Consider the following 431,802-nt stretch of genomic DNA (forward strand, 5'->3'; position numbering starts at 1 on the left):
GGGAGTCCAGCACCGTGCTGTACATGGCGTCGAAGCGGAACAGCAGGCCCCCGACATGGGCGGACGTGGCGCGCCAGCCGCCGACCGGGACCGGGGCCATGGGGCGTACGTCGGGGAAGGGCACGGGCGGGCCGACGAACCTCCAGCCGTCCTCGGTCTCGCGCAGCTCCCTGCCGTGGTAGATCTCCCCGAAGGCGTAGTAGTGCGCCGGACGGTCGTCCGAGAAGGAGTCGGTCGGGGAGCTCTCGGTTCCCTCGCCCTGCTCCCTGATGATCTCGATGGCGTGCTCGACGTCGTCGAGGGTGCGCACCGGGCGCAGTTCGTCGGAGTCGATGTGCTGGGTCACCTGCCCCCGCGTCGACAGGTCCGGCCGCACCGCCCTGAACGCCGCGAGCATGCCCTCGTAGAACTCCCCGACGGTGGGGGAGGCCTGCACGCTGCGGGCGAGCGGCACCTCGGGCGCCTCGATCGCCATCATCACGTCGCGCACGAAGGGCTTGGTGAGGCCCGACAGATAGACGGTCACTCCGGCGCGCACCCCGCCGGGCAGCGGACCGGGGTACGCGGGCGCGGCGGCCTTGATCTGCGGCCTGCCGCCCACGGCCACGAGCAGGTTGCAGACGATGCCCAGGTGGTACATCTCGTCGCCGACGATGCGCCGGATCATGCGCGCGACCTCGCTGCGCTGGTCCTTGACCGACCACCAGCCGCACAAGTAGGGCGGGATGGTGGCGAGTTCGAGCCCCACGGCGACCTGAAGGGCGGACCTGAGCCAGGCGACCCCGCGGCTGTCCTCGGGGACGGCCATCAGGCGTGCCACGGACCCGGGGCCGGTGGCGGCCTGCACGGGTGCCTGCGCCACTGCCGGTGTGCCCGCCACCTCGTCCGCCGGTGGCACGGCCGCCTGTGCGGGCCCGGCGACCGCGGCCGGCGCCCCGGCCGCCACCGCGGCCGACGCCAGGAACCTCCTGCGCTTGAACGGAGCAACCGCCGGCTCGTCCGGCTCTTCGCCCATACCCGTCAACCTCGCCTCAGCTCATAGGGACGGCCCCGGCTCGGCCAGCCGCACCGCATCGGGACCCCTCCGACAGCTCGCGAAGCTAGCAGCGATCATCGCCGTCACCAGGGCACACGTGCCGAACGGCGCATCGACCACCCTGTCGGTCCAACGTCCACCAGACCGAGGGCGCGAACACCCCGGCGACCCGCCGGGGGACGTGGGCGAAGGACTCAGCGCGGCGCAGTCCCACGCGGGGCGGCCGTGCTCGACCGCTGCACCAGCCGCGTGGACAACTCCGTCCGCGTGCTCTCCGGCCGGTCCCCGTCCATCATCCGCACCAGCAGCCGCAGCGCCGTCGCCGCCATCTCCGACAGCGGCTGGCGGACCGTGGTGAGGGCGGGGGAGATCCAGCGGGCCTCCGGCAGATCGTCGAAGCCGACCACACTCATGTCGTCCGGCACGCTCAACTCCCGCTCCGCCAGGGCTTCGTAGACTCCGAGGGCCATCCGGTCCGAGCAGACGAAGACGGCCGTCGGCGGTTCGGGCAGGTCGAGGAGTTCCAGCATCCGGCAGTGCGCGACGCCCTCGTCGAAGCCGGCGTGTCTGACGTACTCGGGACGGTGCCGCACCCCGGCCGAGGCGAGCGCCGAGCGGTAGCCGGCCACCCGGGCGGCGCTGCACATCTTGCGCTGCTGACCGGCGATGACGGCGATGCGTTCGTGACCGAGGGCGAGGAGGTGCTCGGTCGCCGTCACGCCGCCGTTCCAGTTCGCCGCGCCCACCGACACCACCTCCGGCGGCGGCTCCAGCACCGGGTCGATCATCACGTACGGGATGCGGTGCTGCTCCAGCCACGCGTACTGCGACGCCGTCAGCTCGGCCAGATTGAACAGCACCCCGGAGGAGCCGCGTGCGATGAGCTTGTCCAGCCAGCCCCGTTCCGGCCGCGCGCCCCGCGTCCGGGTCAGCCCGGCCGAGACCACCACCTCCAGGCCCGCGTCGTGGGCCGCCGCCTCCACCCCGTGCAGCACCGCGCCCGACCACGAGTTGTCGAGCGAGTGCACGACGAGGTCGACCAGGCCGGGCGTCTTCGCCGCGTCGAAGCGCGGTCTGCGGACATAGCCGAGCCGGTCCAGCGCCTCGGTGACCCGGCGACGGGTCTCCGGAGCCACGTCCTCGCGGCCGTTGACCACCTTGGAGGCGGTCGGTACGGACACCCCGGCCTCGCGGGCCACGACCGCGAGGGTCGGCCCGGCGGCCACGCTCGCACTGCCCGTACGGACCATCAAAACCGCCTCTCCGGCCCGCCCGAGGGCCATGAAAAGTTTCGACCAGCGCGGAAACAGTAAGCGCTTCCTACCCTAGGTTCGCCGCGCTGAGTCCGGAAGAGCCCGGAGTTCGCGGGAGTCCACGGGGCGCGATTTTCGAAACTTCGAACAGGCCCTGGGCCTACAGCGGGTTCGACCTCGCCGCCGCCCGCGAGATGTTGGTCAGGGTCTTCTACCCGCTCAACAACCAGTTCCTCAACGACCACAACGGCGCCTGCATCACCAACTACTGGGCCAACTGGGACCTGTGCAACTTGGCCTCGGTGATGGCCATCGGGATCCTCACCGACAACGCCGCCAAGTACGACCAGGCCGTGAACTACTTCAAGAACGGCGCCGGAAACGGCGCCCTCCGCAAGGCAGTGCCCTTCCTTTACTCCGGCGTCGAGGGATACGACCTCGGCCAGTGGCAGGAGTCCGGCCGCGACCAGGGCCACACCGTGATGGGCATGGGCCAGATGGGTGCCCTGTGTGAGATGGCCTGGAACCAGGGCGACGACCTCTACTCCTACGACGGCCGCCGCTTCCTGAAGGCCGCCCAGTACGTGGCCAGTACAACCTGGGCAACAACGTCCCGTGCACCACCTACAACTGGGGGACCGGTCAGAACTGCGCCCCGCAGTCACAGACCGTGATCAGCTCCTCCGGCCGCGGCCAGGTCCGCCCGGTCTGGGCCATGCTCCACTACCACTACAACCGGCGCCTGAACCTCGACGACAAGTACATCAGCCAGATGTGCTCCTCGGTCGCCCCGAGGGCGGCGGCGGTGACTACGGCACGACCAGCGGCGGCTTCGACCAGCTCGGCTTCGGCACGCTGATGTACGCCAAGTAACCGGGTACGCCGAACAGCCCTCTCATCCGCTCGTGCGCCGGAATACCGGGCCACAATGAGTTGCTCTGATCTTCACGGTGCACGAGCGCGGTGAGGAGGCTGGTGGACGAATGACGGCAGTCCAGGCAGACCCCGTGGTGAGCACGCCCTACGGTTCGGTACGGGGCCGGTATGAGAGGGGCGTCGCGGTGTTCCGGGGCATCCCCTACGCGGCGCCCCCCTTCGGCCCGCTGCGGTTCCGGCCGCCCGTGCCGCCCGAACCGTGGGAAGGGGTGCGCGAGGCCGCGGCCTTCGGGCCGACCCCGCCGAGGCCCCCGTACTCGGAGGCGTTCGCGCAGTACCTGTCCGACCCGGTCGTGCCCGGCGACGACTGCCTCAACCTCAACGTCTGGACGCCCGAACCCGGCCCCGGCGCCCGGCTCCCGGTCATGGTGTGGCTGCACGGCGGCGCCCTGACCCGCGGCTCCTCCGGCATGCCCGTGTACGACGGGCGAGCCTTCGCCCGGGACGGTGTCGTCCTCGTCTCGGTCAACTACCGGCTCGGCGTCGAGGGCTACGGCTACTTCCCGGACGCCCCCGCCAATCCCGGCCTGCGCGACCAGCTCGCCGCCCTGAAGTGGGTCCACGAGTCCATCGCGGCCTTCGGCGGCGACCCGGACCGCGTCACCCTGTTCGGGCAGTCCGCCGGCGCGATCAGCATCGGCGCGCTGCTCGCCGCCCCGCAGGCACAAGGCCTGGTCCGGCGGGCGATCCTGCAGAGCGGCCCGCCCGAGGTGGCCGAGCGGGACAAGGTACGGCGCATGGTGCGCCGGATGGCCACCCGGCTGAAGATCCCCGCCACCGCCGCCGCCTTCGCCGAGGTCGACCAGGAGCTGCTGCTGCGCACCCAGGCCGAGGTGGGCCGGCTGAGCAGCCCCGTGGTGGGCGGGCCCGCGTTCGGGATCGTCGTCGACGGCGACATCGTGCCCGGCGACCCGCTGAAGGCGCTCACGGAGGGTGACGCCGCGGCCGGCGTCGAGCTGATGCTGGGCTGGACCCGCGACGAGTACCGGCTGTGGCTGGTGCCCGGCGGGCTCCTGGAGCGCGTCGACCGGCTCGGCGCGGTCGCCCTGGCCGGCGCCATGGCCCGCTGCCGCGTCGGCGCCGACGTGCCCCGCGGCTATCGCGCCCTGCTCCCGCAGGCCGGCACCGCCGAGATCGTCGGCCAGATGGTCACCGACCACCTGCTGCGCATCCCCCTGCACCGCCTGGCCGACGCCCGCCCCGGGTCGTCGTACGTGTACGAGTTCGCCTGGCCCTCCACCCTCCCCGACCTCGGCGCCTGCCATGCGCTGGAGCTCGGTTTCGTCTTCGACACCGGGGACGTGCCCGAGTCCCGCAAACTCGCCGGCGAGGGGGCCCCGGCGGAACTGGCCCACGAGATGCACGGGGCCTGGGTGCGGTTCGCGGCGGACGGCGACCCCGGGTGGCACGCCTGGGACGACACGCGTCCGGTACGGGTCTTCGGCGACGGCGACACCCACACCGCGCACGGCCCGCGCGACGCCGAACTCGACCTGTGGGCCGCCGCCCAGCCCCGGCAGCCGGGCCCGGCAACGGACCTGGCCGACGGCTCACGTGGCACCGAGCTGCGGTCGGTCGTACGGCGGCTGCGCCTGCCGGGCGCGGTCCGCAGGCACTGACCCGGACGCCGCCACCCTCTGCGGGAGCCGGCGTGGGGACCTACGACGTCGCCCCCAGCGTCCGCGCGATGGACCCGATCGCCTCGGGACCCACCCGGCAGCACCCGCCGATCAGCCGCGCCCCGGACGCCCGCCAGCCCTGGACCTCCGCGGGCGTGAAGGTGGAGCGGCCGTTCCAGGCGCGCGCCTCGGCGTTCCAGGCCTCGCCGCTGTTGGGGTAGACGACGACGGGCTTGCCCGTGACGCGGGCGGCGGTCTCCACGGCGGCCTCGACGTCCTCGGGCGCGCAGCAGTTCACGCCGACTGCGATGACCTCGTCGGCGTCGGCGGCGAGTGCGAAGGCCTCCTCCAGCGGCTGCCCGGCGCGGGTGCGGTCACCGGCCACGGAGTACGACAGCCAGGCCGGGACCCCGAGCCCGCGCACCGCCCGCAGCAGCGCCTCGGCCTCGTCGGTGTCGGGGACCGTCTCCAGCGCCAGTACGTCGGGCCCGGCCCCCGCCAGCACCTCCAGGCGGGGCCGGTGGAAGCGCTCCAGCTCCGCCACGCTCAGCCCGTACCGCCCCCGGTACTCGGAGCCGTCCGCGAGCATCGCCCCGTACGGTCCGACCGACGCGGCCACCCACAGCGGCCGGGCGACCCCCTCGGCCTGCGCCCGCCGAACCGCTTCGCGGGCCAGCTCCACGCTGAGCGCGATCAGTTCGGCCGCCCGCTCGCGCCCGACGCCGCGCTTGGCGAACCCCTCGAACGTGGCCTGGTAGCTGGCGGTGATCGCCACGTCGGCGCCCGCCTCGAAGTAGGCGAGGTGCGCCTCGGTGATCGCCTCCGGCACTTCCGCGAGCAGCCGCGCCGACCACAGCTCGTCGCTCAGGTCGTGCCCGGCGGACTCGAGCTGGTTGGACATGCCGCCGTCGAGCACGACGGTCCCGGCGGCGAGGGCTTCGGCGAGGGTGATGGTGCTGGTCATGGTGACGACGGTAGTCGAGGCGGGACGGGTGACCGGGATGTGAGACGGCGGGGAGGGGTGCGCCCGGGGCGCTGGCCGGCCGTGGGCCTCAATGGCCTCGCACCGGGGGTCACGGGCCGTGGGCCTCAATGGCCTCGCACCGGGGGTCACGGGCCGTGGGCCTCAATGGCCTCGCACCGGGGGTCACGGGCCGTGGGCTTCAACGGCCTCGCGCCGGGGGGACTGGCCGTGGGCTTCAACGGCTCGCGCCGGGTCACCGGCCGTGGGCCGCGAAAGTCGCCCCCGCAGGCGGTCACCGGCCGTGGGCCCCGAAAGTCGCCCCCTGAGGCGGTCACCGGCCCTGTGCCGCGTGCCGGCCTCCCCGCCGCCGTCCCCGTCCCCGCAGCAGCCCCGGCCCCCGCCCCTCTCCTCGCCTGCGCAGTGTCGCCGGCATGGCGAGCCCCACGAGCAGCCCGGCGGCGAGGACGTAGGGCCACCAGCCGAGGCCGCTGTCCGCGGCGGACGCGGTGCGCGGGCCGGGGGAGGTGTCGGCTGCCGTGCGCGGGCTGCCGGAGCCGGGGGAGGGGCTCGCGGTGACGGCCGTGAGGACCACGTCGTTGCCGTCGCCGCCCCGGTAGGAGATGCGGTAGGCGGTGTCGCCGAGCTGGAGCTTCGCGCCCTCCGCGAGGCCCGCGAAGGTGCCGGTCGTCCGCGCCCGGCCCCGGTGGTCGAGGACCGTGATGCTCCGGGCGGGCGTGGTCGCCCCGGCGAGGGACGCCAGGTCCAGGTCCCCGGCCAGGCGTACCGCGCCCGTCACCTTCAACGAGCCCTGGCGCAGCACCAGTTCACCCTTCGGCGTCTGCGTGTAGTCACCGGAGACGGCCGGGCCGCTCGTGACGACGCCGTCGTTCGTCACCGCGCCCCGCACGGTGCCCTTGCCGGTCAGTGTCGTCGTGACGTGCAGGCCCGAAGTGCCCACGTCCAGGCGGGAGTTCGGTGAGCTGAGCGTGATCCCCCTGCTGCGGGCGAGTGTCGCGCCGCCGCGCAGGGCCAGCGTGCCCCGCTCGACCGTCGTGCGGCCGGTGTACGTCACCGCCCCGCCCGTCAGCGTCGACGTCGCGGACCCGGTCTGGGTGAGCGACCCGCTGCCGCTGATCCGCGACAGGGACAGCGGCTTGTCGACGTTGTTCAGCACCAGCGAACCGTCGTTCACGACCTTGCTGAGCGCGCCCCGGGTGTACAGCCCGCCGTCGCCGCCCCGTCTGCCGCTGCCCAGGCGCAGCACCGCGCCCTTGCCGACCGTCGTCGAGCCGTCGTAGTACTGCACCGCGGCGAACGTGACGTCGTTGCCGCGCGTGCCCTTGATGACGATGTCGCCGGCTCCGGGTGCGGACAGCGTGTCGTGGAACCTGCCGCCGCCGATGGGCGCGCCCAGCGTGACAGGGCCGTCGTAGTCGAAGGTGAGCCGTGAACGGGAGCGTGCCGCGAGGAGGTTGATGTAGACGGTCTCGGCGGTACCGGGCATGAAGATCTCGTTCGTCGTCCCGTCGCCCCACTGGACGTCGGCGCCCTTGATGTTGGTGCCGCGCTTGTTGACGTTCTTGCGCGCGGGCGTCCAGTTCAGGGCCGGGTCGCTGAGCGAGGGATCGGTGTCGCCGCCCCGGTCGGACCAGCGGTACTGACCGGTGAGGACGACCTTGCCGCCCGGCCGGGACTGGACGTTGATGTCGCTGCCGTACTCGCGCTGGTAGAAGTCCATGCCCATGGTGACGGTCCGGCCCAGCGGGGTGTCCACGGTGAAGGTGCCCTGGTTGAGGATCTTGCGCACGTTCGGCAGCGACGTCGCGAACTCCGGTCGTCCGGCGTTGACCTGCGTGCCGTTGTCGATCACCCCGGAGAAGGGGTGGGTGCCCGACAGGTCCCAGGTGCCCCACAGGAAACGCGGCTGGGTGATGAGCCCGGAGCCGCTGATGGTGCCCAGGTTGTAGGCGCTCCTCAGCGACAGCCGCAGTGTGCCGTCGACCCGGATGTTGTCCTGGTTGAGCCGGAACGCCGGGGTGCCGTAGGGGAAGTGGCCGATCAGCCCGGCCGTACCGCCGTCGCCGTACTGCAGGGTGGCTCCGCGTTCCACCGTGATCGCGGGCGGGTCCGGGTGGGTCGTCGTGACGTACGGGTGGTTGCCGCCGAGGACGCTCACCTGCTGCCGCTGCCGGGACTTCGGCAGGGTGAAGTCGCTGTCCCTGGTGAGGACGAGCGTCCCGGTGCCGCGCACGGTGAGTGTGCCCTCGCCGCGGAACACACCGCCGTATGTCGTCGTTCCGGCCGGCACGGTCACCACCGTGTCGCCGCTGAGCGTTACGTCCCGGCCCCCAAGAACGTCGGCGGATACGTCCCGTGGGCCGGCTGCCACCGCCGGGGGAGCGGTGACGGCCAGGGCGGCCATCGCTGTCAGGGCGCCGGCGGCCGCTGCTGTTCTGTGAGTGAGACTGCGCACGTCATAGGAGACGGGCGGGACAGCGGCCGATAACAGAAAATCGCCCATCCGGAGAAAGCGCTCTCTCCCGTCCCGTCGAACCCGTTGACCTCCCGGTGGCACGCCCTTACCTTTTCGGCGTTCGGAATGACAGATTGCGTCCGTCATCTCGAACACTCCCCCCATGTGAACCCGAGAGGCAGTCCGCATGAGCCGCGAAGACGACCTGCCCGAAGTCCCCAGCCGCAGGCTGCTGTTGAAGGGCGCCGCGGCCGCCGGCGCCCTCGCCGCCGCCTCGGCCGTCCCCGGCGTCGCGCACGCCGCCCCGCCGAAGGCCGCCCCGTACGTGAATCCGCTCGTCCGCAACCGCGCCGACCCGCACATCCACCGTCACGCAGACGGTTTCTACTACTTCACCGCCACCGCCCCGGAGTACGACCGCATCATCCTGCGCCGCTCCCGCACCCTCGCCGGCCTCGCGACCGCCGCCGAGTCGGTCATCTGGACCAAGCACGCGACCGGCGACATGGGTGCCCACATCTGGGCGCCGGAGATCCACCGAATCGGCGGCAAATGGTACATCTACTTCGCCGCGGCTCCCGCCGAGGACGTGTGGAAGATCCGCATCTGGGTGCTGGAGAACTCCCACCGCGATCCCTTCCAGGGAGTTTGGGTGGAGAAGGGCCAGTTGAAGACGGCGTGGGAGACCTTCTCCCTCGACGCCACCACCTTCACCCACCGGGGCAGCCGCTACCTCGCCTGGGCCCAGCACGAGCCCGGCATGGACAACAACACCGGCATCTTCCTGTCGAAGATGGCGAACCCCTGGACCCTGACCGGCCCCCAAGTCCGGCTCACCACCCCGGAGTACGACTGGGAGTGCATCGGGTTCAAGGTCAACGAGGGACCTTCCGTCATCGCCCGCAACGGCCGCCTGTTCATGTCGTACTCGGCGTCCGCCACCGACTGGCACTACTGCATGGGCCTGCTGACCGCCGACGCCGACGCCGACCTCATGGACCCGGGGAGCTGGTCCAAGTCGCCGACCCCGGTCTTCACCACGAACGACACCACCAAGCAGTACGGCCCCGGCCACAACTGCTTCACCGTCGCCGAGGACGGCCGCAGCGACGTGCTCGTCTACCACGCCCGCCAGTACAAGGAGATCGTCGGCGACCCCCTCAACGACCCCAACCGCCACACCCGTGTCCAGCGCCTCAACTGGAACCCGGACGGCACCCCGGACTTCGGCATACCCGTGGCGGACACAGCGGCGGACACGACCGCCGCGCCCGTGAAGGAGAGGGCCTGAGATGAGACGTACGTACGCGCTGCTGCTCGCCGTGTGTCTGTCCCTGGCCGGCGCCCTGGCCACCGCCGGCCCCGCCCAGGCGGCACCTCAGACGGTCACCACCGGCACGCAGTTCACCGACACCTTGGGCAACCCCGTGCACGCCCACGGCGGCGGTGTCCTCAAGGTCGGCTCGTACTACTACTGGTTCGGCGAGCACCGCAACGCCGACAACACCTTCCGCTACGTCGACGCCTACCGCTCCACCGACCTGAAGAACTGGGAGTTCAGGAACCACGTCCTGACCCAGTCCAGCGCGTCCGAGCTGGCCACCGCCAACATCGAGCGCCCGAAGGTCATGTACAACGCCGCCACCGGCAAGTTCGTCATGTGGATGCACAAGGAGAACGGCACCGACTACAGCGAGGCCCGCGCCGCCGTCGCCGTCTCCGACACCGTGGACGGGAACTACACCTGGCAGGGCAGCTTCCGCCCGCTCGGCCAGCACATGTCCCGCGACATCACGGTCTTCGTCGACACCGACGGCACGGGCTACATGGTCTCCGCCGCCCGCGAGAACTACGACCTCCAGATCTACCGCCTGACCAGCGACTACACGGGCATCGCCGCCCTGGTCGCGGACCCCTGGCACGGCGGCCATCGCGAGGCACCGGCCCTGTTCAAGCGGAACGGCGTCTACTTCATGCTGACCTCGGGCGCCACCGGCTGGAGCCCCAACCAGCAGCAGTACGCCACCGCCACGAACATCGCCGGTCCGTGGACCGCGATGACGAACGTCGGCGACTCCACGGCCTACGGCTCGCAGACCGCGTACGTCCTCCCGGTGCAGGGCACTTCGACCACGTCGTACCTCTACCTGGGCGACCGCTGGGGCAACTCCTTCGGCGGCACCGTCAACGACTCCCGCTACGTCTGGCTGCCGCTGACCTTCCCCTCCTCGACCTCGATGTCGATGTCCTGGTCCCCGGAGGTCACCGTCGACACGGCCACCGGTTCGATCAGCGGAGCCGGCGCCACGTACAACACCCTCGTCGCCCGGCACAGCGGGCGCTGCGCCGATGTCACCGGCCAGTCCCAGTGGGCGGGCGCCCAGCTCAAGCAGTACGACTGCAACGGCGGCACCAACCAGAAGTACTGGTTCAAGTCCGTCGGCAGCGGCTACTACCAGCTTGTGACACGGCACAGCTCCCTGTGCGTCCAGGAGAACGCGAGCACGGTGACCCAGGAGAGCTGCAACGTCTCCGCCACCGGCCAGCAGTGGTCGCTCACCACCACCGGCTCCTACGTCAGCGTCGTCTCCCGCGCGAGCGGCGAGTGCCTGGACGTGAACGGCGCGTCCACCGCCAACTCCGCCGCGATCATCACCTACACCTGCAACGGCGGAACCAACCAGCAGTGGACGCGCGGAACGTGAGATGCCGTCAGACGAGCAGGTCGATCGCGTCGATCGCCGTGCCCGCGCTGAGATAGCCCGTGGTCCCCGAACCGCTCACCACGTCGATCCGCAGCACGTTGTACTGGCCGGTGTCCGTCTGCCAGGCGGACGCCGGCACGCTGTAGGTGAACGTGTGGTTGTTGCCCCGGTAGGAGCCGTTGGTCAGCGACCGGGTGTTCGGCTGGGCCGGCGGGGAGGGGATCGCGGACGTCCAGGTGCCGTTGACCGCGACCTGCGGCCGGCCGTTGGCGTACGCCGTCGTCACCCCGATCCGCAGGGTGTGCGCGGCCGCCGCCTGGGCCGCCGTCAGCTTGAAGTACACCAGGATCCCGCTGTTGACGTCCTTCCACAGGTAGCAGGGGAAGGACGCCGTCTCGTTGTTGCCGACGACCACGTTGCCCGTCCAGGAGGCGGCGCGGACGTCGGAGGGGTGCGCGTACGTCATCAGGTCGGCGTTCTTGAAGCCGCTCGGTGTGCCGTTCCAGTCGCCGATCCGCCAGATGGCGCTCGCGTTGCCCGGGTCGTTCGAGGACGGGATCGCGATCGTGTTGAGGGTGGTCGTGCCACCGGCCGAGACCGTCACCGAGCCCGTGTACACGGCGAGTTCGCCTTTGAAGACCGTCAGGCTGTACGTCCCCGGCAGCACACCCCCGATCGAGAAGTAGCCGTCCGAAGACCGCGCCGAACCCCAGTACTGCGCCGCCGAGTTGGCGAGCCCGACCGTGTACGGGTACGCCGTGTTCCGCCCGGAGATCCCGACCCCGGCCACCCGACCGCGCCCGCCCGCGCCGACGTACCCGGACATGCCGAGCGAGTCCGCCCACGAGGTGGTGAGCGTGCCCGGGAACAGGGAGGAGGAGGGCGCCCCGCCGTCCGTGAGGGCGATGACGTAGGGGCCCTGGAGGCCGAAGCGCTGGGCCTCGGTCTGGTTCTGGCCGTAGTACAGGATCTCGTAGAGGCCGCCGCCGTCCGCGCTCTGGTGGCGCAGCAGCGAGCGGTAGAACGGGCCGCCGGACGCCTTCTCGTGGTTGCTGCGCACGATCCACAGGCCGACGTTGCTGCCCGTCCAGCGGTAGAACGGGCCGCCGGACGCCTTCTCGTGGTTGCTGCGCACGATCCACAGGCCGACGTTGCTGCCCGTCCAGCCGATGTAGTCGTAGTCCATCACCCGGCGCCTGGAGTAGTGCTTGGAGCGGGTCTGGCCGTCGGATTTCGCGAACACGTCCGAGGCCTCGATGGTGCTGCTGGTGTACGTGTAGGAGTCGGGCTCGTCGTTGAGGAACAGGCCCTTTCTCACGCGCAGGATGTAGCGGGTCGCGGAGACGGACGTGTCGGCCTTGTTGGTCCACAGGTAGACGTTGTTCTCGCCGCTGCGGGCCGCGTAGTAGTGCCGCAGAGTGCCGTACGCGACCGAGATCAGGATCGTCGAACCCGACTGCCTGACGGACACGGTGGAGGCGCCGAGGCCGGACTCGATGTGCGAGTTCATGCCGCCGTAGCCCTGGTACTCCGTGCCGCGGTAGACCAGCGAGGTCAGGTCTCCGTTGGTCTTGCTGACCTTGAAGACGAGGTTGGCGCCGGTGTCGACGACGTAGTTCGAACCGTCGTCGCTCCAGCCGAAGGCCGCGGCGCGTGCCGTACCGGCGAGGGCCGCCGTGCCGGCCGCGGCCGTGGCGCCGAGGACGAAGGTGCGGCGGCGAACGGATCTTCCAGTGGATCCGGACATGGGGGTGCCTCCTTCGGAGTGTGGGGTGCGGGTGTTGTGCAGGGTGACAGTTGAATCGATTTCGCGAAAGGGCTTGTGGCGAGCCGGTACTGGGCAATTGTGCGAAGTGGTGCCGCGATCTAGAAAGCGCTTGTCGAAACGGGTACGGTCCAGGCGCACGCCGGGACCGGTCGAGCGAGGAGTCGCGCATGAGACGTTTCAGCACCGCCGTACTGGTGGCGGCCACCCTGGGCGCCCTGCTGACGGCGGGCCCCGCCCGTGCCCAGGCCAGGATTCACGGCGACTGCACCGCCACCGCTTGCCACTTCGACGTCCCGCCCGGCACCTACGACGTCAAGGTCCTCCTGGGCGGCGAGGCCGCGTCGAGCACGAGCGTCAGCGGCGAGACCCGTCGCGCCCTGCTCCCCGATACGGCCGTCGCGGCCGGTGAGCGCGTCGCCCGCAGTTTCACCGTGAACGTCCGTACACCGGAGGGCGAGCCGACCGGCGCCGAGGGCACCCCCGGCCTGGACCTCGTGCTGGGCGGTGCGGCCCCCGCCCTGGCCGGCATCGAGGTCACCCCGGCGCACCGGACCCGCCGGCTCTTCCTCGTCGGCGACTCCACGGTCTGCGACCAGCCGGGCGAGCCGTACTCCGGCTGGGGTCAGCAACTCCCGCAGTACCTGCGCAGGGGCCTGTCCGTCGCCAACTACGCCGACTCCGGTGAGAGCACCGTCAGTTACCTCGCCGACGCACGCCTGTTCGCCGCCGTCCAGCAGCGGATCCGCCCCGGCGACCTCGTCCTGATCCAGCTCGCCCACAACGACAAGACGACCGACGAGGCGACGTACCGCGCGAATCTGGAGACACTGGTGGCCGGTGTCCGCGAGAAGGGAGGCGAGCCGGTCCTCGTGACTCCCGTCGTCCGCCGCTGGTTCAACTCCGACGGCACCCTCAACAACGGCACCGCCCTGCTGGTGAACGGCCTGGGCGTGGATCACCCCTCGGTGGTCCGCTCGGTCGCCGCCGCCCGGGACGTGCCCCTGATCGACCTGACGGCGAAGACCAAGGCGCTGGTGGAGTCGCTCGGCGTCGAGGCCTCCAAGGCGCTGTACCTCTACAACGAGAAGCGGGACAACACCCACACCTCGGTACACGGCGCCACCGTGTACGCGAGCCTGGTCCGCGAAGAACTCGTCGCCCTGCATCTGGTGCCACAGGGCCTGGTGCGGGTGGGATGAAACCCCTGGGGCGTCCCGACCGGAACCGGGGCGCCCCAGGCCTGAACCGAGCCGCCAGGAAAGAGACCGATGCACCTGCCCCCGGACGACCGCACCCGCAGCCCCCGCACCGGCTACACCCGCGCCCACTGGGAGACCGCCGCCGACGCCCTGCTCGCGGCGGTGGAGCCGTACGCCACCGAGGACCGCGCGCTCTACCACTTCCCCGGCGACCACGAGAGCTGGTCGGGCCGCCTCTCCGACGGCCTGGAGGGCTACGCCCGCACGTTCCTGCTGGCGGCGTTCCGCCGGGACGAGACGGCGTTGGAGCGTTACGCCGACGGCCTCGCGGCCGGCGTCGCCGGTGTCTGGCCGCGCATCGAGGACCGCGGCCAGCCCCTGGTCGAGGCGGCGTCGATCGCGCTCGCGCTGCGACTGACCCGGCCCCTGCTGTGGGACCGACTGGACGAGGGGGTGCGGCAGCGCGCGGCGGCCTGGCTCGGGGACGCGCTGACCGCCGAAGCATGGCCCTGCAACTGGGAGTTGTTCCCGGTGACCGTGGGCGGCTTCCTCCAGGAGACCGGCCACCAGGCCGACGCCTCCCGCAAGGCGATCGAGCGCGGGCTGGAACGGATCGAGGACTGGTACGTCGGCGGCGGCTGGTACACGGACGGCGACGGCCGTAAGTTCGACTACTACAACGGCTGGGCCATGCACCTGTACCCGGTGCTGCACGCCTGGCTCGAACGCGACGAACGCCTTCTGGACCTGTACGGCGGCAGGCTCGCCCGCCACCTGGAGGACTACGCCCGCCTGTTCGGCGGCGACGGCGCCCCGATGCACCAGGGCCGCTCCCTGACCTACCGCTTCGCGACCACGGCCCCGCTGTGGCTGGGCGCGCTGACGGGCCGTACCCCGCTGTCGCCGGGGGAGACACGCCGACTGGCCTCGGGCGCGCTGAAGTACTTCCTGGAACGGGGCGCGGTGGACGCGAACGGGCTGCTGACCCTCGGCTGGCACGGCCCCGACGAGGCGCTCCTGCAAGGCTATTCGGGCCCGGCGTCCCCCTACTGGGCGAGCAAGGGTTTCCTCGGCCTGCTCCTCCCGGCCGACCACGAGGTGTGGACGGCGGCCGAGGATCCCGCCCCCGCCGAGCGCGCGGACGCGGTCACCGCGATCGCCGCCCCCAACTGGCTTCTGCAGTCGACGAGTTCGGACGGCCTGGTCCGCCTCCACAACCACGGCAGCGAGGACGTCCGCTACGACCCGTACTACACGCGCCTCGCCTACTCGACGGCGACGCGGCCCGCACCGGCGTACGACAACAGCGTGATCGTCGGCGACGACCCGAGCCGCACGGACATCGTGCCGCTGGGCGTGGGGGAGGGCTGGGCCGCCTCGCGGCACTCGGTCGGCGACGGGGTCCGGGTCACCAGCGTGGTGCTCGCACACGGGGCCGCGGAGGTACGGGCCCATCTGGTGGCGGGGGCGGAGGCGGGAACGCCGGTGCGGGTCACGGGCTGGGCCGGCCACGACGGCGTCCGCGCGGAACTGCGCCCCGCCGCCGGTCTCGACGACGACCTCACCGGCGTCACCGGCGACCGCCCCACCCTCTTCGTCGCCCTCGCCCGCCTCACGGCCGAACCGGAACCCATGCCGCTGGACGAACTGGTGACCGTGCACCTGGACGGCGAGGACGGGATCTGCGTCCGCTGGAGCGACGGCCGTGAGGTCCGGGCACGGTTGAGGGACGGCGAGGGTGTCGGCGTGCGGGCCTGAGCGGTCTCCCCGGACGAACTAGGGCTTGTCCCGCCTGGCCGTGCTCCGCCCGGAGAGGCCCGCGCGGTCGAGTGACCTGGCGACGGCGGGCAGGTCCCGTGGGTCGCCGTCGGCGTCGGTCGGGCGCAGTCGCTCCAGCAGCAGCGGTGCGTCCAGCCGGTATGCCTCGGCCTCGGCCAGGACGTCGGCCGCGCCCGGGCCGGGGGCCGTGCCGTCGATGTGGACCTCAAGCGCCCTCAGCACGGCGTCACGGTCGACGAAGTCGCTGAGGCCGCAGTCCAGGCCGTCGTCCTTGAGGCTGTCGGGGTAGGGCGCCCGGCTCCAGGCCCCGTTCTCGTACCAGTAGACGCAGCCCAGTTCGTACCCCTCGAGCCGGTCGCGCAGCTCCTCGTAGGGCAGCCAGTCGGGGCCTCCCGCGAGCATGTCGATCGGCGGCTCGTGCCACTTCACGTCGCTCGACTCGTCCTCGCCGTAGAGCACGAACCGGCCCTCGCCCATCCGCGACATGATCCACCAGGTGCAGCCGCAGTCGTCCCAGTGCAGGCCGTCCTCGTCGATCCAGTGGCCGGTCCTGTGAACGGTCGGCGTCTCCTCCGCCGAGGCCGTCGCCTCGACGGAAGCGATCAACGCCCACCGCGCCCACAGCACCTCCCCGGACGGAAGGTCCTCCGGCAGCCCCGGTCGGTGAATGGCCATGTGTTCCCCCGAGTCGTACGTGTCGCGGTGATGATCGCCGCAACATTACGACCTTCCCCGGGCCGCGTGCGCCGCACGTCACTTCGGTCTGCACCGAAGTGACCGGGGCCTAGCGTTGCGAACAGGAACGGAAGACCGCCGCCGCACAGGGAGACCGTCGTGACCACCTTCGCCGAACTCCACCGAGGCGATGAGCCCCTGCTGCTCCCCAACGCCTGGGACCACGCCTCCGCCGCGGCGCTCGCCGTCCGTGGCTTTCGCGCGGTCGGCACGACCAGCCTCGGCGTGGCCGCCGCCGTGGGCCTGCCGGACGGGGCGTCGGCCACCCGCGACGAGACCCTCCGGCTGGCCCTCACCCTCGGCTCGGGACCGTACCTCCTCTCCGTCGACGCCGAGGACGGCTACAGCGAGGACCCGGACGAGGTGGGGGAGTTCGCCCGGGAACTCGTGGCCGTGGGGGCCGTGGGGATCAACCTGGAGGACGGTCTCGGCTCACCCGCGCTGCACGCCGCGAAGATCGCCGCCGTCAAGGCCGCCGCACCCGGACTCTTCGTCAACGCGCGCACCGACACATACTGGCTGGGAGAGGGGGACAAGGGGGACACCAGGGCCCGGCTGGACGCCTACCAACAGGCGGGTGCCGACGGGGTGTTGGTGCCCGGACTCACCGAACCCCATGAGATCGCCGCCCTGGTGAAACACCTCGACGTCCCCCTCAACGTCCTCTACTCCCCGACCGGCCCCACCCTTCCCCAGCTCGCCGACCTGGGCGTCCGGAGAGTCAGCCTGGGCTCGCTGCTGTACCGGCGGGCGCTGGGCGCGGCGCTGGAGACCGCGCTGGAGATCCGCGAGGGGTGCACGCCGCGCGGGGTCGTCCCGTCCTACGGCGAGGTGGACGCGCTCAGCCACCGCAGCGAGCCGGCTCATGGCGAGGCGGTCGACGGCGAAGCGGCTCGGAGCGACGTGACTCACAGCGACGAGCCGTAGGTTCCTGTTAGCCTTGACTCTTTCCCGGGTATCACACCCTTTGGACTCATCACCGGCGAGGGACCGAGGAACCATGACCATGGACATCCCCGGCGACAGGCGACTGGCGGCCGCCGTCGTGATGGACGACCAACAGCGGGTGCTTCTGGTGCGCCGCAGCGAGAAGGAGCGGTTCCTGCCCCGGGTGTGGGGCGTTCCCTGCGGAAAGCTGGAGCCCGGCGAGAGCCCCGAGGACGGCGCCCTGCGCGAGCTGAAGGAAGAGACCGGCCTGCTCGCCGAGATCGTCCGCAAGGTCGGCGAGTCCTCCTTCCTCAGCGACTACCGAGGGCACGAGATCAAGAACTGGCAGGACAACTTCCTGGTCAGGCCCCTGACTCGGGCGATCACCCTGCCCGAGCCCGACCAGGACCACGCCTGGCTCGCCCGTGCCGAGCTGACGACCGTCGAGATCGACGAGTACAACCTCGACATCGTCCGGCAGGCTTTCACAGAGTTCTGAGCTGCTCCGCCAGTTCCCGCAGCGCCCCCAGATACTCCGCCGTCGTCAACGGCACTTTCGCGACCGCGCCCGGATGCGGGCCCGCCGCCGTGAACACATCGGTGTGCGGCCGTCGTTCGGCGCCCGTCTCCAGGAACAGCGTCACCGTCGGCCGGTCCGTGTCGCACCAGGCCCGATGGAGGGTGTGCGCGGGCAGGGCGTAGGAGCTGCCCGCCGCGTACTGGCCGAGATGCGTCAGTCGCAGTTGCGCCGGGCCCGCCGGCTCCAGCACCCAGTTCGCCGACCGCTGCGCCAGCGACTCCTCGTAGCGCGCTGCCGCGATGCCGCCGTCACCGACCTCGTACAGCTCCATGGCCAGTCGGCCGCGTACGACATAGGACGCCAGCGGTGAGCGGTGGTTGTGGATGTCCTCCTTGCCGATCGCCCCGGCGCCGGGATGCCACACATGTGCGCGCAGCATCTGCCGCGGTCCGCCGTCGATCAGCAGCAGCTTGTCGAAGCCGAGGACATGCCGGTACGACAGACGGGCGCAGGCGTCCGGATCCCCCTCGCCCGAGGCGAGTTCGGAGATCAGCTCCAACAGCCTCTCGGGGGAGCCGAGTTCGGTGACGACCGCGCGGGCCGCGGCCACCAGTTCGTGCTCGGGCAGTTCACCGTCCAGCGACCCGTCCAGCAGCCTCCGTGCCGCCAGGACCTGCCGACCGCCCATGCACTCATCCTCCAACGCCCGCTCGTCACAACCGACTTCAGCCACGCGGCTGGTACATCCATACGGCATGCGCACGCAGCGCCGACAGACCTTGATAGGTCATCCACATCGGCCGCCTGCGCTCGGTGGCCGCGTCCCGCGCCCACAGCCAGATGCCGTCGGTCTGTCCCGCCCACACCGCTGCGACGGCCCCCTCCAGCCGTACCCGAAGCTCCTCCTCCAGGCCTTCGGCCCGGGCGATCTCCAGCGCGCTCGGCGAGAGCAGGGCACGGGCCAGCCAGGAAGCGGTGAAGTGCCGTACGTTCAGCACCTCGTGGCGCGCGGGGTCGTCCGTGCGCGGGCGGCGCACCTCCTCATGGAGGTTCGCCAGATCCGGACAGGTGTCGTGCGGCGCGTCCGGGCACGACAGCAGCCAGCGGATGCCGTCCTCACGTGCGGCCCGGGCGCGTTCGGCGCGTGCGTCGCCGTCCTCGCCCAGCACCCGGGCGGCCCGGTCCAGGGCCACGACGGCCTGCGCGGTGTGGAGCGGGGACGGCCTGCCGTACGGCGGCTGCAGCCGGTAGCCCCAGCAGCGCAGATGGTCGCGGCGAGGGTCGCCGATCGCGCCGTCGGCGAGGGCCTCGCGCAGCAGGGGCAGTACCTCGGAGCGGGGCGCGGCACGCAGCAGGCCGCGCAGTACCGTCGTCACGACATGGGTGGACTCCCGCCCGGCGCGGTCGAGTTGCCGGGTGAACCCGTCGGTGCACCGGTCCACCTCGGCCGTCAGCCGCTCGGCGGACGCGCCCGCCCGGGCCAGCGCCCCCAGCACCAGCGCGGTGACCTCCGGCCGGGCCTCGGAGCCCTGCGAGCGCGCCGACCAGCCGCCGTCCGGGAGCCGCAGCCGCCACAGTGTGTCCACCAGATCGCCGGTGCTCAGCCGTCCCTCGGGCACCCCGAGGTCGAGCATGATGTGCAGGCCATAGGCGGTGCCGACGGGGGTGGGCCGCGACGGCGTGTCCTCCCCGAGGGAGTGCGGCCAGCCGGTGAGCCGCCCGTGCTCCGGGTCGTCCACGACGGACACCTGGTCGACGAGGGTGTCGTAGGCGGTGGCGAACACGGCAGGGAGCGGGCCGGGCGCGCCCGGGGCCATCGCGCCGGGCCCCACGGTGGGAGGCGGAGCGGAGCCGGCGGCCGCTGCCCGCGCCCGCAGCAGCCCCGCCGCCAGCCAGGCCGCGACGAAGGTGCCGATCCCGCTGACCCCGGAGATCAGATACCGGGCGGCCGAACCGTCGATGGAGTCCGGCAGCACACTGAACAGGAACTGGAACACGCCGTACCCGGCGGCCGCGGCCCCGAGGCCGCCGAGCCAGCCGACGAAGCGCGCCGGGGGCGAGGCGTCGGGGTGGTCCGCGTCGGGAGTGGGCGGTGCCGGGTCGAGCCGACGGGGCCTCAAGGGGCCGCGTCCGAGCTGCTGTTGGGACAAGACGCTTTCCCTCCCCCGTCGTGGCGGCGTGTGACCTCCGCGAAGCTTCCAGTCTAAGTGGTCAGCGTGGCCCCTGGGGCAAGGGCCGGTGCCCCTCGCCACGCGGCCAGTTGGCGAGGGCCACGTCCAGGGCGTCGATGGCGCGGTCCCAGGACTCGCGTACGTCCCGGGGGGCACCGAATGCGCCCGTGGACTCCAGGGCGCAGTAGCCGTGGAAGGTGCTGCGCAGCAGGCGGACGGCGTCGGTGAGGTCGGGTTCCTCCAGGCCGTAGGCGCGGAGCATGCCGTAGGTGATCTCGGCGGTGCGGCGCATGGCGGGGGCGTCGGCGACGAGGGACTGGTCGATTCGGATCTGGGTCGCGGCGTACCGGCCCGGGTGCTTCAGGGCGTATTCCCGGTAGGCGTCCGCGAAGGCGCCGAGCGCGTCCTTGCCGGCGCGTCCCGCCACGGCCGCGGCGATCCGGTCGATCATCTCGCCGCCGGCCAGCAGGGCGACCCGTGTCCGCAGGTCCTGGAGGTTCTTGACGTGCGAGTACAGGCTCGCGTCCTTCACGCCGAAGTGCCGGGCCAGCGCGGACAGGCTGACGTTCTCGAACCCGACCTCGTCGGCGAGGTCGGCGGCCGCCGCCGCGAGCCGGTCGGCGGTGAGTCCTGCGCGGGCCATGGGGTGCGTCCTTCGAGTACGGAAACCTAAAGTGCCTAGGCAGGATGCTAGTGGTCGCCGGCCGTGCCCGGCCGGACCAGCCCCGTCTCGTACGCCAGGACGACGGCCTGGGCGCGGTCCCTGAGCGACAGCTTGGCGAAGATGCGGGCCACGTGGGACTTCACCGTGGCCTCGCTCAGGGTGAGATGAGCGGCGAGCTCCGTGTTGGACAGGCCCCGGCCCAGGAGGGTCAGGACCTCCCGCTCGCGGGGTGTCAGGGCGGCCAGGTCGGCGGGGACGGCGGGTGCGTGGGTGGCGGCGTCCGCGGCGAAGCGTTCCACCAGGCGGCGGGTGATGGAAGGAGCCAGCAGGGCGTCGCCGGTGCTGACCAGACGTACGGCCGCCGCCAGGTGCTCGGGTGTGACGTCCTTGAGCAGGAAGCCGCTCGCTCCGATCGACAGCGCCGTGTAGACGTAGCGGTCCAGGTCGAAGGTGGTGAGGATCAACACCCGGCAGAGCGGAGCCTGCTGGAGGATGCGGCGGGTGGCGTCAAGGCCGTCCATGTTCGGCATGCGGATGTCCATCAGCACCACGTCCGGGCCGAGTTCGCGTGCCAGCGACACCGCCTCCACGCCGTCCGCCGCCTCGCCCACCACCTCGATCCCGCGCGCGGTCAGGATCAGCCGGAAGCCGGTGCGGATCAGTGTCTGGTCGTCGACGATGAGCACGCGCGGCGCCGGCTCGGTCACCGGTGTCGTCATGGGCGGTCCAGGGGGATGCGCGCCCGGACGCGGTAACCGCCGCCCAGCCGACGGCGGGCGTCCAGGTCACCGCCGTAGACGGCGACCCGCTCCCGCAGCCCCAGCAGTCCGCGCCCGGTGCCGTCCCGGTGCCGTGGTACCGGCCGGGGCTCCTTCGGGGCTGCGCCGGTCAGCACGCTCGGCCCGGTGTTCAGGACCTCCACGCGCAGCGCGTGGTCCGCGTAGCGCACCGTGACCTCTGCCTTGCCGCCGTCGCCGTGTCTGAGCGCGTTCGTGAGGGCCTCCTGCACGATGCGGTACGCCGTGACGTCGATGCCCTGCGGCAGCGGGCGGGGTTCGCCGGAGATCCGGACCTCGACCGGCAGCCCCGCGAACGACACCCGGTCGACGAGCTGTCCGAGCCGGTCCATGCCGGGCTGCGGGGCGAGGTCGGAGGCATCACTCGCGTGGCCGTCCGCGCCGTCGTCGCCGTCGTCGTCCTCGCCGCTCGGCGACGGGGCGAGCAGCCCCAGCAGATGCCGTAGATCCGTCATCGCGCCGCGGCCCGCGTCCTCCACCGCCCGCAGCGCCGCCGACGCCTCGTCCGGCATGGTGCCCATGACCTCGCGGGCGGCGCCGGCCTGGACGACCATGAGGCTGACGTTGTGGCTGACGATGTCGTGCAACTCGCGGGCGATACGGTCGCGTTCGGCCGAGACCGCCGTGCGCGCCGCGCTCTCCCGTTCCCGCTCCAGCAGCCAGCCGCGCTCCCCGACGGCCTGCCGCCAGCGGCGCCGCGTCCGCAGCAGCGCCACGGACAGGGCCAGTACGGCCGCGCACGCCACCGCGAATGCCGCCGCCGGCCCGTTCGTCTCCCAGTCCCCCATGGGTCAACCCTGGCAGACGATTCCCCGCGCACGCATCGGCCCGGAGACGCAGGCCCTGCATCCGTGGGATGAGGCGCCCGGCGAGATGTCATCCGGGGAGGGATGCCCGGTCCCTGTCCGCCTCGTAGCGTCCTGCCCATGACAGTCGAGGACAGCAGGGGAGAGGCCGTCGTACGGCTCGACGGCGTGCGCAAGGAGTACGGCGAGACGACCGCGCTTGCCGGGGTGTCGCTGGAGATCCGGGCCGGGGAGGCGGTCGCGGTGATGGGCCCCTCGGGGTGCGGCAAGTCGACACTCCTCAACATGATCGCCGGTCTGGACCGGCCGACGGATGGCACGGTCGTCGTGCACGGGGAGAACGTCGGGGAGTTGAGTGAGAAGGGACTCGCCCTGTACCGGCGGCGCCGGATCGGCATGATCTTCCAGTTCTTCAACCTGATCGACGACCTGTCCGCCCTGGACAACGTGGCGCTGGCCGCCCAGCTCACCGGCACCCCGGCCCGCCAGGCCCGCCGCCGGGCCCTGGAGCTCTTCGACGAACTCGGCATCGGGAACCGGCGCAACGCCTACCCCGCCGTCCTCAGCGGCGGCGAACGCCAACGCGTCGCCGTGGCACGGGCGTTGATGAACCGCCCCGCCCTGCTGCTGGCCGACGAGCCGACCGGCGCCCTCGACAGCCGCTCCGGGGAACAGGTGATGGATCTGCTGCTCGACCTCAACCAGATCGGCCAGACGCTGATCCTGGTCACCCACGACGAGCATCTCGCCCGGCGCTGCGCCAGCCGGCTGATCGAGTTCGCCGACGGCCGGGTCACCGGCGAGCACACCCTGGAGCCGTCCGCATGAGGGCCGTGTGGCGCGCCGCCCGCGCGGCGGTACGGCGGCGCAGACTCCAGACGCTCGTCATCACCCTGGTCACCCTGACCTCGACCGTGGCCATGGTGGTCGCCCTCGGCCTGCTCGACGCGGCTTCCGCGCCCTTCGACAAGGCCTTCGGCAAGCAGCGCGGCCCGCATGTGACCGCTGTGTTCGACCCGGCGAAGGTCTCCGCGCAGCAACTCGCGCGGGCCGCCCGGCAGCCCGGGGTCGAGGCAGCCGCGGGCCCCTACGCGCAGGCCACGGTCGAACTGCCCGACGACGCCATGCGCTTCGGCCTCGGCACCCAGATCACGGTCGTCGGCCGCGCCGACCCCGACGGCCCCGTGGACCGGCTCGACCTGTGGGCGGGCCGCTGGGCCACCAGGCCCGGCGAGGTCGTGCTGAACCGGCAGTCCGACTGGACCCCGGACGACCTCGGCAAGCGGCTCCCGATGCGCTCGGGCGGGCCGGCGCTCACCGTCGTCGGGTTCGCCTTCGACCTGAGCCGCACCGCCGACGCCTGGGTCGCGCCCCGGCAGATCGACGCACTGGAACCGACCGCCACCCAGATGCTGTTCCGCTTCCCGGACTCCTCCTCGGACGACCGGCTGCGCGCACAGCTCGGCACGGTGACCGAACGGCTCCCGGCGGACGCGCTCACCGCTTCCCGGACGTATCTCACCCTCAAACACCAGGTGAGCAGCTCGGCACGGGCGTACACGCCCTATCTGATGGCCTTCGGCATCCTCGGGATCGCCGTCGCGGTGCTCATCGTCGCCAACGTCGTCAGCGGCGCGGTGATCTCCGGGTTCCGGCACATCGGCGTGCTCAAGGCGCTCGGCTTCACGCCGGGGCAGGTGGTCGCCGTCTATCTCACGATGGTCTCCGTGCCGGCGGTCCTCGGCTGTGCGCTCGGCACACTCCTCGGCAATGCGCTCGCGCGTCCCTTCTTCGAGTTCGTGTTCATGGGTCCGGACGCGGGAGTGCTCCACGACAACGTGTCCGTCTCCATCTGGGTGAACGCCGTCACCCTGCTCGGCATGCCCGCGGTCTGCGTCCTCGCCGCACTCGCCCCGGCACTGCGCGCCCGCGGCATGTCGGCGGCGCGGGCGATCAGCGCGGGCAGCGCCCCACGCGTCGGCCGCGCCCTGGGAATCCAGCGCCGGCTGGCCGGCAGCAGGCTGCCGCGTCCGGTGAGCCTGGGCATGGGCCTGCCGTTCGCCCGGCCCGGCCGCAGCGTCCTGACGCTGGCCGCCGTGGTCCTCGGGGTGACCACCGTGACCTTCGCGACCGGACTCGCGACGACCATGGACCGGTTCGGGAACGCGGGCCGCGACGCCTACCAGGTGACGGTCTACACCTCCAGCTTCCGGCACGGCAAGGAGATCAAGCCACAACACGACGACCGCGAACTCGACGCCCTGTTGCGCGAGTTGCCCGGCGCGGCCGAGGTCACCGCCCGGGCGTCGGTCGACGTACGGCTGGCGGGCTCGGCCCATCAGGTGACCCTCGAAGGACGGCGAGGAGACCGGCTCCCGTTGGACGGCGTGCTCACGGACGGCCGTTGGATGCGCGCGAGCGGCGAGATCGTGGCCGGCTCGGCCTTCCTGCGGCAGAACGGCGTACGGGTCGGCGAGCGGGTGACCCTGGAGAAGGGCGGCCGGACCGAAAGGGCGCTGGTCGTAGGGGAGTTCATGGAGAGCAACGCCCGGGTCGTGCTCTCCGACTGGCCGACGCTGACGGTGTTGGCCCCGGCCGAGCGGCCCATCGCCTACCACGTCAAACTGCGCGACGGCACCGATCCGTCCGGCTACGCCCGCGCGGCCCGCGCCGCCGACGCGGGGATCACCCCGGACGTGCGGGGCTCCAACTCCATCACCCAGACCATCGTCGGCTCGGCGTCCGCCCTCACTCTGATGCTCGCCGCGGTCGCCTCCCTCGGCGTCTTCAACACGGTCGTCCTCAACACCCGCGACCGCAGGCGCGACCTGGGCATGCTCAAGTCGATCGGCATGACACCGCGCCAGGTCACGGCGATGACGGTGACGTCGATGGCCGTCCTCGGCGCGCTCGGCTCCCTGCTCGGCATCCCCCTGGGCATGGCCGGCTACGAGCTGGTGATCCCCCGCATGGCGGACGCGGTGGACATCAGCCTGCCGCCCTACATGACGGACGTCTGGCGGGCCCCCGCCCTGACCGGGCTCGCCCTCGCGGGGCTGCTGATCGCGGTGCTGGGGGCGTATGTGCCGGCGCGCAGGGCGGGGCGGCTGCCGATCGGGGAGGTGCTGCGCAGCGAGTGAGGCGGCGTCAGCAGCGCCTGCCGTCGGCGACCACCAGTTCCACGTCCTCGGCACGCAGCCGCAGGGCGTGGCGCTCGGTGTCGTCGCCGCGGGACGGGGCGGGGTCCCAGAGCCAGACCGTGTCGCCGCTCGGCTGGAAGGACAGGACCGGGTGGCCGGTCGGGACGGGGCCGTTGACGACGGGTGTCTCGGCGCCCAGCGGCCGGATGCAGACGAGTTCGGCGCGCAGGCCGAAGTAGCCGGGCGGACGCCGGCCCGCGCCGGCCGCCTCCATCGCGCGATGGGCGGCCTTCTCCACGTCGTCGAGGGCGATCTGCACCACGGTCAGGACGGCGATCAGCCCGGTCAGGACCAGCGAAACACGGAAGAAGCCGCTCACGGGCGCCTGCACATTGAAGTGCCGGGCCCAGCCGGCCACCGCGATGAGCCCCAGGACGAACAGCACGGCCACGGCCAGCGGGCGGAAGGCCACGAGGTACTGCCAGTAGAAGCCCACATGCACCGCGTCGGCCGGGATCCCGAACATGTCCTCCAGATAGACGGCGTGCAGGAACGCCCCGACCCACGGCATGACGAACGGCAGCGGTGCGGCGAGGACGGGGAGGAACCACTGCACGTTGCGGCTGAACCAGGACGCGCTCAGCGCGTACCACAGACCGAAGGCCGTGAGCCCGAGGCCGAGGGTCATGCCGAGGCCGGTGAGCAGCCCGGACAGCCCCGCGTCCTCCGAGCGCCCCCACATCCACCCGGCGAACGTCCCGCTGCCCGTCAGGATCAGGCCGCAGCCCAGCTTGACGAGCTTCGGACGCGGCGCGTTCGAGGTGATCCACGCACCCGCCGGCCAGGAGATGGCCGCGGGGACGAGCAGCGCGGTGAAACGCCACGCGGAGCCGAACGCCCCGAGCGCGATGCCGCTCGCGACGCAGACCAGCACGACGGCGCCGATCACCGCGACCCGGCCGGCATCCTGACGCCACTGCGTGGAAGCGGCCTCGGGCCGCGGCCCGATCGCCCGGCGTATGTCGTGCGCCTCGGGGTCGAAGGGCGGACCGCCGATGTTGCGGGCACCCAACTCCGCGAGCGCCCGCTCCCGTTGCTCGTCGGAGTACTCACCGCGCAACTGGAGCGTATGGCGTACGTCCAGGCCGCCGACGGCCGCCCAGTGCTCGGCCAGCCACCGCAGGACGGGTCCCGCGTCGTCCGGCACCTTGCGGTGCACGTGGTAAATCGTCTGCGTCTCGGCGGACTTGGGCGGGATCAGCTTGCTCTCGCGCACCCACAGGTCCAGCTTGCGCCGCTTGGCGAGCGTGGTGAGCTGCTCGACGGCCGTCGACCGGGCGGTCCAGCGGGAGCCGTGGACGGGGATCTCGACGATCAGTCCGGCGTAGCCGTCGTCCACGGTGACCGAGTCGCCGTCCCGCGCGGGCCGCGCACCCCACCCCTGAGCGCCGAACACCTCACTCGACAGCTCCAGTTCGTCCTGGTCGTCACGGACCTCGACGACCAGGCGAACCCTGCGGTTGTACGGTCCCTGCGGCTGCGGTGTCACCGGGGGAGTCTCGCACCGTCAGTCGATCGGCGCGTACAGCACCCCCAGCTTGTCGATCTCGTCGCCGGAGCGCCCCGTGAACCCGACGATCTGCCAACCCGACGGCGCCGTGAAGGTCTTCGCGTCCGACGTCGCCGTACCGGAGGACAGGGTGCGGCCCTTGTCCGTGGTGAAGGACGCCGAGAAGATCCGCGTGCGGCCGCTCCTCTGGCCCTGCGTCAGCTTCACGGCGGTGAGATGCTCGCCGTCGGCCAGGGTCAGGGACGTCGCGGTGCCGCCGGTGCCGCCGTGGGTGAGGACCCTGCCGCCGTCGTGGGTCAGGGCGATCGCGTCCAGGCGGGAGCCGCCGCGCAGGGTCAGGGTGCGGGGCGCGGGCGTGGCCGGCAGGTCGTCGGCGTCGTTGAAGGCGGTGCCGTGCGGGCCGCCGAAGAAGTCGCTCGCCTGCAGGGACGGGTTCAGGGTGTAGGAGAAGTCGACCGTGTGCGGGAAGTGGTCGGAGAGGTGCTTGCCGTCCTGGCGGAGGAACTTCGCCCAGTCGTTGTTGTAGCGGGTGGCGTTCAGGGTGAGCAGTTCGCTGCCGCGGTAGAGGACCTTGTCCACGACCTCGCAGTCGTTGGTGGGGGCCGTCGCGTCGCACATCAGCGCGTCACTGCCCGCCGCCGGGGGAGTGCCGCCCTTGACGAGCCGCACCCACGCGTCGGTCAGGCCGTTCTCGCTCACCAGCGTGCGGATGTTGTCGCCGGTGCGCGTGTAACGGGTGTTGGTGTCGCCCATGACGATCACCGCGTTGCCGGCCGAGTTGGCCTGGATGAAGTCCGAGAGCTGCTCGACGTTGGCGCGGCGGGCGGCGAGCGCCGCGTCGTCGGAGTCGGCGTTGGTGTGGACGTTGTAGAGGTCCACGAACACGCCCTCGGCCAGGCGCACCCGGGCCAGCGTGAAGCCCTTCGGGGTCAGGCAGTTGGTACCGGTGCAGTTGTTCCACCTGACCCGCTCGAAGTCCTCGAAGGAGTGGTCCGAGAGGGTGTTGAGGCCGTCGCCGAAGGCCGCTCCACCGCTGGTCGCCGTGCGGTAGGGGTGGGTGTCGTTGGCGTACAGCGAGGCGTGGTAGTTGAAGTCCTCCTGCACGTTGACGATGTCGTACGGTGCCAGCCGCTGCCCGATGAGCGGGGTGTTCGTCTCGGGGTCGCTGTCGCCGAGGCCGAGAGGCAGGCCCGCGATGTTGTACGTCAGGACGTTGAAGGACCCGGAAGCGGCGGCCGTCGCGGCCGTAGCGGGGGCGGTGGCGGTGAGGCCGGTCAGGGCCAGCGCGGCCGCCGTGAGCGTACCGATCAGTCTTCTCATGGTGGGGGTGTCTCCGGTGGGTGACGAAGAAGAGGCTGAAGATGAGCGCTGCTCAGGTTCGTTGTCAACCAGGGTGACGTACAAGGGCAGTTGAGGGAACTGTGGGAGTCGGGGCGTTCCGCCGTGTCTGCGGCACTCCGCGGCCACGCGCCGATCGTTCAATGTTCATGTTTCGCCTTGATCCTCCACAGGCGGCGCAACAGCACCGCAGAAGGCAGCCGCTCGGAATCAGCGGCATCCCAGGAGGCGTTCATGGGACACGGGCACACGCACGGCCACGGCCATCATCACCACCACCACGATCACGACCACTCGCACGACGCGGCAGCCGCGCTGCCCGCCGCCTTCGACCCCGCCGTGCCCGACGAGGCCCTCACCCCCGAGCAGCAGTCGCGCCGCACCCTGCTTCGCCGGGCGGGTCTGCTGGGTGCGGGTCTGGCCGCCGCGAGCGTCGTCGCCCCGACCGCGGCCGCCGCCGCGACGCCCGCGTCCGCCGCCTCCTCGGCCCCGGCCTCCGGCGGCCGCCGCTCGAAGGGCTTCCTGTGGCTGTCCGGTGACCACCACATCCACACCCAGTACAGCAGCGACGGCAAGTACCGTGTCGTCGACCAGGTCCGCCAGGGCGCCAGACACGGCATGGACTGGCTGGTCATCACCGACCACGGCAGCACGACCCACGCCAAGATCGGTGTCGACAAGGTCAACCCGGACATCAAGGCGGCCCGCGCGGCCTACGAGGACACCCTCGTCTTCCAGGGCCTGGAGTGGAACATCCCGGGTGCCGAGCACGGCACCGTCTTCGTGCACCCCGGCAGCAACGAGGTCTCCGTCCTCAAGCAGTTCGAGACGGACTACGACGGCAGCGTCAAGGGCGCCTCCGACTCGACGCCCGCCAACGAGGCCCTCGCCGTCGCGGGCCTGAACTTCCTCGCCGAGCAGGTCCAGCGCCGCAAGGTCAAGGACGCGCTGATGCTCGCCAACCACCCGGCGCGGCGCGGTGTCGACTCCCCGCACGAGATCCGCAACTGGCGGGACGCGAGCCCCAAGCGTCAGATAGCCATCGGCTTCGAGGGCGCCCCCGGCCACCAGGCCGCCGGCCTGCCCACCCCGCTCGGCATGGGCCGCGCCCGTGGCATCTACGACAACAACCCCAGCGCCAACTCCTTCGCCGGCTACCCGCTGGAGAGCTACCGCACCTGGGGCGGCTTCGACTGGATGACCGCGACCGTGGGCGGCCTGTGGGACAGCCTCCTCGCCGAGGGCAAGCCGTGGTGGATCACCGCCAACTCCGACTCCCACCAGGTCTACACCGACACGGCCGTACGCGGCACCGGCGGCAACTTCGAGACCGACGGCCGCTACCCCGACCCGGTGTACGGCGGCCAGATCGACATCACCCAGGGCGACTACTGGCCCGGCCAGTACAGCCGTACGCACGTCGGCTCCGACGGCTTCTCCTACGCCGCCGTCATGGAGGGCATCCGCGCCGGCCGCATCTGGGTCGACCACGGGCAACTGCTCAGCGGCCTCGACGTCCGGGTGACCGGCGGCTACCGCTGGGCCACCCTCGGCGGCGCGCTGCACGTCCGCAAGGGCACCAACGTCACGCTGACGGTCGACGTGGCGATGGCCGGCGGCCCCAACTGGGCGGGCTTCGTGCCCAAGCTGGCCCGTGTCGACGTCATCCAGGGCGATGTCACCGGCCCGGTCGCCGACAAGGACACGTTCACCGCGCCGACGGCCAAGGTGGTCAAGTCCTACGAGGTGAACAAGTCCTCCGGCGTGGTCCGCCTCACCTACGACCTCGGCAGGGTCGACCGCCCCGTCTATGTCCGCCTGCGCGGCACCGACGGCAACCGGGGCGGCGTCGGCGCGATGGGCGCCGCCGTGGACCCGGCCGGCCCGGCCATCGACGTCGTCGGTGACGCCGACCCGTGGCGTGACCTGTGGTTCTACTCCAACCCGGTGTGGGTCCTGCCCTCGTGACGCCGTACGTCCTGACCGTGGACGCGGGAGTCAGGGACCTCCGCGCGGCCGACCACCTGCTCCACGAGGTGGCGGCCGAACTCGCCCTCCCCGAGGGCGTGTTCGGCTGCACCCATCTGGTACGGGGTGAGCGTCCGCGCGTGACGCTCTCCCTCACCCTGCCGTCGGAGTCGCTCCTGCGTACCGCCCAGGAGCGGCTCACGGCCGGCGGCCACGAGGTGACACGGGGCGCGCCGGACGCGGTCGGCCGCGCGGTGATCTACCCGGGCGTCTCGACCCTGACCGGCACGCTGACCGTCGGGGACGTCCTGTCCCGCTCGGCCATCGACCAGGTGACCGTCCTGGGCACCCCGGGCCGCCCGGCCCCGGACACCCTCCTGATGACGGGCAACCACATGCGCCCCACGTGGCAGAACACCGAACTCGTCCTGACCACCATGCCGGCAGTGGGCGGCACCCTCGTACCGTTCGAGGTGCCGGACCCGACCCCCTGCTGCGCTGATCACTGAGGCGCCGTTCCTCGGTCGTCACCGCCCCCCGTAGGGTTGCCGGAGGTTCGATCCATGTCCGGGATCGCGAATCGACGGGGGGCGGATGACGTACGAGGCAGAGCACGAGAGGGAAGCCGACGCCCCACACCTCCCTCCCGCGTCCCCGCCGGACGACCCCGCACGCCCCCTGTGGCGGCAACGCGACTTCGGGATCTTCTGGGTCGCGCAGACTCTCTCCTTTCTCGGGGACTCCTTCGCGCTGATCGCTCTGCCGCTGCTGGTGCTCCAGGCGACGGGATCGATCGCGCGGATGGGGCTGCTCACGGCGGTCGGTGGGGCCGCCTCGGTGTTCGCGGCCGTGTTCGCGGGGGCCGTCGTGGACCGGGTCGACCGGCGCAAGCTGCTCATCGCCTGCGATCTCGTGCGCATGGTGCTGTACGGACTCGTCCCGCTGGTGTGGCTGTTCGGACCGCAGATCTGGCTGCTGTACGTCGTCCTGCCGCTGTGCGAGGCCGTCGGCATGCTGTTCGCCGTCGGCTATGTCACCGTCGTCCGCGGCCTGGTCGGCACCGAGCGGCTCACCGAGGCCAACGGCCGGCTGAACGCCACCGCCGCCGCGGCCGGCGTGCTCGGGCCGCTGTGCGCCGGACTGGTCGCCGCCTGGTCGGGCCCGGCCGCGGCCGTCGGCGTGGACGCGGCCAGTTTCGGTGTATCCGCCGCCTGCCTGGCCTTCGTACGACTGCAGGCACGGCACGGGAAGTCCACCGAGCGGTCGGGGCTGTGGCGGGATCTGCGCACCGGCATCGACTTTCTCCGCGGCCACCCGGTGCTGCGCGCTCTGACGGCTCTGCTGTTCGTGTTCAGCTTCCTCACCCTCGGCCTGAACGACCTGGTGATCTACCACCTCAAGCACGACCTCGGCCACGACGACGGCACGGTCGGCACCATCCTGGCCGTCGGCGCGCTCGGCACGATCACCGGCGCCCTCCTGGTGGCCCGGCTCCGCAGCCGGCTCGGCTTCGGGCCCACCTGGACCGGTGCGGTCGCGGTGTGCGGGCTGTCCTTCGCCGGGCTCGGCTGGGCGCGGGACGTCCCCGTCGTCGCGGCCCTGACCGCGGCTTTCCTGGCCTGCGTCGGCATTGCCGGCACCTGCTCCCTGTCGCTGCGCCAGGAGGTCACTCCGGAGCCGCTCCTCGGCCGGGTCACCTCCGCCTTCTGGACCCTGCAGTTCTCGGCGGCCCCGATCGGCGCGGCCGTCCTCACCTGGGCCGCGGAACATCACGGCACGACCCCGGTCGCCCTGGTCGCGGGCTTGTGCTGCGTACTGATCGCCGGCGCCGCGCTCTTCACGCCGATACGGCATGCGGGTCACCGGACCTGACCGGCTCACCTCGTGGCGTCACATCGTCGCAGCGGTCACCCGCAGGGTGGAACTCCGCGGCCCAGCAAGCCGATTCACCGGCCGGCAGCCCCCCGGCTGCCGGCCGGCTCGGCTATCCGTTCACCCCGGTGTAGTGCCCGAGCGCCCACCGCCACAGCCCGCGGGCCCCCAGATACGCGGCCAGCCCCAGCAGCGGCGAGCACGCGGCCAGCCAGTAAGGAACGGCTGTGTCATGGCCCGTGAGGACCGCCGCCGGGAAGTATGCGATGAACGCGAGCGGGAGGGCGAAGGTGAGGAAGCCGCCCACCGCCTTCGGGAGGACGTTCAGCGGGTAGCTGCCGAAGGTGCCGAGCAGTTCCTCCAGCCAGCGGCCCCAGTAGTCGGCGGCGGGATAGCGCAGGCACGCGGAGGCGACGGCCGTGAACAGGGCGGCCTCCAGGAGCATGCCGCCGACGACCGCGGCGATCAGATACGAGACGCGGCCCGCCGACCAGTCCAGGGTGCTGCGGCTGAGCGCGCCTGCCATCAGGCCCGCCGCAACCGTCAGGTCACCGATCGCGTTGGTGGGGAAGTAGTCGAGCTGGACCTGGCGGTGCACCGGCATCGGGCGCAGGAGGTAGATGTCGATCCGTCCCTCCTGGACCTGCCGGCCGATGAAGTGCATCCGGCCCAGCAGCAGCACGAACAGACCGTGCGCGAGCATCCGGACCGCAGGGATGAGCAGCACGTCCCCGCTGTCCCAGCCGCCCATCCCGGTGAACCGGGCCAGCAGCACCGTCGCGAACACGATCACCGACATCTGCCAGATCGCGCCGATCGCGATGTTCAGCAGGAACTCCGTGCGGTACTCCATCGCGGCACGGATGTTGAGCAGCGAGATACGCCACACGATGCGCAGGGATTTCACGGCCTTCGACGACATCTCAGCCTCCCTGCGAGATCACACGCCGCGCCGCCCGCCGCCACACCCAGCGGGTGAGCAGCGCCAGCACCAGCACCCAGGCCGCCTGGAGCGCCAACTGCGCCCCTGCGTCGGACAGTTCGATCCGGCCGACGTAGATCGACAGCGGCACGCTCAGCGTCGCCTGGAACGGAAGGAAGCCGCTCAGCGTGATGAACCAGTCGGGGAAGAACCACAGCGGCGCGTACACCCCGGACATCAGGTTCTGCGCGAAGATCAGGATCAGCATCGCGGAGTTGTTGCGGATGGTGAAGAAGCAGAGCTGGTCGAGCAGCAGCATGACGTAGTACAGGACCCACTGGCCCAGCAGCATGCTCAGCGCGAACACCCCGGCCACCGCGGCGGACCGGGGCGGTTCGACGACCCCCGCGGCCAGGCAGATCACGTATCCGAACAGCGCCCACGCGAGGCCGTAGAGCTGCTCGCCGAGCGCGCGCAGGGCGTAGTAGCGCTGCGGCGGCAGCGGACGCAGGTACCAGTAGACGATCGTGCCGAAGTGCATGTGCTGGATGACCGTGTCCCGGCCCGCGTACTGGTCCAGCTCCCGCAGCCGCGAGGCGAGTACGGCCAGGACCGCGTACGTCACCGCCTGCTCGCGGGTCAGCCCGGCGGTGGTTCCGGTGTGGGCGTACAGGCCGCGCCACAGCGACGCCACCAGGACCACCTGGACGGTCAGCCGCAGCAGGACGGCCGTCATCCGGGGCGGTGTGTGCAGTTCGCCGAGCGGGGTGACACGGGCCGCCCGCCAGCCGTGCAGGACGGAGGCCATCAGGCTCCCTCCGCCGCGGGCCCGGCATGTGCGTACGCGGCCCGCATCACGTCCTCCAGGTCCGCCTCGTCCAGGGCGAGGTCCGTCACCTCGTACCGCTCGATGACCCGCTTCAGCGCCTGGTGCACGGTCGGCGCGTCCGGGCCGTCCGGACCGAAGACCGCCTGCGGGCCCTCGCGGCGCAGCAGCGCGATGCCCGGCAGGGCGCCGACCTCGGTGTGCGGGTCGGCCAGCGTCACCCGCACCTGCCAGGTCGAGCCGAACTTGCGGCGGATCTCGTCCAGGGTGCCGTCCAGGACGAGCCGCCCGTGGTTGATCAGCACGACCCGCTCGGCGAGCCGCTCGACCTCCGTCATGTCGTGGGTGGTGAGCAGGACCGTACGGCCGCGCTCCGCCACCTGGTGCCGCAGGAACTCGCGCACCTGCTCCTTCACCACCACGTCCATGCCGATGGTCGGCTCGTCGAGGAAGACGACCGGCGGGTCGTGCAGCAGGGCTGCGGCCAGGTCGGAGCGCACGCGCTGGCCGAGGGAGAGATGGCGGACCCGGGTGTCCCAGAAGGAGGAGAGGTCGAGGAGGTCGTCGAACTCCTTCAGCCGCGCCGCGTGTTCGGCCTTCGGCACCTCGTAGATGTCCCGCAGGATCGCGAACGACTCGCGCACCGGCAGGTCCCACCAGAGCTGGGTGCGCTGCCCGAAGACCGTGCCGATGTTGCGGGCATTGCGTTCGCGTTCCTCGTACGGCACCACGCCCGCGACCCGGGCCTCGCCCGCGCTGGGGGTGAGGATGCCGGTGAGCATCTTGATGGTGGTGGACTTGCCGGCGCCGTTCGGGCCGAGCAGGGCGAGGAGTTCGCCGGCGGCGACCGAGAAGGTGACCTCGGAGACTGCGTGTTTGGCGACCTTCTGCGGGTTGACGAGAGAGCGGACCGCGCCGGCGAAACCGGGGCGGCGGACGGTGGTGTGGAAGGTCCGGGACAAGCCGCGGACCTCGATGCTGCCAACCAAGTGGCATCAACTCCTTAGCGGACGAGCGCAAACCGCGGCCGGTCGGCAAGGCTGCCGACCGGCCGCGGGCGACCTTCCGACGGTTTCGGAAAGTCGATCAATCGGTCAATCGATTTACGGTTTCCGTCTCGTGATCTTCACTCGGTGGCCGAGAACACGAACGAGAACTCCGCCGGCTCGGCCTCGAGGAAGTACTGCGGCAGCGGACCCGGCCCGCACGACTGCGAGCCGATGCCGTGCTGGCCGTGGTCGAGGTTGACCCAGACCGTGTCGCCCGGCGTGAGGTCGGTCAGATGCCGGGCGGCGTCCAACTGCTCACTGGTCCAGGGCCGCGCGCTGAACCAGAACTCCGGCTCGCCCTCGATCCGCAGCCCGCCGAGCTCCACCCAGCGGACGTCGGAGCGGGCGCCGTTCTCCTGCGGGCGGACGTACGGCGTCTGGAGCTCTTCGATGCTCGCGTCCCACAGCAGGAGCTTCGCCGCGGCCTTGGTGTCCGGGTACGCCTCGCCGCCGCTGCCGAACCAGGACGCGGACCCGACGGAGGCCGCCGGCAGCCCGAACCGTACGCCGAGCCGGGGCAGCGGCACCTTCCAGTCGCCCTCGGGGACGACCGAGACGGTCAGGCGCAGCCGGGTGCCGTCGGACGTCCAGCGGTAGTCCGTGCGCAGGCCCACGTCACGGGCGGCGGGTGCCACCCGGGTCCGTACGGTCAGCGCGTCGGCACCCACCTCCACGCCGTCCAGCCGGTGCCGCATCCGGTGCAGGCCGAGCTGCCGCCACAGCACGCCCCACCGGGTGTCGTCCTGCCAGGACGCGCCCTCGTCGTTGTCGGTGGGGGCGCGCCACACGTCCAGGCGCGGACCGGTGACGTCGACTCCGCCGAGGGACCGCAGGGCGCCCGTGCGGGCGTCGAAGGCGGCCGGGCCGAGCAGGATCCGCTCGCCGTCGGCCGTGGGCGCGGCGCCGATGGCCGGCGCGAGAGGCGCGCGCGGTGTGACGGTCCGCTGCGCCCAGGCCACCTCATGGCCCCGGCCCGCCCAAGGGGTGTCCTCGGCGAGCAGCGCCCGGACCGTCCACCCGACCTCGGCGCCGTCACCGTCGGGAGCGGCCGCCGGCAGCTTGACCTCCGCCGACTCACCCGGTGCGAGCGGCGGCACGGCCAGGGTGTGCGCACCCGTGGAATCGCCGTCCACCTGGTACGAGAACTCGAACTCCAGGTGCGAGAGGTCGGCGAAGGCGTACGCGTTGGTCACGCGCACGGTGCCGTCGGCGCCCTCGATGCGGACCGGCTCGATGACCTTCTTGTACTCGACGAGCCCCGGGGAGGGCCGCCGGTCCGGGAAGACCAGCCCGTCGCAGACGAAGTTGCCGTCGTGCAGCTCCTCGCCGAAGTCGCCGCCGTAGGCGAAGCCCAGCTCGGGGTGGCGGACGCCGTGGTCGATCCACTCCCAGATGAAGCCGCCCTGGAGCCGGTCGTGGCGCTCGAAGATCCGCTGGTAGTCCGCGATGCCGCCGGGGCCGTTGCCCATCGCGTGCCCGTACTCGCACTGGATGAAGGGCAGTTCGCGCCGCTTGCCGGCGCCGCCGTCCAGGTGCTGCCCGATCCGCTCGACCTCGGCGTGGGAGGCGTACATCCGCGAGTACACATCGGTGTCGCGGCAGTTCCAGTCGCCCTCGTAGTGCACCAGGCGGGAGGCGTCCCGGCCGTGGATCCACTCGGCCATCGCGGTGAGCCCGCGTCCGGTGCCGGCTTCGTTGCCCAGCGACCAGAACACGATCGAGGGGTGGTTCTTGTCGCGCTCGACCATCCGGGCCGCGCGGTCCAGCAGGGCCGGGGTCCAGCGGTCGTCGTCGACGGGGTTGTCGCGCCAGCCCTGCTCGGTGAAGCCGTGGGTCTCCAGGTCGCACTCGTCGATGACCCACAGACCGTACTCGTCGCACAGGTCGAGGAAGGCCGGGTGCGGCGGGTAGTGCGAGGTGCGCACGGCGTTGAGGTTGTGCCGCTTCATCAGCAGCACGTCCTCGCGCATGGTCTCCAGGTCCAGGGCACGGCCCTTCTCGGGGTGCCACTCGTGCCGGTTGACGCCCTTGAACAGGACCGCCTTGCCGTTGACCTTGATCAGGCCGTCCGCCAGGGCGACCGTGCGGAAGCCGATGCGCAGCGGCACACGCTCCCCCGCGGTGATCAGCTCGCCGTCGTACAGCTTCGGCGTCTCCGCCGACCACGGCCGGACCGCGACGGTGACCGGCTCGCCGGTCGCGACATCGATGTCGAGGGCGGGCACGGACACCCGCCCGTCGACGTCGGAGTCGACGCGCAGGGTGCCCTCGCCCGTGGTGTGGTCGTAGGAGGCGTGCACGAAGAAGTCGCCCGCCGCGCCCGCCGGGCGGTGCAGCAGGGTGACGTCACGGAAGATGCCGGGCAGCCACCACTGGTCCTGGTCCTCCAGGTAGGAGCCCGCCGACCACTGGTGCACCCGGACGGCGAGCACGTTGCCGGCCGGCTTCAGCAGCGCGCCGACCGTGAACTCGTGGGGCAGGCGGGAGCCCTTGAACTCGCCGAGCTCGGTGCCGTTCAGCCAGATGCGGGCGCAGGACTCGACGCCGTCGAAGCGCAGCACGGCGCCGCCGTCGTCCAGGGCGGGCCAGTCGTCCGGCAGGTCGAAGACCCGCAGGTGGTCGCCGGTCGGGTTCTCCGTCGGGACGTGCGGCGGGTCCACCGGGAAGGGGTAGAGGTGGTTGGTGTAGATCGGCGCACCGAACGCGCCGTCGCCCTGGAGGACCCAGTGGCCGGGGACCGTGACCTTGGCCCAGTCCCCGGCGTCGTAGCCCTCCGCGGCGAAGGAGTCGTCCTCGGCGTCGGCGGTCGCCGACAGCCTGAAGCGCCAGTCGCCGTTCAGGGACAGGGACTTCGCGTCCGAGGCGGCGTACCAGGCGCGGGGCGCCAGGGCCCCGGCGCCGGGTGCGACGTCCTCGACGTAGTCGACGGTTCGGGTAGTGCGGAAAGACATCTGTCTCCTTGCTCAGCCCTTGATGCCGGTCTGTGCGATCCCCTGTACCAGCCAGCGCTGAAGGAAGAGGAACACGAACAACAAGGGCAGGATAGAAATCGCTGTCGCCATGAAGATCTGGTGGAACACGACCGTCTGGCCGGTCGTGTACGAGGAGAGCGCGACCTGCACGGTCCACGCACCGGGGTCCTGGCCGATGACCAGCGGCCACAGGAAGGAGTTCCAGCCGTTGATGAAGGTGATGGTGGCGATCGCGGCGAAGAAGTTCAGCGAGTTCGGCACCACGACACGCCAGTACGCGCCCCAGTAGCCGAGCCCGTCCACGCGCGCCGCCTCCTCCAGCTCCTTGGGGAACCCCAGGAAGTACTGCCGGAAGAGGAAGCAGGTGAAACCACTGAACAGGCCCGGGATGATGAGGCCCCGGTAACTGTCCACCCAGCCGAGCGACGAGACCAGCACGAAACTGGGGACGAACGTCACGGCTGTCGGGACCATCAGGGTGCCCAGCACGACGTAGAACACCTTGTTGGCGTGCCGGTACGGGATGCGGGCCAGGCCGTAGCCGGCGAGCGAGCACACCAGCAGGACGCCTGCGGTGTGCAGCACGGCGACGACGGTGGAGTTCCACAGCGACCGGGCGAAGGGCACCGAGGAGTCGTCGAACGGGGAGGTGATGTTGCCCCACTGGATGTCCGTGGGGAAGAACGTCCAGTTCTCCCCGGTGATCTGGGCGTCCGTGGACAGCGCGTTGCGCACCAGGATGTAGAACGGCACCAGGAACAGCAGGGCGGCGACGCCGGTGGCCAGGTAGAGGCCGGTGTTGCCCATCACGCCGCCGCGGCCGCTACGGCGGGCCTTGCGGTTCGGGGTGGTCTTGCGGATGTCGGGCGTGGTGGTGGTCACTTGGACTCGTCCCCCCTTCCGAAGCCCATGAGCTTGCCCTGGAACAGGGTCACGACACAGATCAGCACGGTCAGGATCACGGCACCCGCGCTGCCGGCGCCGTAGTCCTGGTTCTCGCCCAGGGCCTTCAGATACAGCTCGACCAGCGGCGGGCGGCCCCAGGTCGTCTTGTCCAGCAGGTTGTAGAACTCGTCGAAGGCCTGGTAGGCGGCGACGAGCAGCAGCAGGACGACCGCGGTCGAGGTGGCCCTGAGCTGCGGCAGCGTGATGTACCGGAAGGTCTGCCAGCCCCGCTTGGCACCGTCGATGGCGGCGGCCTCGTACAGCTCGGCCGGGATGTTCTGCAGCGCCGCGATGAACAGGATCATGTAGAAGCCGGACTGCAGCCACAGCCGGGCCGTGACGATGACCAGCCAGTACCAGGGCGGATTGGGGTCGGCGAGCCAGGCGATGTTCTCGATCCCGAACCAGCCGAGGACCGTGTTCATCAGACCGAAGCGGACACCGCTGAAGATGGACATCTTCCAGATCAGTGCCGCGGCGACATAGCTGACCGCGGTCGGCAGGAAGAACACCGACCGGAAGAACGCCCGCATGAACCTGAGCCGGTTCACCAGCAGCGCGAGGCCCAGCGAGAGCGCCCAGGTGGTGGGCACGATGAACGCGGCGAAGACGGTGAAGGTGCCCAGTGAGCCGACGAAGTCGTCGTTCGTCAGCATGTGCCGGTAGTTGTCGAGGCCGATGAACTTCTCCGGCGTGACCGTGAACCGCGCCTCGAAGAAGCTGAGGTAGACGCTCCAGCCGATCGGGACGTAGATGAAGATCGCCAGCCCGATGAGGAACGGCCCGGTGAAGAGCCAGAAGTTGAAGGTGCTGTTGCCCCGCAGTCCCCGCCGCGACCTGGCCGGGGAGGCCTTGGCCGGGGCGGGGCTCGCGAGGTCGAGCTCGGAGGTCGTCGACATGTCGTGGTCCGTCCGCCGGCCTATCCGAAGAGCTTCTTGAGCTCGCGGTTCACGGCTTCGTCCGCCTTGTCGAGGGCGGCCTGCGGGTCACCGCCCTTGCGGACGCAGTTCGCGAAGACGTCCTCCAGCGCGCTGATCATGGCCTGGGTCCAGCCGATGTTGTCGAAGTGGCCGAACTCGTTGAAGAGCTTGACGCCCTCGGCCGGCAGGCCCGACTTCAGCTTGTCCGCGCTCTCGGCGATCGACGTGCGCGGCGGGATGTGGAAGCCGTAGGAGGTGGCCCAGTCCTCCTGGTACTCCTTCTGGTCGATCCACAGCCACTTCACGTACTCCTTGGCCGCGTCGACGTTCTTGCTCTTGGCGTTGACGAACATCGACCAACCGCCGTTGTAGACCGACTGCTTGCCGTCGTCCGTGACCTTCGGGAAGGGGAAGACACCGATGTCGTCGCCGTGCGCCTGCTGCATCTGCGGCATCGCCCACATGCCGCAGAACTGCATCGCGCACAGGCCCTGGTTGAACGCGGACGGGTCCCAGTAGTCGGTCGGGGCGCCGAGCAGGAGGTCGCCGCTGGTGAACAGCGAACGCATCTTCTTCAGGCCGTCGACGACGCCGTCCGTGTGGTAGGCGATCTGGTTCTTGTCGTCGAGGGTGTCGGCGCCCGCGGACCAGATCATCGGGTTGATGACGGCGTGCAGGTCGTTGCCGAGGTACAGGCCCTTGACCTTGCCGGTGGTCAGTTTGGCGGCGGCCTCGATCAGCTCGTCCAGGGTCTCGGGGACCTTCACTCCCGCCTTCTCCAGCAGCGAGGGGCGGTAGAAGAAGAACTGCGGGTCGTCGATCATGCGGACGCCGTATATCTTCCCGTCCACCGTGTGCGAGGCGATGTCGGCCGGGTTGAAGTCGTCCTTGACCGGATCGATGATGTCGGTCAGGTCCGCGACCTGGCCGCTCTTGACCATCTGGATCTGCGGGTGGAACTCGAACAGGTCGGGTGCGTTGTCGGTGAGCAGCGTCGCGAAGAGCTTGTTCTCGAAGTCGGCGGCCGTGATCCACTGCGTGGTCACGTTGGCGCCCTTGTACGCCTTGGCGTACTTCTTGACGGCCTGCTCGGTCCCGGCCTCGCCGTAGGCGTGGAAGTACTGGTTGAGGTTGACACCCGAACCGGAGCCGCTGCCACGCCCGTTGTTGCCGCCGCACGCGGCGAGCCCGCCGGCGGCGGCCAGGCCCAACGCGGCCCGCAGTGCGGTTCGGCGGCTGAAGTTGCTGTTGTTCGGTGCCGACATGGTGACGTCCTTGTCTCGAGTGCGGCTGCGGCGATGCGCCCCGGGCTGAAGCGGCTCAGCGCCAGATGGCTCAAATGGGGGTGCGGTGCGGGACGTTAACCTTCGGCTAAGGCTTCGGCAAGGGGTTGGACGAAGTCTGCATGAAGCGTTGTGCAATGTTCGGGATACCGGACGAGAGGGGGTTGCGGACCGCCGCACCAGGGACCCGCAACCCCCTTTGAGCAGAGGGGAGTTACTGCCGGATCCAGGTCTGGTTGGTGCCACCGTTGCAGGTGTAGACGCCCACCTTGCTGCCGTCGGCGGTCGCCTGCCCGCCGACGTCGAGGCACTTGCCCGAAGCCTCGCTGACGATCTGCCCGCCTGAGTTCAACAGCCACCGCTGCCCGGCCTCACCGGTGAAGCCGGCGGCGGCCGAGAGTCCCGAACTCCCCACCGTCAGATAGCCGTTGGGGCCCTTCAGCGCACCCCGGCGGTCGTACGACCACTGCTGCGCGGCCGTGCCCGTGCAGGCGCCGATCACCGCGCCCGAGGCGTCGGCGGTCAGGCACTTGCCCGACTGCTCGCCCTGCCAGGCACCGGTCAGGGCCGAGGTGGCGGCGTACGGCTTCTGGTCGAGGACGTACGTCGTGATGGAGCGGGCCGGCAGTGACGCGGACACCGTGCCGCCCTTCACCGAGGGCCGCGCGACATTCGCCCAGTTCTCGTCGGCCGACGTACGGACCGCCTTGGCGGCGCGCAGCGGCGACTTGCTGTTGAAGTGCAGGTTCAGGTCCGTGTCGGTGGAGTTGTGGTTGTTGACCACGACCACCCACTTGCCGCCCCGGTCGTAGGCGGAGGCCTCCACGCCGTCCGGCAGCCCGGTCACGTTGTGCATGACCGAGCCCGGCTTCACGAACTTGCTGTACTGGCCGAGCGCGTAGTAGCGCTTGGTGAAGTACAGCGTCTGGTTGCCGTTGGTGGCGTAGTTCGGGTCGTAGTAGATCAGGCCGTCGTTCCAGCCCTGGTCGTTCTTGGCGAGCGGGTCGGAGCCGATCATCTCCGACAGGGCGACCCACCAGTGGAACGCCGAGTCGTGCGCCGTCGCGAAGTCCTTGTAGATGATCCGCGACAGGCTCAGACCGCCGTCGATGGTCGGGTCGTACTCCTGCGCCCAGCCCGTGCCGCCCTTGCCGAAGCAGCAGATCTCCGTGGACCAGGACGTCTTGCCGACCGACTTCGACGTCTCGTACACCTTCGCGCGGTTGGCGTCGGAGGGGTTGTCGTAGGTGTGGTGGGCCAGCTTGTCGACGTACCGGGCGGTGCCCGGCTCGTTGATCCAGCGCGGGACCTCGTCGTTGAACTTCACCGTGCTGGTCGACTCGTCGGCGATGATGCCGGTCCGCTGCTTGCGGGCCTCCAGCTCGGCGCCCAGCGTCCGTACGATGTCGTCGCGCTGCGGGACGTCGACGAGCATGCCCTCCTGGCCGCAGGAGTCGAAGCTGTTCGTCGGCTCGTTGAAGGGGCTGATGTAGTCGAGCTTCACGCCCTGCTTCGCGAAGTGGCCGGTGACATCGGCGACGTACTTCGCGAAGTCCTGCTCGTTCTCCGTCTTCAGATAGCCGCCGCAGCTCTTGGAGTTGGTCTTCCACTCGGCGGGCGCGCTGTTGACGAAGCCGATCAGATCCTCGACGCCGTACTTCGCGGCGGCGTACAGGAACGTACGGCCCGCCTTGTCCTTGCTCCAGTCGTAGGTGCCGTCGTCGCTGCGGAAGTCCTCGGGGGCGCGCGGCGCGTAGGTCACGCCCGTGCCACCGCCGCCGATGTTGTAGCGGTAGGCGCTCAGGTCCAGGCCGTCGGAGGAGAACAGCAGCCTCGCGACCCGGGCCTGGACCTTCGGGTCGAAGTTCTTCAGGTCGTTGACCCACCACGCGCCGGAGGCACCGATGTTGTCGATGGCCTGCGCGGCGTGCGGGGAGACCTCGGCCGCCGGGGTGGGGGCCGCGCTCGCGGGCGGGGCCGATATGAGAGGTCCCGCGACGGCCAGCGCGGCGGCTGCCGTCAGCAGGACCGATCTGCGGGGGTGGGGGTTGATGCGGGGGAGAGTCACGTGCATCCCTTCCGTCGTCACGAAGGTGGTGCGGTACGGCTCCTTGCGGGGGTGGTGCGTTTTGCGGCAGTCCTCTGGCCCACGGTCTGGAGCGCCCCTTCGAGCGCGAACGTCGCCGCGCCCAGGCACACCGGGTCGGTGGGGATGGCGGAGAGGACGATCTCGGTGGCGGCCAGCGGCCGCCTGAGCGCGTGCCGGGCGACGGCCTCGCGCACCTCGTGCAGCAGCGGTTCGCCGAGTGCGGCGGCGACCCAGCTACTGAGCACGACGACTTCGGGGTTGAACAGGTTGACCAGGTCGGCGATCCCGGCGCCCAGATAGCGGGCCGTGTCCCGGACCACCTTCAGCGCCACCGGATCGTGCGCCGCGACCCCACGGGCCAGCGCGTCGATCGTCGCCGTCTGGTCCTCCGGGTGCAGCAGCGCGCTCTCGGCGGCCAGCTCCCGCAGGTTGACCATGATTCCGGGCGCGCCGACGTACGTCTCGACGCAGCCGTGGTTGCCGCAGTGGCACAGCCGCCCGTCCAGCACGAGCGTCGTATGGCCCCACTCGCCGGCGCTGTTGCTCACGCCCCGGTGCAGCCCGCCGCCGAGCAGGAGGCCCGCGCCCACGCCGGTGCCGAGGTTGACCACCACGGCGTCCCCGCGACCGCGCGCCGCCCCGAACCACAGCTCGGCCACCGCGCTCGCGCGCAGCGGATTGTCCATGTACAGCGGGTAGGCGATGTGCTCGGCGAGCAGATCGAGCAGCGGCACGTCGTGCCAGTCCCAGTTGGGCGCGTACTCGGCGACACCGGTGTCCCGGTCCACCTGCCCCGGCACGCTCACCCCGACGCCGAGCACCCGCGCGCCCTCCACGCCGGCCTGCGCGACCACCGAGCCGACGGCGGCGGCGACATGGCCCACGACCTGCTCGGGGCGGCTCTCGCCGGGGCGCATGTCCTCGTCGGCGCGGGCCAGGACGTTCAGCGCGAGGTCGAACAGCTCGACCCGGACGTAGGTCTCCGCGATGTCGACGCCGATCAGCGCGCCGCCGGACGCGTTGACCGCCACGAGCCCGCGGGGGCGGCCGCCGGCCGAGTCCTCGAACCCGACCTCCGTGATCATCCGGAGGTCGAGCAGCTCGCCCACGAGCGTGGCGACCGTGGCGAGGCTGAGGCCGGTGGCGGCCGCCAGCTCCTGCCGGGAGGTGGGTGAGGCGGCGATGATCTGGCGCAGCACCTCGTAGCGGTTCGCCGTGCGGATGTCGCGTGATGTGCGCTTCACCGGGTGCCCCCGTCCCTTCGCCCTGGCCGGGTCGTCGTCGGCACCGGCGCGGCGCAAGGCTATGGTGTGCGGCGGACTTTCGACAAGGGGTTAGGAAAGGGGCTGTAGAAAGTCTTTCCGCTGGAAGCACCAGGTGTGCAGAGACTGGCGAGTATCAGTCGCGGGTCAGTCGCGCATCAGTCGCCGAGGATATCCCGCACAAACGCGTTGGCGAACTTCCCCGCCGGGTCCAGCTCCCGTGCCAGCGCCCGGAAGTCGGCCAGCCTCGGATACCGCCCCCGTACGACCTCCGCCGGCAGCGCGGACACCTTCCCCCAGTGCGGCCGCGGCTCGAAGCCGGCCAGCACCTCCTCCAGTCGTCGCACCACCGGCAGCACGGCGGCCGTGTCCTCGATCCACGTGAAGTGCAGGGCCACCGTGTCCCGTCCGTAGGCGGGGCTGAGCCACTGCTCGTCGGCCGCGACCAGGCGCACCTCGCAGGTCTGGAGCACGGGTGCGACCGTCGCCCGGATCGCGTCGATCGCGTGCAGCGCGTCCAGGGCGTGCTCGCGCGCCAGCAGATACTCCGACTGGAGTTCCGCCCCGCTGCTCGGCGTGAACTCCGCCCGGAAGTGCGGCAGTCGCTCGTGCCACGGCCCCGGCACCCCGAACTGCTCGGTGCAGTTGACCGCGGGCATCCCCGGCACCGGGTGCAGCTTCTCGGTGGCCGGCGCGGCCCAGGGGAAGTCCGGCAGCGGCTGGTCGGAGCGCCGCTTGAGCCACACCTGCCGAAAGCCCGGCGCGCCCCAGTCGGTGAACAGGCTCACGCTGTACGCCGACGACATCACCGTCTCGAACGACGCCAGGTCCAGCCCGTCCAGCGGCAGTTCGGTGAACAGGTGCTGCTCGACGTCGAAGGACGGCTCCAGGTCGAGGGTCAGCGCGGTGACGACCCCGAGGGCGCCCAGCGAGGTGACGGCGCCGCCGAACCGCCGGTCGCCCCGGCCGATGGTCACCACCGACCCGTCCGCCGTGACCAGCTCCACCTCCCGCACCGGCGTGGCCAGCGAGCCGTTGCCGATTCCCGAGCCGTGGGTGCCGGTGGCGACCGAGCCGGCCACCGAGATGTGCGGCAGGGACGCCATGTTGGGCAGCGCGAGACCGTGCGCGTACACCGCGCGGGCGAGTTCGGCGTACCGTACGCCGCCCGAGACCCGGACCGTACGGGCCGCGCCGTCGACGTCGATCACCGGAGGCAGATCGGCGATCGACAGCAGGACGCCCTCGGGGCCCGGCTCGGCGATCTCGTTGAAGGAGTGCCCGCTGCCCAGCACCCGCACCCGCCCGCTCCCCGCGACCAGCGAGCCGATCGCGGCGACCGAGTACGGCCGGTGCAGCTCCTTGGCGGCGTAGGTGATGTTGCCCGCCCAGTTGGTGATCGTCTGCGTCATCCTCGCCGTCCTCAGGGTGAGTGCCTGCGCGTTGACCCTCTCATCCGCGGCTGCCTACCGTAGAGACCGTTTTCCATCGCCACCACACCCGTCCCGCCCCACCTCGCCGAGCCGGAGGCCCGTCCTTGACCGAGCGGCCGCACGCCCTGTTCGCCATGTCCGCCCAGAACGTGCCGCTGGTCTTCCCGCCGGGGGTGCTGGCGCGACTGCGGGAGTCGGTGGACATCGACCCCGGCCTGGTGGCCGAGGACTTCACGGACCCGCGCCTCGCGGACCGCCTCGCCCGCACCGAGATCCTGGTCACCGGCTGGGGCTGCCCCCGCCTGGAGGCGGCCGTCCTCGACGCCGCCCCGAAGCTGCGCGCCGTGCTGCACTCGGCCGGCTCGGTCAAGGGCCTGGCCACGCCCGAGCTGTGGCGGCGGGGCATCGCGGTCAGCTCCGCGGCGGTGGCCAACGCCGTGCCGGTCGCCGAGTACACGCTGGCCATGATCCTGCTCGCCGGCAAGGACCTCTTCGCCGCCCGCGACCGGCTGCGCGCCGAACGGGTCTTCCCCGGCTGGGGCCTGGTCCCCGGCATCGGCAACCACGGCCGCCGGGTCGGTGTCATCGGGGCCTCGCGCATCGGCCGCAAGGTGATCGAGCTGCTGCGCCCCTTCGACCTGGTCCCCGCCCTCAGCGACCCCTACGTCGACACGGCGGGCGCCGCCGCCCTCGGCGTGCCCCTCCTCCCGCTGGACGACCTCCTGCGCACCTCGGACGTCGTCACGATCCACGCCCCCGAGACCCCGGAGACCCGCCACCTCATCGGCGCCCGCGAACTCGCTCTGATGCCCGACGGAGCGGTCCTGGTCAACACCGCGCGCGGCGCCCTGCTCGACCACGAGGCCCTGATCGCCGAACTGCGCACCGGCCGCCTCTCCGCGATCCTCGACGTCACCGACCCCGAGCCCCTGCCCGCCGACTCGCCGCTGTACGAACTGCCGAACGCCGTCATCACCCCGCACCTCGCCGGCTCCCAGGGCAACGAGGCCGCCCGGCTGGGCCTCACCGTCGCCGAGGAGGCCGAACGGCTGGTGGCGGGCCGGGAGCCGGCGTACCCGGTCGATCCCATGGCGCTGGCGCGGGAGGCGTAGGGCCACGCCCGGCGCCGGCCCCGGCGGTCCGCAGGATGCATGACACCTACACCCAGGAGGGGACCCGATGCGGCCCCGGCTCCGCCGGGGGCATACCGTGAGGAGTCGTACGCCTGAGCCGGGAGGAGATTACGGATGGGCAGCCGCACCGCACTGGTCGAGGATCTGATGGAGCGATTCCCGCACGTTCCGCGGGAAGCCGTCTTCAAGGAGGATCTGCTCCGGGGCGGGGTCGCCTTCGACCCGTCGGCCCTCAGCGACAACGAGGGCGGCGAGGTCAAGCCCAAGTCGTACTTCATCTTCTCCTTCGACCACGGGACCCTGCCGGAGCTGGGTGAGGCCGCGCTGCGGCGGCCGCCGGAGGAGATCATCCTCACCGGCGGGCCGTACGACCTGCGCCGCACCGTCGTCTCCGTGCGCGTGAACCCGGCCTCGCCCTATCGCGTCGCCGCCGACGAGCACGGCGTGCTCGGCCTCTACCTCGACGGCAAGCGCATCTCCGACGTCGGTGTGCCGCCCATGCCGGAGTACTACCGGCACACCCTCTCCAACGGGAAGTCGGTGATGGAGGTCGCCCCGACCATCCAGTGGGGCTACCTGATCTACCTGACCGTCTTCCGGGTCTGCCAGTACTTCGGCGCCAAGGAGGAGTGCCAGTACTGCGACATCAACCACAACTGGCGCCAGCACAAGGCGGCCGGGCGGCCGTACACGGGCGTGAAGGACGTCGACGAGGTCCTTGAGGCGCTGGAGATCATCAACCGGTACGACACCGCGAAGGCGTCGACCGCGTACACGCTCACCGGCGGAGCCATCACCTCCAGGCTCCAGGGCCGCGACGAGGCCGACTTCTACGGCATGTACGCCAAGGCCATCGAGGAGCACTTCCCGGGCCGCTGGATCGGCAAGGTCGTCGCCCAGGCGCTGCCAAAGGACGACGTCCAGCGCTTCAAGGACTACGGCGTGCAGATCTACCACCCCAACTACGAGGTGTGGGACGAGTACCTGTTCAAGATGTACTGCCCGGGCAAGGAGCGGTACGTCGGCCGGGACGAGTGGCACAAGCGGATCCTGGACTCGGCGGACGTCTTCGGCGCGCGCAACGTGATCCCCAACTTCGTCGCGGGCGTGGAGATGGCCGAGCCCTTCGGGTTCAAGACGGTCGACGAGGCCATCGCCTCGACCACCGAGGGCCTGCGCTTCTTCATGTCCAACGGCATCACGCCCCGCTTCACCACCTGGTGCCCCGAGCCGACGACTCCGCTCGGCAAGGCCAACCCGCAGGGCGCTCCGCTGGAGTACCACATCCGCCTGCTGGAGGCGTACCGCGCCACCATGGACGACTTCGGTCTGTCCTCGCCCCCCGGGTACGGTCCGCCCGGCCCCGGCCGCGCGGTGTTCTCGGTGAGCTCCTTCATGGACAGCCTCCCGGCGCGGGAGACGACGACGGAGACGACGCCGGCGGTCTAGGCGGGGCGGCAGGGATGCCGGTACAGGTGAGACGGACGGGGCTCGCGTCCGTACCAGTGGCTGGAGTTGTCGGTCCGCCACGGTCTGTCATGACATCTGAACACGACGCTTGTCAGTTGTGTTGAAAACGTGAAAGGCTCATGTCCTGCCGCGAGGTTCCCCCCAACTCCATTGCCAATATGGCGAGTTGACCTCGCATGTGGATGCAGGAGACCCATGCCCGACCTGCCGACCCCTCAGGACGCCACCGAGGCCGCGCTGTTCTCCGAGTGCTGGGACGCCGTGCTGTCGTACGCCGACCTGTGCACGGCCGGGTCCTCGGCGGCCAACCAACTGGCCGCCGAGGCGTTTTCCGCCGGCATACGTGAGGCCCGCGAGGCCGAGACGACAACCTTCCGCAGTGCGGGCCGCCGCCCCGCCCGCCTGCCCCGGATCCCCCTCCTCCTGACCGCCGTACGCACCGCGGCGGCCGCCTGGGAGGAGAGCGGGCAGGGCCACAAGCTGGACCCCGACCTGCGCCTGTGGCTCAACTCCGACAAGGCCGCCCGCTACGCCGGACCCCCGCTCCAGCGCCCGCTCGCGCTGCGCGCACTGCGCGACATGCAGGAACCCGACGCGGCGCTGCTGTGGCTGGCCGAGGTGGAGGCGCTGCCGCAGGCCGTGGTGGCCCGCCGGCTCGGCCTCGACCCGGCCACCCTCGCCGAGGAACTGACCCAGGTGCGCGGCGTGTTCCGGGACCGCTGCCAGCGCAACCACCTCGACACACCGATGGACGCGCGCTGCCGCAGCTACGCCCGCCTCCTCGACGCCGTCACCCGCTCCACCGCGGCCGACACCCCAGGCGACCTCTCCCGCCATCTCGCCACCTGCGTCAACTGCGCCGAGGCAGCCGCCTGTCTGCGGCTGCACGGCGGCGGGCTGCCCGGGGCCCTGGCCGGCGGAGTGATCGGCTGGGGCGGCCTCGCCTACCTGGAGCGCCGCCGCCGGGCCGCCGAGGTGCGCGGCGCCGGGCGCCCCGACCCGGCGGACACGGACGCGGGACCGCCGAACCCCGGCGCGCACAAGGCGCGCGTGGTGCGCAGCGGCCTCCTCGTCGCCGCCGTCCTGGTCTCCGCGCTCGCCCTCGCGGTGTCGATGATGCCGGGCGGCTCCACCGGTGGCGACGCCGCGGCGGGCGGTGACCCGTCCGACCGTCAGCCGGTCTCCGACCCCGGCTTCTCCCTGCCGGTCACGGCCGCCACCCAGCCCGCCACCGGCTCCGCCGAGCCCTCGCGCAGCGCCCCGCGCGAGGACTCGCCCGAGCCCAAGAACCCCAAGCCCGAGCCCCAGGGCACCCAGTCCTCCACGGCCCACGAGGACGACCCGGAACCGTCCGCGAGCGCGGCCCCCACGTGCGAGGTCGCCTACGACCTCGTCAACGAGTGGCCCGACGGCTTCCAGGCCACCGTCACCGTCACCACCGAGGAGGCACTGGACGACTGGCGCGTCGCCTGGTCCTTCCGCGACGGCCAGACGGTCGGCCAGATGTGGGACGCGAGCTTCGCCCAGAACGGCTCACGGATCACCGCGCGCGCCGCGGACTACAACCGGACGGTCCCCGCCGGCGGTTCGCTGGCCTTCGGGTTCCTGGCCTCCTGGGAGGGCGAGAACTCACCGGCGTTCGACTTCACGCTCAACGGAGACGACTGCGTGTCGTAAATTCGGTTGACGGCCCTTCACGGGCCCCGGCTAAAGTGACAGCGGTTCAAGGCGGTGGCCCATCGGCCACCGCAGTCGAGCGGACGTGTATGAGGAGGTGTCGACCGATGGCTGTCTTTGCGACGAGCGCTGCCCGCATCCAGATCATCAAGTCCACCTCCGTGGCCGCCGGCTGAACCCAGAATCCACTTCCTTCCGCGCCCGTGCGCGCGGCTGCCGGGGCCTGTCTTCGTGAAGGGTCACCCCGTTGACTTCCACCTCTGTTTTCCCCGCGTTGGCTCCCTACGGCTGGGACTCGGCCTGGGCCGACGCGTTCACCCCGTACGACGCCGAGGGGCTGCTGCCCGGGCGGGTCGTGCGGGTCGACCGCGGGCAGTGCGACGTCGTCACCGCCGACGGTGTCGTACGCGCCGACACGGCGTTCGTCACCCCGCACGATCCGATGCGGGTCGTGTGCACGGGCGACTGGGTCGCCGTCGAACCCGCGGGCAATCCGCGTTACGTACGGACGTATCTGCCGCGCCGTACCGCTTTCGTACGCTCCACCTCCTCCAAGCGGTCCGAGGGGCAGATCCTCGCCGCCAACGTCGACCACGCCATCGTCGCCGTGTCGCTGGCCGTCGAACTCGACCTCGGCCGCATCGAGCGGTTCCTCGCCCTGGCGTGGGAGTCCGGCGCACAGCCGGTCGTGGTCCTCACCAAGGCGGACCTCGTGCCGGACGCGGTGACGCTCGGGTACCTCGTCCAGGACGTGGAGACCACCGCGCCGGGTGTGCCGGTGCTGACCGTCAGCGCCACGCTGGGCGACGGGCTCGACGTCCTGTCCGCGGTCGTCGCAGGCGGTACGTCCGTGCTGCTCGGGCAGTCCGGCGCGGGCAAGTCGACGCTCGCGAACGCGCTGCTCGGCGAGGACGTGATGGAGGTCCAGGCCGCGCGCGACGTCGACGGCAAGGGCCGCCACACGACCACCACCCGCAACCTCCTCGCCCTGCCCGGCGGCGGCGTCCTCATCGACACACCGGGGCTGCGCGGCGTCGGGCTCTGGGACGCCGAGGCCGGCGTCGGCCAGGTCTTCTCGGAGATCGAGGAGCTGGCGGGGCGCTGCCGCTTCCATGACTGCGCGCACGAGAGTGAGCCGGGCTGCATGGTGCTGGCCGCCGTCGACAGCGGTGAGCTGCCGGTGCGACGGCTGGAGAGCTACCGCAAGCTGATGCGGGAGAACCAGTGGATCGTGGCCAAGACCGATGCGCGGCTGCGGGCCGAGATCAAGCGGGACTGGAAGCGGAAGGGGGCGGAGGGGCGCGCCGCGATGGAGGCGAAGCGGGGGCGGCAGCGGTAGCGCCAATGGGGGTGCCTGGTCTGCCGGCCGGCTGCTGCGGGTTCGTTGTGGCTGGTCGTGCAGTTTCCCGCGCCCCTTGGGGGCGTTGCGGTGCCGTGTCTGATTTCTGCTGGCATCACCTGCCGGCCGGCTGCTGCGGGTTTGTTGTGGCTGGTCGTGCAGTTTCCCGCGCCCCTTGGGGGCGTTGCGGTGCCGTGTCTGATTTCTGCTGGCATCACCTGCCGGCCGGCTGCTGCGGGTTTGTTGTGGCTGGTCGCGCAGTTTCCCGCGCCCCTTAAGGGGCGTTGCAGTGCCGTGTCCGATTTCCGCTAGCAGCTCGCTTCGGCCCGGCGGAGACTGGACAGCGTGATGGACGAAGACACCAGGTACGAGGCGGTCCGCAGTCGTGATGCGCGGTTCGACGGCGAGTTCTTCTTCGCCGTCGAGACGACCGGCATCTACTGCCGTCCGAGCTGCCCGGCGGTCACGCCGAAGCGGCGCAACGTACGGTTCTTCCCGACGGCCGCCGCCGCGCAGGGCTCGGGTTTCCGGGCCTGCCGGCGGTGCCGGCCGGACGCCGTGCCGGGGTCGGCCGCGTGGAACGTGCGGGCCGATGTGGTCGGCCGTGCCGTGCGGCTGATCGGCGACGGGATCGTCGACCGGGAGGGCGTCGCCGGGCTCGCCACCCGCCTCGGATACAGCGCCCGGCAGGTGCAGCGGCAGCTCACCGCTGAGCTCGGCGCGGGCCCGGTCGCACTGGCCCGGGCCCAGCGGGCGCACACCGCGCGGGTCCTGCTCCAGACCACCGAGCTGCCGATCACGGAGATCGCGTTCGCGGCCGGGTTCGCCTCGGTCCGCCAGTTCAACGACACAATCCGGGCGGTGTACGCCTCGACCCCGAGCGAGCTGCGCGCCGCCGCGCCGAGCGGCGGCCGGTCCTCGGGCCGTACGGCCACACCGGCGGCCGGCATACCCCTGCGGCTCGCCCACCGCGGCCCCTACCAGGCCGGCGCCGTCTTCGACCTGCTGGCCGAGGAGGCCGTACCCGGCATCGAGGAGGTCTCCGGCCCGACCGGGCACCGCACCTACCGCCGCACGCTGCGGCTGCCGCACGGCAGCGCCATCGTCGCGGTGGAGGAGGCGGCGGGCGACGGGGCAGGGCAAGGGCGCGCCGCTCACCCCGGCGGCTGGCTCGACGCCCGGCTCCACCTCACCGACCTCCGTGACCTGACCACCGCCGTGCAGCGGCTGCGGCGACTGTTCGACCTGGACGCCGACCCGTACGCCGTCGACGAACGGCTCGGCGCCGACGCCCGGCTCGCTCCACTGGTCGCCGCCCGGCCGGGACTGCGCTCGCCCGGCGCCGCCGACGCGGACGAGCTGGCCGTACGGGCGCTGGTGGGGCCGCGGCGGGCCGCGGAACTGGTGCGCCGGTACGGCAAGGCGCTCGACGCGCCCTGCGGCAGTCTCACCCACCTCTTCCCGGAAGTGGCCGTGCTCGCCGGGGCCGAGCCCCGAGGGCCCCTCGGCGCGCTCACCACCGCCCTCGCCGACGGTGCCGTACGGCTGGACCCGGGCGCCGACCGGGACGAGGCGCACGGCGCGCTGCTGCGCCTGCCCGGCCTGGACGCCCGCACCCTCGCCGTGATCCGCACCCGGGCACTGGGCGACCCGGACGTCGCCCCGCCCGGTGCGGACACCCCCGACAGTTGGCGCCCCTGGCGCTCCTATGCCTTGCAACACCTGCGTGCAGCAGGGGAGTTGGAACAGTGATGACGACGCACACGACGATGAACACGAGGACCGCCATGGCCGCCGACGCCACCCCCACCCCGTGGACCGAGCTCGACAGCCCGCTGGGCCCCCTCCTCCTCACCGCCGACCCCGCCACCGGCGCCCTGGCCTCGCTCTCCGTGCCGGGCCAGAAGGGCGGGCGGACCGTCCAGGACGGCTGGCGGCGCGACCCGGCGCTCTTCCGCGCGGCCGAGGAACAGCTCGCCGCCTATCTCGCCGGTGAACTCAAGGACTTCGAGCTGGAGTTCAGCACGAGGGGCAGCGAGTTCCGGGAGCGGGTCTGGGCGGCTCTCGACGACGTGCCGTACGGCGCCACCACGACGTACGGCGCGATCGCCACGCGGATCGGCGCTCCCCGCGCCGCCGTACGGGCCGTCGGCGGCGCGATCGGTGCCAACCCGCTGCTGATCGTCCGCCCCTGCCACCGGGTGATCGGCGCCGACGGGTCATTGACCGGCTATGCGGGCGGCCTCGACCGCAAGGTGCGGCTGCTGACGCTGGAGGGTTCCCTCTAGGCGTCCTCCAGCCCCCAGTGGGGTGCCTCCTCGTTCGGCCGGACCGGTGCGATCGTCAGGTCCGGCCGGTCGCCCCGCGCCGTGATCAGCGCCGAGTTCCCCTTCGGCAGGGCGATGCGGATCGCCCCGTCACCGGCGTCGGAGTACCGCAGCGGCCGGCCCCGGCCGTCCCGCACGTCGACCGGACCCGCGACGCCGTGCCGTACGACGCATGGCTCACCGGCCTCGCTGGTCAGCCGCACCCAGCGGGTGACCCCGCCCGTGCGCACCGCCGACAGCAGGAACGCGCCCTGGGTGCGGAAGTCGTGCACCGTCACATCCGCCCAGACGTCCGGGAGGGCCGGGAAGACGCGGATCGTGCCGCCCCAGGACTGGCACACCATGTCGTGCAGGGACTGGGCCGCCGACAGCGGCGTCTCGATGACCGGGCCGGACTCCTTGTACATGGTGTTGGGCTGCACGAACCGGGTCATGAGCTCGCCCAGGTACCGCAGGGCGTCCTCACCCTTGCCGAGCAGCGCGGACATCGACGCCGCGCCGGTGAAGGTGTAGCCCTGCAAGGCACCCTCGAAGCCCACCCAGTGGGCCAGCGACCGCTCGATCAGGGCCCGTTCGGCGGCGGTGCGGCCCGTCAGCTCGTACAGCGGGTACACCGCGAGCAGATGGGAGTAGTGGCGGTGGGACTTCGTGAACGGGATGTCCGCGCCGATCATGAAGCCGTTCGCGTCGGTCGGATACGCCGCCCGCTTGGCGAGCACCTCGCGCCAGCGGGGCGCCGACGCGTCGTCGATGCCGAGGAGTTCGGCCGAGTCGAGCAGCGTGCGGCAACCCCAGGTCAGCAGCATCAGGTCGTAGTTGCAGTCCCGTGAGTCGCCGCCGTACTCCGGGGAGAACGTCGCCGGCAGATGCAGTTTCCCGTCCGGGCCCGGTTCCAGGAAGTGCAGGTAGTAGGCGACCGCCTTGCGCAGTAGCGGGAACAGGACGTCCCTGAGGATCGACTCGTCCATGGAGTGGCGGTAGCTGAGCCAGACGTTGTGCAGCGCCCAGGTGAGGTTGCCGACCTCCGGGGTGGGCGGGTCCTGGCCGGGGACGCCGACGCCGTAGCCGGTGAGCGGATCGGCGGCGCCGTTGACCAGTCGCGGGTCGGTGGTGCGCGGGATGCCGAGGGAGTCGGCGCGGTACGGTGCGGGCGTCTCCGCTGCCAGGTTGTCCCGGAACTCGCTCAACGACCTGGTGATCGCGTCGAGTTCGAGGTGGTTGGAGCCGTGGATCGGCCAGTACTCGAGCTGTGCGTTGAGGTTCCACCAGGTGTTGGGCCACGGGGTGGGCTCCAGCCAGGGCCCGCATGTCGCCATCACGGGGGCGTCACGGCGGGCGGCGGAGGCGGTCTTGTACAACTGGATCCAGTAGAAGCGCTGCATCCGGGCGTCTGGCAGGGACAGGAAGCTCTTGCGGTAGTAGGCGTGCCACCAGGCCCGGTGCGACACCGCCAGCTCGGAGTAGGGCAGCGGGCTCGCGCGGCGCACGGCCTTCAGCGCCCGCTCCAGTGCGGATGTCCCCGGGTACGAGTGCGCGACATGGACGTACAGGGTCCGCGCCCGGCCCGTGCTGCGCTCGCGCCACGCCGTCACGTGCTGTCCGCCCGCCAGCAGGGGCTGCACGGCGGCGGACACACCGTCGTGCTCGGCGACCTCGGCGGGCGGGTTGCCCCGGTAGCCGTCGGGCAGCGGCTTGAAGGCCGCGCGGGGGCTGATCGCGTCCGCCGGATGGAAGACCCACCGGAACGCGCGCTCGCCCGCGCTCGGGGTGACCTCGACGGCGAGGACCGAGCGGTCGTTGTGCACCAGTGCCCGCAGCGCGAGCGTGCCCCGGTCCGTGGTGAGCGTGCCGGTCAGCTCGGCGTCGCGCAGCCCGAGCCGCCAGTCCAGGCCGGTGATCGTGCCCACCGGCTCCAGTGTGAAGTGGCCGATCGGCAGGCGGGCCAGCCCGAAGAGCGAACCGAACTCGGGACGGTGGTCCTGCACCTCGGAGTGCTGGACGTTGAAGCGCACGGCGCTGGTCGTGGCACCCGGCTCGGCGTAGATGCCGGAACCGAGGAAGCCGTTGCCGAGGAAGGGGCCCTCGTACCAGGTCGCCGGCATGCGGCGCCACACGAGGTCGGCGTCGTCGAGGACGGTGCGCCAGGGGTCGCGGGAGGCCTGCGCCTCGGGTCTCGCGGTGGCCGCGTTGGCCTGTTCGGGCAGTCCGCCGGTGAGGAGGGTCCCGCCCAGAGCGGATCCGGTGGCGAGCACGGTACGTCTGGACGGGCTGGGCATGGCGCCTCCCGGCGGCTCGTACAGGAACGTGGAGATTCATCGGAGCTATCCCGGGACGCAACGTAGAGAACGTGCCATGGCTCGTCAATAGTGGAGTGGTGTTGAGATAGAGACCCGATGTATCAGCCCCAGATCACGGCACCCAACCACGCCCCCGCGATGAGCTGGCAGGTGAACAGCTCCGCCAGCACGCTCGACCCGCCCGACCGCATCGCCGTCCGCAGCGCGGCCTTCGCTTCGCCGCGGCGGCCCAGGCGCAGCCGTTCCTCCAGGTAGATACCGGCCATGAAGCCGGGGATCGAGCCGATGACGGGGATCAGGAAGAAGCCCAGGAACGACCCCGCCCCGGCGTACACGGTCATCCGGCGGCCGGCCCAGTTCGGGCGCATCCGGCGGGGCGGGAGCGCCCAGCGGACCACCTGGGACAGGAACAGTGCGACGGTCGCCCCCACCAGCACCCACCACGCGACCGGCTGGGGATCCTTCACCGCCCACCACATGACCGCGGCCCACACCAGCCACGACCCCGGCACACCGGGCACCAGCACTCCGCACAGGCCGAGCAGGAGGACCAGACCGACCAGCAGCAGGTCCCAGACTCCCATCTGACCAGAGTGCCGGAGCCCGCGAGAACGCGCAGATCAGCGATGCCGCACGGGGTACGACCCGGCACGCCCGCCGCCCGTCACCCCTGTCGCTCCCGCGCCACCCACCCCCGCTCGTACGCGTGCCACCCGAGCTGCAGCCGGGTGGACACCCCGGTCAGCTCCATCAGGTGCTTCACCCGGCGCTGCACGGTCCGCAGGCCCAGGTCGAGCTGCTTGGCCACGCTCGCGTCGGTCAGGCCGGCCAGCAGCAGCGAGAGCACCTCCAGATCGGTGTCGTCGGGGCCCTCCGGCTGCTGCTCGGTGACGCCGGACGTGCCGAGGCTGACCGGCAGCGCGTCCCGCCACACCGACTCGAACAGCCCGCAGAGCAGCTCCAGCAGCCCGCTGGCGTGCACGACCAGCGCGGCCGGCTCCGCGGTGTGCGAGGTCAGCGGCACCAGGGCGAGCGTCCGGTCGGCGATCACCAGCTTGGTCGGGACCTGGTCCACCACACGCACCTGCTCCTGGCGGCCGAGGGCGGCGGACAGCTCGGTGACACCGTGCGGCTGGTCGAGGACCGCGCGCTCCAGGACCACGCGATAGCGCACCCCGCGATCGGCGGCCTGCTCCTCGGCGTCGTTCTCCATGCCGGTCACGGCGACAGGGCTGCCCGTGACCAGCGCGCACACCTCGTCACTGGCGCCGAGCTGGAGCTGGAGGAAGCGCTGCGACACCGCGGCCGCGCCGATCACCACCTCGACCAGGTCGTGCACGGCCGTCTCGGTGGCCCCCGCCCGGTACTCCTCGGCGAGCAGCGCGGCCGCCAGCTCCGCCTTCTCCAGCTCGTGGCGCTGCTGGGTGAGCAGCGCGCCCAGCGCCACCCCGGGCGGCGCGGCGACCCAGCGGCCGGGGCGGGCCGAGGACTGGGCGGCGAGCCCGTGCCGCTCCAGGCGGCGCAGGGCGCGTTCGGTGTCGTGCTCGCCGAGCGTCAGCCGTCTGGCGAGATCGGGGACGTCGGCGGCGCCCGCGGACACCAGGGCCCGGTACGCCGACTCGTGCGTCTCGTCGAGACCAATCGCTCCCAGCATCGGGCCGCGTTCCTCCCCAGGTCGAACACCGGTGTCCGGTCCGTGGCGGAAAACGGCCACGGCGCAAAACCGCCTCCGCACATCATCGCGGTACCACCGCTCACTCTGCCAAGGTGTCGCCACCGCAGCATCAACCACCGCCCGCAATGCCCGACTTGGGCCTCCTTGGCCTGCGCTTTGGCGCTCGCGGGCATGCGGCAGCAAGGGAAGAGGGCGATCTTGGGGAGAGCGATTTCGCGTACGGCACTGGGCGCGGCCACCGCCGCGATCCTGGCCGTGACGCCGGCCGTACCCACTCACGCGGCCACCGCCGGGCCGAGACCGCCGGCCGGCACCGGCGACCGGGCCACCCCCGGTGCCGACGCCGGTTCCGTCGTCACCCTGGTCACCGGCGACCGCGTCCTCGTCACCCGGGACGGGGCCGTCGCCCTGCCCGGCCCGGACGGCACCACCCCCTTCACCCAGACCCGCCGGTCCGGCGACGACCTGTACGTCTACCCCGAGCGCGCGACCGGGGCACTCGCCGCCGGCCGGGTCGACGAGGAACTGTTCAACGTCACCGGCCTGGTCCGCCAGGGCTACGACGACGCGCACCGCGCGACGCTCCCGCTGATCGCCACCTACGACCGCTCCGTCGCCCGTTCCGTGCCGCCCACCCCGCGCGGCGCCGAACGCGGCCTCGTCCTCGACCCGATCGACGGGGTCGCGCTGGAGGCCGACAAGAAGAAGGCCGCCGACCTCTGGGCCGACCTCACGAGCCCCCGCTCCCGCGCGGCTGGCGACCTGAAGAAGCTGTGGCTCGACGCCAAGGTCCAAGCCACGCTGGACCGTTCGACCCGTCAGGTGCACGCCCCCGAGGCGTGGGCCGCCGGCTACGACGGCAAGGGCACGAAGGTCGCCGTCCTGGACACCGGCGTCGACGCCGGACACCCCGACCTCAAGGGCCGGATCAGCGCCTCGAAGAACTTCACCGACTCCCCGGACGCCGACGACCACGACGGCCACGGCACCCACACCATCTCAACCGTCGGCGGCACGGGCGCCGCGAGCGACGGCAGCAAGAAGGGCGTCGCCCCGGCCGCCGGGCTCCTCAACGGCAAGGTCCTGAACGACTACGGCTACGGCGAGACCTCGTGGATCATCGCCGGCATGCAGTGGGCCGTCGACCAAGGAGCCGACGTCGTCTCGATGAGCCTCGGCAACCCGGCCCGCACCGACTGCACCGACCCGATGGCCCAGGCGACGGAGGAACTGGCCCGGTCGAGCGAGAACACCCTGTTCGTCATCGCGGCGGGCAACACCGGCCCCGGCAACAACACGGTCTCCTCCCCGGGCTGCGCCCCGAGCGTCCTCACCGTCGGCGCCGTCGACCGCGACGACACCACGGCCTCCTTCTCAAGCCGCGGCCCGGCGTACGGCTCGCACACCCTCAAGCCGGAGATCACCGCACCGGGCGTCGGCATCTCCGCCGCCCAGGCGGGCGGACGCGGCGTGTACGCGTACCAGTCGATGAGCGGTACGTCGATGGCGACTCCGCATGTCGCGGGCGCGGCGGCCATCGTCAAGCAGCGCCACCCCGACTGGAGCGCCCGGCAGATCAAGGCGGCCCTCGTCTCCTCCGCGGAGGCCTCCGTCCCCGGCGACGTCCGCGAGACGGGCGGCGGACGCCTCGACGTGCGGGCCGCGATCGGACAGAAGGTGCTGGGCGCACCCGCCCTGCAGGCCGGCACCTTCAACTGGCCGCAGGACGCGAGCGACCGTACGACGGTCGCCGTGCCCTACACCAACACCACGGACAGGGCGGTGGAGTTGAAGCTGACGGTGCCCGCCGTCACCGGCAACGACGGCTCCACCGTCCGCTCGCACCCCGCCCGGCTCGACGCCCGCAAGGTCACCGTCCCGGCGGGGCGGACGGTCGAGGTCCCGCTGCGGATCGACCCGACGGCTCAGTTGGAGCGGGCCCAGTACGGCGACGTCACCGGTCGCGTCCTCGCCACGGCCGACGGCGTCACGATCTCCACGCCGTTCTCGCTGTACGTCCAGCCGGAGACCGTCACGCTGCGCGTGAAGCTGCTCGACCGCCTCGGCAAGCCCGCCGGCGGCGCCTCCTCCGTCGACCTGATCGGCACCGACGACGCGACCGGCGAACGCCGCTTCAACGAGGGCGCGACCGACCAGACGTACCGGATCCGTCCCGGTGCCTACTTCCTCTCCAGCTTCGTCGCCACCCCGGACACCGAGGGCACGCTTCTCGACTCCCTCACCTACCTCGGCCGTCCGCAGCTTGAGATCCGCGACGACACGACCGTCGTCCTCGACGCCCGCAAGGCCCACCGCCTGACCGTCGGCGCGGACCGGCCCACCGAACTCCGCGGCGCCACCCTCGGGTTCGCGCGGAGCTGGGACGAGACCTGGCTGCACGCGGGCACGGCGGCCGGCGGGCGTGAACTGCGCGGCTACTACGCCTCCGTCACCGGCCGGGCGACCGACGGGGACTTCGAGTTCGACAGCTTCTGGCGGGCGGCGGCCCCGCAGATCACCGAACTCGCCGTCGTGGGCGGCCCGTCGCTGCACCCGACCACCGCGTCCTACAGCTCCGCCAACCTCGACGGCAGCGGCCGGGCGGCCCTGTTCGACGCCAAGTCCGGTACGGCGGAGGAACTTTCGGGTGCCGCCGGGAAGATCGCGCTCGTCGGGATCCCGGACGGCGGGAGCGCCTACGAGATCGCGACACGCGCGAAGGAGGCGGGAGCCGTGGCCGTCCTCGTCCACCGTGACGCGCCGGGCCGCTGGTACCCGTCGGCCGGCTTCACCGGCGGCCCGCTGCCCGTCCTCGCCCTCCCGGCCGAGGAGGCGAAGGCCCTGCTCACGGCCGGGGACGTGACCCTGCGCTGGACGGCCACCGCCAAGAGCCCGTACGTCTACAACCTGGCCTTTCTCGAGAAGGGCCCGATCGGCGGCGACCGCGCCTACCGCGTCCGGGACCGCGACCTCGCGGCGACCACGGCGACGTACAACTCGATGTCGGGCGGCGCCACCGACCACGTCGACCTGACGTCCATGACCCGCCCCAACGGACTGACCGGCTACTTCAGCGGCCTTGAGACGGTCCCCGCGCCCTTCCGGCGCACCGAGTACCACTCGCCGGGCACGACCGGCTGGGAGCACGAGGTGTCCAGCAGCTTCCCATGGGGCGAGTTCATGATCGACCCCATGCGCAGCTACGCGAAGGGCGAGCGGCGCACGGAGGAGTGGTACGGCGGCGTCCTCGCCCCCGCCGCCCCGCGCGACGACCACGGCCGGCCCGCGCTCGCCGCCGAACGGCAGGGCGACCTGATCGGCGTGGCACCCGGCTTCTGGGGCGACGGCCAACACCAGGGCGTCCAGGGCAGCTTCGGCGACATCGGCAGCATGACCCTGACCCGGGACGGCGAAACCGTGGGCGAAAGCCCCTACCCCTTCGGCGTGTTCGCCGTCCCGGCCTCGGAGTCTACGTACGAACTCACCCTCCACACCGCCAAGATCGGCCCTCCGGCCCGGGCGTGGAACCGCTCCACGAGCACGACCACGACCTGGTCCTTCCGCTCCGCACACGACGAGGACACCTACTCGCAGGGCATACCACTGCTGTTCCCGTGGTACGCGCTGCAGGAGGACGGTCTGAAGACGCTCCCCGCCGCGGACGGACAGACCATCACGCTCTCGGCGACGGGCCACGCGGGCTACGAGCCCGGTGAGTTGACGCGGGCCCGGCTCTCGTATTCGTACGACGAGGGCCGGACCTGGACCGAGGCGCGGACGGTACGCCGAGGCGACGGGAGCTGGAAGGCGACGGTGAACCACAGCGGAGCTACAGGAAAGCGGGTCACACTTCGATCGGTCCTGACCGACGCGCACGGCGCCTCGGTCACCCAGATCGTGACCCGGGCCTACGACGTGCGCTGACGCGCGCGAAGGGGATCGGGGCCCGGGTCACCCGGCAGTCGCCGGGCGGTTCTCCCGTGGGGGGTGGGGCCGCCCGGCGACGTGTGTCTCCCGGTGTTTCGCAAGACTGTTCAAGACCTCACCCGACATGCCGTCCGGGTGGGCCCCGCGAGGCCGGATTTTCCGGATGCCCCGTTTTCATCCGGGCCGTGCGGTGGACAATTGGGGGCATGAACCAGCAGGGGGGTAAGCCCACCGGCCGCGAGGACGACTGGTGGAGGCAGCTCTACGGTGACCGTACCGATGACACGGGCCCGACGACGGCCCGCGACTCACTGGACGACCGCTTCGCCTCGGCCGCCGGGGCGGTGAGCCAGCGGCCGGGAGCGGCTGTGCCGGTTCCGCCACCACGAGCCGACGCGGATGCCGTGGAGCCCGCGTCGACGTTCCCGGCCGGGCTGCCGAAGCCGCCGGGGTTCACGGTGGAGGCACCTCCCGCCGACGTGGGGCCGCCATCTCCGACCGACTTGGGGCCACCGCCTCCGCCCCCGGTCGTGACCGCTGAGCGGCCCGGCCCGGCCGTCGAGCCCGCCCCGCCGCCACGCCCCCTCGCCTACGTGGGCGACGGCCCGCCCACCTACGCGGCCGAGCCCACCGCCCTGCCGCCCGCCGACCCGGACGACCTCGACGACCTGGTCGCCGACACCGTCCTCGACGGCGCCCACTACGGCGCCTGCACCCTGCGAGCCGTCTCCCTGCGCGGCGACTCCGCCCGCTACCGGGGCGAACCCCGCCGCGACTCCCTGCTCACCGCCCGCTTCGGCACCGGCGACCACGCCCTGCTCCTCGTCGCGATGGCCACCGGCGCCCGCGCCACCCCGGGCGCGCACCGCGCCGCCGCCGAAGCCTGCCACTGGATCGGCCGTGCCGTCGGCCGCAGTCACGCGAGGCTCTCCGAGGACATAAGGGCCGCACGGCGCGGCGACCTGAAGTCCGGACTGCACCGCCTGACCGACCGCAGCCTCGGCAAACTCCGCGCCAGCGCCGCCGAACAGGGCATAGAACCCGAGGAGTACGCGGCGACCCTGCGCTGTCTTCTGCTGCCCGCCGACCCCGAGTGCCGTACGCGCGTCTTCTTCGGCGTCGGCGAGGGCGGACTCTTCCGGCTGCGGAACGGCGAATGGCAGGACATCGAACCCCGCGTCACCGACGCCACCGGCGAACCCGTCGTCGGCTTCGGCTCGCTGCCGGCCGAGACGCCCGAAGGCGACCGCCTCACCATGGACCTCGGCATCACCACACCGCCGAGCCCCTACGACCCGGACCCCGAGCCGCACCGCGAACCCTTCCGCTTCCGCGCCTCCGTCGCCCGCCCCGGCGACACCCTCCTCATGTGCACCAGCGGCCTCGCCGACCCCGTGCGCGGCGAGCCCGAACTGGCCGCCCACCTGACCGGACGCTGGTCCGCCCTCGAACCGCCCGGTCTCGCCGAGTTCCTCGCCGACACCCAGGTCCGGGTGAAGGGGTACGCGGACGACCGTACGGCGGCCGGCGTATGGGAGGCGTGACGGGCCCCGAGCGCTCCTACTCCTCCCAGGGCACCCAGGCGCGGGCCGAGGTGTCGTAGGCGAAGTTCTTCAGGCCCTTGGTGCTTGTCGTGCGGAACGGGCGGCCGTGGTCGTCGATGCGGACCGTGCCGGTGCGGCCCTGGGACGACCAGTCCAGTTCCAGGTACCAGGTGCAGTCGCAGGTCACCGTGCGCGCGTCGACCAGCAGTACCTCCGGGTCCTCGGCGGACACGCGGTACGGCAGTCGCATCGCCGGGATGGTGACGCCCGTGTCGTTGCCGTCGGCCGGGCGGGCGATGGGCCGGTCCTTGTCCAGGTCGACCTCGAAGTAGCGGGGCGTCAGCGCTCCGCCGCAGCCGTGGTCCATGGCGTAGTCGGTGCCCTCCACGGGCGCCGAACGGCTGACGACACGCACCCGCAGCGCCTCCAGGACCACGGCCGTGGACGACCGGCCCTGCACCGTGATCTTCACAAGGGTCTGCCGCCCGTGCACGGCGCTCTGCGTCGCCGCCCAGACCGCGGCGTCCTGCGGGTTCGGCGGCGGCGGGACCTGCTGCGGCGGCTTGTCGATGACGTAGTCGTGACCGCAGCCGGCCTGCCAGACATGGGAGTCGGCGCTCCAGGTGAGGGGCACGCCGGTCGAGGGCTGCGGCGGGCCGGCCTTCTTCGAGGGCCGGTCGGCGGTTTCGGTCGGCTTCGCCGAGGACTTCTTCGACGGGTCGGCCGAGGGGGAGGGCGTGCTGGGGGAGGGGCTCGGGGACTTGGACGACTTCGGGCGCCGGGTGTCGGGCTCCGTCGTACGGGGCGGATCGACGGCCTCGACGGAGTCGCTGCCGCTGCGGCGGTCGTCCGGGAGGGCGGAGAGGCTGCCGAGCGTGGCGAGGAGCGCGGTCGCCGCGGCCCCCGTGACCAGCAGGCGCCGGCGGCGGTACCAAGGGCGGTGGGGAGGGGCCGGCGATACCGGGCCCTGGATCGGTTCCCCGTCGAGTTCGGGGGGCGCGTCCGAGGGGGCCGTGTCCGCGGGGGGCCCGTCCGAGGGGGACGCCTCCGACGCCTCCTTCGCCTCGGCGGCCGTGGGGCCGGAAGCCGCCGCGGTGGCGGCGGCCGTACGCGACCGCTGCCGCGCGGCCAGCGCCAGGATCCACCATCGGTGCAGCTCCAGGCGCTCCTCCGGCGTCGCCCCGCACAGCGCGGCGAACCGCTCGACCGGGGCGAAGTCGAGGGGGACCGCGTCACCGGCGCAGTAGCGGTGCAGCGTGGAGGTGTTCATGTTCAGGCGGCGGGCCAATTGACCGTAACTGCGGTCGGTGCGTTCCTTCAGGCGTCTGAGTAACGCCGCGAACTCCTGCACGTCGTCGTCCTGTGCTTCCGACACTGTTCTCCCGTGTCCTCCGCGTCCCGGGACGGCATCCCAGGCACTCCATATACCTGCACGTCAGAAGGGCTGGGATGGTTCCACCGTCGCCGATCGGGCGACGGCGCTTGCGGCCGCCCGCTGTGACGGCTGATGCTCAAGGTGTCGCACCGACACGGGCCGGGGGGACCAACCGGCGTCGGCGACGATCCACTTCCGCACGTTCACGCAGTCATGCACTCATCTCATCCACGGGGGACCACCCATGCTCAAGCGCACCCGAGCCGGCATGCTCACCGCACTCGTCGCCGTCGGCCTCACGGCAGGCGCCGCACTCTCCGCCGCGCCGGCCGGCGCCGCGCCGAGGACGCCCGCTCCGAAGTTCCTCGCGGCGTCCGAACTGCCGCCGCACTCCACCGGCTGGACCGCCGACAAGGTCAAGGGCGGCATCCCGGAGGAGATGCAGTACTGCTTCGGCGAGGCCCTGCTCGCCTACGACTCCCGTTACCGCACCTTCCGCACCGAACTCGAAACCGGTGCCGAGCAGCTCAACATCACGGTCGGCGACAGCGCCAAGGCCAAGGCCCTGGCCACCCGCCTCGACAAGGAGGTCAAGCGCTGTGTCACGCGCATGGACGCCGACCCGGACGTCGAGGCCGACTACAAGAGCTACGGCAGCCTGCCGGTCGAGGAGGGCGCCCGCGTGCACGGCTTCGCGACCCGTGCCTCGTGGGGTGCCATGGACATCCACCTCGTGTCGGTGGGCCGGGACGGCGGCACCGTCACGGTCGTGCAGTGGGGGCAGATGGGCGACTTCACGGACGCGCCGGTGAAGGCCTTCAAGAAGACGACCACTACCGCCGTCAACAAGCTCTACTGACCGACGCGTCACCGGACCGTCACCACAGCGGGGCCGCCCTCCCGGACGGGGGTCGGGCGGGCGGCCCCGCGCCCATGACCGCACCGCCCGGAACAAGGAACCCTGGCGCCGCCGCCCCTTTCCACGGGCGGACACCCGCGAATTCCGGCCAGTTTCAAAGGCTGCCGAAAGGTGGCCCGAGGCGCCCTGTTGCCCGGCCGCAGGACCTATGGGCGTCCAGCCCGCCTACGACCCCAACCGCCCCACCGCTTCGCCGACTACGGCCGGATCGACAGGGCGGCATCGACGTACGGGCCGATCCCCTGCGGTCGGCGCGACCGCAGGGCAGTCGGTCCGATGCCGTGCACGACCGCACGGGCGGGCCGTCTCCCTCCAGCACCGGATGCCTCGCCCCGGCTCACCTCGCCGCGAGCGCGCCTTCGGCCGGGAAGCCGGGGTGCGGCCGGTCGCGGACCCGGACCGGTCGACGCCCATGGCGGCCTCCGGGCGGCCGACGGGTGACGTTTCGGCTTTCATCCATCCTGCCTGGACCGCCCCAACCGTGGCCGAACACCTGGTCGTTCACGATTCGACATGACTGGCGCCGAGTCCCACTGGGAAATGGTTCCCGTGAACGTGTTCGAGCCAGGAGGGGAACCGACATCGGCACGCGGGCGGGGGTCATGAAGAGGCAGGCGCGAGGAGGCGGTCCCGTGACATTCGGGGCCTCCTCGACGGAGGCAGTGGAGGACAGGGCCGCGAGCGCCGGGGAACACGCGCAGCCGCCTCAGCTCAGGCGCAGACTCGGGCGGCGGGACCTACGAGCCGTACCGGAGGCACGAAGGGCGCTGCGGGAGCTGTTACGGCACTGGGGGAGGGCGGGACGATCGGACGTGGCCGAACTGCTCACCAGCGAGCTCGTCACCAACGCGCTCGTGCACACCGACCGGGACGCGGTCCTGACGGCGACCGTCGGGCCGGGCGGACTGCGGGTGGAGGTGAGGGACTTCGTGACCCGGCTGCCCAGACCGCGCGTACCGAACGCCGACGACGGTACGAGCGGCAGGGGCCTGATCCTGGTCCAGTCCCTCGCGGACGCCTGGGGTGTGCGCACGCACGCGGTCGGGAAGGCGGTCTGGTTCGAACTCGACGCGGGCGCCGCGTGACGACGAAGGGGCGCGACCCGTCTCGGGTCGCGCCCCTTCGTCGATGACGTCGATGCGTCGCTGACCGGCCGGCTCAGCCGAACTGCTGCTCCAGGTCCTTGAGCTTGCGCTCAAGGGAGTCGAGACGGGGCAGCGCCATTGTGTCGTCCTCCGCGGTGAGGTCGACGGTCATCGCGTCGGAGCCGGTGCGTACGGGCTGCAACGAGGGACGCGTACGCACGGGCAACTGTTCCGGCGTGGATATGGCAGGCTCCGCGGAGACCTGCGTCGAGGCGCGCTCCAGGGCCTGCGGCTCTGCCTGTCGGCCGTTGCCGCGGCCGATGAAGCCGCGGTGGCCCCGGCTGATGGCCTTGAGCTGGGCCCGCTCCATGCGCTGCTGGTCGCGCCGGCGCAGCCGGCTCTCGTCCTTCTGCCGCTTGTCCTCGCGGACCTCGTCGACCGCCTCGTCCAGACTGCGCACGCCCTCCAGGAGCATCAGCGACCAGGCCTTGTAGGTCTCACGGGGCGCCCGCAGCCAGCGGACGATCCGGATCTGCGGGAGGGGCCTGGGCACCAGACCCTGCTCGCGCAGGGCGGCCCGGCGGGTCTGCTTCAGGGCCCGGTCGAACAGCACGGCCGCGGAGAGGGACATACCGGCGAAGAAGTGCGGTGCCCCGTCGTGACCGAGACCCCTGGGCGCGTGCACCCAGTTGAACCAGGCCGCGGCGGCCGCGAACGTCCATACGAGTATCCGGGAGCCGAGGGCCGCGTCACCGTGGCTGGCCTCGCGCACCGCGAGGACGGAGCAGAACATCGCGGCGCCGTCCAGACCGAACGGCACGAGGTACTGCCAGCCGTTGTGGAGGCCGAGGTTCTGCTCACCGAAGCCGACCAGGCCGTGGAAGGAGAGGGCTGCGGCCACGGCCGCACAGCAGAACAGCAGCACATAGGAGGCGGTTCCGTATATGGCCTCCTTGCGCCTGCGGCGCTCTTCGCTGCGCTCCCACGAGTCGTCCGCGCCTGCGTCCTTCCCCGAGGTCTTCCCGCGCCGAAGCACCGCTATCGCCACCAGCAGGCCCAGGAGCAGGACGGCGCCCGGAAGCAGCCAGTTCAGCGATATGTCGGTCAATCTCATCTGGGGGTCCCTTGCATTGGGATAGGGCGTAACGCCCGCCATAGTGGCCCAATCCCACTGGCCCTCAGGGGGTTTCGGGGCAAGAGGCCGCCAAGGAAGTGCAAGGGGATGCCCAGGGCGGCGTTCTGCTCGAACTGCCGCTTGAGGGGCGGGAGTTGAGTTCGAACAAGACTACCCGTGCGGGTGGTTCCACGGAAAGTTCCTGCGCGAAGTGAGGAAATTGTGAAACGCCTGTAACCGTAACGGGTGTCCCGCTCATGGGTGATCTTACGGCACGAAGAGTTACGCGCCGTCTGAGGGGGCCTCAACTCACGCTGCTCAACCGGCGTTGGGCGCGAAGTTCAGCTCGCCGCCGCCAGGAGTTTGGTGACGCGGTCCGCGTCGCAGGTGCGCGGGCAGGTGGCGCAGGTGTCCGCGGGGCGCAGTGTGTAGAACATGCAGCAGCTCGCGCGGTCCCGGGTGGGCAGCGACTCGCCGTTCGGGCCGGTGAGTTCACGGAAGGCGGCCGAGCCGACGTACGGCTGCGTCGCGCCCGGCAGGAGCAGTTCCAGCTCGCGGCGGGCCCGGTCCTGCTCGCCGTCGCCGAACAGGTGGGCGACGTACCACAGGCCCTCGACTATCTCGTCGGTCGCCATGCCCCACAGTGCGCGGCCGCGGCGGCGCATGCGCGGGCCGAAGCCGGCGAGGACGGGTTCGAGGTGCTCGGCGATGGCGGCTCGTACCTCGGCGCGCAGTGCCTCCTCGTCCGGGACGACCCGGGCGCCCGGCAGGATGGCCGCCGGGTCGTCGGGGAGGCAGGCGAAGGTGGTCGCGCGGGCCGCCAGGCGGCCTATCGCGAGGCCGGGGGCCGTGCGGTCGTACGAGACATGTGTCACGGGGAGGCGGGGGACGCGGCGGTGCAGGAACCAGGGCACGGTGATCAGCAGGCAGACGGGCCAGGCGTAGCGGTGCAGGCCGAAGCTGGCGACTACGTCGGGGCGGGCGGGCTGTCCGTAGTCGCGCAGTACCTGCGCCTCGTCCCAGGCCAGGAAGGCGTCCAGGGGTCCGCCGCCGTCGGCGAGGGAGGCCGCGGTGATCCATCCGGCGTGATGCGGCAGCGGTTCGGGGGTGGGCGGCTGGATGATGTCCAGCCCCGGGAAGGCCGTGGTGAGACGGGTGTAGGCGTCTGCGAGGGCCGTAGGGGGCACGGACATGTGGGCCGCCGATCCGTGAGGCTTCAGAGGTAAGCCTTACCTTACCCAAGATCGCTGAGGTTTGAACTGTCGCGTTCTGCGCCTATGGTGCTTGACGGGTGAGTAACAACCCGCCGTAATGACCCCAAGTACCGACACGTCCGGAGGAGGACCGGTGAAGCAGAGCGCGCAGGGCTCCGCGGTTACGGGGAATCCGGAAGGCTCGGGTGTGGAGGGCGTGGGCGTGAGCGTGGGGAGCGGTGGTCCGGAGGTTCGTGCGGACGTGCCGCGGGTGCCTGCGCAAGGCCGGGGCGTCGACGCGCGGGGTGTACGGGCCGTGGATGTCGGTCCGGACCCGGGTGGTGCCGCGCCCGCGGCGCGTGGTGAGCACACGCACAGTGAGACGCCGATTCCGCGGCCGCGGCCGTTGGTGCAACGGGCCTCGGTGCGGGGGCAGATCCTGGACGCTCTGCGTACCGCGCTGGTCACGGGTGAGCTGACGCCCGGGGCGGTGTACTCGGCGCCTGCGCTGGGGGAGCAGTTCGGGGTCTCTGCCACGCCGGTGCGTGAGGCTATGCAGCAGCTCGCGTTGGAGGGGGCCGTCGAGGTCGTGCCCAACCGGGGGTTCCGGGTGGTCGAGCGGGGGGCTCGGGAGCTGGCGGAGCTGGCCGAGGTGCGGGCGTTGATCGAAGTGCCGGTGATGTTGCGGCTCGCGCGTACGGTGACTGCCGAACGGTGGGCGGAATTGCGGCCGTTGGCGGAGGCTACGGTGCGGGCGGCGTCGACCGGGTGCCGGGCCACGTACGCCGAGTCGGACCGTGGTTTCCATCGGGCTGTGCTCGCCTTGTGCGGCAACGAACAACTCGTCCGACTCGCCGACGATCTGCACCGGCGGGCTCAGTGGTCGCTGGTGAGTCCCGTACGGGCGTCCGGGCGGGGGCATGCCGATCTGCTCGCGGACGCGGCTGAGCATATGGCGCTGCTGGATGCGTTGATCGCGCGGGATCTGGATGTGGTGCGGTCGCTGGTGGGGGAGCATTTCGCCGGGTCGCGGTGAGCTGGCTGCGGGATGCGATGCCTGCGGCGCCTGTGCGGGGTGGGTGGGGGTGCGTGTAGCGCCGACGGTTCGGTGGGTGGGTCGGGGCCGCGCCGGGGGGTGTCCGTCCTCGGTCGGGCGGTTGCTGTTGCGCAGGGAGGGGCTGTTTGTTGACGCCCGCCGCTGCGGGCGGACACCCCCCGGCACGTCCCCTTGCGCCGTACGCGACTGCGGCCACGTCTTGGCACAGGCCCCTTGCAACCCCCTTAGGGGCGCGGGGAACTGCGCGACCGGCCACGACGGACCCGCAGCCGCCCCACCCGGGGGCGGCCACGTCCTGATGCAGGCCGCCTGCACCCGCCTAGGGGCGCGGGGAACTGCGCGACCGGCCACGACGGACCCGCAGCCGGCGTACGCGGTGGAGCCGTCGCCTCGTTCAACCCGCTCGTGGCCGTGGTACAGGGTGTTATGCCGTTGCCGCGTCCGGGGACTGTGGGGTCAGTTGGCGGGCCAGCCACGTGGGGACGCCTCCGAGGAGGCGGAAGAGGCGGGCGGCCTCCTCGCGTAGGCGGGACGCCTCCGGTTCGGTCTCCGTGTCCGCCAGGGAGGCCAGGGCGGGGGCCGTGCCGACCAGGTAGCCGAGTTCCTCACGGATGCGCAGGGACTCGGTGAAGCCGTGCCGGGCCTCCGCCAACTCGCCGTCGCGCAGGGCCAGTCCGGCCAGGTGGCGCCAGGTGAAGGAGAGCAGGAGGGGATCGGCGTGCGCCGTGGCGCCGGCGTGGGCCCGGCGGTAGGCCGCCCGCGCGGCCTGGGGTGAGCGCGCCAGGTTCTCCGCCAGCAGGCCCCGGCGGAAGTCGAGGAGGGCGCGGCCAGGTGCCCCGGGAGGGATCAGCGCCGCCGCCCGGCCCAGCGCCGCCCGCGCCTCGTCCGCCCGGTCGCGCACTTGGTGCAGGGTCGCCGCGTACGCAAGTTGCCCGCGTTCACAAGCGGCGGCACCCCGCTCGTCGTCACTGTGGGCGAGCGCCTCGGCCGTGCGGAGCGCGTCCTCGGCCTCCTCCCAGCCCTGCTCGGTGTAGAGGCAGCGCTCCACCAGCAAGGACGCCCGCTGGAGCGAGGCCGGCGCGGTCACCGGCTGTAGCAGGGCCGCCGCGTCCGCCCAGCAGGCGCGTGAGCGCAGCCGCCATACCGCGGTCTGGAGTGGATCGTCACCGGCGGTCGTTCCGTTACCAGACATGGCGGTATACGCCACCTCGCCCTCCCCGAGCACACCATTGAGCTGTTGAGTGGTGGCGGCATCTCAGCACGAATCTCCCGGCCCGGCCAAGAGGGTGGGTGAAGGATTTCACAAAGTCGTGGGACAGTGGCGGCACTTGGTGCCATCCGGCGGGACGGCCGGGTGAGGTCAACTCATCCGCAATGCCAAGAAGAAATCGAGCTTGTCCTCCAGTCGGGAGAGGTCCCGACTCGTCAACTGCTCGATCCTGCCGACCCGGTAGCGCAGTGTGTTGACGTGCAGGTGGAGACGGGTCGCGCAGCGGGTCCAGGAGCCGTCGCAGTCGAGGAACGCCTCGAGGGTCGGGATCAGTTCGGCGCGGTGACGGCGGTCGTAGTCGCGCAGGGGGTCGAGGAGGCGGGCCGTGAAGGCCCGGCGTACGTCGTCCGGGACGAAGGGGAGGAGGAGGACGTGCGAGGCCAGCTCCTGGTGGCCTGCCGCGCAGACCCGGCCGGGGCGCGCCGCCGCCACCCGGCGGGCGTGGCGGGCCTCCTCCAGGGCGCCGCGCAGGCCCTCCGCCGAGTGCACCGCGGCGCTGACGCCCAGCGTGACCCGGCCGTCGTCGTTCAGGCCCGCGGACAGCGGGGCGCGGACCGACTCCAGCAGCGCGTCGGCGAGGATGCCGGCCTCCGAGCCGTCGTGTTCCGAGGAGACGGCGGGGAGGGGGACGAGAGCGATGGCCTCGTCGCCCGTGTGAGCCACCGCGATGCGGTCGGAGGGTTCGGGGCCCGTGGCGACCGGGTCCACCAGGATCTCTTCCAGGAGGGACTGGGCGATCGGGCCCGCCTCGATGTCGGCGCCCTCCCACTCGGCCCGCGCGACCACCACCTGCCAGTGCGGGGCCGCCCCGAGGCCGGGCAGCAGGACCGGTGCGGCCACCCGGAGGCGTGCGGCGATCTCGGCCGGTGCCGCGCCCGTCTGGACCAGTTCCAGTACCTCCTGGGCGAGACGGCGGCGGACCGTGCGCGCCGCGTCCCGGCGGTCCCGTTCGACCGCGATGAGCTGGGTGACGCCCTGGAGGAGGTCGAGCCGCTCCTCGGGCCAGTCGCCCGCGTCCGCCTCCACGGCCAGCAGCCAGTCCGACAGCACCGTCTCGCGCACGTCCCGCGAGCCCTGCGCGGAGCGGCCGCTGCTGCGGATCGGGAACAGGGAGTACGTCGATGCGCCGAGGGTGATCCGGTGCGGCCCGCGGCGGCCCGTGCGGGCGGCCGTCAGATGCTCCGCCGCCAGCCTCGCGCACAGCTCGGCGGGCAGGGCGGGGCCGCCGACCTCGGAGCCCGCGATGAGCCGGCCCGTCGGCGACAGCACCCATGCCCGCAGGTCCAGGTCCGAGCCGAGGAGGTCCAGGACCACGTCCGGGCCGCCGCCCGCCGGGCCCGAGGTCATCATCCGGCGGTGCCGGTCGACGACGGCCGCCAGGTCCCCGGCCCGCTCGCCGCTGACCTGCCGTACGACATGCTCGGTGACCGTCGCGAACGCCACCGACTCGTGCACCGCGAAGAGCGGGAGGCGGTGGCGGGCACAGGCCGTCACCAGGTCGTCGGGGATGTCGCCGAGCTCTGCCTCACCGGCCGCGAGGGCGGCCACACCGGCCTGCGCCAGGATGCGCACGAAAGGGTCGGAGTCCGCGGCGTTGCGGCGCCACGCCAGCCCGGTGAGCACCAGCTCACCGCCGGAGAGGTAGCGGCTGGGGTCCCTGAGGTCGGTGGTCATCACGCCGCGCACGGTGCGATCCAGCTCGTCCTCGCCGCCGAGCAGCTTGAGGCCCAGCGCGTCAGTTTCCAGCAGTGCGCGCAGCCGCATTCTCGTCGCCGCCGTTCTTTGTCTCGAAATCTACGATGAATCTTGAAGGGTCTGTCGGGGCGGCCCGTACGGCGGGCCGATGAGCGGCGCCGGGGGCGGTGCTCATCGTCTTTCGGACGGTGTCCCAGGTCACAGGGTTGTGTCCGCTGTTTCCGGAGAAAGACGTGGAGGTTACTGGTGACCTCTCTTCATACGAATCTACAAGATGCCCACCCTGGCCAGCCAACTCCTTCATGGTTTCCGTGACTGACCCCGGTGGAGCAGCGCGCTGTGTACTGACGTCAATGCGCGTTAACAGCACATGAACGAGCCGGGCCCGCCGCACCTGATCTGGCTCAAACCGTACGACCCACGAGACGAAGAAGAGAGCCGGTCATGGACTTCCTTCGCCCCGCCAGTTGGGAGGAGGCGCTCGCCGCGAAGGCCGAGCACCCCACCGCTGTGCCGATTGCGGGTGGCACCGATGTGATGGTCGAGATCAACTTCGACCACCGTCGGCCCGAGTACCTTCTCGACCTGAACCGCATCGGCGACCTCTACGAGTGGGAGGTCGGCGAGGAGAGCGTTCGGCTCGGCGCCTCTGTGCCGTACACGCGGATCATGGAGAACCTGCGCGCCGAGCTGCCGGGCCTCGCGCTCGCCTCGCACACGGTCGCCTCCCCGCAGATCCGCAACCGCGGCGGCGTCGGCGGCAACCTCGGCACCGCCTCCCCGGCCGGCGACGCCCACCCCGCCCTCCTCGCGGCCGGCGCCGAGGTCGAGGTCGAGTCGGTGCGCGGCAGCCGCCGTATCCCGATCGACGAGTTCTACACCGGCGTGAAGCGCAACGCGCTCGCCGCCGACGAGCTCATCCGCGCCGTGCACATCAAGAAGGCCGACGGGCCGCAGCAGTACTCGAAGGTCGGCACGCGGAATGCGATGGTCATCGCCGTGTGTGCCTTCGGACTCGCGCTGCATCCCGAGACGCGGACCGTGCGTACGGGGATCGGCTCGGCCGCCCCCACGCCCGTGCGGGCCAAGACCGCCGAGGAGTTCCTGAACGCCGCGCTCGAAGAGGGCGGCTTCTGGGACAACGGCAAGATCATCACCCCGTCGGTCGCCAAGCAGTTCGCCGAGCTGTGCTCGGGCGCCTGCAACCCGATCGACGACGTCCGGGGCACGGCGAGCTACCGCCGGCACGCGGTCGGCGTCATGGCCCGCCGCACGCTGACCTGGACCTGGGAGTCGTACCGCGGCGAGCGCCGCCTCACGGAGGGAGCCGCGTAATGCGTGTCAACTTCACTGTCAACGGACGTCCGCAGGAAGCCGACGACGTGTGGGAGGGCGAGTCCCTGCTGTACGTGCTGAGGGAGCGGATGGGCCTGCCCGGGTCGAAGAACGCCTGCGAGCAGGGCGAGTGCGGGTCCTGCACCGTCCGCCTCGACGGCGTGCCCGTGTGTTCGTGTCTGGTCGCCGCCGGGCAGGTCGAGGGCCGCGAGGTCGTCACCGTCGAGGGCCTGGCGGACTTCGCCAAGCAGCGCGCCGAGCAGGGTGGCTGCGCGAGCGGCGCCTGCGGTACGTCCCTGCAGGACGCCCAGCAGTGGGCGGCCAAGGGGCAGGACTCGCAGACCGGTGAGGGCACCGAGCTCTCCCCGATCCAGCAGGCGTTCATCGACGCCGGCGCCGTCCAGTGCGGCTTCTGCACCCCGGGTCTGCTGGTCGCCGCCGACGAGATGCTGGAGAACAACCCGAACCCCAGCGACGCGGACATCCGCGAGGCGCTGTCGGGCAACCTGTGCCGCTGCACCGGCTACGAGAAGATCATGGACGCGGTCCGCCTCGCGGCCGCCCGGCAGTCAGAGGCGGTCTGAGCACATGCCCACCAATGGCGCTCCCACGAAGATCACCCAGGGTTCCCAGACCAAGGGCGGCATCGGCGAGTCCACGCTCCGCCCGGACGGCACCCTCAAGGTCACCGGCGAGTTCGCGTACTCCTCCGACATGTGGCACGAGGACATGCTCTGGGGCCAGATCCTCAGGTCCACCGTCGCGCACGCCGAGATCGTGTCCATCGACACGAGCGAGGCGCTGGCGATGGCGGGTGTCTACGCCGTCATGACGTACGACGACCTGCCGACCGACGTGAAGAACTACGGCCTGGAGATCCAGGACACCCCGGTCCTCGCGCACGGCAAGGTACGCCACCACGGCGAGCCCGTCGCCATCGTCGCCGCCGACCACCCTGAGACGGCGCGCCGCGCCGCGGCGAAGATCAAGGTCGAATACCGCGAGCTGCCCGTCATCACCGACGAGGCCTCGGCGACCGCGCCGGACGCGATCCTCGTCCACGAGGGCCGCGACGACCACCACATCGGTCACGTCCCGCACCCGAACATCGTCCACCGCCAGCCGATCTTCCGCGGCGACGCGGCCGAGGCCGCCGAGCGGGCCGACGTGATCGTCAAGGGCGAGTACACCTTCGGCATGCAGGACCAGGCCTTCCTCGGCCCGGAGTCCGGCCTCGCCGTGCCGGACGAGGACGGCGGCGTCCACCTCTACATCGCCACCCAGTGGCTGCACAGCGACCTCAGGCAGATCGCCCCGGTCCTCGGCCTGCCCGAGCGCAAGGTCCGTATGACGCTGTCCGGCGTCGGCGGCGCCTTCGGCGGCCGCGAGGACCTGTCGATGCAGATCCACGCCTGCCTGCTGGCGATGCGCACCGGCAAGCCCGTCAAGATCGTCTACAACCGGTTCGAGTCCTTCTTCGGGCACGTCCACCGCCACCCCGCCAAGCTCTACTACGAGCACGGCGCCACGAAGGACGGCAAGCTCACGCACGTGAAGTGCCGGATCGTGCTCGACGGCGGCGCGTACGCCTCCGCCTCCCCGGCGGTCGTCGGCAACGCCTCCTCGCTGGCGATCGGCCCGTACGTCGTCGAGGACGTCGACATCGAGGCCATCGCCCTCTACACCAACAACCCGCCCTGCGGCGCCATGCGCGGCTTCGGCGCGGTCCAGGCGTGCTTCGCCTACGAAGCGCAGATGGACAAGGTGGCGAAGCAGCTCGGCATGGACCCGATCGAGTTCCGGCAGCTCAACGCCATGGAACAGGGCACCATCATGCCGACCGGGCAGCCGGTCGACTCCCCGGCGCCGGTCGCCGAACTCCTGCGCCGTGTCCGGGCGATGCCGATGCCGCCGGAGCGCCAGTGGGAGTCCAGCGAGGGCTCCGACGTACGGCAGCTTCCCGGTGGTCTGTCCAACACGACGCACGGTGAAGGCGTCGTACGCGGCGTCGGCTACGCGGTCGGCATCAAGAACGTCGGCTTCTCCGAGGGCTTCGACGACTACTCCACCGCCAAGGTGCGCATGGAGGTCGTCGGCGGCGCGCCGGTGGCCACCGTGCACACCGCGATGGCGGAGGTCGGCCAGGGCGGCGTCACCGTCCACGCGCAGATCGCCCGCACCGAGCTGGGCGTCGCCCAGGTGACGATCCACCCGGCGGACACGCAGGTGGGCTCGGCGGGTTCGACCTCGGCCTCCCGGCAGACATACGTCACCGGCGGTGCCGTCAAGAACTCCTGCGAGCTGGTCCGCGAGAAGGTCCTGGAGATCGGGCGCCGCAAGTTCGGCTCCTATCACCCCGCCTGGGCCACCGCGGAACTCCTGCTGGAGGGCGGCAAGGTCGTCACCGACGGCGGCGAAGTGCTCGCCGACCTGGTGGACGTGCTGGAGGGCGAGGCCGTCGAGGTCGAGGCCGAGTGGCGGCACCGTCCGACCGAGGCCTTCGACCTGCGCACCGGCCAGGGCAACGGCCACGTCCAGTACTCCTTCGCCGCGCACCGCGCGGTCGTCGAGGTGGACACCGAGCTCGGCCTGGTGAAGGTCATCGAGCTGGCCTGCGCCCAGGACGTCGGCAAGGCGCTCAACCCGCTGTCCGTCATCGGCCAGATCCAGGGCGGTACGACCCAGGGCCTCGGCGTGGCGGTCATGGAGGAGATCATCGTCGACCCGAAGACGGCGAAGGTCAGGAACCCCTCCTTCACCGACTACCTCATCCCCACGATCCTCGACACGCCGACCATCCCCGTCGACGTGCTCGAACTCGCCGACGACCACGCCCCCTACGGGCTGCGCGGCATCGGCGAGGCGCCCACCCTGTCCTCGACCCCGGCCGTCCTCGCGGCGATCCGGAACGCGACCGGGCTGGAGCTCAACCGCACGCCGGTACGGCCGGAACACCTCACCGGCACGGCGTAAGGAATCCCGCAAGGCCCTCCGGGCGGTGTGAGGGAACGTCACACACTCCGCCGCACCGCCCGGAGCACTCGATGTGCCGCACCGCTCGCGGCAGTTCGAGGAACCGCAAGTACCAGCACCACAGTTCGTTCGCCTCGGGCCGTCCCCCGGGTCGTGCGGCCGAAGCACCTTCCCAAATCCCGCTGCCGTCAGGGCGGCCGCGCGGGTGCCCCTTTGAACCTTGGGAGTAGGCCCACATGACCCAGCAGTCACTGGAGCCGGCGACCACAGCCGACGACGCGGGAGAAGGCACCCGCGTCCCGGCCGGCAGGTCCTGGCTCGACCGGTACTTCCACATATCCAAGCGAGAATCCACGATCGCGCGTGAGGTGCGCGGCGGCATCACCACCTTCATGGCGATGGCGTACATCCTCCTGCTCAACCCGCTGATCCTGTCCGGCAAGGACGCGGCAGGAGACACCCTCGCGCAGAAGGCCCTCATCACCGCGACCGCGTTCGCGGCGGCCTTCACCACGCTGCTGATGGGCTTCTTCGGCAAGGTGCCACTCGCCCTCGCCGCCGGCCTCTCCGTCTCCGGCGTCCTCGCCTCGCAGGTCGCCCCGCAGATGTCCTGGCCGCAGGCCATGGGCATGTGTGTGATGTACGGCGTGGTCATCATGCTGCTGGTCGTCACCGGCCTGCGCGAGATGATCATGAACGCGATCCCGCTCGCGCTCAAGCACGCGATCACCATGGGCATCGGCCTGTTCGTCGCGCTGATCGGCTTCTACAAGGCCGGCTTCGTGCACCAGGGCGAGGCCACCCCGGTCACCCTCGGCCCCGCCGGCGAACTGGCCGGCTGGCCCGTCCTGCTCTTCGCGGTCACCCTTCTCGCGATCTTCATGCTCCAAGCGCGTGGCATCCCCGGCGCGATCCTGATCGGCATCGTCGGCGGCACCGTGCTCGCCGTCGTCCTCAACGCCTTCGGCGTCATCGACCCCAAGCAGTGGGCCAGCGGCGCTCCCGAACTGCACGGCAGCGCGGTGTCCATGCCGGACTTCTCGATCTTCGGCAACGTCGAGTTCGGCGGCTGGGGCGAGGTCGGCGCGATGACGGTCGGCATGATCGTGTTCACCCTGGTGCTCGCCGGGTTCTTCGACGCGATGGCCACCATCATCGGCGTCGGCACCGAGGCCAAGCTCGCCGACGACAAGGGCCGGATGCCGGGCCTGTCGAAGGCGCTGTTCATCGACGGCGCGGGCGGCGCGATCGGCGGCGTGGCCGGCGCGTCCGGGCAGACGGTGTTCGTCGAGTCGGCGACCGGCGTCGGCGAGGGTGCCCGCACGGGCCTGTCCTCGGTCGTCACCGGCCTGTTCTTCGCGGCCTGCCTCTTCTTCACCCCGCTCACGGCGATCGTGCCGGGCGAAGTCGCGGCGGCGGCCCTGGTGGTCATCGGCGCCATGATGATGATGAACGCCCGGCACGTGGACTGGGCCGACCGGGCCACCGCGATCCCGGTGTTCCTCACCGTCGTGATCATGCCGTTCACCTACTCGATCACGGCGGGTGTCGCGGCCGGCGTCGTCTCGTACGTCGCCATCAAGATCGCTCAGGGCAAGGCGCGGGAGATCGGGGCGTTCATGTGGGCCCTGACAGGCATCTTCATCGTCTATTTCGCCCTCAATCCCATTGAGAGCTGGATGGGCGTGCACTAGCCGTGCGCGAACCGCCCTCCACACAACCGCTTTAAGGAGACCGACAGATGCTGGACATCGCCGAAGAGCTGCACCGGTGGGTCGAGCAGGGACGCGACTTCGCCGTGGCCACCGTGGTGGCGGTCGGCGGCAGCGCACCCCGCCAGCCCGGCGCCGCGCTCGCGGTGGACGCCGACGGCACGGCGATCGGCTCGGTCTCCGGCGGCTGTGTGGAGGGCGCGGTCTACGACCTGTGCCAACAGGCCCTTCAGGACGGCGAGACGGTCCTGGAGCGCTTCGGATACAGCGACGAGGACGCCTTCGCCGTCGGCCTGACGTGCGGAGGCATCATCGACATCCTGGTCACCCCGGTGCGGGCGCAGGACCCCGCCCGGCCGGTGGTGACGGCGGCACTGGCCGCCGCGTCGGCCGGCGAGGCGGCGGCGGTCGCCCGGATCGTGTCCGGCCCGTCCGAACTGATGGGCCGCGCGCTGCTGGTCCGCCCGGACGGCTCCTACGACGGCGGCTACGGCGGCCACCCCGAACTGGACCGCACGGTCGCGGCGGAGGCGGGGGCGTTCCTGGACGCTGGCCGCACGGGCACGCTGGAGATCGGCGAACAGGGCTCGCGCTGCGGAGCCCCGCTCACGGTGCTCGTCGAGTCCTCGGTCCCGCCGCCCCGGATGATCGTCTTCGGCGCGATCGACTTCGCGTCGGCGCTCGTGCGGATCGGCAAGTTCCTGAACTACCGCGTGACGGTGTGCGACGCCCGCCCGGTCTTCGCCACCGAGACCCGCTTCCCGGAGGCCGACGAGATCGTCGTGGAGTGGCCGCACAAGTACCTGGAGCGCACGGAGGTGGACGCGCGGACGGTCCTGTGCGTGCTCACCCACGACGCCAAGTTCGACGTACCCCTGCTCCAGCTCGCGCTACGGCTGCCGGTGGCGTACGTGGGCGCGATGGGCTCGCGCCGCACCCACCTGGACCGCAACGAGCGGCTCCGGCAGGTCGGCGTCACCGAACTGGAGCTGGCCAGGCTCCGCTCGCCGATCGGCCTCGACCTGGGCGCCCGTACGCCCGAGGAGACGGCCCTGTCGATCGCCTCGGAGATCATCGCGGGCCGGCGAGGCGGCAGCGGCGTCTCACTGACCGGCGCGCACACGCCGATCCATCACGACGCGACGTCCACGTCCGGGCCGGCGGGACGGATCGGGTCGGTGGCCTGAGCCCGCGGCACCGGCTGGTCGGGCCAGGCGAAGGCGTAGGCAGGGGCACCGCCGCGGGAGATCCTCACGTGGCGCAACAGCTCCCGCACGATGCCCGCGTTGCCCATCGCCCACCCGGTCTGCGGCTCAAGGCCGCTCGGGGTGGCCCGGTGCTCGACGTTGGACCAGCGGGCGCCGTCGGCGTCCCGGGTGGCGTGCGCGGCGATGTCGGCGACGAGGACCTCGGCGAAGCCGGGGGAGTCGCCCTGCTCGGCGATCCGGTCGCACGCCAGCGCCAGGACGCCCGCCGTGCCGCAGCAGCGGCCGTTGTTGTCCCAGAAACCGGGGCGCAGCCGGCTCGGCAGGCCCGAGTGCGTGACGGTGTGCCAGCAGCGGTCGGCTAGCACCGGCCACGCGGGGTCGCCGGTCACGTCCCGCAGCAGGCGGAAGACCTGCGCGTCGCCCGAAGGGCCATGGCACCAGCCGTAGTTGTGGCGCTGGACCAGATCGGGGCGGTGCTGCGGATCGGAGTGCGGGGCGAGGAAGCCGTCGGGCCCGTCCTCGTCGCGGGCCACGACGTCCGCGGCACCGGCCAGCGCGAGCTCGACCAGATCGGTGCGGCCGGCCGCGTGGCCCACGGCGGCCAGGCCGTAGACGATGCCGAGGGTGCCGTGCGAGATGTGGTGCATGCGGCCGGGCGCGCCGGGCCGGTGCTGCCACTGCACGCCGTGCGCGGTCCGCTCGGCGGTGCGTGCGTACGACTCCACGGCCTGTACGGCGAGATCGTCCGCTCCCATCAGCAACGCGCCGAGCCCGATGCCCGCGTTGCCGCCCATCAGCTCGTACAGCTCACCCCAGCGCTCCCCGTCGCCGCATCCATCAGCGGCTTTGCCGCGGGCCGCCCGCACCAGCTCCAGGGCCCGTTCGGCGGCGGCCCCGGCGGCCGCGTCGCCCAGCTCGTCGTGCACGGCACGCAGCGCGAGCGCCATGCCGGTGCGGCCGAAGTAGAGGGAGTCGTCCGCGTGGCCCTCGACGGAGGCGGCCAGCGAGCGGGCCGCGCGCTGGGCGGCGTCCGCGTAGGAGTCGTCACCGAAGTGCCGCCAGGCTTCCAGGAGGACCGGGACGATACCGGCGGTGCCGTTGTAGAGCATGGGGTCGACGTCGGCGTCGGACGGCCTGACGGGCCAGCCGATCCCGCCGCCCCCGCCGTCGCGCGCCACGGAGAGCAGCCAGCGCAGCCCGTCCACGGCCAGCGCCTCAATCTCGTCCGGTTTCATGGTCGTTGCATCGGTCTCCGTCATGGGACCCACTCTGACACGGCCGTCCGCGGGCCTCACCTGCGCACCGACCCGTACCGGACGCACCCGGCCGAAGGGCCGTCACCCCCGTCTGAGCAACCGATTCACCGCCCGCCCGAACACGAACCGAGCCGTACGCTCCACCACCCCGTCCAAAACCCCCGGCACGAACCGCACCCGCAGCTCCTCCCGCCACACCACCCGTGCCCGCCCGCCCGGCCCGGGGCGCACCTCGATCTCGGCCCAGCCGCGCATCACCCGGCCCCGCTTCTCCAGGCGGCACAGGCCAGGTGTGGCGTCGTCCGACGGGGGCTGCCAGACCGTCACCTCCATCGGGTCGTCGAAGGAGAGGGGGCCGAGGCCGGAGCGGGCGACGACGCGCGTGCCCACGTGGGTCGGGGCGGGGGTGGTGACCCGGATGCGGGTCAGGGGCACGACGTCGGCGTGGCGGGGCCACTCCGTCAGGCGGCGCCACGCCTCCGTGAGGGGCAGTGGAACCGTGCGCTGAAGGAGGAAGTTCGCCACGGAGCGATCTTACGGAACGGTCCCGGGGCATCAGGGCTGGTCACGGCGCGGTGGCCGGGCGGAGCGCGTGGCGTATACGGGGCGTGCAGGTGGTCCAGCCGCCCGTCGGCGTGCAGACGTACGTGAGGTGAACTCGGCCTCGGCGAACCCGCCCACCGTCCTACCCTGCCTCCCATGGGCGGGCAATCCGCCTGCCTCCAGGGGGAGTTGATCGTCATGCCACTGAAGACCTACGGCGTACTGATCGGACGGGCCGTCGACACCCGGCGCGAGGGCGGCAGCGACTCGCCGCACTATCAGATCCATGTCACCGACGACGCCGGCAACCACTACCGCGCCGCCGTCAACGTTCTCTCCCAGCAGCAGCCCTCCGAGCTGCTGTACTTCGTCAGCGACGACTTCCGGCACCCGATCACGGCCCGGCTGGCGGGACTGGCGAGCGGCTGGAACACCCTGCCGCCCGGCCCCGGCGGCCCGAACCTCGACTTCGTGCGCGGCAACCTCTTCGACCCGGCCCTGATGCGGAAGCTGCCCCCGGACCTCGAAGGCCCCGACAACGACCTCGCCGACCTCCTCGACCACTCCGTCCGCCGCGCGGTCACAGACCAGGAGGCCCGGCTGTACCTGTTCGGCGAGCGCTGGGGTCCCGAGGCCAGGGTGAAGGACAAGATCTTCGGCTTTCAGCCCGGCAACGGCGTGCACGACATCCATATGAACCAGGGGAACAGCGGCCGATTCCGGGACGCCGACGGCGTCTGGCAGGACGGCGGACTCCTCGTCCACTTCCCGGCGCAGTCCCGCTGGGTCGCCGTCTTCCTCGCCTTCCAGAGCCAGTCCTGGAAGACGGACGACGTCACCGGCCACACCATCGACGACGTCGACCCGTCGCGCCCGGAGCCCGGCACGCGTCCTGTCCGTATCGTCGCCGCGCTCGTCAACCCGCGCGGCCCCGCCCCCGAGGCCGAGAGCGTCACCCTGCTCAACGCCTCACCCGACCCAATCGACCTGACCGGGTGGCAGCTCCAGGACCGGCTGGGCCAGCGCTCCGCCGTGCCCGCCGGACCGCTCGCGCCCGGGACCGCCCTCACCGTGCCCCTCGACGGCGGAGCCCAGCTCGGCAACCACGGCGGTGAGATCAGCCTCCTCGACGCCAGGAAGCTCAAGGTGGACGGCGTCTCGTACACGGCCGCGCAGGCCGGACGGGAGGGCTGGTCCGTCGTCTTCTGACCGCGGCCGTCTACCACGCCCTCCCACCCGTACGGCACCATGAGCGCGACCCGGACCGCACTCGGGAGGGCATCCCATGGACCGTGCGCCGCACGACCTGCTCGACGCGTTGCAGAGCGATCCCTACCCGCACTACGAGCGCGCCCGCCGCGTGCCGGGGCTCACGCACGTTCCCGAGCTCGACGCCTGGCTGGTCGCCCGGGACGCCGACGTACGCGAAGTGCTACGCCGCCCCGAGGAGTTCTCCTCGGCGAACAGCCTGCGCCCGGACGTGCTCCCGTCGCCTGCCGCCCTCGCCGTCCTCGGCGGCGGCTTCGGCGGGCGGCCCGTCGTCGTCACCACCGACGGCGCCCGGCACCAGCGGCTGCGCGCACCCGTCGTCCGCGGGCTGTCACCGGCGCGCGTCGCGGCCGTCCTGCCGTATGCGGCGGAGCGGGCCGCCGCCCTCGTCGACGGCTTCGGCAAGGACGGCGAGTACGGCCGTCTCGAGCTGATGTCCGCCTACGCCCGACGCCTTCCCGGCGACGTCATCGGCAGGCTCGTCGGCCTCGACCCCGCCGACGTGCCGGCCGTCGTGCACGGCGGACACCGCGCCGAGGAACTCCTCTTCCGCCCGCTTCAGGAGGACGAGCAGATCGCCGCCGCCGAGGACGTCGTCGCCATGCAGCGCGTCCTGGAGCGGTATGTGCGCGAGCGGCACGCGCACCCCCGCGAGGACCTCGCTTCGGAGATCGTGGCGTCGGTCGGCGAGGGCGAACTCACCCTGGAGCAGCGGCACGAGGCCGTCGGCCACCTGCAGAACCTGCTGATCGCGGGGCATCTGACCACTACCGCCCTGATCGGCACGACGGTCCTGCACCTGCTCCGGAATCGCGCGCAGTGGGAGCTGCTGTGCGCCGAGCCGGAAAGGATCCCGGCGGCCGTCGAGGAGGCCGCCCGTTACGACGGTGCGATCCAGGGCTTCCGACGGCTCACCACCCGGCCGGTCACCCTCGCCGGTACGGAACTGCCCGCCGGCGCAACGCTGTTCGTCGCCTTCGGCGCCGCCAACAGGGACCCCGCCTGTCATCCGGACTCCGACACCTTCGACATCACCCGCACCCCGGTCCGTCATCTGGCCTTCGGCCTCGGCGCGCACGGCTGCCCCGGCGCACAGCTCGCCCGTGAGCAGGTCCGGCTCACCCTGAAGGAGTTGACGGGTCGGCTGCCCGGTCTGCGACTCGCTCAGGAGCACCCGGTCGAGATGCGCCCGACGATGATCCACCGTTCCCCGTACCGTCTTCACCTCACCTGGTGAGACGGCTCACCGGTACACCTTCCCCGGCTCGGCCTTCCCCGGCGCGAGCAACTGCGGCACGGTCACGAACACGTACCCCCGCTCCTTGAGCGCGTCGATGATCCCGGGTACGGCCGGCACGGTCCCGTCGTAGATGTCGTGCAGCAGGATGATGCCGTCCCGTTCGGTCTGATCGAGGACGCGCTGCTCTATGAGCTCGGAGTCATTGGTCTTGTAGTCCTTGGCGGTCACGCTCCACAGGACCTCCGACATCCCCAGCTCGCGGCAGATGTCGTGCACCGTGTCGTCGGTCCGGCCCTGCGGCGGGCGCATCAGCGTGGGGCGCCGTCCGGTGAGGCGCTCTATCTCCTTGTTGGGACGCTCTATCTCCTCGCGTATCTCGTCGGGTTCGAGTTCCGTGAGTCTCTTGTGGTCCCAGGTGTGGTTGGCCACCTCATGGCCCTCGTCGGCCATCCGCTCGACGAGCTCCGGGTACTTGTCGATGTGCCGCTTGCCGAGGAGGAAGAAGGTCGCCGGGACCTTCTCGTCCTTGAGGATGTCCAGCAGCCGCGCGGAGTGCTCGCTCGGCCCGGCGTCGAAGGTCAGCGCGACGCATTTGGCCTCGCGGCAGTCGACGCCGCCGGAGAGGGGCCTGGCGGTGGACGTGGCCTGAGCCCGGGCTGCGCTGGGTGAAGTGGTCTCCAGACGCACGTACTGCGTGAAGGCCACCACGGAAGCGGCCGCCACCAGAACGGCGGCGGCACACAACCAGACCCACGGTTTTTTCATCTTCTTGATCGGAAGAGACATGAAGCGACTATACATGGCGATTATACTCGCCATGTATAGACACTGTTTATAGTGTCTGACCTGCGCTTTCTGACGGTCTTACTGGGCGTGGAACGTGGCGTCCGCCCGGTCCGTCGCCGCGCTCGGCGTCTGACCCCTTCTCCGCTCAGGTGGCGGTCGGCGGGTTGGCGCCGGTGCCCTCCAGGACGTACATCCGGATCGCCCACACGTCGTTGGTGGCGCCGGCGGCGAAGCAGACGTACCACTTGCCGTCGATGAAGTGGATCTCCGGCGCCCAGATGTGCGGCATGCGGGCCTCGGTCTCGTCCCGCGTGCCGGGCAAACCCGCGTGCGGACGCACGCCCGGCGCGGCCGCATGATGGTGCGCTTGCCCGTTCAGGTGATGAACCGACAGTTGGACGCTCCAGCGGCCAACTTCCCCCGTATTCAAGGCACATGGACAAACAACGCGCGTCTGTCGGCCCAACCGGCCTCTCCCGGAGGCAGTTCACGACCGCCTCCGCCACCACGGCCGGCCTGGCCGCGCTCACCCCCACAGCGGCGGTCGCCGCCCCCACCGCCCCGCACCGGCCGAGGTCCACCGCCGACTGGGACACCTGCCTGGCCGTCGCCCGCGCCCTGCTGCTCGTCGACGACCGGGATCAGCCGCTCGCGCCGGCCTACCGGAAGATCCTCGACTCCGGACTGCCCCGCGCACAGACCGGGACCGCCCGCAAGGTCCTCGTCGTCGGCGCCGGCCCCGCCGGACTGGTCGCCGCCTGGCTGCTGAAGCGGGCCGGACACCACGTCACGCTCGTCGAGGCCAACGGCAACCGCGTCGGCGGCCGTATCAAGACCTTCCGCACCGGCGGGCACGAGCACGCGGCACAGGCGTTCGCCGACCCGGCCCAGTACGCGGAGGCCGGTGCGATGCGCATCCCCGGCAGCCATCCGCTGGTGATGCAGCTCATCGAGCAACTCGGCGTCGAGCGGCGCCCGTTCCACCTCGTCGACGTCGACGCGGACGGAAAGCCCGTCAACAACGCCTGGCTGCACGTCAACGGCATCCGGGTGCGCCGCTCCGAGTACGCGAAGGCACCCCGCAAGGTCAACCGCTCCTTCGGCGTCCCGCGCGCATACTGGGACACCCCGTCCTCGACCATCCTGCGCCGCGCCCTGGACCCCGTACGCGACGAGTTCAGCACCGTCGGCCCGGACGGCAAGCGCGTCGACAAGCCGATGCCCGAGCGGGTCAAGGGCTGGGCGCGGGTCGTGCAGAAGTACGGTGACTGGTCGATGTACCGCTTCCTGACCGAGGAGGCGGGCTTCGACGAGCGGACCGTCGACCTGATCGGCACCCTCGAGAACCTGACCTCACGGCTGCCGCTCTCCTTCATCCACAGCTTCATCAGCCAGTCGCTGATCAGCCCCGACACCGCGTTCTGGGAGCTGGTCGGCGGCACGGCGACCCTGCCGGACGCGCTGCTGAAGCAGGTCGCCGACGTCCTGCGCCTCGACCGGCGCGCCACCCACGTCGAGTACTGGGCCCCCGGCCGGCCCGGCGCCGACGACACCTCCCACGTCGACGCCAAGGGTCCGCACGTCTGGATCGACACCGTCTCCGAGGGCCGCGACGGCAAGGTCGTGCGCGAGCAGTTCACCGGTGACCTCGCGATCGTCACGGTGCCGTTCTCGGGGCTCAGGCAGGTGCAGGTCAGCCCGCTGATGTCGTACAAGAAGCGGCGCGCGGTCGCCGAGCTGCACTACGACAGCGCGACCAAGGTGCTGCTCGAATTCGGCCTGCGCTGGTGGGAGTTCACCGAGGCCGACTGGAAGCGGGAGCTGGATGCCGTACGGCCCGGCCTCTACGACGACTACCGCAAGGGCAAGGCACCCGCCGACGGCAGCCTCCTCGGCGCCCACCCGTCCGTGCCGCCCGGCCACATCGGCGACGCCCAGCGCGCGCACTACGCCGCCAACCGCTGGGCAACCCGCGACCAGCCCGAGGCGGCGCACATCGTCGGCGGCGGCTCGGTCTCCGACAACTCCAACCGCTTCATGATCAACCCCTCGCATCCGGTCGAGGGCAGCAAGGGCGGCGTCGTCCTCGCCTCCTACAGTTGGGCCGACGACGCCTCGCGCTGGGACTCCCTGGACGAGGACGCCCGTTACCCGCACGCGCTGCGGGGCCTGCAACAGGTCTACGGCCAGCGGCTGGAGGTCTTCTACACCGGGGCCGGGCGCACCCAGAGCTGGCTGCGGGACCCGTACGCGTACGGCGAGGCGTCCGTCCTCCTGCCCGGCCAGCACACGGAGTTGCTGCAGGCGATCCGGACCCCTGAGGGGCCGCTGCGCTTCGCCGGGGACCACACCTCGGTGAAGCCGTCGTGGATCGAGGGCGCCGTCGAGTCGGGCGTGCGGGCGGCACTGGAGGCGCACGGCGACTGAGCCGCCGCGGCGCTGTGCGGCATCCGCCCGCGCCCTGGCCCGTACCGCGTCGGCCGGACCCCGGCCCCGGCGCGGTACGCAGGCCGGCAGCGGGCGGGTGAACGGGTCCTCGGGTGCGTCGGGCACCCGGTCCGTCGGCCACCAGCATGGGAGCCTGCGGCCGGGCTTCGAACGTGGTCATGCCTCTGCCGTGCGGGCGGCCTCGGTCACCGGCCCGGCGTCAGCGGCTGTTCCGTCCAGATCACCTTGCCGGACGCCGTGTACCGGGTGCCCCAGCGCTCGGCGAACTGGGCGACCAGGAACAGGCCCCGGCCGCCCTCGTCGGTGGCGGCGGCGCTGCGCAGGTGCGGGGCGGTGCTGCTGCCGTCGGAGACCTCGCAGATCAGGGCGAGGTCGCGGATCAGGCGGACCCGGATCGGGCCGGTGGCGTGCCGCAGGGCGTTGGTGACCAGCTCGCTGAGGATCAGCTCGGTCGTGAACGCCTCCTCCGCCAGACCCCAGTCGGTCAGTGTCCGGGCCGCCGCCGCCCGCACCCGGGCCACCGCGGAGGGGTCGTCCGGCACGTCCCAGGACGCCGTGCGGTCCGACGGGAGCAGCCGTGTCCGGGCGACGACGAGGGCGACGTCGTCGCGGGGACGCACGGGCAGCAGGGTCTCCAGGACCGCCTTGCAGGTCTCCTCCGGAGTGCGGCCGTGCGTCGGGGGCGTCGCGGCGAGCGCGCCGCGCAGCCGCTCCAGCCCCTCGTCGATGTCCCGGCCCAGGTCCTCCACCAGCCCGTCCGTGTACAGCACCAGCCCGCTGCCCTCGGGCAACCGCACCTCGGTCGCCTCGAAGGGCAGGCTGCCGCCCAGGCCCAGCGGCGCCCCGCCCGGCACGGTCAGGAACTCGACCTCGCCGTCGGGGTGCACGAGCGCCGGTTCGAGGTGGCCGGCGCGGGAGAGGGCGCACATCCCGGTGGACGGGTCGTAGACCGCGTACAGGCAGGTCGCCCCGGTGATCGGCGCCACCTCGCCCTCACCCTCGCCCTCGTCCTGGTCGATGCGCGCCACCAACTCGTCGAGATGGCCGAGGAGTTCGTCGGGCGGCAGGTCGAGCGTGGAGAAGTTGTCGACCGCCGTGCGCAGCCGGCCCATCGTCGCCGCCGCGTGCAGCCCGTGGCCCACGACGTCGCCCACGACCAGGGCCACCCGCGCGCCCGGCAGCGGGATGAGGTCGAACCAGTCCCCGCCGACCCCGCCCTGCGCCGCCTGCGCGGGCAGATAGCGGTAGGCCACGTCGAGGGCGCTCTGCTCGGGCAGGGCCCGCGGCAGCAGACTGCGCTGGAGCGTGACCGACAGGGTGTGCTCGCGGGTGTAGCGGCGGGCGTTGTCGATGCTGACGGCGGCCCGCGCCACCAGCTCCTCGGCGAGGGAGATGTCGTCCTGCTCGAAGGGATCGGGCCGCTCGGCGCGCCAGAAGGTGGCCATGCCCATGATGACGCCACGGGCCCGCAGCGGGACCGTGAGCATCGAGTGGAACCCGTATCGCACGAGCCTGCGGGCGTTCACGGGATCCTGCTCCTGCCAGCCGGCCAGGGCGGGCATGTCCGTCTCCAGCACCGACTTGCCCGTACCGAAGCCGAAGGCCTGCGGGGTGGCCGGGGAGAAGTGGATCAGCTTGCCGATCGGGTAGAGCGGGCTGTCGTCCCTGACGCCCTGGAACGCCACCCGGCGCATGTCGGTGCGGCCCTCCTTGGGCTCCTCACCGCGCAGCACCGGATCCGCGAGATCGACGGAGACGAAGTCGGCGAACCGCGGCACCGCGAAGTCGGTCAGCTCCTGCGAGGTGCGCGTGACGTCGAGGGTGGTGCCGATCTCAAGGCCGGCGTCGTACAGCAGCTTCAGCCGCTCCTGCGCCACGTCCGCCCGGCCGGTCAGAGTCCGCAGCTCGGTGGTGTCCCGCAGCGTCGCCACACTGCCGGGCGGCCCGCCGTCCCGGTCGGTCGAACGCTGGCTGACCGCCAGCAGCCGGCCCTGCGCCAGATGCACCTCGTCGGTGGCGTCCCGCCCGGAGGCGAACAGCCGGGCCAGGTCGCTGCCGATGCCGAGGGCGATGCAGGGCCGTCCCTCCGCCTCCGCGGTCAGCCCGAGCAGCCGGCGCGCCTCGTCGTTCGCCAGCGCCAGCCGGCGCCGGTCGTCCATGATCAGCACGCCTTCCCGCACGGAGTGCAGGACGGCGTCGTGATGCTCGTACATCCGCGTCATCTCTTCGGGACCGAGCCCGTGCGTCTGGCGCAGCAGCCGGCGGCTGACCAGCGCGGTGCCGGCGGTGGCGAGGGCGAGCGCGGCGGCCGCCGAGCCGAGCAGCGTCGGCAACTGGTGGTTCACGACCCCGCCGACGCTCGCCAGCGTCACCCCGGCGGCGACCAGGGCGACGACCGTGCCGTCGTCGTCGGTGACGGGGACCACGGCCCGCACGGACGGACCCAGGGTGCCGGTGTACGTCTCCCGTACGACCCCGCCCGCCGCGGCCGGGGCGATGGTGCCGACGAAGTGCTTGCCGATCCGGTCGGGGTTGGGGTGGGTGTAGCGGATCCCGTCCTTGGTCATCACGACGATGAAGTCCACGTCCGTGGCCTTGCGTGCGGCCTCGGCGCGGGGTTGCAGCGCAGCGCTGGGGTCGGGGTTCGCCAGGGCCTTTTCGATGCCCGGCGCGTTCGCGAAGGACTCGGCGACGGCGAGGGAGCGGTTGCCGGCCTCCCGCCTGGTGTCGGAGCGCACCTGGAGCACCAGAGCCACCACGGCGGCGACGACGAGGAGCACGACGATGGCCGCCTGCAGCACGAAGACCTGCCGGGCCACGGTACGTGCGCTCAACAGCGAGCGCAGGCGGCCGAGGAATCCGGCCATGCCTCATTTCTAACACCGTTCCATGCGGTGGGCACGGTGCCTGTCGAAGGAAGGTGCCGGCAGCGGTCGGCGGGAGACGGATCCGCGGTGCGTCCGCGGATCTACGACGAGCACGACTCGACGCGCCCGGCCGCCGGCGGCTCGGGGGCGGCCGGTGCCCCGGCCGTGGCCGGCATGCGCAGCAGCAGCAGGGCCGCGTCGTCGTGGAGCCGGCCGCCTACGTGGGCCTGGAGTTCGCCGTGCAGTGCGGTGACGGTGTCCACCGGCTCGTCGCAGGTGTGCCGGGCCAGCCCCTCGGCGAGCGGGTAGAACTCGCGGTCGTGGTTGCGGGCCTCGGTGACACCGTCGGTGTACAGCAGGAGTTGGTCCCCGTCCGCGAAGGGCAGTACGTGCAGCTCGGGCGCCTCGCCCGACAGGTTGCGCAGGCCGAGCGGCGGCGCCGGACGGTCCGGCTCCACCGGTACGACGACGGAGTCCCGCACCAGCAGCGGCGGCGCGTGCCCGCAGTTGACCACCTCGAGCTGCCCGTCCCGGGGGTACCCGGCGACCACGGCGGTGACGAAGTCGTCGCTGCCCAGGTTCCGCGCCAGGCTCCGCTCGATCCGCGCGACGACGTCCAGGAGATCGGGCTCGTCGTGGGCGGCCTCGCGGAACACGCCGACCACCAGCGCCGCCGTGCTCACGGCCGGCAGCCCCTTGCCGCGCACATCGCCGACGATCAGCCGGACACCGTACGGGGTCGACACCAGGGCGTACAGATCCCCGCCGATGCGGGCCTCGGCCGCGGCGGCGCTGTAGCGCACGGCCACCTGGAACGGTCCGACCGTCGCCGGTATCGGCTGGAGCAGCGCGTGCTGGGCGGCCTCGGCGACCGAGCGCACCGCCGCCAGCACCCGCTCGCGCCGGATGCGCAGCGCGCTGGTCGCGGCGCAGGCCAGGGTGACCACCAGCAGCGAGGCCAGGGCGACCGCCAGATCGCTGTCCGGAGCGTCGGCGCGGACGCCGACGGCCACGCCGGCAACGGCGGACATCAGCCCCACGCACAGGACGCCGCGCGGGCCGCCGGTGGTGGCGGCGAGCGCGGGCCCCGTGGCGAGCAGCGGTACCCAGGTCACGCCCGAGCCGCCGACGAGATCGACGAGCACGAGACCGCAGACGATCAGTACGGGCAGTACGGGCAGTACGGGCATGAGAGCGACCATGCGCCTCGGCCAGTGGTCGGGGTCGTGATCAGGGGCCTTGCTCATCGCTTGTCCGCTGTCCTCACCTGTGCGCAGGGCGTACACCCAATGAAATGTCCGGTTTATTCAGGAAACGGGTTCGACCCCGGATGGGACAAGCACAGGAATTTCAGATAGTGAGCGACAGGCCCCTGGTCACCCGGTTCGCGGTCGGAATCAGCCGCGCCGTGACCTCCTCCAGCCGCGAGCGCCGGTCCGCCCGCAGCGAGACGCCGAGCGAGCCGAGGGTGTTCCCGCTGTACACGGGCACCGCGACACAGACCGTGCCGAGGGAGTACTCCTCCATGTCCGTGACCGCCGGGGCCAGGGGTGAGGAGTCGAGCCGTCTGAGCAGCTCAGGGCGATCGGTGATGGTCCGGGGCGTGAGGTCGGCGAGCCGGTGCCGGGACAGGTAGTCCTGGCGCGCCTCCTCGTCCAGCTCCCGCAGCACGGACTTGCCGAGCGCCGTGGCGTGCCCCGCGTCCTCGAACCCCACCCACAGGTCGACGCGGGGAGCGCGCGGACCGTCGACGATCTCGGCCACCCTGATCTCCCCCTCCTCGTAGAAGGTGAGGTAGGCGGCGCTGGACAGCTCGTCCCGCAGCGCGGCGAGCGTGGGCCGGATCCGGCTGAGCAGTGCCTGCGCCCGGCCCGTGGTGTGCAGCGTCTGCAGCCGCTCGCCCAGGATGAACCCGCCGTCGTCGAGCTTGCGGACATAGCCGTCGTGGACCAGCGTCCGCAGCAGGTGGTACGCCGTGGCCAGGGGCAGGCCCGTCTCCCGTGCGAGCTGTTTCGCGGGCGCGCCGTTCTCGTGCGCGCTCATCGCCTCCAACAGGCGGAAGGCGCGCTGCACCGAGCCGATGAGCGTAGGGCCCTCACTGCCACCCATAGGAACAGAGTGCGCCGGGTGCCCGGCGCGGGCAAGGCGGGTCGGTCGGCGCGGGCCTACAGCACCCGGGCGACGAGCAGCGCGACGTCGTCGTGGTCGTCGGGATGGCGCAGGCCGTACAGGAGCAGGTCGCAGGTCTCCTCAAGGGGCCTGCGGGGTTCGTCGAGGAAGCCGAGCATGACGTTCAGCCGGTCGTCGATGGAGTGGTGCCGGGTCTCGACGAGGCCGTCGGTGTACAGGACCAGAAGATCGCCGGGGCCGAGCTCGACGGTGGTGGTCCGGAACGGGATGCCGCCGACGCCGAGCGGGGCTCCGGCGGGCAGTTCGAGCAGCTCCGGCGGCCGGTCGGGGTGGGCGAGCGCGGGCGGCATGTGTCCGGCGTTGGCGATGTGACAGTGCCTGGTGCGCGGGTCGAAAACCGCGTACAGGCAGGTGACGATGTAGTGCTCCAGATCGCAGGTGATCTTGTCCAGGTGCCGCAGCACGGCGCCCGGATCGAGATCGAGGTCGGCGTAGGCGCAGGTCGCGGTGCGCAGCCGGCCCATGGTGGCGGCGGCGTCGATGCCGTTGCCCATGACGTCGCCGACGACCAGCGTGGTCTTGTCGTCCTCCAGCGGAATGACGTCGTACCAGTCGCCGCCGACCTCGCTGGTGGCCTGCGCGGGCTGGTAGCGGTAGGCGATCTCGAGGCCGGTGTGGTGCGGCGGATGGTCCGGCAGCAGGCTGCGCTGGAGGGTGAGGGCGGTGTTGCGCACGCTCTGGAACCAGCGGGCGTTGTCGATGGCGACGGCGGCCCGGCTGGCCAGCTCGCTCGCGAGGACGACGTCGTCCTCGTCGAACGGCACCGGATTGCGGGTCCGCTTCAGGTCGAGGGCGCCCAGCACCTCGCCGTGCGCGATCAACGGCACCGCGAGATAGGAGTGCACGCCGGCCCGGGCCAGCAGACTGGTCGCCTCTGGGTCCCGGGCGATGCGCCGCAGATCGTCCTCGCCGACGTGCCGCACCAGGACGGGCCGACCGGTGTGCACGCACAGGGTGACCAGCCGGTCCCCTTCGTACGCGGCGAGATCGCCGGGCGGGTCGGCCGCGCGCAGCGCCACACTCGGGTACGACGACTTCAGCGAGAGCGCGCGGAACAGCTCCGGGCCGTTGTCGGGCTGCCGCATGCGCCGGCACGCGAGCGCGGAGTCCAGCACGTCCACGGCGACGACGTCGGCCAGCTCGGGCGTGGCGATCTCCGCCAGCTCGTCCGCGGTCCGCTCCACCTCCAGCGTGGTGCCGACCTTGGTGGAGGCGTCGGCGATCAGGGCGAGGCGCCTGCGGGCCCGGTCGGCCTCGGCGGCGGCCCGGTGCCGCTCGGTGACGTCGACGAACGAGATGGCCGCGCCGAGGACCCGCCCGCCGGGATCCTCCAGCCGGTAGAAGGACAGCGACCAGGCGTGCTCGTGCTCGGGGTCGGCCGGCGGGCGGCCCACGTGGTACTGGTCGAGCAGCGGGGTGCCGGTGGTGAGCACCTGGCGCAGGCAGGACACGATCGTGTCGATGTCGGGCAGCGGCAGGGTCTCCATCAGCCGACGGCCCACATGGTCCTCCGCGGCGGTGCCGTCGATCCGCTCCAGCGCCGGGTTGACCAACAGGAAACGCAACTCGGGGTCGACCAGGGCGATACCGATCGGGGACTGGTTGATCAGCCGTTCGCACAGCGCCAGATCCGTCTCGACGCGCTGGAGCAGCGTGTGGTCGGCCGCGATGCCCAGGGCGTAGACGTCCCCGAGATCGTCCAGCAGCCGCATGTTGCGGAACTCCGTCAGCCGGGTGCTGCCGTCCTTGTGCCGCACGGGGAAGGTGCCCGCCCAGCTCCGGCCGGTCTCCAGCACCTCCGTGAAGAGCTGCACCACGGCCGGCAGATGCTCGGGGTGGATGAACAGCCGCGCCGCGGGCGTGCCCAGCGCCTCCTCGGCGGTGTACCCGAAGAGCTCCTCGGCCTGCGGGGTCCAGAACACCACGCGCCCGTCCGCGTCCACGACCACCGCGGCCACGCTCAGCACGTCGAGCAGGCCGGTCGGCCGGGGCGGCTGCACGCCGTACCCGCCACTGTCGGACTCGAAGGTCTCGGCTGTCATTCCCAGCTCCTCCGCCACCGGACCGCAGGGCCCCGCCGGCCGTGGCTCCCCCGGGTACCACGATTGCGACGACCGGCACCTCCATGCTCCCTCCGCGTCCGCGCCTTGCCCACCCCGGCGCCGCACGGCGGCCAGGGGACGGGACATGTGCCGTGGGCCCGTGCACATCGGGCGGACTAGCAGGAACATGGTCCTGTAGTGGACGGGACCCCCAGGGACGCTGCGTGAGGACCCATGGACGCTCCGCGAGAAAAGCCCGACGCGTCCGCGTCGGCAGGACCGCACGCGCTCTTCGACGCATCCACCGACGCCGCGGCGGTGGTGTCCGGGCACGGCGTCGTGCTCGGCTGGACCCGGGCCGCGGAGGAACTCCTCGGCCTGCCCGCGTCGCAGATCGTCGGCGGCTCCGCCGCACGGCTGCTGGCGATGCCCGGCGACCCGGTGCGGGTGGCCGGTGTCGCCGAGCGCTGCCGGGCCGGCATGGGCTGGAGCGGCCGCATTCCGCTGCGGCACCGTGACGGCAGCCGGGTCGACGTGGATCTGCGGGTCTCCGCTTCCTTCCGGATCGGCGCCGACGAGTGCTTCCTGCTCTCGGCGCGCGAGCACCACCAGCAGTGGGCCGTGGGCGAGTCCGTCCTCGACGGCTTCCTGACCCGCGCCCCGGTCGGTATGGCCGTGATGGACACCCAGCTCCGCTACATCTGGCTCAACGACACCCTGGAGCGCTTCGGCGGCGTGCCCCGTGCGCAGCGGCTCGGCCGCCGGCTGAGCGAACTGCTGCCCGGACTCCAGGCGGACACCATCGAGGGCCTGATGCGCAAGGTCCTGGAGACCGGCGTGCCGGTCACCGACTACGAGTACGTCGGCTGGAGCTGGGCCGACCCGCGCCGGCAGCACGCCTACTCCACGTCGTTCTTCCCCCTCACCGGCCCCGAGAACGCGATCAGCGGGGTCTGCTACATGGTCTCGGACGTCACCGAGCGGTGGAACGCCCGCCAGTTGCTGTCGCTGGTCAACGAGGCCGGGACCCGCATCGGCACCACCCTGGACGTGCTGTGGACGGCCCAGGAGCTGGCCGACTTCGCCGTGCCGCGGTTCGCGGACTTCGTCGTCGTGGACCTGCTGGAGCCCGTGCTCAGCAACGAGGGGCACGGAGCGTGGCTGACCGACGCGGGCCCGGCGCCCGCGAAGCCCGTGATGCGCCGGGCCGGCATGAGCTCGGTGCGCGAGGGCTGCCCGGAGGCCGTGGCGCGGGTCGGGGAGCGGGTGGACTTCGTGCCGCCACCGCACGGCGCGCATCTGCTCATCGACGGCGATCCGATCCTCATCCCGGTCCTCGACCCGGCCGACGAGCTGTGGGCCACCGAACAGCCCGCACGGGCGGCCAGCATGAGGGAGTTCGGTCTGCACTCCCTCATCTCCGTGCCGATGCGGGCCCGCAACACCGCGCTCGGCCTCGCCACGTTCATCCGGTCGCTCAACCCGATCTCGTTCCAGCCCGACGATGTCCTCGTCGCCCAGGAACTGGTGGCCCGGGCGGCGCTGTGCGTCGACAACGCCCGCCGCTACACCCGGGAGCACACGGCGGCGGTCACCCTCCAGCGCAGCCTGCTGCCGCAGGCCCTGACGGGCGGTACGGCACTGGAGGTGGCGTCCTCCTATCTGCCGGCGGACCCGACGGGCGGCGTCGGCGGCGACTGGTTCGACGTGATTCCGCTGTCCGGCGCCCGGGTGGGCCTCGTCGTCGGCGACGTCGTCGGGCACGGGATCACCGCCGCGGCGACCATGGGCCGGCTGCGCACCGCCGTACAGACCCTCGCCGACATGGAGATGCCGCCCGACGAACTGCTGGCCCACCTCGACGACCTCGTGCTCCGGCTCAGCGAGGAGCGATCCGAGGACGGGCCCGAGGCGGCCCACCGGGGCACGGCCGGCTTCCTCGGCGCGACCTGTCTGTACGCCGTCTACGACCCGGTCACCAGATGCTGCACGATGGCCCGCGCCGGGCACCCGCCGCCGGTCGTCGTCACGCCCGACGGCCGGGTGTCCTTCCCCGAGCCCCCCGCCGGGCCGCCGCTCGGGCTGGGCGGGATGGGGTTCGAGGCCACCGAGATCGAGCTCGCCGAGGGCAGCCTGCTCGGCCTGTACACCGACGGTCTCGTCGAGGCGGCCGACCGTGACATGGAGCGCGGCATGGCCCGGCTCGGCGAGCTGTTGTCCCGTCAGGGGCTCGACCTCGCCACGCTGTGCACGTCCACGGTGCGCGAAGTCGTCCCCGCACCGCAGCCCGACGACATCGCCCTGCTCCTGGCGCGCACCCACGCCCTGGGCACCGAGCAGGTCGTCTCCTTCGAGGTGCCCGTGGACCCCGCCGCCGTCGCCGACGTCCGGGCCCGCGCGACCCGCCAGGTGGAGGCGTGGGGGTTCGGCGAACTGGCCATGACGACCGAGCTGATCGTGAGCGAGCTGGTCACCAACGCCATCCGCTACGCCGAACCCCCCATCCGGCTACGGCTGCTCCGCGACACCCGGCTGACCTGCGAGGTCGCCGACGGCAGCAGCACCGCCCCGCGACTGCGGCACGCCCGGAGCATGGACGAGGGCGGACGCGGCCTGTTCCTGGTGGCCCAGCTCGCCCATCGCTGGGGCGCCCGCTACACGGCCGACGGGAAGATCATCTGGGCCGAACAGGAGCTACCGCGGGTCCACTGACCCTCGGGGGCGGAACCGAGGCGGAGGCACGCGGCGGGCGCGCCGGCAACTCACCGTAGGTCCGCTGCGACACCCATACGCCCGGCGCCCGCACAGCGAAGTGCCGGGCCCGGTTCGACCGGGCCCGGCACTTCAGGCGGCACCAGACAGGATCAGGTGCTCCTGGTTACCACTGGTCCTTGTCCTGGTGCTTGGTGTGGGTGGGCTTTGACGGGTAGTCAGGCTTGTCGGGGTGAGAGGGCTTGTCCGGGTGAGAGGGCTTGTCGGGGTGCGCGGGCTTCGACGGGTAGTCGGGCTTGTCCGGGTGCGCGGGCTTGGAGGGGTAGTCGGGCTTCGCGGGATGCGCAGGCTTCGAGGGGTAGTCAGGCTTCGCCGGGTGTGCGGGCTTTGACGGATAGTCAGGCTTCGCGGGGTGCGCCGGCTTCGACGGGTACTCGGGCTTCGCCGGCTTGGCCGGATAGGCAGGCTTCTCGGGGTGGGCGGGCTTCGCCGGGTACTCGGGCTTGGCGGGCTTGGCGGGGTACGCGGGCTTGGCCGGGTATTCAGGCTTGGCGGGCTTCGCCGGGTAGGCGGGCTTCGCGGGGTATTCGGGCTTGGCGGGCTTGGCCGGGTAGGCGGGCTTCGCGGGGTATTCGGGCTTGGCGGGCTTGGCCGGGTGGACAGGCTTCGCCGGGTACTCAGGCTTGACGGGCTTCGCGGGGTAGACAGGCTTCGCCGGGTACTCGGGCTTCACTGGCTTGGCCGGATAGGCGGGCTTGGCCGGGTATTCGGGCTTGACCGGCTTGGCCGGGTAGACGGGCTTCGCCGGGTACACAGGCTTGGCCGGGTATTCGGGCTTGACCGGCTTGGCCGGGTAGACGGGCTTCGCCGGGTACACAGGCTTGGCCGGGTACTCCGGCTTCACCGGCTTGGCCGGGTAGACGGGCTTCGCGGGGTACTCCGGCTTCACCGGCTTCGCGGGGTACTCGGGCTTCGCCGGGTAAACCGGCTTGGCCGGGTGCACGGGCTTCGCGGGGTATTCGGGCTTGACCGGCTTGGCCGGGTAGACGGGCTTTGCGGGGTAGACGGGCTTGGCCGGGTATTCGGGCTTGACCGGCTTTGCCGGATACTCGGGCTTCGCCGGGTGGACCGGATGCGCGGGCTTCGCGGGGTACTCCGGCTTGGCGGGGTGCACCGGCTTGCTCGGGTGTACCGGCTTGCTCGGGTGTACCGGCTTGGCGGGGTACTCCGGCTTCGCCGGGTGTACCGGCTTGCCCGGGTGTTCCGGCTTCACGGGGTGCATCGGCTTCCCCGGGTGCTCCGGCTTCGCCGGATAGGCCGGCTTCGGGGCGTGGGCCGGGTGGACCGGCTTGCTCGGGTACGGCGGGTGGGGGTTCGCGTGGTCGTCGGCGTAGACGGTGCCCCCGCTCGCCAGGGCGGCTGCGGCGAGCGCGGCGGCCAGGGCGGTCGGCGTCAGAACAGATCGCCACCTCGGCGATGTCGTCATCTTCCACTCTCCTCGACTTGGTTCAGGGCCTCGTGACGGTTGGTCAGCACCAAAAGCCGGACAGTGGAATGGATAGGAAATAGGGTGATATGAATAACACTCGGGCGGCGAGAAGCCACCGGATGGTGTAGCTCGCGCCCGCCAGTTGGCCCGGCGTCAGGCAGCCGGCCGGACGAGACCGGACTCGTACGCGAACGTCACCGCCTGGACGCGAGCGCGGGCGCCGATCTTCGTGAGGATATTGCTCACATGCGTCTTGACGGTGGTGGGCGCGATGGAGAGCCGTTCGGCGATCTCGGCGTTGGACCAACCGCAGGCCACGGCGACGAGGACGTCCCGCTCGCGCCCGGTGAGCGTGTCGAGCCCCGAGGTGCGCGACAGGTGGCGTACGGTGCGCTGTTCGCGGACGGCGTCGATGAGCGCGCGGGTCAGGGCGGGCGTGACGACGGCGTCCCCGGCGGCCACGACCCGGACGGCCGAGGCGAGTTCGTCGGGCGCGGCGTCCTCCAGGAGGAATCCGTCCGCGCCGGCGCGCAGGGCGGCGTAGGCGTACTCCTCGTGGCCGGCGGGGGTGAGTACCAGGATGCGGGGGATGTGCGTGTCCGCGTCGGCGGGTCCGAGGGAGCGCGGAAGACGGTCCCGGCGGGCAAGGTGCCGGATGGTCTCCAGGGTGTCCGCAGGCCCGGACGGGCGGCCGGCCACCAGGACGACGTCGGGACGCAGCGCGGCGCCGAGCCGCACCGCCTCGGCCTCGTCCGTCGCCTCCGCGACGACGTGCAGATCCGGCTCGGCGCCGAGGAGCATGCGCAGGGCGAGGCGCTGGAGAGACTGGTCGTTGACCACGAGTACGGAGACCATGCCTGTCTTCTTCCTGGTCGAGGCGGGTGGCGGCCTGCCCAGCAGAACGAAACGGTTTCGTTCACCAAGCTAGCGTAGCTCTTGTAAAGGCGGAGTAGGAGAGGGGTCAGGACTTCGCCCGAACAGGACCGGCGTCGTATGCACGCCGCACCTCCGTGAGACGCGGGCGCCTACCGTCACAACTCGAACAACCGCGCCCCGTTGTCGTGGCACACGCCGCGCAGCCACTCGTCCCCGAGCTCCAGGCGCTCCAGGGCCGCGAGCTGATGGGCGTACGGATAGGGGATGTTGGGGAAGTCGCTGCCGAGCAGGATCCGGTCGCCGAGGTCGGCCAGGCGGGGCAGCGACCGCCGCGGGAACGGTGCCAGGCGCTCGCTGAAGTCGGTGAACGCCATGGTCGTGTCGAGGTGCACCTCCTCGTACCGCTCGGCGAGGTCGAGGAAGTCCTCGTACTCGGGCAGCCCCATGTGCGCGATGACCAGCCGCAGCCGCGGATGCCGGGCGAGCACACGGCCCACCGGCTCGGGCCCGGTGTACTTGCCCGGCATGGGCCCCGAGCCGCAGTGGATCACGACGGGTGTCCCGGCCTCGGCCAGCAGCCCCCAGGTGGCGTCGAGGGCTTCGTCGGCCGGGTCGTACGCCCCCACCTGCACATGCGCCTTGAAGACCCGGGCGCCCGCCTCGACCGCCTCCCGGACGTAGGACTCGACTCCCGGCTCGGGGAAGAAGGTCGAGGTGTGCAGGCAGTCGGGGGTGCGGCGGGCGAAGTCGGCGGCCCAGCCGTTGAGCCACCCGGCCATGTCCGCCTTGTGCGGATAGAGCATCGACGTGAAGGCTCGAACCCCCAGGTCCCGGATGACCGCGACTCGTGTCGCCTCCTGCGCGCGGTAGGTGATGGGCCACTCCATCCCGCCGGTCAGCGGGCCGAGCGAGTCGAAATAGCCCCAGACCTTCTGCATCACGCGCTCGGGCATGAAGTGGGTGTGCACATCGACCAGCCCCGGCAGCCCCAGCCGCTGCCAGAACCGCCGCACCTCAACCGCCTCGTCGGCCGTGCTCATGCAGTGCCTTTCAGAGTCGTGTCGCGTTTCGAAACCGATTGTCTTCCGGGTGCGGAGATCCGTCCGTGTCCCGGTGCCGAATCAAGAGCATGGGTGGTTCTGGCCAAGGTCCGCGTGGTTCGCACTCGGTAGCAGTCCGAAACCGGTGTGCGACGCGAGCCGGTCAGCGCCGGTCGGTATTTTCTCGGCACCTTTTCAGGAGCTGACATGGTCGAAAAGCCGGTGGAAACATTGCCCTCCGCCCGGGAGGAATCCACGGCCCTCCTGGACGGGGGCGGCGAACCCACCGCGGTCGAGAGAGCCCTGGCCGCGGTGCTCGCCTCTGTCGTGCGGAGCGAACAGGTGCCGGTCGACAGCCACTTCTTCGACGACCTGGGAGCCGACTCGCTGGTGATGGCGCACTTCTGCGCGCGAGTCAGGAAGCGTGCGGATCTGCCGTCGGTGTCGATGAAGGACGTCTATCGGCACCCGACGGTCAGGAGCCTCGCGACGGCGCTCTCGCAGGACCCGCCCCTTTCGCAGCCGGAGCCGGCCGCCACGGCCCCGGCAGCGGAGTCCCTCCCGGCGTCGGCGCAGCGCCCGCCCCGCATGCGGCAGTACGTCCTGTGCGGCACTCTCCAGCTCCTGGCCTTCCTCGGATACGTCTACCTCATCGCCTTCGCCACCGCCGTCGGCTATGGGTGGATCTCCGCCGGATCGGGTGTGCCCGACACCTACCTGCGGTCGGTCCTGTTCGGCGGTGTGGCCTTTGTGGTCCTGTGTGCCCTTCCCGTCCTCGCGAAGTGGACGCTGCTCGGCCGGTGGAAGCCTCGGCACATCCCGGTCTGGAGCCTTTCGTACGTCCGCTTCTGGATCGTGAAGACGCTGGTCCGGTCGGATCCACTGGTGCTGTTCAGCGGTTCGCCGCTCTATCTGCTCTACCTCAGGGCACTGGGCGCGAAGGTCGGGCGGGGCGCGGTGGTCCTCTCGCGGCACGTGCCCGTGTGCACCGACCTGCTCACCATCGGTGACGGCACGGTCATCCGCAAGGACTCGTTCTTCGCCTGCTACCGGGCTCACGCCGGAGTGATCCAGACGGGCCGGGTCACCCTCGGCAGGAACGTGCTGGTCAGCGAGGCGACGGTGCTCGACATCGACACCTCGATGGGCGACGGGGCCCAGCTCGGGCACGCCTCCTCGCTGCACCGCGGGCAGGCGGTGCCCGACGGCGAGCACTGGCACGGGTCCCCGGCACAGCGGACCGACGTGGACTACCAGGTGGTGGGGTCCGCCCGCTGCGGTGCGCTGCGCAGAGCCGCCCACAGCGTGCTCCAACTGCTGGTCACGCTGGCCGTGTACGCACCGCTGGCGGTCGGCGGCCTGGTCGCGCTCCTCGTCGAGGTCCCGCAGCTCAGCAGGGCGCTGGATCCCGGACCCGCGGTCCTGGGCGAGGGGACCTTCTACCTGGAGGCCCTGGTGATCTCCCTCGCGCTCGTCCTCGGCGCCGTACCCGTCGGCCTGCTGATCCTGACCGCCGTTCCCCGACTGCTCGGCCTGACCATCACGCCGGGCCGGACCTACCCTCTGTACGGCTTCCACTTCGAGGTGCACCGGACGATCGCGCTCCTGACCAACTGGAAGTTCCTCAAGCGCCTGTTCGGTGACAGCTCCGCCATCGTCCACTACCTGCGAGGTCTCGGGTACGACCTCTCCCGCGTCGAGCAGACCGGGTCGAACTTCGGCACGGAGATGAAGCACGAGACGCCGTACCTGAGCTCCGTCGGGCGCGGAACGATGGTCGCGGACGGCCTGTCGATCATGAACGCCGACTTCTCCGGCACCGCGTTCCGCGTGTCCCGGGTGTCGATCGGACCGCGCAACTTCCTCGGGAACCGGATCGCGTACCCCACCCGGGGCAGGACCGGGGACAACTGCCTCCTCGCGACGAAGGTGATGGTGCCGGTCGACGGGGAGGTCCGCGAGGGCGTCGGGCTGCTCGGCTCGCCCAGCTTCGAGATTCCCCGTTCGGTCCTGCGGGACAGCAGCTTCGACCGGCTCAAGAGCCCTGAGGTACTACGGCGCGGCCTTGCCGCCAAGAACAGGCACAACATCGCCACCATGGCGTGGTACCTGCTGTCGCGCTGGATCTACGTCTTCGCTCTCGCCCTGCTCGTCACAGCGGCCGCGGAGCTGTACGGACCGCTCGGCGTGACGGGGATCGTGCTGAGCGACCTCCTTGGCGTGCTGCTCACCATCGCGTACTTCGTGCTGGTCGAACGCCTCGTCACAGCGGTCCGCCCCCTGAGGCCGCTGTTCTGCTCGATCTACACCCCGGACTTCTGGCAGCACGAGCGCTACTGGAAGGTGCCGTCGGAGACCTACCTGAAGATCTTCAACGGCACCCCCTTCAAGAACGTGATCTGGCGGTTGCTGGGCGTGCGGCTCGGCCGCATGGTCTTCGACGACGGCTGCCATGTGACGGAACGGGCCCTGGCCGCCATCGGGGACGGCTGCACGCTCAACTCGGGGAGCGTGGTCCAGTGCCACTCGCAGGAGGACGGCGCCTTCAAGTCCGACCGGATCACGATCGGCTCCGGATGCACCCTCGGTGTCGGCGCCTTCGTGCACTACGGCGTCACGGTGGGCGACGGCGCGGTGCTCGGCCCCGACTCCTTCCTGATGAAGGGCGAGGTGGTTCCGCGGGACGCCTCGTGGGCCGGGAATCCGGCAAGGCCCATCCGCTCGTACAACGAGGAGCAGATCCGCTCGTGCAACGAGGAGCAGATCCGCTCGTGCAACGAGGAGCAGATCCGCTCGTGCAACGAGGAGCAGATCCGCTCGTGCAACGAGGACCCGATCCGCTCGTGCAACGAGGACGAGAGGAGGTCGGCCCCATGGCAGTCATGACGACGTCCGCGACGGCCGGCCGGGACTTCTGGCGGGGTGTGCTCACCGCCGGCGGCGTCACCACGATCCCCCGGTGGACCGCCGACCCGGTGAACCGCGTCACCGAGCACGAGACGACGCTTCCCCGGGATCTGACGGACGCGCTGAGCCGCCTCGCGGACGATCTGGCGGTACCCCTGCGCTCGGTTCTGCTGGCCGCGCACGCCAAGGTGCTCGCCGTCCTGTCCGGCGAACACGACGTCACGACCGGCTATGTCGCCGTGCCGGCCGGGCGGCCGCTGCCCTGCCGGCTGACCGTCGCCCCCGACTCGTGGCGGACGCTGGTGCTCCGCACCCACCAGGCCGAATCGGAACTGCTGCGGTACAAGGACTTCCCCGTCGACGGACTCCGGCGTGAGCTGGGCCTGCCCGGACCGTCCGGCGAGGCCGTGTTCGATCCGATCGGCGACGGAGGGGAACTGGTCGGGAGCGCCGTGCTGCGCGTCCAGATCCCGCGCCGCGGCGACCGGCACACGCTGCGACTGCGCTACCGGACCGACGCACTCGACGCGGCCGACGCCGCGCGGATCGCCGGCTACCACCTCACCGCGCTCACGCTGATCGCCGCCGATCCGGACGCCGCGCACGAGCGGCAGAGCCTGCTCTCCGCCGAGGAGCGCCGCTTCCAGCTCGAAGATCTCGCCGGACCCCGCAGGGAACTGCCCGACCGCCGCGTCCACGAGCTGTTCGAACAGCGCGTCAGGGCGCATCCGGACGCCATAGCCGTCGTAAGCGGCGACCAGCGGTTGACCTACCGGGAACTCAACGCGCGCGCCAACAGGCTGGCGCGGGCCCTGCTGGCGCGGGGGCTGCGCCGCGAAGGCGTCGTCGCGGTGGTCATGGAGCGGAACCTGCACTGGGCGGCCGCCGTCCTCGCGGTCTTCAAAGGCGGCGGGGTGTACCTGCCCGTCGAGCCGCACTTCCCGGCCGAGCGCATCAGGACCATGCTCGCGCGCGCCGGGTGCCGCCTCGTGCTGACCGAACCGGGCAGCACCACGATGCTCGACCGTGCTCTCGACGCCCTGCCCGCGGTCCGGGCTCTGTCCATGGACGCGGCCTGCGCGGAGGGCCACCCGGACTCCGACCTCGGAGTCGGCGTCGCGCAGGACCAGCTCGCCTACATCTACTTCACGTCCGGCTCCACCGGCGAGCCCAAGGGCGCCATGTGCGAGCACGCGGGCATGCTCAACCACCTCTACGCCAAGATCGACGACCTGGGGATCGGCGAGGGGCAGGTCGTCGCCCAGACCGCGCCCCAATGCTTCGACATCTCGCTGTGGCAACTGACCGCCGCGCTCCTGGCCGGCGGGCGGACCCTGCTCGTGGAGCAGGACGCGATCCTGGACGTCCCACGGTTCGTCGACACGATCGCCCGCGGCGGGGTCGACGTGCTCCAGGTCGTGCCGTCGTACCTCGACGCCGTCGTGTCCTGCCTGGAGCGGCACCCGCGGGCGCTGCCGGATCTGCGGTGCGTGTCGGTCACCGGCGAGGCCCTGAAGAAGGAGCTCGTACAACGTTGGTTCGCGGTCGCGCCCGGTATCAGGCTGGTCAACGCCTACGGGCTGACCGAGACGTCGGACGACACCAACCACGAGGTGATGGACCGGGCGCCGGACGGCGAACGGGTCCCGCTCGGCCCACCCGTCAACAACGTGCACGTCTACGTCGTGGACGAGTACCTGTCCCCGGTGCCGCTCGGTGCCCCCGGTGCGATCGTCTTCGCCGGGGTCTGCGTCGGCCGCGGCTATGTCAACGACCCCGAACGCACCCGGCGGGCTTTCATGGCGGATCCGCACCACCCGGGCCGGCGGCTCTACCGGGGCGGCGACCGAGGCCGCTGGGTGCCCGGCGGGAAGCTGGAGTTCCTCGGCCGCCAGGACACCCAGGTCAAGATCCGCGGATTCCGGATCGAGATCGGCGAGGTCGAGAGCGCCATGCTGCGGGCACCGGGTGTCCGTGACGGTGCGGCGGTGGTCGTCGAGCGGGCGGGGCAGGGCGGCCGTCTGGTGGCCTTCTACTGCGCCGAGGGCCCGCTGGAGGACGGCGTCCTGCGCGACCGGCTCGGCCGGTCGCTGCCCGAGTACATGATCCCCTCGGAGTTCCACCGGCAGCAGAGCCTGCCGGTGACCGCGAACGGCAAGGTCGACAGGGAGGCACTGACGGCGCTCGCCGCACGGCTCGGCGCCGTGGCACCCGATGCCGGATCCGACGGCACCGGGCTCGGCACGGTGGGGGCGGACCGCGACGCGCCCCGCACGCCGACCGAGCTGCGGCTGGCCCCCCTGTGGGCCCAGGTGCTCGACGTACCGCAGGAAACGATCCGCCGGCACGACCACTTCTTCGACCGCGGCGGCACCTCTCTCGCGGCGGTGCGGCTCGCGATCGCCCTGGACCGCGCGGTGGACATCAAGGACCTCACCCGCCACCCGGTCCTGGCCGACCTGGCCCGCGTCGTCGACGGCAGGTCCAGAGCCGTCCCGCCACCGACCTCCCCCTGAACCGCCGTGGAAGGAGACCGAGATGCCGTCCTCGCTGCCCCTGTCGATGCCCGGCGTCGACCTGGAGCCCGGCAAACCACCGATCCTTCGTGCCGACTCCACCGGCGAAGCGGAAAACTGGGCCGCCGAGCACCGGGACGCGCTGCGCGCCCTCGTCGCCGAGCACGGCTCCGTCCTGGTCCGCGGCCTCGGGCCGGTCGACCGGGCCGGCACGGCGGCCGTCTTCAGGCGGCTGGCCTCCGGCCCAATGACCGAGAAGGAGGCCTTCGCGCCCCGGCAGGCCTACTCCGACGGCATGTACTCGTCCTCGAAATGGCCGCCGCACCAGCCGATGTGCATGCACCACGAGCTCAGCTACACCCTGGAGTTCCCCGGACTCATGCTGTTCGCCTGCCTCACCGCACCCGCCGTCGGCGGAGCGACCGCGCTGGCCGACGCACCGACCGTGCTGGGCGCGCTGCCCACCGATCTCGTCGGGCGGTTCCTGAAGGAGGGCTGGCTGCTCACCCGCAACTACAACGAGGAGATCGGGGCGTCCTTGGCCGACGCCTTCGGCAGCGAGGACCGCGGCGCGATCGAGAGCTACTGCCGAGCGGCCGCCATCGACTTCGAATGGCAACCCGACGGCGGACTGCGGACCCGGCAGCGCCGCAGCGCCGTGGTGCGGCACCCGGTCTCCGGCCGGCGCTGCTGGTTCAACCAGATCGCGTTCCTCAACGAGTGGACGCTGGCCCCCGAGATACGCGAGTACCTGGTCGACGTCTACGGCGCCGACGGGCTGCCCTTCAACACCCGCTACGGGGAGGGCGCACCGATCGGCGAGGACACCGTCGAACTGCTCAACGAGGTCTACCGCTCCCACACCGTGCGCGAGCCATGGCAGGACGGCGACCTGATGCTCGTCGACAACGTCCGCACCGCCCACAGCAGGGAGCCGTACGAGGGGCCGCGCGAGGTGCTCGTCGCGATGACGGACGCGGTGCGCCTGGCCGACTGCTCGCCGACCGTGGAGGTGATCGCCGAATGACCGCCACTCGTTCCACCACCTGGGAGCCCGCCTCCCGCGGGCCGGTCACCGTGCCACCGTTCGCGGTCGTGTCCGGCGGCCAGGTCGAGCAGGCGCTGCGGGGGCGGGAGAAGCAGATCACGCAGGTCGTCGAGGACACCTACCGGCTGCACAGCGCCGGCGATTCGGTGAACCCGCCGTCCCACTTCCTGCGCTTCCCCGATCGCCCGTCGTCCCGGATCATCGCGCTGCCCGCCTCGATCGGCGGGGAGGCAGGGGTGGACGGCCTGAAGTGGATCTCCAGTTGCCCGCAGAACGTGGCGGCCGGCATCCCGAGGGCGTCGGCGGTGCTCATCCTCAACGACCGCCGCACCGGCTACCCCTTCGCCTGCATGGAGGCGTCGATCATCAGCGCCACGAGGACGGCCGCGTCGGCGGCACTGGCGGCGGACACACTCAGCCGCGGCCGGCGGCGCCCGACGCGCGTCGGTTTCATAGGGACGGGCCTGATCGCCCGCTACATCCACACCTTCCTGGCCGGTACCGGCTGGTCGTTCGACACCATCGGCATCCACGACGTGTCCGCCCACAGCGCGGCCGGCTTCCGCTGCTACCTGGAGCAGTCCGGCGCCACCGGCTGGATCGCCGTGCACGACAGCCCCGAGGAGCTGATCCGCCGCAGCGACCTGGTCGTCTTCGCCACCATCGCCGCACGGCCGCACGTCAGCGACCCGTCGTGGTTCGCACACCGTCCGCTCGTGCTGCACGTGTCGCTGCGCGACCTGGCCCCGGAGATCGTGCTCGCCTCGGACAACATCGTCGACGACGTCGAGCACTGTCTGAGGGCGGAGACCTCCGTCCACCTGGCCGAACGCCTCACGGGAAACCGCGACTTCCTGACGGGCACGCTGGCCGACGTGCTGGCCGCACGCGTGACGCCGTCGGCGGACCGGACGGTGGTGTTCTCGCCCTTCGGCCTCGGAGTGCTCGATCTGGCGGTCGGCAAATACGTCTACGACGAGGTGAGCGCCTCCGGAGAGCTGCACGTCGTCGACGGCTTCTTCCACGAGCTGCGCCGGTACGGGTGAACTCCGTCCGGCCCGGCCGCTCTTCAATCCGCGGAGGCCATCGTGTCAGTCATATCCGCCCCCTACACCTTCAACGAGGAGGATCTCTACGTCGACCTCCGGCCGGTACTCGGGCACGGGCTCTACCTGAAGTGCGAGGGCTTCAACTTCGCCGGCTCGATCAAGCTGAAGCCCGCGACCGAGATGGTGGAGGCCGCCGAACGGGCGGGGGACCTCACCGCGCGGTCCATCCTGCTGGAGTCCTCGTCCGGAAACATGGGCGTGGCGCTCAGCATGATCGCGGCGAGCAAGGGCTACCGGTTCCTGTGCGTGACGGATTCCCGCTGCAACCTGTCGACCAGGCTGGTGATGAAGGCGCTGGGCGCCCAGGTGCACGTGGTCACCGAGCCGAGCGCCGAAGGCGGCTTCCTCCGTGCGCGGATCGACTACGTCCGCGCGCTGTCCGCCCTCGACGACCGGTACGTGTGGCTGAGCCAGTACACCAACCCCGAGAACTGGAGAGCGCACTACCTCAGGACCGGGCCGGCCATCGCCCGCTCGTTCCCCAAGCTGGACGTGCTGTTCGTCGGGGCCGGCACCACCGGGACACTCATGGGCTGCGCCCGCTACTTCCGGCACTGGCACCGGCGGGTCCGCATCGTCGCCGTGGACAGCGTCGGCTCGGTGACCTTCGGCGGCACCCCGGGCCGCCGCATGCTCCCCGGCCTCGGCATGAGCGTCAGTCCGCCACTGCTCGACGAGTCCTACGTCGACGAGGCGGTGCACGTCGAGGAGGCGGACACCATCAGGGCCTGCCACCACCTGGCCCGCCGCGGCTTCCTCTTCGGCGGCTCCACCGGCACCGTCGTCAGCGGCGCGCTGCGCTGGCTGGCGGCACATGACTCGGCCGGCCTCACCGCGGTGGCCATCGCCCCGGACCTGGGCGAACGCTATCTGGAGACCGTCTACCAGGCCAACTGGGTCCAGGCTCTGTACGGCGAGGACGTGCTGCGCCCCGGCGGCCCGGTCGCCGACGGCCTGCGGACCGCCGGCCCCGCACCACCGGCGCCGGGCCCCCGGGTACGCCAGAGGAGCCGGGACGACGAAGCCGGGACCGCCGGTTTCACGACCGTGGGCCCGGGCCGGCCGTCACCGGGCTCCTGGACGGCCAAGCCCGCCCCACTCCGGGATGCGGGTGACGGCCGGGCCTCGGACACTGTGGGGGAGGGCGCATGACTCCCGGCGCGCATCGAGGCACACACAGGCGGGAGAGGGTGTGGCGAAGCGGCAGGCCTCCCAGGCCAGGCACATCGGTGCATCCGAGACGGATCGTCTCCTGGTGTCCGTCGCCGCCGGCAGTCAGGACGCCTTCAGCCGCCTGTACGACGTGGCCGCCGGCCCGATCTACGGAATGGCGTGCCGAGTCCTCCAGGACCCGGGACGGGCCGAGGAGGTCGCCCAGGAGGTCATGCTGGAGGTCTGGCAGAGCGCCCCCCGCTACCGGCCCGAGAGCGGGCACGCCATGACCTGGATGATGACCATCGCCCACCACCGCGCCGTGGACAGCGTCCGCACCCTGCGAAGGTCCGCCGAACGCGAGCGCACCGTCTCCCGGCAGGAGTCGGCTCTCGCCTACGACGACGTGGTGGAGACGGTGGAGTCGCTCGGAGAACGCGAACAGGTCCGCACCTGCTTGAAGGAACTCTCCGCCGAGTTGCGGCAACTGGTGGTGCTCGCCTACTACCAGGGCCTGACCCAAACCGAGATCGCCGCGGCGCTGTCCCTGCCGCTCGGCACCGTCAAGAGCCGCCTGCGCAGGGCACTGACCCGCCTGCGGCACTGCCTGGGAGCCGCGTTGTGATCACCGCCGACGCGCACGACCTCGCGGGTGCCTTCGCGGTGGACGCCCTCACCCGGGAGGAGCGCGCGGAGTTCCTGCGGCACGCCGCCGACTGCCCCGACTGCGCGCACGAGGCCGCCCGCCATCAGCAGACCGCGGCCTGGCTCGCCCTCGCGGCAGCCCGCACCGCTCCGCCGGATCTGAAGGACCGTGTCCTCGCCGAGGTCGCCCGCACCCCCCAGTTCCCCGCTGCGCTTCCCGGTCAGGGGGCCGCGCGCCCCCGCCGGCGATTCACGCCACGGCTGCTGAATCTCGCGCTGGCCGCCTGTCTGGCCGCGGCCGCGGCGTTCGGCGGGCTGGCGGCCTGGCAGCACCAGGAAGCGCAGCAGGCACGCCAGGAGGCCGGCAGCCGGACCGCCGACCTCGCCCGGCTCCTGGCGGCCCCCGACACCACTTTCGTCAAGAAGGACGTGGCCTACGGCGGCTCCGGCACCGTCGCGGTCTCACGCCACCTGGACCAGGCCGCCTACTTCTGCGAGGACCTGGCTCCCCTGCCCCCGGACAGGACCTACCAGTTGTGGTACCTCGCCCCCGGGAACGCCGTCCGCTCCGCCGGGCTCCTCACCGCCAAAGGCGCCCGTCAGGCCGTGTCCCTTCCCCCGCCCGGCACCGCCGCCTCACTCGCCATCACCGTCGAACCGAGCCAAGGCTCCGCGGAACCCACCACCCGTCCCCTCGCCACCTGGCCCCTCCCCGCCTCCTGATCGTGGACTCAGAGCCAGTCGCGCCGCTTGAAGATGACATACAGACTGGTACACACCGCGGCCATCAGCCCGATCGCGAAGGGGTAGCCGAGGATCCAGTGCAGCTCCGGCATGTGGTCGAAGTTCATGCCGTAGATGGTTCCGACGAGCGTCGGAGCGAACAGGATGGCCGCCCACGAGGAGATCCGCTTGATCTCCTCGTTCTGCTCGAACCCCGCCTCCGCGAGCGCCCGCATCTCCGCGTTCTGTTGCTGCGTGACCAGGGTCGCGTTCACCGTGAGGATCTCGGTGAGGGCCTGGCGGAAGCCGTCGACGCGTTCGCTGGTGTGCGTGACGTGGTCGGCCACGTCGCGCAGATAGCGCTGGAGTTCCTCGTCCGTGCCGTATTTGGAGAAGCCCGCCATCAGCCCGTGCAGCATGCCGACGAGCGGGCGGGTCGCGCGCTGGAACTCGACCATTTCGCGGGAGAGTTCGTAGATACGGCGGGAGACCTCGGGGTCGCCGCGGAAGACCTCGGTCTCGATCTCGTCGATGTCGATCTGGACGCCCGCCACGACCGGCTCGTAGCCGTCGACGACCGCGTCGAGTATCGCGTAGAGCACTGCTTCCGGACCGAGTTTGAGCAGCTCGGGCGACTCCTCCATGCGTCGGCGCACCGCCGACAGATCGGGGGCCGCGCCATGGCGGACCGTGATCACGAAGTCGGGGCCGACGAAGACGTGGAGCTCGCCGAAGTCGACCTCCTCGGGCGCGTCGAGATAGCGGGCCGCGCGCAGCACCACGAAGAGCGTCTCGCCGTAGCGCTCCAGCTTGGGCCGCTGATGTGCCTCCATCGCGTCCTCGACCGAGAGCGGATGCAGGTCGAACTCGGCGGCCAGGGACAGCAGCTCGGCCTCCGTGGGCCGGGCCAGGCCGATCCACGCCATGCCGGACGGCTGGTCGCGCAGCTCGCGGAAGGTCTCGGCGAGCGTGGCGGGGGAGGAGACCCGCACGCCGTCCCGGTACAGCGCCGCCTGCACCACACTCGCCACCTCGGACGGCTCCGCATCGGTGGAGGACGGCGCGGGCGTCGGGGCGGGGGGTTCGGGCGGCGGTGGCGTGATGCCGCGGCGCCACACGGACTTCATGGGGTTCTTCGAGGCGGGGCGGGGGCGTCGCTCGGACATTGCGGCTCCCTCCCGATCAGGGCGACGGGTGCAGGTGCGTGATCACCGAGCAGGATATACGGGGCGAATGACATGGGCCGGGTGAGGCGATCCAGGACCGCGTGAGAGTTGCGGACAGAAGGTGTCCGCAAGCCTCGCTAGCGTGCTCGGTATGACGAAGCGGACCACGGCAGAGCCCGTCCTCAGCACCCGCGCCCTCAACCGCGCCACCCTCGACCGCCAGCTCCTGCTGCGCCGCTCGCCGATGTCGGCCATGGCGGCCGTGGAGCATCTGGTCGGCCTCCAGGCGCAGGAGGTCAAGCCGCCGTACTACGCGCTCGCCGCCCGCCTCGACGGCTTCACGCCCGAGGAGCTGTCCGGGCACCTCGCCGACCGCTCGGCCGTGCGGATCGTCACCATGCGCTCGACGATCCACCTGCACAGCGCGGGTGACAGCCTCACCCTGCGCGCGCTGGTGCAGCCCGCCCGGGACCGCGAGATCAACATCTTCCGCAAGGGCCTGGTCGGCGTCGACCTGGACCGGCTCGCCGTGATCTCCCGTGAGCTCGTCGAGGCGGAGCCGCGCACCATGAAGCAGCTTCGCGAGGCCCTCGGCGCCCAGTGGCCGGACGCCGACCCGCAGTCCCTCGCCGTCGCCGCCCGCTGCAAGCTGCCCCTCGTCCAGGTCACCCCGCGCGGGATGTGGGGCCGTGGTGCCCAGGTCTCCCTCACCACCGTGGAGCACTGGCTGGGGCGCCCCGCCGAGCCGGCCGCCTCGCCCGACGCCACGGTCCTGCGCTATCTGGCCGCCTTCGGGCCGGCGTCCGTGAAGGACATGCAGACCTGGTCCGGACTGACCCGGATGCGTGCCGCCTTCGAACGCCTGCGCCCCGAGCTGCTCACCTTCCGGGACGAGAGCGGCGTCGAACTCTTCGACCTCCCGGACGCCCCCCGCCCCGACCCGGACACCCCGGCCCCGCCCCGCTTCCTGCCGGAGTTCGACAACCTGCTGCTCTCCCACGCCGACCGCACCCGGGTGATCCCGCCCGCGAACCGCGGCCGCACCTGGCAGGCGAACACGGTCCACCGCCCGTTCCTCGTCGACGGCTTCCTCGCCGGCGTGTGGCGCATCATCGGCGACGCCCTCGTCATCGAGCCGTTCGGCGACCTCACCGAGGCGCGGCGCGCGGAGGTGACCGAGGAGGCGGCGCGCATGCTTCAGGTCATGCACCCGCAGGAGTCGTACGACATCCGGTTCGGGACCGTCATCCCGTAGCCGGGCGGCGGCCCTCAGTCCGCCCGGCCCGTCACCGCCACCGTCACGCCGAGCCCGATCATGGTGAATCCGCCGGCGCCGCCGATCAGCGACAGCCGCCGGTCCGAACGCGCGAACCAGGTGCGGGTCGCGGACGCGGTCAGGCCCCACAGGGTGTCCGTGACCAGGCCGATCATGATCGGGATCAGGCCCAGCACCAGCATCTGGAGGGGTACCTGACCGGCCGACTGGTCCACGAACTGGGGGAGTACGGCGGCGAAGAACACGATCCCCTTGGGATTGGTGACGCCGACCAGGGCGCCGTCGAGGACCGTCCGCAGGTCGCCGCGGGCCGCGGGCGCCGAGGCGGGATCGGCCGCCGTCACCCGCAGTTCCTTGCGGTGCCGGAACGCCTGGACGCCCAGGAAAACGAGGTAGGCCGCGCCCGCCAGCTTCACTGCGAGGTAGATCGCCGCGGACCGCTCCACGAGCGAGCCGATGCCCACCGCGACCGCGATCACCAGCGCGTACGAACCGAAGACGTTGCCGATGGCCGTCGCCACCGCGGTGCGGCGGCCGTGGGCCAGTGCCCGTCCGATGACGAACAGCACGCTGGGGCCCGGGATCAGGACCACCAGTAGCGACATCGCCGCGAAGGCCAGCAGCCGGTCGGCGGACACCATGTCGATCACCTCCGTACGATCCCGGCCATTCAACCCCGCGGCGGGCGGACATGGATAGGGGGCGTTGCGGGCCGCTCGTGGAGGCCCGCAACGCCCCCTGGTCTCTCACCCGAGGTGTGCTCGGGGGACCTTCTGGACGACGTTTCCGGTCAGGACGCGACCTGCTCGGTCACCTCGTCCGAGAACGTGGTCAGCCGGGTGTAGACACCCGGGTAACCGGCCTGGGCGCAGCCCTCGCCCCAGGAAGTGATCCCTGCCAGGACGCCCCCGATGAGCAGGGGACCGCCGCTGTCGCCCTGGCAGGTGTCGACGCCACCGGAGGTGTATCCGGCGCAGACCATGTCGGACGCGATGAAGTCCGAACCGTAGGAGCTGGAACAGCTCGAGTTGGCCACCGTCGGGACGGTCGCCGTGCGCAACTGGTTGGAGGAGCTGCCGTTCGAGGAGGTGGTGCCCCAGCCGAGGATGCGGGCGGTGGTGCCGGCGGCGTACACGCCCGTGTCCGAGGAGTCGACGTACGAGGCCGGGGTGTACGGCATCGACGTGGACAGGGTCAGCACGGCCACGTCGTTGCCCTCGGTGACGTCCTGGTAGTCCGGGTGGATCCAGATGTCGCTGACCCGGCTGACCGTGCCGTTCGTGCCGTTGAGGTAGGTGCGTCCGCCGACCACCCGGACACTGCTGTTGCTCTCCCCGACCATGCAGTGGGCCGCGGTGACGACCTTGGTGGCCGAGACCAGCGTGCCGCCGCAGAACTGGCTCTGCGAGGCGTCGGTGATCTGCATCATGAACGGGTACGTGCTGGTCGTGGTCGTCGAACCGCCGACGATGCGCGAATCGGCGGCCTCAGCGGTGGGGGCGCTGAGCAGGGCTGCCGCCGCGGCGGCGACGGTGGCCGCCACGGCGGCCGTCTTTCTGGCACGGGTGAGCCCGAACATGAGACTCCTCAAGGGGGATTGCCGGTGGGGGGTCGCGCGGGTGTGGGGGGTTGCACGGGGGCCGCGGGACCGAACCCCGTGTGCCCGGGCGAGCGGCACACCCATAAGGTAGGTCCCGGAAGTTCCCCTTCCCAATGAGGGAACCCCCTAAGGGAGTTGGGCAGGGAAAACCCTCGGTCGTGTAGCGCTAAACCTGCTTCGACCGACAAGGACGGGTGAACTCACCTCGTGCGGCCCCGCACTCACGTGGTCCGACGCCCCGCCGCGAGTCTGACGATGTCGACCCGCGATCGGATCCCGAGCTTGCGGTAGACACGGGTCAGGGTCGCCTCGACCGTCTTGACGCTGATGAACAGCCGCGCGGCGATCTCCCGGTTCGTCGCGCCCTCCATGACCAGCGCGGCGACCTGACGCTCCATCGAGGCGAGCCCGTCCAGCCCGTCGAGGCCGTCCGGCGTGACGACGGGAGCGGGAGCCGGCTCCACGGTACCCACCGCGGCCGCCGCCTCGACCCTCTGCAGCCACGGCAGCGCCCGGCAGCGGCGGAACAGCCGGGCCGGCTCGTCGTACGACGTCGGACCCGAGGCACCGGAACGCAGTTGGGCCAGCGCGAAGGCGGCCCGCGCCTCCTCCAGGCCGTAACCCAGCTTGCCCAGCCGGTCCTGCGCCGACGTCAACTGGGCGAGAGCGGCGTCCTGTTCGCCGCGTGCCGCGCGCACCAGCGCCTCGGCCCGGTCCAGCACGGCCAGTACGCTCTCGCGGTCCAGCCGCAGCGCCTGCTCGCGGGTGACGTCGATGACGTCCTGTGCCTCCGCGATCTCCCCGCCGCGCACCAGGGCCTCGGCGAGGTCGCCGTGCCAGCGGCCGCGCGCCGGATCGGTGATGCCGAGGCCCTGCTCCACCTCGCGCACCCGGCGCAGCGAACGCACCGCCGCCTCGGTGTCCCCGGCCACGAGCTGGGCGTGCCCGAGGGCGGCCAGGGCACGGGAGACGTACATCTGGTCGCCGTCCTCCTCGGCGTGCTCCATCGCCTCCCGGGCCAGCGTCAGCGCCCGCTCCGTCTCGCCGCCCGCCGCCTCCGCGAGCGAGGTCAGCACGGCGGAGGCGACCTCGCCGATCCCGGTGTCCCGGGCCAGGCGCAGGCTCTCGCGGGCGAGGTCCAGGGCGCGGCCGCAGTGGCCGGAGTGCAGCTCGGTCTCGGCGACCCCGCGCAGGAAGTGCACCTCGCTCTCGACCCAGCCGTGCCGGCGCACCTCGCGCAGCAGCGCGGTGACCGCCGCGCGGGCATCGGGCAGTTGGTCGCTCATGATCAGCCAGCGGAAGCGGGAGTAGCCGGCCCCGTTGTGATGGCAGGCCACCCTCGGGTCCTGGGGCTCCTCCAGGGCGCGCCGGATGGTCGCGGGGGCGTCCGGGTGGCCCATCAGCGTCTCGATCTGCGCCTTGAGGGCGAGTGCCAGGAGCTCGGTGTAGCGGTCCCCGGCCCGCGCGGCCAGCTCCGCCGCGTACCCGGCCTCCTCGCGGGCCTCGTCGAAGTCGCCCTCCACGAGCAGGGCGCGCCAGGTCAGTTGGTAGTGGACCAGCGCGAGCAGCTTCGGGTCCTCGCCGGCGTCGGCCAGCGCCTGCGGGAAGATCGAGTCGACCTCGGTCATGGCGTGGCCCGCCGTCTCGATCACCGCGATCCAGGCCCGCACCCGCTCCGCCGGCACGGCCGTGCGGGCGAGCACCTCACGGGCGATGTCCCGGGCGAGGTCCAGCTCGCCGGCGGTGATCGCGTCCTCGGTGGCGGCGAGCCGCAGGGTGTCCGGGCTCGGCGTGCCGTCCGCCGGGGTGTGCCGGGCGGCGAGCAGCGAGAGCTGCGCCGCCACCGAGGGCGCTCCCCGGTCCCGGGCCAGCGTCGCGGCCTCGGCCAGCCGGGCGGCGACCTCCGGGTCGGTGCCGGTGGTCGCGAGGGCCAGATGCCGGGCGCGTTCGATGGGGTCGGAGGCGGCCGTGGACAGCGCCGCGTGCGCTGCCCGGCGCTCCTGCGCGGGCGCCTCCGCGTACAGCGCGGCGGAGATCATCGGGTGCGCGAACCGGACGGCGGGGCCCTCGGGTTCGGTCGCCAGCAGCCCGAGTTCGGCGGCCTGGGCGGTCTCGGCCTCGGCGTTGTCCCGGCCGGCTGCGTGCAGCAGCGCCAGCGTGGGGCGGGCGCCCGCGCTCGCGACGAGGAGCGTGCGGCGGGCCTGGTCCGAGAGCATCTCCAGCCGGTTCAGCACCAGGGCGCGCAGCGAGGTGGGCACCGGCAGCGGCTCGCCGGGGCGGGGCGGAGTGGCGTTCTCGGCGAGGGCGCGGCCCAGTTCGAGGGCGAACAGGGCGTTGCCGCCGCTGGTGCGGTGGATGTCCCGGACGGTGGAGCGGGGCAGGCCGGTGTAGCCGCGGTGGTCGAGCAGGGCGGACATCTGGGCGCGGGACAGCGGGCCCAGCCGTACGGCGAGGGTGTCCGGCGGAGACGCGCGTAGATGGCGGTCGTACTCCTCGCCGTCGGTCCGCACCGCGAACAGCATCCGCACCGAAGTGTCGCCGAGGCGCCGCGCGGCGAAGCCGAGGAGTTCGGCGCTGGCCGGATCCAGCCATTGGAGGTCGTCGGCGACGACGAGGACGGGGCCGGTGTCGGCGAGGGCGCGCAGGGCGGACAGGACGGCCAGGCGCAGGGCGAGGCCGTCGCGCTGGAGGGTGGACTCACCGCGGCCGGTGAGCGCTGCCTCCAGGGCGGTGAGCTGGGCTGCGGGGAGCCGCTCGGAGACCTCGTCCAGGACCAGGCCGAGGAGGTCGGCCAGGGCCAGGAACGGAAGGTGGGATTCGGACTCGGTGGGCGAGCAGCGCAACACGGTGCGCGCCGTCCCGCCGTATTCGCCGGCCAATGCCCGCAGGATCGTCGACTTCCCAATTCCGGCAGGGCCGTGAAGCAGCACGCTGCCGCCCCGCGCGAGCTGCTCACGTGCCGCCGCGAACAGCTCTTCCCTGCCGATGACCTGGTCGGGGCGGCATCTGGCAGGCTCCTTGAAGTCCCGTCGCACGGTCACCGCTCCCCTCCGTGTGTCGTGTCCGGGCCAATATTAGGCAATAGGTCTTTGAAATTCGGACCGCTGGCAAGGTGAGCCAAATAACAACCGCGGAGCATGGGGAAATTCAAAGCGCGGATGAATGAATGAGGGGTTGTCGCGGTGGTCCGGACCACCACCGTGCTGGTCCGGACCAGGACCGCGCCGGGCGGGACCACCACCGCACGCACGGGGCTACGGCAACAGCCCCGCCCTGCGCGCCGCCGCCACCGCCTCACCCCGTGTGTGGGTGCCCAGCTTTCGCATGGCCGACCGCAGATAGCCCTTGACGGTCTCCGCGCGCAGCCCCAGCCGCTCGGCGGTGGCCGCGTTCGTGGCGCCGGCGGCCACACACGCCAGCACGTCCAGTTCACGCGGGGCGAGCTGCACGCCGTTCGGCGCGGGCCCCTCCGCCAGCAGGCCGCAGGCGTCCAGCAGTTCGGCGCGCAGGGCCGGGTCGCCGATGCGCGGGGCGAGCGCGCGCAGGGCCGCGTGCGCCTCGCGGACCTGCTCCCACACCGCACCGCGGTCGGGCGGCGCAAGCTGCGGCCGGGCCGCCTCCAGCAGCCCCCGCGCCTCCTCGCGCACCACCAGCGCCTGCTCGACGTCCCGGGCCGCCTCCACGGCCGCCGTCAGCGTGCGGTCGCCCAGCGGCTGGGCCGTGCGCAGGGCGCCGTACAGGACACCGCGCACCCGGCGCCGTACGACGACCGGGACCGCCACCACCGAGCACAGGCCCTCCATGGCGACCGCGGCGTCGTACTCGTGGGTGATCTGCCGTGAGGCGGAGTAGTCCGTGACGGCGCACGGGCGGGCCAGCGCCACGGCCTTGCCGCCGAGGCCGTTGCCGGCGGTCACCGCGAGTCTGCGCAGCGAGTCGGTGGCCGTGCCGTTCAGTTCGCTGATGCGCACCCGCGGGTGCCCCGGCTCAACCAGTCCGCCGAAGGCGACCGGCAGCCCGGTCGAGCGGCGCAGGCGCACCAGCGCACGCCCTATCTCCACCGATGCGGCCGCGTTCACTGCCACGTACTCGCCCTTTCACCGCTGCTTCCCGAGCGCACACCCCCGTTCGGGGGTAGTGAGACCCACGTCACGGATTACACGATGGCAGAGAGCCGCCCGGCAAGGTCCGGCAACTAGGAGGACAGATGACGACGGGGACGGAGTTGTTCCGCAGCGCGCGGGACTTCCTGTTGGCACACCGCGAGGACTACGCCACCGCCTACCAGGACTTCTCCTGGCCCCGGCCCGAGCGATTCAACTGGGCGCTGGACTGGTTCGACGTGATCGCGGACGGGAACGACCGCACCGCGCTGCACATCGTCGAGGAGGACGGCGCCGAGGTCCGGCTGTCCTTCGCCGAGATGGCCGAGCGCTCCGCCCGGGTCGCCAACTGGCTGCGGGAGCGCGGCGTCCGGCCCGAGGACCGTGTCCTCGTCATGCTCGGCAACCAGGCCGAGCTGTGGGAGACCGCCCTTGCCGCGATGAAGCTGGGCGCCGTCGTCATCCCGGCCACCCCGCTGCTCGGCCCGGCCGACCTGCGCGACCGGGTGGAGCGCGGACGCGTCCGGCATGTGCTGGTGCGGTCCGAGGACACCGGCAAGTTCGACGAGGTGCCCGGCCGCTACACGCGGATCAGCGTCGGCGGGGCGAGCGAGGGGTGGCAGACGTACGAGGACGCGTACGCCGCCTCCGCCGAGTTCACCCCCGACGGGCCCACCGGTGCCGACGACCCGCTGATGCTCTACTTCACCTCCGGCACCACCGCCCGCCCGAAGCTGGTCGAGCACACCCACACCTCGTACCCCATCGGGCATCTGGCCACCATGTACTGGATCGGCCTCAAGCCCGGCGACGTGCATCTGAACATCTCCTCGCCCGGCTGGGCCAAGCACGCCTGGTCCAACCTGTTCGCGCCGTGGAACGCCGAGGCGACCGTCTTCATCCACAACTACGCGCGCTTCGACGCGGTCCGGCTGATGGCGGAGATGGACCGGGCGGGCGTCACCACGTTCTGCGCCCCGCCGACCGTCTGGCGCATGCTCATCCAGGCCGACCTCGGCGCGCTGCGCACCCCGCCACGCGAGGTCGTCGCGGCGGGCGAGCCCCTGAACCCCGAGGTCATCGAGCAGGTCCGGCGCGCCTGGGGCGTGACCATCCGGGACGGCTTCGGGCAGACCGAGACCGCCGTCCAGGTCTCCAACAGCCCCGGCCAGCCCCTGAAGACCGGCTCCATGGGCCGGCCCAGCCCCGGCTTCCGCGTCGAACTCCTCGACCCGGTCTCCGGCGCACCCGGCGCCGACGAGGGCGAGATCGCCCTCGACCTGTCCGAGCGTCCCGTCGGCGTGATGACGGGCTACCACGGCGACGCCGACCGTACGGCGGAGGCGATGGCCGGCGGCTACTACCGCACCGGCGACATCGGCTCCCGGGACGCCGACGGCTACATCACCTACGTCGGCCGGGCCGACGACGTCTTCAAGGCGTCCGACTACAAGATCTCCCCGTTCGAGCTGGAGAGCGCCCTGCTGGAGCACGAGGCGGTGGCCGAGGCGGCCGTCGTGCCCGCGCCGGACGAGGTGCGGCTCGCGGTGCCGAAGGCGTACGTGGTCCTCGCGGAGGGCTGGGAGCCGGGCCCCGACACGGCCAAGGTGCTCTTCGAGCACTCCCGGGAGGTCCTCGCGCCGTACAAGCGGGTGCGCCGCCTGGAGTTCGCGCCGCTGCCCAAGACCGTCTCCGGCAAGATCCGCCGCATCGAGCTGCGCGAGGCCACGGCCGCCGGCTCGGACGCCGAGTACCGCGAGGAGGACTTCCGGTGACCGCCGAGTCGTCGTACACGCACGGGACGAGCGGGACGGTCCTGCTCGGGGACACCATCGGGGCCAACCTGGACCGGGCCGTCGCGGCCTGGCCGGACCGGGAGGCGCTGGTCGACGTGCCGTCCGGGCGGCGCTGGACCTACGCCGAGTTCGCCGCCGACGTCGACGAGCTGGCGTACGCGCTGCTCGCGAGCGGGATCGCCAAGGGTGACCGGGTGGGCATCTGGGCGGTCAACTGTCCCGAGTGGGTCCTGGTCCAGTACGCCACGGCCCGCATCGGCGCGATCATGGTGAACATCAACCCGGCCTACCGCACCCACGAGGTCGAGTACGTCCTCAACCAGGCCGGGATCTCGCTGCTGTTCGCCTCCCTCAGTCACAAGGCCAGCGACTACCGGGCGATGGTCGAGCAGGTGCGCGGCAAGTGCCCGGGGCTGCGGGAGACGGTGTACATCGGGGACCCGAGCTGGGAGGCGCTGATCGCGCGCGGGACGCCGGCCGAGTACCCGGAGCTGTCCTGCGACGACCCGATCAACATCCAGTACACCTCGGGCACGACGGGCTTCCCCAAAGGGGCCACCCTCTCCCACCACAACATCCTCAACAACGGCTATTTCGTGGGGGAGTTGATCGCGTACAGCGAGCAGGACCGGGTGTGCATCCCGGTGCCCTTCTACCACTGCTTCGGCATGGTGATGGGCAACCTCGCCGCCACCTCGCACGGCGCCTGCATGGTGATCCCCGCCCCCTCCTTCGACCCGAAGGCCACGCTGGAGGCCGTCCAGCGGGAGCGCTGCACCTCGCTGTACGGCGTCCCGACGATGTTCATCGCGGAGCTCAACCTCCCCGACTTCGCCTCGTACGACCTCTCCTCCCTGCGCACCGGCATCATGGCGGGCTCGCCCTGCCCGGTGGAGGTGATGAAGCGGGTGGTCGCCGAGATGCACATGGCGGAGGTCTCCATCTGCTACGGCATGACCGAGACGTCCCCGGTCTCGCTCCAGACCCGCAGGGACGACGACCTGGAACACCGCACCGGCACGGTCGGCCGGGTCCTGCCGCACATCGAGGTGAAGGTCGTCGACCCGGCGACCGGTGCGACCCGGCCGCGCGGCACGGCGGGCGAGCTGTGCACCCGCGGCTACAGCGTGATGCTCGGCTACTGGAACGAGCCCGAGAAGACCGCCGAGGCCGTCGACGCCGGGCGCTGGATGCACACCGGTGACCTCGCGATGATGCGGGAGGACGGCTACGTCGAGATCGTCGGCCGCATCAAGGACATGATCATCCGGGGCGGCGAGAACATCTACCCGCGCGAGATCGAGGAGTTCCTGTACGCCCACCCCAAGATCGCGGACGTCCAGGTCGTCGGGGTGCCGCACGAGCGGTACGGCGAGGAGGTCCTGGCGTGTGTCATCGCGCGCGACGCGGCCGACCCGCTGACGCTGGAGGAGCTGCGGGCCTTCTGCGAAGGGCAGCTCGCGCACTACAAGATCCCGAGCCGACTGCGCATCCTCGACGCCTTCCCGATGACGGTGTCCGGGAAGGTACGCAAGGTGGAGCTGCGCGAACGGTTCGCGGACGGTTCGTCAACGTCCTGAAGGGGCGCGGGGCTGTATCGATATGCGGCTCCGCCGCGTGGGCGCGACCGGCCACGACGGCGCCGCGGGCGAGCGATGACATTGCGCGGCACTTCCGGCGGAGCGCTCAGTCCCGCCGCATGCAAACCCGCGGCCATCGGTCCAGGCCGAGTTCCGCCTCGTGGGCGCGGATCTTGCGCAGACCCGGGGTGAGCTCGGCCTCCTCCAGAGTGCGGAAGCCCAGGCGCGTGTAGTACGGCGCGTTCCACGGGACCTCGGTGAAGGTGGTCAGGGTCAGTCCGGCCAGACCCTCCTCGCGTGCGCGGTCGGCGGCGTACGCGAGGAGCGCTCCGCCCACGCCCCGGCGGGCGGCGTCCGGGTGCACCGAGACCTGCTCGATGTGCAGGGCGCCGTCGACCGGCTCGCAGATCAGGTACGCGACCGGGCGGCCGTCGCCGTCGCAGGCGGCCCACGCCCGGCCCGCCCGGCGGTAACGCTCCAGGACCTCCCGTGCGGGCGGCTCGTCGTCGGCGACGGCCGCCATGCCGAGGTCGCGGAAGGCGGCGCCCGCGGCGCGTTCGATGTCCTGGAGGACCGGGAGCTCGTCGGACGTGGCGGGGCGGATGCGCATGCGCCGAGTCTCCGTCGCCGGCCGGGTCGGGGGCGAGCGGATTACCGGGGGCGGCGCGGTCAGTGGGCCCCGGTCGCGTCCAGCTCGTCGGCGAGGGTGTTGACCGGCTGGGGCGTGCCCGTGAGGTCCAGGACGAAGAGGGGGACGCCCAGGGAGTCGGCGCGGGCGCGGGCGTCGGGGGCGTAGCCGGACAGGGAGAAGTAGACGCAGGCCGCCGACTCCGTCATGGCCGTCAGCCACAGGCACTCCACGTCCCGCAGGGAGGCCGGCCGTACGGTCGGGTCGACTTGGGCGAGCAGGCCGTGCGCGGCGATGCCGATGCCGGACGTGGGGCGCTGGTCGGCGCGGCGGATGTCCCGGTAGCCGAGCCAGCGCAGATACACGGCGGCCGCGGTGACCGCGTCGCGGGCGGTGCGGATCGTGATGGGCTGGAAGGCGCGTCGCGGGGCGGGTGCCTCAGGTGGTTCCGTCTCCTCGCTTTCCGCGCTCGCCCGGGCCACCGGCACCCGCAGCAGGGTGCCGCAGGAGCAGCCGAGCTCCGGACGGGGCCACTCGCCCGCGCGGCCGCATGCCGTGCAGCGGACGCTGATCCATTCGTCGTCCCAGGCGCGATGCGTGACGGCCTTCGCGGTGCCGGCCGGGTCGAGCGGCGGCACGACGGGCGCCCCGCACTCACAGGGATAGGCGGGCGCCGCGTACAGATGCTCGCGCCGGCAGGCCGGGCAGCGCACCGACACGCTCTCGGACATGACCCACTCCAGGACGACCTCGCATCGGGACAGCGCACCCATCGTCCTCCAGGTGGCGCCCGGTTGTCCCCCTCTTGACGGTCTTCACCCGCCCGCCTACATTGCTTCCAGATAGCAGAAAAGAGTTTCCGCAATGTGGAAGTCGATGGAGTCGTCCATCGGAGTCCGCGAGCGGAATCGAATCGTCACGGAATTGCTCACCGCGGGGCGCGACGGGAGTGCGAATCCGACAGCCGAAGCAGGAGTACTCAATGGCACGTATGACCGCTGCCCGAGCGGCAGTCGAGATCCTCAAGCGCGAGGGCGTCAGCAACGCGTTCGGCGTGCCGGGCGCGGCGATCAACCCCTTCTACGCGGCGCTCAAGGCCTCCGGCGGCATCAGCCACACCCTCGCCCGCCATGTGGAGGGCGCCTCGCACATGGCGGAGGGCTACACCCGCACCCACCCGGGCAACATCGGCGTCTGCATCGGCACCTCCGGCCCGGCCGGCACCGACATGATCACCGGCCTGTACTCCGCGATCGGCGACTCCATCCCGATCCTGTGCATCACCGGCCAGGCCCCGACCGCGGTGATCCACAAAGAGGACTTCCAGGCCGTCGACATCGCCTCGATCGCGGCCCCGGTCACGAAAATGGCGGTGACCGTCCTGGAGGCCGCGCAGGTTCCCGGCGTCTTCCAGCAGGCGTTCCACCTGATGCGCTCGGGCCGCCCCGGCCCGGTCCTCATCGACCTGCCGATCGACGTCCAGCTCACCGAGATCGAGTTCGACCCGGAGACGTATGAGCCGCTCCAGGCGTACAAGCCGGCCGCGACCCGCGCCCAGATCGAGAAGGCGATCGGGCTGCTGAACGAATCCGAGCGGCCGCTGATCGTCGCCGGCGGCGGTGTCATCAACGCCGACGCCGCCGAACTCCTCGTCGAGTTCGCCGAGTTGACGGGCACCCCGGTCGTCCCGACCCTGATGGGCTGGGGCCTGCTGCCCGACGACCACGAGCTGAACGCCGGCATGGTGGGCCTGCAGACCTCGCACCGCTACGGCAACGCGACCTTCCTGGAGTCCGACTTCGTCCTCGGCATCGGCAACCGCTGGGCCAACCGCCACACCGGCAAGCTCGACGTCTACACGGCCGGCCGCAAGTTCGTCCACGTCGACATCGAGCCCACCCAGATCGGCAAGATCTTCGCCGCGGACTACGGCATCGCGTCCGACGCGAAGGCCGCCCTGGAGCTGTTCGTCGAGGTGGCACGGGAGTTGAAGGCGGCCGGCAGGCTGCCCGACCGCTCCGCGTGGGCCGCCTCCGCGCAGGAGCGGAAGGCGACCCTCCAGCGCCGTACGCACTTCGACGACATCCCGATCAAGCCGCAGCGCGTCTACGAGGAGATGAACAAGGCCTTCGGCCCGGAGACCCGGTACGTCTCCACCATCGGCCTCTCGCAGATCGCCGGCGCCCAGATGCTGCACGTCTTCAAGCCGCGGCACTGGATCAACTGCGGCCAGGCGGGCCCCCTCGGCTGGACCATCCCGGCCGCGCTGGGCGTCGCCAAGGCCGACCCGGAGGCGCAGGTCGTCGCCCTGTCCGGGGACTACGACTTCCAGTTCATGATCGAGGAACTGGCGGTCGGCGCCCAGCACAGGATCCCCTACGTCCACGTCCTGGTGAACAACTCCTACCTGGGCCTGATCCGTCAGGCGCAGCGGGCGTTCGAGATCGACTTCCAGGTCAACCTGGAGTTCGAGAACATCAACTCGCCCGAGCTGGGCGTCTACGGCGTCGACCACGTCAAGGTCGCCGAGGGCCTCGGCTGCAAGGCGATCCGGGTGACCGACCCGGCCGACCTGGGTGCGGCCTTCGAGCAGGCGAAGAAGCTCGCCGCCGAGTTCCAGGTCCCGGTGGTCGTCGAGGCCATCCTGGAGCGGGTCACCAACATCTCCATGTCGACGACCAACGACATCGGCAACGTCGTCGAGTTCGAGGAGATCGCGACCGAGCCGGGCCATGCGCCGACGTCGATCAAGACGCTGAAGGTCTGACGCGTCCAGCGAGTCCGCACTGCGAGGGGCGGCCCAACCGAAAGGTTGGGCCGCCCCTTTCCGTGTGCCCCCGTCGAGGCCCGCCGCCCCCGTGCCGGCGGGCCCCGTGTGAGGAGAATGTGCCCGCGGCGGGGGGCGGTTGAAGCCTCCCGGCGCCTGTTCAGAGGTTGATCTGAGGATTCCGTAGCCGAGGTACGTCCGAAGGCGTACGCGGCCGTCTATTCCTCGTGGTGCTGTTCCTCGTGGTGTTCCGACAGCCCCGGCCAGTCGTCGGGGCCGCCGCCCTGCCAGTCGATGAAGTCGCTCTCCGCCACATCGGTGACGTACAGATCGGCGAGCCGCAGGATCTCGCCGACATCGTCGACATGCGTGGCGATTCCCAGTGTCGTGTCGCCCTCGGTGACCCGCCGGGACCCGTCCAGGGCCGGAGGGTGCACCACGACGTGCGGTTGCTCCGTCGGATGTGCTGCCATGCCTTCAGACTCCTGCGAAAGGGCCGCTCGCGCACCCCGGACGCCGAAGAGCGCCGGGTACGGGACCGTCCGTACCCGGCGCTCTTCAGCCGGTGAGGTATTCGGTTGTGGCCGTCCGACGGTGCGAGGCTGGGCGCGACAGGACGTTCGCGCCGCCGGACGGGGTCTGGAGGGCTTGGGACCGCGGCGGCAGCGACGGAACCGGTCTCCTTCCCTCTGGTCGAAGAAGGAGGCCGGACCTTCACCACCGCACTGGCTCGCACGCCGCCGCGGTCCTCGCGTTGCCCGCGCCCGTCGCCTGCGACCACCCCTCATCCGGGTCGCTCGGCGTCGTGTGCGGGCGGTGCGTCCGTCTCATGACCTCCCGTCAGGAGCCGGACGCAGTCTGGGGGTTCTCAGTCCTCGCGCAGGGCGCGGACCGCCTCCTCCACGCGCTTGCCGTACTCGGGGTCGGCGGCGTGGAAGTGGGCCAGGTTCTTCTCGATCACGTCGTCGCGGGAGACCTGGGACAGGCCGCCGGCGATGTTCGCGATCAGACGGGACTTCTCCTCGGCGGACATCAGCCGGTACAGCTCGCCGGCCTGGAAGAAGGCGTCGTCCTTGGTGTGCAGCGGAGCCTCGTGGGTGCCGGTCCAGCCGGTCACCGCCAGCGGCGCCGACAGCGGGCGGCCGGTCTCCACCGGGCCGTCGTAGGAGTTCGGCTCGTAGTTCTTCGCCCCGCGGCCCTGGGAGTTGGCCGCCATGAGGCCGTCGCGGCCGTAGTTCTGCGCGGTCGTCGCCTTCGGGGCGTTCACCGCGAGCTGGGTGTGGTTGACGCCCAGGCGGTAGCGGTGGGCGTCCGCGTAGGCGAAGAGACGGCCCTGGAGCATCTTGTCGGGGGAGGGACCGATGCCGGGGACGAAGTTGTTCGGGGAGAACGCGGCCTGCTCGACCTCCGCGAAGACGTTGTCCGGGTTGCGGTCGAGGACCAGCCGGCCCACGCGCCGGAGCGGGTAGTCCTTGTGCGGCCAGACCTTGGTCAGGTCGAACGGGTTGAAGCGGTAGTCGGCCGCCTCGGCCGCCGGCATGAGCTGGACGTACAGGGTCCAGGACGGGTGCACGCCCCGCTCGATGGCCTGGAGCAGGTCCGTCTGGTGCGAGCCCGGGTCCTTGCCCGCGAGCTCGGCGGCCTGCTCACTGCTCAGGCAGCGGATGCCCTGGTTGGTCTTGAAGTGGTACTTGACGAAGAAGGCCTCGCCGTCGGCGTTCGTCCACTGGTAGGTGTGCGAGCCGTAGCCGTTCATGTGGCGGTACGACGCCGGGATGCCGCGGTCGCCCATCAGCCACGTCACCTGGTGCGTGGCCTCGGGAGCGTGCGCCCAGAAGTCCCAGACGTTGTCCGGCTCCTGCTTGCCGGTGAACGGGTCGCGCTTTTGCGAGTGGATGAAGTCGGGGAACTTGATCGGGTCCTTGATGAAGAACACCGGGGTGTTGTTGCCGACGAGGTCGTAATTGCCCTGCTCCGTATAGAACTTGAGGGCGAAGCCGCGCGGGTCGCGCACCGCGTCCGCGCCGCCGAGGCTGTCGGCGACCGTCGAGAAGCGCAGGAACACCTCGGTCCGCTTGCCCACCTCGCTCAGGAAGTCGGCGTGGGTGAAGCCGGTGACGTCGTCGGTCACCTCGAAGTGGCCGTACGCCCCGGAACCCCGGGCGTGCACCACGCGCTCCGGGATGCGCTCGCGGTTGAAGCGCGCCAGCTTCTCCAGCAGGTGCTGGTCCTGGAGGAGGAGCGGGCCGCCGACGCCGGCGGAGGCTGAGTTCTGGTTGTCGGCGACCGGGGCGCCGGCCTCGGTCGTGAGCACGCGCTTCGACATCGGGGACCTTCCGTGCGAGTGTCAGCGGAAAGCTGTTTCCGCTTCGTGGAGCCTAGAAGTGGGGCGATCTGAGCGTCAACAGTTTGTTGAATCAAATCAACGGTTTGTTGAAGAGGATTCCGGGCCGCGGCGCCGCCTGGGCGCGACAGGACAGGTGTCAGCGGCGCCACGGCCCGGAAGTCTGGGAAGGGTCCGGCTCAGACCTGGGCGCCGGACAGCCGCTCCACGGCCCGCAGCAGGGCCGAGTGGTCCAGGCCGCCGTCGCCCTGCGCCCGCAGGGACGCGACCAACTGGGCGACCACGGCGCCGACCGGCAGGGCGGCGCCGACGTTGCGGGCGGCGTCCGTGACGATGCCCATGTCCTTGTGGTGCAGGTCGATACGGAAGCCCGGCTTGAAGTCGCGGCTGAGGAAGTTGTCCTTCTTCCGCGTCAGCACGGTCGAGCCAGCCAGGCCGCCGTTGAGGACGTCCAGGGCCGCCGTCAGGTCCACGCCGGACTTCTCCAGGAAGACCACGGCCTCGGCGCACGCCTGGATGTTCACGGCGACGATGAGCTGGTTGGCCGCCTTCACGGTCTGGCCCGAGCCGTGCGGACCGCACAGCACGATGGTCTTGCCCAGCGCCTCGAGAATCGGCTTCGCGGTGTCGAAGTCGGCCTGCTCGCCGCCCACCATGATCGACAGCACGGCCTCGATCGCGCCGGCCTCACCGCCGGACACCGGGGCGTCCAGCACGCGTATGTCCTTGTCCTTGGCCGCCTTCGCCAGGTCGACCGAGGTCTGCGGGGTGATCGAGGACATGTCGATCAGCAGCGCGCCGGACCTCGCGTTCTCCAGGATGCCGTCGGGGCCGTAGGCGATGGCCTCGACGTGCGGGGAGGCCGGGACCATCGTGATGACGACGTCGGCGTCCCGCACGGCCTCGGCGATCGAGGCGGCGGCCGTGCCGCCGGCGGCGGCGAGGCGGTCCAGCTTGTCCTGCTCCAGGGTGAAGCCGGTGACCTGGTAACCCGCCTTGATCAGGTTCTCGGACATGGGGGAGCCCATGATGCCGAGGCCGATCCAGGCAATCGCCGGGCGGGTCGGGTGGGAAGAAGCTGCGAGGTTGCTCATGATGGGGGTACCTCTCTGAACTGCTGTGGTACGTCTACGAATTGGCGCCGGTCGGCGAAATCCGGCCCGTCCGGCGTTTGAGGGCGAGGCCCGTTCAGGGCCGAAGAGGGGGTCCGGGGGCGGCAGCCCCCCGGGGTCGGTCCCGTCAGCGGGCGGCGCGTGCCTCCGACGGCAGCCAGTCGAAGGCCTCGGCGCTCGGGCGGTCGCCCGGCTTGTACTCGAGGCCGACCCAGCCGTCGTATCCCGCCTTCCCGAGCTGGTCGAGCAGCTCCTCCAGCGGCAGCGTCCCCGTGCCCGGAGCACCGCGGCCCGGGTTGTCGGCGATCTGGACGTGACCGGTCTTCGCCGCGTACTGCTCGATCACCGCCGGCAGGTCCTCGCCGTTCATGGACAGGTGGTAGAGGTCCATGAGGAAGCGGGCGTTGCCGAGCCCCGTGGCCTCGTTGACCCGGTCGACGACGCTCACCGCGGCCGGCGCGCTGACCAGCGGGTACAGCGGCGACTCGGGCTTGTTGAGGGCCTCGATCAGCAGGATCGCGCCGATCCGGTCGGCGGCCCGGGCCGCGAGGGCGAGGTTCTCCAGCGCGAGCGCGTCCTGCTCGGCCGGGTCCACCCCCTCGACGCGGTTGCCGTACAGGGCGTTGAGCGCCGTGCAGCCGAGCGAGGCCGCGAAGTCGGCCGCCACGTCGATGTTGGCGCGGAACCTCTCCGACTCCTCGCCCGGGACCGACAGGGCGCCGCGGTCGGGGCCGGGCAGTTGGCCGGCGTAGAAGTTCAGGCCGGTGAGCTGGACCCCTGCGTCCTCGATCGCCTGCTTCAGGGCGTCGAGCTCGGAGCGCTCGGGGGTGGGGGAGTCGACCCAGGGCCACCACAGCTCGACCGCCGTGAAGCCGGCCGCGGCGGCGGCCGCGGGGCGCTCCACGAGCGGGAGTTCCGTGAAGAGGATCGACAGGTTGACGTTGAAGCGCTGCTCTGCGAATCCCATGGGGGTCGGCGCTCCCTTCCGTGTCGAGATTCCGTATTGCGGAAGTTTGTTTCTGCTTAATGGAAGATTGCCGTTCGCGCCCGTGGCTTGTCAAGAGGAGAGACAGGCGAAAACGCCGGCCTCGGGCAGTGAGCGCGGGTGCACGGGGAGCGCTGACCTGCTGTGACTTCCCCCACCCACCCTTGCCGGGGCGGGGAAGGCTTACCTACGTTCGGTCGCATGTCCTCCCACGGCCCCGCACCCGTCGAGTTCTCCGTCGACCTGAGCGCGCACGAGATGCTCCGGCGGGCCCACGTCCTGGACGCCCTCGGCCCCGACTGGGACCCCGTCGCCGCCCTGCGCGGCGAGGAGGAGGCGTACGAGCTGCTGTACTCCGGCCTCGACGCGGACCAGCAGCGGGTCTACGACGAGCTGGTCGCGGCCGGCGTGCTCCCGCCGCGAGGAGACGGGCATGCTGCCCCGTGACCCGCAGGCGGACATCGGGCGCCGCGCCTGGGTGGCCTGCCCGAACTGCGACGACCGCCGCGGCTGCGACGACTGCGAACAGCAGCGCACCTGCTCCCGGCACTGGCGCTATCTGCTCTCCAGCACCGGCAGCCTGCTGCACCTCCAGTGCCGCTCCTGCACCCATGTCTTCACCCACGAGACCGGGTTCGGCGCGACGCGCTCCCTGTGGCAGCGCATGACCCGCGCCTGGTGAACCGGTCGGCGTTCCGGCCCGCGAGCAGCGCATGACCCGCGCTGCGGCGACACCGGCCGACACCCCGCCGTGCGCGTTCGGACTATGTCACCGTCTGTCATTCGGATGACCCCACCGTCTGTCACCGCGCAGGACGGGCCGGCGTGACCGAGGATCGCGGTCGGCGGCCACCCCCGGCCGCCGGTCGTCCGCCCGGAGGCAGCCGTGCAGATCCTGCTCGTCGCCAGCGCGTTCAACAGCCTCACCCAGCGCGTCCACGCCGAGCTGCGCGACCGGGGCCACAAGGTGGCGGTGGAACTCGCACTGCCGGACCGCTCCCTCACCGACGCCGTACGGCGCCACGCACCGCAGCTCGTCGTGGCGCCGATGCTGAAGACGGCGATCCCCGAGGAGGTGTGGGCGGCGTACACCTGCCTGGTGGTCCACCCCGGGCCGCTCGGCGACCGCGGCCCGTCCTCCCTGGACTGGGCGATCCACGAGGGCGCCGAACGCTGGGGCGTCACGGTCCTTCAGGCCGCCGCGGAGATGGACGCGGGCGACGTGTGGGCCTCGGTGCCCTGCCGGGTGCCCGCGGTGGCCAAGAGCGACCTGTACCGGGGTGAGGTCGCCGACGCCGCGCTCACCGCCGTCCTCCTCGCCGTCGAGCGCTTCGCGGGCGGCACCCACGTCCCGGCCGTACAGGACGAGGCGGGTCTGGCGGGCGCTCCCGTGCGGGTCCGGCCGTACCTCGACCAGAGCGTCCGGCGCATCGACTGGGCAGCCGACTCCACCGAGGCCGTCGTGCGCAAGCTGCGGGCCGCCGACTCGCAGCCCGGCGTGCTGGACGTGCTGCTCGGCGGTGAGTGGTACCTGCACGGCGGCCACCCCGAGAGCGCCCTGCGGGGCCGCCCCGGCGAGCTCCTGGCCACCCGCGCCGGAGCGATCTGCCGGGCCACCACCGACGGCGCCGTGTGGATCCCCGAACTGCGGCCCCGCCGCCTGCCCGGGCAGCCGCCCACCCTCAAACTCCCCGCCGTGCGGGCCCTGGGCGACCGGCTGCCGCCCCTGCCGGAACACGCACCGCCCCCGCTGCCCGACGCGCGTGAGCGCACCTGGACGGACATCCGCTACCGGGAGGACGGCGCCACCGGCTTCCTGACGTTCTCCTTCCCGGGCGGCGCCATGAGCACCGAGCAGTGCCGGCGCCTCCTGCACGCCTACCGGGAGGCGTGCACCCGGCCCACCTCGGTCCTTGTGCTGGGCGGGGAACGGGACTTCTTCTCCAACGGGATCCACCTGGGCGTCATCGAGGCCGCCACCGACCCCGCCGCCGAGTCCTGGGCGAACATCAACGCCATCGACGACCTCGTGGAGGCGGTCCTGACCACCACCGACCGGCTCGTGGTCGCGGCCGTCGCGGGCAACGCCGCCGCGGGCGGCGCGATGCTCGCCCTGGCGGCCGACGAGGTGTGGTGCCGCTACGGCACCGTGCTGAACCCGCACTACCGCCTTATGGGCCTGTACGGCTCGGAGTACTGGACCTACACGCTGCCCCGCAGGGTGGGCCCGGCCCTGGCCGAACGGCTCATGCGGGAGGCGCTGCCCGTGAGCGCGGCGAGCGCCCTGCGGCTCGGACTCGCCGACCGGGTGATCGACTGCGGCCCCGGCGACTTCGCCCGGGAGACCGCCACCCTGGCCGCGCACCTCGCGGCACTGCCGGCGACCGCCTCCCGGATCGCCGCGAAGAAGGCGGAGCTGGACCGGTGCGAGGCCACCACTCCGCTCGCCGCCTTCCGTGAACGGGAGCTGGCCCGCATGCGCCGGACCTTCGACGACCCGGACGCCCCCTATCACGCCCTGCGCCGAGCGTTCGTCCACAAGCTCCGTCCCCGGTGCACCCCGGAGCACCTCACCTCGCCCCCGGTTGCGTGAAGCGGTCCCGCCACCAGTGCCGTCGGCGTCACGCGAATGGCCCACGGTGTGTTTCACCCCGGCCGGACCGCTGATACCAAGAATCCGACAGACCGAAATGCGGTTCTTCATCCCTTACCTCCCCTGGAGGCGGTCCCATGACTGAGGCGACGCCGGACACGGTCGGCGCGGCGGACACCACAGGCGCGCCCGCCGACGAGACACCCACGATCCACATCCTCTGGATCAACGCGGGCCTGAGCTGCGACGGCGACTCGGTGGCACTGACCGCGGCCATGCAGCCGAGCATCGAGGAGATCGTCCTCGGCGTGCTGCCGGGGCTGCCGAAGATCCAGGTGCACTGGCCGCTCATCGACTTCGAATGCGGTCCCGTAGGCGGCGCGGACACCTTCATCGAGTGGTTCTTCAAGGGCGAGCGCGGCGAGATCGACCCGTTCGTGCTGGTCGTCGAGGGGTCCATCCCCAACGAGGCGATCAAGCCCGAGGGCTACTGGTGCGGCTTCGGCGACGACCCCGAGACCGGCCAGCCGATCACCACCAGCGAGTGGATCGACCGGCTCGCACCGAAGGCCCTGGCCGTGGTCGCCATCGGCACCTGTGCCACGTACGGCGGCATCCACGCGATGGCCGGCAACCCGACCGGCGCGATGGGTGTCCCGGACTACCTCGGCTGGGACTGGAAGTCCCAGGCCGGCATCCCCATCGTGTGTGTCCCCGGCTGCCCGATCCAGCCCGACAACTTCGCCGAGACGCTGACCTACCTGCTCTACCAGGCCACCGGCGCCGCCCCGATGATCCCGCTGGACGACAAGCTGCGTCCGACCTGGCTGTTCGGGGCCACCGTGCACGAGGGCTGCGACCGGGCCGGCTACTACGAGCAGGGCGAGTTCGCCGAGTCGTACGACTCACCGAAGTGCCTGGTCAAGATCGGCTGCTGGGGCCCGGTCGTGAAGTGCAACGTCCCCAAGCGCGGCTGGATGAACGGCATCGGCGGCTGCCCGAACGTCGGCGGCATCTGCATCGCCTGCACCATGCCGGGCTTCCCCGACAAGTTCATGCCGTTCATGGACGAACCCCCCGGCGCCAGGCTGTCCGTCTCGGGCAGTTCCGTCTACGGCGCCGTGGTCCGCAAGCTGCGGCACGTCACGGGCAGGACGGTGGACAAGGAGCCCAAGTGGCGCCGTACCGGAGAGAAGATCGCCACCGGATACCGGCCCCCGTGGTGACACTTCGCCACCCCTGATCCGCCTCTGCTTCGTGCACCACCCGACACACGAGACCCGAACCTCCCGCGCAACGAAGGGCACGGCAAACGACGATGGCAGCGAAGACGAAGGCGGCCGGCGACGGCAGCGGCCTGGTGGAGATGTCCTGGGATCCCATCACCCGGATCGTGGGCAGCCTGGGCATCCACACGAAGATCGACTTCAAGCAGAAGCGGGTCGCCGAGTGCTACAGCACCTCGTCCGTCTTCCGCGGCTACAGCGTCTTCATGCGTGGCAAGGACCCCCGCGACGCCCACTTCATCACCAGCCGCATCTGCGGGATCTGCGGCGACAACCACGCCACCTGCTCGGTGTACGCGCAGAACATGGCGTACGGCGTGAAGCCCCCGCACCTCGGTGAGTGGATCATCAACCTCGGCGAGTCCGCGGAGTACATGTTCGACCACAACATCTTCCAGGAGAACCTGGTCGGGGTCGACTACTGCGAGAAGATGGTCCGCGAGACCAACCCCGGCGTCCTCGAACTCGCCGAGCGCACCGAGGCCCCACACGCGGCCGAGCACGGCTACCGCACCATCGCCGACATCATGCGCTCGCTGAACCCGCTGGAGGGCGAGTTCTACCGCGAGGCACTCCAAGTCAGCCGCTACACCCGGGAGATGTTCTGCCTGATGGAGGGGCGCCATGTGCACCCCTCCACGCTCTACCCGGGCGGCGTCGGCACGGTCGCCTCCGTGCAGCTCTTCACCGACTACATGAGCCGCCTCATGCGGTACGTGGAGTTCATGAAGCGGGTCGTGCCCCTGCACGACGACCTGTTCGACTTCTTCTACGAGGCCCTGCCCGGCTACGAGGAGGTCGGCCGCCGCCGCGTCATGCTCGGCTGCTGGGGCGCCCTCAACGACCCCGAGTACTGCGACTTCACCTACGCCAACATGACGGACTGGGGCCGGCGGATGTTCGTCACGCCCGGTGTCGTCGTCGACGGCAAGCTGGTCACCAACGACCTCACCGAGATCAACCTCGGCATCCGGATCCTGCTCGGCAGCTCCTACTACGAGGACTGGGAGGGCCAGGAGCAGTTCGTCAGCCACGACCCGCTCGGCAACCCGGTCGACCCGCGCCACCCGTGGAACCAGCACACCATCCCCGCCCCGCAGAAGCGGGACTTCGACGACAAATATAGCTGGGTGATGTCCCCGCGCTGGTTCGACGGCAAGGACCACCTCGCCCTCGACACCGGCGGCGGCCCCATCGCCCGCCTGTGGTCCACGGCCCTGTCCGGACTCGTCGACATCGGGTACGTCAAGGCCACCGGCCACAGCGTGGTCATCAACCTGCCCCGCACGATGACCAAGCCGGAGACCACCTTCGAGTGGAAGATCCCGCAGTGGTCCAACGCGCTCGAACGCAACCGCGCGCGCACCTACTTCCAGGCGTACGCCGCCGCCGTCGCCCTGCACTGCGCCGAGAAGGGCCTCGAGGAGGTCCGGGCCGGACGCACCCAGACCTGGGAGAAGTTCGAGGTCCCGGACCAGGCCATCGGCTGCGGCTTCACCGAGGCCGTCCGCGGTGTCCTCTCCCACCACATGGTGATCCGCGACGGCAAGATCGCCAACTACCACCCGTACCCGCCCACCCCGTGGAACGCCAGCGTCCGCGACAGCTACGGCACTCCGGGCCCGTACGAGGACGCCGTGCAGAACACCCCGATCTTCGAGGAGAACTCCCCGGAGAACTTCAAGGGCATCGACATCATGCGCACCGTCCGCAGCTTCGACCCCTGTCTGCCCTGCGGCGTCCACATGTACGTCGGCGGCGGCAAGACCGTGAAGAGCATGCACGTCCCCACCGGCCTGAGCGGGCTGGGCGGATGAGCGCGACGACGACGGCGCGGCCGGCGAGCGCGGAGGAGACCGGCCGCCGCATCGAGGAGATCCTCGACCGGCTGAGCGCGAGCGGCGAGCCGGCGGGTGCCGCCGCGGCCGAGGAACTCGTGAGGTGCCTCATGGACTTCTACGGCTCCGGACTGGCCCGCGTCCTGCACCTGCTGTCGGACGCGCCCGGCGATCCGCTGCCCCGGCTCCTCGGCGACGAACTCGTCGCGAGCCTGCTGGTCCTGCACGACCTGCACCCCGAGGACCGCGACACCCGCATCGGCCGGGCCCTGGACAGCGTGCGGCAGCACGACCTGGACGTGGCGGGCTTCGACGAGGAGACGGGCACCCTGCGGCTGCGGGCGGCCGCGAGCGGCGGCTGCGGTTGTGGCTCCGGCACCGGCGCCCGGGAGGCCGCCGAGGCGGCGCTCGCCTGCTTCGCGCCGGAGGTCACGGCCGTCGAGGTGGAGTCGGCGCCCGCCCTGTTGCAGATCGGGACGAAGGCCCGGTGACCGCGGCCACGATCGGCCTGCGGAGGTTCCTGACCGAGCGTCCGCCGCAACCCGAGCGATGCGAGCTGTGCGCGGCCGAGGTGCCGGAGGACCACCGCCACCTGGTCGACACCGAACAACGCGCCCTGGTCTGCGCCTGCACCGCCTGCGCGCTGCTCATGCAGCAACCCGGCGCCGCCGCGGGCCGCTTCCGCGCGGTCCCGGCCCGCTACCTCACCGACCCCGGGCACCGCCTCGACGCGCGGGCGTGGGAGGCGCTGCGGATCCCGGTCGGCGTCGTCTTCTTCTTCCGCAACGCCGCGCTCGACCGGCTCGTCGCCCTCTACCCCAGCCCGGCCGGCGCCACCGAGAGCGAACTCGAACCGGCCGCCTTCGAGGAGGTCCTCGGCGGCAGCCGGCTCGCCGCACTCCTCGAACCCGACGTGGAGGCGCTGCTGCTGCGCCGCCACGACGACGCCTTCGAGTGCCACCTCGTCCCGATCGACGTCTGCTACGAACTCGTCGGCCGGATGCGGCTGTTGTGGCAGGGGTTCGACGGAGGCGCGGAGGCGCGGGCCGCGCTGGACGCCTTCTTCGGCGACGTCCGCAGTCGCGTCCGGCCCCTGGACGAGGCGGAGCGCACGTGACCGAGTTCTCGTTCGCCTGTGTCGGCGTGCGCGCCGACCGGTACGCCGCCGGCCCCACCCTCGTCTTCCGGCTGCGGGTCACCGCCTCCGGCGACACCCCCGTGCACGCCATCGCCCTGCGCTGCCAGATCCGCATCGAGCCCGCCCGCCGCGGTTACGCGCCCGCCGAGGCCGACGGGCTCACCGACCTGTTCGGCGAGCGCGCCCGCTGGGGCAGCACGCTCCAGCCGGTGCAGTTCGCGCAGGTCCCGCTGATGGTCTCCGCGTTCACCGGCGAGACCGAGACCGACCTCGTCGTGCCCTGCACCTACGACATGGACATCGCCGCGACCCGCTACCTGGACGCCCTCACCGACGGCGAGGTCCCGCTGCTGATGCTGTTCTCCGGCACGGCGTTCACCGGCACCGGGGGCTTCCGGGTGGAGCCCGTCCCGTGGGACCGCGAGGCGTCGTTCAGGATGCCGGTCGCCACCTGGCGGGAGATGGTCGAGCAGCACTTCCCCGGCTGCGGCTGGATCCGGCTGCCCGGCGACACCATGGACGCCCTCCTCGCCTACCGCTCCCGGCACGCGCTGCCGTCCTGGGAGGCGACGCTGAAGGCGCTGCTCGCCTCCGCCGAACCGCCGGCGAACGACCCGCTGCGCACGCTCACCGGCACCACCGGAAGGACCCGGCCGTGACCGCCCCCGCGTTCGCCCCCGAGACCGAGGAACGCCTCGCCCTCGCCCGGCAGGTGGCCGACGCCGTGCTCTTCGAGGGCTATGTGCTCTATCCGTACCGCGCCTCGGCGGCCAAGAACCGGCTGCGCTGGCAGTTCGGAGTCCTGGTGCCGCCCGCCTGGGGCGCGGAGCGCGAGGAGCACGAGTTCCAGCACACCGAGTGCCTGATGGAGCCGAGAGCGGGCGCGACCCTCGCGGTCGAGGTCCGCTTCCTGCACGCCCGCCGCCGCACCGTGCAACGCGCCCTGCCCGACGGCGGCTTCGAGACCGTACCCGAACTCCACCTCGACGACCGGGTACTGGTGCCCTGGGACGAAGGGGCCGAGGAACGCGTCGCGTTGGTCGCATCGGTCGAACAACTGACGGGCGACGGGATCGAGTTCCCCTTCCGCAAGCCCGCCGTCGAGGACACCGAGCCCGTCCTCGACGCGACGGGCCGGACCGTCGGCCGGCTGATCCGGCGCAGCGCCGAGGTCACCGGGGTGGTGCGGCTGTCCGCGAGCGAACTCGACGGGCCCTACCGGGTGTCGCGGCTCACCGCCGTCGTGGAGAACACCACCCCGTGGACGCCGCCGGAGGGCCACGCCGCCGACCGGGACGCTGCGCTGCCGCACTCCCTCGTGGCCACGCACCTCCTCATGGCCCTGAGCGCCGGCTCGTTCCTGTCGATGACCGATCCCCCCGAGTGGGCCAAGGGCGCGGTCGCCGCCTGCCGCAATCTGCACACCTGGCCCGTGCTCGCCGGTGAACCCGGCCGGGCGGACCTCGTGCTGTCCTCGCCGATCATCCTGGAGGACCACCCGGCCATCGCCCCCGAGAGCCTGGGCGCCCTCTACGACGCCACCGAGATCGACGAGATCCTCGCCCTGCGCACCGCCGCCCTCACCGACGCGGAGAAACGCGAGGCCCGCGGCACCGACGCACGGGCCGCCGCGGTCATCGACCTCGCGGACTCGATGCCGGCCGAGGTGCTGGAACGCCTGCACGGCGCGGTACGCGGCCTGCGCGAGATCACCGGCGAGCCCGACGGCTTCCCCGACGAGTTCGGCGTGACCCGCCCCGAAACCCCCTGGTGGGACCCGGCGAGCGATGCGGGCTTCGACCCCGAGCTGGACCGGGTCATGGTCGACGGCCGGCCCGTCGGCAAGGGCAGCCGCGTCGAACTGCGCCCCGGCCTGCGGCACACCGACGCCCAGGACCTGTTCCTCCACGGCCGCACCGCGACCGTCGAGGCGGTGCTGCACGACGTCGACGGCGCGGTGCACCTCGCGGTGACGGTCGACGGCGACCCCGGCGCCGACATCCGCCGCGAGCAGGGCCGCTTCCTGTACTTCCAGCCGGACGAGGTCGTCGCGAGGGAGGATCCCCGATGACACGCACGCTCGTGGCCGGCATCGGCAACATCTTCCTCGGCGACGACGGCTTCGGCGTGGAGACCGCACGCCGGCTCGCCGAACGGCCGCTGCCGGGACACGTCGAGGTGGTCGACATCGGCGTACGCGGGGTGCACCTCGCCTACCAGCTCCTGGACGGCTACGACACCCTCGTCCTCGTCGACGCCACAGCGCGCGGCGAGGCACCCGGCACGCTGTACGTCATCGAGCACGACGGCGCCGGCGGCGCCGGCGACGCCGTCCCCGCGATCGATGGCCACCGCATGACGCCCGACGCGGTCCTCGCGCTGCTGGACACCCTCTGCGCCGGCACCGGCGGACAGCCGCCGGGGCGCGTCCTGGTCGTCGGCTGCGAACCGGCCTCCACCGAAGAGGGCATGGGTCTCAGTCCGCAGGTGTCCGACGCCGTACCCCAGGCCGTGCGCCTGATCGAAGAGTTGCTGGAAGGCGGGACGCCGGCCTCCGCAGGGGCCCCGACCGCCGAAGCTTCCACAGGAGGAGAGACGGGATGAAGAAGATCCTCGCCGTCGGGGCCGCAGGCGCCGCGCTGGCCGCCGCGGCCGCCGTCGCCACACAGGTGCTGCCCGACATCCGGCGCTACCTCCGGATCCGCCGGATGTGAACCCACGCCCTCAGGGTGACCGCCGGGTGCGCCGCCGTCTTGCGTCGAACGGCGTACCCGGCGCCCCGGCCACGGCGTGCCTGGCCCCTGCGCCCGGGGCGCTCGCCTCTAATGAAGGCCGGCCCCTGGAGGACGAGGACCCATGCACGAGATGTCCGTCGCGCTGGCCGTGATCGACCAGGTGGAAACGGCCGCCGCACAGACCCGGGACGTCACCGCGGTGCGCGCGGTGCGGCTGCGCGTGGGCGAGCTGGCCGGCGTCGTACCCGACTCCCTCGCCTTCTGCTTCGAACTCGCCTGCGCCGGGACCCTGCTGGAAGGCGCCGAACTCGTCACCGAACCGGTGCCCGGCCGGGCCCGCTGCACGCCCTGCGCGCACGAGTGGGCCGTCGGCATGCCGCCCCGGCTGACCTGCCCCGAGTGCGGCGGCGCCGAGGTCGAGCTGCTCGCGGGCCGGGAGCTGCAGATCGCCGAGGTGCGGTGGGAGGACGGCGGCCCGCCGCACGCCGCCGCCCGCGAACCGATCCCCGAGGAGTGCTGAACCATGTGCCGTGTCGTCGACCTGCAACAGGCCGTGCTCGCGAAGAACGACGCGAGCGCTCACCTGCTTCGCATGCACCTGGAGTCCCGGGGCACCACCGTCGTCAACCTGCTGTCCAGCCCCGGCAGCGGCAAGACCGCGCTGCTGGAACGCGAACTGCTGCTGGCCCGGGAGCGGTCGGTCGCCGTCGCGGCGCTCACCGCCGATCTCGCCACCGAGAACGACGCCGAACGGCTCGCTCGTTCCGGCGTCCCGGTCAAGCAGGTGCTCACCGACGGGCTGTGCCATCTGGAGGCGGCGATGCTCGCCGGGCATCTGGACGGATGGCTGCCCGACGGTACCCGACTGCTGTTCGTGGAGAACGTCGGCAACCTGGTCTGCCCCGCCTCCTACGACCTGGGGGAGACCCTGAGGGTCGTCCTGGCCTCGGTGACCGAGGGCGAGGACAAGCCGCTCAAGTACCCCACCGCGTTCGGCCTGGCCCATCTGGTCGTGGTCACCAAGACCGACATCGCCGAGGCGGTGGAGTTCGACGAGGGCGCGTTCCGCGCGAACGTGGAGCGCGTCAACCCGGGCGTGGAGGTGGTCCTGACCTCGGCGCGCCGGGATCGGGGCGTCGGCACGCTGCTCGACCGGGCGCTCGCCGCGGCCGACGGCGCGCCCCTGCACACGCCGGTCATGGCCGGCCGACCGGACGCCGAGAACACTCACAGCCACACCCACGGCCACACCCACTCCCACTCGGTCGCGGCAGCCACCGCGGCCGCGGCGCCCACGCACTCGTGACCGCCCCGCCGCGGCCGGCCGCCGTCGCCCCGGACCCGCCGCACCGGCGGCGGGTGGTCGTCCGGGGCGTGGTGCAGGGCGTGGGCTTCCGGCCGTACGTCTACGGCCTCGCCACCGAACTCGCCCTGGTCGGGCATGTGACCAACACGCCCGAGGGCGTCGTCGCCGAGGTCGAGGGCAGCGTCGCGGCCGTGGCCCGGTTCTGCGACCGGATCGCGGTCCAGGCCCCTCCGCTGGCCCGGGTGGAGTCCGTCGACCACCAGGTGCTGCCCGCCGCCGGGGGCGAGGCGTTCACCATCCTCGCCTCCCGCACCGGCGGTCCGGCCCGCACGCTGGTCTCCCCGGACACCGCCACCTGCGCCGACTGTCTCACCGAACTCGCCGACCCGGCCGACCGGCGCCACCGCCACCCCTTCGTCAACTGCACCCACTGCGGGCCGCGCTTCACGATCGTCACCGGCGTCCCGTACGACCGGGCGAACACCACGATGGCCGCCTTCCCGATGTGCCCCGACTGCGCCCGCGAATACGGCGATCCGGCCGACCGCCGCTTCCACGCACAGCCGGTGGCCTGCCCGGCCTGCGGGCCCCGACTGAGCCTGATCGTCCCGGGGGCCGAGAACGCCGCCGGGGCCGGCCCGTTCACCGAGCGAACCGCCCGGGCCGGCCCGTTCACTGAGCGCACCGCCGGGTCTGGCCCGTTCAGCGAGCGCACCGTCGGGTCTGACCCGGTCACCAAGCGCACCTCCGGGAGTGAGCCGGGGGCCGAGCGCACCTCCGGGTCTGAGCCGGGGGCCGAGCGCACCTCCGGGTCTGAGCCGGGTGCCGAGCGCACCGCCGGGGCCGGCCCGTTCACCGAGCGCACCGCCGTGGCCGGCCTGTTCACCGAGCGACTCGCCGGGGCCGACCCGGTCACCGAGGCCCGCGCCCTGCTCGCGCGCGGTGCGATCCTCGCCGTGAAGGGACTCGGCGGCTACCACCTCGCCTGCGACGCCACGAACGCCGGCGCCGTCTCTCTACTGCGCCGCCGCAAGGCGCGGGGCGACAAGCCCTTCGCCGTCATGGCGAGAGGCGCGGGCGACGTCGAGCACCTCGTCCGGCTGGGCCCCGAGGAGCGGAGGCTGCTCGAAGACCCCGTAAGGCCCGTCGTCCTGCTGCGGCGACGCCCGGACCCGTCGTACGCCGAGGGGGCGGTGCGACCCGCCGAGGCCGTCGCGCCCGGCAGCCCCGACCTCGGGGTGATGCTGCCGTACACGCCGGTGCACCACCTCCTGTTCGGTCTGCCCGGCGACCCGGACGGCCCCCGGCTGCTGGTCATGACCAGCGGCAACGTCTCGGGCGAGCCGATCGTCACCGACGACGCCGAAGCCCTGGAGCGGCTCGCGCACCTGGCCGACGGCTGGCTCACGCACGACCGGCCGATCCATGTGCCGTGCGACGACTCCGTGGTCCGCGTCTGCGACTCCGAGCCGCTGGTGCTCCGGCGCTCCCGCGGCTACGCCCCGCTGCCGCTCACCCTCCCCTTGCCGGTCCGCCCCGCCCTCGCCGCCGGAGGGGACCTGAAGAACGCCTTCTGTCTGGGCGAGGGCCGCCAGGCATGGCTGTCGGCGCACATCGGCGACATGGACGACCTCGCGACGCAAGGGGCCTTCGAACGCGCCGTGGAGCAACTGGAGTCCATCACGGGAGTACGGCCGCGCAGCCTGGCCTGCGACCGGCATCCCGGCTACCGCTCCGCCCGCTGGGCCGACCGGAACGCGGCGGGCCGCAGCGTCGTACGCGTCCAGCACCATCACGCCCACGTCGCCTCCGCGATGGCCGAGCACGGCCTTGACGGCACCCGGCGGGTGATCGGCGTCGCCTTCGACGGCACCGGCCACGGCGACGACGGCGCGGTGTGGGGCGGGGAGTTCCTGCTCGCGGACTACACCGGCTTCACGCGCTTCGGACATCTGGCGTACGTCCCCCTGCCCGGCGGTGACACGGCGGTGCGCAGGCCGTACCGCATGGCGCTGGCCCAGTTGCGCGGCGCCGGCCTCGACTGGTCCGGCGACCTCGCCTGCACGGCCGCCTGCCCGCCCGATGAACTGCGCCTGCTCCAGCGGCAGTTGGAGCGCGGCCTGAACTGTGTGCCGACCTCCAGCATGGGGCGGCTCTTCGACGCCGTGTCCTCGCTCGCCGGTGTCTGCCACCGCGCCGGCTACGAGGCGCAGGCCGCGATCGAGCTGGAGGCCGCCGCCCTGGGCGCGCCCGACGGCGACAGCACCGCGTACGCCTTCGGACTGCGCGACGGCGAGCCGGTGCGGGCCGATGCCGCGCCCGTCGTCGCCGCGATCGTCGGCGACCTGCGGGCGGGGGCCGGGGCGGCCACGGTCGCGGCCCGCTTCCACCGCGGCGTGGCGGCGCTGGTGCACGCCATGTGCCGCCGGGCGCGGGAGCGGCACGGGCTGGACACGGTGGCACTGACGGGCGGCGTGTTCGCCAACACGCTGCTGTCCTCGGCCTGTGCGACCGCACTGCGCGAGGACGGCTTCACGGTGCTGCGGCACCACCTGGTGCCACCGGGCGACGGCGGCCTGGCGCTGGGCCAGTTGATGGTGGCCGCCCGCACGACGACCGACGACTGAGCACCCGCGACCCACGAAGCGACCACGAAGCGACCCGCGAACCACAGCGAGGAGAGGCCCATGTGCCTGGCGGTACCCGGCAGAGTGCTGGAGATCGAGGAGCGCGACGGCACCCGGATGGCCACCGTCGATTTCGGCGGCGTGGTCAAGGAGGTGTGCCTGGAGTATCTGCCGGACCTACGGGTCGGCGAGTACGCCATCGTCCACGTGGGGTTCGCCCTGCAGCGGCTGGACGAGGAGTCGGCGAAGCAGACGCTGGAGCTGTTCGCCGAACTCGGCATGCTCCAGGAGGAGTTCGGCGACGCCTGGGAACTGGCGGCGGCCGAGGCGGGCGTGGCACCTGCGGAAGAGGTGGGCAACCAGTGAAGTACATCGAGGAGTTCCAGGACCCGGAGCTGGCCCGCCGGCTGCTCGACGAGATCCGGGCCACGGTGACCAGACCGTGGGCGCTGATGGAGGTGTGCGGAGGGCAGACGCACAGCATCATCCGGCACGGCCTCGACCAACTTCTGCCGGACGAGGTCGAGTTGATTCACGGACCGGGCTGTCCGGTCTGTGTGACCCCGCTGGAGGTCATCGACAAGGCACTGGAGATCGCCTCCCGCCCCGGGGTGATCTTCTGTTCGTTCGGCGACATGCTGCGCGTGCCCGGCACCGGCCGGGACCTGTTCCAGGTGCGCGGCGAGGGCGGCGACGTACGGGTCGTCTACTCGCCGCTCGACGCCCTGCGGATCGCGCAGCAGAACCCGGACCGCGAGGTGGTGTTCTTCGGCATCGGCTTCGAGACCACCGCGCCCCCCAACGCCATGACGGTGCATCAGGCCCGGAAGCTGGGCGTGGGGAACTTCAGCATGCTGGTGTCCCATGTCCGCGTCCCGCCCGCCATCGAGGCGATCATGTCGTCGCCGAGCTGCCGGGTGCAGGGCTTCCTCGCGGCCGGGCACGTGTGCAGCGTGATGGGCATGGGGGAGTACCCGGAGCTGGCGGAGCGCTTCCGGGTGCCGATCGTGGTGACCGGCTTCGAACCGCTGGACATCCTCGAAGGCGTACGCCGCGCGGTGGCGCAGCTCGAGCGCGGCGAGTACGCCGTCGACAACGCCTACGCGCGTGCCGTACGGCCCGAGGGCAACCCGGCCGCGCGGGCCATGCTGGAGGACGTCTTCGAGGTCACCGACCGCGCCTGGCGGGGCATCGGGGTGATCCCCGACAGCGGCTGGCGACTGTCGCCGAAGTACCGCGACCACGACGCCGAGCACCGTTTCTCGGTCGACGGGATCCGGACCGAGGAGCCGGCCGAGTGCCGTAGCGGAGAGGTCCTCCAGGGCCTGCTCAAGCCGCACGAGTGCGCCGCCTTCGGCACCCTGTGCACCCCTCGTACCCCGCTGGGCGCCACGATGGTCTCCAGCGAGGGCGCCTGCGCGGCGTACTACCTGTACCGGCGGCTGGACGTGCCCGCCGCCACGGCCCGGGAGGCGAGCCCCGTTGTCTGACACCACCGATCTGGCCGCCCCGGCCCTGGACGTCGAGGGCTGGACCTGCCCCGCTCCGCTGCGCGACCGGCCGCGCGTCGTCATGGGCCACGGCGGCGGCGGTGCCCTCTCCGCCGAACTGGTCCAGCAGATTTTCGCCCCCGCCTTCGGCGGCGAGGTGCTCGCGCAGATGGGCGACGCCGCCGTCGTCTCCCTCGGCGGGGCCCGGCTGGCCTTCTCCACGGACTCCTACGTCGTACGCCCGCTGTTCTTCCCCGGCGGCAGCATCGGTGACCTGGCGGTCAACGGCACGGTCAACGACCTCGCCATGAGCGGGGCCCGGGCCGCCTATCTCTCCTGCGGCTTCATCCTCGAAGAGGGCGTCGAGTTGGAGACGGTCACCCGGGTCGCCGAGGCGCTGGGCGCCGCCGCGCGCACCGCCGGCGTGGAGGTGGCGACCGGTGACACCAAGGTGGTGGAGGCCGGACACGGCGACGGCATCTACCTCAACACGGCCGGCATCGGTGTCGTCCCGGCCGGTGTCGACCTGCGTCCGCAGCGGGTCGTCCCCGGTGATGTCGTGATCGTCAGCGGTGCCATCGGCGTCCACGGGGTGGCGGTGATGAGCGTCCGGGAGGGCCTTGAGTTCGGTGTGGAGATCGAGAGCGACAGTGCGGCGCTCGGCGGCCTGGTCGACGCCATGCTCGCCGTCACCCCGGAGCTGCACGTGCTGCGCGATCCCACCCGGGGCGGTCTCGCGGCCTCGCTCAACGAGATCGCGGCGGCCTCCGGCGCGGGGGTGGTCGTGCGGGAACGCGACGTCCCCGTCCCGCCCGCCGTGGCGAACGCCTGCGCCATCCTCGGCCTGGACCCGATGTACATCGCCAACGAGGGCAAGCTGGTGGCCTTCGTCCCGCGCGAGCACGCCGACGCCGTGCTCGAGGCGATGCGGGCCCACCCCCTGGGCGCGGACTCCGTGATCATCGGCGAGGCCGTCGAGGCCCACCCCGGCATGGTCGTGGCCCGCACCGGGCTCGGCGGCACGCGCGTGGTCGACCTGCCGCTGGGCGAGCAGCTACCGAGGATCTGCTGAACCGGATTCCGGCCCGCGCCCGCCTCCGCAGGCATACTTCCGGCAGTCGGAATTAAGATTCCGACTGCCGGAAGTCCATAATGGCCTGCCGAGGCAGGTCGCGCCGGTGGTGAAGGGCTGCCCGAACGATCGCGGGCGCGTTAGGTTGAGCGCGTGCGATTGAGAGTGGAGTTCACGACCGAGCCCTTCGATCTCGACGAGGCACCCGCGCATGCGCTGGTCGCCCGCCAGGTCATCGAGGCGGCCGAACTGGACGCGGTGGACGTCGGCCCGTTCGGCAACACGGCGGAGGGCGGTGCCGACGTCGTGCTCACCGCCGTGGACGCCCTGCTGCGCAGGAGCCTGGAGGCCGGAGCCACCCGGATCTCGCTCCAGGTCAACGTGGTCGGGGAGGGGCAGGAGTGACCGGCACCGGGGACGAGCCCTTCATCGCGGCCGTGAAGCCGCTGGTCGACGCCATGGGCGGCGAGATACTCCCGCCGGACGAGGCCGGGCCCGAGGATGTCGTGCTCTCCTGGGAGGGCGCCGACGTCGTCGCGGTGCGCCTGCCCCAGCTCGCCGACTCCCTCGATCACATCCTGGCCGCCATGGAGCGCCGCAAGGGCAAGCCGCTGGCCGACCTGGACCGCAAGGCCAAGCAGGAGGTCGTGCGGATACTGGAGGCGCGCGGTGCCTTCTCCGTACGGCACGGCGTGGAGACCGTCGCGAGCGCGCTCGGCGTCAGCCGCTTCACGGTCTACAACTATCTGAACCGGGACAAGAACGCCTGACACGTCCCACCCGGTTTCGACATCGCGAATTTTCAACAAAGTGTTGACGTCTCGTCGTCGTAGGGCGTTAGCTATCGGCACGCCCGTTCAGTACGAAGGCCCTTCGCGGCCACGGAGGCTCCCGTGACGTCGAATTCCACGCCCCCGGGCCTGGCCCGGTTCAACGCCCTGGAGGAGCACGCGGCCCACGCCGCCCTCCACGAGGCGTGCGCCTCCACGGCATGGGTGCGCCGACTGCTCGCCGGCCGCCCCTACGCCACCGCCGACGCCCTCTACACCGCCAGTGACGCCGCCATGGCCGAGCTGACCGCCGAGGACCTCGCGCAGGCCATGGCCGGGCACCCGCCGATCGGCCGCCCCAAGCCGGGCGACCCGACCTCGGCGCGGGAGCAGCGCGGCATGGCCGGCGCCTCCGAGGAGCTCAAGGCGGAGATGCTCGAACTCAACCTGGCCTACCAGGACAGGTTCGGCCACGTCTTCCTGATCTGCGCCACCGGCCGGACCGGCGAGCAGATGCGCGACGCGGTCAAGGAGCGGATCGGCAACTCGCCGGAGCAGGAGCGGGAGATCGTCCGCACCGAGCTGGGCAAGATCAACCGCATTCGGCTCGCCCGCATCGTCGAAGAGGACTGACAGCAGCATGAGCACCAGCACCACCGCCTCCGTGTCCACGCACATCCTGGACACCTCCGTCGGCCGCCCCGCCGAGGGCGTCGCCGTCCAGCTCTCCGCCCGCTCGGGGCGCGAGGCCGACTGGCAGGCGCTCGGCGGCTCCGCGACCGACGCGGACGGGCGGTGCAAGGACCTCCCGGCGCTGCCGGAGGGCACCACACACGTACGGCTCGACTTCGCCGTCGAGCCGTATTTCGAGAAGAAGCAAGCCGATGCGCAGCAGGACGCCCCCGCGAATCGGGACAGCGGTGCCGTGTTCTTCCCCGAGGTGGCGATCACCTTCGCCGTGACGCCCGGGGAGCATTACCACGTGCCGCTGCTGCTCAACCCGTTCGGCTACTCCGTATACCGAGGGAGCTAGCAGACACCATGCCCACGATCCTGGGACAGAACCAGTACGGCAAGGCCGAGAACCGAGTCGTAAAGATCACGCGGGACGGCGCCACCCACCACATCAAGGACCTCAACGTCTCGGTCGCCCTGTCCGGCGACATGGACGAGGTCCACTACTCCGGCTCCAACGCCAACGTCCTGCCGACCGACACCACCAAGAACACGGTGTACGCGTTCGCCAAGGAACACGGCATCGAGTCCGCCGAGCAGTTCGGCATCCACCTGGCCCGGCACTTCGTGACCAGCCAGGAGCCGATCAAGATCGCCCGGATCCGCATCGAGGAGTACGCCTGGGAGCGGATCGCGGCCTCCGACGCGAACTCGCAGTTCATCGGCGCTGACGAGGTCAAGCACTCCTTCGTCCGCAAGGGCCAGGAGACGCGGGTCACCCAGATCACCTACGACGGCGAGAAGTGGGAGGTCATCTCCGGCCTCAAGGACCTCGTCGTGATGAACTCGACCAACTCCGAGTTCTGGGGCTACGTCAAGGACAAGTACACAACGCTCCAGGAGGCGTACGACCGCATCCTGGCCACGCAGGTCTCCGGCCGCTGGCGGTTCAACTGGACCGACGACGAGCAGCGGATGCCCAACTGGGAGAAGTCCTACGAGCAGACCAAGAAGCACATGCTCCAGGCCTTCGCGGAGACCTACTCCCTCTCGCTCCAGCAGACCCTGTACCAGATGGGTTCGCGGATCATCAACAACCGCAGCGAGATCGACGAGGTGCGCTTCTCCCTCCCGAACAAGCACCACTTCCTGGTGGACCTGGAGCCGTTCGGGCTGAAGAACGACAACGAGGTGTACTACGCCGCCGACCGGCCCTACGGCCTGATCGAGGCCACCATCCTGCGGGACGGCTGCGAGCCGAAGATCCCGGTGGACCTCACCAACCTGTAGTAACTCCACATATCGGCACCCGCGGCCGGTGAGGTCCCCGATCCGGCCGCGGCACTCAAATCCCCCAGGGTCCTGCCGTGCCCTCTCCACAACAGCGCAAAGGACGAATCATGGCAGCAGCCCAGCGCATCGTCATCGAGAACTGTTCGATCGCGACGGTGGACGCGAACGACACCGAGTACGCCACCGGCCACATCGTCGTCGCGGACAACCGCATCGAGTCGCTCGGTGCGGGCAAGGCCCCCGAGGGCCTGGAGAACGTCGTACGCCGCATCGACGCCACCGGCCATCTCGTGACCCCCGGCCTGATCAACACCCACCACCACTTCTACCAGTGGATCACCCGGGGCCTGGCCACCGACCACAACCTCTTCAACTGGCTCGTCGCGCTCTACCCGACCTGGGCGCGCATCGACGAGCCGATGGTCCGCTCGGCCGCGCAGGGCTCCCTGGCCATGATGGCCCGCGGCGGTGTCACCACCGCCATGGACCACCACTACGTCTACCCGCAGAACTCCGGCGACCTGTCCGGCGCCATCATCGGCGCCGCCCGCGACATGGGCGTCCGCTTCACCCTCGCCCGCGGGTCCATGGACCGCAGCGAGAAGGACGGCGGCCTGCCGCCGGACTTCGCCGTCGAGACCCTCGAAGGCGCGCTGGCCGCGACCGAGGAGACCGTCAAGCAGCACCACGACGCCTCCTTCGACGCGATGACCCAGGTCGCCGTCGCCCCGTGCTCGCCGTTCTCCATCTCCACCGAACTCCTCAAGCAGGGAGCCGAGCTGGCCCGCCGGCTCGGCGTGCGCATGCACACCCACGGCTCGGAGACCGTGGAGGAGGAGAAGTTCTGCCACGAGCTGTTCGGCATGGGCCCGACCGACTACTTCGAGTCCACCGGCTGGCTCGGCGAGGACGTGTGGATGGCGCACTGCGTCCACATGAACGACTCCGACATCGCCGCCTTCGCCCGCACGAAGACCGGCGTCGCCCACTGCCCGTCCTCCAACGCCCGCCTCGCCGCCGGCATCGCCCGCGTCCCCGACATGCTCGCGGCCGGCGTACCGGTCGGCCTCGGCGTCGACGGCACCGCCTCCAACGAGTCCGGCGAACTGCACACCGAACTGCGCAACGCGCTGCTCATCAACCGCCTCGGCGCCCACCGCGAGGCCGCCCTGAACGCCCGGCAGGCGCTGCGGCTCGGCACCTTCGGGGGAGCCCAAGTCCTCGGCCGCGCCGCCGAGATCGGCTCCCTGGAGCCCGGCAAGCTCGCCGACCTGGTGCTGTGGAAGTTGGACACGCTCGCCCACGCCTCCATCGCCGACCCGGTCACCGCGCTGGTCTTCGGCGCTGCGGCCCCGGTCACCGCGTCGTTCGTCAACGGCCGCCAGATCGTGGAGAACGGCCGGCTGCTCACCGCCGACGAGGACGCGATCGCCCGCTCGACGCGCGAGCAGGCCCAGCGTCTGGCGCGGATCTCCGCGCAGGCCTGAGCAGCCTGAAGATCTCCGGTCGGGAGGGACGGCTCCCGACCGGTGGCCGTGGACCCGAGCGGGGTCCATGGCGACCGTCTCCGGGGCGCGCGTGACGCGTGCGCCCCGGAACGGTCACCGTTTCCCCCAGAACGGCCCGTTCCCGGTCCCGCACGACCGCGCACCACCTCCTTGAACCCGCGTCAGAGTCGACGCGTTTAACCGACCGGAGGAGAGCCGCAATGTCCGCCCACCCCGTAGACGAGAAACTCCCCGCGCTGAAAATGGCGACGACCGGCCTTCAGCACGTGGCCGCCATGTACGCGGGAGTCGTCGCCCCACCCCTGATAGTCGGCGCGGCGATCGGCCTGACCGCCGCCGAGCTGACCTTCCTCACCGGCGCCTGCCTGTTCACCGCGGGCATCGCGACCTTCCTCCAGACGCTCGGCATCTGGAAGATCGGCGCCCGGCTGCCCTTCGTCAACGGCGTCACCTTCGCGGGTGTCGCTCCCATGACGGCGATCGTCGCATCCACCGACGACAAGTCCGACGCCCTGCCGGTCATCTTCGGCGCGGTCATCGTCGCCGGCCTGCTGGGGTTCCTCGCCGCCCCCTTCTTCAGCAAGGCGGTGCGCTTCTTCCCGCCGGTGGTGACCGGCACGGTCATCACGCTGATCGGCATCTCGCTGCTGCCGGTCGCCTTCGGCTGGGCCCAGGGCCCCAACCCGGCGGCCCACGACTACGGTTCGGCGACGAATCTGGGCCTGGCGGCCGGGACGTTGCTCATCGTGCTGATCCTGCGCCGCTTCACCCGCGGCTTCGTCAAGCAGATCGCCGTACTCCTCGGCCTGGTGGCCGGCACGCTGATCGCGATCCCGTTCGGCGTCACGGACTTCGGGCCGGTCGCGGACGCGGACGTGATCGGCTTCCCGACCCCGTTCCACTTCGGCGCCCCGCAGTTCCAGCTCGCCGCGATCATCTCGATGTGCGTGGTGATGGTGGTGTCGATGACCGAATCGACCGCCGACATGCTGGCCCTCGGCGAGATCGTCGAGCGCCCGGCCGACGAGAAGACCATCGCGGCCGGCCTGCGCGCCGACACCCTCGGCTCCGCGATCAGCCCCCTGTTCAACGGCTTCATGTGCAGCGCCTTCGCCCAGAACATCGGCCTGGTCGCGATGACGAAGATCCGCAGCCGGTACGTCGTCGCCGCGGGCGGCGGATTCCTGGTGCTGATGGGCCTGTGCCCGATGGCCGCCTCGCTCATCGCCGTCGTACCGCGCCCGGTGCTGGGCGGCGCCGGCGTGGTCCTGTTCGGGTCGGTCGCCGCGAGCGGCATCCAGACCCTCGTACGGGCCGGCCTGGAGAAGGACAACAACATCCTGATCGTCGCCGTCTCGCTGGCCGTCGGCATCATCCCGATCACGTCGCCGGAGTTCTACCACGCCTTCCCGGAGACGGTCAGGATCGTCCTGGACTCGGGCATCTCGACGGGCTGTGTGGCGGCGGTGGCGCTGAACCTGGTCTTCAACCACCTGGGCAGGGGCCGCGACGCCCAGGACGTCACTCACCCCATGGAAGCGGGAGAGGAGATCACCGGGGCGACCCGGGCCCCTGCCACTCCATGAGGTTGGCGAACAGCTCGGCCTGCTCGACGGCGTCGTCCAGCGCATGGTGCGTGTGACGACGCCGCGACAGCAGTTCACGCGGCATCGTGCCCTTCGCCACCGCCCGCAACGGCAGCCCCGCCTTCGTCGCGTACAGCGTCTTCATGTCGAGGCAGCCCGAGTGCCCGAACGGGCTCGTGCCGGTGAAGCGGATCAGGTACCAGTACAGGAACGTCCAGTCGTACGACGCCGGATAGCCGCACATCACCGGCTGCGCGCCGGCGCTCACCTCACGCACCCAGTCGCTGAACTCCGTGAGCGCGACGGCCGGTTCACTGCCCTCGACCCGCAGCCGCTCCCGGTCCAGCCCGCTCACGGCCAGCGCCTCGGGCACGAACTCCTCGCTGATCGGCCGCAGCTCCCGGTAGAAGGTGTGCTGCTCCGGGTCGGCCGCCGTGAACCCGTCGCCGCCCTGCACCCCGGCGACCGCCGCGCCGATGCTCAGCATGGAGTAGGGACCCGGGATCGGTCCGTCCGCCTCGATGTCGACGGAGATGTAGCGGCTCGGTTTGACGCGTCGTGCGGCCATGGAGAGGGAGCCTCGCAGGCGCCAAGCGCTGACCGCATCCGAATTTCGGTGTCCACGCCCACACCGGGGTCGTCGCAATTCAACGGCGCGCGGCGACCCGGCACGGCTGGGCGGCGGGAAGGCGGCCGCTGAAGTACGAGCGGGGCGGGACGCCCATGAGGGTGCGGAAGTCGGACGTCATATGAGACTGGTCGTAGTAGCCGGAGGCGACGGCGAGCTGTGCCCAGGGCACGTCGTCGGCCTGGGCCAGCACCGCCTGGACCCGGTCGATACGGGCGTAGTGCTTCGGGGAGAGGCCGACGCCCTCGGCGAAGAGATTACGCAACTGGCGCTCACTGACGGCGAGTTCACGTGCCACGTCCCGCACCTGCCCGGGGACGTGGCCGACGCGCATCGACAACGCGTCCGCACCGGCCTGCAACAGGGCGGTGCGCGAGCGGTCCGCGGTGGCGGACAGCCGGTCCGGGAGCGCCTCCGCCAGATGCGGCACCACCTGCTCCGGCGCCATGTGCGAGAGCTCGCGGGCCAGTTGGCGCGCGGCGGCACCGGGCAGTTCGTCCAGGGGCACGGCGTCGCCCACGAGCTCGACCGCCGGGACACCGAGCAGGGGACGGGCGGTACCGGGCGCCAGCCGCATCTCGAGGCAGGACGTGAACCGTTTGCCCCGGTGGTAGGAGGCGCGGGTGCGCGGGCCGACGACCATGGCGCTGCGGCGGCCGTCCTCAGTCACCCGGAAGACCATCTTCGTGCTGGTGTCCGGGAGTTGGACGTACGGGTCCGCCGACTCGGCGCTCACCGACACGGACCCGATGCCCGTGATCCACGGGCGCAGCGCCTCCGGCGTCGGCAGGACCTGTCGGGAGAAGGTGTTCGTCACCCCTCCACCGTATGCCCGGCACACGGCAGTGCGGGCCGGTGAACCGTGCCGGAATTTCCAAGAGTCCGGCGCCGCCCGAGGGCCACCGTGGTGGACATGATCCTTGTGACGGGTGCCACCGGCACCATCGGCAGTGAAGTCGTACGGCAGCTCGCGGCGCGTGGGGAGAAGGTGCGCGCCCTGACCCGGGACCCGGCGGCGGCCCGGGTGCCCTCGGGTGTCGAGGCCGTACCCGGCCACCATCGGGACCGGGCCTCGGTCGAGGGGGCGATGGCGGGCGTGCAAGCGGCCTTCCTGGTCGGCGTGTTCGGCCCCGACGACGCCGAGTACGACCGGGGCCTGGTCGAGGCGGCACGGGCGGCCGGGGTACGGCGGATCGTGAAGCTCTCCTCGATCGGCACCGGAGACCCCCGACTGCCAGGGTTCGGCACCTGGCACCTGCCCGGCGAGGAGGCCGCCCGGGTGAGCGGCCTTGAGTGGACCGTGCTGCGCCCCTCCGCCTTCGCCTCCAACTCCCTCGCCTGGGTGGAGGCATTCCGGCAGGGCACCCCGGCGCCCAACCCGATGAGTGACGGCAGGCAGGGCGTGGTCGACCCGCGGGATGTGTCCGAAGTCGCCGTGCACGCACTGCTCGACCCGCGCCACGCGGGGCACACCTACACCCTGACCGGACCCGAGGCGATCAGCGCCGGCGACCAGGCCGCGGTCCTCGGCGAGATCCTCGGCCGCCCGCTGGAGCTCCTCCAACTGACCCCGGACCAGCGCCGCGAACATCTCCTCGGCGCGGGCCTGGGCGCCGCCTACGCGGACAGCCTCATGGCGAGCGCCCGCTTCATCGCGGAGGGCGGCAACGCCGTCGTCACCGACGACGTACCGCGGATCCTGGGGCGCCCGGCGCGCAGCTACCGGGAGTGGGCCGAGGACCACAGGACGGCCTTCGAGGCGGACTGAGCACGGCGTAGGGGCGCCGGTCCCGGTGGATCCGACGCCCCTCCCAGCCCCGCCTCCCCACACGACCCGCGCTCGCACCGGCACTACCAGGGCTCGGCGTCAGGGCAGGTGTGACTAGAGGCCGAACAGGCTCGGGTCCGTGGACAGTTCCTTGAAGTAGTCCTGCGGATTCGCCACCAGCTTGCGTTCCCTCAGGTCCAGCAGCCCGCCGACGCCCGTGAGTTCGGCCGCCACCGTGCCGTCGGCCTTGCTTATGGTCTGCCGGACGTTGAACGTCTTGCCGCCCGACCACTCGAAGGCGCACGTCACATCGACCTCGTCACCGGCGAGGAGCTCGCGTTCGTAGCGGATGGTCGTCTCCAGTGCGACGGGACCCACCCCCTTGCCCGTCAATCCCGTCTGGGTGATGCCCGCGGCCTGGAGCAGCGACCAGCGGGCGTGCTCGGCGTAGTTGATGTACACGCTCTGGTTCACGTGCCCCTGGGTGTCGGTCTCGTAGCCGCGGACGGTGACCCGGACCGAAAACTGCTCGCTCACTGCTTCCCCTTCTCACATCCGGTGCCCAGTGCACAGATCTTGGCACGCACGTCATGCCCGGCGCGGGGACGCCAGCAGATAGCGCGCCCTGGTCCGCGGTTCGGTGTGCTCGCCGACCTGCCAGCCCGCCTCTTCCAGTGTGGCCGCGCAGGCCCGCAGTCGCGCGCCGTCGCTCTCGTGCACGGCGATGGCCTCCGGCTGCGGGGTGGCCCGCACCCGGTACCCCTCCTCGGAGTCCGGTCCGGCCGGCGGGTGGCCGGCCGCCTCCAGCGCGAGCGCGGCGGCCTGCACCAGATGCGTACGCTCCCAGCCGCACGGCCGGTCCACGGCGCCGTCCGGATTGGTCATCCGGCGCAGCTCCAGCAGCCCCTGCCAGGCCCCGCGCACCTCACGCAGCCGGGCCGGGCCCAACTGCGGGGCGTCTCCCTCACCGCCGATCCGCGCGGCGAACACGCCCCTCGCGGCGGCGGCCTCGGTCCGCGCGGGCGGCGTCTGCTCGGAATCCCGTATCCGATGTCCCGCCGGTGTCAGAAAGTGATCGTGCGGGGGTCGCGGGTGCCGGAAGGCGAGGCCCCGCTTCACCAGTGCCGCGAGTTGTGTCTCCGTGCCCCGCAGCCGTCCCGTGTCGGGATCGGCGGCGTCGATGACACGCCGCTGGGCCGCGGTCGGTGGTCTGGTCACGGCGTGCTCCTCCCCGGGCGTTCGGGCGCCGGCCCCGCCCCGCGGCAGGGCGGCAACCCCATCTGCCGGGAAGGCTACGGCGTGGGTCTGACATTCCACCCCGCGATCACCGGCCGCCCGTGTTCCGTGCTCAGCCGGCACACGGTTCCCGTGGCCAGTTGGAACAGCGCACCGTCCGCGGGCGGCAGCCCGAGCCGCCGGGCCGTGAGCACGCGCAGGAAGTGCCCGTGGGCCACCAGCACCACGCATCCCTCGGTGTTGGCGAACGCGGCGTCCACCTTGGCCAGCATCCGGTCGGCACGCTCCCCGACCTGCTCCGGGGTCTCCCCGGGATGGTCCGGCGGCCCGGGCGCGACACCGTCCCGGAACAGGAACCAGTCGGGCCGTTCGTGCTGGATCTCGACGGTCGTGATGCCCTCGTAGCCGCCGTAGTCCCACTCCCGCAGGTCGGTGTCGACCTGCGTGCCGTGCAGCCCGATCAGCTCGGCCGTCTCCCGTGCCCGCTGTGCCGGGCTGACGAACGACGCCCCGATCCTGTGCGAGCGGATCAGCGGCACGAGCCCCCGCGCCTCCTCCCGCCCGTGCTCGGTGAGCGGTACGTCGGTCCAGCCGGTGTGCCGTCCGGAGCGGGACCACTCGGTCTCGCCGTGCCGGACGAGGAAGAGATCACTCATGGTCCCAGGCTAAGAGATCACTCATCGTCACAGGCGCAGAGCCCAGCGCTCCAACTCCGCGAAGTCGTGCTCGCGCAGCCCCCTGCGCGCGTCGACCGGGAGCAGCAGCGCGGCGCCGCCGTGGTGGGCCGCGACATGCCGTACGTCCCGGTCGGTGACCATGTCGTCGACCCAGACGAAGGGCCGCCCCGCCGCCCACGCCACCACGTGCCGGGTCTTCCAGTACAGCCCGTCGGCATCCTCGGCGAACATCTCGGGCCACTCGATGACCGGCAGGTCACGGGGCAGCCCGATCACCGGCGCGATCATCTCGTTGGCCTGGTGTTGCCAGGTGGTCGCCCAGGCCAGCTCGTACGGCAGCGCCAGCAGCCTCGCTCCGTGCCCCGGATGCAACCGCACCCTGAGCCCGCGCCGCTGCCGCAGCGACCCCGGCCGCTGCCGCTCGGACCAGTTCGCCGGGTGCAGCCGACGCGTGACATAGCCGCGATGGCCGAGGTACAGGGCGCGGAACGGGTTCAGGGGGCCGTCCACGTCGAGGAGCAGAAAGGGGCGGGTGCTCATGGAAGGGTCCTACCCACCCCGGGCGGTCATGTCTGCCGGTACCCGCTCAGGAATCGCCCGATCCGCCCGATCGCCGCCTCCAGGTCCTCCGCGTACGGCAGGGTCAGGATGCGGAAGTGGTCGGGCGCCGGCCAGTTGAAGCCCGTGCCCTGGACCACCTGGATCTTCTCGCGCAGCAGCAGGTCCAGGACGAACTTCTCGTCGTCGTGGATCTTGTGCACCTTGGGGTCGATGCGCGGGAAGGCGTACAGCGCGCCCTTCGGCTTCACGCAGGACACGCCGGGGATCTCGTTGAGCTTCTCCCAGGCCACTTCGCGCTGTTCGTGCAGGCGGCCGCCGGGGGTCGTCAGGTCCTTGATCGACTGGCGGCCGCCGAGGGCCGCCTGGATGGCGTACTGGGCGGGCGCGTTGGCGCACAGGCGCATGGAGGCCAGCATGGTCAGGCCCTCCAGGTAGTCCTTCGCGTGCTGCTTCGGCCCCGTGACCACCAGCCAGCCGGAGCGGAAGCCCGCCACCCGGTACGTCTTGGAGAGGCCGCAGAAGGTGAGGACCACCAGGTCGGGGGCGAGGGTGGCGACCGAGTGGTGCACGGCGTCGTCGTACAGGATCTGGTCGTAGATCTCGTCGGCGAAGACCATCAGGCCGTGCCGGCGGGCGAGGTCGAGAATGCCCTCCAGGATCTCCTTGGGGTAGACCGCGCCGGTGGGGTTGTTCGGGTTGATGATGACGACCGCCCTGGTGCGGTCCGTGATCTTGGACGCCATGTCGTCCAGGTCCGGGTACCAGTCGGACTGCTCGTCGCACAGGTAGTGGACCGCCTTGCCGCCGGCGAGTGTCGTCACGGCCGTCCACAGCGGGAAGTCCGGGGCGGGGATGAGGATCTCGTCGCCGTCCTCGACCAGTGCCTGTACGGCCATGGAGACCAGCTCGGACACGCCGTTGCCGAGGAAGACGTCGTCGACGTCGACCTCCAGGCCGAGCGTCTGGTAGCGCTGGGCGACGGCGCGGCGGGCGGAGAGGATGCCGCGCGAGTCGGTGTAGCCGTGCGCCTGGGGGAGCATCCGGATCATGTCCTGGAGGATCTCCTCCGGCGCCTCGAAGCCGAAGAGCGCGGGGTTGCCGGTGTTCAGGCGCAGCACACTGTGGCCCGCCTCCTCCAGCGCGTTCGCTTGCTCGATCACCGGGCCGCGGATCTCGTAACAGACCTCGCTCAGCTTGCTCGACTGCCGGAACTCCATGCGCGCTCGCCCCTCCGGTTTCGTGTGTTGCTTGGTTTTACCAAGTTCGAGCTTGGAAAGTCCAACAACATGTCTAGACTGCGTCGCATGTCACCTCGCCGAAGCTACGACCAGTACTGTTCCGCCGCCCGCGCGCTCGACGCCGTCGGCGACCGCTGGACCCTGCTGATCGTCCGGGAGCTGCTGGCCGGCCCGCGGCGCTACACCGACCTGCACGCCGACCTCCCCGGCGTCAGCACGGACGTCCTCGCGTCGCGGCTGAAGGACATGGAGCGGGACGGCATCAGCACACGGCGCAGGCTGCCGCCGCCCGGAGCGGCCTACGTGTACGAACTCACCTCGCGCGGCCGGGAGTTGCTGCCCGTGCTCCAGGCGCTGGGGGAGTGGGGCCAGGCCGAGCTCGGCGAGCGGCGGCCCACCGACGCGGTGCGCGCGCACTGGTTCGCGCTGCCGCTGCTGCGAGCCCTGCGGGCGAACGGGGAGGGCGAGGGGCTGCTCGAAGTCCAACTGGAGGAAGGGCACTTCCATCTGTACGTCGGCGCCGAGGACGGGCAGGTCTACGGCGACGGACCCGCCCCCGGGGAGCCCGACGCACGGCTGGTCCTGGACTCCGGGACATGCGAGGCCGTCGCCCGGGGCGAGTTGAGCGTGACCGACGCCGTACGGGGCGGCCGTATCGAGGTGACCGGCGAGGGCACACTCGCCAAGGCGCTCAACGAGGCGTGAACGGCCAAGGGGCCCACCGCCCTCGCGATGAGCCCCTCGTGACGGTATGTCAGGCGCCCGGCGGCACCCGGGTCGGCCGCCCAGCCCCGCGGGTCAGCGCGTAACCGCCGATGCCCGCGAGCGCGGCCAGCACCCCGCCGATCGCCGTCCACACCCAGCGGTCGGACCACCAACCGGAGGCCCAGCCGTCCTCGGGCTCGATGCTGGACAGCACCGCCGAGGCCGACGAACTCTCCTCGTCCTCCTGCGACTTCACGGCCACGCCGGGCACGAGCGGCTGCGAAAGCGCCCCGTCCACCGCGGCCGAACCGCCGATGTCCTTGGAGTCGACCCGGACCTCGGCGCCGACCGGCAGACCGAGGTCGGAGGTGGGTACCTCCACGACCGTCAGCCGGATGTAGTAGGTGCCCGGCAGCGGGTCGTCGGCCCACTGCTCCGACCAGGCCCGCACGGTGCGCAGGACGCAGGTCAGCTCGACCGAGGCGGAGTTCGCCGCGGCGGTGCGGGTCTGGGCGCCGTACTGGCAGGCCTGACGGCGGCGCAGGCCGTCGTACACGTCGATCTGCCAGGTCTCGGCGGCATGCGTGTCCGGCAGCTTCACCGTCGCCTTCACGGTGGGGCGCTGTCCGGCGTCCGCGGGGAACGACCAGTACAGGTAGTCGCCCGTGGACGCGCTCGCCGTGGCCGTCTGCCCCTGCTCGACCTCGGCCGCCGTACGGAAGGACGTGCCCGCCGTGGTCGGCGCGCCGCCCTCCTCCGAGGCGCTCGGCGACGGTGAGGAGTCGGCCGCGGCGGGACCCGCCGCAAGCCCCAGCGCCAGCAGGGCGCCGCTCAACACTCGGGTGATCCGCATCAGTTGGTCCTCCAGACCGCGACGCGCCAGCGCGACAGCCAGCCCCAGACGAGACCGGCGAGGAAGCCGGTGAGGATCAGCGCGCCGAGCAGCCACCAGCCGCGCCCGAGACCGAAGGAGGCCACATCGCTCGACGACGACGGCCCGTCCACGACGTCGACCGTCAGCTCCAGCGGCAGACCGGGCGTGGCCTGCACTCCGGAGCCCGCCGAGAAGGACTGGGTGACCTGGAGGCACACGGTCTCGGCGGGCGCGGTGTCCTCGTCGTCCCCGTCGGCCTCCGCCTTTGGGTAGCGCAGACCGGTCGACACGACGTCGGTGCGGCCGTTGCCCGCGGCCTCGCCGCGCACGATCTCCCGGCCGCGCTCGGTCACCGCCCGCAGCAGCACCCCGTAGGAGGGGTTCACGGCCCGGTCGGCCGACACGCTCACCGACGCGCGCAGCTCCTGGCCGGGCTCGACGTCCACGCGGTACCAGCGCTGCTGCCCGAACTCCTCGCGGTCGGTGTACAGGCCGGACTTCAGCGTCGGTGCCTTCGCGCACTGGTCCGCGCCCGTCGTCGCGACCGGCGTCACCACCGGGTCCGCCGCCCGGTCCACCAACTGGTTGACCTTGTCGGCGAGTTCGTCGGTGTGCTCGACCGAGGTGAAGGTGCCGCCGGTCGCCTCGGCGATGCAACTGAGCTGCTGACGCAGCTTGGTGTTCGGGACCAGGCCGAGCGTGTCGATGGTCAGGCCGATGCCCTTGGCGGCGATCTCCCGGGCCACCTCGCACGGGTCGAGCGGGGCGCAGGTGTCCTCGCCGTCGCTGATCAGCACGATGCGTTTGGAGCCCTCGCCGCCGTCGAGGTCGTCGGCCGCCTTCAGCAGCGCGGGGCCGATCGGGGTCCAGCCGGTGGGCGTCAGCGTCGCCACCGCGGTCTTGGCCTCGGTGCGGTCCAGCGGGCCGACCGGGTAGAGCTGCGCGGTGTCCTTGCAGCCCGTCCTGCGGTCGTCGCCCGGGTAGTTGGCGCCGAGGGTGCGGATGCCGAGCTGGACCTCCTCGGGGGTCGCGTCCAGCACCTCGTTGAAGGCCTGCTTCGCCGCGGCCATCCGCGACTGGCCGTCGATGTCCTTCGCCCGCATGGAGCCGCTGACGTCGATCACGAGATCGACCTTCGGGGCGGTGGCGCTTATCTCGTCGGCGACCGCCCCGGCCGGGAAGGCTGTCCCGGCCGTGAGCGCGGCGAGCAGGGCACAGATCCCTGCCGCCAGCCGTTGTGTTCTGATCATCGGCGGATCCTATTGATCTCAGGTGTCCCGCTTCAAAACGAGGTCAGAACACCTCGCTGACCAGCGGATTGGCCAGCTCCGCCCACTGGTCCCCGGGCGTCCCCGGCGACAGCCGCATCAGCGTCAACGCCTTCGTCGGCAGCGGCTCCTCACACAGCGCCGCCAGGTCCACGGTGTCCGGCAGGTCGCGTACGACCGCTTCCAGCGCTGCGCGCAGCGCGGCACCCGAGCCCGCCGTACCCGCGAGCGCCCCCGCCACCAGCGAGCCGGACAACTTGCGGCGCAGGGCCGTCACATCGTCCGTGACGATCCGGCCCGTCAGCTCCGGCACCGGGATGCCGTGCCGGGCCAGCCGCGCCGGACTGACGCGGATGTCGGCCAGGTCGCGGTAGACCAGACGCACCGGCGAGCCGTCCGCCGACAGCACCACGAGCAGGTTCTGCCCGTGCGCCTCAAGGGCCACGCCCAGCTCCAGCAGCCGCAGGCCCACGGTGAGCGCGAGCCGCGTGAAATCCGCCAGCCACGCCGGGGACCCGGGCAGCTCCGTGGTCGCCAGCGCGGCCACCGGCACGACCCGCTCACCGGGCCCGGCGTACTCCTGCGGCGACTCACGGACCACCGCCGCCAGATCGGGGGAGCCGGCCGTGGCCGCGCCCAGCGTGCGCGTGACGTGCAGCAGCCCGTCCATGCGGGCCGCGAGGAGCTGACCGAACGACGACAGCGTGGCCGACAGACCGATGGAGTACACCGAGATGTCCCGCACCGACGAGGTCAGCCGGGCGCTCAACGCGGTCTTGACGTGCGGTCCCCCGGGCACAGCGAGCGTGCGCAGGGACATCAGCGGATGCGCGGCGACCGCGTCGTCGTAAGGATCGCGAGGGCGCTTCAGGACGTGCTCCGCCTGCCACGGATGCACCGGGATCAGCAGCCGCTCCCCGTCCGACATCCCCTGCGGCCACTCGCCCGTCACCAGACACTCGTCCGCCCGCACCGGCACCAGGCCCAGCCTCACCACCGGCCGGTGCTCGGGACCGTACGCCAACTGCTCGGCCACCGAGAAGCCGGGCCGGGAACGGCAGTTGGGGTGGAACGGATGCCCGTCCACCACCCGCTGCTCCCACTCCCAGTCCAGCTCCGGCCACTGAATCGAGTGAGCCTCCTGCCCGGCCCGTGACAGCGCCGTCGAGGCGACACTGTGGCCGAGTTCGGCGGCGAAGGACGTACCGTGCGGCACGGCCAGATCGGTCAGCAGCCGGGCCGGATCGTCGTAGGAGGTCTCGTCGAGCCGGACGGCGGTGACGTACGCGGCGGTGGCGTACGGGTCCGCATGCGGGCCGTGCAGTCGGCGGCCGTCCGAAAGGCGCAGGGTCAGGCCCGCCTCGCCCCGCTCACGGCCGGCCACCCAGGGCAGCGGCTCGCAGGCGAGCGCACGCCACAGCCGGGTCAGGACGGCCGCCCGGGCTCCGGGGAGTTCGGCCGTGTAGCGCGCCGCGAGGTCGGGGCGCACTTCGGCCAGTTCGGCGGCGACCTCGGCCTCTGCGCTGGGAGGACGGTGCACGGGTGGGCTCCTCGGGTACGAGTAGGGCGTCGGGGCAGGCGCCGACGACAGACATACTGATCGTCATCCCACCGGAACGGACCGTAGAGAACGAGTGGATCACGTGCACCTCACCCCTCCGACAGCAGCCGACGTCGCGGACCGCGCCGACGCCCGCGCGCTCGCGCCCCTGCTCAACTGCCTGCTGCGCGAGGTGGCCGAGCCGTACGCGGGGTCCGGCGGTGCGGAGCCGGCCGCGGTGGACGGGGAGCCGCGGGTGTACCGGCTGGGCGGCACCGGCCGCCTGCTGCGGGTCCGCGGCGGCCGGCGGCCCGCCGAGCCCGAGGTGCACGTGGACGGCGCGTGGCAGCGCGTCGGCCACACCGAAGTGGTCAAACTCGTGGCCGACGAGCTGCGCCGGCACACCGGACTGTCCAACCACGAACTGCCCGCCGAGATCATCGACAGCCGGGACGCGGTGGCGGCGCTGCTCACGGCACGCGCGCGTGCCACGCCGCCGGACGACCTCTACCTGCGCTCCGAGCAGTCCCTCCTGACCGGCCACCCCTACCACCCCGCGCCCAAGGCGCGCGGCGGCGGCCCGGTCGCCGCCTGGCTGCCCTACGCCCCCGAGGCGCACGCCCGCTTCCCGCTGACGCTGCTCGGCGTGCGCGAGGACGCGGTCGTCGAGGAGGGCGACACCACCGCTCTGGACGCCCTGGGCGAGGCCCCGCCCGGCTACCGCCTGCTGCCCGCGCACCCCTGGCAGCTCGACCTGACCGGACGGGAGCTCGTGGACGCGTTCGCGGACGGCCGGCTGGTGCGGCTGGGCACGACCGGCTTCGACGCCTGGCCGACGGCCGCGATCCGCACGCTGTACGCCCCCGGGCACGACCTCTTCCTGAAGTTCAGCCTGGATGTGCGCATCACCAACGACATCCGTCGGCTGTGGCGCCACGACCTGCTGAGACTGCGCCGCACCGACATCGCCGCGACCGCCGCCCTCGCCGCGCAGGACGGCCCCGCCGCCTGGCTCGCCGACCGCGGCTACCGCACCGCCGACTTCGCCTTCGAGGAACTCGCGGTCCTGGTCCGCGACGGACTGCGCGGGAGCGTGCTCGCGGGCGCGACGCCGCTGCTGGCCGCGGGGCTGGTCGAGGGCTTCCAGGGCAGCCCGCTGGACGGTGTCGAGGATCCGGACACCTGGTGGCAGGCGTATCTGGCCCAGGTCGTCCCGCCCGCCCTCGCGGCCTTCGCCGATCACGGCGTCGTCCTGGAGGCGCACCTGCAGAACACGCTGGTCGCCGTCGACCGCGCCGGAATGCCGGTCCAGGCCCTGTTCCGGGACGCCGAGGGCGTCAAGCTGCTGCCGGAGGTGTCGCGGGAGGCCGGCTGGGAGCGGCTGGTGTACTGCCTGGTCGTCAACCACCTCGTGGAGATCGCCGGCGCCCTCGTCGAACAGCACCCGGCCCTGGATCCCTGGCCGGCGGTCCGCCGCGAGCTGTGCCGCCATGACCTCCCCGAGATCCCGGCCCTGCTGTCGTCCCCCACGCTGCCCGGCAAGACCAACCTGCTGCTGCGCTGGACGGGCGCGGACGGCGCGGCCGCCCGCTATCTGCCACTGCCGAACCCACTGGCGGGGTGAGTGCCGAGAGCGGCGGCGGGACCCGCGAAGGCCGGCGCCGTGCCGACCGGGCCACCGGCCGTCGGTACCGGATCGCCCGTCTCCGCAGGCGGTCACCCGCATTCATGGAGCCGACGATGTCGGGAACTCGGACCGGGCATCTTCCAGCACTGCGGAAGGCGGCGGCCATGACCGTTCGACACCCTGCCGCCCGGGCGGACGGGCGCTTCAAGCGGCTGTCCGAAGCCGCGGCCCACTTCACCAGCTCCCCGGCCTTCTACGTGATCTGCCTGGTACTCGTGGCCTTCTTCATCGTCACGCACGTCGCCGGGCTCGATGGCGAGTGGATGTTCCTGGCCGGGGACCTGATGACCGCGGTGACCTTGATGCTGCTGGCCTTGCTGAAGAACTCCGAGCAGCGGGCCGAGCACGCGATCCAGCGGAAGCTGGACGCCATCGCCGCGGCCCTTCTGGAGGAGCGGGAGGGCAAGACCGGCGAGGCCACCGAGGACCTGCGAAAGTCGATCAGGATGGACGAGGAAGTCTGACCGGCCGTATCTGCCCTTGCGGGAAGCCCCGGCTGTCCCGCCTGGTTAAGGTTTCCAGGATCGCACCGGGCGGAGCTGGTCTTGGAATGATGGAATGTAAGGCAAACGAGATGCGGGGCCTTGGAAGATGTTGAGAGAGGTCACCGCGACCCGCTACGTCGAACCCCTGCGCTCCGGCGGCTCCGTCCCCGGCGTCGTCGAGGCCGACGACCTGGGCACGTACGTAGTCAAGTTCACCGGCTCCGCGCAGGGCCGCAAGGCGCTGGTCGCCGAGGTGATCGTCGGAGAGCTCGCGCGGGCCCTCGGCCTGCGTTTCCCCGAGCTGGTCCTGGTGCACTTCGACCCCGCCGTCGCGGACAGCGAACCGCACCAGGAGGTGCGCGAACTGCACGCCGCCAGCGCGGGCGTCAATCTCGGCATGGACTTCCTGCCGGGCGCGCGGGACTTCACCCCGCAGGCCGCGAAGACCTTCCCCGTGGACCCGCTGGAAGCGGGCCGGATCGTCTGGCTGGACGCGCTGACCGCGAACGTCGACCGAACGATCCACAGCTCGAACCTGATGATCTGGCCGACGCTCGGCACCGTACCGCCGCGTCTGTGGCTGATCGACCACGGAGCGGCCCTGATCTTCCACCACCGCTGGGACGGCTCGGACCCCGAGAAGGCCTACGACTTCCGGCACCACGCCCTGGGCCACTACGCCCCCGACGTGCGCGCCGCGGACGCGGAGCTGGCGCCCAGGGTGACCGAGGAACTGCTGCGCGGGATCGTGGCGGAGGTACCGGACGCCTGGCTGGCCGATGAGATGGGCCCCGGGACGCCCGACGCGGCCCGTGAGGCCTACGTCGCCCACCTCCACGCGCGCGTGCGGGCCTCCGCCGCCTGGCTCCCCACCGACTTCCCCACCGGGGAGGAACTCGCCGCCGAAGAGGCCCGCAGGGCGGCGAAGTCTCAGCAGGGCCGGCCGAAGTGGCTGAAGCAGGTCCCCGACCTGCACGGCAAACCGGCCGCGGAACAGGATTGGTCGGTGCACCTCGGATGAGCGCTCGTGTGGAGATCGAGTACTGCACCCAGTGCAGGTGGCTGCCGCGCGCGGCCTGGCTGGCGCAGGAACTGCTGACGACCTTCGAGGCGGAGCTGTCCGAGCTGGCGCTGAAGCCCGGCAAGGGTGGCGTGTTCGTCGTCCGCGTGGACGACGAGGTGGTCTGGGACCGTCGCGAACAGGGATTCCCCGAGCCGACGGCGGTCAAGCAGGCCGTACGCGACCGAGTGGCCCCGGGGAAGTCCCTGGGCCACTCGGACAAGCCTGCGCAGGAGTAGGTCAGCCCCTGAGCTGCTCGTACGCGGGCAGCGTCAGGAAGTCCGCGTAGTCCTCGTCGAGGGAGACCTCCAGGAGCAGGTCGTGGGCCTGCTGCCAGTGGCCGGCCGCGAAGGCCTCCTCGCCGATCTCGGCGCGGATGTTCGCCAGTTCCTCGGCGGCGACCTTGCGGGCCAGTTCGGGCGTGGCCTTCTCGCCGTTCTCGAACTCGACGCCCGCGTTGATCCACTGCCAGATCTGCGAGCGGGAGATCTCGGCGGTGGCCGCGTCCTCCATGAGGTTGAAGATGGCGACCGCGCCGAGGCCGCGCAGCCATGCCTCGATGTAACGGATGCCGACCTGGACGGCGTTGATCAGACCCGGGTACGTCGGCTTGGCCGCCAGGGAGTCGATCGCGATGAGGTCGGCCGCCTCGACGTGGACGTCCTCGCGCAGCCGGTCCTTCTGGTTCGGCTTGTCGCCGAGGACCTTGTCGAAGGACTCCATGGCGATCGGGACCAGGTCGGGGTGGGCGACCCAGGAGCCGTCGAAGCCGTCGCCGGCCTCGCGGTCCTTGTCGGCGCGGACCTTCTCGAAGGCCACCTTGTTGACCTCGGCGTCGCGCCGGGACGGGATGAACGCCGCCATGCCGCCGATCGCGTGCGCGCCGCGCTTGTGGCAGGTGCGGACGAGGAGTTCGGTGTACGCCCGCATGAACGGGGCGGTCATCGTCACCGCGTTGCGGTCCGGCAGGACGAACTTGGCGCCGCCGTCACGGAAGTTCTTGACGATGGAGAACAGGTAGTCCCAGCGGCCGGCGTTCAACCCGGAGGCGTGGTCGCGCAGTTCGTAGAGGATCTCCTCCATCTCGTACGCCGCCGTGATCGTCTCGATCAGGACGGTCGCGCGGACGGTGCCCTGCGGGATGCCGACGTAGTCCTGCGCGAAGACGAACACGTCGTTCCAGAGGCGGGCCTCCAGGTGCGACTCCGTCTTCGGGAGGTAGAAGTACGGGCCCTTGCCGAGGTCGAGCAGGCGCTGGGCGTTGTGGAAGAAGTACAGGCCGAAGTCGACGAAGGCGCCGGGGACCGGCTCGCCGTCGACCTGGAGGTGACGCTCGTTCAGGTGCCAGCCGCGCGGGCGCATGACGACGGTCGCGAGTTCGTCGGCGGCCTTGAGGGCGTACGACTTGCCGGACCTGTCGTCGGTGAAGTCGATGTTCCGGGTGTACGCGTCGCTCAGGTTGACCTGGCCGAGGACGACGTTCTCCCAGGTGGGTGCGGAGGCGTCCTCGAAGTCGGCGAGCCAGACCTTCGCGCCCGAGTTGAGGGCGTTGATGGTCATCTTGCGGTCGGTGGGGCCGGTGATCTCGACGCGGCGGTCCTGGAGCGCGGGCGGGCACGGGGCCACTCGCCAGGAGTCGTCCGCGCGGATCGCGGCGGTCTCCGGGAGGAAGTCGAGCGTGGACGTCCGGGCGATCTCGGCGCGGCGCTCCGCGCGGCGGGCGAGCAGCTCGTCACGCCGGGGGGTGAACCGCCGGTGCAGCTCGGCCACGAAGGCGAGGGCCGCCTCCGTGAGGACCTCCTCCTGCCGGGGCAGGGGCTCGGCGTCGACGATGGCCAGCGGGGACGGCGCTGGTGCGGACATGAGCTGTCACTTCCTTCAGCGAGCTACGTGGACGAGCTGTCGAGCTTCTGGCACCGGGTGCCAGTCTTCCCGGATACGGCTAGCGGCGCCTGTGGAGCGGTCAGGCGCTTCTGAACAGTGGATACTAGTTTCCTCATGGTGGAAGTTCAATGGTTTGTTGATGTCGAGATTCTCTGAGTCGAGCAAAGGTGGCGCTCGGTGCCACCCCGCTCACTCAAGGTGGCTCAGGTCGGCCTCCGTGTCGATGTCGTACGGCCGTGCCACGTCCCCGCACTCGACGAGCCGGACCTCCTCGGTGTGCTCCCTGAGATAGGCGCGTGCCCCCCGGTCGCCGGTCGCGCTCGCCGCGATGCCCGTCCAGTGGGCGGCCCCGAACAGGACGGGGTGACCGCGTACCCCGGCGTAGGCGGCCGAGACGAGCGACGTCTCGTCCACGTAGGCGGCGAGTACGCGCGCGACCGCCTCCGCTCCGATGCCGGGCTGGTCGACGAGCGAGACGAGCGCCGCCTGCGCCCCCGTACCGGCGAGCGAATCGAGCCCGGCGCGCAGTGAGGAGCCCATCCCATCGGCCCAGTGCGGGTTCTCCACCAGGACGCAGTCGCCGAGTTCCGCCCGCTCCCGTACGGCCTCGGCGCCGGCTCCCAGCACCACGTGGACGCGGGCGCAGCCGGCCGCGCGCAGCACTCCGGCGGCGTACTCCACGAGGGGCCGGCCGCGGTGCGGGAGCAGGGCCTTGGGGCGTCCGCCGAGGCGTCGGCCGCCGCCGGCGGCGAGCAGCAGACCGGCGATCGGAGGCGGTCCGTTCTCAGTCATGCGTCAGGTCTTTCTCCGTCATGCGTCCTGCATACCCGACACCTGCGCGCAGGCCCGACTCCCAACGACTGAAATTCCGTCCGTGCGGTGGCGCTTCGGCATCGGGTGGCGTTTACTGACCCGCGTCCCCGGCGCCCGAGCTACGCCAGGGGTGCTCGGCGGGGATTGCGCGATGACTGGCGCACAACGGCGTGCGAGGGGGGAGCTTTGTTGCGGAGCTTGGGGCAGAGGCCGGTGGCGGGCAGCGACGAGGACTCGAGGGTGGCGGAACTGCGGACGGCGGTGTCCCGTCTGCGCCGCGAACTCGCCGCGCATCCCGCCGAGTTCCCGGACCGTGCGATCGCCGAGGACGAACTCGCGGTGCTGGCCGCGATGGCGGTCTCGGGAGTGCCGGAGACTCCCCGGCTGCGGAGGTCGCTGCTGCTGATCGCCGGGGCGATCGGGTCGGTGAGCGCGCTGTCCCCGGGGCTCACGCAGGTGCGCGACGCGGTGGAGATGTTCGGCGAGCCGCGCCGCTAGTTCAGGGGCGGAACGGGAGCGGGCCCCGGTAGCCCGGGGCCGAAGACGATCTCCTTGTGCCGTGCCGGTCCGTGTAGCTGCCCGGCCGGCGCACCGACGCGCTCACGCGGGGTTCTGGCTGGCCAGTGCCTCCGACAGTTCACCGGCCACCTGCTGGAGCACCGGCACGATCTTGTCCGTGGCCGCCTCGGTGACCCGGCCGGCCGGGCCGGAGATCGAGATGGCCGCCGCGGTCGGGGAGTTCGGCACCGGGACCGCGAGGCAGCGGACGCCGATCTCCTGCTCGTTGTCGTCGACGGCGTAACCCTGGCGGCGGACGTCCTCCAGCGCCGCGAGGAAACCGTCCGGCGTGGTGATCGTCTTCTCCGTGGCGGCCGGCATCCCGGTACGGGACAGCAGTGCGCGCACCTCCTCCGGCGGGAAGGAGGCGAGCAGCGCCTTGCCGACGCCGGTGGAGTGCGGCAGGACGCGCCGGCCGACCTCGGTGAACATGCGCATCGAGTGCTTGGACGGCACCTGGGCGACATAGACGATCTCGTCGCCGTCGAGCAGGGCCATGTTCGCCGTCTCGCCGGTCTCCTCGACCAGTTGGGCGAGGTAGGGGCGGGCCCAGGTGCCCAGCAGCCGGGACGCGGACTCGCCGAGGCGGATCAGGCGCGGGCCGAGGGCGTAGCGGCGGTTGGGCTGCTGGCGGACGTATCCGCACGCCACGAGCGTGCGCATGAGGCGGTGGATGGTGGGCAGCGGCAGCCCGCTGCTCGCGGAAAGCTCGCTCAGGCCCACCTCGCCGCCCGCATCCGCCATCCGCTCGAGCAGGTCGAAGGCGCGCTCGAGGGACTGGACGCCGCCGCCGTTGGACTTGGCGGTGTCGGTGGTGCTGGCGCTGGACGTCGGCACGGCGCGTTCCTTTCGGGACCGGTGGAAGGGCTGAAGCCTACCCGTCGGTCGGTTGACTCCCTGGTTGTACGTAGCTACGTTCTGCTTGATGGAATTGTAATTCCGCTTTGTGGAAACGTCCAGAGAGTGGCGCACAGGTGCACTGTGGAGAAGTGTGCCCTTGACGGCACCGGAACGGGAGTGAAGACTCTTCAACAGAAAGTTGAATTCCGTTACGCGGAAGTCAACGGCGGCAGAGAGGGGTCCGGGTGTCCGACGCTGAACTGGTGCTGCGCTCGACGCGTGTCATCACCCCGGAAGGGACGCGGGCCGCCTCGGTCGTCGTGTCCGCCGGCAAGATCACGGCCGTACTCGGCCACGACGCCGAAGTCCCGTCCGGCGCCCGACTGGTGGACCTCGGTGACGACGTCCTGCTGCCCGGCCTGGTCGACACGCACGTGCATGTCAACGACCCCGGGCGTACCGAGTGGGAGGGCTTCTGGACCGCCACGCGCGCCGCGGCGGCCGGCGGCATCACGACCCTCGTCGACATGCCGCTCAACTCCCTGCCGCCGACCACGACGGTCGACAACCTCCGTACGAAGCAGGAGGTTGCCGCGGACAAGGCGCACATCGACGTCGGCTTCTGGGGCGGCGCCCTGCCCGACAACGTCAAGGACCTGCGCCCGCTGCACGAGGCCGGGGTCTTCGGCTTCAAGGCGTTCCTCTCGCCGTCCGGGGTGGACGAGTTCCCGCACCTCGACCAGGACCGGCTCGCGGTGTCCCTGGCGGAGATCACCTCCTTCGGCGGCCTGCTGATCGTGCACGCCGAGGACCCCCGCCACCTCGACGCCGCCCCGCAGCACGGCGGCCCCAAGTACGCCGACTTCCTCGCCTCGCGCCCGCGCGACGCGGAGGACACGGCGATAGCCCAGCTCATCGCACAGGCGAAGCGGCTCCACGCGCGCGTGCACGTGCTCCACCTCTCCTCCAGCGACGCGCTGCCGCTGATCGCCGAGGCCAAGCGGGACGGCGTACGGATCACCGTCGAGACCTGCCCGCACTACCTCACCCTTACCGCCGAGGAAGTCCCCGACGGCGCCAGCGAGTTCAAGTGCTGCCCGCCGATCCGCGAGTCCGCCAACCAGGACCTGCTGTGGCAGGCACTGGCCGACGGCACCGTCGACTGCGTGGTGACCGACCACTCGCCCTCCACGGCCGACCTGAAGACCGACGACTTCGCCACCGCCTGGGGCGGCATCTCCGGACTCCAGCTCAGCCTGGCGGCCGTGTGGACGGAGGCGCGCAAGCGCGGACACGGCCTTGAGGACGTGGTGCGCTGGATGTCCGAGCGGACCGCGCAGCTCGTCGGACTCGGCCAGAAGGGCGCCATCGAGGCCGGCCGCGACGCCGACTTCGCCGTCCTCGCGCCCGACGAGACCTTCACCGTGGACCCGGCCGCCCTCCAGCACCGCAACCGCGTGACGGCGTACGCAGGCAAGACCCTGTACGGCGTCGTGAAGTCCACCTGGCTGCGCGGCGAACGCATCGTCGCGGACGGCGAGTTCACCGACCCGAAGGGGCGACTGCTCACCCGGACCGACTGAATCCCACCCATCGATCTCGAAAGGCAGACCTGATCACCGTGACGGCGATACCGAGCTTTACCGGCGACGCGAACCCCTACGGAGGCGGCGACCCGTACGCGGACTACCGCACCGCCGACCTCCCGTTCACCCAGTACGCCAACCTCGCCGACCGCCGGCTGGGCGCCGGAGTCATCGCCGCCAACGACGAGTTCTTCGCCGAGCGCGAGAACCTGCTGGTGCCCGAGCGGGCCGAGTTCGACCCCGAGCACTTCGGGCACAAGGGCAAGATCATGGACGGCTGGGAGACCCGGCGCCGCCGCGGCGCCTCGTCCGAGCACCCGTGGCCGACGGCCGAGGACCACGACTGGGCGCTGGTGCGCCTCGGGGCGCCCGGCGTGATCCGCGGGATCGTCGTCGACACGGCCCACTTCCGCGGCAACTACCCGCAGGCGGTGTCCGTCGAGGGCACGTCGGTACCGGGCTCACCGTCCCCCGAGGAACTGCTCGGCGACGACGTCAAGTGGACGACCCTGGTCCCGCGCACGCCGGTCGGCGGCCACGCGGCGAACGGCTTCGCCGTCCAGGCCGAGCAGCGCTTCACCCATCTGCGGGTCAACCAGCACCCCGACGGCGGCATCGCCCGCCTGCGCGTGCACGGCGAGGTCGTACCCGACCCCGAGTGGCTGTCGGTGCTGGGCACCTTCGACGTGGTCGCCCTGGAGAACGGCGGCCAGGTCGAGGACGCCTCCGACCTCTTCTACTCGCCCGCCACGAACACCATCCAGCCGGGCCGCTCCCGCAAGATGGACGACGGCTGGGAGACCCGCCGGCGCCGCGACCGGGGCAACGACTGGATCGGCTACCAACTGGTGGCGCAGTCCCGGATCAGGGCGGTCGAGATCGACACGGCGTACCTGAAGGGCAACAGCGCGGGCTGGGCGTCGGTGTCGGTGAAGGACGGCGAGGACGGCGAGTGGACGCAGATCCTGCCGCGGACCCGCCTCCAGCCCGACACCAACCACCGCTTCGTCCTGCCGGCCCCCGCCGTCGGCACGCACGCGCGCGTGGACATCTTCCCGGACGGCGGCATCTCCCGCCTGCGCCTGCACGGCTCCCTGACGGAGCAGGGCACGGCGGCACTGGCGGCCCGCCACCAGGAGCTGGGCGGCTGACCCAGCGGGGCGCACGGGCCGGGCAACGCTGGTGCACCTGAACGCGTGGGGCCCGCGCCGGACAATGCCGGTGTGCCCGAACTCGTGGAGCGCACGGGCCTGACCACGCCGGTGCGCCCGAACTCGTGGGGCGCACCGGCGGGCAGCCGTGTGCGCCCTACGTCGCCTCACGCCGCGTGGCCCCCGTCGACCGCGAACTCCGCACCCGTGACGTAGTCCGCCGCCGCCAGATACGCGACCGTCGACGCCACGTCCTCGGCCGTGCCGAAGCGGTCCAGTGCGGTCATGGCCGCCTGGCCGGACGCGAACGGGCCGTCGGCCGGGTTCATGTCCGTGTCGATGGGACCGGGGTGGACGATGTTCGCCGTGATCCCGCGTGGTCCCAGCTCGCGCGCCAGCGCCTTCGTCAGGCCGATGAGGGCCGACTTGCTGGTCGCGTAGAGCGTTCCACCGGGACCCGGCACCCGCTGCGCCATGCAGCTTCCGATCGTGATGATCCGGCCCCCGGCACTCATGCGGCCCGCCGCCGCCCGCGAGGCCAGGAAGACGCCCCGGACGTTCACCGCGAGGACCCGGTCCACATCGGTGAGCGACAGGCCCTCCAGCGGGCCCAGCACACCGACGCCGGCGTTGTTCACCAGCACGTGAAGGCCCCCGAGCGCCTCGGCGGCACGGTCCACCGCGCCCTGCGCCTCGTCCGCGTCACCGGCGTCCGCCCGCAGGGCCACGGCCCGCCGGCCCAGTGCCTCGACGGCCCGTACGACCTCCCCGGCCGCCTCCTTGGCGTGCACGTACGTCACCGCGACGTCCGCGCCCTCCCGGGCCAGCCGCAGTGCCGTGGCCGCGCCGATGCCGCGGCTGCCGCCCGTGACCAGAGCGACCTTGCCGTGCAGAGTTCCGTAAGTGGTTGTCATGGGTCCATCCCAGCTCCGCGCGGGCCGCGATGCTGGCGGCGAACGGACACGGAGGTCGTCGAGGGCACCGGACGCCGACTGCGGAACTCTTTCTTCCGGTTTGCTCGTTCACCTCACGTGACTCTTCAGCAAGAAATCGTCGGCAACGCCATGCAGATGGCGGTTGTCAGCCTCCAGCCCGGTCGGACCGTGTACTGCGAGGCGGGAAAGTTCCTGTTCAAGACCACGAACGTCACCATGGAGACCCGTCTGACCGGCCCGTCCGCCGGTCAGCAGCCCCAGGGCGGCGCACCCGCCGCGGGCGGCGGCATGGGCGGCATGCTGCGCCAGGCCATGGGTACCGCCATGCAGGTCGGCCAGCGCGTCCTCGCGGGCGAGTCGATGGCGTTCCAGTACTTCACCGCTCAGGGCGGCGAGGGCACCGTCGCCTTCGCGGGCGTGCTGCCCGGCGAGATGCGGGCGCTGGAGCTCGACGGCACGCGCGCGTGGTTCGCCGAGAAGGACGCCTTCGTCGCGGCCGAGTCCACGGTCGACTTCGGCATCGCCTTCCAGGGCGGCAGGACCGGCATGAAGGGCGGCGAGGGCTTCGTCCTGGAGAAGTTCACCGGCCGCGGCACGGTGATCATCGCCGGCGCCGGCAACTTCATCGACCTCAACCCCGCCGACTTCGGCGGTCGAGTCGAGGTCGACACCGGCTGCGTCGTCGCCTTCGAGGAGGGCATCCAGTACGGCGTCCAGCGCGTCGGGGGCCTGAACCGCCAGGGGATGATGAACGCCGTGTTCGGCGGCGAGGGCCTGTCCCTGGCCACCCTGGAGGGCAACGGCCGCGTCATCCTCCAGTCCCTCGCGATCGAGGGTCTGGCCAACGCCCTGAAGAAGGCCCAGGGCGGCGACAAGCAGGGTCCGACGGGCGGCCTGTTCTCGACGAACGCGGGGTGAGGCGGCACCCGGCCCACCGATGAGTTGCGGGTGCCGGTGGGGTCTGAGCTGATGACAACAGATCCGACCCCGGAAAAGAGGCACTGGCATGGGCAAGCTCGTCTCCACCCTCTTCGTCACGCTCGACGGCGTCTACCAGGCGCCCGGCGGCCGGGAGGAGGACACCCGCGGCGGCTTCGAGCACGGCGGCTGGGTCTTTCCGTACGCCGACGAGGACTTCGGGCAGTTCATCACCGAGGTCTTCGGGCGCCCCGCGGCCTTCCTCCTCGGGCGGCGTACGTACGACATCTTCGCCTCGTACTGGCCGAAGGTGACCGACCCCGCCGACCCGGTCGCGTCCAAGCTCAACGCGCTGCCGAAGTACGTCGCCTCCTCCACGCTGACCGACCCCGAGTGGGCCGGCACCACCGTGGTCAGCGGCGACCTCGGCAAGGAGGTCACCGCCCTCAAGGAGCGCACCGACGGCGAGCTCCAGGTGCACGGCAGCGGCGCCCTCGTCAGATCGCTGCTGGCCCTCGGCCTCGTCGACACCCTGCACCTGCTGACCTTCCCGGTCGTGCTCGGCAGCGGCCACCGGCTGTTCACGGAGGGCGCCGTGCCCACCGCCTTCAAGCACACCGGCGGCAGCAGCACGAGGACCGGCGTCGCCATCAACTCCTACGACCTGGCGGGCCGCCCCGAGTACGGCACGTTCGAGCTCCCCGAGAATGCGTGAGACATCCCTCGCCGGCGCTCTCGCACGGCCTCATGGAGATCGGGTGAGAGTGCCGGGGAGCACGTTAACTTCCCGAAAACTCATCGGACTCGAAGGGAAATTCTGCCCCCTTGACATTGACATGCCACTGTCTACGCGCGTCATCATGAAGCCATGAGATTCCCCCCACGAATCACTCGCATCGGCGCCGCAGCCGCCGTCCTGTCCGCCCTTCTCGTCGGCGGCACCGTCACCGCCACCCCGGCCGCCGCGGCGGTGGGCAGCATTTGCTACAGCGACCTGCCCTCCCAGGCGTACGACACGCTCAGGCTGATCGAGCAGGGCGGTCCCTACCCCTACGAGCAGGACGGCACCGTCTTCCAGAACCGGGAAGGCGTCCTGCCGAGTCAGTCGGCCGGGTACTACCACGAGTACACGGTGAAGACGCCCGGTTCCTCTACGCGCGGTGCTCGCCGGATCGTCACCGGTGAGCAGAACCGGGAGGACTACTACACGGCCGACCACTACGAGTCGTTCGACCTGGTCGACTACGGCTGCTGAGCCCGTCGGCCGAGGTCGATGCCGAGGAACGGCGCGACCGGCCGGGAGTCCGTTTCGGCTTCAGCCGGACTTCCGGCTCTCGGCGGCGGCGAACAGCGCGACCGCCAGCACGAGCAGTGCGACGCTCGCGTAGATCTCGAAGCCGTCGAGGAAGCCGACCTGCTGCACGAGACCCCAGTTCCAGTCCGTGAACTCGTGCACGAGGCCGGCGATGCCCTGTACCAGGGCGATGAATCCGAGGATCTCCAGCAACTGCTTCATGTCATGACTCTCGCCCCGCGGACCCCCCACACCCATCAGCCGCGGGGCGAGGCATGGCCGACGGAAGTCCACGTTCCGGGCGGTCCGCCGCGACCGAAGTCGATGGCGGCGCGACTTTGGTCGCTGATCGCACCCGAAGGGGCGCATCGGGGTCCCCCGCTGCGTAGATTTGTCGACCGTGAGTGGAAGCGAACCGGAACCGGAGGCCGCACAGCAGGCGTTCCCAGGACGCCGCTGGCTGTTGCCGTCGGCCCTGGTGAAGGAGCTCGATCCCGACCCTGACCGCTCCGGGCGACCCCGGCGCACCGCGCGTGACTGGGTGGTCGACTTCTCCTGCTTCGTACTCGCCGTGTTCATCGGGCTGCTGGCCGCCGACACGGTGCACAGCGAGGACCTGCCAGAGGGCTACGCCGTCCTCGACCAGGTGCTGGGAGCCCTCTCCTGCGCCGCGGTGTGGCTGCGGCGCCGCTGGCCGGTCGGGCTCGCCGTCGCGATGGTCCCGATCGGCTTCGTGTCGAACACCGCCGGCGGCGCGGGCGTCGTCGCTCTCTTCACGCTCGCCGTGCACAGGCCCTTCCGGTACGTCGCCTGGGTGGCCCTGGCGGACCTGTTGCTCATTCCGCTGTTCTTCTGGCTGCGCCCCGACCCCGACGTGCCGTACGTCTGGGCGATGGTCTTCGGCGTCCTGCTGACCGGGGCGATCGTCGGCTGGGGCATGTTCGTACGGTCGAAACGCCGGCTCGTGCTGAGCCTGCGCGATCGCGCCCGACGCGCCGAGAACGAGGCCCGGCTGCGGGCCGAGCAGGCGCAGCGGCTCGCCCGCGAGGCCATCGCCCGGGAGATGCACGATGTCCTCGCCCACCGGCTGACGCTGCTCAGCGTGCACGCGGGCGCCCTGGAGTTCCGGCCCGACGCGCCCCGCGAGGAGATCCAGCGGGCGGCCGGCGTGATCCGGGAGAGCGCCCACGAGGCCCTCCAGGACCTGCGGGAGATCATCGGCGTGCTGCGGGCCGGCGAGGCCGATGACGGCGGCCGCCCGCAGCCGACCCTCGGGGGACTGGAGGCGCTGGTCACCGAGTCACGGGAGGCCGGCATGAAGGTGACCCTCGACCAGCGCGTCGCCGACCCCGGCGCCGTACCGTCCTCCGTCGGCCGCACCGCCTACCGCATCGCCCAGGAGGGCCTGACCAACGCCCGCAAGCACGCCCCCGGCACCGAGGTCACCGTGACGGTGACCGGCGCACCGGGCGAGGGCCTGTCGGTCTCGGTGCGCAATCCCGCGCCCGAGGGCCGGGTACCGCACGTCCCCGGCTCGGGCCAGGGCCTGATCGGCCTCACCGAGCGGGCCACGCTCACGGGCGGGCGGCTGGAGCACGGCCCCGCGGCGGACGGTGGCTTCGAGGTGCGGGGCGTGCTGCCGTGGGCGTGACGTTCGTGGAACCCGGGGTGCGGCGCCCAACAGGCGCTGCGTCGTGCGCTGTTGCCCGCCGGGCCGCCGATCGGCGTCCACGCGCGCGTGAAGCGCCGCGCACGGTAACGGCCCTCGCCGCGTGCAGGCGGGCCACTCCACGCCGTCCGGCACCTGAACTCCGTGCAACCGTGATTACGTAAGGCACATGACTGCGATCAGGCTCCTCCTCGTCGACGACGACCCGTTGGTCAGGGCCGGTCTGTCCTTCATGCTGGGCGGCGCCGACGACATCGAGATCGTCGGCGAGGCGTCCGACGGCTCCGAGGTCGAGGCGCTGGTCGACCGCACCCGGCCGGACGTGGTGCTGATGGACATCCGGATGCCGTCGGTCGACGGTCTCACCGCCACGGAGCAACTGCGCGGCCGGAAGGACGCCCCGCAGGTGGTGCTGCTGACCACCTTCCACGCCGACGACCAGGTGCTGCGCGCCCTGCGCGCCGGGGCGGCCGGGTTCGTGCTCAAGGACACCCCGCCCGCCGAGATCGTCGCCGCGGTACGCCGCGTCGCGGCCGGCGACCCGGTCCTGTCGCCCACCGTGACCCGGCAGTTGATGGACCACGCGGCCGGCTCCGCCGCCGACACCCGCCGCACACGCGCACGCGCGCGGCTCACCGGCCTCAACGACCGCGAACGCGAGGTCGCCGTCGCGGTGGGCCGGGGCCTGGCCAACGCCGACATCGCCACCGAACTGTTCATGAGCGTCGCCACCGTCAAGACCCACGTCTCCCGCGTCCTGGCCAAGCTCGACCTCAACAACCGCGTCCAGATCGCCCTGTTGGCGTACGACGCGGGGTTGCTGGAGGAATTGGAGGACAACGGGCACTAGTCCGGGATGCCGTGCGTTCTCGGAGCAGTGGGAGGGGGAGCGTCATGGTGGAAGTGATCGACCTCGGGGAGTTCGGCGACGGTTTCCGTACGGACCCGCACCCCGTGTACGCGCGGTTGCGCGCCCGCGGCCCGGTGCACCGGGTGCGGCTCCAGGAGCCCGACGCGCACCACGAGACCTGGCTCGTCGTCGGGCACGAGGAGGCGCGCGCGGCGCTCGCCGACCCAAGGCTCGCCAAGGACGGCAGCAGGATCGGGGTGACGTTCCTCGACGAGGAGCTGATCGGGAAGTATCTGCTGGTCGCGGACCCGCCCCAGCACACCCGCCTGCGGAGCCTGATCACCCGTGCGTTCACGATGCGCCGGGTGGAGGAACTGCGTCCGCGGATCCGGCAGATCACCGACGAACTGCTCGACGCGATGCTCCCGCAGGGCCGGGCCGACCTGGTGGAGTCCTTCGCCTACCCGCTGCCGATCACCGTGATCTGCGAGCTGCTCGGCGTGCCCGAGATGGACCGCACGGAGTTCCGCAAGATCTCCACGGAGGCGGTCGCCCCGACCAGCGCACAGAGCGAGTACGACGCCTTCGCACGCCTCGCCGAGTACCTCACCGAACTCATCGAGGACAAGCGCTGCGCAGGCCCGGGCGCCGACCTGCTGAGCGACCTGATCCGCACCACCGCGCAGGACGGCGACCGGCTCTCCCCGCAGGAGTTGCGCGGCATGGCCTTCGTCCTGCTGATCGCCGGCCACGAGACCACGGTCCACCTCATCACCAACGCCGTCCACGCCCTGCTCACCCACCCCGACCAACTGGCCGCCCTGCGCGCCGACATGAACCTGATCGACGGTGCGGTCGAGGAGGCACTGCGCTACGAGGGGCCGGTGGAGAACGCGACGTTCCGATTCGCCGCCGAGCCCCTGGACATCGCCGGAGTGCCCATCGCACCGGGCGAGGCGGTCATGATCGGCCTCACCGCCGCCGACCGCGACGCGGCCCGCTTCCCCGCCCCCGAGCGCTTCGACATCCGGCGCGACACCCGCGGCCACATCGCCTTCGGCCACGGCATCCACTACTGCCTGGGCGCCCCGCTCGCCCGCCTGGAGGCCCGCACGGCGATCCGGTCCCTGCTGGAACGCGCCCCGGACCTGGCCCTGGACGGACCGCCGGGGCAGTGGCTGCCGGGTGTGCTGATCCGTGGGGTGCGGAGTCTGCCGGTGCGCTGGTAGCGACATGCACGGGGCAGGTGTCGCCGCATCCCACGAGTGGGGCTCGCACTCACAGCGCCGCGTTCTGGGTCCCGCCCGGCAGTTCGGCGATCGCGACCGGTCTTCGGTCCCGTCTCGACAGCTCGCACGCCTCCGAGATCCGCAGCGCCTGCAAGGCCTCCCGGCCGTCGCAGGGGTTGGCCCGCTCGCCGCGCACGACCTCCACGAACGCGTTCAGCTCCGCCTCGTACGCGGGCCCGAACCGCTCCAGGAACCCCGGCCACGGCTTGTCCGCCGCGGGCGGCCCCGTCGGCTCGGTGGACGCGACCGGCGTGCGGTCGTCCAGACCGACCACGACCGTGTCCAGCTCACCGGCCAGCTCCATGCGCACGTCGTACCCGGCTCCGTTCAGTCGTGTCGCGGTGGCCGTGGCGAGCGTGCCGTCCTCCATCGTGAGCACCACCGCGGCCGTGTCCACGTCGCCCGCCTCACGGAACATCGCGGGCCCGGCGTCGGACCCGGCCGCGTACACGTCGACGACGTCGCGCCCGGTCACCCAGCGCAGCACGTCGAAGTCGTGGATCAGCGCGTCCCGGTACAGCCCGCCGGACAGCGGCAGCCAGGCGACCGGCGGCGGCGCCTGGTCGCTGGTCAGCGCCCGCACCGTGTGCAGGCGCCCGAGCCGGCCGGACCGCACCGCCTCGCGGGCGCCCACGTAGCCCGCGTCGAAGCGCCGCTGGAAGCCCATCTGGAGGATCGTCCCTGCGGTCTCCACCTCCCCGATCGCGTGCAGTGTGCCCGGCAGATCGAGGGCTATGGGCTTCTCGCAGAACACCGGGAGCCCCGACCGCGCCGCCCGGCCGATCAGTTCGGCATGGGCCGACGTCGCCGTGGTGATCACCACGGCGTCCACGCCCCACCGGAAGATCTCGTCCACCCCCGGCGCGGCCGTCTCGCCCAGTCGGTGGGCCAGCTCCTGGGCGCGCGAGGCATCCGCGTCCGTGACGATCAAGGAGCCGACGTCTCGATGACGGCTGAGCGTGTTGGCGTGGATGGTGCCGATGCGGCCTGTACCGATGACCCCGATGCGCATGGAAACAAAGTGCGGGTTCAGTGCGTACGCTGTCAATGCAAATGTCCGGACAATCAAACTACACGACTTCCCGTCAACAACGCGTAGAGCTACAGTCGGCCCGTGCCGAAACCAGAAGTGGACCCGACCGTGGAACTCGAGCTCAGCGTGGACCGGAGCAGTCCGGTGCCCTTGTACTTCCAGCTCTCCCAACAGCTCGAAGCCGCGATCGAGCACGGAGCGCTCACGCCCGGCAGCCTGCTCGGCAACGAGATCGAGCTCGCGGCACGCCTCGGCCTGTCCCGTCCGACCGTCCGCCAGGCCATCCAGTCGCTCGTGGACAAGGGTCTGCTGGTGCGCCGCCGGGGCGTCGGGACACAGGTCGTGCACAGCCAGGTCAAGCGCCCGCTGGAGCTCAGCAGCCTCTACGACGACCTGGAGTCGGCCGGCCAACGCCCGGCGACCCGGGTGATCGTCAACACCGTCGTCCCGGCGTCCGCCGAGGTCGCGGCGGCCCTCGGGGTGGCCGAGGACAGCGACGTGCACCGGATCGAGCGGCTGCGCCTCGCGCACGGCGAGCCGATGGCGTACCTGTGCAACTACCTGCCGCCCGGCCTCCTCGACCTGAACACCGCGCAACTGGAGTCCACCGGCCTCTACCGGCTGATGCGCGCCGCCGGCATCACCCTGCACAGCGCCCGTCAGACGATCGGCGCCCGCGCCGCCACCGCCCCCGAGGCCGAGCGCCTGGCGGAGGAGGAAGGCGCCCCGCTGCTGACGATGCAGCGCGTGACGTTCGACGACACCGGCCGAGCGGTGGAGTACGGCACGCACACGTACCGCCCGTCGCGGTACTCGTTCGAGTTCCAGCTCCTCGTGAGGTCGTGAACGCCCGCCCGTACGCTCCCGGCCGAGCGCGAGAGACCGGTTGGTACGTTGCAATGTCAGGACATTGCGATGTGCCCCGAGCGCTTCGCCCCAGCGGGGGCGCGGGGCTGTGTCGATATGCGGCTCCGCCGCGGGGGCGCGACCGGCCACGACGAACCGGCACCCGGCATGTGACGCGCATCCACCTTTGCCGCCCCGTTCGGCACCCAGCGTGAGCGTGCGGCAGAATCGGCCCTGATGAGCACCTACCGCGACTTCACCGCCCCCATCGGCTCACGGCGGGCCCCCGTTCTGAGGACGGTGGGCCCCAGAGAGCGCCGCTCTCACCTGTCCGCGCCCCGAGTCCCCACCGTGGGCATCGACATCGGCGGCACCAAGGTGATGGCGGGCGTCGTGGACGCCGACGGCAACATCCTGGAGAAGCTCCGCACGGAGACCCCGGACAAGTCCAAGAGCCCGAAGGTCGTCGAGGACACCATCGTCGAACTGGTCCTGGACCTGTCCGACCGCCACGACGTGCACGCCGTCGGCATCGGCGCGGCCGGCTGGGTCGACGCCGACCGCAACCGGGTCCTGTTCGCGCCCCACCTGTCCTGGCGCAACGAGCCCCTGCGCGACCGCCTGGCCGGCCGGCTCGCCGTGCCCGTCCTGGTCGACAACGACGCCAACTCCGCCGCCTGGGCCGAGTGGCGCTTCGGCGCCGGGCGTGGCGAGGACCACCTCGTCATGATCACCCTGGGCACCGGCATCGGCGGCGCGATCCTGGAGGACGGGCAGGTCAAGCGGGGCAAGTACGGCGTCGCCGGCGAGTTCGGCCATATGCAGGTCGTGCCCGGCGGCCACCGCTGCCCGTGCGGCAACCGCGGCTGCTGGGAGCAGTACAGCTCCGGCAACGCGCTCGTGCGCGAGGCGAAGGAGCTGGCCGCCGCCGACTCTCCCGTGGCGTACGGGATCATCGAGCACGTCAAGGGCCAGATCGACGACATCACCGGCCCGATGATCACCGAGCTCGCCCGCGAGGGCGACGCCATGTGCATCGAACTGCTCCAGGACATCGGCCAGTGGCTCGGTGTCGGCATCGCCAACCTCGCCGCCGCCCTGGATCCCTCCTGCTTCGTCATCGGCGGCGGTGTGTCGGCCGCCGACGACCTGCTGATCGGCCCCGCGCGGGACGCCTTCAAGCGCCACCTCACCGGCCGCGGCTACCGCCCCGAGGCCCGCATCACCCGGGCCCAGCTCGGCCCCGAGGCCGGCATGGTCGGCGCCGCCGACCTGGCCCGCCTGGTCGCCCGCCGCTTCCGGCGCGCCAACCGGCGCCGGGTCGAGCGCTACGAGCGCTACGCGCGGTTCGCGGAAGCCCGCCGGACGTCTCAGGGGTCGGCGTGACCGTGTCCGTACCCCGCCGGGCCGATTCCTCGGGCGACCAGTCGCAGCCCGAGGACCGCCGCCACAAGATCCGCCGCCGGGCGCTCACCCTGCTCATCATCGTGCTGCTCATCGGCGTGCCTGCCGGCTACCTGGTGATCTCCGCCAACCAGAGCCGCGACAGCGGCAAGGACAAGGAGGAGAAGTACTCGGCGACCGGCCTCTCCGAGGGCTGGCCGTCGAGGGTGCAGCGCCGGCTGTACCAGATCCCGATCCCGGTGCCGTCGTACAAGGTCGCCTACTACGAGACGAACAACTGGAAGACCAGCCGTCTCTACGTCCAGTTCGAGACCACCAAGGACAACCTGGACGTCTTCCTCAAGTCCCTCGACGTCACCCGGGACGACCTGGAGGCCGACGAGATCACCATCAACGCCCGCGACCGGAAGATCACCGGCTGGGACTTCAAGGACTCCGGGCCCTGGTACGGCATCGTCCGCAAGCAGAAGGCACCGGCGCCCACCCAGGACATCGTCGTCAACCTGTCCGACGCGGAACACCCGTTCGTGTACGCGGTCTCCCGCACGGTTCCCTGACGACCCGGTGATCACCGCGTGACGGTCCCCGGCCCGCGCAGGCCGCCGGGGCCGATTGTCAGACCCCGCCCGTAGAGTCGAAGACGGTTGACCGGACTCGAAGGCGGGAGGTGACAGGACGTATGAGCGACAGGACCACGGTGGCCGAGCGGGCGGGCGGGGCCGTCCCCGTGCGGCTCGCGGCCGTCTTCCTGCCCGCGCCCCTTCCGCGCGAGGGCCGGATCGCCTTCTGGGACCCCGAGGGCGGCCCGCTGCCCGCCGAGGACACCGAGCTCACCGTCGTACGACGCCATGGCGCGGGAGTCCGCCGCAGGACCGCCCCCGCGCTCACCCTGCCGCTCGGCGAGGCGCTGCCGCTGCTCGTGCGGGCGCGGCGGGACCCCGCCGCCCACCCCGCCACCGCCTGCTGGGGTGCGGCCGCCCTGCACGCCCTGCGGCTCACCGCGCGCGGCCGGCTGCTGCCCGGCCTGACCCCCACCGGCCACGACGCCTGGCGGGCCGGCCCCCTCGACCCCGACGACATCGCGCACCTGCGCGCGGTCGCCGCCGCCCTGCCGTACGAGGGCCACGCGGTCCCCCTGCCCGGCCCGGGCCCGCTGCGGCTGCCCGAGCCGGAGGCGCTGATGCGCGCCTTCCTGGACGCGGTCGCCGACACCCTGCCCCGCACCCCCGCCGCGCCGCACGTGTCGGGAAAGCCCTTCGCCGCGCGCGAGCCCCAGCGCCTGCCCGACGCCCACGACTGGGCGGCCGAGGTCGCCGCCGGCATGGACGCGGGCGTACGGATCTCGCTGCGCCTGGACCTGTCCGCCTACGACCTCTTCGACGACCGCGACGACGGCGCACGCAGCGCGGGCGCGGCCATCGTCCAGGTGCACAGCCTCGCCGACCCCACCCTGGTGGCCGACGCGGCCGCCCTGTGGGCCGGCGAGGCGGACGACGCCTTCGGGCCACGCGCGCGGGTGGACGCGGCGCTTGCGGTGCGCCGCGCGGCCCGGGTATGGGCCCCGCTCGACCGCCTCGCCGAGCAGGACGTACCCGATGTACTGGCCCTGTCCGACGAGGAGTTGGGGGACCTCCTGGGCGTGGCCACGACCCGGCTCGCGGCGGCCGGGGTGGCCGTGCACTGGCCCCGCGACCTCGCGCAGGACCTCAGCGCGGCGGCGGTCGTACGGCCCGCGCCCGGCTCGGCGACCGACGGCACCGGGTTCTTCGAGAGTGAGGAACTGCTCCAGTTCCGCTGGCAGTTGGCGATCGGCGGCGACCCGCTCACCGAGGGCGAGATGGACGCCCTCGCCGAGGCGCACCGCCCGGTCGTCCGGCTGCGGGACCGCTGGGTACTGGTCGACCCGGCCCTCGTCCGCAAGGCACGCAAGCGCGAACTGGGCCTGCTCGACCCGGTCGACGCGCTGTCCGTCGCCCTCACCGGCAGCGCGGAGGTCGACGGCGAGACGGTCGAGGCGGTACCGGTCGGCGCACTGGCGGCCCTGCGGGACCGGCTCACGGCGGGGGTCCGGCCGGCCGAGGCGCCGCCGGGCCTGCAGGCCACCCTGCGCGACTACCAACTGCGCGGCCTGGCCTGGCTGGACCTCATGACATCCCTGGGACTCGGCGGCTGCCTGGCCGACGACATGGGGCTCGGCAAGACGATCACGGTCATCGCCCTGCATCTGAAGCGCGCCAGGACCGCACCGACCCTGGTGGTCTGCCCGGCGTCCCTGCTGGGCAACTGGCAGCGGGAGATCACCCGCTTCGCGCCCGGCGTCCCCGTCCGCCGCTTCCACGGCCCGGACCGCACCCTGGACGACATGGCCGGCGGCTTCGTCCTGACGACGTACGGCACCATGCGGTCGACGGCGCCGACGCTGGCCCAGCACACCTGGGGCATGGTCGTCGCCGACGAGGCACAGCACGTCAAGAACCCCTACTCGGCGACGGCGAAGGCGCTGCGCACGATCCCGACGCCCGCGCGTGTGGCGCTGACCGGCACCCCGGTGGAGAACAACCTCTCCGAACTCTGGGCACTGCTCGACTGGACGACCCCTGGCCTGCTCGGCCCCCTGAAGTCCTTCCGCGCCCGGCACGCGCGTGCCGTGGAGAACGGTGAGGACGAGGAGGCGGTGACCCGGCTGGCCCGCCTGGTGCGGCCGTTCCTGCTGCGCCGCAAGAAGTCAGACCCCGGGATCGTCCCCGAACTGCCGCCCAAGACCGAGACGGACCACCCGGTCCCGCTCACCCGTGAGCAGGCCGCGCTCTACGAGGCCGTGGTGCGTGAGTCTCTGCTCGCCATCGAGACGGCGGAGGGCATCGCGCGCCGGGGACTGGTGCTGAAACTCCTGACGTCCCTGAAGCAGATCTGCGACCACCCCGCGTTGTACCTGAAGGAGGACGCAGCGGCCGCATCGGCCGCCACCGCCGCCCGCTCCGGCAAGCTCGCCCTGCTGGACGAACTGCTCGACACGCTGCTGGCCGAGGACGGTTCGGCGCTCGTCTTCACGCAGTACGTGGGGATGGCCCGCCTGATCGCCGCCCACCTCGCCGCCCGGGCGGTCCCGGTGGACCTGCTCCACGGCGGTACACCCGTCCCCGAGCGCGAACGGATGGTGGACCGCTTCCAGGAGGGCGCGACCCCGGTCCTGGTCCTGTCCCTCAAGGCGGCGGGCACCGGGCTGAACCTCACCCGCGCCGGACATGTCGTCCACTTCGACCGCTGGTGGAACCCGGCGGTCGAGGAGCAGGCCACCGACCGCGCCTACCGCATCGGCCAGACCCAGCCCGTCCAGGTCCACCGCCTCATCACCGAGGGCACCGTCGAGGACCGCATCGCGGAGATGCTCGAATCCAAGCGCGCCCTGGCCGACGCGATCCTCGGCTCCGGCGAATCGGCCCTCACAGAGCTGACGGACCACGAGCTGTCCGACCTCGTGTCGCTGAGGAGGGAGTCATGACGGGGGCGGGGGAGCGGGGGAGTTCGGGGGGCGGGGGGCCGGAGGTGTCGGGGGGTGAGTGGGCAGTGTCTGGCGACATGGAGAGGGTGCCGGGGGGTGAGGGGGCGGTGTCCGGCGGCGAGGGGAAGGTGTCGGGGGGCGACCGGGAGACTGGGGCTGATGAGCGCAGGACGTCCGGCGATGACGAGCTGATGCCGCACGCCGTGCCGACCGAGGGTGGCGAGTCGAGCCGACGTGGGGGTGCCGAGCATCGACCGGCCGATGTGGCACGCCGCGCGCTGCGGGCTGCCCGGGAGCGACGCGAGGCAGAGCAAGGGGCTGCTGCGGGCGGGGAGTCGGCCGCGGGGGAGGACAAGCGGAGGGCTGATCGGCCGGGGGATGCCGCGCGCGCGGCAGTGCGGCCTACCCGAGATCGGGACCTGGGCCTGGGCCTGGGGCTGGGGCTGGGCGGCGCGGGCGTGGGCTCTGCCGATGGTCCGGACGGCGTGGAGGTCGGCCGTGGTGGGGCGCCCCGGGCATCCGGCGCGGACGCGCATCGGCCGGATGCGCATCGGCCAGGCGCGAACGCGGACTCGGCCAAGGCGGTGCCGTCAGGCGAGCCAACCGAACCAGGCATCGAGGCTCCCGCCCCGGCGTCGGGCCGACCCGGGTCTGGTCCGGGGGCACGTCCAGGGGACGCAGCGCGTGAGGCGTTGCGCGCGGCCTTGGAGGAGCGGCGGCGGGCCGAGTCGGAGGAAGGTGACAAGGGCGTCCAGGGCGCCCGTGGACCGCGTCGGCCCGTGGCAGCGACCGATGCTGGTACCGGAGTCAGGGACAGGCGTCGACGGGACGCGGGCGGCAGTGGCGTCGGGCAGCGCGGGAGCGAGCCGCTCCGTCAGCCGGGCGGCGCTGCGGGCCGCATGCGCGTCCGAGACGTACAGAGCCTGCTCGCCGGCGCCTTCCTGATGCCGTCCTCGGATCAGCCCGAAGGCGACGACGACTCGGGGCTGCCCGATTCGGCCGACGGCGGGCACGGGCCGACGAGTCCTCCGTCTGCGGCGCCCAATTGGGCCGGCGACGGGCGTTACAGGCCGACGAGTTCTCCCTCTGCGGCGTCCGATTCGGCCGACGACCGGCGGCGCAAGCCGACGCGTGCCCTTTCCGCGGCGTTCGATCCGGCAGACCAACCGCGACACAACCCGACGACTCCCCCCTCCCCGCCGCCCCCCGGCGATCCCGCCTTCCCCTCCGCCCAGCCATCAACCCCCCTGCCCGCCGATCCCTCCCCCCGCGTCCCGCGTTCCATGGCCGCCCCCTCCCGGGACGGGGAACTCCGGCGCACCTTCCCGGCCTTCGCGGCCCGTGCGGTGGACGACGTGCGGTTCGCGGAGAGTTGGTGGGGCAATGCATGGGTGACCGCGTTGGAGGAGGGTGCCCTTGACGCCAAACGGCTTGCGCGGGGGCGAGGTTATGCGCAGGAGGGGCATGTCGACGCCATCACCGTGACGCCGGGACTGGTGTTGGCGTATGTGCGGGGCAGCCGCCCGCGTCCGTACCGCGTACAGGTGCGGACGCGGACGCTGGACGACGCCGACTGGACGCGGTTCCTGGACGCCGTCGCCGAACGGCCGGGGCACATCGCGGCGTTGCTGGACAAGGAGATGCCGCAGTCCCTCGCCGACTGCGGAGTGCCGCTGCTGCCGGGACCGGGCGACCTGGACCCCCGGTGCAGTTGCCCCGACCGAGGTCACCCCTGCAAACACGCCGCGGCCCTGTGCTACCAGACCGCACGTCTGCTGGACGCCGACCCGTTCGTACTGCTTCTGCTGCGCGGCCGCGGTGAACGGCAGTTGCTCGACGCGCTGTCCCGGCTGAGTGCCGCCCGCGCGGCCCGTGCCGCACAGGAACAGCAACCGGCGCCCCTGGCGGGCGTACGCGCCATCGACGCGCTGGATCCCGAGCGTCGACTTCCGCCCCTCCCGGCCCCCTTGCCCGTGCCCCCGCATCCCGAGCAACCGCCCGTCTACCCGGCGGCCCCCGGCGGCCCGGACCCCTTCGCGCTGGACCAGTTGGCGACGGACGCGGCCGCCCGCGCACACGCCCTGCTGGGCACCGGCCGTGACCCGGTCGCCGAACTGACCCTGTGGCAGGACGCGGTACGGCTCGCCGCCGCCCGCCCCGGTTCCGGTCTCACCGCCGCCACCCGTGCCCTGTATTCCTCCCTGGCCTCCGCCACCGACCGTACCCAGGCCGATCTGGCCCGCGCGGTCGCGGCCTGGCGACAGGGCGGTCTCGAGGGGCTCGCCGTCCTCGAAGAACCCTGGGACCCGCCGGCCGGCCGCTTCGACCGTGCCCGTCCGCTCCTGCTCGCCGCCGACCTCCCCGCCTTCCGTCCCTGGCGCAACCGCCTCACCCACCCCCGCGGCCATGTCCAACTCCGCCTCGGCCGCGAGGGCCTGTGGTACCCGTACGAATCGGAGCCGGGCCACGACGACTGGTGGCCACGCGGCACGCCCGACCTGGACCCCGTCGGCGCACTCACCGGCCTCGACCCGGCCGGCGCCCTCACCGACGTCGCGTTCGCGCCACCGGAAGCCTGACCCGGAAATGCCCAACGCCGCCTGATTCGAGAACGCCCAACGCCGACGACCGCCCTTTCCCAGGAGCAACTACACTGCCGCGTTGTCGCCCAGGCGACACACGGCAACTGGCCCGAAACGAACGGCGGGAGAGGTCATGGCAACCGGGGGATGGGGTCCTGGACCCGGCGCGGGACAACCGGGCGGCACGGGACCCGGCGGTCAGGGCTGGGGCGCTCCGTACGGACCGGGACCGACGCCCAACGGCCCCTACGGGCCCAGCAACGGCGGCAATCCCTACGGCCCGCCCGCACCGCACCCGAATCCGTACCCGAACCCCAACCCGTACCCCTACGGTCCGCCGCCCGGCGCCCCCGCCCGCGTGGCGCGCCGCCGAGGCTGCCTCTGGTACTTCTCGCCGTTCTTCCTCGCCGTCCTCGTCCTGCGCTCCGCGCACCGAGTCGCCACCAAGCTGTTCGTGCACGAGAGCGGCGACCGGATCCTGGACCGCACCGTGGACCGCGTCCAGGTGGCCCGCACGGTGCTCGGCGCGCTGGCCACCATCGCGCTGATCCTCGCCTACGGCGTGGAGAAGGACCGTTGGAACAACGCGGCGGAGGCGGGCTTCGCCAACGCGATCGTCACGCCGTTCCTGCTGATCTGCACCGGGCCCCTGGTCATCCTCGGGTTCATCTACTACGCGCCCCCGCACCTGCGAACGCACATGCGCTCGCGCCTGCGCTACCCGCTCAAGGCGGTCGGCTGGTACCTGCTGTCACTCGCCCTCATCGGCGCGATCATCTACTTCGTGGGCGCCAGCGGGGTCATGGAGAGCAAGAACGCGTGGCTGGTGGTGCCGGTCGCGCTCCTCACCATCGCCGCCATCTTCTGGGGCCTGCCCTTCCTGTTCCTGGCGTCGCTGTACTCCGCCCGCAGCGCCTTCAACACCGCCCATGTCCACCCGATGCTGCCGCCCGTGGTCACCGGCGTGCTGGTCTGGGTTCTCGCGATCTTCAACCTGATCAGCGAAGGCATGCCGGCGGGCCCGCCGGTGGCCCAGTTCTGCTCCCTGCTGGGTGGCCCGCTGTCGGTGACGGCGGTCTCGGCGTGGGAGATGTGGCGCCTGCGCACCCGGTACGGCGTCACCGTCCGGGGCTGAGCCGAACCTCCGTCCCGTGAAGGCCGTGTGAGGGTTCCCCGCTGATCTGCGGGAGCCAGGTGTGAGGACGTGGGGTCCGTGGGGCCGGTGTTCGGATGCGGACGTTAGCGTGGAGCGGTGAGTGAGACGAAGACCCCCGCCCTCCAGTACCGCTTCGACGGCCCGGAAGATGCCCCGGTCCTGATCCTGGGCCCCTCGCTCGGTACCACCTGGCACATGTGGGACCGGCAGGTCCCCGAGCTGACCCAGCAGTGGCGTGTCTTCCGGTTTGACCTGCCGGGTCACGGCGGCGCGCCCGCCTACCCGGCAGGCTCCGTCACCGAACTCGCCGAACGACTGCTCGCCACCCTCGACGGCCTCGGCGTGCAGCGCTTCGGCTACGCGGGCTGCGCGCTCGGCGGCGCACTCGGGATCGAACTCGCCCTGCGCCACCCCGAGCGCATCGCCTCGCTCGCGCTGATCGCCGCCTCGCCGCGCTTCGGCACGGCGGACGAGTTCCGCCAGCGCGGCGTGATCGTGCGCACGAACGGCCTCGACCCCATCGCCCGCACCTCGCCGGACCGCTGGTTCACCAACGGCTTCGCCGCCGCCCAGCCCGCCATCACGGAGTGGGCCGTGCAGATGGTGCGGACCACTGACCCCGGCTGCTACATCGCCGCCTGCGAGGCCCTCGCCTCCTTCGACGTACGGTCGCAGCTCGCCGGCGTCGCCGTGCCCACGCTCGTCCTGGTCGGCTCGGACGACCAGGTCACCGGCCCCGCCGAGGCCCGCACCCTGGTCGCCGGCATACCGGACGCACGCCTCGCCGTGGTTCCCGGCGCCTCCCACCTCGTCCCGGTCGAGCAGCCCGCCGCCGTCACCGACCTGCTGGTCCGGCACTTCTCCACCGCCTGGCAGCCCGCCTACGACTCCACGACCGGCCAGATGGCCATCGTCGCCGCCCCCGTGAAGCCGGTCCTGACCCCCGTGCCGTCGCAGCCCGTGCCGATCGCCGAGATCGCCCCGGCCGTCGTACCGCAGCAGACGACGGGACGGGCGGATCCGTACGACGCGGGGATCAAGGTCCGCCGCGAGGTGCTCGGCGACGCGCACGTCGACCGGGCGCTGGCGCAGGCCGACGACTTCTCCGGGGACTTCCAGGAGCTCATCACCCGGTACGCGTGGGGCGAGGTCTGGGGCAGACCCGGCCTCGACCGGCGATCCCGGAGCTGTGTCACCCTCACCGCCCTGGTCGCGGGCGGTCACCTGGACGAACTCGCCTTCCACACCCGCGCCGCCCTGCGCAACGGACTCACCCCGGACGAGATCAAGGAAGTGCTGCTCCAGGCGGCCGTCTACTGCGGCGTACCGGCGGCCAACAGCGCGTTCAAGGTCGCCCAGAAGGTCATACGGGAGGAGACCACTCCCGAGGAGTGAGCATCCCGAACGGGTGCGCGCCAGGATGGACCCATGAAGCTCACGAAGAAGTCGCACTCCTGCGTCCGCCTGGAGAAGGACGGACAGACGCTCGTTGTCGACCCCGGCGGTTTCAGCGAGGAGGACGCCGCGGTCGGCGCGGACGCGATCCTCGTCACACACGAGCACCCCGACCACTTCGACGAGGGGCGGCTGCGGGCGGCCATGGAGGCCGACCCGGCCGCGCAGATCTGGACGCTGACGTCCGTCGCCGAGCAGATCTCGGCGGCGTTCCCCGGCCGCGTGCACACCGTCGGCCACGGCGACACCTTCACCGCCGCCGGCTTCGACGTCCAGGTCCACGGCGAGCTGCACGCCGTCATCCACCCGGACATCCCGCGCATCACCAACGTCGGCTACCTCATCGACGGCGGGCGGGTGTTCCACCCGGGCGACGCCCTCACCGTGCCGGACCACCCGGTGGAGACGCTGATGCTCCCGGTGATGGCGCCCTGGAGCAAGATCGCGGAGGTCATCGACTACGTCCGTGAGGTCAAGCCGCAGCGCGCCTACGACATCCACGACGCCCTCCTCACCGACCTGGCCCGCCCGATCTACGACCGCCAGATCGGCGGCCTGGGCGGCTCGGAGCATCTGCGTCTGACGCCGGGGGCCTCCGCGGAGCTGTGACCGGCCCCACCCCGGGCGGAGCCGGGTTGTCAGTCCCGCCCGGTAGGTTGTGAGGCATGCGCATCGCGACCTGGAACGTGAACTCGATCACCGCCCGCCTGCCGAGGCTCCTGGCCTGGCTGGAGAGCAGCGGCACCGACGTGCTCTGCCTCCAGGAGGCCAAGGTCGCCGAGGAAGCGTTCCCGTTCGACCCGCTGCGCGACCTCGGCTACGAGGCGGCGGTCAACGCCACCGGCCGGTGGAACGGCGTGGCGGTGCTCTCCCGCGTCGGCCTCAAGGACGTCGTCAAGGGCCTGCCGGGCGACCCCGGCTACGACGGCGGGGAGGAGCCCCGGGCCATCTCGGCGACCTGCGGCCCGGTCCGCGTCTGGTCGGTGTACGTGCCCAACGGCCGTGAGGTGGACCACCCCCACTACGCCTACAAGCTCCAGTGGTTCGAGGCCCTGAAGGCGGCCGTCGCCGGCGACGCGGGAGGCAGCCGCCCGTTCGCGGTGCTGGGCGACTACAACGTTGCGCCGACGGACGACGACGTCTACGACGTGGCCGCCTTCGAGGGCCTCACCCACGTCACGCCCGCCGAGCGCGCCGCCCTCGCCTCCCTGCGCGAGTCCGGCCTGTCCGACGTGGTCCCGCGCCCCCTGAAGTACGACCACCCGTACACGTACTGGGACTACCGCCAGCTCGCATTCCCCAAGAACCGCGGCATGCGCATCGACCTGGTCTACGGCAACGAGCCGTTCGCCAAGGCCGTCACCGACGCGTACGTGGACCGCGAGGAGCGCAAGGGCAAGGGCGCCTCGGACCACGCGCCGGTGGTCGTGGACCTGGACGTCTAGGCGCGGCCGAGCTGGATCAGCCAGTCCGGCGTTTGAGGACGAGGCCGTTCAGGCCGATGCGGGGTCCGGGGGCAGAGCCCCTGGACCGTCACGGCACCAAGGCCCGCAGGTCGATGGAGTCGGCCAGCGCGGCGAGCCCGGCATCCCCGGGGTGCAGATGGTCCCCGCTGTCGTAGGCGGGAAGCATCCGGGAGGGCTGCGCCGGGTCCCGTACCACCGCGTCGAAGTCGAGCACGCCGTCGTACACCCCGCCGCCGCGGATCCAGGCGTTGATCTCGACCCGCTCGGCATCGGCGGCGGCTGTGCAGCGCGCTTCGCCCGCGCACGGCAGGATCGTCGCCGCCAGCATCCGCAGCCCCCGTGCGTGCCCACGGTCCGCGATCTCGCGCAGCCCGGCGATGACCTGCTCCGCGGTCGTGTCCCAGCGCACATCGTTGATGCCCTCGAACACCACGGCCGTACGCGCCGACGTCTGGGCCAGCACATCCCGGTCGAATCGGTACAGGGCGCTCACCCCGGCCGTGTCCGTGGAGACCCCGTCTCCGGGATAGCGGTCGGAGACCACACGGTTGCCGGAGATTCCCTGGTTGAGCACGCCATAGCGCGGGACCACACTCTGGTTCAGCAGTCGTGTGGCCAGCACGTTGGGCCAGCGTCGGTTCGCATCCGTCGTGGACTTGTCGCCGTCGGTGATCGAGTCCCCCAGCAGCACCACGGACCCCGGCCCACCGCTCACGTCGACGCCCGTCAGCAGCGGCCAGCTCGTCAGCACGGTCGGATAGGCGGAGGCGGCGAGGTCCGCCGTGTGATCGCCCGGCTCGCTCACATACGACCGCTGCTGCGCGAGCCGGTGCACGGGCGCGGCCGGCACGGTCCCCGGCAGATGGAAGCTCACCAGCAGGTTGGCGTCCGCGGGCACGGTGAAGCCGAGCGGATCGCTGTACGCCTGCGCCCCCGCCGGGATCTGAACGCCCGCCGCACCGCCGAACGACACCCGGACCGGCGCCGCCTTCGCCGCCGCCCCCGACTGCTGCACCGCCACGGTGGCGCCACCGATCCGCACCGGCCCCGCAGCGAAGGTGTTGTCGAACCGCAGCCGCACCCGCGGACCGCCCGCCGAGGTGTGCACGACCAGGCGCAACGTCCGGTCGGTCCACGGCCCCACGGTCGGATAGCCGCCCGTCGCCGCAGCCCAACTCCCCGTCCAGCCCGGGGCCGCGGCCCGCACCGCCACCGCGAACACATGCAGCCCGGGCGCCTGCGGCAGCCGCACGGAAGCGACCGGGCGCCCCGCCACGAGCGGCACGGTCACGACGTACAGCCGCGCCCGCTCGGCGAGTTGACCGCCGGGCGTGTTGATGTGCGGCACCGCGACCGCCTTGGTGGCGAGCGGGCCGGTGCGCCAGTCGGACGCGGTCAGCCCGTAGCCGGATCGGGCGCCGTCGGCGTAGACCACAGTCCCCGTCGCGCCGACGTCGATGCCGGCCGTGCCCGCCACCAGGAAGGCGAGCGCGTCGCCGTGGCCGCGCACCCGCACGTCCTGCCCGGCGGCGAGGACGTTGTCCGGCTCGCCAGGCTGCCGGTCGGGCCAGGTCAGCCGGGCGCCCTGCACGGTCAGCGCGCGGCCCGGCGTCCACCCGGCGGCCGCGAGGTCCTGCGCCGACAGGGAGGCGCCCGCCCCGTCGAAGTCGGCTGCGGCGGGCCGGGCGTCGTCGCTGACGGCCCTGTTGTCGAAGAGCCGCTCCAGCGGGAGCGGCACGGCTCTGCGCTCGGTGGCCGCGTGCGCGGAGACACCCGGCACCAAGGCGGCGAAAAGGGCAAGGACGACCGCGGAAATCCACACACATCGGCGCACGGCCGACTCCTCCCGTTCACGACCGCTCAGGGCTGCGTATGACTGCGCATGACAACTTCGGGCAGGACACTCGGGCGTTCCGACGAGACGCAAGACGCACGGAGAAGTTAGAGAGGCACCCGTGACCCGTCAACGAGCCATGCCACAAGTCGGCGTGAACTCGACCGGAATCGACGGTCCGCGCGCCTGTGGTGCGTTCGGCCGTGCGAATGACACGCTGTGCGTATGAAGATCCCTTTTCTTGGCCATCGGCCCGAGAAGCGCGGGGCCCTCGACCCCGAGGGCATCGCCGAACTGCTCTCCGAGTGCGAACTGCTGCGTTCCCACGCGTCCCGGGCGGGGATCCAACTCGATGACACCGTGGCCTCGTTGGAGGCCCTCGACCAGTTGCTGCCGCGCTGGCGGGACGACGAGGAGATTCTGCCCTGGCTGGGCAACGACGCCGGGCTGTACCTCGGAACCGTCATCGTGCGCACCGTGCCCGGGGCCGCCTGGCAGATCTGGCCGGACGGCCAGCCGGTCGTCCGGCTCGCGTCCGGGCGGGAGTTCGACGTCGTGGCCTCGGGGCGGGAGTGGGCCGTGAGCGGCGTTCCCGAGTTGTCGCAGCTATACGCGGAGGTCGCGGAGGCGTGAGGTCCCGGCCGTGAGCCGTGCGGACCTGACATAAGCACCAAGTAAATACGGCTTATGTCCGAAAAGCGCGTGTCGTCCGATAAGTCGGTTCCTGCCCGGATAGTTTGCGGGGCATCGCTACCGAGCCGAACAGGACTGGGGCTGGGCATGGCCGGCGATCCACCGATCGTGCTGCGTGACGTCGACACCTATGTGGGGGACCTGTCGCTTCGTGGTCTGACAACGCTTCCGACCCCGCCGGGTCCGACCTCGACTACGATGTTTCGTCCGTCCCCAAGGTCGTGGCGGTGGCCCCGCCCACGACCAGGGACGCTGCTGCCGGGTGGGGATCCCCCCACGGCCCCTGGGGACAGGGGCAGCAGGGGGCAGCAGTCACAGAGCCATACCCGTCCGGCGCCGGCCGGAGATCACTGTTCGCGCAGTGGAATCGACACGTACGACGGGTCGTTCGCCGGCGAGGAGAAGGTCAGCCGCGCGCCGGACGGGTTGTGCTCGATGTAGAGCGGGTCGACCGTGTCGACGACCAACGCGAGGCGGTGCCCTGCCGGGACGTCGTAGGACGTGGAGTACAGCTCCAGGTCGAGACCGAACGGCTGTCCGGGCGTCTGTCCGTGGAAGGTGTACGGCGCGTTGCTGACCAGCTTGCCGAGGCCGAGCGGGCCCACGTCGTACAGATAGGCGACGAGGGTGCCGCTCTCCTTGGTCGGAGTGACGGTGGTGTGCAACTTCGAGGTCCCGCGCACACGTTGGGCAGTCGAGTACTTCTCCGACTGCCACACGGCCGCCCAGCGGCGGGGCAGCAGCGGTATCGAGGCCATCGGGGGGAGCTGGGCCACCTGGTCGAGGATGCTGGACAGGAAGACGACCCCGCCGTTGGCTCCCGAGTCGACGTTCGCGTGGATCGTCGTCGTGCCCGCCAGGGAGATCTTCTTGTCGGTCGCGCCGACCGACTTCCAGTCGGAGTAGCCCTCGTAGCCGCCGCCGGCCCGGGACTTGAGCTGGACCGGCAGCTCGCGGTTGATGCCGTTGTCCTCGCCCTTGAGGTAGTGGTCGAACCAGCGCTCGGTGTCCGTCCACACGTCGTTGGGCAGGCCGAACAGCCCGGTCAGCTCGGCGGTGGCGTGGTCGCCGGGGCGGAACTCCAGCCGCTTGGGGCCGGTGAGCTTCTCGTAGAAGTCCGCGTACTGGTTGGGCGGGAAGACCGTGTCTCCCCAGGCGTTGGCCATCATGACCGCGGCGCCGCTGTCGTTGAGCTGGTCCACGTATGTGGCGACCGAACGTTTCTTCCCCCAGTTGATGATGTCCTGTTCGTGGGACAGGTTGGAGGCGTAGAAGTCGTCGAAGATCTGCCGGATCTCGGCGCTCTGGCGGCCGGCGACCAGGCCCGCGCCGTCGAGCAGCGCGGCGGCCTGGACGTGCTGGGTGCGGCCCCCGTAGATCGAGCCGATGAGGTCGGCCCAGCCGCTGAGGGCGGCGACCGCCCGGACCCGCTTGTCGTGCGCGGCGGCCAGCAGGCTGATGCCGGCGCCGTAGGAGACGCCCGCCATGCCGATCTGCCGTGCGTCGGCCGGGGTGTTGGCGAGCGCCCAGTCGATGACCTTGGAGGCGTCGGCTATGTCGGGCGGCCCGGCCACTTCTATCTCGCCGCCCGACTGCCAGAAGCCGCGCACGTTGTAACTGACGACGACGTAGCCCGAGTTCGCGAGCTTCTGGGCCTGTGCGAAGTACTCGACCTGGGGCAGGCCCCAGCTCGTGGGCATGACGAGCAGCGGGTAGCGGTGCGTGCCGTCGGCGCCGGCCGGAGTGACGACGTTCGCCTTCAGGTTGGTGCCGCCGTCGCCGCTGATGTCGACGAAACGGACGCTGTTCGGGGCCGCTTGGGCCGCGGGGGCGAGCCCGAGGGCGCTACCGGCGACCAGGGTCGCGGAAACGGCGCCCACGGCGGTCGTACGCAGGGCCTTGCGATGGTGCCCACCCGTCTCCCACCGCCACCCTATTCGAAGGCGCTTCGCGCCCCTTTGGACCATGGGTCACTCCTCACTCGTGTCAGTGCAAAGTGACCCGACGGTAACCGCGGCCTCTTACCGTAAGTAACCCGTCGGTAAGTTACGTGCCAGTAACGATTAGTGGAATGTGGCGGACCTCAGGAGGCACGGTGGCTGTTGCGGGGAGCCGCGGGTGTCGGCAAGGGCGTCTGCGCGGCGCGTGTGACATCGGCGACCAGCTCCACCACATCCGGGCCGTACGCCTGCGAGTTGACCACCTTCAGCAGCAGGGCGAAGGAGCCGTTGCCGTGCTTGCGGGTCAACCGCTCGTGGTTGCGGGCGAGATAGCGGGTGGCCGCCTGGTTGGTGATGGCGGTCTGTCCGCAGAACAGGAAGACGGGGCGCGGGCCCTGGCTCTCACCGACGGTGAGCCGGGCGAGGAGCGCGTACTCCTCCTTGCCGACCTCCACCCGGTAGCGCTCGGAGCCGATCTGGAACGCTCCCCGGTCCGGGCCGGGTTCGGAGTCCACGTTCACCAGTACACCCGGCAGGAGCGAGGCCAGGTGCGCCGCCATGCGCCGGTTCGACGCCGGGCCGCCGACGCAGAACTCGGTGCGCTCGCCGAAGCCCTGGCGGGCCGCGTCATGCGGGATTATCTGGGCATGGGCGTTGCAGTCCTTGATCAGGGCGGCCAGTTCGAGCAGCGCGAACACGTCGTACCGCATCACCGTCAACTCGGGTCCGCCGGCCCCGCGGTTGACCACCAGCAAGGACTCGGCGTTGTCGGGCAGCCCGAAGAAGGCCTGCTTGCGGCGCAGCCTGCGCTTCCACAGATAGGTGCGGGCGAGCCAGCCGAGCGTGGCGCTGATGCCGGCCGCGACCACGCCCAGGACGATGTTGCGTACGTCGTCATTCATGGGCGCGCATGGTAGCGGGCGAACGCAAACCCACGTTCGAGGAAAGCCGGCCGAGGGCGGGCTGACGCGGGCATGCCGATCGAATAGGCTGCGCGGACGGTCCCTGACTGGAGGTGCGAATGCGTCGCCCTGTCGCGCGGAAACTGTCGGTCCTGGCGATCTCGGCCACTGTGGTGTCCGTGGGAGCGGCGGCGCCGCCCGGCCCCGGCACCCACGCAGTCGAGAAGGTCCCCGTGGCCGTCGGCTACGGCGGAGCCGTGTCGAGCGTCGACGCGGACGCCTCCGCGGCCGGCATCGAGGTCCTGCGCAGGGGCGGCAACGCCGTCGACGCGGCCGTCGCCACGGCCGCCGCACTCGGCGTCACCGAGCCCTACTCCGCCGGCGTCGGCGGAGGCGGTTACTTCGTCTACTACGACGCCCGGTCCCGGACCGTGCGCACCCTCGACGGCCGGGAGACGGCGCCGCTGAGCGCCGACTCGGGCCTGTTCACGGAGAACGGCGCCGCGATCCCGTTCGCCGAGGCCGTCAGCAGCGGCCTCAGCGTCGGCACCCCCGGTACGCCCGCCACCTGGCAGAAGGCGCTCGACAAGTGGGGGAGCAAGAGCCTCGGGTCGGTGCTCAAGCCCGCCGAGCGCCTCGCCCGTGACGGCTTCCGGGTCGACGACACCTTCCGCGCGCAGACCGCCGCCAACGAGACCCGGTTCCGCTACTTCCCGGACACCGCGAAGCTGTTCCTGCCGGGCGGCGCGCTGCCGGTCGTCGGCTCCACCTTCAAGAACCCCGACCTCGCCCGCACTTACGCGGAACTGGCGCGCCAGGGCGTCGGCGCGCTCTACCGGGGTGACATCGCCGACGACATCGTCGACACGGTCGACAACCCGCCCGTGGACCCGGCCTCCAACTGGAAGGCCCGCCGGGGCGACCTGACCGCGGCGGACCTGGCCGCCTACCGGGTCAAGTCGCAGGCGCCCACGAAGAGTTCCTACCGCGGTCTCGGCGTGTACTCCATGGCACCCTCCTCCTCCGGCGGCACGACCGTCGGCGAGGCCCTCAACATCCTGGAGAACACGGACCTGTCGAACGCGAGCGAGGTCCGGTACCTCCACCGCTACATCGAGGCCAGCCGCATCGCGTTCGCCGACCGAGGGCGCTGGGTCGGCGACCCCGCCTTCGAGGACGTACCGACCAAGGAGCTGCTGTCGCAGCGCTACGCCGACTCGCGGGCGTGCCTGATCAAGGACGACGCCGTGCTGACGAGCCCGGTGGCGCCGGGCGACCCGCGTGACCCGGCGGCCTGCGACGCGCGCGGCACGGCCGCCCCGACCACCTACGAGGGCGACAGCACCACCCATCTCACCGTGGCCGACAAGTGGGGCAACGTCGTCTCGTACACCCTCACCATCGAGCAGACCGGCGGCAGCGGCATCACCGTCCCGGGCCGGGGCTTCCTGCTCAACAACGAGCTGACGGACTTCTCCTTCACTCCGGCCAGCCCGGCCGTCCACGACCCGAACCTGCCGGGCCCGGGCAAGCGCCCGCGCTCGTCCATGTCGCCGACGATCGTCCTGGACCGGCACGACAAGCCCGTGGTGGCGCTCGGTTCGCCCGGCGGTGCCACCATCATCACCACCGTGCTGCAGACCCTGACCGGGTTCCTCGACCGGGGGCTGCCGCTGGTCGACGCGATCGCCGCGCCGCGCGCCAGCCAGCGCAACCAGGCGACGACCGAGCTCGAACCCGGCCTGTACAACGGCCCGTTGCGGGCGAAGCTCGAGGCCATCGGGCACGGCTTCCGGCTCAACCCGGAGATCGGCGCGGCCACCGGCGTACAGCGGCTGCCGGACGGCAAGTGGCTCGCCGCCGCGGAGAAGGTACGGCGCGGCGGCGGCTCGGCGATGGTGGTGCGGCCGGCGCCGTAGCAGCGCGTCCGGCCGGTCTCACAACTCGGGGGCGGGTGGCAGGTCTTCCGTGCGGAAGGCGAGCTGCCCGTCCGCCACGTCCACCGTGACCCGGCCGCCCTCGCCGATCCGGCCGTCCAGGAGCAGCCGGGAAAGCTGGTTGTCGACCTCCTTCTGGATGGTGCGGCGCAGCGGACGGGCACCGTACTCCGGCTGGTAGCCGCGGTCGGAGAGCCAGTCGACCGCGGCACCCGTGAACTCGACCGCGACGCCCTGGGCGTGCAGCAGCCGGCGGGTCCGGTCCAGCAGCAGGTTGGTGATCCGCTCCAACTGGTCGGGGGTCAGCCGGCGGAAGACGACGATCTCGTCGATGCGGTTGAGGAACTCGGGCCGGAACTGCTGGCGCAGCGGCCGCAGGATCCGCTCGCTGCGCGCCTCCTCCTCGGCCGCCTCGTCGCCCGAACCGAACCCGATCCCGGCACCGCCCCGGCCGATCGCCTCCGAGCCGAGGTTGCTGGTCATCACGATGACCGCGTTGGTGAAGTCGACCGTTCGGCCCTGGGAGTCGGTCAGCCGGCCGTCGTCCAGCACCTGGAGCAGGATGTTGAAGACGTCCGGATGCGCCTTCTCGATCTCGTCGAGCAGCAGCAGCGAGTACGGGTGCCGCCGCACCACCTCGGTGAGCTGGCCGGCCTCCTCGTGGCCCACGTAGCCGGGCGGGGCGCCGATCAACCGGCTGACGGTGTGCCGTTCCTGGTACTCGCTCATGTCCAGGCGGACCATCCGCTCCTCGCTGCCGAACAGCGACTCGGCCAGCGCCCGCGCCAGCTCGGTCTTGCCGACACCGGTCGGGCCGAGGAAGAGGAAGCTGCCGATCGGCCGGTCGGGGCTGGCCAGCCCGGCCCGTGAGCGCAGCACCGCGTCGGAGACCACGCGCACCGCCTCGTCCTGTCCGACGACCCGCTGGTGCAGATGCTCCTCCAGGCCGAGCAGCCGGTCCTTCTCCTCCTCGGTGAGGCTGCTCACCGGGATGCCGGTCTGCCGGGACACCACCTCGGCGATGGCCTCCGCGGTGACCTCCAGGTGCATGCCCTCGTCGATCTCCTCGTCACCGGAGGCGTCCGCGATGCGCTTCTTCAACTCGGCGATACGGTCACGCAGTTGCGTCGCCTGCTCATAGCTCTCGTCGGCGGCGGCCTGGTCCTTGTCCCGGGTGAGCTGCTCGACCTCGCGCTCCATGGCCCGTACGTCCGTGCCCTTGGTCCGCGCGCGCAGCCGTACCCGGGCGCCCGCCTGGTCGATCAGGTCGATGGCCTTGTCCGGCAGCCGGCGGTCGGTGAGATAGCGGTCGGACAGCTCCACGGCGGCGACGAGCGCCTCGTCGCTGTAGCGGACCTGGTGGTGGGCCTCGTAGCGGTCGCGCAGGCCGCGCAGGATCTCGATGGCGTCGGTGGTGCTCGGCTCGGGGACCAGGATCGGCTGGAAGCGGCGGGAGAGCGCCGCGTCCTTCTCGATGCGCCGGTACTCCTCCAGCGTGGTCGCGCCGACGACGTGCAGTTCGCCGCGGGCCAGCGCCGGCTTGAGGATGTTCCCGGCGTCCATGGACCCGCCCTCGCCGCCGCCTCCGGCGCCCACGACGGTGTGCAACTCGTCGATGAAGACGATCAGTCGGTCGGAGTTCGCCCGGATCTCGTCCACGATGTTGGTGAGCCGCTCCTCGAAGTCCCCCCGGTAGCGGGTGCCCGCGACCACCCCGGTCAGGTCCAGCGCGATCACCCGGCGGCCGCCGAGAACGTCCGGCACATCGCCGTCGGTGATCCGCTGGGCCAGGCCCTCCACGATCGCGGTCTTGCCCACCCCCGCGTCGCCGATCAGCACCGGGTTGTTCTTGCCGCGCCGGGAGAGCACCTCGACGGTCTGCTCGATCTCCTCGTCCCGGCCGATCACCGGGTCGATACGGCCCTGGCGGGCGAGGTCGGTGAGGTCGCGGCCGTACTTGTCGAGGGTGGGCGTACCGGAGTCGACGCGTGGCCGCTGGTCGACGCCGGGGCGGGACTGCGTCGCGTCCGGTGCCTCGGGCGGCATGCCGGTGGGGCCGAACCGGGCCGCGTTCAGGATGTGCCCGGCCGCCGAGTCGGGGTTCGCGGCGAGGGCGCTGAGCACGTGCTCCGGGCCGATGTAACCGGCTCCCCGCGCCCTGGCCAGGTCGTGCGCGTCCAGCAGTGCGCGTTTGGCGGCCGGGGTCAGCGACAGCGAGGTCGGCGGCGGGGCTTCGCTCGGCGAGTGCTGGATCGGGCCCGAACGCTCGTCGATCTCCGTCGCCAGCGAGTCCGGGTCCGCGCCCGCCCGGGTGAGCAGGCTCCGGGTCGGCTCCGCGGACAGCGCGGCGCGCAGCAGATGCTGGGTGTCGAGGTCCCGGCTGCCGTGCTCGGCGGCGTATTGCGCGGCGCCGCGCACCAGCTCCCGGGCCGGCTGACTGAGCAGTCGGCCGATGTCGATCTGCCGCGGGCCGGGGCGCGGTCCGCCGAAGAAGCGGGCGAGGAATTCTCCGAAGGGGTCGTAGTCCTCGGGACCACTGAAGCCGCTGCTCATGGCGTTCCCATCCGGCTTCCCTGCGCGGGCAGGGTCGCCCTCGCTGATCGACGTGCCGGAGTCGGGTAACCCGGTTCGGGCTCGCTCATGCCACGATGGCACGTTCTGGCTCAGGAGGCATGTGCAGGATCGCCTCAGCCGATCGCCCGACGGCCGCCGTGGTCCGCGGACGGCCCGCCGCCGGGGCGCAGCATCTGGCTCGTGGCCAGGTGGCGGTAGAGGGGATCGCGGGCCAGCAGGTCCTCGTGGCTTCCGCACGCGGTGCTGCGGCCCCGGTCGAGCACGACGATGCGGTCGGCGTGCTGCACGGTGGACAGGCGGTGGGCGATGACCAGCAGGGCGCATTCCTGGGCGACGTCCTTCAGCACCGTGGTCAGCGCAGCCTCGTTGATCGCGTCGAGGTGGGAGGTGGGCTCGTCCAGGAGCAGCAGCGCGGGGCGGGCGAGCAAGGCCCGGGCGAGGGCGACGCGTTGACGTTCGCCGCCCGAGAGGGTGTTGCCGCGTTCTCCGATGACGGTGTCCAGACCGTCGGGCAGCCGGTCGACGAGTTCCTCCAGCCGGGCCAGTGAGAGGACCCGTCGGATCTCCGCCTCCGGGGCACCGGGCACGGCGTAGGTGACGTTCTCCCGCAGGGTGCCGTGTACGACATGGGCGTTCTGGTCGACCATGGCGATGCGTCGGCGGCAGGCGTCACGGCCGAGCTCCGCGGCGGGCCGGCCGTCGAACAGTATGGCTCCCGCGTCCGGTTCGTAGAATCCCGCCACCAGCGCGAAGACGGTGCTCTTGCCGGCTCCCGAGGGGCCCACGAGGGCGACGTGCCGGCGGTGGGGGACGGCGAAGGAGACGCCGGACAGCACTGGTCGGCCCGGGTCGTAGCCGAAGCGGACGTCGTGCAGCGCGAGCGCGGGCCGGTCGGCGGGGGCGGACGGCACGGGCCGGGACCGCGCGACCGACGGCCCCGTGCGCTCCACGGGTAGCCGCAGCGCCTGGTCGACGCGCCGGTGGGCGCCCATGCCGCGCTGGACCAGGCTCACCGCGTGGAACACGGAGGACAGCGGCAGGACGAGGTACGAGGCGTACAGCAGGAACGCGACGAGGTCGCCGAGGGAGCCGGCGTGACCGCCGACGCGCAGGCCCCCGACGACCAGGACGACGAGGAAGGAGCCCTGGACCGCGAGTTCGACGGCGGGGCTCATGACGGACGCGAGCTTCGCGGTGCGTACCCCCGCGTCGTACGCCTCGTCGACCCGGGCCCCGATCCGGGCCGCCTCGCGTTCCTCGGCGCGGTGCACCCGGACCATGGGCAGGGCGCCCAGGGCCCGTTCCAGATCCGCGGCGACGGCACCGACCGAGTCCTGCATGCGCTCGGAGGCCCTGCGGATGCCCTGGAGCAGTGAGCTGACGACGGCGGTGGCGACGGCCACGGTGAGAGCGACCAGAAGCAGCAGCAGCGGGTCGAGCCACGCCATCAGGATCAGCGCCCCGACGGCGACGAGGCATCCGGTCACCAGGTCGACGAGGGCCTGCGAGACGACCTCGCGCAGGACGGTGGTGTCGGAGGTGACCCGGGAGATGAGGTCGCCGCTGCGGTGGCGGTCGTATGCGCGCATCTCCAGGCGGAGCAGACGTCCCACCAGGCCCGTGCGGAGTCCGCGCACGACGCCCTCGCCGATCCGCTCCAGCAGGAAGCGTCCCGCCGACCCGATCGCGGCCTCCACGAGGAACAGTGCGCCGAGGAGCGCCAGCAGCGGCCAGACGAGCTGTCCGCGGCCGCTCGCGTCCACCGCCTGCCGGGCTACCAGCGGCTGGGCCAGCCCCAGGGCGGAGCCGGCCAGCGTCAGCGCTGTGGCGACGGCGACGGCTGTCCGGTGCCCGGCTGTGAGCCGGTACAGCGTAGCCACGGCCGCGCGGGTCGACCTGTCCTCGTCAGGGGGCTCTTCCTGCCCGTCGTCCACGACCGCGGTGCCGCCCGCCGCCCCGGCATCTGCCGCCGTGCCCTCGCTCATCGCTCGGCCGGCTCGACGGCGATCAGCCGGGCGAAGTAGCCGTCGGGTACGTCCTCGCCGACGGGCCGGCCCTCGGCCTCGATCCAGGCGTGCGCGGTGAAGGGCGGGACGACACGGACCCCGGCGCACCACGTCGGCCACGTTCCCCGGAGCCGGCACAGCAGCGCGGCGCCCAGGGAACGCGGCAGACAGCCTTTGGGCCCGGTGCAGCGCAGGCTGACGGCGCACATCGCGTCCCTCGCCCGCTGGGCCTGCGCGGTGGTGGCGGGTGCGGCACCACGGCGCAGGACACCGAGGACGGCGCGCATGCGGCGGGGCGGCAGCAGGGCGAGCGCGACGGCGGGCAGCAGGACGAGGCGGGCGGCCAGGCGACGGCCCAGGGGCACGCCGGTGGGGCGTTCCAGCGCGCTGGGTGTCGTCATGAGGCCAGGCCCGCCTCACGCAGGTGCCCGACGAGTGCCTCGACGTCCCGCTGGGCCTGCGCCCGGTCGATGTCGAATTCGCGGACCAGGGCGGCGGTCGCGTCGGTCTCCTCGCCGCCGTCGAGCAGGGTGCGGACCACGAGGGTGGCGGTCGGGTTCAACTCCCAGTAGGTACCGGCCCGTTCGTCCAGCAGGACGGTGCCGTAGTCGGTCTCGGCGGTGGAGACGTGTGCGTCGAACCGCAAGGGCATGCGCTCGCCTTTCTGATGCGGTGCGGGTTCTCAGGGAGTGCGGGCGCGGGTGCGGGACAGCCCCCGCAGCCACACCTCGGCGGCGATCGTGGAGTAGAGGATGGCGTCGGACAGTCCCGGAGAGGTGGGCCTCCGGGCGAGGCGGCGCAGCTCGGCGCCGTCCACCAGACCGAGCCGGGCCAGCCGGGAGTCCGCCCACAGCGCCAGCAGGTCGGCGCGGTGATCCCGCAGTCCGTCGGCGGCGTCCATGGCGGCCGTGGCCTTGGTGGTGCGCCGCAGGCACGCCTCGGGCACCAGGCCGCGCATCGCGGCGGTCAGCACCGGCTTGTACGCCCACGGAGTGACGCGCTCGGCGGGGCGTACGGCGAGACACGCCTCGATGACGCGGTCGTCGAGGAAGGGGTGGGCCATCGGCAGACCGGCGCGGGCCGCCATCCGGTCCCACTGGCGGATGATGCGCGTGGTCGAGCGGATCTGCTCCAGGTCCGCGTGCATCCCCCGGTCCGGATGCAGCGGTGCTGCCGTCGGCGCGGCGTCGAGCAGCGCCTGCCGCGCCAGCCGCTCGGTGTCGGTGGTCGCCCAGCCGAACAGCCGCGGTGCCATGCCCCAGCCGAGCCCGGTGGCCACGGAGGAGGGGGACGGATCGCGCAGCCGTCCGGCCGCGTCGGCGAGCCACCTGCCGTACGTCCTGGAGTCCGCCAGGGCGCGGACGGTGCCGGCGAGCGGCCAGTCCCACAGGGCCCGGAACCCGCGCATCTGCCGTACGGCGAACAGCGGCCGGGTGCGCAGCAGCCGGTGGTAGTAGGCCTCGGAGCACCAGGCCACGTGGTCGCCGCCGATGCCGGTCAGATGCACCCGGCTGCCGCGGGCGGCGAGGGCCGGCAGGTGGTGCAGGACCCGGGAGCGGTCCATGACGCCGATGGTGGGCTCGTCGAGGAGGTCGTCGATGCCGAGGAGGTCCTCGTAGACCAGCGGTGAGGCGTCCGCGTCCCAGATGACGTGCTCGACGTCCGGGAGGTGCCCCGCGGCCAGCTCGGCCCAGTGCAGATCGGAGTCCGCCGGATCTCGTCCCGGCCACGTGCCGGCCACCACGCGGGCGGGGGACCGGTCGGCGAGGAAGCAGACGGACGTGGAGTCCAGCCCGCCGGACAGGTCGCAGCTAACCACGCCGCCCTGCCGGGTCCGCGCGTCGACGGCCTCCTCCAGTGCCGTCCGGATCAGCGGCGCCGCCTCGGCGAGGGGCCGGACCGGCTCCGGCGGGGTCCACCAGCGGGTGTGCCGTGCGGAGCGCCCGTCGGTGGCGACGAGCACGGCGTCCTGCGGGAGCACGGCGGTGACCGGGCGCCACAGGGAGGTCTCGAACAGGGGGTACGGGGCGGGCCACAGCAGCCGGACGGCCAGTTCCTGCGGATCGGGGTCGAGGCCGAGAGCGGCGGCGAGGGTGTCGGCGCGGGTGGCGGTGACCCGTACGCCGTCGATCTCCGCGTGGAAGACCAGCCGCAGGCCGGAGGCGGTGCCCTGCACCCGGAGCCGTCCGCCGAGCGCGGCGACGAGATGGAAGCTGCCGGGGAGCGAGCGGGCGACCGCGTCGAGTTCCGCGAGGTCCCTCAGCCGTGCGGCCGTGCGGCGCAGCTCGCCGGCCTCGACCGGGCAGCAGCCGATGACGGCGAGGGCCGTGTCACCGGCACTCGCCGTGACGACCTCGTCGTCGCCCCAGTGGCCGACCAGCCAGGGCCGGCCCGACGCGTGGGTGAGGGTGCGGCAGCCGGGCCGGGCGAAGGACCGGGCCACGGCGTCCGCGTCCGCACGGTCCGGGAAGACCGTGAAGTCCGCGTCGCCGAGGCCCGTCCCCGCACTTGCGTGCAGTTCAGTCATGACGTCGGGTCAGTGCCGTCGCCCGTCAGTTCTTGCTCAGGATCAGACGGTCGTTGCCGTGGCGTCCCAGGAGCCCCGTCTCCTTGCGGAACGTTCCGAGCCGGATGAGCGTCGGCGCTTCGTATGCCTTCTTCATGACTACTCCTCACTGAGTCGTGGCCCAAGCCCCACGTCGGGTTGGGCGCAGCACACAGCTAGCTGCGGAATGTGAGGGCGCGGCAAGACGCGGCGCGAAAGTATGAACATACGAGAAGGTTGGCGACTCTGGTCCGGCGACGGGGCGCGCGCCCCGGGTGTGAGGGTGTCGCGGCCGCCGATGGCTCGCCGTGTACACGTGCGAAGAATCGTTTCCAGGTGCGCCTTGTCAGTGGTTGTGTCCGCCGTGCCCGAAACCCGGGGTGGGAGCCGCCGGGGCGCACTACGCGCCCCTCGGCGCACCCCACGTCCGGCAGTTCCGACGCTCGGCGGACGGGGTCGTCAGAGGGTTTCGCGGGCCGTGAGAATGCGCGGTCCCGCCTCGGTGATGGCCACCGTGTGCTCCGCGTGGGCCGCGCGGGAGCCGTCGTTCGTGCACAGGGTCCAGCCGTCCGGGGCCGCGTGGTAGCCGTCCTTGCCGCTCGCGATGAGCATCGGCTCGATGGCCAGCACCATCCCGTGCTGCAGCGGCATGCCCCGGCCCGGGGGGCCCTCGTTCGGCACCCCCGGGTCCTCGTGCATCTTGCGGCCGATGCCGTGGCCGCCGAACCCGTCCGGCACGCCGTACCCGGCCGTCCGGCACACCGAGCCGATGGCGTGGGCGATGTCGCCGATGCGATTGCCGACCACGGCCGCCTCGATGCCCGCCGCCAGCGCCCGCTCCGCCGTCTCGATCAGCCGTACGTCCGCCGGGCGGGCCCTGCCGACGGTGAAGCTGATCGCCGAGTCGCCGGCCCAGCCGCCCAGTTCGGCGCCGCAGTCGATGGAGACCAGATCGCCGTCGCGCAGGCGGTAGCCGGTCGGGATGCCGTGCACGATCGCGTCGTTCACCGAGGTGCAGATGACGGCGGGGAAGGGGGTGGGGGCGAAGGAGGGACGGTAACCGAGGAAGGGCGAGGTCGCCCCTGCGCCGCGCAGCACCTCGCGCGCCACCTCGTCCAGCTCCAGCAGGGAAACCCCCACGTCGGCGGCCTTGCGTACGGCCGTGAGAGCCAGGCCGACGACCTGTCCGGTCTCGTACATCTCATCGATCGACTTGTCCGTCTTCAGTTCCACCATGCCAATTACTATACCGGTATTTGAATGGGGATTGCTCGGGGTGGCCGGTCCGGGGCGGTATTAGAATGGGCGCCATGGTGCGCACCCCTCTCACCCCCGAAGAGCGTGAACGCGGCGAACGGCTCGGTCTGCTGCTCCGCGAGGCCCGCGGTGGCCGCAGCATGACGCAGGTCGCGGCGAGCGCCGGGATCTCCGCCGAGACGCTGCGCAAGATCGAGACCGGCCGGGCGCCGACGCCGGCCTTCTTCACGGTGGCCGCCCTGGCGGCGGCCCTCGGGTTGTCGATGGACGAACTGGTCGGGCAGTGTGCGCCGGTAGCCGAGGCCGCCGCCTGAAAGGTGTGCACGTCACGTTCCGGTAGGGGCGGCGTACTCTGCGTTCAGCCGGAAAACTCCCCGTAGCACGTTCGAAACACGGCTGGTGTTGCCTAACGGACCGGAGTGCTCCGGTCTGGCGGGAGTTGGGCGATGTCAGTGGATCAACTCCCGGCTCGGATGCGGGAGTTCGTGAACTACCTGGACGGCCTCACGGCGCGCCTGGATCAGGGCGGCGGCTGGTGCGGGGTGTTCTGGCAGCGTGACCCGGAGGGCATGCGGGCCTGCCTCGACGGACGTGAGGTGCCGCCCTGGGACGTGGTGGAGTCCCTGCTGCAGGACCTCGCCGCCCAGTACGGCCCGGGCGGCGCCGGCCCCGAGACGGAACGCGCCCGCGCCCTGCACACGGCCGCTCTCGCCGCGTACGACGCCCGGCCCGGCGGGCGCGACGCCCTCGGGGACCGCCTCGACGTCATGCTCCGCGAACAGCGCTACGCCGCCGAACGGCAGACGGAACTGAGCCGGTTGCTCGCCTCCGCCACCGGCCGTGAGCAAGCCGACGCCATCCGCCTCGACCTCGCCTGGGCCCGCGACGACCACGAACGCGCCACCGCACGATGCGCCGAACTCCGCTTCCGGATGGCCGACTTGGATCACCGGGCCACGAGCGCACGGGGGCAGGCGATACGACGGGATCGGATGGAGGAGGGGGCCGCTTTCCACGTCGATGACGGGTTCGGGGGTGACGGGGACGGGGCCGAGAGTTTCGGCGGCGAGGATCTCGGGGGCGGCGGGTTCGGCGGGGGCCGGTTCCGTGGTGACGGGTTCGGCGACGGCCGTGCCCGTGGTGACGGGTTCGGCGACGGCCGTGCCCGTGGTGACGGGTCCGAAGGGGGTCGTTTCCGCGGCGGGCGGCCGGGATACGAGGGGCGTGCGGTCGGTGGCTCGGTCGCGGATGCGGGGGAGTGGCACTCGCGTGCTGCGGAGACCGAAGATCTCGTGGGCCCGTACGGCGCGGAAGGCGACGCCGGGGTGACCGATCGGCCGGACGCGGGGCACACGCCCGCCCCCGTGCCGCCGGGCGAAGCGGGCGCAGCCCCGGACCCGTCGGGCACCGACGCCGCCCCCGTCCCCAAACAGCGCAAACGCCGCCGGGGCGGTGCCCGGTTCGCCGGGATGGTCGAGGAGGAGGTCGCCCCCGCCCTCGTACCGCCGACCGCCGAGCCCGTCCTGCCCACGCTGCCCGCCCAGACCGCCGCCACCGGCCGCCGTACACCGCGCGGGGCCCGGTTCGCCGGGGCCGCCGCCGAGGAGGTGGCCGTGACCCCGGCGCAGGCGCAGGGGGTCGGCCCGGCGGACCGGCAGGAGGTCGCCGGGATCGTGCAGGCGCTGGTGCGGTTGCGGGGTGAGGGGCGCAGCGGTGAGGCGCATGTGCTGCTCGTCGAGGCCGCGCACTGGCCCGCCGTACGCCTCCCGCTGCTCGCCGCCGAGATGCAGCGCGCCGGGCTCGGGGCGGACTGGGCGACCCTGCTGTGGGAGGCCGCCTCGCTGCCGGCCGAGCGGCTCGTCGCAGCAGCCGACGCGCTGACCGCTGCCGGGCGTGCCGAGGACGGGGAGCAGATCCTGCGGCAGGGCGTGCTGCGGCCGGCACAGGAGATCGGGCAGGCCGTGCTGGGGCTGGTCGGCGCCGGACGCCGCCGCGAGGTCCGCGCCCTCCTCGACGCGTACGTCCGCGTGCGTACCCCGGAGGAGGCCGCCCGCAGTGTCGAGACGGACCCGAGGGCGCTCGTGCCGCTCCTGCTGGAGGCCGCCCAGGGTGTCTCCGACGAGTGCCAGTGGGACCTCGTCCACGCCCTGCGGGTCGCGGGTTTCACCGCGTGACCCGAGCTCGCATCACCCGCCACACCCCTCCCACCGGCCCCATCCATCACCCACAGGAGGGTGAAACCTGATCGACTCAGCGGGTTAACGGCGATGGTCTTGGCAAGGCTGTCCCAGGGGCTTACTTTCAAGCCTCTACGGCCCCCTCTACGGGCGTAGAGGCTCTGACGTCCCGTCGAAGGAGCAGCTCATGGCCAACGTCGTACGCGCCGCTCTGGTCCAGGCCACCTGGACCGGCGACACCGAGTCCATGGTGGCGAAACACGAGGAGCACGCACGCGAGGCGGCCCGGCAGGGCGCCAGGATCATCGGCTTCCAGGAAGTCTTCAACGCTCCCTACTTCTGTCAGGTCCAGGACCCCGAGCACTACCGCTGGGCCGAGCCGGTCCCCGACGGGCCCACCACACGTCGTATGCAGGAGCTGGCCCGCGAGACCGGCATGGTGATCGTCGTGCCCGTCTTCGAGGTCGAGCAGTCCGGCTTCTACTACAACACCGCCGCGGTCATCGACTCCGACGGCACCTTCCTCGGCAAGTACCGCAAGCACCACATCCCGCAGGTCAAGGGCTTCTGGGAGAAGTACTACTTCAAGCCCGGCAACATCGGCTGGCCGGTCTTCGACACCGCGGTCGGGAAGGTGGGCGTCTACATCTGCTACGACCGCCACTTCCCGGAAGGCTGGCGGCAACTCGGTCTGAACGGCGCTCAGTTGGTCTACAACCCGTCGGCCACCTCGCGCGGGCTGTCCGCCTACCTGTGGCAGCTCGAACAGCCCGCGGCGGCCGTCGCCAACGAGTACTTCGTGGCCGCGATCAACCGGGTGGGGCAGGAGCCGTACGGCGACAACGACTTCTACGGGACGAGCTATTTCGTCAACCCGCGTGGGCAGGTTGTCGGGGAGATCGCCAGCGACAAGAGCGAGGAGCTCGTCGTGCGCGACCTCGACTTCGACCTGATCGACGAGGTGCGGCAGCAGTGGGCCTTCTACCGCGACCGCCGCCCCGACGCCTATGAAGGACTGGTGCAGCCGTGACCAAGGACCTGCTGGGACGCCACCGAGCCGTCATGCCGGACTGGCTCGCCCTGTATTACGAGGAGCCGCTGGAGATCACCCACGGCGAGGGCCGCCACGTCTGGGACGCCGCGGGCAACCGCTACCTCGACTTCTTCGGCGGCATCCTCACCACGATGACCGCGCACGCACTGCCCGAGATCACCAAGGCGGTGAGCGAGCAGGCCGGGCGGATCATCCACTCCTCCACCCTGTACCTCAACCGGCCCATGGTCGAACTCGCCGAGCGCATCGCCCACTTGAGCGGCATCCCGGACGCCCGCGTCTTCTTCACCACCTCCGGCACCGAGGCCAACGACACCGCGCTGATGCTCGCGACGACCCACCGGCAGAGCAACACCGTCCTCGCGATGCGCAACAGCTACCACGGCCGCTCCTTCAGCGCGGTCGGCATCACCGGCAACCGAGGCTGGTCGCCCACCTCGCTGTCGCCGCTCCAGACGCTGTACGTCCACGGCGGCGTCCGCACCCGCGGCCCCTACGCCCACCTCTCCGACGACGACTTCATCGCCGCCTGCGTCGACGACCTGAAGGACCTCCTCGGCCACACCCGCCCGCCCGCCGCCCTCATCGCCGAGCCGATCCAGGGCGTCGGCGGCTTCACCTCGGGCCCCGACGGGCTGTACGCCGCCTTCCGCGAGGTGCTCGCCGAGCGCGGCATCCTGTGGATTGCCGACGAGGTGCAGACCGGCTGGGGCCGCACCGGCGACCACTTCTGGGGCTGGCAGGCGCACGCGCGCTCCGGCCCGCCGGACATACTGACCTTCGCCAAGGGCATCGGCAACGGCATGTCCATCGGCGGCGTCGTCGCCCGCGCCGAGATCATGAACTGCCTCGACTCCAACAGCATCTCGACCTTCGGCGGCACCCAGATCACCATGGCGGCCGGCCTCGCCAACCTCTCCTACCTGCTGGAACACGACCTCCAGGGCAATGCCCGGCGGGTCGGCGGGCTGCTCCTGGAGCGGCTGCGGGCCGTCGCCGCGCAGGTGCCGAACGTCCGGGAGGTGCGCGGCCGCGGCCTCATGCTGGGCATCGAGCTCACCAGGCCCGGCACCGACGAGGCCGACCCCGCCGCCGCGTCCGCCGTGCTGGAGGCGGCCCGCGAGGGCGGCCTGCTCCTCGGCAAGGGCGGCGGCCACAACACCAGCGCCCTGCGCGTCGCCCCGCCCCTGTCCCTCACCGTCGCGGAGGCCGAGGAAGGCGCCGCGATCCTCGAGAACGCTCTGAGGAGCATCTAGCACGACCCGCCCCGAGCGCCTGAGTAAGGGAACGCCGCCATGACCACCACCTCGGAGCCCTTGGAGTCCACGGAACTCTCCGAACCCGCCCTGTCGGTCCGGCAGGTCCTCGGCCTGGAGCGGGTGCTGGCCGGGGAGCCCGAGGTGGTGGCCGGCGCCGGGCAGCTCGACCGGCCGGTGCGCTGGGTGCACGTCGCCGAGGCTCCGGACGTCGGCGTGATGCTCACCGGCGGCGAGATGGTGCTCACCACCGGTGTGCTGCTCGCCGGCGACGAGGACAAGCAGGCCGAGTACATCCGCTCCCTGCACCGGGCCGAGGCGGCGGCCGTCGTACTGGGCCTCGGCCGGGCGTTCCCCGCCCCGCCGGACGTGATGCGCCGGGCGGCCGAGCGGTGCGGGCTGCCCATGATCGTCCTGCACCGGCCGTTCCCCTTCGCCGAGCTGACCGAAGAGGTCCAGTGCCGCCTCGTGCGGCGCAAGTTCGCCGCCGTCAGCCTCTCGGAGTCCGTACGGACCGCGCTCACCGCACTCATCACCGCCGGTGCCCCGTTGCAGAGCCTGCTCGACGAGGTCGCCTCGCACAGCGCCTGCCCCGTCGTCGTCACCAACCTCGCCCACCGCGTCCTCGCCACGGCAGGGGAGCGGCCGGCGGTGGACGACGTACTGCGCGACTGGGAGCGCATCGCCAGGCAGGCCGGCGGCAGCGAGGGCGACGGCTGGATCCGCGCCGAACTCGGCGGACGCGGCGAGCGCTGGGGCCAGATCATGCTGTGCGGGCACCGCGGTGACGCCGCCACCGGACGGCTGCTCGCCGACCGCGCAGCCGAGGCCCTCGTCCTGCACCGCATGCTCGGCGGGAACTCCGCGCACACCTGGGAGGAGCAGTCCGCGCAGAGCCTGCTGACCGACCTCGTCAGCGGGGTCGTACCGGCGCGCCAACTGCTGCCGCGCGCGCGGGCCGCCGGGCTGCCGGTCAACCGGCGCGCCTTCGTGCCGCTCGTCGTACGGGACGGCGAGGCGGCCCAACTGGAACGTGTGCTGCGGATGCTGGGGCTGTCCGGGATCGTCGCCGAGCTCGCCGACGGGGCCACCGCCGTGCTGCTCAGCCTCGCCCGGGACCAGGACACCGCCCAGCTCGCCGCGAACTTCGCCGCGCGGGTGCGCTCGGAGACCGGAGCCGCCGCCACCGTCGTGGCCGCCGCCGACGCGCGGACCGCGTGGGACGACGTGCCCAGCGGGCTGCGCGAGGCCCAGCACGTCGCCGAGGCCGCCGACTCCTCGGCCGCCCTCGACCTTCCGGCCGTCGTCCGCCTCAGGGACGTCCATCTGCGCGGCCTGATCCGGCTGTTGCGCGACGACCCGCATGTGCAGTCGTTCGCGGAGCGGGAGTTGGACGGGCTGCTGTGCGCGGCCGACGACGACATGGTGTCCGTGCTGCGGACGTATCTCGCGACCGGCCGCAACAAGTCCCGCACCGCCCAGCTCCACCATGTCTCGCGGCCCGCGCTCTACCGCCGCCTTGAGGCGATACAGACACGGCTCGGCGTCGACCTCGACGATTTCGAACAGGCCGCATCCGTGCACATCGCACTCCTCGCGCACGACGCGCAACAGCGCTGAAACCTGCCACGACCTGGGAAAACGGCGGTGAAACATGGGAACACGACAGGGTGACACCGTGGCACGCCGCATGCCCGCAGACGTGACACCGTGCAACTCAAACCGCCGCCCGGGACTTCCTAGCCTTCTCGCACACCGAGCGACCGGAGGTCCCGATGAGCCGAGTGATTCGTGCCGCCCTCTTCCAGACCGCCTGGACCGGCGACAAGGAATCGATGATCCAGGTACACGAGCAGGCGGCCCGCGACGCGGCCGCGCAGGGTGCTCAAGTGCTGTGCTTCCAGGAGCTGTTCTACGGGCCATACTTCTGCCAGGTGCAGGACAAGGCGTTCTACGAGTACGCCGAGCAGATCCCCGAGGGGCCGACCGTCCGGCGCTTCCAGGCGCTCGCCAAGGAGCTGGGCATCGTCCTCGTACTGCCGATGTACGAGGAGGAGCAGCCGGGGGTCCTGTACAACACCGCCGCCGTGATCGACGCGGACGGCTCCTACCTCGGCAAGTACCGCAAGACCCACATCCCTCAAGTGCAGGGCTTCTGGGAGAAGTTCTACTTCCGCCCGGGCAACAGCGGCTGGCCGGTCTTCGAGACGGCCGTCGGGAAGATCGGCGTCTACATCTGCTACGACCGCCACTTCCCGGAGGGCTGGCGGGCGCTGGGCCTCGCCGGTGCCGAGATCGTGTTCAACCCCTCGGCCACCTCTCGCGGGCTCTCCCGCTATCTGTGGCAGCTCGAGCAGCCGGCGGCCGCCGTCGCCAACGAGTACTTCGTGGGCGCGATCAACCGGGTCGGCGTGGAGGACCTCGGCGACAACGACTTCTACGGCACCACGTACTTCGTCGACCCGGAGGCGCAGTTCGTCGGGGAGGTGGCGAGCGACAAGGAGACCGAACTCGTCGTCCGCGACCTGGACCTGGCCAAGCTCCGCGAGGTCCGCGACCGCTGGCAGTTCTACAGGGACCGCGCCCCGGGCGCGTACGGCCCGCTGACAGCCCCGTAGAACGCCGTCAGCGTCGGCCGACCCAGGGGCGCGGGGCTGTATCGAATATGCGGCTCCGCCGCGCGAGCGCGACCAGCCACAACCGAGCTGCACGTGACCAACAAGGGAGAGGACCCATGACCGGCCGAACTGTAATCCGCGGCGGCCTCGTCATCACCGCGTCCGACGAGCTGCACGCCGACGTCCTGATCGAGGACGGCCGTATCGCCGCCCTCGCCGCCGGCGGCACCCCGGCCGCCGACGCCTGGACGGCCGAGCGGACCATCGACGCCACCGGGAAGTACGTCATCCCGGGCGGCGTCGACGTCCACACCCATATGGAGCTGCCGTTCGGCGGCACCTTCGCCTCCGACACCTTCGAGACCGGCACCCGGGCCGCCGCCTGGGGCGGCACGACCACGATCGTCGACTTCGCCGTGCAGAGCGTGGGCCGCTCGCTGCGCGAGGGCCTCGACGCCTGGCACGCCAAGGCCGAGGGCAACTGCTCCATCGACTACGGCTTCCACATGATCGTCTCCGATGTGAACGAGGACACGCTCAAGGAGCTGGACCTGCTGGTCGAGGAGGGCGTGACCAGCTTCAAGCAGTTCATGGCCTACCCGGGGGTCTTCTACTCCGACGACGGCCAGATCCTGCGTGCCATGCAGCGCTCCGCCGAGAACGGCGGCCTGATCATGATGCACGCCGAGAACGGCATCGCGATCGACGTGCTGGTGGAGCAGGCGCTGGCGCGTGGGGAGACCGACCCGCGCTACCACGGCGAGGTGCGCAAGGCGCTGCTGGAGGCCGAGGCCACCCACCGGGCGATCCGGCTCGCGCAGGTCGCGGGCGCCCCGCTGTACGTCGTGCACGTCTCGGCCATGGAGGCGGTGGCCGAGCTGACCCGGGCACGCGACGAGGGCCTGAACGTCTTCGGCGAGACCTGCCCGCAGTACCTGTTCCTGTCCACCGACAACCTCGCCGAGCCGGACTTCGAGGGCGCGAAGTACGTGTGCTCGACGCCGCTGCGGCCGCGCGAGCACCAGGCCCAGTTGTGGAAGGGCCTCAGGACGAACGACCTCCAGGTCGTCTCCACCGACCACTGCCCCTTCTGCTTCGTCGGCCAGAAGGACCTCGGCCGGGGCGACTTCTCCAAGATCCCCAACGGTATGCCCGGCATCGAGAACCGTATGGACCTGCTCCACCAGGCCGTCGTCGAGGGCCGCATCACGCGCCGGCGCTGGATCGAGATCGCCTGCGCGAGCCCGGCCCGGATGTTCGGCATGTACCCGAAGAAGGGCACCATCGCGCCGGGTGCCGACGCCGACGTCGTGATCTACGACCCGCAGGCCACGCAGGTCATGTCCGCCGAGACCCACCACATGAACGTCGACTACTCGGCCTACGAGGGCAAGCGGACCACAGGCCGGGTCGAGACGGTCCTCTCGCGCGGCGAACTCGTCATCACCGAGCGGGAGTACACCGGTCACGCCGGGCACGGTGTCTACACGCCCCGCTCCACCTGTCAGTACCTCAACTAGGAGCGGAGCACATGGACTTCGGACTCGTCCTGCAGACCGACCCGCCCGCCTCGCGGGTCGTCAGCCTGATGAAACGCGCCGAGCGCAGCGGGTTCAGCTACGGCTGGACCTTCGACTCGGCCGTGCTGTGGCAGGAGCCGTTCGTCATCTACAGCCAGATCCTGGCCAACACCCAGAAGCTGACGGTCGGGCCCATGGTGACCAACCCGGGCACCCGCACCTGGGAGGTCACCGCCTCCACCTTCGCCACCCTCAACGACATGTTCGGCAACCGCACGGTCTGCGGCATCGGCCGCGGCGACTCGGCCATGCGCGTCGCCGGCCGCAAGCCCAACACGCTGGCCCGGATCAGCGAGGCCATGAAGGTCATCCGGGCGCTCGGCAGCGGGCAGGAGGCCGACCTCGGCGGCGGCACGGTCGTCAGGTTCCCGTGGATCAAGCCGGGCGCCCAACTCCCCGTCTGGATGGCGGCGTACGGCCCGAAGGCCCTGAAGATGACCGGTGAGGAGGCCGACGGGTTCATCCTTCAGCTCGCCGACCTCTATCTGACGGAGTACATGGTCAAGGCCGTGAAGGACGCGGCGGTCGCGGCCGGTCGTGACCCGTCCGAGGTGAAGATCTGCGTGGCCGCCCCGGCGTACGTCACCGAGGACGACTCGCCCGAGAAGCTCGCCCACGCCCGCGAGCAGTGCCGCTGGTTCGGCGGGATGGTCGGCAACCACGTGGCCGACCTGGTGTCCAAGTACGGCGAGCACTCCGCGGCCGTCCCCGAGGAACTCACCGACTACATCAAGGCCCGCGAGGGCTACGACTACTCCCACCACGGGCGCGCCGACAACCCCGACACCGCGTTCGTGCCCGACGAGATCGTCGACCGGTTCTGCCTCATCGGCCCGGTCGAGAAGCACATCGAGAAGCTGAACGCCCTGCGCGAACTGGGCGTCGACCAGTTCGCCGTCTACGACATGCACGACGCGCAGGAAGCGGTGATCGACGCGTACGGCTCGTCGGTCATCCCCGCGGTCAACTCCTGACGCCCCTCCACGAGTTCACGCGACACCGCTCCACCGACCCCCCACCCCTTGTCTCCCTCCCCACCGGTCCCGGCCTCCCCGCCGTCCCGGGGAGGGGAGGGGAGGCGGGGCCCGGGGAAGGGTGGCCCCGCACCCACCCGTCCCCGTCGCCCCGCCGGCCCCCGCACGGCCTTTCCCGTTCCCGTCCAATCGATTGGCCTGCTCATGACCAATACAGTCCCCAAGGGGTCACCGATATCGCAGTCCGCCGACACCGGCGGCCGGATCGAGCTCGCCCCCGAGGCGTTCCCCGCCGACAGCCCCTTCGCCAACGAGGATCTGCGTCCCGTTCCGGTCGCCGAGCGCAAGTGGACGACGTACAACTTCGCGGCCCTGTGGATCTCGATGGCCCACTGCATCCCGAGCTGGACCCTGGCCTCCGGCCTGGTCGCGCTCGGCATGGACTGGAAGCAGGCCGTCTTCACCATCGCCCTGGCCAACGTCATCGTGCTGCTGCCGATGCTGGCCACCGGGCACGCCGGGCCCAAGTACGGCATACCCTTCCCGGTGCTGGCGCGGGCCTCCTTCGGGCTGCGCGGCGCCAACATCCCGGCGATGATCCGGGCGGCCGTGGCCTGCGGCTGGTTCGGCATCCAGACCTGGATCGGCGGCAGCGGCATCTTCGCGCTCGGCTCCAAGCTCACCGGGGGCCACTGGGAGAACGCGGGCAAGATCGCGGGCAACCCCTGGCCGCTGTGGCTCTGCTTCATCCTGTTCTGGGCCGTGCAGATCGCCATCATCTACCGCGGCATGGACTTCCTGCGGCACTTCGAGAACTGGGCCGCGCCTTTCGTGATCGTCGGTGCGGTGGTCCTGCTGGTCTGGATCGCGGTCAAGGCGGACGGGTTCGGCGCGCTGCTCGACCAGCCCTCGAAGCTCGGCTGGGGCCCCGACTTCTGGCCGGTCTTCTTCCCGTCCCTGATGGGAATGATCGGTTTCTGGGCGACTCTGTCCCTCAACATCCCCGACTTCACCCGCTTCGGCGCCAGCCAGAAGGCGCAGACCTGGGGACAGTCCCTCGGTCTGCCGACGACCATGACGCTCTTCGCGGTCCTCGCCGTCCTGGTCACCTCCGGCTCCGAGGTCGTCTACGGCGAGGCCATCTGGGACCCGGTCACCCTGGCCGCCAAGACCGACAGCGTCTTCGGTCTGCTCTTCGCCCTCATCGTGGTGCTGGTCGCCACGATCTCCGTGAACATCGCGGCGAACGTGGTCTCCCCGGCGTACGACCTGGCGAACCTGGCGCCGAAGCTCATCAACTTCCGTACGGGCGCGCTGATCACCGGTGTCGTCGGCATCCTGATCTTCCCGTGGAAGCTGATCTCCACCCCGGAGTTCTACATCTTCACCTGGCTCGGAGTGGTCGGCGGCCTGCTCGGCACGGTCGCGGGCATCCTGATCGCCGACTACTGGATCGTCCGGCGCACGGTCCTGCACCTCGCCGACCTGTACACACCCGGCGGGCGCTACTGGTACTCGTCGGGCTGGAACCTGCGTGCCATCGCCGCCTTCGTCGTCGGCGGCGTCCTCGCGGTCGGCGGCTCGTACTCGGGGGTGGGCGCGGACGGCTCGAAGACCGGGCCGTTCCCGGCCGACGGACTGATCCCGTTCCTCAAGCCGCTCGCCGACTACGGCTGGGCGGTGGGCCTGGGCACCTCGCTGGTGCTGTACGTGGTGCTGATGGGCGGCCGCAAGGACCGCGCGGACGCCTGATGGAACCGCCGGGGAGGACGGTCAGCCCTGCTGGCCGTCCTCCAGGGCGGCGACCGCCTCCTTGGCCGCCTTGATCGCGCCCTTGTTGATGTCGTCGGTGCCGGGCGCCTTCTTCGACTCGAAGTCGCTTCCGCTGTAGGTGATGGAGACCAGCGCGTTGGACGCGCGGACCATCACCGTGCCCTCGCGGGTCTGCTGTCCGTCCTCGGTGCTGAGGTTCACCACGGAGTAGCCCGCGTCGCCGATTCCGGGCACGGCGCCCCCGCCGCTCTTGTCCGCGACGCGCTCCTTGTAGGACTCCTCGGCAGCCTCGTCCGACGCCGTGATCTCGAAGGACACGTCCAGCCAGCGGTACTCGTATCCCTTGAGCGCGTTCCACGAGCAGGTGCGGCGCACCTTGGAGTCGGTCGACGGGATCTCCTTGCCGGCCGTCTTGGCGCCGGGCACGAGGTCCTTTATCGACTTCGAGCCCAGGCTGCCGCAGGGCGAGGGAGCGGCGGCGTACGTCTTCGACGCCGCCGCAGTCGCGGGAGCCGAGGGTGAGTCCTCGTCCGTCTTCTGTGTCGCCGTCCGGTCCTCGGCGGCCGGTGGCGTGGCGGGCCCGGACGACAGCGCCCAGCCAGCGGCGGCGAGCACGACGACGGGCGACAGTCGTGCGGTGAGGGCGAGCGGCAAGGGAAGAGAACGCAAGGCGCACTTCTCGTGGGGGACGGTGCGGAAGGAGTCCGCACTGCGGACGGGACGCCAGTGTCACATGACTCCCTGTGAGGCGGAAGAGCCAACTCGCTCCGTGCCGATGCCACTACGGACGGGACGCGATTACGTGGTGCCCTGGGCCAATTACAGAGCCTCCTGGGTGATTTGGGCGGAAAATGCGCTTTCGATGCGGTCCACGGCGATGAAGGCGCCGTACGCGACGAGATGCACCAGACAGTGGTCGGTGTGCTCCGGCCGGCGCCACGCCGCCACGTCCTCGTCGGTGATGCGGTACGGCGCCAGCGCGGCCAGCAGCGCCAGCCGCGCCCCGGGACGCTCCCGGCGGTCCGGGATCCCGTCCAGGGCCAGCGGCGGATGCGTGCCGTCCCAGTCCTGGAGGGCCGCCTCCACCAGGTCGTGATCCTCGGCGTCGAGGAGCCCCGCGCCGCTCATGGCCGCCCTGAGCAGCGACGCGTACGCGATACCGACGGGTGTGCCGCGTGCCCACGCGGGCGCCTCACCGGCGTCGATGTCGTCGAGCAGCGCCAGCGACCGGCCGGGGCGGGCGGTGCGGCGCACGGTCCGTGAGAGCGCCCGGCCCGCGATGCTGCGTACCGCCCGCAGGCGCTGGGCGCCCGCCGGGAGCAGGTTCTCGGTCAGCAGGGCCGACGCGATCCGGTTGATGAAGTGGAAGGTGAGCGCGGTGCCGAGATAGGCGGGGGCGTGCTCGCGCGGGAACGGGTACGGCTCCAGGTCGGCGCCGGGCACGCGTGTGTGCCGCCCCCAGGCGAGCAGGCGCGCGTGCTCCTCGTTCTGCGGTGTCTGCCCGCGGGCCACCCGCTCGGCGAGCGCGTGGTCGCCGGTGGCGTGCAGCAGCACGGTGTGCGCGTCCACGCAGAACGGACACCTGTTGGCGAGCGACACCCCGAGCGCCACGAGTTCCTTGCCGGTGCGGCTGCCCGGACCCGCGATGAGCGACTCGCGCAGCAACGCCCAGGCGGGGGCGAGGAGTTCGGGTGCCGAGGACAGGACCACGAAGGTGGAGGGCTCGGCGATGCCGAAGTCGAGGGCGATCTGCGCGTACACCTCGGCGACGGTGCCGGCGGCCGATGCGGGCGGAAGGGGTTCGGTGTGACGGAAGGGTGTGGACATGGGCAGTAGCGTGCGCCGCCGGGGCGGTTCGGGTCGTCGTACCGGCGAACGGAGTCGGGGCTGCGCCGGCGGGGCGTGCCGGTGGCCGGCACTACTGCGCCGGGAGTAGTCCAGGAGCCGTCCACAGGGCTGACGTCGCTGTCGGTGGCGCCGTCTAGTGTGCGGGCATGAGCGGGCATCGAATCACACGCGAGCGGTTCGCCGACGCGACCGTCGCGGTCGTGGTCGGCGCGATCACGGTGCTCGCCGCCGTGGCGGACGACCGTGCCGGGCCCGTCGACTGGGCGCTGATCGCGGCCGGTTCACTGGCCCTGGCCGCACACCGCACCGCCCCGCGCGTGGTGCTCGCGATCACCACCGCCTGTCTGCTCGCCGACGTCGTCCACGCCGGGCCCGCGAGCGGCCTCGCCATCCCCGTCGTGGGCGCGGTGCACACGGCCGCCCGGACCGGACACCGGGGCACGGCAGCCGCCGCGGCCGGCGTCTTCCTCGGCGGATACGTCGCGACGGGCTCGGCCACCTCGGACGTCGTACACGAGGCACTGCTGCTCGCCGGATGGTTCCTGTGCGCGGTCGTGACCGGCCTCGCCGACCGCAACTGGCAGGCGTATCTGCGCCAGACCGAGCAGCGTGCGCTGGAGGCCGAACGCACCCGCGAGGAAGCGGCGTTGCGCAGAGCGGGCGAGGAACGCCTGCGCATAGCGAGGGAGTTGCACGACTCCCTCACCCACAGCATCTCCATCGTCAAGCTCCAGGCCGGCGTCGCCGTGCACCTCGCCCGCAAGCGCGGCGAGGACGTACCGCCCGCGCTGCTCGCCATCCAGGAGGCGAGCGGCGAGGCCATGCGCGAACTGCGCGCCACGCTGGAGGTGCTGCGCACCGACGAGCCCACCGGCACACCCGCGCTGCTCGTGGAGCGGGCGCGGGCCGCCGGCCTCGCGGTCGACCTGAGTGTGACGGGCGACGAGCGGCCGCTCGCTGCGACCGTCGACCGGGCCATGTACCGCATCGTCCAGGAGGCGCTCACCAACGCGGCCCGGCACGCGGGACCCGCCAAGGTGAGCGTGCAACTCGCCTACGACGAGGGCGACTTGACGATACGCGTCGAGGACGACGGCACCGCCGACCCGTCCCGTCCGCCCACCGCCGGCATCGGTCTGACCGGTATGCGCGAGCGCGTCACCGCCCTCGGCGGCACACTGGAGGCCGCCCCGCGCGAGGAGGGCGGATTCGCGGTGCTCGCGCGGCTGCCGCTGGGGGAGACGGGATGACGGACGACGTGATCAGAGTGGCGCTGGTCGACGACCAGGCGTTGATGCGGGCCGGCTTCCGGGCCCTGCTGGACGCCGAGGACGGCATCGAGGTCGTCGGTGAGGCGGGGGACGGCGAGCGGGGTCTCGCGCTGATCCGCGCCCAGGTACCCGACGTCGCGCTGATCGACGTGCAGATGCCGGTGATGACGGGCATCGAGGCGACCCGCCGCATCGCCGCGGACCCGGCCCTGTCGGCGGTCCGCGTGGTGATCCTCACCAACTACGGCCACGACGAGTACGTCTTCGAGGCGTTGCGGGCCGGCGCGAGCGGCTTCCTGCTGAAGGACACCGAACCCGCCGACCTGCTCCAGGCGATCGAGGTGGTGGCACGCGGCGAGGCGCTGCTGTCCCCGGCCGTCACCCGCACCCTCATCGGCGAGTTCGTCTCCCGCCCTCCGGACCGGGCCACGGCACCCGGCCTGGAGGGGCTGACCCGCCGCGAACGCGAGGTGACGGCTCTGGCGGCGCGCGGACTGACCAACGAGGAGATCGCCGCGCACATGGTGATAAGCCCGTTCACGGCGAAGACCCACATCAGCCGGGCGATGACCAAGCTGGGGGCGCGCGACCGGGCCCAACTCGTCGTGTTCGCCTACGAGTCGGGGCTGGTGGCGCCGCGCGGTTCCGACCCCTCGGTGTGCTGATCGCGTACGCCCTCGAACGCCGCGAGGATCCGCTCGGCGGCCAGCGTCGCCGTCAACTCACCGTCCCTGACCTGTTGTTCGAGCCCCGGCGCGACCGCCCGCACCGACGGGTCCGCGTTCAGGCGGCCCAGGAGTTCGTCGCGGACCATGGTCCAGGTCCAGTCGACCTGCTGCTCACGCCGCTTGGCGGCGAGCCGGCCGGTGGAGTCGAGCAGCGTCCGGTGCTGTTCAAGCCGGTCCCAGACGGTGTCCAGGCCGATCGACTCACGCCCGCTGCAGTGCAGGACGGGCGGCGTCCAGGCGGCGTCCTTGCCGTGCATCAGCCGCAGGGCGCCCGCCAGCTCGCGGGCGGCGGCGCGGGCGTCGCGCTCGTGCGGGCCGTCGGCCTTGTTGACGGCGAGCACGTCGGCCAGTTCCAGGACGCCCTTCTTGATGCCCTGGAGCTGGTCGCCGGTGCGGGCCAGCGTCAGCAGCAGGAAGGAGTCGACCATGTTCGCGACCGCGGTCTCCGACTGGCCGACGCCGACCGTCTCCACCAGGATCACGTCGTAGCCCGCCGCCTCCATCACCACGATCGACTCACGGGTGGCCTTGGCGACCCCGCCCAGCGTGCCGGCCGTGGGGGAGGGGCGGATGAAGGCCGCCGGGTCCACCGCGAGGCGCTCCATCCGAGTCTTGTCACCCAGGATCGACCCGCCCGTCCGGCTGGACGACGGGTCGACGGCCAGCACCGCGACCCGGTACCCCAGCCCCGTGAGCATGGTCCCGAACGCGTCGATGAACGTCGACTTCCCGACCCCCGGCACCCCGCTGACGCCGATCCGCCGCGCCTTCCCGCTGTGCGGCAGCAGCTCGGTGAGCAACTGCTGTGCCAGCACCCGGTGCTGCGGCCGGGTGGACTCGACGAGCGTGATGGCGCGCGCGACGATCGCCCGCTTCCCGTCGAGCACGCCCTTCACATACGCATCGAGATCGATCACAGCTCGTGCCCGAGGTCGGCCCCCAGCCGCTGTACGAGGTCGTACGCGGCGTCGGGGATCACCGTCCCCGGCGGGAAGACCGCGGCAGCGCCCATCTCAAGGAGCGTCGGCACGTCCTGCGGCGGGATCACGCCGCCGACCACGATCATGATGTCCTCGCGGCCTTCCTCGGCCAGCGCCTCCTTGAGCGCCGGTACGAGGGTGAGGTGACCGGCGGCCAGCGACGACACCCCGACGATGTGCACGTCCGCCTCGACGGCCTGGCGGGCCACCTCGGCGGGCGTCTGGAACAGCGGGCCGACGTCGACGTCGAAGCCGAGGTCGGCGAAGGCGGTGGCGATCACCTTCTGGCCGCGGTCGTGGCCGTCCTGGCCCATCTTGGCGACCAGGATGCGCGGACGGCGGCCCTCGGCCTCCTCGAAGCCGGACACGAGGGTGCGGGTGCGGTCCACGGACGGCGACTCCCCGGCTTCGTTGCGGTACACGCCGGTGATGGTACGGATCTGGCTCGCGTGCCGGCCGTACACCTTCTCCAGGGCGTCCGAGATCTCCCCGACGGTGGCCTTCGCGCGGGCCGCGTTCACCGCCAGCTCCAGCAGGTTGCCCTCGCCGCCGGCGGCCCGGGTGAGCGCGTCCAGCGCGTCTTGGCAGACCTGCTCGTCGCGCTCCGCCCGCAGCCGCCGCAGCTTCTCGATCTGCTGGGCGCGCACGGAGGAGTTGTCGACCTTGAGCACCTCGATCTGCTCGTCGCTGTCGACGCGGTACTTGTTGACGCCGATGACGGGCTGGCGCCCGGAGTCGATCCGGGCCTGGGTGCGGGCCGCGGCCTCCTCGATGCGCAGCTTGGGGATGCCGGCGTCGATCGCCTTGGCCATGCCGCCCGCCGCCTCGACCTCCTGGATGTGCTGCCAGGCGCGGCGCGCGAGGTCGTACGTCAGCTTCTCGACGTAGGCGCTGCCGCCCCACGGGTCGATGACCCGGGTCGTGCCCGACTCCTGCTGGATCAGCAACTGGGTGTTGCGCGCGATGCGGGCCGAGAAGTCGGTGGGCAGCGCGAGCGCCTCGTCGAGGGCGTTGGTGTGCAGCGACTGCGTGTGGCCCTGCGTCGCCGCCATCGCCTCGACGCACGTCCGCGTGACGTTGTTGAACACGTCCTGCGCGGTCAGCGACCAGCCCGAGGTCTGCGAATGCGTGCGCAGGGACAGCGACTTGGAGTTCTTCGGGTCGAACTGCTTCACCAGCTTCGCCCACAGCAGCCGCGCCGCGCGCAGCTTGGCGACCTCCATGAAGAAGTTCATGCCGATCGCCCAGAAGAACGACAGGCGAGGCGCGAACGCGTCCACGTCCAGGCCCGCCTCACGGCCGGCGCGGATGTACTCGACGCCGTCCGCGAGCGTGTACGCCAGCTCCAGGTCGGCCGTGGCCCCGGCCTCCTGGATGTGGTAGCCGGAGATGGAGATCGAGTTGTAGCGCGGCATCCGCTGCGAGGTGAAGGCGAAGATGTCGGAGATGATCCGCATCGACGGCTTCGGCGGATAGATGTAGGTGTTGCGGACCATGAACTCCTTGAGGATGTCGTTCTGGATGGTCCCGGCCAACTTCTCGGGCGCTACGCCCTGTTCCTCCGCCGCCACGATGTACAGCGCGAGCACCGGCAGCACGGCGCCGTTCATCGTCATCGACACGGTCATCTTGTCCAGCGGGATGCCGTCGAAGAGCTGCCGCATGTCGTAGATCGAGTCGATCGCGACACCCGCCATGCCGACGTCGCCCGTCACGCGCGGGTGGTCGCTGTCGTAACCCCGGTGCGTGGGCAGGTCGAAGGCGACCGACAGGCCCTTCTGGCCCGCCGCCAGGTTGCGCCGGTAGAACGCGTTGGACTCCTCGGCGGTCGAGAAGCCCGCGTACTGGCGGATCGTCCAGGGCTGGTTGACGTACATCGTCGGGTAGGGGCCGCGCAGATACGGCGCCATGCCCGGGTAGGTGCCGAGGAAGTCCAGGCCCTCCAGGTCACGGCCGGTGTACAGCGGCTTGACCGCGATGCCCTCCGGGGTCTCCCAGAAGGCTCCGTCGTTCCCGGCCGCCTTCCGCCACTCGTCGACGTCGGCGTCGGTCCTCGGCTCCCCGAGCTCGATCCCGGAGAAGTCGGGGATTCCCATCAGGACACTCCCATGCGGTCGAGGGTGGCGGACAGCACGGCGACGGCGTCACAGCCCGCGAAGACGTAGCCGTCGACATCGGTGTACTGCCCGGGACGGCCCGCGAGGAACACATGCCTGGCGCCCGCCGACCTGAACTCGGCGGCCACGGTCTCGGCCTGCTCCTCGTAGAGAGCGTCACTGGAGCACAGGCACACCTCGGTGGCGCCGCTCTCCTCGAACGTGCCCTCGGTGACGGGCTCGATGCCGCCCGCCTGGAACAGGTTCGAGGCGAAGGTGAGGCGCGCCGTGTGGGCGGCGGCCGGACCGAGCGCGGCCAGGAAGATCCGCGGCCGGGAGCCGGTCGCGGCCAGGTGGGCGTCGGAGCGGGCGCGCAGCGCCTCGTACGCCTCGTCGCGCCGGACGCGGGGGAGGCCGCCCGAGCGGGGCTCCGGGGCGGGCTCGCGCTCCACGGGCTGCTCGGCGAGGTTCGGGAACTCGCTGACCCCGGTGACCGGTTCGCGTCGCCCCGCGAGCTTGCCGGTGCGGGCCTCCCAGGTGTCGGCGAGGTCCTGGCCGAGCTGCCCGGAGCGAAGGGCCTTGGCCTGGCCACCCGCACCCTCGATGCGCTGGAAGAACTCCCAGCCCGCCTCGGCCAGTTCGTCGGTGAGCCGCTCCACGTACCAGGAGCCGCCCGCCGGGTCGATCACCCGGGCCAGGTGCGACTCCTCGATGAGGATGGTCGAGGTGTTGCGGGCGATGCGCCGCGCGAACGCGTCCGGCAGGCCGAGCGCGTGGTCGAACGGCAGCACCGTCACGGAGTCGGCGCCGCCGACACCGGCGGCCAGCGTGGCGACCGTCGTGCGCAGCATGTTCACCCAGGGGTCGCGGCGCGTCATCATCACCGGCGAGGTGACGGCGTGCTGTACCTGCGCGCTCGGCGCCCCGCACACCTCGGTCACCCGCGCCCACAGCCGGCGCGCGGCGCGCAGCTTGGCGATGGTCAGGAACTGGTCGGCGGTGGCGGCGTAGCGGAACTCCAGTTGCGCACCGGCCTGTTCGACCGTCAGCCCGGCCCCGGTCAGCTCCCGCAGATACGCGACACCGGTCGCCAGCGAGCAGCCCAGCTCCTGGGCGGCCGAGCCACCGGCCTCGTGGTACGGCAGCGCGTCCACGGTCAGTGCCCGCAGCCCCGGGTACTCCTCGGCGCACAGCCTGGCCAGCGCGGCGACGGGAGCGAACTCGAAGGACTTTCCGGTACGGGCCTCGTGGCCGAGCGGGTCCGCGCCGAGGGTGCCGCGCGCCGCCTCCTTCGCGACGCCCCGCTCCTCGTACAGCCGCAGCAGCTCACGCGCGGCGGGCTCCACCTCACTGCCCGCGTCCAGGGCGATGGGGGCCAGGTCGAGGTAGACGCCGTCCAGGGCGCGGGCGAGTTCCGTCACGGGAATGCCGCCCTCGCCGAGGAGCAGCCAGAGCGAGGTGACGCCGTTCTCCAGGTCCGCGAGCACCACGCCGTCCGTGAGCGCCGTGTGCCGCTGCCGGACGTCCCAGCCGCCGGCCGTGTTGCCCTCGGCGCGACCGCCGCGGACGAACGGGGCGAACCCGGGCAGGCCGGCATCGGGCGCGGCGTCACGAGCGCTGTACAGAGGGCGGGTGCGCAACCCGTCCTCCAGGGCAGTGGACAGGGCGTCTTCCGCGGCCGGGCCCGAGACGTCCTTGCCCGCCTTGCGCAGCACACCTTCCACCAGGTGTTGCCACTGCTCATGGGTTGCGTCAGGGAACTCGGCGGCCAGCGAGAGCCCGTCGTCAGGCAGGACCGTCATGCTCGGATGCTAGGTCAGATCGACAAAGGAGCAGCAGTGGTCACGGCTGTGACCTTGCCCTCTCCCGCATTGTGACCTGGGTCTCCGCATCGAACGCGGCCGATGGTGAAAGGGCGCTCCGCGGCTTTCGTCGCAGGTAAAGGTTCGGTCAGAGGAGGGTCCCGCAGGCCCGCCCGCCATTGGTCATGTCCTGGTCGAGGAGTACGGTCATGGCGATATCGACGACGGTACGACGGAAGCCGGTGGGAATCCGGCACGGTCGCGCCACTGTATGCCGCCCCCTTCGAAGCGGGCGGTGAGTCAGACCCGTGGCCGTCGTCATGTGCACCACCGAGATGGGACGCGAACTCCCAAAGGAGGCCCTGCCATGGCGCAGCATGTCGCCCAGCCGACCGCCACCAGCCCCGCTCTCCCCGCCAAACTGCCGATCGGCGCGATCGTCCCCTGGGCGGTCTTCTTCGGCATCCTGATGCTGGTCCTGCTGTACTTCGTCGGCGCCGAACAGGGCGCCACCTCCGTCGTCTCCGGCGAGGACGTCCACGAGTGGGTGCACGACGCCCGCCACCTGCTCGGGTTCCCCTGCCACTGACGCCGGGGAGCCGCAACCCTCATGAACTCCGCAACCGTGCGAAACCTTCTCGTGCGAGGCATGCTCGCCGGCCTCGGCGCGGGCGTGCTCGCGCTGATCGTGGCCTACGTCCTCGGTGAGCCGAGCGTCGACAAGGCGATCGGCTTCGAGGAGGCCCACGCCGCCGGGCACGCGCACGAGGTCGAACTCGTCTCCCGCCGCCTCCAGTCCACCGCCGGCCTCGCCACCGGTGTCCTGATCTACGGCGTCTCCTTCGGCGGCATCGCCGCCCTCGCCTACTGCTTCGCCCTCGGCCGCGTCGGCCGCTTCACCCCGCGGGCCACCGCCCTGCTGCTGTCCGGCTGCGCGCTGCTCGCCGTCTACGTCGTGCCGTTCCTGAAATATCCGGCCAACCCGCCCGCCGTGGGCGACCCCGACACCATCGGCAAACGAACCACCCTGTACTTCCTGATGATGGTGCTCAGCGTCCTGCTCGCGGTGGCGGCGACGATGCTGGGCAAGCGCCTCACCCCGAAGCTGGGCACCTGGTACGCCACCGTCGTCGCGGTGGCCGCGTTCGCCGTGGTGATCGGCCTGGCGTTCGCGTTCCTGCCGGTCGTCAACGAGGTTCCCGCGGACTTCCCGGCCACCGTGCTGTGGCGGTTCCGGCTCTCCGCGCTGGCCATGCAGGTCACGCTGTGGGCGGGCTTCGGGCTCCTCTTCGGCGAGCTGGCCGAGCGGCTGCTGAACCCCAAGCCGGCCGCCGCGGCACCGGCCTCGGCGGTGGCCGCCCCGAACTGACCGGGATGCGCTCACGCGCGAGGGCCCGCGGAACCATCCGGGGGCCCTTTCGCGTTCGTCGGACACCGAGTCGATCGGACAGACATGGCAAGGACGACCGGCCGATTACCCGACAGCCGATCCGGCGGGGAGCGAAAGGAGCCGAGTGGCCAGACATCCACAGCCCCGCCGCATCACTCTCGGCGGCCGCGAGGCGGTGGCGCTCACCGTGGAGGAGTACGAGCAACTGATCGCCAGCCGGCGCCAGATCGGCGGCCAGAGCGCTCGGGTGCGCGTACTCGGCCAGCAGGTCAGACGGACCGAGCAGCTCCTGCGGGACCTGGAGACACTGGTCGCGCAGCCGCCGGAACGCTGCCGCGAGCAGCCGGGCACGGCGTGCGCCGACGGTGCGGCGACGCAGGCGGACGCGGACCGGGACTGTCTGCGCTGCGCCGTCGCGGCACTGCTGCGCCGCCACCGTGACATGGCGTCCTGAACCCCGGCGGCCGTATCTAGCCGGCGTCCGGCGCGGCAAGGGGCCGCCCCAGCCGCAGGTTCCACCGCCCGCTCCGCCCACTGAGCTCTGTCGCCGTCAACGGGGCCACGTCAAGGCGCCAGAATGCCGCCGCGGTCATGCCGAGCGCGTGCACGACGGCCGCGCGGACGACCTCGGGCTCGACCACGGCGAGCGTACGGCCGTCCAGGTCCCGCGCGGCCGTCAGCCACCGGGCGACCCGGTCGCAGAAGGCCCGCACCGACTCACCCCCGTGCGGCGCGCACCCCGGTTCCGTGAGCCAGCGGCCCACCGACTCCGGCTCGGCGGCGCTCACCTCGTCGAGCGTGCGGCCCCGCCAGCGGCTCATCTCCATGCCCGCCAGTTCCGGTGCCGCCGCGCCGTGCAGACCGAGCGCCTCGGCCGTCTGACGGCAGCGCAGGCTCGGCGAGGTGAACACCCGGGCGGCCGAGGGCAGGGTCCCGGCGGCCGCGCCGGCCTGTGCCGTGCCGCTGTCGTCGAGCGGGGTCCCGCCGTCGTCGAAGCGGGCCTGGCGCAGCGCCGCGTTCATTGCGGGTGAGATGAAGGTGACGCGGCTGGTCACGCGGTCGCTCCTCCTGCCGGGGTCATGCCGTGCTCCTCACTGCCCGACGGCCCTCACCGCAACAGCGGTGAGGGCCGTCGGCCGGGTCAGGGCGCGGACAGCTCGCCCCGTACCGTACGGGCCGCCGCCACCAGGTTCTCCAGCGAGGCTCGGGTCTCCGGCCAGCCGCGGGTCTTCAGACCGCAGTCGGGGTTGACCCACAGCCGTTCGGCGGGGATCGCCCTGAGACCGGTGCGGAGGAGTTCGGCGGCCTCCTGCGTGCCCGGCACACGGGGCGAGTGGATGTCGTAGACACCCGGCCCGGCCTCGCGCGGATAGCCGTGGGCGGCGAGTTCGCGGGCGACCTGCATGTGCGAGCGGGCGGCCTCCAGGCTGATGACGTCCGCGTCGAGGTCGTCGATGGCCTCGACGATGTCGCCGAACTCGGCGTAGCACATGTGGGTGTGGATCTGGGTGTCCGGCCGGACCCCGCCCGTGGTGAGCCGGAACGCCTCCGTGGCCCAGGCGAGGTACCCGCCGCGATCGGTGGCGCGCAGCGGCAGGGTCTCCCGCAGGGCCGGCTCGTCGACCTGGATGACGGAAGTGCCGCCCGCCTCGAGGTCGTTCACCTCGTCGCGCAGGGCGAGCGCGACCTGGCGGGCCGTCTCGCCGAGCGGCTGGTCGTCGCGGACGAAGGACCAGGCGAGCATGGTGACCGGGCCGGTGAGCATGCCCTTGACCGGGCGCGAGGTGAGGGACTGGGCGTACGTCGTCCAGCGCACCGTCATCGGCTCGGGCCGCGAGATGTCGCCTGCCAGGATCGGCGGGCGGACGTAGCGGGTGCCGTAGGACTGCACCCAGCCGTGCTGCGTGGCGAGGTATCCGGTCAGCCGCTCGGCGAAGTACTGGACCATGTCGTTGCGTTCGGGCTCGCCGTGCACCAGGACGTCGATGCCGGTCTTCTCCTGGAAGGCGATCACTTCCTGGATCTCGGCCTTGACGCGTTCCTCGTAGGCGGCCGCGCCGATCCGGCCGGCCCGCAGGTCGGCGCGTGCGGTACGCAGTTCGCCGGTCTGCGGGAACGAGCCGATCGTGGTGGTCGGCAGCAACGGCAGCCCGAGGTGCGCGCGCTGGGCGGCACTCCGCTCGGCGTACGGCTGTGAGCGGCGGGCGTCCGCGGCGGTGACGGCCGCCGCGCGGGAGCGGACGGCCGCGTCGCGGGTGATCGGCGAGCCGGCGCGCGAGGCCAGGTCGGCCCGGTTGGCGGCGAGTTGGGCGGTGATCGCGCCGGTGCCCTGGGCGAGGCCCTTGGCGAGGGTGACGACCTCGGCGGTCTTCTGCCGCGCGAACGCCAGCCAGCGCAGGATCTGCGGCTCGATGTCCCGCTCGGCCGTCGCGTCCAGCGGCACGTGCAGCAGGGAGCAGGAGGCCGAGACGTCGACCCGGTCCGCCAGGCCCAGCAGGGTGCCGAGCGTGGCGAGCGACGCGGACAGGTCGTTGACCCAGACGTTGCGGCCGTTGACGACACCGGCCACCAGCCGCTTGCCGGGCAGCCCGCCGACGGCGGCGAGTGCCTCCAGGTTGGCCGCCGCCGACTCGGTGAAGTCCAGCGCCAGCCCCTCGACCGGCGCCTTGGCGAGCACGGGCAGTGCCTCGCCGAGCCGGTCGAAGTACGAGGCAACCAGCAGCTTCGGCCGGTCGGTGCGGGCGCCGAGGTCACGGTAGGCGCGCCCGGCGGCGTTCAGCTCGGCCGGGGTGCGGTCCTGGACGAGCGCCGGCTCGTCGAGCTGGACCCACTCGGCGCCCGCCGCGCGCAGGTCGGCCAGGATGCGCGCGTACACCGGCAGCAGCCGGTCCAGCAGGGTGAGCGGCTCGAAGTCCGCGGCGACCCCGGGTGCCGGCTTGGCGAGCAGCAGGTAGGTGACCGGGCCGACCAGGACCGGGCGGGCGCTCAGGCCCAGCGCCAGGGCCTCCTTCAGCTCGGCGACCTGCTTGGCGGAGTCCGCCGTGAAGACGGTGTCCGGGCCCAACTCCGGCACGAGATAGTGGTAGTTGGTGTCGAACCACTTCGTCATCTCCAGCGGCGCGACGTCCTGCGTGCCGCGGGCCATGGCGAAGTAGCCGTCCAGGGCGTCGGTCTCGACGGCGGTGCGATGCCGCTCGGGGATCGCGCCGAGGGCGACGGTGGTGTCCAGGACGTGGTCGTAGTACGAGAAGTCGCCGGTCGGCACCTCGTGGATGCCGGCCTCGGCGAGCCGGCGCCAGTTGGCGAGGCGCAGTTCGGCGGCGGTGGAGCGCAGCGCGTCGGCGGTGACGCGGCCCTTCCAGTAGCCCTCGATCGCCTTCTTCAGTTCCCGGTTCGGGCCCTGGCGGGGGTAGCCGTACACGGTGGCCCGTGCTGCCGCGGCTGCGGGCTTGGTGGTCACGGAGATCTCCTTCGCGAGATGAATCCCTGAGATCCCGGCGACGGGAGGAGGGCGCGAAGGGGCGACGGACCGGACGGCGACGGCCGCAGGGCCGTCCGCTCGGTCATGTGCGCCGACCCGCCCTCGAGGTCACCGGGATGTCCGCGTACGAGTGGTTCGCGCGCGGGCAGTTGGCAGGTCTTCGGACTCGCGGGCACGTCCTCACTTCGTGAGGACACCTACTGGCCGTCGCTTCCCAGGCCCTGTACGTCGGGCTCAGTGCGTATGACGGCGGTCGTTCCCGCTCACCGCTGCGGGGCAGTCCCGGATTCCCACCGGGTTCCCTCTTACGACGCATCCCGCCTGGCGGACGGGGCGAACCAGCTACGCGGGTCAGCCTATCCGGCCGTACCCGTGGAACCCGCGGCCGCTCTTGCGGCCCAGCAGCCCCGCCTCCACCATGCGCTGGAGCAGCGGCGGCGGGGCGTACAGGGGCTCCTTGAACTCGTCGTAGAGGGACTCGGCGATCGAGGCGACGGTGTCGAGGCCGATCAGATCCGCGAGCCTGAGCGGGCCCATGGGGTGGGCGCAGCCCAGTTCCATACCGGTGTCGATGTCGGCGGCGGTGGCGAAGCCGGACTCCGCCATCCGGATCGCCGACAGCAGGTACGGGATCAGCAGCGCGTTGACGACGAAGCCGGCCCGGTCGCGGGAGCGGATCACGGTCTTGCCGAGCCTGCGGCCCGCGAAGTCCTCGACCGCGTCGACGGTCGCGGCCGAGGTGTGCAGCGAGGTCACGACCTCCACCAGCGGCAGGACCGGAACGGGATTGAAGAAGTGCAGGCCCACGACCCGGTCCGCGCGGGATGTCGCCATGCCGAGCCGCATGATCGGCAGCGAGGAGGTGTTGGTGGCCAGTACGGCCGCCGGGTCCTCGACGATCTTGTCGAGCGCTGCGAACACCTCGGTCTTGGCGTCCGGGTTCTCCACGACGGCCTCGACCACGAGCTGCCGGTCGGCCAGGTCCTCCAGGCTGCCGGTGAACACCAGCCGGGCGAGCGCGCCGGCCGCGGCCGTCTCCTCCAGCTTCCCCCGCCGCACCGCGCGCTCCAGCGACGCCGCCACCCGGTCCCGGGCGGCCCGCGCCGCGACCGCGTCCACCTCGCACAGCACCGTGTCGAGCCCGGCCCGCGCGCACACCTCGGCGATCCCGGCGCCCATCTGCCCGCCACCGACCACACCGACCCGCCGGATGCCCTCGCTCATGCCCAGGCCTCCGTCCGGCGCACCAGGTGACGGGTGTAAGCGTCCGGGGTGAAGAACAGCGGCAACTCGCCCACCAAAGCGGTCCGTTCGAACAGCGCACGGATCTCGTCGACCGGCGCCCACGGGTACTCGGCGCCCAGCGCCACGAGCTCGTCGTCGAGGAGCCGCAGCACCGCCTCCCGGTCGATCACCCGGTGCCGCAGCCACTGCCAGATCTGCACCCGGGCGATCTCGGCGGTGGACGCGTCCTCCATCAGGCCGTTGATGGCGACGGCCCCCTGCCCGCGCAGCCAGGCGGCGAAGTAGCGCAGCGCGACGGCGACGTTGGTGCGCACGCCCTCGGCGGTGGGCGGCCCGCTGATCCGGCGCACGGACAGCAGGTCGGAGGGCGTCACCTCCACGTCGTCACGCGTACGGTCGATCTGGTGCGGCCGTGTGCCGAGGACACCGTCGAAGACCTCGCGGCAGACCGGGACGAGGCCCGGGTGGGCCACCCACGACCCGTCGAAGCCGTCCTCCGCCTCCCGCTCCTTGTCCAGCCGGACCTCGGCGAGCGCGGCCTCGTCGGCGGCCGGATCCTTTCGGGGCACCTGTGCGGCCATGCCGCCGATGGCATGGGCGCCCCGCTTGTGGCACGTGCGCACCAGCAGTTCGGTGTACGCCCGCATGAAGGGGGCGGTCATCGTCACCTTCGCCCGGTCCGGCAACAGGAAGTCGGTGCGGTGGCCGAACGTCTTGATCAGGCTGAACAGATAGTCCCAGCGGCCCGTGTTGAGCCCGGAACCGTGCTCGCGCAGCTCGTAGAGGATCTCCTCCATCTCGAACGCGGCGGTGATCGTCTCGATGAGAACCGTGGCCCGGATCGTGCCGCGCGGGATCCCGAGCAACTCCTGGGCGAGGACGAAGACGTCGTTCCACAGCCGCGCCTCGTACCGGTTCTCCAGCTTGGGCAGGTAGAAGTACGGCCCGTGGCCGGCGTCGATCTGGCGCTGCGCGCAGTGGAAGAAGTAGAGCCCGAAGTCCACGAGGGCGGCGGGCACGGGGCGGCCGTCGTGGGCGAGGTGCTCCTCGTCCAGATGCCAGCCGCGGGGGCGGACCACGAGGGTGGTGTGCCGCTCGCTGACGTCGAGCAGTGCGATCTGGCCGTCGATGACGTTGTCCCAGGTCGGGGAGGTGGCGTCCTCGAAGTCGGCCACCCACACCTGGGCACCGGAGTTGAGCGCGTCGGACGCCGTACGGCGATCGGGCGGCCCGGTGATCTCCACGCGCCGGTCGGCCAGCCCCGGGGCGGGCGGTACGACGCGCCAGGTGGGATCGGCGCGGACGGCGGAGGTGACCATGGGGAAGTCGAGCGGGGAGCCCGCGGCGAGCCGGAGGGCCTGGCGCCGGCGTTCTCTCATCAGGTCCTGACGGCGCTCACCGAACTCCGCGGCCAGCCGGCCGACGAAGTCCAGGGCGGCGGGGGTGAGGATCTCGTCGTGGCGGTCGCCCTGGGTACCAAGAACGCGGACGTGTCGGGTCGGTGCAGTGGTGGACATCGAGTTCTCCTGACTGGGAACGTTCAGGGCATCGCCCTATGAGGGGCGCGGGGAACTGCGCGACCAGCCCCCACGCACCCGCAGACGACGAACCGGCCTAGTGGAACTGCTCTTCCTCGGTGGACCCGGCCAGCGCGGTCGTGGAAGAGGCGGGATTGACCGCCGTCGACACGAGGTCGAAGTACCCGGTACCGACCTCCCGCTGATGCTTGACGGCGGTGAACCCGTGGGCCTGCGCGGCGAACTCCCGCTCCTGAAGGTCCACATACGCTGTCATCCCGTGCTCGGCGTAACCCCGCGCAAGGTCGAACATCCCGTGGTTGAGCGAGTGGAACCCGGCCAGCGTGATGAATTGGAACCGGTACCCCATCGCCCCCAACTCCCGCTGGAACTTGGCGATCTGGTCGTCGTCCAGCGCGGCCTTCCAGTTGAACGACGGCGAGCAGTTGTAGGCGAGCATCTGATCCGGGTACCGGGCGTGGATCGCCTCCGCGAACTCCCGCGCCTGCGCGAGATCCGGCGTACCGGTCTCCACCCAGATGAGGTCGGCGTACGGGGCGTAGGCCAGCCCGCGCGCGATGACCGGCGCCATGCCGTTGCGCACCCGGTAGAAGCCCTCCGCCGTGCGTTCGCCGGTCACGAACTCGGCGTCGCGCTCGTCGACATCGCTGGTGATCAGGTTCGCGGCGAGGGCGTCGGTGCGGGCGATGACGACGGTCGGCACATCGGCGATGTCGGCGGCGAGCCGGGCCGCGTTGAGGGTGCGGATGTGCTGCGAGGTCGGCACCAGGACCTTGCCGCCGAGGTGGCCGCACTTCTTCTCGGAGGCGAGCTGGTCCTCGTAGTGGATGCCGGCCGCGCCGGCCGCGATCATCGCCTTGGTCAGTTCGAAGGCGTTCAGCGGGCCGCCGAACCCGGCCTCGGCGTCGGCGACGATCGGCGTGAGCCAGTCGGTCGTGTCACCGGCGTCCTCGGCGGTGGCGATCTGGTCGGCGCGCAGGAGGGCGTTGTTGATCCGGCGGACCACCTGGGGAACGGAGTTGGCCGGGTACAGGCTCTGGTCGGGGTAGGTGTGCCCGGCCTGGTTGGCGTCCGCGGCGACCTGCCAGCCGGACAGATAGATCGCCTGGAGGCCGGCCTTGACCTGCTGCACGGCCTGTCCTCCGGTGAGCGCGCCGAGCGCGTGGACGTAGTCCCGCTCGTGCAGTTGGCGCCACAGCCGCTCGGCACCGCGCCGGGCCAGGGTGTTCTCCTCACGGACGCTGCCGGACAGTCGTACGACGTCCTCGGCGCCGTAGGTGCGCTCGATGCCCTGCCAGCGCGGGTCGGTGGTCCAGCGCCGTGCGAGTTCTTCGGCCGCCCGCGTCCTCGCCTCTGCCATGACTGTCACCGTCTCCTCGGTCTGTTGCGTCTGCCAAGCCCGTGCCGATCGCGACATGGGACGGCACTGCGTGTCGTGAAGTGGGAATGCGGCCCGCCGTCGCCCGGGGCGAAGCAGAGCAATGTTGCTGGCCTCCAACAGGGTTCGGCGGGTCGCAGGAAGACTCTGACACTGGCACCGAGTGCCATCAATGATGGACGTCTGCCAAGTTCTGCGAATCTTTTCGCCGCTGTTTGCCAAGCTTGCGAAGGCTGTGCGAGGTGGGCGTTCGCGTACGCTGACCGGGTCCCGAACCGTCTCGGACCTGGAGGTGCGCGGGTGAGCAAGACCTACGCGGGTGCGCGGCTGCGGCGGCTGCGTGAGGAACGCCGGATGAGCCAGGCGGAACTCGCCCGCGTCCTGGGCATCTCCCCGAGCTATCTGAACCAGATGGAGCACGACTCCCGCCCCCTCACCGTGCCCGTCCTGCTCCGGCTCACCGAGACGTTCGGCGTCGACCCGGGCTTCTTCTCCGAGCGCGACACCGCCCGGCTCGTGGCCGACCTGCGCGAGGCGCTCACGGGCGAGATCGCCGCCGCCCGGGTCTCCCCGACCGACCTCGCCGAACTGGCCTCACGCATGCCCGCGGTCGCGCAGGTCCTGCTCGACCTGGGCCGCCGCAACCAACTGCTGTCCGAACGGCTCGCGGGGGCCGACGGCCGCGACACCGGCGACTCGCCGCCCCGCTCGCCGCACGAGGAGATCCGCGACTTCTTCTACCGCCGCCAGAACTACCTCCACGACACCGACCTGGCGGCCGAGCAGCTCGCCGAGCGGATCGGCATCCGGCCCGGCGAGGTCCTCCGTGCCCTGACCCAACGCCTGACCGACGCCCACGGGATCCGCCTGGCCGACACCCCCGAAACCCCCGGCATCCGCCCGCCCACCGGCGCCGGCGACCGACTGCACCACTACGACGAGGCGACCCGCACCCTGCACCTGTCGACCCTCCTGCGCCCCGGCCAGCGCGCCTTCCGCATGGCGACCCAGCTCGCCCTGCTGGAGTACGCGGGCGAACTGGACCGGCAGGCCGCCGAGGACTTCCCGGCCGGCTCGCCCGCCCACACCCTGGCCCGCATCGGCGTCGCCAACTACTACGCCGCCGCGCTGGTGTTGCCGTACACCGCCTTCCACACGGCGGCCGAGGAGGTGCGCTACGACATCGAGCGGCTCACCGACCGCTACGGCCTCGGCTACGAGACCGTCTGCCACCGGCTCAGCACCCTCCAGCGCCCTCGCCTGCGGGGCGTGCCCTTCTCCTTCGTGCGGGTCGACCGGGCCGGCAACATGTCCAAACGGCAGTCCGCCACCGGGTTCCACTTCTCCCGGGCCGGCGGCACCTGCCCGCTGTGGAACGTCTACGAGGCGTTCGCCGCACCCGGCCGCATCCACGTCCAGGTCGCCGAAATGCCCGACGGGCAGCGGTACTTGTGGACCGCCCGCGCGGTCACCCGGCACCGCGGAGGCTGGGGCGAGCCCGGCAAGACGTACGCCATCGGGCTGGGCTGCGAGATCAGGCACGCCCACCGCCTCGTCTACTCCGACGGGCTCGACCTCACCAGCCCCTCCGCCGCCATCCCCATCGGCATGGGCTGCCGCGTCTGCGAACGCCTCGACTGCCCCCAGCGGGCCGCGCCGCCCCTCGGGCGGACCCTGCGCATCGACGAGAACACCAGCACCTTCGTGCCGTACCCGGTGACCGAGCGCACGACCTGAGAGGGGTACGGAGTTGGGGATACGGAGTTGATAGCCTCGGCGGGCCAGTCGAGCCACATCCGAGGCCAGGGAATCCGGTGCGAATCCGGAACTGACGCGCAGCGGTGAGGGGGACGGGCGGGGCACCGAACGCCACTGGGAGACCGGGAAGGCGGCCCCGACCGGACGAACCCGAGTCCGAAGACCTGCTGGCACCTCCACGCCGCCCGGCGAGGAGGACGTCCGTAGGCCGGGCTCCGCGTACGAGCCCCGACACCCGAGGCTGCCCGTGCTCCCCTCCCGCCCCGCGTCCGCGCCGACCGAACCCCCGGCACCCACCGCCGCATCACCCGCGCCGTGCCGCGTCGTCGTCTGCCGGGACTGCTGCTGCGGCACCCCGAAGGTGCCCGGGGTCGACCACGCGCAGCAGACCGCGCGCCTCGCCGAGAACGTGCCCGTGCGCGTCTCCGAATGCCTCGACGTGTGCGAACACGCCAACGTGATCGTCGTCCAGCCGTCCGCCGCCGCCCGCGCGTCCGGCGCCCGCCCCGTCTGGCTCGGCCTCGTCAACGATCCCGACGCCACCGAGGACATCATCACCTGGGTCCGGGCCGGCGGCCCCGGCGTGGCACCCTGCCCCGACGTGCTCGACCTCTACACCTTCACACCGCCCCGGCGGGCCGGAGACGCGGGAAGGGCGAAGCCCGAACAGTGAGTGCCGGCCGCCAGGCCGGACCGCTGAGTTGGTCTTTCGGCCTCCGTTGACTCCCTGACCAGCGCAGATGTGTCTTTCGGTGTCTGTGTCGCCTGACGGGGGACTACTGTGGCGATGCGTCAATTGAGTTGACGTCCGGCGGTCCGATCACCGTTGTGACTGCTGCCGGATCCTGGGCGCCGAAGGCAGGGGGTGCCGCATGCCGGAGGGCATGTTCGCCGGGGGCCTGCGAGACGACGGACTGCCGGCGGCCCTGTCGGATCCCCGACGGCTGGCCGCGGTGGCGGCAACGGGACTGATGGATACCGGACCCGAGGATGCCTTCGACGACCTGGCCCAACTCGCCGCGGCGGTCACCGGCTGCGGACGCGCCTTCATCACCCTGGTCGACGAACAGCGCTCGTTCTGGAAGTCCGCCATCGGAGTACCCGACAGGTCACTGGCCGAACGCCAGAGCCTGGTGGGCGAGACCTTCTGCTCCTTCCTCATCGGCCTGGCCGGGCAGCCCTTCATCGTCGAGGACGCCGCAGCCGACCCCCGCACCCACGAACATCCCTCCGTGGCGCCGACGAAGATCGGTGCCTGGGCCGGCTATCCCATCCTCAGCCCGGCCGGCGAGGTGCTGGGCGGTATGTGCGTGATCGACGACAACTCCCACGCCTGGCAGTCCGCGGAGCTGGGCACGCTGGCCGCCATGGCCCGCGCCGTCAGCAATGAGATCAACCTCCGTACCACCCTGACGACCGTGCAGGGGGCTCTCGCCGCAGCCCAGGACGCCCTGGAAATTTCCAGCAAGCTGGCGCGCAGCCTCCAGGACAGTCTCCTGCCCCCGGCACTGCCCAAGGTCCCCGCGCTGGAGACGGCGGCCTCGTACCTGCCCGCCGCGGGCGGCACCATGGTGGTCGGCGACTTCTACGACCTCTTTCACGCCAAGGGGCCGTGGTGGTGCACCGTCATGGGCGACGTATGCGGCAAAGGCACAGAAGCCGCCAAGGTCACCGCACTGGCCCGGTACACCCTGCGGGCCGAGGCCACCCAGCATCTCTCACCCGCCACCGTCCTGGGGCACCTCAACTCCGCCCTGCTCGACCAGCGCAAGGGTGAACGATTCCTGACCGCCGTCTACGCCACCTTCCGCGCCACCCCCGGCGGCATCGCGGGCCGCCTCTGTACGGCAGGCCACCTTCCGGCCCTGATCCGGCGCGCCGACGGCCGTGTCCGCGAAGTCGGCCGGCCCGGCAGCCTGCTGGGCGTCCTGCCCGACGTGCACCTCAGCGACGTCCGCTTCCGCCTCGCCGCCGGCGACACCCTGCTCCTCTACACCGACGGCGCCACCGAAGCCCGCGCCCGCCGCACCGCCGCCTCCGGCGAACGCCCCCTGTTCGGCGAGGACGCGCTGGCCGCCGCCCTCGCAGGCTGCCGTGACCTGGACGCTCAGGGCATCGTCACCCACCTCGGCGAACTGCTGGCCGAGTACAGCGGCGACTGGGCGAGCGACGACACCGCTCTGCTCGCCCTGCGAGTCCCACCACGGACCTGAACCGACATGCAGGGCGCCCACTGCGAGCGCGACAGTCCTGGCGGCGTCATTTCCGTGATTTTCATCGCCCCGGGGCACTCCTATTTCCAGCCGAATATCCAAGCGTAGTAACCAGGGCGGGCGCTGTCTGCGTATTTTCCGGCACAAGAATCAGAGAACCTGGCTTGATTGGGAGCGTGAAACCCCGAACGCAGGGCACCCGCAAACGGCAGCGGTCATGGAAAACGCTGTGTGCGCGTTTGGAAAAAGGAGGAACAGCGGGGACCCTGCTGTCCTCCGTTTACCGGAGGAGTTGTTTTTCGCGTGACTGAAAATGTGTGGAGTTACAAGCCGACGGCGGGGCTGACGGGCGCCGACCTCACCGGGTACAAGGTCGAGGCCACGGACGGCAGCATCGGCAAGGTCGACAAGCACTCCGACGAGGTCGGTGACGCCTACCTGGTGGTGGACACCGGTGTGTGGATCTTCGGCAAGGAGGTTCTGCTCCCGGCGAGCACGGTGGTCAGCATCGACCCGGAGGGGCAGAAGATCTTCGTCGACCGCACCAAGCAGCAGATCAAGGACGCTCCCGAGTTCGACCAGGACAAGCACCTCGGCGACCACCGTTACCGTGACGAGCTGGGCACGTACTACGGCACCATCGGCCCGCTCGCCTGATCCGACGCCTCTTCTGAGGAAAACAGCCCCGGGACTCTGCGAAGAGTCCCGGGGAACATCGGCTACGCAACGCCGCAGAACTGCTCCACGTCTGCGGCCGGCCCGGCAGAATGCCTTTCGAAATCCGGGCCGGACACGACGGCATTTCCTGATGTCGTCAGATGTTCCGGCGCTCGAGGGGCCTGGTCGCGGGGCCTTGGACGACATTCCCGTCAGGGTCGAAGCGGGATCCGTGGCAGGGGCACTCCCAGGTGCGTTCCGCCCGGTTGAATGCGACCAGGCAGCCCAGATGCGTACAGCGCGCGGCGACGGCGTGGATCTCTCCGTCGTCGTCGCGATGAACCGCGCAGTGGTGGCCGCCGACAAGGACGACCGAGCCGTCTCCCGGGGCGATGCCGTCCGCAGAGCCGCCCGACGAAGTCGGGAGCCGGTCGCCGATGAAGTGCCGGGCAACCTGGGCCTGGTGTTTGAGGAAGGCAGGCGCCTCGCGTACGACGGTGCCCAGGCGACGGGGGTCGTACAGTTCGCTCCATGGGGACTTCTGCCCGTTGATCAGCTTGGTCAGCAGTTGGCCGGTCATGATGCCGCTGCTCAGCCCCCAACCGCCGAATCCGGTCGCCACGTAGGTGTGGCGGCCGGCGATGGGGAGCGGCCCGACGAGAGGCACGGAGTCGGTGGAGTCGTTGTCCTGCGTCGCCCAGCGGTGGGTGAAGTCGAGCTTCCCGAAGGAGCCGGTGGCCCACCGGGCGAGACGCTCGAACCGTGCGTCGACGTCGCCGGCGCCCGGGGTGAAGTGCTCCCCCGTGACGATCAGTAGCCGCCTTCCGTCGCCGTATGGAGCTGTGCGCACGGAACGGGTGCCTTGCTCGGGGGTGATGAACATGCCCCGCGGGTCGAGATCGGACGGTACAGGTGCAGCCCAGACGAGTTCGCGGCGTGGGGAGAGCCGGGTGAACAGCAGGGCACGATCGAAGATCGGGTAGTGGGTGGCGACCACGACATCTCCGGCAGTCACCTCGGCGCCCGCCTCGGTCGTCAGGCGGCACGGCTCGCCCTCCTTGAGGCCGATGACTCGAGTGCGCTCGTAGACCTGCGCGCCCTGCCGAAGCAGGTCGTCGGCCAGCGCCAGCAGGTACTTCCGTGGATGGAACTGCGCCTGCCCGGTGACCCGCACCGCGCCCGCGACGTCGAATGGCAGGCCCGTCCCGGTCACGTAGTCGGCAGGCAGTCCCGCTTCACGAGCGGCCTCCGCTTCCGCCCTGAGCTCCTCGGCGCGCGCGATGTCCTGGACGTAGGTGAAGGCCGCCCTCTCCTCCCAGTCACAGTCGACACCCAGCTCATCCACGATCGCGGCGGCGCGCTGGATCGCCTCCGTCTGGGAGCGGGCGTACAGCTTCGCGGCCTCCGCGCCGCGGGTGCGGCGCAGCCGCTCGTAGATGAGGGTGTGCAGCACACTCAGTTTGGCGGTGGTGTGGCCGGTCACCCCCGACGCGACCCGGCCGGCTTCCAGGAGCGCCACGTCACGTCCGCTCCGAGCCAGCTCCCAGGCCGTGCTGAGCCCGGCGATCCCCGCACCGATCACGGCGACGTCGACGGTGATGTCCCGCTCCAGGGCCGGGTGAGGATCTCCCTGGGGCGCGGTCTCGATCCAGTACGACCCCTGAGCGGCTGCGAACGTGTTCATGGGGGCCGAGTTCCCCCGGTATGTCCACCGAAGCGCCCGCCGTCACGGACCTGTCCTTGATCGCGGACCTCGTCGAGCTCACCGGCGCAGACGGGCAGTGAGCCGTCGGGGCAGGGCTGATCAGGTCGGCCGCGCACGCGTCCCGTCCGAGCCGGCGGTCCCCTCGGTCATGTGTGGTGACCTTCTTCGATGGCGCTCAACGGGACGCGCAGAGCGCTGTGTTGCTGCTTCCAGGCCTTGAGCAGGTGGTCACTCAGCCGGTCTTCGAGGAAGGCCGTGGCATGGACACCGAAGGCGACGTCGGATTCCAGTTGCGGCTCATCGGCCAGGAGTCCGCCGACCACCTCGTGGCGTACGACCTGCTCGTGCACGGCGTCCGCTGTCACGTGCTCGTCGTAGAACCGCTGAGCGGCCGCTCCCGCCCCCACTCGCCGCAGCGCTGCGGCCAATCGGCGGGAACCCGGCGACGACGTCACCTCCACTGACGCGAAGTGGCCGACGAGCGCACCGCGCAGAGCCCGGTGCAGTCCGAACAGGGACATCAGGTTCACGGTGGCGAGCGCCTCGGCGGGGGCGGCGTCCAGGTAGTGGCCGTAGGCCGTCGCCAGGCCGAGATCATCCATCAGGTCGGAGAAGAGCCGGGCATGGATCTCCTCCGCGCGACCGGCGCCGAACTCGTCGTACTCGATCGCCGCCATGCCCGCCTTGGCCCGCCCGTGCAGCCGGGGGATGACCCAGGCGTGCGGGTCGGCCTCTTTGAGGTGGTAGAGGGAGCGTACGGCGGCGTACTCGCGCAACTGCCACAGCTCACCGTCCCGTTGCAGATGATGACTGACGCTCGTGTCGTCATGACCAGCCGGTTCCACCAGCAGGGCGCCCAGCGCCTGTTCGGCATCGGAGTGCGGCGGGACGTCGGTGCGCAGCGCGTGGAGGAACCGCTGCTCCAGGGGACGGCGCAGGGCCAGCAGGTCCAGGTCCCATTCGCGGTCGTCGGGTACGCCCTCGAAACCTCGGTAGTGGAGTTCGTAGAGCAGGTAGAGGGCAAGCTGCAGGTCGTCGCCGTACGGGTCAGGGCCGCCCGGCGGCGGGGCCTGCGGTCGGCCGCCGAGCAGCCCGCTCAGCACGGCGGCGGACAACTCGCCGCGTGCGCCCGGGAGTTGGGGGCCGGTCACGTCGGCTCCTGGTCGGGCTTCGTACGGCGGCGATGGCTGGTGTCGCACCACGGGTACGTACGGCTGCGGCGGCAGGTGCAGATCGCGACCATGAAGCGCGGGGAGGTGACGAGGCTGCCGTCGGCGAGCTTCACCTCCACCGGGCCCTCCACGAGAAGCGGCCCGTCGGGATCGATCGTCACTCGGCGCGGGCGCTCAGGCGTGCTCGGCACGGATGACCACCAGTTCCTCTCGGTTCTCGTCGCCGTCCGCCAGGCCCTCCCGGAGCAGCCATCGCCGCCGGGAGCGCAGTACCGGGCCGTACGGCACCAGGGCCCGCTCGGTGATGGAGGCGCGCAGTCCAGCGTCTGCCAGGTGCCGCAGCGTGGCCCCGCTGTCGCACAGGCCGGAGTGCACGATCAGCAGCACGCCACCGGGGCGCAGCACCGTGGGCGCCGCGGCGCAGATGCGGTCCACGAACGCGCGACCGTCCCCGCCCGCCTCCCAGGCCCGGGCCCGGCCGCGGCACGGCAGCCCGGCGGCGGGCGACGGTACGTAGGGCGGATTGCTGACCACCAGGTCGTACGAACGCCCCGGCACCGCGTCGGCGAGATCGCCGCGGCGGACGCGGACCCGCCGGCCGGCCAGCAGTGCGTTGACCCGTGCGGTCAGCACGGCCAGCCGGGAGATGTCGACGGCCGTCACCCGGGCGCCCAGCCGCGCGGCCTGAATGGCGAGGGCACCGCTGCCGGTTCCCAGGTCCAGTACTTCGGTCGTGGAGCCGACCGCCTCCCGGCACAGGGCGCGCGCCAGCAGGCCGGTGTCCCATTGCGGGGTGTAGACACCAGGCGGCGTCCAGGTGAGGGTCGGCGGGGCGAGCGCCAACGTATCTGCCGTCATCACACATCTCCGTTCGGCGGCCACCCACAACAGGGCATGGCTCACACGCTCCGCCCACCCTGCCCTGCTTATCATCACCGAAATTCACTATGTGGCGATTTATGGAGAACAGTACGGAAGTGCGCCGACCTGCTTCATCACGCTGGGTGCCCAGACCTCGGTGATCCACACACTCGGAGCGCCGGCTCTCTCTTTCCGACGACGCACGGTGACCGCGCATCGCGCGGTGCTGCCGACCGCGCGGTCCGGAAACTCCCCATCCCGGCCGGGCGTGGCAGCCCTCGGGCATGCCGCCTTCCGCTGTAGAGAATGGGCATGATTCTCAAGCATCCGTCCGACCGCGGGGGCTCGCGGAGTCAGCCGTTCGAGAGGCTGGCCGAGAATGCCTCACGGTTCACCAGTTCAGCAACGTTCTTCGGGATCTGTCTGCTCCTGGTTGCGGTGGCTGTCACCTTGCACGTGATCAGCCTGCCGATTACCTGGCTGCTGTTCGCGGGCGAGGCGATGTCGGCACTGACCCTGCTCTTGGTGGCGCTGCTCAAGAACTCCGAGCTGCGGGCCGAACGTGCCGTCCAGCGCAAGCTGGACGGCATCGCAGCCGCCCTACTGGAAGGGCAGGAGGGCGATGGTCCTGGAGAAGCACACCAGAGGCTGCGGTCCGCCCTCGGCAGGGAAGAGAACTTCTGATATCACGCTGGGCAACTGAGCCGAGGATGGTCTCGCGCTCGTTCTCCCCAGATCTCCCCACGACTGTTTTGATGTTGGACGGCCAGGCTCGCCACATCCAACCATCGAGGTCAGACATGCAGTTCACGACTCGCCCCACCCTGAGCGGCACCTTCGGCATGGTGTCCTCCACCCACTGGCTCGCCTCGCAGTCCGCGATGGCCGTGCTGGAGCGCGGGGGCAACGCGTACGACGCCGCCGTGGCGGGCGCGTTCGTGCTGCACGTGATCGAGCCACACCTCAACGGGCCGGCCGGCGAGGTGCCGATCCTCATCGCCCCGGCGGGCGGTGAGGTGCGGGTGGTGTGCGGGCAGGGGGTGGCGCCGGCCGGGGCGACCGTCGCGTACTACCGGGACCTCGGCCTTGAGCTGGTGCCGGGGACCGGGCCACTCGCCGCCGCCGTGCCCGGGGCCTTCGACGCCTGGATGCTGCTGCTGCGGGACCACGGGACCCAGTCGCTCGCGGAGGTGCTCCGGTACGCCGTCGAGTACGCCGAACACGGGCACGCGCCCGTGGAGCGGGTCGGCGAGACCGTGGAGAGCGTGCGGGAACTGTTCGAGACGGAGTGGACCTCGTCGGCCGAGGTGTACCTGCCCGGCGGCCGGGCGCCCCGCCCCGGCGAGCTGTTCCGCAACCCCGCCCTCGCCGCCACCTGGAAGCGGCTGCTCGGCGAGGTCTCGGGCGCCGGCGACCGTATCGCGCAGATCGAGGCCGCGCGCGAGGTGTGGCGGTCCGGGTTCATCGCCGAGGCCCTCGTACGGCAGGCCGGGCGCCCGACCATGGACACCAGCGGCCAGCGGCACTCCGGCACGCTCACGGCCGCCGACCTCGCCGGCTGGTCCGCGACCTACGAGGCGCCCACGACGTACGACTGGAACGGCTGGACCGTGTGCAAGGCCGGCCCCTGGAGCCAGGGCCCCGTCCTCCTCCAGCAGCTCGCGCTGCTCCCGCCCGAGCTGCCGCGGTACGGGTCCGCCGAGTACGTCCATCTGCTGATCGAGGGCTGCAAGCTGGCCATGGCCGACCGGGAGGCCTGGTACGGCGACGCGGCCGAGGTGCCGCTGGCCGAGCTGCTGTCGGACGAGTACAACGCGGCCCGGCGGGAGCTGGTCGGCGAGAAGGCCTCCCACGAGCTGCGGCCCGGCAGCCCCGGCGGGCGCGCCCCGCGACTGTCCGCGTACGCGCGCGTGGCGGCCACCGACCGGCCCGGCTTCGACGCGCTCGGCGCCGGGGAGCCGACCGTCGCGAAGCGCCCGACGCCCCCGGTGCCGGGCGAGCCCGAGGTCGCCGCCGACGGCGGGACCCGCGGCGACACCTGCCACCTCGACATCGTCGACCGCTGGGGCAACATGATCGCGGCGACCCCCAGCGGCGGCTGGCTCCAGTCCAACCCCGTCGTGCCCGAGCTGGGCTTCCCGCTCGGCACCCGGCTCCAGATGACGTGGCTGGAGGAGGGCCTGGCGAACTCCCTGACGCCGGGCCGCCGGCCCCGCACCACCCTCACGCCCTCCATCGCCCTGCGTGACGGCGTGCCCGTCATGGCCTTCGGCACGCCCGGCGGGGACCAGCAGGACCAGTGGCAGTTGCACTTCCTGCTCGCGGTCGCCGTGCGCGGCCCGGTCCGCGGCGGCCTCGACCTCCAGGGCGCGATCGACGCCCCGAACTGGCACAACGACAGCTTCCCCGGCTCCTTCTATCCGCGCGGGATGCGGCCGGGGAGCGTCACCGTGGAGTCCCGGACGGACGCCGCGGTGGTGGAGGAGCTGCGGCGGCGCGGTCATGACGTGACCGTCGGCGACGCCTGGTCGGAGGGCCGGCTGTGCGCGGTGGCGCGGGACCCGCAGACCGGCGTCCTGTCGGCCGCGGCCAATCCGCGGGGAATGCAGGGATACGCGGTCGGGCGCTGAGGAAAACACCGGCTCGGGCTTCCGACCTGCTGATTCCCGCCCCTCGAATTCACGTCGATGCCATCCGGCGGTCACCGGGCGGGCAGGGATTGTCAGTGGGCCGTGTTCTTATTGACGCGTGATCGAATACAACGAAACCATCGAAGAGTTTCTCGCACAGCACTCGGCCGACGTGGAGGAAGCGGTCCGCAAGGCGGCCGCTGCCGAGATCATGCCCCGCTTCCGGCAGCTCGCCGAGCACGAGGTCGACCAGAAGAGCGGACCGCACGACCTGGTGACGGACGCCGACCGGCTCGCCGAGCAGTTCCTCACCGGGGCCCTGAGCGCGCTCCTGCCCGGCTCGGTCGTCGTCGGCGAGGAGGCGGTGCACGCCGACCCGGCGTCGTACGAGGCCATACGCGGCGACGCGCCGGTCTGGATCATCGACCCCGTCGACGGCACCCGCCAGTTCGTGAACGGCGACACCGGCTTCTGCACGCTCGTCGCGCTCGCGCAGCACGGCGTCCTGCTCGCCTCCTGGACCTACGCCCCAGCCAGTGACCAACTCGCCACGGCGGTACGGGGCCAGGGCGCACACCTCGACGGCGTACGGCTGCGGTCCGGCTCGCCGGAGCCCGGCCGCGACCTCGAAGTCGCGACGTCCCACCCGGACTACACGACCGAGGAGCAAAAGCGCGGGCTGCTCGGCCTGTGGACCGACGGCGTCGCGCCGCGCGCCTGCGGCTCGGCCGGCCTGGAGTATCTGGCCGTCGCCCGGGGTGAGTTGGACGCGACCGCGTTCAGTTGGGAGGCCGCCTGGGACCACGCCGCGGGCATCCTCCTGGTCGAGGAGGCGGGCGGCGCCCACCTGACCCGCACGGGCGAGCCGTTCCGGATCACCGGCGGCAATGCACTGCCGTTCACGGCGGCACGGGACGCGGCTACGGCTCGGCGGGTGGCGGGACTGCTGTCCGGCGGGGCGTGACGACCGACCTGGGCCCCACCCACCCGCAGTCGCGACCGACCGACCCGAGCTCTTGGGCGACGCTCCGGTAACCCGGCATATCCTGATCCTTCAAGGCCGTCGGCTGACGAAGGAGTCCGAAGGTGCCGTCGATGCTCGATGCCGTCGTGGTGGGTGCGGGGCCGAACGGACTGACCGCTGCCGTGGAGCTGGCCCGCCGCGGCTTCTCGGTGGCCGTGTTCGAGGCACGCGACACCGTCGGCGGGGGCGCCCGCACGGAGGAGCTGACCCTCCCCGGCTTCCGCCACGACCCGTGCTCCGCCGCGCACCCCCTCGGCATCAGCTCACCCGTGTTCCGGACCATGCCCCTCGACCGCTACGGCCTGGAGTGGGTGCACCCCGGCCTGCCGATGGCGCACCCCTTCACCGACGGCACCGCCGCCGTGCTGTCCCGGTCCGTCGCCGAGACCGCGGCCTCCTTCGGCCCGCGCGACGCGGGGCCGTACCGCAGGCTGGTCGAACCGTTCCTGGCCAAGTGGGACACCCTGGCCCGTGACTTCATGTCCCTGCCCCTCACCGCACTGCCCCGCGACCCGGTCACGCTCGCCCGGTTCGGCCTGGTCGGGCTGCCGCCGTCCACCTGGCTGATGCGGCGCTTCAGCGACGAGCCGGCCAAGACCCTGTTCTCCGGTCTCGTCGCCCACGTCATGGCGCCGCTCGGCGGTCTCGCCACCGGCGCCATCGGCCTGGTCTTCGCCCTCGCCGCGCACGCCCGCGGCTGGCCCCTGGCCCGCGGCGGCTCCCAGTCCATCTCCGACGCGCTCACCGCGTACCTGAAGGACCTCGGCGGCAGCGTCCACACCGACTACGAGGTCAAGCGGCTCGACGACCTGCCGCCCGCGCGCGCCTACGTCTTCGACACCTCGCCCACCGCCCTGGCCCGCATCGCCGGCCTCGGCAACTACTACGAGGGCTACCGCTACGGCCCCGGCGTCTTCAAGATCGACTACGCGCTGGACGGCCCGGTGCCGTGGACCGCGCCGGACGCCCGCCGTGCCGGCACCGTGCAGATCGGCGGGAACAGCGCGGAGATCGACGCCGCACTGCGCGCCGCGTCCCGGCAGGGCCGGGCACCCGACAAGCCGTTCATGATCACGGTGCAGCCCAGCGTCGTCGACCCCTCCCGGGCCCCCGAGGGCAAGCACGTGTTCTGGGCGTACGGACACGTCCCGAACGGCTGGACCGGAGACCTCACGGACGCCCTCGAACGCCAACTGGAGCGCTTCGCCCCGGGTTTCCGCGACCGCGTCCTCGCCCGGGCCACGGCCGGCCCGGCCGAACTCGCCGTGCGCAACGCCAACTACGTCGGCGGGGACATCGGTTCCGGCGCCGCCTCCGGACTCCAGCTCCTGCTGCGCCCCAAGCTGTCCCTGTTCCCGTACACCACCCCGCACCCGGCGGTCTTCATCTGCTCCTCGGCGACCCCGCCCGGACCAGGCGTGCACGGCATGTCGGGGCACAACGCGGCCAAGGCGGTGTGGCGACGGCTGCGTCAGGAGCCGTGACGCGGCCCAAACGACTTACTTTTACCGGTAGTTGAGGGCGCAGGGTAAGGAAAACCCGTGTCTTCTTTGTCACTCCGCTTACCGGGGGGTAGGTAGCTGCACGCTCAACCGCCGCGAGTAGGGTGCCGCCCATGAAAGATCGGAAAGCGGTTGCCCGCTGTGGATCCCGGTCTGCCGTGCGCCTCGCCGACCTCGCCCTGCTCGTCAGGGCGCCGGCCGCGCTGAGTGTCCCCGGAGACGTGATCGCGGGAGCAGTCGCCGCCGGACGGCCGCTGGGCGTCCGTACCTTCGGAGTGATCGGTTCCTCCGTCTGCCTCTACTGGGCCGGGATGGCCCTCAACGACTACGCCGACGCGGCCGTCGACGGCGTCGAGCGTCCCGAGCGGCCGGTGCCTTCGGGGCGGGTGCCGCGGCGCGCTGCGCTGGCTGTCGCCGGGGGGCTCACTGGGGCGGGGCTCGGTCTCGCGGCGGTGGCGGGTGGGCGTCGTAGCGTCGGTGCGGCGTTGCCGTTGGCCGGGTTGGTCTGGGCGTACGACCTGAAGCTGAAGTCCACGGCGGTGGGTGGCGCCGCGATGGCGGGGGCCCGGATGCTGGACGTTCTGGCCGGATCGGTCGTGCCCGGGCCCGGCGCGGAACCGGTCGGTGTCGCGCTTCGGCGTGCCGCCGTGCCCGCCGGGCTGGTCGGCGCGCATACGAGCACGTTGATGGCTCTCAGCCGGCATGAGATCGGTGGTGCGCCGGCCCGGGTTCCCGCGGCGACCCTTGCCGTGTCGGCGGTGACGGCGGCCGCTGTCGCCGTGCCGGCAGCCCGAAGTGCCTCGAAGAGCCGAAGGCCGTCCGCGGGTGCGCGGGGGCTGGTCGCGCAGTTCCCCGCGCCCATCAAGGGCGTTGCCGGCGCCGCTCGCTTCAGGGGGCTCTGCAAAGCCTCCTCCGGAACGTTTCGTGCTGCTGTGACCGCCGGTGCTGCTCTTGCCTATCTCGGGGCCTATGGGACCGCGCAAGTCCGGGCCGTGCGGGAGCCCTCGGCCGACAACGTGCGGCGGGCCGTCGGGGCCGGGATTCTCGGGCTGATGCCCCTTCAGGCGGCGTTGACCGCGCGGGGCGGCGCACCCCGCGTGGCTGCTGCCCTCGGCATCGTCCATCCCCTCGCGCGACGGCTGGCACGGCGTATATCCCCCACCTGAGACCCACCCACCTCCGTGTGAGGAACCGGCACCATGAGACCTCCCCCCACACCCCTCAAGTTCGGCTACGGCACCAACGGCTTCACGCACCACCGGGCGGACGACGTCCTCGCCGTCCTCGCCGACCTCGGCTATGACGGTGTCGCGCTCACCCTGGACCACAACCACCTCGACCCGTACGCCGAGGATCTGCCCCGCCGGGTCACCGCCCTCGCCCGGCAGCTCGGCCGGCTCGGTCTGGACGTCACCGTGGAGACCGGCGCGCCCTACTTCCTCGACCGCTGGGGCAAACACCTGCCCACGCTGATGTCGGACGGCTCCGAGCTCAGGATCGACCTGCTGCGTCGCGCCCTGCGGATCGCCGTCGACCTCGGCTCGCCCACCGTCCACCTGTGCAGCGGCCCGGCGCCGGACGGGCTGCCGGAACGGGACGCCTTCAAGCGGCTCGCGGAAGGCGTCGAGGTGGTGCTGGAGAGCGCCGAGAAGTACGGGGTGGCGCTGGCCTTCGAGCCGGAGCCGTACATGTTCGTCGACACCGTCGAGCGCTGTCTGGAACTGGCCCGACTGGTCGGTGGGCACCCGCTGTTCGGGATCACCCTGGACATCGGCCACGCACACTGCGTGGAGGAACGCCCCCTGCTGGACTGCGTGCGCAGGGCCGCTCCGCTGCTGCGCAACGTGCAGATCGAGGACATGGTGCGCGGGGTCCACCGGCATCTGGAGTTCGGCGCCGGCGAGATCGACTTCCCGGCCGTGCTGGCCGCCCTGCGCGACCTCGACCGTCGCGGCCTGGTCTCCGTGGAGATCCAGGGCGGCTCGCTGGACGCGCCCGAGGTCGCCCGCCGCTCGATCGAGTTCCTGCGCGCGGCCGAACGCGCCGCCGCGGACCTGTAGCCCCCACTCGGTCCCTCGCCGGACCCACCCCGTCGTTTCCGTACTTCGGCCCAACTCTCCTCTCTTCCCTGGAAGTTGCCCCATGTCTGTCACGACCGCTGCCCCCTCGCCCGAGGCGGACCCCCGCCCCGCCCTCGCCGCCGCCCTGGCCCCGGCCGCCCTCGCCTGGCTGGACGAGAGCGTCGCCGGGGTCACCGCCGAACCCGCCGCCGTACGGCGCCTCTTCCCGGCCGTCCGGCGGCGCTGCGGACACGGCCGCCTCACCGGGTACTGGACCGTCGACGAGGCCGCCCGGGCCGTACTGCTCACCGCGCTGCCCCTGCGCGAGCGGGCCCTCGCCGACGAGGTCACCCGCCTGTATCGGCACGGCGACCCGGCCGAACAACGTGCGGTCCTGCGGACGCTGCCGCTGCTCGACCTCGGCGACCTCGCCCTGCCCCTTGTCCGGGAGGCCCTGCGCGGCAACGACACCACCTTGATCGAGGCCGCCCTCGGCCCGTACGCCGCCGCGCACCTCCCGGACGCCGAGTACCGCCAGGCCGTACTGAAGTGCGTCTTCTGCGAGATCCCGCTCGCCCGAGTCGGCGGCCTGGACACCCGCGCGGACCGCGAACTGGCCCGGATGCTCGCCGACTTCGCGCACGAGCGGATCGCCGCGGGACGGGAGGTGCCCCGGGACATCCTGCCCGTCGTACGCGCCTTCCCGGACGTCGTCGACGACGCGCTCAAGCCGGCGCTCATGCACGTACCCGACGAAGCGGACGTACCCAACGAGGCGGACGTACTGAAGGAAGAGGACTGACCGTGCGCATCTTCGATCCCCATATCCACATGACCTCCCGGACGACCGACGACTACGAGGCGATGTACGCGTCCGGGGTGCGTGCCGTCGTCGAGCCCGCGTTCTGGCTGGGCCAGCCCCGCACCTCGCCCGAAAGCTTCTTCGACTACTTCGACGGGCTGCTGGGCTGGGAGCCGTACCGCGCCGCGCAGTTCGGCATCCAGCACTTCTGCACCATCGCGCTCAACCCGAAGGAGGCGAACGACCCGCGCTGCCTCCCGGTCCTCGACGAACTGGACCGCTATCTCGCCAAGGACCGCGTCGTCGCCGTCGGCGAGATCGGCTACGACTCGATGACGCCGGAGGAGGACGAGGCGCTCGCCCGCCAGCTCCGGCTCGCCGTCGAGCACGAGCTGCCCGCCCTCGTGCACACCCCGCACCGCGACAAGGCGGCCGGGACACGGCGCACCCTCGACGTCGTACGGGAGTCGGGCATCGCCCCCGAGCTCGTCGTCCTCGACCACCTCAACGAGCTCACGGTCGGCATGGTCCTCGACAGCGGCTGCTGGGCCGGGTTCTCGATCTACCCGAAGACCAAGATGAGCGAGGACCGGATGGTGGAGATCCTCAAGGAGCACGGCACCGACCGGGTTCTCGTCAACTCGGCCGCCGACTGGGGGCGTTCGGATCCGCTGAAGACACGGAAGACCGCCGACGCCATGCTCGCCGCCGGGTTCGACGAGGACGACGTCGACAAGGTGCTGTGGCGCAACCCCGTCGCCTTCTACGGCCAGAGCGGACGGCTGGAGCTGCAGGAGTCCAAGCCCGACGAGACGGCGACCTTCGAGGGCAACTCCATACGCCGCGGGGGAGCGTGAGCATCCGATGCGCTTTCTGCACCCGGACGGCAGCACCGTCCACCTCGGCTACTGCAGCAACGTCCACCAGGCGGAGGACCTGGACGGTGTGATCGCCCAGCTCGCCGAGTACGCCGAGCCCGTCCGTGAGCGGCTCGGCGCCGGGCGGCTCGGCATCGGGCTGTGGCTGGCCCGCGGTGTCGTCACCGAACTCGCCGATGACGAGGGCGCGTTGGAGCGGCTGAGGAGCGAGCTGCGGGCACGCGGACTGGAGACCGTCACCCTCAACGCCTTTCCGTACGCCGGCTTCCACCGCGAGGTCGTCAAGAAGGACGTGTACCTGCCCGACTGGGCCGACGAGGCCCGGCTGCGGTACACCCTGGACTGCGCGCGCGTCCTCGCCGCCCTGCTCCCGGACGACGTCGACCACGGCAGCGTCTCCACCCTGCCGCTCGCCTGGCGCTCCCCGTGGTCCCGTGCCTGCGCCGAGGAGGCCCGCCACGCCCTGGACCGGCTCACCACGGGGCTCGCCGCGCTGGAGTCGTGGACGGGCCGCCGTATCCGCGTCGGCTTCGAACCGGAACCCGGGTGCGTCGTCGAGACCACCACCCAGGCGGTACGCGAACTGGGCGGACTGGACCCCGACAGGCTGGGCATCTGCCTCGACGCCTGCCATCTCGCCGTCCAGTTCGAGGAGCCGGCCGACGCCCTGCGCCGGCTCGCGGAGGCCGGCCTTCCCGTGGTCAAGCTCCAGGCGTCCTGCGCCGTGGAGGCCGTCCGCCCCGCCGACCCCGCGGCCCGCGCCGCCCTGTACCGGCTCGCCGAACCCCGGTTCCTGCACCAGACCCGTACCACGGCCGACGGCGACGTCCTCGGCGTGGACGACCTGCCGGACGCCCTCGGCGGCGGTCTCCCCGACACCGGCGGACCCTGGCGCGTCCACTTCCACGCCCCGCTGCACACCGAACCCGAACCCCCGCTGCGTACCACCTCCGCCCAGCTCGACCAGGTCCTCGCCGGGCTGCTGGGCGGCGGATCGGCCGACTGCGCACACATCGAGGTCGAGACCTACACCTGGTCCGTCCTGCCCGAACCGCCCGCTGACCTGCCCGGCGGCATCGCCGCCGAACTCGCCTGGGCCCGCGACCGGCTGACCGGCCTCGGCCTCAAGGGGGACCCGTCATGAACCGTGTGGTCGTACTCGACATCGTCGGCCTGACCCCGAAGCTCCTGAAGCACATGCCGTCCGTCGCCGCCCTCGGCGAACGCGGCTTCCGGGCCCGGCTCGACACCGTGCTCCCCGCTGTGACCTGCACCGTCCAGTCCACCCTCCTCACCGGCGAACCCCCCTCCACGCACGGTGCCGTCGCCAACGGCTGGTACTTCCGCGACCTCGGCGAGGTCATGCTGTGGCGCCAGCACAACGCCCTCGTCGGCGGCGAGAAGATCTGGGAGACGGCCCGGAAGACGAACCCGGACTACAAGGTCGCCAACATCTGCTGGTGGTACGCGATGGGCGCCGACGTCGACTGGACCGTCACCCCGCGCCCCGTCTACTACTCCGACGGCCGCAAGGAACCCGACTGCTACACCTGGCCGCCTTCGCTGCACGACGAACTCACCGACCGGCTCGGCCCGTTCCCCCTGTTCACCTACTGGGGCCCCAACGCGGGCATGCCCTCCACCCAGTGGATCCTCGCCGCCGCCCGCCAGGTCTTCGACGAGAAGCGCCCCGACCTCACCCTCGTCTACATCCCGCAGATGGACTACGAGCCCCAGCGCTCCGGCCCTGACTCGGACGCGACCGTCGAGGCGGCCCGCCGGCTCGACGAGGCCCTGCGCCCGCTGATCGACCACTTCCTGCGCGAGGGTGCGACCGTCGTGGCGCTCAGCGAGTACGGCATCACGCCCGCCTCCCGCCCCGTCGACATCAACCGTGCCCTGCGCCGGGCCGGTCTGCTGGAGGTCCACACGCAGGACGGCATGGAGTACCTCGACCCCTGGACCTCCCGCGCCTTCGCGGTCGCCGACCACCAGGTCGCCCATGTGTACGTCCGTGATCCGGCGGACACCGAGGCGGTCGCCAAGCTCGTCGCCGAACTCGACGGCGTGGAGCGGGTGTTGGACGGCGAAGGCAAGGCGGCCCACGGTCTGGACCACGAGCGCTCCGGCGAACTCGTCGCCCTCGCCGACCCCGACGCCTGGTTCACGTACTACTACTGGCTCGACGACGACCGCGCCCCCGACTTCGCCCGCCAGGTCGAGATCCACCGCAAGCCCGGCTACGACCCCGCCGAGCTGCTCTACGACGAGACGGTCCCCGCGGTGAAGCTGCGTGCCGTCGGCCAGGTCGCCCGCAAGAAGCTCGGCTTCCGCTACCGCCTGAAGACCGTCCCGCTGAACCCGACCGGCGTCCGCGGCAGCCACGGCCGGCTGCCCGCCGACCCCGCCGACGGCCCCGTACTGCTGTGCTCGCGGCCGGACCGGGCGCGGGAGGCGTACGCGGCCACCGAGGTCAAGTCCCTGCTGCTCGGCCTCGCGGACCCGCACACCGAAGGAACCGAGAAATGACGGCACACCCGCCCCTCCCCACGATCCGCCCCCTGCTCGACCCGGCTCCCGAATACGCCAAGTGGCAGTCCGAGGAGCCGATCCGCCGGGTGACGATCTGGGGCGACAACAGCCCCTGGCTGATCACCCGTCACGAGGACGCCCGCACCGTCCTCGCGGACCCCCGCTTCAGCGCGGACGCCAACCACCCGGACTTCCCCCACACCCGCCCCGGAGCCCCGCCCCAGGCCCCCGGCCTCTTCCACCAGATGGACCCGCCGGACCACACCCGGCTGCGCCGCATGCTGATCCCCGACTTCACCTTCCGGCGCGTCGAGCAGATGGAGGGCGCCATCCAGCGGATCTGCGACGACCTGCTGGACGCGATGACGCAGGCCGGTGCGACCGAGGCGGACCTGGTGGCGTCGTACGCGCTGCCGCTGCCGACCCTCGCCATCTGCGAACTGCTCGGCGTGCCCTACGAGGACCACGGCTTCTTCCGGGAGAAGTCCAACGCCCTCACCAGCGTCGCCGGCGACCCTGCCGAGGCGATGAACGCCCGCATGGCCCTCTACGGCTATCTGCGCGCCCTCATCGAGCGACGCGCCCAGGACCCCGCCGACGACCTGATCTCCCGGCTGGCCACGGAGCGCGTGGCGACCGGCGAGGCCACGCTCGACGAGGCCACCGGCATGGTCTCGCTGCTCCTGCTGGCCGGCCACGAGACCACGGCGAACATGTTCCCGCTGGCGGTGATCGCCCTGCTGCACAACCCGGCGCAACTGGACGCGCTGCGCGCCGACGAATCCCTGTGGCCCGGGGCGGTGGAGGAACTGCTGCGCCATCTGACCGTCATCCACTCCGGCATACGGCGCATCGCCACGCAGGACGTGGAGCTGTCCGGGGTCCGGATCCGGGCGGGGGAGGGCGTGGTGGTGGCGTTGCAGTCCGCAAACCGCGACCCGGCGCGGTACGCCGGCCCAGACGACCTCGACGTGCGCCGCGACGCGGCCGGCCACCTGGCCTTCGGGCACGGTCCGCACCAGTGCCTCGGCCAGTCGCTGGCCCGCGCCGAACTCCGCCTGGGCCTGGCCGCCCTGTTCCGCAGGCTCCCGATGCTGCACCTTACGGCCCCGCCCGACTCGCTGGCCCTGTCCACCAGTACGGTCCACGGGGTGCGCTCGCTGCCCGTCGCCTGGCGGTGAACCTGCGGTGGCGGTACCGCCCTGCTATAGAGGCAGTCATGACCACCATCAGGCTCGTGCAGGGCGACATCACCCGCGAGACGGTCGACGCGATCGTCAACGCCGCGAACTCCTCCCTCCTCGGCGGGGGAGGAGTCGACGGCGCCATCCACCGCCGCGGCGGCCCCGCGATCCTCGCCGCCTGCCGCGACCTGCGGGCCTCCCACTACGGCAAGGGCCTGCCCACGGGACAGGCGGTCGCCACGACCGCGGGGGACCTGGACGCCCGCTGGGTGATCCATACCGTCGGCCCGGTCTGGTCGGCCTCCGAGGACCGCTCGGCCCTGCTGGCCTCCTGCTACCGGGAGTCCCTGCGCGTGGCCGATGAGCTGGGCGCCCGCACGGTCGCGTTCCCGGCGGTCTCCACCGGTGTCTACCGGTGGCCCATGGAGGACGCGGCGCGCATCGCGACAGAGACGGTACGGGACACCCCGACCTCCGTCGAAGAGGTGCGGTTCGTCCTCTTCGACGACCGCGCGTACGAGGCGTTCGCCCAGCAGGCATGAGCCCCTCGCGGAGGTTCCCGTCAGCGGTCGTCGCGAGGCGGGTCGCAGGCGCGGGCCTGCGCGGCGGTCTTCAGGTCGCGCAGCCATCCCTTGAGGCCGTCGGCGAGGATCTCGGTCGCGAGGGGCACGTTCGCTTCGACCTGGTCGCCGGTGTGGGTCGCCTCGGTGCGCACCAAGACCCCGCCCCTCACCTTCGTGAAGGCCACACGTGTACGCCGTCGATGCGCAGTCCGTCACCGACCGCGGGGCCGGTCCAGCGGATACAGGAGTCGAGCACGGCCCCACCCCGGCGATGTTCTCGGCCCCGTCGGACCCCCGCACCGCCGACTACGTGGAGGGCCGCTTCGGCTGGGAGGGGCGCCGGGGCCGTCTCGCCGGCCGACGTCAGGAACAGGCCGTGAGGAACTCGACAAGCGCCGCGTTCACCTCGGCGGGCCGTTCCTGCTGGGTCCAGTGTCCGCAGCCCGCCAACTTGACCGGCTCGCGCCACAGGTTGGGCATCAGGGCGGGGAGCCGCTCGATGAACTCGGGCGTGCCGGGGAACGCCGGGACCAGGTCGCGGTCGCCGTAGACGTACAGGGCGGGCGGGGTGACGACGGCGCCGTGCCAGGGCGCGGTCAGCTCCCAGTTGCGGTCCAGGTTGCGGTACCAGTTGAGGGCCCCGGTGAAGCCCTGGGAGAAGCTCTCCGTGAGCGCGTCGAGGTCGTCCTCGGTGAACCAGTCCGGCAGCACCTCGGGGTCCGGCATGTCCGCGAGCCAGCCGCGCTCGGGGTCGACCAAAGGCTGCTCGAGCTCGCCCGCGTGCGGGGCGTCGCCGGAGGCCGAGTAGAAGAACTTCCGCAGGGTGGTGCGCGTGTCCTTCGCGAACTCGGCGTCCGCGACACCCGGGCGGGCGAAGTAGTTCCAGTAGAACCGGCCGCCGAACCGCTCCTGCATCGAGGCCAGCGGCGGATGGATCCCCCGGAACGGCGGCGGCACGCTCAGCCCGGCCACCCCGCGCACCACGTCCGGTCGCAGCAGGGCGGTGTGCCAGGCGACCGGCGCACCCCAGTCGTGGCCGACGACGTACGCCTTCTCCTCGCCCAGGGCGTGAATGAGACCCACGACGTCACCGACCAGGTGAAGGATGGTGTACGCGTCGACGGCGTCGGGACGGTCGCTGCGTCCGTACCCCCGCTGGTCGGGGGCGACCACCCGGAACCCGGCGTCGGCCAGCGGCCCGAACTGGTGGTGCCAGGAGTGCCAGGACTCGGGGAAGCCGTGCAGGAGCACCACCAGCGGCCCGTCGCCCTGCTCGGCGATGTGCAGCCGAACGCCGTTCACGTCAACCATCCGATGCTCAACCATGGGACGAGCGTACGTGCCGTGAGGTCAAGACGATCACGCAGGTCAGCGGGGGCGAAGAGGGCGGCAACTGGCCGACCTTCGACGGGAGTAGAGCCGATTCCCGTGCCGGCCGTGTTCGGGGTGCCGCTCCTCGGGGCATCGTCGCCGGGGCGGCCCGTGGCCGACGGCGCCGCGGCGGCATCGGCCACGCCGGCCGGTCCGCGGCCCGCGGACGCGTCGAGGTGTTCGTCGCGGGCAAGGCCGGCCAGGTCTGCCAATTCCTCTTCGACACCGTCGCCACCCGCGAGAGGCTCGCGACCCGGCAGCACTTGCTCGCCACCGCCCGGGCCCGGCTACTGATCGACACGAGCGTCCAGGGACAGGGGGCGGGCGGCCGGGCGGGCCCGTCTACCGTTGACCCATGACGCCATCGCTGGACGTGCTGGTCGTGGGTGCCGGGCCGACCGGGCTCGCGCTCGCCGCTCAACTGCGTTCCTACGGGACCCGGTTCCGTATCGTCGACCGGTCCCTCGACCGCGTACGGGAGTCCCGGGCGCTCGGCATCCAGCCCCGCACCCTGGAGGCGCTCGCCGGGTTCGGGGTGAGCGAGGAACTCGTGGCTCGGGGCAACCCGGCGATGGGGCTGCGGCTGCATCTGGACCGGCGCACGGTGTCCATGCCGCTCTTCGACATCGGCGCCACCGACACGCCGTACCCCTTTCTGCTGTTCCTCGCGCAGTCCGAGACGGAGAGCGTCCTCGGTGAGCACCTGGCCGCGCGGGACGTGACGATCGAGCGGGGCACCGAGGTCGTCGCACTGGAGCGGCAGGGCGCGCACGTCGTCGCCCGGCTGCGCGGCCGGGACGGCGCCGAGGAGACCGTGACGGCCCGCTACGCCGTCGGCTGCGACGGCGCCCACAGCACGGTGCGTGCCCAGGCGGGCATCGGGTTCGAGGGGTACGCCTATCCGCAGACGTACCTGCTCGCCGACCTGGAGGTGGACGGACTGGAACCGGGCGCGGTGCACTCGTACATGACCGGGCGCGGGATGCTGTTCTTCTTCCCGCTCGGCTCGCCGGCCCCCTGGCGCATGCTCGCGATGCGGCCGTCCGATGCCCCCGACACCAAGGTGACCCTGCCGCTGCTGCAAGGGATCGCCGAACGGTACGGCGCGAAGGGGCTGGTCCTGCGCGACCCCGTCTGGATGACCGACTTCCGCCTCCACAACCGCGGCGCCGCCCGATACCGCTCCGGCCCCTTCTTCCTGGCCGGCGACGCCGCCCACATCCACAGCCCGGCCGGCGCCCAGGGCATGAACACCGGCATCCAGGACGCCCTCAACCTGGGCTGGAAGCTCGCCCTGGTGTGCCGGGGCTCCGCGCCGGAGGAGCTGCTGGACACGTACGGTGCCGAGCGGGTGCCGGTCGGCCGTGCCGTACGGCGGTTCACCGACCGCGCCTTCGTCATCGGCACCGGCGCCCACCCCGTCCTGCGCTTCGCCCGCGCCCGACTGGTGCCCCGCGTCGCCCCGCTGGCCGGGCACGCGACGGCACCCCGCCGCTGGGTCTTCCGCACCGTCTCCGAACTCGGCATCCACTACCGCCGCAGCCCCGCCTCGACCACGGGCCCACGACCTCGCCGCGGCCCACGGGCCGGGGACCGGCTGCCCGACCTGCCCCGCGGGCTCCAGGCCCAAGTCGCCGCCCCAAACTGGCATCTGCTGCTGGCCGGCCCGCCGCACCTCTGGCCGGACGAGCGGCTCGCGCCGGTTCTGGCCGGCCGGGCCGGCCTCGTCACCGTCCACCGCCTCGGCCGTCGGAGTCCCTGGCCGGGCGTCGCCCACGCACTGGTACGGCCCGACGGCCACCTCGGCTACGTCGGGCGCGGCGCCGAGTTGGACGGGCTGCGCGCCTACGTCGACCGCTGGCTGCCGACCGAGCCCGCGTGACCCGTGGGGTGAACGGCTGCCGGGCTTGATCCGTACCACTTCTCGTGCAGTCACAGCGAGGCAGCAGAGGAAGCAAAGGCGGCAGCGGAAGCACCGGACGCGTCGCGGCGGCCGGGGTCCTGGTTCTCCTGCTCACCGCCACCGCGTGCGGCGGCGGTGACGACGAGGGGGCCTCAGCGCAGAGCAGCCCGTCGAACGTAGCCGCCACCGTGGCCGGTGTCGTGGCACCGGCGAAGGTCGAGGTGATCGCCGACCTGACCGGCTGCAAGGTCAAGATCCGGACCGAGGCGGACGAACTGCGCGAGGGCGTCTGCCACACCGAGCGGGGCAACTACCTGATCACGACGTTCCCCGCGGAGAAGCTCAAGCTGACCTGGCTGGACGCGGCCGCCGTCTACGGAGGCAAGTACCTCGTCGGCACCCGCTGGGTGGTCAGCGCCAAACCCAAGCTGCTGGAACAGCTCCGTCCCCAACTGGGCGGAAACATCCAGCAGTTGCGGGGCGTGGGGCCGACTCCCGGCCCGAGCGCGCCCTGACGTCGACGTCGCCCCGCGGCGTGGCTCACCCGGCCGTGTCGCTGATTCCCAGCCGCAGATGCTCCACGTGGTACACGGCCTGGTCGAGCAGTTCGGCGACATGGTGGTCGTGCAGCGCGTACACCACCGACCGGCCGCGCCGCTCACCCACGACCAGGCCCAGATTGCGCAGCAGCCGCAGTTGGTGCGAGCACGCGGACTGCTCCATGCCCACCTCGGCCGCCAACTCCGTGGCCGGCAGCGGTCCCTCGCGCAGTCGCGCCAGGATCAGCAGGCGGGAGGGGGTGGACAGGGCCTGGAGAGTGGTGGCCACCTTCGCCACGTTGGCCGCGTCCAGACGTACGCGCTCCGGGGTGTCCTGCGCGGCGGTGACGGCTCCATGACCCATGGGGGTCATCTTACCCATCGTACATAAACGCATGAATGATCATTCATGTATCGAGGTGTGGGCCCGATGAGGCGATCCGGCGGTCCCCAGCGCAGACGAGGTTGATGTCGGATTCTCGCCAGCCCTCGCGGCTGCCGTGGTCGATGCTGGACGTATGCAGAAGGGGATGCACATCGATACCGAGCGCTGTGTGCGCGCCGTTCAGTCCAAGGACGCCCGCTTCGACGGATGGTTCTTCACGGCGGTCGTCACGACCGGGATCTACTGCCGGCCAAGCTGCCCGGTGGTCCCGCCCAAGCCCGAGAACATGCGGTTCTTCCCGAGCGCGGCCGCATGCCAGCAGGCCGCGTTCCGGGCCTGCAAGCGCTGCCGCCCGGACACCAGCCCCGGCTCCCCGGAGTGGAACCAGCGCGCCGACCTCGTCGCCCGCGCGATGCGGCTCATCGCCGACGGCATCGTGGACCGCGAGGGCGTGCCCGGCCTCGCCGCCCGGCTCGGCTACAGCACCCGGCAGATCGAACGCCAGCTCCTCGCCGAGCTGGGCGCCGGCCCGCTCGCCCTGGCCCGCGCCCAGCGCGCCCAGGCCGCCCGTCTCCTCATCGAGACGACGCCGCTGCCCATGGCGGACGTCGCCTTCGCGGCCGGGTTCTCCTCCATCCGCACCTTCAACGACACCGTCCGCGAGGTCTTCGCCCTCTCACCGAGCGACCTGCGCGCCCGCGCACCCCGCGGCAACCCCGGCAACACCACCGGCGCCCTGACCCTGCGCCTGCCGTTCCGTGCCCCCCTCAACCCCGACAACCTCTTCGGGCACCTCGCGGCAACCTCCGTACCCGGTGTCGAGGAGTGGCGGGACGGCGCCTACCGGCGCACGCTGAGGCTGCCGTACGGCCACGGCATCGTGACCCTGACCCCGCGGCCCGACCACATCGCCTGCCGTCTCACCCTCGGCGACCTGCGCGATCTGACCGTGGCGATCAGCCGGTGCCGCCGGATGCTCGACCTGGACGCCGATCCGGTCGCGATCGACGACCAACTGCGCGCCGACCCGCTGCTCACGCCGCTGGTCGACAAGGCGCCCGGCCGCCGGGTGCCGCGCACGGTCGACGAGGCCGAGTTCGCCGTCCGGGCCGTGCTCGGCCAGCAGGTCTCCACGGCGGCCGCCCGTACCCACGCGGCCCGTCTGGTCACCGCCCACGGCGAGCGGGTCGACGACCCCGAGGGCGGTCTCACGCACCTCTTCCCGTCTCCCGAGGCGCTGGCGTCGGTGGACCCGGAGTCGCTGGCGATGCCCCGCAGCCGCCGGACGACGTTCACCACCCTGGTCCGTCAACTCGCCGACGGCGACGTGCGCCTGGGGCCCGACAGCGACTGGCCGGAGACCCGGGCCCGCCTGCTCGCCCTCCCCGGCTTCGGCCCCTGGACGGTCGACGTCATCGCGATGCGCGCCCTCGGCGACCCCGACGCCTTCCTCCCCACCGACCTCGGAATCCGCCGCGCCGCCCAGGAACTCGGCCTGCCGTCCACGCCGGCGGCCCTCACGGCCCGCGCCGCGGCCTGGCGCCCCTGGAGGGCGTATGCCGTGCAGTACCTGTGGGCGACGGACAGCCACCCGATCAACTTCCTTCCGGTGTAAGGAAAGCAAAGGACAGCAAGTGAAACAGCACACCGTCATCGACAGCCCGTACGGCCCGCTCACCCTCGTCGCCGACGACGGCGTCCTGTGCGGCCTCTACATGACCGACCAGCGCCACCGCCCGTCCGAGGAGACCTTCGGCCTCCGCGACGAGTCACCCTTCGCGGAGGCCGAGGACCAGCTCGAGGCGTATTTCGCGGGCGAGTTGAAGGAGTTCACCCTCGAACTGCGGCTGCTCGGCACGCCGTTCCAGCGCACCGTCTGGGATCAGTTGAGGAAGATCCCGTACGGCGAGACCCGCTCCTACGGCCAACTCGCCGACAACCTCGGCAACTCCGGCGCCTCCCGCGCGGTCGGCCTCGCCAACGGCAAGAACCCGATCGGCATCATCGTCCCCTGCCACCGCGTCGTCGGCGCGAACGGCAGCCTCACCGGCTACGGCGGCGGCCTGGAGCGCAAGCAGCGCCTGCTGGACTTCGAGAGCGCCGCGGCGCTGTTCTGAGCGCGCTGCCTCAGCCGGCCCGCTCCACGGCACTGCGCTCCACACAGAACTCGTTGCCCTCCGGGTCGGCGAGGACCGCCCAGCCCGTGCCGTCCGGGTTGCGGCGGTCGTCGACCAGGGCGGCACCGAGGGCGAGGACCCGCTCGACCTCCTCGTCCCGGGTGCGGTCCTTCGGCTGAAGGTCCAGATGCACGCGGTTCTTGACGGTCTTGGGCTCGGGGACGGTGACGAACAGCAGGCCGGCGCCCTCGATCAGCACGGCCTCGTCGCCGGGCTGGTCGTCCTCGTGCACGGGCAGACCGAGCACCTGGGACCAGAAGCCGGCGAGCCGGTAGGCGTCGGCGGCGTCGATCGTCACATGGCGTATCGCAGAGGTCATGATCGCAATTCTGCTTTACTCCCCGAGCCCGCGCAGCGCTTCGAACGCAGCGGAGGCCGACCGCCGGCCGTGACCCGTACGGCGGACAGCGGTCTTCCTCCCGGGTGACCCCGGTGGCGTGAGCGCCGTGAACGCTGGTGTCTGTACGAAGGGGGAGCAGGCAGAAGGCGGGAGATCATGGAGCCAAAGCACCGCCGGCTCGCGACACCCTGGGCCGCCGGGGTGGCCGGGGTGGTGTTCGCGGTCCTGATGGCCGTGTCGATCATCCTGGTGCGCGTCGCCCTGCCCGAGGGCGCCGAAGGCACAGCCGTGACCGTCGACGCCGGACAGCGCAACGCCGTGCGGACGGCGCTGGAGCTGCTCCCGTTCGCCGGTATCGCGTTCCTGTGGTTCATGGGCGCCCTGCGCGAACAGGCCGGCCAGGCCGAGGACCGGTTCGTCTCCACCGTGTTCCTGGGCAGCGGCCTGGTCTTCGTCGCCACCCTGTTCGGCGCCGCCGCCGCGGCCGGGACCGTGCTCGAGGAGACACAGCAGAGCTCTCCCTTCGGCCGCGACTACGCCTACGCCCTGCTGACCACGTACGCCATGCGGATGGCGGCGGTGTTCATCTTCACCACCTCGACCATCGGCCGCCGGCTCCACGTCCTGCCGCGGCCCCTCGTCGTCCTCGGCTATCTGGCGGGTCTGACACTGCTCGTGGTGGGATCCTCCGTGCCCTGGTCCGAACTGGTCCTTCCGGGCTGGGCGCTGCTCCTCAGCCTGAACATCCTGTGGGAGCACCGGCGTCACACCGGGGCCCGGCCCGCCGCCCCGACCTGAACCGGCCGCCCCCTCACTCGATCGGTCCGCTCTTCGTCGCCACATCCCCTCCGGCCGCCCAGAGTGGTCGCATGAGGGGTGACCGGCCCGTCGGAGAGGACCATCGCGTGGTCAGGATTGCCGTCGATCTGAACCGCTGTCAGGGGTATGCGCAGTGCGCTTTCCTCGCCCCGGAGGTCTTCGCCATGCACGGCGAGGAGGCCCTGCTGTACAACCCGGAGGCCGGCGAGGAAGTGCGCGAGCAACTGGCCCGGGCCGTCGCGGCCTGCCCCGTCCAGGCGATCCTCGTCGATGCCGTGGACGTACCGGCCGAGGCGGTGTCCGGTGCTCGGTGACGAGTCCCTGGAGCAGCTCAGGCGCGAGGGCCGCATCGTCGTCGTAGGTGCGTCCCTGGCCGGCCTGCGGGCCGCCGAAGCCCTCCGGGCCGAAGGCTTCGCCGGGTCACTGACCATGATCGGCGACGAGCCCCACGAACCGTACGACCGGCCCCCGCTGTCCAAGCAGGTGCTGCTGGGCAGGGCCGCGGCCGAGCGCACCGCACTGCCCCGGCTCCGGGCCGTCGACGCGACCTGGCGGCTCGGCCAGGCGGCCACCGGCCTGGACATGGCCGCCCGGCGGGTGCGGCTGGCCGACGGCGACGAGGTGCCGTACGACCGGCTGCTGATCGCCACCGGGGTCCGGGCGCGACCCTGGCCGCGCGAGGCCGAGGCGGAACTCGACGGCGTCTTCGTCCTGCGGACCCGCGACGACAGCGCGGCACTCGTGCGACGGCTCGACGCGGGACCCGAGCGGGTCCTCGTCATCGGGGCCGGGTTCACCGGCTCGGAGATCGCCTCCGCCTGCCGCGAACGGGGCCTGCCCGTCACCGTCGCCGAGCGGGCCGCGGTGCCCCTGGCCGGCGCGCTCGGCGGCGTCGTCGGGGCGGTCGCCGCCGACATGCAGCGAGAGGCCGGTGTGGACCTGCGGTGCGGGGTCATGGTCACCGCCCTGGAGGGCGACGCGTCGGGACGGGTGCGCGCCGCGCGGCTCTCCGACGGCTCCACCGTGCCGACCGACGTGGTGGTCGTCTCGCTCGGCGCCACCCGCAACACCGAATGGCTCGCCGGGTCCGGACTCGGCGCCGGTCCCCGGGGCATCGCCTGCGACGCCGGCTGCCGTGCCTTCGACATCCGCGGGATCGTCACCGACGACATCTACGCGGCCGGCGACGTCGCCCGCTGCCCGCACCCCTTGTTCGGCTACCAGTTCCTGGCCCTGGAGCACTGGGGAAACGCCGTCGCCCAGGCCCGGATCGCGGCGCACAACATGCTCAGCGACAGCACCGAACGCGTGCCCCACATGGCGGTGCCGTCCTTCTGGTCGGCGCAGTTCGGCGTCAACATCAAGTCGGTCGGAGTGCCGTCGATGGGGACGGAGATCCTCATCTCGCAGGGCTCCCTCGAAAGCCGCCGGTTCGTCGGCGTCTACGGGTATCAGGGGCGGGTCATCGGCGCCGTCTCGTTCGACCACGGCCGGTGGCTGCCGTTCTACCAGGAGCTGATCGAGAGCACCGCGCCGTTCCCGCCGCAGTTCGCGACGGTCGACCGGCGCCCCGGTGGACAGCGGCCCGTCGACGCGGACTTCCCCGACCCCTCGGTCCCCACCCACGGCCCCACCGTGACCCTCAGCGGCTACTCGCCGGCCGACCGCCGGACGACGTTCACCCCCGCGCACTGACCCGCACGGCCCCGAGGACCCGCCATGACACAAACCCTGCTGCACCAGATCCTGGACTACGCCAACCGGGCCGACCCGTACCCGCTCTACGAAGAGCTGCGCAGGACCCCGGTCCACCACGAGGACGACGACGGGCCGTACGTGATCAGCACCTACTACGAGATCCGCAGCCTGCTGCACGACCCCCGGATCAGCTCCGACGCCCGCAACCTCGCCTCGCACACCACCGACCCACTGCCCGAGGCGCCCCAGGGGGAGGGCGTCCTGCCGCCGGGCTTCCTCAAGCTCGACCCGCCGGAGCACGACCGGCTGCGCCGCATGACGAACCGCCCCTTCGGCCCGCCGCACTCGCCCCGCCGCGTCGACGGCATGCGCCCGGAGCTCCACGACATCGTCACCGGCCTCATCGACGGCATCGGCGACCCGGGCCGGATCGACCTGGTGGAACAGTTCTCGTACCCCTTCCCGGTGACCGTGATCTGCCGGCTGCTCGGGGTGCCGCGCGAGGACGAGGCTCGCTTCCACGTCTGGGCGGACACCCTCGCCGCGAGCCTGGACCCCGACCCGGACGCCGAGTCGGCCGGGCAGGGCAAGGACGCGCAGGACGCCCGCATGCAGTTGGGCATGTACCTGGCCGGCCTGATCGAGGAGCGGCGCAAGAACCCCGGGGACGACATGCTCTCCCAACTGGCCACGGCCGAGGGCGAGGACGGCCCGATGACCACGATGGAACTGCTCAGCACCGCGGCGCTGCTGCTGATCGCCGGGCACGAGACCACGGTCAACCTCATCACCAACGGCATGCTCACCCTGCTGCGCAACCCCGACGTCCTGCAGCGGCTGCGCACCGAACCGCGGCTGGCCGTGCCCCTCGTCGAGGAGCTGCTGCGCTTCGAGCCGCCGGTGCAACTGGTGCCGCAGCGCACCACCCTGGCCGACATCGAGGTCCGCGGCGTCACCATCCCCAAGGGCGCCGCCCTCTGGCTGGTCCTGGCGTCGGGCAACCGCGACCCCCAGCGTTTCGCGGACCCCGACCGCTTCGACCCGGACCGCCCGGACATCCAGCACCTCGGCCTCGGCAGCGGCATCCACAGTTGCTTCGGTGCCCCGCTCGCCCGCCTGGAGACCCAGCTCGCCCTTGCGGAGCTGGCCCGGCGGCTGGAGAACCCACGACTGCTTCAGGACCCGCCGCCGTACCGGCAAAACGCCGTGCTGCGCGGCCCGCGCCAACTGCACATCGCCTGCGACGGCATCCGTCCCTAGTCGTCGCGCGGGCCTAGTCGTCTCGCGGGCCGCCGGTCAGTCCACCATGCCGCTCTTCACGCCGAGCCCCTGCAGCAGCTTCGGCAGCGCGGTGCCGATCGGCTCGCGGATCACCTCGTCGGCGCGGTCGTCGTACGGTGTCGGCTCGGCGTTGACGATGACGAGCCGGGCGCCGTGGTCGGCGGCGACTCCCGCGAGGCCGGCCGCGGGCTGCACCTGGAGGCTGCTGCCGACGGCGATGAACACCTGGCAGGCCTTGGTGATCGCAACTGCCTGGCCGAGTACGGACGGGTCGAGCCGCTCGCCGAACATGACCGTCGCCGACTTCAGGATCCCGCCGCACTCCAGGCACGGCGGATCCGCCTCACCGGCCTCGACCCGGGCCAGGGCGTCCTCCATCGACCCGCGCGCGTGGCACTTCGTGCACACCACGCTCCGTGCGCTGCCGTGCAGTTCGAGGACCTTGCGGGCGGGCAGTCCGGCGAGCTGGTGCAGCCCGTCGACGTTCTGCGTGATCACCCGCACCGGCACCCCGGACCGCTCCAGCTCGGCCACCGCCCGGTGCGCGGCGTTCGGCTCCGCCTTGAGCGTGCGGTTCTTGCGCCGCATCTGCCACGAGCGGCGCCGGATCTCCGGATCGCCCATGTAGTACTCGTACGTCACGAGCTTCTCGGCCTCCGGGTCCCGGCGCCACAGTCCGTTGGGCCCGCGGTAGTCGGGGATGCCGGAGTCCGTGCTGATACCGGCGCCGCTGAGGAGGGCGACAAGGGGTGGCTTGGTCATGTCACCGAGGGTAGGACGGGGGCGGTGGCGGCTGCGAACGGATATCCGGGCCGCCGGCCCCCGAAGTCCCCCTGATCCGTTCCCCGGCGCTCGGTGTGACGTGAACCGGCCGGACGAACGCGTCCACCCGGGAGCCGAGTTTCGCGGTGATGTCGTCGCGCAGCGGTGCGTACACCTGCTCGTTGAGATGCAGTATCCGGCTGCCGCGCAGGATCGTGCCGCGCGCTGAGAACCTGGCTTTCCTGAGCACCGGGACTTCCCGGTCGGAGCGGAATCGGAAGCAGCCGAGTCGTACGACGACACCGCCCGTCGTCTCGGTCGCGAGGAGGACCTGGAAATTCCCGGTGGTACGCGCCTTTCCGTTCTCCTCGAATATCCCGGCCGCCCGGTCGTCGTCCGGCAGGGTGGCCAGGGATTTCCACAGCACGGCGACCAGTTCCCTGCTTTTCTCGTCGGACACCGGGCCGAGCGTGTCCAGAACCACCGTCTCCACCGGACAGGGATTCATGCGCGGCCGGTAGACACCGAATCCGGAGCTTTCCTCGACGACCCAGCCGATTCTTTCGAGGGTGTCCCCGTACACCGGATACCAGGCTTCGGCATCCGTGTGCCGGTCGTGTTTGCGGTCGGCCACCAATTGCGCCAGAAGGGCCGAGTGAAGGACCGTCCGCCGCCTCCGTGCGTTCCGGAAAACAGAACGCCTATAGGTCAGTCAGTGACGGCTATATTAAACCCCGCCGTGCGGGCGTCAAGGGAACCGATTCATGATTGGTGCGCGGACGGGTGAGGCCGCGATTCCTCGACTTCTTTCGGCCATTCCCGCCCGTTTCCGGAAACACCACGGTGCCCGGGAATTCCCGGCGCACCCAACCGGACTCACACGGCGCCGGAATTCACTCGGTGCCCGTTCTCCAGCTCCACCGTGCCGCCGCCGTCCGCCAGAACGTCCAGCGCGGCCAGGACGCGCCGGCCCAGCGCGCCCGGCAGATGCGCGGTGAGCTCCTCGCGCGCGACGAGCCGCCAGGACAGCAGCTCCTCCTCCTGCAACCGGATCGCCTTGAGGTCGTCCTCGCCGAGGACGCCGCCGTCGTACAGATAGGCCACCAGCGGCGGCCGCCCCGTCCCGTGCACCCAGTCCACCGCGAGCAGCGCGCCGAGCCGCCGGTCCAGGCCGATCTCCTCGGCCGTCTCCCGGCGTGCGCCCTGCCGCGGTGTCTCGCCGTCGTCGGACTCGATCGTGCCGCCCGGAAGCGCCCAGCCCTCACGGTAGTTGGGCTCCACGAGCAGCACCCGGCCCTCGGCGTCCCGGAACAGGGCGGCGGCACCGGCGAGGACGCGGGGGAGACCCGCGATGTACGTGGCGAAGTCTTGCGAGGTGGTCATTGGGGAAGCGTAACCAGCCCCCGCAACCACACCCTCGGCCCAAAGCCCGACCCTGCGCAGCGGACCGCGGCCCTCCCGTCGGCTACTCCTCCGTCTCCGCCAGGCGCACCGTCCGCTCCGCCAGCTCGCTGATCCGTGCCCCGTCGAACCCGAACACCGCACTGCGGACCGTGTCCTCCAGCGGCTCGGTCCACTGCCCCGGGATCGCCTCCGCCCCGGTCAGCACACCCGCCACCGAACCGGCGGTCGCCCCGTTGGAGTCGGTGTCGAGGCCGCCACGGACGGTGAGGGTGATGCTCCGGGTGAAGTCGCCGTCGCCGTACAGCAGCCCGGCGGTGAGCACGGCGGCGTTCGGGACGGTGTGGATCCAGCCGAGCCCGGCGGTCTCCTCAGCGACCGTGGTGAGGGTGTCCTCCCAGGTCATCCGGGTGTCATGCAGCGAGACGACACGACGCACGGTGCGCGCGAGACGACAGCTCGCCGGGATCACCGCGAGCGCCTGGTCGACCGCCTCCCGGATCGTGGAAGCCGTGAACGCCGCCGCGATCAGCGCCGCCGCCCACATCGCGCCGTACACACCGTTGCCGGTGTGCGACAGCACCGCGTCCCGCCGGGCGAGCGAGGCGGCGCGGCGCGGGTGGCCCGGGCAGGTCCAGCCGTAGATGTCGGCGCGGATGAGGGCGCCGATCCACTCCTGGTAAGGGTTGTCGTAGGTGGCCGTGAGCGGCGGCTTCAGACCGTTGGCGAGATTGCGGTAGGCCGCCCGCTCCGCCGTGAAGGTCTGCAGATACGGCAGCCGCAGCAGCCACAGGTCCCCGACCTGCTCGGTGCTGAACCCGAAGCCGTGGGTCTCCAGCAGGTCGAGGCCGAGGATCGCGTAGTCGACGTCGTCGTCCCGGCAGCTTCCGTGGATACGGCCGCGCACGCAGTGCCGCCACTCCGGGCGCAGCTCGAAGCCGTCGGCCTCGCTGGGCGGCTCGGGGAGATAGTCGGTGAGGGGCAGGGCGGCGGCCTGCCGCAGATACTGGTCGATACGGTCCCGCGTCCACAGGTCGCCCTGCTCGACCGGCTTGCCGAGCATGTTGCCCGCGATCCGGCCCAGCCAGCCCCCGAGGACGCGGTCGCCGAGCTCTGGCTCGGTGCCCACAGGGGTCATAGGACCGGTTTACCCGATTCCGGGCGTCTGCACAGGGAGGCCGCAGCAGGTTCTCAACGTCCGGTCGGCGCATGACGGCGGGGGCGGACTCCGGTTATGGTCACAGCGGCGCGACTGGCCTTGACATGCGCGAGGCCCGGAGAGCAAGGGGAAAACAGGTGACACAGCGCGTGCTCATCGCCGCGGACAAGTTCAAGGGGTCGCTGACGGCCGTGCAGGTCGCCGAGCGTGTGACCGCCGGTCTGCGCCGGATCGTGCCGGACCTCGAGGTGGAGGCCATGCCCGTGGCCGACGGCGGCGACGGGACCGTGGACGCGGCGGTCGCGGCCGGCTTCGAGCGGCGGGAGGTCCGGGTCGCCGGGCCCCTCGGACACGAGGTGGGCGCGGCGTTCGCGCTGCGCGGCGACACGGCGGTCGTGGAGATGGCCGAGGCGAGCGGCCTCCAGCGGCTGCCCGCGGGCGTCTTCGCACCGCTCACGGCGTCCACCTACGGCTCCGGAGAGCTGCTGCGGGCTGCGCTGGACGCAGGTGCCCGCACGATCGTGTTCGGCGTGGGCGGCAGTGCCACGACGGACGGCGGCGCAGGCATGCTGACCGCGCTCGGCGCCCGCTTCCTTGACGCGGACGGCGAGCCGGTGGCGCCGGGCGGCGGGGGCCTCGGCGACCTGGCCACGGCCGACCTCTCCGGCCTGGACCCGAGGCTGGCTTCCGTCGACCTGGTGCTCGCCAGCGACGTCGACAACCCGCTGACCGGCCCGAAGGGCGCACCCGCCGTGTACGGCCCGCAGAAGGGTGCCTCGCCGGACGACGTGCGGACCCTGGACGCGGCGCTCGGGCACTTCGCGAAGGTGCTGGAGGCGTCCGTCGGCCCCGAGGCCGCCGAGCATGCCGCCGCGCCCGGCGCCGGCGCCGCGGGCGGCATCGGCTACGGCGCCCTCCTGCTCGGCGCCCGCTTCCGTGCCGGCATCGAGGTCATGCTCGACGTCCTGGGCTTCGCGCCCGCGCTGGAGCGGGCGACGCTGGTGATCACCGGCGAGGGCTCCCTCGACGAGCAGACCCTGCACGGCAAGGCTCCCGCGGGCGTCGCGGCGGCGGCCCGCGCGGCGGACAAGGAGGTCGTCGCGGTGTGCGGCCGCCTCGCCCTGGCCCCGGAGGCGCTCGGCCGGGCCGGCATCAGGCGGGCCTACCCCCTGACGGAGATCGAGCCGGACGTGGCGAAGTGCATCGCGGACGCGGGCCCCATCCTGGAACGCTCGGCGGAACGAATCGCCCGGGACTTCCTGGCCTGACCTCGATCATTTCGCCCCCGCCGCCCCTACCCGTCCCATCCTGAAGGGGCTCCGCCCCTTCGACCCCGCCAGGGGGCGCCGCCCCCTGGACCCCCGCTCCTCAAACGCCGGAGGGGCGGAATTTCAGCAGCCGCCGGAGAGGCTGGTTTCACCGGACGCCGGCGGGAGAGTTCTTTCAGCCCGTCCGGCCTTTGAGGACGAGGCCCGTTCAGGGCCGAAGCGGGGGTTTGGGGGCGGCAGCCCCCAGGAGCGCCCGCCGAAGCGCCGAGTGCGGAAAAGCGAAGGGCCCCGAACCAACCCGGTCCGGGGCCCAAGCCAAGCGCAGCGTTACGGCTGAGCCGCCCGCGCCTCACGCCGGTTGTCGCGGAAGTTGTTCACCCGGCGAGCCGTGGCGAACAGCGGAATCACGGCACCCATCACAAGCTGCAACGCACAGCCGGTCTGCAGCAGGAGCTGACCGCTCGGGGCGTCGAAGGCCCAGGCGGCGAGCAGGCCCATGCTGACCACGATCCAGGAGAGCATCGCCACGGCGAGCCGGCCCCGCGGCTTCGGGTACTCGACGCGGCTCACCATCAGCCAGGCGGTGCCGAGGATCGCCAGCAGCGTCGCCACGAACGGCAGCTCCAGCAGGACGATCGAGACCACCGTCAGCGCGCCGAACGGCGAGGGCATGCCCTGGAACATGCCGTTCGGCGGCGTCACGCAGGAGAATCTCGCGAGCCGTAGCACCACCGCCAGCAGCACGACGATCGCGCCGACCGCCGCCACCCGCTGGTGCGCGTCGTCGGCGACCATGCCGTAGACCAGGACGAAGTACGCGGGCGCCAGGCCGAAGCTGATCAGGTCCGAGAGGTTGTCCAGCTCCGCGCCCATGGGCGAGGACCGCAGCTTGCGCGCGACCAGGCCGTCGAACAGGTCGAAGACCGCCGCGCACAGCATCAGGATGACCGCCGTGGCCGCGCTGTGGCGGGCCATGCCGGTCTCCTGGTCACCGGTGAGGTGCGGGATCAGGATGCCGGTGGTGGTGAAGTACACCGCCATGAATCCGCACGTGGCGTTGCCGAGAGTGAGGGTGTCCGCTATCGACAGGCGAAGAGAGAGGGGCATCTCCTCTTCTTCGTCGACCTCGTCGGCCTCGGGCACCCAGCCCGCCTGGGTCTCAGGATCAATCACGGTCAATGCGAGTCACCCCAGCCACCGTCTTCTGACCGACCTCGACCGCGACCTCCACGCCCTCGGGTAGGTAGATGTCGACACGCGAGCCGAAGCGGATCAGACCGATACGGTCGCCCTGCTCGACCTTCGTCCCCTGCGGGATGTAGGGGACGATGCGGCGGGCCACCGCGCCGGCGATCTGGATCATCTCGATGTCACCGAGTTCGGTGTCGAAATGCCAGACTACGCGCTCGTTGTTCTCGCTCTCCTTGTTGAACGCCGGAACGAACCCGCCCGGGATGTGCTCCACGGACGTCACCGTGCCCGACAGCGGCGCGCGGTTGACGTGGACGTTCAGCGGGCTCATGAAGATCGCGACGCGGGTGCGGCCGTCCTTCCACGGCATGATGCTCTGCACCACACCGTCGGCGGGCGAGATGACCCGGCCCTGGGCGATCTCGCGCTCGGGGTCGCGGAAGAACCACAGCATGCCCGCCGCGAGAGCGGTGGCGGGCACGGCGACGGCCTTGGCGACGCCGGAGCGGCGTGCGCGCAGCAGGCTGACGGCTGCGGTGGCGACGGTCGGGAGAAGCCACGGCGATGCTCCGCGCGCGAGGCGTACGCCGCCGACCTGGCTGTCGCGTGGTGCAGAGGTTTGGCTGTGGGGCATGGATGACCTTCGTAGCGGATGATGCCGCGCGGTATCAGGGGACGGCGGCTTTCCCGGGATGGTACCGGTCGCGGGCCACAACTGGGCAAGCCAGGAAGCCGAGTCGGAGGCCGAAGACTGTTGACGGGGTGTGATCTTCTTCTCCAAGAAAACACCCCGTATCCGGATATTCAGCCCTGGAACCGATACTCTTCGAGCAACCTGCGACCGATGATCATTTTTTGGATCTCGGCGGTACCTTCACCGATCAGCAGCATCGGAGCCTCGCGGTAGAGGCGCTCGATCTCGTACTCCTTGGAGAAGCCGTAGCCGCCGTGGATCCGGAAGGCGTCCTCCACGACCTCCTTGCAGTACTCGGAGGCGAGGTACTTCGCCATCCCAGCCTCAAGGTCGTTTCGTTCCCCGGAGTCCTTTTTGCGTGCCGCGTTCACCATCATGGCATGTGCGGCCTCGACCTTGGTAGCCATCTCGGCCAGCTTGAACTGAATGGCCTGGTGCTGGGCGATCGGCTTGCCGAAGGTGTGCCGCTGCTGGGCGTACTGGACACCCAGCTCGAACGCACGCTGAGCGACGCCGCAGCCACGCGCCGCCACATTGACGCGCCCGACCTCGACGCCGTCCATCATCTGGTAGAAGCCGCGCCCGGTGACGCCGCCGAGCACCCGATTGGCCGGAATTCGCAGGCCGTCCATGATGAGCTCGGTCGTGTCGACGCCCTTGTAGCCCATCTTGTCGATCTTGCCGGGGATGGTGAGGCCGGGGCGGACCTCTCCGAAGCCGGGCTCCTTCTCGACGAGGAAGGTCGTCATCGACTTGTGGGGTGCGGTGCCCTCGGGGTGTCCTTCGTCACTTCGGACGAGAACGGCGACCAGACTTGACGTTCCGCCGTTCGTCAGCCACATCTTCTGGCCGTTCAGGACGTACTCCTCGCCGTCCTTCACCGCCTTCGACGTGATGGCCGACACATCGGAGCCCAGGCCCGGCTCCGACATCGAGAAGGCGCCGCGAATGTCGCCGGCCGCCATCCTCGGCAGGAAGTGGTCCTTCTGCTCCTGCGTGCCGTGCTGCTTGAGCATGTACGCCACGATGAAGTGGGTGTTGATGATGCCGGACACCGACATCCAGCCGCGGGCGATCTCCTCGACGCACAGGGCGTACGTCAGGAGGGACTCGCCCAGACCGCCGTACTCCTCGGGGATCATCAGGCCGAACAGGCCGAGTTCCTTGAGGCCGTCGACGATCTGCTGCGGGTACTCGTCGCGGTGCTCCAGCTCGGTGGCGACCGGGATGATCTCCTTGTCCACGAAGTCGCGGACGGTGGAGAGGATCTCCTGCTGGATGTCGGTCAGACCGGCGGTCTGGGCGAGTCGCGCCATGGCTACTTCTCCTGCTCCTTGAGCTCGGGGCGGCCCGGCTGCTCGCCGCCGCGCTCCTTGATGTACGTCTCGGTCGGCACCATCACCTTGCGGCGGAACACGCAGACGAGCGTGCCGTCCTGCTTGTAGCCCTTGGTCTCGACGTAGACGATGCCGCGGTCGTTCTTCGACTTCGACGGCCACTTGTCGAGCACGGTCGTCTGGCCGTAGATCGTGTCGCCGTGGAAGGTCGGCGCCACGTGCTTGAGCGACTCGATCTCCAGGTTGGCGATGGCCTTGCCGGAGATGTCCGGCACGCTCATGCCGAGCAGCAGCGAGTAGATGTAGTTCCCGACGACGACGTTCTTGCCGAAGTCCGTCGTCTTCTCCGCATAGTTCGTGTCCATGTGGAGCGGGTGGTGGTTCATCGTGAGGAGACAGAAAAGGTGGTCGTCGTACTCCGTGACCGTCTTGCCCGGCCAGTGCTTGTACGTCGCCCCGACCTCGAACTCCTCGTAGGTGCGTCCGAACTGCATCGCGCTCAGGCCTCCGGGATCTCGAACTTCGACGTGCGCTGCATACCGGCGGCGCGTCCCTTGCCGGAGATGACCAGGGCCATCTTGCGGCTGGCCTCGTCGATCATCTCGTCGCCGAGCATCGCGGAGCCCTTCTTGCCGCCCGCCTCGGACGTGTAGTAGTCGTACGCGTCCAGGATCAGCTCGGCGTGGTCGTAGTCCTCCTGCGAGGGCGAGAAGATCTCGTTGGACGCCTCGACCTGGCCCGGGTGCAGCACCCACTTGCCGTCGAAACCGAGGGCCGCGGCACGCTGGGCGACCTCGCGGTAGCCGTCGATGTTGCGGATCTGGAGGTAGGGGCCGTCGATCGCCTGGAGGTTGTTGGCGCGGGCCGCCATCAGGATCTTCATCAGGATGTAGTGGTAGGCGTCCGCCGGGTAGCCGGGCGGCTGCTCGCCCACGACCAGCGACTTCATGTTGATGGACGCCATGAAGTCGGCCGGGCCGAAGATGATGGTCTCGACGCGCTGGGAGGCCGTCGCGATCTCGTTGACGTTGTTCAGGCCCTGGGCGTTCTCGATCTGCGCCTCGATGCCGATCTTGCCGACCTCGAAGCCCATCGTCTTCTCGATCTGCGTCAGCAGCAGGTCGAGGGCGACGACCTGCTGGGCGGTCTGCACCTTCGGCAGCATGATGCAGTCGAGGTTCTGGCCGGCACCCTCGACGACCGTGACGACATCGCGGTACGTCCACTCGGTCGTCCAGTCGTTGACGCGCACGACCCTCGTCTTGCCCGTCCAGTCGCCCTCGTTGAGGAACTTGACGATGGTGTGCCGCGCCTCGGGCTTGGCCAGCGGGGCGCACGCGTCCTCCAGGTCGAGGAAGACCTGGTCCGCCGGCAGGCCCTGCGCCTTCTCCAGGAAGCGGGGGTTGCTTCCCGGGACCGCGAGACACGAGCGGCGGGGACGCAGACGGTTGACGGTCATGCGGGGACCTCCAGGGGGTCGAGCTTGTTCGCTTTCCGGATCTCGTCGACGATGCGGCCGATGATTCCGGTGATGTCGAAGTCCTTCGGGGTGAAGACGGCGGCCACTCCGGCGGCCCGGAGCTGCTCGGCGTCACCATTCGGGATGATGCCACCGGCGATCACGGGTATATCTGTGGCACCGGCCACACGGAGCCGATCCAGCACGTCCGGCACGAGCTGGGCGTGCGAACCGGACAGGATCGACAGGCCGACCGCGTGCACGTCCTCCGCGAGCGCCGCGTCCACGATCTGTTCCGGCGTCAGCCGGATGCCCTGGTACACCACCTCGAACCCGGCGTCACGGGCCCGCACCGCTATCTGCTCGGCGCCGTTGGAGTGCCCGTCCAGGCCGGGCTTGCCGACCAGGAAGCGGAGCTTGCCGACGTCCAGGTCCTTGGCGGTCAGGTCGACCTTGCGGCGGACGTCGGCCATGGCCGAGCCCTCCTCCGCCGGGACCGCCACCGGTGCCGAGGAGACACCGGTCGGCGCCCGGAACTCGCCGAACACCTCCCGCAGGGCCCCGGCCCACTCGCCGGTCGTGACCCCGGCGCGGGCGCACTCCAGGGTGGCCTCCATGAGGTTGCCGGTGCCCTTCGCGGCCTCCTTCAGCTTCTCCAGCGCCTTGCACGGACGCGGGTGGTTGAAGGGGGGCTGGTAGCGGGTGTCCCGCCAGTTCTGAAGGCCCGCGATCACCCGGGCCTCGACGGCGGGGTCCACCGTCTGGATCGCGGTGTCCAGGTCGGCGGTCAGCGGGTTCGGCTCGGTCGTCTCGAAGATGTTGACGCCGATGATCTTCTCCTGGCCGGACTCGATCCGCGCCCGGCGCTCGGCGTGCGAGGAGACGAGCTGCGACTTGAGGTAGCCGGACTCGACGGCCGCCATAGCGCCGCCCATCTCCTGGATCCGGTCGATCTCCGCGAGGGACTCCTCGACGAGCTTCGCGACCTTCGCCTCGATGACGTGCGAGCCTTCGAAGATGTCCTCGTACTCCAGCAGGTCGCTCTCATGGGCGAGCACCTGCTGGATGCGCAGCGACCACTGCTGGTCCCAGGGCCGGGGCAGGCCCAACGCCTCGTTCCAGGCCGGGAGTTGCACGGCACGCGCGCGTGCGTCCTTGGACAGGGTCACGGCCAGCATCTCGAGCACGATCCGCTGGACGTTGTTCTCCGGCTGCGCCTCGGTCAGGCCGAGGGAGTTGACCTGGACGCCGTACCGGAAGCGGCGCTGCTTGGGGTTCTCGATGCCGTAGCGCTCGCGCGTGACCTGATCCCAGATCCGCCCGAACGCCCGCATCTTGCACATCTCCTCGATGAAGCGGACGCCCGCGTTCACGAAGAAGGAGATACGGGCCACGACGTCCCCGAACTTCTCGGCGGGGACCTGCCCTGAGTCGCGCACGGCATCGAGAACCGCGATCGCAGTGGACATCGCGTACGCGATCTCCTGGACCGGCGTGGCGCCCGCCTCCTGCAGGTGATAGCTGCAGATGTTGATCGGGTTCCACTTCGGCAGGTGGGAGACCGTGTACGCGATCATGTCCGTCGTCAGCCGGAGTGAGGGCCCCGGCGGAAAGACATGGGTTCCCCGCGACAGGTATTCCTTGACGATGTCGTTCTGGGTCGTGCCCTGGAGCTTGGTGATGTCCGCGCCCTGCTCCTCGGCGACGACCTGGTAGAGCGCCAGCAGCCACATGGCGGTGGCGTTGATCGTCATCGAGGTGTTCATCTGCTCCAGGGGGATGTCCTGGAACAGCCGGCGCATGTCACCGAGATGGGCCACCGGCACGCCGACCCGGCCGACCTCGCCGCGGGCGAGGATGTGATCGGAGTCGTAGCCGGTCTGGGTCGGCAGGTCGAACGCGACCGACAGACCTGTCTGGCCCTTGGCGAGGTTGCGCCGGTACAGCTCGTTGGACGCCTCGGCCGTGGAGTGACCGGCGTAGGTCCGCATGAGCCACGGCCGGTCCTTCTCCCGCTTGCCTTCGGCGGGCTGACGCTCAGTCATCTATGACCTCGGGTGTCTCAGATGTTGCGGAAGCGGTTGATGGCGTCGATGTGCTTGGCGCGCATCTCCTCGTCGCGCACCCCGAGACCTTCCTCGGGGGCGAGGCACAGGACGCCGACCTTGCCCTGGTGGAGGTTGCGGTGCACGTCGAACGCGGCCTGGCCGGTCTCCTCCAGGGAGTAGACCTTCGACAGGGTGGGGTGGATCTTGCCCTTCGCGATGAGCCGGTTGGCCTCCCAGGCCTCGCGGTAGTTGGCGAAGTGCGAGCCGATGATCCGCTTCAGCGACATCCACAGGTAGCGGTTGTCGTACTCGTGGTTGTAGCCCGAGGTCGAGGCGCAGGTGACGATGGTGCCGCCCTTGCGCGTGACGTAGACGGAGGCGCCGAAGGTCTCACGGCCCGGGTGCTCGAAGACGATGTCGACGTCCTCGCCGCCGGTGAGCTCGCGGATGCGCTTGCCGAAGCGCTTCCACTCCTTGGGGTCCTGGTTGTGCTCGTCCTTCCAGAACTTGTAGCCCTCGGCGTTGCGGTCGATGATCGCCTCGGCGCCCATCGCCCGGCAGATGTCCGCCTTCTGATCGCTGGAGACGACGCAGATCGGGTTGGCGCCGCCGGCCAGCGCGAACTGGGTGGCGTACGAGCCGAGTCCACCGCTCGCGCCCCAGATCAGGACGTTGTCGCCCTGCTTCATGCCGGCGCCGTTGCGGGAGACGAGCTGGCGGTAGGCGGTGGAGTTGACCAGACCCGGAGCGGCGGCCTCCTCCCAGCTCAGGTGCTTCGGCTTGGGCATGAGCTGGTTGGACTTGACCAGCGCGACCTCGGCGAGACCGCCGAAGTTGGTCTCGAAGCCCCAGATGCGCTGCTCGGGGTCGAGCATCGTGTCGTTGTGGCCGTCCGAGGACTCCAGCTCGACGGACAGGCAGTGCGCGACGACCTCGTCACCGGGCGTCCAGGCGTTGACGCCGGGGCCGGTGCGCAGGACGACGCCCGCGAGGTCGGAGCCGATGATGTGGTACGGCAGGTCGTGCCGCTTGGTCAGCTCGCTGAGGCGGCCGTAGCGCTCCAGGAAGCCGAAGGTCGACAGCGGCTCGAAGATCGAGGTCCACACCGAGTTGTAGTTGACCGAGGAGGCCATGACGGCCACCAGGGCCTCGCCCGGGCCGAGCTCGGGCAGCGGAACCTCGTCGAGGTGGATCGACTTGCGCGGGTCCTTGTCGCGGGTCTCCAGACCCGTGAACATCTCCGTCTCGTCCTTGTGCACGGTGATCGCGCGGTACGACTCGGGGAGCGGCAGGGCGGCGAAGTCGGCCGGCGTCGAGTCCGGCGACTGGATCGCGTCCAGAATGGCCTGAGTGGTCACGGTGTTGCCTCCGGCGATGCGCACCCTGAGGGAGGGGTGCTGAGGGTTACGTCGGTGCTGCTGAGGGATTTTTCTGGTTGCCGTCGGTTCGGCGGATGTTGCTGTTCGGCAGCGCTTTGTGGCGCGGGAGGTTGCCTGTGACGCAGGCGCCCGGGCGCGCAGGCCCCGGGAGGGACTTGCGGGGACAGCCGACGTACGAAAGGTCTCTGCACGCCGGCCGCCCGGACACTTTCAACGTATGGCACGGCGTGTCACCTGGCAAGGCACCGAGTGCCAGAACTTGCCCTCAGATGAAATCTTTACGTAACAAATGAGCGATGATCGATCAAAGCTACTCGCGAGTACGCATCAATCGGGCGCTATCGGTCGCCGTCTGCCGGTCATCCGGAGGCACAAAAAAAGCCGCCCCGGTCAAGGGGCGGCTGGTGTCGGGGTGGGGGGTTAGGCGCCCAGGCCGAGCAGTGCGACGTTCAGGGGGAGCATCGGCTCGTCGGGGAGGGCGGGCGGCTCCTCGCCGCGGCCCGTGTGCGTGGGCGGGACGGCTCGCAGGCCCTTGATGCCGTCCGCGGCCCACTTGGCGTCGGTCTGCGGGAGCGACAGGGTCATGCGCCGGCCGTCGGCGAGGGTGGCTTCGAGCTTGGTCGGGTCGTTCGCCTGCATGGGAACTCGCTTCCGTCGCACACCATGAAGATCATGCTTCGACATGGAGGACGGATGAACGCACGCGATGGTTCCCGCCGAGGGATCCACCGCGTGCACACTGCGTTGGGCCCGGGGCCCGGACGGCCCGCCTAGGCCCGCTCCTTCAGCGCCTGCTCGATCGTGCGCATCACCTCGTCCAGGGGGGCGTCGGTCCGGGCGACCGTCACCAGCACCTCGCCCTGCGCGGCCACCGAGGCCGGCGCGGAGCGCGGGGCGGTCTCCCGTCCCGCCCCGATGCCCGACCCGAAGGTCCTGCGGACGATCGCGAAGGCGTGGTCGAGCTGTGCCTCCACGTCGCCCTGCCCGCCGGCGCGCAGCCAGCGCCGCAGGACGTGGTTGTGCGCGGTGACCACGGCCGACGCGGCGACCTCCGCCAGCAGCGGATCGTCGTTGGCGTCGTCGTCGTGGGCGTGCTCGTCGAAGTGGCCGAGGAGATAGCGGGTGAAGAGGCGCTCGTAGCGGGCCACCGACGCGATCTCCGCCTCGCGCAGGGTGGGCACCTCGCGCGTGAGCTTGTAGCGGGCGACCGAGATCTCCGGCCGGGCCGCGTACATCCGCATGACTTCCTTGATGCCACGGCACACCGTGTCGAGCGGGTGCTCGTGGGCCGGGGCGGCGTTCAGCACCGCCTCGGCGCGGATCAGGGTGTCGTCGTGGTCCGGGAAGATCGCCTCTTCCTTGGAGCGGAAGTGGCGGAAGAACGTACGGCGGGCGACCCCGGCCGCGGCCGCGATCTCGTCGACGGTGGTTGCCTCGTACCCCTTGGTCGCGAACAGCTCCATCGCCGCGGCCGCCAGCTCGCGGCGCATCTTGAGCCGCTGAGCGGCCGCGCGACTGCCTGCGGCACTTTCCGGCGCGTCGGGCGTGGTGGGTGTACGTGAGGACTTGGCGGGCTGGGACATGACCCGAACGTACTGCATGTGCGCAGCTTGATGCGCATGCACGGGGTTTCCCCCGCCCTTGGAGGACGGGGGAGTGCCGGGTTGGGCGGGCGGGGTCGGGTCGCGCCGGACGGCCGGGGGAGAGCTGCCGGGGTCCAGCAGCCCGCCCCACTCCTGACCGTCGGTGAACCAGTCGCCGGGACGCCCTTTAGCGCCGGGCATATTCGCGGAAGCCGCGGCCCGTCTTGCGGCCGAGGCAGCCCGCGGCCACCAGGTGCTCCAGGAGCGGCGCCGGAGCCAGGCCCGGGTCGCGGAACTCGCGGTGCAGGACCTTCTCGATCGCAAGCGAGACATCGAGCCCGACGACGTCCAGCAGCTCGAACGGGCCCATCGGGTAGCCGCCGCCCAGCTTCATCGCCGCGTCGATGTCGTCGAGCGTGGCGTAGTGCTCCTGCACCATCTTGATCGCGTTGTTCAGGTACGGGAACAGCAGCGCGTTGACGATGAATCCGGCCCGGTCACCGCAGTCCACGGCGTGCTTCTTGATCCTGCCGCAGACCTCGCGGACCGTCGCGTGGACGTCGTCGGCCGTCAGCACCGTGCGGACGACCTCGACCAGCTTCATCGCGGGTGCCGGGTTGAAGAAGTGCATGCCGATCACGTCCTGCGGACGCGAGGTGGCACGGGCACAGGCGACGACGGGAAGCGAGGAGGTGGTGGTGGCCAGCACCGCGCCCGGCTTGCAGACCTTGTCCAGCGTCGCGAAGAGCTGCCGCTTGATCTCCAGGTCCTCGGCGACGGCCTCGACGGCCAGATCGACGTCGGCGAACGCGTCGTAGGTGCCGGCGGCGGTGATCCGGTCCAGGGTCTGCGCGGCGGCCTCGGCGGTCATCCGCCCCTTGTCCACGGAACGGGCCAGGGACTTGCCGATCCGGGCCTTCGCGGTCTGCGCCTTCTCCTCGCTGCGGGCGGCGAGCACGACCTCGTACCCGGCCTTGGCGAAGACCTCGGCGATACCGGACGCCATGGTGCCGGAGCCCGCGACACCGACCGAGCGGACCTCGCGGCCCGGCGTGAGGGCGGCACCGTCCAGCGACGTCAGCGCGTCCCGCACGACGGTGGCGCTGCCGGGAGCCTCGTAGGTGTAGAAGCCGCGGCCCGACTTACGGCCCGTCAGGCCCGCCTCGCTGAGCTGCTTCAGGATCGGCGCGGGGGCGTGCAGCCGGTCGCGGGACTCGGCGTACATGGCCTCCAGGACCGTGCGGGCCGTGTCGACGCCGATCAGGTCGAGCAGCGCCAGCGGACCCATCGGGAGGCCGCAGCCCAGCCGCATTGCGGCGTCGATGTCCTCGCGGGAGGCGTACTTCGCCTCGTACATCGAGGCCGCCTGGTTCAGGTAGCCGAACAGCAGGCCGTCGGCGACGAAACCGGGCCGGTCGCCGACCGCGACGGGCTCCTTGCCCAGGTCCAGCGCGAGATTGGTGACCGCGGAGACGGCCGTCGGCGCGGTCAGCACCGAGGAGACGACCTCGACCAGCCGCATCGCCGGCGCCGGGTTGAAGAAGTGCAGCCCGAGCACCCGCTCGGGACGGGCCGAGTCGGCGGCGAGCCGGGTGACCGAGAGGGCGTTGGTGCCGGTCGCCAGGATCGTGTCGGGGCGCACGATCCCGTCCAGCTCGCGGAAGATCTGGTGCTTGATCTCGTACGACTCCGGAGCCACCTCGATGACCAGGTCCGCGTCGGCCGCGGCCCGCAGGTCGGTGAAGGTGCGGACGCGGGCGAGGGCGTCAGCGCGCTCGTCCTCGGTGATCTTGCCGCGCTCCACGGCGCGGGCCGTCGAGGACTCGAGGGCGGCGACGGCCTTGGCGGTCGCGGCCTCGCTGATGTCGATGCCGATGACCTCGCGACCGGCCTTGGCCAGGACCTCGGCGATACCGGTGCCCATGGTGCCGAGGCCGATGACGGCGACGGTCTTGAGCGGCGAGGGAGGGGTGTCGTACAGGGGAGTGGCCATCGCGGGACTCCAGGAATGAGGGTGACGACTGGGAGCGCGCCCGGGTGCGCCGAGAAAGCGCACCGGGTGCGGAAAGGAGAGTGAGTGCGGGTGTTGCCGGGCTTCTGGCGCACACGCCCGGTGCCGTCGCCGAGAGCGTGCACACGCTTCGGGGAACGGAAGATCCGACCGGCCCTGTCCCGGAGCCGAGTCGTACTGCGGTACCTGAAGTACCGAACCGACAACACTCGCGGCGGCTGCGTCACCAGGCCGCTGCAAGCAAGGGTGCGAGTGGGTAACTCGCTCGTATGAGCTTAACCGGTGGGTAACGAGCGCGCCAGCCCCCGTCTTTGTGATGTAGGTCCCGCGCGGCGGGCCGCTTGCATACGCTCGGCATCATGGACGAAGAGTTGCGATCACTCACGGAGCGCTTACGGCAGGAGTCCGGAGCGTCGGCCGCGTACGACCGCCTCACGGCGACCGAGGACCTCGACGAACTGGCGGACGTGCTCACCGCGCCCGGACAGCCGTTGTGGGCCAGGGAGCTGGCCGCGTTCCGACTGGGCCTCGCCCGGGACCGGCGGGCCTTCGAGTCGCTCGTCCTGCTGCTCAACCATCGTGATCCGGAGCGCTGTGTCTCCGCCGCCCACGCCCTCGCGCGCCTCGGTGACCCGCGCACGGCCCGCGCGGCGGCCGCCCTCGCCACCAACGAACTCCGCGTCGCCTACGCCCTGCACCCCGTCCGGCTCCTGGTCGAACTCCGCGCCCCTGAAGCCGTCCCCGCCCTGATCACCACCCTGGAACGACGCCTGCGCCCGCACGACCCCTACCGCCGCGTGGCCCTCGCCTGTGTGGACGGGCTCGGCACGCTCGGCGACGCGCGGGCCAGACAGGTCCTGAAGGAGGCCCTGGCCCATCCCTCCCTGGCGGAGGCGGCGGTACGGGCGCTCGCGCTGATCCCTCATCAACGGTGAGGCGTCGACAACTCCCGCGCATATCGCACCTCCGGCACCTCGACCCCCTCCACCTCGTACGGCTCCTCGGCGCCGTCCGTCAGGAAGCCCGCCCGCTCGTAGAAGCGACGGGCGCGGGTGTTGTCCTTGAGCACCCACAACAGCATCCGGCCGTGTCCGGCGGCCGTACAGCCGCGCACCGACTCCTGGAGCAGGGCGTGACCGATGCCGGCGCCGTACCGCGCGGGGTCGACGTAGATGGCGTACAACTCGGCGTCCTCGGTGCGCACTTCCCCGTCGCGGTACGGGCCGTGGCAGGCCCATCCGACGATCTCGCCGTCCTGCTCGGCGACCAGGTCCGTCACGCTCTCGTCGCCCTGCGAGAAATAGCCGCGCCGGCGCTCGGCGTCCTGCGCCACGTCCAGGGAGTCCAGGTAGGACTGCGGAATCAGGCCCCGGTAGGCCCTCTGCCTGCCGCCGATGCGGATCTCGGCGACCCGGTCGCAGTCGGCCAGGGCCATGGGGCGGATCCGTATGCGGTCGTCGTCCATGAAGGGACCCTAGGCGTGACGCCCCGGAGCGGGCGCCCCCTTTACCAGGGCTGCACAGCCGACGGCACGTCTAGCCGGGCAGCACCGCGAACGCCTCCACCTCCAGCAGGAACTCCGGCCGCACCAGCCCGGCGACCTGGACCGCGGACGCCGCCGGCAGCCGGTCGTCGGGTATGTGCTCGGCGCGGGCCGCGCGGATCGCCGGCATATGGGCCGTGTCCGTCACGAAATAGGTGAGTTTGACGACGTCGTCGAAGGTCGCCCCGGCGGCGGCCAGGCAGCGCCGGAGGTTCTCGAAGACCTGGCGGGCCTGGGCCGCCGGGTCGCCCTCGCCGACGAGCTTGCCGTCCTCGTCCAGTGCGAGCTGGCCGGAGACGGCGACGAAACGGCCCGTGCCCAGCACGACATGCGAGTACTGGGCGGCGGGGGCGACTCCGTCGGGGGCGGGAATCCTCGTCAGCTCACTCATGCGTCCATCGTGGACCATGGCACTGACAACGCCCCCGACGGGTCATCGGCCGCTCAGTACCGGAAACCGAGCAGCCCGTGCAGTTCGGCGCCGCGTGACGCCGGTGCGGTGGCCTTGGTCTTGGCGCTCAGCGGCTTCGGGGCGGGCTGCGCGTCGCACACCGCGTCGACCGTACCCGTGCCGCGCGGCACCGTGCCGTCGGCCAGGTAGGCCGCGAGATGCCTGTCCAGGCAGGTGTTCCCGCCCAGCGTGACGGCGTGGTTGCCGCCGCCCTGCTCGACGACCAGGCTGGAGCGGGCAAGCCGGCGGTGGACCGTGACGGCGCCCTGGTAGGGGGTGGCGGCGTCGTCGGTCGCCTGGAACAGCAGGAGCGGTGGCAGCTTCTCGTTGGTGATGTCCGCCGAGCGCAGCGAGTTCGTCGGCCAGAACGCGCACGGCGCGTTGAACCAGGCGTTGTTCCAGGTCATGAAGGGCGCCTTGGCGTGCACGGCCCGGTTGTCCTTCCGCCACCGCTGCCAGTCGCGCGGCCAGGAGGCGTCCCGGCACTGCACCGCGGCGTAGACGCTGTAGGTGTTGTCGTCGGAAGCGTCGGAGGCGCCGAAGTTCTCGTAGGCCGCGATCAGCGCGGCGGCGTCCTTCTTGTTCACGTACGCCGCGAACGCTTCGGCGAGGTAGGGCCAGTAGCCGTTGTAGTAGCCGCCGGGCAGGAAGGTGTCCTCCAGCTCCGAGGCGCCCACCTTGCCGCCGGCCGGCTTCTTGGCCAGGGCCGCCCGCATCGCGTACCACTTGGCCTCGATCCGCGCCGGATCGGTGCCGAGCCGGTAGGCCGCGTCGTACTTCGCGACCCACGCCATGAAGGCGCGGTGCCGGTCGTCGAAGGCGAGGTCCTGCGCGAGGTTGTCGCCGTACCAGACGCCGGTCGGGTCGACGACGGAGTCCAGGGCCGCCCGGCGTACCCGCTGCGGGTAGAGCTTGGCGTAGACGGCTCCGAGGTAGGTGCCGTACGAGTAGCCGAAGTAGTTGATCCGTTTGGCGCCCAGCGCCGCCCGGATCCGGTCCATGTCGCGTGCCGTGCTGACCGTGTCGATGTACGGCAGCAGGTCCGCGTACTTCGTGGCGCAGGCCCGCGCGAAGGACTTGGCGCGGGCGAGGTTGGCCTGCTCGATGCGCCGGGTGCTCGGCACCGAGTCGGAGCGCACGGGGGCGAAGTGACCGGGCCGGCAGGAGAGTGCCGGCCTGCTCTTGCCGACCCCGCGCGGGTCGAAGCCGATGACGTCGTACTGGGCCGCCACCGCCTTGGGCAGCGCCGAGGCGACGAAACCGGCGAGCGTGAGCCCGCTCCCGCCCGGGCCACCGGGGTTGACCAGCAGGGGGCCCTGGTACTTCGTCGCGCTGTGCGGGACGCGGGACAGCGCGAGGGTGATCTGCCGACCGTCCGGTTTCGTGTGATCGAGCGGCACCGCGAGGGACGCGCACTGGAGCGTCGGGTACTTCTTGGTGCCGCACTTCTTCCAGTCGAGGGGCGCGGCCTGTGCCTGGGCGGGGACGGACGTCACGGTTCCGGCCAGGAGGACGGCGGCGCCGCACAGTACGGCTGCGCGTTTTCCCATGGAGTCCTCCCCAGGACGGCGGGTCACGGACCGCGAGTGTCACGGTCCTGGCCGCATCGTCCCGACATGGGCACCCGGAAGAACTCCTTATAATCAGACTTGACCCGATTGGGCCGAGGGATGCCCTCTAATGCATCTCAGATGAGCGAGAGTTGGGTCGGTTCGGTCATCGCGGGCCCGGCCGCCGGCACCGCCGGTTCGGGCTCGCGGATCCGCCGGGGCATCCCCGCCCCCGATGGGCCGATGCCGTACTCCTGAGCCAGGTCGTGGACCTGACGGGTGATCCGGCGCTGGTACCACTTCGGCGCGTAGGCGCCGTCCGCGTACAGCCGCTCGTAGCGGCGCACCAGGTGCGGGTGCTCGCGGCCCAGCCATGCCATGAACCACTCGCGGGCCCCGGGCCGCAGATGCAGCACCAGCGGGGTGACCGAGGTGGCCCCGGAGGCGGCGATGGCCCGCACGGTGGCCCGCAGTTGGGCCGGGCTGTCGCCCAGGAACGGAATCACCGGCGCCATCAGCACCCCGCACCCGAGCCCGTGCTCGGTCAGGGTCCGCACGACGTCCAGGCGCCGCTCCGGGGCGGGCGTGCCCGGCTCCACGGTGCGCCACAGCTCGGGGTCGACGAAGCCGACCGAGACGGAGATGCCGACGTCCGTCACCTCATTGGACTGCTTGAGCAGATCGAGGTCGCGCAGGATCAGCGTGCCCTTGGTGAGGATCGAGTAAGGGTTGGCGTGGTCGCGCAGGGCGGCGAGGATCCCCGGCATCAGGCGGTAGCGCCCCTCCGCGCGCTGGTAGCAGTCGACGTTCGTACCCATCGCTATGTGGTCGCCCTGCCAGCGGCGCGAGGACAACTGGCGGCGCAGCAGGTCCGGCGCGTTCACCTTGACCACGATCTGGGAGTCGAAGCCGAGCCCCGTGTCGAGGTCCAGATAGCTGTGCGTCTTGCGGGCGAAGCAGTACACGCACGCGTGCGTGCAGCCCCGATAGGGGTTGACCGTCCACTCGAAGGGCATGCGCGAGGCGCCGGGCACCCGGTTGAGGATCGAGCGGGCCCGGATCTCGTGGAACGTGATCCCGGCGAACTCGGGCGTGTCGAAGGTACGGGTGACCACCGCGTCCGCGCCGAACAGCGCGGAGTCGGCACGGCTGTGGTCGGACTCCAGGGTGAGGTTCTCCCAGCGCATGAGGCCTCCTCGGTAGCACTGCCCCCAGAATAGAACACATGTTCCCTTGATCGTGCGACCTCTTCCCGCGCTTCGTTTTCGATCACTGTGCGACCGCTTCGGGGAAGAGTTCGGGACCCCGATTTGGGCGGTCCGGGAGCGGGGTGGTTGGCTTGCTCCAACCCCCGAGAATTCTGGTCCTGGAGGATGTCAATGGCGCAGGTCGAGGCCACTACGGAGCGGGTCGTCGCGGCGGACGCGGAGAAGGTGTTCGACGCCCTCGCCGACTACAGCGGCACCCGGCAGAAGCTGCTGCCCGAGCACTTCAGCGAATACGAGGTGCGCGAGGGCGGCGACGGCGAGGGCACCCTCGTCCACTGGAAGCTCCAGGCCACCAGCAAGCGGGTGCGCGACTGCCTCCTGGAGGTCAGCGAGCCCACCGACGGCGAGCTCGTCGAGAAGGACCGCAACTCCTCCATGGTCACCACCTGGCGGGTCACCCCGGCCGGCGAGGGCAGCTCCCGGGTCGTCGTCACCACCACCTGGCAGGGCGCCGGCGGCATCGGCGGCTTCTTCGAGAAGACCTTCGCGCCCAAGGGCCTCGGCCGGATCTACGACGCGCTGCTCGCCAAGCTCGCCGCCGAGGTCGAGAAGTGACCGCGGGGATGTGACCCGCGGGCCCCTCAACCCGTCAGTGCCCGGCGGTCGTTGGCCCTCTCACCGGATCGAGTGGATCTCATCGTCGACCGACCCGGTTCCGTAACTCGTCGCGCTTGCTCGTAGTTGTTCGCTTACGCGGGAATTGTGCAGCAGCGCGACGAGGGGAGCGGTACGTGGGCGGGAGCACTCTGGTACAGGACGAACCGGCCGCGGCAGCGCCGGACGTCCCCCGTCCCGCACCCGCCCGGGCCGGTGAACTCGGCCCGCGCCGGGTGCGGTTGATCTTCTTCGCGCTCATGCTCGCGCTGCTGCTGGCCGCGCTGGAGCAGATGATCGTCGCCACCGCGCTGCCGAAGATCGTCGGCGAGCTGCACGGCCTGGACCGGATGTCCTGGGCGATCACCGCCTACCTGCTCACCGCCACCATCGGCCTGCCGGTCTACGGCAAGCTCGGCGACCTCATCGGCCGCAAGGGCGTCTTCCAGTTCGCGATCGTCGTCTTCGTCGTCGGCTCCGCGCTCGCCGGCCGCGCGGAGACCATGGACGAGCTGATCGCCTACCGCGCGGTCCAGGGCGCCGGCGCGGGCGGGCTGATGATCGGCGTCCAGGCGATCATCGCGGACATCGTGCCGCCCCGCGAGCGCGGCCGCTTCATGGGCCTGATCGGCGCCGCGTTCGGCCTCGCCTCGGTCGCCGGGCCCCTGCTGGGCGGCTACTTCACCGACCACCTGTCCTGGCGCTGGTGCTTCTACATCAACGTCCCCTTCGGCCTGGTCACCCTCGCCGTCGTCGCCGTCGTGCTGAAGCTGCCGAAGCCCGCGGCCAGGGCCCGGCTCGACATCCTCGGCTCGCTGCTGCTGGCCGCCGCCTCCACCTGTCTGGTCCTGCTGACAAGCTGGGGCGGCACCGAGTACGCCTGGGGCTCCCGCGTCATCCTCGGCCTCGGCGCGGGCGCCGCCGTCGCCGCCGTCCTCTTCCTCGTCGCCGAGCACTTCGCCGCCGAACCCCTCATCCCGCTGCGGCTGTTCAGGGACTCCGTCTTCAACGTCACCGCTCTGGTCGGCCTCGTGATCGGCGTCGCCCTGTTCGGCGCCGCCAGCTATCTGCCGACCTTCCTGCAGATGGTCGACGGCGCCACCGCCACCGAGTCGGGCCTGCTGATGCTGCCGATGATGGGCGGCATCGTCGGCGCCTCGATCGTCTGCGGCCAGCTCATCAGCCACACCGGGCGGTACCGGATCTACCCCGTGCTCGGCAGTGCCCTGTCGGTCCTCGGCATGTGGCTGCTGTCCCGCCTGGAGATCGACACACCAAGGCTGCACTACAGCATCTGGATGGCCGTACTGGGCGCCGGAATCGGCATGGTGATGCCGGTGCTGATCCTCGCCGTGCAGAACTCCGTGCGCCCCGCCGACCTCGGCACCGCCACCAGCGCCAACAACTACTTCCGGCAGATCGGCGGCAGCGTCGGCGCGGCGGTCTTCGGCACCCTCTTCGCGGCCCGGCTCACCGACGCCCTGGCCGACCGGCTCCCCGCGCACGCGGGCGCACGCCTGCCCGAGCCCGAGTCCATCACCCCGCAGCTCGTCCACTCGCTGCCCCCGGCGCTGCGCGACGCCTACATCCAGGCCTACGCCGACGCCATGCCGAGGATCTTCCTGTACCTCGTGCCGGTGCTCGTGCTCGGCCTGCTCATCGCCTGCTTCCTCAAGGAGATCCCCCTCGTGAACAGCGCAGCGTCCCATGACGCCTCCGCCCCCGAGACGGCATCCACCCCGGCGAACCCGCAGATCCCGCAGGCCCGTTCCGCCCACGCCCCCTCGCTCCTCGTCCACGGCACCGTGCAGCACCCCGACGGGACCTTCGTACCGCGCGCGGCGCTCACGCTCATCGACGTCACCGGGCAGCAGGTCGCACGCGGCGCGAGCGGCCAGGACGGGCGGTACGCGCTGGCGGCGCCGGGCACCGGGGCGTACGTCATGATCGCCGCGGCGGGCGGCCACCAGCCGCAGGCCGTCACCGTGACCGTCGGCGAGCGCCCCGTCGAAGTGGACATCGTCCTCGGCGGCGCCGGACGCCTCGCCGGAACCGTGCTCACCCCGGACGGCACACCCGTGGACGCCACCGTCACGCTCACCAACGTGCAGGGCGAGGTCGTCGCCACCACCCGCAGCGGACGCGAGGGCGGCTACGTCATCACCGAACTGGTCGCCGGCGAGTACACCCTCGCCGCGAGCGCGCCCGCCTTCCGGCCCGCCGCCGTCCCCGTCACGGTGAAGGCGGCCCGCGAGACCCGCCAGGACATCGAACTCACCGGCGGCGCCCTGCTGCGCGGCACCGTTCGGGCGGGCGGCGGACGGCCCGTCGAGGACGCGCGCGTGACGCTCCTCGACGCGGTCGGCAACGTCATGGACACCCTCACCACCGGTCCCGACGGCACCTTCCGCTTCGTCGACCTGTCCTCTGGTGAGTACACCGTCATCGCCGCCGGTTACCCGCCGGTCGCAACCGTGCTCCAAGTCGCCGGAGGAGGCCGAACGGAACGCGATCTTCAGCTCGGACACGAGGACTGAACCGGAACCACCACACCCGGCCTGTCCTGCGCGGACGTGACGCGAGCGGGCCCGGGGCGCACCGTCGCCCACCGGTGATCCCGTCATATCAATTCCCGTATTGCGGCACATCATCGAGGACCGGAGCCGTACGGTGGTGAGGGCGCGCAGATCTTGCGGAGCCTTGGGGAGAGAGGGCCTGGGCCATGGACCGTGGCACCGAGAGGGACGGCGCGGTGACGGAACACGCCGCGTCCGGACGCATCCCGCTGGCCGTGGTCGTGGTGGACCGCGAAGGCCTGGTCTCCCACTGGAGCTCCGGCGCACGCCGTCTGTTCGGCGCCACCAAGGAAGAGGCACTCGGCCGCCCGGCCGTCGATCTGCTGCCCGTCTCCGGCGCGCTGCCCGAGGACGACGACCCCTCGCCGTACGGCGCCTACGGTGCGTACGACGGACTCGGCCACGATCTCGAGACGTCCCTCGACGGGCGGCTCTACTACCCCGCCGCGGGCCGCGCCCGCCTCACCGTCCCCGAGCGGAGCGAGACGGGGGCACCCCGGCCCGAAGGGTCGGGGAGGGACCGCGTCGACGTGCTGTGGTGGGCCTACCCGCTGATCGGCCCCGGACCGGAGCGGCTGCTCGTGCTCGGCGCCGACGTCGGCCGCCTCCAGCAGGAGGCCCACGACGACGATGCCGGTTTCGAGCGCGTCGCACCCGCCTTCGCCCTGCACACCGACTTCCCCGGCGCCGAGGAACTCGCGAGCAAGCTCCCCGAGATCCTGCCCAGCATGAGCGTCGAGGAGAGCGCCCGCATAGTCGGACAGATCCTCGAACTGGGCTACCCCGTACTGGAGTTCAGTCAGAACGACCGGGTGCCCGTCACCCCCGACTGGGGCGTGCCCCGGCGCGTCGAGCGCAGGGCCCGCCGCGAGCGCGCCGCCCGGGCCGCCGCCCAGGGCTTACCCGTACCGCAGGGCTACGCCGACGAGGCAGAGGACCTCGAATACGCCGCCGTCCGTGAGCGCCTGGAGTTCCTCAACGAGGTCAGCGGGGCGATCGGTACCTCACTCGACCTGTCGCGGACCATCATCGAGGTCAGCAGAGCCGTCGTGCCGCGCTTCACCGACGTCGCCGGCACCTATCTGCGCGAACAGGTCGTCGCCGGCGAGGGGTTCCCCGACGGCGTGCCGGACACCACCACCATGTGGCACCGGGTCGCCGTCGAGCACACCGACGAACCGGGCCGCTGGGACGACGTCGTGCCGGTCGGCGAGGCCATGCCCTTTCCGGCCCACACCCCCTTCTTCCAGTGCATGACCAGCGGCGAGCCCGTCCTGGTGCCGCGGATCAGCGAGCAGATGGGCCACGCCATCGCCTCGCAGTTCGAGAAGCGGGACATCCGGCCGCTGATCACCGGCCGTTCCATGCTGGTCGTGCCGCTGAAGGCCCGCAACGTCGTGCTGGGCTTCATGATCCTGCTGCGCCACCCCGAGCGCGTCGAGTTCAACGACATGGACCGCGTCACCGGCGCCGAACTCGCCGCCCGCGCGGGCCTCGTGCTCGACAACGCACGCATGTACACCTACCAGGAGAGCGTCGCCGAGACCCTCCAGGACAGCATGCTGCCGCACATCCCGCCGCGCATGGCGGGCTGCGACATCGCCACCCGCTATCTGCCGGGCACCCTGCTCGGCCGGGTCGGCGGCGACTGGTTCGACTCCGTCAAACTGCCCGGCGCCCGCACCGCCCTCGTCGTCGGCGACGTCATGGGCCACGGCCTCAACTCCGCCGCCATGATGGGTCAGTTGCGCACGGCCGTGCAGACCATGGCCGCCCTCGACCTGCCGCCCGCACAGCTCCTGCGCAACCTCGACGACCTCGCCCAACGCCTCGGCGACTCCTACAACGCCTCGGCGACTCCTACCTCGCGACCTGTCTGTACGCCGTCTACGACCCCATCGCGAGCGAACTGCACATCGCCAACGCCGGTCACATCCCGCCCGTCCTGGTCCGCGCCGGCGACGGGCGCAGCGAGCTGCTCGACCTGCCCACGGGAGCGCCGATCGGCGTGGGCGGGGTGCCCTTCGAGGCGGTACGCGTGCGCGTGCGGCCCGGCGACCGGCTGGTCATGTGCACCGACGGCCTGGTCGAGATGCGCGGCGAAGACATCGGTGTCGGCCTGGCGACCCTCTGCGAGTCCGCCGCCCACCCGGCCGCGTCGATGGACGACGCCTGCGACACCATCATCCGCGCCCTCAACACCCGCGGCGGCCGCAAGGACGACGTGGCCCTGCTGATGGCCCGCCTCAACGGCATCGAACCCGAGGACGTCGCCGCCTGGCGCATCGCCCTCGAACCCGACGAGGTCGGCCGGGCCCGCGCCGTCGTCCGCGAGCAACTGCACGACTGGGGCCTCGCCCGGCTCGCGTACACCGCCGAGCTGCTGGTGAGCGAGCTCGTCACCAACGCCGTACGGCACTCCCACGGCCGCCGGGTCGAACTGCGCCTCGTCCGCGGCGACACGCTGCTGTGCGAGGTGGACGACGACAGTCACGAACTGCCGACCCTGCTCAGCGCGGGTCCCTTGGACGATGCCGGGCGTGGGCTGCGGGTGGTGAGCATGCTCGCGCGCGAGTGGGGCACGAGCCGTACGAGCGCCGGCAAGACCGTCTGGTTCGAACTCACGCTCCCGCGACGCTGACTCCGGCCCGACGCCCCGAAGGGCGTGCGACTTGTGCCCCGCAGGCGTACAACGGCGCACGAGTGTCGAATGCGGAGTGAAGGAATGCGCCATTCGCTTGTAGCCGCAACCCGGCCGCGGTAGACCGTACTCGCCCGTCATCTGACGGCGGGTCGGCAGCGCTACCTGGGGAGTCGGTCATGAGCGTGACGAGTCGGTACCGGGAGGCCTGGGAGGGCTTCTGGCGTGAAGCCCCCGAGGAACAGGGGGCGGTGTTCTGGGACGCCGAGCCGGCCCTGACCGCCGGACGCCATCTGGCCCTGTTCGAGGCGTACCTGACCGATCCCGGGCTGGCGATGGTGGACCTCGGCTGCGGCAACGGCACCCAGACCCGGTTCCTCGCCGACCGTTTCCCGCGCGTCGTCGGCGTCGACCTGTCCGCCGCGGCCCTGGAGCACGCCCGGCACGCCGACCCCGCCGGGCAGGCGGCGTACCGGCTGTTCGACGCCGTGGAGAAGACCGAGGCGGAGACGCTGCACGCCGAGCTCGGGGACGTCAACATCTATATGCGGGGCGTGCTGCACCAGGCCGAGCCCGACGACCGGCAGCAGATGGTGAACGGCATCGCCACGCTGGTCGGCGAGCGCGGCCGGGCCTTCCTCGTCGAGCTCTCCGAAGACGCCAAGCCCGTCCTCATGGGCCTCGCGCAGAGCCCGTCGGGGCCGCCGCCCAAACTCGCGCCGATCTTCCGGCACGGCATCGCCCCGGGCGAGGTGGCCGACGACGCGGTGCCCGAGTTTCTGCGCGCGGCCGGCCTCGGCATCCTCGCGAGCGGAGAACTGCCCCTGATCACCGCGGAGTACGGGCCCGACGGCACACGGATCGAGCTGCCGTCGAAGTGGGTGGTGGCGGGCCGCACCGCCTGACGGACCCGGGCCGGAAAGGCGCACGCCCTGCGGCACACGTGGTGAACTCGCCCGCCCTGACGTGACCGACCGTGCCGGCGGGCAAGTCCGACCGGTGTCTCACGGTTCGGTGGGCACGCACAGGACCGGGGTCCGCGACAGATGCAGCAGCTTGTGGGGTGTGGAGCCCAGCAGGGCGCCGCGCAACGGGCTCTCACCCCAACTGCCGACCACGATGACCCTGGCCGTATGGCGCGCCGCCGCTTCGATCAGTGCCTCCGCCGGTTTCTGGTCGATGACCTCCACGGTGGTCGGCACGCCGGCCTCGTCGGCCACCGTGACGGCGTGCGACAGGGCGGTGCGCCCGGCCTGCTGGACGGCGTCACGGTGCGCGGTGGCCTCCTCGCCGAGGGCGCCGGGCGCCGCCGCGCCGTAGACCAGCACGAGCGGCTCGCCGAAGGCGGCCGACACCTCGATGGCGATGTGCAGCGCGCGTACCGCGCCCGGGGATTCGTCGTAGCCGAGAACGACCGACATCTTCAGAGCTCCTTGTCGCCGTGCACGAGGTCGGGGTCGGCCACCTCCGGGCGTTCCGACCAGAAGGCGGGGGCCATCAGGCGCCACACGACCATGAGGACCACACCGGCGAGGGTGATGCCGATGCCGATGACCAGCGGCGGGCCGAGCCCGAACCACGAGACGCCGCTGTAGGAGTTGGCCGGATCCGCCATGTCGCTGATCGACTCGACCAGCAGCCAGACGAGCAGCCCTGCGCCGACCAGCGGGCCGAGGCCGATGAGCAGGAAGTTGTGCAGGCTCTCGGTGAGATGGCGCCGGTAGTAGACGGCGCAGGCGATGCCGGTGAGCGCGTAGTAGAAGGCGATCAGCAGGGACAGTGCGGTCAGCGAGTCGAACAGGGCGTTCTCGCTGATCTGGCGGACCACGAGGTACCAGGCGATGGCGATGCCCGCGACCCACCACGTGCTCACGTCGGGCGTGCGGAACCGTGGGCTGATGTGCCCGAATTGGCCCGGCAGCGCGTGCCGGCGTGCCATGGACAGGGCCGTGCGCGAGGCGGGGATGATCGTCGTCTGCGTCGATGCCAGACCCGAGGTCGAGACCGCCAGCAGCACGACCCAGTCCCAGCCGCCCATCGCCTCGTCGGCGAGCAGGGCGAAGATGAACTCCTCCTCGGCGGCGTTCTCGGACAGGAACGCCGGCCCTGCGTAGGCCACGACCGCGTAGGCGACCGACACATAGGTCACCAGCAGGATCACCGTCGACCACACCGCCGCCTCGCCAGGGGCGGTGGCGGAGTTCTCGACCTCCTCGGTGAGGTTGACCGCGGACTCCCAGCCCCAGTAGATGAACACGCCCAGGAGCAGACCCGCCGTCAGATCGGCGCCTCCCGCGCCGAAGGGATTCAGCCAGCCGAACGCCGGATCGACGGAGTCGAGCGTGCCGGTGTCGGCGTAGACCCGGTAGAGCGCCACCACGGCGAAGGCGAGCAGACAGGCGACCTGCGCGAGGATCAGGACGTTCTGCACCCGGGCCGACACCTCGGTGCCGATGACGCACACGGCCGTCATCACGATGATGAGCAGTACCGTGAGCGTCTGGCGGACCACCTCGTTGTCGGCCCAGCTATCGAGACCGAACGCGAGCAGCGCGAACGTCACCGCCACGTCCGCCAGCGATCCGACCACCAGGACGCCGGTCATCGTGATGGCCCAGCCGCCGAGCCAGCCGGCCCACGGACCCATCGCCCGGGTGACCCACGAGAAGGTCGTCCCGCAGTCCTGGTCGACCTTGTTGAGGTAGTAGAACGCCGATGCGATCAGCAGCATCGGGACGAACGACGCGACCATGACGCCCGGGGCGTAGACGCCCACGAGAGCCACGACCGGGCCGATGGCCGCGGCGAGCGAGTAGGCGGGCGAGGTGGCGTTGAGGCCGATGACCAGTGCGTCGACGAACCCGATCGCGTCGGCTTTCAGCCCCTCGGGCGGGCGGGTGTCCATGGTGCCGTCGGCCATGCTGCCTCACTTCGGTCGCGCGTGACCTCATGAAACAGGGAACCGAGGGGGCTGCCGCGCCTTTCGTGCGCGGTCGCGGGAGGTATCACCCGTGTGCCCACCATGGCCTGTGTCAGCCGTCGGCGGGCAGTGCGGGCGTGGTGTGCGCCGCCGCCAGGGCCGCCAGCTCGTCGGCGTCGCGCGGACCGGGCGCCGAGTCGTCCAGCAGGCCGTGCGCGCGCAGCAGCCGGGCCGCCGCGATGCCCCACGGCAGCCGCAGCCCGGCCTCCCGCAGAAGATCGGTGCGGGCCAGCATCGTGGCCGCGGGACCGGTGCGCACCCCGGACGGGGTCAGCAGCGCCGCGTCGTCGGCCCAGCGCAGCGCGAGATCGACGTCGTGGGTGGCCATGACGACCGTGGTGCCGTCGGCCCGCAGCCCGCCGAGGGTGGTGAGCAGGCGCTCCTGGCCGTCGGGGTCGAGCCCGGCGGTCGGCTCGTCGAGGATCAGCACGCGCGGCCGCATGGCGACCGCCCCGGCGATGGCGGTGCGCTTGCGCTGCCCGTACGACAGCAGATGCGTGGGCCGGTCGGCCAGCGCGGCGATGTCCAGCGCGGCCAGCGCCTGGTCGACCCGCGCCCGCACCTCGGCGTCGGACAGGCCCAGGTTGAGCGGGCCGAAGGAGACGTCCTGGGCGACGGACGCGGCGAAGAGCTGGTCGTCGGGGTCCTGCACCACCAACTGCACGGTCGTGCGCAGTCGGGTCAGCCCCTTGCGGTCGTAACGGACCGGCGTTCCCCCGATCGTCAACCGGCCGTCGTGCGGCTTGAGTCCGCCGCTGAGCAGCCGCATCAGCGTGGTCTTGCCGCTGCCGTTGCGGCCCAGCAGCGCCAGCGCCCGCCCCTCGCGGACGTCGAAGTCGAGGCCGCTGAGCACGACGGGGCCGTCCTCGTAGGCGTAGGAGGCGCCCCGCAGGGCGACCAGGGCGGTGGGCTCGCTCATGGCAGGGCCCTTTCCAGTACGAGGGTGAGGGCGGCCAGCGCTGCGAGCAGAGCGCAACTCGCGGCCGTGAAACGGACGGAGACCTTCGCCTCGGGCACCAGGACGCGCAGCGTGCCGTCGTAGCCGCGCCCGGCGAGCCCGGCCTGGAGCCGGGTGGCCCGGTCGAAGGACCGCACGAAGGCGGTGGCGCCGAGCCCGGCCAGCGAGCGCCAGGTCGCGGCGCGGGTGGTGTGCCCGAGCCGCGCGGCCTGCGCGTCGCGCACGCGGCGCACCGAGTCGAGCAGCAGGAAGCTCATGCGGTACGTCACCAGCGCGACGTCCACGACCGGCGCGGGCACCCCGGCCTTCACCAGCCGGGGCAGCAGGTCCGACATCGGTGTGGTGAACGCGAACAGCAGCACTCCGAGCGAGGCCGCCGAGGTGCGCAGCAGCAGCTCACCCGCGCGCAGCGGCCCGTCGTCGGCGAGGGACACGAAGCCCGCCGGACCGCCGACCTGGACCAGCAGCGTGGCCGCGCCGGTCACACAGAAGCCGAGCGGTACGCGATACGCCCGCCACAGCCGCCGGCCGGGCACGCCCGCCGGGCCCAGCAGCACCGTCAGGGCGGTGACCAGGACCAGCGCGGCTCCCGGCCAGGGCGGAAGGGAGATCGCGAGCACGGTGAGACCGAGCCCGAGCACGGCCTTGTCCACGGGATGACGGCGGCGCCAGCGACTGCTGTGCGCCGCCGCGTCGATAGGTAGCACCCCTCAGACCCTGTCGGCCTTCGACTCCTCGCCGGCGCCACCGGCTGCCACGCCCTCGGCGTCCCGCTCCAGCGCCCGCTGCTCGCCCTGCCTGCGTCCCCGGTGCAGCCCGAAGTAGTAGGCGAGGACACCGGCGCCGAGCGCCGCCTGGAGGGAGAACAGGGCCGACTCGATCTCACCCGACGGCGGCTCGTACAGCGGCGAGAACCACGGCTCGTAGTCAGGTTCGATCTCGGTGATCGCCGTCTCCGCCTCCCCGTCGGAGCCGGTGAACGGCTCCTCCTTGTGGTCGCCGAGGCCGAGCGCGAGCGGCAGCACGGCGAGCGCGGCCACGACGAGCAGCAGCAAGAGGTTGATCTTCGTGTTCCTGCTCACGGGGCCACCGCCTCGGTCTCGCTCGGGGACTGCTTCTTGGTGAGGAGCACACCCAGCCGGGTCAGTTCGCCCTTGCTGGACTGCACCAGCAGCCGCATCACGAGCACCGTCAGCAGACCCTCGCTCACCGCGAGCGGGATCTGGGTGACGGCGAAGATGGAGCCGAACTTGCCGAGCGCGCCCACGAATCCGCTGCCCGGGTCGGGGAACGCGAGCGCGAGCTGGACGCTGGTCACGCAGTAGGTGGACAGGTCGGCGACGAACGCGCCGAAGAAGACGGCGGCCATCAGCGGCACGTCGAAGCGCCGCAGCAGCTTGTAGATCGCGTATCCGGCCCAGGGACCGACGATCGCCATCGAGAAGACGTTGGCGCCGAGCGTGGTCAGGCCGCCGTGCGCGAGCAGCAGCGCCTGGAAGAGCAGCGTGATGGTGCCCAGGACCGCCATGATCGGCGGCCGGAACAGGATGGCGCCCAGGCCCGTGCCGGTGGGATGCGAACAGCTACCGGTCACCGAGGGCAGCTTCAGCGCGGACAGGACGAAGGTGAAGGCCCCGGAGGCGCCGAGCAGCAGTGTGCTCTCGGGATGCTCCCTGACCTCACGGGTGAGTGAACGTACTCCGTGTACGACGAACGGCGCGGACGCGACGCCCCAGGCGACCGCGTGCGCCGGGGGCAGAAAACCCTCGGCTATGTGCATGGCGCAGCAGACCCTCTCCAGCACCTCGTGGATGGTTGACGCGCCTTGGCCGGTCTCCTGGCTGACGGGTACCACACGCCCGTGCTCCGCCTTCCCGGGTCGCTAGGACCCAGTGGCTTGCCCGCGAGGGCAGGAGCCGGACTTCCCGATTCACAGTGGCGAGGGCCGCACCGGCATCACACCGGATTTCCCGTTCACCAAGGCGTGGTGACAGTAGTGCCCGCGGCGGGTGGCTGACAAGCACACCCCAAAGGTGTGAAAGTGGCGTTCGTCCGCTTCGTGGCGGGTTCCCTCCCGGGCGCGTAACGTGATCGGGCATGAAGATCCTCATCAGCGCCGACATGGAGGGCGCCACCGGGGTGACCTGGCCGGCCGACGTGCTGCCCGGGACGCCGCAGTGGGAGCGCTGCCGGGGCATGTTCACGTCGGACGTCAACGCCGCCGTACTGGGATTCTTCGACGGCGGCGCCGACGCCGTCCTCATCAATGAGGCGCACTGGTCCATGCGCAATCTGCTGCTCGAACAGCTCGACGAGCGCGCCGAGATGCTCACCGGCCGGCACAAGTCGCTGTCCATGGTGGAGGGCGTGCAGCACGGCGACGTGGACGGCATCGCCTTCGTCGGCTACCACGCGGGCGCCGGTATGGAGGGTGTCCTCGCGCACACCTACCTCGCGAACCAGATCACCGGTGTGTGGCTGAACGACGTCCGGGCGAGCGAGGGGCTGCTGAACGCGCACGTCGTCGCCGAGTACGGCGTGCCCGTCGTGCTCGTCACCGGGGACGACCTGGCCTGCGAGGACGCGCTCGGCTACGCACCCGAGGCGCTGAAGGTCGCCGTCAAGGACCATGTCTCGCGGTACGCGGCCGTGTGCCGTACCCCGGCCAGGACCGGCGCCGACATCCGCGCCGCGGCCAAGGAGGCGGCCGCGCTGGCGGTCCGTCAGCAGCCGGTGAGCGACGGCCCGTTCACGGTCGCCGTGGAGTTCGACGCGGAGCATCTCGCGATGGCCGCCACCGTCGTCCCCGGCGTCGAACGTATCGGCGAGCGAAAGGTGGCGTACACCAGCGAGCGGATGTACGAGGGAATCCGTACCTTCAAGGCGGTCACCACGATCGTCTCGGCCGCGGTGGAGGAGCAGTATGGCTGACGGGCAGGCACTGGAAGAGGTCGTGGCGTTCACGTCCGACCTGATCCGCATCGACACGACCAACCGAGGTGGCGGCGACTGCCGGGAGCGCCCCGCCGCCGAGTACGCCGCCGCGAAGCTGGCCGAGGCGGGCCTGGAACCCGTCCTGCTGGAGCGCACCGAGGGCCGTACGAACGTCGTCGCCCGCATCGAGGGCACCGACCCGTCGGCCGACGCGCTGCTCGTGCACGGTCATCTGGACGTGGTGCCCGCGCAGGCCGACGAGTGGAGCGTGCACCCCTTCTCCGGGGAGATCCGCGACGGCGTCGTGTGGGGCCGGGGCGCGGTCGACATGAAGAACATGGACGCGATGATCCTCGCCGTGGTCCGGGCCTGGGCCCGCGAGGGCGTACGGCCCCGGCGGGACGTGGTGATCGCGTTCACCGCCGACGAGGAGGCGAGCGCCGAGGACGGCTCCGGCTTCCTCGCGGACCGGCATGCCGCACTCTTCGAGGGCTGCACCGAGGGCATCGGCGAATCGGGTGCCTTCACCGTCCACGACGGCAGCGGCCGGCAGATCTATCCCCTCGCCGCCGGCGAGCGCGGAACGGGCTGGGTCAAGCTCACGGCGCGCGGACGGGCCGCGCACGGATCCCGGCCGAACCGGGAGAACGCGGTCACCCGCCTCGCCGCGGCCGTCACCCGGATCGGCGCCCACGAGTGGCCGCTCAGGCTCACCCCGACGGTGCGCGCCGCCCTCACCGAACTCGCGGCGCTCCACGGCCTCGACGCCGACCTGGACGACGTGGACGGCCTGCTCCAAAAGCTCGGCCCGGCCGCCCGGCTGGTCGAGGCGACCGTCCGCAACAGCGCCAACCCGACCATGCTGGAGGCCGGTTACAAGGTCAACGTCATCCCGGGGGAGGCCGTGGCCTACGTCGACGGCCGCTATCTGCCGGGCTGCGAGGACGAGTTCCGCGCCACCCTTGACCAGCTCACCGGACCTGACGTGAACTGGGAGTTCCACCATCACGAGGTGGCCCTGCAGTCGCCCGTGGACTCGCCGACGTACGCCCGTATGCGCGCGGCCGTCGAGGAGTTCGCGCCCGAAGGGCACGTCGTGCCGTACTGCATGCCCGGCGGCACCGACGCCAAGCAGTTCTCACGGCTCGGCATCACCGGCTACGGCTTCTCGCCGCTGAAGCTGCCGGAGGGCTACGACTACGGGGCCATGTTCCACGGCGTCGACGAGCGGGTGCCCATCGAGGCACTGCATTTCGGCGTCCGCGTGCTCGATCGTTTTCTGCGTACGGCCTAGGGGAGTTGGGGGAGACAGTGCGGACGCTGGCGTACGGTTCCTGGCCCTCGCCCATCGACGCGGCCGTCGCCGCCGCGCACGAGGGGCGGCCCGACTTCGTGGGCTTCGTGGGGGAGGAGGCGTGGTGGACCGAGGCCCGGCCGACCGAGGGCGGACGGCGCACGCTGGTGCGGCGCCGGGCCGACGGCAGCGAGGAGTCGGTGCTGCCCGCCCCGTGGAACGTTCGCAGCCGGGTCATCGAGTACGGCGGGCAGCCGTGGGCCGGTGCCGTCGCGGACGGCCGGCCGCTCGTCGTCTTCGTCGACTTCGCCGACCAGCGGCTCTACCGCTACGAGGAGGGCGGCGAGCCGCGTCCGCTCACCCCCGTGTCCGGAGTGGGCGGCGGACTGCGCTGGGTGGAGCCGCTGCTGCGGCCCGACCTCGGTGAGGTGTGGTGCGTGCTGGAGGAGTTCACCGGCTCCGGACCCACCGACGTGCGGCGCGTCCTGGCCGCCGTACCGCTGGACGGCTCGGCGGCCGGGGACCGCGGCGCCGTACGCGAACTGACCGACGACAGGCACCGGTTCGTCACCGGCGCGCGGATCTCGCCCGACGGACGGCAGGCGGCGTGGCTCGCCTGGGACCATCCGCGCATGCCGTGGGACGGCACGGAACTGCTTCTCGCCGACGTCGCGGCGGACGGCACGCTCGGCAGCCCGCGGATCGTCACCGGCGGCCCGCAGGAGTCGATCGCGCAGGCCGACTGGTCGGCGGACGGGCGGCTGCTGTACACGAGCGACCGCAGCGGCTGGTGGAACCTCTACCGCGACGGCGTGCCGCTGTGTCCCCGCGAGGAGGAGTTCGGCGGGCCGCTGTGGCAGCTCGGTCTGCGCTGGTTCGCCCCGCTGGCGAGCGGGCTCGTGGCGGTCGTGCACGGCCGTGGCGCGACGGCCCTCGGGCTGCTCGACCCGGAGACCGGCGAGATCGTCGACGCGGCCGGCCCCTGGACCGAGTTCGCGCCCACGCTCTCGGCGTACGGCGATCGGGTCGTCGCCGTCGGCGCGAGCCCGCGCAGCGCCTACGAGGTGGTCGAACTGGACGCCAGTACCGGCCGAACCCGGGTGATCGGCGCCGCGCACGACGACGCCGTGGACCCCGCCTACTACCCCGAGCCGCAGATCCGCACCTTCACCGGCCCCGGCGGACAGGGCATCCACGCGCACATCTACCCGCCCCACAACCCCGGCTGCGTGGCCCCCGGCGACACCCCGCCGCCGTACGTCGTCTGGGCGCACGGCGGCCCCACCTCGCGGGCGCCCCTCGTGCTCGACCTGGCCATCGCCTACTTCACCTCACGCGGCATCGGCGTGGCGGAGGTCGACTACGGCGGCTCCAGCGGCTACGGCAGGGAGTACCGCAACCGGCTGCGCGAGCAGTGGGGCGTGGTCGACGTCGAGGACTGCGCGGCCGTCGCGCTCGCCCTCGCCGACGAGGGCACCGCCGACCGGCGGCGGCTCGCCGTCCGGGGCGGCAGCGCGGGCGGCTGGACCACGGCCGCCTCGCTCACCACGACCGACGTCTTCGCCTGCGGCACGATCCTCTACCCGATCCTCGACCTGGCCAACTGGGGCACGGGCGAGACCCACGACTTCGAGTCGCAGTACCTGGAGTCCCTCGTCGGACCGCTCGCCGAGGTGCCCGCACGCTACCTGGAGCGCTCGCCCGCGGAGCACGCCGAGCACCTCACGGTGCCGTTCCTGCTGCTCCAGGGCCTGGACGACGTGATCTGCCCGCCCGCCCAGTGCGAGCGGTTCCTCACGCGCATGGAGGGGCGGCGGGTGCCGCACGCCTACATCGCCTTCGAGGGGGAGGGCCACGGGTTCCGCCGGGCGGAGACGATGGTGCGCGTCCTGGAGTCCGAACTCTCCCTGTACGCCCAGGTCTTCGGGCTGAACCCGCCCGGGATCCCGAAACTGGAGCTCGCCAAGTGAGGGAATCCGTACGGCCACTCGTGCGGCCCTCCCGGCTGGCCCCCGGCGCCCGGGTGGCCGTCGTCGCCCCCAGCGGGCCGGTGCCCGAGGAGCGGCTGGAGGCCGGGCTCGACGTGCTGCGCGGCTGGGACCTCGACCCGGTGGTGGCACCCCATGTGCTGGACCGGCACCACGAGTTCGACTACCTCGCGGGCACCGACGCCGACCGGGCCGCCGATCTTCAGCGGGCTTGGTGTGATCCGTCCGTCGACGCCGTGCTGTGTGCCCGGGGCGGCTACGGCGTGCAGCGGATGATCGACCTGCTCGACTGGGACGCGATGGCCGCGGCCGGTCCGAAGGTCTTCGTCGGCTTCAGCGACATCACCGTGCTGCACGAGGCCTTCGCCGGCCGGCTGGGGCTGGCCACGCTCTACGGGCCGATGGCGGCCGGCGTGGACTTCATCAAGAACGCGCGGGCCCAGGAGCATCTGAAGGCCATGCTCTTCGAGCCGGAGTCGGTGGCCACGATCACCTCCTCCGGCGCCGCGCTCGTCCCGGGCCGGGCGCGCGGTGTCACGCTCGGCGGCTGTCTCTGCCTGCTCGCCGCCGAGGCGGGCACCGCGCACGCCAGGACCTCCGCGCGCGGCGGCCTGCTGTGCCTGGAGGACGTGGGTGAGGAGACGTACCGCCTCGACCGCTACCTGACCCAGCTCCTGCGCGCCGGACTGTTCGACGGCGTGCGCGGCGTGCTGCTCGGGTCGTGGCAGGAGTGCGGGCCGTACGAGCCGGTGCGTGCGCTGCTCTTGGACCGACTGGGTGGCCTCGGTGTGCCCGTTGTGGAGGAGTTCGGGTTCGGGCACTGTGAGGGAGCACTGACGATTCCGTTCGGGGTGAGCGCCGAACTCGACGCCGACGCGGGGACGTTGACGCTGGACGAGCCCGGTCTGCGCTGAACACGATTCACTGAATCTCCGTCAAGAAACCTCCGTCACGGCGATTGACCTCGCCTGACACGTGTCACACCATGACAACCGGCCAGTACTTACTGGTCGGTATGCAGGGCTGTCCAGACGTGCCTCAGTGTGGAGGTCTCCGTGTTCCGTCGTGTGCCCAGATTCCGAGCCCCCCTCGTACTCGTCCTCGGCACCACGCTCATAGCACCCCTCGCGCTCACCGCACCGGCCGCCGCCGCGACCGGCCAGTACACCGTCACCGCCCTGAAGTTCACCGTCCAGGCGGGCGGCCGCACCTGCACCGTCGACGCCGATCTGTACCGGCCCGCCGGCGTGGACCGGGCCCACCCCGCACCCGCCGTCGTCGCCACCAACGGCTTCGGCGGCAGCAAGTCCGACGGCTCCACCGACATCATCGGCAAGTCCTTCGCCGAGCGCGGATACGTCTCGCTCGTCTACTCCGGGCTCGGCTTCGGCAGGTCCGGCTGTCTGATCTCCCTCGACGACCCCACCATCGACGGCGTCGCCGCCTCCGGCCTGGTCGACTTCCTGGGCGGCGGGCGCGCCGCCGACGACGGCACGAAGGCCGACTACGTCACCCTCGACGCCCCCGGCGACCCGCGGGTCGGCATGGTCGGCGGGTCCTACGGCGGGGCCGTCCAACTGGCCACCGCCGCCGTCGACCGGCGCCTGGACGCGCTGGTGCCGATGATCACCTGGAACAACCTCGCCTACTCCCTCGACCCGAACAACGCCGTCGGCAGCGGCAACGTCCCCGGCTCCTTCAAATGGCAGTGGGCCAACGGCTTCTACCTGATCGGGGAGGGCCAGCCGCTGCTGGAGCCCAACCTCGACCCCTCCCGCATCAACTCCATGGCCTGCCTGCACTTCGTCACCAAGGCCTGCGACACCATCCGCACCCTCAACTCCGGCCGCTACCCAGCGAAGCAGACGGCCGACCTGCTCGCCTACGCCCGCAGCGTCTCGCCGGTGTCGTACCTGAAGCGCGTCAAGGCACCCACCCTCCTCGTCCAGGGCCAGGCCGACAGCCTCTTCAACCTCAACGAGGCGACGGCGACGTACCGGACGCTTCTGGACCAGGGCACCCCGACCAAGATGATCTGGCAGTCCTGGGGCCACAGCGGCGGCATGTCCGACCCCGCCTCCGGCGAACTCAACCTCGGCCAGGGCAACCTGGAGACCAGCTACGTCGGCCGCCGCGTCCTCGCCTGGTTCGACCGCTACCTGCGGGGGCATGCCGTCGACACCGGTCCGGCCTTCGCCTACTACCGCGACTGGATCACCGACCCGGACCACACCTACGCCACCGCCGACCGCGTCCCAGCGCTCAGCCGGACCCTCTACCTCTCCGGCGACGGCAAACTCGTCGACAACCGCGGCAAGGTGACGCGCGGCAGCCGTACCTACACCAACTGGCTCGTCCCCACCAGCCACTCGGAGAGCTCGCTCGCCGGGCTCATCGGCCTCCCGGACCCGGCGCCGTACGACACCCCGGGCACCCACCTCGCCTGGACCAGCGAGCCGCTCACGCGCACCACCGACGTCGTCGGCGCGCCCCGGGCCACGCTGCGGGTCGTCTCGCCGAAGGCCGAGCGGACCCAGCACTCCCAGGACGCCGCCGACAAGCTCGTGCTCTTCGCCAAGCTGTACGACGTCGCCCCCGACGGCACCCGGACGCTGGTGCGCCGGCTCGTCGCGCCGGTGCGCGTGCCCGACGTGAGGCGGACTTTCACCGTGACACTGCCGGGGATCGTGCACCGGTACGACAAGGGGCACCGGCTGCGGTTCGTGATCGCGGCGAGTGACGACGCGTACTTCGGGAACCGGGGGATCAAACCGGTGACCGTGGTCAGCACACCCCAGGACACCGGGGTGCTGCAGTTGCCGGTGATCGGGTAGCGCCGCGTCGGGCGCTCACCGTGCGTGATCGCCACTTCGGGAGGATCCTTGGTGATATGACCGCGAAGACGTCGGAGAGCGGCACGAAGGCCGGCGGGAAGCGCGGTGGCCTGGCCGGGGCGATGACCCCGGCCAGGATCACCGTGCTGGTGCTCGCCGTCCTCGTCCTGGTCTTCATCTTCGAGAACACCGGCAAGACCGAGATCCGGCTGCTGGTCCCCCTGGTGACGCTGCCGCTATGGCTGGCGCTGCTGGCCATGGGCATCATCGGCGCACTGTTCGGGGCGTACTTCATGCGACGGCGCCGTTAGCGGGTCGTAGGCTGGCGCAATGCCGCACCCCGCGTCCCGCTATCTCGCCGAAGGCCCACGCGTGGGCATACGTCACTTCACCCACGAGGACGCCGCCGAGTTCACCGCGCGTGCCCGGGAGAGCAGGCAACTGCACCGTCCGTGGCTCTTCCCGCCGGACGGCAACGCCGCCTACGCCGCCTATGCCGGGCGACTGATCGAGGATCCGACCAAGGCGGGGTTCCTTGTCTGCGCGAAGGACGACGGAGGGGGCATCGCCGGGTTCGTCAACATCAACAACATCGTCGAGGGCGCCTTCAAGAGCGGCGCCCTCGGCTACGGCGCCTTCGTCCACGCGGCCGGCCGCGGCCTGATGCGGCAAGGACTCGACCTGGTGGTGGGGCACGCCTTCGGCCCGATGCGGCTGCACCGGCTGGAGATCAACGTCCAGCCCGCCAACACCGGCTCCATCGCCCTCGCCCGCGCCTGCGGCTTCCGCCTGGAGGGGTTCTCGCCGAACATGCTCTACATCGACGGGGCCTGGCGCGACCACGAACGGTGGGCGATCACCGCCGAGATGCGGACTTCCGGTTGATCTTCATCGTGTCGAGGTCCGTGACCGTCGACCTCAGATCCCTGAAGCCGTAGCCCAGCTCCCGCAGCGCGCTCTCGGCCCGGTCCTCGGCGAGCGCGCCGGCCATCTCCTCGCCGTCGGCCGCGTCGGAGCGCACGACATAGCGCATCGAGAAGTGCTTGAGCGGGGACGGCTCGTAGGAGAGCGACCCCTCCTCGGTGAACCGCATGCTGGTCAGACCGTGCCCGCCGGCCTCGGCGAGCAGCCGCGCCCGGGCCTCGTCGGTGAGCCCGTCCCAGGTGCCCCGGACGATCACCCGGTAGGTGTGCTGCTCGCTCATGTTCCCGCTCCCGTGTATCGGCATTGAGGGCCGACTCTACGTCCGCGAGGATGGGGCGCACGCGGAATATCGTGGTGCTCGACGCCCCCTCCAACCTGGGCCTGCGCCCGCCCGCCCCCGGCACCGTGCCCGGCTGCCACAAGCTCGCCGGAGCGCTGCGGGAGCAGCGGATCGCGCAGCGGCCGCGCTGCGCTGGAGGGCGGGGTCGTGGTCCCGCCGCGCTACGACCGCGGGGACTGGCAGGAGGGCGACGGCGTCTTCAACGCGGCCGCCCTCGCCTCCTACACCCGCAAGCCGGCCGACCGCATCGAGCAGCATGTGCGCGCCGGCGACTTCCCGCTCGTGCTGGGCGGCGACTGCTCGATCAACCTCGGCGCGGCCCTCGCGCTGCGCCGCGCCGGCCGGTACGGGCTGGCCGTCGATGGGGGTACCTCCCACGCCCTTAAGGCTGTGGGGGAGCCTCACCCGACTTCTGGCACCCCCGCAACTCCGACCGGGTCGGCGCGGCGGGCGGCGAGGAGGTCGCCCTCGCCACCGGACGCAGGCAGGAGGACCTGACGGACCTGGAGGGGCTGCGGCCCTATCTGCGGGACGAGGACGTGCGGTACTTCGGCATCCGCGACTGCTTCGAGGAGGACCGCGCCGAGCTCGCCGAGCTTAAGATCCCCGTGGTGACCGTCGGTGACCTGCGCGAATGGGGCGCCGAAGCACTGGCGACCGTCACCCGGCAGGCCTTCGAGGTCCCGCAACTGGACGGCTTCTGGGTGCACCTGGACGCCGACGTCCTCGACCCGTCCGTCATGCCCGCCGTGGACAGCCCCGACCCGGACGACCTCACACCCGACGAACTGGTCGCGCTGCTGCGGCCGTTGCTCGCCTCCGCGCACTGCGTCGGCCTCAACGTCACGATCTACGACCCCGACCTGGACCCGGAGGGCACGGCCGGGGCGCTGCTCACCGACGTGGTCGTGACGGCCCTGGGCTACTCCTGACGGTCCACGTACTCGTAGATCGCGCCGTCCGGGTGCATCGCGATCAGATTGCGGCCCACCGGAGTCGCCACCGGCCCGGCGACGATGTGCGCGCCCAGTTCGCTGAGCACCCGGCGGGCCTCCTCGACGTCCTTGACGGCGATCGTCGCGGCGACCTTGCGCAACACCTCCAGCTCCGCCGCGGGGCCGCTCATCAGCAGGAAGCAGCCGACCGCGGCCACCTGGACGCCGCCGCGTTCGAAGCGGAGTGCTCTGCCGCCGGCGAGGCGTTCGTAGAAGGGGACCGCGGTCTCCAGGTCGTCGACGCATACGCGCAGCGTGGCTCCCAGAATGTCCATGCGGGAAGCCTAGTTGGGAGCGGCCGGACACGGAGATCGTTTCACGCGATCCCCTCACTCCCCGTTACGCCCATGCCGGCAGGGGTACCCGATGGCCATGGATCGCTTGGATCATCTTGAGCATCTGGACAAGCAACTGGTCGACGAGCTGGCGCAGGTGGCGCGGGAGACCGTACGCGACGAACTGCGCGAGCAGACGCGCCGGCAGCGCCGTCGCGCCATGCTGTACGCCGGGTCCGGTGCCGTCGCCCTGTACGCGGGCGCGGCCCTCGCGCTCGCCATGGGGCTCGGCCTCGCCGCCGCGCTGCCCGACTGGGCGGCCGCGCTGATCACCGCGGTGATCCTCGGCGTGCTGGCGTACCTGCTGCGCGGCGCGGCACGGCCGGCGCCGGACGCGGCGGCCGGGACCCCGCACGGGCAGGCCCTCGGCGACACGGCGCCGGGCACCGCGCCCGGCGGGCTCGGCATGCCGTATCCGCCGATGCCGCCCGCACCGCCGCAGGCGGGAGCGCCGGACACGGCCGGGACGCCGGCGCAGCAGCCGGACGGCATCGACCCGGAGCAGCCGCACCACAGGGCCTGACGCGCGGGCCGTCGACCGGCGCCGTCACGCGACCCGGTACTGCTCCGCCTCTTCCGTGCGCAACGTCAGCCCGTGCCCGAGGCCCTGGACCGGCGTGATCGTGCCGCCCGTCGGGTCCAGGGCGCCGGTGAACAGCATGTCCTCCAGGCGCACGTGGTCGTGGAACCACTCGATGTGCCGCAGGTTGGGGATCGCGGCGGCCACTGCGGCGTGGGCGTGCGGGGCGCGGTGGGCCGAGACCTCCAGGCCGTGGGCCTGCGCCAGGGCGGCGGCACGCAGGAACTCCGTCAGACCGCCGCAGCGGGTGGCGTCGATCTGCAGGCAGTCGACCGCTCCGGCCGAGATCATGCGGGCGAAGTACGGGAGGTCGTAGCCGTACTCACCTGCCGTGACGTCGCACGGCAGGCTGTCGCGGATCAGCCGCAGACCCGTCAGATCGTCCGAGGGCACCGGCTCCTCGAACCAGCCGACGTCCATCTCGGCGAGCCGGCGGCCGACGCGGACCGCCTGTTTGCGGGTGTAGGCGCCGTCGGCGTCCACGTACAACTCGGCCTCGGGGCCGATCACTTGGCGCGCGGTCCGGACGCGGGCCAGGTCGCGCACCGTCGCGTGGCCCCGGTCCTCGCCGATCTTGATCTTCACGCGCGGAATGTGCTGGCCGTGCACCCAGCCGTTGAGCTGCGCGGCCAGATGCTTGTCGTGGTACGTCGTGAAGCCGCCGCTGCCGTAGACGGGGACATGCTCCCGGCAGACCCCCAGCAGCTTCGCGAGCGGCAGCTCCAGGAGGCGGGCCTTGAGGTCCCACAGGGCGATGTCCAGCGCCGAGATCGCGCACGCGGCGATCCCCGGCCGGCCCGCGTTGCGGACCGCGCGGCACATCGCGTCGTGTGCCGCCGGGACGTCCAGGGCGCCACGGCACGCGATCAGCGGAGCCAGATGGTCGCGCAGGAAATCGCCGACCGCCGCCGGGCCGTACGTCCAGCCGGTGCCGGTCGAGTCGCCCGAGGCCACCTCGGCGATCACCAGGGTCGTGGAGTTCCAGCCCAGGGTGCCGTCCGCCTCGGGGGCGTCGGTGGGCACCGTGTAGACGGACACCGCGGGGAGGCGGAGTTTCATCGCGCCGGCCCGTCCCCCGTCACCGCTGTCGTCGCCGGCGCGCCGTGCGCCCGGGGGCGGGCGGGACGGCACTCCTCGCTCGCCGTGACCTCGTCGTACGCGGGCATGCGGAACACCTCCGGGACTGCCGCCGGGGCGGCGCGGACGGATCGCCGTCCGGGTACCCGCAGGCACCGCGGGAAACCGGGCCGGACGGGCGACGGAGCGGAAGTCCGGGGCTGCCCGGCGGACGTTTGGCGCCCCTGGCCCGGGGGACGCGGAAGGCTCCCGAGGTACGCGACAGCGTCGGAGGCGCACCGTGAGTCGACCCCGCATCGTGATCGTCGGCGCCGGATTCGCCGGGTACCGGGCGGCCCGCGTCCTGTCCCGGCTCACCCGGCACAAAGCCGACATCACCCTGCTGAACCCGACCGACTACTTCCTGTATCTGCCCCTGCTGCCCCAGGTCGCCGCCGGCATCCTGGAGCCACGCAGGGTGACCGTCTCGCTATCCGGCACGCTGCCGGACGTGCGGCTCGTGCTGGGCGAGGCCGACGCGGTCGATCTCGACGGGCACACCGTGCGCTACACGGGTCCCGAGGGCGACGGCGGCACCCTGTCCTTCGACCGGCTGATCCTCGCCGCGGGCAGCGTCAACAAGCTGCTGCCCATCCCCGGCGTCGCCGAGCACGCGCACGGTTTCCGCGGCCTGCCCGAGGCGCTGTACCTGCGGGACCACGTGATCCGGCAGATGGAGCTGGCGGCGTCGGCCGACGACCCCGCGAGCTGCTCGGCACGCTGCACGTTCGTCGTGGTCGGCGCCGGATACACCGGAACCGAGGTCGCCGCGCAGGGCAAGCTCTTCACCGACTCCCAGGTCCGCAGGCGCCCGCTGCGGGCGGGTATGCGGCCGCGCTGGCTGCTGCTCGACACCGCCGAGCGGGTCCTGCCGGAGCTGGACGAGAAGCTGTCGCGCACGGCAGACCGGGTCCTGCGGCAGCGGGGCGTCGAGGTGCGGACGGGAACCTCCGTGCAGGAGGCCACGCATCGCGGGGTGCTGCTGACCGACGGTGAGTTCGTCGACACCCGCACGCTCGTGTGGTGCGTCGGCGTACGGCCCGATCCGCTCGCCGCCTCGCTCGAACTGCCCCTGGAGAAGGGCCGGCTGCTCGTCGACCCCTACCTTCAGGTGCCCGGCCGGCCCGGACTGTTCGCCGCCGGGGACGCGGCCGCCGTGCCCGACCTGGAGAAGCCCGGCACGTACACGCCGATGACCGCCCAGCACGCCTGGCGGCAGGGCAAGGCCGTGGCGCACAACGTCGCCGCGTCACTGGGCCTGGCGGAGCGGCGTGCCTACCGCCACCGTGACCTGGGCTTCGTCGTCGACCTGGGCGGCGTCAAGGCCGCCGCCAACCCGCTGGGCATCCCCCTGTCCGGTGTGGCCGCGGGGGCGGTCACCCGCGGCTACCACCTCGCCGCGATGCCCGGCAACCGGGTCCGCGTCGCCGCCGACTGGCTCCTTGACGCCGTACTGCCGCGCCAGGCCGTCCAGTTGGGCCTCGTGCGGGCGTGGTCGGTTCCGCTGGACACGGCCTCGCCCGAGGTGGCCCGGGTGCCGGGCGGCCCCGAGAAGGAACGGGCGGGGCGTTCGGAGCCGTCCCGAGGCCCGCGCGAGGGGAGCCGGCCGCACGCCGGTGAGGGATCAGAGCCGCCGGACCTCATCCAGGACCCCGACGCCGCCAAGCACACCGAACCCCCGGGGCCCGTGTGCCGGCCGGACCTTCCGGAGGGCCACGAGCCGTCCTCCGGCACCTTCACGCACCCTGCTCCGCCCTCCGGCGCCGGAGCACATCACGGCCCGCGCGCCGCCACCGCGGCAGACGCCGGCCCCTCCTCCTCCGACGCCCCGGCCGTCCACAAGCCGCGTCCCAGGGACCCCACACCGCTCGCCCCGCCGAAACCCGGCACGCCCGCCTCCTCTGAAGGAGACTCATGAACACCGCCGAACTGACCGAGCTCGCCCAGCAGTTGAGGGTGGACAGTGTGCGGGCGTCCGCCGCCGCGGGATCGGGGCATCCGACGTCGTCGATGTCCGCCGCGGATCTGATGGCCGTTCTCCTCGCACGGCATCTGCGGTACGACTTCGAGCGGCCCGCCCACCCGGGCAACGACCGGTTCGTCCTGTCCAAGGGGCATGCCACGCCGCTGCTGTACTCCGCCTACAAGGCCGTCGGCGCCATCGAGGACGGCGAGCTGCTCACCTTCCGCCGGATCGGCAGCCGCCTCGAAGGGCACCCCACCCCGCGCCGGGTGCCGTGGGTGGAGACCGCGAGCGGCTCGCTCGGGCAGGGGCTGCCGATCGGCGTCGGCATCGCGCTGGCCGGAAAGCGGCTGGACCGCGCCGGCTACCGGGTGTGGGTGCTGTGCGGGGACAGCGAACTAGCCGAGGGCTCCGTGTGGGAGGCCGCCGAACACGCGGCGTACGAGCATCTGGACAACCTGACCGCCATCGTGGACGTGAACCGGCTGGGCCAGCGCGGCCCGACCCGGCACGGTCACGACCTCGACGCCTACGCCCGCCGCTTCCAGGCGTTCGGCTGGCACACCGTGGAGGTCGACGGACATGACGTGGACGCCGTGGACCGTGCCTACGGGGAGGCCCGCTCCACCACCGGGCAGCCCACCGTCATCCTCGCCCGCACCCTCAAGGGCAAGGGCGTCTCGGACGTCGAGGACCGCGAGGGACTGCACGGCAAGCCGCTGCCGGACGCCGAGGCGGCCATCGCCGAACTCGGCGGACCACGCGATCTGCGGGTCCGGGTGCACGAGCCGCCCGCGGTCCGCGCCCTGCACTCCGTGCCCGCCGGACACCTCGAACTGCCCCGCTGGGAGAAGGGGGACGAGGTCGCCACCCGCAACGCCTACGGCGAGGCGCTCGCCGCCCTCGGCTCCGCACGCTTCGACGTCGTCGCCCTCGACGGCGAGGTCAGCGACTCCACCCGCGCCGAGTTCTTCGCCAAGGAACACCCCGACCGGTTCTTCGAGTGCTACATCGCCGAGCAGCAGATGGTCGCCGCCGCGGTGGGGCTCGCCACGCGAGGCCGGGTGCCGTACGCCTCGACCTTCGCGGCCTTCCTGACCCGCGCCCACGACTTCGTGCGCATGGCGTCGGTCAGCGGCGTCGGGATCAACCTCGTCGGCTCGCACGCCGGTGTCGCCATCGGGCAGGACGGGCCGAGCCAGATGGGCCTGGAGGACCTGGCGATGATGCGGGCGGTGCACGACTCGACCGTGCTGTACCCGTGCGACGCCAACCAGACCGCGAAGCTCGTGGTCGCCATGGCAGGGCTGGACGGCATCCGCTATCTGCGCACCTCGCGCGGCGCCGGTCCGGTGATCTACGGGCCCGACGAGGAGTTCCCGGTCGGCGGCAGCAAGGTGCTGCGCGCCGGGGACCACGACCGGCTGACCGTCGTCGCGGCAGGCGTCACCGTGCACGAGGCGCTCGCCGCCGCCGACGTCCTGCACCGCGAGGGCATTGCCGTCAGGGTGATCGACCTCTACTCCGTCAAGCCCGTCGACCGCCCGACGCTGCGTCAGGCCGCCGAGGACACCGGCCTGTTGCTCACGGTGGAGGACCACCACGAGGAGGGCGGTCTCGGCGACGCCGTCCTGGACGCCTTCCTCGACGGCCGTCCCGTGCCGCGCCTGGTGCGGCTCGCCGTGCGCACGATGCCGGGCTCGGCGTCCCCGGACGAGCAGTTGCACGCGGCCGGCATCGACGCCGCGTCCATCGCCGCCGCGGGCAAGCTGCTGGTGGAGGAGGCGGTCGTACGGTGACCGCAGGGTCCGCCACACGGTCCGCGACGACACCGCGAACCCCCTGTGCCTCACTGATCAGGCCTGCCTCACCCTGCACTGCCGACTCTCCCGCACCACCGGCACCACCGGCACCACCGGCACCAACACCGAATCACGTGTTTGACCCACGCCTCTCAGGCCACTCGGCGCAGGAGGCGCCATGAATGATTCACAGAACACACCCAAAACATCCAGACGGCATACAGGCGGGGCGGACAAACGTCCGGCCCCCATGGAGGTCCTGCGTCAGGCACGGACCCAGCTCGGCGAACTCACCGGTGCGAACGCGGAGAAGGTGACGTCCTTCGAACAGACGGAGGACGGCTGGTCCCTCGAGATCGAGGTCCTGGAACTGACCCGCGTACCCGACACGATGAGCCTGATGGCGAGCTACCAGGTCGATCTCGACCCGCAGGGGCAGCTCACCGGATACCGGCGCGTACGCCGCTACGAGCGTGGGCGTTCCGACGCGCACAGGCCAGGCGGCCGCTAGGCCGGCCGCACCCCGCTCAGTACACCGTCCCGCGACAAGGAGGAACGGCCCTTATGACCGTTGTCCCGGCACAGCAGTCCGGCGGCGGAGGCGGCAGCAGCGGCCTCTACGACGTACTGGAACTCGTACTCGACAGGGGGCTCGTGATCGACGCGTTCATCCGGGTGTCCCTGGTGGGCATCGAGATCCTCAAGATCGACATCCGGATCGTCGTGGCCAGTGTCGACACCTATCTCCGCTTCGCCGAGGCGTGCAACCGGCTCGATCTGGAGGCCGGGCCCCGCAAGGCCCCGGGCCTGCCCGACCTGGTCGGCGAGATCACCGAGTCCGGTGCGCGCGGCAAGTCCAAGGGCGCGCTGTCCGGCGCAGCCGAGACCGTCTCCGATGCCTTCAAGCAGGCACGTGAGGAGACCGAGGAGCGGCCCAGGCAGCGCACCCGGAAGTCCACCACGTCGCGTAGGAAGGAGGAGCAGGAGTGAGCACGTACGTGTACGGCATCACCGCGGGCTCCCATCCCGCGCCGTCGAAGGAAATGGCAGGCGTGGGCGACCCGCCCCGGCCGGTGCGCCTGCTGAAGCAGGGCGAACTGGCGGCTCTCGTCAGCGACGCGCCCGAAGGGCTGCGCCCCAAGCGCAGGGAACTGCTCGCCCACTCCAGCGTGCTCGCCGAGGTCGGCGCGGACGGCTGTGTGCTGCCCATGCGCTTCGGCAGTGTCGCCCCCGACGACGACACGGTCAGCTCGGTCCTGGCCGAACGTTCCGAGCACTACAAGGAACGTCTGAGGGCCCTGGACGGCAAGGCCGAGTACAACGTCAAGGCAACGCACGTCGAAGAGGCCGTGCTGCACCTCGTGCTGGCCGAGAACCCGCAGGTCCGGGCCATGTCGGAGGCCAACCGGCAGGCCGGCGGCGGCACCTACGAGCAGCGGCTCCATCTCGGCGAGATGGTGGCCGCCGCCGTCAAGGCCCAGGAGGCCGTCGACGCCACCGATGTGCAGCACACCCTGGAACCTGCCGCTGCCGCCGTCAGCGTCGGCCCCGAGTCAAGCGGCTGGCTCGCCAACGTGTCCTTCCTGGTGGACCGCGACGAGGCCGAGACGTTCCTCACCGCGGTCGAACAGCTCCGCTCGGGCCATCCGCATCTCGAACTGCGCGTCAACGGCCCGCTGCCGCCGTACAGCTTCGTCGAGCCCGGCCCGGCCGAGCCCGCCGGCACCACGGGCGGCGCGGAGATCGCGAAGGAGTGAGGTCGTGGGACTGATCGGAGAGGTACTCCTGCTGCCGTTCGCCCCCGTGCGCGGCAGCGGATGGGTGATCAGACAGGTGCTGAGCGAAGCGGAACGCGTCTACTACGACCCGAACGCCGTGCGCGCCGAACTGGCACGGCTGGAGGAGCAGTTGACCGCGGGCGAGATCGACGAGGAGGAGTTCGACCGCCAGGAGGACGAACTCCTCGACCGGCTCGAGATCGGGCTGCGCGCAGGCTACGGGAACAGTGACGGGACGGCATGATGAACCGAGTGGGACTGGGCCTCGCGGTAGGGGCCGGATACGTCCTCGGACGTACGAAGAAGATGAAACTGGCGTTCGCGCTCGGCACGCTGGTGGCCGGCAAACGCATGCATCTGACTCCGCAGGGGGTCATGGAGCTGGTGTCCGGGCAGTTGCGCGACAACCCGCAGTTCAAGGAGATCGGGGAGCAGCTCCGCGAGGACCTGCGCGGCGTCGGCCAGGCCGCCTCGGGGGCGCTGGTCGAGCGGCAGCTCGACGCGTTCGCCGACCGGCTGCACGGGCGCACCGCCGAGGTGCGCGAGCAGCTCTCGGGCGCGGTGCCCACGCCGGATCTCGACGCGAAGGACGAGGACGGCGAGGACGGCGAGGACCGCGACGAGTCGGAGGACTCCGCGCGGGACGGCGAGCGCGAGGAGGCCGAGGAGCCGGCGCAGGACGGCGAGGGCGAGGAGGCCGAGGAGTCGGCGCAGGACGGCGAGGGCGAGGAGGCCGAGGAGCCGGCGCGCAAGGCGACGGCCAAGAAGCCCGCGGCGAAGAAGACCGCGAAGAAGGCGGCCAAGAAGGCCCCCGCGAAGCAGACGGCGCCGAAGCGCAAGGCGGCGGCGAAGCGGACGGGCGCCGCCAGGTCGGCGGACAGGCAGACGGCCGGGGCACGCCGGTCGAAGGGTGGTGAGGGGTCATGACCGAGACACTCGGGTCCGCGGGTTCCGCGGCCGGCGGGGCGGCGAAGCAGCCGTTGTCGGGCCTGGCCAGCAGTGAGGCGGCCGACCGGTTGAAGGCCGAACTCCAGGAGTACCTCGCCGCGCAGGCCACGCGGCTGCTCACCGGCGCGGGCCGCAAGCTCGGCGAGACCACCTCCAAGCTGAACGACATCGCCGACGGCAGCAGCCCCGGCTTCGCCCAGCTCGCCCTCGACGGCGGGCGCAAGCTCGCCGAGGGCAAGGGGCCGCTGCGCAGCGCGCTGGAACTCGGCGCAACCCGTGCGAAGGACAATGTCGTGAACGCGTTCAAGAGCATCGGCGGGGGTGGCAAGGGCAAGAAGAAGGGCGGGGTGGGCAACAAGCCCACGGTCATCATCGAGCACATCGATGTCGCCGTGCCGCTGCGCACCGCGTACGACCAGTGGACCCAGTACCAGGACTTCAGCACCTTCGCCAAGGGCGTGAAGAGCGCGAAGCGCGCCGACGACACGACCTCCGATTGGCAGTTGAAGGTGTTCTGGTCCAACCGGAGCTGGAAGGCGACCACCACCGAGCAGGTGCCGGACGACCGGATCGCCTGGACCTCGGAGGGTGCCAAGGGCACCACGAAGGGTGTCGTCTCCTTCCACCGGCTCACCGACGGCCTCACCCGCGTCCTGCTGGTGATCGAGTACTACCCGCAGGGCCTGTTCGAGAAGACCGGCAACATCTGGCGCGCCCAGGGCCGCCGGGCCCGGCTCGACCTCAAGAACTACGTCCGCTTCATCACCCTCAAGGGAGAGGCCGAGGACGGCTGGCGCGGCGAGATCCGCGACGGCGAGGTCGTCCGCACCCATGAGGACGCGGTCGCGGAGGAGGACGAGGAGGAGTACCAAGAGAACGAGGACACCGACGAGGTCGAGGGCGACGAGGACGCCGAGAACTCCGACGACGAGCCGGAGGGCGAGTACGAGGAAGAGGAGGAAGAGGAGGCCGAGGACGGCGAGGGCGACGAGGAGTCCGAGGACGCGTATGAGGACGAGCCCGAGTACGAGGAAGACGCCGAGTACGAGGACGTGGACGAGGACAAGGACGAGTACGCAGGCAGCGGGAGCCGGCGATGACCATGTCCAGCAGGATGCCCGAGCCCTACAGCCAGGGCAGCGGAGCCAACCTCGCGGACATCCTGGAGCGGGTGCTCGACAAGGGCATCGTCATCGCGGGAGACATCCGGATCAACCTGCTCGACATCGAGCTCCTCACTGTCAAGCTGCGGCTGATCGTGGCCTCCGTCGACAAGGCGAAGGAGATGGGCATCGACTGGTGGGAGGACGACCCGGCGTTGTCCTCCGGCGCCCGGCGCAAACAACTGGCCAGGGAGAACGCCGAGTTGCGTGAGCGTCTGGCCCAACTGGAGCCTGCCGGGGAAGAGCCCGCCAGGGAAGTCGCCCGTGGACAGAAGGAGGCCCCATGACCGCTCTGCGCTACGTCTACGCCGTGTGCCGCCCCTTTCGCTCCGCCCTCCAGGCCCAGCTCACCGGGGTCGCCGGGTCGCCGCCCAAGCAGCTCACCCACCACGGCCTGGTCGCCGTCGTCAGTACGGTGCCCGAGGCGGACTTCGCCGAGGGGCCGCTGCACGCCCACTTGGAGGACCTCGACTGGCTCACCGTCACCGCCCGCGCCCATCAGCAGGTCATCGACGCGCTCACCGCCGTCACAACCCCGCTGCCGCTGCGGCTCGGCACCGTCTTCCGGGACGACAGCGGCGTACGGACCATGATGGAGGCGCGCGAGGAGGACTTCCGGCGCGTCCTCGACCAACTCGCGGGCCGGGTGGAGTGGGGCGTCAAGGTGTTCGTGGAGCGAGAGCCCGCGGAAGCCGCCGAGCCCTCCGCGCCCGCCCCGCCCGAGCACGGGGCGGGGTCGGGCCGTGACTATCTGCGCCGGCGCCGAATGCAGACGCGCGCCCACGAGGACGTGTGGCGGCAGGCCACCGAATTCGCCGGCCGGCTGCACGAAACGCTTTGCACTTTCTCCGAGAACGCCCGGCTGCACGCCCCGCAGAGCGCCGCGCTTTCCGGTGCGTCCGGGCAGAATGTACTCAACGCCGCCTATCTGGTGCCGCGCGCGGATTCCGAGGAATTCGTGGAACTCGTGGACCGGGAGAAGGACGACGCCCCCGGAATCCGGGTCGAACTGACCGGACCGTGGGCGGCGTATTCCTTCACCGGGGAGTTCGCGGAGGAGACGGAGGTGGAGCGGTGACCGTCGTCGAACGCCGTGAGATCGCCCTCGTGGACCTGCTCGACCGGCTGCTCGCCGGGGGCGTGGTCGTCACCGGGGACATCACCTTGCGCATCGCCGACGTCGACCTCGTGCGCATCGACCTGAACGCATTGATCAGCTCCGTCAACGAGCAGGTCCCATCGCCCTGGGGAGAGTTGACATGACGTCCCATCCGGAGCGTCCGACCCGTCGCAACCGGCTGGACCTCGAACCCGACACGGTCGAACGCGACCTCGTGAAACTCGTCCTGACGGTGGTCGAGTTGCTCCGCCAGCTCATGGAACGCCAGGCGCTGCGCCGCTTCGACACCGGAGAACTGGACGAGGAGCAGGAGGAGCGGATCGGGCTGACGCTGATGCTGCTCGACGACCGCATGACCGAGCTGTGCGAGCGGTACGGGCTGCGGCCCGAGGACCTGAATCTGGACCTCGGGCCGCTCGGACCGCTGCTCCCCAGGGAATGACACCCGGGGAACTAACTCACCACCGATACCACCGTCCCCTGCCGCCCGCCGTGGTAGTGCCACGCATCACGAATCCCAGAAGCCACACGATGAGAACGACGACCGCAATCCACCAAAGGGCCTTCAAAGCGAACCCGGCACCGAAGAGAATCAGGGCCAGCAGCAGCACGAGCAGAATAGGAATCATAGTCCAACCTCCTGTGCGACGGGTTTCCCGTAATTCGCGATTCAGGCTTCTTTACGGCACAGAATCTCCCCGTGCAGGACGCTGAACCAGCCGTCGCCGCTGCGCCCCCACTCCCGCCAGGCCTCCGACACGGCCCGCAACTGCTCCGCGGACGCGTGCCCGCCCTCCGTGGCCCGCTCGGCATACGCCGAGGCCAGCGTCCGATCCGCCCACAGCCCGCTCCACCAGGCCCGCTCCTCCTCGGTCGAGAAGGTCCAGGTGCTCGACGTCGCCGTGACGTCGGTGAGTCCCGCCCGCAGCGCCCAGGACTTCAGCCGGCGTCCGGCGTCCGGCTCGCCGCCGTTGGCGCGGGCGACCCGGCGGTACAGGTCCAGCCAGTCGTCCATGCCCCTGGACGCCGGATACCAGGCCATGGCCGCGTAGTCCGAGTCGCGGACCGCGATGAAGCCGCCCGGCTTCGTGACCCGCGCCATCTCGCGCAGCGCGCCCACCGGATCGCCGACGTGCTGCAACACCTGGTGGGCGTGGACCACGCAGAACGTCTCGTCCGGGAAGTCCAGGGCGTGGACGTCCCCCACCGCGAAGTCGACGTTCGACACTCCGCGTCCGACGGCCGTGGCCCGGGCCTGCTCCAGGATCCCGGGCGCCCGGTCGACGCCCGTGACGTGCCCGTCCGGGACCAGGGCCGCCAGGTCCGCGGTGATCGTGCCGGGACCGCAGCCGACGTCCAGGACGCGCATGTGCGGCTTCAGCGAGTCGAGCAGGTAGGCCGCCGAGTTGCCCGCGGTGCGCCAGGTGTGCGAACGCAGCACGGACTCGTGGTGCCCGTGCGTGTAGACGGCGGTCTCCCGCGCCTTGGAGTGCGTGTCCGGCTGTGCCTTCGACATGCCTGATCCCCTCGTCTCGTCGTACCGGCTCACGAGGCGCGCGGCCCCGCCGGGCGGTACTCGACACCGTACGCCCGCATGTCGAATACTGAGACTAGTGTTTTGCGATATGGACTGACAGATCGTCAGGGATCATGGATGTCGGGGTGCCGGAACCGGATCAGGAGCCGGCCAGCGGTCGGTAGACCGTCAGTGCCTCCGGCAGCTTCTCCAGCGTCACCTCGCCCCCCACCTCGGTGACTTCACCGTCGTAGGCGAGCAGCGCCCCCGGTGTGACACCCGTCAGCCGTAGCCGGGCGACCTGGACCGCGGCGTGGGCGGGGGAGCGGGTCAGCGGGCCCGCGACGGCGGCCGCGAGCAGGCGCAGCGCGGGGCGCCGGCCGCCGTGCACGACCCGTACGTCGAGCACCCCGTCCGCGAGATCGAGTCGCCGCGCGGGGGCCAGGCCCAGCCGGTGGTAGGTGCCGTTCCCGGCGAACAGCAGCCACAACGGGTGCGCGCGGCCCGCGACTTCGGCCTGAAGCGGATGACGGTCCCGGCTCAGGACGCGCAGCGCCGCCAGCACCCCGGCCGGCCAGGCACCGATCCGCGGTGAGAAGCGGTCGCGCTCGCGCACCAGCTCCGGATACACGCCGAGACTGCACGTGTTGAGGAACAGCCCCTGCTGTTTGCCGGACCGGAAGCGGCCCACGTCCACGCGCACGGCCTCGCCGCGCTGGACGGCCCGGCCGAGGTCGCGTTCGTCCTCCACGCCCAGGTCGAGGGCGAAGTGGTTCAGCGTGCCGCCGGGCAGCACGGCCAGCGGCAGACCGTGCAGCAGCGCGACCTCGGCCGCGGCGTTCACCGTGCCGTCGCCGCCGCACACCCCGAGGACCTGGGCGCGGGCCGCAGCCTTGCGCAACTCGGTCCCGATGTCCGCCGGTTCGCACTCGACGAGCTCGGCGCGCGGCAGCAGGTCCAGCAGGGCGTGCACCCGGTCGGAGCTGCCCGCGGCCTTGTTGGACACCACGATCAGGCCGTCCCCCTCCGTCAGCGCCGGCACGTCCGTACGCGGCCGGGCCGACGGGACCTGCCGGGCACGCGTGGGCACCATGCCCCGTACGGCGAACGCGGCGCCCGCGCCCAGCGCCGCACCCGCCAGCACGTCGCTCGGGAAGTGCACGCCGGTGTACACCCGCGACAGCGCGACCGACCAGGCGATCGGGGCCACCACCAGGCCCCACGTGGGCGACTCCAGGGCGACACCGGTGGCGAAAGCGGCCGCCGACGCGGCATGCCCGGACGGGAACGAGGTGGTGATCGGCTGCCGCTTGAGCTGCCGGACCAGCGGTACGGGGTCCAGCGTGGGGCGGGGCCGGCGCACCGACCGTTTGCCGACGGTGTTGATGGTCAGCGAGGCGAGGCTCAGCGAGGCGAGGCCCCGCACCGCGGCCCGGCGGGCGCGGGGCGTGCGGCTGGCGGCGATGACGGCACCCGTCGCGAACCACAGCAGGCCGTGGTTCGCGCTCCGGCTCAGCCGCGGCAGGATCCGCTCGGCGTACGGCCAGTGCTGCTCGGCGGCGAACTCGAACAGCCGCGAGTCGAGGGCGAGGAACCGGTCGCGCAGGGCGTGCCGGCCGGGCTTGAGGACGGTGAGGTCGACGTCTGGGCTCATACAGGGCTGGGTACCCTGAAGCGGCCGGTTGCTGTCCGGCCGGCCGTGACCGACACACGGAGGAACCCGTAGATGCGCCTGCTCCTCGTCCGCCACGGCCAGACCCCGACCAATGTGGACTACCTCCTGGACACGGCCGTCCCCGGGCCGGGCCTGACCGAGCTCGGCGAACGACAGGCCGCGGCGCTGCCCGCCGCGCTGGGCGGCGAGGACATCGCGGCGATCTACGCCTCCACCCTCGTCCGCACTCAGCTCACCGCCGCGCCGCTGGCCGCCGCGCTCGGCCTGGACGTGATCGTCCGGTCCGGCATTCGCGAGGTGTTCGCGGGTGACCTGGAGATGCTGCCTGGCGACACGGAGGCCGGGCACGTCTACATGAGGACCGTGTTCGCCTGGGCCGCGGGCGACACGGAGCTGCGCATGCCGGGCGGCGAGAGCGGTGCGGAGGCACTGGCGCGCTACGACGCGGTGGTCGCGGAGGCCGCCGGCAGCGGGGCCGGGACGGTGGCCCTGGTCAGCCATGGCGCCGCGATCCGCATGTGGACGGCGGCCCGGGCGGCCAACGTCGACGTCGCCTTCGCGGCCGCGCACCCGCTCGACAACACCGGTGTGGTGGTCCTGGAAGGGTCGCCCGCGGACGGCTGGAAGGCGGTGTCGTGGGCCGGGGCGGTCGTGGCCCCGACGGGCGAGAGCGGACCGGCCGGGCAGGCAGTGGAGGAGGACCTGCCCTAGCGGCCTCGGGCCCCGCGGGCCCGCCCCGCCGCCCTGTCTGGGGATAACGGTTTGCCCGGGCTCCGAGGCGGCCCGCACAATGCGGGACCATGGGACACCTGGAAGCCGCGCACCTCGAGTACTACCTCCCCGACGGGAGGGCGTTGCTCGGCGACGTGTCCTTCCGCGTGGGCGAAGGCGCCGCCATGGCGCTGGTCGGGCCCAACGGCGCCGGCAAGACGACCCTGCTGCGGCTGATCTCCGGGGAGCTGAAACCGCACGGCGGCACCGTCACCGTCAGTGGCGGCCTCGGCGTGATGCGCCAGTTCGTGGGGTCCGTACGGGACGAGACGACCGTACGCGACCTGCTGGTGTCGGTCGCGCCGCCCCGTATCCGCGCGGCCGCGCAGGCCGTCGACACCGCCGAGCACGGCATCATGACCGTCGACGACGAGGCCGCCCAGTTGAAGTACGCGCAGGCGCTCGCCGACTGGGCCGAAGTGCGCGGGTACGAGGCCGAGACGCTGTGGGACATGTGCACCACGGCCGCGCTCGGCGTGCCGTACGAAAAGGCGCAGTGGCGGCAGGTGCGCACGCTGTCCGGCGGTGAGCAGAAGCGGCTGGTGCTGGAGGCGCTGCTGCGCGGCACCGACGAGGTGCTGCTGCTCGACGAGCCCGACAACTACCTCGACGTGCCCGGCAAGCGGTGGCTGGAGGAGCGCCTTAAGGAGACCCGCAAGACGGTCCTCTTCGTCTCCCACGACCGTGAGCTCCTCTCCCGCGCGGCCGAGAAGATCGTGTCGGTGGAGCCCTCGCCGGCCGGGGCGGACGCCTGGGTGCACGGCGGTGGCTTCGGCACCTATCACGAGGCCCGGCGCGCCAGGTTCGCCCGCTTCGAGGAGCTGCGCAAACGCTGGGACGAGAAGCACGCACAGCTCAAGAAGCTCGTGCTCACACTCCGTCAGGCAGCCGAGAACAGCCCCGACATGGCCTCCCGCTACCGGGCGGCCCAGACCCGGCTGCGCAAGTTCGAGGAGGCGGGCCCGCCGCCGGAGCCGCCGCGCGAGCAGGACATCCGGATGCGGCTGAAGGGCGGCCGGACCGGCGTGCGGGCCGTCACCTGCGAGAACCTCGAACTCACGGGCCTGATGAAGCCGTTCTCCCTGGAGGTCTTCTACGGCGAGCGCGTCGCCGTCCTCGGCTCCAACGGCTCCGGCAAGTCCCACTTCCTGCGCCTGCTGGCCGGCGACGACGTGGCGCACACCGGGCAGTGGAAGCTCGGCGCGCGCGTCCTGCCCGGGCACTTCGCCCAGACCCACGCGCACCCCGAGCTGCTCGGCCGCACCCTCCTGGACATCCTGTGGAAGGAGCACGCCCAGGACCGGGGCGCCGCGATGTCCCGGCTGCGCCGGTACGAGCTCACCCAGCAGGCCGAGCAGACGTTCGACCGGCTCTCCGGCGGCCAGCAGGCCCGCTTCCAGATCCTCCTGCTGGAGCTGGAGGGCGTCACCGCCCTCCTCCTGGACGAGCCCACCGACAACCTCGACCTGGAGTCCGCCGAGGCCCTCCAAGAGGGCCTCGAGGCCTTCGAGGGCACGGTACTGGCGGTCACCCACGACCGCTGGTTCGCCCGCTCATTCGACCGCTACCTGGTCTTCGGCAGCGACGGGCGGGTACGCGAGAGCGCGGAGCCGGTGTGGGACGAGCGCAGGGTGGAGCGGGCGCGGTGACGTGACGGGGCGGCGCGCACGGAGGCCCGGGACCCGAAGTGTTCGTACAGTGGATGCGGTGGGCGAGATCCACGGCGCCTGCCGTACGCCGCCCATGCTCTGTACGGGCCACGGGCGGGTACCCGGACCGCATGAGTGAACACGACGAGCGGGGCACACCATGACCGGAGTCGACCCCAGCCGGCTGGACGACCAGCAGCTCATGAAAGAGCTGGAGAACATCCACCGGACGCGCCACGACACGCTGCTGTACGGCTCGAACGACGCGCTTCGGGCCCACAACGAACGGATGGCGCAGCTTGAGGGCGAGTACCTGCGCCGCAACCCACGCCGTACGGTGGCCGCGGGCCGCACCCGCGAGGGCGCCCGCGACCGCACACCGGGCAGCCCGGCCCCGGCGGCTCCGCCGGGGTGAGCCGCAGGGGCGGGGTGCGCCAGTCCCGCTGTCCCCGCCCGCGGCCTCCCCTCACACGGCCCTCAGACGGCCGCTGTCGACTCCCTTGCGAGCACTTCGAGGAAGGTGTCGCAGAACGCCTTCAGGTCGTCCGGTTTACGGCTGGTGACCAGCAGGTTCGGGCCGTGGTCGCAGGTGTGCACCTGCTCGTCGACCCAGGTGCCGCCCGCGTTGCGGATATCGGTCCGCAGGCTCGGCCACGAGGTCAGCACCCGCCCCCGCACGACGTCCGCCTCCACCAGCGTCCACGCCGCATGGCAGATCGCCGCGACCGGCAGTCCTCGGTCGAAGAAGTCCCGCACGAAGGCGACGGCCTTGCGGTTCATCCGCAGATAGTCCGGGTTGGCGACCCCGCCCGGCAGCACCAGCGCGCCGAAGGAGCCCGCCGACGTCTCGCCCACGACCTCCTGCACGGGGAACTTCTCCGCCTTGTCGAGGTGGTGGAACGCTTGGATCGCGCCCGGTTTCGTCGACACGAGCACCGGCTCGTGCCCGGCGTCCACCGCCGCCCGCCACGGACCGGTGAGCTCGATCTGCTCGACGCCCTCGGGGGCGGTCAGAAATGCGATACGCATGATGTCTCAACGTCCTTCCGCGGCCCGGTGACGGGCGCCTTCCTGTCTGCTGTGCGTTCGGTACCGGGTGCCGCGTGCGACCGTTCGGCCGGCGGGTCACGGGGACGAGCGGCACCCGGTGCCATCGGTCGGGCCGTTACGGGTTCCTCCGCCGGGCGGCCGGCCGCCGCCCACTCCCGGTCACGGCCTCGGCCAGCTCCTGGACGTTTGCATAGCGCGACGTTCGCGACAGTTGCTCCAACGACTCGACCAGGGCGTCGGGCGCGTACCCCCGGCGCAGCTCACGGATCAGCTCGCGGGGGGCCGCCGGGAACGCGCTGCGGCCGAGGAACCGCGCCAGCTCCAGCCGGACCGTCGCCAGCGACGCCGCCGACGTCCCCGGGGCCACCGGACCACCCGCGACCTGCAGATCGTCCTCGGCGGACGGCTCCGGATCGTGCCACTCCTCGGTCCGGGTGGGGTGCCCGGACCGCAGCAGCCCTTGGAGCTCGTGCTTCATCTCCTCGTCGCGGTGAACGCTCAGCCGGTCACTGCCTCGCTGCATGACTTTCTCCAGACCTTTGGGGCTGCGGTCCGCGTACCCGATGAGAGGGGGTCGACACGGGGTTTGCACCCCGGAAACAAGGGGACTCGCAGTGGCACCCCCCATCACGGATGATCTGGGGAAGGATCAGGCCATGGCACTGCTCGCCGTGCTTCTCCCGCTACTGATGCTCGGTGTGATGCTGGCGCTCGGGCGGTACGAGGATTTCGTGCTGCCGCGCGAGCCGGAGCCGCTCGAACCGATCGCACCGCCGGCCCCCACCGTGGGCCGTCACGCCTCGGGCTGAGCGTCGTCCGGCGCGCGCTGCCGCAGGTCGGCGAGGACGGACTCGGTACGCCGGGTGTCGGGGTGGTCGGCACCGAGGACCCGCTGCTGACGCCCGTACGTCTCCTCGGCCATGCCCTGCGCCTCACCCGGCCGCAGGTTCTCGAACAGACGGTCGGCGAGGACGGACGCCGTGCGCAGGGTGTCCGGGTGATCGGCGCCCAGGATCCGGCGGCGTCGCTCGTAGATGTCCTCGGTCAGCCCCAGCGCCGCCTCGGACCGGCCCAGCCGCGCCAGGCGGTTTGCGAGGTGGGAGGCCGCGCCGAGGGTGTGCGGGTGATCGGGACCGTGCGTGCGGCGGCGTCGTTCATACGTGTCCTGCGCCACGACCCGTGACTCCTCCAGACGCCCCGCCTCGGCCAGGACCACGCTGAGATGGGACGCGACCCGCAGGGTGTCCGGATGATCGGGCCCGAGCGAAGCCGCCCACCCTTCGTGGAGCTCCCGCAGCCGGCGCAGGACGATCTCGGTCTCGTCCCGGTCGTAGAGATAGCGGCAGGCCTCACCCGCAGCGTGCCGGGCGGCCGATGTCGTGAGATCCCGTGGGGCGATGGCCAGCAGATGGGCCAGCAGGGCGGGCCAGTGCGATCTGTTCGCGGGGTCGGGCACGCCGCTGGGGAACGCCGAGGTGAGCAGCCGGCCGGCGTCGTCGGCGGCCCGCCGGCGCTCCTCGGCCGAGAGATCCCCGCGCAGTACGGCCTTGGTGAGCTGGTGCAGTTGGAGGGTGCCGTCGGACACGCGGGCCAGCCCGATCTCGCTCACCTCCTTCAGCAGCCGCTGCCGGGCCCTGAGGTCTGCCAGCGCCCGCCCCAGACGGGAGGTGTCCTTCCCCGCGGGGACGCAGGCGTGCAGGGGGAAGGGGTCGGTGGCCGGTAACAGCGCACAGGCGTCGAGCAGGTCGGCCGCCGCGGGGTCGCGCCGGCGCAGACGCAGGGCGCTCTGCCGGATCACGGCGACCACGGGCGGTGTCCAGCCGGGCTGTCCCGCGACCTCGCGTGACAGGCCGCGCAGAAACACCTCCACGCTCATGGTGGAGAGCAGGGCGCCTGCCATCTCCAGTGCCAGCGGGAGATGGCCCAAGGACTCCGCCAGCCGCTCGGCGTCCCTGCCGGACAGTTGCGGGCGGCGGCTGCGCAGCAAAGCCACGGACGCCTTGACGGACAGCACGTCGAGGGACACGGCCGGGATGTTCAGCCGCAGGTTCGGATCGCGGGAGGTGACCAGGACGTGCCCGGGCCCGTCGGGAATGTGGGTCACCACGGCAGGGTCGTCCGCGTTGTCGAACACGAGGAGCCAACGGGGCCGGGAACGCAGCGCGGCGGCCAGCGCCGGCAGGACGACTCCGGGTGAGGTGCCCGCCCGGGCGACGTGCATGGCCCGCGCCAGATCCCCCAGTTGCTCGGGGATCCGCGTGAGCCTGTCGGCCGTCACCCACCAGACCACGTCGTACTCACCGCTGAAGCGGTGCGCGTACTCGACGGCGAGCCGGCTCCTGCCGCCCCCGCCGTGTTCGTGCTGGGCGATGACGGCGACGCGTCCCTCATGGGCCAGCCGCACCCGGATGTCCGCGAGCTCGCTCTCCCGGCCGGTGAACCCGGAGTCACGCGCGGGCAGGTTCGACACCCTCGGCGGTGTGCCGGGCATCCTGGGCCCGCCGTCCCCTGCCCGCCGCAGCCGGCCCGGCCGGCCCGCGGCGAGGAATTCCACCCGGCCGCCGAACGGGCTTCGCACCGCCCGGAGCAGCGTCTCCCGTGCCTCCGGCTCACCCAGCCCGGTCAGGGTCGGCAGCGGCCGGCCGAGCGGAGGGTACGAGGTCTCGTCGAGGCTGACCGGGACGACGTCGCCGACCAGGGTCAGATAGTCCAGGCCCTTCGGAAACAGGGGCCGCTCCGGGCCGGGGTAGTGCCGTGAGAACAGGGCGAGCACCCGGGTACCGGGCCGCTCCAGCTCGTGCCGGAGCCGGCCGACCAGGTCGTGACCGGGCTCGGGCCCCCACTCGTCCAGCACGGCCTCGTAGCCCGCGTCCAGCACATGCCAGGCGGCCCACTCGGCCCACGCGCGGTCCCTGCCCACGTAGCTGATCAGGACGCGCGGCAGGGAGCTTCCCTCCCGCGTGCCCTGCCCCTCGTCCCCGGCGGGCGCAAGAGCGTGCCCGAGCCGGGTCACCCCTGCCGCAGAGGGAGCGGCGAACGCCTCCCCGGCCGCCGACACGGTCGCCCGCTCGCGGTCCACACCCGTGAGGGCCGCGTCGAAAGCGCGCGGATGCCCGATCCTGGGTTCCAGATAGGCCGACACCTCGTCGCGCAGCAGCTCCAGAACCCTGCTCACATCACTGTGGTACTGAGCGTTGAGGAGCGCGTCGCGCACATCGGGCGTGAACTCGAAGCGCGGCTCGCCGTGTTCGGCGGCGCCGGCGCTCTCCTCGGCCCGGTGCAGCATTCCGCCGAGGAAGACCTCGGCCAGTTCGCTCCGGGACGAGCCGGGCAGCATGGCCTGCTGCACCACCCGGGCCACCGGAAGAGTGACCGTGGACAGCGCGGACAGCAGTCCGGCCAGCCTCCAGGACCGGGGCGACGACGATCTGCGGAACCGCACGATCGCCTCGTCCGGGCTCGTCGCAACGGGCGGGACGGCGGAGCGGGACGGCGAGCCCTCGCCGCGCCGGCCCCGTGTTCCGTGCGGCAGCAGCAGCGCAGCCGTCGGTGTCCACCGGCCGCTGCCCGCGGTCATCCCGGCCCAGCCGCGCAACGGCCCGGGCTCCAGCTCCACCACGGGAACCGCCAGGGCGGGCTGTCGACGTGAGACGAGGCGGCGGGGAAGCTCCAGGCCCCACCGTGCGTTCGGCGCTCCCGGCTGCGGAACCCGCAGCGACACCGGCGTCGGTGCCGCGCCCCCGCGGCTCCACAGGGAACTGGGCAGCAGATGCATCAGGCTGACGTGGGAGCGCTGCGCCCAGTCGAGCAGCAGATGTTCCGCCGTCGCGTCGTGCCAGATGGAGCCCACCGTGTCGCTGAGGACGACGATGAGCTGGTTCCCGGTCGGGTCGAGGATCTCGCGGTGGTGGCGGGCCGGGCGCCCCACCGACGGGTGCGGGCGCACCTCGACCCCGGAGCCGTCGGGGGCGGGGGAGAGGTTCCAGCGGCGGACGTCGCGGAACGCGCCGAGCCGGGCCATGCCCTGGTGGAGCTCCCGGACCTCGTTGTGCCACAGGGCCATCGAGGGGCTGGTGTCGACGACCAGGGTGAGGCAGAGCCGACGGGCCGGCTCCGGTCGCAGGACGGGGACCATGATGTCCTCGTCCACGAGCCGCGTGACCGTCGCCTCCTCGTCCAGTTCGAACGCGGTGAGGGACGGCACCTTGCGGGTGAGCGGCTTCAACGCCCTGGTCAGCGCCAGACCGTGCGGCAGCGCGGCCTCCGCCGGGACGTGCACGGGAGCGGCGGGCCGCCCGGGGAGCGTGGGCCGGCGCGGGCCCCGGATATGCAGGGTCGCCTGCCGGCCGGCGCCGGTGCCGTCGAGCGGCTTTTCGGGCGGTGGTTTCGGATCCTCCTGGGACTCCGGTGTCTTCGCGGTGGACGTCCGCGGTGCCGCGTCGGGCGCGTCGTCCGTGCCGGGCGGCCGGCCCTCCCGGATGTGCTGGGCGAGCCAGAGGATGTCCGCCAGTTCCTCGGGGCCGGGGTCCTCGACCCCGCCCTCCCGCAGGAGATCCAGGAGGTCGGAGATCACGTCGCGTCCGGCCCGCTGAGCGGTTGCAGGGTCGCCTGCGCAAGCTGCTCGATCTCCTCCGGCGCCGTCCACGCCCCCGCCAGGCGTAGCTGTACGGCGTTGAGGAGCTGGTCCGTGCCCAGTTCACCGCGTTCGCGCCGGCGCAGGAACGTGCGGATCAGGCCATCGGGACCGGTCGCCGTCGCCACGGCGTCGGGCCCGATGCGCTGCTCGATGATGCGCAGCAACTTCTCCTCTCCCGGCCGGTCGATGGTCAGCCTGATGCAGCGGCGCAGGAACGCCGGCGGGAACTCCCGCTCGCCGTTGCTGGTGAGTACGACCACGGGGAAGGCCCGGCACCGCACTCGGCCCGCGGTGATCCGGGCCCGCCCGTCGGGATCGTCGGTTCCCACGGTCACCGTCTGCTGGTGCTCGGCGAGTCGGGCCAGCTCCGGGATGTCGAACCGTCCCTCGTCCAGGACGGTGAGCAGGTCGCCCGGCAGATCGATGTCGCACTTGTCGATCTCGTCGACGAGCAGCACGCGAGGGCGCTCGGCGGGCAGGAACGCGGTGCCCAGGGGGCCCAGCCGCAGGTATCGCCCGATGCCGTCCGCAACGGGCGCGGTCTGGCCCGACGGCTGCTGTTGTTCCGCTTCCTCGTCCGGTCGCTCCGGCCCGCCGGCCTCCTCGGGGGCCGTGCGCATGCGGGCGAGGTTGGCGTCCTCCAGGCGCCGCAGCGCGTCGTACCGGTAGAGACCGTCGCGCAGGGTGGCCCGGCTGGTGATGGGCCAACGCAGCACCGGGCCGAGCCCCAGGTCCTGGGCGATGCTGTACGCCAGCGTCGACTTCCCGACCCCCGGCACTCCCGTGACCAGCAGTGGGCGCCGCAGGAGGAGGGCGGTGTTGACGAGGTCGATCTCGTTGTCGTCGGCGAGGTAGCCCGCTCCGCGCTCCCGGTCCGCCGCGTGCCGCTCGTCGTCGAGCGAGGGAACCGTGTGGTCCAGGTCGACCTCGCCCTCGAACACCCGCCAGGGCGGCCGGTGTTCGGCGAGCCGCGCGAGGTGCCGGTCCGTCGGCACCGCCGGGTCGCCCTTGTAGATCCACCAGTCCTTCACGGCACCTCCGGTAGGTCTTCCGGCGGCGTGCCGGACGGTCGTGTCACGCGATCAGGTTCGCGTCGCTCAACGGATCCGCCGCCGGCGAGTGGTTCGGGTCGTCCCACAGGAGGACCACACTCGCCCGGGCCGCCTCGGGCAGCTCCGTGCTCCTGCGCAACTCCGCCACGGCGTCGGGCAGGTCGGCCACGTCGGCCACGCTGTCCAGGTCCAGGAGCGCATCCAGCGGCGGCACGGCGGGGTCGGCGCGATGGCTGTCGCGCTGCCAGACGACGATGGGCATTCCGGCGTCCAGCGCCGCGTACACACCCTCCTGGGCCGGCGTCGTCGACACCGCGACGCATACCGGGTGGTCGTTCCTGCGCCACTCGCCGATGCGCTCGTCCAGGCACTCGACGTCCTCCTGCGCCACCCACGCCGTAGGCGGCTCGGCATGGCCGTTGTGCCCGGTCAGCCACTGCCATCGGCGGGACCAGAGCTGCGGCAGGTCGAACTCGCAGCGCTCGTCCGGGCAGCGGACCACGACCTGGTAGAGCTTGCCGAGCGGTCGCGTCACCTTGCGCAGTTGCAGCGGCCACTGCTCGAACGTCTCCTCCAACAGACCGTCGAGGACGGCGAACTCGATGCGCTCCAGCTTGGTCTCGCGGCCCTGCCCCCCGTCGGTGAGCGCCTCGGCGAGATTGCGCATGCACTCCTGGAGAAGGCCGCGCGCCCCGTCCAGGTCCACCACCAGCGATGTCGCGTCCTCGAGCGGCTGAAGGCGGCGGGGCTGCCTCCCGTCCGTGGTGCGCAGCCATATCTCGGCGTAGTACCGGTCCTGCCGCTGCGGATGCTCCGTCAGCCGTACGGTCAGTGTCGCCTCGCCACGCTTGATGCCCGGGGCCTCGGGCAGCCTCGGCAGCTCCCGGCTGTCCAGGAACCGGCCCACCCACGTGGCCAGCGCCGAAGCGCGCTGCTGGTCGGCGGGGCTCTCGCCGGCGGCGTAACCGGCCGCGAGGGCGTGCGCGAAGGCGACCGGCTTGGGCACCGTGCCCGGCGTGTGACGGCGCTCGCCGAGATCCTTGGCCCATGCGTACAGGTCACCCTCGGGGGTGTACGGCGCGGCGGCCTGTCCCGGACTGCCCGCGGCTCCGAAGGACCACTGGTACGCCTGCCCGGCCCAGCTCTCCGGTCGCACCTTGCCGAGCAGCCCGGCCAACTGATCCCAGGCGGCCTCGTCCAGCCCTTCGGGACAGTGCGCCGCGCCGACTTCGGGGTCCGGTAACGCGCGCTCGCCCGGCGGGTGGACGGTACCGGCCGGGGGGTGTTCGGACGCGGGCACGAGCGGGGGACGAGTGTCGAACACACGCGCCCTGCCCAGCGGGGGCTCGACGCGGTACGGCTGTTTCAGCACATAGCGCAGAAGGTTTGTCGCACCCGTGACATCCAGCGAGGGAACCGGGTAGCGAGTGATCTCCACACCGCCGAAGAACCTAGGAAGCTCCTCCTTGCTGCGTCCGGGCAGGACGACCAGCAGGATCTTCTTCACCCAGGCCCGTTCGTCTCCGTAGATCTCGCTCCGCAGCAGCCGGGACTCCCACACCACGCCGCGGCCCACCCCGGCGCGGTCCTCCTGGCGGTCTCCGCGGGTTTTGTAGGCGGGTGAGGCGATCACCAGGATGTACTCGGCCGCGGTGCACTCTTCTTCCATCCACACGGACCAGTCCTGCGGTTCCTCGGCCGCGACGAGGTCGATCCGCGCGTTCACCCCTTCCCGTCGCAGCAGTTGGTAGAAGGTCTCGACCTGCTGGACGTGTGCCGCGTCGTCATGGGCGTACGAGATGAACACCCGGGGACCCGCCTGCGGATCCGCCTCCGTCGCCCCGTACCCCATGTCCCCCGAGCCCCCTCCTGCGCAGGAATTCAGGGTAGTAGGACGAACCGGTCGAGGGGGGCTTCTTCTTCCGCCCCGGCGAGAACTCGCGCACTCGAACTCGTGCGTGACCCCCGTGCGCGCAGGCGCTCAAGGACGTGGTCGGCGGCCTTGGGGCTCATGCGGAAAGCCGGCGGGGGCGTTTGAGGACGGTGAGTGAGGGCAGGCGGACGAACAGTGCTTCGGACAGGAGGCACGTCCGTGGGAACGGCGAGTTCCGCCACGGGTGTGCCCGGTCCGGTGCCCGCCCGCACTCCCGCGGTTGACCGTCCAAGCCAGAGCACAACCAAGGGAGTTGCGACGCACATGCCCACACCAGTGAGCGCGAAGCACCACCCGCACGACGACGCCCCCGACACCGCCGAGGACTTCCGCAGGCTGGCCGCGCTGCCCGAGGGACCGCAGCGCGACACCCTCCGCGGGCGGATCGTCGAGGCATGGCTGCCCATGGCCGACCGACTCGCCGGACGCTTCCGCAGCCGCGGCGAGAGCTTCGAGGACCTGCGGCAGGTCGCCGCCCTCGGGCTGGTCAAGGCCGTCGACCGATACGACCCCGAGCGCGGCAACGCCTTCGAGAGCTACGCCGTGCCCACCATCACCGGCGAGATCAAGCGGCACTTCCGCGACCACATGTGGACGCTGCACGTGCCGCGCCGGGTACAGGACCTGCGCAACCGCGTACGGTTCGCCGTCCACGACCTCCAGACGGTCTCCGGCCGCATGCCGAGCAACGCCGAGATCGCCGAGCACGCGGGCATCAGCGAAGCCGACGTCCGGGTCGGTCTGGAGGCGCTGGAGAGTTTCACCGCCCTGTCGCTGGACGCGGAACTGCCCGGCAGCGACGACGGGTACTCGCTGAGCGACGTGCTCGGGTCGGCGGATCCCGCGCTGGACACCGTCGTCGACCGCGAGTCCGTCAAGCCGCGGCTCGCCGCGCTGCCCGAGCGGGAGCGCGCGATTCTCTACATGCGGTTCTTCGGCGGCATGACGCAGAGCCGGATCGCGGAGCAGTTGGGGATCTCGCAGATGCATGTGTCCCGGCTGATCAGCCGGTGCTGCAACCGGGTGCGGGAACAAGTGCTCAACGACGTGGCCTGAGGGCCGCCCCTAGGGGACTTCGGTGGCCGCCAGCGAAATGTGGCGGGACATCGTGTCCAGGGCCTTCGCCTCCGCCATGGAGAACGGGCGGCGGGCTCCGCATCTGAAGAGGGTCAGGGTGCCCTGCACCGTGCCGTCGCTCGTCAGCGGGAGGCACACAAGTGACGTGACGTTCGCCTGGACGAGGACGGGGGCGCCCCGCGGGTCCCTGCCGAAGGCGTCCGGGTCCTCCGGGCGTACCAGAAGGGACGGGGATCCGGTGCGCGTCGTCTCGGTGACCAGGGGGGACGCGGCCGGATCCTGTGCCGCCAGCGCCGACGCCTCCTCGGGCGAGGGCGCCAGCACCGCCGTACGGGACATCCCCGAGGCGGTGGCGCCGGCGACCACCCGGTCGGCGATCACCCAGTCGGCGAAGCCGCCGTGGAGGACCTGGGCCGCCCGCCGCAGCACCGCCTCGCGGTCGCCGCGCGGTGCGGTCAGCAGGGCCGTGGTCATCTCGTCCAGCAGATCCATCAAGGTCGCGTGCCGGGTGGTCTCGGCCAGGTCGGGGACCCGGGTCGCCGACGGTGCGGGTGGGGCCGGCGGCTCAAGTGCCCCGAGCGCGCCGGGCTGCATCACCACCAGGACCGTGGGGTGCGGCTCACCGCTCGGACGTACGGCGGTCAGGGTCGCGTGGACCGGGGCCGACGGGGCCTGCTGGAGATGCACGGTGAGGCTGCGGTCGCCATCGCCGCGGGCCACGGCGGCGGCCTGGGAGCGGAACGCGGCCCGGTCGGCGTGGGCGAGGAGACCGGACAGCGGCCGGCCCGTCGCATAGCCCGAGCGGACGCCGGTGAAGGAGGTCGCCGCGAGGTTCAGCCGGCGTACGACCGCCTCCCGGTCCACCAGCGCGACCGGGAGCGGAAACTGCTGGAACACCGCCCGCAGCAGATGCTGCTCCTGACGGTCGGCGGACGCCGAACGGGGCGGTCCGGCCGAGGACAGCCGCTCGTACCACGGCCACAACTGGTCGGCGACATGGTCGAGTTCGAAGATGGCCGCGTCCAGGACCGTCGGCAGGTCCCCTTCGGTCACGGATCGCGCCGCCTTCAGTTCCGCGACGCGGCGCACGAAATCCGCGAGCTCTTCACCGAATCCGTCCGTCTTCTCCATGGGCATGAACCTAGCTCGCGGTGACGTGTTCCGGGGCGGCGGGGGTCCAACCGGTTCCGGCATGTTCTACGGCCGTTTTCCCCGGCCGGGACCGGGAACGCGCAGAGAAGAGGGAGGAGTTGACGATGCCTGCTCGCGACCATGTGGGTCACTGGGGAGACGAGTCCGCCGAAGCCGCCCTTCCCGGGCGCAGGTTGTCGGCCCTGGCCGAACAGGCCGTGCGCTGCACAGCCGACTGCTGCGGCGCCGGCAGCACGGTGGCCGAGGCGGGCGCCGACCGGCCCGCCGCCGTCACCCACCCCGACCTGGCCGGACTCGTCGCCGTGCAGCTCCGCTCCGGGGACGGGCCCATTCCGGCCGCCCTGGAACGCGGCGAACCCGTCGACTCGGCCGACCTGCTGCACGACGAGCGCTGGCCGGAGTACCGCGCCCTGGCGCTCGACTCCGGCGTGCGCTCCAGCGTCACGCTGCCGTTCCGCCGGTCCGGGCTGACGGTGACGCTCAGCCTCTACAGCTTCCGTCCGGGCGCCCTGGAGGACGCCCGGCACGGGCCCGTGCACGCCCTCGGCGAGTTCGCCGCGAGCTGCCTCGTCCGTGACCGCTCCTACCGCGCCGCGCTCACCGAGCTCGACCAACTCGGCACCGCCCTGCGCAACCGGCCCGTCGTCGACCAGGCGTGCGGCATCGTCATGCACGTCCTCGGCTGCGACGCCGACACCGCCTTCGGGGTGCTGCGCCGCATCTCCCAGGCCACCAACCGCAAGCTGGCGGACGTCGCGGCAGGGGTCGTCAGCAGGCGGGGGCGGGGGCTGGAGCGGGATCTGGCGGCGTTGTTGAACTGATCGGGTGGGGTGAGCGGGGGGAAGGAGCGGCGAGAGGGGGTGGGCGGGGCTCGGCCGGCCGGGCCGTGTCACCCACTCGGCCCTCCCGTGTCCCGCGAATGGTGCCCGGCCGCGCGCGCCCGGGCCGCCGGCGGGCTGTCATGGCTGCGGGGGCACGACCGCCGTTCCCCCGCAGTCGTCGGCCGAAGGAGCTCACCTCATGCGCCGCACCGCCCGCGCCCTGTCCGTCGCCGCTCTGGCGGGTGTCGCCCTGGGCACCCCCGCCTCGGCCGCCTCCGCGGACCCGGCCGCGGAGGTCAGTCCGGGCACGGTCGCGCAGGGCGGCAGCGTCACCGTCTCGGTCACCTGCGACGCCCTCGACGGGTCCGCGCCCACCACCCTCCAGGCCGCCTCGCAGGCCTTCGAGGAGGGCACCGTCGAACTGAAACGGGTCTCCGGCACCGACGCGAAGGCCGCCGGGCCCGTCTACCGCGGCAGCGCCCGGGTCCCCCCGGCCGAGAACTTCGAGGGCGACCCCGACGCTGCCGGAGCCGAGTCCGACTGGACGGTCGACGGCACCTGCCCGGCCACGGGCGGCGGCGAGGGCAAGGAGTGGAGCGCGACGTTCACGGTGGCCCGCGAGAGCGGCGGTACCGGGAGCGTCGGCGGTGGGAGTGACCTCGTCGGCAGCGACTCCGGTGGCAGTGACTCCGGTGTGAGCGAGTCGGGTGTGAGCGACTCCGGCGGGGGCAAGGGCAGCGACGACGGCGGCAAGGGCGGAGCGGACGGCGGCAAGGGCGAAGAGAGCGGCGGCCATCAGGGCGGCACCGGCGCCGGCGGCACTGGCGGCGGCCACACCTGCAAGGACCCCCACTCCGACTGGACCGACGCAGGGAAGGCCGAGCCCGACGCGGCCGAGTCGGAGGCCGGCAAGGCCGAACCCGGGTGGGACGGCGCCGAAACCGGAGGGACGGGAGGAACCGGCGGAACCGACACCGGGGGACTCGGAGACGAAGGGATCGACACCGGCGGCATGGACACCGGCGGGACCGGGGCAGGCGGGACCGGCACCGGAGGAACCGACGCGAGCGGAATCACACCCGAGTGGGACGCCGGAGCAGGCAAGGCCGAGCCCGGAGCGGAGGACTGCGGCGGCACGACCGACCAGCACGGTGTGCAGGCCGGTACCGGCGGCACCTTCACCGACTCCGTCCCCGCGCTGGTCGCCGGCGGTGTCCTGATCGCGGGTGCCTTCGGAGGCGCGGCCTACCGGCTGCGTCGTAGGACGACCACCCCGCAGGACTGATCCGTACGGCCGCCCTGTGGCCGGCACAACCCCGGCGGCCGACCATGGAGTTGCGCCACGATGGGTACGCGGAGCACGGAGACACACCGGGCACCGCACGCCCCCTCCGGCACCATAAGAGCCCCAAGCCCTCAACCCCCAAGCTCCAGAGCCCAGAGCCCGCACCAAACCCCCGCACCACCCCCCTCGCACCACCAGCCCACCCGGAGCATCGGACGACGTCGAACCAGAACCACAACGGCACCAGGCACAGCGGAGGCACGGATGCGCCGGACGGATCCCGAAGGCCACGGCCCCGTCCGTTACGGGCCGCCGCTCCCCGACGACGGACTGCCCGTGCTGCCCGAGATCGCGGCCGTGCTCGCCGCTGCCGCGGGCCGGGCCGAGAGCGAGCCGGTCGGCGGCGGCACCGCCCTGCTGGAGGCGGCGTGCGGTTACTGGGGCCGGCGCGGACTGCCGACCGAACCCGAGCAGGCGGTGGCCGCTCCCGGCGCGCCCGCCCTGCTGCTCGGCCTGACCTTCGCGATCGGCGGCGACGTCCTCGTGCCGCGGCCCTGCGCTGCCTGGTGGGCGCCGTACGCCCGCCTTCTGGGCCGGCCCGTCTTCCATGTGCCGACACCGGCCGAGTGCGGCGGTGTCCCGGATCCGTACGCCCTGTTGGAGACCGTCCGCCGGGTCCGTGACGAGGGCGGAGACCCCCGGCTGCTCGTGCTGTCCGTCGCCGACGACCCGACCGCCACCGTCGCCCCGCCCGAGGTGCTGCACGAGACCGTGGAGGCCGCCACCGGCGAGGGCCTGTACCTGGTCAGCGACGAGACCTGGCGCGACACCGTGCACACCCCGCATGACACCGTGCTGGTCAGCCCGGCCGAGATGCTGCCCGAACAGGTCACCGTCGTCACCGACCTGGCCGGCGCCCACCTCCCGTCGGGCTGGCCGGCCGCCATCGCCCGGTTCCCCGCGCACGACGCAGGGAACGGCCTGCACGCGCGCGTACTCGACGTGCTCACCGCGCTCGGCGCCCGCGTCGCCGGCCCGGTCGCTTTTGCCGCCGGGTACGCGCTCGCGGAGCCCGAGCCGGTCACCGCGCGGATCGGTGCCGCCGTACGTCTGCACGCGCGCGTGGCCGCCGCCGTGCACGCCGCCGCCCTGGGAGCCGGCGCCCTGTCCCGGCCCCCGCAGGCAGGGCGGCACCTGTACGTCGACCTCGGCCCCCTGCGGGCCGGGCTGGCCTCGCACGGCGTGGGCGACGCACAGGACCTGGAGGACTTCCTCGCCGCCCGGCTCGGCATGCCCGCACCGGGCGGGCACCGCTTCGGCGACGACCTCGGGGCGTTGCGGGTACGCCTGTCCACCGGCGCGCTGCTGGCGGGCACCGACGAGGAACGCGCGGAATGCATCGGTTCACCCTCGCCGTTGGAACTGCCACACGTGCAACGCGCGTTGATCCACATGAAGTCGGTCTTCGACGACCTCCGCGACGAAGCTCAGCGATGGGAGCCTCCTCGATGACGCAGCAGTCCGAGTCGACCAACGGGCGAACGACCACCACGCACACGGCCACCACGCACACGGCCACCACGCACACGACGACCACGCGCACGGCGACCACGAGTACGACCACCCCGGAAGCCGACGATCCGACGGGCCACCGTTCCCCCCTCGCGCCCCCGCCACCTCCCCTCGCCAACCCCCGCCCGCTGGGTGAACGCCGGGTGTGGCCCCGCACCTTCCACGACCGTCTCACCGCCCCGCTGCCCGGCATCAAGACCCTCGCCCGCTTCGCCCGTGAGGGCGCCGTACGCCCGGGCCGGGAGGGCCTCGCCGACATCCCGCGGCTGCCCTTCGAGCCGGGCCCGGTGCCCCGCGTGGACGCCCGCACGGTCGCCGTCTCCTGGGCCGGGCACGCCAGTTGGGTCGTGCAGATCGGCGGCCTGACCGTGCTCACCGACCCGGTCTGGTCGCGCCGCATCCTCGGCACCCCGGCCCGCATCACCCCCGTCGGCGTCGCGTGGAGCGCCCTGCCGCGCGTGGACGCGGTCGTCATCAGCCACAACCACTACGACCACCTGGACGCCCCCACCTTGCGCCGACTCCCGCGCGACACCCCCGTGTTCGTGCCGGCCGGCCTCGCCGGCTGGTTCCGGCGCCGGCGGTTCACCCACGTCACCGAACTGGACTGGTGGGAAGCGGCCGAACTGTCCGGCGTCCGCTTCGACTTCGTGCCGGCCCACCACTGGTCCAAGCGCACCCTCGTCGACACTTGCCGCAGCCTGTGGGGCGGCTGGGTGCTCACCGCGCCCGACGGACAGCGCGTGTACTTCGCGGGCGACACCGGCTACGGCCACTGGTTCTCCCGCATCGGCGAGCGCCACCCCGGCATCGACCTCGCCCTGCTCCCCATCGGCGCCTACGACCCCCGCTGGTGGCTCAGCGACGTCCACTGCGACCCGGAGGAGGCGGTCCGCGCCGCCCAGGACCTCGGCGCACGCAGGATGGCCCCGATGCACTGGGCGACGTTCGTCCTCTCGGCCGAGCCGGTCCTGGAACCGCTGACACGCGTGCGTGCGGCGTGGGAGAAGGCGGGCCTGGACAGAGGGGACCTGTGGGATCTGCCGGTGGGAGGATCGCGGGTTCTGAAGTAACCGGCGCTCAGCGGATGCCGTCAGGGGCGCTGGGAACTGCGCGGCCAGCCCCCACGGGCCCGCACCCGGCAACGAGACCTCACTTGGCAGGCCGAACCCGCCGCCACAAACCCGGCGCCACACTGATCAGCACGGTCAGCGCGACGGCCGCCACCACGCCCTCCCACGGCTCACTGAACAGCGACCCACCGAGGATCCCGATCAACTGGTACGTCACCGCCCAGGCCAGACACGCCGGCAGATTCCCCCGCGCGAACCGCCGCATCGTCCACTCCGCCAGCAGACAAGCCAGCATCACCGGCAGCCGGCCCGCCGGCACCAGCCGGGACAGCACCAGTACGGCCACCCCGTGCTCGGCGAGCTTCTGCTGCGCCTGCGTGAGCCGCTCCTCCGGCGCCCGCGAGCGGATCGCCTCCAGCCAGCGCGAGCCGTTCTTCGAGCCCATGCCGCGCCGCCCCAGCCAGTACAGCGTCACATCGCCGAGGAACGCGGCCGTCGACGCCGTCACGAACACCAGCGCCAGAGAGAACGGCGCCGTCTGGTGGAACGCCACCACCGCGGCCGAACTGACCAGTGCCCCCGTCGGCACGACCGGCACCAGCGCCCCGATCAGCACCAGCAGGAACAGGGTGGGGTAGCCGATCGCCTGCTGTGTCGACTCCGGCGACACCGTCGTCGTGGCGGCGGCCAGCACCGTCACCGGGCCACCTCCAGGCGCACGCTCTCGCCGTGCGCGAGCCGGTGCACCGCCACGCCGGGCATGCGCTCCGCCGCGAGGCGCGCGAACTCGTCACCGGGCGCATGGAATTCATGGGGGCGCACGGCGTCCATGCCGATCGGCCAGTACGTGCCGTAGTGCACCGGCACCGCGCTGTGCGGCCCGAGCCGGGCCAGCGCCTCGGCCGCCCGCCCGGCGTCCAGGTGCCCCTCTCCGAGATACGGCCCCCAGCCGCCCACCGGCAGCAGTGCCACCTCGACCGGCCCGACCTCCTCCGCCATGGCGTCGAACAGCCCGGTGTCCCCGGCGAAGTACGTGCGTGCCTGGCCCTCGAATACGTAGCCGAGGGCGGGGGAGCGGTGCCGCCCGACGGGCAGCCGCCGCCCGTCGTGCCGCGCCGGAACGGCCCGTACGGCCACGCCGCCCACCGTCGTCACGTCCCCCGGCGCCATCTCGGTCACCCGCAGATGAGTGAGCCGGCGCAGACCCGGCACCGCGTCCGGCGCGCCCCGGGGCACGAGCAGACGGGTGTCCCGGGGCAGCCCGGCCAGTGAGGGAACGTGCAGGTGGTCGGCGTGGAGGTGGGAGACCACGGCGACGTCGGCACGCCGGGAGTCGGGCGCGGGGAGCGCGCCCCGGCGGCGGCGCAGGTGTGCGAGCCGGCGTACGAACAAAGGGTCGGTGAGGATGCGCACGTTCGAGTCCTCGACCGTGCAGGTGGCGTGACCCCACCAGGTGATCTCCACCGGCACCTCTTTGCCTCCTTCGCGCGACTCCCCGAAGCGTACGGGCTGGAGTAGGGTCGGCGGCGAAACCCGGAGGTGAGGGGGACGCCATGGGGCCATCCATAGTGCGCGTCACGGCGATCGCCAGTCTGACGCCGCTCGAAGAGCTGGACGCCGACCCCTTCCTGGTGGACTCCCGCAGCCAGCACGCCATGTGCACGCGCTGGGCCGCCGAGCACGGGTACTTCGTCGCGCGTGAGCTTCTCGTACGGGGTCTGAGGTCGGACCACAGCGTGCTGTGGGAGGGCGTCCGGCCCGGCCTCGATCTGTTCGTGGCGCCCAGTCGCAGGGTGCTGGAGAGCGCGCTGTCGTCCGTCGACGAGTTCACCGCGGAGTGCGCCCGGCGCGGGGTGCGGGTGGAGACGGTGGGGCGGGCCGAGCCGTTGTACGACGCTCAGATGAAGGCTCGGGTGCATCGGCGGCTGTCGATGCCGACGGCGGGGTACGACGGCCGCTAGGCGCTCCGCTGAGGGGCCGGGGTGGGTCGTTTTTGGCTGCGGCGCCGTGGTGGCTGGTCGCGCAGTTCCCCGCGCCCCTTTCAGGGGCGCTACCGAACCGGGCGTTGTGTAAGGCTGGGGGCGTATAGGCCCGTTTCGGGGCGGTGGGCCGGACGTGAGGTGGGCTGGGCGTGCGTGGGCGTTGGCGGCGGGTTGCCAGTCAGGTCGGGCGGAGCGTGGCCGTGTGGGCGGTCTCCACCGTGACCATGCTCGTGCTCGCCGGGATCCTGCCGGACTTCCAGTTGCAGTCGGCGGACGGTGACAGCGCCACCCGGATCGCGATCACCGCGGCCCTAGGCGCCGGTGCCTTCGGTCTGCTCTCCGCGCTCGTCTGGCCCCTGCTCGTACGGCTGCTGCTGCTCGTGCCGGCGCTCGTGCTCGGCCTGCTGGTGTTCTTCCTCAACGGCTCGCTGCTCATCGTCGCCCTGCGCCTGGTGCCCTCCGGCGACAGCGAGGCCGCTCCCGAGACCGCCGTCATCGTGGCCGCCGTGATGTCCGCCGTCGCCTCCGCCACCGGCGCCGCCCTGGCCGTACGTGACGACGACGCCTACCGACGCCGCCTGTACCGCCTCGCCGACCGTCGGCGCCGGGCCCTGCCACCCGGCCCCTCCAGCCCCGGCACGGTCTTCATGCAGCTCGACGGCGTCGGCCACGACCTGCTGCTCGCCGCCGTCGGCAAGGGCCTGATGCCCACCGTCGCCCGCTGGCTCGGGGAGGGAGCCGGTGCGGGTGAGCGCCCCACCCACCGGCTCACCCCCTGGCGCACCGACTGGTCCAGCCAGACCGGCGCCAGCCAGCTCGGCATCCTGCACGGCAGCAACCACGACGTCCCCGCCTTCCGCTGGTACGAGAAGGCCGGCCGCGAGGTGATGGTCTGCAACCGCCCCACCAGCGCCGCCGAACTCCAGCGCCGCGCCATCGACCGCACCGGCGACGGCGGACTGCTCAGGGCCGACGGCGCCAGCCGCGGCAACCTCTTCAGCGGCGGCGCCGACGAGCAGGCCCTGGTGCTGTCCATCGCCACGAAGCGGCGCGACCGCCGCAACCGCTCGCGCGCGGGCTACTTCGCCTACTTCTCCGACCCGGCCAACGCCGTACGCACCGCCCTGTCGTTCATCGCCGAGGTCGGCCGCGAGATCGGCCAGTCCACCCGGACCCGCGTCCGCAAGGCCCGGCCGAGGGTCTCCCGCGGCGGTCTCTACCCCTTCGTGCGGGCTTTTGCGACCGTCGTGGAACGGGACGTCGTCGTCGCCGCGGTCATGGGCGACATGTTCGCCGGCCGCACCGCCGTCTACGCCGACCTCGTGGCGTACGACGAGGTCGCGCACCACTCCGGGCCGTTCGGCCGGGACGCCGAGAAGGTCCTCGAACGCCTCGACCGGGCGCTGGCGTTGATCGAGAAGGCCGCCGAGCACGCGCCGCGGCCGTACCGGATCGTCCTGCTGTCGGACCACGGTCAGAGCCCCGGCGAGACCTTCCGTGCCCGCTACGGCCTCGGCCTCGGCGATCTGGTGCGGGCCGGCTGCGGGCTGCCCGTGCCGCGCAGGGCCCGGCGCACCCACAGCGGCGCCGAGGCCCGCGCGGCCGTGCGCGCCGCGCTGCGCCGCCCCGTCGAGGAGGGCGGCGAACAGCACCGCCCCTCGCGCCGCAGCTCCGAGCCGATCGTGCTGGCCTCCGGCAACCTCGGCCTGGTCTCCTTCCCGGACGTGCCGCACCGGATGACCAAGGAAGAGATCGACGCCCGCCACCCGGCGCTGCTCACCACTCTCGCCAACCACCCCGGCGTCGGCTTCCTGCTGGTGCGCAGCGAGCGGCACGGCGGGGTCGTGCTCGGTGCGTACGGCGCGGAGATCCCCCTGCACCGACTGGACGACGATCCGGGCCCGCTGGAGGTCTTCGGGCCGGGCGCCGCCGACGCCGTACGCCGCACGCACTCCTTCCCGAACACCGCCGACATCATGGTCAACTCCGCGTACGACCCGGCCGACGGCGAGGTCCTCGCCTTCGAGGAGCAGATCGGCTCGCACGGCGGGCTCGGCGGCGCGCAGGGCAGGCCGTTCCTGCTGTCGCCGGTCGCCCTGTCCGCGCCGGTGGACGACGCGGAGCACCTCGTCGGCGCCGAGCATGTGCACCGGGTGCTGCGGCGCTGGCTGCGTGAGGCGAACGGGCCGCAGGTGCCGGTGGAGGCGGAGCCGCAGGAGCGGGCCGCCTGAAAAATCGGCTGCGCAGGAGGGGGCGCGGGCACACACTGTTCGAGTCGCAAACCTCTCGAACACTCCCAAGGAGCCCGCGCGTTGCAGGCAGCCGTGACCGTCACGCCCACCCGTATCCCCGAACTTCTCCTCGGCCTCGCCACCGTGCGACCGGTGTTCATCTGGGGCGCCCCCGGCATCGGAAAGTCCTCCCTGGTCAGGGACTTCGCCGCCTCGCTTGGGCTGGAGTGCGTGAGCCTGCTCGGTACGCAGCTCGCGCCGGAGGACCTGATCGGCGTGCCGCAGATCCGCGACGGACGCTCGGTGTTCTGTCCGCCGGAGGCCATCGCCCGCGACGAGCCCTACTGCCTGTTCCTGGACGAGCTGAACGCGGCCACCCCGGATGTGCAGAAGGCGTTCTACTCGCTGATCCTGGACCGCCGTATCGGCAACTACGAACTGCCGAAGGGCTCCATCGTGATCGGCGCCGGCAACCGCGCCACCGACAACGCGCTCGCCCGGCCCATCGCGTCCGCCCTGGTCAACCGGCTCACCCACGTCCACCTGGAGGCGTCGGCCAAGGACTGGCTGACCTGGGCCGCGAACAACGGCATCCACCCGTGGATCCTGGACCACCTCACCGACCGCCCGGACCACCTGTGGTCCAAGCCGCCGAAGACCGAGGAGCCGTTCTCCACGCCCCGCTCCTGGCACATGCTCTCCGACGCGCTGCACAGCTTCGGCCGTGACCTGGATGAGGAGACGCTGAAGGTCCTGGCCCACGGCACGCTGACGCCGATACACGCCACCGCCTTCTGCGGCTACGTCAAGATCGTGCGCAGCCAGTACGGCATCGAGGCCATCATCAAGGGCGACGCCGGCTGGCCGCACGGCATGCAGGACCGCGACCTGCTCTACTACCTCGCCGAGTCCTTCCGCGGCCGTCTGATCAAGGAACTGCCGGTCAGCAAGGAGCACATGTCGGCGACCGGCCGCCAGACCGCGTACCGCGCCAAGTCGCTGCTGGTGCAGCTCGCCGAGATCTCCGTCGAGGTCGCCCAGAGCGTCATCGCCTCCGACGCCGACGGCAATCCCGCACTGCCGGCCTGGTTCCTGGTGGAGGCCGCGCGCGACATGCCCCGGCTGGTCGAGGCTCGGCGATGAGCCGCGGCGGCCAGAAGGGCGGCAAGCGGCAGAAGAAGCGGGACCTCGCGGCGGAGGCCTTCACCGAGGGGCTGCGGCTGGTGCGCGCCAACCCCGCGCTGGCCGCCGTCGAGTTCGACGTCTGCCGCCACGAGGAGTGCCGACTGGCGCCCCGCGACGGCCTCGTCCGCGTCGACTCGGACGGCATCGTGCACGTCCACCCCGATCGAATCGCCGAACCCCCCGCCTGGGCCTGGGCGATCGCACATGGTGTCCTACACCTGGGCTTCGGCCACGTCCCTTCCAGGACGGGCACGCCCGTGCAGCCCGACCGCGCCGACCTCGCCGCCCGCTGCGCCGTCGTCAACCGCTTCCTGCTCACCTTCCCGGTCGGCAAGGCCCCCGACCACCTGCCGCCGGCCTACCCGGACGGCGACGAGGAGCAGCTCGCCGCGCCCTGGCGGCGCGACGGTGTCCCGGCCGCGTACGAGCGCTGCGGCACGGCCGGCTCGGAGCCCGACCAGCTCCTCGTGGAGTGGAAGGGCTGGTTCGGGTCCCCTCCGGACCGTCAGCTCGCCTTCGCCACCGCCCTGACCCGGACCGTCTCCACCGCGATGGACATGGCCGGCGGCCGCCGCGACTCCATGCTCGGCGAGCCCGTCAAGAAGCGGCCCTGGCAGTGGGCGCTGGAGTGGTTCATCACCTCATACCCGCTGCTCGGCGGTATCGCGGCCGGCATCAAGCTGGTCGCCGACGCCGAACTCGCCCGCGCGCACGGCATCGCCGTCGCCGCCGTCAACGCCGAGGCCGGCGAGATCTACATCAACCCGCTGCGCCAGTTCGAGTCCGAGGAATGGCGGTTCATCCTCGCCCACGAGATGCTGCACGCCGCCCTGCGGCACGGCGACCGCTGCGGCAGCCGCGACCCCTACCTGTTCAACGTCGCCTGCGACTACGTCATCAACGGCTGGCTGCGCGAGATGCAGATCGGGGAGATGCCGCAAGGGCTGCTGTACGACCAGGAGTTGGCGGGTCTGTCGGCGGAGGAGGTGTACGACCGGATCGCCGGCGACGTGCGCCGGATGCGCCGGCTGGCCACCCTGCGCGGCAAGGGCGTCGGCGATGTGCTCGGCGCCCCGCTCGGCGCGCCCGGCGACTACGTCGACCTCGACGAGTTCTACCGCCGGGGTCTGTGCCAGGGCCTGGACCTGCACCAGCAGGGCGAGCGCGGCTTCCTGCCCGGCGGCCTGGTCCAGGAGATCCGCGCGCTCAGCCATCCGCCGCTGCCCTGGGACGCCCGACTCGCCCGCTGGTTCGACGAGTTCGTGCCCCGCCCGGAGCCGGTGCGGACGTACGCCCGTCCCGCGCGCCGCCAGGCCTCCACGCCCGACATCCCGCGCGCCGGCCGCTACTTCCCGCCCGAGGAGATCGCCCGTTGCACCTTCGGCGTCGTCCTGGACACCTCCGGCTCCATGGGCGCCGGCCTGCTCGGCAAGGCGCTCGGCGCCATCGCCTCGTACGCCGAGGCGCGGGACGTACCGGCAGCGCGGGTGGTGTTCTGCGACGCGGGACCGTACGACGCCGGGTATGTGCCGGTGACGGACATCGCCGGGCGGGTACGGGTGCGCGGCCGTGGCGGCACGGTCCTCCAGCCCGGGATCGACCTGTTGCAGCGCGCGGACGACTTCCCGCCCGGCGCACCCGTCCTCGTCATCACGGACGGCTGGTGCGACGTGCTGCGGGTACGCCGTGAGCACGCGTACCTGATTCCCCCGGGACGTCGTCTGCCGTTCACCCCGCGTGGGCCGGTCTTCCGGGTGAGCTGAGCCGGAGTGTGATCGGATGGGGGCACGGATCCCGGAATCGGGCCCCCATGCGAAAGGAAGAATCGTGGCTACCACGCGCTCCGCACACACGGTCTGGGAAGGCAACCTGCTCGAGGGCAACGGTGTCGTCAACTTCGACTCTTCTGGTGCCATCGCCGCGCAGCCGGTCACGTGGGCCTCGCGCTCCCAGGACGCCAACGGCAAGACCAGCCCGGAAGAGCTGATCGCCGCCGCGCACTCGAGCTGCTTCTCCATGGCGCTGTCGCACGCACTGCACGGCGCCGGCACGCCGCCCACCAAGCTCGTCACGTCGGCGGACGTGAAGTTCCAGCCGGGTGAGGGCATCACGGGCATTCACCTCACGGTCGAGGGGACGGTGCCGGGCATCGACAACGAGACGTTCGTCGCCGCCGCGGAGGACGCCAAGAAGAACTGCCCGGTCAGCCAGGCGCTGACGGGGACGACGATCACGCTGTCGGCGAAGCTGGCGTAGCGCTTCGCGGGGAAGCCGCGACGGGCCGTCCGCTGTCTGCGGCGCCGTCGTGGCTTGTCGCGCAGTTCCCCGCGCCCCCTCGAGGGGACGGCCCTTCGGGCCGGCCCCTCGAACCCCTGAGCGGGCGCTCAGCTCCCGTTTGGCGCCTCGCCCCCGGGTCACTCGCCCCATTGACAAGAGCCCACTCAAGTTTTGTGCTGGAGTTCAAGAGGTGCCCTGGCGGAAGGGGACAACGATGGCACGCGCGGTCGGGATCGATCTCGGGACCACGAACTCGGTGGTCGCCGTCCTGGAGGGCGGCGAACCCACTGTCGTCGCCAATGCGGAGGGGGCCAGGACCACACCGTCGGTCGTGGCCTTCGCCAAGAACGGCGAGGTGCTCGTGGGGGAGGTGGCCAAACGGCAGGCGGTGACCAATGTCGAACGCACCGCCCGCTCCGTGAAGCGGTACATGGGCGACTCGAACTGGCGCTTCCCCGAGCAGGGCGACATCGACGGCACCCGCTACCGGGCGCAGGAGCTGTCGGCCCGGGTGCTGCAGAAGCTGAAGCGGGACGCCGAGTCCTACCTCGGCGAGGACGTCACCGACGCGGTGATCACCGTCCCCGCATACTTCGACGACGCCCAGCGGCAGGCCACCAAGGAGGCCGGCGAGGTCGCGGGCCTGAACGTCCTGCGGATCATCAACGAGCCCACCGCCGCCGCCCTCGCCTATGGTCTGGACCGCGGCGAGGAGCAGACCGTGCTGGTCTTCGACCTCGGCGGCGGCACCTTCGACGTCTCCCTGCTGGAGATCGGCGACGGCGTCATCGAGGTCAAGGCCACCAACGGCGACACGCATCTGGGCGGCGACGACTGGGACCAGCGGGTCGTCGAGTACCTGGTGAAGAAGTTCAAGGGGCAGAACGGCATCGACCTGGGCAACGACAAGATGGCGCTGCAGCGGCTGCGCGAGGGCGCCGAGAAGGCCAAGATCGAGCTGTCCAGCTCCTCCGAGACGACGATCAACCTGCCCTACATCACCGCTTCCGCCGAGGGCCCCCTCCACCTCGACGAGAAGCTGACCCGCGCCCAGTTCCAGGAGCTCACCGCCGACCTCCTCGACCGCTGCAAGACCCCCTTCCACCAGGCCGTCAAGGACGCCGGCATCAAGCTCGCCGCGGTCGACCACGTCATCCTCGTCGGCGGCTCCACCCGGATGCCCGCCGTCACCGACCTCGTGAAGGAACTCACCGGCAAGGACCCGCACAAGGGCGTCAACCCCGACGAGGTCGTGGCCGTCGGCGCGGCCCTCCAGGCCGGCGTCATCCGCGGCGATGTCAAGGACGTCCTCCTGCTCGACGTCACCCCGCTGTCCCTCGGCATCGAGACCAAGGGCGGCATCATGACGAAGCTCATCGAACGCAATACGACGATCCCGACCCGGCGTTCGGAGATCTTCACGACCGCCGCCGACAACCAGCCCTCCGTCGGCATCCAGGTCTACCAGGGCGAACGCGAGATCGCCGCGTACAACAAGAAGCTCGGCGTCTTCGACCTCACCGGCCTGCCGCCCGCCCCGCGCGGGGTGCCGCAGATCGAGGTCGCCTTCGACATCGACGCCAACGGCATCATGCACGTCTCCGCGAAGGACCTCGCGACGGGCCGCGAGCAGAAGATGACGGTGACGGGCGGCTCGGCGCTGCCCAAGGACGACATCGACCGGATGATGCGGGAGGCCGAGCAGTACGCGGAGGAGGACCACAAGCGCCGCGAGGCCGCCGAGACCCGCAACCAGGGCGAGCAGCTCGTCTACCAGACCGAGAAGTTCCTGCGCGACAACGAGGACAAGATCCCGGCGGACACCCGGACCGAGGTCGAGTCGGCGATCACCGAACTGAAGGAGCAGCTAAAGCAGAACGCCGAGACCAGCGTCCTGCGCACCGGCATCGAGAAACTCGCCACGGTCAGCCAGCAGATGGGCCAGGCGATGTACGCCCAGTCCCAGCAGACCCCGGCGGACAGCTCGGCGCACGCGGGCACCGGCACCGGCACCGAGCAGGGCGCGGCACAGGACGACGACGTGGTCGACGCGGAGATCGTCGACGACGAGAAGGACCAGCGGGACCAGAAGGGCGGGGCGGCCTAGGAGCCCGCCTTCTCCCAGCCGCGCCGCTCCGGCCGCGGCCCCAGTTGCTCGGGGTCGCGGCTGCGGTACACCAGGTACGGCCGGAACAGGTACTGCACCGGCGCGCTGAACATGTGCACCAGCCGCGTGTACGGCACCAGCGCGATCAGCGCCATGCCGACCACCGCGTGGACCTGGTACAGCACCGGCACGCCCGCCATCCGGTCCAGGTCCGGCTGGAGGGTGAACAGGCTGCGGGCCCAGGGGGCGACGGACCGGCGGTAGTCGTAGCCGTCGCCGGAGACATGGGTGAGTTTGGCGACCATGCCGAGCACGATCGCGCCGAGCAGGACGACGTACATCAGCTTGTCGTTTGCCGTCGTCGCCCGGAACACCGGCGCCTTCGTACGGCGCCGGTAGATCAGCAGCACGATCCCGGCGACGGTCAGCACGCCGGCCGCCGTACCGCCGTAGAGGGAGAACAGGTGGTACGCGTGCTCGCTCACGCCGAGCGAGTCCGTCCAGGACTCCGGGACGAACAGACCCACCAGGTGGCCGACCAGCACGAACAGGATGCCGTAGTGGAAGGCGGGCGAGGCGATGCTCAGCAGCCTGGACTCATGGACCTGGGAGGAGCGGGTGGTCCAGCCGAAGCGGTCGTAGCGGTGGCGCCAGACCAGGCCGACGACCAGCAGGGCGAAGGTGACATAGGGCAGGACGCCCCAGAGCAGCGTGGTCATGGCCGCACCCCCGTGCGTTCGGTCGGCAGTGTGGCGCACACGGCGTCCAGGACGGACGCGTACGGTGTGCCGAAGTCGGTGAGGCGGGAGCGGAGCTCCTCCAGGCACTCGCGGTGCTCCAGCAGCAGATCGGTGTCGCCGGTGCGGGCCGCGAACTCCAGTACCGCGGGCAGGAAGTCGGGCAGCTCCTCATGGGTGAACTCCAGGCCGTGGGCGCGGTAGACCTCCTTGAAGCGCAGCAGCGACATGCCGCGCCGCCGGGTGTCCCCGTCGAGCCACCAGGTCAGATACAGGCTGTGGCGGTTCTCGAAGTCGAAGACCTGGACGTAGTGCGCGGCCAGTTCGTCCGGTGGCGTCAGCGCCGCGTGGTCGGTGAACTCCCGTAGCTGCGGGGCGGCTTCGCGCAGCAGCGGCAGGCGGGCGCGGAAGCCCTCGTCCGGGTAGGTCAGGCAGAGCGCGGCCGCCTGGTAGAGCACCTCGAAGGACGGCATCAGGCATCCTCGGTGTCGGCAGTGTGGGTCGTGTCGGCAGCGTCGGCAGCGTTGTCGGATGTCTGCCGTCCGCGCAGGGCGTGGAAGTTCTGCACGGACACCAGCGGCAGCAGCCTGCGGCCGCCGGAGTCCTGGCCGAAGGGGCCGTCCCCGCCCATCCCGGGCCCGCCCTCGTAGTCGAGGCTGCACCCCTGCGGCAGCGCCGACTCCTCCAGGCGCCGGGCGTCCGCGACCGCCGCCGTCGGGATGACGTACCGGTCCTCGTACTTGGCGACCGCCAGCAGCCGGTACATGTCCTCGATCTCCCCGGCCGCCATCCCCACGGCGGCGGGCACCGAGGGATCCGGTTCCTCGCCGATGTTGATCGCCCGCATGTGGGAGCGCATCGCGGCGAGCTTCTCCAGCGAGGAGCGGACCGGGCCGATGGCGCCGGCCGTGAACATCTGCGCCAGGTACTCCAGCGGAATGCGCAGCGTGTCGATCGCGCCGAACAGGTTCTGGGCGTCCTCCCCGTCGTGCCCGGTCTCGGACAGCGCGTCGACCACCGGCGACAGCGGCGGGATGTACCAGACCATCGGCATCGTCCGGTACTCGGGATGCAGCGGCAGCGCCACCCGGTACTTGCTGATCAGCGCGTGCGCGGGCGAGCGGCGGGCCGCCTCCAGCCAGTCGTACGGGATCCCCGCCTCCTCGCAGGCCCGCCGCACCTCGCTGTCCTCGGGGTCGAGGAAGACGCCCAACTGCGCCTCGTACAGGTCCCGTTCGCGCGGTACGGAGGCCGCGGCCGTCACCCTGTCCGCGTCGTACAGGACGACGCCGAGATAGCGCAGCCGGCCCACGCACGTCTCCGAGCAGACCGTCGGCAGACCGACCTCGACGCGCGGATAGCACATCGTGCACTTCTCGGCCTTGCCGGTGGCGTGGTTGAAGTACACCTTCTTGTACGGGCATCCCGTCACGCACATCCGCCAGCCCCGGCAGCGGTCCTGGTCGACGAGGACGATGCCGTCCTCCGCCCGCTTGTACATCGCACCCGACGGGCACGAGGCCACACAGGACGGGTTGAGGCAGTGCTCGCAGATGCGCGGCAGATAGAACATGAAGCTCTGTTCGAACTCGAACCGCACCTTCTGCGACGCCTGCGTGCGCGTCCGCTCCACCATCGGGTCGAGGTCGCCGTAGGCGGGGGCGCCGGCGAGGTTGTCGTCCCAGTTCGCCGACCACTCGATCTTCATCGGCTTGCCGTCGAGCTGCGAGATGGGCCGCGCGACCGGGTAGTCGTCGCCGAGCGGGGCGTCGGTGAGGTTCTTGTAGTCGTAGGTCCAGGGCTCGTAGTAGTCCTTGATCTCGGGCAGTTCGGGGTTGGAGAAGATCCCGGCGAGCTTGCGGAAGCGGCCGCCCGCCTTCAGCGTCAGCGCGCCGCGCCGGTTCAGCTCCCAGCCGCCGCGCCAGCGCTCCTGGTCCTCGTAGCGGCGCGGATAGCCCTGGCCGGGGCGGGTCTCGACGTTGTTGAACCAGACGTACTCCATGCCGCGGCGGTTGGTCCACGCCTGCTTGCAGGTGACCGAGCAGGTGTGACAGCCGATGCACTTGTCGAGGTTCATCACCATCGCGATCTGGGCCATCGGACGCATCAGTACTCGACCTCCTGGCTGCGACGGCGGATCACCGTCACCTCGTCGCGCTGGTTGCCCGTCGGGCCCAGGTAGTTGAACGCCCAGGACAACTGGGCGTAGCCGCCGACGAGATGGGACGGCTTGAGGATCAGCCGGGTCAGCGAGTTGTGGATGCCGCCCCGCCGGCCGGTGGCCTCCGTCTTCGGGACGGCGACCGTGCGTTCCTGCGCATGGTGCATGTAGACGGTGCCGTGCGGTATCCGGTGCGAGACGACGGCCCGCGCGACGACCACGCCGTTGCGGTTGACCGCCTCGATCCAGTCGTTGTCGACGACGCCGATCGCGTCCGCGTCCTGCGGGGACATCCAGATGTTCTGGCCGCCCCGGGAGAGCGCCAGCATGAACAGGTTGTCCTGGTACTCGGAGTGGATGGACCACTTGTTGTGCGGGGTGAGGAAACGGACCGTCACCTCCCGCTGCCCGTCCGGGCCGAGCCGCGGTTCGCCGAACAGCTTGTTCATGTCCAGCGGCGGCCGGTACACCGGGAGCGCCTCGCCGAGCTCGTGGATCCAGTCGTGGTCGAGGAAGAAGTGCTGGCGGCCGGTGAGGGTGTGCCACGGCTTGAGATGCTCGGTGTTGAGGGTGAAGGCGGTGTAGCGGCGCCCTCCCGACTCGCTGCCCGACCACTCCGGCGAGGTGATCACCGGCACCGGCGCGGCCTGCGTGTCCGCGTACGTGATCCGCCTGCCCTCGTGCTCGGCCGCCAGGTGCGCCATCTCCTGCCCGGTGCGGGCCTCAAGGGTGCGCAAGCCCTGGGTGGCGAGGCGGCCGTTGGTGGTACCGGACAGGGCGAGGATGGTGTTCGCCGCCTTCACCGCCGTGTCGAGCAGGGGGCGGCCGTCGCCCGTCACGCCGTTCAGCCGCCGCAGGTGCTCGACCTCCTCGTCCGGCCTGAGCGTGATGCCCTTGGCGGGCAGGCCGAGTTGCTCCACCAGCGGTCCGAGCGAGGCGAACCTGGCGCCGATCGCGGTGTAGTCCCGCTCCACGACGGTCAGGTTCGGCATGGTCCTGCCCGGCACGGGATCGCACTCCCCGCGCCGCCAGTCCAGGACCACGCCGCCCGGCTGGGCGATCTCGCCCGGGGTGTCGTGCTGGAGCGGGGACGCCACCAGGTCCTTGCGCACGCCCAGATGGTCGACGGCCAGCTCGCTCAGCCGCTCCGCCAGTGCCTTGAACGCCTCGAAGTCGGTGCGCGCCTGCCACGGCGGATCCACGGCCGGGGTGAAGGAGTGCACGTAGGGGTGCATGTCCGTGCTGGACAGGTCGTGCTTCTCGTACCAGGTCGCGGCGGGCAGGACGACGTCCGACAGCAGTGTCGACGACGTCTGCCGGAAGTCCAGCGACAGCAGCAGGTCGAGCTTGCCCTCGGGCGCCTCGTCGTGCCAGGCCACCTCCTTGGGCCGTACGTCCTCGGGGGCCTCCTCGGCCCGCAGCGACGAGTGCGTGCCCAGCAGGTGCCGGGTGAAGTACTCCGCGCCCTTCGCCGACGAGCCCAGCAGATTGGCCCGCCACAGCGTCACTATCCGCGGCCAGTTCTGAGGCGCGTCCGGATCCTCGCAGGCGAACTTCAGTGTGCCCGCGCGCAGTTCGGCCACCACCCGCGACACCGCGTCGCCGAACACCTCGCCCAGCTCCAGCGGATTGCGGTCGAAGGTCGGATACGACGGCATCCACCCCACGCGCGCCGACAGCGCCAGACAGTCCGCGCCCGTCATCCCCCGAAAGCGCCCCGCTCCCAGTGGCGAGGCGAGCACATCGGCCGTGAACCGGTCGTAGCGCCACTGGTCGGCGTTGAGGAACCAGTACGCCGTGCCGATCATCTGGCGCGGCGGACGCGACCAGTCGGACGCGGCCGCGAGCGTCGCCCAGCCCGTCACCGGACGGCACTTCTCCTGGCCCACGTAGTGCGCCCAGCCGCCGCCGTTGCGGCCCTGGCAGCCGGTGAGCTGGAGCAGGGCGAGGAAGGTGCGGTAGATCGTCTCGGAGTGGAACCAGTGGTTGGTGCCCGCGCCCATCAGGATCATGCAGCGGCCCTTCGACCGCTCGGCCGTGCGCGCGAACTCCCTCGCGATCCGCGCGCACTTGGCCGCCGGGACGGAGGTGTGCGCCTCCTGCCAGGCGGGCGTGCCGGGGGAGTCGGCGTCGTCGTACGACGCGGGCCAGCGGCCCGGCAGCCCCGGCCGGGCCACCCCGTACTGCGCGAGCAGCAGATCGAAGACCGTCGTCACCAGCGGGCCGTCGGCACCGCCGAGCTTCGTCACCGGGACGCCCCGGCGTATGACGTCCCCGCGGCCCTGTCCGTGCGGCCCGCCCTCGGTGTCGAAGCGCGGCAGCAGCACCTCGACGCCCGCGGACACCTCACTGCCGTACAGACTCAACCGCGGCCGTATGTCGCCGAGTTCGAGGTTCCAGCGGCCTTTGCCGGACTCGGTCCAGCGAAAGCCCAGGGAGCCGTTCGGGGCGACCGCGCGGCCCGACACCTCGTCCAGCACGACCGTCTTCCACCCGGCGCCGTCGCCCTCCTGGCCCAGGTCCGAGGCGCGCAGGAACTTCGCGGGAACGTAGGCGCCGTCCCGTGCCTCCAGGGTGACCAGGAACGGCAGGTCGGTGAACTTCCGTACGTAGTCCGCGAAGAACGGCGTCTCGCGGTCGACGAAGAACTCCTTGAGGACGACGTGCCCCATGGCGAGGGCAAGAGCGCCGTCCGTGCCGGGGTGCGGGTGCAGCCACTCGTCGGCGAACTTGGCGTTGTCGGCGTAGTCGGGCGCGACCACCACGACCTTCTGGCCGCGGTAGCGGGCCTCCGCCATCCAGTGCGCGTCGGGCGTGCGGGTCACCGGGACGTTCGAGCCCCACATCATCAGATACGCCGCGTCCCACCAGTCGCCCGACTCCGGTACGTCCGTCTGGTCGCCGAAGACCTGCGGGGAGGCGACCGGCAGATCGGCGTACCAGTCGTAGAACGACAGCATCGGGGCGCCGATCAGGGAGTGGAAGCGGGCGCCCGCCGCGTGCGACACCATCGACATCGCGGGGATGGGGGAGAAACCGGCGATGCGGTCGGGGCCGTACGTCTTGATGGTGTGCACATGCGCCGCCGCGACCATCTCGATCGCCTCGTCCCAACTCGCCCGCACCAGGCCGCCCTTGCCGCGCGCCCGCTGGTAGCCGCGCCGGCGTTCGGGGTCGCCCTGGATGTCCGCCCAGGCCAGGACGGGGTCGCCCAGACGCTCCTTCGCCTCCCGGTACATCTTCAGAAGCACACCGCGGACGTACGGGTAGCGGACCCGGGTGGGGGAGTAGGTGTACCAGGAGAAGGCGGCGCCTCGCGGGCAGCCGCGGGGCTCGTACTCGGGACGGTCGGGGCCGGCCGACGGGTAGTCCGTCTGCTGGGTCTCCCAGGTGATGATGCCGTCCTTGACGTACACCTTCCAGCGGCACGAGCCGGTGCAGTTCACGCCGTGTGTGGAGTTCACGACCTTGTCGTGGCTCCACCGGTCCCGGTAGAACGCGTCCGCCTCGCGCCCGCCGGTCAGCGCGATGCTGTGCAGATCGGGCGCGGGCGTGCCGGGCCGGAAGAACCTGCCGGCCTTCAGCAGCGCCGCGCCCGGCTCGGCGGGCGGGGTGGGCGGTACCCGGGTGTCGGTCACAGGCGCTCCCTTGCTTGCCCTGATCACGAACCTAGGGCGGGGCGGGGGAGCGCACCCGTTCACGGCGCCCGTACGGGTCAGACCTTGCGGGCGACCCCCGCGTACACGGGCACGATGCCTTCCGCCTGGGCCGCCACGTCCGCCGGCTCGGGGCGCCAGCCGTAGACCGGGATGACGCCCGGGCCGAGCAGCTCCAGGCCGTCGAAGAAGCGGGAGAACTCGGCGAGCGAGCGGGGGAAGAACGGGGTGCCGCTGCGCCTGAAGTGGTTCGCCGCGCTCTCGATGGCCTGCGGGCTGAGGTCCGGGGTGACCTGCGACAGGATCAGATGGCTGCCCGGGGCGAGCGCGGCGACGTACTTCTCCAGCAGGCCGTACACGTCGTCGCCGTCGGGATCGTCGCCCAGGTAGTGGGTCAGCGCCACCAGCGACAGCGCGATCGGGCGGTCGAAGTCCAGGGACTCGCCGGCCCGGCCCAGCAGGGCGTCGGCGTCACGGACGTCGGCGTGCACATACTCGGTGCTGCCCTGCGCCGACCCGTGCAGCAGCGCCTCCGCGTGCCGCAGCACGATCGGGTCGTTGTCGGCGTACACGACCTTGGACTCCGGCGCGACGCCCTGCGCCACCTGGTGCAGATTGGGCTCGGTCGGGATGCCCGTGCCGATGTCCAGGAACTGGCGGATCCCGGCCTCGGCGACCGTGCGCACGGCCCGGTGCATGAACCGGCGGTTGGCGCGGGCGCCGCGCAGGACCGTGCCGTCCACGGCGAGGATCCTGCGGGCCAGCTCCTCGTCCACCGGGTAGTTGTCCTTGCCGCCCAGCCACCAGTCGTAGACGCGGGCCGGATGCGGCCGGCTGGTGTCGACGCGGGCGGGCGCGGACTCGGATCCGGACATGCGGTGTGCTCTCCTCGGGGCTCGGGTGCCGTCGTGAACGGGTCGTCCCCGCCGGCCGGAAGGTTGCCGTACGCCGCTCAGCAGTTCTCGCGGTGCTCCCGCAGGATCTTCTTGGTGCGCTCGGCGGACGCGGCGCCCGTCGACATGTGGTCCAGGACCTCCAGGTGCGCCGCGACCTCCGTGCGGGAGTCCAGGTACAGGGCGCCGCTCAGATACTCGGTGTAGACCATGTCCGGCAGCTCCGGCTCGGCGAAGCGGAACAGGGTGAAGGGCGCGTACGTCCCGGGGTGCGGGCCGGAGGCGAACTCCGCGATCTGGAGCGTGACGCGGTCGCGCTCGGCGAACTCCAGAAGCCGGTCGAGCTGGTCGCGCATCACCTCGCCGCCGCCCCGCACCGGGCGCAGCAGCACCGTCTCGTCCATGATCACCCACAGATGGGGCGGATCCGGGCGCTCCAGCAGACGCTGGCGTTCCATGCGCAGGGACACATGCCGCTCGATCGTCTCCGGGCCGGTCTGCCCTATCGTCCCGGCCCGCAGCACGGCCCGGGCGTACTCCTCGGTCTGGAGCAGGCCGGGCACGAAGTGCGGCTCGTAGGACCGGATGATCCGGGCGGCGCCCTCCAGGCTCACATACAGGCTGAACCAGTCCGGCAGCACGTCGTGGTACCGCTGCCACCAGCCCGGCTGGTTGGCCTCCTCGGTCAGCGAGACGAACGCGGCCGCCTCGTCCTCCGGGACGCCGTAGGTCTCCAGCAGCACCTGCACGTACGGGATCTTCAGGGCGACCTCGGCGGTCTCCATGCGCCGTACGGTCGCCGCGGCCACCCGCAGGACCCGCGCGGCCTCGTCGCGGCCCAGTCCGGACGCCTCCCGCAGCTCCTGCAGGCGTTTGCCGAGCACCACCTGGCCCACGGTGGGCGCGGGCCGCCGCTCACTCACGCCACGCCTCCCCTACGCGCCGAAAGTACGGGGTGCAGTGTGCCACGTTCCGGTTACCCATGGGGGGTTGCCGGTCCTGTGCATGCTGCGGGCCGGTCGGGGCCGGTCGCGCCCACGCGGCGGAGCCGCACATCGATACAGCCCCGCGCCCCTGAGGGGGTTGCCATTACCCCGCAGGTAATCGACCGGCCCGCTTCTCCGCGAGACCTTTGACGCACCGGATTCCGGGCCGGCGCACTCCGGTCCGGGATCCGGGTCCTGTCGCATGCCACTCGACCTCGACGGAGGGTGATTCGTCATGTCCGCCACCTCGCTCACCGCGCTCGCCCGGACCTCCGACCCGCAGACCGTGCTGCGCCGCTTCCTGGCCCTGGACGCGGTGGTGACCGGGGCGAACGGGCTCGCCTACCTCGTCGCGTCCGGCCCGCTGGGCAGGCTGCTGGGCGTCGAACCGGCGCTGCTGCTCGCCCTCGGCGCGTTCCTCGCGGTGTACGCGGGTGCCGTCGCACTGCTCGCCGCCCGTGCCCGCCCCGCCGACCTCCCGGTGCGCGCCGTCGTCGAGGCCAACCTCGCCTGGACCGTGCTGAGCATCCTCGCGCTCGCGCTGTGGCTGTCGCCGACCACCGCGGGCGCGGTGTGGACGGTGCTGCAAGCGCTCACCGTCGCCGCCTTCGCCGGGTTGCAGTTCGCTGCGCTGAAGGCCCGTCAGGGCAGCAGCGACTGAAGGTACTTGACCGTCGCCGGGTCGGCCGGGAGCAGTGTCTCGATGGCCAGCTCGGCGACCGTCACGTCCATGGGCGTGTTGAACGTGGAGATGGACGAGATGAACGACAGGACCCGGCCCTCGTGCTCGATCTGCATCGGCAGCGCGAAGTACGGGACGGGGTCGTCCGGCTCCGCGCCGGGCGCGTCCTCGGGCACCGGGTAGGCCGCGACCTCCTCGTACAGCTCCCGCAGCGGCTCGGAGCGGTGCAGGGCGATCTGCCGCTGCATCTGCTCCAGGAGATGGCCGCGCCACTCGCGCAGATTGCGGATACGCGGCGCGAGGCCCTCCGGGTGCAGGGTCAGACGCATCGCGTTGAGCGGGGGCTCCAGGAGGTGCTCGGGGATGTCGTCGAGGAGCATCAGGATGCCCCGGTTGGCCGCGTGCACGTTGTACATCGCGTCGACCACGAGCGCCGGATAGGGCTCGTAGCCCTGGATCAGCGCTTCCATGCCCGCGCGCAGCGCGTCCAGCGCCGGGTCGTCCAGCGGGGTCTCCGGGTAGTGCGGGGCGTAGCCGGCGGCCAGCAGCAGCGCGTTGCGCTCGCGCACCGGCACCTCCAGGTGCTCGGCGAGGCGCAGCACCATCTCCTCGCTCGGCCGGGAGCGGCCCGTCTCGATGAAGCTGATGTGCCGCGCCGAGGAGTCCGCCCGCAGCGCCAACTCGAGCTGGCTGACCCGGCGTTGCTCCCGCCAGGCCCGCAGCAGGGGGCCCACGCCCTGGCCGGCGGGAGCGGTGGAGGTGGCGGCGTGGCCGGACGGGACAGAGGTCATGGATACGACCGTAGTCGAGGCGCGCGGGCAATGACCGCGCCTGGGACGTCGTCCCCGGCGGGCGCGGCGGTGATCGGCGATGGCTCACGGACGACCCCGTTGCCCGCCGAGGCGCGGCCGCAGGCGTGCCGCGCCGGCCCTCGGGGAACCCCTCTGACCAGGACCGCCGCACCCAGACTGTGGCAGGCTGAAGACGAACCCTCCCGTCCAGGAAGGAGCGAGGCCATGCCCCTCGAACCGCTGTCGCAGAAGGAGATCGAGGACCGGCTCGCGGAGCTGCCGGGCTGGTCGCTGAACGGCGACCGGATCGCCCGCTCCTACCGGCTCCCCTCGCACTTCGCGGCCACGGCGATGGTCGTGCACATCGCCCAGGTCCAGGAGGAGCTCGACCACCACTCCGACCTCACCCTGGGCTACAACACGGTGTCACTCACCGTGAACACCCACACCGTGGGCGCCGTCACCAAGCGCGACTTCACGCTCGCCCGCAGGATCGAGGACCTCGCCCCCGGTCACGGGGCGCAGTGACGCGGGTGCTCGACTACGACAAGGAAGCGGAGCGCTACGACGCCTCGCGCGGCGGCGAGCCCAGAGCGGCGGCCGCCGCGCGGGCCGTGCTGGGCTTTCTGCCGGAGGGCACCCGGCGCCTGCTCGACGTCGCCTGCGGCACCGGCATCGTGACGCGCCGGCTCGCCGCCGGGCGGGACGGCATGTGCGTGACCGGCGTCGACCTCGCGCCCGCCATGGCCCGGCAGGCCGCCGCCCGTATGCCCGGCACCGTCGTGCTCGCCGACAGCCGCCGGCTGCCGTTCGGCGACGGCCGGTTCGACGCCGTCAGCAGCGTGTGGCTGCTGCACCTCGCCCAGTCCGACGCGGACGTGCGGACCATCGTCGGTGAGTGCGCCCGGGTGCTGCGCCCCGGCGGCGTCTACGTCACCACGGTCGACAAGGCCGCAGCGCACAACGTGGGCAGCGACATCGACGTCGTCCTGGCCTCCCGCCCGCGCAGCGATGCCCGGGACAAGGCCGCGATCGTCGCGTCGTACGCCCTCGACCATGCCCTGGTCCCGGCGGGCGAGGCCCGCTTCACCGGGCACGGTCAGGGCCGCAGCCCCCGCCGCACGGTCGCCGACCTGCGCCGGGGCTGGTTCGTCACCCTTCCGCCCGGCGGCGCGCTCGCCGACGGTTTCGCCGCCCGCCTGGCGGACCTCCCGGACCAGGACCGCCCCCGGCCCGATCCGGTGTTCACGGTGCGGGCCTTCCGCAAGCACGGGTGACATCGGCCCCCTGACCGGCCGGGAAACGCGGCAACTCACCTACGCACGGCGGCGACTGAGGGGACGGAACCCGTCCGTCCTCCCGAGGGGGTACGTCACGTGCAGCACCCGCGCATACACCGCAGACGCCGGGCCGCACTCTCCGCGGCCGTCGCCACCGCCGGTGAGGATGCGGGTTCTTCGCACGGGGGTTCCTTCCGTGGTGTGGGGAGGACGGGCGGCCTCCTGTGCGGGAGGAGGCCGCCCGTCGAGAACGCCGTGCACCGGAGCGCCCCTTCAGGGGCGCGGGGAACTGCGCGACCAGCAACAGCGGGCCGGCAGCCGAAACACGGCCCGGGGACTATTCGAGAAGCTCCGCGTACGAACCCATGGCCAAGGCAATGTCCGCCTGGGCCCAGAACCGGTGATACGTGAACGACGGCACCGCACCGCCCGCCAGATACGCCTCGATCTTCGACCACGCCGGGTCGTTCTCGTAGAACGAGCGGATCGAGTCGAAGGCCGACGACGAGCTGATCGCGTCACCGTTCGGCATCGTGCCGGTCCAGCCGCTCGGGACGTAGATCGCGTCGTCGAAGCGGTTGTAGTCGGCCCGAGTCTCCGGGACCGCGACACCCAGGGCGTCCTGGTGGTTGCCCCACATGCCGTCCAGCAGCGCCTTCGCCGTCGTCGCGGCCGCCGTGTCACCGGAGCGGTCGGCGTAGTACGTCAGGGTCTTGGCGTACGCGGCCGCCACACCGACGTCATTGGTGTAGTCGGCGACGGTGACATGAAGTCCGTTGTTGGCGCCCGGACTTGAGGCGTTCCAGGTGTCGGGCTGGCCCGACCACTGGAGCGTCGACGGGATCCGGTACGTACCGTCCGGATTGACGGTCGTCTCGGACAGCGCCCAGTCGACCCACTTGTCGAGGACGGCCTTCGCGGTCGCGTCGCCCGTCTGCTGGTAGTACTCCGCGACCCGCTCCATCGACCACGCCTGGAAGCCGAACCACTGGTTGGACGGCGGGTCGTGATAGACGGGCTGCTGGTCGTAGTACATGCCGTAGAAGGTCGACTTCCCGGTGGGCGGCGTCGCGTACCGGCCCGCCCAACTGTTCGTCGCGCCTCCCGCGATGGCGCCCTCGCTGGACTGGAGCCAGCGGTAGAACTCGACCTGCCGCTGCAGCGACTTGGCCCAGTCCGCCTGCCCCGTCGCCGACTTGGGCTTGAGGTCGGCGTACGCGCTGAGGGCATACGCGGCCATCGGGTTCTGGTAGCCGCCGTGCGCGTGGCTGGAGCCGATGCGCCAGGCCCAGCCCGCCGAGGTGTCGGTGGCGCCGCCCCAGGCGTAGTACCAGGAGAGCAGATAGTGCGAGGCGTCCTTGCCGGTGCCGGCCGGGCACGAGGAGGGCCCGACGCAGTTGCCGACCTTCTTGAAGTACTTGTCGTACATCGCGTAGCGCAGGTAGTCGCCCATCTTCGCGGCCTTGGCCACGGTCGCGGAGATGTCGCCGCCCTTGCCCTGCGAGTCGGCCCACTTGTCGGCCCAGTACGCCGCCTGCACCGCACGGGCGTCGGCGTCCGGGGCGTTGGTGAACTTCCACTGCTTGGCGTAGGACGCGTCACCGGTGAACAGGTCCAGATACCCGTTCTTCCCGCCGTACTTGAAGGCGTCGCAGGTCGGCTGCGGCACCGTCTCCCACACCGACTCCTGCGCGCCGCGCTGGAAGGTGTTGATGTACGACGGTCCGGTGTCCGTCGGACCCGCCTCGCACTTGCCCGGCGAGTTGCCGTAGCCGTAGACGTTGTCGACGTCCTGCAACCAGTGCATGCCGTAGACGTCGTCCGTGCCGTAGGCGCTCTTCAGCTCACCGGCGATCGGGTCCGAGCCGGCCGAGACCGACCCGTCGAGCTTCGCCGGGTACTCGTTCGGGGTGTCCAGCTCGGGCGCGTACGTCGCCGGCTTCGAGGCGTTGTAGAAGGAGTTCGTCGGCTGGTCGGCGTGGGTCGGGATCATGTACTTCTCCATGATCTCCCAGGCCCCGTTGAACTTGGACCAGTCGCCCGTGACCTTGCCGTACATGGCTTGCAGCCAGAGAAGGTAGCTGTAGGCCTCCGACGTGGTCTCATGACCGTGGTCCGGCGCCTCGACGATCAGCGTCTCGACCGAGTGGTAGGGGATGCCCTCGGGCGAGAAGTAGCCGTTCGCCGGGTTGGTGATCTTGCCGTACAGCTCCAGGAAGCGGGCGTCGTACGCCTTCGTCGCCGCGATCTGGGTAGCGGTGACCGTGGCCTTCGCATGCCCGGTGGCCGTCGACTCGAAGGTCGCCGAACCCGTGCCTGAGGAGTCGGCGGTGATGGTCACCTTCTGCGCGGTGTTCCAGTTCGAGGGCGTGAAGGTGAGCGAGGCGCCGCCGGTCACCGACAGACCCGAGTTGCCGCTGGTGCGGGCGGTCGTGACGGTCACGGTGGCCGACGGCTGGGTCGACAGCTTGACGTCGTACGTCGCCGTCCTGCCCTGCTGGACCGGGAGTTGGGCCGGAGTGGCCACCACGGCGGGACCCGAGGCGACCGTGATGCCGACCGGGGTCGACTCACCGGACGCGCCCAGGCTGTCGTACGCCTTCGCCAGCAGCGAATGGCTGCCCACGGTCAAGCTTGAGACCGAGAGCGAGTACGGCGCCGTCGTGTCCGTGCCCAGCAGGGTGGTGTCGTCGTAGAACTCGACCTTGCCGATCGTCGCGCCGTCAGCGGCGGCCGCGGTGGCCGCGAGCGGGACGGCGTCGCCCTGCGAGTAGACGGCACCGGCCGCCGGGCTGGTCAGCACGGTGATCGGGGGCTGGTGGGCGCCGGTGCAACTCGTGCCGTTGATCGCGAAGTTCGTGGGCGCGGCGTTGCTGCCGCTGTACGTGAACTGCGCGCCCGTGGTGACGGCGGAACCGGCGGGGATCCGCCCGTTGTAGCCGGCGTCCTTCACGGTGACCGTCTGCCCGGACTGGGACCAGGTGCCGTTCCAGCCGTTGCTGAGCCTCTGGTTGCCCGCGTAGCCGTACGTCAGGGTCCAGCCGTCGATGACGTCGGTACCCCGGTTGGTGATCGTCAGATCCGCGGTGAAGCCGGAACCCCAGTCGTTGGTCTTGTAGTCGACGCTGCACTGAACTGCTGCTGCCTGAGCAGGTGTCGAACCCGTGCCCAGCATCGTCAAGGGGAGTGCCAGGGCCGCCGAGACGGCCGTCCACAACCGTCGTACCGCTGTGCGTCTGCGTGGGGGATGCACGTGCTGGTTCCTCCTTGCGGCTCGGAGAAGTCAAGGCTTGAACCAGTGGGAGCGCTCCCATAGTGGGGACGGGGGTGCGAGGGGTCAAGGTGCTTGAAGAGTCGAAAAGATTCGATGAGTTCGGTTGAGCGAAAGTCAGTAACTCCTCTGTCCTTCACCGTCACTTGGCGCTAGCTTCATGGGCACCAGTGGGAGCGATTCCATCACTCGACGCGTCCGTCACGACGTGCCTGAGCTGTGAGGAGTCGCTCATGCGACACCCCCCGCGTTCAGTACTTTTAGCCGTCGTCGGCACCTCCTCCTTGCCTCTTGCGCGCCCTGTACGGACGGACCGTCAGCACCCGCAACCAAGAAGGAACCCGCACTCATGACTCGTACCAGAACAGCGATGCTCGCCGCCCTGGCGCTGGTCGCCGGGGCCTCGGGGACCGCGCTCGCCGCGGACCCGGGTGGAATCGGCACGGCCGCCGTGCCCTGCACCGTCGACTACAAGGTGCAGAACCAGTGGGACACCGGCTTCACCGCCGCTGTCACGGTCACCAACCAGGGCGCCGCCAAGTCGAGTTGGGCGGTGAAGTGGTCGTACGCCGGAAACCAGAAGGTCACGAGTGGCTGGAACGCGAAGATCAGCCAGAGCGGCGCCGCCGTCACCGCGGCCAACGAGACCTACAACGGCACGCTCGCGACCGGCGGCACGGTCAGCTTCGGCTTCCAGGCCTCCTACAGCGGCACCAACGCCATCCCGGCCACCTTCACCCTCGACGGTGTGACCTGCAACGTCGACGGCGGCGGCCCCACCGATCCGACCGACCCCGGTCCCACCGGTCCCAAGGTCGACAACCCCTACTCCGGCGCCAAGATGTACGTGAACCCGGAGTGGTCCGCGAAGGCCGCCGCCGAGCCGGGCGGCAGCCGGATCGCCAATCAGCCGACCGGTGTCTGGCTGGACCGGATCGCCGCGATCAACGGCGTGAACGGCGGCATGGGCCTGCGTGACCACCTCGACGAGGCCCTGACGCAGAAGGGCTCCGGCGAACTGGTCGTCCAGTTGGTCATCTACAACCTGCCGGGCCGCGACTGCTCCGCCCTCGCCTCCAACGGCGAGCTCGGCCCGACAGAGATCGGCCGGTACAAGACCGAGTACATCGACCCGATCGCCGCGATCCTCGCCGACCCGAAGTACGCCTCGCTGCGGATCGTCACCACGATCGAGATCGACTCGCTGCCGAACCTGGTCACCAACACCGGCAGCCGTCCGACGGCCACCCCGCAGTGCGACGTGATGAAGGCCAACGGCAACTACCAGAAGGGCGTCGGCTACGCCCTGAACAAGCTCGGCGACGCGGCCAACGTCTACAACTACATCGACGCCGGCCACCACGGCTGGATCGGCTGGGACGACAACTTCGCCCCCAGCGCCGCCATGATGAAGGAGGCCGCCACCTCCGAGGGCGCCACCCTCAACGACGTGCACGGCTTCATCACCAACACGGCCAACTACAGCGCCCTGAAGGAGAACAACTTCACCATCAACGACTCCGTCGGCGGCAAGTCCGTCCGGGAGTCGAAGTGGGTCGACTGGAACCGTTACACCGACGAGCTGTCCTACGCCCAGGGCTTCCGCGACCAGTTGGTCACGACCGGCTTCAACTCCGGTATCGGCATGCTGATCGACACGTCGAGGAACGGCTGGGGCGGCTCGGCGCGGCCGGCGGGTCCGGGTGCGACGACGGACGTCGACACGTATGTCAACGGCGGCCGCTACGACCGTCGCATCCACGTCGGCAACTGGTGCAACCAGTCCGGGGCGGGCCTCGGTGAGCGTCCGCAGGCCGGCCCGGCGGCGGGCATCGACGCGTACGTCTGGATCAAGCCTCCGGGTGAGTCCGACGGGGCCAGCTCGGAGATCCCGAACGACGAGGGCAAGGGGTTCGACCGGATGTGCGACCCGACGTACACGGGCAACCCGCGCAACGGGAACAACCTGTCCGGTGCGCTGCCGAACGCTCCGCTGTCCGGGCACTGGTTCTCTGCGCAGTTCCAGCAGTTGATGCGGAACGCCTACCCGCCGTTGTCGTAGTGCGTTGAGTGGGGACTGCCGGTCCGTTGTGGCTGATCGCGCAGTTCCCCGCGCCCCTGAGGGGGCGCGGTGGTTGCCGGGGGTTGGTCAGTTCTCTCTGGCCAGGCCCCGGCGGATCGCGAACTCGACTGCCGAGTAGTCGGCGTCGGCCCGCTCCAGCTCCAGCGGCTCCGCCGGGTGCAGTGGTGGCTGTGCCATGAAGCGGGGGCGGGTGCCGTGGTGGGGCTGGGCGGCGTGGACCAGGAAGGGGTGGCAGAGGTAGACGTCGCCGGGGCGGCCGGTGGCGTGGGCGAGCGGGCGGTGCGCGGAGGCCTCGGCGACCTTCGGGCCCAGCTCCAGGAAGGTCGCGCCGGCGTCGCCGTACGGCGCCAGGACCGCCGGTACGTCGAGATGCGAGCCCGCCCGGATACGCGTCGGGGCGTCGTCCTCGGTGACCTCGCTGAACAGGAACAGCATCAACAGCGCACGGCCCCTCGAGTGCACATTCGTGTGCACGTGCTGGGCGCCCTCCGGCAGATAGCTGCCCTCGATGTGCCAGCCCGCGTCGTCCGGCTCCTCCTCGTGCGGAAACCGCAAAGGGAAGCTGCCCAGTGAGTAGCGCGACTGCCAGCGGTCCTCGCCCACCAGCACATCGAAGGCCTCGTGCAGGACGGGTGTGTTGACGGCGGCCGCGAAGGGGCCCTGCGCCATGTCGTACACCCAGTGCACGGGGTCCTTCCAGGTGCCCGGGTCCTCCCGGTCGTACCCGGTCTCGCGCCACAGCAGCCGCGCGCAGTGCTCGGCGACGCGTGGCGGAAAGGCGCCCTCGATCCTCACGAACCCGTCCTCGAGGAAGCGCTCCACCATCTCGTCGTCCATCGGGCCATGGTGGGCGACCGGCCCTCCTCGCCGCACCTCATTTTCTTTGCCCCATTTTTGCCGCTACGGCAAGGACAGTGGCACCGGGACGGTGCGTCGGAGCAGGCTGGCGGCAACCGGACGAGAGGCTGACCACCATGGCGCACGAGGACCACCCGCACCACCGGCACGAGCACCCGGGACACGGGCACCACCACACCGACGTCGACTGGGCCGAGATGGGCCCGATGCTGGAGACGCAGGCCGAGCTGTTCCTGCCCTTGTACGAGCACGCCATGGCCTGGCTGGGGAAGCGGCAGACCGAGCCGGGGCTGATCGTGGACGCGGGCAGCGGTCCCGGAGTCGTGTCCTGCCTGCTCGCCGACACCTTCCCCGGCGCCCGGATCGTCGCCGTCGACGGGTCCGAGCCGCTCCTGGAGCGGGCCCGGGCACGGGCGGAGCGGCTCGGTGTCGCCGACCGCTTCGGCACTCTCGCCGGTGAACTCCCCGACGTGCTGGGCGAGTTGGACTACCCGGCCGATCTGCTGTGGGCCGGCCGCAGCCTGCACCACCTCGGCGACCAGCGGGCCGCCCTCGCCGCGTTCGGCGACCGTCTCGCGTCCGGCGGCACGCTGGCCCTCCAAGAGGGCGGTCTGCCGACGCGCTTCCTGCCCCGGGACATCGGCTTCGGGCGGCCCGGGCTCCAGGCCCGGCTCGATGTGCTGGAGACGGAGTGGTTCGCGCAGATGAGGGCCGACCTGCCCGGCTCCGTCGACGAGACCGAGGACTGGCCCGCACTGCTCAGCGCCGCCGGGCTGCGGCCCACCGGCACCCGCACCTTCCTCCTCGACCTGCCCGCCCCGACCACGGACCGCGCCCGTGCCTACGCCGCCGACGTCCTCACCCGCACCCGTGACGGGGTGGGCGACCGACTCGACGCCGAGGACCGCGCGACCCTCGACCGGCTGCTCGACCCGGACGACAAGGCGAGCGTGTACCACCGCCCCGATCTGTTCGTGCTGGCGGCGCAGACGGTGTACACGGCGGTGCGGACCAGGTGACAGCGGGCACGCCGGCCGACGGCGGGACTTGACTTCGAGAGCTCTCCAAGTGATGAACTCCCCCTCGTCCGAACCGAACACAGGGGGAACCACCATGACCGACTCTCCGGTCGCGCTCATCACCGGCGGCGGCAGCGGCATCGGCGCCGCCGTCGCGCGGCAGTTGCTGGACGCCGGACACCGGGTCACCGTCACCGGCCGCGGCGAGGCGCGGTTGCGGGCCTTCGCCGAGGAACTCGGGGAACCCGAGGGCCTGTTGACGATCGTGGGGAACGCCGCCGAGTACGCGGACGTACAGGCGGCCGTCGACGCCACGCTGAAGGCGTTCGGCCGGCTGGACACGGTCGTGGCCAACGCGGGGTTCGCCACCCACGACAGCGTCGCGGAGGGCGACCCGGCCGGCTGGACCGAGATGGTGCTGACCAACGTTCTCGGCCCTGCCCTGCTCATCCGCGCCTCCATCGACGCCCTCAAGGAGACCCGCGGCCGGATCGTGCTGGTCGGCAGCGTCGCCGGGTTCGTGCCGGGGCCGGGCAATATCTACGGGGCGACGAAGTGGGCGGTGACCGGGCTCGCCGAGAACACCCGGCGCCAGGTGACCGACTGGGGCGTCGGCGTCACCCACATCGCCCCGGGCCGGGTGGAGACACCGTTCTGGGACAGCTACGGCAGCCCGCCGCCGGGGCACCTGCTGACCGCCGACCAGATCGCCGACTCGGTCGTGTGGGCCATCCGGCAGCCCGACGGCGTGGACGTCAACACCGTCGTCGTACGGCCGATCGGACAGCCCAACTGACCTGCCGTACGGCCGAGTCGACCGGGTTCAGTTGCCGGCTATGAATTCCTTCGCCAGTCGGTCGCCCAGCGAGACCGCCGCGCTGTGGCTCTCGATGGGCGAGACCCGGGAGTTCTTGAAGAGGATGTACGTCACGCCGGAGTCGGTGCCGCCGGTCTCCGGGTCGGGGTCGATGCCGAGCCGCTCGGCGGCGGAGTAGGAGGCCTCGCCGATGATCTGCTGGGGACCGGTGTCGCCGACGACGGCGTACAGGACCTGGTTGTTGTGGATGACGGCCACCACGCCCGCGCCCTTGATGCCGGCGGACGAGTAGTCCCAGGTGCCGCTGACGCTGGGGACGACGACATAGGGCAGCGTGTCGGAGCGCAGCGGTTTGCCGTCGGACTGGTGGAACGCGGTGTCCGGCTGGAACCAGGGGTCGGTGTCCTCGTTGCACTTGGCGGTGCGCTGGCCGTCGCAGTCGATGTCCATGTCGGCCTTCCAGAACACGGCGCCGTTCTTGCCGCAGACCGGGACGGTGGCCGACGTGTCCTCGTCGGTGCGGTACTTGCCGTGGGAGATCTGCGAGCAGGACGTCACCTTCGCGAGCAGGTCGGCCGCGCTGACCGAACCCTCCCGGAGGGACGTCGGTTGCGGGTGGCCGGACGCGCTCGTGGGGAGCAGGGCGGCGGCGAGCAGCGCGGCGCCGGAGGCCGCGGCGAGGGTCAGTGGTCGGATGCGCACTGTGGGGGACCCTTCTGCTGGGAAGTTCCTCTGTTAGGAAAGTTTCCTGACCGGGTGCCGTACAAGGTGGCCCTCTTTACGTGACCCCGTCAAGCCCCCGGGTGTGACCTCGGTCCGCTGCGCTGATTGCGGCGCCACCACCTCGGTAGAAGACTGGACATGCAGAACATTTTGGATGTGTGCCCCGGATTTTCGGGAGGCGTCATGTTCGTACGCGCCATCTACACGACCGGCGATCCCGCGAAGATCGACACGGCCATCAGAGCGATGAACACCGAGGGGCGGGACCTGCTGGAGGACCGTCCGGGATACCGCGGGGCGAGCGTCTTCGTGGACCGGACACTGGGAAAACTGCTCGCGGCGAGCTGGTGGGAGTCGGAGCGGGCCCGGAGCAACAGCGACGAGGTGCTGCGCGAGCGGCGGGCGGCGATGCTGGATCCGTTCGCGGGGACGCTGTCGGTCGACAACTACGAGGCGCTGGTCTTCCACCAGGCGCGCCAGCCGCAGGCGGGCGGCGGGCTGCGGCTGACCAGGCTGGAGTTCGACCCCATGGACACCGACCTGCTCGCCGACACTTTCCGGGCGACGGTGGTGCCCCGGCTCGAAACGCTCCACGGGCTGGCCAGGGCGTCTTTGCTGGTCGACCGGGAGCGTGGGCGCGGGATGGTCGGAGTGATCTTCGTCGACCAGGCGTCCCTTGCGGCGTCCCGCTCGGGCCAGGCGGCCGCCCGGCACGAGGGTGCGGCCAAGGCGCATGTGAGCGTGATCGGGCTGGAGGAGTTCGAGGTCGTCTTCACCGACGTGCGGGGTGACTGAGGCGCCCTGCGCGGGCTGTGACAAGGTGCCGGGCTTCGGTGTACCGAAGCCTCAAGTGCCGTGACGCACAGCGGAGTCGACCGCCGTGCCGCTCCCGTACGCTTCCGCCCGCTGTCCGGGCTCGGGCAGCGGGCGGACGGTCGTGGTGAGGTGGGTGCGTGCGCGCGCCGGCGTGGGCGTCAGGCGCCGAACGTCGCCGGGTCCGGACCGATCCGGCGGTCCTCGTTCAGCGCGCTGATGGCCGCCAGGTCCTCGTCGTCCAGGCTGAAGTCGAAGACCTCGATGTTCTCCTTGATCCGCGACGGCGTCACGGACTTCGGGATCACGACGTTGCCGATCTGCAGGTGCCAGCGCAGCACGACCTGGGCCGGGGTGCGGCCGTGCTTCTGCGCGATGGCGACGATCGCCGGGACCTCCAGCAGGCCCTTGCCCTGGCCGAGCGGCGACCAAGCCTCGGTGGCGATGCCGTGCTCGGCGTGGGCCTCACGGGAGGCGTGCTGCTGCAGGTGCGGGTGCAGCTCGATCTGGTTGACCGCAGGGACGACCGACGTCTCGCCGATCAGCCGCTCCAGGTGCTCCGGAAGGAAGTTGGAGACGCCGATCGCCCGGGCGCGGCCGTCGGCGTGCAGCTTCTCGAACGCCTTGTAGGTGTCGACGTAGGCGCCCCGCGACGGCAGCGGCCAGTGGATGAGGTACAGGTCGACGTAGTCCAGGCCCAGCTTCTCCAGCGACGTGTCGAAGGCGCGCAGCGTGGAGTCGTAGCCCTGGTCGCCGTTCCAGAGCTTGGTGGTGACGAAGATGTCCTCGCGGGGGACGCCGGAGGCGGCGATGGCCTGGCCGGTGCCCTCCTCGTTGCCATAGATCGCCGCTGTGTCGATGCTGCGGTACCCGGCCTCCAGTGCGGTGCCGACGGCCTGCGCCGCCTCGTCGTCCGGCACCTGCCAGACGCCGAAGCCAAGCTGGGGCATCTCGACGCCGTTGTTGAGGATGATCGGGGGGACCTTGCTGCTCACGAGCTCTTGATCCTTACGGTTGTCGTCAGGTGGTACTCATATCGTCAACGATCACGACGCGTGATGCATTCCTGACCGCCGAATCCGTCCGGGAAGTCGCCGCAACTGACCGGCGAGTCAGCGGGTGGCGGTGAGATTGGCCGGAAACGCATCCGACGTTATCGGTCCGGACCATTGACCGTGGCTCGTCGTGCCGCGACTCTGTATCGCGCCACCGAACGTGTCGATGAACTCGGTGCATGCATGTGAACGGCAGCCGCCTGTCTGGGCTCTGAGACCCCCCACTTCCTCAGGAAAGCAGGTATGCGCACATGGACGAGAAGCTGCTCCGCACCCTTCCGGCCCTCCCGACGGAACAGATCATTCAGGAAACATCGGATGAAAAGGTCTGGCAAAGCCCGGGTTACGCCGTCGTGGACACCGCGCTCGAAGTGACCGCCTACGCCCTCACTGACCGCTAGCCGGCCGCACCGCGAGAGCATCGTGACCGCGACTCGCGTGCACGCCGACGGCGCCGCAGCCCCCTGGACGACCACCGAGTTCACCGGGCGGCTGCGCGCCGTCACCGCGGCCCGCTACCACGACCGTCACCCCTTCAACCTCCGTATGCACAAAGGCGAGTTGACGCCCGCAGAACTGCGCCGCTGGATCGCCAACCGCTTCCACTACCAGCGCCACATTCCCGTCAAGGACGCCCTGATCCTCGCCAAGCTGGAGCGGCCCGCGCTGCGCCGCGCCTGGCTGCGCCGCATCCGCGACCACGACGGCACGGCCGAGGGCGAGGGCGGAATCGAGCGCTGGCTGCGCCTCGGCGAGTCCGCCGGCCTCGACCGCGAGGAGCTGTGGGACGCCTCCCGGGTACTGCCCGGGGTGCGGCTCGCGGTCGACGGATACGTCAACTTCTGCCGGCTGAGCCCCGTCGTCGAGGCCGTCGCCGCGTCCCTGACGGAGCTGTCCGCACCGGACCTGATGCGCACCCGCATCGCCGCCTTCGAAACCCACTACCCGTGGATCGACCCGGCCGGCCTCGCCTACTTCCGCACCCGTGTCGGCCAGGGCGCCCGGGACGGCGAGGAGGCCCTCGCCCTGGTCCTGGAGCGCGCCCGCACCCGCGAGCAACAGCGGCGCGCGGTGGCCGCGCTGGCCTTCAAGTGCGACGTGCTGTGGGCGCTGCTGGACGCGGTGGACGGAGGCGGCAAATGACCTGGCGTTGTCCCGCCCTCGCCCACGCCGTCCTGCGCCATGACCGGGGCTGCGGCATGGGGTTGCTGTTGCTGCCCCCGGTGGACCGGGGCGGAGCGAGTGGAAGAGGGGGCCCATGACCTGGCGTCCCGCTCTCGCCCGCTCGGTCGTGCTGCGCCATGACCGGGGCTGCGGCATGGGCCTGTTGTTGCTGCCCCCAGTGGACCGGGGCGGAGCGAGTGGAGGAGGGGGCCCATGACCTGGCGTCCCGCTCTCGCCCGTTCGGTCGTGCTGCGTCACGACCGGGTGCGCGGCACGGACCTGTTGCTGCTGCCCGAGCGGGTGGTCGTGCTGCACGGCAACGCCGGCGGCGTGCTGCGGCTGTGCGACGGCAGTCGGGCGGTGGACGACATCGTCGCCGAGCTGGTCGCGCGGTTCCCCGGCGCCCCGGTCGCCGACGAAGTGCCGGAATTCCTTCGGACGCTGCGGAAGGAGGGCTGGCTGCGATGACCGCCGACCCCCCGTGGGCCCTGCTCGCGGAACTCACCCACCGCTGCCCGCTGCGCTGCGGGTACTGCTCCAACCCCCTCGAACTGGTCGGTCGGTCAACAGAGCTGACCGCGGGGGAGTGGGCCGGAGTGTTCCGGCAGGCCGCTGACCTGGGCGTCGTACAGACCCATCTGTCGGGCGGTGAGCCACTGCTGCGGCGTGAGCTGCCCGAAATCGTCGCCGCCGCCGAGCGCGCGGGCCTGTACACCCAGTTGGTCACCAGCGGCGTGGGACTGGGGGAGCGGCGGCTCGGCGAGCTCGTCGCGGCCGGGCTGCACAGCGTCCAGTTGTCCGTGCAGCACGCCGACCCGGCGACCTCCGACCGCATCGCGGGCGCCCGCTCGTTCGCCGCCAAGGAACGGGCCGCCCGGCTGATCCGCGCCGCCGGGCTGCCGTTCGGCCTGAACATCGTCCTGCACCGCGCGAACATCGACGCCCTCGACGACCTGATCGCCCTGGGAACGGCCTGGGGTGCCGACCGGATCGAGCTCGCCCACACCCAGTTCCACGGCTGGGCCCTGCGCAACCGCGCCACCCTGCTGCCCACCCGGGACCAGGTGGACCAGGCCCGCACGACGCTCACCCAGTGGCGTGAACGCCCCGGCGGCACACCGGAGTTGATCTGGGTCACACCCGACTACGTCGACGGTGTCGCCAAGCCCTGCATGGGCGGCTGGGGTGCGCTCTCGCTCACCGTCGCCCCCGACGGCACGGTCCTGCCGTGCCCGGCCGCGGCCGCTCTCCCCGGCCTGGACCCGCCCAATGTGAGGAGCCGTCAACTCTCCTGGATCTGGCGGGAGTCGAGGGCGTTCAACGCCTATCGCGGCGATTCCTGGATGCGGGAACCCTGCCGAGGCTGCGCCCTCAGCTCCACCGACCACGGCGGCTGCCGCTGCCAGGCGTACGCCCTCACCGGCGACGCCACCCGCACCGACCCCGCCTGCCGGCTCTCACCCGACCACGCCCTGGTGAGGGACCTGGTCGACAGTGCCCGCCCGCCGGCCGCGATCCCTGTCCACGCCTACCGCGAAGGAGCACCATGAGACGCCTGCCCGCGCTGCTGACGACGGTCGTGCTCGCCGCCGGGGCCCTGACCGCCGTCCCCACGGCCGCGGCCGAGCCGGCACCGGCCGTGACCGTGCCCGCCCGCACGGCCCCCGGCGCCACGGCCGACTGGTCGGTCGCCATGGTCGACTCCACCACGGCCCGCTACACGCCGACCACCATCGGCGGCTGGTCGTACCCCGTCGGCCTCTACCTCTACGGCCAGTACCTGGTCTTCCGGCGCACCCACAACCCGCAGTACCTGTCGTACATCAAGAGCTACGTCGACCGGTTCGTGGCCGCGGACGGCTCCATGAGCCAGGGTTTCAACAACCTCGACAGCATGCAGGCCGGGCGGCTGCTGACGATCCTGCACCACGAGACCGGCGAGGATCGCTACCGCGTCGCGGCGAAGAAGATCCGCGACCGCCTCGACACCTACCCGCGCACCGAGGACGGCGGCTTCTGGCACGCCGACACCGCAAGCCGCGCGCACCAACTGTGGGCCGACGGCGTCTACATGGTCAACCCGTTCCTGGTGGAGTACGGCAGGGAGTTCCACGACTCGGCTTACGCGAACGACGAGGCGGCGAAGCAGCTCCACCTGTACGGCAGACATCTCCAGGTCGCGGGCGGCCTGCTCCGGCACGCCTACGACGAGTCGCGCACCGTCGCCTGGTCCGACCCGGCGACCGGCCTCGCCCCCGAGCACTGGTGCCGTGCCGTCGGCTGGTACTCGATGGCGATGGTGAACGTCCTGGACGCCGTCCCGGCCGGCCACCCGCGCCGCCCGGCGCTGCTGCGCATCCTGCGCGGGCTCGCCGCCGGCCTTGAGCGCCACCAGGACCCGGTCACCGGACGCTGGTTCCAGGTGATCGACAAGGGCGACCGCGACGACAACTGGACCGAGACCTCGTGCTCCAGCATGTTCACCTACGCCCTCTCCCGAGGCGCACGGCAGGGCTACCTCGACCGGCACTACGCGGCCGTCGCCGAACGCGGCTACCGGGGCGTTCTGCGCAAGGTCTCGCTCGGCGCCGACGGCCGCACCGACCTCACCGACATCTCCGTCGGCACCAACGTCGGCGACTACGCGTACTACATCGCCCGCACCCGGGCCACCAACGACTTCCACGGCCTCGGAGCCTTCCTGATCATGAACGAACAACTGAGGGGTGATTAGTGTCGTGAGCACGTCCAGAAGGAATCTGCTGGGCGCCGCGCTGGGCGGTGTCGCCTCGGCCGCGGTCGGGCTGCCCGCCGCGCAGCCCGCCCGGGCCGCGTCCTGGCAGCTCAAGTGGTCCCCGTCCGCGAGCGACGGCCTCGGCGCCTTCGAGACGATCGAGGACGACCGCGCCGACTCCCATCCCGGCGGGCAACCGCACATCTACGCCACCGGCAACAACTGGCGTTTCAACATGCACATGGCCGACCGGGACACCTCGACAGACCGTCAGCGCCACGAGGTCACCGGCCTGCGCACGTCCTCCTCCAGCTATCTGAAGTGGACGTCGGGCCAGACCTGGCGGATCACGTACTCCATGTACATCCCGAGCTCGCTGAAGGCGACCACCAGCTTCACGCACATCATGCAGATGAAGCAGCCGGGCACCGGCTCCTCGCCGATCGTCGTGCAGTCGCTGCGCCGGGTTGGGGGCACCTCCCGCGCGAGCGAAGCCGCGCGTGGGGGAGGCACGCAGACCATCGAGCTGAAGCTCTTCGACAGCGACACCCTCGTCGGCCGTACGGACCTGGAGCCGCTGCACGACAAATGGACCGACGTCGACTTCCAGATCAAGGTCGGCAACGGTTCTGCGGGCTCGGTCCGCTGGATCCTCAAGAGCGGCGGCACCACCGTGATCGACAAGTCGAAGACGGGCGTCGACACCTTCCTGGCCGACCGGGTGCGCCCCAAGTGGGGCATTTACCGCTCCCTCAGCGACACCTCCGGCTCCCTCCAGGACTGCCACCTCCTGCTCACCAACCTCCGTGGCTACCAACTCGTATGAGGGGAGGGCCCGATGAGACCCGTACGCCATCTCCTCCCGGCCCTGCTCGGCTTTCTCGTGACGCTCGGCCTGTCCCACCCACCGGCCCTCGCGGCCACCGGGCAGGCCGTGTTCGACGTGCGTTCCCACGGCGCCGAGGGCGACGGCTCCACCAACGACACCCTGGCGATCCAGAAGGCGATCGACGCCGCGCACGCAGCCGGCGGGGGAACCGTCCTCATCCCGGCACCCGGCGTCTACAAGTCCAAGAACACGATCCACATGAAGAGCCACGTGACGCTGAAGGTCGACACCGGCGCCACGATCCAGGGCTCCGGTGCGGACACCTACGACCCGCCCGAACCCAACCCCTACGACGAGTACCAGGACTACGGCCACAGCCACTTCCGCAACGCGATGATCCACGGCGACCGACTGACCGACATCGCCTTCACCGGCGGCGGGGTCATCGACGGCGGCGGCAACCTGATCACCGGCAACCCGAAGCCGGGCGAGGCCGACAAGATCATCTCGCTGACCCGGTGCACCGGACTGCGTCTGGGCGACGGTCTGACGCTCCGTCGGGGAGGCCACTTCGCCGCGCTCGTCAACGGCTGCCGGGATGTCACCTCGGACCACCTCACCATCGACACCGCGAGCGACCGCGACGGCTGGAACATCATCAGCACGACGAACGTCACCGTCACGGGCGCCCACATCGAGGCCAACGACGACGCCCTCGCCTTCAAGAGCGACTACGCGCTGGGCGCCAAGCTCCCCAACGGCCATGTCAGGGTGAGCGACTCCCATCTGTCGGCGCGGTGCTGCAACGCCCTGATGTTCGGCTCGGAGACCTGCGGCGACTTCACGGACTACCGGTTCGAGCGGATCCGCATCGAGGGCTCGGACAAGTCCGGTCTCGGCATGGTCTCCATGGACGGCGCGAAGATCTCCGACGTCCACTACCGCGACATCACCATGACGGACGTCCGCTCACCGATCATGCAGAAGATCGGCACGCGCAGACGCTGCGGCAACGACCCCGGCGTCGGCTCCATCAGCGACATCACCTACGACAACGTCACCGCGACCGGCGCCGCCCCGTCGTTCGGCCCGACCCTGTGGGGCGAGGCGGGCCCGCACCGCATCAGGAACGTCCGCTTCACCCACGTCGACCTCACCGTGCCCGGCGGCCAGAACCCCATGGGCACGGGTGTGCCGAGCAACGACCCCAGGAACTACAACCCGAACAGCATCGGCACCCGCCCCGCCTACGGCTGGTACCTCCACAACACCGACGGCATCACCTTCACGGACAGCTCCGTGCGCATCGCCGCCGACGACGGCCGTCCCGCGGTCATCGCCAACGCGGGTGACTCGCTGCGGTTCACCCGCTTCACGGCCCAGCGCGGCAGCGGATCGCCGTACGACATGGGTTTCCAGCAGGTGACCGGCGCCTGTGTCGCCGACAGCCACACCACCACGGGCGATGCTCTGCGGATCACCGGCACCGGCTCCGGCGACTGCCCCACCCCCGCGACCCCGCCGGCCGGCCCGCGCCGGTCGCGCTGACAGCTCTCATCCCCAGTCGCACGACATCCCCCCACCTGGAGGTGGACGTCCATGCATGTGATCCCCACCAGACGCCGCGCATACCGGGGCGTGCTCCCCGCCGCCCTGGGCGGCCTGCTGCTGTCCCTGCTCACCGCCTCCCCACCGTCCGCCGCCGCAGCCGCGAGTGACCACCAGGCCGAGACGGCGACGATCTCGCAGGGCACGGTGGCCACGAACCACAGCGGCTACACGGGCTCCGGCTTCGTCGACTACACCAACGTGACCGGCTCCTATGTCGAGTTCACGGTGAGCGCGGAGGCCGCGGGCGGCGCCTCGCTGGCCCTTCGCTATGCCAACGGCACCGGCGCCGACCGTCCCATGGACATCTCGATCGGCGGCAAGGTCGTGGCGTCGAAGGTGTCCTTCCCGCCCACCGCGAACTGGACCACCTGGGCCACGAAGACGGTCGACGCCGACCTCACCGCCGGCAGCAACAAGATCCGCGCCACCGCGACGACCTCCGCCGGCGGCCCCAACCTCGACAAGCTGACCGTGGACGCGGCGGCCGACACCCAGACTCCGACCCGCCCCGGCACGCCGGCCTGCTCCGCCATCACAGAGGACGGCCTCACCCTGAACTGGGGTGCCTCGACGGACAACGTGGCGGTGACGGCGTACGACATCTACGAGCACGGCAACAAGATCGGCGACGCCGCGGGCAGCACCACCGCCAAGAACCTCACCGGTCTCACCCCGGCCACCACCTACAACCTCACGGTCATCGCCCGCGACGCGGCCGGCAACGCCTCCCTCGCCAGTCCCGCCGTGAACTGCACGACCAGGCCCAGCTCCGACACCAGCCCGCCGACCGGGCCCGGCACCCTGTCGTACACCGATGTCACCGCGAACAGCGCCAAGCTGAGCTGGGGCGCCGCGACGGACGACAAGGCGGTCACGGCGTACGACATCCGCAGCGGCTCCACCGTCTACAAGACCGTCACCGGCACTCCGCCCGCCACCTCGACCACGCTCACCGGGCTGGCCTGCAACAGCCCGTACACCCTGAACGTCGTGGCGCGCGACGCCGCCGGGAACGCCTCCCCGCAGAGCAACACGGTCACCTTCACCACCCGGGCCTGCGCCACGGACGGCGGCGTACCGTCGTCCATCGGCACCGTGTCGTCCGGCTGGAGCATCCCCTGGGGCACGTACTGGATGCCCGACGGCAACAGCGCGCTGGTCACCGAACGCGACAGCTTCAAGGTGTTCAAGCTGACCAAGGACGGCACCAGGACCCAGGTCGGCAATGTGCCGAACACGGTCACCACGGACGGCGAGGGCGGCCTGCTCGGCGTGGCCGTCGACCCCGACTGGGCCACCAACCACCGCGTGTACTTCATGCACACGGCCTCGGAGGGCAACCGCATCGCGCGCATGACCTACGACGGCAGCTCGCTGAGCGGCTACACCGTCCTGCTCCAGGGCATCAAGAAGAACCGCTACCACAACGGCGGCCGCCTCGCCTTCGGCCCGGACGGCCTTCTCTACGCCTCCACCGGAGACGCCCAGACCTCGTCCCTCGCTCAGGACAAGAACTCCCTCAACGGCAAGATCCTGCGCCTGACGACCGACGGCAAACCGGCCCCCGGCAACCCGTTCGGCACCTACGTCTACTCCCTCGGCCACCGCAACCCCCAGGGCCTGGCCTTCGACCGGGGCGGCCGCCTGTGGGAGGCGGAGTTCGGCAACAGCTCCTTCGACGAACTCAACCTCATCAAGCCCGGCGCCAACTACGGCTGGCCGACCTGCGAAGGCACCTGCTCGGTCGCCGGCCTGACCAACCCCAAGAAGACCTGGCGCGTCTCCGAGGCATCCCCCAGCGGCATCGCCATCGTCCGCAACGTCGTCTACATGGCGGCCCTGCGCGGCGAACGCCTGTGGCGCATCCCGATCGACGGCGACACCGAGAACGTCGGCCAGGCGACCGCGTACTACGTCGGCACCTACGGCAGGCTGCGCACGGTCACCAAGGTGCCGGGCGCCGACCAGCTCTGGCTGTCCACGACCAACAGCGACAACAACGGGGGTGAGCCGGACGGCGCGGACAAGATCTTCCGCGTGAGCATCAGTTGACGGACGGGGCGCCGCTCAGGCCTGGTACAGCGCCTCGACCTCGCCCGAGTACGCGTTCTCGATCGCCTTGCGCTTCAGCTTCAGCGACGGCGTGAGCAGTCCGTGCTCCTCGGTGAACGGCTGGGCGAGGATACGGAAGGTACGGATCGACTCGGCCTGCGAGACCAGGGTGTTGGCGGCGACGACCGCCCGCCGCACCTCGGTCTCCAGGTCGGCGTCGCGCACGAGCTGGGCCGCGGTCATCTGGGGCTTGTCGCGCATCATCAGCCAGTGCTCCACGGCCTCCTGGTCGAGCGTGACCAGGGCCGCGATGTACGGGCGGTCGTTGCCGACGACGATGCACTGGGAGACCAGCGGGTGGTCCCGGACGCGCTCCTCCAGCACCCCCGGCGAGACGCTCTTGCCGCCGGAGGTGACCAGGATCTCCTTCTTGCGGCCGGTGATGGTGAGATAGCCGTCCTCGTCGAGGGAGCCCAGGTCACCGGTGGCCAGCCAGCCGTCGTGCAGGGACTGGTCGGTGGCCTTGGGGTTGTTGAGGTAGCCCTGGAAGACGTTGTCGCCGTGCAGCCAGATCTCGCCGTCGTCCGCGATGTGCACGGTCGTGCCGGGAATGGGCCGGCCGACGGTGCCGTAGCGGGTGCGCTCGGGCGGGTTCGCGGTCGCCGCCGCCGTGGACTCGGTGAGGCCGTAGCCCTCGTAGATGTGCACGCCGGCGCCCGCGAAGAACAGCCCGAGGCGCCGGTCCATCGCCGAACCGCCGGACATCGCGTGCCGGATGCGGCCGCCCATCGCCGCCCGCATCTTGGAGTAGACGAGCTTGTCGAAGAGCTGGTGCTGCATCCGCAGCCCCGCCGACGGGCCGGGCCCGATGCCCCACGCCTTGGCCTCCATGGCGTCCGCGTACCGCACGGCGACCTCGACGGCCTTCTCGAACGGGCCGGACCTGCCCTCCTTCTCGGCCTTGCGGCGGGCGGCGTTGAAGACCTTCTCGAAGATGTACGGCACGGCGAGGAAGAAGGTCGGCTTGAACGCGGCGAGGTCCGGCAGCAGGGCGGCGGCGTTCATCTGCGGCTGGTGTCCGAAGCGGACCCGGCCGCGGATCGCCGCGACCTGCACCATCCGCCCGAAGACATGCGCGAGCGGCAGGAACAGCAAGGTCGCCGCCTCGTCGCCCTTCCTGGAGTGGAACACCGGCTCCCAGCGCTCGATGACGGTGTCCGCCTCGTACATGAAGTTGCCGTGCGAGATGACACAGCCCTTGGGGCGCCCCGTGGTGCCCGAGGTGTAGATGACCGTGGCGGTCGAGTCCGGCGTGACCGCCTGCCGGTGGCGGTGGACGACGTCGTCGTCGAGGTGCGCGCCGGCGTCGTACAGCTCCTGCACGGCGCCCGAGTCGAGCTGCCAGAGCTGGTGCAGCCGGGGCAGCCGGTCGATGACGGTCGCGATCGTCATCGCGTGGTCCTCGTGCTCGACGATCGCCGCCGAGCACTCGGCGTCGTACAGCATCCAGAAGCACTGCTCGGCCGAGGAGGTGGGATAGATCGGCACCACCTGCGCGCCGATCGTCCACAGCGCGAAGTCGAAGAGCGTCCACTCGTAGCGCGTGCGGGACATGATCGCGACGCGGTCGCCGAACCGGATGCCCCGGGCGAGCAGGCCCTTGGCCAGGGCCAGGACCTCGTCGCGGAACTCGGCGGCGGTGACGTCCCGCCACTGGTCGTCCTCGTCCTTGCGGCCCAGGACGACATACAACGGGTCCTCCTGGGCATGCTGGAAGACGACGTCGGCCAGGCCGCCCACCGGCGGTGCCAACGCCAACGGAGGGTTGGTGAACTCGCGCAAACCCCGCTCCCCGCTCCGAATGCCTCGGCTGAAAAGCTCCGCTCAGCGCCGTGAAAGCTACCCCACCCGCCGTGAGGGCGGGAGGGGGTCGAAAGCCGAGCGATGCTCCGGTACGCACAGGTCAGCGCAGGAAAATACGCTCACATGGGGAAGGGTCGGACAGAAAACTGACGGTTGAGTAAGTTTCGGACCCGTAATCTCCACCGAATCTGTACGACCCGATTACCGGGTACCGGCCCTGTCGATCATGTCATCCCCTGCGTACCGGCGTCTCCTCTGTCAGCGTACGCGGAGCCGCAGCCGTCACTGAGGTCTTCGTCACGGCCGGCCGCCTGACCAGGGCGAGGACCAGTACCCCGGCCACCACGCCGGTCGCCCCCGCCGCCACCGCCACCGAGTTCAGCCCGCCCGCGAAGGCGGCGCGCAGCGTCTCCTCGCCGAAGGCGCCCCGCAGCGCACCGGCGCCGCCGCCCTCCAGGGCGTGGGTCGCCCCGTCCGGCAGCGTGTCGCCCATCCGCGAGGTCAGCACCGTGCCGTACAGCGCGATGCCGAGGGCGTACCCGAGCTGCCGGAAGGTGTTCACCGCACCGCCCGCCATGCCGGAGCGCTCCGGCGGCACGGAGGCCAGCGCGGCGCCCGCGATGCCGGGGGACACCAGCCCCGTCCCGACGCCCACCAGCACCAGCCCCGGTATCAGGGCGGACGCCGTCGATCCGGCATCCAGGAACGCCATGCAGAACTGGCCCGCGCCGATCAGCAGCAGGCCCACCCCGATCGTGAGCCGCGCCGACACCCCGTGCAGCAGGCGCCCGCCGACCGCAGCGACCACGAACGACGCCAGCGACAGCCACAGGAAGACGGCACCGCCGCGCACCGGGCTCATCCCGAGCAGCGTCTGCAACCAGATCGAGGTGTACGCCATGGCCGCGAACGCCGCCGCGTTGAACGCGAGCGAACCCGCCATCACACCCGAGAACGCCGGCCGCAGGAACAGCCGGGGATCCAGCAGCGGATCGGCGACCCCCCGCTCCACCACGACGAAGCAGACCAGCGCCAGGGCCGCCCCGGCGAACCACAGCAGGGTCCCCTGCTCGCCCCACCCATGGCTCCCGGCCCGCACGGCCGCGTAGGTCACCGCACCCGCGAACGCCGCGAAGGTCACCGTGCCCGCCCAGTCGATACGACGGCCCCGCGCACCCCGCGACTCCGGCACCACCCGCAGCGTCAGCCACACCGCCGCCACGCTCACCGGCAGATTCACGTAGAAGATCCACCGCCAGCCCGGCCCGTCGGTGAGCAGCCCGCCGGCGATCGGCCCCACCGCGGCCGCCGCCCCGCTGACCGCGCCCCACACGCCGAGCGCGATCGAGCGCCGCTTGCCCTGGTAGACGGAGCCGAGCAGCGGCAGCGTCGTGGCGAACATGGCCGCCGCGCCGATCCCCTGCAGCCCCCGGGCGGCGACCAGCATCCCCGGCCCGGTCGCGACGCCGCACAGCAGCGACGCCGCCGCGAACACCACCACGCCCACGACATGGACACGCCGCCGCCCGAGCACATCGGCCGCGGCCCCCACGCCGAGCAGCAGCGCGGCCAGCGCCAGCGCGTATCCGTCCATCACCCACTGAAGATCGCTGAGCGAGGCGTCCAGCGCCCGCGCCATGTCCGGCAGCGCGACGATCGCGATCGTCACGTCCAGCAACAACATGAACGTGCCCAGGCACACGGCCGTGAGCGGCCCCCATGTGCGCATGACTGATTCCCCTCCGAATGCGAGACACGTACGCGAGATACGTACGTGTCCGTACGATGGGCCGCGCCGGTCGATCACGGCTGTGCCGGGCGGCAGATCGCCGGAATCCGACAGGGGAGGCGCCCATGGAGATGGAATCCCACGTCTTCGACCGGCTCGACCTTCAGCTCATGTACGCGCTGGAGGTGAACGGCCGGGCCTCCTTCACCCGTATCGGCGAGGTGCTCGGCGTCTCCGACCAGACCGTCGCCCGCCGCTACCGCCGGCTGTGCGCCGAGGCCGGCCTCAGGGTGGTGGCCGTCCGCGACCCCGAACGCCTCGGCCAGGACCACTGGACGATGCGGCTGCGCTGCGTACCGGACAGCGCCCAGGCCATCGCCCAGGCCCTGGCCAAACGCGACGACACCAACTGGATCGGCATCGCCTCCGGCGGCACCGAGGTCATCTTCGGCACCCGGCCACGCAGCCCCGGCGACCGCGACGACCTCCTGCTCGGCAAGCTCCCGCGCACCCCGCGTGTCCTGGAGATCCGGGCCCACCAGATCCTGCACCGCTTCTACGGCGGCCCGAGCGGCTGGCTGCGCAAGTTCTGGGTGCTCACGGAGGACCAGGTCGAGGCACTGCGCCCCGAGACGGTCCCCGAGCCGGGCCCGGCCCGTATCGACCCCGAGGACGAAGCGCTGGTGGCGGCCCTGGAACGGGACGGACGCGCCACCTACCCCGAGCTCCAGCGCGCCACCGGTCGCTCGGAGTCCGCGGTGAAGCGCCGGCTCGGTGCGCTGCTGGCGTCCGGGGCGGTGTACATCGACGTGGAGTACCTGTCCGAGACCATCGGCTACCCGTTCGCCGCCCTCCTGTGGATCACCACCACCCCGGCCGCCCTTACGTCGGTCGGCGAGGCGCTCGCCGTCCACCCCGAGATCGCCCACGCGGCGGCGACGGCGGGCCCCTGCAACATCCTCGCGACGGCGGTGGTGAGGAACATGGCGGACCTGTACGCCTACCTCAGCGGGCCGCTGGGACGGTTGGACGGGGTGCAGCACGTGGAATCATCGGTGTTTCTGCGGCGCGTGAAGCAGTTGACATATCAGCGTCCGTCGCGCTGAAGCGCCCCTTCGGGGGCGCGGGGCCGTGCTGGATCTGCGGCTGCCGCCGCGTGGGCGTGACCAGCCACGACGGACCGGCACTGGAACACGGCCCTCCGGGCGAAGCCTTAACGCCGGTGCAACCGATCCCCGCCCGCCAGAATCGCCGCCGCGAGCGCATCCGCCGCCCCCTGCGCCGCCGTACGCCGAGGCCCGTGCACCAGCACGAAGTCGACGCGCCCCAGCTCAGGCAGCCCCGACCGCTCCGGCATCCGCACCAGCCCCGGCGGAATCAGCCCCCGCGAGTGCGCCATCACCCCGAGCCCGGCCCGCGCCGCCGCGATCAGCCCGTTCAGGCTGCCGCTGGTGCACACGATCCGCCAGTCGCGACCCTGCCGCTCCAGCGCCTCCAGCGCGAGCGCCCGCGTGATGCCCGGCGGCGGATAGACGATCAACGGCACCGGACGATCCGGCTCCAGGCGGAGCCTCTCCGTGCCGATCCACACCAGCCGGTCGTGCCAGACCAGTTCGCCCCGCGGCTCCTCGGGGCGCCGCTTGGCCAGCACCAGGTCCAGTTTCCCGGCCGAGAGCTGCTCGTGCAGGGTGCCCGAGAGCTCGACCGTCAGCTCCAGGTCGACCTCGGGGTGTTCGTAGCGGAAGCCCTCCAGGATCTCCGGCAGCCGGGTCAGGACGAAGTCCTCGGACGCGCCGAAGCGCAGCCGGCCGCGCAGCCGGGTGCCGGTGAAGAAGGACGTCGCCTGCTCGTGCACCTCCAGGATCCGGCGGGCGAACCCCAGCATCGCCTCGCCGTCCTCGGTCAGCTCCACGGAGTGGGTGTCCCGGGTGAACAGGGGCCGCCCGGTGGCGTCCTCCAGCCGCCGTACATGCTGGCTCACGGTCGACTGGCGCAGCCCCAGCCGCCGGGCGGCCTGAGTGAAGCTCAGCGTCTGGGCCACCGCGAGGAAGGTACGGAGGTGGGAGGGCTCATACACACCGCCAGACTACCCGCGGTTATCGCGGAACGTGATGACAGTCAGAGTGGTATGCCGGATTCCCGATCGCTGGTCGCCGGAGGACGATGGGGAGGGCACGTCCGTGCCCGCAACCGGAAGTTCAGCGAAGCGACAGTGAAGTAGTGGAGCACAGTGAAACGCCTGCAATGGCCGCGTTGGATGCCGATCGACCCGTACATCCTGCTGTTGCTCGGGACCGTGGGCCTCGCCGCCCTGTTCCCGGCGCGCGGGACGGCCTCCGATGTGGCGTCCGGTGCCTCCACGGCCGCGATCGCCTTCCTCTTCTTCCTCTACGGCGCCCGGCTGTCCACCCGTGAGGCGGTGGACGGGCTGAAGCACTGGCGGCTCCATGCCACCGTCCTGGCCTGCACCTTCCTCGTCTTCCCGCTGCTCGGCCTGGCGGCCCGCGGCTTCGTCCCGGTGCTCCTGACACAGCCGCTGTACCAGGGCCTGCTCTTCCTCACCCTCGTCCCGTCGACCATCCAGTCGTCGATCGCCTTCACCTCGATGGCCCGCGGCAACGTGCCCGCGGCGATCTGCGCGGGCTCCTTCTCCTCGCTGGTCGGCATCGTCGTCACCCCGCTGCTCGCGGCGGCCGTGCTCGGCAGCGGCGCCGGCTTCTCGGCCGACTCGGTGGTCGAGATCGTGCTGCAACTGCTGGTGCCGTTCGTCGCCGGGCAGATGCTGCGCCGCTGGATCGGAGGCTTCGTCGCCCGGCACAAGAAGGCCCTCGGGCTCGTCGATCGCGGCTCGATCCTGCTGGTCGTCTACACCGCGTTCAGCGAGGGCATGGTCCAGGGCATCTGGCACCAGGTCAGCCCGCTGCGGCTCGGCGGACTGCTCGCCGTCGAGGCGGTGCTGCTGGCCGTGATGCTCGCCCTGACCTGGTACGGCGCGAAGGCCCTGCGCTTCAACCGCGAGGACCGCATCGCGATCCAGTTCGCCGGGTCGAAGAAGTCGCTGGCCGCCGGGCTGCCCATGGCGAGCGTCCTGTTCGGCGCGCACGCCTCGCTGGCCGTGCTGCCGCTGATGCTCTTCCACCAGATGCAGCTCATGGTGTGCGCGGTCATCGCCAAGCGCCGCGCCCACGACGCCGAGGAGACGATCACCGTGTCGGCGCCGCCCGCAGCGTCACGAACCGCGGTCGGTACAGGGACACGTTCCGGTTGAGCTGCGTCGCCGCGCCGCCGGGGTCCAGCCAGTTGACGTCGTAGCTCAGCACCAGGCGCCCGCCGCCGCTCAGTTCGGGGTGCACCTGCGGGTTGTAGGCGGCGACCTGGCCGCCCGGCGGCAGCGACGGGCTGAAGTCCCTCGTCGGCCCGTGCCACGGGCCGACGGGCGAGCAGGACCAGTACGACGTCACGCTCGTCAGCCCGTCGGTGCCGGCGGCCATGGTGAACAGCACGTACGTCCCGTCCACCCGCGCCACCGAGAACGCGCTCCCGACCCCCGCGCGCCGCCCGTCCCCCAGCACCGGTCGAAACCGCGGCCCGGCCTTCGTCCACGCGGAGCCGTCCCAGTACCGCCAGGCCCCCGGCTCGGCGAGCCGTCCCTGCGGTACCCGCGCGACATAGGCGTGCGAGACCGGACGGGAGGCCGCCTGGCCGTCGTCGCCGCCGAAGACGTACGTCCAGCCGTCCTCCTCGACCAGGGTCGTGCCGAACAGCACCCGCCGCGAGGGGTCCGGCACGAGCTGCTGGTCGAGGACCTTCACGACGGACTCGACCCGCAGATCGGGCAGCGAGAGGGTGGCCACCTCGGTGGCGGTCGGCACGCCGAAGATCCACGGTGACTGCCCGGCCGTGCGCACCCACAGCAGCACCCGCAGCACCCGCTCCGAGGAGCCGGGGGAGCGGGGCTCCACGCGGGCGGCGACCGGCCAGCGCCACTGGTTCGGGGCGGGATCGGGGAACAGCGGCGCGGGGAGCGTGCTCTGCAGACGTCCGTCGCGCATGACGACCGCCGAGTTGCGCACCAGGGGAGCGGACGCCTCCCGCCAGGTGGAGGACTCGCCGTACGGGTTGGGCGGCGCGTGCACCTGCCCGAGGTAGGTGTCCGAGAACAGCCACAGCACCCGGCCGTCCGGCAGTCGCACCGAGTGGGTGCCGTCGCCGCCGGTCCAGTCGTCGGTGCGGGACGGATCGTCGCCGTAGCGGGCGAACTCGGCGGTCAGGTCCTCATGCGCCGACCAGGACGCCACCGAGCGGGGTGCGCACGCGCCACCGCCCTCCCGTTCGCCGTCGTCCGGGAGGGCGGTGAGCAGCACGGCCGCGAGAACCAGGGCCAGCAGGAGTCCGAGGCCGGTTCCCGTGCGCTGCCGTGCTCGTGCGTCGTCGGGCACGCCCGGGACGTTAGTGGCCTCAGCCCACTTGGTCCATGGGCAGCCACAGGACGGTGTCGCGGGTGTTCACCTTCTTGCGCGCGTCGGACTGCGTCGCCGCCGCCGCGTTGAGCTCCTCGTCGCCGAGTGCCCGGTTCCACACACGCACGTCGTCGAGCGTGCCGGTGAGGAAGGCCCGGCTGTCCATGCGCTGGCCGACGTGTACACCGAACGGCGAGTTCCGGCTGACCGAACCGGGCACGTCCGTGGTGCTGACGGCCCTGCCGTCGAGGAACAGCGTCAGCAGTCCGCCGCCGCGCCGCAGGGCGAGATGGTGCCACTGACCGTCATTGGCGGCACCGCCCGCCCACACCGACGAGGTGTGCACGGTTCCGAACCCCTCCCGCGTGGTGATCAGGGCGCGCACCCGGGCGTTGTCGGGCTCCCCGCGCAGCCAGACCTGGGGCTGGGTGCTGCCGATCCCGCCCATCCACAGGAACGGCTGCTCGCCGCTCTTCGCGGAGTAGCGGAAGAACAGCGACACCGTGAACTCGCCGCTGCCCAAAGGCAGTTGAGAGCGGTACGGCAGACGTACGGCGTCGTCGCGGCCGTCGAACTCCAGGGCGTCGCCGAGCACGCCGTCGGTCTTCGCGGGGCCGCCCAGGACGGTCGCGCGGGGTGCGTCGATGGCCAGGTCGGGGGTCGTCGGGTCAGGGCCGCGCCGGGGTCCGAGCCAGTCCTCGTTGAACCGGGCGAAACGGATCTCGTCGCGCGCGTCGACGGCACCGCCCTCGTACATCAGCCCCACCGTGGACGCGTCGATCTCCGCCATGTCGGAGTACCCGGACCAGTCCGTGGTGACGACCTTGCCGCGGTCCGCGCTCTCCCAGGTGTCGCCGCTGTCATAGGAACTGCGGATCATCATGGTCCGGCGTCGATCCGGGTCGCCCGGCGCTGACAGCAGTATCCGGTTGCCCAACCGCAGTGTGGCGCCCTGGACTTGGGGCGTGTACAGGTCCGGCTGGTCGCGGAACGGCCCGGTGAAGCTGTCGCCGCCGTCGCTGCTGTACGTCTGTGAGCGGTGCCCGAGGTCGGTGCCGTCCTGCTCCCGGCCGCTGATGAGGATCGTGCCGTCGGTGCGCTCGGTGAGGGTCACTTCGGACGGCTTCTGGCGGAAGGTGCCGTCGGAGGCGGAGATGGGCCAGGAGTCGGTCGCGCCGACCCGCCAGTTGTCGCCGCCGTCGTCGCTGACGATGAGCGCGGCGTGGTTGGCGGAGACCCGACTGCCGTCCCAGGTCTCGGTGTTGACGCCGAAGACGAGCCGGCCGGCGTACTTGCCCTTGGTGAGCTGGATGCCGTGCACGGGGCCGGTGGCGTACCAGGAGTTCCAGTTCGCGGGCAGTATCTCGCTGCTCAGATCGCGCGGCTGGGACCAGGTCCGGCCGTCGTCGTCGCTGTACTGGAGATGCGGGGTCCGATTACACGGTACGGAGCAACTGCCGCTGTCCGTACGCCCCGTGTTGTACGTCTCGGCCAGCAGGATGCGCCCGGTCTCGCGGTCCACGATCGGCGCCGGGTTGCCGTGGGTGTCGCCGTTGCCCTCGTTGACGACCTGGAGCGGGCCCCAGGTGCGCCCGCCGTCGGTGGACCGCTTGAGCACGATGTCGATGTCGGCGGCGTCCCCGCAGTTGAGCACCCGCCCCTCGGCGAACGCCAGCAGCGTGCCGTCCTTGGTCTTCACGATCGCGGGAATGCGGAAGCAGGCGTACCCGGGATCCTGGGACGCCTTGAACAGAACCTGTTGCTCGAACGACGGGACCGTCTTGGCCGGTTGGGACTGCGCGGGGCCTAATGTCGCGGCCGTCGCCGAGGTGGCGACGGCCGCGACCAGGGCAGCTCTGAGACGTGCGCGAACTCTTGAAGGCATGGTGCGGCCCGCCCTTCATCGTCTGGTCATGCGTCCAGGCATCTGAACATTCGGACATCCCACGTCCAAAGTGCGCATCACAGACGTTAGTTGGGCTATCGCATACATCACAAGAACCGTGCACGTGTCACGTCACGGATGGAGTACTACTTTCCCTCGGTTGACCCGTGCCTCGATGGCCGCATGTGCCTCGGCTGCCGCCTCCAGCGCGAACTCCCCATGCGTGACGGGCTTGACGGCCCCCTCATCAAACAGCCTCCACAGCTCCTGCCGCCATCGCTCGTACAACTCCGGCTCTGTGCGAGCGATCCGCGCCATCTGGAATCCGATGACGGACTTGGCGCCGACAAGAAGGTCATATGCCCGAATCGTCCCGCCACCCGAACTGTATGCCACAAGTCGCCCGCCGGGCGTGAGCGCCGCGAGGGCGTGGCTCAGCATGTCGCCGCCGACGGCGTCGAGAAGGAAGTCGACGGGCTCCCCCCAGCCCTCCTGTCCGTACGTGACCACGTCGTCGGCGCCGAGGGAGCGCACGAAGCCGGCCTTGGCCGGATCGGACACGGCGCCCACGACCCGCCCCGCGCCCCGCACCCGCGCGAGCTGCACCGCGAGATGTCCGACCCCGCTCGCCGCCGCGGTCACCAGTGCGGCCTCTCCCGGCTCGGGCCGGGCGGCCTCCAGCGCCCCGAGCGCGACCAGGCCGCTGCGGACCAGGGCGACCGCGTCGACGGCGGTGGCGGTGTCCGGCACGGGGGAGGCCATGCCCTCGCGCAGGAGCGCGTAGTCGGCGTACCCATGTCCGAAGCACAGCCCCGTCACGCGCTCCCCGACACCGAAACGGCCGGTGCCGGGGCCCACGGCCACGACCTCGCCGGCGATCTCGCCGCCCAGCGGAACCGGCTCGGCGGCCTCGGTGACCTTGCGGACGACGGGGAGCGTGACGCCGATCGCCTCGCAGCGGACGAGCAGCTCGCCGGGGCCCGGCTGTGGGACGGGGGCCTCCTCCAGATACAGGGGCCCGCCGGTGGAGCCGTAGCGGACGCGGCGCATCGCACCTCCAGATTTCATTGGGAACACCAACGGTCTCGGTGGTCTCGAAGCTACCTACCGGTCATTGGGAAGTCCAATGAATTCTCGATAGGGTGCCTCCATGTCCGAGGCCCCGCTTCCCGCGATCCGCTCCCTGCCCAGTTGGCTGCTCGGCCGTGCGGCGGCCCGGGGGCGTGCGCTGGTCGCCGAGGCGCTCGCGGCGGAGGGCATGAAGATGTGGCACCACGTCGTGCTCTCCGCCGTCCACGACCTCGCCCCCGTCGCGCAGGCGGACCTCGGGCGCGGTGTGCGGCTCGACCCCAAGGACCTGGTCGGGATCCTCAACGACCTCCAGTCCGCCGGCCTGGTCGTGCGCGAGCCCGACCCCAAGGACCGGCGCAAGAACGCGGTCTCCCTCACGGCCGAGGGCGCACGCCTGCTCAAGCGCTGCGAGAAGGTGGCCCGCGAGGCCAACGACACGCTTCTCGCCCCGCTCTCCTCCGCCGAACGAGAGCGATTCATGGACCTGTTGATCCGGATTTCCGGTACACAGGGCTGACGCCCGATAACGTTCCGTCATGACCGCACCCCTCGAGCTCCGGCCCGCACAGACCGCCCTCGTGCTGGTCGACCTGATGGACCGCATCGTCGCGCTGCCACTTGAGCCCCGAAAAGGCACCGAAGTACTCGCCACCTCACAGGAGTTGGCGGCCTCCTTCCGTGCCTCGGGAGCCACCGTCGTCCTGATCCGCGTGGAACGCACCGGCGTCGCCGAGCAGCCGCCCGGCAGCGGCCTGGCGGCGGGCCTGCGGCAGGAGGGCGACATCGAGATCGTGAAGCGGACGATCGGCGGCTTCCAGGACACCGGCCTGCACGAGCGCCTGCGCGAACGGGGCATCGGCACGCTGGTGTTCGGCGGCATCGCCACCAACCTCGGCGTCGAGTCCACCGCCCGCGCCGCAGCCGACCTCCGCTACGACCTCGTCTTCGTCGAGGACGCGATGACGGCGTTCACGGCCCCCGAGCACGAGGCATCCGTACGGCTGGACTTCCCGAGGCTGGGTTCGGTGGTCCGGGCCGCGGATGTGGCCTTCACGGGCGGCTGAGCGGCCGCCCGGGTCATGGAAACAGCGGGGCCCCAGTTACGGCGCAGGGGGCGCTCCCCGCCGGTTCGGGGCCCCGCCGCCGTGTCGCGGGGAGCCGGTCAGGCCTGGGCGGCCGCGGTCCGCAGGGCGAGCCGGTGTTCGCCCGCGTACACGTTCATGGAGCTGCCCCGCAGAAAGCCCACGAGTGTCAGCCCGGTCTCCGCGGCCAGATCCACGGCCAGCGAGGACGGCGCCGAGACCGCGGCGAGCACCGGGATGCCCGCCATCACGGCCTTCTGCGCCAGCTCGAAGCTGGCCCGCCCCGAGACCAGCAGGATCGTCCGGGACAGCGGCAGGTCATCGTTCTGAAGGGCGCGGCCGACCAGTTTGTCGACCGCGTTGTGCCGGCCCACGTCCTCCCGTATGTCCAGCAGCTCACCGTCCTCGGCGAACAGGGCCGCCGCGTGCAGACCCCCGGTCCGGTCGAAGACCCGCTGGGCCGCGCGCAGCCGGTCGGGGAGGCTCGCGAGCAGTTCGGGATCGACCCGGACCGGGGGAGTGTCGGCTATCGGCCAGCGGGCCGTCGTACGGACGGCGTCCAGCGACGCCTTGCCGCACAGCCCGCAGGACGACGTCGTGTACACGTTCCGTTCGAGCGTGATGTCGGGGATGGTCACCCCGGGCGAGGTTCGCACGTCCACCACGTTGTACGTGTTCGAGCCGTCCACCGTGGCGCCCGCGCAGTAGACGATGTTCTGCAGGTCCGAGCCCTCGGCCAGCACGCCCTCGCTCACCAGGAAACCGGCCGCCAGCGCGAAGTCGTCACCGGGGGTGCGCATGGTGATCGCCAGCGGCTTGCCGTTGAGGCGGATCTCCAGCGGTTCCTCGGCCACGAGGGTGTCCGGGCGGCTGGAGACCGCCCCGTCCCGGATCCGGATGACCTTGCGTCGTTCCGTGACTCGTCCCATGTGTCTCTCAGTCCCGGTTCTGTACGTGCTGGTAGCCGAAACGGCCCTTGATGCAGAGGTTGCCGTGGGTCACCGGATTGTCGTGCGGCGAGGTGACCTTCACGATCTCATTGTCCTGCACGTGGAGCGTGAGGTTGCAGCCCACACCGCAGTAGGCGCACACGGTGGTCGTCTCGGACTGCTTGCTCTCGTCCCACGTACCCGCCGCCCGCATGTCGAACTCCGACTTGAACGACAGGGCGCCCGTGGGGCAGACCTCGATGCAGTTTCCGCAGTACACGCACGCCGAATCGGTCAGCGGGGCGTCGTGCTCCACCGCGATGCGCGCGTCGAACCCGCGGCCGGCGACCGAGATCGCGAAACTGTTCTGCCACTGGTCCCCGCACGCGTCCACGCACTTGTAACAGAGGATGCACTTGTCGTAGTCCCGCACATACAGATCGTTGTCGACCTTCGGCTCCTCGTTCAGGCGGGCCGCGTCCGGGCCGAAGCGGTCCGGCTTGGCCTCGTACTCCTTGAGCCACTCGGTGACCCGCGGGGTCGTCGACAGGTCGACCGAGGAGGCGAGGAGCTCCAGGACGATCTTGCGGCTGTGCCTCGCGCGCTCCGTGTCGGTCCTGACCTCCATGCCGGGCTCGGCCCTGCGCGAGCAGGCCGGGACGAGGGTGCGCGAGCGCTCGACCTCGACGACGCAGACCCGGCAGGCGTTCTTGGGCCTGAGCGTGTCCCCTTCGCACAGCGTCGGGACGTCCTTCCCTGCCGCCCGGCAGGCGTCGAGGATGGTCGACCCCTCGGGGGTGCGCACCGGCTCCCCGTCGATGGTGAACTCCAGCAGCCGGCGCGGAATCCCCAGCGATGTCACGGTCATTCGTACGCCCCCAGTCGGTCGATGGCGGATTCCACGGCGTTCCACGCGGTCTGCCCGAGACCGCAGATGGAGGCGTCCCGCATGGCGCGGCCGACCTCCCTGAGCAGGGCGATGTCATCGGCGGCCGCCGCACCCGTCCGTTCGGCGATCCGGTGCAGCGCCTCCTCCTGCCGGACCGTTCCGACCCGGCACGGCACGCACTGCCCGCACGACTCGTCGCGGAAGAACTCGGCGATGCGCAGCAGCAGCCGGGGCAGCGGAACGGTGTCGTCGAAGGCCATCACGACACCCGAGCCGAGCGTCGTGCCCGCCTCCCGCGTGCCCTCGAAGGTGAGCGGGATGCCGGTCTCGTCCGGCCGTACGAAGCCGCCCGCCGCGCCGCCCAGCAGCACCGCCCGCAGTCCGTCGCGGACCCCGGCCAGCTCCAGCAGCTCGCCGAGCGTCGCGCCGAACGGCAGCTCGTAGATCCCGGGCCGCGCGACGCTCCCGGACACGCAGAACAGCTTCGGCCCGGTGGACCTCTCAGTGCCGATCGCCGCGTACGCCGGGGCTCCCATGGTCAGGATCGGCAGGACGTTGACCAGCGTCTCGACGTTGTTCTCCACCGTCGGCTTGCCGAACAGGCCCTTCTCCACCGGGAACGGCGGCTTCGAGCGCGGCTCGCCCCGGTAGCCCTCGATGGAGTTGAACAGGGCCGTCTCCTCGCCGCAGATGTACGCCCCCGCGCCCCGCCTGATCTCGATGTCGAAGGCGTAGCCCTGGCCGAGGACGTCGTCGCCGAGGAAGCCACGCGCGCGTGCCTGCGCGATGGCGTGTTCCAGGCGCGCGAGGGCGCGCGGGTACTCGCCGCGCAGATAGAGGTAGCCCTTGTGGGCGCCGGTCGCGTACGCCGCGATCGTCATCGCCTCGACCAGCGCGTACGGGTCGCCCTCCATGAGCACGCGGTCCTTGAAGGTGCCCGGCTCCGATTCGTCGGCGTTGCAGACGAGGTAGTGCGGATGGTCGGGCTGCGACGCCGTGGCCTGCCATTTGCGGCCGGTGGGGAAGGCGGCGCCGCCGCGCCCGACCAGGCCGGAGTCGGTGACCTCGCGGATGACTCCGGCGGGACCGAGCTCGAAGGCCCGGCGCAGTGCGCGGTAGCCGCCGTGGGCGCGGTAGTCGTCGAGACTCATGGGGTCGACGACACCTACGCGCTTCAGCAGCACCAGCTCGTCGCTGCCCGCCTGCGGCACCGCCATCGCCGCCGACGGCTCCTCGGGCGCCGAGTCCGGGGCGCTGGCGGCGAGGACGGCGTCATGCACGGTCGCCGGCGCCGAGACGGCCGTGCGCACCGGATCCCCGGCCTTGATCGCGAGCGCCGCCGGCGCCCGTTCGCACAGCCCCAGACACGGGCTGCGCTCGACCGACACTCCGCTGCCGAGGCCGAGCCGTGCCTCGATCCCGGCGCACAGCTCGCTCGCGCCGGCCGCCACGCAGGCGAGGTCCGTGCACACATGGAGCACGGTCGACGGACGCGGCTTGACCGAGAACATGGCGTAGAAGGTGGCGACGCCGTACGCCTCCGACGGCGGCACCGTCAGCCGCCGGCACAGGTGGTCGAGGGCGCCCTCGCTGATCCAGCCGATCCGGTCGTTGATCGCGTGCAGCCCCGGCAACAGCAGGTCGCGGCGGTCCCGGGCCTCGCGCCCGCCCCGGGCCCACCTCAGATCGGCGTCGGAGCGGTCGGCCCCCTCCCAGGACGACTCGGGCGGCCCGAGCAGGGCGTCGACGGCCGCCCGTTCGTCGTCCGTCGGTTTGCTGTCACCGAAGTGCAGGTCCACTTGAGGTCACCTCACGATGGTCGCGACGGGGAGCTTCTCGATCCGGATCGCCGACGCCTTGAACTCCGCCGTCCCCGCGATCGGGCAGTTCGCCTCGATCGTGAGCTGGTTGGTGTCCACCTCGTCGGGAAAGTGCATGGTCATGAAGGCGAGCCCGGGCCGCAGTGCCGTGTCGACCCAGACCGGCGCGACGACCGAGCCGCGCCGCGAGGTCACCTGGACCTCCTCGCCGACGACGACCCCGTACCGCTCGGCGTCCTCCGGGCTGATCTCGACGTACTCGCCGCGCCGCAGCGGGGAGGCGAAACTCCCGCTCTGCACGCCGGTGTTGTAGGAGTCGAGCCGCCGTCCGGTGGTGAGCCGGACCGGGTACTCCTCGTCGGTCAGGTCGACCGGCGGATCGTGCTGGACGATCCCGAACGGCGCCGGCATGCCGCGCTCGGCGGGGTCGCTCTCCCACAACCGGCCGTGCAGATAGCTCGGTTCGAGCCGGTCGGTGCTCGGGCACGGCCACTGGATGCCCTGGTGCTCCGCCAGCCGGTCGTACGTCATTCCGTAGTGGTCCGGGGAGACCGAGCGCAGTTCGTTCCAGACGGCCTCGGAATCCGCGTACTTCCACTCGTGGCCGAGCCGTCCCGCCAGCTCGCAGATGATGTCGATGTCCTCGCGCGCCTCGCCGGGCGGGGTGACGGCCCGGCGAACCCGCTGGACCCGTCGCTCGCTGTTGGTGGTGGTGCCGTCGGTCTCCGCCCAGCCGGCTGTCGCCGGGAGCACGACGTCGGCGAGCTCGGCCGTCTTCGTCAGGAAGATGTCCTGGACGACGAGGAAGTCGAGCTGCCGCATGCGCCGCATGGCCTGCTCGCTGTCCGCCTCCGACTGCGCCGGGTTCTCGCCGATGCAGTAGACGGCCTGGAGCGTGCCCTCCTCCATCGCCTCGAACATCTCGGTGAGGTTGAGGCCGTAGTGGGGCTGGATGACGGTGTCCCAGGCCGACTCGAATTTGAGGCGGGTGTCCGGGTCGAGGATGTCCTGGAAGCCGGGCAGACGGTTGGGGATCGCGCCCATGTCGCCGCCGCCCTGCACGTTGTTCTGGCCGCGCAGGGGTTGCAGTCCGCTGCCGTAACGGCCGACGTGCCCGGTCAGCAGAGTGAGGTTGATCAGCGCGCGGACGTTGTCGGTGCCGTTGTGGTGCTCGGTGATGCCGAGGGTCCAGCAGAGCTGGGCGCGCTCGGCGCGGGCGTAGGCGTGGGCCAGCTCCTTGATGGCAGCGGCCGGCACGCCCGTCACCTTCTCCGCCAGGGACAGCGTCCATGGCTCGACGAGTGCCTTGTACTCCTCGAAGCCGCTGGTCGCCCGCTCGATGAACGCCTGGTTCGCGAGGCCCGCGTGGATGATCTCGCGGCCGATCGCGTGCGCCATCGGGATGTCGGTGCCGACGTTCAGCCCCAGCCAGCTCTCCGCCCACTCGGCGGTGGAGGTGCGGCGCGGGTCGACGGCGTACATCCGGGCGCCGTTCCTGATGCCCTTCAGCACGTGCTGGAAGAAGATCGGGTGCGCGAAGCGGGCGTTGGAGCCCCACATCACGATGACGTCGGTGTGCTCGATCTCCTCGTAGGACGAGGTGCCCCCGCCCGATCCGAAGGCCGCCGACAGGCCGGCGACGCTGGGGGCGTGACAGGTCCGGTTGCAGGAGTCGACGTTGTTCGTGCCCATGACGACGCGGGCGAACTTCTGCGCCACGTAGTTCATCTCGTTGGTGGCCCGGGCGCAGGAGAACATGCCGAAGGCGCCCCGGTTGCGGGCCAGTCCGGCGGCCGCCCGGTCCAGGGCCTCCTCCCAGGTCGCCGGCCGGAACGGCTCGTCGCGGGAGTCGCGGACGAGCGGGTGGGTCAGCCGGGTGTAGTTCTTCGGTTGCCGTTTCCTCATGCGGCGCTCCTCAGCGCGAGCAGGTCCGAGATGGCGTGCACGGTGCGCAGGGTGGGCACCTGTACGCCGGTGATCTCCGCCAACTCGACGACCGCCGCGAGGAGTACGTCGAGTTCGAGCGGCTTGCCGCGCTCCAGGTCCTGGAGCGTGGAGGTGCGGTGGTCGCCGACCTTCTCGGCGCCCGCGAGGCGGCGCTCGATGGAGATGCCGACCTCGCAGCCGAGGGCCTCGGCGACCGTGAGCGTCTCGGTCATCATGATCTCGATGACCTTGCGGGTGCCGCCGTGCAGACACATCTGCCGCATGGTGGCGCGGGCCAGCGCGCTGATCGGGTTGAAGGAGATGTTGCCCAGCAGCTTGAGCCAGATGTCGTTGCGCAGGTCGGGTTCGACCGGGCACTTGAGACCGCCGGCGATCATGGCCTCGCTGAGGTCCAGACAGCGCTTGGAGATGCTGCGGTCGGGCTCGCCGATGGAGAACCGGGTGCCTTCCAGGTGCCGTACGACACCGGGGCCTTCGAGCTCGGTCGCGGCGTAGACGACGCAGCCGATGGCCCGTTCGGGCGCGAGCACCGCACTGACCGCGCCGTCCGGGTCCACGCTCTCGACGCGGTGGCCGTCGTGGGGTCCGCCGTGGCGGTGGAAGTACCACCAGGGGATGCCGTTCTGGGCGGCCACGACGGCCGTCGTGTCGTGCAGCAGTGGTTCGATCAGCGGCCCGCACGCCGCGTACGAGTTGGCCTTCAGGCCCAGGAAGACGAAGTCGACCGGGCCGATGTCGGCCGGGTCGTCGGTGGCGTGGGCGCGCGCGGTGAAGTCACCGCGTGGACTGAGCACGCGCACTCCGTGCTGCCTCATGGCCGCGAGATGCGGTCCACGGGCGATCAGGTGCACGTCGGCACCCGCGCGATGCAGCGCGGCTCCGACGTAGGCGCCGATGGCACCGGCACCGAGGACTGCAACTTTCACTTCGGAACGCTCCGTTCGGTCGAGGGAGTACCGCGGAGGTGGCTGGGAAGTTGTCGGACCGGCCGAAGACACAGGGGGCCGAATCCTGTCGACGGAATATTGTCTACAGTATGGATAGAGGGTCAGCAAGGGTTCGCGCACGCCCTTCGCCGAGGCTTTGCGCCCCGCCCCCGGCACGGCCTTCCGGACGGTGTTCGACCGTTCGTCGCGTCCTGCATACCGCTCACCGAATACGGTCGACGCGCCGCCTTCTCAACCGAGTTGCCCGTCCCTACCGTTCGGGATCATGAGTCCACCGCTCGCGCCCCCGGGATGGAGCCGCTGGCTGGTTCCGCCCGCCGCTCTCTCGGTTCATCTGTCCATCGGCCAGGCCTACGCCTGGAGTGTGTTCAAGCCACCGCTCGAATCCGCGCTCGGCCTCAGCGGCACCCAGAGCGCACTGCCGTTCCAGCTCGGCATCGTCATGCTCGGCCTGTCCGCCGCCTTCGGCGGCACGCTGGTGGAGCGCAACGGCCCGCGCTGGGCCATGACGGTCGCCCTGGTCTGCTTCTCCTCCGGCTTCCTGCTCTCCGCACTCGGCGCGGCCACGGAGCAGTACTGGCTGATCGTCCTCGGCTACGGCTTCGTCGGCGGCATAGGCCTCGGCATCGGCTACATCTCACCGGTCTCCACACTGATCAAGTGGTTCCCCGACCGGCCCGGCATGGCCACCGGCATCGCGATCATGGGCTTCGGCGGCGGCGCGCTCATCGCCTCGCCCTGGTCGGCGCAGATGCTGGAGTCGTTCGGCAGCGACAGCTCCGGGATCGCGCTCGCGTTCCTGGTGCACGGGCTGTCGTACGCCGTCTTCATGCTGCTCGGTGTGCTGCTGGTCCGGGTGCCGCGCACCGAGAAGCCGGTCGGCGACGGGCCGGCCGTCTTCGAGGGGCCGCAGGTGTCCGCCCGCAACGCCGTGCGCACGCCGCAGTTCTGGTGTCTGTGGGTCGTGCTCTGCATGAACGTGACCGCGGGCATCGGCATCCTGGAGAAGGCCGCGCCGATGATCACGGACTTCTTCGCGAACACCTCCACACCGGTGTCGGCGTCGGCCGCGGCCGGCTTCGTCGCGCTGCTGTCCGCCGCCAACATGGCGGGCCGGATCGGCTGGTCGTCGACCTCCGACCTGATCGGGCGCAAGAACGTCTACCGGCTGTACCTGGGCGCGGGCGCCCTGATGTACGGCGTGATCGCGCTGGCCGGCGACTCGTCGAAGCCGCTGTTCATCCTCTGCGCGCTGGTGATCCTGTCCTTCTACGGCGGCGGTTTCGCGACGATCCCCGCCTATCTGAAGGACCTCTTCGGGACCTACCAGGTCGGCGCCATCCACGGGCGGCTGCTCACCGCCTGGTCCACGGCCGGCGTCCTCGGGCCGCTGATCGTGAACTGGATCGCGGACCGGCAGGAGGAGGCGGGCAAGAGCGGCTCGTCCCTGTACACGCTGTCCCTGTTCATCATGATCGGACTGCTCGTCGTCGGCTTCGTCGCCAATGAGCTCGTCCGGCCCGTCCACCCCCGCCACCACATCCCCGTGCCGGCGCAAGCGGAGAAGGAGGCCGCGGATGTCCAGCGACAGCAGTAGCCCGCCGCCCGACCGGCGGGGCCTGATCGCCTTCGCCTGGGTATGGGTGGGGGTGCCGCTCGCCTACGGGCTCTACGAACTCGTACAGAAGGCGACGCAGCTCTTCACCGGGTAGGCGTTCGGGAGTTGTTCGGGCGTCCGAGGGTCTGATGGAAGCTGACAACGAGGGCGCCCGATTCCTGTGGCATCACGTGCCGCCGTACCGGTGAGTCACTGATCAGACTGGTGAATCCCGCTACCCGAGGTTCGAGGGGATCACCAACGATGAACGGCTCGCGCATCGCCGCAGTCGGCCACTATCAGCCCGCCAGGATACTCACCAACAAGGATCTGGCGGGCATGGTCGACACCAGTGACGAGTGGATCACATCTCGGGTGGGCATCCGTACGCGCCACATCGCCGGGCCCGACGAGCCCGTCGACGAACTCGCCGGCCACGCCGCGGCCAAGGCGCTCGCTGCGGCGGGCCTCACGCCCGGCGACATCGACCTGGTCCTGGTCGCCACGTCGACCGCCATCGACCGCTCCCCGAACATGGCCGCGCGGGTCGCCGCCCGGCTCGGCATCCCGTCGCCGGCCGCGATGGACATAAACGTCGTCTGCGCCGGTTTCACCCACGCCCTGGCCACCGCCGACCATGCCGTGCGGGCGGGGGCGGCGGCGCGGGCGCTGGTGATCGGCGCGGACAAGATGTCCGACGTGACGGACTGGAGCGACCGCACGACCTGTGTGCTGGTCGGGGACGGCGCCGGGGCGGCCGTCGTCGAGGCGTCCGAGGACGCCGGCATCGGACCGGTGCTGTGGGGATCGGTGCCCGAGATGGGGCACGCGGTACGTATCGAGGGCCAGCCCGCGCGGTTCGCGCAGGAGGGGCAGAGCGTCTACCGCTGGGCGACCACGCAGTTGCCGGCCATCGCCCGCCGGGCCTGCGAGCGGGCGGGCCTCGCGCCCGAGGACCTCGCCGGGGTCGTCCTGCACCAGGCCAACCTGCGCATCATCGAGCCCCTCGCCGAGAAGCTCGGCGCGGTCAACGCCGTGGTGGCACGCGATGTCTCCGAATCCGGGAACACCTCGGCGGCGAGCATTCCGCTGGCCCTGTCCAAGCTCGTGGAGCAGGGGCGGATCTCCAGCGGGGACCCGGTGCTGCTGTTCGGGTTCGGCGGGAACCTGTCGTACGCCGGACAGGTCGTGCGCTGCCCCTGACGCATGTGTGATGTGGCCAACTCGCCGTTTCCCTGGCCCTGTGCGCCGTAGACTGTAGACGAAAGACAATCAATACTGCTTTCAGTGACGATCGGCTACGGGATGCAGTCGCCCGGCGTTCGCCCAGGAGGGGAACCGATGTTGTCGACAGGACTGCCGCAGGGTGCGGTGCCCAAGCTCGAACGGCCCGGCCCGCTGCGCGACCGCGTCTACGAGGCGCTGCTCGAACTCATCACGACCCGCGCCCTCCAGCCCGGCCAGCATCTGGTCGAGAGCGAACTGGCAGGTCACCTGGGCGTGTCGCGCCAGCCGGTACGTGAGGCGCTGCAGCGGCTGAACACCGAGGGCTGGGTCGATCTACGGCCCGCGCAGGGCGCGTTCGTGCACGAGCCCACGGAGGAGGAGGCCGACCAGCTCCTCACCGTCCGCACCCTCCTGGAGGCCGAGGCGGCCCGGCTCGCCGCGGCTCATACGGACAGCGCCGGCATCAAGGCCCTGGAGCAGCTCTGCGCGGAGGGTGAGAAGGCCGTCGCCGCGGACGACGTGGACGCGGCCGTCGCCCTCAACGCCCGCTTCCACGCGAAGATCATGGAACTCGCCGGCAACGCGGTCCTCGCCGAACTCGCGGCCCAGGTCGACCGCCGGGTCCGCTGGTACTACACGCCGGTCGCCCGCCAGCGCGGCCACCAGTCCTGGATCGAACACCGCGGAATGATCGCCGCGATCACCGCCCGCGACGAACAGCAGGCCACCCAACTGATGCGAGAGCACACGGAGCACACGCGACGGTCGTATCACGCGCGGGGCAAGTCCTGAGGATCGATGGTCCTGCGCCTACCGGTCTTTACGGCAGCAGGTTGTTCCCCGTGGTCTCCGTGCGGGGGGCCGCCAGTTGGACCCAAGTGCCCATCTCTCGCTGTTCGATGCGGGTGACGGCGGCGGCCAGTGCCTGGTCGCGGGTCTCGGGGGCGGCGTACGGCTCCGCCCCCGTGCAGTAGAGGCGGCGTTCCGCCTCGACCGCCTCGCGGGCCTGGCTGAAGCGCAGGTAGTCGTCCTGCCAGTGGAAGGCCGAGCGCAGGCCGGTGATCACCACGACGATGCCGCCCAGGACGGCGGGGATCTCGGCGTTCCTGGACGACAGGACCGCCGAGACCGGGATGGCGGCCGAGAAGAGCAGCAGCAGGGTCTCGGAGAGCCGGAAGTTGCGGCGCGCTCGGATGGCGGCGCTGTGGTACCAGTCGTACGAACCGTTCGCCAGGCGCATCGCGTAGCCGGGGCCGGCTTCGGGTGAGCCGTCGGACCGGGGCGTCGTCGTCGGTTCGTCGGCCGAGGAATCCTGAGCCATTCGCGCTCCCCCCAAAGCACCTGCTGTCAGCAGGGAAAGAGTAGCCAACCAAGCCCCGTTGCAGGCCTCCTGGCGTAAATCGCCGATCAGTTGTGGCGCAGCCGAACCCGCCCGGTGGCGTCGTCCGGCCCGCCTTTGTCCTGTGAGTGGAGAAAGTTGACGGCAATCTCTGCTCAAGTTCTTCCCAGTCCCGGCGGCCACTGCTACGTTCCCCTCGAAAGCAGGTCACCGAGGTGGCCGAAACCCGGCGCGCTCAGGCCGATTGAGGCGGGGAGGGGCTCGTGAGACGTATGACGGCGCGACCCGCTAACGGTCATCAGGCAAAGCTGCTCAGGCTGCTGCGCGACGGCGGGCCCAACTCCCGGGCCCAGTTGGGCGATCAGATCGATCTCTCGCGGTCCAAGCTGGCCGTGGAGGTGGACCGCCTGCTGGAGACGGGACTGGCCGTCGCCGACGGACTCGCCGCCTCACGCGGTGGCCGCCGGTCGCACAACATCCGGCTCAACCCCGACCTGCGCTTCCTCGGCGTCGACATCGGTGCGACCTCGGTCGACGTCGCCGTCACCAACGCCGAGCTGGAGATCCTCGGACACCTCAACCACCCCATGGACGTACGCGAGGGACCCGTCGCGGTCTTCGAGCAAGTCCTGTCCATGGCCGCCAAGTTGAGGGCCTCCGGTCTCGCGGAGGGTTTCGACGGCGCCGGCATCGGCGTCCCGGGACCGGTCCGCTTCCCCGAGGGCGTCCCGGTGGCTCCGCCGATCATGCCGGGCTGGGACGGCTTCCCCGTGCGGGAGGCGCTCAGCCAGGAACTCGGCTGCCCGGTCATGGTCGACAACGACGTGAACCTCATGGCGATGGGAGAGCAGCACGCGGGCGTCGCACGCTCCGTGGGCGACTTCCTCTGCGTCAAGATCGGCACCGGCATCGGCTGCGGCATCGTCGCGGGCGGTGACGTCCACCGCGGTGTCACCGGCAGCGCGGGCGACATCGGGCACATCCAGGCCGTGCCCGACGGCCGCCCCTGCGCCTGCGGCAACCGGGGGTGTCTGGAAGCGCACTTCAGCGGGGCGGCCCTCGCCCGGGACGCCGTCGAGGCGGCCCAGCAGGGACTGTCGGAGGAACTCGCCTCGCGGCTGGAGGCGAACGGCACCCTGACCGCTGTCGACGTCGCCGCCGCGGCCGCCGCCGGCGACGCCACCGCACTCGACCTGATCCGCGAGGGCGGCAACCGCGTCGGCCAGGTCATCGCCGGACTCGTCAGCTTCTTCAACCCGGGCCTGGTGGTGATCGGCGGCGGGGTGACCGGCCTCGGCCACAACCTGCTCGCCGCGATCCGCACCCAGGTCTACCGCCAGTCGCTGCCGCTTGCGACCGGCAACCTCCCCATCGTGCTGGGGGAGTTGGGCCCCACCGCCGGAGTCATCGGCGCGGCCCGGCTCATCAGCGACCACCTGTTCTCACCCGCGTAAGCCACTCACTCCATACGGCTCACCAGCACCGCATCACGCACAGCGCTCAGCTTCGCCCTGCTCTGCCTCGCCCCGCCCTGAAACCGGCCCGCACGCCCGCCAAGGGGACCTCATGGCACCAGAACCACCGCTGCTCAGCATGAACGGCATCACGAAGTCGTTCCCCGGAGTCCGCGCCCTCGACGGCGTCGACCTCGACGTCCAGGCCGGTGAAGTGCACTGCCTGCTCGGCCAGAACGGCGCCGGCAAGTCCACCCTCATCAAGGTCCTCGCCGGCGCCCACCAGCCCGACACCGGCACCATCCGCTGGCGCGGCGAGGAGGTCACCCTCCGCTCGCCGATCGCCGCGATGCGCCTCGGCATCGCCACCATCTACCAGGAACTCGACCTGGTCGAGCACCTGTCGGTCGCCGAGAACGTCCACCTCGGCCATGAACCCACGGCCGCCGGCTTCGTCGTACGCGGAAAGGCGGCGCGGGCGTCAACTGCCCAACTCCTCAAGCGACTTGGACATCCCGAGATCGATCCGGGCCGGCTGGTCGGGGAGTTGTCGGCGGCCCAGCAGCAGATCGTCTCCATGGCGCGGGCGCTCTCCCACGACGTACGGCTGATCGTGATGGACGAGCCGTCCGCCGCGCTCGACCCCGACGAGGTCGACAACCTCTTCCGCATCGTCGGCGACCTCACCGGCGCCGGAGTCGCCGTCGTCTACATCTCGCACCGCCTGGAGGAGATCCGCCGGATCGGCGACCGGGTGACCGTCCTGAAGGACGGGCGGGCCGTGGCCGGCGGACTCCCGGCGAAGTCGACGCCGACGCGGGACGTCGTGGCGATGATGACCGGACGCAACGTCGAGTACGTCTTCCCCGAGCGGCCCGCCAAGGACGCGACCGGCGGCGATCCGCTGCTGGAGGTGCGCGGACTCGCCCGGGACGGCGAGTTCGAGTCCCTGGACCTGAGCGTGCGGCCCGGGGAGATCGTCGGGCTCGCCGGACTCGTGGGCTCGGGACGCTCCGAGATCCTGGAGACGATCTACGGCGCCCGCAAGCCCAGCGCCGGTCAGGTCCTCGTGGACGGGCGGGCGCTCAAGCCCGGCAGCGTACGCGCCGCCGTACGCGCGGGGCTCGGGCTCGCCCCCGAGGAACGCAAGGCGCAGGCGCTGCTGATGCTGGAGTCCGTCACCCGCAACGTGTCGGTGTCCTCCATGTCCCGCTTCTCGCGCGGCGGTTGGATCGACCGCGGCGCCGAACTGGGTGCGGCGCGCGCCGCGACCCGGGAGCTGTCGCTGCGGCCCGACAACCCGTCGGTGCCGGTGCGCACCCTCTCCGGCGGCAACCAGCAAAAGGCCGTCCTGGCCCGCTGGCTGCTGCGCGGCTGCCGGGTCCTGCTGCTCGACGAACCCACCCGCGGCGTCGACGTCGGCGCCCGCGCGGAACTGTACGCGGTCGTGCGGCGGCTGGCCGACGAAGGCCTCGCCGTGCTGCTGGTCTCCAGCGAGGTGCCCGAGGTGCTGGGCCTCGCCGACCGCGTCCTGGTGCTGCGCGAGGGCCGTGTCGTACACACGGCTCCCGCGCGCGAACTCGACGAACACCGCGTACTCGACCTCGTCATGGAAGGAAGCCCGGCGTCATGACGCAGCACGCCTCACCGCCGCGGGACAGCACCGGCAAGGTGCAGTCGGCCGACGGACCGCCCGCCTGGCGCGGCCTGATGGCCCACGCCGACGTGCGCACGCTCTCCCTGCTCGGCGTCCTCGCCGCGCTGATCGTCATCGGCGGCATCACCAAGCCGGACGAGTTCCTGGACACCCGCAACCTCCAACTGGTCCTCACCCAGGCGTCCGTGATCGGCGTCGTCACCGTCGGCATGACCTTCGTCATCATCTCCGGCGGCATCGACCTGTCCGTCGGCGCGATCGTCGCGCTGGCCTCGGTGTGGGCGACGACGGTCGCCACCCAGGAGTACGGCTTCGCCGGCATCCTCTTCACGGCGGTCGTCGTCGGCGTGGGATGCGGGCTGGTCAACGGAGTACTGATCGCGTACGGCGCGATGGTGCCGTTCATCGCGACGCTCGCCATGCTGGCCTCCGCGCGCGGCCTGGCCCTCCAGATCACCGACGGCAAGACGCAGATCGTCACCATCCCCTCGGTACTCGACCTCGGCGAGCGCGACGCGTACGTCCTCGGCATCCCGCCGCTGGTCATGGTGTTCGCAGTCGTGACGATCATCGGCTGGCTGGTGCTGAACCGCACGACCTTCGGGCGGCGCACGGTCGCCGTCGGCGGCAACGCGGAGGCGGCCCGCCTCGCCGGCATCGACGTACGCCGCCAGCGGCTCTACCTCTACCTGCTGTCCGGACTGTGCTGCGGCATCGCGGCCTTCCTGCTGATCATCCTGGCCGGCTCCGGCCAGAACACCAACGGCAACCTCTACGAACTCGACGCCATCGCGGCCGCGATCATCGGCGGCACCCTGCTCACCGGGGGCCGCGGCACCATCGTCGGCTCCGTGCTCGGCGTCCTGATCTTCACCACGATCACCAACATCTTCGCCCTGAACAACCTGCAGAGCGACGTCCAGCAGATCGCCAAGGGCGCGATCATCGTCGCCGCCGTGCTGGTCCAGCGCCGTACCGCAAGCACGACCTGAGGAAAGGGTTCACCGTCATGCCAGAGCTCACCAGTCGCAGAGGGCTGCTGTTCGGGACCGCCGCCATAGGTGCGGGTGCCCTCCTCGTGGGTTGCACCAGCAATGAGCCCGACGACGAGCCGGCCGCGAACGACCAGCCGGCCGCCGACGACAAGCCCGGCAAGGCCGTCACCATCGGCTTCGCCGGACCGCAGGCCGACCACGGCTGGCTCAACGCGATCAACGACAACGCCAAGAGCCGGGCCAAGAAGTACTCCGACGTCACCCTGGAGATCACCGAGGGGTCGAACGACACCGCCGCGCAGATCGGTCAGATCGAGACGCTGATCAACAAGAAGGTCGACGTTCTGGTGGTGCTGCCCGCCGACGGCAAGGCGCTCACCCAGGTCGGCCTGAAGGCGATGCGCGCGGGCATCCCGGTCATCAACCTCGACCGGATCTTCAACACCCCGCAGGCGTACCGCTGCTGGATCGGCGGAGACAACTACGGCATGGGCCTGAACGCCGGGCACTACATCGGCGAGAAGCTCAAGGACAAGTCCGACGCCAAGGTCATCGAACTGGCCGGCCTGGACAACCTGGAGCTGACCAAGCAGCGCACGCAGGGCTTCGACGACGCCCTGAAGAACTACCCCAACATCAAGAAGGTGGCCCGTCAGGCGGCCGAGTTCACGGTCGAGTCCGGCCAGGCCAAGATGGCGCAACTGCTCCAGGCCCAGTCGAAGTTCGACGCCCTGTGGAACCACGACGACGACCAGGGCGTGGGCGCGCTGCGCGCCATCGAGCAGGCCGGGCGCGACGACTTCCTGATGGTCGGCGGCGCGGGCGCGCTGTCCGCCTTCCAGGCCATCAAGCAGGACGACGGCGTCCTCAAGGCCACGGTCCTGTACCCGCCGACCATGGCCGCGTCCGCCATCGACCTGGCCCGTGCGCTGGGCCAGGGCAAGGGCGTCGGCGGCATGGCCGAGTTCGAGATCCCCGCCTCGATCACGCTGTACTCGGCGGTCGTCGACAAGGCCAACGTCGACCAGTACATGTCCACCGGCTTCAAGTGAGGCGCACCCTGCCCGACGCGGCCGAGGGGCCTGTCGGGCAGGGCCGGGAGCGTCCGGCGGATCGGGCCGGCCAGGGCCGCGGCGCCCGGATGCGGGCCGACCGCCCGGAGCGCGGGCGCGGCGAGGCACGGGGGCGGCCGCCGGGTCCGGATGGCCGGGACGGCTGGGGTACGGCAGGCCGTCCGGCGCGGAGCGCACGACGGCGACCGCCGCGGAGCGCACGACCGCGACGCGCCGCGGAGCGACGGGCCACAGCCCCGGCTCGGGCCTCGGTTCCGGCTGGGGCCACTGCCCCGGCGCCGGCCTCGGTTCCGGTTCCGGCTCGGGCCTCGGTTCCGGCTCCGCCGAGGTCCGGAAGCGACGGCACGATTCCGCAGGACGCCCCGAAACCCCCCACCGCGGCACGACGACGAGGAGGACCATCGCATGGGACAGCCGCAGCAGCCCGAAGAGGCCGAGGCGGAGGCACGGGCCACGGCCGGTGAGACGGGAGTGCCGGTCACGGGGACCCACAAGCCACCACTGCGCGTCGGCATGGTCGGCTACGCCTTCATGGGCGCCGCCCACTCACAGGGCTGGCGCACCGCGGGCCGTGTCTTCGACCTCCCTCGCACCCCGGTCCTGGCCGCGATCTGCGGACGGGACGCGACGGCCGTGCGGGCGGCCGCTGAGCGGCACGGCTGGGAGTCGGCGGAGACCGACTGGCGTGCGCTGATCGCGCGGGACGACATCGACCTCGTCGACATCTGCACCCCGGGCGACAGCCACGCCGAGATCGCCCTCGCAGCGCTGGCCGCGGGCAAGCACGTCCTGTGCGAGAAGCCCCTCGCGAACACCGTCGAGGAGGCCGAGACCATGGCCGCGGCGGCCGAGGAGGCGTACGAACGCGGGCAGTTGGCGATGGTCGGCTTCAACTACCGTCGTGTCCCCGCCACCGCGCTGGCCCGCAGCATGGTCGCCGAGGGCCGCCTGGGCACCCTGCGTCATGTGCGGGTGACGTACCTCCAGGACTGGCTCGTGGACCCGCAGTTCCCGCTGACCTGGCGGCTGCGCAAGGAGCTCGCCGGTTCGGGCGCGCTCGGCGACCTGGGCGCGCACATCATCGACCTGGCGCAGTACCTGGCGGGGGAGCAGCTCGGCGGGGTGTCCGCCCTCACGGAGACCTTCGTGAAGGAACGGCCGCTGCCCGGCGGACCCACGAGCGGCCTGTCCGCCGTCTCCGCGAACGGCACCGGCCAGGTCACCGTCGACGACGCCGCCGTGTTCACCGGCCGCTTCCCCTCCGGCGCCCTCGCCTCCTTCGAGGCCACCCGCTACGCCACCGGCCGCAAGAACGCCCTGCGCATCGAGCTCAACGGCGAGCTCGGCTCGATCGCCTTCGACCTGGAGCGGCTCAACGAGCTCTCCTACCACGACGGCAGGGAACCGGGCGCGCACGCCGGCTTCCGCCGCATCCTCGTCACCGAGCCCGACCACCCCTACCTGGACGCCTGGTGGCCGCCGGGCCACGGCCTCGGCTACGAGCACACCTTCGTCCACCAGGCCCGAGACCTGGTCCACGCCGTCGCCGAGGGCCGCCGGCCGTCACCCTCCTTCGCCGACGGGCTCCAGGTGCAGCGCGTGCTCGCGGCGGTGGAGGAGAGCGCCCAGAAGAACTCCGTCTACACCCCGATCGCCGTCTGAACCACCCCGATAGCGGCCTGAGGAGGCTGACGCGCAATGCCGCGTACGTTCACGCTGTTCACCGGCCAGTGGGCCGACCTGCCGCTTGAGGAGGTCTGCCGGCTCGCCCGCGACTTCGGCTACGACGGGCTCGAACTCGCCTGCTGGGGCGACCACTTCGAGGTCGACAAGGCCCTCGCGGACCCGTCGTACATCGACTCCAGGAAGGCGCTGCTCGACAAGTACGGCCTCAAGTGCTGGGCGATCTCCAACCATCTGGTCGGCCAGGCGGTCTGTGACGCCATCATCGACGAGCGCCACCAGGCCATCCTGCCGGGCGAGGTGTGGGGCGACGGGGACCCGGAGGGGGTCCGGCAGCGCGCCGCGGCCCGCATGAAGGACACCGCTCGTGCCGCGGCCGCCCTCGGCGTCGACACCGTGATCGGCTTCACCGGCTCGGCGATCTGGCATCTGGTCGCCATGTTCCCGCCGGCGCCCGAGTCGATGATCGAACGCGGCTACGAGGACTTCGCGACCCGCTGGAACCCCATCCTCGACGTCTTCGACGAGGAGGGCGTCCGGTTCGCGCACGAGGTCCACCCCAGCGAGATCGCCTACGACTACTGGACGACCTGGCGAGCTCTGGAGGCCGTCGGGGGCCGCCCCGCCTTCGGCCTGAATTTCGATCCCTCGCACTTCGTGTGGCAGGACCTCGACCCGGTCGGGTTCCTGTGGGACTTCCGCGACCGCATCTACCACGTCGACTGCAAGGAGGCCCGCAAGCGCCTCGACGGCCGTAACGGGCGCCTCGGGTCGCATCTGCCGTGGGGCGACCCGCGCCGCGGCTGGGACTTCGTGTCGGCCGGGCACGGCGACGTCCCCTGGGAGGACGTCTTCCGGATGCTGCGCTCCATCGACTACAAGGGCCCGATCTCCGTGGAATGGGAGGACGCCGGCATGGACCGGCTCCAGGGCGCCCCCGAGGCACTGACCCGGCTGAAGGCCTTCGACTTCGAGCCACCGAGCGCGTCCTTCGACGCCGCGTTCAATAGCTGAACCGCGCACCCGGCGCAGGTCGGGGACGGGGACCGGGAGCACCGCCGGTCCCCCCTCCGACCTGCGCGGATCCCGCTTTGTCCTGCGATGGGAAAAAGTTCAACCGATCCTGACGCAAGGGGTGTTCGGCCCGGACGGACGCGGTTACCGTCCCTGAAGTGTTCAGGACACACACGGAGTTGTTCAGGACACACGGCAGTGGTCAGGACACACGGCAGTGTTCGGGACACACGGCAGTGGTCAGGACACACGGCAGTGGTCAGGACACACGGCAGTGTTCGGGACACACGGCAGTGGTCAGGACACACGGCAGTGGTCAGGACACACGGAAGAGTTCATGGCACAGCCCCCTCCGGGGTGACGGCGCACCCCGGCGCCCGCACCGCACGTCCACGCACCCACCCAGTACGGCCCACCCGTTCCCGGAGGGACTTCGTGCACAGAACGAGACTCAGAAGCACCCGCACCCCGAGGCGTCCCAGACTTCGCACCTCCCTCGCCCTGTTCACCGGCCTGCTCCTGGCCGTGGGCACCCCGGCGACCGTCGCCGGCGCCCACCCCGGCCACCCCGAGCACGACGAACCGGCCGCCGCCGAAGGGCAGTTCCAGCAGGTTCCGCTCGCCAAGGGCGAACCCGAGATGGGCGAGCCGATGTCGCTCGCCGTGCTCCCGGACCGCAGCGTCCTGCACACCTCGCGCGACGGCACACTGCGCCTCACCGACCAGGGCGGCGTCACCAAGGTCGCCGGAAAGATCCCGGTCTACAGCCACGACGAGGAAGGCCTTCAGGGCGTCGGTATCGACCCGGACTTCAAGAACAACCGGGCGATCTACCTCTACTACGCCCCGCCGCTGGACACCCCCGCGGGCGACGCCCCGGAGACCGGCACCGCCGACGACTTCAAGAAGTTCGACGGCGTCAACCGCCTCTCCCGCTTCGTCCTCAACGCCAACGGCACGCTGAACATGGCCAGCGAGAAGAAGGTCATCGACGTCGCGGCCTCCCGCGGCACCTGCTGCCACGTCGGCGGCGACATCGACTTCGACGCGGCCGGCAACCTCTACCTGTCGACCGGCGACGACACCAACCCCTTCGCCTCCGACGGCTACACGCCGATCGACGTCCGCGAGGGCCGCAACCCGGCCTTCGACGCCCGCCGCAGCGCCGGCAACACCAACGACCTGCGCGGCAAGCTCCTGCGTATCAAGGTCGCCGAGGACGGCTCGTACACCATCCCGGAAGGCAACCTCTTCGCCCCGGGCACCGAGAAGACCCGTCCCGAGATCTACGCGATGGGCTTCCGCAACCCGTTCCGGATGAGCGTCGACGACAAGACCGGCATCGTGTACGTCGGTGACTACGGCCCCGACGCGGGTGCCGCTTCGGCGACGCGCGGCCCGGCAGGCCAGGTCGAGTTCGCCAAGGTCACGAAGGCCGCCAACTTCGGCTGGCCCTTCTGCACCGGCAACAACGACGCCTACGTCGACTACGACTTCGCCACCGGCACCTCCGGCGCGAAGTTCGACTGCGCCGCCCCGAAGAACACCTCGCCGTACAACACCGGCCTCACCGACCTGCCGCCCGCGCAGGCCGCCTGGATCCCGTACGACGGCGGCTCCGTGCCCGAGTTCGGCACCGGTTCCGAGTCCCCGATGGGCGGCCCGGTCTACCGCTACGACCCCGACCTCGAATCCAGCGTGAAGTTCCCCGAGTCCTACGACGGCGACTTCTTCGCGGGTGAGTTCGGCCGCCGCTGGATCAAGCGGATCGAGCAGAACGACGACGGCTCCGTCGCGAAGATCAACGACTTCCCGTGGACCGGCACCCAGATCATGGACATGGAGTTCGGCCCCGACGGCGCGCTCTACGTCCTCGACTACGGCATCTCCTGGTTCCAGGGCGACGAGCACTCCGCGCTGTACCGGATCGAGAACGCCGAGGACGGCTTCTCGCCGATCGCCGAGGTGAGCGCCGACAAGACGTCCGGAGCGGCCGGCCTCAAGGTCAAGTTCACCGGTTCCGCCAAGGACGCCGACTCCCCGAACCTCACCTATGGCTGGGACTTCGGCGACGGCACCAAGGGCGAGGGTCTCACCCCCACCCACCAGTACAAGAAGGTCGGCACCTACACCGCCACCTTCACCGCCAAGGACCCCGAGGGCAACACGGGCAACGCCAGCACCCGGATCGTGGTCGGCAACACCGAGCCCAAGGTGAAGATCGACATCCCGGGCAACGGCGCGATGGCCGAGTTCGGCAAGCCCGTCCCGTTCAAGGTGACCGTCACCGACCCCGAGGAGACGGTCGACTGCTCCAAGGTCAAGGTCGTCTACAGCCTCGGCCACGACTCCCACGCCCACGAGCTGACCAGCGAGATGGGCTGCGCGGGCACCCTGACGCCGCCCGCCGGTGACGGCGGTCACGACCCCAACGCCAACATCTACGGCGTCGTCGGCGCCAGTTACACCGACGGCGGGGCGAACGGCCAGGAGGCGCTCACCGGCACCGCCCGCGCCGTGCTCCAGCCGCTGCACCGCCAGGCCGAGCACTTCGGTACCCAGTCGGGCGTGAAGGTCTACGACAAGACCGGCGCCAACGGTGGCAAGACCGTCGGCGACATCAACGACGGCGACTGGATCGCCTTCACCCCCTACCGCTTCGACGGACAGAAGAAGATGACCGTGCGGGCCGCCTCCGGCGGTGCGGGCGGCTTCATCGAGCTGCGCACCGGCTCGCCCGACGGGCCGCTGCACGGCTCGGCGTACATCCCGCCGACCGGGAGCTGGGAGACCTTCCAGAACGTCGACGTGCCGCTGCGGGCGCTGCCCAAGGGGACCACGCAGATCTACCTGGTCTTCAAGGGCGGCGAGGGCGCGCTGTACGACGTGGACGACTTCGAGTTCTCCAAGGAGCCGTTCCGGGGCGGCAAGAAGGTCCTCGTCTTCTCCAAGACCGCCGGCTTCCGGCACGACTCCATCCCCGCCGGAATCGCGGCCCTCAAGGAGCTCGGCGGCCCGGCCGGCATCACGGTCGACGCGACCGAGGAGGCCCGGCAGTTCACCACGACCAACCTCGCCAAGTACGACGCGGTGGCCTTCCTGTCCACCACCGGCGACGTGCTGAACGCCGATCAGCAGAAGGCGTTCGAGGACTACGTGGCCGGTGGCGGCGGCTACATGGGCATCCACGCGGCCGCCGACACCGAGTACGACTGGGCGTTCTACGGCGGCCTCGTCGGCGCCTACTTCGACTCGCACCCGGCCATCCAGAAGGCCACCGTCCGCGTCGAGGACCACGACCACCCGTCCACCGCGCACCTCGGCGACGCCTGGGAGCGCACCGACGAGTGGTACAACTACCGCACCAACCCGCGCGGGCAGGCCAAGGTCCTCGCCACCCTGGACGAGACCACCTACCAGGGCGGCAACATGAAGGGCGACCACCCGATCGCCTGGTGCCAGAGCTACGGCGGCGGCCGGTCCTTCTACACCGGCGGCGGCCACACCAAGGAGTCCTACGCCGATGAGGCCTTCCGGGGCCATCTGCTCGGCGGCCTCCAGTACGCCACCGGGCAGGTCAAGGCGGACTGCAAGCCGAGCAAGGACTACCGGAAGATCTTCAACGGCCAGACCCTGGAGGGTTGGAAGCAGGCCGGCCCCGGCAAGTTCAACGTCAAGGACGGCACCCTGGAGTCCGAGGGCGGCATGGGCCTTCTCTGGTACCAGGCCAAGGAGCTGAAGTCGTACTCCCTCAAGCTCGACTGGAAGATGCAGGGCGACGACAACTCCGGGATCTTCGTGGGCTTCCCGGCCTCCGACGACCCCTGGTCCGCGGTGAACAAGGGCTACGAGATCCAGATCGACGCCACGGACGCGCCCGACCGCACCACGGGCTCCGTCTACTCGTTCAAGTCGGCGGACATCAAGGCCCGTGACCGGGTTCTGCGACCGCCCGGCCAGTGGAACTCCTACGAGATCAAGGTCCAGGGCGAACGCCTCCAGGTGTTCCTCAACGGAGTCAAGATCAACGACTTCACCAACAAGGACCCCGAGCGGAGCCTGACCGACGGCTACATCGGCCTCCAGAACCATGGCGCCGACGACCAGGTCTCCTTCCGCAACATCCAGTTGAAGGAACTGCCCGTCACGGGTAACTGAACGGCGGCGGGCGGGGAACGCCGGATCCCCGCCCGCCGTCTCCACCCCTCTTTTCGGGTTCGCGCACGATCAGGAGGCAGCCCATGTCCGCGTCCCTCTCCCGACCGCGTGTGGGAGTGTGGCTGATCGGAGCCCGAGGCTCCGTCGCCACCACCGTCGTCACGGGGTGCGCCGCCATCACCGCGGGGCTGCATCCGCCCACCGGCATGGTGACCGAGACCCCGGCGTTCGCCGGCAGCGGCCTGCCCGCGCTGTCCGACCTCGTCTTCGGCGGCCACGACACCCTCGACTGCCCCCTGCCCAAACGCGCCGAGACGCTGACCGCCGGCGGCGTCCTCCCGCCCGGCGTCGCCACCGCCGTCACCGCCGAACTCGCCGCCACGGACCGGGAGATCAGGCCAGGCGGCCCCACCCCGGGTGACACGAGGAGCGAGGCCGAACTGATCACGGCCTTCGCCGACGACATACGGGACTTCGTACGCCGCCATGAGCTGGAGCGGGCGGTCGTGGTGAACGTCGCCTCGACCGAACCCGCGTCCCAGGGCCCCGACGCCCCGCTGCCCGCCAGCACCCTTTACGCGCTGGCAGCCCTGCGCGCAGGCTGCCCCTACATCAACTTCACCCCCTCCGAGGGCATGCACCACCCCGTCGCCGCCCGCGAGGCCGAGCGGAGCGGGCTGCCCTACGCCGGCCGGGACGGCAAGACCGGCCAGACCTTGCTGCGGGCCGTGCTGGGCCCGATGTTCGCGCAACGGGCGCTGAACGTGCGGGCCTGGTCCGGCACCAACCTGCTGGGCGGAGGTGACGGCGCGGCTCTCGCCGACCCGGCCGCCGCCGCGGCGAAGAACGCCGGCAAGGAACGCGTCCTCGCCGACACCCTCGGCACCGTCCCCGAGGGCGAGGTCCACATCGACGACGTCCCCGCCCTCGGCGACTGGAAGACCGCCTGGGACCACATCGCCTTCGACGGCTTCCTCGGCACCCGCATGATCCTCCAGACCATCTGGCAGGGCTGCGACTCGGCCCTCGCGGCCCCCCTGGTACTGGACCTGGCCCGCCTCACGACCCGCGCCCACCAGGCCGGCCTGACGGGCCCGCTCTCCGAACTGGGCTTCTACTTCAAGGACCCGGTGGGACAGGGTCCCGCGAGCCTGGGAGAGCAGTACGCGACGCTGACGGGACTGGGGGAGCGGCTCCGCTTGGCGGGCGGGGACGGGGAGGTGCCGGCGACGGCCGGGGGCGGGGACGGCGCGCGGGGTGCGGGTCACCGCGGGGCCGTGGAGGTGGCTGCTGCGCGGGGCCTCGATGTGCGTGGGTCGGGTGAGGTGGCTGCTGCCCGGGGCGCGGGTCTGCCGGAGTCGGGTGAGGAGGCTTTCGCTCGGGCCGCCGGTGACCAGGAGTCGGGTGAGGAGGCTGCCGCTCGGGGCCTCGATGTGCGTGGGTCGGGTGAGGTGGCTGCTGCCCGGGGCGCGGATCTGCCGGAGTCGGGTGAGGAGGCTTTCGCTCGGGCCGCCGGTGACCAGGAGTCGGGTGAGGAGGCTGCCGCTCGGGGCCTCGATCTGCGAGGGTCGGCTGTGAAGGCCGCCGCTCGGAGCGCCGGTCACCGCGAGTCCGCCCCTGAAGCTGCCACGCGTGGTGCGACGGCTCGGGGCGAAGGCGTCGCCCGGGACGCCGGTCACCGAGGGGCCGCCGGTGAGGCCGCCGCCCAGGGTGTCGATCCGCGCGAGCCCGCTGACGGGGAGCGGTCGTGAGCCGTAGCCGTGCCTGGGCCGAACTGCTCCGGCTCCCCGCCCTGTTCACCGTCCCCGGCGACGCCCTGAGCGGTGCCGTCACGGCCGGCGGGCGGCCCAACCACCGCACCCTGCTCGCCATCGGCTCCTCCCTCTGTCTCTACGAGGCCGGCATGGCCCTCAACGACTGGGCGGACCGTGCGGAGGACGCCGCCGAACGCCCCCACCGCCCGCTCCCGTCCGGCCGCATCCACCCCGCGGCCGCCCTCACCGCCGCCTGCGCCCTGACCGGTGCCGGCCTGGCCCTCGCTGCCGGTGCCGGCCGCCCCGCTCTCACCGTCGCCGCGCCCCTCGCGGCCACCGTCTGGGCCTACGACCTCGGCCTCAAGCACACCCCTTGCGGCCCCGCGGCCATGGCCACGGCCCGTGCCCTGGACCTCCTCCTCGGCGCAGCGGCCACCACCGGCCACACCCGCGCCGCACTCCCGTCAGCCGCGCTGCTCGGCACCCACACGCTCGCCGTCACCGCAGTGTCCCGCCAGGAGACCAAGGGCGGTTCACCCCTGGCGCCACTCGCGGCCCTGACCACAACGGCCCTCCTGAGCCGCCTCCTGGCCCACCGCCCCACCGGCTTCCCGGCGGACCGGACCCCGGGCACCGGCCTGGCCGGCATCCACCCGGAGTCAGCCACCCCCACCCGGCCGGCCATGGAGGTCACCCTTCCTGCCACGGCCGAGCCCGCCACCGCCGGGCACCGACGACGTGGGCCCGGACACGCCCTGCGGACGACCCAACCCCGGCCAACCACCCCCGCCTGGCCGCCCGCCCGCGCCCTGACGGCAGCCCTCGCCGCCGCCTACGCCGCGACCGCCGCCCGCCCTTACTTCCACGCCACCCTCAACCCCTCACCTCCGCTCACCCAACGAGCCGTCGGCGGCGGCATCCGCGCCACGATCCCGCTCCAGGCCGCGCTGTCCGCCCGATCCGGAGCCGGCCTCACCGCCCTGGTCATCGCGGGACTCGCCCCTCTCGGCCGACGGTTCGGAAGGAAGGTGAGCATCACATGAGCCGGACGACCACCGTCCCGGGCCGCCCCGCCGAGGCATCGCGAGCCGACGGCGACCCGCACGGCACAAGTGTCAAACATGCCACCGCCGGAGCCGACGGCGACCCGCACGGCACAAGTGTCAAACATGCCACCGCCGGAGCCGACAGCGACCCGCACGGCACCAGCGCCGAGCACGCCACCGCCCCCGTCGCTCAAGCCTCCGCGGCCCCCCTCCGCTTCGGCTACGGCACCAACGGCCTCGCCGACCTCCGCCTCGACGACGCCCTGGCCCTGCTCGCCGACCTCGGCTACGACGGCGTCGGCCTGACCCTCGACCACATGCACCTCGACCCGCTCGCCCCGGACCTCGCCGCCCGCACCCACCGCCTCGCACAGCGGCTGGACGCGCTCGGTCTGGACGTCACGGTGGAGACGGGCGCCCGCTATGTGCTCGACCCGCGCCGCAAGCACGGCCCCGCCCTGCTGGACCCCGACCCGGACGACCGAGCGCGCCGCGTCGACCTGCTGATCCGCGCCGTCCGGGTTGCCGCCGACCTCGGCGCTCACGCCGTCCACTGCTTCAGCGGAATCACGCCGCCGGAAACGGACCCGAACACCGCCTGGCACCGCCTGACCGACGCGCTCACCCCCGTCCTGGAGGCCGCCACCACCGCCGGCGTTCCCCTCGCCGTCGAACCCGAACCCGGTCACCTCCTCGCCACCCTCGCCGACTTCGACCGGCTCCGCCGCACACTCGGCGACCCGGAACACCTCGGACTCACCCTCGACATCGGCCACTGCCAGTGCCTCGAACCCCTCTCGCCCGCCGACTGCGTACGCGCCGCCGCCCCCTGGCTGCGCCACGTCCAGATCGAGGACATGCGCCGCGGCGTCCATGAACACCTCCCCTTCGGCGACGGCGAGATCGACTTCCCACCCGTCCTCGCCGCCCTCGCCGCCACCGGCTACCAGGGCCTGACCGTCGTCGAACTGCCCCGCCACTCCCACGCGGGCCCCCACTTCGCCGAACACTCCCTCCCGTTCCTCCGCAGCGCCGAGGCCACGGCCACCAGATCACCCGTACTCGTCCCACCCCATGGCGATCCCTCCGCCACCCCCGAAGGGAGCACCTCATGACCCACCCCCGCACCAGCCCGGCCACCCCGGGCGCGGACACCGACAGCCGCCCGCCCGGTGAGAGCCGCCCGCCCGGTGAGAGCCACGCGCCCGGCGAAGCCACGCACCGGACGGACTCCGACGACGGCACACCCCTCGCCCTCACCCCGCCCACCGAGCTACGCGCCCACCTCGCCGCCCGCCTCGAGCCGGCCGCCCGCACCTGGCTCCACCGAGCCCTGGACGAGGCCGCCGCCAACCCCGGCACCCACGGCCCCATCTCCGCCTGGGAGCTGCGCATCGCCGAGGCCGGGCGCCGCTGCGGCCCCGACCACGCCGACGCCGCCCGCGTCCTCATCCTGCACGCGGCCCGCGCCGACACCGACGCCCTCACCCGGGTCTACTTCCAGGGCACCGGAGCCGAACGCCGCGCCGTCCTGCACGCACTGCCCCACCTCGTGTCCGGCCCGCAGGCCCTCCCACTCGTCGAGGACGCCCTGCGCACCAACGACACCCGGCTCCTCGCCGCCGCCGTCGGCCCCTACGCCGCCCGGCACCTCGACCCCCACCAATGGCGGCACGCCGTCCTGAAGTGCCTGTTCACCGGTGTCCACGTCGACACGGTGGCCGACCTGGACCGCCGCGCCCACCGCGACGCCGAACTCGCCCGCATGCTCGGCGACTACGCCGCCGAGCGCACCGCCGCGGGCCGTTCCGTGCCCGAAGACCTGTACCGCGTCCTGACCTTGACCGACCCCACGGCCACCCCGCCCGCGCCCGCCGCCGAGCGCGGCGGCCACGGCACCGACGGCAAGGAGTCCTGATGCGCCTCTTCGACCCCCACATCCACATGACGTCGCGCACCACCGACGACTACGAGGCGATGCACGCTGCCGGCGTCCGTGCCGTCGTCGAGCCCTCCTTCTGGCTCGGCCAGCCCCGCACCTCTCCCGCCTCCTTCCTCGACTACTTCGACTCGCTCCTCGGCTGGGAGCCCTTCCGCGCGGCGCAGTACGGAATCGCCCACCACTGCACGCTCGCCCTCAACCCCAAGGAGGCGAACGACCCGCGCTGCGTCCCCGTCCTCGACGAACTGCCCCGCTATCTCGTCAAGGACCAGGTCGTCGCCGTCGGTGAGATCGGCTATGACTCGATGACCCCCGCCGAGGACACCGCCCTCGCAACCCAGCTCCAGCTCGCCGCCGCCCACGAGCTGCCGGCCCTCGTCCACACCCCGCACCGTGACAAGCTGGCGGGCCTGCGCCGCACGCTCGACGTCGTCCGGGAGTCCGCACTGCCCGCGGACCGCGTCCTGGTCGACCACCTCAACGAGACCACCGTCAAGGAGGCCAAGGACAGCGGCTGCTGGCTCGGCTTCTCCGTCTATCCCGACACCAAGATGGACGAGGAGCGGATGATCGCGATCCTTCGCGAGTACGGGCCCGAGCAGGTGCTGGTGAACTCCGCCGCCGACTGGGGCAGGAGCGATCCCCTGAAGACCCGCAAGGTCGCCGACCTGATGCTCGCGGAAGGCTTCGGCGAGGACGACGTGGACCGGGTGCTGTGGCGCAACCCTGTCGCCTTCTACGGACTCAGCGGCCGGCTCGACCTCGACGTCGCAACCCCGGACGCGACCCACGAGGGCAACTCCATCCTCCGTGGCGCCCCGAAGGACCTCGATGAAGGGCCAGGAGGAGCACCGGGACAGCGGGACGACCCTGCCGCCGCCCCGGCTCCGGGAGCGTGAGTCATGCGTTTCCGCCACCGCGACGGCTCCACCGTCCACCTCGCCTACTGCACCAACGTCCACCCGGCCGAGACCCTCGACGGCGTCCTCGCCCAACTCCGCGACCACTGCGAGCCCGTCCGCCGGCGGCTCGGCCGCGACCGCCTCGGCATCGGGCTCTGGCTCGCCAAGGACGCCGCCCAGGCCCTCGTCACAGACCCGTCCGCCCTGCGCGGCCTGCGCACCGAACTCGACCGGCGCGGCCTCGAGGTCGTCACCCTCAACGGCTTCCCGTACGAAGGCTTCGGCGCGGAAGAGGTCAAGTACCGCGTCTACAAGCCGGACTGGGCCGACCCCGAACGCCTCGACCACACCACCGCCCTGGCCCGAGTCCTCGCCGGCCTCCTCCCCGACGACGTCACCGAGGGCAGCATCTCCACCCTGCCCCTCGCCTGGCGCACCGCCTACGACGACCGCCGCGCCGAGACGGCCCGCATCGCCCTGCGCACCCTCGCCGAACGCCTCGACGCCCTGCGGGAGTTGACCGGCCGCGACATCCGCGTCGGCCTCGAACCCGAGCCCGGTTGCATCGTCGAGACCACCGGCGATGCCATTGCCCCGCTCGCTGCGATCGGACACGACCGCATCGGCATCTGTGTCGACACCTGTCACCTCGCCACCTCCTTCGAAGACCCGCCGTCCGCGCTGGACGCGCTCACCGAAGCCCGCGTCCCCGTCGTCAAGTCCCAGCTCTCGGCCGCACTGCACGCCGAGCACCCGCACCTCCCCGATGTCCGCGAGGCCCTCGCCGCCTTCGACGAACCCCGCTTCCTGCACCAGACCCGCACCGCCACCGCCGCCGGCCTACGCGGCACCGACGACCTCGGCCAGGCCCTCAACGGTGAGGCCCTCCCCGACGCCTCCCCGTGGCGCGCCCACTTCCATGTCCCGCTCCACGCGGCCCCCGCCGCACCTCTCACCTCCACGCTCGATGTCCTGAAGGACGTCCTGGCCCGGCTCGTCGGCGGACCGCACCCGCTCACCCGGCACCTGGAGGTCGAGACCTACACCTGGCAGGCCCTGCCGGCCGAGCTGCGGCCCCGCGCCCGCAGCCAGCTCGCCGAGGGCATCGCCGCCGAACTCACCCTCGCCCGTGACCTGTTGACCGACCTCGGCCTCAAGGAGCTGCCATGACCGAGCCACCAGAACCGGCAGCCCAGGAAGGCCCAGCAGCCCAGGAAGGCCCAGTAGCGCCGGAAGATCTCGCCACCCACCCAGCCCTCCGAGCTGACGTAACCGCCTCCGGCCGACCCACCCCGCTCCTCGTCCTGGACGTCGTCGGCCTGACCCCCCGTCTCCTCGACCACATGCCCCACCTCAAGACGCTCGCCCAGTCCGGCTCGCAGGCGCCGCTCGGTACCGTCCTGCCCGCCGTCACCTGCGCCGCCCAGTCCACGTTCCTCACGGGCACCCACCCGTCGGAGCACGGCATCGTCGGCAACGGCTGGTACTTCCGCGACCTCGGCGACGTACTGCTGTGGCGCCAGCACAACGGCCTGGTCGCCGGCGACAAACTCTGGGACGCCGCCCGACGTGCCCACCCCGGCTACACCGTCGCCAACATCTGCTGGTGGTACGCCATGGGCGCCGACACCGACATCACCGTCACCCCCCGCCCGGTCTACTACTCCGACGGTCGCAAGGAACCCGACTGCTACACCCGGCCCCCGGCCCTGCACGACGAACTCACCGACAAATTGGGCACCTTCCCGCTCTTCCATTTCTGGGGCCCCGGCGCGGACCTCGTCTCCAGCCGCTGGATCATCGACGCGACCCGCCACATCATCCGCACCCGGCACCCCGATCTGACGCTCTGCTACCTCCCTCACCTCGACTACGACCTGCAGCGCTTCGGCCCCGACGACCCGCGCTCACTGAAGGCGGCCTCCGACCTGGACGCGGCCATGGCCCCGCTCCTGGACGACGCCCGAGCGGAGGGCCGTACCGTGGTGGCGCTCTCCGAGTACGGCATCACCCGCGCGGACCGCCCCGTCGACATCAACCGCGCCCTGCGCCGCGCGGGGCTGCTGGAAGTGCACACCCAGGACGGCATGGAGTACCTCGACCCGATGGCGTCACGCGCCTTCGCGGTCGCCGACCACCAGATCGCCCATGTCTACGTACGCCGGCCGGAAGACCTCGACGCGACCCGGGAAGCACTCGACGGACTGGCCGGCATCGAGCAACTCCTCGACGACGAGGGGAAGAAGGCCCACCATCTCGACCATCCGCGCTCCGGCGAACTCGTCGCCGTGGCGGAGCCGGATGCCTGGTTCACGTACTACTACTGGCTCGACGACGCCCGAGCGCCCGACTTCGCGCGACTCGTCGAGATCCACCGCAAACCCGGCTACGACCCGGTGGAACTCTTCATGGATCCCCGCGACCCCTACGTCAAGGTCAAGGCCGCGACCGCGCTCGCGCGCAAGAAACTCGGCATGCGCTACCGCATGGCGGTCGTGCCCCTGGATCCGTCACCTATTCGCGGCAGCCACGGCCGCCTTCCCGCGAGCGACGACGACGGTCCGCTCCTCATCTGCTCCACCCCCCGCGCTGTCGGCGACCGTGTCGCGGCCACCGACGTGAAGTCACTCCTGCTCCAACTCGCCGGTCTCGGCTGACGGGTCACGGCCGGCGCGCACCAGCTCGCCGGTCCCACCGGCCCGTCCCTTCCGACTGGTCCCCAGTGAAGCACTCACCACTGACAACGGCCTTCGATCTCAAGGAGTTCCAGGCATGAGCCGCATTTCCCAGACGGACCCCGAACTCACCCACCGCCTCAGCAGACGAGGCATGCTCGGCGTGGCGGCGGGCGCCACGGCCGCCGCCCTGGTGGGCGCCGCCACCACCCCCGCGACCGCCGCTCCGGCTCCCGCCGCAGCCTCCCACGGCCGCGGCCGTCCCGTCCTGCCGCCCGGCCGCCTCGGCATCCAGCTCTACAGCCTGCGCGACAAGGTCTCCACCCTCGGCTTCGCGCCCGTCTTCGCCGAACTGGAGAAGTACGGCTACGACGAGGTGGAGTTCGCCGGTTACACCCAGGGCTCGGCCGGCCCGATCACCCTCGCCCAGCTAAAGCGGCTGGCCAGGAACCACGGCCTGAACCCGATCGGCAGCCACGTCGGCTACTACTCCAGCGACCCGAACGCCTACACCTTCGCCCAGAACCTCACCAAGGTCCTGGACGACGCCCAGGCCCTGGGCCTGAAGCACATAGGCACCGCGTCCGGGCCGTTCCGCTACGGCTCCACCGTCGACGCCTGGAAGCGCGCCGCCGAGGAGTTCAACACCTACGGCGCGGCGGCCAGGGCGCGCGGCATGAAGTTCTACCAGCACAACCACTCCGAGGAGTTCTCCTTCGCCACGGACAACCCCAAGGTCCGTCTCTACGACGTGCTGCTCGCCGAGACCGACCCCGACCTCGTCTTCCTGGAGATGGACATCTACTGGGCCTACTCGGGCCAGTTCCGCTTCTCCAAGCGCCCCGACGGCTCACCCGCCCCCTTCGAGCCGCTGAACTACGTCCTGAAGCAGCCCCACCGCTACCCGCTCTTCCACGTGAAGGACGGTGTGAGCGACCCGTCCGACACGTACGGCTACCGCATGGTCGACGTCGGCGACGGCGACATCGACTACAAGAAGTTCATCTCCGCCGTGACGCGGCTGCGCGGTGAGCGCTCCGCCCACCACTGGCAGGCGGAGCACGACAACCCGACCGAGTCCTTCACGTTCGCCCGCCGCTCCAGCGAGCACCTGCACTCGCTGCGGGAGAAGTGCTGACGGCCGTACCACGATGAGGAGGCCCTCCCCGGAACCGGGGAGGGCCTCCTCATGTGGGCGACACGTCAGCGTGCGGGACTCGGCACCGCCGTGCGCCCCGGCTGCCGCAGTAGCAGCGCGATCGCCGCTGCCACGATCGACACGCCGCCGGCCAGTGCGTAGGCGCCGTCGTAGCCCCAGGCCGCGACGACCATGGAGCCCAGACCGCCGCCGAACAGGCCGCTGATCAGCTTGCCGCTGTAGACGAGACCGTAGTTGGTCGCGTTGAAGTTCTCCCCGAAGTAGTCCGGGGTGAGCGCCGCGAACAGCGGGTAGAAGGCGCCGCCGCCGAATCCGGAGAGGAACGCGAAGAACAGGAACAGCCACTCGCTCCTGAGGTCTCCGGCCCAGATCACGCCGAACTGGGCGAGACCCAGCACGACGATCACGAACACCAGGGTCGACTTACGGCCCCATCGGTCCGACAGCCAGCCCACGACACCGCGGCCGACGCCGTTGATGACCGCCATCACGCCCATCGACGACGCCGCGACCAATGGGCCGAAGCCCACTTCCTTGGCGTAGTCGACCTGGAAGGAGATGCCGAAGATCGACACCCCGGCGGTCAGCACCACGGACAGCCACATCAGTGGCAGCATGCCCGTCCTGATGGCCTCCCGCGGTGTGTACTGCTTCACCGCCGGAGGGTTCTTGGCCAGGCTCGCCGCGCTCTTCTCGCTGCCCGCGTACGACAGCGGATCGATGTCCGCGGGCCACCAGTTCTTCGGCGGGTCCTTGAAGAAGAACGCGCATCCGAAGACGACGATCATGATGTAGCAGCCGATGAGGTCCAGCACGCGGTGGTAGTTCGCGGTGTCGAACCCGTAGTTGAAGATGAAGATGAACGGCAGCGATCCGTACGCGAACCCGCCATTGACGAACCCGGTCCGGGCGCCGCGCCGCTCGGGGAACCACTTGCCGACCATGTTGATGCAGGTCGCGTAGACCAGGCCGGCGCCGATGCCGCCGACGACGCCGAAGCCGAGGATCGCCAGCCAGACGTTGTCCAGGTGCGACAGGGCGAGGAACCCCAGCAGACACATGCCGGAGCCGATGTACATCGCGGAGCGGGCCGTCAGGATGCCCTTCTCGCGCAGCCAGCCCGCCGGGAAGGCGATGCCGGCCTGGAAGAACACCCAGACGCTGAGGATCCAGAAGGTGTTGCTCTGCGTCCAGCCGTGCGCGTGGGACAGAGTGTCCTCCGCGGAGCCGTACGCGTATTCGAAGACGCTGATGGCCATCATGGCGATCCACGGGAGGTACACCATGATCTTGCGGGAGTGGCCGAGGATGTCGCGGTCGGTCTCGCCGACGCGGTAGACGCGACCTCGTGAGTCGGTCACCTCGCGGTAGGGACGGTGTGCGGCGTCGGATTGTGCGGACGAGCTCTTTGCTGCGTACGGATCTGCCGTCATGTCAGGCCATGTCCTCGCCGAGAGGTCGGGGGTTGGGGGCGATACCGCGCGTGTTCTTGTCGCGTCCCGGCGGACTGAGGAACAGGGCCACGCAGCCGGCGAAGAGCGAGATGGAGCCGGCCAGGATGAAGGCACCGGAGTGTCCCCAGGCGCTGACGACCACGGCGCCCATGCCCGCGCCGAGACCGGAGACCAGCTTGGCGCTGTAGACCATGCCGTAGTTGGACGCGTTGTTGTTCTCACCGAAGTAGTCGGCGGTGAGCGCCGCGAACATCGGGAAGATGGCGCCGCCGCCGAAACCGGAGATCGCCGAGAAGATCAGGAAGAACGTCAGATGCTTGCTCTCGGCCGACCAGAGGATGCCGTACTGGGCGAGGCCCAGGATGACGCAGACGGCGAGCAGGCACCGCTTACGGCCGTACAGGTCGGACAGCCAGCCGATCACGCCGCGGCCGGTGCCGTTGACGACCGCCTTCAGCGACATGGCCGTGGCGACGATGCCGCCCGCGAAGCCGGCCTCCTCGCCGATGTCCACCTGGAAGGCGATACCGAAGATGTTCACGCCGGAGGTGCACGCCAGGCAGAACCACATCAGGGCGACCCGGCCGGTCTTCCAGGCCTCCAGAGGGGTGTACTGGCGCACCGCGGGCGGGTTCATCCGCAGCGAGCGGGCAGCGCGCGGGTCCTTGGGAGGGTTGAGCGGGTCGATGTCCGCGGGCCACCAGTTCTTCGGCGGGTCCTTGAAGAAGAAGCCGGCCACCCCCACCATCAGGGCGAGGAAGAGACCGACCGAGACCAGCACCCAGCGGAAGTTGGTCAGGTCCATGTAGCCGGTGAAGAGGAAGACGAAGGGCACCGAGCCGTAGGCGAAACCGCCGTTGACGAAGCCTGTCTTGCCGCCCTTGCGCTCCGGATACCACTTGCCGACCATGTTGACGCAGGTGGCATAGACCATACCGGCGCCCATGCCGCTGAACATGCTGAAGCCGATGTACGCGACCACGACATGTGGTGCGTAGGCCAGCGAGAGGTAGCCGAGCAGTGTGCCGGCGGCACCCAGCATCATCGCGAAACGGGCGGGCAGCTTGCCGGATTCGCGCAGCTTGCCGGCCGGGAAGGCCACCGCGGCCTGGAAGAACACCCAGACCGTCATCATCCAGAAGATGTGCGCACTGGCCCAGTGGTGCGCGGTGTGGAGCGTGTCCTCGGCGGACGCGAACGCGTACTCGGCGGAGGAGATGCCCATCATGCCGACCCAGGGCAGGATCACCATCCACTTGCGCTTGCGTCCCATGATGTCGACGTCTGTCTCGCCGACGCGGTAGACGCGTCCGTTCTTGTCGGTCACCTCCCGATAGGCGGCGACTCGCGTAACGTCGGTGGTAGTCACGTTAATTGCACCCCTTGCGTCGAAAGTTCTGGCCAGCGCCCCCTGTCCAATGCCTTTCGTGCGCGCGCGGGTCCCGGGGGGGGGGGGGGGGGGGGAGGAGAGGGGAACCCCCACCCCCCCCCCCCCCCCCCCCCCCTGGTTGTGGGGTGTGGGGGGGAAGGAGGGAGGG

At 71.5% G+C, this 431,802-nt stretch carries 366 protein-coding genes, 6 pseudogenes and 3 riboswitches (1 of these 375 running past the window's edge); of the genes and pseudogenes, 212 read left to right on the forward strand and 160 right to left on the reverse strand.

Translation table 11 applies throughout. The annotated features are described in order from the left end of the window. Positions 1 to 1,015, reverse strand: partial view of a ferritin-like domain-containing protein gene (locus tag ACZ69Q_RS01995; protein ID WP_471034671.1) — the 5' portion only. It extends 164 nt beyond the left edge of the window; only the first 1,015 of its 1,179 coding nucleotides appear in the window; it begins with the start codon at positions 1,013 to 1,015; its stop codon lies beyond the left edge, outside the window. Between the two features lie 215 nt (positions 1,016 to 1,230). Then, positions 1,231 to 2,286 carry a LacI family DNA-binding transcriptional regulator gene (locus ACZ69Q_RS02000; RefSeq protein WP_471034672.1) on the reverse strand — a complete coding sequence of 352 codons (1,056 nt, stop codon included), beginning with the start codon at positions 2,284 to 2,286 and terminating at the stop codon, positions 1,231 to 1,233. Positions 2,287 to 2,450: 164 nt separating this feature from the next. Between ACZ69Q_RS02000 and ACZ69Q_RS02005 the strand changes: the two are divergent. Both ACZ69Q_RS02005 and ACZ69Q_RS02010 read left to right on the forward strand, forming a co-directional pair. Further along, a pseudogene (locus tag ACZ69Q_RS02005) lies at positions 2,451 to 3,162 on the forward strand (alginate lyase family protein); the annotation flags it as partial. A 110-nt stretch (positions 3,163 to 3,272) separates the two neighbouring features. Further along, the gene (locus ACZ69Q_RS02010) at positions 3,273 to 4,844 is read left to right on the forward strand and encodes a carboxylesterase/lipase family protein (RefSeq protein ID WP_471034674.1); all 1,572 of its coding nucleotides are present in this window, start codon (positions 3,273 to 3,275) and stop codon (positions 4,842 to 4,844) included. 40 nt (positions 4,845 to 4,884) lie between these two features. Here ACZ69Q_RS02010 and mmuM read toward each other — a convergent pair whose 3' ends face one another. Together mmuM and ACZ69Q_RS02020 are read right to left on the reverse strand one after the other, a co-directional pair. Next, positions 4,885 to 5,808: a homocysteine S-methyltransferase gene (mmuM, locus tag ACZ69Q_RS02015; RefSeq protein WP_471034676.1), complete on the reverse strand. Its 924-nt coding sequence runs from the start codon at positions 5,806 to 5,808 to the stop codon at positions 4,885 to 4,887. A 331-nt stretch (positions 5,809 to 6,139) separates the two neighbouring features. After that, positions 6,140 to 8,230, reverse strand: a complete 2,091-nt coding sequence (locus ACZ69Q_RS02020; protein ID WP_471034678.1) for an autotransporter — start codon at positions 8,228 to 8,230, stop codon at positions 6,140 to 6,142. A 238-nt stretch (positions 8,231 to 8,468) separates the two neighbouring features. On the opposite strand from ACZ69Q_RS02020, the gene ACZ69Q_RS02025 reads away from it, so the two are divergent. Together ACZ69Q_RS02025 and ACZ69Q_RS02030 are read left to right on the forward strand one after the other, a co-directional pair. Next, positions 8,469 to 9,572: a glycoside hydrolase family 43 protein gene (locus ACZ69Q_RS02025; protein ID WP_471034682.1), complete on the forward strand. Its 1,104-nt coding sequence runs from the start codon at positions 8,469 to 8,471 to the stop codon at positions 9,570 to 9,572. Between the two features lies 1 nt (position 9,573). After that, positions 9,574 to 10,986, forward strand: coding sequence for an RICIN domain-containing protein (locus ACZ69Q_RS02030; RefSeq protein ID WP_471034686.1), 1,413 nt, complete (start codon positions 9,574 to 9,576; stop codon positions 10,984 to 10,986). A gap of 7 nt (positions 10,987 to 10,993) precedes the next feature. On the opposite strand, the gene ACZ69Q_RS02035 is transcribed toward ACZ69Q_RS02030, so the two are convergent. After that, positions 10,994 to 12,733, reverse strand: a complete 1,740-nt coding sequence (locus ACZ69Q_RS02035; RefSeq protein ID WP_471034689.1) for a rhamnogalacturonan lyase B N-terminal domain-containing protein — start codon at positions 12,731 to 12,733, stop codon at positions 10,994 to 10,996. Between the two features lie 188 nt (positions 12,734 to 12,921). Between ACZ69Q_RS02035 and ACZ69Q_RS02040 the strand changes: the two genes are divergently transcribed. Both ACZ69Q_RS02040 and ACZ69Q_RS02045 read left to right on the forward strand, forming a co-directional pair. Beyond that, entirely contained in the window at positions 12,922 to 13,953 is a 1,032-nt protein-coding gene (locus tag ACZ69Q_RS02040; protein WP_471034691.1) for a rhamnogalacturonan acetylesterase, read from the forward strand. A gap of 69 nt (positions 13,954 to 14,022) precedes the next feature. After that, positions 14,023 to 15,711, forward strand: coding sequence for a DUF2264 domain-containing protein (locus ACZ69Q_RS02045; RefSeq protein ID WP_471034695.1), 1,689 nt, complete (start codon positions 14,023 to 14,025; stop codon positions 15,709 to 15,711). A gap of 18 nt (positions 15,712 to 15,729) precedes the next feature. Here ACZ69Q_RS02045 and ACZ69Q_RS02050 read toward each other — a convergent pair whose 3' ends face one another. After that, the gene (locus tag ACZ69Q_RS02050; RefSeq protein ID WP_471034698.1) at positions 15,730 to 16,407 is read right to left on the reverse strand and encodes a hypothetical protein; all 678 of its coding nucleotides are present in this window, start codon (positions 16,405 to 16,407) and stop codon (positions 15,730 to 15,732) included. Positions 16,408 to 16,566: 159 nt separating this feature from the next. Between ACZ69Q_RS02050 and ACZ69Q_RS02055 the strand changes: the two genes are divergently transcribed. Next, positions 16,567 to 17,394 (forward strand): isocitrate lyase/PEP mutase family protein, encoded by an 828-nt coding sequence (locus ACZ69Q_RS02055; RefSeq protein ID WP_471034703.1) that lies wholly within the window; start codon positions 16,567 to 16,569, stop codon positions 17,392 to 17,394. A gap of 73 nt (positions 17,395 to 17,467) precedes the next feature. Next, positions 17,468 to 17,893 (forward strand): NUDIX hydrolase, encoded by a 426-nt coding sequence (locus ACZ69Q_RS02060; protein WP_471034705.1) that lies wholly within the window; start codon positions 17,468 to 17,470, stop codon positions 17,891 to 17,893. Here ACZ69Q_RS02060 and ACZ69Q_RS02065 read toward each other — a convergent pair. From ACZ69Q_RS02065 to ACZ69Q_RS02085, 5 genes are all read right to left on the reverse strand, one after another. Continuing rightward, complete coding sequence (locus tag ACZ69Q_RS02065) at positions 17,880 to 18,602, reverse strand: hypothetical protein (RefSeq protein WP_471034707.1); 723 nt, start codon at positions 18,600 to 18,602, stop codon at positions 17,880 to 17,882. The genes ACZ69Q_RS02060 and ACZ69Q_RS02065 overlap by 14 nt on opposite strands. 37 nt (positions 18,603 to 18,639) lie before the next feature. Further along, positions 18,640 to 20,064: a hypothetical protein gene (locus tag ACZ69Q_RS02070; protein ID WP_471034709.1), complete on the reverse strand. Its 1,425-nt coding sequence runs from the start codon at positions 20,062 to 20,064 to the stop codon at positions 18,640 to 18,642. Positions 20,065 to 20,125: 61 nt separating this feature from the next. Next, positions 20,126 to 20,728, reverse strand: a complete 603-nt coding sequence (locus tag ACZ69Q_RS02075; protein WP_471034711.1) for a TetR-like C-terminal domain-containing protein — start codon at positions 20,726 to 20,728, stop codon at positions 20,126 to 20,128. 47 nt (positions 20,729 to 20,775) lie between these two features. Then, positions 20,776 to 21,468: a response regulator gene (locus ACZ69Q_RS02080; protein WP_471034713.1), complete on the reverse strand. Its 693-nt coding sequence runs from the start codon at positions 21,466 to 21,468 to the stop codon at positions 20,776 to 20,778. Next, complete coding sequence (locus ACZ69Q_RS02085) at positions 21,465 to 22,334, reverse strand: sensor histidine kinase (RefSeq protein WP_471034715.1); 870 nt, start codon at positions 22,332 to 22,334, stop codon at positions 21,465 to 21,467. The genes ACZ69Q_RS02080 and ACZ69Q_RS02085 overlap by 4 nt, the downstream gene beginning before the upstream one ends. A 138-nt stretch (positions 22,335 to 22,472) precedes the next feature. Here ACZ69Q_RS02085 and ACZ69Q_RS02090 point away from each other — a divergent pair, with 138 nt between their 5' ends. Together ACZ69Q_RS02090 and ACZ69Q_RS02095 are read left to right on the forward strand one after the other, a co-directional pair. After that, positions 22,473 to 23,180, forward strand: coding sequence for an ABC transporter ATP-binding protein (locus tag ACZ69Q_RS02090; RefSeq protein WP_471034716.1), 708 nt, complete (start codon positions 22,473 to 22,475; stop codon positions 23,178 to 23,180). Beyond that, positions 23,177 to 25,492 (forward strand): ABC transporter permease, encoded by a 2,316-nt coding sequence (locus tag ACZ69Q_RS02095; RefSeq protein WP_471034718.1) that lies wholly within the window; start codon positions 23,177 to 23,179, stop codon positions 25,490 to 25,492. Before ACZ69Q_RS02090 ends, ACZ69Q_RS02095 begins: the two co-directional genes overlap by 4 nt. A 7-nt stretch (positions 25,493 to 25,499) precedes the next feature. Here ACZ69Q_RS02095 and ACZ69Q_RS02100 read toward each other — a convergent pair whose 3' ends face one another. Continuing rightward, the gene (locus ACZ69Q_RS02100) at positions 25,500 to 27,041 is read right to left on the reverse strand and encodes a hypothetical protein (protein WP_471034720.1); all 1,542 of its coding nucleotides are present in this window, start codon (positions 27,039 to 27,041) and stop codon (positions 25,500 to 25,502) included. A gap of 18 nt (positions 27,042 to 27,059) precedes the next feature. Continuing rightward, entirely contained in the window at positions 27,060 to 28,382 is a 1,323-nt protein-coding gene (locus tag ACZ69Q_RS02105) for a jacalin-like lectin (protein WP_471034723.1), read from the reverse strand. Positions 28,383 to 28,634: 252 nt separating this feature from the next. Here ACZ69Q_RS02105 and ACZ69Q_RS02110 point away from each other — a divergent pair, with 252 nt between their 5' ends. The 3 genes from ACZ69Q_RS02110 (at position 28,635) to ACZ69Q_RS02120 (ending at position 32,240) form a co-directional block, all read left to right on the forward strand. Next, entirely contained in the window at positions 28,635 to 30,368 is a 1,734-nt protein-coding gene (locus ACZ69Q_RS02110; protein ID WP_471034725.1) for a PHP domain-containing protein, read from the forward strand. Beyond that, complete coding sequence (locus tag ACZ69Q_RS02115) at positions 30,365 to 30,877, forward strand: hypothetical protein (RefSeq protein WP_471034728.1); 513 nt, start codon at positions 30,365 to 30,367, stop codon at positions 30,875 to 30,877. Before ACZ69Q_RS02110 ends, ACZ69Q_RS02115 begins: the two co-directional genes overlap by 4 nt. 85 nt (positions 30,878 to 30,962) lie before the next feature. Then, complete coding sequence (locus ACZ69Q_RS02120; protein ID WP_471034733.1) at positions 30,963 to 32,240, forward strand: MFS transporter; 1,278 nt, start codon at positions 30,963 to 30,965, stop codon at positions 32,238 to 32,240. Positions 32,241 to 32,352: 112 nt separating this feature from the next. Here ACZ69Q_RS02120 and ACZ69Q_RS02125 read toward each other — a convergent pair whose 3' ends face one another. The 10 genes from ACZ69Q_RS02125 to ACZ69Q_RS02170 all read right to left on the reverse strand — a co-directional run bounded on the left by ACZ69Q_RS02125 (position 32,353) and on the right by ACZ69Q_RS02170 (position 45,920). Continuing rightward, entirely contained in the window at positions 32,353 to 33,162 is an 810-nt protein-coding gene (locus ACZ69Q_RS02125) for an ABC transporter permease (protein ID WP_471034737.1), read from the reverse strand. A 1-nt stretch (position 33,163) separates the two neighbouring features. Further along, positions 33,164 to 33,970, reverse strand: a complete 807-nt coding sequence (locus tag ACZ69Q_RS02130; protein ID WP_471034739.1) for an ABC-2 family transporter protein — start codon at positions 33,968 to 33,970, stop codon at positions 33,164 to 33,166. Next, the gene (locus ACZ69Q_RS02135) at positions 33,970 to 34,977 is read right to left on the reverse strand and encodes an ABC transporter ATP-binding protein (RefSeq protein ID WP_471034743.1); all 1,008 of its coding nucleotides are present in this window, start codon (positions 34,975 to 34,977) and stop codon (positions 33,970 to 33,972) included. Before ACZ69Q_RS02135 ends, ACZ69Q_RS02130 begins: the two co-directional genes overlap by 1 nt. 137 nt (positions 34,978 to 35,114) lie before the next feature. Continuing rightward, positions 35,115 to 37,988 carry a glycoside hydrolase family 2 TIM barrel-domain containing protein gene (locus ACZ69Q_RS02140; protein ID WP_471034747.1) on the reverse strand — a complete coding sequence of 958 codons (2,874 nt, stop codon included), beginning with the start codon at positions 37,986 to 37,988 and terminating at the stop codon, positions 35,115 to 35,117. A 12-nt stretch (positions 37,989 to 38,000) separates the two neighbouring features. Next, positions 38,001 to 38,891, reverse strand: a complete 891-nt coding sequence (locus ACZ69Q_RS02145; protein WP_471034751.1) for a carbohydrate ABC transporter permease — start codon at positions 38,889 to 38,891, stop codon at positions 38,001 to 38,003. Then, complete coding sequence (locus tag ACZ69Q_RS02150; RefSeq protein WP_471034752.1) at positions 38,888 to 39,853, reverse strand: carbohydrate ABC transporter permease; 966 nt, start codon at positions 39,851 to 39,853, stop codon at positions 38,888 to 38,890. Before ACZ69Q_RS02150 ends, ACZ69Q_RS02145 begins: the two co-directional genes overlap by 4 nt. A gap of 20 nt (positions 39,854 to 39,873) precedes the next feature. Beyond that, complete coding sequence (locus ACZ69Q_RS02155) at positions 39,874 to 41,139, reverse strand: ABC transporter substrate-binding protein (RefSeq protein ID WP_471034753.1); 1,266 nt, start codon at positions 41,137 to 41,139, stop codon at positions 39,874 to 39,876. Between the two features lie 232 nt (positions 41,140 to 41,371). After that, the gene (locus ACZ69Q_RS02160; RefSeq protein ID WP_471034754.1) at positions 41,372 to 43,231 is read right to left on the reverse strand and encodes a glycoside hydrolase; all 1,860 of its coding nucleotides are present in this window, start codon (positions 43,229 to 43,231) and stop codon (positions 41,372 to 41,374) included. An 11-nt stretch (positions 43,232 to 43,242) separates the two neighbouring features. After that, positions 43,243 to 44,490 carry an ROK family transcriptional regulator gene (locus tag ACZ69Q_RS02165; RefSeq protein WP_330356854.1) on the reverse strand — a complete coding sequence of 416 codons (1,248 nt, stop codon included), beginning with the start codon at positions 44,488 to 44,490 and terminating at the stop codon, positions 43,243 to 43,245. Between the two features lie 176 nt (positions 44,491 to 44,666). Then, positions 44,667 to 45,920, reverse strand: coding sequence for an FAD-binding protein (locus tag ACZ69Q_RS02170; protein WP_471034755.1), 1,254 nt, complete (start codon positions 45,918 to 45,920; stop codon positions 44,667 to 44,669). Between the two features lie 125 nt (positions 45,921 to 46,045). On the opposite strand from ACZ69Q_RS02170, the gene ACZ69Q_RS02175 reads away from it, so the two are divergent. The 6 genes from ACZ69Q_RS02175 to ACZ69Q_RS02200 all read left to right on the forward strand — a co-directional run bounded on the left by ACZ69Q_RS02175 (position 46,046) and on the right by ACZ69Q_RS02200 (position 53,848). Beyond that, entirely contained in the window at positions 46,046 to 47,053 is a 1,008-nt protein-coding gene (locus tag ACZ69Q_RS02175) for a hydroxyacid dehydrogenase (protein WP_471034756.1), read from the forward strand. Between the two features lie 135 nt (positions 47,054 to 47,188). Continuing rightward, positions 47,189 to 48,523 (forward strand): radical SAM protein, encoded by a 1,335-nt coding sequence (locus tag ACZ69Q_RS02180; protein ID WP_471034758.1) that lies wholly within the window; start codon positions 47,189 to 47,191, stop codon positions 48,521 to 48,523. Between the two features lie 216 nt (positions 48,524 to 48,739). Further along, positions 48,740 to 50,221 (forward strand): cellulose binding domain-containing protein, encoded by a 1,482-nt coding sequence (locus ACZ69Q_RS02185; protein WP_471034760.1) that lies wholly within the window; start codon positions 48,740 to 48,742, stop codon positions 50,219 to 50,221. Between the two features lie 247 nt (positions 50,222 to 50,468). Then, positions 50,469 to 51,560: a ribosome small subunit-dependent GTPase A gene (gene rsgA, locus ACZ69Q_RS02190; RefSeq protein ID WP_471034763.1), complete on the forward strand. Its 1,092-nt coding sequence runs from the start codon at positions 50,469 to 50,471 to the stop codon at positions 51,558 to 51,560. A gap of 348 nt (positions 51,561 to 51,908) precedes the next feature. Further along, the gene (locus ACZ69Q_RS02195) at positions 51,909 to 53,312 is read left to right on the forward strand and encodes a DNA-3-methyladenine glycosylase 2 family protein (RefSeq protein WP_471039997.1); all 1,404 of its coding nucleotides are present in this window, start codon (positions 51,909 to 51,911) and stop codon (positions 53,310 to 53,312) included. Positions 53,313 to 53,347: 35 nt separating this feature from the next. Then, positions 53,348 to 53,848, forward strand: coding sequence for a methylated-DNA--[protein]-cysteine S-methyltransferase (locus tag ACZ69Q_RS02200; RefSeq protein ID WP_471040000.1), 501 nt, complete (start codon positions 53,348 to 53,350; stop codon positions 53,846 to 53,848). On the opposite strand, the gene ACZ69Q_RS02205 is transcribed toward ACZ69Q_RS02200, so the two are convergent. From ACZ69Q_RS02205 to ACZ69Q_RS02215, 3 genes are all read right to left on the reverse strand, one after another. Next, positions 53,845 to 56,163 (reverse strand): glycosyl hydrolase family 95 catalytic domain-containing protein, encoded by a 2,319-nt coding sequence (locus tag ACZ69Q_RS02205; protein WP_471034767.1) that lies wholly within the window; start codon positions 56,161 to 56,163, stop codon positions 53,845 to 53,847. The genes ACZ69Q_RS02200 and ACZ69Q_RS02205 overlap by 4 nt on opposite strands. A 122-nt stretch (positions 56,164 to 56,285) precedes the next feature. Further along, the gene (locus ACZ69Q_RS02210) at positions 56,286 to 56,768 is read right to left on the reverse strand and encodes a DUF456 domain-containing protein (RefSeq protein WP_471034770.1); all 483 of its coding nucleotides are present in this window, start codon (positions 56,766 to 56,768) and stop codon (positions 56,286 to 56,288) included. A gap of 80 nt (positions 56,769 to 56,848) precedes the next feature. Beyond that, a complete protein-coding gene (locus ACZ69Q_RS02215; protein ID WP_471034771.1) occupies positions 56,849 to 57,838 on the reverse strand; it encodes a helix-turn-helix domain-containing protein in 990 nt (329 codons plus the stop codon). A gap of 192 nt (positions 57,839 to 58,030) precedes the next feature. Between ACZ69Q_RS02215 and ACZ69Q_RS02220 the strand changes: the two genes are divergently transcribed. Continuing rightward, entirely contained in the window at positions 58,031 to 61,783 is a 3,753-nt protein-coding gene (locus tag ACZ69Q_RS02220) for a S8 family peptidase (RefSeq protein ID WP_471034775.1), read from the forward strand. A gap of 209 nt (positions 61,784 to 61,992) precedes the next feature. After that, the gene (locus ACZ69Q_RS02225; RefSeq protein ID WP_471034777.1) at positions 61,993 to 63,330 is read left to right on the forward strand and encodes a PP2C family serine/threonine-protein phosphatase; all 1,338 of its coding nucleotides are present in this window, start codon (positions 61,993 to 61,995) and stop codon (positions 63,328 to 63,330) included. Positions 63,331 to 63,346: 16 nt separating this feature from the next. Here the strand turns inward: ACZ69Q_RS02225 and ACZ69Q_RS02230 are convergent, their stop codons facing one another. Continuing rightward, complete coding sequence (locus tag ACZ69Q_RS02230) at positions 63,347 to 64,705, reverse strand: helix-turn-helix domain-containing protein (RefSeq protein ID WP_471034780.1); 1,359 nt, start codon at positions 64,703 to 64,705, stop codon at positions 63,347 to 63,349. 244 nt (positions 64,706 to 64,949) lie between these two features. Here ACZ69Q_RS02230 and ACZ69Q_RS02235 point away from each other — a divergent pair, with 244 nt between their 5' ends. Together ACZ69Q_RS02235 and ACZ69Q_RS02240 are read left to right on the forward strand one after the other, a co-directional pair. After that, positions 64,950 to 65,564: a hypothetical protein gene (locus ACZ69Q_RS02235; RefSeq protein ID WP_471034785.1), complete on the forward strand. Its 615-nt coding sequence runs from the start codon at positions 64,950 to 64,952 to the stop codon at positions 65,562 to 65,564. 662 nt (positions 65,565 to 66,226) lie between these two features. Next, positions 66,227 to 66,709 carry an ATP-binding protein gene (locus ACZ69Q_RS02240; RefSeq protein WP_471034789.1) on the forward strand — a complete coding sequence of 161 codons (483 nt, stop codon included), beginning with the start codon at positions 66,227 to 66,229 and terminating at the stop codon, positions 66,707 to 66,709. Between the two features lie 73 nt (positions 66,710 to 66,782). Here ACZ69Q_RS02240 and ACZ69Q_RS02245 read toward each other — a convergent pair whose 3' ends face one another. After that, positions 66,783 to 67,823 (reverse strand): DUF2637 domain-containing protein, encoded by a 1,041-nt coding sequence (locus ACZ69Q_RS02245; protein WP_471034793.1) that lies wholly within the window; start codon positions 67,821 to 67,823, stop codon positions 66,783 to 66,785. Positions 67,824 to 68,164: 341 nt separating this feature from the next. Further along, positions 68,165 to 69,016, reverse strand: a complete 852-nt coding sequence (locus ACZ69Q_RS02250) for a (2Fe-2S)-binding protein (RefSeq protein ID WP_471034798.1) — start codon at positions 69,014 to 69,016, stop codon at positions 68,165 to 68,167. A 154-nt stretch (positions 69,017 to 69,170) separates the two neighbouring features. On the opposite strand from ACZ69Q_RS02250, the gene ACZ69Q_RS02255 reads away from it, so the two are divergent. Further along, positions 69,171 to 70,052, forward strand: coding sequence for a GntR family transcriptional regulator (locus ACZ69Q_RS02255; RefSeq protein ID WP_471034803.1), 882 nt, complete (start codon positions 69,171 to 69,173; stop codon positions 70,050 to 70,052). Positions 70,053 to 70,497: 445 nt separating this feature from the next. Here ACZ69Q_RS02255 and ACZ69Q_RS02260 read toward each other — a convergent pair whose 3' ends face one another. Continuing rightward, positions 70,498 to 71,280: a hypothetical protein gene (locus tag ACZ69Q_RS02260; RefSeq protein ID WP_471034808.1), complete on the reverse strand. Its 783-nt coding sequence runs from the start codon at positions 71,278 to 71,280 to the stop codon at positions 70,498 to 70,500. A 153-nt stretch (positions 71,281 to 71,433) separates the two neighbouring features. Beyond that, positions 71,434 to 73,107 carry a PucR family transcriptional regulator gene (locus ACZ69Q_RS02265; RefSeq protein WP_471034812.1) on the reverse strand — a complete coding sequence of 558 codons (1,674 nt, stop codon included), beginning with the start codon at positions 73,105 to 73,107 and terminating at the stop codon, positions 71,434 to 71,436. Positions 73,108 to 73,482: 375 nt separating this feature from the next. On the opposite strand from ACZ69Q_RS02265, the gene ACZ69Q_RS02270 reads away from it, so the two are divergent. From ACZ69Q_RS02270 to ACZ69Q_RS02290, 5 genes are all read left to right on the forward strand, one after another. Further along, complete coding sequence (locus tag ACZ69Q_RS02270; protein WP_471034816.1) at positions 73,483 to 74,373, forward strand: FAD binding domain-containing protein; 891 nt, start codon at positions 73,483 to 73,485, stop codon at positions 74,371 to 74,373. After that, positions 74,373 to 74,957, forward strand: coding sequence for a (2Fe-2S)-binding protein (locus ACZ69Q_RS02275; RefSeq protein WP_471034818.1), 585 nt, complete (start codon positions 74,373 to 74,375; stop codon positions 74,955 to 74,957). The genes ACZ69Q_RS02270 and ACZ69Q_RS02275 overlap by 1 nt, the downstream gene beginning before the upstream one ends. Before the next feature lie 4 nt (positions 74,958 to 74,961). Beyond that, on the forward strand, positions 74,962 to 77,346 hold the full coding sequence (locus tag ACZ69Q_RS02280) for a xanthine dehydrogenase family protein molybdopterin-binding subunit (RefSeq protein ID WP_471034822.1): 2,385 nt from the start codon (positions 74,962 to 74,964) through the stop codon (positions 77,344 to 77,346). A gap of 236 nt (positions 77,347 to 77,582) precedes the next feature. After that, positions 77,583 to 79,040, forward strand: coding sequence for an NCS2 family permease (locus ACZ69Q_RS02285; protein WP_471034827.1), 1,458 nt, complete (start codon positions 77,583 to 77,585; stop codon positions 79,038 to 79,040). 47 nt (positions 79,041 to 79,087) lie between these two features. Further along, on the forward strand, positions 79,088 to 80,245 hold the full coding sequence (locus ACZ69Q_RS02290) for an XdhC family protein (RefSeq protein WP_471034830.1): 1,158 nt from the start codon (positions 79,088 to 79,090) through the stop codon (positions 80,243 to 80,245). Here ACZ69Q_RS02290 and ACZ69Q_RS02295 read toward each other — a convergent pair. Together ACZ69Q_RS02295 and ACZ69Q_RS02300 are read right to left on the reverse strand one after the other, a co-directional pair. Then, positions 80,191 to 81,525, reverse strand: coding sequence for a lanthionine synthetase LanC family protein (locus tag ACZ69Q_RS02295; protein ID WP_471034833.1), 1,335 nt, complete (start codon positions 81,523 to 81,525; stop codon positions 80,191 to 80,193). The two genes, ACZ69Q_RS02290 and ACZ69Q_RS02295, sit on opposite strands and share 55 nt — an antisense overlap. A 78-nt stretch (positions 81,526 to 81,603) precedes the next feature. Then, the gene (locus ACZ69Q_RS02300) at positions 81,604 to 82,047 is read right to left on the reverse strand and encodes an SRPBCC family protein (RefSeq protein WP_471034837.1); all 444 of its coding nucleotides are present in this window, start codon (positions 82,045 to 82,047) and stop codon (positions 81,604 to 81,606) included. Positions 82,048 to 82,263: 216 nt separating this feature from the next. Between ACZ69Q_RS02300 and ACZ69Q_RS02305 the strand changes: the two genes are divergently transcribed. Both ACZ69Q_RS02305 and ACZ69Q_RS02310 read left to right on the forward strand, forming a co-directional pair. Beyond that, positions 82,264 to 83,274, forward strand: coding sequence for a DUF2278 family protein (locus ACZ69Q_RS02305; protein WP_471040003.1), 1,011 nt, complete (start codon positions 82,264 to 82,266; stop codon positions 83,272 to 83,274). A 76-nt stretch (positions 83,275 to 83,350) separates the two neighbouring features. After that, the gene (locus ACZ69Q_RS02310; protein ID WP_471034841.1) at positions 83,351 to 84,571 is read left to right on the forward strand and encodes a cytochrome P450; all 1,221 of its coding nucleotides are present in this window, start codon (positions 83,351 to 83,353) and stop codon (positions 84,569 to 84,571) included. A gap of 6 nt (positions 84,572 to 84,577) precedes the next feature. Here the strand turns inward: ACZ69Q_RS02310 and ACZ69Q_RS02315 are convergent, their stop codons facing one another. Both ACZ69Q_RS02315 and ACZ69Q_RS02320 read right to left on the reverse strand, forming a co-directional pair. Beyond that, positions 84,578 to 85,360 (reverse strand): polysaccharide deacetylase family protein, encoded by a 783-nt coding sequence (locus ACZ69Q_RS02315; RefSeq protein WP_471034844.1) that lies wholly within the window; start codon positions 85,358 to 85,360, stop codon positions 84,578 to 84,580. Between the two features lie 145 nt (positions 85,361 to 85,505). Next, a complete protein-coding gene (locus ACZ69Q_RS02320) occupies positions 85,506 to 85,682 on the reverse strand; it encodes a hypothetical protein (RefSeq protein WP_471040213.1) in 177 nt (58 codons plus the stop codon). 113 nt (positions 85,683 to 85,795) lie between these two features. Here ACZ69Q_RS02320 and ACZ69Q_RS02325 point away from each other — a divergent pair, with 113 nt between their 5' ends. Further along, the gene (locus tag ACZ69Q_RS02325) at positions 85,796 to 87,787 is read left to right on the forward strand and encodes a flavin monoamine oxidase family protein (RefSeq protein WP_471034849.1); all 1,992 of its coding nucleotides are present in this window, start codon (positions 85,796 to 85,798) and stop codon (positions 87,785 to 87,787) included. Between the two features lie 206 nt (positions 87,788 to 87,993). Here ACZ69Q_RS02325 and ACZ69Q_RS02330 read toward each other — a convergent pair whose 3' ends face one another. From ACZ69Q_RS02330 to ACZ69Q_RS02345, 4 genes are all read right to left on the reverse strand, one after another. Beyond that, entirely contained in the window at positions 87,994 to 90,675 is a 2,682-nt protein-coding gene (locus ACZ69Q_RS02330; protein WP_471034853.1) for a SpoIIE family protein phosphatase, read from the reverse strand. Positions 90,676 to 90,776: 101 nt separating this feature from the next. Further along, a complete protein-coding gene (locus tag ACZ69Q_RS02335; protein WP_471034858.1) occupies positions 90,777 to 91,922 on the reverse strand; it encodes a PP2C family protein-serine/threonine phosphatase in 1,146 nt (381 codons plus the stop codon). Between the two features lie 103 nt (positions 91,923 to 92,025). Next, positions 92,026 to 92,784 (reverse strand): IclR family transcriptional regulator, encoded by a 759-nt coding sequence (locus ACZ69Q_RS02340; RefSeq protein ID WP_471034862.1) that lies wholly within the window; start codon positions 92,782 to 92,784, stop codon positions 92,026 to 92,028. A gap of 56 nt (positions 92,785 to 92,840) precedes the next feature. After that, on the reverse strand, positions 92,841 to 94,907 hold the full coding sequence (locus ACZ69Q_RS02345) for a SpoIIE family protein phosphatase (protein ID WP_471034866.1): 2,067 nt from the start codon (positions 94,905 to 94,907) through the stop codon (positions 92,841 to 92,843). Between the two features lie 234 nt (positions 94,908 to 95,141). On the opposite strand from ACZ69Q_RS02345, the gene ACZ69Q_RS02350 reads away from it, so the two are divergent. Continuing rightward, a complete protein-coding gene (locus tag ACZ69Q_RS02350) occupies positions 95,142 to 97,619 on the forward strand; it encodes a SpoIIE family protein phosphatase (protein WP_471034870.1) in 2,478 nt (825 codons plus the stop codon). A 166-nt stretch (positions 97,620 to 97,785) separates the two neighbouring features. On the opposite strand, the gene ACZ69Q_RS02355 is transcribed toward ACZ69Q_RS02350, so the two are convergent. From ACZ69Q_RS02355 to ACZ69Q_RS02365, 3 genes are all read right to left on the reverse strand, one after another. Continuing rightward, positions 97,786 to 99,105, reverse strand: coding sequence for a hypothetical protein (locus ACZ69Q_RS02355; protein ID WP_471034873.1), 1,320 nt, complete (start codon positions 99,103 to 99,105; stop codon positions 97,786 to 97,788). A 156-nt stretch (positions 99,106 to 99,261) separates the two neighbouring features. Then, entirely contained in the window at positions 99,262 to 99,963 is a 702-nt protein-coding gene (locus tag ACZ69Q_RS02360) for a LuxR C-terminal-related transcriptional regulator (RefSeq protein WP_471034878.1), read from the reverse strand. Between the two features lie 176 nt (positions 99,964 to 100,139). Further along, entirely contained in the window at positions 100,140 to 101,024 is an 885-nt protein-coding gene (locus ACZ69Q_RS02365; protein WP_471034884.1) for an amidohydrolase family protein, read from the reverse strand. Between the two features lie 207 nt (positions 101,025 to 101,231). On the opposite strand from ACZ69Q_RS02365, the gene ACZ69Q_RS02370 reads away from it, so the two are divergent. The 7 genes from ACZ69Q_RS02370 to ACZ69Q_RS02400 are packed head-to-tail and all read left to right on the forward strand — an operon-like array spanning position 101,232 to position 111,124. Then, positions 101,232 to 103,910 carry a Pls/PosA family non-ribosomal peptide synthetase gene (locus ACZ69Q_RS02370; RefSeq protein ID WP_471034888.1) on the forward strand — a complete coding sequence of 893 codons (2,679 nt, stop codon included), beginning with the start codon at positions 101,232 to 101,234 and terminating at the stop codon, positions 103,908 to 103,910. Further along, complete coding sequence (locus ACZ69Q_RS02375; RefSeq protein WP_471034891.1) at positions 103,898 to 106,447, forward strand: non-ribosomal peptide synthetase; 2,550 nt, start codon at positions 103,898 to 103,900, stop codon at positions 106,445 to 106,447. Before ACZ69Q_RS02370 ends, ACZ69Q_RS02375 begins: the two co-directional genes overlap by 13 nt. A gap of 22 nt (positions 106,448 to 106,469) precedes the next feature. Then, on the forward strand, positions 106,470 to 107,474 hold the full coding sequence (locus ACZ69Q_RS02380) for a TauD/TfdA family dioxygenase (protein ID WP_471034895.1): 1,005 nt from the start codon (positions 106,470 to 106,472) through the stop codon (positions 107,472 to 107,474). Next, positions 107,471 to 108,541, forward strand: a complete 1,071-nt coding sequence (sbnB, locus tag ACZ69Q_RS02385; protein ID WP_471034898.1) for a 2,3-diaminopropionate biosynthesis protein SbnB — start codon at positions 107,471 to 107,473, stop codon at positions 108,539 to 108,541. The genes ACZ69Q_RS02380 and sbnB overlap by 4 nt, the downstream gene beginning before the upstream one ends. Positions 108,542 to 108,583: 42 nt before the next feature. Next, positions 108,584 to 109,756, forward strand: a complete 1,173-nt coding sequence (gene sbnA / locus ACZ69Q_RS02390; RefSeq protein ID WP_471034900.1) for a 2,3-diaminopropionate biosynthesis protein SbnA — start codon at positions 108,584 to 108,586, stop codon at positions 109,754 to 109,756. Between the two features lie 40 nt (positions 109,757 to 109,796). After that, entirely contained in the window at positions 109,797 to 110,381 is a 585-nt protein-coding gene (sigK, locus tag ACZ69Q_RS02395; protein ID WP_471034904.1) for an ECF RNA polymerase sigma factor SigK, read from the forward strand. After that, on the forward strand, positions 110,378 to 111,124 hold the full coding sequence (locus ACZ69Q_RS02400) for an anti-sigma factor (protein WP_471034906.1): 747 nt from the start codon (positions 110,378 to 110,380) through the stop codon (positions 111,122 to 111,124). Before sigK ends, ACZ69Q_RS02400 begins: the two co-directional genes overlap by 4 nt. Before the next feature lie 8 nt (positions 111,125 to 111,132). Here the strand turns inward: ACZ69Q_RS02400 and ACZ69Q_RS02405 are convergent, their stop codons facing one another. Continuing rightward, a complete protein-coding gene (locus ACZ69Q_RS02405; RefSeq protein WP_471034908.1) occupies positions 111,133 to 112,290 on the reverse strand; it encodes a magnesium and cobalt transport protein CorA in 1,158 nt (385 codons plus the stop codon). Between the two features lie 151 nt (positions 112,291 to 112,441). Between ACZ69Q_RS02405 and ACZ69Q_RS02410 the strand changes: the two genes are divergently transcribed. Beyond that, entirely contained in the window at positions 112,442 to 113,545 is a 1,104-nt protein-coding gene (locus tag ACZ69Q_RS02410; RefSeq protein ID WP_471034911.1) for a winged helix DNA-binding domain-containing protein, read from the forward strand. A 14-nt stretch (positions 113,546 to 113,559) separates the two neighbouring features. On the opposite strand, the gene ACZ69Q_RS02415 is transcribed toward ACZ69Q_RS02410, so the two are convergent. From ACZ69Q_RS02415 to ACZ69Q_RS02430, 4 genes are all read right to left on the reverse strand, one after another. Beyond that, the gene (locus ACZ69Q_RS02415) at positions 113,560 to 114,207 is read right to left on the reverse strand and encodes a LysE family translocator (RefSeq protein WP_471040006.1); all 648 of its coding nucleotides are present in this window, start codon (positions 114,205 to 114,207) and stop codon (positions 113,560 to 113,562) included. A 149-nt stretch (positions 114,208 to 114,356) separates the two neighbouring features. Next, positions 114,357 to 115,145, reverse strand: a complete 789-nt coding sequence (locus tag ACZ69Q_RS02420; protein ID WP_471034914.1) for a S1 family peptidase — start codon at positions 115,143 to 115,145, stop codon at positions 114,357 to 114,359. Between the two features lie 242 nt (positions 115,146 to 115,387). Then, the gene (locus ACZ69Q_RS02425; RefSeq protein ID WP_471034916.1) at positions 115,388 to 118,207 is read right to left on the reverse strand and encodes an ATP-binding protein; all 2,820 of its coding nucleotides are present in this window, start codon (positions 118,205 to 118,207) and stop codon (positions 115,388 to 115,390) included. A gap of 213 nt (positions 118,208 to 118,420) precedes the next feature. Continuing rightward, a complete protein-coding gene (locus ACZ69Q_RS02430; protein WP_471040009.1) occupies positions 118,421 to 119,245 on the reverse strand; it encodes a helix-turn-helix transcriptional regulator in 825 nt (274 codons plus the stop codon). A gap of 128 nt (positions 119,246 to 119,373) precedes the next feature. Between ACZ69Q_RS02430 and ACZ69Q_RS02435 the strand changes: the two genes are divergently transcribed. Together ACZ69Q_RS02435 and ACZ69Q_RS02440 are read left to right on the forward strand one after the other, a co-directional pair. Then, positions 119,374 to 121,044, forward strand: coding sequence for an AMP-binding protein (locus ACZ69Q_RS02435; RefSeq protein ID WP_471034920.1), 1,671 nt, complete (start codon positions 119,374 to 119,376; stop codon positions 121,042 to 121,044). After that, on the forward strand, positions 121,041 to 122,645 hold the full coding sequence (locus ACZ69Q_RS02440) for an AMP-binding protein (protein WP_471034922.1): 1,605 nt from the start codon (positions 121,041 to 121,043) through the stop codon (positions 122,643 to 122,645). Before ACZ69Q_RS02435 ends, ACZ69Q_RS02440 begins: the two co-directional genes overlap by 4 nt. A 106-nt stretch (positions 122,646 to 122,751) precedes the next feature. Here the strand turns inward: ACZ69Q_RS02440 and ACZ69Q_RS02445 are convergent, their stop codons facing one another. Next, entirely contained in the window at positions 122,752 to 123,255 is a 504-nt protein-coding gene (locus ACZ69Q_RS02445; RefSeq protein WP_471034925.1) for a GNAT family N-acetyltransferase, read from the reverse strand. A gap of 59 nt (positions 123,256 to 123,314) precedes the next feature. Beyond that, positions 123,315 to 124,004 (reverse strand): hypothetical protein, encoded by a 690-nt coding sequence (locus ACZ69Q_RS02450; RefSeq protein WP_471034929.1) that lies wholly within the window; start codon positions 124,002 to 124,004, stop codon positions 123,315 to 123,317. A 251-nt stretch (positions 124,005 to 124,255) separates the two neighbouring features. Between ACZ69Q_RS02450 and gcl the strand changes: the two genes are divergently transcribed. Beyond that, entirely contained in the window at positions 124,256 to 126,040 is a 1,785-nt protein-coding gene (gene gcl / locus ACZ69Q_RS02455; protein WP_471034932.1) for a glyoxylate carboligase, read from the forward strand. Positions 126,041 to 126,258: 218 nt separating this feature from the next. Here gcl and ACZ69Q_RS02460 read toward each other — a convergent pair whose 3' ends face one another. The 4 genes from ACZ69Q_RS02460 to ACZ69Q_RS02475 form a co-directional block, all read right to left on the reverse strand. Further along, positions 126,259 to 126,513, reverse strand: a complete 255-nt coding sequence (locus tag ACZ69Q_RS02460; RefSeq protein WP_471034937.1) for a hypothetical protein — start codon at positions 126,511 to 126,513, stop codon at positions 126,259 to 126,261. 395 nt (positions 126,514 to 126,908) lie between these two features. Then, positions 126,909 to 128,366 carry a catalase gene (locus ACZ69Q_RS02465; protein ID WP_471034941.1) on the reverse strand — a complete coding sequence of 486 codons (1,458 nt, stop codon included), beginning with the start codon at positions 128,364 to 128,366 and terminating at the stop codon, positions 126,909 to 126,911. Between the two features lie 197 nt (positions 128,367 to 128,563). Then, complete coding sequence (locus ACZ69Q_RS02470; RefSeq protein WP_471034946.1) at positions 128,564 to 129,478, reverse strand: 2-hydroxy-3-oxopropionate reductase; 915 nt, start codon at positions 129,476 to 129,478, stop codon at positions 128,564 to 128,566. Positions 129,479 to 129,623: 145 nt separating this feature from the next. Next, positions 129,624 to 130,463, reverse strand: a complete 840-nt coding sequence (locus ACZ69Q_RS02475; RefSeq protein ID WP_471034952.1) for a TIM barrel protein — start codon at positions 130,461 to 130,463, stop codon at positions 129,624 to 129,626. A 219-nt stretch (positions 130,464 to 130,682) separates the two neighbouring features. Here ACZ69Q_RS02475 and ACZ69Q_RS02480 point away from each other — a divergent pair, with 219 nt between their 5' ends. The 24 genes from ACZ69Q_RS02480 to ACZ69Q_RS02595 all read left to right on the forward strand — a co-directional run bounded on the left by ACZ69Q_RS02480 (position 130,683) and on the right by ACZ69Q_RS02595 (position 152,398). Then, complete coding sequence (locus ACZ69Q_RS02480) at positions 130,683 to 130,928, forward strand: DUF6400 family protein (protein ID WP_471034956.1); 246 nt, start codon at positions 130,683 to 130,685, stop codon at positions 130,926 to 130,928. Further along, the gene (locus tag ACZ69Q_RS02485; protein ID WP_471034961.1) at positions 130,915 to 131,163 is read left to right on the forward strand and encodes a hypothetical protein; all 249 of its coding nucleotides are present in this window, start codon (positions 130,915 to 130,917) and stop codon (positions 131,161 to 131,163) included. Before ACZ69Q_RS02480 ends, ACZ69Q_RS02485 begins: the two co-directional genes overlap by 14 nt. A 204-nt stretch (positions 131,164 to 131,367) precedes the next feature. Then, positions 131,368 to 133,074, forward strand: a complete 1,707-nt coding sequence (locus tag ACZ69Q_RS02490) for an enoyl-CoA hydratase-related protein (protein ID WP_471034965.1) — start codon at positions 131,368 to 131,370, stop codon at positions 133,072 to 133,074. Between the two features lie 137 nt (positions 133,075 to 133,211). Then, positions 133,212 to 134,300, forward strand: coding sequence for an NADH-quinone oxidoreductase subunit B family protein (locus ACZ69Q_RS02495; RefSeq protein ID WP_471034969.1), 1,089 nt, complete (start codon positions 133,212 to 133,214; stop codon positions 134,298 to 134,300). A 92-nt stretch (positions 134,301 to 134,392) separates the two neighbouring features. Then, positions 134,393 to 136,177 (forward strand): nickel-dependent hydrogenase large subunit, encoded by a 1,785-nt coding sequence (locus tag ACZ69Q_RS02500; protein ID WP_471034973.1) that lies wholly within the window; start codon positions 134,393 to 134,395, stop codon positions 136,175 to 136,177. Next, a complete protein-coding gene (locus ACZ69Q_RS02505) occupies positions 136,174 to 136,689 on the forward strand; it encodes a hypothetical protein (protein WP_471034977.1) in 516 nt (171 codons plus the stop codon). The genes ACZ69Q_RS02500 and ACZ69Q_RS02505 overlap by 4 nt, the downstream gene beginning before the upstream one ends. Beyond that, complete coding sequence (locus ACZ69Q_RS02510) at positions 136,686 to 137,315, forward strand: DUF5947 family protein (protein WP_471034981.1); 630 nt, start codon at positions 136,686 to 136,688, stop codon at positions 137,313 to 137,315. Before ACZ69Q_RS02505 ends, ACZ69Q_RS02510 begins: the two co-directional genes overlap by 4 nt. Further along, positions 137,312 to 137,995 (forward strand): DUF6084 family protein, encoded by a 684-nt coding sequence (locus tag ACZ69Q_RS02515; protein WP_471034985.1) that lies wholly within the window; start codon positions 137,312 to 137,314, stop codon positions 137,993 to 137,995. Before ACZ69Q_RS02510 ends, ACZ69Q_RS02515 begins: the two co-directional genes overlap by 4 nt. Further along, positions 137,992 to 139,407: a hypothetical protein gene (locus ACZ69Q_RS02520; protein WP_471034988.1), complete on the forward strand. Its 1,416-nt coding sequence runs from the start codon at positions 137,992 to 137,994 to the stop codon at positions 139,405 to 139,407. Before ACZ69Q_RS02515 ends, ACZ69Q_RS02520 begins: the two co-directional genes overlap by 4 nt. Further along, positions 139,404 to 139,940 (forward strand): hydrogenase maturation protease, encoded by a 537-nt coding sequence (locus tag ACZ69Q_RS02525; RefSeq protein ID WP_471034991.1) that lies wholly within the window; start codon positions 139,404 to 139,406, stop codon positions 139,938 to 139,940. Before ACZ69Q_RS02520 ends, ACZ69Q_RS02525 begins: the two co-directional genes overlap by 4 nt. After that, the gene (locus ACZ69Q_RS02530; protein ID WP_471034994.1) at positions 139,937 to 140,050 is read left to right on the forward strand and encodes a DUF6893 family small protein; all 114 of its coding nucleotides are present in this window, start codon (positions 139,937 to 139,939) and stop codon (positions 140,048 to 140,050) included. The genes ACZ69Q_RS02525 and ACZ69Q_RS02530 overlap by 4 nt, the downstream gene beginning before the upstream one ends. A 142-nt stretch (positions 140,051 to 140,192) precedes the next feature. After that, positions 140,193 to 140,591: a hydrogenase maturation nickel metallochaperone HypA gene (gene hypA / locus ACZ69Q_RS02535; RefSeq protein WP_471034998.1), complete on the forward strand. Its 399-nt coding sequence runs from the start codon at positions 140,193 to 140,195 to the stop codon at positions 140,589 to 140,591. 3 nt (positions 140,592 to 140,594) lie between these two features. Next, on the forward strand, positions 140,595 to 141,377 hold the full coding sequence (gene hypB / locus ACZ69Q_RS02540) for a hydrogenase nickel incorporation protein HypB (RefSeq protein ID WP_471035002.1): 783 nt from the start codon (positions 140,595 to 140,597) through the stop codon (positions 141,375 to 141,377). Continuing rightward, on the forward strand, positions 141,374 to 144,004 hold the full coding sequence (hypF, locus tag ACZ69Q_RS02545) for a carbamoyltransferase HypF (protein ID WP_471035006.1): 2,631 nt from the start codon (positions 141,374 to 141,376) through the stop codon (positions 144,002 to 144,004). The genes hypB and hypF overlap by 4 nt, the downstream gene beginning before the upstream one ends. A 60-nt stretch (positions 144,005 to 144,064) precedes the next feature. Next, on the forward strand, positions 144,065 to 144,370 hold the full coding sequence (locus ACZ69Q_RS02550) for a HypC/HybG/HupF family hydrogenase formation chaperone (protein WP_471035011.1): 306 nt from the start codon (positions 144,065 to 144,067) through the stop codon (positions 144,368 to 144,370). Continuing rightward, positions 144,367 to 145,494, forward strand: a complete 1,128-nt coding sequence (hypD, locus tag ACZ69Q_RS02555) for a hydrogenase formation protein HypD (RefSeq protein WP_471035016.1) — start codon at positions 144,367 to 144,369, stop codon at positions 145,492 to 145,494. Before ACZ69Q_RS02550 ends, hypD begins: the two co-directional genes overlap by 4 nt. Beyond that, entirely contained in the window at positions 145,487 to 146,566 is a 1,080-nt protein-coding gene (gene hypE, locus ACZ69Q_RS02560; protein ID WP_471035020.1) for a hydrogenase expression/formation protein HypE, read from the forward strand. Before hypD ends, hypE begins: the two co-directional genes overlap by 8 nt. Before the next feature lie 153 nt (positions 146,567 to 146,719). Continuing rightward, on the forward strand, positions 146,720 to 146,971 hold the full coding sequence (locus tag ACZ69Q_RS02565) for a YkoF family thiamine-binding protein (RefSeq protein WP_471035024.1): 252 nt from the start codon (positions 146,720 to 146,722) through the stop codon (positions 146,969 to 146,971). After that, positions 146,968 to 147,336: a helix-turn-helix domain-containing protein gene (locus ACZ69Q_RS02570; protein WP_471035028.1), complete on the forward strand. Its 369-nt coding sequence runs from the start codon at positions 146,968 to 146,970 to the stop codon at positions 147,334 to 147,336. Before ACZ69Q_RS02565 ends, ACZ69Q_RS02570 begins: the two co-directional genes overlap by 4 nt. A 123-nt stretch (positions 147,337 to 147,459) precedes the next feature. Further along, complete coding sequence (gene uraD, locus ACZ69Q_RS02575; RefSeq protein ID WP_471035031.1) at positions 147,460 to 147,969, forward strand: 2-oxo-4-hydroxy-4-carboxy-5-ureidoimidazoline decarboxylase; 510 nt, start codon at positions 147,460 to 147,462, stop codon at positions 147,967 to 147,969. A 7-nt stretch (positions 147,970 to 147,976) separates the two neighbouring features. After that, positions 147,977 to 148,369, forward strand: coding sequence for a hydroxyisourate hydrolase (uraH, locus tag ACZ69Q_RS02580; protein ID WP_471035034.1), 393 nt, complete (start codon positions 147,977 to 147,979; stop codon positions 148,367 to 148,369). Positions 148,370 to 148,377: 8 nt separating this feature from the next. Further along, positions 148,378 to 149,301 carry a factor-independent urate hydroxylase gene (gene pucL, locus ACZ69Q_RS02585; RefSeq protein ID WP_471035037.1) on the forward strand — a complete coding sequence of 308 codons (924 nt, stop codon included), beginning with the start codon at positions 148,378 to 148,380 and terminating at the stop codon, positions 149,299 to 149,301. Between the two features lie 110 nt (positions 149,302 to 149,411). Then, positions 149,412 to 150,791: an 8-oxoguanine deaminase gene (locus tag ACZ69Q_RS02590; protein ID WP_471035041.1), complete on the forward strand. Its 1,380-nt coding sequence runs from the start codon at positions 149,412 to 149,414 to the stop codon at positions 150,789 to 150,791. 221 nt (positions 150,792 to 151,012) lie between these two features. Then, entirely contained in the window at positions 151,013 to 152,398 is a 1,386-nt protein-coding gene (locus ACZ69Q_RS02595; protein ID WP_471035044.1) for a nucleobase:cation symporter-2 family protein, read from the forward strand. Here the strand turns inward: ACZ69Q_RS02595 and ACZ69Q_RS02600 are convergent. Together ACZ69Q_RS02600 and ACZ69Q_RS02605 are read right to left on the reverse strand one after the other, a co-directional pair. Then, entirely contained in the window at positions 152,364 to 152,966 is a 603-nt protein-coding gene (locus ACZ69Q_RS02600) for a 3'-5' exonuclease (RefSeq protein ID WP_471035047.1), read from the reverse strand. The genes ACZ69Q_RS02595 and ACZ69Q_RS02600 overlap by 35 nt on opposite strands. A gap of 79 nt (positions 152,967 to 153,045) precedes the next feature. Continuing rightward, positions 153,046 to 153,843, reverse strand: a complete 798-nt coding sequence (locus tag ACZ69Q_RS02605; protein ID WP_471035050.1) for a helix-turn-helix domain-containing protein — start codon at positions 153,841 to 153,843, stop codon at positions 153,046 to 153,048. A 96-nt stretch (positions 153,844 to 153,939) separates the two neighbouring features. On the opposite strand from ACZ69Q_RS02605, the gene ACZ69Q_RS02610 reads away from it, so the two are divergent. After that, a complete protein-coding gene (locus ACZ69Q_RS02610; protein ID WP_471035054.1) occupies positions 153,940 to 154,794 on the forward strand; it encodes an NAD(P)H-binding protein in 855 nt (284 codons plus the stop codon). 114 nt (positions 154,795 to 154,908) lie between these two features. On the opposite strand, the gene ACZ69Q_RS02615 is transcribed toward ACZ69Q_RS02610, so the two are convergent. The 5 genes from ACZ69Q_RS02615 to ACZ69Q_RS02635 all read right to left on the reverse strand — a co-directional run bounded on the left by ACZ69Q_RS02615 (position 154,909) and on the right by ACZ69Q_RS02635 (position 158,485). Further along, positions 154,909 to 155,331 carry an acyl-CoA thioesterase gene (locus tag ACZ69Q_RS02615; RefSeq protein WP_471035057.1) on the reverse strand — a complete coding sequence of 141 codons (423 nt, stop codon included), beginning with the start codon at positions 155,329 to 155,331 and terminating at the stop codon, positions 154,909 to 154,911. A 51-nt stretch (positions 155,332 to 155,382) separates the two neighbouring features. After that, positions 155,383 to 156,012 carry a hypothetical protein gene (locus ACZ69Q_RS02620; protein WP_471035061.1) on the reverse strand — a complete coding sequence of 210 codons (630 nt, stop codon included), beginning with the start codon at positions 156,010 to 156,012 and terminating at the stop codon, positions 155,383 to 155,385. Between the two features lie 74 nt (positions 156,013 to 156,086). After that, the gene (locus ACZ69Q_RS02625) at positions 156,087 to 156,686 is read right to left on the reverse strand and encodes a histidine phosphatase family protein (protein ID WP_471035064.1); all 600 of its coding nucleotides are present in this window, start codon (positions 156,684 to 156,686) and stop codon (positions 156,087 to 156,089) included. Positions 156,687 to 156,713: 27 nt separating this feature from the next. Continuing rightward, positions 156,714 to 157,247, reverse strand: a complete 534-nt coding sequence (locus ACZ69Q_RS02630; RefSeq protein ID WP_471035069.1) for an HAD domain-containing protein — start codon at positions 157,245 to 157,247, stop codon at positions 156,714 to 156,716. A 26-nt stretch (positions 157,248 to 157,273) separates the two neighbouring features. Further along, the gene (locus ACZ69Q_RS02635) at positions 157,274 to 158,485 is read right to left on the reverse strand and encodes a pyridoxal phosphate-dependent aminotransferase (RefSeq protein WP_471035072.1); all 1,212 of its coding nucleotides are present in this window, start codon (positions 158,483 to 158,485) and stop codon (positions 157,274 to 157,276) included. An 87-nt stretch (positions 158,486 to 158,572) separates the two neighbouring features. Between ACZ69Q_RS02635 and ACZ69Q_RS02640 the strand changes: the two genes are divergently transcribed. Next, a complete protein-coding gene (locus ACZ69Q_RS02640) occupies positions 158,573 to 159,211 on the forward strand; it encodes a winged helix-turn-helix transcriptional regulator (protein WP_471035075.1) in 639 nt (212 codons plus the stop codon). A gap of 49 nt (positions 159,212 to 159,260) precedes the next feature. Here ACZ69Q_RS02640 and ACZ69Q_RS02645 read toward each other — a convergent pair whose 3' ends face one another. Genes ACZ69Q_RS02645 through ACZ69Q_RS02655 form a run of 3 tightly spaced genes read right to left on the reverse strand, consistent with a single transcriptional unit; the run spans position 159,261 to position 162,893 of the window. Further along, on the reverse strand, positions 159,261 to 160,064 hold the full coding sequence (locus ACZ69Q_RS02645) for a hypothetical protein (protein WP_471035078.1): 804 nt from the start codon (positions 160,062 to 160,064) through the stop codon (positions 159,261 to 159,263). After that, positions 160,064 to 161,335, reverse strand: a complete 1,272-nt coding sequence (locus ACZ69Q_RS02650) for a VWA domain-containing protein (RefSeq protein ID WP_471035081.1) — start codon at positions 161,333 to 161,335, stop codon at positions 160,064 to 160,066. Before ACZ69Q_RS02650 ends, ACZ69Q_RS02645 begins: the two co-directional genes overlap by 1 nt. 43 nt (positions 161,336 to 161,378) lie before the next feature. Then, positions 161,379 to 162,893, reverse strand: a complete 1,515-nt coding sequence (locus ACZ69Q_RS02655) for an IucA/IucC family protein (RefSeq protein WP_471035084.1) — start codon at positions 162,891 to 162,893, stop codon at positions 161,379 to 161,381. Positions 162,894 to 162,987: 94 nt separating this feature from the next. On the opposite strand from ACZ69Q_RS02655, the gene ACZ69Q_RS02660 reads away from it, so the two are divergent. The 4 genes from ACZ69Q_RS02660 (at position 162,988) to ACZ69Q_RS02675 (ending at position 166,364) form a co-directional block, all read left to right on the forward strand. Then, positions 162,988 to 164,517, forward strand: a complete 1,530-nt coding sequence (locus tag ACZ69Q_RS02660; RefSeq protein WP_471035088.1) for an IucA/IucC family protein — start codon at positions 162,988 to 162,990, stop codon at positions 164,515 to 164,517. A gap of 167 nt (positions 164,518 to 164,684) precedes the next feature. Continuing rightward, positions 164,685 to 165,044: a hypothetical protein gene (locus ACZ69Q_RS02665; protein ID WP_471035091.1), complete on the forward strand. Its 360-nt coding sequence runs from the start codon at positions 164,685 to 164,687 to the stop codon at positions 165,042 to 165,044. A 127-nt stretch (positions 165,045 to 165,171) separates the two neighbouring features. Further along, a complete protein-coding gene (locus tag ACZ69Q_RS02670) occupies positions 165,172 to 166,086 on the forward strand; it encodes a HipA family kinase (protein ID WP_471035095.1) in 915 nt (304 codons plus the stop codon). Next, positions 166,083 to 166,364, forward strand: coding sequence for an Rdx family protein (locus tag ACZ69Q_RS02675; RefSeq protein ID WP_471035099.1), 282 nt, complete (start codon positions 166,083 to 166,085; stop codon positions 166,362 to 166,364). The genes ACZ69Q_RS02670 and ACZ69Q_RS02675 overlap by 4 nt, the downstream gene beginning before the upstream one ends. Before the next feature lies 1 nt (position 166,365). Here ACZ69Q_RS02675 and aceB (ACZ69Q_RS02680) read toward each other — a convergent pair whose 3' ends face one another. Then, entirely contained in the window at positions 166,366 to 167,988 is a 1,623-nt protein-coding gene (aceB, locus tag ACZ69Q_RS02680) for a malate synthase A (protein WP_471035102.1), read from the reverse strand. 210 nt (positions 167,989 to 168,198) lie between these two features. Then, positions 168,199 to 168,801: a nucleotidyltransferase family protein gene (locus ACZ69Q_RS02685; protein WP_471035106.1), complete on the reverse strand. Its 603-nt coding sequence runs from the start codon at positions 168,799 to 168,801 to the stop codon at positions 168,199 to 168,201. A 207-nt stretch (positions 168,802 to 169,008) separates the two neighbouring features. On the opposite strand from ACZ69Q_RS02685, the gene ACZ69Q_RS02690 reads away from it, so the two are divergent. Further along, positions 169,009 to 169,320, forward strand: a complete 312-nt coding sequence (locus ACZ69Q_RS02690) for a DUF5955 family protein (RefSeq protein ID WP_471035110.1) — start codon at positions 169,009 to 169,011, stop codon at positions 169,318 to 169,320. Positions 169,321 to 169,422: 102 nt separating this feature from the next. Here the strand turns inward: ACZ69Q_RS02690 and ACZ69Q_RS02695 are convergent, their stop codons facing one another. Beyond that, a complete protein-coding gene (locus ACZ69Q_RS02695) occupies positions 169,423 to 170,217 on the reverse strand; it encodes an IclR family transcriptional regulator (protein ID WP_471035114.1) in 795 nt (264 codons plus the stop codon). A gap of 248 nt (positions 170,218 to 170,465) precedes the next feature. On the opposite strand from ACZ69Q_RS02695, the gene allB reads away from it, so the two are divergent. Both allB and alc read left to right on the forward strand, forming a co-directional pair. Further along, on the forward strand, positions 170,466 to 171,803 hold the full coding sequence (gene allB / locus ACZ69Q_RS02700; protein ID WP_471035118.1) for an allantoinase AllB: 1,338 nt from the start codon (positions 170,466 to 170,468) through the stop codon (positions 171,801 to 171,803). A 38-nt stretch (positions 171,804 to 171,841) separates the two neighbouring features. Next, positions 171,842 to 172,957, forward strand: a complete 1,116-nt coding sequence (alc, locus tag ACZ69Q_RS02705) for an allantoicase (RefSeq protein WP_471035122.1) — start codon at positions 171,842 to 171,844, stop codon at positions 172,955 to 172,957. Between the two features lie 167 nt (positions 172,958 to 173,124). Here alc and ACZ69Q_RS02710 read toward each other — a convergent pair whose 3' ends face one another. Further along, on the reverse strand, positions 173,125 to 173,871 hold the full coding sequence (locus tag ACZ69Q_RS02710) for a 3-oxoacyl-ACP reductase family protein (protein WP_471035125.1): 747 nt from the start codon (positions 173,869 to 173,871) through the stop codon (positions 173,125 to 173,127). Between the two features lie 117 nt (positions 173,872 to 173,988). Between ACZ69Q_RS02710 and ACZ69Q_RS02715 the strand changes: the two genes are divergently transcribed. From ACZ69Q_RS02715 to ACZ69Q_RS02725, 3 genes are all read left to right on the forward strand, one after another. Then, entirely contained in the window at positions 173,989 to 174,810 is an 822-nt protein-coding gene (locus ACZ69Q_RS02715; protein ID WP_471035130.1) for an AIM24 family protein, read from the forward strand. Between the two features lie 88 nt (positions 174,811 to 174,898). Beyond that, positions 174,899 to 175,525 carry a dihydrofolate reductase family protein gene (locus ACZ69Q_RS02720; protein ID WP_471035134.1) on the forward strand — a complete coding sequence of 209 codons (627 nt, stop codon included), beginning with the start codon at positions 174,899 to 174,901 and terminating at the stop codon, positions 175,523 to 175,525. A gap of 153 nt (positions 175,526 to 175,678) precedes the next feature. Continuing rightward, positions 175,679 to 176,065 carry a guanyl-specific ribonuclease gene (locus tag ACZ69Q_RS02725; RefSeq protein ID WP_471035138.1) on the forward strand — a complete coding sequence of 129 codons (387 nt, stop codon included), beginning with the start codon at positions 175,679 to 175,681 and terminating at the stop codon, positions 176,063 to 176,065. Between the two features lie 60 nt (positions 176,066 to 176,125). Here the strand turns inward: ACZ69Q_RS02725 and ACZ69Q_RS02730 are convergent, their stop codons facing one another. After that, positions 176,126 to 176,326 (reverse strand): hypothetical protein, encoded by a 201-nt coding sequence (locus ACZ69Q_RS02730; RefSeq protein WP_471035143.1) that lies wholly within the window; start codon positions 176,324 to 176,326, stop codon positions 176,126 to 176,128. 178 nt (positions 176,327 to 176,504) lie between these two features. On the opposite strand from ACZ69Q_RS02730, the gene ACZ69Q_RS02735 reads away from it, so the two are divergent. The 3 genes from ACZ69Q_RS02735 to ACZ69Q_RS02745 all read left to right on the forward strand — a co-directional run bounded on the left by ACZ69Q_RS02735 (position 176,505) and on the right by ACZ69Q_RS02745 (position 179,852). After that, positions 176,505 to 177,755 carry a sensor histidine kinase gene (locus tag ACZ69Q_RS02735; RefSeq protein ID WP_471035147.1) on the forward strand — a complete coding sequence of 417 codons (1,251 nt, stop codon included), beginning with the start codon at positions 176,505 to 176,507 and terminating at the stop codon, positions 177,753 to 177,755. Between the two features lie 187 nt (positions 177,756 to 177,942). Next, positions 177,943 to 178,623: a response regulator transcription factor gene (locus ACZ69Q_RS02740; protein ID WP_471035152.1), complete on the forward strand. Its 681-nt coding sequence runs from the start codon at positions 177,943 to 177,945 to the stop codon at positions 178,621 to 178,623. A 44-nt stretch (positions 178,624 to 178,667) separates the two neighbouring features. After that, a complete protein-coding gene (locus tag ACZ69Q_RS02745; RefSeq protein ID WP_471035157.1) occupies positions 178,668 to 179,852 on the forward strand; it encodes a cytochrome P450 family protein in 1,185 nt (394 codons plus the stop codon). Positions 179,853 to 179,901: 49 nt separating this feature from the next. Here ACZ69Q_RS02745 and ACZ69Q_RS02750 read toward each other — a convergent pair whose 3' ends face one another. Next, positions 179,902 to 180,924, reverse strand: a complete 1,023-nt coding sequence (locus ACZ69Q_RS02750) for a Gfo/Idh/MocA family protein (RefSeq protein WP_471035162.1) — start codon at positions 180,922 to 180,924, stop codon at positions 179,902 to 179,904. 129 nt (positions 180,925 to 181,053) lie between these two features. On the opposite strand from ACZ69Q_RS02750, the gene ACZ69Q_RS02755 reads away from it, so the two are divergent. The 9 genes from ACZ69Q_RS02755 to ACZ69Q_RS02795 all read left to right on the forward strand — a co-directional run bounded on the left by ACZ69Q_RS02755 (position 181,054) and on the right by ACZ69Q_RS02795 (position 193,335). Beyond that, positions 181,054 to 181,791 (forward strand): GntR family transcriptional regulator, encoded by a 738-nt coding sequence (locus tag ACZ69Q_RS02755; RefSeq protein WP_471040011.1) that lies wholly within the window; start codon positions 181,054 to 181,056, stop codon positions 181,789 to 181,791. A 237-nt stretch (positions 181,792 to 182,028) separates the two neighbouring features. Continuing rightward, on the forward strand, positions 182,029 to 183,177 hold the full coding sequence (locus ACZ69Q_RS02760) for an ROK family glucokinase (protein ID WP_471035166.1): 1,149 nt from the start codon (positions 182,029 to 182,031) through the stop codon (positions 183,175 to 183,177). Next, positions 183,174 to 183,752, forward strand: a complete 579-nt coding sequence (locus tag ACZ69Q_RS02765; RefSeq protein ID WP_471035170.1) for a sugar kinase — start codon at positions 183,174 to 183,176, stop codon at positions 183,750 to 183,752. Before ACZ69Q_RS02760 ends, ACZ69Q_RS02765 begins: the two co-directional genes overlap by 4 nt. A 122-nt stretch (positions 183,753 to 183,874) precedes the next feature. Beyond that, a complete protein-coding gene (locus ACZ69Q_RS02770; RefSeq protein WP_471035174.1) occupies positions 183,875 to 186,697 on the forward strand; it encodes a DEAD/DEAH box helicase in 2,823 nt (940 codons plus the stop codon). Positions 186,698 to 187,596: 899 nt separating this feature from the next. Continuing rightward, positions 187,597 to 189,276: an SWIM zinc finger family protein gene (locus ACZ69Q_RS02775; protein ID WP_471035178.1), complete on the forward strand. Its 1,680-nt coding sequence runs from the start codon at positions 187,597 to 187,599 to the stop codon at positions 189,274 to 189,276. Between the two features lie 136 nt (positions 189,277 to 189,412). Further along, a complete protein-coding gene (locus ACZ69Q_RS02780) occupies positions 189,413 to 190,414 on the forward strand; it encodes a hypothetical protein (RefSeq protein WP_471035182.1) in 1,002 nt (333 codons plus the stop codon). Between the two features lie 117 nt (positions 190,415 to 190,531). Beyond that, a complete protein-coding gene (pcaDC, locus tag ACZ69Q_RS02785; protein ID WP_471035185.1) occupies positions 190,532 to 191,830 on the forward strand; it encodes a bifunctional 3-oxoadipate enol-lactonase/4-carboxymuconolactone decarboxylase PcaDC in 1,299 nt (432 codons plus the stop codon). Between the two features lie 33 nt (positions 191,831 to 191,863). After that, positions 191,864 to 192,499 carry an MBL fold metallo-hydrolase gene (locus ACZ69Q_RS02790; RefSeq protein WP_471035188.1) on the forward strand — a complete coding sequence of 212 codons (636 nt, stop codon included), beginning with the start codon at positions 191,864 to 191,866 and terminating at the stop codon, positions 192,497 to 192,499. Between the two features lie 56 nt (positions 192,500 to 192,555). Then, positions 192,556 to 193,335 carry an exodeoxyribonuclease III gene (locus ACZ69Q_RS02795; protein ID WP_471035192.1) on the forward strand — a complete coding sequence of 260 codons (780 nt, stop codon included), beginning with the start codon at positions 192,556 to 192,558 and terminating at the stop codon, positions 193,333 to 193,335. A gap of 88 nt (positions 193,336 to 193,423) precedes the next feature. On the opposite strand, the gene ACZ69Q_RS02800 is transcribed toward ACZ69Q_RS02795, so the two are convergent. After that, on the reverse strand, positions 193,424 to 195,190 hold the full coding sequence (locus ACZ69Q_RS02800) for an SGNH/GDSL hydrolase family protein (RefSeq protein ID WP_471035195.1): 1,767 nt from the start codon (positions 195,188 to 195,190) through the stop codon (positions 193,424 to 193,426). Positions 195,191 to 195,415: 225 nt separating this feature from the next. Between ACZ69Q_RS02800 and ACZ69Q_RS02805 the strand changes: the two genes are divergently transcribed. Then, the gene (locus ACZ69Q_RS02805) at positions 195,416 to 195,823 is read left to right on the forward strand and encodes a DUF6278 family protein (protein ID WP_471035198.1); all 408 of its coding nucleotides are present in this window, start codon (positions 195,416 to 195,418) and stop codon (positions 195,821 to 195,823) included. 407 nt (positions 195,824 to 196,230) lie between these two features. On the opposite strand, the gene ACZ69Q_RS02810 is transcribed toward ACZ69Q_RS02805, so the two are convergent. Beyond that, on the reverse strand, positions 196,231 to 197,850 hold the full coding sequence (locus ACZ69Q_RS02810) for a CocE/NonD family hydrolase (protein ID WP_471035201.1): 1,620 nt from the start codon (positions 197,848 to 197,850) through the stop codon (positions 196,231 to 196,233). Positions 197,851 to 197,966: 116 nt separating this feature from the next. Continuing rightward, on the reverse strand, positions 197,967 to 198,725 hold the full coding sequence (locus tag ACZ69Q_RS02815) for a hypothetical protein (protein ID WP_471035205.1): 759 nt from the start codon (positions 198,723 to 198,725) through the stop codon (positions 197,967 to 197,969). A 119-nt stretch (positions 198,726 to 198,844) separates the two neighbouring features. On the opposite strand from ACZ69Q_RS02815, the gene ggt reads away from it, so the two are divergent. Beyond that, positions 198,845 to 200,644 carry a gamma-glutamyltransferase gene (ggt, locus tag ACZ69Q_RS02820; RefSeq protein ID WP_471035208.1) on the forward strand — a complete coding sequence of 600 codons (1,800 nt, stop codon included), beginning with the start codon at positions 198,845 to 198,847 and terminating at the stop codon, positions 200,642 to 200,644. Positions 200,645 to 200,662: 18 nt separating this feature from the next. On the opposite strand, the gene ACZ69Q_RS02825 is transcribed toward ggt, so the two are convergent. The 7 genes from ACZ69Q_RS02825 to map form a co-directional block, all read right to left on the reverse strand. Next, the gene (locus tag ACZ69Q_RS02825; protein WP_471035214.1) at positions 200,663 to 203,215 is read right to left on the reverse strand and encodes an ATP-dependent Clp protease ATP-binding subunit; all 2,553 of its coding nucleotides are present in this window, start codon (positions 203,213 to 203,215) and stop codon (positions 200,663 to 200,665) included. Between the two features lie 134 nt (positions 203,216 to 203,349). After that, positions 203,350 to 205,221 carry an ABC transporter ATP-binding protein gene (locus ACZ69Q_RS02830; protein ID WP_471035218.1) on the reverse strand — a complete coding sequence of 624 codons (1,872 nt, stop codon included), beginning with the start codon at positions 205,219 to 205,221 and terminating at the stop codon, positions 203,350 to 203,352. Beyond that, a complete protein-coding gene (locus ACZ69Q_RS02835; protein ID WP_471035222.1) occupies positions 205,218 to 205,643 on the reverse strand; it encodes a lasso peptide biosynthesis B2 protein in 426 nt (141 codons plus the stop codon). The genes ACZ69Q_RS02830 and ACZ69Q_RS02835 overlap by 4 nt, the downstream gene beginning before the upstream one ends. Further along, the gene (locus ACZ69Q_RS02840) at positions 205,640 to 205,894 is read right to left on the reverse strand and encodes a lasso peptide biosynthesis PqqD family chaperone (RefSeq protein WP_471035224.1); all 255 of its coding nucleotides are present in this window, start codon (positions 205,892 to 205,894) and stop codon (positions 205,640 to 205,642) included. Before ACZ69Q_RS02840 ends, ACZ69Q_RS02835 begins: the two co-directional genes overlap by 4 nt. Before the next feature lie 30 nt (positions 205,895 to 205,924). Then, a complete protein-coding gene (locus ACZ69Q_RS02845; RefSeq protein ID WP_471035228.1) occupies positions 205,925 to 207,769 on the reverse strand; it encodes a lasso peptide isopeptide bond-forming cyclase in 1,845 nt (614 codons plus the stop codon). A 25-nt stretch (positions 207,770 to 207,794) separates the two neighbouring features. Continuing rightward, on the reverse strand, positions 207,795 to 207,905 hold the full coding sequence (locus tag ACZ69Q_RS02850; RefSeq protein WP_471035233.1) for a keywimysin-related RiPP: 111 nt from the start codon (positions 207,903 to 207,905) through the stop codon (positions 207,795 to 207,797). Between the two features lie 341 nt (positions 207,906 to 208,246). Next, a complete protein-coding gene (gene map, locus ACZ69Q_RS02855) occupies positions 208,247 to 209,023 on the reverse strand; it encodes a type I methionyl aminopeptidase (protein WP_471035237.1) in 777 nt (258 codons plus the stop codon). 74 nt (positions 209,024 to 209,097) lie between these two features. Here map and ACZ69Q_RS02860 point away from each other — a divergent pair, with 74 nt between their 5' ends. The 9 genes from ACZ69Q_RS02860 (at position 209,098) to ACZ69Q_RS02900 (ending at position 220,455) form a co-directional block, all read left to right on the forward strand. Next, on the forward strand, positions 209,098 to 209,358 hold the full coding sequence (locus ACZ69Q_RS02860) for a helix-turn-helix domain-containing protein (protein ID WP_471035242.1): 261 nt from the start codon (positions 209,098 to 209,100) through the stop codon (positions 209,356 to 209,358). A 132-nt stretch (positions 209,359 to 209,490) separates the two neighbouring features. Continuing rightward, entirely contained in the window at positions 209,491 to 211,218 is a 1,728-nt protein-coding gene (locus ACZ69Q_RS02865) for a hypothetical protein (RefSeq protein WP_471035247.1), read from the forward strand. A 190-nt stretch (positions 211,219 to 211,408) separates the two neighbouring features. Next, positions 211,409 to 212,251, forward strand: coding sequence for a nitrilase-related carbon-nitrogen hydrolase (locus tag ACZ69Q_RS02870; protein ID WP_471035252.1), 843 nt, complete (start codon positions 211,409 to 211,411; stop codon positions 212,249 to 212,251). Continuing rightward, positions 212,248 to 213,531: an aspartate aminotransferase family protein gene (locus ACZ69Q_RS02875; RefSeq protein WP_471035258.1), complete on the forward strand. Its 1,284-nt coding sequence runs from the start codon at positions 212,248 to 212,250 to the stop codon at positions 213,529 to 213,531. Before ACZ69Q_RS02870 ends, ACZ69Q_RS02875 begins: the two co-directional genes overlap by 4 nt. Before the next feature lie 39 nt (positions 213,532 to 213,570). Next, a complete protein-coding gene (locus tag ACZ69Q_RS02880; RefSeq protein WP_471035264.1) occupies positions 213,571 to 215,151 on the forward strand; it encodes a PucR family transcriptional regulator in 1,581 nt (526 codons plus the stop codon). Between the two features lie 155 nt (positions 215,152 to 215,306). Next, on the forward strand, positions 215,307 to 216,149 hold the full coding sequence (locus ACZ69Q_RS02885; RefSeq protein WP_062716579.1) for a nitrilase-related carbon-nitrogen hydrolase: 843 nt from the start codon (positions 215,307 to 215,309) through the stop codon (positions 216,147 to 216,149). 116 nt (positions 216,150 to 216,265) lie between these two features. Next, positions 216,266 to 217,669, forward strand: coding sequence for a dihydropyrimidinase (gene hydA / locus ACZ69Q_RS02890; protein ID WP_471035274.1), 1,404 nt, complete (start codon positions 216,266 to 216,268; stop codon positions 217,667 to 217,669). Between the two features lie 11 nt (positions 217,670 to 217,680). After that, a complete protein-coding gene (locus tag ACZ69Q_RS02895) occupies positions 217,681 to 218,703 on the forward strand; it encodes a TIGR03842 family LLM class F420-dependent oxidoreductase (protein WP_471035281.1) in 1,023 nt (340 codons plus the stop codon). 204 nt (positions 218,704 to 218,907) lie between these two features. Then, complete coding sequence (locus ACZ69Q_RS02900; protein WP_471035283.1) at positions 218,908 to 220,455, forward strand: NCS1 family nucleobase:cation symporter-1; 1,548 nt, start codon at positions 218,908 to 218,910, stop codon at positions 220,453 to 220,455. 21 nt (positions 220,456 to 220,476) lie between these two features. On the opposite strand, the gene ACZ69Q_RS02905 is transcribed toward ACZ69Q_RS02900, so the two are convergent. Both ACZ69Q_RS02905 and ACZ69Q_RS02910 read right to left on the reverse strand, forming a co-directional pair. Continuing rightward, entirely contained in the window at positions 220,477 to 221,145 is a 669-nt protein-coding gene (locus ACZ69Q_RS02905; RefSeq protein ID WP_471035286.1) for a hypothetical protein, read from the reverse strand. Between the two features lie 150 nt (positions 221,146 to 221,295). Then, positions 221,296 to 222,303, reverse strand: a complete 1,008-nt coding sequence (locus ACZ69Q_RS02910) for a carboxymuconolactone decarboxylase family protein (protein WP_471035290.1) — start codon at positions 222,301 to 222,303, stop codon at positions 221,296 to 221,298. Between the two features lie 167 nt (positions 222,304 to 222,470). Here ACZ69Q_RS02910 and ACZ69Q_RS02915 point away from each other — a divergent pair, with 167 nt between their 5' ends. Both ACZ69Q_RS02915 and ACZ69Q_RS02920 read left to right on the forward strand, forming a co-directional pair. Then, the gene (locus tag ACZ69Q_RS02915) at positions 222,471 to 223,574 is read left to right on the forward strand and encodes a sensor histidine kinase (protein WP_471035295.1); all 1,104 of its coding nucleotides are present in this window, start codon (positions 222,471 to 222,473) and stop codon (positions 223,572 to 223,574) included. Beyond that, the gene (locus tag ACZ69Q_RS02920; RefSeq protein ID WP_471035301.1) at positions 223,571 to 224,260 is read left to right on the forward strand and encodes a response regulator; all 690 of its coding nucleotides are present in this window, start codon (positions 223,571 to 223,573) and stop codon (positions 224,258 to 224,260) included. Before ACZ69Q_RS02915 ends, ACZ69Q_RS02920 begins: the two co-directional genes overlap by 4 nt. On the opposite strand, the gene meaB is transcribed toward ACZ69Q_RS02920, so the two are convergent. Genes meaB through ACZ69Q_RS02935 form a run of 3 tightly spaced genes read right to left on the reverse strand, consistent with a single transcriptional unit; the run spans position 224,209 to position 229,201 of the window. After that, complete coding sequence (meaB, locus tag ACZ69Q_RS02925; RefSeq protein ID WP_471035304.1) at positions 224,209 to 225,240, reverse strand: methylmalonyl Co-A mutase-associated GTPase MeaB; 1,032 nt, start codon at positions 225,238 to 225,240, stop codon at positions 224,209 to 224,211. The two genes, ACZ69Q_RS02920 and meaB, sit on opposite strands and share 52 nt — an antisense overlap. Next, positions 225,237 to 227,399, reverse strand: coding sequence for a methylmalonyl-CoA mutase (gene scpA / locus ACZ69Q_RS02930; protein ID WP_471035309.1), 2,163 nt, complete (start codon positions 227,397 to 227,399; stop codon positions 225,237 to 225,239). The genes meaB and scpA overlap by 4 nt, the downstream gene beginning before the upstream one ends. After that, complete coding sequence (locus ACZ69Q_RS02935) at positions 227,399 to 229,201, reverse strand: methylmalonyl-CoA mutase family protein (RefSeq protein ID WP_471035313.1); 1,803 nt, start codon at positions 229,199 to 229,201, stop codon at positions 227,399 to 227,401. Before ACZ69Q_RS02935 ends, scpA begins: the two co-directional genes overlap by 1 nt. A 367-nt stretch (positions 229,202 to 229,568) precedes the next feature. Between ACZ69Q_RS02935 and ACZ69Q_RS02940 the strand changes: the two genes are divergently transcribed. The 3 genes from ACZ69Q_RS02940 to ACZ69Q_RS02950 all read left to right on the forward strand — a co-directional run bounded on the left by ACZ69Q_RS02940 (position 229,569) and on the right by ACZ69Q_RS02950 (position 231,045). Then, complete coding sequence (locus ACZ69Q_RS02940; protein WP_471035318.1) at positions 229,569 to 229,790, forward strand: CbtB domain-containing protein; 222 nt, start codon at positions 229,569 to 229,571, stop codon at positions 229,788 to 229,790. Between the two features lie 21 nt (positions 229,791 to 229,811). Next, positions 229,812 to 230,570 carry a CbtA family protein gene (locus tag ACZ69Q_RS02945; RefSeq protein ID WP_471035322.1) on the forward strand — a complete coding sequence of 253 codons (759 nt, stop codon included), beginning with the start codon at positions 229,812 to 229,814 and terminating at the stop codon, positions 230,568 to 230,570. Between the two features lie 145 nt (positions 230,571 to 230,715). After that, complete coding sequence (locus tag ACZ69Q_RS02950; protein WP_471035324.1) at positions 230,716 to 231,045, forward strand: hypothetical protein; 330 nt, start codon at positions 230,716 to 230,718, stop codon at positions 231,043 to 231,045. A gap of 16 nt (positions 231,046 to 231,061) precedes the next feature. On the opposite strand, the gene ACZ69Q_RS02955 is transcribed toward ACZ69Q_RS02950, so the two are convergent. The 5 genes from ACZ69Q_RS02955 to aceA form a co-directional block, all read right to left on the reverse strand. Further along, positions 231,062 to 231,646 carry a histidine phosphatase family protein gene (locus ACZ69Q_RS02955; RefSeq protein WP_471035328.1) on the reverse strand — a complete coding sequence of 195 codons (585 nt, stop codon included), beginning with the start codon at positions 231,644 to 231,646 and terminating at the stop codon, positions 231,062 to 231,064. Positions 231,647 to 231,732: 86 nt separating this feature from the next. Beyond that, positions 231,733 to 234,051 (reverse strand): 5-methyltetrahydropteroyltriglutamate--homocysteine S-methyltransferase, encoded by a 2,319-nt coding sequence (gene metE, locus ACZ69Q_RS02960; protein WP_471035332.1) that lies wholly within the window; start codon positions 234,049 to 234,051, stop codon positions 231,733 to 231,735. 155 nt (positions 234,052 to 234,206) lie between these two features. Next, a riboswitch (cobalamin riboswitch) is annotated at positions 234,207 to 234,430 on the reverse strand. Continuing rightward, positions 234,424 to 235,296: a 3-hydroxybutyryl-CoA dehydrogenase gene (locus tag ACZ69Q_RS02965; RefSeq protein ID WP_471035335.1), complete on the reverse strand. Its 873-nt coding sequence runs from the start codon at positions 235,294 to 235,296 to the stop codon at positions 234,424 to 234,426. It overlaps the preceding riboswitch by 7 nt. Continuing rightward, positions 235,293 to 236,834, reverse strand: a complete 1,542-nt coding sequence (gene aceB, locus ACZ69Q_RS02970; protein ID WP_471035338.1) for a malate synthase A — start codon at positions 236,832 to 236,834, stop codon at positions 235,293 to 235,295. The genes ACZ69Q_RS02965 and aceB (ACZ69Q_RS02970) overlap by 4 nt, the downstream gene beginning before the upstream one ends. Positions 236,835 to 236,931: 97 nt before the next feature. Then, on the reverse strand, positions 236,932 to 238,215 hold the full coding sequence (gene aceA, locus ACZ69Q_RS02975; RefSeq protein WP_471035342.1) for an isocitrate lyase: 1,284 nt from the start codon (positions 238,213 to 238,215) through the stop codon (positions 236,932 to 236,934). Between the two features lie 318 nt (positions 238,216 to 238,533). On the opposite strand from aceA, the gene ACZ69Q_RS02980 reads away from it, so the two are divergent. From ACZ69Q_RS02980 to ACZ69Q_RS02995, 4 genes are all read left to right on the forward strand, one after another. After that, positions 238,534 to 239,970 carry a short-chain fatty acyl-CoA regulator family protein gene (locus tag ACZ69Q_RS02980; protein ID WP_471035345.1) on the forward strand — a complete coding sequence of 479 codons (1,437 nt, stop codon included), beginning with the start codon at positions 238,534 to 238,536 and terminating at the stop codon, positions 239,968 to 239,970. Between the two features lie 28 nt (positions 239,971 to 239,998). Next, positions 239,999 to 240,177, forward strand: a riboswitch (cobalamin riboswitch). 175 nt (positions 240,178 to 240,352) lie between these two features. Then, on the forward strand, positions 240,353 to 240,664 hold the full coding sequence (locus tag ACZ69Q_RS02985; RefSeq protein WP_471040014.1) for a hypothetical protein: 312 nt from the start codon (positions 240,353 to 240,355) through the stop codon (positions 240,662 to 240,664). Between the two features lie 199 nt (positions 240,665 to 240,863). Beyond that, a complete protein-coding gene (locus tag ACZ69Q_RS02990) occupies positions 240,864 to 242,204 on the forward strand; it encodes a PP2C family protein-serine/threonine phosphatase (protein ID WP_471035347.1) in 1,341 nt (446 codons plus the stop codon). Between the two features lie 303 nt (positions 242,205 to 242,507). Then, a complete protein-coding gene (locus ACZ69Q_RS02995) occupies positions 242,508 to 242,861 on the forward strand; it encodes a PRC-barrel domain containing protein (protein ID WP_359441689.1) in 354 nt (117 codons plus the stop codon). A gap of 157 nt (positions 242,862 to 243,018) precedes the next feature. Here the strand turns inward: ACZ69Q_RS02995 and ACZ69Q_RS03000 are convergent, their stop codons facing one another. The 4 genes from ACZ69Q_RS03000 to ACZ69Q_RS03015 all read right to left on the reverse strand — a co-directional run bounded on the left by ACZ69Q_RS03000 (position 243,019) and on the right by ACZ69Q_RS03015 (position 246,596). Next, the gene (locus tag ACZ69Q_RS03000; RefSeq protein ID WP_471035351.1) at positions 243,019 to 244,545 is read right to left on the reverse strand and encodes an FAD-dependent oxidoreductase; all 1,527 of its coding nucleotides are present in this window, start codon (positions 244,543 to 244,545) and stop codon (positions 243,019 to 243,021) included. Between the two features lie 167 nt (positions 244,546 to 244,712). Beyond that, on the reverse strand, positions 244,713 to 245,717 hold the full coding sequence (locus ACZ69Q_RS03005; RefSeq protein ID WP_471035355.1) for an iron-containing redox enzyme family protein: 1,005 nt from the start codon (positions 245,715 to 245,717) through the stop codon (positions 244,713 to 244,715). Beyond that, positions 245,714 to 245,929, reverse strand: coding sequence for a CDGSH iron-sulfur domain-containing protein (locus ACZ69Q_RS03010; RefSeq protein ID WP_471035357.1), 216 nt, complete (start codon positions 245,927 to 245,929; stop codon positions 245,714 to 245,716). Before ACZ69Q_RS03010 ends, ACZ69Q_RS03005 begins: the two co-directional genes overlap by 4 nt. Further along, complete coding sequence (locus ACZ69Q_RS03015) at positions 245,913 to 246,596, reverse strand: HemK2/MTQ2 family protein methyltransferase (RefSeq protein ID WP_471035360.1); 684 nt, start codon at positions 246,594 to 246,596, stop codon at positions 245,913 to 245,915. The genes ACZ69Q_RS03010 and ACZ69Q_RS03015 overlap by 17 nt, the downstream gene beginning before the upstream one ends. A gap of 315 nt (positions 246,597 to 246,911) precedes the next feature. Between ACZ69Q_RS03015 and ACZ69Q_RS03020 the strand changes: the two genes are divergently transcribed. The 12 genes from ACZ69Q_RS03020 to ACZ69Q_RS03075 all read left to right on the forward strand — a co-directional run bounded on the left by ACZ69Q_RS03020 (position 246,912) and on the right by ACZ69Q_RS03075 (position 259,753). Beyond that, positions 246,912 to 247,283 (forward strand): low affinity iron permease family protein, encoded by a 372-nt coding sequence (locus tag ACZ69Q_RS03020; RefSeq protein ID WP_471035362.1) that lies wholly within the window; start codon positions 246,912 to 246,914, stop codon positions 247,281 to 247,283. A gap of 116 nt (positions 247,284 to 247,399) precedes the next feature. Then, on the forward strand, positions 247,400 to 249,229 hold the full coding sequence (locus tag ACZ69Q_RS03025; protein WP_471035364.1) for a gamma-glutamyltransferase family protein: 1,830 nt from the start codon (positions 247,400 to 247,402) through the stop codon (positions 249,227 to 249,229). A 118-nt stretch (positions 249,230 to 249,347) separates the two neighbouring features. Further along, positions 249,348 to 250,193 (forward strand): inositol monophosphatase family protein, encoded by an 846-nt coding sequence (locus ACZ69Q_RS03030; protein WP_471035367.1) that lies wholly within the window; start codon positions 249,348 to 249,350, stop codon positions 250,191 to 250,193. 131 nt (positions 250,194 to 250,324) lie between these two features. Beyond that, complete coding sequence (locus ACZ69Q_RS03035; protein WP_471035369.1) at positions 250,325 to 251,737, forward strand: phytoene desaturase family protein; 1,413 nt, start codon at positions 250,325 to 250,327, stop codon at positions 251,735 to 251,737. 176 nt (positions 251,738 to 251,913) lie between these two features. Beyond that, a complete protein-coding gene (locus tag ACZ69Q_RS03040; protein ID WP_471035374.1) occupies positions 251,914 to 252,921 on the forward strand; it encodes an SCO3242 family prenyltransferase in 1,008 nt (335 codons plus the stop codon). A 33-nt stretch (positions 252,922 to 252,954) separates the two neighbouring features. After that, the gene (locus ACZ69Q_RS03045) at positions 252,955 to 253,815 is read left to right on the forward strand and encodes a sugar phosphate isomerase/epimerase family protein (protein ID WP_471035377.1); all 861 of its coding nucleotides are present in this window, start codon (positions 252,955 to 252,957) and stop codon (positions 253,813 to 253,815) included. An 82-nt stretch (positions 253,816 to 253,897) separates the two neighbouring features. Next, complete coding sequence (locus ACZ69Q_RS03050) at positions 253,898 to 254,617, forward strand: EboA domain-containing protein (RefSeq protein ID WP_471035382.1); 720 nt, start codon at positions 253,898 to 253,900, stop codon at positions 254,615 to 254,617. 2 nt (positions 254,618 to 254,619) lie between these two features. Continuing rightward, a complete protein-coding gene (locus ACZ69Q_RS03055) occupies positions 254,620 to 255,474 on the forward strand; it encodes a TatD family hydrolase (RefSeq protein ID WP_471035387.1) in 855 nt (284 codons plus the stop codon). Between the two features lie 7 nt (positions 255,475 to 255,481). Further along, on the forward strand, positions 255,482 to 256,639 hold the full coding sequence (eboE, locus tag ACZ69Q_RS03060) for a metabolite traffic protein EboE (protein ID WP_471035392.1): 1,158 nt from the start codon (positions 255,482 to 255,484) through the stop codon (positions 256,637 to 256,639). Then, positions 256,636 to 258,024, forward strand: coding sequence for an alkaline phosphatase family protein (locus ACZ69Q_RS03065; RefSeq protein WP_471035396.1), 1,389 nt, complete (start codon positions 256,636 to 256,638; stop codon positions 258,022 to 258,024). Before eboE (ACZ69Q_RS03060) ends, ACZ69Q_RS03065 begins: the two co-directional genes overlap by 4 nt. Then, positions 258,021 to 259,208: a cytochrome P450 gene (locus ACZ69Q_RS03070; RefSeq protein WP_471035398.1), complete on the forward strand. Its 1,188-nt coding sequence runs from the start codon at positions 258,021 to 258,023 to the stop codon at positions 259,206 to 259,208. Before ACZ69Q_RS03065 ends, ACZ69Q_RS03070 begins: the two co-directional genes overlap by 4 nt. A gap of 38 nt (positions 259,209 to 259,246) precedes the next feature. Beyond that, positions 259,247 to 259,753, forward strand: coding sequence for an O-acetyl-ADP-ribose deacetylase (locus ACZ69Q_RS03075; protein WP_471035401.1), 507 nt, complete (start codon positions 259,247 to 259,249; stop codon positions 259,751 to 259,753). A 20-nt stretch (positions 259,754 to 259,773) separates the two neighbouring features. Here the strand turns inward: ACZ69Q_RS03075 and ACZ69Q_RS03080 are convergent. Both ACZ69Q_RS03080 and ACZ69Q_RS03085 read right to left on the reverse strand, forming a co-directional pair. After that, positions 259,774 to 260,021, reverse strand: a pseudogene (locus tag ACZ69Q_RS03080) (SRPBCC family protein); the annotation flags it as partial. A 116-nt stretch (positions 260,022 to 260,137) separates the two neighbouring features. Continuing rightward, positions 260,138 to 261,100 (reverse strand): alpha/beta fold hydrolase, encoded by a 963-nt coding sequence (locus ACZ69Q_RS03085; protein WP_471035403.1) that lies wholly within the window; start codon positions 261,098 to 261,100, stop codon positions 260,138 to 260,140. A gap of 400 nt (positions 261,101 to 261,500) precedes the next feature. Here ACZ69Q_RS03085 and ACZ69Q_RS03090 point away from each other — a divergent pair, with 400 nt between their 5' ends. Then, entirely contained in the window at positions 261,501 to 263,027 is a 1,527-nt protein-coding gene (locus ACZ69Q_RS03090) for an FAD-dependent monooxygenase (protein WP_471035407.1), read from the forward strand. Between the two features lie 44 nt (positions 263,028 to 263,071). Further along, positions 263,072 to 263,563, forward strand: coding sequence for a hypothetical protein (locus ACZ69Q_RS03095; RefSeq protein WP_471035411.1), 492 nt, complete (start codon positions 263,072 to 263,074; stop codon positions 263,561 to 263,563). Between the two features lie 25 nt (positions 263,564 to 263,588). Here the strand turns inward: ACZ69Q_RS03095 and ACZ69Q_RS03100 are convergent, their stop codons facing one another. Next, positions 263,589 to 263,951: an ArsR/SmtB family transcription factor gene (locus ACZ69Q_RS03100; protein ID WP_471035413.1), complete on the reverse strand. Its 363-nt coding sequence runs from the start codon at positions 263,949 to 263,951 to the stop codon at positions 263,589 to 263,591. 154 nt (positions 263,952 to 264,105) lie between these two features. Here ACZ69Q_RS03100 and ACZ69Q_RS03105 point away from each other — a divergent pair, with 154 nt between their 5' ends. Both ACZ69Q_RS03105 and ACZ69Q_RS03110 read left to right on the forward strand, forming a co-directional pair. Further along, entirely contained in the window at positions 264,106 to 265,587 is a 1,482-nt protein-coding gene (locus ACZ69Q_RS03105; protein ID WP_471035416.1) for an AlkA N-terminal domain-containing protein, read from the forward strand. A gap of 19 nt (positions 265,588 to 265,606) precedes the next feature. Continuing rightward, positions 265,607 to 266,089 (forward strand): methylated-DNA--[protein]-cysteine S-methyltransferase, encoded by a 483-nt coding sequence (locus ACZ69Q_RS03110; RefSeq protein ID WP_471035417.1) that lies wholly within the window; start codon positions 265,607 to 265,609, stop codon positions 266,087 to 266,089. 10 nt (positions 266,090 to 266,099) lie between these two features. Here the strand turns inward: ACZ69Q_RS03110 and ACZ69Q_RS03115 are convergent, their stop codons facing one another. After that, a complete protein-coding gene (locus ACZ69Q_RS03115; protein WP_471035420.1) occupies positions 266,100 to 266,468 on the reverse strand; it encodes a VOC family protein in 369 nt (122 codons plus the stop codon). Between the two features lie 177 nt (positions 266,469 to 266,645). Here ACZ69Q_RS03115 and ACZ69Q_RS03120 point away from each other — a divergent pair, with 177 nt between their 5' ends. The 4 genes from ACZ69Q_RS03120 to ACZ69Q_RS03135 all read left to right on the forward strand — a co-directional run bounded on the left by ACZ69Q_RS03120 (position 266,646) and on the right by ACZ69Q_RS03135 (position 270,266). Next, positions 266,646 to 267,287, forward strand: coding sequence for a hypothetical protein (locus ACZ69Q_RS03120; RefSeq protein ID WP_471035422.1), 642 nt, complete (start codon positions 266,646 to 266,648; stop codon positions 267,285 to 267,287). Positions 267,288 to 267,358: 71 nt separating this feature from the next. Next, the gene (locus ACZ69Q_RS03125) at positions 267,359 to 267,622 is read left to right on the forward strand and encodes a ferredoxin (RefSeq protein WP_471035424.1); all 264 of its coding nucleotides are present in this window, start codon (positions 267,359 to 267,361) and stop codon (positions 267,620 to 267,622) included. Beyond that, complete coding sequence (locus tag ACZ69Q_RS03130; protein WP_471035427.1) at positions 267,579 to 269,003, forward strand: NAD(P)/FAD-dependent oxidoreductase; 1,425 nt, start codon at positions 267,579 to 267,581, stop codon at positions 269,001 to 269,003. The genes ACZ69Q_RS03125 and ACZ69Q_RS03130 overlap by 44 nt, the downstream gene beginning before the upstream one ends. Positions 269,004 to 269,027: 24 nt before the next feature. Then, positions 269,028 to 270,266: a cytochrome P450 gene (locus tag ACZ69Q_RS03135; protein WP_471035430.1), complete on the forward strand. Its 1,239-nt coding sequence runs from the start codon at positions 269,028 to 269,030 to the stop codon at positions 270,264 to 270,266. A 36-nt stretch (positions 270,267 to 270,302) separates the two neighbouring features. Here the strand turns inward: ACZ69Q_RS03135 and ACZ69Q_RS03140 are convergent, their stop codons facing one another. From ACZ69Q_RS03140 to ACZ69Q_RS03155, 4 genes are all read right to left on the reverse strand, one after another. Further along, positions 270,303 to 271,049: an SIR2 family NAD-dependent protein deacylase gene (locus ACZ69Q_RS03140; protein WP_471035433.1), complete on the reverse strand. Its 747-nt coding sequence runs from the start codon at positions 271,047 to 271,049 to the stop codon at positions 270,303 to 270,305. 1 nt (position 271,050) lies between these two features. Next, positions 271,051 to 271,683 carry a hypothetical protein gene (locus ACZ69Q_RS03145; protein WP_471035435.1) on the reverse strand — a complete coding sequence of 211 codons (633 nt, stop codon included), beginning with the start codon at positions 271,681 to 271,683 and terminating at the stop codon, positions 271,051 to 271,053. A 242-nt stretch (positions 271,684 to 271,925) separates the two neighbouring features. After that, on the reverse strand, positions 271,926 to 272,432 hold the full coding sequence (locus tag ACZ69Q_RS03150; protein ID WP_471035438.1) for an NUDIX domain-containing protein: 507 nt from the start codon (positions 272,430 to 272,432) through the stop codon (positions 271,926 to 271,928). Positions 272,433 to 272,514: 82 nt separating this feature from the next. After that, on the reverse strand, positions 272,515 to 273,588 hold the full coding sequence (locus ACZ69Q_RS03155; protein WP_471035442.1) for an ADP-ribosylglycohydrolase family protein: 1,074 nt from the start codon (positions 273,586 to 273,588) through the stop codon (positions 272,515 to 272,517). Positions 273,589 to 273,713: 125 nt separating this feature from the next. Here ACZ69Q_RS03155 and ACZ69Q_RS03160 point away from each other — a divergent pair, with 125 nt between their 5' ends. Then, positions 273,714 to 274,877, forward strand: a complete 1,164-nt coding sequence (locus tag ACZ69Q_RS03160) for a glycerate kinase (protein ID WP_471035444.1) — start codon at positions 273,714 to 273,716, stop codon at positions 274,875 to 274,877. A gap of 327 nt (positions 274,878 to 275,204) precedes the next feature. On the opposite strand, the gene pssA is transcribed toward ACZ69Q_RS03160, so the two are convergent. From pssA to ACZ69Q_RS03210, 10 genes are all read right to left on the reverse strand, one after another. Continuing rightward, entirely contained in the window at positions 275,205 to 276,056 is an 852-nt protein-coding gene (pssA, locus tag ACZ69Q_RS03165) for a CDP-diacylglycerol--serine O-phosphatidyltransferase (RefSeq protein WP_471035450.1), read from the reverse strand. Further along, complete coding sequence (locus ACZ69Q_RS03170; RefSeq protein ID WP_003996602.1) at positions 276,043 to 276,702, reverse strand: phosphatidylserine decarboxylase; 660 nt, start codon at positions 276,700 to 276,702, stop codon at positions 276,043 to 276,045. Before ACZ69Q_RS03170 ends, pssA begins: the two co-directional genes overlap by 14 nt. Positions 276,703 to 276,872: 170 nt before the next feature. Next, positions 276,873 to 278,078: an acyl-CoA dehydrogenase family protein gene (locus ACZ69Q_RS03175; protein ID WP_031475707.1), complete on the reverse strand. Its 1,206-nt coding sequence runs from the start codon at positions 278,076 to 278,078 to the stop codon at positions 276,873 to 276,875. 2 nt (positions 278,079 to 278,080) lie between these two features. Then, on the reverse strand, positions 278,081 to 278,593 hold the full coding sequence (locus ACZ69Q_RS03180) for a MaoC family dehydratase (RefSeq protein WP_030948303.1): 513 nt from the start codon (positions 278,591 to 278,593) through the stop codon (positions 278,081 to 278,083). A gap of 5 nt (positions 278,594 to 278,598) precedes the next feature. After that, entirely contained in the window at positions 278,599 to 279,558 is a 960-nt protein-coding gene (locus ACZ69Q_RS03185) for an HpcH/HpaI aldolase/citrate lyase family protein (RefSeq protein WP_062716550.1), read from the reverse strand. Continuing rightward, positions 279,555 to 281,603 (reverse strand): protein meaA, encoded by a 2,049-nt coding sequence (locus ACZ69Q_RS03190; RefSeq protein ID WP_471035456.1) that lies wholly within the window; start codon positions 281,601 to 281,603, stop codon positions 279,555 to 279,557. The genes ACZ69Q_RS03185 and ACZ69Q_RS03190 overlap by 4 nt, the downstream gene beginning before the upstream one ends. Positions 281,604 to 281,620: 17 nt before the next feature. Then, positions 281,621 to 282,964 carry a crotonyl-CoA carboxylase/reductase gene (gene ccrA, locus ACZ69Q_RS03195; protein WP_471035458.1) on the reverse strand — a complete coding sequence of 448 codons (1,344 nt, stop codon included), beginning with the start codon at positions 282,962 to 282,964 and terminating at the stop codon, positions 281,621 to 281,623. A 441-nt stretch (positions 282,965 to 283,405) separates the two neighbouring features. Beyond that, a complete protein-coding gene (locus ACZ69Q_RS03200) occupies positions 283,406 to 283,624 on the reverse strand; it encodes a hypothetical protein (RefSeq protein ID WP_471035461.1) in 219 nt (72 codons plus the stop codon). 131 nt (positions 283,625 to 283,755) lie between these two features. Further along, positions 283,756 to 284,568: a TetR family transcriptional regulator gene (locus ACZ69Q_RS03205; RefSeq protein WP_471035463.1), complete on the reverse strand. Its 813-nt coding sequence runs from the start codon at positions 284,566 to 284,568 to the stop codon at positions 283,756 to 283,758. A 187-nt stretch (positions 284,569 to 284,755) separates the two neighbouring features. After that, complete coding sequence (locus ACZ69Q_RS03210) at positions 284,756 to 286,561, reverse strand: 3-hydroxyacyl-CoA dehydrogenase family protein (protein WP_471035466.1); 1,806 nt, start codon at positions 286,559 to 286,561, stop codon at positions 284,756 to 284,758. A 377-nt stretch (positions 286,562 to 286,938) separates the two neighbouring features. On the opposite strand from ACZ69Q_RS03210, the gene ACZ69Q_RS03215 reads away from it, so the two are divergent. Further along, complete coding sequence (locus ACZ69Q_RS03215; RefSeq protein WP_471035469.1) at positions 286,939 to 287,514, forward strand: adenylosuccinate lyase; 576 nt, start codon at positions 286,939 to 286,941, stop codon at positions 287,512 to 287,514. On the opposite strand, the gene ACZ69Q_RS03220 is transcribed toward ACZ69Q_RS03215, so the two are convergent. From ACZ69Q_RS03220 to ACZ69Q_RS03235, 4 genes are all read right to left on the reverse strand, one after another. Further along, positions 287,505 to 288,044, reverse strand: a complete 540-nt coding sequence (locus ACZ69Q_RS03220) for a GNAT family N-acetyltransferase (protein WP_471035472.1) — start codon at positions 288,042 to 288,044, stop codon at positions 287,505 to 287,507. The genes ACZ69Q_RS03215 and ACZ69Q_RS03220 overlap by 10 nt on opposite strands. Positions 288,045 to 288,114: 70 nt before the next feature. Continuing rightward, the gene (locus ACZ69Q_RS03225; RefSeq protein WP_471035475.1) at positions 288,115 to 288,513 is read right to left on the reverse strand and encodes a RidA family protein; all 399 of its coding nucleotides are present in this window, start codon (positions 288,511 to 288,513) and stop codon (positions 288,115 to 288,117) included. Positions 288,514 to 288,566: 53 nt separating this feature from the next. Then, positions 288,567 to 290,123: an alpha/beta hydrolase gene (locus ACZ69Q_RS03230; RefSeq protein WP_471035478.1), complete on the reverse strand. Its 1,557-nt coding sequence runs from the start codon at positions 290,121 to 290,123 to the stop codon at positions 288,567 to 288,569. Positions 290,124 to 290,260: 137 nt separating this feature from the next. Continuing rightward, positions 290,261 to 291,310 (reverse strand): Rv2578c family radical SAM protein, encoded by a 1,050-nt coding sequence (locus tag ACZ69Q_RS03235; RefSeq protein WP_471035480.1) that lies wholly within the window; start codon positions 291,308 to 291,310, stop codon positions 290,261 to 290,263. A 192-nt stretch (positions 291,311 to 291,502) separates the two neighbouring features. Here ACZ69Q_RS03235 and ACZ69Q_RS03240 point away from each other — a divergent pair, with 192 nt between their 5' ends. The 4 genes and pseudogenes from ACZ69Q_RS03240 to ACZ69Q_RS03255 all read left to right on the forward strand — a co-directional run bounded on the left by ACZ69Q_RS03240 (position 291,503) and on the right by ACZ69Q_RS03255 (position 298,107). After that, positions 291,503 to 291,946, forward strand: a complete 444-nt coding sequence (locus ACZ69Q_RS03240; protein ID WP_471035483.1) for an SRPBCC family protein — start codon at positions 291,503 to 291,505, stop codon at positions 291,944 to 291,946. Between the two features lie 176 nt (positions 291,947 to 292,122). After that, positions 292,123 to 294,522, forward strand: a complete 2,400-nt coding sequence (locus tag ACZ69Q_RS03245) for an MFS transporter (protein WP_471035485.1) — start codon at positions 292,123 to 292,125, stop codon at positions 294,520 to 294,522. A 185-nt stretch (positions 294,523 to 294,707) separates the two neighbouring features. Further along, a pseudogene (locus ACZ69Q_RS03250) lies at positions 294,708 to 297,202 on the forward strand (SpoIIE family protein phosphatase). Between the two features lie 179 nt (positions 297,203 to 297,381). Further along, on the forward strand, positions 297,382 to 298,107 hold the full coding sequence (locus ACZ69Q_RS03255; RefSeq protein ID WP_471035488.1) for a class I SAM-dependent methyltransferase: 726 nt from the start codon (positions 297,382 to 297,384) through the stop codon (positions 298,105 to 298,107). Between the two features lie 99 nt (positions 298,108 to 298,206). Here the strand turns inward: ACZ69Q_RS03255 and ACZ69Q_RS03260 are convergent, their stop codons facing one another. The 6 genes from ACZ69Q_RS03260 to ACZ69Q_RS03285 all read right to left on the reverse strand — a co-directional run bounded on the left by ACZ69Q_RS03260 (position 298,207) and on the right by ACZ69Q_RS03285 (position 302,920). Further along, positions 298,207 to 298,623: a universal stress protein gene (locus ACZ69Q_RS03260; RefSeq protein ID WP_471035493.1), complete on the reverse strand. Its 417-nt coding sequence runs from the start codon at positions 298,621 to 298,623 to the stop codon at positions 298,207 to 298,209. 2 nt (positions 298,624 to 298,625) lie between these two features. Further along, the gene (locus tag ACZ69Q_RS03265; RefSeq protein ID WP_471035497.1) at positions 298,626 to 300,122 is read right to left on the reverse strand and encodes an APC family permease; all 1,497 of its coding nucleotides are present in this window, start codon (positions 300,120 to 300,122) and stop codon (positions 298,626 to 298,628) included. Between the two features lie 112 nt (positions 300,123 to 300,234). After that, entirely contained in the window at positions 300,235 to 301,101 is an 867-nt protein-coding gene (locus ACZ69Q_RS03270) for an ATP-binding cassette domain-containing protein (protein WP_471035502.1), read from the reverse strand. Beyond that, a complete protein-coding gene (gene cbiQ / locus ACZ69Q_RS03275; protein ID WP_471035505.1) occupies positions 301,098 to 301,847 on the reverse strand; it encodes a cobalt ECF transporter T component CbiQ in 750 nt (249 codons plus the stop codon). Before cbiQ ends, ACZ69Q_RS03270 begins: the two co-directional genes overlap by 4 nt. 3 nt (positions 301,848 to 301,850) lie before the next feature. Further along, on the reverse strand, positions 301,851 to 302,222 hold the full coding sequence (locus ACZ69Q_RS03280; protein ID WP_471035507.1) for an energy-coupling factor ABC transporter substrate-binding protein: 372 nt from the start codon (positions 302,220 to 302,222) through the stop codon (positions 301,851 to 301,853). Further along, on the reverse strand, positions 302,219 to 302,920 hold the full coding sequence (locus ACZ69Q_RS03285; RefSeq protein WP_471040017.1) for an energy-coupling factor ABC transporter permease: 702 nt from the start codon (positions 302,918 to 302,920) through the stop codon (positions 302,219 to 302,221). The genes ACZ69Q_RS03280 and ACZ69Q_RS03285 overlap by 4 nt, the downstream gene beginning before the upstream one ends. Before the next feature lie 30 nt (positions 302,921 to 302,950). Further along, positions 302,951 to 303,137, reverse strand: a riboswitch (cobalamin riboswitch). A gap of 100 nt (positions 303,138 to 303,237) precedes the next feature. Between ACZ69Q_RS03285 and ACZ69Q_RS03290 the strand changes: the two genes are divergently transcribed. From ACZ69Q_RS03290 to ACZ69Q_RS03320, 7 genes are all read left to right on the forward strand, one after another. Beyond that, positions 303,238 to 304,071 (forward strand): M55 family metallopeptidase, encoded by an 834-nt coding sequence (locus ACZ69Q_RS03290; protein ID WP_471035510.1) that lies wholly within the window; start codon positions 303,238 to 303,240, stop codon positions 304,069 to 304,071. Beyond that, entirely contained in the window at positions 304,064 to 305,368 is a 1,305-nt protein-coding gene (locus ACZ69Q_RS03295) for a M20/M25/M40 family metallo-hydrolase (protein WP_471035513.1), read from the forward strand. Before ACZ69Q_RS03290 ends, ACZ69Q_RS03295 begins: the two co-directional genes overlap by 8 nt. Before the next feature lie 5 nt (positions 305,369 to 305,373). Next, complete coding sequence (locus tag ACZ69Q_RS03300) at positions 305,374 to 307,338, forward strand: S9 family peptidase (RefSeq protein ID WP_471035516.1); 1,965 nt, start codon at positions 305,374 to 305,376, stop codon at positions 307,336 to 307,338. Continuing rightward, positions 307,335 to 308,270 carry a S66 peptidase family protein gene (locus ACZ69Q_RS03305; RefSeq protein ID WP_471035519.1) on the forward strand — a complete coding sequence of 312 codons (936 nt, stop codon included), beginning with the start codon at positions 307,335 to 307,337 and terminating at the stop codon, positions 308,268 to 308,270. The genes ACZ69Q_RS03300 and ACZ69Q_RS03305 overlap by 4 nt, the downstream gene beginning before the upstream one ends. A 141-nt stretch (positions 308,271 to 308,411) precedes the next feature. Beyond that, positions 308,412 to 310,190: a CocE/NonD family hydrolase gene (locus ACZ69Q_RS03310; protein WP_471035522.1), complete on the forward strand. Its 1,779-nt coding sequence runs from the start codon at positions 308,412 to 308,414 to the stop codon at positions 310,188 to 310,190. A 56-nt stretch (positions 310,191 to 310,246) separates the two neighbouring features. After that, positions 310,247 to 310,501 (forward strand): DUF1049 domain-containing protein, encoded by a 255-nt coding sequence (locus ACZ69Q_RS03315; protein WP_471035524.1) that lies wholly within the window; start codon positions 310,247 to 310,249, stop codon positions 310,499 to 310,501. A 19-nt stretch (positions 310,502 to 310,520) separates the two neighbouring features. Then, the gene (locus ACZ69Q_RS03320) at positions 310,521 to 311,075 is read left to right on the forward strand and encodes a GNAT family N-acetyltransferase (RefSeq protein WP_471035526.1); all 555 of its coding nucleotides are present in this window, start codon (positions 310,521 to 310,523) and stop codon (positions 311,073 to 311,075) included. On the opposite strand, the gene ACZ69Q_RS03325 is transcribed toward ACZ69Q_RS03320, so the two are convergent. Continuing rightward, positions 311,047 to 311,394 (reverse strand): DUF6204 family protein, encoded by a 348-nt coding sequence (locus ACZ69Q_RS03325; protein WP_471035529.1) that lies wholly within the window; start codon positions 311,392 to 311,394, stop codon positions 311,047 to 311,049. The two genes, ACZ69Q_RS03320 and ACZ69Q_RS03325, sit on opposite strands and share 29 nt — an antisense overlap. Before the next feature lie 50 nt (positions 311,395 to 311,444). Between ACZ69Q_RS03325 and ACZ69Q_RS03330 the strand changes: the two are divergent. After that, a pseudogene (locus ACZ69Q_RS03330) lies at positions 311,445 to 312,386 on the forward strand (arginase family protein). Here the strand turns inward: ACZ69Q_RS03330 and ACZ69Q_RS03335 are convergent. Further along, on the reverse strand, positions 312,377 to 312,724 hold the full coding sequence (locus tag ACZ69Q_RS03335) for a VOC family protein (RefSeq protein WP_471035535.1): 348 nt from the start codon (positions 312,722 to 312,724) through the stop codon (positions 312,377 to 312,379). The pseudogene ACZ69Q_RS03330 and the gene ACZ69Q_RS03335 sit on opposite strands and share 10 nt — an antisense overlap. A 97-nt stretch (positions 312,725 to 312,821) precedes the next feature. Here ACZ69Q_RS03335 and ACZ69Q_RS03340 point away from each other — a divergent pair, with 97 nt between their 5' ends. Then, a complete protein-coding gene (locus tag ACZ69Q_RS03340) occupies positions 312,822 to 313,307 on the forward strand; it encodes a phage holin family protein (protein WP_471035539.1) in 486 nt (161 codons plus the stop codon). A gap of 24 nt (positions 313,308 to 313,331) precedes the next feature. Here ACZ69Q_RS03340 and ACZ69Q_RS03345 read toward each other — a convergent pair whose 3' ends face one another. Further along, a complete protein-coding gene (locus tag ACZ69Q_RS03345) occupies positions 313,332 to 314,423 on the reverse strand; it encodes an enolase C-terminal domain-like protein (RefSeq protein ID WP_471035544.1) in 1,092 nt (363 codons plus the stop codon). Between the two features lie 298 nt (positions 314,424 to 314,721). Between ACZ69Q_RS03345 and ACZ69Q_RS03350 the strand changes: the two genes are divergently transcribed. The 12 genes from ACZ69Q_RS03350 to ACZ69Q_RS03405 all read left to right on the forward strand — a co-directional run bounded on the left by ACZ69Q_RS03350 (position 314,722) and on the right by ACZ69Q_RS03405 (position 323,696). Next, positions 314,722 to 316,398: an NAD(P)/FAD-dependent oxidoreductase gene (locus ACZ69Q_RS03350; RefSeq protein WP_471035550.1), complete on the forward strand. Its 1,677-nt coding sequence runs from the start codon at positions 314,722 to 314,724 to the stop codon at positions 316,396 to 316,398. Continuing rightward, positions 316,395 to 318,242, forward strand: a complete 1,848-nt coding sequence (locus ACZ69Q_RS03355; protein WP_471035554.1) for a transketolase — start codon at positions 316,395 to 316,397, stop codon at positions 318,240 to 318,242. The genes ACZ69Q_RS03350 and ACZ69Q_RS03355 overlap by 4 nt, the downstream gene beginning before the upstream one ends. Positions 318,243 to 318,423: 181 nt before the next feature. Next, positions 318,424 to 318,756 carry a gas vesicle protein GvpO gene (locus tag ACZ69Q_RS03360; RefSeq protein WP_471035557.1) on the forward strand — a complete coding sequence of 111 codons (333 nt, stop codon included), beginning with the start codon at positions 318,424 to 318,426 and terminating at the stop codon, positions 318,754 to 318,756. A gap of 53 nt (positions 318,757 to 318,809) precedes the next feature. Beyond that, on the forward strand, positions 318,810 to 319,235 hold the full coding sequence (locus tag ACZ69Q_RS03365; protein WP_471035563.1) for a gas vesicle structural protein GvpA: 426 nt from the start codon (positions 318,810 to 318,812) through the stop codon (positions 319,233 to 319,235). Continuing rightward, on the forward strand, positions 319,232 to 320,002 hold the full coding sequence (locus ACZ69Q_RS03370) for a GvpL/GvpF family gas vesicle protein (protein WP_471035567.1): 771 nt from the start codon (positions 319,232 to 319,234) through the stop codon (positions 320,000 to 320,002). The genes ACZ69Q_RS03365 and ACZ69Q_RS03370 overlap by 4 nt, the downstream gene beginning before the upstream one ends. Positions 320,003 to 320,006: 4 nt before the next feature. Next, positions 320,007 to 320,267 (forward strand): gas vesicle protein GvpG, encoded by a 261-nt coding sequence (locus tag ACZ69Q_RS03375; protein WP_471035570.1) that lies wholly within the window; start codon positions 320,007 to 320,009, stop codon positions 320,265 to 320,267. Beyond that, positions 320,267 to 320,950: a DNA primase gene (locus ACZ69Q_RS03380; protein ID WP_471040020.1), complete on the forward strand. Its 684-nt coding sequence runs from the start codon at positions 320,267 to 320,269 to the stop codon at positions 320,948 to 320,950. The genes ACZ69Q_RS03375 and ACZ69Q_RS03380 overlap by 1 nt, the downstream gene beginning before the upstream one ends. Then, complete coding sequence (locus ACZ69Q_RS03385; RefSeq protein WP_471035574.1) at positions 320,947 to 322,071, forward strand: SRPBCC family protein; 1,125 nt, start codon at positions 320,947 to 320,949, stop codon at positions 322,069 to 322,071. The genes ACZ69Q_RS03380 and ACZ69Q_RS03385 overlap by 4 nt, the downstream gene beginning before the upstream one ends. Next, positions 322,068 to 322,421, forward strand: coding sequence for a gas vesicle protein (locus ACZ69Q_RS03390; RefSeq protein ID WP_471035578.1), 354 nt, complete (start codon positions 322,068 to 322,070; stop codon positions 322,419 to 322,421). The genes ACZ69Q_RS03385 and ACZ69Q_RS03390 overlap by 4 nt, the downstream gene beginning before the upstream one ends. Continuing rightward, positions 322,418 to 323,212, forward strand: coding sequence for a GvpL/GvpF family gas vesicle protein (locus ACZ69Q_RS03395; protein WP_471035581.1), 795 nt, complete (start codon positions 322,418 to 322,420; stop codon positions 323,210 to 323,212). Before ACZ69Q_RS03390 ends, ACZ69Q_RS03395 begins: the two co-directional genes overlap by 4 nt. Continuing rightward, entirely contained in the window at positions 323,209 to 323,397 is a 189-nt protein-coding gene (locus tag ACZ69Q_RS03400) for a gas vesicle protein (protein ID WP_031475810.1), read from the forward strand. Before ACZ69Q_RS03395 ends, ACZ69Q_RS03400 begins: the two co-directional genes overlap by 4 nt. After that, the gene (locus tag ACZ69Q_RS03405; RefSeq protein ID WP_471035588.1) at positions 323,394 to 323,696 is read left to right on the forward strand and encodes a gas vesicle protein K; all 303 of its coding nucleotides are present in this window, start codon (positions 323,394 to 323,396) and stop codon (positions 323,694 to 323,696) included. The genes ACZ69Q_RS03400 and ACZ69Q_RS03405 overlap by 4 nt, the downstream gene beginning before the upstream one ends. A gap of 16 nt (positions 323,697 to 323,712) precedes the next feature. Here ACZ69Q_RS03405 and ACZ69Q_RS03410 read toward each other — a convergent pair whose 3' ends face one another. From ACZ69Q_RS03410 to ACZ69Q_RS03420, 3 genes are all read right to left on the reverse strand, one after another. Continuing rightward, positions 323,713 to 323,883, reverse strand: coding sequence for a hydrophobic protein (locus ACZ69Q_RS03410; protein ID WP_147995903.1), 171 nt, complete (start codon positions 323,881 to 323,883; stop codon positions 323,713 to 323,715). Positions 323,884 to 323,924: 41 nt separating this feature from the next. Further along, the gene (locus ACZ69Q_RS03415) at positions 323,925 to 324,770 is read right to left on the reverse strand and encodes a methyltransferase domain-containing protein (RefSeq protein WP_471035591.1); all 846 of its coding nucleotides are present in this window, start codon (positions 324,768 to 324,770) and stop codon (positions 323,925 to 323,927) included. A 160-nt stretch (positions 324,771 to 324,930) separates the two neighbouring features. Then, the gene (locus ACZ69Q_RS03420) at positions 324,931 to 326,424 is read right to left on the reverse strand and encodes a phosphatase PAP2 family protein (RefSeq protein ID WP_471035594.1); all 1,494 of its coding nucleotides are present in this window, start codon (positions 326,422 to 326,424) and stop codon (positions 324,931 to 324,933) included. A 72-nt stretch (positions 326,425 to 326,496) separates the two neighbouring features. Between ACZ69Q_RS03420 and ACZ69Q_RS03425 the strand changes: the two genes are divergently transcribed. The 3 genes and pseudogenes from ACZ69Q_RS03425 to ACZ69Q_RS03435 all read left to right on the forward strand — a co-directional run bounded on the left by ACZ69Q_RS03425 (position 326,497) and on the right by ACZ69Q_RS03435 (position 329,280). Then, complete coding sequence (locus tag ACZ69Q_RS03425; protein ID WP_471035597.1) at positions 326,497 to 327,156, forward strand: histidine phosphatase family protein; 660 nt, start codon at positions 326,497 to 326,499, stop codon at positions 327,154 to 327,156. A gap of 89 nt (positions 327,157 to 327,245) precedes the next feature. Next, a complete protein-coding gene (locus ACZ69Q_RS03430; RefSeq protein WP_471035601.1) occupies positions 327,246 to 328,865 on the forward strand; it encodes an ABC-F family ATP-binding cassette domain-containing protein in 1,620 nt (539 codons plus the stop codon). Between the two features lie 131 nt (positions 328,866 to 328,996). Further along, positions 328,997 to 329,280 (forward strand): annotated as a pseudogene (locus tag ACZ69Q_RS03435) (DUF6158 family protein). A gap of 62 nt (positions 329,281 to 329,342) precedes the next feature. On the opposite strand, the gene ACZ69Q_RS03440 reads toward ACZ69Q_RS03435, so the two are convergent. Together ACZ69Q_RS03440 and ACZ69Q_RS03445 are read right to left on the reverse strand one after the other, a co-directional pair. After that, positions 329,343 to 329,894, reverse strand: coding sequence for a type 1 glutamine amidotransferase domain-containing protein (locus ACZ69Q_RS03440; RefSeq protein ID WP_471035605.1), 552 nt, complete (start codon positions 329,892 to 329,894; stop codon positions 329,343 to 329,345). 136 nt (positions 329,895 to 330,030) lie between these two features. Continuing rightward, positions 330,031 to 330,438: a DUF2795 domain-containing protein gene (locus tag ACZ69Q_RS03445; RefSeq protein WP_471035609.1), complete on the reverse strand. Its 408-nt coding sequence runs from the start codon at positions 330,436 to 330,438 to the stop codon at positions 330,031 to 330,033. Between the two features lie 133 nt (positions 330,439 to 330,571). Here ACZ69Q_RS03445 and ACZ69Q_RS03450 point away from each other — a divergent pair, with 133 nt between their 5' ends. Then, the gene (locus ACZ69Q_RS03450; protein ID WP_471035612.1) at positions 330,572 to 330,724 is read left to right on the forward strand and encodes a hypothetical protein; all 153 of its coding nucleotides are present in this window, start codon (positions 330,572 to 330,574) and stop codon (positions 330,722 to 330,724) included. On the opposite strand, the gene fxsT is transcribed toward ACZ69Q_RS03450, so the two are convergent. The 3 genes from fxsT to ACZ69Q_RS03465 are packed head-to-tail and all read right to left on the reverse strand — an operon-like array spanning position 330,709 to position 337,455. Then, on the reverse strand, positions 330,709 to 334,488 hold the full coding sequence (gene fxsT, locus ACZ69Q_RS03455) for an FxSxx-COOH system tetratricopeptide repeat protein (protein WP_471035617.1): 3,780 nt from the start codon (positions 334,486 to 334,488) through the stop codon (positions 330,709 to 330,711). The two genes, ACZ69Q_RS03450 and fxsT, sit on opposite strands and share 16 nt — an antisense overlap. Beyond that, complete coding sequence (locus tag ACZ69Q_RS03460; protein WP_471035620.1) at positions 334,485 to 335,582, reverse strand: AAA family ATPase; 1,098 nt, start codon at positions 335,580 to 335,582, stop codon at positions 334,485 to 334,487. The genes fxsT and ACZ69Q_RS03460 overlap by 4 nt, the downstream gene beginning before the upstream one ends. A 43-nt stretch (positions 335,583 to 335,625) precedes the next feature. Next, positions 335,626 to 337,455 (reverse strand): VMAP-C domain-containing protein, encoded by a 1,830-nt coding sequence (locus ACZ69Q_RS03465; protein WP_471035628.1) that lies wholly within the window; start codon positions 337,453 to 337,455, stop codon positions 335,626 to 335,628. Positions 337,456 to 337,800: 345 nt separating this feature from the next. Here ACZ69Q_RS03465 and ACZ69Q_RS03470 point away from each other — a divergent pair, with 345 nt between their 5' ends. Further along, the gene (locus ACZ69Q_RS03470) at positions 337,801 to 338,592 is read left to right on the forward strand and encodes an RNA polymerase sigma factor SigF (protein ID WP_471035632.1); all 792 of its coding nucleotides are present in this window, start codon (positions 337,801 to 337,803) and stop codon (positions 338,590 to 338,592) included. A gap of 9 nt (positions 338,593 to 338,601) precedes the next feature. Here the strand turns inward: ACZ69Q_RS03470 and ACZ69Q_RS03475 are convergent, their stop codons facing one another. Next, positions 338,602 to 339,744, reverse strand: coding sequence for a GAF domain-containing protein (locus tag ACZ69Q_RS03475; RefSeq protein ID WP_471035635.1), 1,143 nt, complete (start codon positions 339,742 to 339,744; stop codon positions 338,602 to 338,604). 125 nt (positions 339,745 to 339,869) lie between these two features. On the opposite strand from ACZ69Q_RS03475, the gene ACZ69Q_RS03480 reads away from it, so the two are divergent. The 4 genes from ACZ69Q_RS03480 to ACZ69Q_RS03495 all read left to right on the forward strand — a co-directional run bounded on the left by ACZ69Q_RS03480 (position 339,870) and on the right by ACZ69Q_RS03495 (position 344,516). Then, entirely contained in the window at positions 339,870 to 340,586 is a 717-nt protein-coding gene (locus tag ACZ69Q_RS03480) for an ANTAR domain-containing response regulator (RefSeq protein ID WP_471035639.1), read from the forward strand. Between the two features lie 199 nt (positions 340,587 to 340,785). After that, on the forward strand, positions 340,786 to 341,871 hold the full coding sequence (locus ACZ69Q_RS03485) for a hypothetical protein (RefSeq protein WP_471035641.1): 1,086 nt from the start codon (positions 340,786 to 340,788) through the stop codon (positions 341,869 to 341,871). A gap of 264 nt (positions 341,872 to 342,135) precedes the next feature. Further along, on the forward strand, positions 342,136 to 343,383 hold the full coding sequence (locus ACZ69Q_RS03490) for an aminotransferase class I/II-fold pyridoxal phosphate-dependent enzyme (protein ID WP_471035646.1): 1,248 nt from the start codon (positions 342,136 to 342,138) through the stop codon (positions 343,381 to 343,383). Beyond that, on the forward strand, positions 343,380 to 344,516 hold the full coding sequence (locus ACZ69Q_RS03495; protein ID WP_471035651.1) for an MBL fold metallo-hydrolase: 1,137 nt from the start codon (positions 343,380 to 343,382) through the stop codon (positions 344,514 to 344,516). Before ACZ69Q_RS03490 ends, ACZ69Q_RS03495 begins: the two co-directional genes overlap by 4 nt. Before the next feature lie 79 nt (positions 344,517 to 344,595). Here the strand turns inward: ACZ69Q_RS03495 and ACZ69Q_RS03500 are convergent, their stop codons facing one another. After that, entirely contained in the window at positions 344,596 to 345,216 is a 621-nt protein-coding gene (locus ACZ69Q_RS03500) for a DedA family protein (RefSeq protein ID WP_471035655.1), read from the reverse strand. Further along, positions 345,213 to 345,986, reverse strand: coding sequence for an MBL fold metallo-hydrolase (locus tag ACZ69Q_RS03505; protein ID WP_471035659.1), 774 nt, complete (start codon positions 345,984 to 345,986; stop codon positions 345,213 to 345,215). The genes ACZ69Q_RS03500 and ACZ69Q_RS03505 overlap by 4 nt, the downstream gene beginning before the upstream one ends. Before the next feature lie 83 nt (positions 345,987 to 346,069). On the opposite strand from ACZ69Q_RS03505, the gene ACZ69Q_RS03510 reads away from it, so the two are divergent. From ACZ69Q_RS03510 to dnaK, 6 genes are all read left to right on the forward strand, one after another. Next, positions 346,070 to 346,477: a hypothetical protein gene (locus tag ACZ69Q_RS03510; RefSeq protein WP_471035663.1), complete on the forward strand. Its 408-nt coding sequence runs from the start codon at positions 346,070 to 346,072 to the stop codon at positions 346,475 to 346,477. A gap of 221 nt (positions 346,478 to 346,698) precedes the next feature. After that, positions 346,699 to 348,729, forward strand: a complete 2,031-nt coding sequence (locus ACZ69Q_RS03515) for a phage holin family protein (protein ID WP_471040022.1) — start codon at positions 346,699 to 346,701, stop codon at positions 348,727 to 348,729. Between the two features lie 81 nt (positions 348,730 to 348,810). Continuing rightward, positions 348,811 to 349,872, forward strand: a complete 1,062-nt coding sequence (locus ACZ69Q_RS03520; RefSeq protein WP_471035665.1) for an ATP-binding protein — start codon at positions 348,811 to 348,813, stop codon at positions 349,870 to 349,872. Further along, positions 349,869 to 351,677 carry a vWA domain-containing protein gene (locus tag ACZ69Q_RS03525; protein ID WP_471035667.1) on the forward strand — a complete coding sequence of 603 codons (1,809 nt, stop codon included), beginning with the start codon at positions 349,869 to 349,871 and terminating at the stop codon, positions 351,675 to 351,677. The genes ACZ69Q_RS03520 and ACZ69Q_RS03525 overlap by 4 nt, the downstream gene beginning before the upstream one ends. Before the next feature lie 64 nt (positions 351,678 to 351,741). Then, the gene (locus ACZ69Q_RS03530) at positions 351,742 to 352,170 is read left to right on the forward strand and encodes an OsmC family protein (protein WP_471035668.1); all 429 of its coding nucleotides are present in this window, start codon (positions 351,742 to 351,744) and stop codon (positions 352,168 to 352,170) included. A 235-nt stretch (positions 352,171 to 352,405) separates the two neighbouring features. After that, positions 352,406 to 354,298: a molecular chaperone DnaK gene (gene dnaK / locus ACZ69Q_RS03535; protein WP_471035670.1), complete on the forward strand. Its 1,893-nt coding sequence runs from the start codon at positions 352,406 to 352,408 to the stop codon at positions 354,296 to 354,298. Here the strand turns inward: dnaK and narI are convergent. The 6 genes from narI to ACZ69Q_RS03565 form a co-directional block, all read right to left on the reverse strand. Beyond that, positions 354,295 to 355,017 (reverse strand): respiratory nitrate reductase subunit gamma, encoded by a 723-nt coding sequence (narI, locus tag ACZ69Q_RS03540; RefSeq protein ID WP_471035674.1) that lies wholly within the window; start codon positions 355,015 to 355,017, stop codon positions 354,295 to 354,297. The genes dnaK and narI overlap by 4 nt on opposite strands. Then, positions 355,014 to 355,508, reverse strand: a complete 495-nt coding sequence (narJ, locus tag ACZ69Q_RS03545; protein WP_471035676.1) for a nitrate reductase molybdenum cofactor assembly chaperone — start codon at positions 355,506 to 355,508, stop codon at positions 355,014 to 355,016. The genes narI and narJ overlap by 4 nt, the downstream gene beginning before the upstream one ends. Continuing rightward, the gene (gene narH / locus ACZ69Q_RS03550; RefSeq protein ID WP_471035678.1) at positions 355,508 to 357,142 is read right to left on the reverse strand and encodes a nitrate reductase subunit beta; all 1,635 of its coding nucleotides are present in this window, start codon (positions 357,140 to 357,142) and stop codon (positions 355,508 to 355,510) included. Before narH ends, narJ begins: the two co-directional genes overlap by 1 nt. Beyond that, positions 357,142 to 360,834, reverse strand: coding sequence for a nitrate reductase subunit alpha (locus tag ACZ69Q_RS03555; protein ID WP_471035681.1), 3,693 nt, complete (start codon positions 360,832 to 360,834; stop codon positions 357,142 to 357,144). Before ACZ69Q_RS03555 ends, narH begins: the two co-directional genes overlap by 1 nt. A 77-nt stretch (positions 360,835 to 360,911) precedes the next feature. Then, positions 360,912 to 361,727 carry an SAM-dependent methyltransferase gene (locus tag ACZ69Q_RS03560; protein ID WP_471035683.1) on the reverse strand — a complete coding sequence of 272 codons (816 nt, stop codon included), beginning with the start codon at positions 361,725 to 361,727 and terminating at the stop codon, positions 360,912 to 360,914. A gap of 77 nt (positions 361,728 to 361,804) precedes the next feature. Then, positions 361,805 to 362,668 carry a helix-turn-helix domain-containing protein gene (locus ACZ69Q_RS03565; RefSeq protein WP_471035686.1) on the reverse strand — a complete coding sequence of 288 codons (864 nt, stop codon included), beginning with the start codon at positions 362,666 to 362,668 and terminating at the stop codon, positions 361,805 to 361,807. 298 nt (positions 362,669 to 362,966) lie between these two features. Between ACZ69Q_RS03565 and ACZ69Q_RS03570 the strand changes: the two genes are divergently transcribed. Then, positions 362,967 to 363,392: a hypothetical protein gene (locus ACZ69Q_RS03570; RefSeq protein WP_471035688.1), complete on the forward strand. Its 426-nt coding sequence runs from the start codon at positions 362,967 to 362,969 to the stop codon at positions 363,390 to 363,392. On the opposite strand, the gene ACZ69Q_RS03575 is transcribed toward ACZ69Q_RS03570, so the two are convergent. After that, complete coding sequence (locus tag ACZ69Q_RS03575) at positions 363,374 to 364,204, reverse strand: helix-turn-helix domain-containing protein (RefSeq protein WP_471035690.1); 831 nt, start codon at positions 364,202 to 364,204, stop codon at positions 363,374 to 363,376. The two genes, ACZ69Q_RS03570 and ACZ69Q_RS03575, sit on opposite strands and share 19 nt — an antisense overlap. 225 nt (positions 364,205 to 364,429) lie before the next feature. Between ACZ69Q_RS03575 and ACZ69Q_RS03580 the strand changes: the two genes are divergently transcribed. Further along, positions 364,430 to 364,732 carry a 4a-hydroxytetrahydrobiopterin dehydratase gene (locus ACZ69Q_RS03580; protein ID WP_471035693.1) on the forward strand — a complete coding sequence of 101 codons (303 nt, stop codon included), beginning with the start codon at positions 364,430 to 364,432 and terminating at the stop codon, positions 364,730 to 364,732. A gap of 5 nt (positions 364,733 to 364,737) precedes the next feature. Then, positions 364,738 to 365,481 carry a class I SAM-dependent methyltransferase gene (locus tag ACZ69Q_RS03585; protein ID WP_471040025.1) on the forward strand — a complete coding sequence of 248 codons (744 nt, stop codon included), beginning with the start codon at positions 364,738 to 364,740 and terminating at the stop codon, positions 365,479 to 365,481. A 340-nt stretch (positions 365,482 to 365,821) separates the two neighbouring features. Here ACZ69Q_RS03585 and ACZ69Q_RS03590 read toward each other — a convergent pair whose 3' ends face one another. Next, positions 365,822 to 368,737, reverse strand: coding sequence for a glycoside hydrolase family 48 protein (locus ACZ69Q_RS03590; protein ID WP_471035696.1), 2,916 nt, complete (start codon positions 368,735 to 368,737; stop codon positions 365,822 to 365,824). Positions 368,738 to 369,104: 367 nt separating this feature from the next. Here ACZ69Q_RS03590 and ACZ69Q_RS03595 point away from each other — a divergent pair, with 367 nt between their 5' ends. Further along, positions 369,105 to 370,817 carry a glycoside hydrolase family 6 protein gene (locus ACZ69Q_RS03595; protein ID WP_471035699.1) on the forward strand — a complete coding sequence of 571 codons (1,713 nt, stop codon included), beginning with the start codon at positions 369,105 to 369,107 and terminating at the stop codon, positions 370,815 to 370,817. Between the two features lie 87 nt (positions 370,818 to 370,904). Here ACZ69Q_RS03595 and ACZ69Q_RS03600 read toward each other — a convergent pair whose 3' ends face one another. After that, positions 370,905 to 371,675 (reverse strand): phytanoyl-CoA dioxygenase family protein, encoded by a 771-nt coding sequence (locus ACZ69Q_RS03600; protein ID WP_471035700.1) that lies wholly within the window; start codon positions 371,673 to 371,675, stop codon positions 370,905 to 370,907. Between the two features lie 137 nt (positions 371,676 to 371,812). Between ACZ69Q_RS03600 and ACZ69Q_RS03605 the strand changes: the two genes are divergently transcribed. Both ACZ69Q_RS03605 and ACZ69Q_RS03610 read left to right on the forward strand, forming a co-directional pair. Continuing rightward, entirely contained in the window at positions 371,813 to 372,715 is a 903-nt protein-coding gene (locus tag ACZ69Q_RS03605; RefSeq protein ID WP_471035702.1) for a class I SAM-dependent methyltransferase, read from the forward strand. A 94-nt stretch (positions 372,716 to 372,809) separates the two neighbouring features. Beyond that, complete coding sequence (locus tag ACZ69Q_RS03610) at positions 372,810 to 373,511, forward strand: SDR family oxidoreductase (protein ID WP_471035706.1); 702 nt, start codon at positions 372,810 to 372,812, stop codon at positions 373,509 to 373,511. 27 nt (positions 373,512 to 373,538) lie between these two features. On the opposite strand, the gene ACZ69Q_RS03615 is transcribed toward ACZ69Q_RS03610, so the two are convergent. Further along, complete coding sequence (locus tag ACZ69Q_RS03615; protein ID WP_471035711.1) at positions 373,539 to 374,234, reverse strand: glycoside hydrolase family 75 protein; 696 nt, start codon at positions 374,232 to 374,234, stop codon at positions 373,539 to 373,541. A gap of 204 nt (positions 374,235 to 374,438) precedes the next feature. Here ACZ69Q_RS03615 and ACZ69Q_RS03620 point away from each other — a divergent pair, with 204 nt between their 5' ends. Then, positions 374,439 to 375,050 (forward strand): hypothetical protein, encoded by a 612-nt coding sequence (locus tag ACZ69Q_RS03620; RefSeq protein ID WP_471035714.1) that lies wholly within the window; start codon positions 374,439 to 374,441, stop codon positions 375,048 to 375,050. 179 nt (positions 375,051 to 375,229) lie between these two features. Here ACZ69Q_RS03620 and ACZ69Q_RS03625 read toward each other — a convergent pair whose 3' ends face one another. Continuing rightward, positions 375,230 to 376,063, reverse strand: coding sequence for an aldo/keto reductase (locus ACZ69Q_RS03625; protein WP_471035715.1), 834 nt, complete (start codon positions 376,061 to 376,063; stop codon positions 375,230 to 375,232). A 311-nt stretch (positions 376,064 to 376,374) separates the two neighbouring features. Here ACZ69Q_RS03625 and pqqA point away from each other — a divergent pair, with 311 nt between their 5' ends. From pqqA to ACZ69Q_RS03665, 8 genes are all read left to right on the forward strand, one after another. Beyond that, complete coding sequence (pqqA, locus tag ACZ69Q_RS03630) at positions 376,375 to 376,524, forward strand: pyrroloquinoline quinone precursor peptide PqqA (protein WP_471035718.1); 150 nt, start codon at positions 376,375 to 376,377, stop codon at positions 376,522 to 376,524. 22 nt (positions 376,525 to 376,546) lie between these two features. After that, a complete protein-coding gene (gene pqqC, locus ACZ69Q_RS03635) occupies positions 376,547 to 377,266 on the forward strand; it encodes a pyrroloquinoline-quinone synthase PqqC (protein ID WP_471035722.1) in 720 nt (239 codons plus the stop codon). Between the two features lie 234 nt (positions 377,267 to 377,500). After that, positions 377,501 to 377,755: a pyrroloquinoline quinone biosynthesis peptide chaperone PqqD gene (gene pqqD / locus ACZ69Q_RS03640; RefSeq protein ID WP_471035724.1), complete on the forward strand. Its 255-nt coding sequence runs from the start codon at positions 377,501 to 377,503 to the stop codon at positions 377,753 to 377,755. Further along, positions 377,752 to 378,837: a pyrroloquinoline quinone biosynthesis protein PqqE gene (gene pqqE / locus ACZ69Q_RS03645; RefSeq protein WP_471035730.1), complete on the forward strand. Its 1,086-nt coding sequence runs from the start codon at positions 377,752 to 377,754 to the stop codon at positions 378,835 to 378,837. Before pqqD ends, pqqE begins: the two co-directional genes overlap by 4 nt. Then, positions 378,834 to 380,021, forward strand: coding sequence for a glycoside hydrolase family 88/105 protein (locus ACZ69Q_RS03650; protein ID WP_471035733.1), 1,188 nt, complete (start codon positions 378,834 to 378,836; stop codon positions 380,019 to 380,021). Before pqqE ends, ACZ69Q_RS03650 begins: the two co-directional genes overlap by 4 nt. A gap of 4 nt (positions 380,022 to 380,025) precedes the next feature. Continuing rightward, positions 380,026 to 380,847: a heparin lyase I family protein gene (locus ACZ69Q_RS03655; protein WP_471035738.1), complete on the forward strand. Its 822-nt coding sequence runs from the start codon at positions 380,026 to 380,028 to the stop codon at positions 380,845 to 380,847. Between the two features lie 12 nt (positions 380,848 to 380,859). Continuing rightward, entirely contained in the window at positions 380,860 to 382,398 is a 1,539-nt protein-coding gene (locus ACZ69Q_RS03660; protein WP_471035741.1) for a glycoside hydrolase family 28 protein, read from the forward strand. Positions 382,399 to 382,449: 51 nt separating this feature from the next. After that, complete coding sequence (locus ACZ69Q_RS03665) at positions 382,450 to 384,513, forward strand: PQQ-dependent sugar dehydrogenase (RefSeq protein WP_471035745.1); 2,064 nt, start codon at positions 382,450 to 382,452, stop codon at positions 384,511 to 384,513. 15 nt (positions 384,514 to 384,528) lie between these two features. Here ACZ69Q_RS03665 and ACZ69Q_RS03670 read toward each other — a convergent pair whose 3' ends face one another. Continuing rightward, a complete protein-coding gene (locus ACZ69Q_RS03670; protein WP_471035748.1) occupies positions 384,529 to 386,355 on the reverse strand; it encodes an AMP-dependent synthetase/ligase in 1,827 nt (608 codons plus the stop codon). 250 nt (positions 386,356 to 386,605) lie between these two features. Further along, positions 386,606 to 388,105: an MFS transporter gene (locus tag ACZ69Q_RS03675; protein WP_471035751.1), complete on the reverse strand. Its 1,500-nt coding sequence runs from the start codon at positions 388,103 to 388,105 to the stop codon at positions 386,606 to 386,608. Between the two features lie 125 nt (positions 388,106 to 388,230). Here ACZ69Q_RS03675 and ACZ69Q_RS03680 point away from each other — a divergent pair, with 125 nt between their 5' ends. After that, positions 388,231 to 389,211 (forward strand): Lrp/AsnC family transcriptional regulator, encoded by a 981-nt coding sequence (locus tag ACZ69Q_RS03680; RefSeq protein ID WP_471035752.1) that lies wholly within the window; start codon positions 388,231 to 388,233, stop codon positions 389,209 to 389,211. Between the two features lie 107 nt (positions 389,212 to 389,318). On the opposite strand, the gene ACZ69Q_RS03685 is transcribed toward ACZ69Q_RS03680, so the two are convergent. Further along, positions 389,319 to 390,182, reverse strand: coding sequence for a LysR substrate-binding domain-containing protein (locus ACZ69Q_RS03685; RefSeq protein WP_471035755.1), 864 nt, complete (start codon positions 390,180 to 390,182; stop codon positions 389,319 to 389,321). Positions 390,183 to 390,362: 180 nt separating this feature from the next. Between ACZ69Q_RS03685 and ACZ69Q_RS03690 the strand changes: the two genes are divergently transcribed. Further along, positions 390,363 to 391,373 (forward strand): bile acid:sodium symporter family protein, encoded by a 1,011-nt coding sequence (locus tag ACZ69Q_RS03690; protein ID WP_471035759.1) that lies wholly within the window; start codon positions 390,363 to 390,365, stop codon positions 391,371 to 391,373. On the opposite strand, the gene ACZ69Q_RS03695 is transcribed toward ACZ69Q_RS03690, so the two are convergent. From ACZ69Q_RS03695 to ACZ69Q_RS03705, 3 genes are all read right to left on the reverse strand, one after another. Further along, positions 391,309 to 392,544 (reverse strand): DUF4185 domain-containing protein, encoded by a 1,236-nt coding sequence (locus ACZ69Q_RS03695; RefSeq protein WP_471035762.1) that lies wholly within the window; start codon positions 392,542 to 392,544, stop codon positions 391,309 to 391,311. The genes ACZ69Q_RS03690 and ACZ69Q_RS03695 overlap by 65 nt on opposite strands. A gap of 19 nt (positions 392,545 to 392,563) precedes the next feature. Further along, entirely contained in the window at positions 392,564 to 394,450 is a 1,887-nt protein-coding gene (locus tag ACZ69Q_RS03700) for an exo-alpha-sialidase (RefSeq protein WP_471035765.1), read from the reverse strand. A gap of 132 nt (positions 394,451 to 394,582) precedes the next feature. Beyond that, complete coding sequence (locus ACZ69Q_RS03705) at positions 394,583 to 395,500, reverse strand: quinone oxidoreductase family protein (RefSeq protein WP_471035768.1); 918 nt, start codon at positions 395,498 to 395,500, stop codon at positions 394,583 to 394,585. A 100-nt stretch (positions 395,501 to 395,600) separates the two neighbouring features. On the opposite strand from ACZ69Q_RS03705, the gene ACZ69Q_RS03710 reads away from it, so the two are divergent. After that, positions 395,601 to 396,038 carry a MarR family winged helix-turn-helix transcriptional regulator gene (locus ACZ69Q_RS03710; RefSeq protein WP_471035772.1) on the forward strand — a complete coding sequence of 146 codons (438 nt, stop codon included), beginning with the start codon at positions 395,601 to 395,603 and terminating at the stop codon, positions 396,036 to 396,038. 19 nt (positions 396,039 to 396,057) lie between these two features. Beyond that, the gene (locus ACZ69Q_RS03715; RefSeq protein ID WP_471035775.1) at positions 396,058 to 396,585 is read left to right on the forward strand and encodes an isochorismatase family protein; all 528 of its coding nucleotides are present in this window, start codon (positions 396,058 to 396,060) and stop codon (positions 396,583 to 396,585) included. 98 nt (positions 396,586 to 396,683) lie between these two features. Here the strand turns inward: ACZ69Q_RS03715 and fdhD are convergent, their stop codons facing one another. The 5 genes from fdhD to ACZ69Q_RS03740 are packed head-to-tail and all read right to left on the reverse strand — an operon-like array spanning position 396,684 to position 403,114. Further along, entirely contained in the window at positions 396,684 to 397,532 is an 849-nt protein-coding gene (gene fdhD / locus ACZ69Q_RS03720; protein WP_471035777.1) for a formate dehydrogenase accessory sulfurtransferase FdhD, read from the reverse strand. A gap of 7 nt (positions 397,533 to 397,539) precedes the next feature. Further along, positions 397,540 to 398,400 (reverse strand): 2Fe-2S iron-sulfur cluster-binding protein, encoded by an 861-nt coding sequence (locus tag ACZ69Q_RS03725; RefSeq protein ID WP_471035781.1) that lies wholly within the window; start codon positions 398,398 to 398,400, stop codon positions 397,540 to 397,542. Then, positions 398,397 to 400,220, reverse strand: a complete 1,824-nt coding sequence (locus ACZ69Q_RS03730) for an NAD(P)H-dependent oxidoreductase subunit E (protein ID WP_471035786.1) — start codon at positions 400,218 to 400,220, stop codon at positions 398,397 to 398,399. The genes ACZ69Q_RS03725 and ACZ69Q_RS03730 overlap by 4 nt, the downstream gene beginning before the upstream one ends. A gap of 6 nt (positions 400,221 to 400,226) precedes the next feature. Next, the gene (locus ACZ69Q_RS03735) at positions 400,227 to 402,146 is read right to left on the reverse strand and encodes a molybdopterin oxidoreductase family protein (protein WP_471035789.1); all 1,920 of its coding nucleotides are present in this window, start codon (positions 402,144 to 402,146) and stop codon (positions 400,227 to 400,229) included. Then, positions 402,143 to 403,114 (reverse strand): 2-dehydropantoate 2-reductase, encoded by a 972-nt coding sequence (locus tag ACZ69Q_RS03740; protein ID WP_471035794.1) that lies wholly within the window; start codon positions 403,112 to 403,114, stop codon positions 402,143 to 402,145. The genes ACZ69Q_RS03735 and ACZ69Q_RS03740 overlap by 4 nt, the downstream gene beginning before the upstream one ends. Before the next feature lie 286 nt (positions 403,115 to 403,400). Between ACZ69Q_RS03740 and ACZ69Q_RS03745 the strand changes: the two genes are divergently transcribed. From ACZ69Q_RS03745 to ACZ69Q_RS03760, 4 genes are all read left to right on the forward strand, one after another. Further along, positions 403,401 to 404,732: an OFA family MFS transporter gene (locus ACZ69Q_RS03745; RefSeq protein ID WP_471035797.1), complete on the forward strand. Its 1,332-nt coding sequence runs from the start codon at positions 403,401 to 403,403 to the stop codon at positions 404,730 to 404,732. After that, the gene (locus ACZ69Q_RS03750) at positions 404,713 to 404,847 is read left to right on the forward strand and encodes an MFS transporter small subunit (protein ID WP_271666792.1); all 135 of its coding nucleotides are present in this window, start codon (positions 404,713 to 404,715) and stop codon (positions 404,845 to 404,847) included. Before ACZ69Q_RS03745 ends, ACZ69Q_RS03750 begins: the two co-directional genes overlap by 20 nt. 149 nt (positions 404,848 to 404,996) lie before the next feature. Then, entirely contained in the window at positions 404,997 to 405,935 is a 939-nt protein-coding gene (locus ACZ69Q_RS03755) for a beta-ketoacyl-ACP synthase III (RefSeq protein ID WP_471035800.1), read from the forward strand. A 138-nt stretch (positions 405,936 to 406,073) separates the two neighbouring features. Further along, positions 406,074 to 406,751 carry a GntR family transcriptional regulator gene (locus ACZ69Q_RS03760; protein WP_471035803.1) on the forward strand — a complete coding sequence of 226 codons (678 nt, stop codon included), beginning with the start codon at positions 406,074 to 406,076 and terminating at the stop codon, positions 406,749 to 406,751. 28 nt (positions 406,752 to 406,779) lie between these two features. Here the strand turns inward: ACZ69Q_RS03760 and ACZ69Q_RS03765 are convergent, their stop codons facing one another. Further along, the gene (locus ACZ69Q_RS03765; RefSeq protein ID WP_471035805.1) at positions 406,780 to 407,280 is read right to left on the reverse strand and encodes a DUF4231 domain-containing protein; all 501 of its coding nucleotides are present in this window, start codon (positions 407,278 to 407,280) and stop codon (positions 406,780 to 406,782) included. A 290-nt stretch (positions 407,281 to 407,570) separates the two neighbouring features. Here ACZ69Q_RS03765 and ACZ69Q_RS03770 point away from each other — a divergent pair, with 290 nt between their 5' ends. The 15 genes and pseudogenes from ACZ69Q_RS03770 (at position 407,571) to ACZ69Q_RS03840 (ending at position 428,789) form a co-directional block, all read left to right on the forward strand. Beyond that, positions 407,571 to 408,752 (forward strand): ROK family protein, encoded by a 1,182-nt coding sequence (locus ACZ69Q_RS03770; protein WP_471040028.1) that lies wholly within the window; start codon positions 407,571 to 407,573, stop codon positions 408,750 to 408,752. A gap of 112 nt (positions 408,753 to 408,864) precedes the next feature. Next, the gene (locus tag ACZ69Q_RS03775; protein ID WP_471035807.1) at positions 408,865 to 410,385 is read left to right on the forward strand and encodes a sugar ABC transporter ATP-binding protein; all 1,521 of its coding nucleotides are present in this window, start codon (positions 408,865 to 408,867) and stop codon (positions 410,383 to 410,385) included. Next, the gene (locus tag ACZ69Q_RS03780) at positions 410,382 to 411,401 is read left to right on the forward strand and encodes an ABC transporter permease (protein WP_471035811.1); all 1,020 of its coding nucleotides are present in this window, start codon (positions 410,382 to 410,384) and stop codon (positions 411,399 to 411,401) included. The genes ACZ69Q_RS03775 and ACZ69Q_RS03780 overlap by 4 nt, the downstream gene beginning before the upstream one ends. Before the next feature lie 17 nt (positions 411,402 to 411,418). Then, on the forward strand, positions 411,419 to 412,456 hold the full coding sequence (locus ACZ69Q_RS03785; RefSeq protein WP_471035813.1) for a substrate-binding domain-containing protein: 1,038 nt from the start codon (positions 411,419 to 411,421) through the stop codon (positions 412,454 to 412,456). A 426-nt stretch (positions 412,457 to 412,882) separates the two neighbouring features. Beyond that, entirely contained in the window at positions 412,883 to 414,139 is a 1,257-nt protein-coding gene (locus ACZ69Q_RS03790; RefSeq protein WP_471035817.1) for a Gfo/Idh/MocA family protein, read from the forward strand. A gap of 36 nt (positions 414,140 to 414,175) precedes the next feature. Next, positions 414,176 to 415,174 (forward strand): sugar phosphate isomerase/epimerase family protein, encoded by a 999-nt coding sequence (locus ACZ69Q_RS03795; protein WP_471035820.1) that lies wholly within the window; start codon positions 414,176 to 414,178, stop codon positions 415,172 to 415,174. A gap of 435 nt (positions 415,175 to 415,609) precedes the next feature. Further along, positions 415,610 to 419,332, forward strand: a complete 3,723-nt coding sequence (locus ACZ69Q_RS03800; RefSeq protein WP_471035822.1) for a ThuA domain-containing protein — start codon at positions 415,610 to 415,612, stop codon at positions 419,330 to 419,332. Between the two features lie 83 nt (positions 419,333 to 419,415). Next, positions 419,416 to 420,552, forward strand: a pseudogene (locus ACZ69Q_RS03805) (inositol-3-phosphate synthase); the annotation flags it as partial. Between the two features lie 527 nt (positions 420,553 to 421,079). After that, positions 421,080 to 422,129 carry an SCO3242 family prenyltransferase gene (locus tag ACZ69Q_RS03810; protein ID WP_471035824.1) on the forward strand — a complete coding sequence of 350 codons (1,050 nt, stop codon included), beginning with the start codon at positions 421,080 to 421,082 and terminating at the stop codon, positions 422,127 to 422,129. Continuing rightward, the gene (locus ACZ69Q_RS03815) at positions 422,126 to 423,247 is read left to right on the forward strand and encodes a sugar phosphate isomerase/epimerase family protein (protein WP_471035828.1); all 1,122 of its coding nucleotides are present in this window, start codon (positions 422,126 to 422,128) and stop codon (positions 423,245 to 423,247) included. The genes ACZ69Q_RS03810 and ACZ69Q_RS03815 overlap by 4 nt, the downstream gene beginning before the upstream one ends. Further along, entirely contained in the window at positions 423,244 to 424,050 is an 807-nt protein-coding gene (locus tag ACZ69Q_RS03820; protein ID WP_471035831.1) for an EboA domain-containing protein, read from the forward strand. The genes ACZ69Q_RS03815 and ACZ69Q_RS03820 overlap by 4 nt, the downstream gene beginning before the upstream one ends. Next, entirely contained in the window at positions 424,050 to 424,973 is a 924-nt protein-coding gene (locus tag ACZ69Q_RS03825; protein ID WP_471035834.1) for a TatD family hydrolase, read from the forward strand. The genes ACZ69Q_RS03820 and ACZ69Q_RS03825 overlap by 1 nt, the downstream gene beginning before the upstream one ends. A gap of 3 nt (positions 424,974 to 424,976) precedes the next feature. Continuing rightward, entirely contained in the window at positions 424,977 to 426,146 is a 1,170-nt protein-coding gene (gene eboE / locus ACZ69Q_RS03830; RefSeq protein ID WP_471035837.1) for a metabolite traffic protein EboE, read from the forward strand. Next, positions 426,143 to 427,633: a nucleotide pyrophosphatase/phosphodiesterase family protein gene (locus ACZ69Q_RS03835; RefSeq protein WP_471035841.1), complete on the forward strand. Its 1,491-nt coding sequence runs from the start codon at positions 426,143 to 426,145 to the stop codon at positions 427,631 to 427,633. The genes eboE (ACZ69Q_RS03830) and ACZ69Q_RS03835 overlap by 4 nt, the downstream gene beginning before the upstream one ends. Positions 427,634 to 427,748: 115 nt before the next feature. Further along, positions 427,749 to 428,789, forward strand: coding sequence for a sugar phosphate isomerase/epimerase family protein (locus ACZ69Q_RS03840; RefSeq protein WP_471035844.1), 1,041 nt, complete (start codon positions 427,749 to 427,751; stop codon positions 428,787 to 428,789). Positions 428,790 to 428,854: 65 nt separating this feature from the next. Here the strand turns inward: ACZ69Q_RS03840 and ACZ69Q_RS03845 are convergent, their stop codons facing one another. Together ACZ69Q_RS03845 and ACZ69Q_RS03850 are read right to left on the reverse strand one after the other, a co-directional pair. Continuing rightward, entirely contained in the window at positions 428,855 to 430,243 is a 1,389-nt protein-coding gene (locus tag ACZ69Q_RS03845) for an OFA family MFS transporter (protein ID WP_471035848.1), read from the reverse strand. Between the two features lies 1 nt (position 430,244). Then, positions 430,245 to 431,633, reverse strand: a complete 1,389-nt coding sequence (locus tag ACZ69Q_RS03850; RefSeq protein WP_471035850.1) for an OFA family MFS transporter — start codon at positions 431,631 to 431,633, stop codon at positions 430,245 to 430,247. Between the last annotated feature and the right edge of the window lie 169 nt (positions 431,634 to 431,802).

This window comes from Streptomyces sp. NPDC036764, assembly GCF_055609385.1.

Coding starts and splice junctions, on each gene's coding strand:
- ACZ69Q_RS02730 (WP_471035143.1), bottom strand. CDS start 176,326: ATGAAGCAGTTGCTGGAGATCCTCGGATTCATCGCCCTGGTACAGGGC.
- ACZ69Q_RS02020 (WP_471034678.1), bottom strand. CDS start 8,230: ATGGCCGCCCTGGCCGTCACCGCTCCCCCGGCGGTGGCAGCCGGCCCA.
- ACZ69Q_RS02155 (WP_471034753.1), bottom strand. CDS start 41,139: ATGTCGGCACCGAACAACAGCAACTTCAGCCGCCGAACCGCACTGCGG.
- ACZ69Q_RS02590 (WP_471035041.1), top strand. CDS start 149,412: ATGGCAGCAGCCCAGCGCATCGTCATCGAGAACTGTTCGATCGCGACG.
- ACZ69Q_RS02630 (WP_471035069.1), bottom strand. CDS start 157,247: ATGAGCACCCGCCCCTTTCTGCTCCTCGACGTGGACGGCCCCCTGAAC.
- ACZ69Q_RS02150 (WP_471034752.1), bottom strand. CDS start 39,853: ATGTCGACGACCTCCGAGCTCGACCTCGCGAGCCCCGCCCCGGCCAAG.
- ACZ69Q_RS02600 (WP_471035047.1), bottom strand. CDS start 152,966: ATGGCCGCACGACGCGTCAAACCGAGCCGCTACATCTCCGTCGACATC.
- ACZ69Q_RS03425 (WP_471035597.1), top strand. CDS start 326,497: ATGCGCCTGCTCCTCGTCCGCCACGGCCAGACCCCGACCAATGTGGAC.
- ACZ69Q_RS02340 (WP_471034862.1), bottom strand. CDS start 92,784: ATGGGTGGCAGTGAGGGCCCTACGCTCATCGGCTCGGTGCAGCGCGCC.
- narJ (WP_471035676.1), bottom strand. CDS start 355,508: ATGCCGTCCTTCGAGGTGCTCTACCAGGCGGCCGCGCTCTGCCTGACC.
- ACZ69Q_RS02415 (WP_471040006.1), bottom strand. CDS start 114,207: ATGGTGTCCGCCGACCGGCTGCTGGCCTTCGCGGCGATGTCGCTACTG.
- ACZ69Q_RS02095 (WP_471034718.1), top strand. CDS start 23,177: ATGAGGGCCGTGTGGCGCGCCGCCCGCGCGGCGGTACGGCGGCGCAGA.
- ACZ69Q_RS03065 (WP_471035396.1), top strand. CDS start 256,636: ATGAACCGTGTGGTCGTACTCGACATCGTCGGCCTGACCCCGAAGCTC.
- aceB (WP_471035102.1), bottom strand. CDS start 167,988: ATGTCCGCACCAGCGCCGTCCCCGCTGGCCATCGTCGACGCCGAGCCC.
- ACZ69Q_RS03600 (WP_471035700.1), bottom strand. CDS start 371,675: ATGGACGACGAGATGGTGGAGCGCTTCCTCGAGGACGGGTTCGTGAGG.
- ACZ69Q_RS03775 (WP_471035807.1), top strand. CDS start 408,865: ATGGCACCAGAACCACCGCTGCTCAGCATGAACGGCATCACGAAGTCG.
- hydA (WP_471035274.1), top strand. CDS start 216,266: ATGACCGGCCGAACTGTAATCCGCGGCGGCCTCGTCATCACCGCGTCC.
- ACZ69Q_RS03440 (WP_471035605.1), bottom strand. CDS start 329,894: ATGCGTATCGCATTTCTGACCGCCCCCGAGGGCGTCGAGCAGATCGAG.
- ACZ69Q_RS03735 (WP_471035789.1), bottom strand. CDS start 402,146: ATGAGGAAACGGCAACCGAAGAACTACACCCGGCTGACCCACCCGCTC.
- ACZ69Q_RS03200 (WP_471035461.1), bottom strand. CDS start 283,624: ATGCAGGCGAACGACCCGACCAAGCTCGAAGCCACCCTCGCCGACGGC.
- ACZ69Q_RS03660 (WP_471035741.1), top strand. CDS start 380,860: ATGAGACCCGTACGCCATCTCCTCCCGGCCCTGCTCGGCTTTCTCGTG.
- ACZ69Q_RS02945 (WP_471035322.1), top strand. CDS start 229,812: ATGAACTCCGCAACCGTGCGAAACCTTCTCGTGCGAGGCATGCTCGCC.
- hypB (WP_471035002.1), top strand. CDS start 140,595: ATGTGCCGTGTCGTCGACCTGCAACAGGCCGTGCTCGCGAAGAACGAC.
- ACZ69Q_RS03510 (WP_471035663.1), top strand. CDS start 346,070: ATGGGGCCATCCATAGTGCGCGTCACGGCGATCGCCAGTCTGACGCCG.
- ACZ69Q_RS03355 (WP_471035554.1), top strand. CDS start 316,395: ATGAACACCGCCGAACTGACCGAGCTCGCCCAGCAGTTGAGGGTGGAC.
- ACZ69Q_RS03180 (WP_030948303.1), bottom strand. CDS start 278,593: ATGCAGTTCGGACGCACCTACGAGGAGTTCGAGGTCGGGGCGACGTAC.
- ACZ69Q_RS03345 (WP_471035544.1), bottom strand. CDS start 314,423: ATGAAACTCCGCCTCCCCGCGGTGTCCGTCTACACGGTGCCCACCGAC.
- ACZ69Q_RS02750 (WP_471035162.1), bottom strand. CDS start 180,924: ATGCGCATCGGGGTCATCGGTACAGGCCGCATCGGCACCATCCACGCC.
- ACZ69Q_RS03210 (WP_471035466.1), bottom strand. CDS start 286,561: ATGGCCACTCCCCTGTACGACACCCCTCCCTCGCCGCTCAAGACCGTC.
- ACZ69Q_RS02330 (WP_471034853.1), bottom strand. CDS start 90,675: ATGGCCGGATTCCTCGGCCGCCTGCGCTCGCTGTTGAGCGCACGTACC.
- ACZ69Q_RS02865 (WP_471035247.1), top strand. CDS start 209,491: ATGTCAGTGGATCAACTCCCGGCTCGGATGCGGGAGTTCGTGAACTAC.
- ACZ69Q_RS02365 (WP_471034884.1), bottom strand. CDS start 101,024: ATGAGCACGGCCGACGAGGCGGTTGAGGTGCGGCGGTTCTGGCAGCGG.
- ACZ69Q_RS03610 (WP_471035706.1), top strand. CDS start 372,810: ATGACCGACTCTCCGGTCGCGCTCATCACCGGCGGCGGCAGCGGCATC.
- ACZ69Q_RS02685 (WP_471035106.1), bottom strand. CDS start 168,801: ATGACTGAGAACGGACCGCCTCCGATCGCCGGTCTGCTGCTCGCCGCC.
- ACZ69Q_RS03020 (WP_471035362.1), top strand. CDS start 246,912: ATGATTCTCAAGCATCCGTCCGACCGCGGGGGCTCGCGGAGTCAGCCG.
- ACZ69Q_RS03100 (WP_471035413.1), bottom strand. CDS start 263,951: ATGGGTCATGGAGCCGTCACCGCCGCGCAGGACACCCCGGAGCGCGTA.
- sbnB (WP_471034898.1), top strand. CDS start 107,471: ATGACCGCCACTCGTTCCACCACCTGGGAGCCCGCCTCCCGCGGGCCG.
- ACZ69Q_RS02310 (WP_471034841.1), top strand. CDS start 83,351: ATGGACCGTGCGCCGCACGACCTGCTCGACGCGTTGCAGAGCGATCCC.
- ACZ69Q_RS02405 (WP_471034908.1), bottom strand. CDS start 112,290: ATGTCCGAGCGACGCCCCCGCCCCGCCTCGAAGAACCCCATGAAGTCC.
- ACZ69Q_RS03135 (WP_471035430.1), top strand. CDS start 269,028: ATGACACAAACCCTGCTGCACCAGATCCTGGACTACGCCAACCGGGCC.
- ACZ69Q_RS02805 (WP_471035198.1), top strand. CDS start 195,416: ATGAAGATCCCTTTTCTTGGCCATCGGCCCGAGAAGCGCGGGGCCCTC.
- ACZ69Q_RS03665 (WP_471035745.1), top strand. CDS start 382,450: ATGCATGTGATCCCCACCAGACGCCGCGCATACCGGGGCGTGCTCCCC.
- ACZ69Q_RS03765 (WP_471035805.1), bottom strand. CDS start 407,280: ATGGCTCAGGATTCCTCGGCCGACGAACCGACGACGACGCCCCGGTCC.
- ACZ69Q_RS02035 (WP_471034689.1), bottom strand. CDS start 12,733: ATGTCCGGATCCACTGGAAGATCCGTTCGCCGCCGCACCTTCGTCCTC.
- ACZ69Q_RS02275 (WP_471034818.1), top strand. CDS start 74,373: ATGCGTGTCAACTTCACTGTCAACGGACGTCCGCAGGAAGCCGACGAC.
- ACZ69Q_RS02040 (WP_471034691.1), top strand. CDS start 12,922: ATGAGACGTTTCAGCACCGCCGTACTGGTGGCGGCCACCCTGGGCGCC.
- ACZ69Q_RS02530 (WP_471034994.1), top strand. CDS start 139,937: ATGAAGAAGATCCTCGCCGTCGGGGCCGCAGGCGCCGCGCTGGCCGCC.
- ACZ69Q_RS02745 (WP_471035157.1), top strand. CDS start 178,668: ATGGTGGAAGTGATCGACCTCGGGGAGTTCGGCGACGGTTTCCGTACG.
- ACZ69Q_RS03780 (WP_471035811.1), top strand. CDS start 410,382: ATGACGCAGCACGCCTCACCGCCGCGGGACAGCACCGGCAAGGTGCAG.
- ACZ69Q_RS03760 (WP_471035803.1), top strand. CDS start 406,074: ATGTTGTCGACAGGACTGCCGCAGGGTGCGGTGCCCAAGCTCGAACGG.
- ACZ69Q_RS03335 (WP_471035535.1), bottom strand. CDS start 312,724: ATGGACATTCTGGGAGCCACGCTGCGCGTATGCGTCGACGACCTGGAG.
- ACZ69Q_RS02720 (WP_471035134.1), top strand. CDS start 174,899: ATGGGCAAGCTCGTCTCCACCCTCTTCGTCACGCTCGACGGCGTCTAC.
- ACZ69Q_RS02205 (WP_471034767.1), bottom strand. CDS start 56,163: ATGCCCAGCCCGTCCAGACGTACCGTGCTCGCCACCGGATCCGCTCTG.
- ACZ69Q_RS02420 (WP_471034914.1), bottom strand. CDS start 115,145: ATGTTCGGGCTCACCCGTGCCAGAAAGACGGCCGCCGTGGCGGCCACC.
- ACZ69Q_RS02065 (WP_471034707.1), bottom strand. CDS start 18,602: ATGGGCGGTCGGCAGGTCCTGGCGGCACGGAGGCTGCTGGACGGGTCG.
- ACZ69Q_RS02410 (WP_471034911.1), top strand. CDS start 112,442: ATGACGAAGCGGACCACGGCAGAGCCCGTCCTCAGCACCCGCGCCCTC.
- pucL (WP_471035037.1), top strand. CDS start 148,378: ATGCCCACGATCCTGGGACAGAACCAGTACGGCAAGGCCGAGAACCGA.
- ACZ69Q_RS02675 (WP_471035099.1), top strand. CDS start 166,083: ATGAGCGCTCGTGTGGAGATCGAGTACTGCACCCAGTGCAGGTGGCTG.
- ACZ69Q_RS03385 (WP_471035574.1), top strand. CDS start 320,947: ATGACCGAGACACTCGGGTCCGCGGGTTCCGCGGCCGGCGGGGCGGCG.
- ACZ69Q_RS02160 (WP_471034754.1), bottom strand. CDS start 43,231: ATGCACGTGACTCTCCCCCGCATCAACCCCCACCCCCGCAGATCGGTC.
- ACZ69Q_RS03285 (WP_471040017.1), bottom strand. CDS start 302,920: ATGCACATAGCCGAGGGTTTTCTGCCCCCGGCGCACGCGGTCGCCTGG.
- ACZ69Q_RS03025 (WP_471035364.1), top strand. CDS start 247,400: ATGCAGTTCACGACTCGCCCCACCCTGAGCGGCACCTTCGGCATGGTG.
- ACZ69Q_RS02105 (WP_471034723.1), bottom strand. CDS start 28,382: ATGAGAAGACTGATCGGTACGCTCACGGCGGCCGCGCTGGCCCTGACC.
- ACZ69Q_RS03815 (WP_471035828.1), top strand. CDS start 422,126: ATGAGCCGGACGACCACCGTCCCGGGCCGCCCCGCCGAGGCATCGCGA.
- ACZ69Q_RS03255 (WP_471035488.1), top strand. CDS start 297,382: ATGAGCGTGACGAGTCGGTACCGGGAGGCCTGGGAGGGCTTCTGGCGT.
- ACZ69Q_RS02220 (WP_471034775.1), top strand. CDS start 58,031: ATGCGGCAGCAAGGGAAGAGGGCGATCTTGGGGAGAGCGATTTCGCGT.
- ACZ69Q_RS02335 (WP_471034858.1), bottom strand. CDS start 91,922: ATGAGCAAGGCCCCTGATCACGACCCCGACCACTGGCCGAGGCGCATG.
- ACZ69Q_RS03050 (WP_471035382.1), top strand. CDS start 253,898: ATGTCTGTCACGACCGCTGCCCCCTCGCCCGAGGCGGACCCCCGCCCC.
- ACZ69Q_RS03115 (WP_471035420.1), bottom strand. CDS start 266,468: ATGACCTCTGCGATACGCCATGTGACGATCGACGCCGCCGACGCCTAC.
- ACZ69Q_RS02645 (WP_471035078.1), bottom strand. CDS start 160,064: ATGCGGATCACCCGAGTGTTGAGCGGCGCCCTGCTGGCGCTGGGGCTT.
- ACZ69Q_RS03820 (WP_471035831.1), top strand. CDS start 423,244: ATGACCCACCCCCGCACCAGCCCGGCCACCCCGGGCGCGGACACCGAC.
- ACZ69Q_RS03445 (WP_471035609.1), bottom strand. CDS start 330,438: ATGCAGCGAGGCAGTGACCGGCTGAGCGTTCACCGCGACGAGGAGATG.
- pqqD (WP_471035724.1), top strand. CDS start 377,501: ATGACCTGGCGTCCCGCTCTCGCCCGTTCGGTCGTGCTGCGTCACGAC.
- ACZ69Q_RS02845 (WP_471035228.1), bottom strand. CDS start 207,769: ATGACTGAACTGCACGCAAGTGCGGGGACGGGCCTCGGCGACGCGGAC.
- ACZ69Q_RS03140 (WP_471035433.1), bottom strand. CDS start 271,049: ATGACCAAGCCACCCCTTGTCGCCCTCCTCAGCGGCGCCGGTATCAGC.
- ACZ69Q_RS02345 (WP_471034866.1), bottom strand. CDS start 94,907: ATGACAGCCGAGACCTTCGAGTCCGACAGTGGCGGGTACGGCGTGCAG.
- ACZ69Q_RS03465 (WP_471035628.1), bottom strand. CDS start 337,455: ATGGGGTACGGGGCGACGGAGGCGGATCCGCAGGCGGGTCCCCGGGTG.
- ACZ69Q_RS03745 (WP_471035797.1), top strand. CDS start 403,401: ATGAGTCCACCGCTCGCGCCCCCGGGATGGAGCCGCTGGCTGGTTCCG.
- ACZ69Q_RS02525 (WP_471034991.1), top strand. CDS start 139,404: ATGACACGCACGCTCGTGGCCGGCATCGGCAACATCTTCCTCGGCGAC.
- ACZ69Q_RS02235 (WP_471034785.1), top strand. CDS start 64,950: ATGCTCAAGCGCACCCGAGCCGGCATGCTCACCGCACTCGTCGCCGTC.
- ACZ69Q_RS02860 (WP_471035242.1), top strand. CDS start 209,098: ATGGTGCGCACCCCTCTCACCCCCGAAGAGCGTGAACGCGGCGAACGG.
- ACZ69Q_RS02450 (WP_471034929.1), bottom strand. CDS start 124,004: ATGTCCGAGAGCGTGTCGGTGCGCTGCCCGGCCTGCCGGCGCGAGCAT.
- ACZ69Q_RS03480 (WP_471035639.1), top strand. CDS start 339,870: ATGCCTGCTCGCGACCATGTGGGTCACTGGGGAGACGAGTCCGCCGAA.
- ACZ69Q_RS02280 (WP_471034822.1), top strand. CDS start 74,962: ATGCCCACCAATGGCGCTCCCACGAAGATCACCCAGGGTTCCCAGACC.
- ACZ69Q_RS03045 (WP_471035377.1), top strand. CDS start 252,955: ATGAGACCTCCCCCCACACCCCTCAAGTTCGGCTACGGCACCAACGGC.
- ACZ69Q_RS03320 (WP_471035526.1), top strand. CDS start 310,521: ATGCCGCACCCCGCGTCCCGCTATCTCGCCGAAGGCCCACGCGTGGGC.
- ACZ69Q_RS02625 (WP_471035064.1), bottom strand. CDS start 156,686: ATGAGTGATCTCTTCCTCGTCCGGCACGGCGAGACCGAGTGGTCCCGC.
- ACZ69Q_RS03205 (WP_471035463.1), bottom strand. CDS start 284,568: ATGTCCCAGCCCGCCAAGTCCTCACGTACACCCACCACGCCCGACGCG.
- ACZ69Q_RS02665 (WP_471035091.1), top strand. CDS start 164,685: ATGACCGTTCGACACCCTGCCGCCCGGGCGGACGGGCGCTTCAAGCGG.
- ACZ69Q_RS03325 (WP_471035529.1), bottom strand. CDS start 311,394: ATGAGCGAGCAGCACACCTACCGGGTGATCGTCCGGGGCACCTGGGAC.
- ACZ69Q_RS02285 (WP_471034827.1), top strand. CDS start 77,583: ATGACCCAGCAGTCACTGGAGCCGGCGACCACAGCCGACGACGCGGGA.
- ACZ69Q_RS02835 (WP_471035222.1), bottom strand. CDS start 205,643: ATGACGACACCCAGCGCGCTGGAACGCCCCACCGGCGTGCCCCTGGGC.
- ACZ69Q_RS03785 (WP_471035813.1), top strand. CDS start 411,419: ATGCCAGAGCTCACCAGTCGCAGAGGGCTGCTGTTCGGGACCGCCGCC.
- ACZ69Q_RS03430 (WP_471035601.1), top strand. CDS start 327,246: ATGGGACACCTGGAAGCCGCGCACCTCGAGTACTACCTCCCCGACGGG.
- ACZ69Q_RS03470 (WP_471035632.1), top strand. CDS start 337,801: ATGCCCACACCAGTGAGCGCGAAGCACCACCCGCACGACGACGCCCCC.
- ACZ69Q_RS02050 (WP_471034698.1), bottom strand. CDS start 16,407: ATGGCCATTCACCGACCGGGGCTGCCGGAGGACCTTCCGTCCGGGGAG.
- ACZ69Q_RS03845 (WP_471035848.1), bottom strand. CDS start 430,243: ATGACGGCAGATCCGTACGCAGCAAAGAGCTCGTCCGCACAATCCGAC.
- fdhD (WP_471035777.1), bottom strand. CDS start 397,532: ATGGGACGAGTCACGGAACGACGCAAGGTCATCCGGATCCGGGACGGG.
- hypA (WP_471034998.1), top strand. CDS start 140,193: ATGCACGAGATGTCCGTCGCGCTGGCCGTGATCGACCAGGTGGAAACG.
- ACZ69Q_RS02445 (WP_471034925.1), bottom strand. CDS start 123,255: ATGCGCATCCGCCCCGCCACGTCCGACGAGCTCCCGGTCCTCCAGGAC.
- ACZ69Q_RS03475 (WP_471035635.1), bottom strand. CDS start 339,744: ATGGAGAAGACGGACGGATTCGGTGAAGAGCTCGCGGATTTCGTGCGC.
- ACZ69Q_RS03755 (WP_471035800.1), top strand. CDS start 404,997: ATGAACGGCTCGCGCATCGCCGCAGTCGGCCACTATCAGCCCGCCAGG.
- ACZ69Q_RS02935 (WP_471035313.1), bottom strand. CDS start 229,201: ATGACGGTCCTGCCTGACGACGGGCTCTCGCTGGCCGCCGAGTTCCCT.
- ACZ69Q_RS03215 (WP_471035469.1), top strand. CDS start 286,939: ATGGACGAAGAGTTGCGATCACTCACGGAGCGCTTACGGCAGGAGTCC.
- ACZ69Q_RS03220 (WP_471035472.1), bottom strand. CDS start 288,044: ATGGACGACGACCGCATACGGATCCGCCCCATGGCCCTGGCCGACTGC.
- ACZ69Q_RS02895 (WP_471035281.1), top strand. CDS start 217,681: ATGGACTTCGGACTCGTCCTGCAGACCGACCCGCCCGCCTCGCGGGTC.
- ACZ69Q_RS02180 (WP_471034758.1), top strand. CDS start 47,189: ATGGGCAGCCGCACCGCACTGGTCGAGGATCTGATGGAGCGATTCCCG.
- ACZ69Q_RS02305 (WP_471040003.1), top strand. CDS start 82,264: ATGCCACTGAAGACCTACGGCGTACTGATCGGACGGGCCGTCGACACC.
- ACZ69Q_RS03580 (WP_471035693.1), top strand. CDS start 364,430: ATGCCCCTCGAACCGCTGTCGCAGAAGGAGATCGAGGACCGGCTCGCG.
- ACZ69Q_RS02470 (WP_471034946.1), bottom strand. CDS start 129,478: ATGAGCAACCTCGCAGCTTCTTCCCACCCGACCCGCCCGGCGATTGCC.
- eboE (WP_471035392.1), top strand. CDS start 255,482: ATGCGCTTTCTGCACCCGGACGGCAGCACCGTCCACCTCGGCTACTGC.
- ACZ69Q_RS02780 (WP_471035182.1), top strand. CDS start 189,413: ATGGCAACCGGGGGATGGGGTCCTGGACCCGGCGCGGGACAACCGGGC.
- ACZ69Q_RS03155 (WP_471035442.1), bottom strand. CDS start 273,588: ATGACCCCTGTGGGCACCGAGCCAGAGCTCGGCGACCGCGTCCTCGGG.
- ACZ69Q_RS03700 (WP_471035765.1), bottom strand. CDS start 394,450: ATGCCTTCAAGAGTTCGCGCACGTCTCAGAGCTGCCCTGGTCGCGGCC.
- ACZ69Q_RS03725 (WP_471035781.1), bottom strand. CDS start 398,400: ATGACCGTGACATCGCTGGGGATTCCGCGCCGGCTGCTGGAGTTCACC.
- ACZ69Q_RS03290 (WP_471035510.1), top strand. CDS start 303,238: ATGAAGATCCTCATCAGCGCCGACATGGAGGGCGCCACCGGGGTGACC.
- ACZ69Q_RS02475 (WP_471034952.1), bottom strand. CDS start 130,463: ATGGGATTCGCAGAGCAGCGCTTCAACGTCAACCTGTCGATCCTCTTC.
- ACZ69Q_RS02120 (WP_471034733.1), top strand. CDS start 30,963: ATGACGTACGAGGCAGAGCACGAGAGGGAAGCCGACGCCCCACACCTC.
- ACZ69Q_RS03265 (WP_471035497.1), bottom strand. CDS start 300,122: ATGGCCGACGGCACCATGGACACCCGCCCGCCCGAGGGGCTGAAAGCC.
- ACZ69Q_RS03105 (WP_471035416.1), top strand. CDS start 264,106: ATGCAGAAGGGGATGCACATCGATACCGAGCGCTGTGTGCGCGCCGTT.
- ACZ69Q_RS02880 (WP_471035264.1), top strand. CDS start 213,571: ATGACCACCACCTCGGAGCCCTTGGAGTCCACGGAACTCTCCGAACCC.
- ACZ69Q_RS03380 (WP_471040020.1), top strand. CDS start 320,267: ATGAACCGAGTGGGACTGGGCCTCGCGGTAGGGGCCGGATACGTCCTC.
- ACZ69Q_RS03390 (WP_471035578.1), top strand. CDS start 322,068: ATGACCATGTCCAGCAGGATGCCCGAGCCCTACAGCCAGGGCAGCGGA.
- ACZ69Q_RS02375 (WP_471034891.1), top strand. CDS start 103,898: ATGGCAGTCATGACGACGTCCGCGACGGCCGGCCGGGACTTCTGGCGG.
- ACZ69Q_RS03295 (WP_471035513.1), top strand. CDS start 304,064: ATGGCTGACGGGCAGGCACTGGAAGAGGTCGTGGCGTTCACGTCCGAC.
- ACZ69Q_RS02460 (WP_471034937.1), bottom strand. CDS start 126,513: ATGGCAGCACATCCGACGGAGCAACCGCACGTCGTGGTGCACCCTCCG.
- ACZ69Q_RS02775 (WP_471035178.1), top strand. CDS start 187,597: ATGCGCGTCCGAGACGTACAGAGCCTGCTCGCCGGCGCCTTCCTGATG.
- ACZ69Q_RS02495 (WP_471034969.1), top strand. CDS start 133,212: ATGACTGAGGCGACGCCGGACACGGTCGGCGCGGCGGACACCACAGGC.
- ACZ69Q_RS03835 (WP_471035841.1), top strand. CDS start 426,143: ATGACCGAGCCACCAGAACCGGCAGCCCAGGAAGGCCCAGCAGCCCAG.
- ACZ69Q_RS03570 (WP_471035688.1), top strand. CDS start 362,967: ATGTCCGCCACCTCGCTCACCGCGCTCGCCCGGACCTCCGACCCGCAG.
- ACZ69Q_RS02325 (WP_471034849.1), top strand. CDS start 85,796: ATGGACAAACAACGCGCGTCTGTCGGCCCAACCGGCCTCTCCCGGAGG.
- narH (WP_471035678.1), bottom strand. CDS start 357,142: ATGCGTCCGATGGCCCAGATCGCGATGGTGATGAACCTCGACAAGTGC.
- ACZ69Q_RS02075 (WP_471034711.1), bottom strand. CDS start 20,728: ATGGCCCGCGCAGGACTCACCGCCGACCGGCTCGCGGCGGCGGCCGCC.
- ACZ69Q_RS02610 (WP_471035054.1), top strand. CDS start 153,940: ATGATCCTTGTGACGGGTGCCACCGGCACCATCGGCAGTGAAGTCGTA.
- ACZ69Q_RS02480 (WP_471034956.1), top strand. CDS start 130,683: ATGTCCTCCCACGGCCCCGCACCCGTCGAGTTCTCCGTCGACCTGAGC.
- ACZ69Q_RS02795 (WP_471035192.1), top strand. CDS start 192,556: ATGCGCATCGCGACCTGGAACGTGAACTCGATCACCGCCCGCCTGCCG.
- ACZ69Q_RS03715 (WP_471035775.1), top strand. CDS start 396,058: ATGACCGCACCCCTCGAGCTCCGGCCCGCACAGACCGCCCTCGTGCTG.
- ACZ69Q_RS02435 (WP_471034920.1), top strand. CDS start 119,374: ATGACGACGGGGACGGAGTTGTTCCGCAGCGCGCGGGACTTCCTGTTG.
- ACZ69Q_RS02670 (WP_471035095.1), top strand. CDS start 165,172: ATGTTGAGAGAGGTCACCGCGACCCGCTACGTCGAACCCCTGCGCTCC.
- ACZ69Q_RS02240 (WP_471034789.1), top strand. CDS start 66,227: ATGAAGAGGCAGGCGCGAGGAGGCGGTCCCGTGACATTCGGGGCCTCC.
- ACZ69Q_RS03620 (WP_471035714.1), top strand. CDS start 374,439: ATGTTCGTACGCGCCATCTACACGACCGGCGATCCCGCGAAGATCGAC.
- ACZ69Q_RS02915 (WP_471035295.1), top strand. CDS start 222,471: ATGAGCGGGCATCGAATCACACGCGAGCGGTTCGCCGACGCGACCGTC.
- ACZ69Q_RS02090 (WP_471034716.1), top strand. CDS start 22,473: ATGACAGTCGAGGACAGCAGGGGAGAGGCCGTCGTACGGCTCGACGGC.
- ACZ69Q_RS02140 (WP_471034747.1), bottom strand. CDS start 37,988: ATGTCTTTCCGCACTACCCGAACCGTCGACTACGTCGAGGACGTCGCA.
- ACZ69Q_RS02265 (WP_471034812.1), bottom strand. CDS start 73,107: ATGCGGCTGCGCGCACTGCTGGAAACTGACGCGCTGGGCCTCAAGCTG.
- ACZ69Q_RS03705 (WP_471035768.1), bottom strand. CDS start 395,500: ATGCGCCGCGTCCGCTACGGCTCCACCGGCGGGCCCCTGTATCTGGAG.
- ACZ69Q_RS03225 (WP_471035475.1), bottom strand. CDS start 288,513: ATGAGTGAGCTGACGAGGATTCCCGCCCCCGACGGAGTCGCCCCCGCC.
- ACZ69Q_RS02215 (WP_471034771.1), bottom strand. CDS start 57,838: ATGCTGGGAGCGATTGGTCTCGACGAGACGCACGAGTCGGCGTACCGG.
- ACZ69Q_RS02900 (WP_471035283.1), top strand. CDS start 218,908: ATGACCAATACAGTCCCCAAGGGGTCACCGATATCGCAGTCCGCCGAC.
- aceB (WP_471035338.1), bottom strand. CDS start 236,834: ATGTCCACCACTGCACCGACCCGACACGTCCGCGTTCTTGGTACCCAG.
- ACZ69Q_RS02045 (WP_471034695.1), top strand. CDS start 14,023: ATGCACCTGCCCCCGGACGACCGCACCCGCAGCCCCCGCACCGGCTAC.
- ACZ69Q_RS02790 (WP_471035188.1), top strand. CDS start 191,864: ATGAAGCTCACGAAGAAGTCGCACTCCTGCGTCCGCCTGGAGAAGGAC.
- mmuM (WP_471034676.1), bottom strand. CDS start 5,808: ATGACCAGCACCATCACCCTCGCCGAAGCCCTCGCCGCCGGGACCGTC.
- pqqE (WP_471035730.1), top strand. CDS start 377,752: ATGACCGCCGACCCCCCGTGGGCCCTGCTCGCGGAACTCACCCACCGC.
- ACZ69Q_RS03260 (WP_471035493.1), bottom strand. CDS start 298,623: ATGTCGGTCGTTCTCGGCTACGACGAATCCCCGGGCGCGGTACGCGCG.
- ACZ69Q_RS02380 (WP_471034895.1), top strand. CDS start 106,470: ATGCCGTCCTCGCTGCCCCTGTCGATGCCCGGCGTCGACCTGGAGCCC.
- ACZ69Q_RS03415 (WP_471035591.1), bottom strand. CDS start 324,770: ATGTCGAAGGCACAGCCGGACACGCACTCCAAGGCGCGGGAGACCGCC.
- ACZ69Q_RS03340 (WP_471035539.1), top strand. CDS start 312,822: ATGGATCGCTTGGATCATCTTGAGCATCTGGACAAGCAACTGGTCGAC.
- ACZ69Q_RS03595 (WP_471035699.1), top strand. CDS start 369,105: ATGACTCGTACCAGAACAGCGATGCTCGCCGCCCTGGCGCTGGTCGCC.
- ACZ69Q_RS02550 (WP_471035011.1), top strand. CDS start 144,065: ATGTGCCTGGCGGTACCCGGCAGAGTGCTGGAGATCGAGGAGCGCGAC.
- ACZ69Q_RS02125 (WP_471034737.1), bottom strand. CDS start 33,162: ATGTCGTCGAAGGCCGTGAAATCCCTGCGCATCGTGTGGCGTATCTCG.
- ACZ69Q_RS02910 (WP_471035290.1), bottom strand. CDS start 222,303: ATGTCCACACCCTTCCGTCACACCGAACCCCTTCCGCCCGCATCGGCC.
- aceA (WP_471035342.1), bottom strand. CDS start 238,215: ATGGCAGAGGCGAGGACGCGGGCGGCCGAAGAACTCGCACGGCGCTGG.
- ACZ69Q_RS02080 (WP_471034713.1), bottom strand. CDS start 21,468: ATGACGACACCGGTGACCGAGCCGGCGCCGCGCGTGCTCATCGTCGAC.
- ACZ69Q_RS03075 (WP_471035401.1), top strand. CDS start 259,247: ATGACCACCATCAGGCTCGTGCAGGGCGACATCACCCGCGAGACGGTC.
- ACZ69Q_RS03235 (WP_471035480.1), bottom strand. CDS start 291,310: ATGCGCTGGGAGAACCTCACCCTGGAGTCCGACCACAGCCGTGCCGAC.
- ACZ69Q_RS03130 (WP_471035427.1), top strand. CDS start 267,579: ATGCCGTGGACGTACCGGCCGAGGCGGTGTCCGGTGCTCGGTGACGAG.
- ggt (WP_471035208.1), top strand. CDS start 198,845: ATGCGTCGCCCTGTCGCGCGGAAACTGTCGGTCCTGGCGATCTCGGCC.
- ACZ69Q_RS03750 (WP_271666792.1), top strand. CDS start 404,713: ATGTCCAGCGACAGCAGTAGCCCGCCGCCCGACCGGCGGGGCCTGATC.
- ACZ69Q_RS02025 (WP_471034682.1), top strand. CDS start 8,469: ATGAGCCGCGAAGACGACCTGCCCGAAGTCCCCAGCCGCAGGCTGCTG.
- ACZ69Q_RS02200 (WP_471040000.1), top strand. CDS start 53,348: ATGGCCGCCGACGCCACCCCCACCCCGTGGACCGAGCTCGACAGCCCG.
- ACZ69Q_RS02085 (WP_471034715.1), bottom strand. CDS start 22,334: ATGGGGGACTGGGAGACGAACGGGCCGGCGGCGGCATTCGCGGTGGCG.
- ACZ69Q_RS02195 (WP_471039997.1), top strand. CDS start 51,909: ATGGACGAAGACACCAGGTACGAGGCGGTCCGCAGTCGTGATGCGCGG.
- ACZ69Q_RS02030 (WP_471034686.1), top strand. CDS start 9,574: ATGAGACGTACGTACGCGCTGCTGCTCGCCGTGTGTCTGTCCCTGGCC.
- ACZ69Q_RS02965 (WP_471035335.1), bottom strand. CDS start 235,296: ATGAGCGAGGGCATCCGGCGGGTCGGTGTGGTCGGTGGCGGGCAGATG.
- ACZ69Q_RS02725 (WP_471035138.1), top strand. CDS start 175,679: ATGAGATTCCCCCCACGAATCACTCGCATCGGCGCCGCAGCCGCCGTC.
- ACZ69Q_RS02740 (WP_471035152.1), top strand. CDS start 177,943: ATGACTGCGATCAGGCTCCTCCTCGTCGACGACGACCCGTTGGTCAGG.
- ACZ69Q_RS02465 (WP_471034941.1), bottom strand. CDS start 128,366: ATGTCGAAGCGCGTGCTCACGACCGAGGCCGGCGCCCCGGTCGCCGAC.
- dnaK (WP_471035670.1), top strand. CDS start 352,406: ATGGCACGCGCGGTCGGGATCGATCTCGGGACCACGAACTCGGTGGTC.
- ACZ69Q_RS03680 (WP_471035752.1), top strand. CDS start 388,231: ATGGAGATGGAATCCCACGTCTTCGACCGGCTCGACCTTCAGCTCATG.
- ACZ69Q_RS02210 (WP_471034770.1), bottom strand. CDS start 56,768: ATGGGAGTCTGGGACCTGCTGCTGGTCGGTCTGGTCCTCCTGCTCGGC.
- ACZ69Q_RS03560 (WP_471035683.1), bottom strand. CDS start 361,727: ATGTCCGGATCCGAGTCCGCGCCCGCCCGCGTCGACACCAGCCGGCCG.
- ACZ69Q_RS02885 (WP_062716579.1), top strand. CDS start 215,307: ATGAGCCGAGTGATTCGTGCCGCCCTCTTCCAGACCGCCTGGACCGGC.
- ACZ69Q_RS02500 (WP_471034973.1), top strand. CDS start 134,393: ATGGCAGCGAAGACGAAGGCGGCCGGCGACGGCAGCGGCCTGGTGGAG.
- ACZ69Q_RS02360 (WP_471034878.1), bottom strand. CDS start 99,963: ATGGTCTCCGTACTCGTGGTCAACGACCAGTCTCTCCAGCGCCTCGCC.
- ACZ69Q_RS03450 (WP_471035612.1), top strand. CDS start 330,572: ATGGCACTGCTCGCCGTGCTTCTCCCGCTACTGATGCTCGGTGTGATG.
- ACZ69Q_RS02185 (WP_471034760.1), top strand. CDS start 48,740: ATGCCCGACCTGCCGACCCCTCAGGACGCCACCGAGGCCGCGCTGTTC.
- ACZ69Q_RS02815 (WP_471035205.1), bottom strand. CDS start 198,725: ATGAATGACGACGTACGCAACATCGTCCTGGGCGTGGTCGCGGCCGGC.
- ACZ69Q_RS02990 (WP_471035347.1), top strand. CDS start 240,864: ATGCCGGAGGGCATGTTCGCCGGGGGCCTGCGAGACGACGGACTGCCG.
- ACZ69Q_RS03840 (WP_471035844.1), top strand. CDS start 427,749: ATGAGCCGCATTTCCCAGACGGACCCCGAACTCACCCACCGCCTCAGC.
- ACZ69Q_RS03240 (WP_471035483.1), top strand. CDS start 291,503: ATGGCGCAGGTCGAGGCCACTACGGAGCGGGTCGTCGCGGCGGACGCG.
- ACZ69Q_RS02485 (WP_471034961.1), top strand. CDS start 130,915: ATGCTGCCCCGTGACCCGCAGGCGGACATCGGGCGCCGCGCCTGGGTG.
- ACZ69Q_RS03650 (WP_471035733.1), top strand. CDS start 378,834: ATGAGACGCCTGCCCGCGCTGCTGACGACGGTCGTGCTCGCCGCCGGG.
- ACZ69Q_RS02370 (WP_471034888.1), top strand. CDS start 101,232: ATGGTCGAAAAGCCGGTGGAAACATTGCCCTCCGCCCGGGAGGAATCC.
- ACZ69Q_RS03575 (WP_471035690.1), bottom strand. CDS start 364,204: ATGACCTCTGTCCCGTCCGGCCACGCCGCCACCTCCACCGCTCCCGCC.
- ACZ69Q_RS03605 (WP_471035702.1), top strand. CDS start 371,813: ATGGCGCACGAGGACCACCCGCACCACCGGCACGAGCACCCGGGACAC.
- eboE (WP_471035837.1), top strand. CDS start 424,977: ATGCGTTTCCGCCACCGCGACGGCTCCACCGTCCACCTCGCCTACTGC.
- ACZ69Q_RS03495 (WP_471035651.1), top strand. CDS start 343,380: ATGACGCAGCAGTCCGAGTCGACCAACGGGCGAACGACCACCACGCAC.
- ACZ69Q_RS02830 (WP_471035218.1), bottom strand. CDS start 205,221: ATGAGCGAGGGCACGGCGGCAGATGCCGGGGCGGCGGGCGGCACCGCG.
- ACZ69Q_RS02640 (WP_471035075.1), top strand. CDS start 158,573: ATGTCACCTCGCCGAAGCTACGACCAGTACTGTTCCGCCGCCCGCGCG.
- ACZ69Q_RS02130 (WP_471034739.1), bottom strand. CDS start 33,970: ATGGCCTCCGTCCTGCACGGCTGGCGGGCGGCCCGTGTCACCCCGCTC.
- ACZ69Q_RS03090 (WP_471035407.1), top strand. CDS start 261,501: ATGACGCCATCGCTGGACGTGCTGGTCGTGGGTGCCGGGCCGACCGGG.
- ACZ69Q_RS02595 (WP_471035044.1), top strand. CDS start 151,013: ATGTCCGCCCACCCCGTAGACGAGAAACTCCCCGCGCTGAAAATGGCG.
- ACZ69Q_RS02350 (WP_471034870.1), top strand. CDS start 95,142: ATGGACGCTCCGCGAGAAAAGCCCGACGCGTCCGCGTCGGCAGGACCG.
- ACZ69Q_RS03525 (WP_471035667.1), top strand. CDS start 349,869: ATGAGCCGCGGCGGCCAGAAGGGCGGCAAGCGGCAGAAGAAGCGGGAC.
- ACZ69Q_RS03360 (WP_471035557.1), top strand. CDS start 318,424: ATGAATGATTCACAGAACACACCCAAAACATCCAGACGGCATACAGGC.
- ACZ69Q_RS02315 (WP_471034844.1), bottom strand. CDS start 85,360: ATGTCTCTTCCGATCAAGAAGATGAAAAAACCGTGGGTCTGGTTGTGT.
- uraH (WP_471035034.1), top strand. CDS start 147,977: ATGAGCACCAGCACCACCGCCTCCGTGTCCACGCACATCCTGGACACC.
- ACZ69Q_RS02000 (WP_471034672.1), bottom strand. CDS start 2,286: ATGGTCCGTACGGGCAGTGCGAGCGTGGCCGCCGGGCCGACCCTCGCG.
- ACZ69Q_RS03000 (WP_471035351.1), bottom strand. CDS start 244,545: ATGAACACGTTCGCAGCCGCTCAGGGGTCGTACTGGATCGAGACCGCG.
- ACZ69Q_RS02355 (WP_471034873.1), bottom strand. CDS start 99,105: ATGACGACATCGCCGAGGTGGCGATCTGTTCTGACGCCGACCGCCCTG.
- ACZ69Q_RS02010 (WP_471034674.1), top strand. CDS start 3,273: ATGACGGCAGTCCAGGCAGACCCCGTGGTGAGCACGCCCTACGGTTCG.
- ACZ69Q_RS03150 (WP_471035438.1), bottom strand. CDS start 272,432: ATGACCACCTCGCAAGACTTCGCCACGTACATCGCGGGTCTCCCCCGC.
- ACZ69Q_RS03170 (WP_003996602.1), bottom strand. CDS start 276,702: ATGCCCCACAGCCAAACCTCTGCACCACGCGACAGCCAGGTCGGCGGC.
- ACZ69Q_RS03085 (WP_471035403.1), bottom strand. CDS start 261,100: ATGGTTGAGCATCGGATGGTTGACGTGAACGGCGTTCGGCTGCACATC.
- ACZ69Q_RS03405 (WP_471035588.1), top strand. CDS start 323,394: ATGACGTCCCATCCGGAGCGTCCGACCCGTCGCAACCGGCTGGACCTC.
- ACZ69Q_RS02245 (WP_471034793.1), bottom strand. CDS start 67,823: ATGAGATTGACCGACATATCGCTGAACTGGCTGCTTCCGGGCGCCGTC.
- ACZ69Q_RS03160 (WP_471035444.1), top strand. CDS start 273,714: ATGCGCGAGGCCCGGAGAGCAAGGGGAAAACAGGTGACACAGCGCGTG.
- ACZ69Q_RS03770 (WP_471040028.1), top strand. CDS start 407,571: ATGACGGCGCGACCCGCTAACGGTCATCAGGCAAAGCTGCTCAGGCTG.
- ACZ69Q_RS02810 (WP_471035201.1), bottom strand. CDS start 197,850: ATGGTCCAAAGGGGCGCGAAGCGCCTTCGAATAGGGTGGCGGTGGGAG.
- ACZ69Q_RS02290 (WP_471034830.1), top strand. CDS start 79,088: ATGCTGGACATCGCCGAAGAGCTGCACCGGTGGGTCGAGCAGGGACGC.
- scpA (WP_471035309.1), bottom strand. CDS start 227,399: ATGGGAATCCCCGACTTCTCCGGGATCGAGCTCGGGGAGCCGAGGACC.
- ACZ69Q_RS02505 (WP_471034977.1), top strand. CDS start 136,174: ATGAGCGCGACGACGACGGCGCGGCCGGCGAGCGCGGAGGAGACCGGC.
- ACZ69Q_RS03270 (WP_471035502.1), bottom strand. CDS start 301,101: ATGAGCGAGCCCACCGCCCTGGTCGCCCTGCGGGGCGCCTCCTACGCC.
- ACZ69Q_RS02225 (WP_471034777.1), top strand. CDS start 61,993: ATGAACCAGCAGGGGGGTAAGCCCACCGGCCGCGAGGACGACTGGTGG.
- ACZ69Q_RS02295 (WP_471034833.1), bottom strand. CDS start 81,525: ATGACGGAGACCGATGCAACGACCATGAAACCGGACGAGATTGAGGCG.
- ACZ69Q_RS02770 (WP_471035174.1), top strand. CDS start 183,875: ATGAGCGACAGGACCACGGTGGCCGAGCGGGCGGGCGGGGCCGTCCCC.
- ACZ69Q_RS02850 (WP_471035233.1), bottom strand. CDS start 207,905: ATGAAGAAGGCATACGAAGCGCCGACGCTCATCCGGCTCGGAACGTTC.
- ACZ69Q_RS02170 (WP_471034755.1), bottom strand. CDS start 45,920: ATGACGCAGACGATCACCAACTGGGCGGGCAACATCACCTACGCCGCC.
- ACZ69Q_RS02870 (WP_471035252.1), top strand. CDS start 211,409: ATGGCCAACGTCGTACGCGCCGCTCTGGTCCAGGCCACCTGGACCGGC.
- ACZ69Q_RS03790 (WP_471035817.1), top strand. CDS start 412,883: ATGGGACAGCCGCAGCAGCCCGAAGAGGCCGAGGCGGAGGCACGGGCC.
- ACZ69Q_RS03125 (WP_471035424.1), top strand. CDS start 267,359: ATGAGGGGTGACCGGCCCGTCGGAGAGGACCATCGCGTGGTCAGGATT.
- ACZ69Q_RS03690 (WP_471035759.1), top strand. CDS start 390,363: ATGCCGATCGACCCGTACATCCTGCTGTTGCTCGGGACCGTGGGCCTC.
- ACZ69Q_RS03035 (WP_471035369.1), top strand. CDS start 250,325: ATGCTCGATGCCGTCGTGGTGGGTGCGGGGCCGAACGGACTGACCGCT.
- ACZ69Q_RS02920 (WP_471035301.1), top strand. CDS start 223,571: ATGACGGACGACGTGATCAGAGTGGCGCTGGTCGACGACCAGGCGTTG.
- ACZ69Q_RS03120 (WP_471035422.1), top strand. CDS start 266,646: ATGGAGCCAAAGCACCGCCGGCTCGCGACACCCTGGGCCGCCGGGGTG.
- ACZ69Q_RS03365 (WP_471035563.1), top strand. CDS start 318,810: ATGACCGTTGTCCCGGCACAGCAGTCCGGCGGCGGAGGCGGCAGCAGC.
- ACZ69Q_RS02760 (WP_471035166.1), top strand. CDS start 182,029: ATGAGCACCTACCGCGACTTCACCGCCCCCATCGGCTCACGGCGGGCC.
- ACZ69Q_RS03485 (WP_471035641.1), top strand. CDS start 340,786: ATGCGCCGCACCGCCCGCGCCCTGTCCGTCGCCGCTCTGGCGGGTGTC.
- ACZ69Q_RS02635 (WP_471035072.1), bottom strand. CDS start 158,485: ATGGAGTTCCGGCAGTCGAGCAAGCTGAGCGAGGTCTGTTACGAGATC.
- ACZ69Q_RS03185 (WP_062716550.1), bottom strand. CDS start 279,558: ATGACCGTCAACCGTCTGCGTCCCCGCCGCTCGTGTCTCGCGGTCCCG.
- ACZ69Q_RS02250 (WP_471034798.1), bottom strand. CDS start 69,016: ATGTCCGTGCCCCCTACGGCCCTCGCAGACGCCTACACCCGTCTCACC.
- ACZ69Q_RS02825 (WP_471035214.1), bottom strand. CDS start 203,215: ATGAGCAGCGGCTTCAGTGGTCCCGAGGACTACGACCCCTTCGGAGAA.
- ACZ69Q_RS02060 (WP_471034705.1), top strand. CDS start 17,468: ATGACCATGGACATCCCCGGCGACAGGCGACTGGCGGCCGCCGTCGTG.
- gcl (WP_471034932.1), top strand. CDS start 124,256: ATGGCACGTATGACCGCTGCCCGAGCGGCAGTCGAGATCCTCAAGCGC.
- ACZ69Q_RS03825 (WP_471035834.1), top strand. CDS start 424,050: ATGCGCCTCTTCGACCCCCACATCCACATGACGTCGCGCACCACCGAC.
- ACZ69Q_RS03395 (WP_471035581.1), top strand. CDS start 322,418: ATGACCGCTCTGCGCTACGTCTACGCCGTGTGCCGCCCCTTTCGCTCC.
- ACZ69Q_RS02650 (WP_471035081.1), bottom strand. CDS start 161,335: ATGATCAGAACACAACGGCTGGCGGCAGGGATCTGTGCCCTGCTCGCC.
- ACZ69Q_RS03190 (WP_471035456.1), bottom strand. CDS start 281,603: ATGACTGAGCGTCAGCCCGCCGAAGGCAAGCGGGAGAAGGACCGGCCG.
- ACZ69Q_RS03070 (WP_471035398.1), top strand. CDS start 258,021: ATGACGGCACACCCGCCCCTCCCCACGATCCGCCCCCTGCTCGACCCG.
- ACZ69Q_RS02840 (WP_471035224.1), bottom strand. CDS start 205,894: ATGCCCTTGCGGTTCGACGCACACGTCTCCACCGCCGAGACCGACTAC.
- ACZ69Q_RS02270 (WP_471034816.1), top strand. CDS start 73,483: ATGGACTTCCTTCGCCCCGCCAGTTGGGAGGAGGCGCTCGCCGCGAAG.
- ACZ69Q_RS03230 (WP_471035478.1), bottom strand. CDS start 290,123: ATGGGAAAACGCGCAGCCGTACTGTGCGGCGCCGCCGTCCTCCTGGCC.
- ACZ69Q_RS03175 (WP_031475707.1), bottom strand. CDS start 278,078: ATGGCGCGACTCGCCCAGACCGCCGGTCTGACCGACATCCAGCAGGAG.
- ACZ69Q_RS02940 (WP_471035318.1), top strand. CDS start 229,569: ATGGCGCAGCATGTCGCCCAGCCGACCGCCACCAGCCCCGCTCTCCCC.
- ACZ69Q_RS03410 (WP_147995903.1), bottom strand. CDS start 323,883: ATGATTCCTATTCTGCTCGTGCTGCTGCTGGCCCTGATTCTCTTCGGT.
- ACZ69Q_RS03420 (WP_471035594.1), bottom strand. CDS start 326,424: ATGAGCCCAGACGTCGACCTCACCGTCCTCAAGCCCGGCCGGCACGCC.
- ACZ69Q_RS03015 (WP_471035360.1), bottom strand. CDS start 246,596: ATGACGGCAGATACGTTGGCGCTCGCCCCGCCGACCCTCACCTGGACG.
- ACZ69Q_RS02110 (WP_471034725.1), top strand. CDS start 28,635: ATGGGACACGGGCACACGCACGGCCACGGCCATCATCACCACCACCAC.
- ACZ69Q_RS03710 (WP_471035772.1), top strand. CDS start 395,601: ATGTCCGAGGCCCCGCTTCCCGCGATCCGCTCCCTGCCCAGTTGGCTG.
- ACZ69Q_RS02710 (WP_471035125.1), bottom strand. CDS start 173,871: ATGACAACCACTTACGGAACTCTGCACGGCAAGGTCGCTCTGGTCACG.
- ACZ69Q_RS03490 (WP_471035646.1), top strand. CDS start 342,136: ATGCGCCGGACGGATCCCGAAGGCCACGGCCCCGTCCGTTACGGGCCG.
- ACZ69Q_RS03795 (WP_471035820.1), top strand. CDS start 414,176: ATGCCGCGTACGTTCACGCTGTTCACCGGCCAGTGGGCCGACCTGCCG.
- ACZ69Q_RS03675 (WP_471035751.1), bottom strand. CDS start 388,105: ATGCGCACATGGGGGCCGCTCACGGCCGTGTGCCTGGGCACGTTCATG.
- narI (WP_471035674.1), bottom strand. CDS start 355,017: ATGACCACGCTGCTCTGGGGCGTCCTGCCCTATGTCACCTTCGCCCTG.
- pqqA (WP_471035718.1), top strand. CDS start 376,375: ATGGACGAGAAGCTGCTCCGCACCCTTCCGGCCCTCCCGACGGAACAG.
- ACZ69Q_RS03315 (WP_471035524.1), top strand. CDS start 310,247: ATGACCGCGAAGACGTCGGAGAGCGGCACGAAGGCCGGCGGGAAGCGC.
- map (WP_471035237.1), bottom strand. CDS start 209,023: ATGGTGGAACTGAAGACGGACAAGTCGATCGATGAGATGTACGAGACC.